The sequence below is a fragment of the Thermogemmatispora carboxidivorans genome, assembly GCF_000702505.1.
Classification (GTDB): domain Bacteria; phylum Chloroflexota; class Ktedonobacteria; order Ktedonobacterales; family Ktedonobacteraceae; genus Thermogemmatispora; species Thermogemmatispora carboxidivorans.
Window position 1 is genome coordinate 1266957 of the sequence record NZ_JNIM01000001.1, and the last position, 461373, is coordinate 1728329.

Annotated in this window: 349 protein-coding genes, 3 tRNA genes, 1 other RNA gene, 2 pseudogenes, 1 CRISPR repeat array and 1 riboswitch (2 of these 357 running past the window's edge); of the genes and pseudogenes, 191 read left to right on the forward strand and 164 right to left on the reverse strand. The window is 60.2% G+C overall.

Translation table 11 applies throughout. The features are described 5' to 3' along the window. The 3 genes from gatA to N688_RS05040 form a co-directional block, all read right to left on the reverse strand. Positions 1-149 carry the 5' portion of an Asp-tRNA(Asn)/Glu-tRNA(Gln) amidotransferase subunit GatA gene (gene gatA / locus N688_RS05030; protein WP_052888256.1) on the reverse strand. 1315 nt of this gene lie to the left of the window's left edge, so the window shows 149 of its 1464 coding nt (coding positions 1-149); the start codon lies at positions 147-149; the stop codon falls past the left edge of the window. 3 nt (positions 150-152) lie between these two features. Further along, a complete protein-coding gene (gene gatC, locus N688_RS05035) occupies positions 153-443 on the reverse strand; it encodes an Asp-tRNA(Asn)/Glu-tRNA(Gln) amidotransferase subunit GatC (protein ID WP_052888257.1) in 291 nt (96 codons plus the stop codon). Between the two features lie 206 nt (positions 444-649). Next, complete coding sequence (locus N688_RS05040) at positions 650-949, reverse strand: acylphosphatase (RefSeq protein ID WP_202901840.1); 300 nt, start codon at positions 947-949, stop codon at positions 650-652. Positions 950-1304: 355 nt separating this feature from the next. On the opposite strand from N688_RS05040, the gene N688_RS05045 reads away from it, so the two are divergent. The 9 genes from N688_RS05045 (at position 1305) to N688_RS05090 (ending at position 12046) form a co-directional block, all read left to right on the forward strand. Next, a complete protein-coding gene (locus N688_RS05045) occupies positions 1305-2276 on the forward strand; it encodes an AAA family ATPase (protein WP_052888258.1) in 972 nt (323 codons plus the stop codon). 3 nt (positions 2277-2279) lie between these two features. Then, positions 2280-3503, forward strand: a complete 1224-nt coding sequence (locus N688_RS05050) for a DUF58 domain-containing protein (RefSeq protein WP_052888259.1) — start codon at positions 2280-2282, stop codon at positions 3501-3503. 127 nt (positions 3504-3630) lie between these two features. Further along, the gene (locus N688_RS05055; RefSeq protein ID WP_162179491.1) at positions 3631-6009 is read left to right on the forward strand and encodes a transglutaminase TgpA family protein; all 2379 of its coding nucleotides are present in this window, start codon (positions 3631-3633) and stop codon (positions 6007-6009) included. Between the two features lie 137 nt (positions 6010-6146). Further along, complete coding sequence (locus N688_RS05060) at positions 6147-6545, forward strand: hypothetical protein (RefSeq protein ID WP_052888261.1); 399 nt, start codon at positions 6147-6149, stop codon at positions 6543-6545. A 1002-nt stretch (positions 6546-7547) separates the two neighbouring features. Further along, complete coding sequence (locus N688_RS05070; protein ID WP_052891378.1) at positions 7548-8450, forward strand: ABC transporter ATP-binding protein; 903 nt, start codon at positions 7548-7550, stop codon at positions 8448-8450. An 11-nt stretch (positions 8451-8461) separates the two neighbouring features. Beyond that, positions 8462-9304 carry an ABC transporter permease gene (locus tag N688_RS05075; protein WP_052888263.1) on the forward strand — a complete coding sequence of 281 codons (843 nt, stop codon included), beginning with the start codon at positions 8462-8464 and terminating at the stop codon, positions 9302-9304. Positions 9305-9436: 132 nt separating this feature from the next. After that, entirely contained in the window at positions 9437-10159 is a 723-nt protein-coding gene (locus N688_RS05080) for a GNAT family N-acetyltransferase (RefSeq protein WP_052888264.1), read from the forward strand. Between the two features lie 200 nt (positions 10160-10359). After that, complete coding sequence (locus N688_RS05085) at positions 10360-10566, forward strand: hypothetical protein (protein WP_052888265.1); 207 nt, start codon at positions 10360-10362, stop codon at positions 10564-10566. 157 nt (positions 10567-10723) lie between these two features. After that, on the forward strand, positions 10724-12046 hold the full coding sequence (locus N688_RS05090) for an MFS transporter (protein WP_052888266.1): 1323 nt from the start codon (positions 10724-10726) through the stop codon (positions 12044-12046). A 27-nt stretch (positions 12047-12073) separates the two neighbouring features. Here N688_RS05090 and N688_RS05095 read toward each other — a convergent pair whose 3' ends face one another. Both N688_RS05095 and smpB read right to left on the reverse strand, forming a co-directional pair. Then, on the reverse strand, positions 12074-12547 hold the full coding sequence (locus N688_RS05095) for a PaaI family thioesterase (protein WP_052888267.1): 474 nt from the start codon (positions 12545-12547) through the stop codon (positions 12074-12076). A gap of 109 nt (positions 12548-12656) precedes the next feature. Further along, positions 12657-13100 carry an SsrA-binding protein SmpB gene (gene smpB / locus N688_RS05100; RefSeq protein WP_238321108.1) on the reverse strand — a complete coding sequence of 148 codons (444 nt, stop codon included), beginning with the start codon at positions 13098-13100 and terminating at the stop codon, positions 12657-12659. A 275-nt stretch (positions 13101-13375) separates the two neighbouring features. Here smpB and N688_RS05105 point away from each other — a divergent pair, with 275 nt between their 5' ends. From N688_RS05105 to N688_RS22675, 12 genes are all read left to right on the forward strand, one after another. Beyond that, positions 13376-15802, forward strand: a complete 2427-nt coding sequence (locus N688_RS05105) for an MMPL family transporter (RefSeq protein WP_052888269.1) — start codon at positions 13376-13378, stop codon at positions 15800-15802. Continuing rightward, entirely contained in the window at positions 15799-16932 is a 1134-nt protein-coding gene (locus tag N688_RS05110) for a lipocalin family protein (RefSeq protein WP_052888270.1), read from the forward strand. Before N688_RS05105 ends, N688_RS05110 begins: the two co-directional genes overlap by 4 nt. A gap of 358 nt (positions 16933-17290) precedes the next feature. Continuing rightward, positions 17291-19942 carry a sensor histidine kinase gene (locus N688_RS05115; protein WP_052888271.1) on the forward strand — a complete coding sequence of 884 codons (2652 nt, stop codon included), beginning with the start codon at positions 17291-17293 and terminating at the stop codon, positions 19940-19942. Then, positions 19939-20718 (forward strand): response regulator transcription factor, encoded by a 780-nt coding sequence (locus N688_RS05120; protein WP_081838534.1) that lies wholly within the window; start codon positions 19939-19941, stop codon positions 20716-20718. Before N688_RS05115 ends, N688_RS05120 begins: the two co-directional genes overlap by 4 nt. 340 nt (positions 20719-21058) lie before the next feature. Further along, positions 21059-21712, forward strand: a complete 654-nt coding sequence (locus N688_RS05125) for a response regulator (protein WP_162179492.1) — start codon at positions 21059-21061, stop codon at positions 21710-21712. Positions 21713-21735: 23 nt separating this feature from the next. Further along, positions 21736-23139, forward strand: a complete 1404-nt coding sequence (locus N688_RS05130; protein WP_052888273.1) for a DUF4388 domain-containing protein — start codon at positions 21736-21738, stop codon at positions 23137-23139. A 2-nt stretch (positions 23140-23141) separates the two neighbouring features. Next, on the forward strand, positions 23142-23576 hold the full coding sequence (locus tag N688_RS05135; RefSeq protein WP_052888274.1) for a response regulator: 435 nt from the start codon (positions 23142-23144) through the stop codon (positions 23574-23576). A gap of 511 nt (positions 23577-24087) precedes the next feature. Then, positions 24088-24453 carry a response regulator transcription factor gene (locus N688_RS05140; protein ID WP_052888275.1) on the forward strand — a complete coding sequence of 122 codons (366 nt, stop codon included), beginning with the start codon at positions 24088-24090 and terminating at the stop codon, positions 24451-24453. A 56-nt stretch (positions 24454-24509) separates the two neighbouring features. Beyond that, positions 24510-25154: a chemotaxis protein CheW gene (locus N688_RS05145; RefSeq protein ID WP_156025300.1), complete on the forward strand. Its 645-nt coding sequence runs from the start codon at positions 24510-24512 to the stop codon at positions 25152-25154. Between the two features lie 56 nt (positions 25155-25210). Next, positions 25211-27373 carry a methyl-accepting chemotaxis protein gene (locus N688_RS05150; protein WP_052888277.1) on the forward strand — a complete coding sequence of 721 codons (2163 nt, stop codon included), beginning with the start codon at positions 25211-25213 and terminating at the stop codon, positions 27371-27373. Between the two features lie 164 nt (positions 27374-27537). Then, positions 27538-32328, forward strand: a complete 4791-nt coding sequence (locus tag N688_RS05155) for a response regulator (RefSeq protein ID WP_052888278.1) — start codon at positions 27538-27540, stop codon at positions 32326-32328. Between the two features lie 174 nt (positions 32329-32502). Next, positions 32503-32709, forward strand: coding sequence for a hypothetical protein (locus tag N688_RS22675; RefSeq protein ID WP_156025301.1), 207 nt, complete (start codon positions 32503-32505; stop codon positions 32707-32709). Between the two features lie 260 nt (positions 32710-32969). Here N688_RS22675 and leuB read toward each other — a convergent pair whose 3' ends face one another. Further along, entirely contained in the window at positions 32970-34079 is a 1110-nt protein-coding gene (gene leuB / locus N688_RS05165; protein ID WP_052888280.1) for a 3-isopropylmalate dehydrogenase, read from the reverse strand. Positions 34080-34539: 460 nt separating this feature from the next. On the opposite strand from leuB, the gene N688_RS05170 reads away from it, so the two are divergent. The 5 genes from N688_RS05170 to N688_RS05190 all read left to right on the forward strand — a co-directional run bounded on the left by N688_RS05170 (position 34540) and on the right by N688_RS05190 (position 40219). Next, entirely contained in the window at positions 34540-35070 is a 531-nt protein-coding gene (locus tag N688_RS05170; protein WP_052891379.1) for an NADH-quinone oxidoreductase subunit B, read from the forward strand. Positions 35071-35073: 3 nt separating this feature from the next. Then, a complete protein-coding gene (locus tag N688_RS05175) occupies positions 35074-35814 on the forward strand; it encodes a hypothetical protein (protein ID WP_052888281.1) in 741 nt (246 codons plus the stop codon). Then, positions 35807-37138 carry a complex I 51 kDa subunit family protein gene (locus tag N688_RS05180; protein ID WP_162179493.1) on the forward strand — a complete coding sequence of 444 codons (1332 nt, stop codon included), beginning with the start codon at positions 35807-35809 and terminating at the stop codon, positions 37136-37138. The genes N688_RS05175 and N688_RS05180 overlap by 8 nt, the downstream gene beginning before the upstream one ends. Before the next feature lie 174 nt (positions 37139-37312). Then, on the forward strand, positions 37313-39721 hold the full coding sequence (locus N688_RS05185; protein ID WP_052888283.1) for an FAD-dependent oxidoreductase: 2409 nt from the start codon (positions 37313-37315) through the stop codon (positions 39719-39721). A 291-nt stretch (positions 39722-40012) separates the two neighbouring features. Beyond that, positions 40013-40219, forward strand: coding sequence for a helix-turn-helix domain-containing protein (locus tag N688_RS05190; protein ID WP_052888284.1), 207 nt, complete (start codon positions 40013-40015; stop codon positions 40217-40219). 164 nt (positions 40220-40383) lie between these two features. Here the strand turns inward: N688_RS05190 and N688_RS05195 are convergent, their stop codons facing one another. Then, a complete protein-coding gene (locus N688_RS05195; RefSeq protein WP_052888285.1) occupies positions 40384-41037 on the reverse strand; it encodes a hypothetical protein in 654 nt (217 codons plus the stop codon). Between the two features lie 270 nt (positions 41038-41307). On the opposite strand from N688_RS05195, the gene N688_RS22680 reads away from it, so the two are divergent. Continuing rightward, positions 41308-41463 (forward strand): hypothetical protein, encoded by a 156-nt coding sequence (locus tag N688_RS22680; protein ID WP_156025303.1) that lies wholly within the window; start codon positions 41308-41310, stop codon positions 41461-41463. Between the two features lie 168 nt (positions 41464-41631). After that, positions 41632-43020 (forward strand): glycoside hydrolase family 1 protein, encoded by a 1389-nt coding sequence (locus N688_RS05200; protein ID WP_081838536.1) that lies wholly within the window; start codon positions 41632-41634, stop codon positions 43018-43020. 36 nt (positions 43021-43056) lie between these two features. On the opposite strand, the gene N688_RS05205 is transcribed toward N688_RS05200, so the two are convergent. Then, positions 43057-43293 carry a hypothetical protein gene (locus N688_RS05205; RefSeq protein WP_052888286.1) on the reverse strand — a complete coding sequence of 79 codons (237 nt, stop codon included), beginning with the start codon at positions 43291-43293 and terminating at the stop codon, positions 43057-43059. Between the two features lie 205 nt (positions 43294-43498). Between N688_RS05205 and N688_RS05210 the strand changes: the two genes are divergently transcribed. Further along, a complete protein-coding gene (locus N688_RS05210) occupies positions 43499-44500 on the forward strand; it encodes a BON domain-containing protein (RefSeq protein ID WP_162179494.1) in 1002 nt (333 codons plus the stop codon). Positions 44501-44769: 269 nt separating this feature from the next. Further along, the gene (locus N688_RS05215) at positions 44770-46245 is read left to right on the forward strand and encodes an ATP-binding protein (protein WP_052888288.1); all 1476 of its coding nucleotides are present in this window, start codon (positions 44770-44772) and stop codon (positions 46243-46245) included. A gap of 73 nt (positions 46246-46318) precedes the next feature. Here the strand turns inward: N688_RS05215 and N688_RS05220 are convergent, their stop codons facing one another. The 4 genes from N688_RS05220 to purU all read right to left on the reverse strand — a co-directional run bounded on the left by N688_RS05220 (position 46319) and on the right by purU (position 49849). After that, entirely contained in the window at positions 46319-47560 is a 1242-nt protein-coding gene (locus tag N688_RS05220; RefSeq protein ID WP_052888289.1) for a trans-sulfuration enzyme family protein, read from the reverse strand. Beyond that, the gene (locus N688_RS05225) at positions 47557-48144 is read right to left on the reverse strand and encodes a hypothetical protein (RefSeq protein WP_052888290.1); all 588 of its coding nucleotides are present in this window, start codon (positions 48142-48144) and stop codon (positions 47557-47559) included. The genes N688_RS05220 and N688_RS05225 overlap by 4 nt, the downstream gene beginning before the upstream one ends. A 35-nt stretch (positions 48145-48179) precedes the next feature. Continuing rightward, positions 48180-48710, reverse strand: coding sequence for a peroxiredoxin family protein (locus N688_RS05230; protein ID WP_052888291.1), 531 nt, complete (start codon positions 48708-48710; stop codon positions 48180-48182). 281 nt (positions 48711-48991) lie between these two features. Beyond that, positions 48992-49849, reverse strand: a complete 858-nt coding sequence (gene purU / locus N688_RS05235) for a formyltetrahydrofolate deformylase (RefSeq protein ID WP_052888292.1) — start codon at positions 49847-49849, stop codon at positions 48992-48994. Between the two features lie 278 nt (positions 49850-50127). Here purU and N688_RS05240 point away from each other — a divergent pair, with 278 nt between their 5' ends. Beyond that, entirely contained in the window at positions 50128-50670 is a 543-nt protein-coding gene (locus N688_RS05240; protein WP_052888293.1) for a YceI family protein, read from the forward strand. 67 nt (positions 50671-50737) lie between these two features. Here N688_RS05240 and N688_RS05245 read toward each other — a convergent pair whose 3' ends face one another. Both N688_RS05245 and N688_RS05250 read right to left on the reverse strand, forming a co-directional pair. Next, positions 50738-51622 (reverse strand): Cof-type HAD-IIB family hydrolase, encoded by an 885-nt coding sequence (locus N688_RS05245; protein WP_052888294.1) that lies wholly within the window; start codon positions 51620-51622, stop codon positions 50738-50740. 5 nt (positions 51623-51627) lie between these two features. Next, positions 51628-52098 (reverse strand): GNAT family N-acetyltransferase, encoded by a 471-nt coding sequence (locus N688_RS05250; RefSeq protein ID WP_052888295.1) that lies wholly within the window; start codon positions 52096-52098, stop codon positions 51628-51630. Between the two features lie 189 nt (positions 52099-52287). Here N688_RS05250 and N688_RS05255 point away from each other — a divergent pair, with 189 nt between their 5' ends. The 3 genes from N688_RS05255 (at position 52288) to N688_RS22225 (ending at position 56435) form a co-directional block, all read left to right on the forward strand. Continuing rightward, entirely contained in the window at positions 52288-53163 is an 876-nt protein-coding gene (locus tag N688_RS05255; protein WP_052888296.1) for an LLM class flavin-dependent oxidoreductase, read from the forward strand. Between the two features lie 229 nt (positions 53164-53392). Then, positions 53393-53833 carry a hypothetical protein gene (locus tag N688_RS05260; protein WP_052888297.1) on the forward strand — a complete coding sequence of 147 codons (441 nt, stop codon included), beginning with the start codon at positions 53393-53395 and terminating at the stop codon, positions 53831-53833. 1246 nt (positions 53834-55079) lie between these two features. Next, on the forward strand, positions 55080-56435 hold the full coding sequence (locus tag N688_RS22225) for a serine/threonine protein kinase (protein ID WP_162179495.1): 1356 nt from the start codon (positions 55080-55082) through the stop codon (positions 56433-56435). A gap of 545 nt (positions 56436-56980) precedes the next feature. Here N688_RS22225 and N688_RS05270 read toward each other — a convergent pair. From N688_RS05270 to N688_RS05295, 6 genes are all read right to left on the reverse strand, one after another. Then, positions 56981-57970, reverse strand: a complete 990-nt coding sequence (locus tag N688_RS05270) for a polyprenyl synthetase family protein (RefSeq protein ID WP_162179496.1) — start codon at positions 57968-57970, stop codon at positions 56981-56983. A 1053-nt stretch (positions 57971-59023) separates the two neighbouring features. Then, entirely contained in the window at positions 59024-59956 is a 933-nt protein-coding gene (locus N688_RS05275; RefSeq protein ID WP_052888300.1) for a hypothetical protein, read from the reverse strand. A gap of 379 nt (positions 59957-60335) precedes the next feature. Beyond that, entirely contained in the window at positions 60336-61292 is a 957-nt protein-coding gene (locus N688_RS05280) for a hypothetical protein (protein ID WP_156025306.1), read from the reverse strand. Positions 61293-61528: 236 nt separating this feature from the next. Further along, positions 61529-62410, reverse strand: coding sequence for an agmatinase (gene speB / locus N688_RS05285; RefSeq protein ID WP_081838540.1), 882 nt, complete (start codon positions 62408-62410; stop codon positions 61529-61531). 123 nt (positions 62411-62533) lie between these two features. Further along, positions 62534-64444, reverse strand: coding sequence for a serine/threonine-protein kinase (locus N688_RS05290; protein WP_162179497.1), 1911 nt, complete (start codon positions 64442-64444; stop codon positions 62534-62536). A gap of 125 nt (positions 64445-64569) precedes the next feature. Next, positions 64570-66702 carry a BACON domain-containing protein gene (locus N688_RS05295; RefSeq protein WP_156025307.1) on the reverse strand — a complete coding sequence of 711 codons (2133 nt, stop codon included), beginning with the start codon at positions 66700-66702 and terminating at the stop codon, positions 64570-64572. 388 nt (positions 66703-67090) lie between these two features. On the opposite strand from N688_RS05295, the gene N688_RS05300 reads away from it, so the two are divergent. Further along, entirely contained in the window at positions 67091-68395 is a 1305-nt protein-coding gene (locus tag N688_RS05300; protein ID WP_052888304.1) for an amidase, read from the forward strand. An 80-nt stretch (positions 68396-68475) separates the two neighbouring features. On the opposite strand, the gene N688_RS05305 is transcribed toward N688_RS05300, so the two are convergent. Next, a complete protein-coding gene (locus tag N688_RS05305) occupies positions 68476-69426 on the reverse strand; it encodes a hypothetical protein (protein ID WP_052888305.1) in 951 nt (316 codons plus the stop codon). A gap of 447 nt (positions 69427-69873) precedes the next feature. Between N688_RS05305 and N688_RS05310 the strand changes: the two genes are divergently transcribed. The 8 genes from N688_RS05310 to N688_RS05345 all read left to right on the forward strand — a co-directional run bounded on the left by N688_RS05310 (position 69874) and on the right by N688_RS05345 (position 80924). Then, entirely contained in the window at positions 69874-71568 is a 1695-nt protein-coding gene (locus N688_RS05310) for a mucoidy inhibitor MuiA family protein (RefSeq protein WP_052888306.1), read from the forward strand. A gap of 229 nt (positions 71569-71797) precedes the next feature. Then, positions 71798-72310 (forward strand): (2Fe-2S)-binding protein, encoded by a 513-nt coding sequence (locus N688_RS05315; RefSeq protein WP_052888307.1) that lies wholly within the window; start codon positions 71798-71800, stop codon positions 72308-72310. Positions 72311-72388: 78 nt separating this feature from the next. Beyond that, positions 72389-74980, forward strand: coding sequence for a molybdopterin cofactor-binding domain-containing protein (locus N688_RS05320; protein WP_081838542.1), 2592 nt, complete (start codon positions 72389-72391; stop codon positions 74978-74980). After that, a complete protein-coding gene (locus N688_RS05325; protein WP_052888308.1) occupies positions 74981-75988 on the forward strand; it encodes an FAD binding domain-containing protein in 1008 nt (335 codons plus the stop codon). Positions 75989-76322: 334 nt separating this feature from the next. Then, positions 76323-77612 (forward strand): phenylacetate--CoA ligase family protein, encoded by a 1290-nt coding sequence (locus N688_RS05330; protein WP_052888309.1) that lies wholly within the window; start codon positions 76323-76325, stop codon positions 77610-77612. 112 nt (positions 77613-77724) lie between these two features. Continuing rightward, positions 77725-78564, forward strand: coding sequence for a hypothetical protein (locus tag N688_RS05335; RefSeq protein ID WP_052888310.1), 840 nt, complete (start codon positions 77725-77727; stop codon positions 78562-78564). A 294-nt stretch (positions 78565-78858) separates the two neighbouring features. Then, the gene (locus N688_RS05340) at positions 78859-79869 is read left to right on the forward strand and encodes a Gfo/Idh/MocA family protein (RefSeq protein ID WP_052888311.1); all 1011 of its coding nucleotides are present in this window, start codon (positions 78859-78861) and stop codon (positions 79867-79869) included. 170 nt (positions 79870-80039) lie between these two features. Beyond that, a complete protein-coding gene (locus N688_RS05345) occupies positions 80040-80924 on the forward strand; it encodes an LLM class flavin-dependent oxidoreductase (RefSeq protein ID WP_156025308.1) in 885 nt (294 codons plus the stop codon). Between the two features lie 123 nt (positions 80925-81047). Here N688_RS05345 and N688_RS05350 read toward each other — a convergent pair whose 3' ends face one another. Further along, on the reverse strand, positions 81048-81575 hold the full coding sequence (locus tag N688_RS05350; protein ID WP_202901843.1) for a CoA-binding protein: 528 nt from the start codon (positions 81573-81575) through the stop codon (positions 81048-81050). A gap of 391 nt (positions 81576-81966) precedes the next feature. On the opposite strand from N688_RS05350, the gene N688_RS05355 reads away from it, so the two are divergent. The 8 genes from N688_RS05355 to N688_RS05385 all read left to right on the forward strand — a co-directional run bounded on the left by N688_RS05355 (position 81967) and on the right by N688_RS05385 (position 91256). After that, positions 81967-83271 (forward strand): O-acetylhomoserine aminocarboxypropyltransferase, encoded by a 1305-nt coding sequence (locus tag N688_RS05355; RefSeq protein WP_052888313.1) that lies wholly within the window; start codon positions 81967-81969, stop codon positions 83269-83271. Between the two features lie 455 nt (positions 83272-83726). Continuing rightward, on the forward strand, positions 83727-84827 hold the full coding sequence (locus tag N688_RS05360) for a right-handed parallel beta-helix repeat-containing protein (protein ID WP_162179498.1): 1101 nt from the start codon (positions 83727-83729) through the stop codon (positions 84825-84827). A gap of 599 nt (positions 84828-85426) precedes the next feature. Beyond that, positions 85427-87775: a xanthine dehydrogenase family protein molybdopterin-binding subunit gene (locus N688_RS05365; protein ID WP_052888315.1), complete on the forward strand. Its 2349-nt coding sequence runs from the start codon at positions 85427-85429 to the stop codon at positions 87773-87775. A 381-nt stretch (positions 87776-88156) separates the two neighbouring features. Beyond that, entirely contained in the window at positions 88157-89335 is a 1179-nt protein-coding gene (gene moeB, locus N688_RS05370; RefSeq protein WP_052888316.1) for a molybdopterin-synthase adenylyltransferase MoeB, read from the forward strand. Positions 89336-89350: 15 nt separating this feature from the next. Then, positions 89351-89545: a hypothetical protein gene (locus N688_RS22685; protein ID WP_156025309.1), complete on the forward strand. Its 195-nt coding sequence runs from the start codon at positions 89351-89353 to the stop codon at positions 89543-89545. A 59-nt stretch (positions 89546-89604) separates the two neighbouring features. After that, positions 89605-89883: a MoaD/ThiS family protein gene (locus tag N688_RS05375; protein ID WP_052888317.1), complete on the forward strand. Its 279-nt coding sequence runs from the start codon at positions 89605-89607 to the stop codon at positions 89881-89883. A gap of 15 nt (positions 89884-89898) precedes the next feature. Beyond that, positions 89899-90834, forward strand: coding sequence for a PLP-dependent cysteine synthase family protein (locus N688_RS05380; RefSeq protein ID WP_156025310.1), 936 nt, complete (start codon positions 89899-89901; stop codon positions 90832-90834). Further along, positions 90828-91256 carry a M67 family metallopeptidase gene (locus N688_RS05385; protein ID WP_052888319.1) on the forward strand — a complete coding sequence of 143 codons (429 nt, stop codon included), beginning with the start codon at positions 90828-90830 and terminating at the stop codon, positions 91254-91256. The genes N688_RS05380 and N688_RS05385 overlap by 7 nt, the downstream gene beginning before the upstream one ends. Before the next feature lie 94 nt (positions 91257-91350). Here N688_RS05385 and N688_RS05390 read toward each other — a convergent pair whose 3' ends face one another. From N688_RS05390 to N688_RS05410, 5 genes are all read right to left on the reverse strand, one after another. After that, on the reverse strand, positions 91351-92022 hold the full coding sequence (locus tag N688_RS05390) for a phosphoribosylanthranilate isomerase (protein ID WP_052888320.1): 672 nt from the start codon (positions 92020-92022) through the stop codon (positions 91351-91353). A 109-nt stretch (positions 92023-92131) separates the two neighbouring features. Then, positions 92132-92767 carry a VIT1/CCC1 transporter family protein gene (locus N688_RS05395; RefSeq protein ID WP_202901844.1) on the reverse strand — a complete coding sequence of 212 codons (636 nt, stop codon included), beginning with the start codon at positions 92765-92767 and terminating at the stop codon, positions 92132-92134. Between the two features lie 125 nt (positions 92768-92892). After that, positions 92893-93312, reverse strand: coding sequence for a Fur family transcriptional regulator (locus N688_RS05400; protein WP_052888321.1), 420 nt, complete (start codon positions 93310-93312; stop codon positions 92893-92895). Positions 93313-93672: 360 nt separating this feature from the next. Next, the gene (locus tag N688_RS05405) at positions 93673-95193 is read right to left on the reverse strand and encodes an MFS transporter (RefSeq protein ID WP_052888322.1); all 1521 of its coding nucleotides are present in this window, start codon (positions 95191-95193) and stop codon (positions 93673-93675) included. Between the two features lie 145 nt (positions 95194-95338). After that, complete coding sequence (locus N688_RS05410) at positions 95339-95818, reverse strand: MarR family winged helix-turn-helix transcriptional regulator (protein ID WP_052888323.1); 480 nt, start codon at positions 95816-95818, stop codon at positions 95339-95341. A gap of 183 nt (positions 95819-96001) precedes the next feature. Here N688_RS05410 and N688_RS05415 point away from each other — a divergent pair, with 183 nt between their 5' ends. The 3 genes from N688_RS05415 to N688_RS05430 all read left to right on the forward strand — a co-directional run bounded on the left by N688_RS05415 (position 96002) and on the right by N688_RS05430 (position 99991). Continuing rightward, the gene (locus N688_RS05415; protein WP_081838544.1) at positions 96002-97237 is read left to right on the forward strand and encodes an NAD(P)/FAD-dependent oxidoreductase; all 1236 of its coding nucleotides are present in this window, start codon (positions 96002-96004) and stop codon (positions 97235-97237) included. 623 nt (positions 97238-97860) lie between these two features. Then, positions 97861-99372, forward strand: coding sequence for a hypothetical protein (locus tag N688_RS05425; protein ID WP_238321067.1), 1512 nt, complete (start codon positions 97861-97863; stop codon positions 99370-99372). A 271-nt stretch (positions 99373-99643) separates the two neighbouring features. Continuing rightward, positions 99644-99991: a hypothetical protein gene (locus N688_RS05430; RefSeq protein WP_156025311.1), complete on the forward strand. Its 348-nt coding sequence runs from the start codon at positions 99644-99646 to the stop codon at positions 99989-99991. A gap of 105 nt (positions 99992-100096) precedes the next feature. On the opposite strand, the gene N688_RS05435 is transcribed toward N688_RS05430, so the two are convergent. Both N688_RS05435 and N688_RS05440 read right to left on the reverse strand, forming a co-directional pair. Next, entirely contained in the window at positions 100097-100789 is a 693-nt protein-coding gene (locus N688_RS05435) for a response regulator (RefSeq protein ID WP_052888327.1), read from the reverse strand. Next, positions 100786-101922, reverse strand: coding sequence for a HAMP domain-containing sensor histidine kinase (locus N688_RS05440; protein ID WP_052888328.1), 1137 nt, complete (start codon positions 101920-101922; stop codon positions 100786-100788). The genes N688_RS05435 and N688_RS05440 overlap by 4 nt, the downstream gene beginning before the upstream one ends. Before the next feature lie 914 nt (positions 101923-102836). On the opposite strand from N688_RS05440, the gene extP reads away from it, so the two are divergent. The 6 genes from extP to glgA all read left to right on the forward strand — a co-directional run bounded on the left by extP (position 102837) and on the right by glgA (position 110114). After that, a complete protein-coding gene (gene extP / locus N688_RS05445; protein WP_052888329.1) occupies positions 102837-103658 on the forward strand; it encodes a selenite/tellurite reduction operon b-type cytochrome ExtP in 822 nt (273 codons plus the stop codon). 280 nt (positions 103659-103938) lie between these two features. After that, positions 103939-104478: a cytochrome b family protein gene (locus N688_RS05450; protein WP_052888330.1), complete on the forward strand. Its 540-nt coding sequence runs from the start codon at positions 103939-103941 to the stop codon at positions 104476-104478. A 39-nt stretch (positions 104479-104517) separates the two neighbouring features. Further along, positions 104518-105222, forward strand: coding sequence for a QcrA and Rieske domain-containing protein (locus N688_RS05455; RefSeq protein ID WP_052888331.1), 705 nt, complete (start codon positions 104518-104520; stop codon positions 105220-105222). A gap of 241 nt (positions 105223-105463) precedes the next feature. After that, positions 105464-106444: a c-type cytochrome gene (locus N688_RS05460; RefSeq protein ID WP_052888332.1), complete on the forward strand. Its 981-nt coding sequence runs from the start codon at positions 105464-105466 to the stop codon at positions 106442-106444. 537 nt (positions 106445-106981) lie between these two features. Beyond that, complete coding sequence (locus tag N688_RS05465; RefSeq protein ID WP_052888333.1) at positions 106982-108451, forward strand: hypothetical protein; 1470 nt, start codon at positions 106982-106984, stop codon at positions 108449-108451. A gap of 193 nt (positions 108452-108644) precedes the next feature. Continuing rightward, the gene (gene glgA, locus N688_RS05470; protein ID WP_052888334.1) at positions 108645-110114 is read left to right on the forward strand and encodes a glycogen synthase GlgA; all 1470 of its coding nucleotides are present in this window, start codon (positions 108645-108647) and stop codon (positions 110112-110114) included. Between the two features lie 144 nt (positions 110115-110258). On the opposite strand, the gene N688_RS05475 is transcribed toward glgA, so the two are convergent. Next, entirely contained in the window at positions 110259-111254 is a 996-nt protein-coding gene (locus N688_RS05475) for a sensor histidine kinase (RefSeq protein WP_156025313.1), read from the reverse strand. Between the two features lie 220 nt (positions 111255-111474). On the opposite strand from N688_RS05475, the pseudogene larC reads away from it, so the two are divergent. From larC to N688_RS05495, 4 genes and pseudogenes are all read left to right on the forward strand, one after another. Beyond that, positions 111475-112641, forward strand: a pseudogene (larC, locus tag N688_RS05480) (nickel pincer cofactor biosynthesis protein LarC); the annotation flags it as partial. A 131-nt stretch (positions 112642-112772) separates the two neighbouring features. After that, entirely contained in the window at positions 112773-113339 is a 567-nt protein-coding gene (locus tag N688_RS05485; protein WP_052888337.1) for a DnaJ family domain-containing protein, read from the forward strand. A gap of 591 nt (positions 113340-113930) precedes the next feature. Continuing rightward, positions 113931-115541 (forward strand): APC family permease, encoded by a 1611-nt coding sequence (locus N688_RS05490; RefSeq protein WP_162179500.1) that lies wholly within the window; start codon positions 113931-113933, stop codon positions 115539-115541. A 362-nt stretch (positions 115542-115903) separates the two neighbouring features. After that, on the forward strand, positions 115904-117397 hold the full coding sequence (locus tag N688_RS05495) for an APC family permease (protein WP_052888339.1): 1494 nt from the start codon (positions 115904-115906) through the stop codon (positions 117395-117397). Positions 117398-117654: 257 nt separating this feature from the next. Here the strand turns inward: N688_RS05495 and N688_RS05500 are convergent. Next, positions 117655-117726: transfer RNA gene (locus N688_RS05500), tRNA-Thr, on the reverse strand. A gap of 444 nt (positions 117727-118170) precedes the next feature. Between N688_RS05500 and N688_RS23470 the strand changes: the two genes are divergently transcribed. Then, positions 118171-118542 carry a response regulator gene (locus tag N688_RS23470; protein ID WP_052888340.1) on the forward strand — a complete coding sequence of 124 codons (372 nt, stop codon included), beginning with the start codon at positions 118171-118173 and terminating at the stop codon, positions 118540-118542. Between the two features lie 34 nt (positions 118543-118576). On the opposite strand, the pseudogene N688_RS23940 reads toward N688_RS23470, so the two are convergent. Beyond that, positions 118577-119299, reverse strand: a pseudogene (locus tag N688_RS23940) (HD-GYP domain-containing protein); the annotation flags it as partial. Between the two features lie 323 nt (positions 119300-119622). Here N688_RS23940 and N688_RS05510 point away from each other — a divergent pair. The 5 genes from N688_RS05510 to N688_RS05530 all read left to right on the forward strand — a co-directional run bounded on the left by N688_RS05510 (position 119623) and on the right by N688_RS05530 (position 127895). Beyond that, positions 119623-120294 (forward strand): XTP/dITP diphosphatase, encoded by a 672-nt coding sequence (locus N688_RS05510; RefSeq protein ID WP_052888341.1) that lies wholly within the window; start codon positions 119623-119625, stop codon positions 120292-120294. Positions 120295-120389: 95 nt separating this feature from the next. Further along, positions 120390-123599, forward strand: a complete 3210-nt coding sequence (locus N688_RS05515) for an exonuclease domain-containing protein (protein ID WP_052888342.1) — start codon at positions 120390-120392, stop codon at positions 123597-123599. An 83-nt stretch (positions 123600-123682) separates the two neighbouring features. Next, positions 123683-124852, forward strand: coding sequence for a tRNA-ribosyltransferase family protein (locus N688_RS05520; protein ID WP_202901845.1), 1170 nt, complete (start codon positions 123683-123685; stop codon positions 124850-124852). Beyond that, positions 124803-125654 (forward strand): 16S rRNA methyltransferase, encoded by an 852-nt coding sequence (locus N688_RS05525; RefSeq protein ID WP_052888343.1) that lies wholly within the window; start codon positions 124803-124805, stop codon positions 125652-125654. The genes N688_RS05520 and N688_RS05525 overlap by 50 nt, the downstream gene beginning before the upstream one ends. Before the next feature lie 69 nt (positions 125655-125723). Beyond that, positions 125724-127895, forward strand: coding sequence for a molybdopterin-containing oxidoreductase family protein (locus tag N688_RS05530; protein ID WP_052888344.1), 2172 nt, complete (start codon positions 125724-125726; stop codon positions 127893-127895). On the opposite strand, the gene N688_RS05535 is transcribed toward N688_RS05530, so the two are convergent. Next, positions 127892-128701: a TrmH family RNA methyltransferase gene (locus N688_RS05535; protein WP_052888345.1), complete on the reverse strand. Its 810-nt coding sequence runs from the start codon at positions 128699-128701 to the stop codon at positions 127892-127894. The two genes, N688_RS05530 and N688_RS05535, sit on opposite strands and share 4 nt — an antisense overlap. A gap of 296 nt (positions 128702-128997) precedes the next feature. On the opposite strand from N688_RS05535, the gene N688_RS05540 reads away from it, so the two are divergent. The 3 genes from N688_RS05540 (at position 128998) to N688_RS05550 (ending at position 132583) form a co-directional block, all read left to right on the forward strand. Continuing rightward, a complete protein-coding gene (locus N688_RS05540; protein ID WP_162179502.1) occupies positions 128998-130986 on the forward strand; it encodes a sensor histidine kinase in 1989 nt (662 codons plus the stop codon). A gap of 7 nt (positions 130987-130993) precedes the next feature. Beyond that, on the forward strand, positions 130994-131854 hold the full coding sequence (locus N688_RS05545) for a PHP-associated domain-containing protein (protein ID WP_052888347.1): 861 nt from the start codon (positions 130994-130996) through the stop codon (positions 131852-131854). A 378-nt stretch (positions 131855-132232) separates the two neighbouring features. Beyond that, on the forward strand, positions 132233-132583 hold the full coding sequence (locus tag N688_RS05550) for a hypothetical protein (RefSeq protein ID WP_052888348.1): 351 nt from the start codon (positions 132233-132235) through the stop codon (positions 132581-132583). Between the two features lie 248 nt (positions 132584-132831). Here the strand turns inward: N688_RS05550 and N688_RS05555 are convergent, their stop codons facing one another. Further along, positions 132832-133596 (reverse strand): PspA/IM30 family protein, encoded by a 765-nt coding sequence (locus tag N688_RS05555; RefSeq protein ID WP_081838549.1) that lies wholly within the window; start codon positions 133594-133596, stop codon positions 132832-132834. A gap of 273 nt (positions 133597-133869) precedes the next feature. On the opposite strand from N688_RS05555, the gene N688_RS05560 reads away from it, so the two are divergent. Next, positions 133870-133944, forward strand: a tRNA-Gly gene (locus N688_RS05560). 117 nt (positions 133945-134061) lie between these two features. On the opposite strand, the gene N688_RS05565 is transcribed toward N688_RS05560, so the two are convergent. Next, positions 134062-135423: a spinster family MFS transporter gene (locus tag N688_RS05565; RefSeq protein ID WP_052888350.1), complete on the reverse strand. Its 1362-nt coding sequence runs from the start codon at positions 135421-135423 to the stop codon at positions 134062-134064. Between the two features lie 630 nt (positions 135424-136053). On the opposite strand from N688_RS05565, the gene N688_RS05570 reads away from it, so the two are divergent. Continuing rightward, positions 136054-136743: a DedA family protein gene (locus tag N688_RS05570; protein WP_052888351.1), complete on the forward strand. Its 690-nt coding sequence runs from the start codon at positions 136054-136056 to the stop codon at positions 136741-136743. 95 nt (positions 136744-136838) lie between these two features. On the opposite strand, the gene serA is transcribed toward N688_RS05570, so the two are convergent. The 3 genes from serA to pyk all read right to left on the reverse strand — a co-directional run bounded on the left by serA (position 136839) and on the right by pyk (position 141588). Continuing rightward, positions 136839-138557 carry a phosphoglycerate dehydrogenase gene (gene serA / locus N688_RS05575; RefSeq protein ID WP_052891384.1) on the reverse strand — a complete coding sequence of 573 codons (1719 nt, stop codon included), beginning with the start codon at positions 138555-138557 and terminating at the stop codon, positions 136839-136841. A gap of 37 nt (positions 138558-138594) precedes the next feature. Continuing rightward, positions 138595-139758: a pyridoxal-phosphate-dependent aminotransferase family protein gene (locus N688_RS05580; RefSeq protein ID WP_081838551.1), complete on the reverse strand. Its 1164-nt coding sequence runs from the start codon at positions 139756-139758 to the stop codon at positions 138595-138597. Positions 139759-140058: 300 nt separating this feature from the next. Then, positions 140059-141588 (reverse strand): pyruvate kinase, encoded by a 1530-nt coding sequence (pyk, locus tag N688_RS05585; RefSeq protein ID WP_202901846.1) that lies wholly within the window; start codon positions 141586-141588, stop codon positions 140059-140061. 558 nt (positions 141589-142146) lie between these two features. Here pyk and rpsP point away from each other — a divergent pair. The 3 genes from rpsP to rimM all read left to right on the forward strand — a co-directional run bounded on the left by rpsP (position 142147) and on the right by rimM (position 143359). Then, positions 142147-142440: a 30S ribosomal protein S16 gene (gene rpsP, locus N688_RS05590; RefSeq protein WP_052888353.1), complete on the forward strand. Its 294-nt coding sequence runs from the start codon at positions 142147-142149 to the stop codon at positions 142438-142440. 6 nt (positions 142441-142446) lie between these two features. Beyond that, positions 142447-142698, forward strand: coding sequence for a KH domain-containing protein (locus N688_RS05595; protein WP_238321068.1), 252 nt, complete (start codon positions 142447-142449; stop codon positions 142696-142698). Between the two features lie 61 nt (positions 142699-142759). Continuing rightward, on the forward strand, positions 142760-143359 hold the full coding sequence (gene rimM / locus N688_RS05600; RefSeq protein WP_052888355.1) for a ribosome maturation factor RimM: 600 nt from the start codon (positions 142760-142762) through the stop codon (positions 143357-143359). A gap of 382 nt (positions 143360-143741) precedes the next feature. On the opposite strand, the gene N688_RS05605 is transcribed toward rimM, so the two are convergent. Further along, a complete protein-coding gene (locus tag N688_RS05605) occupies positions 143742-145562 on the reverse strand; it encodes a hypothetical protein (protein ID WP_052888356.1) in 1821 nt (606 codons plus the stop codon). Between the two features lie 180 nt (positions 145563-145742). On the opposite strand from N688_RS05605, the gene N688_RS23115 reads away from it, so the two are divergent. The 6 genes from N688_RS23115 to eccCa all read left to right on the forward strand — a co-directional run bounded on the left by N688_RS23115 (position 145743) and on the right by eccCa (position 153779). Then, a complete protein-coding gene (locus tag N688_RS23115) occupies positions 145743-146492 on the forward strand; it encodes a vWA domain-containing protein (protein ID WP_052888357.1) in 750 nt (249 codons plus the stop codon). Positions 146493-146524: 32 nt separating this feature from the next. Next, positions 146525-147403 (forward strand): protein phosphatase 2C domain-containing protein, encoded by an 879-nt coding sequence (locus N688_RS05615; RefSeq protein WP_052888358.1) that lies wholly within the window; start codon positions 146525-146527, stop codon positions 147401-147403. A gap of 122 nt (positions 147404-147525) precedes the next feature. Next, positions 147526-148458 carry a serine/threonine-protein kinase gene (locus N688_RS05620; protein WP_052888359.1) on the forward strand — a complete coding sequence of 311 codons (933 nt, stop codon included), beginning with the start codon at positions 147526-147528 and terminating at the stop codon, positions 148456-148458. A 272-nt stretch (positions 148459-148730) separates the two neighbouring features. Continuing rightward, entirely contained in the window at positions 148731-149039 is a 309-nt protein-coding gene (locus tag N688_RS05625; RefSeq protein ID WP_052888360.1) for a WXG100 family type VII secretion target, read from the forward strand. A 193-nt stretch (positions 149040-149232) separates the two neighbouring features. Further along, the gene (locus tag N688_RS05630) at positions 149233-149637 is read left to right on the forward strand and encodes an EsaB/YukD family protein (RefSeq protein WP_052888361.1); all 405 of its coding nucleotides are present in this window, start codon (positions 149233-149235) and stop codon (positions 149635-149637) included. 23 nt (positions 149638-149660) lie between these two features. After that, the gene (eccCa, locus tag N688_RS05635) at positions 149661-153779 is read left to right on the forward strand and encodes a type VII secretion protein EccCa (RefSeq protein WP_052888362.1); all 4119 of its coding nucleotides are present in this window, start codon (positions 149661-149663) and stop codon (positions 153777-153779) included. A 2-nt stretch (positions 153780-153781) separates the two neighbouring features. On the opposite strand, the gene N688_RS05640 is transcribed toward eccCa, so the two are convergent. The 11 genes from N688_RS05640 to rpiA all read right to left on the reverse strand — a co-directional run bounded on the left by N688_RS05640 (position 153782) and on the right by rpiA (position 166460). Further along, positions 153782-155041, reverse strand: coding sequence for an ROK family protein (locus N688_RS05640; protein ID WP_052888363.1), 1260 nt, complete (start codon positions 155039-155041; stop codon positions 153782-153784). A 383-nt stretch (positions 155042-155424) separates the two neighbouring features. Further along, entirely contained in the window at positions 155425-156903 is a 1479-nt protein-coding gene (glpK, locus tag N688_RS05645; RefSeq protein ID WP_052891386.1) for a glycerol kinase GlpK, read from the reverse strand. A 184-nt stretch (positions 156904-157087) separates the two neighbouring features. Next, positions 157088-158635: an amino acid permease gene (locus N688_RS05650; RefSeq protein WP_052888364.1), complete on the reverse strand. Its 1548-nt coding sequence runs from the start codon at positions 158633-158635 to the stop codon at positions 157088-157090. Between the two features lie 270 nt (positions 158636-158905). Continuing rightward, the gene (locus tag N688_RS05655; RefSeq protein WP_052888365.1) at positions 158906-159373 is read right to left on the reverse strand and encodes an SRPBCC family protein; all 468 of its coding nucleotides are present in this window, start codon (positions 159371-159373) and stop codon (positions 158906-158908) included. Next, on the reverse strand, positions 159370-160299 hold the full coding sequence (locus N688_RS05660) for an NAD(P)/FAD-dependent oxidoreductase (RefSeq protein ID WP_052888366.1): 930 nt from the start codon (positions 160297-160299) through the stop codon (positions 159370-159372). Before N688_RS05660 ends, N688_RS05655 begins: the two co-directional genes overlap by 4 nt. Before the next feature lie 72 nt (positions 160300-160371). Continuing rightward, entirely contained in the window at positions 160372-161817 is a 1446-nt protein-coding gene (locus tag N688_RS05665) for an NAD(P)/FAD-dependent oxidoreductase (protein WP_081839162.1), read from the reverse strand. 422 nt (positions 161818-162239) lie between these two features. Then, a complete protein-coding gene (locus tag N688_RS05670) occupies positions 162240-163079 on the reverse strand; it encodes an energy-coupling factor transporter transmembrane component T family protein (protein WP_052888367.1) in 840 nt (279 codons plus the stop codon). A gap of 23 nt (positions 163080-163102) precedes the next feature. Continuing rightward, complete coding sequence (locus tag N688_RS05675) at positions 163103-163987, reverse strand: ATP-binding cassette domain-containing protein (RefSeq protein ID WP_052888368.1); 885 nt, start codon at positions 163985-163987, stop codon at positions 163103-163105. Then, the gene (locus N688_RS05680) at positions 163972-164811 is read right to left on the reverse strand and encodes an ATP-binding cassette domain-containing protein (protein WP_052888369.1); all 840 of its coding nucleotides are present in this window, start codon (positions 164809-164811) and stop codon (positions 163972-163974) included. The genes N688_RS05675 and N688_RS05680 overlap by 16 nt, the downstream gene beginning before the upstream one ends. Before the next feature lie 20 nt (positions 164812-164831). After that, positions 164832-165452: an ECF transporter S component gene (locus tag N688_RS05685; protein ID WP_052888370.1), complete on the reverse strand. Its 621-nt coding sequence runs from the start codon at positions 165450-165452 to the stop codon at positions 164832-164834. 249 nt (positions 165453-165701) lie between these two features. Continuing rightward, the gene (rpiA, locus tag N688_RS05690) at positions 165702-166460 is read right to left on the reverse strand and encodes a ribose-5-phosphate isomerase RpiA (RefSeq protein WP_081838553.1); all 759 of its coding nucleotides are present in this window, start codon (positions 166458-166460) and stop codon (positions 165702-165704) included. Between the two features lie 625 nt (positions 166461-167085). Between rpiA and N688_RS05695 the strand changes: the two genes are divergently transcribed. Both N688_RS05695 and N688_RS23725 read left to right on the forward strand, forming a co-directional pair. Further along, on the forward strand, positions 167086-169128 hold the full coding sequence (locus N688_RS05695; protein ID WP_052888371.1) for a response regulator: 2043 nt from the start codon (positions 167086-167088) through the stop codon (positions 169126-169128). A 75-nt stretch (positions 169129-169203) separates the two neighbouring features. After that, on the forward strand, positions 169204-169335 hold the full coding sequence (locus N688_RS23725; RefSeq protein WP_272945030.1) for a hypothetical protein: 132 nt from the start codon (positions 169204-169206) through the stop codon (positions 169333-169335). Positions 169336-169489: 154 nt separating this feature from the next. Here N688_RS23725 and N688_RS05700 read toward each other — a convergent pair whose 3' ends face one another. From N688_RS05700 to N688_RS05725, 6 genes are all read right to left on the reverse strand, one after another. After that, on the reverse strand, positions 169490-170557 hold the full coding sequence (locus N688_RS05700) for a PspA/IM30 family protein (RefSeq protein WP_052888372.1): 1068 nt from the start codon (positions 170555-170557) through the stop codon (positions 169490-169492). Between the two features lie 236 nt (positions 170558-170793). After that, positions 170794-172356, reverse strand: coding sequence for a flotillin family protein (locus N688_RS05705; protein WP_052888373.1), 1563 nt, complete (start codon positions 172354-172356; stop codon positions 170794-170796). A gap of 40 nt (positions 172357-172396) precedes the next feature. Further along, on the reverse strand, positions 172397-173281 hold the full coding sequence (locus tag N688_RS05710) for a hypothetical protein (RefSeq protein ID WP_052888374.1): 885 nt from the start codon (positions 173279-173281) through the stop codon (positions 172397-172399). Between the two features lie 213 nt (positions 173282-173494). Continuing rightward, on the reverse strand, positions 173495-173902 hold the full coding sequence (locus tag N688_RS05715) for a helix-turn-helix domain-containing protein (protein WP_156025317.1): 408 nt from the start codon (positions 173900-173902) through the stop codon (positions 173495-173497). A gap of 285 nt (positions 173903-174187) precedes the next feature. Beyond that, positions 174188-174835 (reverse strand): LysE family translocator, encoded by a 648-nt coding sequence (locus N688_RS05720; protein WP_052888376.1) that lies wholly within the window; start codon positions 174833-174835, stop codon positions 174188-174190. An 87-nt stretch (positions 174836-174922) separates the two neighbouring features. Beyond that, complete coding sequence (locus N688_RS05725) at positions 174923-175624, reverse strand: dienelactone hydrolase family protein (RefSeq protein ID WP_052888377.1); 702 nt, start codon at positions 175622-175624, stop codon at positions 174923-174925. A gap of 376 nt (positions 175625-176000) precedes the next feature. On the opposite strand from N688_RS05725, the gene N688_RS05730 reads away from it, so the two are divergent. Together N688_RS05730 and N688_RS05735 are read left to right on the forward strand one after the other, a co-directional pair. Further along, positions 176001-177968: a hypothetical protein gene (locus tag N688_RS05730; protein ID WP_052888378.1), complete on the forward strand. Its 1968-nt coding sequence runs from the start codon at positions 176001-176003 to the stop codon at positions 177966-177968. Between the two features lie 202 nt (positions 177969-178170). Beyond that, entirely contained in the window at positions 178171-179676 is a 1506-nt protein-coding gene (locus N688_RS05735; protein ID WP_081838555.1) for a serine/threonine-protein kinase, read from the forward strand. A gap of 154 nt (positions 179677-179830) precedes the next feature. Here the strand turns inward: N688_RS05735 and N688_RS05740 are convergent, their stop codons facing one another. Further along, positions 179831-181597: a CocE/NonD family hydrolase gene (locus N688_RS05740; protein ID WP_052888380.1), complete on the reverse strand. Its 1767-nt coding sequence runs from the start codon at positions 181595-181597 to the stop codon at positions 179831-179833. A 266-nt stretch (positions 181598-181863) separates the two neighbouring features. Between N688_RS05740 and N688_RS05745 the strand changes: the two genes are divergently transcribed. Together N688_RS05745 and N688_RS05750 are read left to right on the forward strand one after the other, a co-directional pair. Further along, positions 181864-182649 carry an IclR family transcriptional regulator gene (locus tag N688_RS05745; RefSeq protein ID WP_052888381.1) on the forward strand — a complete coding sequence of 262 codons (786 nt, stop codon included), beginning with the start codon at positions 181864-181866 and terminating at the stop codon, positions 182647-182649. Between the two features lie 482 nt (positions 182650-183131). After that, on the forward strand, positions 183132-183827 hold the full coding sequence (locus tag N688_RS05750; protein WP_052888382.1) for an FHA domain-containing protein: 696 nt from the start codon (positions 183132-183134) through the stop codon (positions 183825-183827). Here the strand turns inward: N688_RS05750 and N688_RS05755 are convergent. The 5 genes from N688_RS05755 to N688_RS05775 all read right to left on the reverse strand — a co-directional run bounded on the left by N688_RS05755 (position 183775) and on the right by N688_RS05775 (position 191522). After that, positions 183775-184623, reverse strand: a complete 849-nt coding sequence (locus N688_RS05755; protein WP_052888383.1) for a hypothetical protein — start codon at positions 184621-184623, stop codon at positions 183775-183777. The two genes, N688_RS05750 and N688_RS05755, sit on opposite strands and share 53 nt — an antisense overlap. Before the next feature lie 225 nt (positions 184624-184848). Next, a complete protein-coding gene (locus N688_RS05760; protein ID WP_052888384.1) occupies positions 184849-185325 on the reverse strand; it encodes a DinB family protein in 477 nt (158 codons plus the stop codon). Positions 185326-185758: 433 nt separating this feature from the next. After that, positions 185759-188452 (reverse strand): aconitate hydratase AcnA, encoded by a 2694-nt coding sequence (acnA, locus tag N688_RS05765; RefSeq protein ID WP_052888385.1) that lies wholly within the window; start codon positions 188450-188452, stop codon positions 185759-185761. Between the two features lie 782 nt (positions 188453-189234). Further along, entirely contained in the window at positions 189235-190797 is a 1563-nt protein-coding gene (locus N688_RS05770) for a sensor histidine kinase (RefSeq protein ID WP_052888386.1), read from the reverse strand. A 5-nt stretch (positions 190798-190802) separates the two neighbouring features. Next, the gene (locus N688_RS05775) at positions 190803-191522 is read right to left on the reverse strand and encodes a response regulator (protein WP_052891387.1); all 720 of its coding nucleotides are present in this window, start codon (positions 191520-191522) and stop codon (positions 190803-190805) included. A gap of 559 nt (positions 191523-192081) precedes the next feature. Here N688_RS05775 and N688_RS05780 point away from each other — a divergent pair. From N688_RS05780 to N688_RS05795, 4 genes are all read left to right on the forward strand, one after another. After that, positions 192082-193677 carry a tetratricopeptide repeat protein gene (locus tag N688_RS05780; RefSeq protein ID WP_162179503.1) on the forward strand — a complete coding sequence of 532 codons (1596 nt, stop codon included), beginning with the start codon at positions 192082-192084 and terminating at the stop codon, positions 193675-193677. A gap of 120 nt (positions 193678-193797) precedes the next feature. After that, positions 193798-195597: a protein kinase domain-containing protein gene (locus N688_RS05785; RefSeq protein ID WP_052888388.1), complete on the forward strand. Its 1800-nt coding sequence runs from the start codon at positions 193798-193800 to the stop codon at positions 195595-195597. Positions 195598-195740: 143 nt separating this feature from the next. Beyond that, positions 195741-196328 (forward strand): hypothetical protein, encoded by a 588-nt coding sequence (locus tag N688_RS05790; protein WP_052888389.1) that lies wholly within the window; start codon positions 195741-195743, stop codon positions 196326-196328. Positions 196329-196415: 87 nt separating this feature from the next. Next, the gene (locus N688_RS05795) at positions 196416-197018 is read left to right on the forward strand and encodes a magnesium transporter (protein ID WP_052888390.1); all 603 of its coding nucleotides are present in this window, start codon (positions 196416-196418) and stop codon (positions 197016-197018) included. A 172-nt stretch (positions 197019-197190) separates the two neighbouring features. On the opposite strand, the gene N688_RS05800 is transcribed toward N688_RS05795, so the two are convergent. Next, entirely contained in the window at positions 197191-198201 is a 1011-nt protein-coding gene (locus N688_RS05800) for a fumarylacetoacetate hydrolase family protein (protein ID WP_052888391.1), read from the reverse strand. A 208-nt stretch (positions 198202-198409) separates the two neighbouring features. After that, the gene (locus N688_RS05805; RefSeq protein WP_052888392.1) at positions 198410-199354 is read right to left on the reverse strand and encodes an MBL fold metallo-hydrolase; all 945 of its coding nucleotides are present in this window, start codon (positions 199352-199354) and stop codon (positions 198410-198412) included. A 519-nt stretch (positions 199355-199873) separates the two neighbouring features. On the opposite strand from N688_RS05805, the gene N688_RS05815 reads away from it, so the two are divergent. After that, entirely contained in the window at positions 199874-201604 is a 1731-nt protein-coding gene (locus N688_RS05815) for a DHA2 family efflux MFS transporter permease subunit (protein ID WP_052888394.1), read from the forward strand. Between the two features lie 230 nt (positions 201605-201834). Here the strand turns inward: N688_RS05815 and N688_RS05820 are convergent, their stop codons facing one another. Then, positions 201835-202455: a PadR family transcriptional regulator gene (locus tag N688_RS05820; RefSeq protein WP_052888395.1), complete on the reverse strand. Its 621-nt coding sequence runs from the start codon at positions 202453-202455 to the stop codon at positions 201835-201837. A gap of 301 nt (positions 202456-202756) precedes the next feature. On the opposite strand from N688_RS05820, the gene N688_RS05825 reads away from it, so the two are divergent. From N688_RS05825 to murJ, 6 genes are all read left to right on the forward strand, one after another. After that, positions 202757-204766, forward strand: a complete 2010-nt coding sequence (locus N688_RS05825; RefSeq protein WP_052888396.1) for a S9 family peptidase — start codon at positions 202757-202759, stop codon at positions 204764-204766. Positions 204767-205048: 282 nt separating this feature from the next. Beyond that, complete coding sequence (locus N688_RS05830) at positions 205049-205837, forward strand: CAP domain-containing protein (RefSeq protein WP_052888397.1); 789 nt, start codon at positions 205049-205051, stop codon at positions 205835-205837. Positions 205838-206017: 180 nt separating this feature from the next. Continuing rightward, on the forward strand, positions 206018-207388 hold the full coding sequence (locus tag N688_RS05835; protein WP_052888398.1) for a GAF domain-containing sensor histidine kinase: 1371 nt from the start codon (positions 206018-206020) through the stop codon (positions 207386-207388). 146 nt (positions 207389-207534) lie between these two features. Further along, positions 207535-207936 (forward strand): response regulator, encoded by a 402-nt coding sequence (locus tag N688_RS05840; protein ID WP_052888399.1) that lies wholly within the window; start codon positions 207535-207537, stop codon positions 207934-207936. A gap of 493 nt (positions 207937-208429) precedes the next feature. Then, entirely contained in the window at positions 208430-208636 is a 207-nt protein-coding gene (locus N688_RS05845; RefSeq protein ID WP_052888400.1) for a KGG domain-containing protein, read from the forward strand. Between the two features lie 278 nt (positions 208637-208914). Next, positions 208915-210570, forward strand: coding sequence for a murein biosynthesis integral membrane protein MurJ (murJ, locus tag N688_RS05850; protein WP_052888401.1), 1656 nt, complete (start codon positions 208915-208917; stop codon positions 210568-210570). A gap of 717 nt (positions 210571-211287) precedes the next feature. Then, positions 211288-212438: a CRISPR direct-repeat array (repeat unit 37 nt; unit sequence GTTGCAGAGGGGACGATCCGCACGAGGATACTGAAAG). Between the two features lie 328 nt (positions 212439-212766). Here murJ and N688_RS05860 read toward each other — a convergent pair. The 3 genes from N688_RS05860 to N688_RS05870 are packed head-to-tail and all read right to left on the reverse strand — an operon-like array spanning position 212767 to position 214067. Further along, on the reverse strand, positions 212767-213588 hold the full coding sequence (locus tag N688_RS05860; protein ID WP_156025319.1) for a hypothetical protein: 822 nt from the start codon (positions 213586-213588) through the stop codon (positions 212767-212769). Continuing rightward, positions 213521-213820: a hypothetical protein gene (locus tag N688_RS05865; RefSeq protein WP_156025320.1), complete on the reverse strand. Its 300-nt coding sequence runs from the start codon at positions 213818-213820 to the stop codon at positions 213521-213523. Before N688_RS05865 ends, N688_RS05860 begins: the two co-directional genes overlap by 68 nt. Further along, positions 213786-214067: a hypothetical protein gene (locus N688_RS05870; RefSeq protein WP_052888405.1), complete on the reverse strand. Its 282-nt coding sequence runs from the start codon at positions 214065-214067 to the stop codon at positions 213786-213788. The genes N688_RS05865 and N688_RS05870 overlap by 35 nt, the downstream gene beginning before the upstream one ends. 460 nt (positions 214068-214527) lie before the next feature. Here N688_RS05870 and N688_RS23945 point away from each other — a divergent pair, with 460 nt between their 5' ends. Both N688_RS23945 and N688_RS05875 read left to right on the forward strand, forming a co-directional pair. Beyond that, positions 214528-214722, forward strand: coding sequence for a helix-turn-helix domain-containing protein (locus N688_RS23945; protein ID WP_156025659.1), 195 nt, complete (start codon positions 214528-214530; stop codon positions 214720-214722). Between the two features lie 195 nt (positions 214723-214917). Continuing rightward, a complete protein-coding gene (locus N688_RS05875) occupies positions 214918-215157 on the forward strand; it encodes a helix-turn-helix domain-containing protein (protein WP_052888406.1) in 240 nt (79 codons plus the stop codon). A 92-nt stretch (positions 215158-215249) separates the two neighbouring features. Here the strand turns inward: N688_RS05875 and N688_RS05880 are convergent, their stop codons facing one another. After that, positions 215250-216218 (reverse strand): uroporphyrinogen decarboxylase family protein, encoded by a 969-nt coding sequence (locus N688_RS05880; protein ID WP_052888407.1) that lies wholly within the window; start codon positions 216216-216218, stop codon positions 215250-215252. A gap of 99 nt (positions 216219-216317) precedes the next feature. Then, the gene (locus N688_RS05885) at positions 216318-217253 is read right to left on the reverse strand and encodes a hypothetical protein (RefSeq protein WP_052888408.1); all 936 of its coding nucleotides are present in this window, start codon (positions 217251-217253) and stop codon (positions 216318-216320) included. 613 nt (positions 217254-217866) lie between these two features. Between N688_RS05885 and N688_RS05890 the strand changes: the two genes are divergently transcribed. Beyond that, entirely contained in the window at positions 217867-218865 is a 999-nt protein-coding gene (locus tag N688_RS05890; RefSeq protein ID WP_052888409.1) for a sigma-70 family RNA polymerase sigma factor, read from the forward strand. A gap of 151 nt (positions 218866-219016) precedes the next feature. On the opposite strand, the gene N688_RS05895 is transcribed toward N688_RS05890, so the two are convergent. The 4 genes from N688_RS05895 to N688_RS05910 all read right to left on the reverse strand — a co-directional run bounded on the left by N688_RS05895 (position 219017) and on the right by N688_RS05910 (position 223338). Continuing rightward, positions 219017-219874, reverse strand: a complete 858-nt coding sequence (locus tag N688_RS05895) for an ABC transporter permease (protein WP_052888410.1) — start codon at positions 219872-219874, stop codon at positions 219017-219019. Positions 219875-219900: 26 nt separating this feature from the next. Continuing rightward, positions 219901-220854: an ABC transporter ATP-binding protein gene (locus N688_RS05900; RefSeq protein ID WP_052888411.1), complete on the reverse strand. Its 954-nt coding sequence runs from the start codon at positions 220852-220854 to the stop codon at positions 219901-219903. A gap of 453 nt (positions 220855-221307) precedes the next feature. Next, a complete protein-coding gene (locus N688_RS05905) occupies positions 221308-222552 on the reverse strand; it encodes a hypothetical protein (RefSeq protein WP_052888412.1) in 1245 nt (414 codons plus the stop codon). A gap of 162 nt (positions 222553-222714) precedes the next feature. Further along, positions 222715-223338, reverse strand: a complete 624-nt coding sequence (locus tag N688_RS05910) for an RNA polymerase sigma factor (protein WP_052888413.1) — start codon at positions 223336-223338, stop codon at positions 222715-222717. A gap of 543 nt (positions 223339-223881) precedes the next feature. Here N688_RS05910 and N688_RS05920 point away from each other — a divergent pair. Together N688_RS05920 and N688_RS05925 are read left to right on the forward strand one after the other, a co-directional pair. Beyond that, positions 223882-225408: a hypothetical protein gene (locus tag N688_RS05920; protein ID WP_052888415.1), complete on the forward strand. Its 1527-nt coding sequence runs from the start codon at positions 223882-223884 to the stop codon at positions 225406-225408. 382 nt (positions 225409-225790) lie between these two features. Then, on the forward strand, positions 225791-227464 hold the full coding sequence (locus tag N688_RS05925; protein ID WP_052888416.1) for a HEAT repeat domain-containing protein: 1674 nt from the start codon (positions 225791-225793) through the stop codon (positions 227462-227464). A gap of 126 nt (positions 227465-227590) precedes the next feature. On the opposite strand, the gene N688_RS05930 is transcribed toward N688_RS05925, so the two are convergent. Together N688_RS05930 and N688_RS05935 are read right to left on the reverse strand one after the other, a co-directional pair. Further along, positions 227591-228403 (reverse strand): carbon-nitrogen hydrolase family protein, encoded by an 813-nt coding sequence (locus tag N688_RS05930; protein WP_052888417.1) that lies wholly within the window; start codon positions 228401-228403, stop codon positions 227591-227593. A gap of 272 nt (positions 228404-228675) precedes the next feature. Further along, entirely contained in the window at positions 228676-230118 is a 1443-nt protein-coding gene (locus tag N688_RS05935; protein ID WP_052888418.1) for a DUF1015 domain-containing protein, read from the reverse strand. An 845-nt stretch (positions 230119-230963) separates the two neighbouring features. On the opposite strand from N688_RS05935, the gene N688_RS05940 reads away from it, so the two are divergent. Both N688_RS05940 and N688_RS05945 read left to right on the forward strand, forming a co-directional pair. Next, a complete protein-coding gene (locus N688_RS05940) occupies positions 230964-233009 on the forward strand; it encodes a protein kinase domain-containing protein (protein WP_052888419.1) in 2046 nt (681 codons plus the stop codon). 285 nt (positions 233010-233294) lie between these two features. Further along, entirely contained in the window at positions 233295-233576 is a 282-nt protein-coding gene (locus N688_RS05945; RefSeq protein ID WP_156025321.1) for a hypothetical protein, read from the forward strand. Positions 233577-233712: 136 nt separating this feature from the next. On the opposite strand, the gene N688_RS05950 is transcribed toward N688_RS05945, so the two are convergent. After that, positions 233713-234366, reverse strand: coding sequence for a type III secretion system chaperone family protein (locus N688_RS05950; protein WP_052888421.1), 654 nt, complete (start codon positions 234364-234366; stop codon positions 233713-233715). Positions 234367-234767: 401 nt separating this feature from the next. On the opposite strand from N688_RS05950, the gene N688_RS05955 reads away from it, so the two are divergent. The 3 genes from N688_RS05955 to N688_RS05965 all read left to right on the forward strand — a co-directional run bounded on the left by N688_RS05955 (position 234768) and on the right by N688_RS05965 (position 239157). Further along, positions 234768-235805, forward strand: coding sequence for an aminopeptidase (locus N688_RS05955; RefSeq protein WP_052888422.1), 1038 nt, complete (start codon positions 234768-234770; stop codon positions 235803-235805). A 239-nt stretch (positions 235806-236044) separates the two neighbouring features. Then, positions 236045-237784: a serine/threonine-protein kinase gene (locus tag N688_RS05960; RefSeq protein ID WP_052888423.1), complete on the forward strand. Its 1740-nt coding sequence runs from the start codon at positions 236045-236047 to the stop codon at positions 237782-237784. A gap of 239 nt (positions 237785-238023) precedes the next feature. After that, positions 238024-239157, forward strand: a complete 1134-nt coding sequence (locus N688_RS05965) for a carboxylate-amine ligase (RefSeq protein WP_052888424.1) — start codon at positions 238024-238026, stop codon at positions 239155-239157. A gap of 81 nt (positions 239158-239238) precedes the next feature. On the opposite strand, the gene N688_RS05970 is transcribed toward N688_RS05965, so the two are convergent. Then, the gene (locus N688_RS05970; RefSeq protein WP_052888425.1) at positions 239239-240639 is read right to left on the reverse strand and encodes a GNAT family N-acetyltransferase; all 1401 of its coding nucleotides are present in this window, start codon (positions 240637-240639) and stop codon (positions 239239-239241) included. A gap of 478 nt (positions 240640-241117) precedes the next feature. Continuing rightward, on the reverse strand, positions 241118-242086 hold the full coding sequence (locus tag N688_RS05975) for a class I SAM-dependent methyltransferase (protein WP_081838568.1): 969 nt from the start codon (positions 242084-242086) through the stop codon (positions 241118-241120). A 705-nt stretch (positions 242087-242791) separates the two neighbouring features. Here N688_RS05975 and N688_RS05980 point away from each other — a divergent pair. The 7 genes from N688_RS05980 to N688_RS06010 all read left to right on the forward strand — a co-directional run bounded on the left by N688_RS05980 (position 242792) and on the right by N688_RS06010 (position 249369). Further along, entirely contained in the window at positions 242792-243052 is a 261-nt protein-coding gene (locus N688_RS05980; protein ID WP_052888426.1) for a 4Fe-4S dicluster domain-containing protein, read from the forward strand. A 168-nt stretch (positions 243053-243220) separates the two neighbouring features. Next, entirely contained in the window at positions 243221-243916 is a 696-nt protein-coding gene (locus tag N688_RS05985) for a hypothetical protein (RefSeq protein ID WP_052888427.1), read from the forward strand. 545 nt (positions 243917-244461) lie between these two features. Continuing rightward, positions 244462-244671, forward strand: a complete 210-nt coding sequence (locus N688_RS05990; RefSeq protein ID WP_052888428.1) for a hypothetical protein — start codon at positions 244462-244464, stop codon at positions 244669-244671. Between the two features lie 269 nt (positions 244672-244940). After that, entirely contained in the window at positions 244941-245699 is a 759-nt protein-coding gene (locus N688_RS05995; RefSeq protein WP_052888429.1) for a Bax inhibitor-1/YccA family protein, read from the forward strand. Positions 245700-246089: 390 nt separating this feature from the next. Further along, complete coding sequence (gene trxA, locus N688_RS06000; protein WP_052888430.1) at positions 246090-246437, forward strand: thioredoxin; 348 nt, start codon at positions 246090-246092, stop codon at positions 246435-246437. 215 nt (positions 246438-246652) lie between these two features. Further along, the gene (locus N688_RS06005) at positions 246653-247396 is read left to right on the forward strand and encodes a GntR family transcriptional regulator (protein WP_081838569.1); all 744 of its coding nucleotides are present in this window, start codon (positions 246653-246655) and stop codon (positions 247394-247396) included. Positions 247397-247932: 536 nt separating this feature from the next. Then, the gene (locus tag N688_RS06010) at positions 247933-249369 is read left to right on the forward strand and encodes a tetratricopeptide repeat protein (RefSeq protein ID WP_052888432.1); all 1437 of its coding nucleotides are present in this window, start codon (positions 247933-247935) and stop codon (positions 249367-249369) included. Positions 249370-249551: 182 nt separating this feature from the next. On the opposite strand, the gene hepT is transcribed toward N688_RS06010, so the two are convergent. The 8 genes from hepT to N688_RS06050 form a co-directional block, all read right to left on the reverse strand. Next, a complete protein-coding gene (gene hepT / locus N688_RS06015) occupies positions 249552-250391 on the reverse strand; it encodes a type VII toxin-antitoxin system HepT family RNase toxin (RefSeq protein WP_052888433.1) in 840 nt (279 codons plus the stop codon). A gap of 345 nt (positions 250392-250736) precedes the next feature. Beyond that, complete coding sequence (locus N688_RS06020) at positions 250737-251150, reverse strand: molybdenum cofactor biosynthesis protein MoaE (RefSeq protein ID WP_052888434.1); 414 nt, start codon at positions 251148-251150, stop codon at positions 250737-250739. A gap of 58 nt (positions 251151-251208) precedes the next feature. Further along, positions 251209-251460 carry a MoaD/ThiS family protein gene (locus N688_RS06025; RefSeq protein WP_052888435.1) on the reverse strand — a complete coding sequence of 84 codons (252 nt, stop codon included), beginning with the start codon at positions 251458-251460 and terminating at the stop codon, positions 251209-251211. A 57-nt stretch (positions 251461-251517) separates the two neighbouring features. After that, positions 251518-253089 carry a leucyl aminopeptidase gene (locus N688_RS06030; RefSeq protein ID WP_052888436.1) on the reverse strand — a complete coding sequence of 524 codons (1572 nt, stop codon included), beginning with the start codon at positions 253087-253089 and terminating at the stop codon, positions 251518-251520. A gap of 51 nt (positions 253090-253140) precedes the next feature. Beyond that, positions 253141-253542, reverse strand: a complete 402-nt coding sequence (locus N688_RS06035) for a response regulator (RefSeq protein ID WP_052888437.1) — start codon at positions 253540-253542, stop codon at positions 253141-253143. 94 nt (positions 253543-253636) lie between these two features. Further along, positions 253637-255526 (reverse strand): sensor histidine kinase, encoded by a 1890-nt coding sequence (locus N688_RS06040; RefSeq protein ID WP_052888438.1) that lies wholly within the window; start codon positions 255524-255526, stop codon positions 253637-253639. A gap of 290 nt (positions 255527-255816) precedes the next feature. Beyond that, positions 255817-256242: a hypothetical protein gene (locus N688_RS06045; protein WP_052888439.1), complete on the reverse strand. Its 426-nt coding sequence runs from the start codon at positions 256240-256242 to the stop codon at positions 255817-255819. Between the two features lie 382 nt (positions 256243-256624). Then, the gene (locus N688_RS06050; RefSeq protein WP_162179504.1) at positions 256625-257161 is read right to left on the reverse strand and encodes an RNA polymerase sigma factor; all 537 of its coding nucleotides are present in this window, start codon (positions 257159-257161) and stop codon (positions 256625-256627) included. Between the two features lie 339 nt (positions 257162-257500). Between N688_RS06050 and mtnA the strand changes: the two genes are divergently transcribed. The 6 genes from mtnA to N688_RS06085 all read left to right on the forward strand — a co-directional run bounded on the left by mtnA (position 257501) and on the right by N688_RS06085 (position 265184). Continuing rightward, positions 257501-258652, forward strand: coding sequence for an S-methyl-5-thioribose-1-phosphate isomerase (gene mtnA / locus N688_RS06055; protein ID WP_052888441.1), 1152 nt, complete (start codon positions 257501-257503; stop codon positions 258650-258652). Continuing rightward, the gene (locus N688_RS06060; protein WP_052888442.1) at positions 258652-259287 is read left to right on the forward strand and encodes an HD domain-containing protein; all 636 of its coding nucleotides are present in this window, start codon (positions 258652-258654) and stop codon (positions 259285-259287) included. Before mtnA ends, N688_RS06060 begins: the two co-directional genes overlap by 1 nt. Positions 259288-259436: 149 nt before the next feature. Further along, on the forward strand, positions 259437-260408 hold the full coding sequence (locus N688_RS06065; RefSeq protein WP_052888443.1) for a PfkB family carbohydrate kinase: 972 nt from the start codon (positions 259437-259439) through the stop codon (positions 260406-260408). A gap of 162 nt (positions 260409-260570) precedes the next feature. After that, positions 260571-261839, forward strand: coding sequence for an adenosylhomocysteinase (gene ahcY / locus N688_RS06070; RefSeq protein WP_052888444.1), 1269 nt, complete (start codon positions 260571-260573; stop codon positions 261837-261839). Positions 261840-262063: 224 nt separating this feature from the next. Further along, a riboswitch (SAM riboswitch) is annotated at positions 262064-262186 on the forward strand. Positions 262187-262414: 228 nt separating this feature from the next. Further along, on the forward strand, positions 262415-263701 hold the full coding sequence (gene metK, locus N688_RS06080; RefSeq protein WP_052891389.1) for a methionine adenosyltransferase: 1287 nt from the start codon (positions 262415-262417) through the stop codon (positions 263699-263701). A 334-nt stretch (positions 263702-264035) separates the two neighbouring features. Further along, positions 264036-265184: an acyl-CoA dehydrogenase family protein gene (locus N688_RS06085; RefSeq protein ID WP_052888446.1), complete on the forward strand. Its 1149-nt coding sequence runs from the start codon at positions 264036-264038 to the stop codon at positions 265182-265184. A 196-nt stretch (positions 265185-265380) separates the two neighbouring features. Here the strand turns inward: N688_RS06085 and N688_RS06090 are convergent, their stop codons facing one another. Next, entirely contained in the window at positions 265381-267291 is a 1911-nt protein-coding gene (locus N688_RS06090; RefSeq protein ID WP_052888447.1) for an anti-sigma factor family protein, read from the reverse strand. Then, the gene (locus tag N688_RS06095) at positions 267288-268145 is read right to left on the reverse strand and encodes an RNA polymerase sigma factor (RefSeq protein ID WP_052888448.1); all 858 of its coding nucleotides are present in this window, start codon (positions 268143-268145) and stop codon (positions 267288-267290) included. Before N688_RS06095 ends, N688_RS06090 begins: the two co-directional genes overlap by 4 nt. A gap of 297 nt (positions 268146-268442) precedes the next feature. On the opposite strand from N688_RS06095, the gene holB reads away from it, so the two are divergent. The 3 genes from holB (at position 268443) to N688_RS06110 (ending at position 271385) form a co-directional block, all read left to right on the forward strand. Next, positions 268443-269480, forward strand: a complete 1038-nt coding sequence (gene holB / locus N688_RS06100) for a DNA polymerase III subunit delta' (protein ID WP_156025322.1) — start codon at positions 268443-268445, stop codon at positions 269478-269480. Positions 269481-269590: 110 nt separating this feature from the next. Then, complete coding sequence (locus N688_RS06105) at positions 269591-270388, forward strand: enoyl-CoA hydratase/isomerase family protein (protein WP_052888450.1); 798 nt, start codon at positions 269591-269593, stop codon at positions 270386-270388. Between the two features lie 64 nt (positions 270389-270452). After that, positions 270453-271385 carry a hypothetical protein gene (locus tag N688_RS06110; RefSeq protein ID WP_052888451.1) on the forward strand — a complete coding sequence of 311 codons (933 nt, stop codon included), beginning with the start codon at positions 270453-270455 and terminating at the stop codon, positions 271383-271385. Between the two features lie 217 nt (positions 271386-271602). Here the strand turns inward: N688_RS06110 and N688_RS06120 are convergent, their stop codons facing one another. Both N688_RS06120 and argJ read right to left on the reverse strand, forming a co-directional pair. After that, complete coding sequence (locus N688_RS06120; RefSeq protein ID WP_052888453.1) at positions 271603-272832, reverse strand: acetylornithine transaminase; 1230 nt, start codon at positions 272830-272832, stop codon at positions 271603-271605. A gap of 65 nt (positions 272833-272897) precedes the next feature. Beyond that, positions 272898-274109, reverse strand: coding sequence for a bifunctional glutamate N-acetyltransferase/amino-acid acetyltransferase ArgJ (gene argJ, locus N688_RS06125; protein WP_052888454.1), 1212 nt, complete (start codon positions 274107-274109; stop codon positions 272898-272900). 543 nt (positions 274110-274652) lie between these two features. On the opposite strand from argJ, the gene N688_RS06130 reads away from it, so the two are divergent. After that, positions 274653-275288: a class IV adenylate cyclase gene (locus tag N688_RS06130; RefSeq protein WP_052888455.1), complete on the forward strand. Its 636-nt coding sequence runs from the start codon at positions 274653-274655 to the stop codon at positions 275286-275288. A 215-nt stretch (positions 275289-275503) separates the two neighbouring features. Here the strand turns inward: N688_RS06130 and ftsH (N688_RS06135) are convergent, their stop codons facing one another. After that, entirely contained in the window at positions 275504-277513 is a 2010-nt protein-coding gene (gene ftsH / locus N688_RS06135) for an ATP-dependent zinc metalloprotease FtsH (RefSeq protein WP_081838572.1), read from the reverse strand. A gap of 380 nt (positions 277514-277893) precedes the next feature. After that, positions 277894-278364 (reverse strand): acyl-CoA thioesterase, encoded by a 471-nt coding sequence (locus tag N688_RS06140; protein WP_052888456.1) that lies wholly within the window; start codon positions 278362-278364, stop codon positions 277894-277896. Positions 278365-278798: 434 nt separating this feature from the next. Between N688_RS06140 and N688_RS06145 the strand changes: the two genes are divergently transcribed. The 5 genes from N688_RS06145 to N688_RS06165 all read left to right on the forward strand — a co-directional run bounded on the left by N688_RS06145 (position 278799) and on the right by N688_RS06165 (position 285500). After that, a complete protein-coding gene (locus N688_RS06145; protein WP_052888457.1) occupies positions 278799-279851 on the forward strand; it encodes a LacI family DNA-binding transcriptional regulator in 1053 nt (350 codons plus the stop codon). A gap of 451 nt (positions 279852-280302) precedes the next feature. Beyond that, positions 280303-281628, forward strand: a complete 1326-nt coding sequence (locus tag N688_RS06150; RefSeq protein WP_052888458.1) for a substrate-binding domain-containing protein — start codon at positions 280303-280305, stop codon at positions 281626-281628. Positions 281629-281915: 287 nt separating this feature from the next. Continuing rightward, a complete protein-coding gene (locus N688_RS06155; protein WP_052888459.1) occupies positions 281916-282836 on the forward strand; it encodes a carbohydrate ABC transporter permease in 921 nt (306 codons plus the stop codon). 69 nt (positions 282837-282905) lie between these two features. Next, positions 282906-283889: a carbohydrate ABC transporter permease gene (locus N688_RS06160; RefSeq protein ID WP_202901849.1), complete on the forward strand. Its 984-nt coding sequence runs from the start codon at positions 282906-282908 to the stop codon at positions 283887-283889. Between the two features lie 225 nt (positions 283890-284114). Then, positions 284115-285500 carry a glycoside hydrolase family 5 protein gene (locus N688_RS06165; protein ID WP_052888460.1) on the forward strand — a complete coding sequence of 462 codons (1386 nt, stop codon included), beginning with the start codon at positions 284115-284117 and terminating at the stop codon, positions 285498-285500. 248 nt (positions 285501-285748) lie between these two features. On the opposite strand, the gene N688_RS06170 is transcribed toward N688_RS06165, so the two are convergent. Both N688_RS06170 and N688_RS06175 read right to left on the reverse strand, forming a co-directional pair. Beyond that, a complete protein-coding gene (locus N688_RS06170) occupies positions 285749-288016 on the reverse strand; it encodes an FdhF/YdeP family oxidoreductase (RefSeq protein WP_052888461.1) in 2268 nt (755 codons plus the stop codon). Between the two features lie 187 nt (positions 288017-288203). Further along, on the reverse strand, positions 288204-289478 hold the full coding sequence (locus N688_RS06175; RefSeq protein ID WP_052888462.1) for an L-lactate MFS transporter: 1275 nt from the start codon (positions 289476-289478) through the stop codon (positions 288204-288206). 763 nt (positions 289479-290241) lie between these two features. Here N688_RS06175 and N688_RS06180 point away from each other — a divergent pair. Further along, a complete protein-coding gene (locus N688_RS06180; RefSeq protein WP_052888463.1) occupies positions 290242-291357 on the forward strand; it encodes a methyltransferase domain-containing protein in 1116 nt (371 codons plus the stop codon). A 160-nt stretch (positions 291358-291517) separates the two neighbouring features. Here the strand turns inward: N688_RS06180 and N688_RS06185 are convergent, their stop codons facing one another. Beyond that, the gene (locus tag N688_RS06185; RefSeq protein WP_052888464.1) at positions 291518-294502 is read right to left on the reverse strand and encodes a cellulose binding domain-containing protein; all 2985 of its coding nucleotides are present in this window, start codon (positions 294500-294502) and stop codon (positions 291518-291520) included. A gap of 537 nt (positions 294503-295039) precedes the next feature. Between N688_RS06185 and N688_RS06190 the strand changes: the two genes are divergently transcribed. Beyond that, a complete protein-coding gene (locus N688_RS06190; RefSeq protein ID WP_052888465.1) occupies positions 295040-296338 on the forward strand; it encodes a helix-turn-helix domain-containing protein in 1299 nt (432 codons plus the stop codon). Positions 296339-296682: 344 nt separating this feature from the next. Then, positions 296683-299184 carry a glycoside hydrolase family 9 protein gene (locus tag N688_RS06195; RefSeq protein WP_052888466.1) on the forward strand — a complete coding sequence of 834 codons (2502 nt, stop codon included), beginning with the start codon at positions 296683-296685 and terminating at the stop codon, positions 299182-299184. 382 nt (positions 299185-299566) lie between these two features. On the opposite strand, the gene N688_RS06200 is transcribed toward N688_RS06195, so the two are convergent. Together N688_RS06200 and N688_RS06205 are read right to left on the reverse strand one after the other, a co-directional pair. Further along, positions 299567-300832 carry a hypothetical protein gene (locus tag N688_RS06200; RefSeq protein WP_052888467.1) on the reverse strand — a complete coding sequence of 422 codons (1266 nt, stop codon included), beginning with the start codon at positions 300830-300832 and terminating at the stop codon, positions 299567-299569. A gap of 115 nt (positions 300833-300947) precedes the next feature. Further along, on the reverse strand, positions 300948-303521 hold the full coding sequence (locus N688_RS06205; RefSeq protein WP_052888468.1) for a glycoside hydrolase family 48 protein: 2574 nt from the start codon (positions 303519-303521) through the stop codon (positions 300948-300950). A 697-nt stretch (positions 303522-304218) separates the two neighbouring features. Here N688_RS06205 and N688_RS06215 point away from each other — a divergent pair. After that, positions 304219-305133, forward strand: a complete 915-nt coding sequence (locus N688_RS06215; RefSeq protein ID WP_156025323.1) for a hypothetical protein — start codon at positions 304219-304221, stop codon at positions 305131-305133. On the opposite strand, the gene N688_RS06220 is transcribed toward N688_RS06215, so the two are convergent. Continuing rightward, a complete protein-coding gene (locus tag N688_RS06220; protein ID WP_052888471.1) occupies positions 305120-305794 on the reverse strand; it encodes a ComF family protein in 675 nt (224 codons plus the stop codon). The two genes, N688_RS06215 and N688_RS06220, sit on opposite strands and share 14 nt — an antisense overlap. 303 nt (positions 305795-306097) lie before the next feature. Here N688_RS06220 and N688_RS06225 point away from each other — a divergent pair, with 303 nt between their 5' ends. Continuing rightward, a complete protein-coding gene (locus N688_RS06225; protein ID WP_052888472.1) occupies positions 306098-306478 on the forward strand; it encodes a hypothetical protein in 381 nt (126 codons plus the stop codon). A gap of 767 nt (positions 306479-307245) precedes the next feature. Next, the gene (locus tag N688_RS06235; protein ID WP_052888474.1) at positions 307246-307458 is read left to right on the forward strand and encodes a hypothetical protein; all 213 of its coding nucleotides are present in this window, start codon (positions 307246-307248) and stop codon (positions 307456-307458) included. Between the two features lie 384 nt (positions 307459-307842). Here N688_RS06235 and N688_RS06240 read toward each other — a convergent pair whose 3' ends face one another. The 4 genes from N688_RS06240 to N688_RS06260 all read right to left on the reverse strand — a co-directional run bounded on the left by N688_RS06240 (position 307843) and on the right by N688_RS06260 (position 312880). After that, positions 307843-309024, reverse strand: a complete 1182-nt coding sequence (locus tag N688_RS06240; RefSeq protein ID WP_052888475.1) for an acyl-CoA dehydrogenase family protein — start codon at positions 309022-309024, stop codon at positions 307843-307845. 6 nt (positions 309025-309030) lie between these two features. Beyond that, complete coding sequence (locus N688_RS06245; protein WP_052888476.1) at positions 309031-310131, reverse strand: acyl-CoA dehydrogenase family protein; 1101 nt, start codon at positions 310129-310131, stop codon at positions 309031-309033. A gap of 3 nt (positions 310132-310134) precedes the next feature. Further along, the gene (locus N688_RS06250) at positions 310135-311298 is read right to left on the reverse strand and encodes a thiolase family protein (RefSeq protein ID WP_052888477.1); all 1164 of its coding nucleotides are present in this window, start codon (positions 311296-311298) and stop codon (positions 310135-310137) included. Between the two features lie 475 nt (positions 311299-311773). Beyond that, on the reverse strand, positions 311774-312880 hold the full coding sequence (locus N688_RS06260; RefSeq protein WP_052888479.1) for a Zn-dependent alcohol dehydrogenase: 1107 nt from the start codon (positions 312878-312880) through the stop codon (positions 311774-311776). A 430-nt stretch (positions 312881-313310) separates the two neighbouring features. Between N688_RS06260 and N688_RS06265 the strand changes: the two genes are divergently transcribed. Further along, on the forward strand, positions 313311-314279 hold the full coding sequence (locus N688_RS06265; RefSeq protein ID WP_052888480.1) for a VOC family protein: 969 nt from the start codon (positions 313311-313313) through the stop codon (positions 314277-314279). Between the two features lie 365 nt (positions 314280-314644). Here the strand turns inward: N688_RS06265 and N688_RS06270 are convergent, their stop codons facing one another. From N688_RS06270 to N688_RS06285, 4 genes are all read right to left on the reverse strand, one after another. Further along, positions 314645-315103, reverse strand: coding sequence for a DIP1984 family protein (locus tag N688_RS06270; protein ID WP_052888481.1), 459 nt, complete (start codon positions 315101-315103; stop codon positions 314645-314647). 291 nt (positions 315104-315394) lie between these two features. Then, the gene (locus N688_RS06275; protein ID WP_052888482.1) at positions 315395-316261 is read right to left on the reverse strand and encodes a mycofactocin-coupled SDR family oxidoreductase; all 867 of its coding nucleotides are present in this window, start codon (positions 316259-316261) and stop codon (positions 315395-315397) included. Then, positions 316239-316430, reverse strand: coding sequence for a mycofactocin precursor MftA (gene mftA, locus N688_RS22695; RefSeq protein ID WP_052888483.1), 192 nt, complete (start codon positions 316428-316430; stop codon positions 316239-316241). The genes N688_RS06275 and mftA overlap by 23 nt, the downstream gene beginning before the upstream one ends. A gap of 308 nt (positions 316431-316738) precedes the next feature. Then, entirely contained in the window at positions 316739-318373 is a 1635-nt protein-coding gene (locus N688_RS06285) for a penicillin-binding transpeptidase domain-containing protein (protein WP_052888484.1), read from the reverse strand. 396 nt (positions 318374-318769) lie between these two features. Between N688_RS06285 and mftB the strand changes: the two genes are divergently transcribed. Next, positions 318770-319099, forward strand: coding sequence for a mycofactocin biosynthesis chaperone MftB (gene mftB, locus N688_RS06290; RefSeq protein ID WP_052888485.1), 330 nt, complete (start codon positions 318770-318772; stop codon positions 319097-319099). A gap of 106 nt (positions 319100-319205) precedes the next feature. Further along, complete coding sequence (gene mftC / locus N688_RS06295) at positions 319206-320432, forward strand: mycofactocin radical SAM maturase (RefSeq protein ID WP_081838576.1); 1227 nt, start codon at positions 319206-319208, stop codon at positions 320430-320432. Between the two features lie 204 nt (positions 320433-320636). On the opposite strand, the gene N688_RS06300 is transcribed toward mftC, so the two are convergent. The 3 genes from N688_RS06300 to N688_RS06310 are packed head-to-tail and all read right to left on the reverse strand — an operon-like array spanning position 320637 to position 324793. Next, positions 320637-321458 carry an alpha/beta fold hydrolase gene (locus N688_RS06300; protein ID WP_052888486.1) on the reverse strand — a complete coding sequence of 274 codons (822 nt, stop codon included), beginning with the start codon at positions 321456-321458 and terminating at the stop codon, positions 320637-320639. 12 nt (positions 321459-321470) lie between these two features. Continuing rightward, positions 321471-323162 carry a mycofactocin biosynthesis glycosyltransferase MftF gene (gene mftF, locus N688_RS06305; RefSeq protein ID WP_052888487.1) on the reverse strand — a complete coding sequence of 564 codons (1692 nt, stop codon included), beginning with the start codon at positions 323160-323162 and terminating at the stop codon, positions 321471-321473. Beyond that, a complete protein-coding gene (locus N688_RS06310) occupies positions 323162-324793 on the reverse strand; it encodes a GxGYxYP domain-containing protein (RefSeq protein WP_052888488.1) in 1632 nt (543 codons plus the stop codon). Before N688_RS06310 ends, mftF begins: the two co-directional genes overlap by 1 nt. Positions 324794-325197: 404 nt before the next feature. On the opposite strand from N688_RS06310, the gene N688_RS06315 reads away from it, so the two are divergent. Next, positions 325198-326817 (forward strand): AMP-binding protein, encoded by a 1620-nt coding sequence (locus N688_RS06315; protein WP_052888489.1) that lies wholly within the window; start codon positions 325198-325200, stop codon positions 326815-326817. A gap of 325 nt (positions 326818-327142) precedes the next feature. On the opposite strand, the gene N688_RS06320 is transcribed toward N688_RS06315, so the two are convergent. Then, positions 327143-328135, reverse strand: a complete 993-nt coding sequence (locus tag N688_RS06320) for a hypothetical protein (RefSeq protein WP_052888490.1) — start codon at positions 328133-328135, stop codon at positions 327143-327145. A 644-nt stretch (positions 328136-328779) separates the two neighbouring features. Here N688_RS06320 and N688_RS06325 point away from each other — a divergent pair. From N688_RS06325 to N688_RS06335, 3 genes are all read left to right on the forward strand, one after another. Then, a complete protein-coding gene (locus N688_RS06325; protein ID WP_052888491.1) occupies positions 328780-329832 on the forward strand; it encodes a DUF4097 family beta strand repeat-containing protein in 1053 nt (350 codons plus the stop codon). 90 nt (positions 329833-329922) lie between these two features. Beyond that, positions 329923-330330, forward strand: coding sequence for a RidA family protein (locus N688_RS06330; protein WP_052888492.1), 408 nt, complete (start codon positions 329923-329925; stop codon positions 330328-330330). A gap of 231 nt (positions 330331-330561) precedes the next feature. Beyond that, positions 330562-332451, forward strand: a complete 1890-nt coding sequence (locus tag N688_RS06335; RefSeq protein ID WP_052888493.1) for a protein kinase domain-containing protein — start codon at positions 330562-330564, stop codon at positions 332449-332451. A gap of 168 nt (positions 332452-332619) precedes the next feature. Here the strand turns inward: N688_RS06335 and N688_RS06340 are convergent, their stop codons facing one another. From N688_RS06340 to N688_RS06355, 4 genes are all read right to left on the reverse strand, one after another. After that, positions 332620-334764, reverse strand: a complete 2145-nt coding sequence (locus tag N688_RS06340; RefSeq protein WP_081838577.1) for an amylo-alpha-1,6-glucosidase — start codon at positions 334762-334764, stop codon at positions 332620-332622. Positions 334765-335049: 285 nt separating this feature from the next. Then, positions 335050-336222 carry an LL-diaminopimelate aminotransferase gene (locus tag N688_RS06345; protein WP_052888494.1) on the reverse strand — a complete coding sequence of 391 codons (1173 nt, stop codon included), beginning with the start codon at positions 336220-336222 and terminating at the stop codon, positions 335050-335052. Between the two features lie 87 nt (positions 336223-336309). Then, positions 336310-339462: a DNA polymerase I gene (polA, locus tag N688_RS06350; protein ID WP_052888495.1), complete on the reverse strand. Its 3153-nt coding sequence runs from the start codon at positions 339460-339462 to the stop codon at positions 336310-336312. Between the two features lie 91 nt (positions 339463-339553). Beyond that, the gene (locus N688_RS06355; RefSeq protein ID WP_052888496.1) at positions 339554-340966 is read right to left on the reverse strand and encodes a metallophosphoesterase; all 1413 of its coding nucleotides are present in this window, start codon (positions 340964-340966) and stop codon (positions 339554-339556) included. A 453-nt stretch (positions 340967-341419) separates the two neighbouring features. Here N688_RS06355 and N688_RS06360 point away from each other — a divergent pair, with 453 nt between their 5' ends. Both N688_RS06360 and N688_RS06365 read left to right on the forward strand, forming a co-directional pair. Then, positions 341420-341620, forward strand: a complete 201-nt coding sequence (locus tag N688_RS06360) for a helix-turn-helix domain-containing protein (RefSeq protein ID WP_052888497.1) — start codon at positions 341420-341422, stop codon at positions 341618-341620. Between the two features lie 503 nt (positions 341621-342123). Next, positions 342124-343140 carry an NAD-dependent epimerase/dehydratase family protein gene (locus tag N688_RS06365; protein WP_052888498.1) on the forward strand — a complete coding sequence of 339 codons (1017 nt, stop codon included), beginning with the start codon at positions 342124-342126 and terminating at the stop codon, positions 343138-343140. Between the two features lie 338 nt (positions 343141-343478). Here the strand turns inward: N688_RS06365 and N688_RS06370 are convergent, their stop codons facing one another. The 3 genes from N688_RS06370 to N688_RS06380 form a co-directional block, all read right to left on the reverse strand. Next, positions 343479-345983, reverse strand: a complete 2505-nt coding sequence (locus tag N688_RS06370; protein WP_052888499.1) for a mannose-1-phosphate guanyltransferase — start codon at positions 345981-345983, stop codon at positions 343479-343481. Positions 345984-346144: 161 nt separating this feature from the next. Beyond that, entirely contained in the window at positions 346145-346327 is a 183-nt protein-coding gene (locus N688_RS06375; RefSeq protein WP_052888500.1) for a hypothetical protein, read from the reverse strand. A gap of 631 nt (positions 346328-346958) precedes the next feature. Next, the gene (locus tag N688_RS06380; protein WP_052888501.1) at positions 346959-347213 is read right to left on the reverse strand and encodes a DUF433 domain-containing protein; all 255 of its coding nucleotides are present in this window, start codon (positions 347211-347213) and stop codon (positions 346959-346961) included. Between the two features lie 711 nt (positions 347214-347924). Here N688_RS06380 and N688_RS06385 point away from each other — a divergent pair. From N688_RS06385 to N688_RS06410, 6 genes are all read left to right on the forward strand, one after another. Beyond that, on the forward strand, positions 347925-348932 hold the full coding sequence (locus N688_RS06385; RefSeq protein ID WP_156025325.1) for a biotin--[acetyl-CoA-carboxylase] ligase: 1008 nt from the start codon (positions 347925-347927) through the stop codon (positions 348930-348932). A 257-nt stretch (positions 348933-349189) separates the two neighbouring features. Further along, complete coding sequence (gene greA / locus N688_RS06390) at positions 349190-349654, forward strand: transcription elongation factor GreA (protein WP_052888503.1); 465 nt, start codon at positions 349190-349192, stop codon at positions 349652-349654. A 252-nt stretch (positions 349655-349906) separates the two neighbouring features. Then, positions 349907-351385 carry a lysine--tRNA ligase gene (gene lysS / locus N688_RS06395; RefSeq protein ID WP_052888504.1) on the forward strand — a complete coding sequence of 493 codons (1479 nt, stop codon included), beginning with the start codon at positions 349907-349909 and terminating at the stop codon, positions 351383-351385. A gap of 297 nt (positions 351386-351682) precedes the next feature. Continuing rightward, positions 351683-351754, forward strand: a tRNA-Val gene (locus tag N688_RS06400). A gap of 381 nt (positions 351755-352135) precedes the next feature. Continuing rightward, positions 352136-352780: a protein-L-isoaspartate(D-aspartate) O-methyltransferase gene (locus N688_RS06405; protein ID WP_052888505.1), complete on the forward strand. Its 645-nt coding sequence runs from the start codon at positions 352136-352138 to the stop codon at positions 352778-352780. 91 nt (positions 352781-352871) lie between these two features. Continuing rightward, positions 352872-353390: a hypothetical protein gene (locus N688_RS06410; protein ID WP_052888506.1), complete on the forward strand. Its 519-nt coding sequence runs from the start codon at positions 352872-352874 to the stop codon at positions 353388-353390. A gap of 80 nt (positions 353391-353470) precedes the next feature. Here N688_RS06410 and N688_RS06415 read toward each other — a convergent pair whose 3' ends face one another. The 6 genes from N688_RS06415 to N688_RS06445 all read right to left on the reverse strand — a co-directional run bounded on the left by N688_RS06415 (position 353471) and on the right by N688_RS06445 (position 364472). Continuing rightward, positions 353471-355147, reverse strand: coding sequence for an ATP-binding protein (locus tag N688_RS06415; RefSeq protein WP_162179505.1), 1677 nt, complete (start codon positions 355145-355147; stop codon positions 353471-353473). A 132-nt stretch (positions 355148-355279) separates the two neighbouring features. Continuing rightward, complete coding sequence (locus tag N688_RS06420; RefSeq protein ID WP_052888508.1) at positions 355280-355669, reverse strand: hypothetical protein; 390 nt, start codon at positions 355667-355669, stop codon at positions 355280-355282. 429 nt (positions 355670-356098) lie between these two features. Beyond that, a complete protein-coding gene (locus N688_RS06430) occupies positions 356099-358753 on the reverse strand; it encodes a CDC48 family AAA ATPase (RefSeq protein WP_081838579.1) in 2655 nt (884 codons plus the stop codon). A 272-nt stretch (positions 358754-359025) separates the two neighbouring features. After that, positions 359026-360177 carry an NrfD/PsrC family molybdoenzyme membrane anchor subunit gene (nrfD, locus tag N688_RS06435; protein ID WP_052888510.1) on the reverse strand — a complete coding sequence of 384 codons (1152 nt, stop codon included), beginning with the start codon at positions 360175-360177 and terminating at the stop codon, positions 359026-359028. 6 nt (positions 360178-360183) lie between these two features. After that, positions 360184-361101, reverse strand: coding sequence for a 4Fe-4S dicluster domain-containing protein (locus N688_RS06440; protein ID WP_081838580.1), 918 nt, complete (start codon positions 361099-361101; stop codon positions 360184-360186). 146 nt (positions 361102-361247) lie between these two features. After that, a complete protein-coding gene (locus N688_RS06445; protein WP_156025326.1) occupies positions 361248-364472 on the reverse strand; it encodes a molybdopterin-dependent oxidoreductase in 3225 nt (1074 codons plus the stop codon). A 407-nt stretch (positions 364473-364879) separates the two neighbouring features. On the opposite strand from N688_RS06445, the gene ftsH (N688_RS06455) reads away from it, so the two are divergent. From ftsH (N688_RS06455) to N688_RS06510, 11 genes are all read left to right on the forward strand, one after another. Beyond that, positions 364880-366721, forward strand: coding sequence for an ATP-dependent zinc metalloprotease FtsH (gene ftsH / locus N688_RS06455; RefSeq protein WP_052888512.1), 1842 nt, complete (start codon positions 364880-364882; stop codon positions 366719-366721). An 18-nt stretch (positions 366722-366739) separates the two neighbouring features. Next, complete coding sequence (gene thpR / locus N688_RS06460) at positions 366740-367330, forward strand: RNA 2',3'-cyclic phosphodiesterase (RefSeq protein ID WP_052888513.1); 591 nt, start codon at positions 366740-366742, stop codon at positions 367328-367330. 1275 nt (positions 367331-368605) lie between these two features. After that, positions 368606-370372, forward strand: a complete 1767-nt coding sequence (ilvB, locus tag N688_RS06470) for a biosynthetic-type acetolactate synthase large subunit (protein ID WP_081838582.1) — start codon at positions 368606-368608, stop codon at positions 370370-370372. Positions 370373-370412: 40 nt separating this feature from the next. Beyond that, positions 370413-370952, forward strand: coding sequence for an acetolactate synthase small subunit (ilvN, locus tag N688_RS06475; protein WP_052888515.1), 540 nt, complete (start codon positions 370413-370415; stop codon positions 370950-370952). A 15-nt stretch (positions 370953-370967) separates the two neighbouring features. After that, positions 370968-371999: a ketol-acid reductoisomerase gene (gene ilvC / locus N688_RS06480; RefSeq protein ID WP_052888516.1), complete on the forward strand. Its 1032-nt coding sequence runs from the start codon at positions 370968-370970 to the stop codon at positions 371997-371999. 150 nt (positions 372000-372149) lie between these two features. Continuing rightward, positions 372150-373331, forward strand: coding sequence for a 2-isopropylmalate synthase (locus N688_RS06485; protein ID WP_052888517.1), 1182 nt, complete (start codon positions 372150-372152; stop codon positions 373329-373331). 257 nt (positions 373332-373588) lie between these two features. Continuing rightward, positions 373589-374566 (forward strand): branched-chain amino acid transaminase, encoded by a 978-nt coding sequence (locus N688_RS06490; RefSeq protein ID WP_202901850.1) that lies wholly within the window; start codon positions 373589-373591, stop codon positions 374564-374566. 263 nt (positions 374567-374829) lie between these two features. Further along, positions 374830-375870, forward strand: coding sequence for a homoserine kinase (gene thrB / locus N688_RS06495; RefSeq protein WP_052888518.1), 1041 nt, complete (start codon positions 374830-374832; stop codon positions 375868-375870). Continuing rightward, on the forward strand, positions 375860-377305 hold the full coding sequence (gene thrC / locus N688_RS06500) for a threonine synthase (RefSeq protein WP_052888519.1): 1446 nt from the start codon (positions 375860-375862) through the stop codon (positions 377303-377305). Before thrB ends, thrC begins: the two co-directional genes overlap by 11 nt. 1 nt (position 377306) lies before the next feature. Further along, the gene (locus N688_RS06505) at positions 377307-379463 is read left to right on the forward strand and encodes an ArnT family glycosyltransferase (protein ID WP_162179506.1); all 2157 of its coding nucleotides are present in this window, start codon (positions 377307-377309) and stop codon (positions 379461-379463) included. 203 nt (positions 379464-379666) lie between these two features. Next, positions 379667-380119, forward strand: a complete 453-nt coding sequence (locus N688_RS06510) for a hypothetical protein (protein WP_156025327.1) — start codon at positions 379667-379669, stop codon at positions 380117-380119. Between the two features lie 124 nt (positions 380120-380243). Here the strand turns inward: N688_RS06510 and N688_RS06515 are convergent, their stop codons facing one another. Next, positions 380244-381278, reverse strand: coding sequence for a type I phosphomannose isomerase catalytic subunit (locus N688_RS06515; protein WP_052888522.1), 1035 nt, complete (start codon positions 381276-381278; stop codon positions 380244-380246). Between the two features lie 449 nt (positions 381279-381727). Further along, positions 381728-382402, reverse strand: a complete 675-nt coding sequence (locus N688_RS06520; RefSeq protein WP_081838585.1) for an alpha/beta hydrolase — start codon at positions 382400-382402, stop codon at positions 381728-381730. Between the two features lie 1135 nt (positions 382403-383537). Here N688_RS06520 and N688_RS06530 point away from each other — a divergent pair. Both N688_RS06530 and N688_RS06535 read left to right on the forward strand, forming a co-directional pair. Next, positions 383538-384635: a GGDEF domain-containing response regulator gene (locus tag N688_RS06530; protein WP_052888525.1), complete on the forward strand. Its 1098-nt coding sequence runs from the start codon at positions 383538-383540 to the stop codon at positions 384633-384635. Between the two features lie 231 nt (positions 384636-384866). Continuing rightward, entirely contained in the window at positions 384867-385262 is a 396-nt protein-coding gene (locus tag N688_RS06535) for a hypothetical protein (protein ID WP_052888526.1), read from the forward strand. Between the two features lie 187 nt (positions 385263-385449). Here N688_RS06535 and N688_RS06540 read toward each other — a convergent pair whose 3' ends face one another. The 6 genes from N688_RS06540 to N688_RS06565 form a co-directional block, all read right to left on the reverse strand. After that, positions 385450-386103 (reverse strand): hypothetical protein, encoded by a 654-nt coding sequence (locus tag N688_RS06540; protein ID WP_052888527.1) that lies wholly within the window; start codon positions 386101-386103, stop codon positions 385450-385452. A 362-nt stretch (positions 386104-386465) separates the two neighbouring features. Beyond that, positions 386466-388814: an ABC transporter substrate-binding protein gene (locus N688_RS06545; RefSeq protein ID WP_162179507.1), complete on the reverse strand. Its 2349-nt coding sequence runs from the start codon at positions 388812-388814 to the stop codon at positions 386466-386468. Between the two features lie 64 nt (positions 388815-388878). After that, positions 388879-389463: a Holliday junction branch migration protein RuvA gene (gene ruvA, locus N688_RS06550; protein WP_052888529.1), complete on the reverse strand. Its 585-nt coding sequence runs from the start codon at positions 389461-389463 to the stop codon at positions 388879-388881. Between the two features lie 91 nt (positions 389464-389554). Beyond that, entirely contained in the window at positions 389555-390106 is a 552-nt protein-coding gene (gene ruvC / locus N688_RS06555) for a crossover junction endodeoxyribonuclease RuvC (RefSeq protein ID WP_052888530.1), read from the reverse strand. A gap of 93 nt (positions 390107-390199) precedes the next feature. Continuing rightward, positions 390200-390958 carry a YebC/PmpR family DNA-binding transcriptional regulator gene (locus N688_RS06560; protein ID WP_052888531.1) on the reverse strand — a complete coding sequence of 253 codons (759 nt, stop codon included), beginning with the start codon at positions 390956-390958 and terminating at the stop codon, positions 390200-390202. A gap of 67 nt (positions 390959-391025) precedes the next feature. Beyond that, the gene (locus N688_RS06565) at positions 391026-391793 is read right to left on the reverse strand and encodes an alpha/beta fold hydrolase (RefSeq protein ID WP_052888532.1); all 768 of its coding nucleotides are present in this window, start codon (positions 391791-391793) and stop codon (positions 391026-391028) included. Positions 391794-391972: 179 nt separating this feature from the next. On the opposite strand from N688_RS06565, the gene N688_RS06570 reads away from it, so the two are divergent. The 7 genes from N688_RS06570 (at position 391973) to N688_RS06600 (ending at position 397688) form a co-directional block, all read left to right on the forward strand. After that, positions 391973-392401: a YraN family protein gene (locus N688_RS06570; protein WP_052888533.1), complete on the forward strand. Its 429-nt coding sequence runs from the start codon at positions 391973-391975 to the stop codon at positions 392399-392401. 127 nt (positions 392402-392528) lie between these two features. Further along, complete coding sequence (locus N688_RS06575) at positions 392529-393032, forward strand: zinc ribbon domain-containing protein (RefSeq protein WP_052888534.1); 504 nt, start codon at positions 392529-392531, stop codon at positions 393030-393032. A gap of 99 nt (positions 393033-393131) precedes the next feature. Next, positions 393132-393689 carry a tRNA (adenosine(37)-N6)-threonylcarbamoyltransferase complex ATPase subunit type 1 TsaE gene (gene tsaE / locus N688_RS06580; protein WP_052888535.1) on the forward strand — a complete coding sequence of 186 codons (558 nt, stop codon included), beginning with the start codon at positions 393132-393134 and terminating at the stop codon, positions 393687-393689. After that, complete coding sequence (gene tsaB, locus N688_RS06585; RefSeq protein WP_052888536.1) at positions 393670-394503, forward strand: tRNA (adenosine(37)-N6)-threonylcarbamoyltransferase complex dimerization subunit type 1 TsaB; 834 nt, start codon at positions 393670-393672, stop codon at positions 394501-394503. Before tsaE ends, tsaB begins: the two co-directional genes overlap by 20 nt. Next, positions 394487-395122 carry a ribosomal protein S18-alanine N-acetyltransferase gene (rimI, locus tag N688_RS06590; protein ID WP_202901851.1) on the forward strand — a complete coding sequence of 212 codons (636 nt, stop codon included), beginning with the start codon at positions 394487-394489 and terminating at the stop codon, positions 395120-395122. Before tsaB ends, rimI begins: the two co-directional genes overlap by 17 nt. Before the next feature lie 186 nt (positions 395123-395308). Continuing rightward, positions 395309-396487 (forward strand): tRNA (adenosine(37)-N6)-threonylcarbamoyltransferase complex transferase subunit TsaD, encoded by a 1179-nt coding sequence (locus N688_RS06595; protein WP_052888538.1) that lies wholly within the window; start codon positions 395309-395311, stop codon positions 396485-396487. Positions 396488-396644: 157 nt separating this feature from the next. Further along, on the forward strand, positions 396645-397688 hold the full coding sequence (locus N688_RS06600; protein ID WP_052888539.1) for an ROK family protein: 1044 nt from the start codon (positions 396645-396647) through the stop codon (positions 397686-397688). Between the two features lie 188 nt (positions 397689-397876). Here N688_RS06600 and metG read toward each other — a convergent pair whose 3' ends face one another. Both metG and N688_RS06610 read right to left on the reverse strand, forming a co-directional pair. Further along, the gene (gene metG / locus N688_RS06605) at positions 397877-399613 is read right to left on the reverse strand and encodes a methionine--tRNA ligase (RefSeq protein WP_272945054.1); all 1737 of its coding nucleotides are present in this window, start codon (positions 399611-399613) and stop codon (positions 397877-397879) included. Positions 399614-399843: 230 nt separating this feature from the next. Further along, a complete protein-coding gene (locus tag N688_RS06610; RefSeq protein WP_052888541.1) occupies positions 399844-400866 on the reverse strand; it encodes a ThiF family adenylyltransferase in 1023 nt (340 codons plus the stop codon). Positions 400867-401169: 303 nt separating this feature from the next. Between N688_RS06610 and N688_RS06615 the strand changes: the two genes are divergently transcribed. Together N688_RS06615 and N688_RS06620 are read left to right on the forward strand one after the other, a co-directional pair. Further along, positions 401170-401607 carry a response regulator transcription factor gene (locus tag N688_RS06615; RefSeq protein ID WP_052888542.1) on the forward strand — a complete coding sequence of 146 codons (438 nt, stop codon included), beginning with the start codon at positions 401170-401172 and terminating at the stop codon, positions 401605-401607. A 312-nt stretch (positions 401608-401919) separates the two neighbouring features. Then, positions 401920-402354 (forward strand): response regulator, encoded by a 435-nt coding sequence (locus N688_RS06620; RefSeq protein WP_081838588.1) that lies wholly within the window; start codon positions 401920-401922, stop codon positions 402352-402354. A 368-nt stretch (positions 402355-402722) separates the two neighbouring features. Here the strand turns inward: N688_RS06620 and N688_RS06630 are convergent, their stop codons facing one another. The 10 genes from N688_RS06630 to N688_RS06675 form a co-directional block, all read right to left on the reverse strand. Then, positions 402723-403730, reverse strand: coding sequence for an ABC transporter ATP-binding protein (locus N688_RS06630; RefSeq protein WP_052888545.1), 1008 nt, complete (start codon positions 403728-403730; stop codon positions 402723-402725). A gap of 25 nt (positions 403731-403755) precedes the next feature. Then, complete coding sequence (locus N688_RS06635; RefSeq protein WP_052888546.1) at positions 403756-404733, reverse strand: ABC transporter ATP-binding protein; 978 nt, start codon at positions 404731-404733, stop codon at positions 403756-403758. A 34-nt stretch (positions 404734-404767) separates the two neighbouring features. After that, a complete protein-coding gene (locus N688_RS06640) occupies positions 404768-405862 on the reverse strand; it encodes an ABC transporter permease (protein ID WP_052888547.1) in 1095 nt (364 codons plus the stop codon). 11 nt (positions 405863-405873) lie between these two features. Beyond that, on the reverse strand, positions 405874-406833 hold the full coding sequence (locus N688_RS06645; RefSeq protein WP_052888548.1) for an ABC transporter permease: 960 nt from the start codon (positions 406831-406833) through the stop codon (positions 405874-405876). Positions 406834-407591: 758 nt separating this feature from the next. Beyond that, positions 407592-409310: a peptide ABC transporter substrate-binding protein gene (locus tag N688_RS06650; RefSeq protein WP_052888549.1), complete on the reverse strand. Its 1719-nt coding sequence runs from the start codon at positions 409308-409310 to the stop codon at positions 407592-407594. Positions 409311-409855: 545 nt separating this feature from the next. Next, positions 409856-411574 (reverse strand): peptide ABC transporter substrate-binding protein, encoded by a 1719-nt coding sequence (locus N688_RS06655; protein WP_052888550.1) that lies wholly within the window; start codon positions 411572-411574, stop codon positions 409856-409858. Between the two features lie 493 nt (positions 411575-412067). Further along, entirely contained in the window at positions 412068-413810 is a 1743-nt protein-coding gene (locus N688_RS06660) for a peptide ABC transporter substrate-binding protein (protein ID WP_052888551.1), read from the reverse strand. A gap of 365 nt (positions 413811-414175) precedes the next feature. Beyond that, positions 414176-415603, reverse strand: coding sequence for a hypothetical protein (locus N688_RS06665; RefSeq protein WP_052888552.1), 1428 nt, complete (start codon positions 415601-415603; stop codon positions 414176-414178). 181 nt (positions 415604-415784) lie between these two features. Further along, positions 415785-416561: a hypothetical protein gene (locus tag N688_RS06670; RefSeq protein WP_052888553.1), complete on the reverse strand. Its 777-nt coding sequence runs from the start codon at positions 416559-416561 to the stop codon at positions 415785-415787. Positions 416562-416741: 180 nt separating this feature from the next. Then, the gene (locus N688_RS06675) at positions 416742-418973 is read right to left on the reverse strand and encodes a tetratricopeptide repeat protein (RefSeq protein ID WP_052888554.1); all 2232 of its coding nucleotides are present in this window, start codon (positions 418971-418973) and stop codon (positions 416742-416744) included. 214 nt (positions 418974-419187) lie between these two features. Here N688_RS06675 and N688_RS06680 point away from each other — a divergent pair, with 214 nt between their 5' ends. Then, positions 419188-419619: a cyclic nucleotide-binding domain-containing protein gene (locus N688_RS06680; RefSeq protein WP_052888555.1), complete on the forward strand. Its 432-nt coding sequence runs from the start codon at positions 419188-419190 to the stop codon at positions 419617-419619. 287 nt (positions 419620-419906) lie between these two features. Here N688_RS06680 and nrdR read toward each other — a convergent pair whose 3' ends face one another. Continuing rightward, entirely contained in the window at positions 419907-420365 is a 459-nt protein-coding gene (gene nrdR / locus N688_RS06685; RefSeq protein ID WP_052888556.1) for a transcriptional regulator NrdR, read from the reverse strand. Positions 420366-420636: 271 nt separating this feature from the next. Continuing rightward, positions 420637-420921: a DUF6788 family protein gene (locus N688_RS06690; protein ID WP_052888557.1), complete on the reverse strand. Its 285-nt coding sequence runs from the start codon at positions 420919-420921 to the stop codon at positions 420637-420639. Between the two features lie 390 nt (positions 420922-421311). Between N688_RS06690 and hpf the strand changes: the two genes are divergently transcribed. Beyond that, the gene (gene hpf / locus N688_RS06695) at positions 421312-421977 is read left to right on the forward strand and encodes a ribosome hibernation-promoting factor, HPF/YfiA family (RefSeq protein WP_052888558.1); all 666 of its coding nucleotides are present in this window, start codon (positions 421312-421314) and stop codon (positions 421975-421977) included. 343 nt (positions 421978-422320) lie between these two features. Here the strand turns inward: hpf and N688_RS06705 are convergent, their stop codons facing one another. The 4 genes from N688_RS06705 to N688_RS06720 all read right to left on the reverse strand — a co-directional run bounded on the left by N688_RS06705 (position 422321) and on the right by N688_RS06720 (position 427016). Then, entirely contained in the window at positions 422321-422959 is a 639-nt protein-coding gene (locus N688_RS06705) for a ClpX C4-type zinc finger protein (protein ID WP_052888560.1), read from the reverse strand. A 40-nt stretch (positions 422960-422999) separates the two neighbouring features. After that, a complete protein-coding gene (locus N688_RS06710) occupies positions 423000-423878 on the reverse strand; it encodes a type 1 glutamine amidotransferase (RefSeq protein WP_081838591.1) in 879 nt (292 codons plus the stop codon). Next, positions 423879-425660, reverse strand: a complete 1782-nt coding sequence (locus N688_RS06715; protein WP_081838592.1) for a Mur ligase family protein — start codon at positions 425658-425660, stop codon at positions 423879-423881. 129 nt (positions 425661-425789) lie between these two features. Continuing rightward, positions 425790-427016: a glycoside hydrolase family 113 gene (locus tag N688_RS06720; RefSeq protein ID WP_052888562.1), complete on the reverse strand. Its 1227-nt coding sequence runs from the start codon at positions 427014-427016 to the stop codon at positions 425790-425792. 391 nt (positions 427017-427407) lie between these two features. Between N688_RS06720 and topA the strand changes: the two genes are divergently transcribed. Next, positions 427408-430011, forward strand: a complete 2604-nt coding sequence (topA, locus tag N688_RS06725; protein WP_081838593.1) for a type I DNA topoisomerase — start codon at positions 427408-427410, stop codon at positions 430009-430011. Positions 430012-430169: 158 nt separating this feature from the next. Further along, positions 430170-431255 (forward strand): isocitrate/isopropylmalate dehydrogenase family protein, encoded by a 1086-nt coding sequence (locus N688_RS06730; RefSeq protein ID WP_052888563.1) that lies wholly within the window; start codon positions 430170-430172, stop codon positions 431253-431255. Positions 431256-431539: 284 nt separating this feature from the next. Here N688_RS06730 and N688_RS06735 read toward each other — a convergent pair whose 3' ends face one another. From N688_RS06735 to gmk, 3 genes are all read right to left on the reverse strand, one after another. Continuing rightward, a complete protein-coding gene (locus N688_RS06735) occupies positions 431540-432064 on the reverse strand; it encodes a cupredoxin domain-containing protein (RefSeq protein ID WP_052888564.1) in 525 nt (174 codons plus the stop codon). 274 nt (positions 432065-432338) lie between these two features. Next, positions 432339-433355, reverse strand: a complete 1017-nt coding sequence (glpX, locus tag N688_RS06740) for a class II fructose-bisphosphatase (protein ID WP_052888565.1) — start codon at positions 433353-433355, stop codon at positions 432339-432341. Positions 433356-433385: 30 nt separating this feature from the next. After that, positions 433386-434024: a guanylate kinase gene (gene gmk / locus N688_RS06745; RefSeq protein WP_052888566.1), complete on the reverse strand. Its 639-nt coding sequence runs from the start codon at positions 434022-434024 to the stop codon at positions 433386-433388. 498 nt (positions 434025-434522) lie between these two features. On the opposite strand from gmk, the gene N688_RS06750 reads away from it, so the two are divergent. Beyond that, positions 434523-436550: an Rqc2 family fibronectin-binding protein gene (locus N688_RS06750; protein ID WP_052888567.1), complete on the forward strand. Its 2028-nt coding sequence runs from the start codon at positions 434523-434525 to the stop codon at positions 436548-436550. On the opposite strand, the gene rpoN is transcribed toward N688_RS06750, so the two are convergent. The 3 genes from rpoN to selD form a co-directional block, all read right to left on the reverse strand. Beyond that, a complete protein-coding gene (rpoN, locus tag N688_RS06755; RefSeq protein ID WP_052888568.1) occupies positions 436536-437981 on the reverse strand; it encodes an RNA polymerase factor sigma-54 in 1446 nt (481 codons plus the stop codon). The genes N688_RS06750 and rpoN overlap by 15 nt on opposite strands. 104 nt (positions 437982-438085) lie before the next feature. Further along, entirely contained in the window at positions 438086-438775 is a 690-nt protein-coding gene (gene rnc / locus N688_RS06760) for a ribonuclease III (protein WP_052888569.1), read from the reverse strand. 5 nt (positions 438776-438780) lie between these two features. Next, positions 438781-439848, reverse strand: a complete 1068-nt coding sequence (gene selD / locus N688_RS06765) for a selenide, water dikinase SelD (RefSeq protein WP_081838596.1) — start codon at positions 439846-439848, stop codon at positions 438781-438783. Between the two features lie 212 nt (positions 439849-440060). On the opposite strand from selD, the gene rnpB reads away from it, so the two are divergent. Beyond that, positions 440061-440476, forward strand: an RNA gene (gene rnpB, locus N688_RS22115) — RNase P RNA component class A. A gap of 522 nt (positions 440477-440998) precedes the next feature. Here the strand turns inward: rnpB and N688_RS06770 are convergent. The 6 genes from N688_RS06770 to N688_RS06800 all read right to left on the reverse strand — a co-directional run bounded on the left by N688_RS06770 (position 440999) and on the right by N688_RS06800 (position 446649). Further along, entirely contained in the window at positions 440999-441199 is a 201-nt protein-coding gene (locus N688_RS06770) for a hypothetical protein (RefSeq protein WP_052888571.1), read from the reverse strand. A 339-nt stretch (positions 441200-441538) separates the two neighbouring features. Then, positions 441539-442702 (reverse strand): glycerate kinase, encoded by a 1164-nt coding sequence (locus N688_RS06780; RefSeq protein ID WP_052888573.1) that lies wholly within the window; start codon positions 442700-442702, stop codon positions 441539-441541. Between the two features lie 56 nt (positions 442703-442758). Then, positions 442759-443334, reverse strand: coding sequence for a leucyl/phenylalanyl-tRNA--protein transferase (gene aat / locus N688_RS06785; RefSeq protein ID WP_052888574.1), 576 nt, complete (start codon positions 443332-443334; stop codon positions 442759-442761). Positions 443335-443437: 103 nt separating this feature from the next. Next, complete coding sequence (locus N688_RS06790; RefSeq protein ID WP_052888575.1) at positions 443438-443917, reverse strand: DUF4188 domain-containing protein; 480 nt, start codon at positions 443915-443917, stop codon at positions 443438-443440. Between the two features lie 97 nt (positions 443918-444014). Continuing rightward, a complete protein-coding gene (locus tag N688_RS06795) occupies positions 444015-444566 on the reverse strand; it encodes a TetR/AcrR family transcriptional regulator (RefSeq protein ID WP_052888576.1) in 552 nt (183 codons plus the stop codon). A 208-nt stretch (positions 444567-444774) separates the two neighbouring features. Continuing rightward, on the reverse strand, positions 444775-446649 hold the full coding sequence (locus N688_RS06800; protein WP_052888577.1) for a S53 family peptidase: 1875 nt from the start codon (positions 446647-446649) through the stop codon (positions 444775-444777). A 1055-nt stretch (positions 446650-447704) separates the two neighbouring features. Between N688_RS06800 and N688_RS06805 the strand changes: the two genes are divergently transcribed. After that, the gene (locus N688_RS06805; protein ID WP_052888578.1) at positions 447705-447986 is read left to right on the forward strand and encodes a hypothetical protein; all 282 of its coding nucleotides are present in this window, start codon (positions 447705-447707) and stop codon (positions 447984-447986) included. A gap of 334 nt (positions 447987-448320) precedes the next feature. Here the strand turns inward: N688_RS06805 and N688_RS06810 are convergent, their stop codons facing one another. After that, the gene (locus N688_RS06810; RefSeq protein WP_052888579.1) at positions 448321-448740 is read right to left on the reverse strand and encodes a hypothetical protein; all 420 of its coding nucleotides are present in this window, start codon (positions 448738-448740) and stop codon (positions 448321-448323) included. A 513-nt stretch (positions 448741-449253) separates the two neighbouring features. Here N688_RS06810 and mnmA point away from each other — a divergent pair. The 4 genes from mnmA (at position 449254) to N688_RS06830 (ending at position 454163) form a co-directional block, all read left to right on the forward strand. Further along, on the forward strand, positions 449254-450402 hold the full coding sequence (gene mnmA / locus N688_RS06815; RefSeq protein WP_052888580.1) for a tRNA 2-thiouridine(34) synthase MnmA: 1149 nt from the start codon (positions 449254-449256) through the stop codon (positions 450400-450402). Beyond that, entirely contained in the window at positions 450399-452213 is a 1815-nt protein-coding gene (gene lepA / locus N688_RS06820) for a translation elongation factor 4 (protein WP_052888581.1), read from the forward strand. The genes mnmA and lepA overlap by 4 nt, the downstream gene beginning before the upstream one ends. 886 nt (positions 452214-453099) lie before the next feature. Further along, positions 453100-453549, forward strand: coding sequence for a cupredoxin domain-containing protein (locus N688_RS06825; RefSeq protein ID WP_052888582.1), 450 nt, complete (start codon positions 453100-453102; stop codon positions 453547-453549). Between the two features lie 407 nt (positions 453550-453956). After that, positions 453957-454163 (forward strand): hypothetical protein, encoded by a 207-nt coding sequence (locus tag N688_RS06830; protein ID WP_052888583.1) that lies wholly within the window; start codon positions 453957-453959, stop codon positions 454161-454163. 300 nt (positions 454164-454463) lie between these two features. On the opposite strand, the gene N688_RS06835 is transcribed toward N688_RS06830, so the two are convergent. Then, the gene (locus N688_RS06835; RefSeq protein WP_052888584.1) at positions 454464-456251 is read right to left on the reverse strand and encodes an acyl-CoA dehydrogenase family protein; all 1788 of its coding nucleotides are present in this window, start codon (positions 456249-456251) and stop codon (positions 454464-454466) included. Between the two features lie 201 nt (positions 456252-456452). Between N688_RS06835 and N688_RS22700 the strand changes: the two genes are divergently transcribed. The 4 genes from N688_RS22700 to N688_RS06855 all read left to right on the forward strand — a co-directional run. Next, a complete protein-coding gene (locus tag N688_RS22700) occupies positions 456453-456620 on the forward strand; it encodes a hypothetical protein (RefSeq protein WP_156025328.1) in 168 nt (55 codons plus the stop codon). A 69-nt stretch (positions 456621-456689) separates the two neighbouring features. Further along, positions 456690-458549: a phospholipid carrier-dependent glycosyltransferase gene (locus N688_RS06840; protein ID WP_052888585.1), complete on the forward strand. Its 1860-nt coding sequence runs from the start codon at positions 456690-456692 to the stop codon at positions 458547-458549. A 317-nt stretch (positions 458550-458866) separates the two neighbouring features. Then, positions 458867-461248 (forward strand): DUF2298 domain-containing protein, encoded by a 2382-nt coding sequence (locus tag N688_RS06850; protein WP_052888587.1) that lies wholly within the window; start codon positions 458867-458869, stop codon positions 461246-461248. A gap of 46 nt (positions 461249-461294) precedes the next feature. Continuing rightward, positions 461295-461373, forward strand: the 5' end (the start) of a protein-coding gene (locus N688_RS06855) for a flippase activity-associated protein Agl23 (protein WP_052888588.1). Its footprint extends 2276 nt past the window's final position; the window shows 79 of its 2355 coding nt (coding positions 1-79); its start codon is at positions 461295-461297; the stop codon falls past the right edge of the window.

Here is a 461373-nt window from a genome sequence, read left to right on the forward strand (position 1 = left end):
TCTGCTGTCACCAGGGTAAAGGCGCGGATGCGCTCATCGAGGGCCTCGATCCGCTCCAAAAAAGCACGTGTCAGCTCAACGGAAGAAATCTGGCGCTGGCGCAGCAGCGTCGCCGCCTCGCTCAACGTTAGCTCATGCAAAGCGCTCATCGGCTAGGACTCCTCCAACACAGCATTCACCTTCAGACATTGCTCCTCCTGGTCGGGGGCATTGGCCAGGAGCACCTCCGGGGGATAGGAGGGATCTGGCTCATCCTCGCGCATCACGTTGGTGAGACGTGAGGCGTGTGCCAGGGGAGAGACCCCACTCACGTCAGCCTCGCGCAGAATGGCCATATGCTCCAGAATGCTGGAAAGCTGCTGGCGAAAAAGCTCAACCTCCTCGTCACTCAGGCCGAGCCGTGCCAGCTGGGCAATGTGGAGTACCGTTTCTCGATCGATCAAAACCCCGAGCCTCCTTCAGTCTGACTAACCTGCTGATCGGTTTCGCCTTCTCTTCTCTATTTTTATCCAGTGGAAGCTCCAACGAGCCAGGATAGAGACGCTTGACAAGTGAGAATCTGCAACAAGCGCCAAAAAAGCGCCCACAGGAAGACAGAGCAGATAACACTGCGCTGCCCAACGGAACAGCAGAGCAGCAAGCTAGCAAGCTACCAGCGGATGTGGAAGCCGCTGAGTGGCTCACTGGGCTGGCGCCAGTCAGCGCGGACCTCATAGACCTCGGCGGCGGAAGGACCACGGTGCAGCAGAGTCAGCAACCGTTCCAGTGTGGAGCGTGGCCCTTGCGCCAGCACCTCTACGCTGCCATCGGCCAGGTTGCGCACGTAGCCGCGCAGCCCCAGGGCCGTAGCGTGATGCATGACAAACTGGCGGAAGCCAACCCCCTGGACATATCCCAGGACGCGGGCGTAGAGTTCTTGCCTCTCGTTGTCCTGTTGCATGGCTCTCATGATACCATACTCACCCCTCTGAGGATAGTCCTTTCTTTGAGAACGGGACAGATAGCTCAGTTCGGGCTGAACGGCAGCAGCGAAGAAGAGGAAATGGACCCTTCCTTCAGCCAAAATTCAGCAATCTTTGCTAGACTGGCAGCAGATTGCAAACGTTGCTCTTCTGGCAACGTTATTATAGAAGAATAACGGAGGCAGACGTTGTAGCGGTCACCAGCGTGTAGCCCGAGGAAGAAGGGGGGTGGAGCTGGCGCTCGGGCCAAACTGGTATCATCCAGGCGGGCAGTGTGATACACTAAAGCAGGTTGAGCTGTTCCTGGATTCGGGCCTCCGCGACCTGATCGGAGAGTAAAGCATGCAGTCAGTACAGGATCTCGCCGCTGCTGTTCAGCGAGTGATTCGCAACGTTGAGAACGTCATTGTTGGCAAGGCCGAAGCTGTCACCTTTACCCTGATCGCTGTCATCTGTCGGGGTCATGTCTTGATTGAAGATGTACCAGGCGTAGGGAAAACGGTCCTGACCAAGTCCATTGCGCGCTCGATTGGCTGTAGCTTCAAGCGCATTCAGTTCACCCCTGATCTCCTGCCCAGCGATATCACTGGTGTCTCGATCTACAACCAGAAGACGGGCAATTTCGAGTTTCGCCCCGGTCCGATTATGGCGCAGATTGTGCTGGCCGACGAGGTGAACCGTGCCACACCCAAGACACAGTCGGCCCTGCTGGAAGCGATGGAGGAATCGCAAGTCACCGTCGATGGCCGGAGCTATCCCTTGCCCGAGCCATTCATGGTCATGGCTACCCAGAATCCCATTGAATACGAAGGAACGTTTCCCCTGCCCGAGGCCCAGCTTGATCGCTTCATGATGAATATCAGCCTGGGCTATCCTTCTCCTGCCGACGAGATCAATATTCTCAATAGCCAGCAGCACCATCACCCGCTTGAGGATCTCCAGCAGATCATGACGGCGGAGGAGCTATTAGAGATACAGAAGCAGATTCGTACTATTCACGTTGACCAGTCTATCCGCGAGTACATTGTGGCGATTACCAACGCCACGCGCAGTCATGACAACACCTATCTGGGAGCCAGCCCGCGCGGCTCGCTGGCCCTCTTTCGCGCCGCCCAAGCGCTAGCGGCTATTCGCGGTCGCAGCTATGTGATCCCAGACGATGTCAAGCTCATGGTCAAGCCGACGCTGGGGCATCGAATCATTGTCACCCCGGCGGCCCGTGTGCGCTCGGTCACCTCCTCGGCCATTCTGGACGAGATTTTGCAGACGGTGCCGGTCCCGGGCGCCTGGGTCGGTGGAGGAAAGGCGCGCTGAGCCATGCGGAGCTGGCAGACCGTCTTTCTGGTGCTCTTGATTGTGGTGACGGGCTTTCTGGCCATCAGTAGTGGCTGGAAGGCGCTCTATGTGGTCACCTACGTATTGCTGGCAGTCTTTCTGCTCTCGCTACTGTGGGCCTATTCCAGTCTACGCGGCCTGATCTTTCACCGCGCGGCCCCCTTTGGGCGTGTCCAGGTCGGCGACATCTTCGACGAGCGCCTGATGCTGGATAATGTGAGCGTTTTCCCCAAGCTCTGGGTGCAAATTGTCGATGGCTCGACGCTGCCTGGGCATCGTGCCGGCTATGTTGCCAGCATGGGAGGACGCAAGCGCGCTCTCTGGCGGGCCCGCACGGTCTGTCGCCGTCGAGGCCGCTATCAGCTTGGTCCTGTGATTGCCAGCAGCGGTGACCCCTTTGGCCTCTTCCGACGTCACCGCTTGCTTTCGCCAGCCTATGAAATTCTTGTTCTGCCGCGCGTCATTCCGCTGGTAGGCTTTGCCTTTTTTACTGGCGGCCTGCCTGGCAAGGGACGCAGTACCCGACGTGCGCTCCACACGACGACGAACGCCACCACCATCCGAGAATACGTGAGCGGCGACTCGCTCAACCGCATTCACTGGCCCTCAACGGCACATTATAATAAACTGATGGTCAAAGAGTTCGATCTTGATCCGGCGATGGATGCCTGGATCTTTCTCGATCTCCATCAGCCAGTGCAGGCGGGTGAGGGAGAAGAGTCGACAGAAGAATATGGTATTACGATCGCGGCCTCCCTCGCCGTCTATCTGCTGCGTCAGGATCTGTCGCTGGGCCTGATTGTCAATGGCGAACGCCGGGAGTTCCTGGCGCTGGATCGTGGCGAGCGCCAGATCGAGCGTGTCCTGGAACTGCTGGCAGTGGTCAACTCCGGCCCAGGGCCGGACCTGAAGGAGGCCTTGGCACTGGATGCCCTGCATTTTGGTCGCAATACGGTGGCCATCGTGATTACCCCTTCCACCTCGCGCGACTGGCACGAGGGGCTAAGGCACTTGCGCCGCCGTGGGGTCCAGCTGGCGGTAATCGGACTGGAGGCCGCTTCTTTTGATGAACGACCCGTCGATGAGGATACGTGGGCCTTGCTGGAAGGTGAGGGTGTTCCCGTGCTGCGCATCAAACGAGGCGACTCGCTAGCGGAGGCGCTCGAACGCGGCCCGAGCGTGCGCTCTCTCCAATGGAGGTCTTGATATGGGCCAGGCCACTGCTGATCGTCTCTCTCGGCTATTCTCGCATCCTGAACCTCACCCGCAGGGGGCAAAGTCACCGGCCCCACACCCAGATAAGCCAGGGTTGAGTTGGTCCTCACTGAAGGACTTGTTCCGAGTCGAAGAAGGCTACTTCTCGTTCGTGCTGGTGACGATCGTCGTCTACAGCACGATCTGGTCGGTGCAGGTAGCCGGCTGGGTCGCTCATCTGGAGGTGCTGACCCTGACAACCGCTCTGGGCCTGCTGCTTGGCCTCTTGGCGGTGCGACAGCGCTGGCTCCCCCCCTGGCTCGTTCAGCCGCTGGTCCTGGTGCTCGGCCTGCTCATTGCGTACTGGCAGACCGCGACCGCCGACTTCAACGGCAGCTTCCCCCACCTCTTTATGGCTTTGCGGGCCTGGCTGGCGGTCGCCCTGGCTGGCGGTACCAGCAGCGACGATTCGATCTTCCTCTTCTTGATCACGGCCCTGAGCTTCTGGCTGGCCTATGCCAGCGTCTGGCTGGTCTATCGCACGCGCGTGCCGCTGCTCATGATCTTGCTCAACGGCGTCGTGCTCCTCATTAATCTTAGCAATGTGCCCGTTGGCTACCTCATCTTCCTCTTTGTCTTTTTGTGCGCTTCTTTGCTGCTCCTGCTGCGTTTTTCGCTTTTGGAGTCGATGCGTCGTTGGAAGCGGCTGCGGCTGCGTTGTGCTGACGATCTGGGCTGGGACTTCATGCAGGCCGGTCTGCTAGTCTCGCTGGCGGTGGTTATTCTCTCCTGGATTCTGCCGGGCAGCTATGTCAATGCCGATGCTGCTCAGATCTGGAATCTTGACAGCAATCCCTGGGTGCAAGTTGAGAATGCCTGGAGTCGTCTCATTGCTGTCAATGGGGGGGTAATCCCGGCGAATCGCGGCAACTTCACCAATTCGCTGGTGCTTGGCGGCAACCCGCACCTGAACAGCGACGTCGTTTTTCGCATCACGAGCAGCGAAGGAGGGCAGTACATTGCCTCGCTGGCCTATGACACCTATGATGGGCGCGGCTGGTCGACCAGTCCCACTTACAGCATCTCACTGCCGAAGGGCCAGCAGATTCCGCCCGAAGGCACGCCTGTCCATGCCGTGACCTTGCAAATCACGGTTGTGAATCCCCCGGGTGAGCAGCAGCCCTATCTCTTCACGCCCTGGCAGGCGGGCCAGCTTGATCAGCCCGCGGTCGTGCTGGTGAGCAAAAACACTACCAGCATCGTGGCCGTGCTGCGCAAAGGGGCCAAGCTAGCGGTAGGCGATCGTTATACAGTCCAGTCGTATGTCTCCTCAGCGGATGTCAAGACGCTGGAGTCGGTGCCTTTCCCTGTCACGGCGCCCAAGCTGCCGCCCAACTACGAGGGACCCCTACCCACCAATTATTATGATCCCTCCATCTTGCAGACCTATCTGCAGCTCCCGGCCCATCTTGATCCCAATATTCGCACTCTGGCGGAGCAAATTACCGCCAGATCCCAGACGATGTACGACAAGGCAGTGGCCTTAGAAAACTACTTCCGGGGCTATACCTACTCGGTCGATGTTCAGCTGCCCGCCGGCGATGAGCCGGTCTCTTGGCTGCTCTTCCGCAGCGGGCATCGAGCATTTTGTAACTACTTTGCGACGGCGATGGCGGTGATGGCGCGTGAACTTGGGATGCCGGCGCGGGTAGTGTCTGGCTATGCGCCGGGGACGTACGACCCCTCCACCCATCAATGGATTGTCCGCGGTACCCAGGCCCATGCCTGGACCCAGATCTACTTTGCCGGCTATGGCTGGATCAATTTCGAGCCTTCGCCAGGCTTTCCGGCGTTCACACGCCCATTGCCCAATCAATACAATGCATCGGATAGTAGCTCGACGATCACGCCAGGCCAGGGAACTTCGCCTAGCGTCACGACGCCCCGTCGTCTCCCCCTGCCGAACGATGAGGTTGGAACGACCGGGAGCAGCCCCCAGGAGGGTGGCCTGAGCTGGCAGCAGTCATTGAGCTACTTCGCCCTGAGCTTGATCTTTGCTCTGGCCTGTCTGCTCATGCTCTTCGCCATCTGGTGGCGGCGACTCTTCCGTCACTTGCGCCTGACGGCTCAGATCTACGGGCGTCTCTGTCTGCTGGCAAGCTGGGCCGGTCTCAGTCTGCGTCGCTCCGAGACGCCGCACGAATACATTGAGCGCCTCAGTCACGTGGCTCCCGAGCAGGCACCGCTCTTGCAGCGTCTGGGAGACCTCTACGTACGCGACCTGTGGGCGCCCCCTGGCAGTCCTGAGCACCCCGCCAGCTCAGGCGAAATGCGTGAAGCGCCAGCCCTCTGGCGTCAGATTGAGCCGCGCCTCTTCCTGTACCTCCTGCGCCATCCCTATGTCCTGGCCAGAGCACCAGTGCATCTTGTCCGCTGGCTTTGGGAGCAGCTGCGCCGTCTCTGGCGCAAGGGCCGCTCGCTCGATTGGCCGGCGCCCACTGCCCTGGAAGATCTCTGACTGGTGAAGAGCAGGTCAGGGTCAGGGAGCGCTTGACCTGTTCTTCCTCTTTCGTTAAACTGTACTATGCCACCCTGGAGCTTTGCTATGCCAGGGTGGCCTGTGCCCTTTTAAGCTGATCCTTATGGAGTGATGCGATGATTGATCGTGTTGTGCTGGAACAGGATCGGGAGATGCTGGCCAGCATCCGGGAGCACCCTCTGGAGATCCCCGATGCTTATCCGGTGAAGCTGCAGGTGCTCGACCTGGCTCGCCACGTGGTCGTCGCCCCGGATGGAAAGCGCTACGTGCTGGCGACCTTTGATGATCGCCGCCTGGGCCGCGGCTTTGTCACCGCTGTCTATCCTCAGCAGAACGGTTATCTCACCCTCTATCGGTTGGTAGTCTACGAGCATAGTAGCAATACCCCGCAAGAGGCGCTTGAGTACCATAAACGGCTGGCAAAGATGATTCAGCAAGGGCAACTAATGGAGTGTGTGAAACAGGCCAAGGAAGAGGGCAGGACTGAGGTGAAGGCCGGGCTGGTGAGTCGTTAGGCCCGACCTTCGCTCCCCTCAGCTCAGCCGAGGCCTGCTTTGGCCCTCCCTCGCTTTATTGGCGAGCTTTGATCTTCCCTTGACAAAGCAGTCTTTTTACCGTATACTCATCTTAGACCTTTTTCGAGAAGCGATCATTCTCTTGAAGTTCTTTGGCCCCGCGCCGCTGGTTCGGGGCCTTTGAAGTCCCCATCTCAGATGATAAACAACACTCACCGCGTTTAGCGCAAGCCCGAGGAAAGGAGGGAGAAGGGATGAGCGATCTAATCTGCATCAGCTTGCCTCAGTGGCAGCAGGTAAGCAGGGGGATTGTTTCGCCTTTCGCCACCTCTGTCTTTTCCGTCGGCTGCGCTGATCTTCTTTGCCTGTTGCTCACTACTCAGGATGGGGTTAACTCAGGGATCAGTGGGCCCGTTGGGGGTATATCGCCGCCTGTTTTGCGCCTGCCGCCTGATGTGTAAGGCGCTGCCAGGTGGGTAAGAGCGACCCTCAACCGTGGGCACTGAGACCGAAACCTTCAGTCCCACGGTTTTTTGTCGCCTTTTTTCGAGCCGGGCGATGACATCCATCCTGATCCCTGGATTGCTGAAGCCTCGGAGTCCTGAGACTGAGAAGCCTCGAAAGAACTGGGCCGAGTAGGCCCCTACTCTCCGAGGCTCCACCATTTACCCGTTTGATCCATCTCTATCTGCTCATCTGTTCCCTGACCTGACACTGACTGGTTGAGTGGCCTGCCTGGTTCGAGGTCCGTCATACGGCTCGTCCTGAGCAAAACCTGGCCAAGGCTGGCGACGCTATCCTTTGGGACAGATAGAAGGCTGGTCGAGCGGACATGGCAATAGGCCCTGATCGGTGGTATCTTGCCGGCCAAGAATGCTGGTTTCTCTCTTCGTTGGAAGGGAGCATGGGCCTGGCTGGGGACGGCTAGAGGACGCTCACAAGTAAAGGAGGTTTTACTGCATGGCGGTGCAGCACCCGCTCCAAACGCTATCTAGAACAGCGATGGCAGATCAACAAGAAGAGCAAGACGCTGTCATTGTTGAAGAAGTCACAAAGGTCTTTACAAAGTCTCGCCCCTGGCTTCCCTGGCAGAAGGGCAAGGAAGAGCGCATAGTGCGGGCGGTGGATCACGTGAGCTTGCGGGTCAAGCGCCGCGAGATCATCGGTATTCTCGGCTCAAATGGCTCGGGCAAATCAACGCTGATCCGCATTCTGTCTACACTGCTCATTCCTGATAGTGGACGAGTCGCGATCTTTGGCTACGACGTCGTGCGAGATGAGGCCATTGTGCGCCGCCTGATCAACCGCGTGAGCGTGGAGGCTTCCTTCTTCAAGAAGCTTTCTCCTATGGAGAACCTGATCTATGCGGCCCGTCTTTACAACCTGCCAGGGCGCCTGGCTCGCGAGCGGATTGTCTCCATCCTGGAGCGCCTGGGGATCAGTGCCGCGCGCATTCAGCAGCCGCTGGAGGATATGTCGCGTGGCATGCAGCAGAAAGTCGCTATCGCGCGCGCGTTTCTAACGGCTCCCATTCTGCTCCTCTTAGATGAGCCAACGACTGGCCTCGATCCTCGCTCAAAGCTGGATGTGCAGGCCTTTGTCCGCGAGCTTCGCGAGGTGCATGATGCCACAATCTTGCTAACCACCCATGATCTGGAGGAGGCTGAGGCTCTCTGCGATCGGGTGGCGATTATCGATCAGGGCCGTATTGTGGCACTTGGCTCGATCGATGAACTAAAGCGGGAAGTGATGCACCAGGTGGGTTTACCTGATCTGGCGAGCATGCATCAGGTGTTCATGCACTATACAGCCAGTCATCGCATCACGGAAGAGGACATTCTCCGCTATGGCAGCTGGGAAAGAGCCTTTGAAGCTTTAGAGGCTATGCGTGAAGAGGAGGAATAAGAGGATCTTCTATGATTTTTACTCCCTTAATTCATCGAGGGCGTGCAACCTACGCTTTCTTTGAGCGCAACTGGAACCTGACGAAACGCTACTGGGCCTGGGAAATCGTCTGGTTGCTCTACAACATCGTCAATGCTCTCAGCGTGACCTTCATCGGGGCTGCTGCTGAGCAGATTACCGGGGCCAAGGTCAAGTTTGACACCAACTCGCTGCTGTTGGTGCTCGTGATCGGTACCTCGGTCTGGTCCTACCTCAGTGTAACCTTCGACGGCGTAACCGACATTATCAATATGGAGCGCTGGGAGGGGACCATCGAATATACCTTCATGGCCCCTATCTCGCGCTTTACCCATATGGTCGGGAGCTGCCTTTACGCTGTAGCTCATGGACTGCTCTTTACGCTGATACAGCTGCTAATCATTGCAGCTTTCTTTCATATCGATCTGAGCCATGCAAATTACCTCTCGGCACTATTCCTACTGTTGCTAGGCAGCATCTCGTTTATTGGCTTTGGCATTGGCGCTGCGATTTTGCCGCTGCTCTACACAGAGAAGGGCATGCAGATGTCGTTTATTGTCAAAGCCGTATTGCTGCTGGTATCGGGGGTCTACTACCCGATCTCGGTGTTGCCGGGCTGGATGCAGCCGCTGGCGCGTATTTCGCCCGCTACCTATGTGCTAGAGGGCCTGCGCGAAGCGATGATGCAAGGCCGACCTCTCTGGTCGCCTGAGATCTGGAGTTGTACCTGGCCCTTAATCCTGACGGGCCTGATTAGTGTACCAGCGAGTATCTATGCTTTTAGCCTGGCGGAACGCTATGCCAAACGAACGGGGAAGCTGAAAAGGAATGGCTAAGGCCCAGGCCCCAGGTTCTGGCCTTGCTTGTGAGAGCCAGTGGCCCGGCTGATCTGCTCGTCTGCAGAGAGCCGGGCAGACTGGGGCTGGGCCGTGAGTCCCGTGGTTTCCCCTTCCAGAGGAGGACAACGGATGGCCGTTTACTTGCGCGATCTGTCTGCGCGCGCTCCGATAGCCGCAGATCTACCGGCTGTCAAAGAACTGTTCGCCATCTGTGCACGAGTTGAAGGGGAGCTGGAGGGTCATGAGGAAGATGGAGATCTCAGCGCGAGCTGGCAGCGGATAGATTTCCAGCTCAGCAGCGACGCATGGTTAATTCTGACACGTCAGGGGCTGGTGGTGGGCTATGGCGCCGTTTGGCCTGTCAACGGCGACGGGGCTGAGGCCCCTCAAGGGAGCCGGTGGGCTTTCTGTGTGCGCGTGCACCCAGCCTACCGGGGAAGAGGCATCGGCACGCTTTTGCTGCGCCTGGTGGAGCAACGGGCACGCTCCGCCCTGGAAAACGTCGGGGACAGGGCCCGTGGCGGCGCCTTTCTCACGACGACGGTGGCCTACAGCAACCGATGCGCACGAGCCTTGTTGGAGCGTGAGGGCTACCAGTTGGAGAGGAGCTTGTGGCACATCGTCATTGAGAGTCAGGCACAGGCGGCCTGGTCTGAGCGCCCGTACTTGACGCTGAAGCTGGAGCTGGAAGAGGAGGAGCATGCTGCCTCCGCTCCCAAAAGCCCGGCCCGCCTCTTGACTCCTACCGGGAGAACGATGGTGCGTCACTACTGCTGCTATGAAAAGCCGCTGTTACCGGGTGGACCCCCTCTTGAGAAAACAGAGCCGGGCGATGCCTCGCGCTGCCTCTGATTAACAGCGAGGGCTGGCCTTGTTCCCTTGCTCGTCAGGGACGACACCGCACGCCGAGAGCGAGGGTTAAGGCTGGCCTGCTTGATTTTTGGAGAGGCTGAGGGAGGGGACGGCGTTACTTTCGTTCTGCCTCTCCCGTCCTGATGATAGAGAGCTGTTCGGGGGAACAATTTCATCAGCGAGAGAGAGGATTGTCATTGATGCCACTGCTGGCTCTTTCTCTAAGCAGTGCTTCTGATTATCAGGGATTGCGTCTATTGTTACTCGTGCTCCTTATCGTAGCAGTCATCCTGCTGATCATTGGTGGAATCATTGCCGTTTGGACCTTACGCAGCTATCGCAAGGCTACAGCAGAGGGCCGCTATGGCCTCTCAGGCGAAGGTGAGGGCCAGATAGGGCGCTTCTAAGGGAGGAGGAAGCTGGACAGGGGAGGCTGACTGCGAGTACTAACGGTGGCTTCACTAAGGCAGAGGAGGAAAAGCAGGTAAACGGCGAGGAAACTGATCTACGGGTGACGACAGGACGAGATAGGCAGGTAAGTTGGTTGGAAATTGAGGGAGCGATATGGTGCGGCGATCGGCCATCCCACTTATTTTGGGAACCTTTCTCTTGCGTGTCAATACAGGTGCTGGGGGCATCGTCCTGGGGTTGTTCCTGGCTCGCCTGGCTATCCATGCAGGCCATCACATTACAGCTATTCAGGTGGGTCTGCTGGCTGTCGTCTACTATGCCACCGAGCTAACCCTCGCGCCGCTCATGGGAGCCTTGAGCGACCGCTGGGGACGACGTCTCTTCATGGTGGTTGGCCCGCTGCTGGGGGTGTTGGTGATGCTACTGGTACCACTGACGCCAGCGGCCTCGCCGTTGCCTTTCTTGCTGACCTTGCAGGTGCTTTCGGGCCTGGTAACAGCCATGATCACGCCGGCGGTCCTGGGCTACCTGGCCGATTTGACCAGGCGAAATGAGCAGGGGCGCATGCGTGTCATGGGCTTCTATGAGCTGGCAACCAGCGGAGGGATAGCCGTGGGGGTTGTTGTCGGCGGCTTCGCCTGGGATCGCTTTGGTCGCTGGGCTTTTGCTCTCTTAGCCCTCTTCTATACTTTGGTGACGCTCTGTATGCTCCTGGCTCCTCGTGTTGCCCAGGTCACTGAGCACACTGGTCCGGCGCTGCTGGTGAGACGCTATCTGGCGATCTTACACAAGCCACGTCTCTTTATCTTTATTCCGGCCTGGATCTGTATTAGTGCCCTGCTGGGTATCTGGGTCAGCTCGCAGCTGCCTTTCTTACTCTCCCGTCCTGGACGCATGGGCGATCAGCTCTTAATGGGGATCATGAGCGGGCCTGGTGGGGGTGGTCGGCTGAGCCTGGTTCTGGGGAGCTATGTCCTCTTCTTCGGCCTCTCGCTCCTCTTCTGGGCCTGTTTTCTTGCTCATCTCCCCCGCCTGGTGATGATGCTTACCTCCGTGGCTGGCCTCTATCTGGGAGTAATGGCCCTCTGGGGCATGAATCACCGTCTCGGAGGTGATCTGGCCCCAGGGATCTGGATTCCCGTACTGCTGTTGGGTATCTTCGCTGAAAGCAGCTTTGCCCCTTCAGCCCTGGCTTATCTGGCCGATCTTACCGAAGAGAGTGCCATGGATCGCGGCCTGCTGATGGGCCTCTATTCGGTCTTCCTTGGCCTGGGTCAGTTGCTTGGCAATGGTCTGGCCGGCCTCTTCGCCCATCATCTCGGCTTTGATGGCCTGATCTGCCTGACGGCCATTCTCGGCCTGGTTGCGCTCCTCTCGCTGCTGACGCTTCTCCGTCTCGAACGGCATTACGCCGCTAAGGCCAAAGAGACAGGCGAAGCCTCAGTGGCCGAGCGCTCGCGTATCGCTTCTTTTTAGGTACAGTTCAGGGAGCGAGCTGGGCAACTAGCCAGCGCGCTCATCGCTCGTGCCTTGCCCCTCGCGCGGGAAGATATAGAATGTGCTCAAGACCCGCGCTACCGCACGCGGTTCCTGCCTCTCCTGGCTCAGGTGATAGACTGTAGCCTCCAGTACCGCCGTAGTTCGACCCTGATGGATGATAGCGGCTTCCGCCAGCAATTGGCCGTCGCGCACGGCGCGGAGATAGTTAATCTTGGCCTCGATGGTCCCGGTGCGTGTCCCTGGTGGATAGGAGGCCAGAAGCGCCATAGCCATAGCCGTATCGGCCAAGGAAAAGATCACGCCACCGTGCACCAGTCCCTGGGGATGCATCAGCCGTGCATCGACCGTCAGGCGGACCCGTCCACGCCCTGGCTCTGCCGCCTCTACGCGCATGCCCAGCAGCTGACCGAAGCCCGGGCGCTGGTTGACCTGTTCTACGAACTGAAGAACGTCTTCTGTTGGCTGTTCCTGATCCATTAGTGACTTTTTCCTCTATTCATCCTAAGAAAGTGAGATAGTGATCAGGTCCGTGGTTGTGCGGCTCCACTGCTTATAGGTGTGGAGTGGAGCCGCAGCCGCATCGGCATCAGCGGCGGCGCAGGGCGCGCTCCATCTCGCGACGGGCATCGCGCTCAGCGATCGCCTCCCGCTTGTCGTAGAGCTTGCGTCCGCGGCAGAGGCCCAGCTCAATCTTGGCGAGACCGCCTTTGAGATAGAGTTTCAAGGGGATGAGCGTCATTCCTTTCTGGCTGACCTTGCCCAGCAGCTGGTTGATCTCGCGGCGGTGCAGCAGCAACTTGCGAGGGCGCAGCGGATCATGGTTGTAGATGTTTCCATGCTCGTAGGGGGCGATGTGCATATTTTCCAGCCACAGCTCGCCGTTTCTACCGATGGCGTAGGCGCCGCGTAGATTGACCTTGCCTGCGCGGATCGACTTAATCTCGGTGCCAGCCAGAGCGATCCCGACCTCTATCGTGCGCTCCACATCGTAATCATGGTAGGCCTGGCGATTGACGGTGATCACTTGCATTGGCTTGCCATCGCCCTGCGTCGGCTTTTTTGTTGTCGCCTGCTTTGCCAACTGCTTCGTCATAGGACCTCCTCCGAGTGCCAGCTCCCCTTGACACACAGACAAAAGCTGTCTACTAGTATAACAGCAATGTCGTTAGGAACATCTTCACAGCGACCCCCGCATGGAGAAGAATGCGGAGTGAGGGGCGAGCGGCTCGGCAGTCCTGACTGAGTCGTCAGAGCTGGCAGCACAGCCAGTCTGCCAGGCGTTGCCCCAGGTGAGGAAGAGTATACATGCAGAAACCGAGAAGGTCAATTTTTTATGCGCTGGGCCAGGCGACCGTACGGGCGCGGTGGCTGATCCTGCTGCTCTGGTTGGTCCTGGCCCTTGTTGCCTTACCCTTTGCGCCACAAGCCGGCCAGGTGCTGCAGCCGGGGGGATTACTCAGTCCTGATGCCGAGTCGCAGCGAGCGCTCGATCTGCTCACCAGCAAGCTCCATCTCAATCCGACGGTGGTCCAGGTGATTTTCATCAGCCAGCGCTATCGAGCGGACAGCCCGCAATTTGTCCAGCAGATGCAGCAAGCCCTCGCCGATGTGCGGAGCTGGTCTGAAGTAGCCAGCATCGTCACCTATCTAGACAATCCGCGCCAGATCTCGCTCGACCGTCACGGTGTCTATGCCAATGTCATGCTCAAGAGTGACCCCGACAGCGCGCCGCGTCTCTTGCCTGAGCTGGAGCGAAGGTTGCGTCCACAGCCGGACCTGGAGATTCACGTTGGCGGCAGTCCTGTCTTCTACGAGGATATTCAGTTTGTCAGCGAGCGTGACCTGCGACGAGCTGAGCTGCTGGCCTTTCCATTTGCCCTCATTGCCCTGCTCCTGGTCTTTCGCTCTGTCATTGCCGCGCTCTTGCCCACCATCATCGGCGGCGGGGCGGTTATCGTGGCGCTTGCCATCATCTTTGGTTTGGGGCATCTCACTCCTCTATCGATCTTCGTCTTGAACATTACCACCCTGTTCGGCCTCGGTCTGGGGGTTGACTACTCCCTCTTCATGGTCAGCCGCTTCCGCGAAGAGTTAGCGCGCGGTCGCACGCCGGGCGAGGCCGTGGCCGTGACTGTGGCCACTGCTGGACGGGCTGTGACCTTCTCTGGCTTTACCGTCTCGATTGGCCTCTTCGGGCTAACGTTCTTCCGCATCAACATGCTCCGCTCGGTTGGCCTGGGTGGCATGCTGGTCGTGATGCTCTGCGTCATAGCGGCCCTGACCCTGCTGCCGGCCATGTTGGCCATTCTAGGGACGCGCGTCAACGCCCTGCCTGTGCGCCTCTCCTGGTTGTGGCGCTGGTGGCGTCGACGGCGAGCCGCGCAGGCGGGTGCCCAGACGGAGGAAGAAGAAGTAGCTGTGGCTGGCGCACGCAGCGCTCTCATTCAGCCGCACCAGGGATTTTGGTATCGACTATCACATCTAGTCATGCGCTATCCCTTGCGCTTCTTCTTCCCGGTCTTGATACTGCTTGTGGCTTTGGGCTTGCCCTTCCTGGCGGTCCGCTTTTCGGCGCCGGGGGCCTCGATTCTCCCTCAAGATGTCCCGTCACGCGCCTCCTACGACCTCTTGACCTCGCGTTTCAACGCGCGCGAGACGACGCCCATCCTGCTGGCTGTGCAGATGCAAGGCAATGTTCTGACGCCCGACAACCTTGCCTTGCTCTATCGCTACGTCCAGCGGCTAGAGGCTGATCCGCGCGTGGCCCGCGTCGACAGCATTGTGAGCGCTGACCCACGTCTGACCTTACAAGAATATGAGCTGCTCTACACTCACCCGCAGCTCATTGCTGATCCCTATTTGTCCGGTCTGCTCAAATCCTCGGTCGCGGGCAACCTGGCGATGGTGACAGTCATCAGTAAGTATGACATGCTCTCGGAGCAGTCAGAGGAGCTGGTGGTAACCATTCGCAACACGCCGCCGGGGCCGGGGATGCATGTGCTTGTCGCCGGGGGGAGCGCCAGCAACATCGACTATGTCGAGGCTCTCTATGGAGATTTCCCGAAGGCGGCGCTTATTGTGGCTGGCATCACCTATGTCGTGCTCCTGCTGCTCTTCCGCTCGGTGCTGCTGCCGCTCAAGGCCATCCTCATGAATACGCTGTCCATCCTGGCCAGCTATGGCGCCCTGGTCGTCATCTTCCAGGAGGGCTTCTTGCATCAGCTGCTCGGCTTCACGCCCCTTGGCTTCGTCGAAGCCTCCAGTCCCATTCTGCTCTTCTGCTCGCTCTTCGGCCTCTCGATGGATTACGAGGTCTTTCTGCTCTCCCGGGTGCAAGAAGCCTACTGGGAGAGCGGTGACAATACCCAGGCCGTGGCTCTGGGCCTGCAACGCAGCGGAGGAATCATCACCAGTGCTGCGGCGATCGTCGTGGTGGTGAGCGCCTGCTTTGCTACCGCTGACATGATCCTCGTCAAGGCTCTCGGCCTGGGGATGGCCCTGGCTGTCATCAGCGACGCCACGCTCGTTCGCGGACTGCTCGTGCCGGCAACCATGCGGCTTTTGGGCAATCTGAACTGGTGGCTACCGTTTGTCGGGGTCCAGCGCCGGCCTACGCTCCTGACTGAAGAGGGAGGAGACCGCCGCGAGGCCAGCGGTGAGGGAGGGGCAGTAGTGAGCAATGAGGGAGAGCAACATGCTCCTCCCCGATCCCAGCAAGGAGGAAGACTATGAGCACGCGGCCTCAGCGAGACCACCGTCCTGGGAAGCTGCTCTGTCTAGTGCTGGTGCTGCTGGCGGGGCTAAGCGGCTTGAGTGCCTGCGCCTTTCCGGGCATTCCTGCGACATCTGCGCAGCTACCCGTGGTGCCGGCCACAACGCAGGCGACGCCCTTGCCCCCTATTCGGCTGCCGCAGGACGAGGCACCGCATAAGGACCTCACCGAGTGGTGGTATTACACGGGCCATCTCCAGGCCCGTGCCAGCGACGGGAGCCTCCGACGCTATGGCTTCGAACTGGTCTGTTTTCAGGTATTGCGCAGCAACCTGCCCCCTGTCTATGCAGCCCACTTTGCCATCAGCGACATCAGCCGTGGCCAGTTCCACTTTGCCCAGCAGCGTATCCTACAGCTTGAACCCTCCTCGACGGGGGCGACCAGCCAGGGAGGCTTTCAGCTCCAAGTCGGCCCCTGGCGCCTGCAGGGCCACAATGGAGAGGATCAGCTGGCCGCAGTCATGCCAGACTATGCCCTGCAGCTGCAGCTCCAGGCGCTCAAGCCAGTCGTCTTACATAATGGCAACGGCCTGATCACCTATGGTCTGGCAGGCTTCTCCTACTATTACTCGCGCACCCGTCTGGCTGCCAGCGGCTTCCTGGTTGATCACGGCCAGAGGCTGACAGTCACCGGTCTGGCCTGGATGGACCACCAGTGGGGAAACTTCCTCACTCTGGCTGGCAGCGGCTGGGATTGGTTCAGCCTGCAGCTCAATGATAGCAGCGAGCTGATGCTCTATCTGATCCGCGATGCCAGCAAGCAGGTCATCTCGACCTATGTGAGCTTTATTGACGCCGATGGACAGGACCATCTCTTGCCGGCCCAGGCCCTACGCGTGCAGCCCCTGGCGACCTGGCTGAGTCCGGTGACCCATGCGCGCTACCCTTCTGGCTGGCGGATCACCATTAGCGATACCCGTTTCTCTGCCCAGCTCATTCTTCAGCCAGAGCTGAAAGATCAAGAGTTGGTCACCTACCAATCGACCGGCAACGCCTACTGGGAAGGGGCCGTGAGCATTGCAGGGCAAAGTAGTGGCCGCCCTGTCAGCGGGGAAGGATATGTTGAACTGACTGGCTATGCACCTGCGTAATCCTGAACAACATCAAGGCGCGAGGTGGAGGAAGAGCCTGCCCCGGTCCCGGAGAGCTGGCCCTCGAGACTTGCCGCCTGGCGCAGAATGGAGTAGACTGCTGCGGAGGGCCGGGACCCGATAGGGAGGCCTTCTCAAAAGACCGTTCGGTTGGCTTGTAGACGGCCCTGATAGTACCTTCGGGCCAGAGTGAGTCACAGCTGCAACGTACCAGAAGCAGAACAAGGCGATCAATGTGGATGAATTTGCCGACTACTTGGGTCATCCTTTTGTGTTATACTGCTGGTGATTGTATAGAGAAAAAGCTCCAGGCTGACTGTTCAAGAGGTGGTAGTCTGGTTCATTGTTGGGGGGAACAATGAAGGCAGGGACGCGCGTCTCCACGCTGGATGAATCTGCTATCGTCGAGCGTGTGGTTCGCATCATTTCGAGCGTCCGCGGCTCGAAACCCGACTATACCAGGCTTGCGGCAGAGCTGGCGCCGACCATCCCATTTGACGTTTTTGGCGTAGTCCTGCTAAGGCATGACCGTCAAGCGGTGCGTGTGACGGTCTGCTGGCGGGGGGAGGGCGATGCCTGGCAAGCGCGCTACCATCAGCATCCGCTGCCCGAATCGCGGGCGGAGCAGGTGCTGAGACGCCCCATTATGCTCGTTGAGAACTATCCGCAGGGAGCAGATGGACCGCCGGCGAAAGTAGGGGATGCCCTGAGCGGCCACCCACAGCTCCACTCGGCTGCGATTGTACCATTGGTGGTCGAAGATCGTGTGCTGGGCACCCTGGAGCTGGGGAGCTGTCTGCTAGGCACCTATGATGATCCCTCGCTGTGCCGCCTGTTGGAGGCGGTTGGGCGCGTCTTAGCGGCAGCTATCGAGGGGGTGCAGGTAGGGGGTAGTGCCCAGATTCAGGACCGGCAGCGGGAGGCGCTCAAAGCCGTCTCCAGCGCCCTGGCTTCGACGATGGATCTGGCCACCATCTTTCAGCGCATCGTCAGCGGCATTGCCGAAGCGCTGCGCGTCTGGTCGGCGATTATCACCATCGACCGCCGGGGCCAGCGAGGGGGCCTGCGTCTGGAGGCTCAGGCGGGCCTGGAGGCCCAAACCCTCGCGCGGATTATCGAGAGCGGGCAAGCCCTCAGCAAGCAGTGCATCATTGGCTACAGCCTGCTCCATCGCCAGCCGCAATTTTCCAACGACATCGGCAGTGACTTGCGCTTCCCGGCCAGTCAGCCCCTCTACAGCCAGCTCAAGATTCGCTCCATCTTTGTCCACCCGCTGGTGACTGACTCCACCGTATACGGAGCCTTACTGCTCTGCTCCGAGGAAGCAGGCGGTTTTACGCCGCTCAAAGTAGACATTCTCTCCCTCTTTGCGAGCCAGGCCACCATTGCCATTCACAACGGCATGCTGCTCGAAGCAGTACGGCGGCAACAGCGCTTTCGGGAGATCGTCGCACGGCTCGAAGCGACCCAGCGGCAGTGGAGTGCAGAAACGGAGGAGCGTCTGCTGCAGCAGGTGCGCAATGAATGCGAGCAGACCTTTGGCATCAGCTTCATCAGCCTGCTGCGCTTCATTGCCGACTACCTGCTGGCCTGTCCTGAGCAGCATCTGCAGGCTCTCATGAACGCCGTGCGTCAGCGTAGCCAGGTCGTTGGGGCCTCTTCCCCGATGCTGTCTGATGAACAGGGGAGAGAAGCCACAGGGACGGTAGTCGTTGCTCAGGCGCAAGATCCCAGTGCGGCCCTGCTCACGCGCAGCGCCGAAGAAGCGCTTGAGCGTGCCAGCATTCTGAGCGAACTGGGCCGCCTGGTCCAACTCCATGAGCATCTGCCGGGCCATCTGACCGACGCCTGGTTTGCTGTTGATCTTAGTGGGCGCTGCATCTATATGAATCCTGCGGCGGAGAGCCTGTGCGGTGTCCGTCTGCAGGCCGGAGACAGTCGGCAACTCGCTGAAATGTTTTCGACTCTCCTCGCTCTTGCGCGCGATCGTGAGCAGCTAGAGCAATACCTCGGCCAATTTACCCAGGAGCAGGCACGGACCTGGGAGCTACGCTGTGCCTTTGCCAGCGAGCCACCACAAGAGGAAGCGGCCAGCAGAGCGGTGGGAAGCGATGAGAGCCAGCGACACGAGCGCCGGGGGGGAGCCAGTCAGGACAACACGAGCCTTGATCGCTACTATCTCTTCACCCGCCATCCTGTCAGAGACCAGCACGGGCAGCTCAAAGCCTATGCGCTCCAGGCCCACGATATCACCGAACAGGTGCGCGACGAAAAGAACAAATTGGCCCTGCTCTCCTCGGTCTCCCATGATCTGCGCACACCCCTCACATCCATCAAAGCGGCCATCACCGGGCTACTGGAGCCGGGCATTGTCTGGGATGAAGAGACGAGGCGGGAGATTCTGCGCGAAGTCGATAGCGAGACCGATCATCTGACCGTGCTCATCAACGCTCTGATTGAGATGTCGCGCATTGAAATGGGGGCGCTGACCCTTGAGAAAGAGTGGTGCGACATGAACGAGCTGCTCAACAGCGCCCTGCTACGCTTAGCGCGCAGTTTGGGAAGAAAGCCCCCCATCCGCCTCTGTCTGCAGCCGCCCTTGCCGCTCCTCGTTCACGTCGACTATGCACAGATGGAGCGCGTCTTCTATAATCTTCTGGAGAATGCCCTGCGTCATAACGGACCGCATGAAGAGATCTCGGTTGAACTAGAGGTCGTGGACGGTATCCTGCGCGGTTGCATCCTCGCTCGTGGCTACCAGCTCCCGGAAGGAGAGCGTGAACGTATTTTCAGGACCTTTTATAGCGTTGATCCCCAGGGGAATGGCCTCAGTCTAGCCATCTGCCGAGGCGTCATCGAGGCGCATGGAGGGCGGATCTGGATAGAGTCGTCTCCTGGAGGAGGAGCCACCTTTGTCTTCGCCCTGCCGGTCTGCTCCTGTGGTCCCGGTCCCGGCCCGGCCCACAGCCTGCCTTCGCCCGCTGCACGGTTGTCGGAGGAACAAGAATGAGATCCCGAGGCAAGCGCATCCTGGTTGTCGATGACGAACTCTCAATTCAGCGTATTTTGCGCAGAAACCTGCTCATGAGCGGTTATGAAGTGCTGGTGGCCGACAACGGAGAGGAAGCGCTCAAAGCAGTGCGCCAGCATGAGCCCGACCTGATCCTGCTCGATCTCTGCCTGCCGGGGAGCATTGACGGTCTGGAAGTCTGTGAACAAGTGCGTCGCCAGAGCCAGGTCCCTATCATCGTCCTCTCGGCCAGGACTGAAGAGAAGCAGAAAGTGCGGGCCCTGGATCTGGGGGCAGACGATTATCTGACCAAGCCCTTTAGTAACGCCGAACTGTTAGCGCGCGTGCGGGCCTGCCTGCGCCGCGCCGCCAGCGGTATAGGAGGCAGGCAGCAAGAAGAAGCGCAAGTATTGCGCAGCAGCGATGGCTATTTGATCATGGACGTCGAGCGTCGCTACGTGCGGGCGGGCGAGCGTGAGGTGCGTCTCACCCCCACCGAATTTGAGCTGTTGCGACAGCTCATGCTCCACGCTGGCAAAGTCCTGACCCATCGCACGCTACTGCGAGCGGTATGGGGGCCTGAGTACGGAGAAGAGGCGGACTATCTGCGCGTCTATGTGCGGCAACTGCGGCGCAAAGTCGAGCAAGAACCCTCACGCCCGCGCTACATCCTCACCGAGCCGGGGGTTGGCTATGTTTTTCAGGCGGATGGGCGGCGTGATCAGCAGCCGACCGCGGCCTCTGGCGTGAGCAATAGTGGCCCGGCAGAGGAATAATTAATGAGATTTTAATGCCAACAAGGCCCTTCTTTATGGAGAATTGAGCCGGCTTGCTGTACACTGTTATTCGGAAGAATGGGAGTTCTTTACTATATTACCGGTATTTCTTGACAGAGGCAAAGCGAGCAGGCATGCTATGGCTAGAGCGATGGTGCGGCCAAGGCCGCTCAAAGTCCTCATCATGGGGCAGCAGGAAAGCCTGAACACCATCTTAGAGAGGCATCTGCGCCAGCGTGGCTATGAAGTCCGAGTCCTGCTGCGTAGGGGAGAGATAGACCCGGGGAGTTGGGTAGGAGACGTCCTCTTATATGACATGGATGGAGGAGGGGAGGAGGCGATGAGAGGGAGAGAGGGAGAGAAGCTGCTGCAGCCACCAAGAAACTGGCCGGAAGCTCGCTTTACTGTGATCATGGGAAGCAGCTCCGTCTCGCGTGATCGGCTAGAGGAGCTAGGCGTTGTTGCCTTTTTGCTCAAGCCCTTTGACGTGGGGCGGCTGTTACGCTACCTCAGTACTCTGCAGCGGCTGGTCCAGACAAGCGAAGAGCGAGGTGCCTCTTTCATCAGCGATGAGCAACGAGCTGAGGGCAGACGGGCGCGGGTGCTGATCGTCGATGATGACATTGATGTAGCTCAGACGATTCAGCAGTCGCTCAAGGCCGTAGCTGACTACGAACTGGCGGTAGCCCACGATGGATTAGAGGCGCTGGAGCGTTGTGTCGAGTGGCGACCGCATTGCGTAGTTGCCGATCTGATCATGCCCTGGATGAACGGCTATCAAATGATGCGCTGTCTGAAGCGCAGTGCGCTGCCCAGTCCGCCGGCCTTTGTTCTGATGAGTGCCCTGACGCCGCGGCAACTGGAGCGCAGACCCTATTTACGAGAAGAGAAGTCGGTGGTCTACGTCGAGAAGCCCTTCTTTGTCGAGCACCTGCAAGCAGCGATTGAGCAGGCGCTGCAGAAACTGGCACCGGCAACGCGACCACTTGCATAGAGAAGAAAAGGAAGAAGAGAAGAATGGAGCAGCAAGATCGTATTATGGATGGTGACCTGCAGACGCTGGGTCTGCAGTCCATTCTCAAGATGCTTGCCCTCAGCGGTAAGACAGGCACGCTGTTTGTCCATTCCGGTCCTGAGACACTTTCGATCGCCTTGCGCAAGGGCCAGATTGTAGCCTTGCGCGAGGAGGGTGCTCCCCAGCTCGATCTGCTCACCATGCTCTGTCTGCTCAATCGGCTTGATCCACGCAGGGCGCAGATGGTTCGCGAGCTGGCACGAGGCGATATGCAAGTGGCGCTGGCGCTGCTGGTGGAACGAGGCTGGATGAGCGCCGAGGAGATGCAGCGTCGGCTGGAGTTTGCCGTCACCCAGTCAATCAGTCATGCCTTACGCTGGGCAGAGGGGCGTTTTTCCTTTCATCGGCGTCTGCTGGCGATCGAGAGCCGCATGCAGCCGCTCGACATTGACTCAGTGCTGCTAGAGGCTCTGCGTCAGGCCGATGAGTGGGAAGAGATGGGCGAGCTGCACCTGACGCGCACGAGCGTAGCGCGCTGGCTGCCAGAGGTCAAAAACAGCAACGATCTGCGCAGCCTGGGGCTGAGCCAGGAGTATATCGAGGTGCTCTCGCTCTGTAACGGGGAGATTCCTCTGCAGGCCATCTCCCTGGCGCTGATGATGCCGGAGGCGCGGGTGGCCCGGCTCATGGCTCGCCTGCTGGAGCTGGGACTGATCGAGTTAGTAGACACCGAGCTGGAGAAAGCCCTGCAGCATGACCTGCACGATCTCCTGATCCGCTGCCAGCATACCCTCTGGCAGCAGCGCAAGAATGTCAGTCCTGAGCAACACCTGCTGAATCTCATTCGTGTGCTGGTTGAGTGCATTAACGGTCTATTAGTACATCACGGACGCTTTGCCAGAAGCCTGCGTGGGAGGGGGCATGTGCCCACGGGCGAAATCATCCGCTATCTTGAGCGCACCTTCTCACAGCCTTTGCAGCTGCTGGCCAAGCAATATTATCCCATTCTAGAGACGGCCAGCTTTGTCGATGGGCAGCTTGACTGTGGTGATATCCTGACCCTGGACAAGCTGGTCAAAGGCGAGCAGCTAGAAGAATTTTATTGGGAGGCGGTCGTGGGGTTGTCGGCATTCTTGCGAATGGTTTTTACCGCCGTCTTGCAAGATGAAGTCGGCAATTCGCACACGAGACAGCAGCTCAACGTTGCCTGGAAGGCCTTTCTGACCGAGATCGACGCCGAGATTCAGGAATATCAGAAGGTCAGGGCCTATCGCAACGTCCAGCGAGCCAGGGGGCGTGAGTATCAGCCGCAACCGCCACGTCGAGGGGAGGAGGGACAATGGCAAGGGTTCCCGGAGAGCGGTAGCGCCTACGGGTGGCCTGAGACGCGAAGGAGGTCGATCTAAGCATGTCAGCAGTACCGACGGTACTGGTTGTAGATGATAGCCCTACCGTGCGCAAGATTGTGCAGATGACTCTGCAGCGTGAAAATATCCGTGTCATTGCCGCGGGCGATGGGCTAAGCGCCCTCACCTCGGTGGCAGACGAAATGCCGGCGCTGATTCTCCTGGATGTGCAACTGCCCCGCATGGACGGGTACCAAATTTGCCAGATCATACGAAAAAACTTGCAGTTTAGACAGATACCTATTATTATGCTCAGTGGGAAAGATGGATTGTTCGACAAGATGCGCGGTCGCCTAGCCGGCTCTACCGAATACATCACAAAGCCCTTCGATTCTGCCGAGCTGGTCCAAACGGTCAAGAAGCACCTGGTCAACTGGCAGGAGCGCGTTCCTCCACGCTACGAAGGTATGCGCCCACGGCTGCGTCGCCGCGGTTAGGGAGGGGGTGGCTCTCTCGGTCAGTGATCCGGGTTTGTCTCAGGGGGTGCTGGACCAGTTTCGACGATAGGGTAGTGGGGCCAACCAGGGGAAGGAGAAGACGCTCTGATCGACGTCTCGGGCCAAGTCAAGTCGAGTCACTACTGGAGGAGCGTGGGGGCTGTTAAGTGAGGTGCGTGGTGAGAGAGGGAGAGGGTGCAGGGAAGAAAGGATGGGGGCGGGGCTGTCCGGGATGGTTCAGAACTCGACGGGGTGAGGCGCCAGAGGGCCGATCGGTCAGTGCGCATCACAGGCTTGCCTCCCTATCTGATCTGCCAGTTCGCTGGCCAAGCCCACAGACAGCATAGTGGTGCTCCGCTTGCTCCGTAACGTAGCTCTGGCCGGCTGTCAGATCCAGGTCAGAACGCAGCCCGAGCCCGCTTGGGGATTGCCAAAAATGTCGACTGGCCTTTCTTTCCTAAAAGGCTAATGTTTTGACTCTGGAGAAGTTACAACAAGAGGTATAGGGGAAATGCCAGGGCAGAAGGTGCTCGTTGTAGACGACAGCTGGACTGAACTCACAATGATCGCAACCCCACTGCGCAACAGTGGCTTCGAGGTAGTAACAGCGGTCGACGGTGACGAGGCTGTGGAGAAAGTCTTTAAGGAGCGTCCACAGTGCATCGTCCTGGATGTGGTCCTGCCTAAGCAGAGCGGGTTTCAGCTGTGCCGTAAGCTCAAATCATCGGAGCTGAGTCGGCATATCCCGATCATCTTGCTCACGAGCAAGAATACGCCCCTCGATCGCTCCTGGGGCCTGCGGCAGGGGGCCGATCTGTACATGACCAAGCCCTTTAACGAGGAAGAACTGGTGGCCAATGTGCGCCGGCTCCTCTAGCCTAGCCAGCCGCAGTCAGCTGCCCTAGACAGGCGAGGCAAGGGGGACAGCCCGATGTGCGACCAGAAGTTGGGAGTAATCCTGTGGCAAGCGATGACCTGAACATGTTGCAACGCGCTCTCCTGGCTCAGCAGCAGTTGCAGCAGCGGGGAGCGCATCCTCCGGCATGGGGGGCCTCGGCGTTGCAGCCTGAGCAAGTGCGGACCAATGCAGCAGCTGCTCCCGGTGTACCCACTGAGGTACCCGGCGAGCAGTACCTTGCTTTTACTCTGCTCGACCTGGAGTTCGCTTTCAAGGCGGAGTACATTCAGGGCGTGGAGCGCCTGCTCGACGTGACCCCGGTCCCGAACGTTGCTCCCTGGGTCCGAGGGGTGATCAATCTCCGCGGCTCCATCGCTTCCGTGGTGGACTTGCGCATCTTCCTGGACAGGGAGCCGCTACCCTATAATCCACGCACTCGCCTGCTATCGGTGCAATATAATGAGATGGTGATTTGTCTGGTGGTGGATAGCGTCAGCGAGATGCTCCCCATTCCCGACAACGTTATCGCCAGTGTGAGCACACGCCAGACCAATATTCCACAGTGGGTTGCTCCCTATGCCGCCGGAACGGCAGTGCTCGGTAAACGTGTCATCATCTTGCTCGATGCCGCACGTTTGCTGTTCTCGGAAAAGATGCAACATTACGAAGCTCTGGATTAGGATAGGACGGACAGTGCAGCCATTGTTCTGTATTTTCTATAGAGGAGGTCTGGCGGATGAACCCGGATCGTAATCGAGGCGGGATGACGGTAAGCGGCCTGATGAATTTGGGGTTGGCCGTCTCCGCCATTATCCCGGCCTTCCTGCTCATCCTGGTGGGCATCTACGCCCGGCTGAGTATGCCCACCGCCGATACGTCGGTCCTGATCGTCGTGGTCATCATCTGCGCTATCGTTGCTCTTTTGGCGGTGGTCATCACCAATTATCTGGTCAATAGCCGGATCAAGGATCGCTTCCTGGCGCTGGCTGATGTCTGCCACGATTTTGCCGGAGGCGACCGCCGTGTGCGTGCCCAGGTGGACGGCGATGATGAGTTCGCTCGCCTGGTCGCTTCGGTGAATACGGTCCTCGATCAGCAGGGCGCTCAGGTGAACAGCGCTTCTGGTCTAGGCTCTGGCAGCGACGCCGCCGCTCTGCAGGCCCAGATTGAGAAGCTGCTCCAGGAGGTGAGTGCCGTCGGCGATGGTGATCTGCGCGTCCAGGCCGAGGTGACTCCCGATACGCTCGGCGTGCTCGCCGACTCCTTCAACTACATGATCGAGGAGCTGGCGAAGGTGGTCGGTCGGGTGCAGAGCACGGCCATGCAGGTAACCAACGCCACTCGCCGTATTCTGGATCGCGCCGCCGAGCTGGCCCAGGCCTCCGAGATGCAGGTGCAGCAGATCTCGCAGACCACCGAAGCCGTCGAGGCTCTGGCTATCTTCATTCAGAATGTGGCTCGCAACGCTCAGTTGAGTCATGAAGCCGCTCAGGAGGCTTTGCGCAATGCCCAAAGCGGTCAGGAAGCGGTGCGTCAGACGATCGATGGCATGATGCTGATCCGCGAGAACGTCCAGGAGACGGCCAAGAAGATTAAGCGTCTGGGCGAGCGCTCGAACGAGATCGGTGAAATTGTACGTATCATTGAGGATATCGCTGATCAGACAAACCTGCTGGCACTCAACGCCGCCATTCAGTCGGCAATGGCCGGTGAGCATGGCCGTGGCTTCGCCGTGGTGGCCGATGAGATCCGCCTCCTGGCCGAGCGCTCCACGGAGTCGACAAAGCGGATCGCCACCCTGGTCAAGAGTATTCAGGGCGATACCTATGAGGCGGTGGTGGCAATGGAGGATAGTACGCAGGAGGTGGTCAAGGGGTCTCAGCTCGCCGACGAGGCTGGGCGCTCGCTGAACTCGATCTACAGCGCTGTGGAGCGCCAGGCCCAGATGATCGAGAGCATCGCTCGCGCTGCCAATGAGCAGACCAGCGTTTCGGAGGCGGTGGCTGTTGCCATGAGCCAGATCTCCGAGATCACTCGCCAGACCAACGCTGGTACTCAAGAGGCCGCCGCCAGCGTGAGTTACCTGGCTGAGCTGGCCGACCAGCTCCGCGCTTCGGTCTCAACTTTCCGCCTGCCCGATCACGTGCTGGAGTCGATCAATAGCAGCATGACTACTGGTCCAGGGGCAATGCCCGGCCTGCCTGCCGGTGGCGATCAGTTCTATCCTTCCTCCAGTGGCGATGGGTGGATGCAGCCACAGCAGCCGAGCTACGGCGGTAGTTTCCCGCCGCTCCCTGAGCCGGAAAGTGCTGGTCTGGTCGCAATGTCTTCGCCCGTGGCTCAAAGCCAGCATCAGGCTCAGTTCGGCTTCCCTGCCTCTCAGCAGGAGTTCGGAGCTGCCCCCGCTTTCTCTGAGATGGGTTCCTTCGGCGCTACCGGTCAGCAAGAGTTCGGGGCCGCTTTCGGCTCAAGCCCTGCTCCTTCCTTTAGCCAGGAGTTTGGCGCTTCGGCCTTCTCTAATTCTCAACCTTTCGAGGCTCAGCAGCCCTTCGGCTCCTTCGATCCTTTTGCTAACCAGGGCTTCTCTGGCCAGCAGGGGCAGTCGGCTTTCTCGCAGCAGCCTTTCGGTAATCCCCCAGTCTCAGGGGCGGGTTTTGGCGGCTCTGGCCAGGGAGCTATCCCCTACTCGGGTGGCGGGCAGTTCGCTTCCATGCCTCAGCAGACCTTTGGGACACCGCCTCAGTCGGGTCAGGGGCAGGGAGCGCAACCACGTCAGCCCTGGACCCCGCCAGGAGCTGCTCCTCAGCAGTCGCCGCACCAGCAGCCGGGTCAGTCGCCGTTCCCAAAACCAGAACAGTCGCCTTTCCCGCGAGGCAGTAACGGGCAGTTCGGCCAGTAGCCGTTGCACGGACAAGGACAAGCGAAGACAGATAGGGAGGGGCGCCCAGGGCTTCGACCAGGGGGCGAGGTCGGGCCAGCGCCCCCCGTCGCGTTTCTATGTTTCGCGTCTCGGCATCCCGCGAAACCGAGTTCGATCGACTAGAATAAGTGGGTGCGTGCAGCATGTCAAATACATTTGATAAACTGTCAGTGCTCGATTCCTTTATCGAAGAGGTCAAGAGCTATCTGCCAGAGATCGAGGCGAATCTTGACCGCCTGGCTCAGTCCCCCGGCGACATGGATGCTCTCGAAGAGACCTATCGCCGCACACATACCATTGGCGGCTCCGCCTCGATGATGGATTTCCCCGGCCTGGCCCATGTGGCTCATGGCATGGAGGATATTCTGGGGGATGTGCTCGATGGCCTGACTACTCTCGATGAGCCTACGCTGGCCCTTCTGCGTCGCTCCCTGCGACGCCTGCATGTGCTGATCGATGGAATTCGCGATAATTCCGTCAACCAGGATGCCATTATCGCTGAGGACGATGCCGACTACAGTCGTTATCGCGCCCTCCAGGAGGCAGCCGGCAAGGTTGTCCCAGGTTCAACTGAGCTGGCCTCTGCTCCCTCTCAGCCAGTAGATGAGCTGTCTGGCCTTCAATCCCAGCAGTCGCTCGCCCCAGAACATTACACTCATGAGTACCAGGACTATCCTGCTGATCAGCCAGGCTACCAGGGTCAGCCTCAGCAGACCTATCAAAACTATCATGACTCTCCGCGCTACCACGCTCCCACACCGCCTTCCCAGCACTATGGTTTCCAGGAGGATGGTCTGGGCTTAGGTGAGTCCTATGCGTATCAGCAGCGGTCGGTGTCTGCTTCTTCTCCTCAGTCAACACCTCTGCCCGAATCTCCCTATCCTGCTGCTGCCAGCCAGGAGAGTGCTCTGCCTTCCTTTGATGAGATGCTGGCCGCCTTTCGTACGCCTAGTACTCCGCCCAACGAAGAGCCACTCTGGCCAGAAGATCCCGTTCCGCTTGCCCAGCAGTCTCCCGAGACGCCGGCTTCTCCTGCAACTCCGAGCGCCTTAGATATGTTAGCCGCCAGCTTCCGCAGCTCCGAGGGAAGCCCCTCGCCGGTTGACTCTCCTCCTCCTGTGGAGGAACAGCCGCGTTCACCGCGCGCGCCCTCGCCGCTGGAAGAGCTGGTCAATCGCTTTACTGCTGCTCAGCCCGAAGTTCAGGGCAGAGCCGCTGCTGCCGATGCTGACCTGGGCGCCCTCCCAGATTGGTCCCAGCCGCAGCCGTCTCCAACACCCTATACACAGTACGCGCCACAGCCGCCGCAGCCATTGCCAGGACAGCCGTTACAGGCGCAAGCGCCGTCGAGCTGGCCGCAGCCCCGGCCACAGCCGTTGGGGCTGCCGGAGAGCCAGCCCGAGAACGCGCCGCTTGTCCTGCCTGCCTCTGCCTCGCGGCTCTCTAACGATCTGCGCCAGGAAGCCCTCTCGCTTGAAGAGCAGGTCAATACGCTCCATACGTTGCTGGCTCAACTGCAACAGGCCATCAGCATCATCGAAGAGCAGCGCAGCGAGTTCCGCGGCTTCCTCGATGGCTCGAAAGATGCGCTGGAGCGAATGGAGGACTGGGCCGGCCAGGCGATGGGCCTCAATCTGCGCAAAAGCCCTGAGAAGGTGCGCCGTTATCTGCCGCTCTCGGTGATGTGGGTGGTCAATACAAAGCTCAAGAAGATTCTAGAGCTGCTCTCGCGCATCACAAGCGGTGTTGAGGCCACCGACGAGCAGATTCAGATAACGCTGCGCCAACTCCGTAGCTCGGTCGAGGCTTGTGGAGACTTATTAGAGCACCTGCCCCAGGCACTGGCCAGTCAAGAGCCGGGTTGGACGCCCTGGGAGATGCAGGTCGCTCGCGATGCGAGTGGAGTGCGCGAGCGCGTGACCTTTGAGCGCCAGGGAGATTTGGCTGCCCTGCGAGCCGAGCTGGAGGCCAAGATCCGCGAGGAGCTGCGCCGTGAGTATGAGCAGCGCCCTCTCTCCCTGACGGCGCGCATGGAGCTGGAACGCCAGATCCGCGAAGAGGTACGCCAGGAATTCGAGCGCCAGCGTCAACTGCAGCACGAGATTGTCGGCCCCGATGGACAGGAAAGTTACGAGGAGCTGATCAAGCGACTGCGCAATGAGATCGAGATCGAGGTGCGCCGTGAGTTTCTGGCTCAGTTGACAGGAAACCCCGATCTGGAGGCAGGAGCACATCTGCCGCAAGCGACCTCGGGTAGCGGGCCGCTACCTGCTCTCGAGATTCCGCGGGCTCAGGTCAATCCTCCGCCTATGGTTGCCCCGCCTCCATCGCCTGCACCTGTTCCCTCCGCGTCGTCAGCAGCCAGTGGCTCAGCGATCAGCGAAGGCACCGACTTTGGCGAGGAGGCCGCTGAGATCTTCCGGCTGGAGGCGGAGGAGCATCTGCAGACGATCAGCATGAATGTGGCCGCCCTGGAGAAGTCTCCCGAGGATCGCGATATTCTCCAAAGCATCCGCCGCGCTACTCATACCCTCAAAGGTGCGGCGGGCATGATGGGCTTCCGCCTCATTGCAGACCTCTGCCACGTCTCCGAGGATCTCCTCGATAGTATCATGGAGGGCCGGGTCGCCATTACTCCGCCGGTAGTCGGTATCATTCTCGATACGGCGGAGACCCTTGATCGCCTCATCAATAATCGGGGCGAGGACCGCGCAACCCTGGAAGCAGCCGTAGCAGCCATGCGCGCCCGCTACGCTGACCTGCTTGGTGAGCAACAGCTCTCGCCACTGCCCGCCGAAGAGGAGCTGGAGAGCCTCCTCGATAGCGGCGAAGGCCCTGATAGCTCGACTTTCTCGAGTACCGTCTCCGAGGCCACTCCCGCCGCCGGTGAGTTGCTGATGCAACGCTCTCCCGCCACTGAGCTGAGCGTGCGCGTGCGCCTGCAGAAGCTCGATGAGCTGGTGAACCTCTTTGGCGAGCTGTTGGTCAACCGCAGCGCTCTTGAGGAGCATATCCAGCGTCTGATGCGCCTGGTCTCCGATGTGAGCATGAGTAGCGAGCGCCTGCGCGATGTGGGTCAGAAGCTGGAAAGCCGCTTTGAGGCAGCAACCCTACCCAGTGGGCGCGTGGTCCAGGTGCCCCCCGGCACCGCTAATGGCTCCTCGCGTTTGCCTGCTCTCCAGGCCGGACGGCCCGGCGTCAATAGCGGAGAGCCAGCGCACCTGGCCGAGTTTGATGAGCTGGAGCTGGATCGCTATACGGAGTTCCACCAGCTGACCCGCGGCCTCAGCGAGGGCGTCTCGGACATGATTACCCTGAGCAGCGAGATGGAGGCGGTCATCCGCGAATGTGAGAGCATCTTCGCTCGCGAGAGCCGTCTCAGCACTACCTTCCAGGACCGCTTGATGAAGACGCGCCTGGTGCCGCTCTCGTCGATGATCCCCCGCCTCTATCGCGCGGTCCGCTCGGTCGCTCTCAAGCAGCATAAGGAGATCAACTTTGTGACCGAAGGCGAGGATACCGAGGTCGATCGCACGGTCTATGAGGAGATCGCCGGCCCACTGCTGCACCTGATGCGCAATGCCGTCAATCATGCCATCGAAGAGCCAGAGGTGCGCGTGCGTAAGGGCAAGCCGCCCGCGGGCCTCGTCAAGCTCTCAGCCTCCTACGAGGGCAATCAGGTAGTGATTACGGTGCGCGACGATGGGACCGGCATCGATCCCGAGAAGGTGCGTCAGGCGGCCATTGCCCGTGGGCTGCTCCGACCCGATCAGGTTCTCTCGCCCAGCGATGTCATCGATCTGATCTTCCGCCCCGGCTTCTCGACTGCCGAGGTGGTCAGCGAAGAAAGCGGGCGTGGCGTGGGCCTGGACGTGGTACGCGATAGTATCTCTCGCCTGCGGGCTACCCTGGAGGTCGATTCGACTCCGGGCCAGGGCACTGCCTTCACCATGAAGTTCCCGACCAGCCTGGCGATTCAAAGCGTGATGATGGTGCGCGTTGGGGACCAGCAGTATGCTGTCCCGACAACGCTGGTCGAGGCCATTGGACGGCTCGATACCTTTAAACGCACAACCCACGGCGGGCGCCCGGCGGTCGTGGTGCAGAACGATGTCTATCCACTCAGCCAGCTTGCCCACTATCTCAAGCTGCCCGCCGGCGAGATTGATGAGCGCTCTCCGCTGCTCCTGGTCAATACAGGCCGTCATCGTGTAGCGATCGTGGTGGAAGAAGTCAAGACGCGCATGGACGTCGTCATGAAGAACCTGGGTCCGCATTTGCGCCATGTGCATGGAATTGCCGGCGGCACGGTGCTTGGCAACGGGCGCGTGATTCTGATCCTGGAGCTGAACGAACTCCTCTCGGTGCAGCGCCGTGGCACGGGAGCCATCGCGGGAACCCTATCGCAACCGCAGGGGAGCCTGGCGATGGCACCGACTGCCCAAGTTCAGCTGCCGGCTTCAGTGGCTGCGGCAGCCACCACAGTGACCGTCAACACCGGGGTGCTCCCTGCTGTGCGCCCGCCAGCAACGCCGCTCCCAGCGCAGCGAGTGGAGCGCGGCAGGCATGTACTGGTGGTAGACGATAGCCCGAGTGTGCGCCGCGTGGTCAGCAATATGCTCAAGCAGCACGGCTGGGAGGTCCAGACGGCCCGCGACGGAGTCGAGGCTCTAGAGCTGATCTCTAGCCAGCCCCCGGCGGCGGTCCTGCTCGATATCGAGATGCCGCGCATGGATGGCTACGAGCTGATGGCCACCGTCCGCTCCCAGGAGCAGTATCGTACCCTGCCGTTGGTGGTCCTGACCTCGCGCGCCGCCTCGAAGCATAAGCAGCGCGCCATGCAGCTCGGGGCCAGTGCCTACATTGTCAAACCCTATCAGGATGAAGAGCTGATCTCGACGCTCAATCGTCTCGTCTATGGCGCCAGCGCCTAGGTCAGCAAGCAAAAGGGCCGGACCGGACCATTTGCCAACCCGTGGGCTGCCACTCCGTTGCTGCTGCGCTGCTCGTTGGAGGGAGAATAACAGGATTCCTCCCTATAGCGGGGCAGCACGTGGCCCGGCCTGGCCGATCCAAACGGGAAACTCGAAGATCTGTAGAAACGGAAAATGGGTGTAGAACGAGCAGTAACCCGCTGGTATGTGCAGCGCCAGCGGCTGCTCGCCGAGATTGAAAGTCTTGAGCAGGCCCTTGCCGGGGAAGGGCAAAGGGAAGAGCAGTGGGGAGAACAGCGACAACAGCTGGTGGCCCGTCTAGAGGATGCGCGGGCGCGTCTGCAGTGCCTGGGACCCTGTCCTAAACCGATGATGGGCTAGGGAGCAGGAGGTCCCGATGGGCAGCAGCCTCTCACGGCTGGCTACGCTCAGGCCGCGCTCGCTGCTCGTGCATCCGGGCTGTGCCAGTCCATCTGCTTCTGCCCTTGCCCTCTGCTTGGCTCACGAATCTGCCAGACTGACAGGCGAGCAGTGTCTAGTCGCCTGCCTCATCGATTGGGCGAGTAACGTCATGAATAAGGTAGGGCGACCAGACAGCCGCTGCAGGCTGCAGAAGGAAGGCCGGGCAACCTTAGCGCCGATCAAGAAAAAGTCGCCGTAACAGCCTCGGCGATCAGGCTGCCCATCTCCTCGGTCCCGACGATGGTCTTCCCCTCTTCCTGCAGATCTTCGGTACGATAGCCGGCATCAATCACACGCTCCACAGCCCGCTCGACTGCCTGAGCCTCCGCCTCCAGGCCCAAGGAGTGACGCAGCAACATTGCCAGCGAGAGGATCGAAGCGATTGGATTAGCCTTTTGCTGGCCGGCGATATCGGGAGCTGAGCCGTGGATCGGTTCGTAGAGGCCGAAGGTTCCGTGTGCTGTCCGTCGTGTCCCCAGGCTGGCCGAAGGGAGCATGCCCATCGAGCCAGCGAGCATGGAAGCCTCATCGGTCAAAATATCGCCAAACATATTTTCCGTCACAATCACATCGAAGCTGGCGGGACGGCGGATCAGATGCATGGCGCAGGCATCGACGAGCAGATGCTCGAAGGCGACGTCAGGATAGTCGGCGGCGACGCGCTCGGCCACCCGGCGCCAGAGGCGCGAAGAGCTGAGCACGTTGGCCTTATCAACCGAAGTGACCTTCTTTTTGGAGCGGCCCCGGGCCAACTCGAAGGCCGTCCGTACAATGCGCTCAATCTCCCCCTCACTGTAGAGCAGCGTATCGATGGCCTCCAAGCCGTGGGGGGCCTGGCGGATCTCGCTGGGCTTGCCGAAGTAGATGCCGCCCGTGAGTTCGCGCACGACCAGCAGGTCGGTCCCCTCAAGGATCGAAGGCTTCAGCGTTGAGGCATTCAGAAGCGCCTTAAATGGGCGCACCGGGCGCAGATTCGCAAATAATTCCAACTCCTTGCGCAGGCGGAACAGGGCGCGCTCGGGCTGGACCTTAGAGTTGGGGCCTTCGTAGCGAGAGACGCCTCCCACCGCGCCGAAGAGGATGGCATCGCTCTCTTGGCAGAGGGCCATTGTCGCATCGGAAATAGCATCGCCCTCGGCCTCAATGGCGGCGGCACCAACGAGGGCCTGGGTTGTCTGGAAAGTGTGGCCAAAGCGGGCACCGACCCGTTCCAGCACGCGCAGAGCCTGGGTGGTCACCTCGGGGCCGATACCATCGCCTGGCAGAACGGCGATCTTATAGGTACCCAATGCAGGAATCCTCCCTGTACGATTTAAGCCTTGACCTCCAACTTGAGGTGAACCTACGTGGGATAGGTTCGCTATCCGCTGGACGGACAGTGCCATGATAGCCGATTAGAGACAGCAAGGCAAGGCAGGATGGGAGCAGGTCGGAAAGAGCAAGAAACAGCCGGTGAAGAAGGAGGATGGCAGAGTGAGCAAGCGGCTGCGGAGGCCGCGCCGCGGCGGCGCCCTTTTCTGGCGCCAATGGGTGAAACGTGCTATAATAAACTGCGGACCACAAGGCCAGGAGAAGCGTTGTCCCTCCAAGCGAGGAATCCCTGTTCCAGTGCCGAGAGAGCAAGTTACCTCATCTTTAGCGAGGGGCAATCAATAGAGGAGCAATCATCCTATGAGCAATACGACGAGCCAGCAAGCGGGGGAGAGAGCCGTAGTCCCTGGAACGCGGCGCAAGCCCGTTCCCATTGCGATGGCGACTGGCCCCCACGAATATACGCCTGGTGATCAAGAGCTACCGGTGGCGATTACCAGCCTAGCCGATATGCTTCAATGGGCTCAAAACTGGGCGCGCTCACGCTCGGTGTGGCCGCTGGGCTATGGTCTGGCCTGCTGTGCCATCGAGATGATGGCGAGTGCCCAGTCGCACTATGATCTGTCCCGTTTTGGCTCGGAGGTCTTCCGTTCCAGTCCGCGCCAGGCCGACCTGATGATTGTTGCGGGTACGGTCTCGGTGAAAATGGCGCCGCGCTTGCGCCTGCTCTGGGAGCAGATGCCCGAGCCGAAGTGGGTGATCAGCATGGGGCAGTGTGCCAATTCGGGCGGTGAGTTCTACGATAGCTACTACACCGTTCAGGGCGTCGATACCATTGTGCCGGTCGATGTCTATGTGCCCGGTTGCCCGCCGCGGCCAGAGGCGCTGATCGAAGGGCTACTCAAGCTGCGCGAGAAGATTCTCAAGCAGGGCCTGAAGGTGCGCGGTGAGAAGGAAGGCGAGGTGTAGCCTATGCGTGGCATCCTGCAGGGAATGGGGCTGACCTTCAGCCACCTCTTCCGGCCCAAGGTGACGCGGCTCTATCCTTACGAGAAGCCGAAACTACCGCCGCGGAGCCGTGGACTGATCCAGTTGATTGCGGAAGAGGGACTCAAGACCGAGCTCAATTTAAAGTGCGAGGCCTGCCTGCTCTGCGAGAAGGCCTGTCCGCCGCGCGCCATCACCATCGAGTATGAGCCGTTGCACCGCTGGAAGGAGCGACCCTGGTTCCGCTCCTATATTCGTGAGGGCGCCGAGAAATTCACTACCCGCAAGATCCCAGAAGCGACCGGCATCTCGAAGGCCGGTTTCTATACGCCGCGCATCTCCGAATACGCAACAGAGTATCCCAATCGCCCGGTCGCGCCCTGTGTGGCGATGCCGGTCAAAGATCATCTGGAGCCAGAGATTGATCTGAGCAAAGTGGACGAGTTACTGGAGCAATGGCCGCATGAGGCGGCGGCTCTGCCGGCCCTACTGGATGCCGTAATGGACCATTACGGCTACTTGCCGTTGCAGGCCGCCAAGCGCATTGTCCAGGCGCGCGGTGTCGATCTCAGCGATATCTTTGGGATCGCGACGCTCAGTCCGAAGTTCAAGCCGGCGCCGGCGGTCAAGGGGATCACGCGCGATGATCAGCCCGAGCGCGGGCTGGCGCCCGATAAGCGCGGGGTGTGGGGAAATATTCATCATGAGAGGCAGCCAGATGCCTGAGTTCGATTCGGCCTATCGCGTTCTGCGACGGCGCGGCGAGCCTGATCTGCGCTCGCTCCAGAGTTACCGGCAGCAGGGAGGCTATAACGCGCTCGAACGTGCTCTGCATGATCAAACGCCTGAGCAGGTGATCCAGCTGGTGAGCGAGGCCCGCTTGCGCGGGCGCGGCGGCGCTGGACGCCTGACGGGAGAGAAGTGGCGTATTGTGCGCCGTCAGCAGGAATCGCCCAAATACGTCATTTGCAATGCCTATGATGCCGATCCACGCTCATGGGCAGCGCGCTCGTTGTTGGAGCGCAATCCGCACCAGGTGATCGAAGGAATCCTCCTGGCCGCCTATGCAGTGGGGGCAACGGAGGCTTATTTGATGACGCGCAGCCTCTTCCGTGAGGGAATCGAGGCAGTGCAGCAGGCGCTCAATGAAGCCTTGGAGGCCGGGCTAGTCGGTCGCTCCATCCTCGGGACGACCTTCCACTGTACGATTAACGTGGTGGGCTTCGACATCGGCTTCATCGGTGGTGAAGAGACAGTTCAGATTGCCGTCATCAAGGGCCGGCGCGGTATGCCCGAGCAGCGACCGCCCTATCCAGCCGTCTATGGGTTGTGGGACAAGCCAACGGCCATCAACTCGCTGGAGACGCTGGCCAACGTACCTCTCATTGTGCGCGATGGCCCCGAGGCTTTTCGGCGGTTGGGAAGTGAGACGACGCCCGGTACGAAGGTGCTGACCATCTACGATGCCGTTCCCGATGCTGAGCCGAGGGTGGTCGAGGTGCCCTTTGGAACCAGCCTGCGCGAGATCCTGCGCCATGCTGGCCTGAGCCATCCAGACAGCGAGCTGCGCGCTGTCGTCGTTGGTGGCGCTGAGGGTGGAGCTTTACCGGTCAAGCTGCTCGATCTCCCTTTTGACTTCGATCCTTTGGAGGAGGCTGGTGCCATTGTGGGATCTGGCGTCATCGAGCTTCTGCCCGCCCAGACCTGCATGGTGGCCTGGGCGATGGAGCGCACACGCTATCTGAGCAACGAGTCGTGTGGCAAGTGTGTCCCCTGCCGCATCGGGGTCAAGCGCATGACGGGCGTCCTCGAAGGCATTATCAGCGACCTGGGCGTGCGCTCGGATCTCGATCTGTTGGATGAGCTGGCCGGCTATGTTCCCGATGGCTCTCTCTGCGGCTTCGGCATCCAGGCCCCCAATGCGTATAAGACGGCCCGCCGCTATTGGCCAGAGCAATTCCAGATGCATATCGAAGAGCAACAGTGTCCAACGGGAACCTGTGTGCCGGTACGCTCCCATCGCTTCGTCACCAAGCACGTGCTGCCCTAAAAAAGAGAAAGAGCATGCACGGCTGTCGGATCAGACGGCTCAACGGTCGGTCACACGGTCAGTCAAACAGTCGGTGTCTGGGACGCAAAGCGGCGTTCTGCCTCTGTTCTGCGCGCTGATCCAGCGTGCCAGGCACGTCGTGAGACTGCTCACTCGAAAAGAGGCATATTCGTCATGGCACTATCAATCAGAGATCGCTTCACGCCGCTTGCTCAGGATGGGCATGATGGAATGGTGCGCAACGAGGTGGGCCAGCCCAGCTTTACGCTGACCATCGATGGCAAGGTTGTGCGCGCGTACGAGAATCAGACGATCCTGAGCGTGGCGGAGGAGAATGGCATCGAGATCCCTAACCTGTGTAACGATGAGAAGCTGGAGCCGACCTCGGCCTGCCGCATGTGCCTGGTGCATATCGAGGGCTACGATCGGCCCCTGCCTTCGTGTAATACGCCTGCACAGCCCGGGATGGTGGTGCGCACTCAGTCGGATGAGCTGTTCCGTATCCGGCGCACCAACCTGGAGATGATTCTCTCGGACCATAATGCTTACTGCCAGCCTCCCTGTCAGGTCGATTGCCCAACTCACATCGATATCCCCGGCTATCTGGAGCTGATCGCCAAGGGGTCGATGAAAGAGGCAGCGCGCCTGGTGAAGGAGGTGCTACCTTTCCCCTATATCCTGGGCCTGACCTGCCCGGCACCTTGCCAGAAAGCTTGCCGGCGGGCCCTGGTCGAGGAGGAGATCGCCATCTGCCGCATGCACGGCCATGCGGCGGAAACCTGCCTGCTTGATCCGCCGGTGCCTTTTGTCAAAGACCCGCCGACGGGCAAAAAGGTGGCAATCGTGGGCGCTGGCCCCGCCGGCCTGACCTGTGCCTACTATCTGGCTCTCAAGGGCCACTACTGCAAGATCTTCGATATGCAGCCGCAGCCCGGTGGGATGCTGCGCTACGGTATCCCGGAGTACCGCCTGCAGAAGGATATGATGGACCGCGAGCTGAACCATGTCTGGGAGCTCGGGGTCGATCTGCAGTGCAATGTCAAGCTGGGCCGCGACTTCACTATCGATGATCTCTTCGCCCAGGGCTTTGACGCCGTCTTCCTGGCCATCGGAGCCTGGACGAGCAACCCGCTGGGAGCGCCGGGCGAGGATGCCGAGGGCGTGGTCAATGCCATTGCCTTCCTCGGGGAGAAGGTCGAGGGGAAGCCCGTGCCCGTCAAAGAAGGGGCCGAAGTGATCGTCCTCGGTGGCGGCTTCACTACCTTCGACTGTACGCGCACTTCGCTGCGCCTGGGCGCCAAGGTCCATACGGCCTATCGCCGCTCGATCAAAGAGATGACAGCGACAATGGAGGAGATCGAGGACGCCGAGGCCGAGGGCACGGAGCTGCTCTTCTATGAGCAGGCGACGCGCGTCATTACCGATGAGCATAATCGCGTCAAGGGTTTGGAACTCATTAAGAACCGCCTGGGCGAGCCTGATGCCAGCGGACGCCGCCGCCCGGTGCCGATCCCTGGCTCCGAGCATGTCATCCCTTGCGATACGATCATTCCAGCCTATGGCCAGAAGCCCGATCGCTCGGTGCTCGATGAGTCCTCGGGCGTCAAGTGGACCAAGTGGAGCACGATCCAGACCAATCCCTATAATCTGATGACCGATCGCCCTGGGGTCTTTGCCGGCGGCGATGCCCAGATGGGCGCGCGCACTATCATCGAGTGTGTCGCTCAGGGCAAACTGGCGGCGCGCTCAATCCATGCCTACTTGAATGGCGAGGATATGAGTGAGGTGGCGCGCCGCCTGGAGCTGGAGGAGCGCAAGCCTGACCTCTTCGATATTGTTCCCTACAAGCCCGTCGAGCCGAAAGTCAAGATGCCCATGCTCCCCTACGAGGAGCGTAAGCGCAACTTCCGTATCATTGAGATGGGCTATCTGGAAGAGCAGGCTAAGCGCGAGGCTGCCCGCTGCCTGCAATGCGCCTGCCCGGCTGCCGGCCAGTGCGATCTGCAGCGCTACAGCATCGAGCATGGCCTCGTCGATAACCGCTTCCATGATGGCGAGCCAAGCGATTATCACGATTACGACGTTGACCTGTCGCACAGCTTCATCCTGCGCGATCCCAATAAGTGTATCAACTGCACGCAGTGTGTGCGCGTCTGCCATGATGTGATCGGACCGGACTGCTACGGTATGTTCGGCAAGGGCTTCGATACGATCGTCTCGACGCCCTTCAATGTCAGCCTGCACGATACCGACTGCGTCTCCTGCGGCGCCTGTGTGCAGGTCTGCCCGACTGGCTCGCTGATGATGGCCGAGCGTAAGCTGACGCGCTATTCGTTCGCCCTGGATCGCTGCATCTTCTGCGGCGACTGCGTGGAGGTCTGCCCGCATGGCGCCCTGGGCGAGACACCGAACTTTGAGCTGTCCTTCTTCAATCGCTTCGGTCCCGATGTGACCCTGGAGAAGGAGGACCTGGCCCTCGCTCCGAACTACCTGGTGCGCCAGCGCCTGCCGCGCGGTAAGAAAGAGATGCCGATGATGAGTCCACTGGTGCGCCCGCTGCCGCCGCGTAGCATCCGTGAGTAGCCAGCGCATAGCCGGGATTGGGTCGACGAGGCGCTTCCTTTTCCCCTGCCACCCTCGATCTCAACCTGGCCAGGCTGCTCCTAGACTGCTCTTCTACAGCAGAGGAGATCTGACCTGCACTGATCTGCCCGCCGGTTGAGCTTCCAACTGGCGGGCAGACGTTCTTTTGGACGCGATTTGATACGCTGAAGTGTCGCTCGTCATATACAGTGATAAGCGTACAAATTGTGGATTTTTAAGTGCAAAAAAATTCGCTCTACTTTTTGTACGCTTCACTGTAGGGAGGCGAGTATGTTCACCGGAAAGCAGCTCAGGGAGTACCGACGCCGACGGCATCTGACCCAGAAGCAGCTAGGGCAAGCCGTCTGTATGAGCCGCGATGCGATTGCCAAGATTGAACTGTATAACCGGGTCATCAGCGATATCCAGACCCTGAAGGCACTTCAGAAGGCGCTGAATATCCCCTACGACGTGATTGGCTTTATTCCGCTCGACTGAGCGGCGACAGGCGCGGGCCGACTCCCTTGCCCGGTCCACGCCTGTCGCCCAATCTCGTCTTGCCTGCATCTTTACCTGAGGCTGACCCTCCCAGCTTTCTCTTCCGCGCCCCCCGTGCCGGAAATTCCTGGTAACCGACTCCACTCCGGCCCAAGGCGAGATTTTCAAGCTGGTTGATGCTGATCTGTCTCTGTCTGCCCTGAGAAATAGAGCTGCTTCAAGAAGGCGGTGAACTCCTGTATCTCCTGGCGATACTCCTCCAGCTTCTGGCGCTGAAGCTCATACGGGGCTTCGAGGTAGAGGTCGATGGCTCCCTGGTTCTGGAGGCGCGTGTACAGCCCCGTGGTCAGGATCAGGCGGCGATCAAAAGGCACCAGCCTCCCCTCATAGAAGCGACCCAGGTACTTCACCAGCCTGGCGCGGAGAGGAATTTGCTGGACGCACAACGCTCGTTGGACCGCACGCAGGCGGCGGGCAAGCTCATAGACCTGATTCTGGGTCTCTGGAAGGAGCGCCTCTTGACCATCCTCCTGCTCGCGCAGCGCTGAGAGACGCTGATGGGCCAGGCGCACCTCGTGGCGCAGCGCTTCCTCTTCCTGAACCAGCGCTTGAAAGGCGGCGTCTTGAGGACCGATGTCCACCCAGGGCAGCCGCAGACCGCGTCTCTCATCGAGGTGGCCACCACAGGACATGACGGTCGGAACCCCTGCAGCGTTGAGCGTCACAACTGTCTCGAAGATCTCCTCATCAATGGGTTTCCCCAGACAATCGGCGACCGTTGAAAAATATGTCACTAATGCTTCCCATTGTTCTAACATCGTTTGCCTCCTTGAAAGGAAATATGACAACATTGATTCCATTATAATGCTTTAGATAATAATTAATTATTATAATATGGTTTAAGATGTTATGTGCCATAAATTCCCATAAAAATAGGAAAAAAGTAACTTGTCCGCTTAATGGAGTGTGAGTAGACTCTCTGTTAGAAATAGCGCCGGGTATGGCCCACCAGAGAAATGAAAAGGCTATCCCGGCGGCGAAAAAAGTCTATCATTGAGCGTGGTGGTCCTAGCCAGACAGGAGGAAGTATGTACAACCAGGATGACCATCTTCAGCGTATGCGCAACGGCGAGGAAGACGAATGCAACATGTGTGGAGGCTCCGGCTATCTGGACCTGTCTAGGAAGCAAGTTTGTCCTGATTGTCAAGGGACGGGGCGTGTCTCTATCTATCTGCCCGATTAGCGCGTGATCCTCTCATCCGTCGGTCTCTCCGGTGGCGGGCAGGTGAAGGCGCAGGCTTTATCTGCTCGCCAGACTTGCTCTGGCTGGGCTATGCGGGCTAGAATAGACACAGGTGCTGCGCTGCTGCGCTGTGCCTCCTGCATGCAAGCTCGGGTGCAAGGAGCGACAATGGTGAGAGAACGTAAGCTGCAGTTTCCGGAGGGCTTCCTCTGGGGTACGGCCTCATCGGCTCATCAGTGCGAGGGCGGCAACCTCAACAACCAGTGGTATCGCTGGGAGCAGCAGGGCCGTACTCTCACGGGCGAGCGCAGTGGGGTGGCCGCCAACTGGTGGCAGCAAGCAGAGCGCGATTTTGAGCTGGCCGAGCAGATGGAGAACAATGCTCTGCGTCTGAGCCTGGAGTGGAGCCGCATCGAGCCAGAGGAAGGACGCTGGGACGAGAGCGCTCTGGAGCGCTACCGCGCCCTCCTGACTGACCTGCGTCGGCGTCGTATGACGCCCCTGGTAACGCTGCACCACTTTACCGACCCGCTCTGGTTCTCCGAGCGCGGTGGTTTCGAGCTTGAGGAGAATATCAGGTATTTCGTGCGCTTTGTCCGCTTTGTGGTCGGGCGTCTGCGTGACCTTTGCTCTTTCTGGCTGACTATTAATGAGCCGAATGTCTATGCTTTCCTGGGTTATCTCACTGGCGAGTTCCCGCCCGGCGAGCGGAGTGCGCTCCGCGCTTTGCGCGTCTTACGCAATCTGATGGCGGCCCACGTGCAGTCTTTCTATGCCATTCGCGAATGGCAGCCTGAAGGGAAAATAGGCTATTGTCTTAATTATCGCCTCTTAGACCCTTTCCGTTCCTATTCTCCTCTTGATCGGGTCGTAGCTAGCCTGCAAGACACCTTCTTCAACTGGCTGGCGCTCAAGCTGGCGGAGGGTAAGCCTGTGGGGTTCCCGCTGAGCTTCGCCCTGCCGGTGCTGCCGCGGGCGGCGGGCGCGCGCGACTATCATGGTGTCAACTATTACACTCGTGACCTGGTCGTCTTTGATCCGCGGCGACCGGGCGAGCTTTTTGGTCGACGCTTTCCATGTCCGGGGGCGCCCATGCAGGACCCGGGGCAGGCCGGCTACTTCGGCGAGGTCTATCCCGAGGGCCTCTATCGCGTGCTTCAGCTAGTCTATCGCCGCACGCGGGGCAACAAGCCGCTCTATGTCACCGAGCATGGTCTCAATGATGTCGAAGATCGTCTCCGTCCGCGGGCCATTTTGGAGCATCTGGCCATGCTCCATCGTGCTATTCGTGAAGGGCTGCCAGTGCGTGGCTATTTTCACTGGACGCTGGTTGATAACTTCGAGTGGAATGAGGGCTGGGGCGCTCACTTTGGCCTGGTCGAGCTGAATCCCCAGACCCAAGAGCGGCGTCCACGTCCCAGCGCCAGCATGTTCGGGGAGATCTGTCGTGCCAACGCCATCACCGAAAGCATCGTTGAGCGTTATGCTCCCGAGGCTGCAGCCACGATCTTTGGTTCTGCCGCGGCCACGAGCCTGGGAGCGCGGGTGCTGACCTGAGCTGGCTACTATCTGGTTGGCCTTGGGGATGGGGTCTTAGCTCTCGCCCAGCAAGGCCCGGCGCAGCAACGGATCGGGGCAGAGCTGCGGAAATCGGCGTGTGTAGCAGACCATGCAGTAGTCGCCGACCAGCTCCTCATCCTCACCGGTGCCATAGTAGGTAATGGTATGCGGTGGACAGGCGTAGTGTCCACAGGGGCGTAGCTCCGCCTGGTCACGATGCGGCAGACTATGGGGAAACTGCTCGATATAGCACTCGTGTTCTTCGCTCATCACTCTCTTACCTCACTCGAAGGAGCTTCTTGCCTGCGGGCGCGGCTGATAGCCGTTGGCTCTTTCATATTACCAGAAAGTCTGCCGCTGTCCAGGCGCCTTGCCTGGTTGTGTCGGCTCATGCTACACTCTCTTGTGGCGAAGGCTGGCAGCTCGCCAGTTTTCTCTCATGCTGCCAGCGTTGGGAAGGTATGCGAGGAATGCGATGATGAAAAGCGAACTTATCTCTGAACTGCTCAAATTCCGCTTCGGCAGCAAAGTCTTTTGCTCCGATGGAGAATATGGCCTGCTTGATGATGTAGTAGTTGATCCGGCCCGGCGCAGCGTCACCCACGTGGGAGTCAGCCGGGGCCTTTTTGTCAAGAAGCGCTTCTATCTCTCCTTCGGTCGAGTCAGCGGGGCCTCCAGCGATGGCGTGACACTGGCCATCAGTTTGGCGGCCCTGGAGCAGGAGGCAGTTGCCGCGCCGGGTGGGGTACAGCTCTCGGGGCGCAGCCTGGTTGAGGCTCCGGCGGTGGGTCTGCGTGGCACCTTGCTCCTGCTGGCTGTCCAGCCTGGCAGTGGGGAGATTGCCTATCTTGTGGCTCACAATCTCCCCAGGGGGCAGGATACCCTTTTCCGCACGAGCACGATCGCCGAGCTGAGCACAGAGGCCGTGCGTCTCAACCTCTCTGCCGAGGCTCTCAAAGCATTGCCACCCTATCGGCCCGATCGCGAACTGCAGCGTGAAGTCGAGGCGGTCCTGTTTGATCTCTATCCGCTGCACATTGATCTACGTGGGATCTCGGCGCGTGTCCTTGACGGCGTTCTCTATCTAGATGGCAACATCTCCAGCGCCCTGCGAGCCGACCTGGTCGAGCGCCAAGTGGTGGGAGTGCCAGGTCTACTGGAGATCAGGAACAATTTGGTAGCCGATGATACGCTCGCCAGTGAGGTGGCGCTGGCTTTGGGGCGTGACCCGCGCACCCGGGGCCTCCCCATCGGGGTCTACCCTCGGCTGGGCGTCGTGCGACTCAGCGGAGCTGTACGCACGGAAGAGCAGAAGCGTGTTACTGCGGAGATTGCGCGCTCCGTGCCGGGCGTTCGGCAGGTGCTCAATGAGCTAACGGTCAATCCGACGGCTGAGCATCTGCCCGTCATGGCCTCGACGGGCGCGGAAGAAGAGGACCTGGTACCTGGCGGACGCTACGTGCGCCATACGAGATGAGCCATTTGCCCACTGCGGTTCGCGCTATTCAACTCCGTGACCCTGGAGTGGCCTGCTGGTTCTCTCCCTGCTGGGGCTGCCAGCGGGCCACCTCCGCCTCGTTTGCTTCCCTCTGTTCGCGCTGTCTTGGACCCTTTCCCTGGTAGATTGCCGGAAACAGACACGTCTTCTGGAACTCTTCCATAAGGAAAAACGTATCTAAATGAGCGATGAGCCGGTGTCGACGCTCTACTCTTGATAGAGCTTGAAAGGACCAGGAAGAAGAAGCAATGAATGAGCGTGAGGTATCGCCTCTAGCGGAGTCCTGGCCATCTTCGCTGAGCAATGGACATCTGGCCAGGCCACTCCTGAACTGGCATCATCAGCTGCAGATGAGGGAGCTTGCTTCTCTCGGGCTAGAGGAGCTATGGCGGCAGCTGGGTCTGTCAGGCCCTCTGTTGATCATCTCTTCGCCTCTCTCTCCTCCCTCTCTGCACCTTCACTATGAACACCATCCACTGCTGCTTGACCGCCTGGTGGCGGCTGGCCAGAGGCGCAAGCGTCCGCGCTTTGGCCAGCTCAGCGGCTGGCGTCCACTGGAGGCTCCGGCCTTCGCCTGGGGCCTCACGGCCTCGGCTGATGCCGATTACCTGCTGAAGCCCGATCTGGTACGGAGGGCCATGCCTGGCGACCGGGGAGCGCAGCCAGGCCCTCTCTATGGCTGGAAACTCTATCAGTTTGCCAGCGGCTGGTCGGCCCTCTCTGTCTACTATGCGCTGGAGGATGGTCGAGAGGATGTGGCCCTCGTCGCGCTGCCTGTCGGTTGCCAGGATGAATGGCTGGCCTTTCTGAGCCTCCTGGTTGAGATGCGCAACCAGCATGTCCGTCAATATGGGCGCGGCAGTATTGAAATCCTCGGCGGCGCGGCGAGCCGTGAGGAACTGGTCTCAGTCATCCGGCGGGCCTCCTGGCGCGATGTTATCTTGCCAGAAGAGACCCGTGCCCTGGTGGAAGCTCAGCGACGCATCTTTGATCCCTCCCTCTTGCGTCGCTATGCTGCCCTGGGCATCCCGCGCCTGCGCAAGGTGCTGCTGATCGGACCACCAGGAACGGGCAAGACCACACTTCTCAAAGCAGAAGGGGCCTATCATGCCCGTCGCGGTGGGCGCGTGCTCTATGTCACTCCCCCATCGTTCCAGGGTCAGGGCAGCTCCTGGGCCGTGCTCTCGCAGGCTCTGCAGATGGCGGCTGATAGCCGGCTGCCGACGCTGGTGCTGGTTGAAGACTTCGAATTGTTCGTCTCACACCCTAAAGAGCAGCAGCTTGTCCTCAATACGCTGGATGGTGTGGCCACACCTGATAATCCCGCTGGTACGTTGCTGCTTGCTACGAGCAATAACCCGGAGAAGATCGACCCGCGCATTCGTGATCGCCCCGGGCGCATTGATACATTGATTGAAATTGGCCTGGTGCGCAATGAGGAACTGGCTGTGCGTTTTCTGCAGCGCTTGCTGGGAGCAAGCTACCGTGAGGAGGAGCATGCGCGCGTCGCCCCGCGGCTTCTCGGGCAGCCCGGCAGTCACTTCCGCGAGGTTTGCCTCACTGCCGCTCTTCATGCACTAGAGCAAGGACGCAGCGAGGTTCTGGCCGATGATCTCACCTGGGCCCATGAGGTCATTTTGAACGGAAGGGCTGCCGCGGCTCAGAGCGAGCGCTTCAGCCCACCGCCAGCTCAGCGGCGCGGCAGCTACTTCGGCAAACCATAGCCAGTGTGGCGGGGGCTGGAAATGCAGCTGGCGCTTGTTTCCGTCCCCGCTTCATCATCGGTTTGGGCTTCTCTCAAGTGCTAGCCTGACGAAGAGCCTGATCCAGATCCTGCATAATATCCTCCGCATCTTCGATCCCCACCGAAAGGCGCACACAGCCCTCGGTGATGCCAGCCTGCTGTAATTCAGCACCAGAGAGATCGCGGTGGGAAGAGATAGGCGGATAACTCACCAGTGTGTGGACATCGCCGAGGGAGGTAGCCGGAGCACAAAGCTGCAGGCTGTCCATGAAGCGAAAAGCGGCGGCGCGGGCCTGTTGTTTCAGCTCGAACGAGAGCAAACCGCCGAAGCGTCCGGGAGCAAGCAAGCGTCGAGCCTGCTCGTGCTGTGGATGCTCGGGCAGGCCGGGGTAGTGGACGCGAGCCACTGCTGGGTGTGTGTGCAGGAAATGAGCGATGCGCAGCGCATTCTCACAATGGCGTTCCATGCGCAGTGCCAGCGTCTTCACGCCGCGCAGGATCAAGTATGACTCAAAGGGACTCAGCATCGCACCCAGCAAGGAAGCGTAGGAGCGCAGCGACTGCAGCAGGCTCTCGCGGGCGCTCACAACCAGGCCACCGGTGCTATCGCCGTGTCCGCCGAGATATTTCGTCGCGCTATGGATCACCAGGTCAAAGCCGTGCTCGATCGGGCGGAGCAGGCAGGGAGTCGTGAAGGTACTATCGACCAGGGTGATCGCTCCTACTTCGCGAGCGGCGGTGCTGATGGCATCCAGATCGGTGACCTTCACCAGGGGATTAGAGATCGTCTCGACAAAGACAATGTCGGGCTGTTCGGAGCGAATCCGCTCCGCGGCTGAGGCACAACAGAGATCGCAGAGCACGACCTCCACACCCTGGGGAGCGAAAACCTGGCGCAGGAGGGCGATTGTCTGGCCATAGAGATCCTGAGCTGCCAGGATCTTGGTCCCTGGAGCGGCGCCAGCGGCCAACAGCGCAGCATGGATGGCTGCCATACCTGAACCGAAAGCCACAGCCCCCACCCCCCCTTCGGCGCGAGCCAGCACCTCCTCCAGCTGGGTCGCATTGGGATTCCCCTGACGCGCGTAGACAAACGAGCGCTTCTCTCCCGAAGTCGGGCTACTGAAAGCCTGGTCCAGACGCTCCATATTGCCGTGCAGGTAGGTCGTGCTCGCATAAATCGGCTGCACGGTTGAAACGTGGGCAGGCCCTTCACTCCAGCGCTGCCTGCCATCCTGTACCAGGTGCGTCTCCAATTTCCAGGCGGCTGAAGAATGCTGAGTTGTCAAAGTCATCCCCCTCTCTGGAGTAAAATGAGAGCCCGTCCCAGGTCTCCCAACGCGAGCGAGGCGGAGGCGTAGAGCCAGGGGAGCCAGACGGGCACACCGAGTAGATCGGCGTTTTGCGGAAAAGAGAAGATCCCAGCGTTCACCAGGATCATCTCAATCAGCGTCCCCGTAATCGCCACCACGGCGGAGAAGATCAGATTTTGCCAGCTGCGCCCGGCTAGCAGCCAGAAATTGAGGTAGAGTAGACCCAACAGGCCGAAGCGGGCGAGAGGAGCGAGTGGTATAGCCCCCAAGAGATAGGCTAGACACAGCCAGCCGAGAGCGGCGATGCTCGTTGAGAGACGGCGCACGGTCCTCGAATGGATCAGGAGAGGATCTAGCAGGGGATGAGAAAGACCAATCGCGACGGCGGCGCTGCCGGCGAGCAGCGGCACCCACCAGGGCAAGCCGAAGAGCGAGGAACCGGTGACCACAGCGATGCTGTAGCGCTTCACCCCCTGGTGGACGTAGAAGGCGTCAAGCGCACTTCCACCAGTGGCACCCAGGAGGAAGAGCAGGACTGCAGCCCGGCCCCAAGCGCTCGTACACATTGCTGGCTCACTCAACCTTCCTGGTCCACCGCTGGCTAGGGACAGCACAGGCGGTTTAGATAGCGTAAACAGGACAGCAGCTCGCTGAGCGGCGCTAGCGCATGCTCGTCTGCACTGACCCACTGCTGATAGAGTTCACCGTAACGATCCGCTAACACCAGACTGGGATTGAGTGCCCGCTGAGGCGCTTCCCATTGTGTCAGGCGAGCAATGACCTGCCCCTCGGGATCAGCGAGCAACGGGAAAGGGAGCTGCAGGCTGGCCTGCACCTCTGCATTCCGCACTCTGTGATCCGGGCTAATGGCCAGCAGACTGCAATGCTCCTCGCGCAGTGCAGGCTCTGCCTCTGCGAACTGCTGCAAAAAGGCCCGGGTGCCCGGCAGCTCGACGCTGCGTACAATCAGCAGCAAGAGGTGATCTCGCTGCTTGTAGTCATGGGGACCCCGCAGGACTCCAGCGGGGTCGGGGAGGGCGAAGCTCGGGAGCATCTCACGTGCTCTCAGCTTCGCCTGGGCGGCCAGCGCTGGCTGTACACCTGCGGCGGAAGAGGGCAATGACTCATCCATAAGACTCACCGCTTTCTCTGTGCTCTCTCCTGTTTTGAGGAGGTCCTGCCAGCAGCCTGCCTCGACAGCCCGGCATCCGGTCCCCCCGCGGTTGCCCCAACGACGCGCGGTGGCTGGCCGAACTTTACGGCTCCCTTAAGGCACTGATGGAAAGCTGGCTGCCTCCGTACTCCTGGTTCTCTGCCTCTGTTCCGCAGCAAGCTTTTCTCAAACAGAGGAAGCCCAGTGTAGCGGACGACAACCTCCTCTCAAGAGATTATCGCACAGGCGCAGCCTTCTGGCTAGAAAACAATCGTGCGATTCTTATACACGAGCACTCGATCCTCGCTGTGCAAACGCACTGCCTCTGCCAGGACTCGCCGCTCGACATCACGCCCCTTGCGAATCAGGTCCTCGACGCTATCGCGATGGTTGCAGTGGATCACATCCTGAGCGATGATCGGCCCCTCGTCCAGCTCCTCTGTCACGTAGTGAGCGGTGGCCCCGATGATCTTCACCCCTCGCTCGAAAGCCCGTTCGTAGGGACGGGCCCCGGTGAATGCCGGCAGGAAGCTGTGATGAATATTGATAATACGCTGAGGGTAGGCCTGCACAAAAAATGGCTCCAGAATCTGCATGTAGCGCGCCAGAATCAGAAAGTCAACCTTGCCTTCCAGAAACTCGAGCATGCGCTGCTGATCAGCAGCACGGCTCTCGCGACGAACCGGAAAATGATAGTAGGGGAGCTGGTACATGCGGGCCAGTGGCTCTAGATCGGGGTGGTTGCTCATGATACAGGGAATGTCGATCACCAGCTCTCCGTTGCGCCACCGCCAAAGCAGGTCGACCAGGCAGTGGTCCAGGCGCGACACCAGGATGGCCGCCCGCTTGCGGTTGCGCGAATAATGAACGCTCCACTGCATGCCAAAGCGCGCGGCAATCGGCTGAAAAGCTGCAACCAGCTCGCGCTCGCTCAGCTGGAACCCCTCTTCTGAGAAGCTGATGCGCATAAAGAATGTGCCATTTTGACGAGCTGTTGCGTATTGATCTGATTCGACGATGTTCCCATTGTGCTCAAAGATGAATTGCGAGACAGCCGCCACAATGCCTGGCCGATCAAGACAAGAGATCAAAAGCGTAATAACATGATCCTGTTGCATAGACCCCTCTTCCCAAAAAAAGCATCAGCAGTCAGATAGTCAGCCGACGAGACAGGGGGCACACAAGTCCAAGGCGGCCCTGGCGTCGGTGGCCGCTTCCCCCTCGCGGGCTATCTCTGCCGTAGTATAGCAGCAATGAGACCAGAGCAAAACGCCCACGGGAAAGAAGCCTCCCTTGACAGCTCTGGCTTACTGATGATATCATGCTTACATAAGTAAAGTAACATACTTTATCTTAGTGAAGAGATTACGGAATCACTGAAGGAGGAAAGCGAGAAGTGACCTGGCAGATTGATCCTGCCCATTCACGTGTGGCCTTTGCTGTACGGCACATGATGGTCAGCACAGCACGTGGATCGTTCAAAGTTTTTGGCGGAGATATCGAATACGACGAGCAGAACCCTGCTAATTCGAAGATTACGGCTCAGGCAGAGGCTGCCAGCATCGACACTGGTCAGGCTGATCGTGACCGGCATCTGCGCAGCGCCGACTTTTTTGATGTCGAGAAGTATCCCACCATTACCTTTGTCAGCACCAAAATCGAGCCGCTGGGCGGCAACCAGTACCGTGTCACGGGCGATCTGACCATGCACGGAGTGACTCGCCCCGTCACCTTCACCGGAGAATTCAACGGTCCGATCGTCGACGCCTTTGGGCTGCGCCGGGCTGGCATCCTGGCCACAGCGACCATCAGCCGCAAAGACTTTGGCCTGACCTGGAACCGGGCCATTGAGAGCGGTGGAGTCATTGTCGACGATCAGGTCAAGATTGAGATCGAGCTAGAGATTACCGAGAAAGTGCCTGCTGCCTCGAATGCCTGAGTCTTCTCGATAGACCGATCCGTTCCCGAACGAAATTTGGAGCCTGCTGATAGTCCCTCTGTCGCGATCAGCAGGCTTCCTCGTTCCTGGGGTCCTCGCTTGCTGCTGCTGTCTCCTCTGCTGAGGGTGAGCTGTGCCAGCCGAGAGTTGGCAGCACGAGGCGTTCCAGAGCCTGAGCCACGCCATCGTGGGCATTATCGCTGGTCACATAGTCGGCCACGGCCTGTACTTCAGGGGGAGCATTGCCCATAGCAATGCTCAGGCCGGCGAAGCGCAGCATCTCCACATCATTATAGTGGTCGCCGATGGCCACAATCTCGGCTGGAGCCACTCCCAGCAAGCTTGCGACCTCGCGCAGCGCCTGGCCTTTACTGGCCCTGGGATGCAGCAGCTCCAGTAAATCGCGCGTCGACTGCGTCACATGCAGGGCCTCGCCAAACCAGTGCTCGAGCTGCTGGCGTTTCGCTGGCAGCGTCTCTGGCAGACCCACGGCGGCGATCTTGATGCAGGGGCGTGGGTAGAGAGAGGCTACGTCATCGACCTCGATCGCCGGCGGCAATGGAGGGCGATACCAATCGCGGGCTCGCGGCGTGTGGCGATCGACATAGACCCCTTCTGGCGTATGATAGGCGCGGTAGAGGCCCAGCGAGCGTGCTGCTTCTAGAACGGGCAGGATGTGCTTCTTGGGCAGGAAGCGTTCGGAAAGCACCGCCCCGCTGGCGATATCGACGATCATCGCCCCATTTTCCAGAATCTGGGGACCGCTCAACGGCAGGCCAGCGCAGACCTGGCGCAACACAGCCAGCATCTGCCCTGTGGTAATGGTAATCATCAGGCCGGAGGCGCGGGCGATCTCCAAGGCCCGGCGCGCGCGAGGCGTCACCTCTTTCGCCGGAAAAGGTGTCAACAGTGTTCCATCGAGATCGATGGCCAGGAGGCGATAGCGTTGCATCTCAGTTACCAGAGCAGTTCCATCTCACGTGTAATCGGGAGGAAGCCCTCGCTGGCGTAGAGCGGGCGACCGGCGTCACTAGCGTGCAACCAGAGGCGGCGCGCGGAAGTATGCTGGCGGGCGTAGGCGATGATCTGGCGTAGAATAGCCCGTGCCAGGCCCTGCCCGCGCCAGGCTGGTAGCGTATACATGTTCAGGACATAGCCTTCCAGACCGGCCTCATTCTCGGGCGAAGGTGGACGGCTCAAGAAGACCAGACCACCAGTAGCCGCGATGGTTCCCTGCTCATCGACCTCCGCGACCCAGACCAGAAATTCCTCCTGCGGCAACGCCCGGCGCAGGTAAGAGTCTGTCAGCTCGCGGAGCAGCTGCTCTTGCTGATCATCGGTGACCCTGCCGGTCTCTCGCAGCAGGGCCAGGCGGAGCACTGTTAAGGTGGCGATATCGTCGCTGGTGGCACGCCGTATGAGGCGCATAGGCTTCACATCACTCCTTGCCAGATTCTGCAGCAACGAGAGGCTGCCTGGCGGTAGCGGCCTCCCGCCTACAGCTTATCATCTTCACCGATGAGGTTGCAAACTATTGGCCTTCTATGTCAGACTTACAGAAGCATAGTACCAGAAGAAAAGATAGCTAACAAACTGAGCTTCTGGGAGGAAAGGACTATGAAGATTGGCATTGGGCTACCGGCCTCGATTCCTGGGGTTGATCCTGGCCTTGTACTGGAGTGGGCGCGACGTGCGGAGCAGGGGCCGTTTGTCTCCCTGGGTCTGATTGACCGGCTAGTCTATCCCGGTCTGGAGCCGATGATCACGCTGGGAGCCGTGGCGGCAGTCACCTCGCGTATTCGCCTGATGACGACCGTCCTCCTCGCGCCGTTGCGCAACACGGCCATACTGGCTAAAGAAGCAGCGACCCTGGACGTCTTTTCGCGTGGGCGCCTGACGCTGGGGCTTGGAATAGGGGCCCGCGAAGACGATTTCCTCGCGGCTGGGGTCTCATTCCACCGCCGTGGCAAGATCTTCGATGAGCAACTGGCCCTTATGAAGCGCATCTGGTCTGGCGAGCCGGTGAGCGAAGAGGTAGGCCCCATTGGCCCCAAGCCGGTCCGCTCCGGCGGGCCGGAGGTCCTGCTCGGCGGCTATTCGCCGGTGGCGATCCGGCGCCTGGCGCGCTGGGGCGATGGCTTTATTGCTGGCGGCAGCGCGCCAGACCGGGCCGGCCAATTCTTCCGCCTGGCCTTACAGGTCTGGCAGGAAGCGGGTAGACCTGGCAGGCCTCGCCTTGTCGGCTCGGTCTACTATGGCCTGGGTGAGCGAGCAATTGAAAAAGCTGATGCCTATCTTAGCCATTACTATGCTTTTGCCGGCCCACGGGCCCATCAGATGGCGCAGATGATCCCCACGACGCCGGAGGCCATTCGTCGGACCGTGCAGACCTTCGCCGAGATGGGGGCTGACGAGCTTATGCTCTGGGCTTCCATTCCCGAACTGGAACAGATCGATCTGCTGGCCGAGGCAATCGCTGATCTGCAGATCTGACCAGTGCCGCAGGGCTGTTGGCTGGCAAGCTTACAGTCAACAACCCTGCTGGTGGATCTTTCGCCGGGGGCGTTCAGGCTCTGACTGGGCAGGGACGTCACCCGCTGACGGCTGCCTCCTGAAAGTCCTGGTCGAAAGAAAAGGAGGTGTCGCCCTACTCTCGGGTGTGGTATAGTTGTTGCAGGCGCCGTGTAGTTTGTGCAAAGGCTGAGAGCAAAGGAGGGCGGGCATGCCTATTTGCCCAATCTGCGATGATACCGGCCTGCAGAATTCGGATTCAGCCCATCCCCAGTTCTGCTACTGTTCGGCTGGTAAGCAGGCGCGCAAGGAGTGGGAGGCGGCCCAGGCAGGCCGTGGCCAGGGTCCGCAGGCAGCAGGCCAAAGAGGGCAGGATCAGCGTCAGAAGCAACAGCAGAAAGCTAGCTTTATTGATATTGAGCGGCTCGAGGAGGTCAATGCCAGCGTTGATGCCATGCGCGCTTCCTTAATTGGATCGCTGGCAGGGGAGGCGGGCCAGTCGCTGAAGCTACCAGCGGTGCAGCTGCTCTATCAGGTGGCTCATCCTGGCCACGAGGTGACGGTTTATGAGGCTACCCAGCTCTACGAGCTAGCGAAGGCTCTAGAGACCTTCTTCTCGACAGTAGCTCCGATTGGACGCAAGACGCGCTGAGCGAAGGGCACGGCCTGATAGCACAAACGGGTAGCGGCATTGACAGCCGTAAATCCTCTCCTCTATACTCTCGACAAGTGCACCCTGCACGAATTTATTGTGGGGTCGGGTGCAAAGAAGGTTTGCTTTTTATTTCTCGAAAGATGCCCTTCCTCTGCGCGCGCCCGCAGAGGAGAGTGAGGTTGCTGGCTATAGTTGCGCGGTTGTCTGGCTTTCTAGCTCTCTCCTCCTCGAAGAGGAAGGAGTGGCAAGGGGTGCCGGGTTCGAGTGCATTATTTCTCAGCGTGTCAGGGAAGCCATTTGCTGCAGCTGGCGCTCCGTTGCGCAGACAAAGTGAGAGAGAGGTCAGGTGGACAGACCAGCTAGCAGGCAGGGTGAGGTCTTCTTTGCATCTACTCACGGCAGGCCAGTGCGCTCTTTGAACGAATCTCCCCATTGACGTGTGAGCCTTGGTCAAAGAACCCGCCCAGGAATGAGAATCAGGGGCTGGAATCAGAGATTGGAAAATAAAGAAGAGAAGGACTAGCTCGCTGGGCGCACCTCTCAAGCCCGCTCAGGGATTAGAATCAGGGATTAGAAAAGAAATGAGGAGGAAGAGTCCATGATATGCCCTCGTTGTGGCAACGAGTGGGATGCAAGTAAAGGCCCCTGCACCCGCTGTGGTCTGGCCATCCGCCTGCCGGGCCTGTCCGGGGGAGCATCGGCGTCAGGCTGGTCGACATCTTCCCCTGCCCAACAGCCGAAGTCTTCTGGTACTGCTGATCTCCAGCAACGTTCAGGTCCGCTCTCTGGCTTCCCTCCGGGGCCTGCATCATCTCTGCGGAGTGGGGCGCTCAACAGCTCGGGGGCGGCGAGTGGGCCACGTACGGGGCTGCCGCCGACAGGCGCTGGGGGCATAGGTGGGCGTTCACCCTTTGGAGCTTCAGGCCCGCTCTCTGGCTTCCCTGGTTCAGGTTCGGTTAACGCTGGCTTTGGCTCGGGCCAAAGCTCGAATTCCCTCGACCCGACGTCTCGCCGTACTGGACCTGGCCTTGGTAGCTCACAGGTGAGCAGGCCGCTCTCGCAGCCGGGCCTGGCAGGCTCCGATGCTGCGACCAACAGAAATCTGGCTTCTCCTAACCAGCAGCGTCCCTCGCTTGGGCCTTCTTCGTCCACGCGCAGGGAGGTTGCGGGCGACTCTTCTCTTCCTTCGCTTTCGCGCCCAGGTATCTCCTCGCGTGCTCAGGTTCCCACTCGTCCGAATCGCATGAGCGGTGCTCTGCCTCAAGATCTTTCGCGCTCACAGAATCCGCTCCGGGTCAGTCGCCTGGTGACTGATCCTTTAGCGCGTGAAACGCCGGTGCCGCCAACTTTCTCTTCAACGCCCACGCCGTCGGTGACAACGGCGACTCCTTTCCCGGCCTCGATGCCGCCCTCAACTGCTGGTTCCAGCAACAGTGGAATCTTAGGGGGTACGCTGCGGCCTTTGATGCCGGGCACGATGCTCAGAGGTGGACGCTATCGTCTTCAAGAGCTGCTGGAGCGCCAGGAGTGGCTCAGTGGCGTCTTTGAGGCTACGTGGAGTGGTCAGGATGCCCAGCGAGCCGGGGCGCTGGTAACTATTTGTGAGCTGGTGGTGCCCGAAAGCTCTTCGGCTGCTGTGCAGTCAATGTTGCGTACGGCTACCATGACACTTTCGTCCATTGGGCGCCATCCTCGGGTTCCGGCTTTATTAGATGCCTTCAGTGATCAAGGGCGTAGCTTCTTTGTCCTGGAGATGGTCGAGGGCGAAAGCCTGCTGGCGCGTCTGCGCCGCAGTGGGCGGGCGTTGCCGGAGCAAGAGGTGGTTGAATGCTGCCTGCAGATGACGGATATCCTGGAGACAATGGCCCAGCAAACGCCGCCGTTGGTGCATGGCCTGATCCGCCCCGAGCATATTATTGTGGCCCGCTCCGGCTCTCAGTATCTGCTCACGAACTTTTCAATCGTCTTGGCCGGTGGCGCTACTCAGTTTATTTCCGGGCTGGATCGCTCTCGTCTCTCTCCCTATCTGCCTCCCGAATTCGTCCGTGGGGCGGTGGATAGCCGCACCGATCTCTACTCGTTGCTGGCCACGGCCTATCATTTGGTGACAGGTAGTCCTCCAACAGGGATGAGTGGAAGCATTCCACCGGCTCAGCGCCTCAATCCTTTGGTCAGCTCAGAGTTCGAGGCGATTCTATCGAAAGGCTTGCGCCCTATTGCCAGCCAGCGCTATCAGAGTCCTGCCGAGCTCCGTCACGATCTGCTAGCGTTGCGCTCGGCGATCGGCGGGATTGGCTCGGTTGTCGAGCAATGGCCTGAGCAATCGATTCCGCTCTCGCCGCGCCCGGCCTCGACGTCCGCTTCGGCTCCTACTCAAGTGCCCTCTTCGCCATCGCCGGTGCCTGATAGTGTGGCTCAGGCCCTACCGCTGATGCTGGGGGCGGTGCTGGAAGAAGAGGACCAGCGTCTGCTGTTGCCACGCCCCGAAGATCTGCCTCCGATGCGCGAGAGCAACGATACACTCAATGCAGCTCTGTGGGTGGCTGGTATCCTGGTAGCCTTGATTGCCGTAGTCATCTTCGCGCGCGGACTGTTCTAAGAACGGAGTGACTGGGGACTCGGTTCCCATCCCCAGGCCCAATGACAGTGAGGAACGAACCGGACGGCTTCCTCTACTTCGTAGTCGATGGGGGCGCCGCCTCGCTCGTTGCTTCTGCTCGCTCACCCGCTTCTGCGGATCTGTTGGCGAGCTCTAGCTGGCCGGCTGGGGGAAGAATGAGCAAGTCTCTCTGAGGGGGAGTCTACTCTTCTGTCTCGTTGGGATACTGACAGCGCGAACCAGTGCTGTCTGAGACTGTGGCTTGCCTCTAGCGATTTCTCTCAAGCTGGCCGAGAGGTTCAGCTGGCAAGCTAAACGGACCGGCAAGTAAAGTCTGTCCTGTGGCCTGGCTGATTGATTCCATGCCTGGAGGTGGCCAGGAGGTGCATGATGCTGACAAGCCGTCCTGGCGCACCGCCGAGGCCGATGGATGCTTCCAGCTCCGCTTTCGCTTGAAACGCTAGCTCCTCATGTCCAGGTCGGTCAGCATGAGAGCAAAGCAACCTGGCCTGTCTTTTCTTTCCTCTCTCAAGATGTGGTCAGCCTCAGCGCTTGCGCAAGACAACGAAGTCAATCAGTTCATCAAGGACGTCGCGGTCCTCTGAAGGAGGAAAGTGATAGAGGGCCTCGCGCGCCCGCGCTGCATAGCGATAGGCATCTTCGAACGAGCGTTCGATGCCACTGCCGCGGGCGACCCACTCGACAATTTCGCGGATCTCTTCCTCGCTGCCTCCCTCCCCCGAAAGCAGAAGCTGAACCTGCTGATGATGGCCATTGTGGGGCTGGTTCTGTAGAGCGTAGATGAGCGGAAGCGTCACCAGACCCTGGCGCAGATCGTTCCCTGCGGGCTTACCGATCGTCGTCTGATCCTCGGTGTAATCCAGCACGTCATCGATGATCTGGAAAGCGATGCCCAGATTGATACCATACTCGTATAAATGCTGAATCTCCTCATCTGAGGCCTCGCTAAGGATGGCGCCACCTTTGCAGCAGGCCGCGATCAGGCAGGCTGTTTTATGGCTGATCTTATCGTAGTAGCCCTGGACGGTGAGGTCCAGGCGGCGGGCGCTCAGCATCTCCATGATGGTGCCTTCGCAGACGGTAGCAACTGTGTCGGAGAAGAGATGATTAATCCGATTATCTTCGATATCAGCGATCAGGCCAGCAGTTTTGGCAAAATAGTAGTCGCCAAGTAAGATCGCGATATGGTCGCCCCAGAGGGCGTTGACCGTCGGCTGACCGCGCCGGGTGTGTGCGCCGTCAACGATATCATCATGAATAAGCGTCGCCAGGTGAACCATCTCGAAGGCGACGCTTAGGGGCAGCAGCTTCTCGAAGTGGTAGACCTTCAGTTTCCCCGAGAGCAGCGTGAGAGCCGTTCTCAAGCGCTTGCCTGGCGAGGAGAGAGCGTGCATAGAAGCAGAATTCAGAATGGGGAGACCGGATCTGGCACGCTCCTGGAATACCTTATCTACTTCGTCAAGATCAGCCTGGATACCCGCAAAAAGGCGGCTTAAGGTGGCTGTATCGTTCATGTGATCTGCGGCGTGGAGGCCCCTGGCTGGCTGGTTGGCTTGGACCTGGCTGCGTTGCGCACTGTGGTACTTCGCTGCGCACTTCAGCCGGGGGAAACGCCGTCCTCCTTTCTTCCTGGTCTTGGCGAGCGACAGCAAGATAGTACCCTTCCTTCCTGCCTGTGGAAGGAGGTGCTTGCTCATCACCTTCAACGGGCGAACGGAGGCCCCGCTAGCCTCCATTGCCATCTCTGACGAGCTAGAGCTAGCCCTTACGTTCAAAAGCGGGCCAAGCTGGCCCTGAGACAGTGCAAAGCGAAGAGAGTACTGCGCCGAGCGGGCCAGGATCAGGCGGTCTCTCGTCTTCCCCCGTTTCAGCCAGAGCGAGAGGCAGGTCAGGCCCCTGTCTGGAGGATGCAGGGTGAGAGAGGAGAGCCTGCAGGCATGTAGTTCCTCCCTCCTGTGGTGCTCCTCTGTGTAGCGAGCGAGAGAGAATACGCCAAAGAACAAGTTCCTGCCAGCTTGCCTGACGTCTTTCATCACAGAGATGAGACGAGTACCCCGACATGCAGACAGGGGCGGGAAGAAACCACGCCCCTGTGCGTACCTCCCTTCAGATTATAGCATGCCTTATCCATGATCCCACTCGGAGACCCTCGTCTTCGATGGCCCTTGCTGCTGCCCTCTCCGGGACAGCGAACTTTTCTTGCTCGCTTGCCGCGTTCATCGCGGTGACGCGGTGAGATAAGGGCGAGGCTCTGGTGTTGTGGCCTCTCTCTGGTGGCCAGCACTAGCGCTGGCGCAGAGAAGGTGCAGACCCAGCTCTGGGCCGCTTGGGCGACGAGATGGTCGCTTGCGAGGCGTATGCCATGCAGGCCGCCTGAGCGTGAGGCGATCAGCCTGTCGAAGGTGAGCGAGCGCCCCGTCTCTGGTGATCAGCGCCAGGCGGCTGCGGACTGGCCGCCCAACCTGCTGGTAGGCAGGTTAGCAGAGCAGGTGGGACAAAGTAAGGCCATGAGGCTGGGCGAAATGCTCTCTCCTCTGCTCACTCGTCAAAAATCGGCGCAGCGTGGGCTAGTCCTCTTGCTGTTGAGGTGCACTGGTGCGATCTGGCGTCTCTAGCCCTGTCGGGTGATCATCGGCCTGAGAGGAGCCAGGAAGGTCGGGTGCTGCTGGCTGCGGCGGGGTGGGATACCCCTCAGCCGACGATGCTGGCTGATGACCATTGAGCGAGAAGTGCCCGAGCAAGTGATCGGTTTCTTGCGAAATCTCCTCCCAGAAAGCCTTATCGCGCTTGCTATGGTTCTTCTTCTCTTTCTCAGCTTTCCCGCGCTCGCGAGCAGCACGGGGGGTGCCAGGTGAAGAACGAAAGCCATTCACGGGAGCTGGCGAATGGCGGTTTCCAGAACGCGGATAGGGGGCATCGTATTCATAGACGCCGTTGTGCTTGCCGCCACCTTTAAATGACTCGATATCTGGTCCATAGGTCGAGCCATGCTGTCTACGTGGAGAGGGTGGTGCTCCCCGTGGGCGAGGCTGCTCCCGGTGGGGCTTTCCCGACTGCCAGCGGCTGTTACTGTTATGATGAGAAGAGAAAGAGGGTCCTCCCAGCTCTCGCTCGTGGGAGCGCGGTCCCTGCTGCGCACGAGGGCCAGGACCACCAGCGCGACCCGTATTCCCTGTTCCAGCCACACGGCCCCGCGATCGTCGGTTCGGCTGGCCTTGAGGTGAGCGATTCAGCTGCGGCGGTGTCCAGGAAGCGCTGGACCGATAGGGCGGAGTGCTGGTCGAGTAGGAAGAAGGTCCGTAGAGGTCCGCGCGCGGCTGATAATCTGGGTGGTGCAGGCGGGCACCCATCTGCCAGGCCCGGTCGACAATCTCACGATTCAAACGAGGGCGCTTCGGGCGGGCAGAGCGCTCCTGATTGTATCTGCCGTTGGCTGACGACTGGTTGCGAGCGGAAAAGCGAAAAGTATCTCTTCGCCTGTTTTCGAATTCTCTGGTCATATGTCCTTTCTGCTCGTCCCATTGAGGGGTAGAGTAATCACGAGGTAGATGGCGCAGCCAGGAAAGGAGAAATCCCTACGTGCTCGTCTCTTAAGCGTGGTTTGGAGCGTAGGCTGCCAGTCCTGGTGCTACCTTACATCGGCAAACGTACCTGCTTCATGGTTGGCGTGCCGTTACACGCTGTGTTAGCGGTGTTGTGGAGGGACCTTACTCTCTGTGACTCAGTATACCACACTACGCCATGACCTGTCTGTCCTCCCTCGCTGCTCGACTGGTTGTAGACAACATCGATGGCCAGCGATACGTGGGCTGACTGGCCTGACCCAACCGGTGCGCCTGCTGGTGTGCTTCCTTGCTTGCTTCCTTGTTTGCTGCCCTGTTAGCTGAGCTTAGGAGCCTGGGAAGAGGCCGTAGCCGGAAGCGGTCCCTGCTGCAGCGGCACTCCACTGTAGGTCAGGTCCTGGCTACCATACATGGCCAGCACCCCCTGATTCAGCTCATCCGGCAGGAGTGCGCGGAGCATTACTGTATAGTATAACCCTGTTGCTGGCTCGTAAAATTCCCCGCTTGGCTTTCCATGCAGCAGATTGCCAATGGTGCGGCTCTGCTCGGGTGTGAGGAGCAAAGCTCGCTGTGGCGTCGTAAAGGTCAGGCAGCCTGAGTCAGCGTTGGGCCCTGTGATATCTTCGGGCACCGGACCGCACTCGAACTGGGCAAGCTGATGCAGCGTAAAGTCAGGTACATTCCAGGTTGGGATCGACTGGCTCAGATTGGGACTGAAGTCCTGGTGAACAAGCAGAGCTTTGCGCGCGGTGTCATAGGCTGTCGTCGACCCCTGGCTCACGGCTTCGTTGATTGCCGTGAGAGCCGCGCCCAGGCGCTGGTACTCGTCGAGATCCTGCTGGCTCTCCTGACGCTGCCCAAAGCTACTGTAGAGAAACTGGTAGTGTTGGTTATTCACGTTGAATTGGAGCAAGACCGCATCTTGGTCGGGTACCTCGTAGAACTGCTGGCGCTGAAAGGTCGGCAGCCCGTAGCTGCTCACCAGCGTGTGAAGCAATTGGCTGAGCTGCTCCTGACTAAGATGTCCTTGCCGCATCTGCAAGCCGGGGCCGAGAATATAGCTGCCATCGCCGTAGATGCTCAACTGCGGACTGAGGTCAAGCGTTCCCTCACGGCCCCCACCGCGGAAGGTTCGCAGCAAGACAGCCTCAGCACTACTATCGTAAATAATAGTGCCGTTATCAAGCTGGCGCAAGTGGGCCTGGCCTGCTACTGGCTCGCTCGTGTTGGATTCGCAGGCTGTCAGCAGGGCCAGCAACAAGAGTAGAAGCAAGCAGACGAGCTTGCCTTTCGGCCAAGGCCCTGGCGGCTTTGGCTGGCTATGATACCGGTCTGAGCGGTGCTCATCAAAGTAGTGCCTGGGCCTCTCTCTGGCCCAGATCCCTGTCTTTGCCTGTTCCCTGATTGGGAGGCCAAAGCCCTGCTCGCAGTTCTCTCCGTTCATCTCTCCTCCCGTGCTCTTAGCCTCGCTGGTTCTTGCCTGGTAGTGGATGCTGCTGGGGACCTACGCTACGCGCGTCGCTGGGCTGAAAACCGGTAGCCGATCATCTTATAGATCAGGCGGGCTGCCAGAAAATCCGCGCGGATCTGACCGGGGATGGGGCAAAGCTCAACCACATCCAGGGCTACCACAGTTGTGCGCCGATAGATCTCACGCAACAACTCCAGCGTCTGGTACCAGCTCAATCCGCCTGGCTCTGGGGTGCCTACGGCGGGCATCTCGGCGGGATCGAGGGCATCCAAATCGAAGGTCAGATAGGTGTGCTCGCTCAGGCGTTCCCAGGGAATATGCCCCTGGCCGCGAGCGAGATCGCGGGCCCAGACAATGGCTGCATCGGCCCCGTTGCGTAGGAAATCCATCTCCTCTGCGCTGATGCTGCGAATGCCGATTTCAAGCACGGGTATTCCCAGCTCTAGCACCCGCCTGGCGATGCAGGCGTGTGAGAGGGGAGACCCCTCGTATTCAGCGCGGAGATCGCCATGCGCATCAATATGAATAACTGTCAGGTCGGGGAAAAACTCGCGCGCCACGGCAATTGGCTCAAGGGACAGCGAATGCTCGCCGCCGATCACCAGAGGAAACTGGCCCCGTGCTAGAACCTCACGTACAGCTTGGCCAGTCAGCTTCAGCGCGCTGGCGTGGTCTAGTCCCCGGTAATCCAGCGCCGGGCGGGTGTAAATGCCCACCTCTTCAAGCGGGCTGCTCTCTAGCTCCTCATCGTAGAGTTCTAGCTGGCTGGAGGCATTCAGGATGGCCTGGGGACCGTGGCGCGTCCCTGGCACATATGAGACGGTGTATTCAAGCGGCGCTGGAATGATAGTCACCCGCGCCTTGTCAGGATGGCTATGCTGTGGCTCGTCTAGAAACTGCCTGATGATAGGCTCTCTCATGAGAAAAAAGCAACCTCCTCTCGCATCTACGCACCGTCTTGTACTCTATCATAACCGGCTCTTCCTGCCCAGCTCTCAGGACTCTTCTCTTGGCGTTTCGATTGCGGTCCCAGGGCCCTCGGGTCAGGGAAGTGTGAGACTGAAGCGCGTGATCGAAAAGCGGGCATGGGGTCCGGTTACCAGCAGGCCCGCCCTGCCCCCACTGTAGCCGCCGCGATCGCTCACGCTCTGGGTTGGAGTATTGAAGTCCAGGGGAAGCGCATTGATGCGAGCCGTGAAGGTATCTCCTCGTACGCTGATTTCCAGGGTATCGGGGGCGTGAGAACGGGGCGAGTAGGTCCCGCTCACCAGTACTAAGGGAGTACCGGGCTCAGCTGTGTGGGCGTCAAACTTCCAGAGAGCGTAGTGACCAGCGCCGTCGATGACCAGGGCATAACAGGAAACGTAATTTCCTTCGGGGTGGAGGCGGAAAGCCAGGCCATACCAATTCTCTTCCCCGCCTGCCAGGCGCTGCATCTCGACCTGAAGTGTGAAGTTGGTCGGCAGGCTGCCTATGGCCTGGGGATAGGGGAAGTAGTAGGTGGCTGGCGGCGTCTGGTCGATGGTGATCAGATACTGGCCATTGCCGATGGCTGTACTGAATGCGGGAGCGCTGACGGTCCAGCGCTGTTGATTGTTCTGGAAGGTATCCGTAAAGGGCCGAGCCACGGCCTCGGCAGCGGGGTCTGATGTGCTCACGGACGGCAACCAGTTGCTCAACTGGCCTTGCATGAGGGTGGCCGCGATAAGAAGGAGGAGCACCAGCCCGCCGAGAGTGAAGGAAAGCCAGCGATGGTGCCCGAGCTGACCTTGTCGAGAGGCGGGCAGAGTCTGAGGACTGGAGGCGGTGCCCATGCTGGCCCTGGCGGGTCTGAGCACTGAAGTGAGGGCAGAGGTCGCAACGGGCGGTGTCTCTGTCTGGTCCGGAGCAGAGGTAGTCTGGACTGGAGCCGCCAGCTCGCTGGCCTGAGCTGCTGCAAGCTCAAGAGCGCTGGCTCTGTTTGACTGAGTGGACGTCCGCTCTGCATCCCGCTCGTGGCTCGGGAAAGAAATGGTCGTGCTCTCTCGCGAGAGCAGGAGATCCAGAGCATGAGCCAGGTCTGCTGCTGACTGAAATCGCTCAGCAGGGGCCTTGGCCAGGGCGTGGGCAGTAATGTGGGCCAGCTCTTCTGAGACAACTGGATTGAGCGTCCGGGCGTCTGGGGCTGGGCGATGAACATGTTGATAGAGCAGCCCCAGAGTGCTATCGGCCTCGAAGGGAGGATGCCCCGTCACCATCTGAAAAAGAACCACACCCAGGGCATAGATATCCGTGCGTGCGTCGACTGGGAGCCGCTTGATCTGCTCTGGAGCCATATAGGCTGCCGTGCCGATGAGTTCACCTGCACTGGTGAGCTGTGGGCGCTCCAGCTCTGGCTGTGTTGGCTCACCCTCTTCTTCGCCCTGACTGAGCGGGGGCGGCCCGTCTCTACGAGCTGCCGAGAGAGTGCGTCGATCGAGCAATTTGGCAATCCCAAAGTCGGAGAGCAAGATCTCGCGCTGCGGGCTGCTGGTCAAGAGCATGTTCTGCGGTTTCACGTCGCGATGGACGATCCCCCGTTCGTGGGCCAGATGCAAAGCGCGGGCCAGGTCGCGGGCGTAGCGCATGGCTAGGAGCGGGTCAAGAGGGCGGCGGTCGCGCAGGGTGCCGCCGCCGACGTACTGCATAACCAGGTAAGGGATAGTTCCGAGCTGGCCAAGATCTGCTTCGCCGAAGTCGTAGACGGCTACGATGTGAGGATGCTCCAGGCTGGCGATCAACTGAGCCTCCTGCTCGAAGCGGGCGGTGAAGCCGGGGCGTGCTGCCACCTCCGGGCGAATGATCTTGATAGCCACATCGCGCCGCAGCCGTGAATGGTAAGCCTTATAGACTCGCGCCATTGCTCCTTCACCGAGCTTGCGCTCAATCAGATAGGCGCCGAGCCGCTGCCCAATCAATGCGTCGCTATCCATCATCTTGTCTGCTTTTGCTAGAAAGATCGCTCCTTCCTGCATGCTCGACGGACATCGTGATCTGTTCGTGGGCAGACCACGAGACTGGGGTCCCTCTGAAGCATGTCCCCCGTTTGGCTTCCTGCATATCAGGAAACACTAGGGGTGCAGCTCCAACTGACCTTGATGCTATTGGCTGGCCCCTCGAAGAGAAGCAGAGCGGAAGATGGGCAGGTCTTGGTAGGAATCGATACCTGGATCGATACCGTCTGGCCGGGGGGCAGGGTCCCGGCGGCGGGGGTAAACGTGATGCCGCTGATGCCGCTACTGGAGCTGCTCCAGTTCAGCGCAGCGGCGTTCTCACTTGCCGCCCCGATAGTTACCAGACACTGCCAGCTGGCCTCTGAACTGGAAAGCTGACAATCTCTATTTGCCTGAAGCGTGCCCGACTCCGGCGAGTCCAAAGTCAGCGCTGGGGCGGGCTGGACCGTCAGTGTTACAGGGATGGTGAGCTGGCTCTGCCCGCTGCTCAGGAGAATCTGCCCCTGGTAGCTTCCCGCTGCGAGATTGGTTTGCAGGCTGCTCACGGAGACCCTAATCGAGGTTGAGCGGTTCGCGTTGAGTGTGCCGCTGTTGCTGCTGAGATGCAGCCAGACCTGCTTTGTCTCCAGTTGCAGGGTTGCTGACCAGCTCTCCAGGCCGCTGCAGCTCTGGATGGTCAGGGTCTGAGGCGCCGGGTCGCTGGTGGAGGCCACAGCCGTGAAGCTGAGCGAGGTAGGCGAGACGCTCAGGCAAGGCTTAACTACGATCAGAGTCACCTGCAGGACCTGGGCCGGATGGCCGGCGTCGTCACTGAAGCTGATCTCCGTGCTGTAGCGGCCCGCCGCCAGGGTGCCGACGCTTGCACTGAGGCTAAGCTGCTCTTCGCCAGGCGCGGCCAGCAGACCCGAGGTGGTGCTCATAGAGAGCCAGGGGGCTTGCTGGCTATCCCAGCTCGCCGTCCAGCCGACGGCGCCAGTGCCAGAGGCGCAGAGGGTGATGTTTTGTTCAACAGGCGCGCTATAGCCAGCACTCAGCGGACCGAACGTCACGGCTGAGGGATTCACACAGCTCAGCCCCCCAGTGGGTGGGGGTGCCGTTGCTGTAGCGCTTGACGTCGCGGTCGCCGTTGGCGAGCTGCTTGGACTGACCTCCACTGTTGGGGTTGGACTGCTGGTAGTCGAAGGCGTCGGACTGGCTCGCACGATGGTAAAGGTCAGGCTTGCGCTGCGCGAGGTCAGAGCCTCTTGGGCCTGGATCGAGTGCTGACCCAATGGCCATGCCGGATCGATGGTCAGCGTGGCATCGAAAGTCCCGTCTCCCCTTGTCTGTAGGCTATTCCCTTCCAGCGCCTGCCAGGCCAGCGTCGCCGGATCAAACAGCTCAGCCGCAACGATGCCTTGTTGTGGCCGCTGTTGCGGGGTCATATGGCTGCTGAAGTGCAAGGGAAGATGGCGATCAAGTGTCAGGGTCACCGTGCTACCGGGCAGGAAATGGGAGCCGTGCAAGTGCAGCAAACCACCTGGGGTCACGGTCGAGCTGCCGGAGAGCAAGGCGAGCGTGGGCGACCAGATAGTAAAGGCCGCAGCCACAGTGCTGCTCGTAATCAGTAAAGCGGCGCAGAAGGCGACCAGGGCCAGTGTCAGCCATGCCGGTGGCCCGCTGCTCGGGCGAGCGAGCGGCTGCCAGGAACGGCGAGAGGCAGACGAGCTGGTTGCGGGGAGAACAGCGGGGGCCACGGGCTGCTCAGCTGGCGGCTGGAAACTGGTAATCTCCTCACCGTGACCCGAAGCTTTAGGGCTGCGGGGGGGTCTACCGCGCACATAGGGCACGGGAGCTGGCGGGTTGCCCTGGACATGGGGCACCTGACCCCGATTGGCTACCAGCTGCTCCCCGCCTGGCAGCGGCAGAGGCAGAATCCAGGTCCGACGGCGCCGAGGCTCTTCTTCCTCCTGAGCCGCCCGGTTGTCCTGTTGAGCGACAAAGGTAGCCTCTGCGGAAGGTGAAGGGCCTAACCCTCCCTTCTCGTCTGCCAGGGTAGAGGTAGGGGACTCTGGGATCGTCTGCCACCAGTCTGAGATTGTCTCACCTTCTGAAGAGCTGGGTGGAGCAACATCACCTGATTCCTGTTCCAGCGGCAGTGGCAACGTTGCTTCATCCTGCCTCTCTTGCTCTTCCTCCTCCCTACCTTCACCGGCAGAGTTCTGAACTGAACCAGACGCGGCGCTGGACGGCTGCTTCATCAAAATATCGTTCCTGGCCTGGAGTGGTTGGGTTGGCTCCTCGGCGGGCAGAGGCTGCCCGCAGTGTCCACAGGATCTGGCATGATCTGGCAGCTTCGTGCCACAATAGTTGCAGGCGCGCATTGCGACCCTCCTGCGCAGCGTAATCGCTCTCGTGCTCGGAGAAACTGTGTCTAGTCTACCATAGTCCGTCGTAAATAGGGAGTCTGCAAATTCTTCCTGAGAAATCTGCGGCAGTCGATGAGAAAGACTACGAGAAGAAAATCGCAGCGCCAGGTGATTCCCCGGCCTTCAGAAGTGCTCTGACGGTGCAGAAGTGAGCGCCTGGTTGGCTGAGTGGACGTTACGAAATATTCACCGAACGTGACGAAAGGAGTCGAGAAAGGGGATGTGGACGAGAAATGTGCGATTGCAGGAGCAGGCGGAGCAACTCAGCAGCGGTCGCCGGGACCTGATGAGCGCTATTGAGGAAGCCTGTGACTGGGTGGAGCAGGCCGAACCCGAGCTGGCCGCTCTCTTGCCCGAGGAAGGAAGACGCGAGCGGCTGCGCAGAGAGGCCGTCGGCCTGCAACAACGTTATCCTGATCCAGCAGAGCGGCCACCGCTCTATGGGATCTTGTTTGCTGTCAAGGACCTCTTCCATGTGCATGGCTTCCCGACGCGAGCTGGTTCCCAGCTCCCGGCGGAGGTCCTCACTGGGCCGCAGGCCAGCAGCGTGGCCCTGCTGCGCGAAGCGGGGGCGCTCGTGCTTGGCAAGGCCGTCAGCGCTGAATTCGCCTATTTCGAGCCGGGGCCAACGCGCAACCCGCTGAATCCCCTCCATACGCCGGGTGGCTCCAGCAGCGGCTCGGCGGCAGCGGTGGCTGCCGGTTACTGTCCGCTCGCCCTTGGAACTCAGACTATCGGCTCGGTCCTGCGTCCGGCGGCCTTTTGTGGCGTTGTAGGCTTCAAACCCACCTTCGGGCGCATCTCTGCCGATGGTCTGGTGCTTTGTGCCCCTTCCCTCGACACTGTGGGTCTGTTGACCCAGGACATCACGGATCTGCTTCGGGTGGTGCCCCTGCTCTGTCGTGGCTGGCGCGGCTTCCTCTCTGCCCTCCCTCCTCCTGTGCTGGGGGTGCCCGAAGGTCCGTATCTTGACCAGGTCTCCCCAGAGGGGCGGCGTGCCTTTGAGGAGCAGCTGGCTCGCCTTCAGCAAGCGGGCTATCGCCTCAAGCGCGTGCCTGCCTTGCAAGATATTGCCTCTGTCAATCAGCGCCATCTGCGTCTGGTCCATGCCGAGATGGCTCGGGTGCACGCGCGTTGGTTTGAGCGCTATGCGGCCCTCTACCGCCCGCTGACGGCGGCTGCCATTCGCGAAGGCGCGACCATCGGCATTCAAGAGCTTTTAGAGGCGCGGGCAGGGCGTGAGATCTTACGCACGGAGTTACAGACCCTGATGGCGCGTGAGGGCATTGATCTCTGGCTGGCTCCAGCGGCCCCTGGCCCGGCTCCCCAGGGCCTGCAGACAACCGGCAGTGGCCTCATGAACTTGCCCTGGACTCAGGCCGGTCTGCCTGCTTTGAGCTTACCAGCGGGCCTGGCGGAGAATGGCCTACCACTCGGCCTGCAGTGTGTGGCTGGTTGGATGCGCGATGAAGAGCTGCTGGCCTGGGCCAGCGCGCTGGCGGCTGTGCTCACAGAGCAGACCTGATGTTTACCTGCTCCTGTCTACTCGGGTTCCCAGCCTTCGGTTGGCGCAGTGGGCCGGCGCAGACCAGCAGCTCTCTCTACTTACGGGCCGCTGAGGACACAGCTACCGCTCTGGTTGCTCCATTCCTCCTGCACAAGGTAGCGATGGCCGTTCCAGGTGACGTTACCCCCGTCGGGGCCTGGCGATCCAAACTCCCAGGAGCACTTGTCGCCGATTTCGCTCCCCTGGCTATCGTACCAGGCGTTGAGTAGCGGGTCTGTGGCCCCTTCCATCTGCTCGTGGGAGGTCACATTAATGCTGCTCTCGGCGTCGCTATCGTGGTTAGGCGAGGAGGGAACACCACAGGCCTCGGGATCGCTGCCCGTATAGGGAATGACGGCATAGATGATCTCCTTATCGAAGTAGCCATGATAGGCACAAAAGCTAGAGAAACTGCAGTAGCTGTTATAGCAGATGTTTTCGCCACGGGCCGTGAAGACAAAGAACATACTGGCGAGCGAGGCAGTCCAGCCCTGGATCTGCAGCGCCCGTCTGATCTCGTCCTGGATCTGGGTGTCGCTCAGGGTCGAGGAAGGGTATGGGCGGTGGTCGATCCAGGACCCGCCGAAGCTGGCGCCACTGGGAACCTGACCGCTGCTCTCACCGTATTGTGCATTGTTGTGATAGAGCGCAGAGCTACCCACATCCCGGAAGTAGCGCTCGATCAGCTGATGATAGCCTGCACTGACCTGGGAGCCAGCAGGTTCCCAGAAGATGGCGTAAGCCGTCATTGTATGGCTCATCACTGGGCCATCGTGGTAAAGCAGGTTCTGGTTGGCAGCCTGCGGCCTGGTAATCCGGCTGGAACGTGTTCCCAGCGGGTGCCAGCCACTGAGGGTGTGAGCGGCGCTCATGCTGGCCGAAGGAGCAAGCGGACACACCGAGCCGATGCTCAGCCAGATTCCCAGAGCGCCGCAGGCGCTGAGCAGCCTGAGCAGATGAGAAGACCAACAGCGCCGGACGGTACGATGTTGCATAATGCTAGCAAACAATATTGTTCCTCCTCTTCCTGTTCCTGCTGCAATGGAGGTGGCTTGATCCTGAACATCTGAGCTGGCGGATGAGCGAGCAGGCGAGTGAATGCTGCTTAGGGGATGAGTGTACCCTGAGAAGCTGTGTGACTGCTTCGTCTGGCCTTTAGGCACTGGCAAGGGTGCCTGCCGGGTGACGGCCATCTGCCTTACGCCCGGCTCTCTTAGACAAGATTGGCGCTGCTGGAAAAGTCTTCATCTGGCGGCAGGCTCAGAGTGATCTGCCAGGGACTGCAGCGGTGGGCGTTTCTGCTAGAAGCAGTCGCTGTTAAAGGCCCCCATCATCTTGCCCGCCAGGGGCACGGGCAAGCAAAGCAACGGGCCGATAGAGGCGACCAGGGCTGGTGATCGCGTGCTGCTCTGGTCTGGCTTTCAATCTAATCAGCCTTTCTCATCAGGAGGTAGGGTATGGTCATTGAGTTAGAGACTCGCATTACTGAGGTCACTGTCTATGGCGATCGGGCCCTGGTCAAGCGGCAGGGAAACCTCTCCCTGGAGGCTGGCGAGCATGAGCTGCGCATCAACTATCTGCCGCCCTTCCTCAAGGACTCGCTGCGCGCGAGCGGGCGGGGGCCGACGGGAACGCGCCTGCTTGGTGTGGAGACGACCACTGCCTTTTTGCCACGCCCACCCGAACAAGAGCTACTGCGCTTACAAACAGCCTGTGATTTGTTGGATCGCAAGGTGCAGCTTTTGAAAGCTCGTCAACAGGCCCTGGAGCAGCGCCGACGCTGGGTCCAGGCTTTGGGTGAGCAGGCGCCGGCACTAATCCAGGGCCTGACCCAGGGACGCTTACAACCGGGAGATTACCAGAGCTTTTTTGCTGCTCTGCTGGAGCAAATGTTGCAGGATGCCGAGGCCTCCCAGGATGTGGCTATCCAACTTCAACAACTGCAAGAGGAGTTACAGGCTAAGAAACGTGAGCTGGAGCAGAAACGTCTTGGCAGCAATCCTGACCGTCTGGCCGTACTCGTCAGCGTGGAGCTGTTGCAAGCCGGCGAGCTGAGCCTGGAGCTGAGCTATCTGATCGAACGGGCTGCCTGGCATCCCAGCTACGACGCGCGTCTCTCCTTTGCGGACCACGATACTGGCAGTGGAGGTCTGGAGAGCAGCGTTGATCTCACCTGCCTTGGCCTGGTAGAGCAGCACACCGGTGAAGACTGGAACGAGGTAGCGCTGGCGCTCTCGACAGCGCGCCCTGCCCAGGCGACAGTTCTTCCCGAGCTGAAGCCCTGGTACGTAGATACTTTCCAGCCGGTTTTCTCGCCGCTGGCAGGAACAGGACCTGCTCCGGCCTCCCCTCCTGTGCTCTATGCCATGCCCAGCCCCAGCCCTAGCCCCGGCTCGCGGCAGCAGCGGGCCTTGCTGGCCAGCCCGATGGAGGCCTTGCCAACTACAGCCATCTCCGACGAAAGCCAGGCCAAAGAAGAAGCGCCAGCCAGCGAGGAGGCCGTCGAGCCAGGGGCCGAGATTGAGCAGCGAGCCACTGCCCTGGTCTATCGCTGTGGAAGCTCCGTCAGCATTCCCTCCGACGGCTCGCCCCATCGAACGCTCATTGCGTCCTATCGGCTTCCCTGCCGGCTGGAAGTAGTTGCGATTCCTGCCTTGGAGGAGGCGGCTCACCTGCGCGCCACCGTAGAGAACAGTAGCGGCGGTGTCCTGCTCAAAGGCAAGGCCAACATCTTCGTCGATAACGAGTACGTCGGCACCACAGAAATCGACCTGACCGCTCCTGGGCAAACCTTCCGTCTCTTCCTTGGTCTCGATGACACCGTACGCATTCGGCGTGAGTTAATCGAGCGCAAGGTCGAGCAGGGCGGTCGCCTGCAGGGAAATCTACGGCGCATCACCTACGCCTACCGCATTACGGTAGAGAACTTTGCCCAGGGCGAACGGCGCGTTGTGATCATGGATCGTCTGCCTGTCTCGCGCCACGAACGCATCAAAGTGCATATCGTTTCTCTCTATCCGGAGCCACAGGAGCGCAGCAAGCTGGAGCAGCTCACCTGGCAGTTCACATTGCCCGCTGGCGGTACGCAGCAAATGGAAGAGCGCTTCGTGGTTGAGCACCCACGCGATTTGCGCGTCACCGGTCTTCCTTGAGGCCCGCACTCGGCTGATGGGAACAAGGAGCCGCTTTTCCGGGGAGCAGTGTGCATTTTGCAGATTCAGTGCTGCACTGAGGCAAGATGGCACGCAAGGAAAAATGTTATAATAACACAGGGTTGCACTATCTAGAGAACCCGATCGGCTCCCCTGTCAGCCGGAGTGCTTGCTGAGGGATCTTCCCTACGTCACCCTGGTGATGACCATCGGGCCGAAAGGAGACCACATGCGCGAACTGATTACCCTGCGTGTCAATGGCGAACGCTATGAGGTGGCGGTGCTGCCTCATCGGACCTTGCTAGAGGTCCTGCGTGAGGATCTCGGGCTGATCGGCACAAAACATGGCTGCGAGCTAGGCGAGTGTGGCGCCTGCACTGTGCTCCTCGACGGCGTGCCGGTTCTCTCCTGCTTGACGCTGCCGCTAGAGGTTCAGGGCGCTGAGATTACGACCATTGAAGGGCTGGAGGAGCGGGGCAGGTTACACCCATTGCAGGAGGCCTTTGCCGAGCTGGGAGCGGCTCAATGTGGCTACTGTACTCCTGGGATGCTCCTCTCTGCGGCAGCCCTCCTGCGTCAGAATCCCCGCCCAACGCGCGAAGAGATCAAGCAAGCCCTTGCTGGAAACCTCTGCCGTTGCACCGGCTACACCAAGATCTACGAGGCGATTGAGGCTGCGGCGAGACGTCTGTCTGCTGTGCACGAAGATGAGCGGCAGCCCGATGCAGCCCTGCAGCCCTGACGGCATGCTGGCCAGATCGACACTGAGCGGCTATCGTCCGCTCAGCTCAGCACCGGGACACAAAGGAGAGAAGAAGCTATGGACGAATGGCGGCGCCTGCAACCGCGCAAAGCAGGTCCCTACAGAGTGGTAGGTCAGCCCCTGCCCAAAGTCGATGCCTATAGCACTGTAACCGGGCGGGCCGTCTATGCCGATGACATCATGCTCCCGCGCATGCTCTACGGAGGCCTCCTGCGCTCGCCTCATCCCCATGCACGCATACTTTCCATCAACACTCGTAAGGCGCGGGAGCTGCCGGGCGTGCTGGCCATCATTACTGGCGAAGATCTGCCGCGTAAATACGGTATTTTGCCTTCAAGTCAAGATGAAACGGCCTTAGCCATCGACAAAGTGCGCTACGTTGGCGACCCAGTGGCCGCCGTGGCCGCTGTTGACCCGGACACCCTGGAGCAAGCCCTGCGCCTGATCGAAGTCGAGTACGAGGTCCTGCCGGCCCTCATGAGCATCGACGAGGCGCTGGCCCATCCTGACATCAAGATTCACGAGGAGGCGCGCACCGGTAACATTCACAAGGCCGTCTCCTACGAATTCGGTGAGGTTGAGGCTGGCTTTGCCGCTGCCGACTACGTACGTGAAGACTGGTTTTACTACGAAGGCAACAACCACGTGCCGATCGAGACCCATGCCTGTGTCGCGCGCTGGGAGCCGGACCCTCATGATCCTGTAGGGGGAAAACTCACCCTCTGGTCCTCGACTCAGACCCCTCACTATGTCCATCGCGAGGTCAGCAAGGTCCTGGGTATTCCACCTTCTCACCTGCGTGTGATTGCCCCCCATGTGGGAGGGGGCTTCGGAGGCAAGAGCGATCCCTTCTCGCATGAGATTTGTGCCTGTGAGCTAGCGCGTCGCACGGGGAGGCCCGTCAAGATCACCTGTACGCGCGAGGAAGTCTTTCTCATTCATCGTGGACGCCATCCAGTCAAGATGTGGATCAAGACGGGCCTCAAGCGTGACGGGACAATCACCGCCATGCATTTCCGCTCCTTCCTGGATGGCGGGGCCTATGGCTCCTACGGTGTTGCCACCACCTACTATACGGGGGCCCTCCAGCCGGTCACCTATGCTCTTCCCGCCTACAAATTCGAGGGTATGCGCCTTTTCACCAACAAACCGCCCTGTGGCCCCAAGCGCGGTCACGGTACGCCTCAGCCGCGCTTCGCCGTCGAGGTGCATCTCGACAAAATCGCCGCCGATCTGGGACTCGACCCGATCGAGCTGCGTAAGCGCAATCTGGTGCGGCCCTTCAGTCGGACCATCAACGGCCTGCGCATCACGAGCTGCGCGCTAGAGGAATGTCTGGAGCAGGTCGTGGCTCGCTCTGGTTGGCGTGAATTTCAGGCTGCGCGTCCAGCGCGAGAGGCCGAGGCTGAGCGTCGCTTCTCCCCTGTCCGCTACGGCATGGGACTGGCCGTCTCAACCTACATTTGTGGAGCCGGCAAGCCGATCTACTGGAACGATATGCCCCATTCCGCCGTTCAGATCCGTCTTGATCGCGGTGGGGGGGTTACCGTCTACTGCGGTGCCACCGATATTGGTCAGGGTTCAACCTCGGTGCTCGCCTATATCGTGGCCGAGGAACTAGGAGTTGAGCCGGAGCGCATCCACCTGGAGACCGCCGATACCACCCTGACCCCGGTCGACCTTGGCTCCTACTCCAGTCGCGTCACCTTCATGGCGGGCAACGCCGCCATTCAAGCAGCCAGACGTCTGAAAGAGCTACTGCACAGCGCTGCCGCTGAGCGACTGCGCGTCCCTCCCGATCGTCTGGAGAGCGGCGACGGCTGCATCTACTCTGTCGATGATCCGCAGGTAGCCCTTTCCTTTGAGCAGGCAGTGCAACTGGCGGAAGCTCGCTACGGAGCTCTGGTCTCCGCCGGCTCCTATGCACCGCCGGAGGACATTCACGGCGACTTCAAGGGGGCCGGGGTTGGTCCCTCACCCGCTTACTCATACTCGGCCTGCGTTGCCCTGGTGGCGGTCGACAGCGAGACAGGCGAGGTCAAAGTTGAAAAGCTCTGGCTGGCTCACGATGTGGGCCAGGCGATTAACCCCTTACTCGTCGCTGGCCAGGTCGAGGGAAGCGCCTACATGGGCTATGGGGAGGCCCTCATGGAGCAGCAGATCTTTCGCAAAGGGCGGCATAAGATCCCGTCGATCCTGGACTACAAGATTCCCACTACCCTCGACACGCCGGAAATTGAAACCATCCTGGTTGGCCAGCCTGATGAAGAAGGCCCCTTTGGGGGCAAAGAGGCTGGCCAGGGGCCGCTGCTGCCCGTCATGCCGGCCATTGCCAATGCCATCTATAACGCTGTTGGCATCCGCATCGACGAAGTGCCGATCACACCAGATAAGGTCTTGCGCGCCCTCAAAGCAGCCCGTAGCGAGCCTGGTGAGCGTCCGCTACCCCCGCCGCGTGTCACGCCCATTGCCCTGAGCGAGCCGTGGCCAGCGCGGCTCATTCGCTGGTCGCCAGGACATGCAGGGCTGGCGGAGCAGCCGCTCAAACTGATGAATGGTCACCGTCAGTATCAGGAGCAGGGAGAGAGCACTCCCCAGGGGGCGGCTACCCCCCCCTCCCGGCTTCCACAGAAAGGAGGAACTGCCTGAATGCTGCGCCTGCCTCCTTTTCGCTATCTGGCACCACGCACGCTCAGCGAAGCGACGCGCCTCCTGGCCGAGGAGGGACCAGCGGCCATGCCCGTGGCCGGTGGCACTGACTTGCTGCCCAATATGAAGCGCCGCCAGTTTACGCCTGCGGCCTTGGTCGGACTGCGCCGCCTACACGAGCTTAAGGGGATCAGCGGCTCTCCAGAGGTGGGAGTGAGGATCGGCGCAGGAGAGACCCTGACAAGCGTGAGCACCCATCCACTCATTCGCACCCACTATCCTGCTCTGGCATTGGCAGCAGCAGCGGTCTCTACACCGCAATTGCGCAACGCTGGCACGATTGGCGGCAATATCTTGCTCGATACGCGCTGTAACTATTATAATCAAACCGAGTTCTGGCGCCATTCCATCGGCTATTGCATGAAGCGTGACGGCAGCATCTGCCTTGTCGCTCCGGGCAGTCCGCGCTGCTGGGCCATCTCCTCGGCGGATACAGTGCCTGTGCTTGTGGTCCTGCAAGCGCGGGTACGCCTGGTCAGTGTGCGTGGCGAGCGCGAGATACCGATTCAGGAGCTGTTCCGTGACGATGGCATGCGACCTTATACACGCGAGACCGATGAGATCTTAAGTGAGATCTGGCTGCCGCCTGCGCCTGGTTGGCGCAGTACCTATCTCAAGCTACGCCGACGTGGCTCCTTTGACTTCCCCATTCTAGGTGTGGCCGCGGCCCTGCGTCGTGAGCAGGATGGCCGCATAGGCGATGTACGCATTGCCCTGGGCGCTGTTGCTTCTCACCCTGTTGAAGCTGAAGAGGCGATGGCGCACCTGCGGGGGCAGCAGCCAACACCTGCCCTGCTGCAGGAGGTGGCCGCTCTGGCGGCGAAGCGTGCCCGGCCACTGGACAACGCGGATCTGACAATTACCTATCGCAAACAGCTCACACCGGTCTATGTTCGACGAGCACTCGACCTGCTGCTAGGGGCAGAACAGGGCAGCGGAGCTAAGTAAGCTTGGGGCCGACCTTGAAGCGCTCCGCCGCTGTCCAGGCGTGTTACTGGATGAGAAAGCTCCGCCCGTCTACCCGGTAGGTCGGAAAGAGAGGGCCGTCCTTTGTCTGCCATCTGCGGGCCCCTGGCTCTATCTGGCCCGTCAGGTAGTCCCTGCCCGGGCGCAGGGGCTTCCAGCGAGTGCTACTTGCTATAACCACAGGTACAGGACAGGCAAAGAAGAAACGGAAGAAAGAGAAGAGAAGAACGAGAAAGCCGCAAGGAGAAGAGAAGGGATATGGCGCGCTTTCCTGCCCGCCGGGCAGCTCGGGACCGGGAGTGAAAGGACGTGACCCATGCCTCAATCGAATCATCCACGGCTGGAGACTGCTTCGCGTTCGCTGATCGAAGCGCGGCAATTGGCCCGGCTCCAGCTAGGGCTTACGCGCATTCTACCGCGCAATAGTTTCTACGAACGAAAATTGTTGGCCAATGGCCAGCCGCTCTCCCTAACGCGGTTGCGCGATCTATCGCGCTTGCCCTTTACAACCAAACAAGAGCTGCTTGCCGATCAGGAGCGGCACCCACTCTATGGCGAGAACATGACCTACGCGCTCAGCGAGTACGTACGTTATCACCAGACATCAGGTACGACCGGACGACCCTTGCGTGTCCTCGATACGGTTGAGAGCTGGAAGTGGTGGGCCGACTGCTGGAAGACGGTCTATCAGGCAGCGGGCGTCACCCGTGACGATGTAATCTTCATCGCCTTTGGTTTCGGGCCCTTCATCGGCTTCTGGGCGGCCTATGAAGGAGCCAAAAATCTGGGTGCCCTGGTGGTTCCCGGCGGCGGGATGGACTCGCTGCAACGGCTGCGTATGATGCAGGACGTGCAGGCCACTGTTCTGGTGTGCACGCCGAGCTATGCCCTGCGTCTGGCAGAGATTGCCCGTCAAGAGGGTCTTGATCTACAGAAGCTCAAGGTGCGCATTACGATTCATGCAGGCGAACCGGGGGCTTCGATTCCGGCCACGCGCCGGCGTATTGAAGAGGCTTGGGGGGCTAAAGCTTACGATCATGCCGGCATGTCCGAAATGGGTGCCTACGGCTTTACCTGCGAACAGCAGCATGGCCTGCATGTCAACGAAGGCGAATTCATCGCTGAAATTCTGGACCCCCGCTCGGGCCAGCCTGTGCCAGTGGGCGAGGTTGGTGAGTTAGTGCTGACCAACCTGGGGCGTTGGGGCAATCCTGCCCTGCGCTATCGCACTGGGGATCTGGTACGCAATGGGGGCTATAGCTGTCCCTGTGGCCGGGCCTTTCTCCTGCTCCCTGGGGGGATCTTGGGGCGCATTGACGACATGCTCATTGTACGTGGCGTCAATATCTATCCTTCAGCGATTGCCGAGATCTTGCATCGCTTTCCTGAAGTGGCCGAGTACCGCATCATCATCACTAACAATGGGTCACTGGATGAGATCGCGCTCCAGGTCGAATGTCCTTCCTCGTTGGTCAGCGAAATCCACGAGGCCCTGCGGGCTGCTTTCGGCTTGCGCATCCCTGTCGAGGCCGTCGCAGAGGGAAGCTTGCCACGCTTTGAGCTCAAGGCCAAGCGCGTAGAAGATCGCCGTAGGCGGATGCTCTAGGGCTGTTTCTCTCTTGGTGCCTCGCTTGTATCGCTATCTGTCCGGAGCATATAATAGATCGATTCGTAAAAAGTGTGCTTTTGCTCGCTCTTCAAGGAGGAGATCCGTGAACATGAATGCTGTGTCTCTCACCCGAAAACGTCCTCCGGAGAAAATCTGGCGCCAGTTCCACTTTGCCTCCAATGGACTGGAGATCATGCCGAACCCACCCCGTGTTGGGGAAGCAGCCACGATTCGTCTTCTCGTATGTAATGAAACAGGGCAGTCGCTCACGGTGCGGAAGGTCTCGCCACGGGTCTACTCCTTTGGCATCGGGGCCCCCAAGCAGGAGCATTTGCCGGAGCTAGGGCCTTTGACTTTAGCTGCGGACCCTGCCCATGTCGAGACTCTCACCTGGCAATGGCTTCCAACAATGGCCGGGCATCGTTGTCTGCGTGTCCATCTCGACATCGAGGGATGGCCAGACCCCTGGGTTGTGGGCTGTAATCTGCAGGTGATCGAAGCCACGGAAGACGCCTGCCGTTGGCAGGTGCCGTTCCTGCTGGGGAATCCCACAGAGAAGGCCCAGCCCTTGCGCCTGCGTCTCAACTTCCACAGCACTGGTCTGGAAGGGGGAGCCTTCCAAGCCTGGGTTGAGCTACCGCAAGATGGTCGCCGCCTGGTGCTCAGAGAGCCGCTCTGGTTACAACCTCATGAGGAGCGCTTTGCTTTTCTGATGATTCGTACCCATCCCCTGGTAGCAGAACCATTCGAGCTGGTCAGCGATATTGAAGCCTGGCTTGGTGATGCCTTCCTTGATGGTATTCGTGTCATTGTCCGGCGTCGGGTGCCAGTCAAACCGTTGCCTTGGTCTGGAAGGAGTGAGCGAGCCAATACAGTTGGAAGGAGAGAGGTGGAAGACAGTACAGTCCTGGCTGGTCTACCCGCGGGGCTGAGAAGAAGCGAAACTTAGCCTGGCGCTGGTGATATCAGGGCGGTGGACAGGTCCGCCCTCCTTTCGCTGCTCGACCGGTGGCTCTTCTAGCGTAGCCAGGCTACTGTCGCTCTGGCCTGCCTGTGGCCACCGGTCCTGTCTTTCTCCCTTGTCTCGTTCCTCCTCGGAGGAAAGGCCGAGAAGCTCATCGGGAACCATGATGCTCTCGTGGGCGGCCAGCGACCGTGTGTGAGCTGAGTGGAGCCATCGGCCCGGGCAGGACAGACAAAGGACGCTCTAGCACTCTGTGCATTCTCTCAGGAAGAGAGGTCTATGCAAAGCGAGCTGCACTCAACGGAAGCGCCGGTGAGATGGGGGATACTCGGCGCTGCCAGCGTCGCCCTCAAGCGCGTGATTCCCGCTATGCAAGTGGCTGGCAATGCCCAACTGGTGGCCATCGCCAGCCGCGAACCGGACCGCGTACGTCTGTTAGTATCTGCCCCCCCAGCCGTGCGCATCTACAATGATTATGAGAGCCTGCTGGCAGATGGAGAGGTAGAGGCCATCTATGTGCCCTTACCCAACAGCATGCACGCAGAATGGAGCATGCGAGCCTTGAAGGCCGGCAAACATGTCCTCTGCGAGAAGCCGCTGGCCCTCACCGTTGAGCAGGGGCTGACTATGCTCCAGACTGCTCGCGCCCAGGGACGACTGCTCATGGAAGCCTTCATGTATCGCTTCCATCCTCAGATGCTTTGGGTCATGGAGCAAATCAGCGAGGGCCTCATTGGGGCCGTCAAGCTCGTGCGTTCCTCCTTCTATTTTGACCTGCGCAGCCGTCCCCAAGACATTCGCCTGCAGACTACTCTTGGGGGCGGCTCGCTCGTTGATGTGGGTTGCTACTCACTCAATCTCTGCCGGGCCATCTATGGCCGGGCCCCTCTGGCAGTTGGGGCGCGTGTCTATGCGCCGGCCCGTGGAGAAGTGGAGCGGGCCGTCGTAGCCTTCCTCGATTTCGGAGAAGGACGCTTCGCTCTCATTGACAGCAGCTTTGAGCTGCCTACTCGTCAGCTCGCTGAGATCGTTGGCGAGAGCGGAACCCTCCTTCTCAATGGTCCCTTCACACCCGGTCAGATAGAGACCACGGTGACGCTCACCGTTGGCGAACAGATTATTGTGCGCCGTTTTCCGCCCAGCGACCCTTATCGCCTGGAGATCGAGCATTTTGGAGGCTGCCTGCGCACTGGGCGCCCTCCCTTACTGCAGCTTGAGGAATCGCTGGAAAACCTGGCCACCATCGAAGCCATCTATCGCTCCGCTGGCTATCCGTGGCCGCCTGGTTGAGGAAGGTAAGGAAGGAGTGCCGGGCTGCTCTGGACCCTGCCCGGCCTGAGCCCGGCCTCCTCGCGGCTGGTCCTGGCTGGCCTTCTACAGCTGTGCTCCGGCATGTGGTATGATGCTCTCGTCGAGAGCAAGCCTGCTCAGGTCTACACTGATAGAAGGGACGAGCAAGTGTGAGTCGTGTCGAATTTGGCTTAATGCTGCAAATGATGCAGCGTCCCCCTTTGGACTCAGAAGAGCTATGGGACTATAATCAGCGGCTGATTCAGGCAGCAGAGGGGTTCAGCACTCTCTGGGTAGAGGATCACTTTGACTGGGGAGAGGCAGCCGTCATGGAATGCTTCTCGACCATGTGCTATGTAGCGGCGAGCTATCCCCACCTCAAAGTCGGCTCGCTGGTCCTTGGCCAGGGGTATCGCAATCCGGCGCTCCTGGCCAAGATGGCTGCTAACCTGCAACTCATGTCTGGCGGGCGGCTGATCCTCGGCCTTGGAGCTGGCTGGCAGGAACAGGAATATCACTCGTATGGCTATCGCTTCCCGAGCGTCAAAGAGCGGATGGAGCAGCTGGAAGAGGCCATTCAAATCATACGGCTCTTGTGGCAGGGTGGTCCGGCCACCTTTAGCGGGCAGCACTATCGCATCGAAGCAGCCCACTGCCTGCCGGCTCCGCGGCCAGCGATTCCCCTGCTGCTTGGTGGCGGAGGAGAACAGCGCACCCTGGCCATCACGGCGCGCTATGCCGACCTCTGGAACTTTAATTCCTGCACGCTTGAAGAATACAGCCGCAAACTAGGCATCTTGCGTCAGCACTGCCAGCGTCTCGGGCGCGATCCTGCCGAGATCACCCTGACCTATCTCAGCACAGCTAGCGTCGCCGATGATCCCGCCCTGGTCGTACGCGACCCCAAGAAGCACTTCATCGCTGGCAGTCCCGCCGAAGTCATTCGTGAACTAGAGCAGTTCATCGAAGTCGGGGTCTCCCACTTTATCTTCCGCTTCCTGGACATCCCCTCGCTGGAGCGCTTCGTGCGGAGCGTCGTACCGCATTTCCGCTAAGGCCAAAAGCGTCTTTAAGGCGGGACGTGGTGCAGACCAGAAGGAAGGGACCGGTTCCCACGCTGAGGCAGCGTCTGGCGGCATGCAGAGCGGAACCGGCCCCTGACCTGGTCAGACCTTCCTTTAGTGCATCAGCTCAGCAGCCGAAGGCTTCAGTACCTCAGCCCGAGGCAAGGCCCGCGAGAGAATCACGCCCGTGTTCAGCCCGACGGTGTGCAGGCCGCCGAAGAAGCGTGCGTGTTCCATCTTAATGCACTTATTCTGCACGAAGATCAAGCCAGCCTCCTGAGCCAGGCGCCCGGCCTCATCGTTGCGAATGCCGAGCTGGAGCCAGAGCACCTTCGCCCCAATGCGGATCGTCTCCTCGGCAATGGGCAGGACATCCTCGGGCTTGCGGAAGACATCCACCACCTCAATTGTTTCGCCGGCCTCCTTGGCCTCGGTCAGCGAAGCGTAGACCCGCCTTCCGAGGATGGTCTGCCCGGCGTAGCGCGGATTGACCAAAATGATATGGTAGCCCTCGGCCTGCAGATAAATGGCCACGAAATGGCTCGGGCGATAGGGATCAGCCGAGATGCCGACAATGGCCACATGGCGATACGTCTGAAGGAGCTTCAGACGGTCGTACATATCGGGAGCATATTGCATCATAGAACGCTCGACCTCATCCTTCTTAAGACAATTGCAACACAGGCCATCTTTGTCCACCTCGCCGCGGCCAGGTCCAGGGAGCCACGGAGCAAAGCGTAGGCAAGACCTCGCCCTTTATTGTACTGCAGAGAGAAGAGAAACGGCAGCCACCGCTCACCTTCCATCCAGGGAGTCCCTGCTCCTTCCAGCGCGAGGGCTGCCGGGCCTCAGAGCACATGTGATAGGATACTACGTAATAGTCAGCCAGTGCCCGGCCCGGTGAGCGACAATCTCTCTGCTCCTTGCTCTCCGCTGCTCAGGCTGGTCTGGACTGACTGACGATCGAGGGCAACACCATCCCAAAAAGGAGCCTTAGCCTACAGGCGAGCAGAAAGGAAGAGGGGAATAGAGGATGCCAGAAATCGACGGCGATCATATCTTTGGTTTCAACACCTTGTCTGTCCATGCTGGTCAGCGGCCCGACCCGACCACCGGGGCCAGGGCAGTACCCATTTATCAAACGACTTCCTTCGTCTTTGACGATACCGACCACGCTGCCCACCTTTTTGCCCTGCAGCGCTTCGGTAACATCTACACGCGCATCATGAATCCCACCACGGCAGCCTTTGAAGAGCGCATCGCTGCCCTGGAGGGAGGCACCGGGGCAGTTGCCACCGCCTCGGGCATGGCGGCCCAGATGGTCACCATGCTAACGCTCCTGCGGCCCGGCGACGAGCTGGTCTCATCCAGCAGCCTTTACGGAGGCACCCACACCCAGTTTGACATTACGCTGCGCACCTGGGGGATCAACACCATTTTTGTCGATAGCAGTGATCCCGAAAACTACCGGCGCGCCATCACGCCGCGCACACGTGCTCTCTATGGGGAGACGATCGGCAATCCGCGGGGGGATGTTCTCGACATCAAGGCGGTGGCCGAGATCGCCCACGAGGCCGGCCTGCCGCTCATCGTCGACAACACCTTTGCCACTCCCTATCTCTGCCGTCCCTTCGAGCACGGAGCCGACATCGTCGTGCACTCGGCTACCAAATTCATCGGCGGTCATGGCAACTCCATCGCCGGAGTCCTTGTCGAATCCGGCAAATTCCCCTGGGATAACGGCAAATTCCCGCATATCGTCGATCCATCGCCGGGCTATCATGGCGTACGCTTTTACGAGACCTTCGGCGACTTCGCCTTCGTCATGAAGGCGCGCTGCGAGACCGTGCGCGACACAGGCCCCTGCTTGAGTCCCTTCAATGCTTTCCTGCTGCTGCAGGGCCTGGAAACCCTCTCGTTGCGCATGGAACGGCACTGCCAGAACGCGCTGCAGGTTGCTCAGTTCCTCAAAGAGCACCCGGCAGTCAGCTGGGTCAACTACCCAGGCTTGCCTGATAGTCCTTACTACGAACTGGCCAGGCGCTATTTGCCGCGCGGCGCTGGCGCCATCTTTACCTTTGGCGTCAAAGGCGGCTACGAGGCCGGCAAGGCCGTCATCAACAACGTCCGCCTCTTCTCCCACCTGGCCAACGTCGGCGACACGCGCAGCCTGATCATTCACCCAGCCAGCACCACTCATCAGCAGCTTGCCGAAGAGGATCAGCTAGCAAGCGGAGTGACACCGGACATGATCCGCGTCTCCATCGGCATCGAAGATATCGAAGACATCCTCTGGGACCTGGATCGCGCCCTGCATGCCGCTATGAAAGTGGCCTGATCTTGCTGCAAAGGTTGCCCTACCCAGACAGGCCGCGCAAGAGCTGACATGACGGCGATCCCGATCGCCGAGGCTTTCCCCGGCCCCGGTAGATGGCGTACGAACTCGCCTTGTTTGCCGGGGCCTCACTCTCTCCTGCTGATCACCCCCCCCCCTTCCTTACACGGCTGCGCATTGGCGCCAGATCTCCTTCCTCTTCTTCTTCTCTTCTTCTGATTTATGCATTTATATCAATCAACATTACAATGTATTCATAAATTATTACAATGCAGATTCTTTATTGACATCAATGGGAAAGCGTGTTATATTTTTCCACGCTTCGATAGGAGAAGGTACTCGATCGAGGGCCTTCGCGAATATCGTGCAGTCTGTTCCGCCTGAAGTAGAAGCTGGAAGGGGCTGCGTAACATCTTACAGGTGTCAAGTGGAGGAAGGCATTGCGAAGAAAAGCTTCCTTGATTTTGGCGGCATGTGTGCCGTTGGCGCTTGTGATAGCGTTGTTGAGTCTGGGACTGTCGCAGCTTGTGGGGGCGCGTGCCTGGCACACGAGCTGTAAGTCGACGGGCTTTAGCTGGCATGGAGTCACCCTGACGGCGGCGCTGGTCAACCCCTCGACCACGGTCACAGGGGTCGTCAACGCGACGGGCTGTGACGTTGGCGTCTTTTTCAGCAGTGGTGTGACCGGTTCCATCGTCAATGCAGATATTTATGGTGCGCTGGACTTTGGTGTCCTGAATGTTGGCGCAAACGTGACGGTCAAGCAGTCGCGTATTCATGACATTGGCGATGTCCACCTGAGCAACATCCACGTTGGTGTGGGTATCTATTTCGCCAATGACAGCCACGCCTGTGGCACCATCGAAGGCAACACCATCACGCATTATTTGCGCTCGGGTGTGATCATTGCCGGTCCATCGGACAGCGCTGTCATCACCAACAACACCTTGATCGGTCTGGGTCCGATTTCCTTTGTGGCTCAGACGGGCATCCAGGTAGTAGGAGGAGCGCGTGTTTCCCTTAGCGGCAACCATATTACTGCCAATGTCTATGTTGGCAGTCAGCCGGCGGTTGCCGCTGGCATTGCGGTGGTCGGTGGCTCCTGCTATGGTCTGCCGCTGACGCTGGGCCTGCAGCTGAAGTCGAATGTCCTGCAGGACAACGATATTGGTATCTGGATCTCCGAGCTGACCGTTGGAACGCGCCAGGGTCTCTGCGTCGCGGCCCGTACGGCCACCCATATTGTCCTGCTCAGTAACACCATTAGCAATGCGCGCATTCTCAACGTGAGTGGCGCGGCGGGCCAATCCTATCAGGCCGGCATTACCATTCAGGGCAGCGGCGTCAGCGTTGTCAGCAACACCATCTGTGGCGCCGGCTATCTGGCCGCTACCCGGGCCACTGTTTCGGGCTACATCTACCCGATCGATCTGGTGCTGGCCACTGATCTCAAGCTGAGTGGCAATACTGCCTGTGGAGGCTCCGCTCTGAATCTCTCGCTTGGCCTGGGCACCACCACTGACATTCAGAGCCACTTGCTGGTGGCCCTGGTGCTCTGACCCTCGCTCGCTCGAGGCAAAGGGCGTCTGGAATCTCCTGGCGGCTGGCCTCCAGCCTTAGCTTCTGTGGCTGCCGTCAGGTCTCTCGCCCTTTTGCCTCCCTCTCCTGGCTCTTTTCAGGGCGGCCTGTGAGCCTGCGGGAGCAACAGCAGCAACACCAGACCAGGAACATTCCTGGACTCGCGCTAGACTGGAACTTCGCGGAGAGCCACAGAGGATGAGGAGTCGCAGCAGCCTTGCTTGAAAAAGGAGCAGAAATATAGCCCATCAAGCTCAGCGACCCGCTCACTCCTCAAAGATCCTCCTGGTTCTCTGGTGGCCTTGTCATCTCATTGCCTCCATCGGTGACAGGCGGTGCACTCCCTTCCAATAGCTTGCTTCCCTCGTGCTATCCGGCCTGGCGAGTGCACCGCCTGCTTGCTTTATTCCTCTCCTTCCCCCCTTTCGGCTCCCATGACAGGCGGGCAGAGTTTGTGCTACACTGTCTGCGGACTATCTTTTGGTAAGTAGGCGCTTTTTATCCAGGAGGAAGGGTGAGACCGGGCGAATCTCTGCGGTTTCCCCTTCCTTGACCTGTCTCTGAGCAGAGTGAGTGACCGATGACACAGACAGCTGACACGGCTGAATACAGAGCCATAGGCAAACCCTATCAGCGCCCAGACGCGCCCGCCAAAGTCACCGGGCAAGCGCGCTATGCTGGCGACATTCCAGTACCAGGCAGGCTGCTTTTTGGGCGGCCTGTGCTCAGCCCCTATGCGCACGCGCGCATCCTCAAGATCGACATCGGCCAGGCACTAGCGGTGCCTGGGGTACGCGCTGTCTATACTGGCGAGACCTTGCCGCTCGAGGGATATGATCCGGGCGCGCGTACCAAATCGCCTCTGGCACGCCAGGAAGTGCTTTGGGCTGGTCAGCCGGTAGCCCTGGTCCTGGCCGAGAGCGAGGCTGCTGCCGCCGATGGAGCAGCCGCCATCGAAGTGGACTATGAGCCGCTGCCGGTAGTCCTTGATCCGCTGGCGGCGATGGAGCCAGGTGCTCCTCCGACACGTCTGCTGGAGAAGAAGCGGGCGGGGGAGATTGCCGGTGGGGAGGCTCATGCGGCTGTCTCTGGGGGAGAAGAGGGCGAAGAGCAAGAGGGCCAGCCTCTTTCTGAGAATGTCAGCGACAGGAGCCATCTGCGGCAAGGAGATATTGAGGCGGGCTGGCGCGAGGCCGAAGTAGTTGTTGAGCGGCGTTATCGCACCAGCGTAGTGCATCAGTCCTACCTGGAGCCGCAGTCGATTACGGTCATGCCCTCCCCCGATGGAGGGCAGTACACCGTCTGGGCCAGTGCCCAGGGCCTCTTCGCCACCCGTGCGGAAATTGCTGAGACTCTGAATCTGGCCGAGCGCCAGATTCATGTTGAGTCAGTCCCGATCGGGGGGGCCTTTGGAGGCAAATTCACCCTGCTGGAACCTCTTGCAGTTGCTGCGGCCCGCGCCAGCCGGCGGCCAGTGCGCCTTGTGCTCACACGTAGCGAGGACCTCTTAGCGGCCAATCCAGCGCCCCAGGCCATCATTACTGTCAGACTTGGAGCCAAGCGCGATGGCACGCTCGTCGCCCTCCAGGGCGAGGTCATTTTCGACAGCGGAGCCTACCCCGGCGCTGCTGCCGGCCTGGCCGGCTTTATTCTCGCCAGTACCTACCGTTGTCCCAACATCGATATCCGCTGCTATGAGGTGCTGACCAACAAGGTTGGAGTCGGAGCCTATCGAGCGCCCGGGGCGCCCCAGGCGACTTTTGCCCTGGAGTCGACCGTCGATGAGCTATGCAGCGAGCTGGCTATAGACCCGCTGGAGTTTCGTCTCAAAAACTGCCTGCGTGAAGGTGACCCCTCGCTGGATCGTCGGCGTCCCCGCTGGCCGCGTATTGGGCTGCTAGACTGTCTGGAGAAGGTGCGAGAGCATCCCTTCTGGGCGCGGCGTCAGGAGCTGTTGACCCCGCCGCCCGAGCTGAGTGACTGGAAGGTTGGCATCGGCCTGGCAGTCGGTGGCTGGCCTGGTGGCACTGAGCCAGCGGCAGCGGCCTGCCGACTCGACCGGGATGGACGCCTCACGGTGATCGTTGGCACCGTCGACCTGACCGGCACCGATTCAGCGCTGACCCTGATCGCCGCCGAAGGGCTGGGCGTCTCCCCCGAACTGGTGCACATCGAGCATGGCAGCTCCGACAGCGTGCCTCACAGTGGCAGTACCGGTGGTAGCAAGATCACCTATACGATGGGGCCGGCTGTGCTGGCCGCCGTGCGTGACGCCCGTCAGCAGATCCTGGAGGTAGCTGCCGAGCTACTGGAGGCCGCTATTGAAGACCTGGAGATCGAGCGAGACCGCGTCGTGGTGCGAGGGGTGCCCGATCGCTCCGTCTCGCTCCAGAAGATCGGGCGGGTCACCACAGCTTTCGGCAGCCGCTATCAGCCGATCTATGGCCGCGGGCGCTCGGCTCTCAGCTCCTCGCCCATGTATGCCGCCCATGTCGCGCGCGTCGCCGTTGATCCCGAAACGGGTGAGGTGCGCGTCCTCGACTATCTGGCGGCCCAGGATGTTGGTTTCGCCATCAACCCTGCCGAGATCGAAGGGCAGATTCATGGTGGGGTCACCCAGGGCATCGGCTGGGCCCTTTTCGAAGGGTTTGTCTATGACGAGCATGGACAGCTGCTCACCGCCACGCTCATGGATTATGCCCTGCCTCACAGCACTGATGTCCCGACCATCACCCCACTGCTCGTCGAGGTCCCATCAGAGCACGGTCCTTTCGGAGCCAAAGGGGTAGGCGAGCCGCCGGTAGTGCCCGTTGCCGCAGCCATTGCCAACGCCATCAAGCAGGCCCTCGGAGTGCGCCTGACTCAGTTGCCCATGACACCCGAGCGTGTCCTGGGGGCACTCCAGCAACGGGGTCAGGCGCGGCCCTGAGAGAGTGGATCACAGGCTCGCTGCTTGTCGCGTCCGAAGGACCCTTTCCCCTCTTTTCATGGCTAGCGCCTGCCCCCTCCTCTCCTTCCTGGGCAAAGGGAGAAGGTGACCATGCCCATACCGCGCCCCGAGAGGTTGGGCCAGCCTGCCTCGGCCTGCTCAACCTCTCTCTCGGAGGAGGCCAGGGCGGTGCTAGCCGAGGGGAAGAGGAATAAAAGGCCCAGCTCTGGCTGTTCTTAACAGTAAGAATGTCGTGAAAAGGCTGACCCCTCCTCACTGATTAGCTCTTCCTTGACAGATCAAAAGAGCGCGTGATAGTCTGTCTTTAGCACGACGCGACAAACTCGATGAACATAGTCAACAATCGAAAGGTGTAGAGCGATGGGCGAAGCGTCCAGGGAAATCATGCGGCGCGCGCGCGAGCTAGTGCCAGAATGGACGCCCGACCAGGTCCATGAGGCTCTCAAGGGCAAGAAAGAGGGAGCCCAAGACCTGGTCCTGGTTGACGTCCGTGAGAAGCACGAGTGGAGCGAGGGTTATATTCCCGGTGCGCTGCACGTGCCGCGTGGCTATCTAGAGCTACAGATTGAAGAGGCGGTACCTGATAGGACCAAGCCAGTGGTGCTCTACTGTGCTGGTGGTGTGCGCTCGCTCATGGCGGGAGCCACCCTGAAGCAGATGGGCTACCAAAACGTCATCTCGATGGCGGGAGGCTTTGGGCAGTGGCGCGCCCGTGGCTATGAGGTGGTACAGCCGCGCACGCTAGGGGAAGCGCAGCGCAAGCGCTACAGTCGTCACCTGCTCATTCCCGAGGTTGGGGAAGCGGGGCAGTTAAAGCTCCTCGACTCGCGTGTCCTCCTGCTGGGTGCGGGTGGTCTTGGCTCGCCGGCGGCCTATTATCTGGCGGCGGCGGGAGTTGGCACCATTGGGGTCATCGACTCAGATGTCGTCGATGAGAGCAACCTCCAGCGTCAGATCCTGCATAACGTCAGTCGGATTGGCAAATACAAGGCAGAGTCGGCGCGCGAGACCATTGAGGCTCTCAACCCTGATGTCAAGGTCATCACCTATGTTGACCGTCTCGATGAGACCAACGTGGCGCGCATCATTGCCGACTACGATGTCATCATCGATGGCACCGACAACTTCCCGACGCGCTACCTGCTCAACGACGCCTCGATCATTGCCAACAAGCCGGTAGTGCACGGAAGTGTCTTTCGCTTTGAAGGTCAGGTCACGGTCTTCAAGCCGCACGAAGGGCCGTGCTATCGCTGCCTCTATCCAGAGCCACCTCCGGCGGCTCTGGCCCCCAGCTGCGCTGAGGCGGGTGTGCTTGGCGTCCTGCCCGGCGTGATTGGCCTGTTGCAGGCTGTCGAGACCATCAAGCTCCTGTTGGGCATTGGGGAGCCGTTGGTCGGACGGCTGCTAACCTACGATGCCCTTGCCGGCGAGTTCAACGAGCTGAAACTCTATCGTGATCCGCAATGTCCGGCCTGCGGCGAGAATGCCCATCCTGAGAACTTGCCAACCTACGCCGATGTCTGCGCCATCTCGGCTTGATGAGGTCAGGTCGGTGTGGCTGACTGGTCAATGGCTCCCTGCTGGTGGACAGAGAAATACGTCCTCACAGCGGTGATCTTGCGATCGATTAACCCTGTCGTGACAGGAACGGGCCAGTGCTGGCGTGGGCGAGGGCCTTGCAAGGCTGACCTGCTCGCCCACGCCAGCGCCGGTGAGCAAACGCGCTCGCTCGGCGACTATCGAAGGTAGCGAGCGCGCAGTGTGCGGTAGTAGTAGTAGTAGTCTCTAAAGAGGAGTAGAAGAGAACAATGGCGACAGTGCGTCTTGCCCCAGTGCTGCGCGCAGCGGCTGGGGGTGCCAAGCAAGTCAGCGCCCAAGGCAGCACCCTGGCGGAAGTGCTGGCGGACCTCTATCGGCAATATCCTGCCCTCAAAGAGCAGATTCAGCCCGAGGAGGAGCTGAGCCGCTTTATCAACGTCTATGTCAACGATCAGGACGTGCGCTATCTCCAGGGCCTGCAGACAGCAGTAGGTCCCAACGACACCGTGATCCTGTTGCCCGCAATGGCCGGCGGGAGCCAGGAGTAAGTAGGGAATGCCATCATGCGCTATAGCAGCATACTGGAGACCATAGGCAATACGCCGCTGGTCGAGCTGAAAAGCCTCAGTCCACGGCCAGGGGTGCAGATCTTCGCCAAGCTGGAAGGAGTCAATCCCTCTGGCAGCATTAAGGACCGTATCGCCAGACGCATGATCGAGGAGGCAGAAGCTAGCGGCAAGCTAGCGCCCGGCTCGATCCTGCTGGAGCCAACGAGCGGCAACACTGGCATTGCGCTGGCGATGATTGCGCGAGTCAAAGGATACAAGTTTGTCGCGGTGATGCCCGATAATGTAACGCGCGAGCGTCGCCAGTTGCTGGAACTCTATGGCGCGGACATCATCTTCTCGGACGGGGTCCAGGGAAGCAATGGCGCCGTGCGCCTGGCGCAGGAGCTGGCAAGCAAAGATGAGCGCTACGTCATGCTCTATCAGTATGGCAACTCAGCCAACCCTGACGCCCACTACTACGGCACTGCTGTTGAGATCATCAATGATCTCCCCGACCTCGATGTCTTCGTGGCCGGCCTGGGCACTGGAGGGACCCTTACCGGGAACGCACGTCGCCTGAAGGAGTACAACCCGGCGATCCGCGTCGTTGCTGCCGAGCCAATGCAAGGTGACAGCGTTCAGGGCTTGCGCAGCCTCGAAGACGGTTTTGTTCCGCCTGTGCTAGATCTGTCCCTCCTCGACGCGCGCATTCTGGTCTCGGGGATTGACGCCATCCGCCGCACGCGCCAGCTCAAGGACCAGGAGGGCATCTTCGCTGGCCCTTCCTGTGGCGCTGCCCTGCATGCGGCCCTGCGCGTTGCTTCCAGCATGGAGCGGGGTAAGATCGTCGTCATCCTCGCAGATGGCGGCTGGAAATATCTCAGCGAAGATCTGTGGACGCGCGATCTGAGCGCGCTGGAGGATGATCTGGAGAGTAAACTCTTATGGTAGCAGATGCCTTTGTTGTGCGTATCCCTCGTAGAATGTACTCGGAGATGGTGGCGCATGTCACCGCCGGCTATCCTAATGAGGCCTGCGGTCTGCTGGCAAGCAAGGATGGTCGGGTGGTGAAAAACTACCCGACCCCCAATGCTGCCGAGCACCCAGATGATTTCTCCGAGATTGCTCCCCAGGACCTGCTGCGCATCGCTAACGACATCGACACCTACGATGGTGAGATGTTCGCCTACTACCATTCTCACCCGCGTAGCGAGGCCTATCCCTCAGCTCGTGATATCGAGTGGGCCAGGCGCAACGGCCTCTACTACATTATCTTTTCATTGCAATACCACCCTGAGCCACCTTACGCGCGAGTCTTTTCCATCAAAGCGGATGGGAGTGTCAGCGAAGGCAAACTGGAGCTAACCGATTGAAGTGAGGCTGGCGAGCGGAGAAGCCTGGCTGATGGCTTCCTGGTTCCCTGCCTCCCACTCTTCTTCCCCAGCAGGACCCGCTCGCTGCCCAATGCTAAAGCGAGAGGCCGTCGAGCTGAGCGAAGAAGCGCTCTAGCTTGCGAGGATCAAGGCGGCCCTCGGTACGTACTGAACTACAGAGATCGAGGCCGAAAGGAGCGACCTCCTCAATAGCGGCGCGGGCGTTCTCAGCGCTGATGCCCCCTGCCAGGAAAACCGGGATAGGAACGGCCTCGCGAATGCGCCGACTAATCGTCCAGTCGTGCACCTGGCCAGTACCCCCCAGGACCTTGACCGGCAGATCGGGCCGACCTGAATCGAGCAACAACGCATGGACAAACGGAGCAACCTCTAGGGCTTCCTCTAGCGCCTCCGGGCCGCGCACATGAATCACCTGCACCAGCGCAATGCCGGGCAGTGCCGCGCGCAGGCGCTGATGGCTTCCCGGCGGTAAGCGATCGACAAGCTGCAGGGTATTGGTGCGACAGCGACGCTGCTGCTCGATGATCGCTTCGGCATCCTGCAGGCTGGTCAACAGGAAGGAAGCGATCGGCGGCGGAATGCTCTCAGCGATCTCCGTGATCAACTCCTCCGCGATGACCCCTGGTCCGCTGGGCATCTGGGAAACCAACCCCAAGGCATCGGCACCATAGCTGATCGCCAGCTGCGCCTCCTCCTTACTGCTGATACAACAGATCTTCACGCGTGGTCTCTGCACGGGTTCCATCACTAGCCCTCATTACTCCTTATTCTGACTGTGAGATTTTGACTGTGAGGCACTCCTCACCGATTGCGACTGGTCAGGAGTGCCGCCACTCCGCTTGCGGAGCCTTCCGTCAGGCGTTCCCGAAGAAGAGAGCTGCTAAAAAGACGAGAATACCACTACCGATGACCTGAACAATAGAGACTAGCCACTTCGTCCCAAAGTAGCGATGGCGAATAGCGGCAATTGCCAGTAGCTCAGCGGCAACCACCAAATAGGCAGTGGCCAGGGCGAGCTGCAGGTGAGTAATCAAAAACGGCAGCGTATGCAGAGAGCCGCCGACAAAGGTCATCAGACCCGTGATAGCTCCGCGGATAATGGGACTACCGCGTCCGGTCAAGACACCGTCATCCGAAAGCGCCTCGGAAAAGGCCATGCTGATCCCCGCGCCTGTCGCCGCAGCCAGTCCTACCAGGAAAGCAGTGAAAGGCCGGTGAGTAGCAAAAGCTGTAGCGAAGATGGGAGCCAGGGTAGAGACAGAGCCATCCATCAGCCCGGCTAGACCTGGCTGAACCACGCGCAGTAAGAAGTGGCGCGAATCCGTATTCTTGGTAGCGATTCCTCGTAGAATCTCTGCCAGCTCAACCTTCACCCGCTCTAATTCCGGGGGCCGTCGCTGTAAGACCTCCTGCATCTCTGCTGTCATCTCCTCCTGTCCGCTTGTTTTGTTGTCCGCTTGTCGAATCTCAGTCTCCGGGTTGTGTGGCATAAAAGGACTCCCTACCATGCCAGTCAGTAATCGATGCGTCCTGTAACGGAACCTGCGGGATCGTCACACCGGATGAGCTGAAGCTGGCCTTGACTTTACTCAGTCTCAACCGACTCCGGCTCTGGTTAATCTGTCTCACCTACTCTCTCTGCCTGTGCCTTCTGGCGACAAGCGGTGCACTGGCCATAGAGCCGCACCTCATGAGAATGCAGCTCAATCCCTGCCGCCTGGGCGGCCATTCGCAGGGCCTCCTCTGAAAGGCGCACATCAACAGGCAGATCGAGGAGCGCACCGCAGGTCGTGCAAACCGCGTGATCGTGGCGCTCGATGTGCCCGTCGTATCGACAAGCCTCATCACTGCGCCCCAACTCGCGAATCAGCCCTTGCTGCGCCAGACTGTGCAGAATGCGGTAAACACTCGCCACCCCAATGCGGGGGCGCACTTTGCGCACAGCCTCGTAAACCTCCAGAGCAGTCGGATGGTTATGGCTGCTGCGCACAACCTCCAGAACTGCCTGCGCGTTCACGTTCAGGGTCTCTTTCATCGCTGCTCGCTGCTTCTTCTCTCGAACCCAGATATTAGGGTCACCTAATAATGATAATCATTATCAATTTTTCTACCAGTATTGTATGCCCGGCCTGGGGACATTGTCAAGAGAGACAAGGGCGTCGGCGGAGGAAGGGAGCTGTGGAGGGGCATGACTATGGGCGGGAACGAGAGCGAGGGAGGAAGAAGAAGTCGGGGGACTGGCGAGCGACAGGGGGGCCTGTGCCCGGCTCAGCCATCCATAGAAGGCGGTGCACCTCGCTCGGAGAGCGAGGCGCACCGGGGGAAAGCGTCGCAAGCGGGTACCCCTGGCCCAACCAGTATTGGCCGCTGTGACTCTCAATCAAAAGATGCCTCTTTAGCGATGTGAAGGGCGTAAAGCGGCCACCAGCATCGCTACCAGGCTCAGAGCGAACGACACCAGGAACGCTGAGTGCAAACCGTGCATAAAAGTAGCCAGAGCTGAAGGGAACTGGCCCATACCGCCGCCGTAGATAAAGACCTGCATCACCGCACCCATAGGGACCCCCTTCAGAGCCAGCGGAAAGACAATAGCAATACTGAGCATCTGGCCAGTATTATTGAGCATGCCCAGCAGTCCCGAGGCGGCCCCGCGCTGATGAGGTGGCACCGAACTCATAATCGCATTCGTATTGGGTGAAACAAAGAAGCCGGAGCCGCCGCCCATCATCGCCATATAAAGCGAGAGCAGCCAGAACGGTGTTGTAGGCGTAATAGTTGTCAAGCCTAGCAGGCCCAAAGCTGAGACGGCCAGGCCGATGGGAGTCAGAATGCGCGACCCAATGTGGTCCGAGAGGCGGCCACTCAGCGGACCGATAATCATAAAGGCCGCCCCGAAGGGAGCAAGCATCAGCCCGGCGGTCAAAGGATCTTGCCCGTAGGGTCCCTGAAGAAAGAAGATCAACAGGAAGAGCACCGCGCCGCGCGCGATCCCGTTCAGCAAGCCGCTCAAGCTAGCCATTGCAAAGAGGCGCTGGCGGAAAAGCTGCAGTTGGACAATAGGGGCCTGAACGCGCGGCTCAATCGCGGCGAACAGGAGGAGGCTGAGCAGGCCCACCACCAGGATAGCCACAGTCACCGACTCGCCCAGCAATGGAAAAGCCACCATCGTCAGGGCCAGCAAGGTACCAGAGAGACCCAGGGCCAGTGTCAAGCCCCCGACCCAATCGATGGGAGTCTGACGAGCCGGGCGTACCGGCTCGCGCAAGCGCCAGATTCCCCAGAGCGTTCCGAAGATCGCCAGAGGCACATTAAAGAGGAAGACCGAACGCCAGGACCACTCAGTGAGCAGACCGCCGATAATCGGTCCGATCAAGAAGCCGGCAGCTCCGGCGATCTGATTGATTCCCAGGCCCAGGCCGACCTCGCCCTTTCGAAAAGCATCGGTCACAATGGCTGTGCTGTTAGTCATCAGCAAGGCGGCCCCAAGGCCCTGGATCAAGCGCCCTGCCACCAGATCAAGGCCGTGGAAAGCGGGCTGGGCCAGGCCAGCGACCAGCGAGCCCAAAGCGAAGAGCAGGAAACCACTGTTATAGAGGCGCTTGCGGCCCCAAATATCGGCCAGGCGACCAACGATGGGCGTCAAGACAGTCAGCACCAACAGATACCCCATCAACGTCCACATAATCGTGAAGAACGACGCCTGCAGCTCCACCAGGATCGCTGGCAGAGCGATCAGCAGGGCCGAACCTTGAATAGAGGCCAGCAGCGCCCCCACGGTGGTCACCGAGAGCGCCGTCCAACGATAGCCATCGTCTCGCCCTGCCAGCTCACTCTCGTCGGCAGCGCTGGTCTGCCCGGAGGCATAAGGCATCTCTTGCGTCAACGGCGTCGAAGAAGACTCCGATGAAGTCTGCATAATAAAACCTTTCTACTCTCCTTTTCAGTGACACAGGTGGACAATAAAAAGAGGGGAAACAGCATGCATGCAGAGAGCAAGAGCGTTGAAAACGAAGTGGAACGGAGCGGAGCGGAGCAGATAAGGGCCTTCAGCGGACCGTCCATCAACCCTCGATGAGGCGACGCAGAGCGGGAAGCGCAGCGACAAGATGCTCGCGCTCAGTCTCGCTCAAGCGTGCCAGACGGCGCTCCAGCGAGGCCAGGCGGCCACGGTCATAGAGTTGGACCAGGCGTTGGGCGCGCGCTGTTGGCTTCACCCAGACCGTACGCCAGTCGGCCTCATCGCGACTCCGTTCCAGATAGCCCTGAGCCTGCAAGCGTTTCACCATAGCCGTCACCGTTGAAGGCGTCACCCCGAGTTGGCGAGCCAGCTCCTGCATCATACAGCACTTGCGCTCAATCAGAATGCGCAACAGGCTCAGCTGGCCGCTGGTGGTACGGATCTCGGAAAGGTCCTCGCGATCAGGCTCAGCCAGGACCTCGGAATTGAGCGCGTCGGTGTGCATCTGGCGCAGCACCTTGGGGACAATATCCAGCAGCTCCATTGCCAGCGCTGCGCTATCATCCTGCGAATCCGGTCGCATGTTCGCTCCTTACTCACTTTGACAATCTAATTATATGATAGGCAAACTAGCGAGGCAAGTAAAGGGAAGCAGGCCGTGTCTGCTGGCCTTATGGAAGAGTCCAGTAGCAATTTCGCCTCAACTATGCTAGAATCGCCCATGATAAGAGACCAGGAAAACCATCGCAGGCAAGGAGAACGGCATTTGGCAACGCACGACAAACGGTACGTTATCATTGGAAACGGGATCGCCGGCACCACAGCCGCCGAGACCTTACGCAAGCTTGATCCAAACTGCAGCATCCAACTAATTACGAACGAGCCCTATCCTCTCTATAACCGTGTTTCATTGCCGCGTTTCCTGCAAGGGGTGTTACCCGAGCAAAAGGTAATGATTCGTGACTTTGCCTGGCATGAGCAGCGCCGAATCTCTCTGCTGACCGAGACGCTCGTCACTGAGGTCAACACGGACGAGCGCGTTGTCGTAACTGAGCGTGGGCAACATTTCCCCTACGATGCGCTTCTCATTGCCAGCGGGGGCTGGGCCAAGCCGCTGCAGGTGCCGGGGGCAGCCGGCACGAAGCACATCTACAACTTTGTCACCCTGGATGACACGAAGACTATTATAGCGCGCATCCTCGAATCGCGCACGGCCCTGGCCTACGGGGGCAGCTTCATCTCTTATGAGCTATGCGATGGCTTCGCCATGCGCAAGCTAGAGACCACCTGGCTTATGCGTGGTCCATACTGGCTGCGCAGCTGCCTTGATCCCGAGGGGGGCGAGATCGTCGACGCCATTGCCAGGCGTTTTGGAGTCACTGTCATCCACGGCGACGAAATCAGCGAGGTTGTTGGGCGCGACGGTGTACCGGCCTATGTCAAGACCAGGCAGGGGCGTGAGATCCAGACGGACATTATTGGTGTGGGGCTTGGGATTACGCTCAACACCGCTTTCCTTAAAGGCACGCCCATTGAGGTCCGCTCTGGGGTAGTAGTGAACGAATATCTAGAGACGAATGTGCCGCATGTCTATGCTGCCGGCGACGTTGCCGAGTTTTATGATCCGACGATTGGCCGTCACCATACGATGGGGACCTGGGATAATGCTTTGGCGCATGGGCGCATGGCTGCCATCAACATGGCTGGAGGTCGTGAGCCATACGTCGATGTACCCACTTACACGAGTCCGCTCTTTGATGTCAACATCGCCGTCATTGGCACTGCCGAATCCAACAATCCGGAGCTGGAAAGCGTCTCCCTGCGCGAGCCTGGTGAAAAGGGCCATGAGAACTACCGCAAGCTGTTCCTGCGCGAGAACAAGCTGGTTGGCGCGGTGATGATCGGCAGTCCCAAAGGACGCAAAAAGCTTGTCGAACTGGTCAAGAATCAGCAGGTGCTGGCCAGCCCCTCCGAGCGAGAGGCTGTTTTGACCCTGAAATAGCACTCCTTTTGGGCTATCGCGCTTGACGAAACTGGGCTGGTAAGATAGCGTAGCTACCATCAAAGATCGTCAGACTCGCCAACCCAGGCAGGTCATGATGATGAGCCGGAGCGAGCATATGCAGGAGGGAGTTTGTGGCCGTTTTCTGTCCGCATTGTGGCAAAGCCTTGCCCAGAGAGAATGCACGCTTCTGCAATAACTGTGGCAGATTTCTGCCTGCAACAAAGCAGGCTACTCCTTCCACTTCCGCCAGCGGAGAGCTATCCTCTTCTGGGCCGCTGGCGACCCAGGGGCCAGCTGGGAAGACGCCTACCTCTGGCAATGTGCATGTGCCTCCTCCCTGGCTGGATCAGTTAGATCGGGAGGTGGCCAGCCGCCGCTGGCGGGCACCGCGCCGTGACTCGCTTGAACGCTTGCCTGGCCAGCCTGGGGAAACAGAGAGTACTTTTCAGGCTGCTTCTTCTACGGGTGACTCATCTGATCTGGCTGCCTCCGCGCAGCCAGATCAGGGGTCTGCGCCTTCGCGGTCAGTCCAGCCTGCTGCGCCTCACTTAAGCTCTCCTTCTAGTGACCAGGAGTCGGCTGCTGCGGGAGATGCAGAGGACCTGTCGGAGACCGCCGCGGTGGCAGAGGCCTGGCGCCGGGCCTGGTTGGCTGATGCGCCAACCTCGGCAGTGCCTGCTACTCGCTCGGAAGAGACTCCGACAGAAGAGGCTGATCAGTCGTCCCTACCCTCTGCTCCAACAGAGGAGCCGCGCCCAGCTCGCCCGCTCTCCCCGCGCGAGTTGCATGTCCGTGTCTGGGAGGAGAATGAGACCCTGATTATGCCTCAGCCGGCGGAAGTAAGCGCTGCTGAACCTCGGCAGCAGCCGGTCTCGGGGCAGACGTTGACCGAGGAGGGTTGGTCTCTGGCTCCGGCTGAGAGCGCCTTGCCTTCTCTCCCCTATGAAGACATGCCCACGCAGGGGCATCTCTTAGGGATAGAGCTATCACGCTCGGAACATGCCCACCCCAGCAGGCAAGAGGATCGGCCTCAGGCGGCTGTCGATGATCTACCGACGATGCCGCTCAAGGCCAGTCCCGGGCCAGGGCTAGTCATTGAGCGTGCCTCAACGCCTCGCCCTACCCGTTGGCAGGAGCACGAGTTGAGCAGGGAGCTGGACCGGCCTGGCAAAGGGCCAGTCAGTTCTCGTGCCCTCTCGGGGGACATTGAGGAGCTGGACACCATGCGCCTGGCAGCGCAGCCTCCTGCCGGGCCTGGGGTAGCCTCTGGCCCGTGGCGCTCTCAGCCTGTCACCCCGTTGCCCGCGTCCTCGCTTCCCTCACCTGCTGGGTCACCTCCATCGTTACCGGGGATTGGTGAAGCCTCCTTCTTTGGGGCTCCGGCCACAGGGACTGGAGCGGGAGGGCCTCCCTCCAGACCGGCAGAGATCGCCAGCTGGGGAGCTAGCAAGAGTGAGCAGGCCCCCCACCTGGCTCATCCCTCGCTCCGCCACTGGGAAGCTGAGGAAACGGCGGCTCTGCCCCAGGTCGAAAAGCCCGGCTCGTCGCCGGCTGCGCGCTCAACTGCCGCCGAAGGCCAGGCTCCACGGCGACGTAAGCGACCGCTGGCCATTGTCGCGCTGATTCTGGCTTTGCTCCTCATCAGCGGCGCTTTGACTGCCTGGGTGGTGGTGTATCAGCCGTTCAGTGTTCCACTCATTACTCAACCTCAGCAGGCATTTAGCGATCAGCGCCTCGGCGTAGCGCTCTCATACCCACAAGGGTGGAGCTATCGCCTGGATTACCAGCAGGGAAAGGTCACTTTTAGCGATAGCACGCACACCGGACAGATGATCGTCCTGGTAACTCCTGCTACCGATCAAGACCTGGCCCACTATCTCCAGAAAGAGGCGAGCCAGATAGGTCTGACTGGTGCCAAATCAGCGGACCCTCTGATTTTTGGCGGTGCGAGCTGGCAACAGCTGCGGGGAACAGTAGTAATCGCGGGTGCCAGCTACACAGAATCCCTGCTGGCCACAAGTCACGCCGGCCATCTCTACACCTTCATGCAGCTGGCATATCAAAAGATCTACACAGATGAGGAGAAGCAGGTCTTTGCGCCAGCACGAGCCTCCTTCCGCTTTCTCAGCTAAGCGCAGACCAACGTGACCGGCGAAACTGGGAAGGCTGGCATTGCGTGGAAGAAGTGATCTATCTATCCCCCATTGCGACGGAACTATGTTATAATGTGCGCGATATCCGGTGCAGACCTATTCCCCCCGGGGGTAGGGCTGATAGGCACTGGAAAGCGGGATAGCTTCGCTTCCCATGCTTCACGATCGACGGACAGTGTGGCGTAGATCTGGTGATCAGAAAGGAGGGCGCGGCGGTCAAGCCCAGCTGCCGCGCAGACCTGGCAGGCTTATGGAAGACATTCGCTTCGAACGACACTTCCGCACACCCTACTCAGAAGGCTATTACATCATGCAGGGTAATAGCCTGCAGAACAGCACGCGGCTTGGTACCATTGACATCCACTTCACTACAACGGCAGTGCACGGTACCTTGATCCTGGAGCGTGAGCTGGAGGAGGCTGAGCTGACCAAACTGATCGAGCAGATCGACGAAGACCTGGTCCTTTCAGCAGATATGCCACGCGACGACTTTCTAGTGAGCGTCTACGTTGGCAGAGACGTCGGCTTCTACAGCGACGAGTATTTCGCCGGAGAGGGCGAGCGAGGGGCTGGCCTCAGCGATGAGGATGAGGTGTAATGTGGTTGCCCCCTCTCTCATCCTCGCCGCTGTCACCGAAAAGAGGCTCACTCGGCGGCCAGGCCGACGAATTTCACTGGCGGGCGGAAGGGATGCGCCGCCCAGCTAGTCTTCCAGCAAGCCGCGCCGCATCGCGTACTTGACCAGCTCGGCGCGGCTATGGAGATTCAGTTTATCCATAATGTGGGTGCGGTGCGTGTCAACCGTCTTGGGGCTGATAACCAGGCGTTCGGCGATCTTTGTATTGGTATACCCCTCAGCCACCAGCTTCAGAATTTCCCGCTCTCGCTCAGTGAGGCTCTCATAGCTATCCTTCTCCTCACCGGCGCGCACACGCTGCAGGTAGTCGCCTACCATGACCGACTGAGCCACCGGCGACAGGTAGACCTGGCCATTCTGGATGACGTGCAGCGCTGAGATCAAATCGGTGTCGGCGGCCTCCTTGAGCATATAGCCCGAGGCACCCGCCCGCAGCGCCTGAAAGATATATTCATCGTTCTCGTGCATCGTCAGAATGAGCACCTTGGTCTCGGGAACCTGTTTTTTGATCTGCCGCGTAGCCTCGATCCCGCTCATGTCGGGCATAGTGATATCCATGAGCACGATATCGGGTTGGAGGCGAAGCGCTTCCTGGAGAGCCTGACGGCCATCCTGCGCTTCGCCAACTACCTCCATATCGGGCTGAGCGTTGAGCATCATCTTCAAGCCAGCGCGCAGGATGGTATGGTCATCAGCCAGGAGAATGCGAATCTTCTGCACGGCTTTCGTCGTCTCCGCTGTACTCGTCGTTGTCGTCATACCGTTACCGGACCTCCGCGCGGTTGCGTCTCCGAAGGTGTCAGCTCAGCGTAAAGGCCAGACTGGCTATCGCTCTGGCGCAGGGGCAAGCGTACCTCGATAGTGGTACCTGCACCGGGGCGTGACTGAATATCCAGAGAGCCATCGAGGAGAACGGCACGTTCCTGCATTCCGGCCAGACCGAGACCGCGCTCCTGGCCTGGCGTCTTCATCAAGGCCTCGACATCGAAGCCGCAGCCATTATCGCTGATCGTAGCGTGGACGGCCCCTTCCTCCTCCCGCAGCGCAATAGAGACTCTGGTCGCATTGGCATGACGAGCGGTGTTGGTCAGAGCCTCTTGCACAATGCGGTAGAGCACGGTCTCCATCTCGGCGGGCAGCCGCCCCTTGAAGCCTGTGGCAGAAAACTCTACCTCGATGGAGCATTTCTGTTGATATTCTTTAATATACCAGCGCAGCGCTGGCAGCAGGCCGAGGTCGTCCAGGGCGCTGGGGCGCAGATCGATGCTCAAGTTACGGATGGCCCGCAGCGTTTGATGGGCTAGATTGCGTGTATCGGCGATACGCTCCCGGGCCTCGGGACTGGTCACCGACTTCTCCAGGATGGCCAGGCTGATCAGCAGCGAGGTGAGCATCTGGCTGGTTTCGTCGTGCAACTCGCGAGCGATCCGTTTGCGCTCCTGCTCCTGAGCATTGATGATCTGGGTTGAACGCAGGCGCGAAGCCTCGTCAATGGCCTCCAGCATCACGTTGAAGGTAGCAGCGAGCTGGTCGGCTTGAGGATCAAGCCCAGTCAGCGGAGCGCGCAGAGAGCGCTCGCCCTTCTGGACGCGGCTCATCACCTTGCCCAGGTCCATCAGTGGCCGGAAAGCGATCTGCAACAGCAAGAAATTCAAGGCCACACTCACCAGCCAACCCACCGTAATAAAAATGACCAGCGAGGTAGGGGTTGCCAGTCCCTGCCGGCTATCGTTCAAGTGGGAGGCCAGCCAGGTACCGCCGGTGGCACCAACAAAGATGATGAGGCTGTTGGCGATCAGAACTTTATAGAAGATAGGCAGGCTGAGCAGGGGCCTGAGCAGTCGTGGCCAGCTCTGGACCCCCGACCCGGCCAGGGTGATCTTGCGCTCCATAGCTCTTGAACCTCTCTACGCTTGGCAAGGATGAGCCTCCCTCTCCTTTAATTGTAGCCTTGGGGGGCTTGCCTGTCAAACGAGCGCACACAAAACCGCGCCTGTGATCCCCGGTTGCCTGAGCTAGCTATACTATTAGCAACTTGAAATGGTGCATTCAGTATAACACTGATGGTGTATGAGTAGAGAAAGCAAAAAATGGTTGAATGCTATTCTCTCCTATTTTATCGGCTTCCCCCGATCTCCCAGGTCAGCCGACGCTTCAGAAAGAAGACAATCGCGGGAGGAACCTGGCAAAGCGCGAGGAGGAGGGCAGAATCAGGTATTTACCTGATGTTCTCCTCCGGTTCCCATGCTATAATCTCCCGGGTGGCTGAGAACCTCCACGCCGGTCTTTCTCCTCAAAAGAGGTGTACTACAAGGTAAAACGGGCATGACCTTCCCTGGAGCACAGAGTGGCCTTCTGGATGAGAGCGGAAGGGGGATGAGCGAGGTGCCAGCAGACAAAATCAGGTAAACACCTGATGCTCTCCTCGGGAGAACTCTGTAATCTAACAATCAGGGGCAGAGAAAGAGCGGGCCGCTCCTCGGAGCGTGCTGGGGGCGGGGGGAGAAGAGAGAAAACCGCCCTGTCCGCCCGTTCGACCTTACCCATCTGGCGCAGAAGCAGCCTCTTTCCTAGAGGAGAAGGGGGAGGAGCCGAGCGAGGCAGGACCCTGTTGGGAAGGGGTACTCAGGGAGAGAGCGGGTGTGGTATAATCTGCCACGCAGCTGAGCGCCCAACTCCCATCTCGTTGCTGCTAACTGGCCCCGAGCAGGACTTGCTGGACAAAAGCAGGCAAGGAACGAACCTATGAGCGGCAGCTCAGATGGTCGTCACGCTCGCTGAGGGATGAGAACAGGAGGAACTGTGTGTGAGTTCACTACCTGAAAAGAAGAGCTTGCTCGACATCATCACGCAGAAGATAGTGACGAGCCAGCTCTGGCGATCGATATTCCGCCACGGCTATCCGGACACCCCACTCAACCAGTCGCTGGTGATGATGGGGAACGTCTTCCTGCATCTGCACCCGGTGAAGGTGAGCCGCCAGGCGATGAAGATCACCTATACCTGGTGTATGGGGGGGATCTCCTTCTTCCTCTTCCTGGTGCTGACCCTGACCGGGGTTTTTCTCATGTTTTATTATGTTCCTGAGACCCACACGGCCTATCAGAACATCAACCAGCTCAGCAGCGCGGTCTCCTTTGGCCATCTGGTGCGCAACATGCACCGCTGGGCGGCCCACCTGATGGTCGTCTCCGTGACCCTGCACATGATCCGCGTTTTCTATCATGGGGCTTACAAGCCGCCGCGCGAGTTCAACTGGGTTGTGGGCGTGGGCCTCTTCTTCTGTACTCTCTTCCTGAGCTTTACAGGCTATTTGCTTCCGTGGGACCAGATTGCTCTGTGGGCGATTACGGTGGGAACCAACCTGGCCCCGTACACTCCGATTCTCGGTCAGCCGGTCTACCAGGTGCTGGTGGGTGGTCCCGCGGTTGGTCAGGCGACCCTGATTCGCTTCTATGTTGGACACGTGATTTTGCTGCCGCTGGCCACGGCTATTCTGCTGGCGGTGCACTTCTGGCGTATCCGCAAGGATGGAGGAGCGGCTGGGCCACCGCCACCGTCGCGGCGCGAGCTGGAAGCTCGTCTGGCAGAAGCCGAGCAGGGGCTGGCGCCAACGGCTGCCCGCTAGCCCTCTGCTTGCTGCTCAGCAGGCGAGGCGGGAGGTGGCCTGAGCGAGAGGCCACTGGGGAAGGCAGAGGTCAAGCCTTGAGGAATTCCTTCTTCGTAGGCCAGGCTCTTCCTTCCAGGATGGGCAAGGCCCACTCCGCTTGCTCAAGCAAGGAGTAGAAGCGAGACTAAGAAAGAGAAAGCCGTTGCTGTCTCTGGCTGCTCACCAGGCCAGCCAGGCTGGCCTGGCCTGTCAAGAAAAGCTGGCTCAGGGATTAGAACGAAGATGAGAGGATAGGCCAATGGCAATCGAACAGGAGCCAAAGGTACAGACGCAAGCAGCGGCAACCCAGCGACGCTATCGTACGCTGGCGGTAGTGAGGCAGGAGGCCATCACGCGCGTTGAGAAACCGCTGGAGGACTCGGTTTTTGTCTGGCCTCATTTGCTGGTGCGAGAGTTCTTTGCCTCCACCATCGTGATGGTCATGCTGACCCTGCTCTCGGTGGCGATCGACGCGCCGCTACGGGAGCCGGCGAATCCCAACGTCACGCCGAACCCGGCCAAGGCTCCCTGGTACTTCCTGGGCTTGCAGGAGCTGCTGCACTACTTCCCACCAACGACTGCCGGTGTGCTCATCCCAGGGCTGGTGCTGGTCGGCCTGGCCTGCCTGCCCTACGTGGATCGCAATCCCAGCCGTGCCTACGCAGACCGCAAGATCGCCATTGTGACCTTCACAATGTTTGTGGTCTTCTGGGCCTGTGTGACTCTGGCCGGGAGTTTCTTCCGTGGCCCCGGCTGGGTGTGGTACTGGCCCTGGCAAGGTCTGTTCTTCGACCTGTAAGGGAACTCTGGGAAAACGGAAGGAAAGGATCTGTTCTCTATGAGTATGGATTTCCCGCCGCGGGATGTAGATAGGCCACCCTTGACACCGCAGCAGTACGAGGTGCTCCACGGCGGCGGCGCAGAGGCTGCCGAGCTTGCCCGGCAACGCCTTTCGCGCCGGCGCTTTCTGCGCCGCGCCACGCTGGCTGTCTGGGGCCTCTCGGCGACGACTGCGGTGGCCGGGGCATTGAATATGCTCTATCCGAATCTGGCTGGCCAGTTCGGCTCGGCCCTCAATGTGGGCAATAAGAGCGATTTTCCTGCCGCCAAGCCTTCCGAGGCTAAGCTGGATCAAGCTGGCGTCTTTTATCGCCAAGAGGCCAAGACTTATGTGATCCATCTGGCCAAGGATACGCCTTTGCTGCTCTCTGGCCAGGCTCTGAACGATCAGCTGGATTCAGAGTGGGTTGTCAAGGATAGCGATGGCTCGTACTGGGTGGCGCTCTATCAGCGTTGCGTCCATCTGGGCTGCACGGTGCCATTCCGCGATGACTGTGTGAGCTTTAAGTGCCCGTGCCACGGCTCGCATTATAATGTTGATGGCGAGTTCCTCGATGGCCCGGCGCCCCGCAGTCTGGATCGCTTCCGCATTCTCTTCCAGGGTGAGAGCGTGATCGTGGACACGTCTCAGCTGAACAATAAGGTTCAGCATCCCGATGCGTCCACCCGCCTGATCCCCGAGCCGACGATTGCCTGCGCCTGATGGTCCTTTCTCTGCTCCGGCTCCTGGACGGGTGGCTGGCCAGTGAGGACCCGAAAGGGCCAGGCTGCTAGTGCGCAGCTGCGGTAGCTTCGGCCCGGCCTTCCCGCCGGTACGGTCACTGCCTGGCCTCGCTCTCCGCTGATCTCCGATCTGATATTCGGAGGCTGTCTGCTCCCCGTGCAGATTCCTGGCTGGAGGTAAGAGAAAGAACACAGGGAAAACTCTTGGAAAGGTAGCGCGTATGATCAATCCTGTCCAGGCAGCTATAGGCATTGTCGTGCTGCTGGTGGCCGTTGGCGGCCTGCTCTATCTCTTTTACTCACGCACGAACGCGGTTGAGAAGAGCGGCTATGGGGCGCTGATCATGCTCTCCCTGATCACGCTGATGATCCCCGTCTTCTGGATCATGGAGAGCAATGGCCAGGCGATGGCCAAGGTCCAGCAGCATCAAACGGCCCTGGAGCGCGGCGCTGAGCTCTATGCTCAGTACTGCTTCCAGTGTCACGGCACTAAGGGTCAGGGGCGTGTCGGCCCCAGCTTGAACAATAATCCCCAGGTCAATAAGTTGAGCGATAATGATCTGCTGCGCATTATTAGCGCAGGTATCTATAATACAAGCACTAATCAGCTCAACGTGGCAATCATGCCGGCCTGGAGTGAGGATTACGGCGGCCCTCTGACCAACATTGATATCCAATATCTCTTTGAGCTGATTCGCTCGTCTGATCCGGATTATTTGAAGGCCAATGGGCTGCCATCTGGTAACGGTTTTGACCAGGTGCCGGCGCTCATCCAGAAGAATAACCCGACGGCCTATCAGACGGCGGTCGCTCAGGAGAGCAGCGGTCAGTTCGGCAATCCGGTCGATCTGACTTCGAAGAAGAATGTCACGATCGATATGGTGACCGCCCCCAGTGGGGCGAGCTGCTCGCCGGCCTGCTATGACCCGATCTACGTGAAGGTGAAGGTAGGAACCACGATTACCTGGGTGAATAAGGATACTCAGGCTCATACGGTCACGGCTCTCCAGACAGAGGATCTGAACAATAAGAAGATCGCCTCAAACATTTTTGACTCTGGCCTGTCAAAGCCGATCTTGACCAATGGTACCTTCAGCTACACGGTGACGATGGCGGCCTATAATCTGAATAAGGACCATAAGGTCTACTACTATTGCCAGTACCATCCAAGCATGGTGGCGGTTCTACTGATTGTGCCCTAGTCAGGAACCGTTTGCTGAGAGTGCGACCTGCTTGGTCTGGCTGCCGGCCTTGTATGGCGTCTGGCTGCCTGATTGCTCACCTTGCTCTGCTCTCGTGAGTCAGGCTGAGGTGGAAGGAGGAGCACGGGCTGTAGAGGCTGGCAGCCAGGTGGATACTGGGGTCTGCGTAGACGTCCAGTGTCAGCGCAGATGAGCGTGAGTGTGTCTTTCGCCGTACCAAGAACTGACTGGCCAGGAGCTCGCCCGCTGAGGAGCAGGCCGAGGATAGATCAATGGCAGCAGATCAGCGAGCAATTGCTTGCTCCGGGGCGTTCTCCTGGCCCATACGTAGGTCTGCCAGGCACTGCCAGGGGTTGCTGGTCTATCATGGACTGACGAGAGGCCAGGAGAGGCCGCTTGCTCCCGGCGAAAGGCGCGATGATCAGAGCGGGGCTTCGTGCCCCATATCAAGCATGTCGCCGCAACTGTTTGTGGTACATGTCGTTGAAAGGGCTGGCAACTATGCAGAGAGTTCAACCACGGGAGCTGCCTGAGCGCATGTCGTGGGCACGTGCCCTGATCTTTGGGGTCGGCTTCTTCTTCATTACAGCCTTGCTGATCGGGCAGCTTCCTGGCTATATTTTCGATGAGCTGACAGCTTCCACGCTGCAGGGCATGGAGCAAGGTTCGCTTGCCCTCGGTCTGGTCTGCTTGCTTGGCTTCTTCATTGTTGAGGTTATTGTCCTTCTCTTCGACCCCAAGCCGTTGCTACCGCCCATGCTCTTTGTGGGCCTGGGTCTGGTGCTCTTCGTCGGAGGTCTAGCGTTGCTCTTTTGGGCAGTGCTCACCCCGGTTACGGCGGGGGGAGTCACGACGAACAGCCAGTACTTCCCATCGGCGAACCTCTTCTGGAACCCGCTCCTCGATGGAAATGTGCTCTGGCTGGAGCCGGGGGCTGTTGATTTTGTGTTGATCGCCATTGTGCTCCTCATCGCCGGAGCCGCCGCTATGTTCTACGGGGTTCTGGCGCTTAAGGAGCAGCGCGATCCTGATCGCAGCGATCCCGGGACCACGCCGACGATTCGTGGTCTCACGGTCCTGGGCAGTGTTGTCCTCTTCGCCTACATGCTCTTCTCCATGTTGGTTGACCCCAACGCCCTGGCGGCCCGCATCAATCCGGCCTGCCCCGCAGCGATCGACTTCGCCAAGGGCTGTGGGATGGTCACCGGCCTCTTCGTGGTGAATGCTATCGAGGGCACGCTGCTGGCCATTGCCGTGGCCGCGACTCTAGGGGCTTTTGCTCTGCGCCTGCATTATCTGATGCGCCCTGTGCGCAAGCGGGTAATGGCGCCTTTTTATGCAGTGGGGGTCAATCTTCTGCCCTTCGGTCTGGCTTTCCTGCTGCTCTGGTTCTTCCTCTATCCTTTGCTTGACTGGATTCACAGTTGGTCTCTGGCAGGTCTTGGCGACTGGCTGACGGTCTGTGCGCGTAAGTCGGTGGTGCCGGGTTCCTGTACCTTCTCGCAGCAGGCGGGCTACATCGTCGATGCTTTCTTGACGATGAACTTCTTTGTTCTGCTGATGGCGGCGGTTCGCGTCTGGCGCACGAACCGCAATCTGGTCATCATTGGAAGCTTCTGGGTGGCGGCTATTCTGGGGCTGGCGACCCTGGTGACTCACCTGCATCCCGAGGAGGCTCTGATCGCTCTGCTCCTCTGTGGCGGCACGCTGGTCATGGTCACGATCTGGACAAGTGTGGCGCGGCGCGAGTTCTCCGTGGTGGGCGAGCGCAATCTCGGCTGTCTCGGTCAGTGGCTTGTGGTGGGCACCTGTCTCTTCATCTATATTGCCGCCTTTGCCTTCTTCTCGATCCCCGGCTTCCGTGAGACAGAGCCGAATATTACCTTTACGTCGGGCCTCTTGATTCCCGGCAAAGGCGCGCCCGACGCGATCATTGTCTTTGTTCTGATGGGCTTGCTTGCCGCTCTCCAGTTCTACTTCCTGGTGCGCAATCGCTATAAGGTATAGTCTGGGAGAGAAAGGCAGTAGAAGGCTGCCCGCGCGAGAGGAGGAGAGGCTAGCGCTCTTTAAAGCGTCGCAGGGCTGGCTGGTATCCGTGAGATCTGCACAGGGGCCGGCGCCTGCGACGCTCTCTTTTTTGGCGGCGGAATGATGTATAATGGGGAGCAGATTGTGAGAACGGGAAGACCAGGTAGGCAGTATGCAGAGTGAGAGTCCGCTCAAGATTTTAATTCTCGCTGCGGAAATCGTGCCCTTTGTCAAGGTCGGCGGCCTGGCTGATGTTGTTGGGGCCCTTCCCAAGGCCCTGCAAGCCCTGGGACATGATGTACGCCTGGCCATGCCGCGCTATCGCCAGGTTGATCCTGAGCGCTTTCAGCTCACGCCGGTCCTCGATAGCATCAAGGTGGACATGAATAAGTTCCAGGCCAAAGTGAGCGTGCGCCGTGGCACGATCGGCAACGATATTCCGGTTTACATGATCGATGCCCCCCGCTTTTTTGAGCGCGAGAACGTCTATGGCTATACTGACGATGGCGAGCGCTTCATTTTGTTCTGTCGCGCTGCCCTCGAAGCCATGCGCGCGCTCGACTGGTCACCCGATATTATTCATTGCAACGACTGGCACACTGGCATTGTGCCGAATTGGATGCATACTATCTATCGCCACGACCCCGTTTATGCGGGGGCAGCTACCGTTTATACGATCCATAATCTGGCCTATCATGGCATCTTTGGCTATCGCATCCTCGAAGTGGCTGGGGTGGCAGCCAACGGCTTTCTCTATCCACAGATCGCTGAGCTGGCCAATGTGGTTGACATCATGGGGCGTGGCATCCTCTTTGCCGATGCCATTACCACGGTCAGTGAGCGTTACGCCCAGGAGATTCTGACGCCCGCCTTTGGGGAGAAGCTCGATCACTTGCTGCGTTCGCGCAAGGACCGACTCTTCGGCATTCTCAATGGTATTGACTATGAAGAGTGGAATCCGGCGAACGATCGCTATATTGCTGCTCCTTTCAACGCCAATACGCTAGAGCGGCGGGCTGAAAATAAGCGAGCGCTGCAGCAGCAGGCCCACTTGCCTGTACGTCCCGATGTTCCCTTGCTGGCGATGATCTCGCGCCTGACCGATCAGAAGGGCTTCGATCTTCTGGCGCAGATCGCCCATCCACTGCTGGCCCAGGGAGTGCAGTTTGTGGTTCTGGGAATTGGTGATCCGCACTATCAGGAGCTGTTCCAAGGGCTGGAACAGCAGTATCCAGGTCAGGTGGCCAGCTTCTTTACCTTCAATACGGAGTTAGCTCATCGCATCTATAGCGGCAGTGATATGTTCCTGATGCCCTCGCGTTTCGAGCCGTGCGGCCTGGGGCAGATGATCGCTATGCGCTATGGCAGTGTCCCTATTGTGCATAGCGTGGGAGGCCTGGCCGATACAGTGCATGAGTATGACCCACGCAGCGGTGAAGGGAATGGGTTTACTTTTACACGCTATGATCCCTGGGAACTGTTTGCTGCTATTGTGCGAGCACTGGAGCTGTATCGCTTTCCGGACATCTGGCGCGATCTCCAGCGTCGAGGGATGGCTGCCGACTACTCCTGGCATGCTTCCGCTGTGCGTTACGTCGACGTTTATCGCAATGCACTCGCCTTTCATCAGCAGGGAAAGTAGAGAGAGTGTCGATGGAGAAGCAATCGCTGCGGTCGGTACATGAAGAGGAGAAGTCGACTAGCTAACGCGGTGGCGAGGGAGTGCGCAAGCAAGATAGCAACCGGGCAGCGGGAGGAGAGTGGTCACCCAGCACCCGAGCGTGGCTCAGACCTGACGCAGGCTCAGCCAGACGCAGGTTCCTTTACCGGGCAGACCGGCACTTTCCAGCCAGATCTCTCCTCCCATCTCTTCGAGCAGTCGCTTGCTGAGATAGAGGCCCAGGCCCTTGCCCTGGGGAGCCAGGCGCTGGCCGCTCTCCAGACGCTGAAACGGCTGGAAGAGTCGTTGCTGCTCCTCGGGTGGGATGCCGACACCCTCATCCTGAATAGCGAGGTAGATACGCTGCTGCTGCTGCTGCTGGGCTTCTGTCTCGGCGGTCGGTGGAGCGCTGGCTGGCCTGACGGTGGTGAAAGTGATCCGCAGGCGGCTCCCGGTGGGAGAGTAGGAAAGCGCATTGTTGATCAGATTGCGCAGTACCTGGCGTAGTTGCAGGGGCTGCGCTATTACGTCACACTTGCTCAACTGCAGCTCAAGCTGCCGCTGTTCGAATTGCAGGCGAGGAGCAAAGGAGGCCAGCACCGAGAGCATTGCTTCTTTGAGGTCAAGATGCTCGATTCCGCTCTGACTGCCAGCTCGTTGGGGCAAGCTAATGGAATCCAGGATAAAGGTGGCTTCATCGCAGGCGTGATTGATTTGTTGGAGGTATTGATCGCCCACTTCTCCTGGGATTTGCTCGCGGTAGCAACGCAGCAGCTCCGCGTAGCCCTTGATGGCGGCGAGCGGCGTTCTGACCTCGTGATTGAGAATGAGCAGTAGTTGTTCGCGGTTCTTCTGATCCTCGATAAGCTGCTCGTTTTGCTGACGAAGTTGTCGGTTTTCCTGATCGATATGTCGCACTTCACTACTGATCTTGAGGAAGGCGCAGCCGACGATGAAGATCTGGGCGGTTGCCAGTACAAGGCTGCTATAGATCATGGCGTTAGATGAGCCAAAAAGACGTGGTAGCACTATCAGGCTGGCGAGATTGAGCAACCCGATGATGATCAGGACCCCGCACAGGAGGCGCAGGCAGGTGCGGAGCATTAGCATGTAATTCTTCACCTCTAAGACCCCTTCGCACAAGGCTCAGAACGAGTTACCTGTCCTGTTCTAGGAGAACGAAGATGGTCTCTTACCAATCTCTTAATTATACTCTTGGGTCCGGCCAAAATCGAAGAAAGCCTTCTGTCCGCCGCGTCTGGTCCCGAGATGTGGATGCTGTTGGCGAGCCAGTCACGGAGTGCGCCATCACTGGTGAGGACTTTGGAGACAAGGAGGGCAAATGATCGCCTATCTGGATTGCTATTCGGGGATCAGTGGCAACATGTTCTTGGGGGCAATGCTCGATGCAGGGCTCTCGTGGGAGAGCTTGCGGCAGATGCTGGCTCTGCTCCCAGTCGAAGGCTATCAGCTGCGCAGGGAGTCGGTTGAGCAGGGAGGAATCCACGGTCAACGCTTCGAAGTGGTCTTAGAGAACCCTGATCAGCCAGAGCGGCATTGGTCCGAGATTCGCCAGATGCTGGAAGATGCTCCTCTGCCTGCTCAGATTCGTGCGCGAGCGCTGGCCATCTTTCGTACGCTGGCGGAAGCGGAAGCGAGCGTTCACGGAGTAGAACCCGAAGCGGTGCATTTTCATGAAGTAGGGGCTGTCGACTCTATTATCGACATTGTCGGAGCAGCCATTGCCATTGAAATGCTTGGCATCAAGCAGCTCTACACTTCGCCTCTGCCGCTCACCGGCGGCATGGTGCAGACGGCGCATGGGCTGCTGCCTGTCCCAGCTCCAGCCACCTTAGAGATTCTACGGCGCGTAGCGGCCCCGTGGCGACCCTGTCCGGTAGAAGGAGAGCTGGTCACGCCAACCGGGGCGGCTATTCTTGCTACGCTCGCCCGCTTCGAGCAGCCCGCTATCCGTATCGAACGAGTGGGCTATGGTTTTGGCCATCGCCGGCTCCCCTGGCCGAACTGTCTCCGTCTCTGTCTTGGCGCAGCTGAACGCCTGGACGGCTCAGCGGGAGAAGAACTAGATCGTGATTGGGTGACCCTCATTGAGAGCAACCTGGATAATACGACGCCCGAGCTATTAGGGGCCTTGATGGATGAACTGCTGGCCGCGGGGGCGCTCGATGTAACGTTCTCGCCTTTGCAGATGAAGAAGAATCGTCCCGCTACCCTGCTGAGCGTCCTGGCGCGCCCCGAGCAGAGCGAGGAGCTGGCGACGCTGATCCTGCGCTCCTCGGGAACGCTCGGCGTGCGCTTGCAACAGATGCAGCGCCTCAAAGCACAGCGTCAGCAGGAAGAGCTGCTTACCCCACTGGGACCAGTGACGATCAAGGTCAAACGTCTGGGTGGGCGCGTGCTGACTGCTGCGCCCGAGTACGAGAGCTGCCGTCAGCTCGCTCAAGAACGCGGGCTACCCCTGAGCGTGGTCTATGAGCTGGTAGAGCAGTGTCTGAACGCGACCCACCACCCTCAAGGGCAAGCTCTGGCGCAGTCAGACGGACTTACAGAGACGACCGACTCCCTTGCGCCAGAGAGGGAATGAACACATCAGGTTAGAAGGAGAAGAAGAGAGAACGCATGGATTTAGAGAAGCAGCGATCCTTCTATCAACGGCAGCAGGGGCCAGAAACAACGCAGAACGATGGAGAGCGAACCCAAAGAGGCTACGATGAGCGGCGCTTTCGAGACTTTGTAGAGGACCAGATTCGCGAGGCTCAGGAGAGGGGAGTGTTTGATCATCTGCCGGGCATGGGCAAGCCACTGCAGCTGGATGAGAATCCCTATGCACGCGAGAAAGAGCTAGCCTATCACCTACTCAAGAGCAATGGGTTTGCTCCCCAAGAGATCGAGCTGGCCAAAGAGATTCGCAGCGAGCTGCAACAGGCCGAGGCCAGATTGGCCAGACTGCGTGAGCGGCGCCAGCGACTGGCCAGGCGCCGTCTTCCTCCTTTCCCCAGTGAGAAGCGAGCCTTCAACACCGCGCTGGCGCAAGCCCTGCGCGACTATGAGGCGACTCTGCGTGAACTCAATCGCAAGATTCTGACTTTTAGCCTGATGGTTCCGCCAGCAATGCATATGAACATGGTCGACGTCGACAGCAAGGTCCAGGCATTCCGCGAAAGCTGCCCACCATTTCCTCTCTGAAGCTCTCCTGTGCCAGGACACAACCTCACAGCCACCCTCTATCTGTCTTTGGCGGGGGGGAGAGCAGCAAACGCCGGGGGTTTGTCTGAAGCGAGCAAAGCCGAAAAGTTGCGGGGGCAATGCGTGGCCAGGAGGGCGTAGAGCAGAATGGCAGAAATCTTGCTGTTGGGCAGGCCCCCAGGCTCTGGTCGAGCCTTGGCTCCTCTCCTCCTCTCACGGGACCAGCCACGTGCCAGCGCCAGTAACGCAGTAAGCAAATACTCCTAATCATGGGAGTGGCATAGCAGTCCTTCTCAAGACTGAGTAGACTGCCTATCGGAGGGATCACGGAGGAACTCCCGAAACAGAAGCCTTGGATAGACCTGAACTCCACGCTCAAGCGGGGGAGCCTCCACTCTGAGGCTTACTGGTGCCTGGCTAGCTCAAAGGCAGCAGAGAAAGATCTCTTCCCTCCTTTTTTACAGCGAGCCGGCTCAGAAAAGAGAAAGGGTGTGTCGCGTGCAGGAAGCCTGCTGGCGGCTCCCTAGCCCGCGCTGCCCGATCTTTGCCAGCAACGCGATGCCTGGAGACGTTTTGCATGGAGGTGTGACATTGGCGACGCAAGATGAACTGGTACAGAAAGGGCTGCTTGAAGGGGATATAGATGTCGACCAAGCCGACGTTGACAAGCTGCACAAGAATGTCATTGGCCTACCTGGCGTGCTCTACTTCTGCATTGCCGGCTCGGCTCCCATCTCAGCCATGCTCTTCAACGTGCCACCCATAGCCCAGCAGGCAGGGGCGGCCTCCCCGCTGGTCTTCCTCCTCTCGGGGATAGGACTCCTGTTGCTAGGGGTCTCCATTGTCTATCTCTCGCGCCGGCTGACCTCTGCAGGTGGTTTTTACACCTGGGTTAGTCACAGCCTGGGAAAAGGTACGGCCTTCCAGGCGGGCTGGCTCATGATGGGCGGCTATGCTCTCTTTGAAGCGGCCCTGATGGGAGCCTTTGGCTCCTACACCAACAGCTCATTTGCAACCTATCTCCATCTCAATCTGCCTGGTGGGTGGGTGAGTTGGGCGCTCGTCGGAACGCTCCTCATTTTCCTTCTCTCCTACTTTGACGTCAAATGGTCAGTCGTTGCCATGGCCCCTTTCCTGATCCTGGAGATCAGTGTACTCGTTATCCTCGACCTGGTGATCTGCCTGCGCGGAGGAGTAAGCGGCCATGACCTGCTGCACACCTTCAGTGTGGCGGGGGCAGACCTCAAAGGGGCGGCGCCAGGGGGAGTGCTTGGCATTGGGATCGGCATGGCCTTGGGAGTCTGGTCCTGGGTAGGCTTCGAAGCAGGAGCCGTCTACGGAGAAGAGGCTCGCAACCCACGTCTGGCAGTCCCAGTTGCCATCTTCAGCGTGGTAGCTTTCCTGATCATCCTCTATGTCTGGACGTCCTACTCAGCTACCATTGGCTACGGCTGGCAACATGCCGTCGATCAGTTTGCCGCCAATCCCAGCACCGCCTATTACACCCTGGCCACAAACTACGTTGGCGGCTGGTTGCAGGCCCTGATGATCATCGCCATCAGCACCAGTGCCTTAGCCTGCGGTCTGGCCTTTCACAATGGCATGGTGCGCTACCTCTACGCTATGGGGCGGGAGGGCATCCTGCCACCTCTCTTTGGGAAGACACACTCCCGCTATCGCAGCCCCCATATTGCCATTGTGGCGCAGTCGCTCTTTACCTGTCTACTGATTGCCTTCTTCGCTCTGGTGACGCAGAAGCCGGGGACAGGTAACTATGGTTTCGGCCTGTCAGGCAACGGCTATCAGCAGGTAGATGGGCTGGCTCCTTATGCCTGGCTTGCCACGGCTGGGACAATCGCCTTCATTATCGTTTACATCATGGTCAACCTGGCGGCCCCCCTCTTTGCCTGGCGCTTTGACCGCTCCAGCTTTGGGATCTTGCGCCATGTTGTGGCTCCGCTGCTCAGCTCGGCGGTTCTGCTCATCCCACTGGCCTCCTTTATCATGCCCGCGATCCCTGGTCCAGTCGGCGCCTTCTTCACAACGCTGGGTTTTGCTCCCACGCCCTTCCCAACCAATATCTTGCCGCTCTTTGTCCTGGCCTGGATCATCTGTGGCCTGCTGTACGCGAATTATCTGGCGCGCCGCGATCCAGAGCGCTATGAGAAGATGGGACGTATCGTGCGCGGCGATGTCGCCTAGCCTGCAGGGTCAACAGAGCGACGTCTCTGCCTGCCCCTGTAGCAAACTGTGACCCACCCATCCAGCCCCAGCTCTTGAGGCCAGGAGAGTGACTGACTGTCTCAAAACAGCCTCTCCTGGCCTGCTCTCTCCCTTCTCATCTTGTTGATAGATATAATGAATTTCTTCTATTTATAGCTAAATGTGGCCAATCTTGTGTTATTTTGCTTGAAAAAAACAAATAAAGCAGTAAACTCAGCGTAGAGAAGAGCGGACCCATCACCAGCTAGCCGGGGGAGAGGAAAGAAGAAGAAGAGCGGGGTGAGGGTGGCGGAATCGCTGCCGGCGCGGGTGGGAAGGTTCTGGTCAGGGGGAGAAAACTCATGGCACTCTATTCGGAGAGGGGCAAGTGGCACAGCGCTCAAGAGCAGTTGGCCTCAGAAGAATACGTCGTCAAAGCCATGCCGGCGGTGCTGGGCACCCTTGAAATGACTGCCTTTTTTATCGTCATTGTCTTCTTCATTACCAACTGCAACACGGCGAGTACGGCGGGCCCGGCGGCGCTCACCTACCTGGTGATCGGGGCCTTCGTCTTCTTTCTGCCCAGTGTCATCGCCACAGCCCAGCTGGGGGTCATGTTTCCGTACGAAGGATCGCTCTATAACTGGACCCACAAAGCCTTTGGAGGCTATTGGAGCTTCTTCGCGGCTTTTTGCGCCTGGTTCCCGGGTGTTCTTGTGATGGTCAGTGCGGCGAATAATGTTCTGGCCTTTATTCAGGGACTGAATCGTCAGTGGGTGATGCTGCCCTGGCAGCAAGGACTGATCATCATTGGCACGCTGGCGCTTGCCGGCCTGCTGGCGCTCCAGCGTTTTCGCACGGTAGCGAATGTCATCCTGGCGGCGGCGGGTGCCATTATGGCTGCGCTGGTCATTCTGGGGGGAGCGGCTGCCTGGTGGCTGCTCAGTGGGCATGCTCCCCTGAGCGACTTTGGCGAGCTAGGGGCCTGGCTGCCTGCTCTCGCTCCGCGTGGTGGGAACATTGCCACCTTTGGCCTGGTCATTCTAGCCTATCTTGGGGCCGAGACGCCGCTCAACATGGCCGGTGAGATCAAGCACCGGCGTGTAATCACGCGCCACCTCTGCTGGGGGCCGTTGATCGTGCTGCTCGGCTATCTGATCGCCACGACAGCCTTGCTTGTCGTCGAGGGGCCGACCAGTGGCGCTCTGCTGCCGGCCCTGGTCGCCACTGTTGACCTCAGCCTTGGCAAGATCGCTGGCAACCTCATGGCTGTTTGCCTGATCATCTTTTTCTTCACTGCTATTGTTGCTTACAACTGCAGCTATGCTCGCCTACTGCTGGTGGCGGGAATTGATCAACGCCTCCCTGCTGGCGTGGGGCGTCTCAGTCGCAACCGTATCCCGGCCAGGGCCATCCTCTTCCAGACCATCGTGGCGATCATGCTCACCGCCCTCATCTTCATCGTGGCTCCGCTGGTGGTACACGTTGGCTCTCCTGCCGACCTGACGACTGAAGTCTACAATGTAATGCTCGCCTCTTCGACACTGGTCTGGGCGACCTCTGCCTCATTTCTCTTTGCCAACCTGATCATGCTGGCCCTGCGCAATCGAAAAGCATTCCACGCTCAGCTGATCCTTCCGGCGCCGGTCCTCTGGGGAAGCGTCGTGCTCGGTCTCCTCTCATCGCTGTTTGCTGTCGTCGATTCCCTTATTTTCTCCTGGATTCCGGCTCTCATTCCCAATAGTAGCTGGTGGTACATCATCGGAGGCGTGACCTGCTTCTGCCTCATTATCGCGGCCATCGGTAGCATGTTCGCCGCCAGTGAAGCTGACTGGCAGGGCTTGAGCGGTGAGTAGTTCGCCAACAGGAATGGGGAGAGGAGAAGAACCTCCGCCATCTCTCCCTTACGTGGGGGCTGGGGCCAGGCGGGCGTCTGTCTGAGCTGGCCTAGCTCCCTGTCTGCGGCGCGGCGGTGTGTGTCTACTGCGACTTGCACCTGCAGCGGTCAGCTAGGAGAAGCGAGTTTCCGGTGAACGAAGAGGCAGGGGAAGCCGTGCTGTAAGGCGAAGCCTGGAGTGGCGAGCAAAGGAACCAGCAGCGATCTAAAAAAAAGAGCCGGTGGTCGGACTCGAACCGACGGCCTGCGCATTACGAGGGCGCTGCTCTACCACTGAGCTACACCGGCTAGCAATGGGGCAGCAAAGGACTGCACCTTCCGCCCCTGACTACTCCAGACCGAACTAGCCACCTGGGCTATTGCTGCCTCTGATTATACCCCTCATCTCGAGCGGCTGTCAAGCACCAGTTTTGGGCCGAGGCCGGGGGTGGCGGGCCGCGCGCAGGCGCCGGAAGTGGCTGGCAGTGCGGTGGAGATGCATGCCGGCAGAAAGGCTATCCGCTTCGATCGGCGCGAGCGTCCTCATTCCCGGGAGCGGGAGGCTCCGCGGGTCGGAAGAAGACAGGTCGGGGTGAGCGCGAGCCAGAATAGTACTCTCTGAAAGAGTAGTGCCTCTTGCGGAGCTGGTGCGTCTCTATCGAAGGAGGAGTGTAGTGCTTATTCTATCGAAAAGAGATGGTTGTCTCTTTGCCGAGAGTAGTGGCAGGCTGACCTATGAAGGAAAGCAAGACGGTGCTGATTATAGATGACGATCGTGACGTCAGTGAGCTGTTGCAAATGGTCATTCTTGAGCGCACGACCTATCGCCCGCTGTGGATCGGGGAGAGCGAGCTGACGCTCTATGCCGCCCCGCATGTCAGGCCGGCGCTGATCCTGTTAGACTATCGGCTGCCGCGTATGCATGGTCTAGAGCTGTATGATCGTCTGCAGGAGATTGAGACCATGCGCAACGTACCTACGGTGCTCATCACAGCCTGGAATGACCTACCGCTTGAAGAGCTACGCCGTCGCGGTATCTATCTCTTGCGCAAACCTTTTGATCTAGAGGAGCTCCTCCAGCTAATGGCGATGCTGTTACCTGGTGCAGTGTCTCCCGGGCCTTGAAGACCAGAGCAAAAAGCTCAACCAGGGTGGGATCAAACTGGGTACCGGCATGGCGGCGAAGCTCCGTTAAGGCCTGGAGGGGAGAGCGTGGCGCCTGGTAACTGCGCCCGCTGGTCATGACGGCAAAAGCATCGCTGATCGCAATCAGACGAGAGCCGAGAGGGATCGCCTCGCCGGCCAGTCCGGTTGGATAGCCGTGGCCATCCCAGCGCTCGTGATGGTGGTAAACGGCTTGCACCATCACCTGGGGAGCTTGCAGACGGCTCAGGAGCAAGGCCCCTTTCAAGCAATGAGTGCGGATCTGAGCGAACTCCTCTGCGGTTAACGCTGTCGCTTTATGGAGGAGCTGTCTGGGCAGCGCCAGTTTGCCGAGGTCGTGGAAAAGAGCGGCCAACTCAATCACGATACTTTCATGCGCTGACAGGCGGAGAGCCTGCAGGAGAGGTGCTGTAAGCAAGTAGACGTCCAGCGAGTGATGATAGAGCTGCCCGTCGTGTTCGCGCAGCAATCGAAGGAGATAAGCAAAGCCGCCAGCCGGGAGCGGTGGCTCCTGCTGTGGAGAATCGCTAAGCCCTGGTTTGGTACCCACTGGCTCTAGGGTTGATTCCATTGACAAGGTCTCTTGATCGCTTGTGCGCCTGGCTCGCCGTTGCTGCCTCGCTCGTTCGCCAGCAGCGTTGCTGTCGCCGTTTGAGTGGTACCTCGTCATCTCGTATCCAGATTGGTCTGACAGGCTTTTCTTCGCTTGTCTAAGCATTCGCTCTTCTAAGAAAGATACGTTTCAGTCGGCGAAAAAGTTGAAGGTGGGGCGAGGGACGATAAGATGGAAGTAGCCGCTGGCGGTCCCGCGAAACCGGTGGCAGGGCGCTTAGCGGCTCTTTCTCCTCTCGACAAGGTGGCCCCGGTATGGTAATATGGGATCAAATTTGAAATCATCCGCCTGGGACAAGGAGCGAACGGGCTTGAGAAGGTCTTGCCTGCGCAGGAAATCAGGGCGAAGGAAGGGAAGCGGTTCCCGCTAACGGCGCCTCAAGAGACAAGTGTTCCCACCTGCGTCTGCTCCGTGTTTATCTGAAATCGATGAAGCAACGCGAGACAAGCGATCAACCCACTCAAGAGCCAAGGCGCTTGCTACTAGCGACTTCGAATGGCGCTAAGCTAGAAGAACTGCGCACGCTCTTCTCGGACCTGCCATTTCATGTAGTCTCGCCGGTAGACATTGGGCTGAGGCTGGAGGTAGAGGAGACCGGGCAAACGTTCCGCGAGAATGCCGAGCTAAAAGCGCGGGCCTATGCCAAAGCTTCGGGTCTGCTGGCCCTGGCTGACGATTCAGGTCTCGAGATCGATGCCCTGGGCGGTGCGCCTGGCGTCTATTCCGCGCGTTTTATGGGGCAGGAGACGCCCTACGAGGAGCGCTTCCGGTTTATCTTGCAGCGTCTGCAGGGACTTCCACCGGAGCAACGTACGGCGCGTTTCCGCTGTTGCATAGCCATTGCGGAGCCTTGGGGCTACTGCCGCACGGTTGAAGGGGTTGTAGAAGGCCAGATCGCCGAGGAGCCGCGCGGTAGCAACGGCTTTGGCTATGATCCAATTTTCCTCGTTCCTGAGCTTGGTAAGACCACAGCCGAGCTGTCCCCGGAGGAGAAGCATCGCATCAGTCACCGGGGAAGGGCGGCTCAACTGGCACGGAGACTGCTCGCAAGCTGGCCTCCCTTCGCTACTTCTGCCGACCTGCTCGACACTCTGCCTTAGCCTGGCCTTGCGGCTGGGAGAGCAGCGATCGCTGAGTACGCAAGCAAGCAGGTGAGCATAAGAGCGAGTGAGCAAGCAGGAGAGAAAGATTTCCTATGGGGAAGAAGCCGCCTATCCGGGTCGCGCTTGATCTGGAAACAACCGGCCTGCATGTAGAGCAAGATGCTATCCTCGAAGTGGCTGCGATCAAGTTCCAGGGCACGACGATCCTCGATCGTCTCGAAACGCTGGTGGCTCCGGGGCGCTCCATCCCTTATCGGGTGCAGCGTCTGACAGGAATTACGCCGCGGCAGCTGATCGGGGTACCTTCGTTTGAGGCGATCGCTCGCAAGCTCCAGCAGTTTGTCGGCAGCTTTCCGATTGTTGGGCATAGCATCCCTTTTGATGTGAGCTTCTTACGCCGACAGGGACTGGCTTATCATAACCAGCTGATCGATACCTTCGAGCTGGCGTCGGTGCTGCTCCCCTCGTTGCCGAGCTACAGCCTGGGCTACGTGGCACGTTTCCTGGGGGTGCCCAGCTCTCCCGATCGTCATCGGGCGATGGCCGATACTTTACTGGCCATGCATGTCTTTCTCGCCCTCTATGAGCGCCTGCAAGCAATAGATCTGGCCGCGCTTGAGGAGCTTGCCCATCTCGATGCCCCGCCCGATTGGCCGCTGCTGACCTTCTTTCGCCAAGAATTGCGCGAGCGTCAGCGCGAGCAAGGGCTGCAGCGCGGCTCCATTTGGGGCAACCTTGGTCAGCATTTCGCCACGCAGTTGGGCATGGACCCGCGGGTCCTCTCGTTTGCAGTAGCGCGCGCTGGCCCCCCGCTTCCTGCCCTGGCCCCGGAGACTGTGCCGCTCCCTGACGGGCACCCTCGTTCCCAGGCTCAGGCTCTCACCTTCTTCTCGCCGGAGGCTGTGCCTGACCTGCAGATCCTGCTTGAGGCCAGGCGCTCAGAGTGCGAACGTCAGCACCTCAATAACTATGCTGCCTTGCAGTATCAGCTGCAAGAGACCTTTGCTCGCTGTGGGACAGCCCTGGTCGAGACTACGCTCGGTAGTGATGATTATGGGCCACTGCTGCTCACGGCTCTTGAGTGGCTCAAAAATGCCTCCAAGCAGACAGAGGCGGCCTCGCGACCCCTGCCTCGTCTGCTGATCGTCTGCGCTTCTACTCAGGCGGCCTATCGCATCAGAGATAGCTTGCTACCACGCCTCCAGGAGCAGCTAGGAGCGCGTTTCTCTGTGGCCTATCTGGCTGAACGCGATGGCTATCTTTGTTTGCATCGTTGGTTTGGGGCCGCCCAAGTGCGGGTGGGAGGTGGGCCTCGTTCGGAGGAGGCTCGTGCTTTTGCAAAGTTTACGCTGTGGGCCCAGGAGACGCTGACGGGTGAGCGTGGCGAGTTGACGCTCTTGCCCTACGAAGTTGCCAGCTGGGAACGCATCTGTTCGGGAAGCGAGCGCCTCGTAGCAAGCGATGAGCGCCTGGGCAGCATCTATGAGCGCTGTGCCTATCGTCGCAAGGGCTACTGCTTCTATCAACGAGCCGAGGAGCGCGTGCGGGCTGCCCAGATTGTGGTGACGACTCATGCGGGGCTGTTCGATGATCTCTCATCCTCCCATTCTCTCCTGTCTGAGATTCCCTATCGTCTCATTCTCGATGCTGATCTCCTCGAAGAGGAGTGGGCACGCCGTAGTGGGGTAGAACTGAGTCATGGACGCCTGCTAACGCTCCTGCAGACGCTCGGCATCGAGCTGCCCAATGGGCGTTACCAGGGCCTGCTGGCGCTCGCGGCTCCTGCCTTGCGCGAGGAGGTTGCTCCGTCCGTCGCCACTCCCCTGAAGCTGGCATCCTCTTCTATGGTCACGCGGACCGAGCTGGATACGCGCCTGCTCTCCTGGTTCCAGGCCCTGCGCCAGGCCACTGGGGCAGCAAGTCACTTTTTCCTTGCGCTAACGCACTTGCTGGATGAGGCTTTGCATGCCCCTGCTGCCAACCAGAGTTCTCGCCATGAGCGTGGGCGCTCCCAGGGGACACGCAATCAGGGCCAGACGGCCCGCTTCGCCGAACGCCTTGACCAGGCCCTGCGCCTCCAGCGCTCCCTCCTCAATCTGGAGAGTTGGGATGAGGCGGCCCATGCCTGGCGTCAGCTGTCGCAGCGTCTACAGGCGGTGATTGAGCTGTCTCAGGAGGCTGAACGCTTGCTGCTGATGGGCAACCGCAGCAGAGCGCGCCAGGAGCGACCGGGGCTGTTAAGCGATGCCCTGGCGGCAGAGTTTGCCATGAGCGCTCAGCGACTGCGCGTTCTGAAAGAGCAGGGGGACCAGGCTTTTGCCCTCACGGAAGGGGAGATGGTCTACTGGCTGCGAGTTCCGCCAGCCCCTGGGCATCCGCAGCCTCGCGGTTTAGAGAGCGCGCCGGCGGCCCCGCTCGTGGAGCAGCCGCTGGAGCATGCCCCGGCCATCTACGGTCAGCCGATTCAGGTTGCGCCCATGCTGAAGCGGCTGCTATTCCTTCCGCAGCGGGCGACTATCCTGGCGGGCGTGGCCTTAGCGGTCGCCGGCGACTTCTCTTTCGTACGGGGCCGGCTGGCGCTGGAGATGGAGCATTGCCCAGCCTATTCGCTCGAAGGCGATCGCTGTGCTCAGACGCTGCTCTATATTCCTAATGATGTCCCTGAGCCAAATATGCCCCAGTATCAGCGGCGCCTTGACGAGGCCATTCTGCAAATGGCCGAAGCATTAGAGGGCCAGATCCTGGTCTTGTTCACCTCTCACGCCGCCCTGCGCAATTCATACTCTTTCATCAAGGCCACCCTGGAGACGCGCGATATCCTTCTCCTTGGTCATGGCATCGATGGCTCACCGCGTCAGCTCTGGCAGATCTTCGCAGAGCAGCCGCGGGTAATGCTCTTTGGGGCGGGAGGTTTCTGGGAGGGAGTCGAAGAGCTACCAACGCTGCCCTCTTGCCTGTTTATCACCCGGCTGCCGATGCCGGCTCTCAATGATCCTCCTCTGGCAGCACGCGCCGAGCAGTATGCCGACCAGCTCCATCAAATGACCGTCCCCGTCGCCGCTCTGCGCCTGCGGCGCACGCTCAACCGCCTGGCCTGGGGCGGCAGAAAGCGCAATAGCGTCATTATCTTTGATCGACGTCTGATCTCGAAGGAGTATGGACAGCTGATTCTGCACTCGCTGCCACGTTGCTCGCAGCGTCAGGACAGCGTGGCCCAGATGTCCGAAGCTGTTTTGGACTGGCTGACCTCTGATGGCCTTGGGGGTCAGCCGCGGCCCGACCTCGACGCCGAGCGAACTTGACCCGCGTCTGCGCCCTATGGTATCGTACTGGCATTGAAGAATAGACGGTAGCGAGCAGCGAACAAGTCGAGAGTGGCATAGTGATGATGAGTGCGGACACGCGGGAGAAGCCAAGAGCGCTGGTGCTCTCACATGGGACGATCTCTCTACCTGCTTTTTTGCCCGATGCGACGCAGGCAGTGGTGCGGGCGGTTGACAGTCTTGACCTGGAGCAGTGTGGGGTCCAGGCGCTCGTCATGAATACCTTCCATTTGATGCAGCGCCCTGGCTCCTCGGCAGTGGAGGCCATTGGTGGGCTACATGCGCTGAGTGGTTGGCGGCGTCCGATCGTGACCGATTCGGGTGGCTTCCAGGCCTATTCATTGATTCGCCAGAATGCTCGCTATGGCCACTTGACAGAGAAGGGGCTGGCCTTTCAGCCGGAAGGGGCGACACGGCGCTTCTTGCTCACGCCTGAGAAGAGTATCCAGTTGCAGTTGAGCAGTTACGCCAGCGATGTGGTGGTCTGTCTGGACGACTGTACCCACGCTGACGAGCCGCCTTCGCGGCAGCGCGAGTCTGTTGAGCGGACGATTGCCTGGGCGCGGCGTGGCAAGGCCGAGTTTGTGCGCCTGGTCGAGCAGAAGAAGCTGCCGCCCGAGCGGCGTCCGCTGCTGTTTGCCGTCGTGCAGGGCGGCGGCGATTTCGCGCTGCGTCGTGCCTGTGCGGAGGCCCTGCTGGAGATGGGCTTTGATGGCTTTGGTTTCGGTGGCTGGCCGCTGGACAGCGAGGGTCAGCTGCTGAGCGAAATCGTGGCCTGGACGCGCGAGCTGATTCCGGCAACCTTTCCGCTGCATGGCCTGGGGATCGGCCACCCTCTCAATGTGGTGGCCTGTGCCCGCATGGGGTACGATCTCTTCGACAGCGCTATGCCAACGCGTGACGCCCGCCATGCGCGCTTGTACTCCTTTACGGAGGACCCGACCACGAGTCGTCTTGACCCCGATGGAGCCTGGTTTACTTATGTCTACCTCAGCGATGAGCGCCTGCGACGCGAGCGGCGACCGGTCTCTACTTTCTGTGACTGTCTCTGCTGTTCGCGCTACAGTCTGGCCTATCTGCATCACCTCTTTAAGGTCAACGATGCCCTCTTTCTGCGCCTGGCGACCATTCATAACCTGCGCTTTATGATGCAGCTGATGCAGCGCCTGGAAATGCTGTTGCATGGTGAGCGAGAGCAGCGAGAGCAGCAAGCGGCTCAGACAGCTGGTTGAAGCGGTGCGGGCGAGCCGCAAGTACCGCTCACTGTATAGGGGCACGATCGCCGCTATTGGTGCTCGGGAGCTCGCTCGTTCTGCTGACCTCGAGGAGGCGATCAAGGCCACCAAGCGCCGGCTGCATCAGATTGCCGGCATGTATCTGGCGGGCACAGCTCCCTATGAGCGCTGGCTGGAAGAGCTACGCCAGGCTCGGGCGAGCGGCGATGAGGAACGGCTACGTGCCGTCTGCCGTCGGGCGATGGCCTGGCATGCCTCGACCCGTGAACGGCTCAATCTGCTCCCCACTTTTTACGAGCGCTTACTGGCCGATCTACCGCCTGTAAGGCGGGTGCTCGATGTAGCCTGTGGCTTCCATCCCTTAGCCCTGCCCTGGATGCCTTGCTTTCGAGCCAGTGGGAGCGCCTGCTACTACTATGCCTGTGATATCTATGAGGATCTGGCGGCCTTTCTGCAAGCTGTTCTAGAGATCCTGGAGGTTCCTGGTGAGGCCGCGGTCTGCGACATTGTGCAGACGCCGCCGGACCTGACAGTCGATCTCGCCTTTGTCTTGAAAGTTCTGCCGTGTCTGGAGCATATTGAGTCAGAGGCCGGCTTGCAGCTCCTGCGGGCTATTCGTGCGCGCTACCTGCTGGTCTCCTTTCCTGGGCAGAGCCTGGGTGGTGGAAAACGGGGGATGGCGGCCTACTATGAAGCGCGCTTTCGCGCTCTGGTTGCTGATTGTGGCTGGCGGCTCGAACGCTTCGCTTTCCCGGGGGAGCTGGTTTTTCGTATCGAGAAAGAGGAAAGCCGGTCCTAACCTTGTTGGCCTTGGCGAGCAAGAGGGCAGTGGGCCGGCGATCTTCACTGGTAGAGGAGCTTATTCCGCATGGTCACATCTTCTACTGATGAGAAGAAAGAGGGGACGCAGGTGCCCGGGCGTCTCGTCTACGGCGCTTGCCCCCATGACTGTCCCGATGGATGCGCTTTAGAGACCGTGGTTGACGAGCAAGGGAGGGCGGTCAGTCTGCGCGGGCGGGCTGATCACCCCATTACTCGTGGCTGGCTCTGTGCCAAGGTCAATCGCTATCTGGAGCGTGTCTATCACCCCGAGCGCCTGCTGTATCCCCAACGTCGTCGGGGAGCCAAAGGGAGTGGCTCCTTCACGCGCATCAGCTGGGAGGAGGCTTTTGCTGAGATCAGTGAGCGCTGGCGGCGCATTATCGCCGAGCATGGAGCCCAGTGCATCTTACCGTACAGCTACGCGGGCACGCTGGGATTAGTCAATGGGGCAGTGACCGACTCGCGCTTCTGGAATCGTCTCGGAGCCTCGCGACTCAAGCGCGCCATCTGCGGATATGCTGCCGAGGAGGCGGTACGCCTCACCATTGGCTGGCGTCTGGCTCCTTCCCCAGAGATGTTGCTGCAGAGTCGACTGATTGTGATCTGGGGCAGCAATCCGGCAAGTACGGCCCCGCACATCATGCCTTTCCTGCGGCAGGCACAGCGCCAGGGGGCGCGAGTCATCGTCATCGACCCGGTGCGCACTCTGACGGCCCGTTCTGCCGATTGGCATATCCAGCCCTATCCTGGAACCGATGCGGCCCTGGCCCTGGCTATGATGCATGTCATTGTCACCCGCGGCCTGCACGACCAGGCCTGGATCGATGCTCATACCCTTGGCTGGGAGCAGCTGCGTGAGCGCATCATGCGTTATCCACCTGAGCGCGCGACGGCGATCACCGGTCTGCCGGTCGAAACCATCACGGAGCTGGCCGTCACCTATGCCACTACTACCCCAGCTATGTTACGTGTGACCGATGGCATCAATCGCCATACGAATGGTGGGCAGACTGTCCGTACACTGCTCTGTCTGCCGGCCTTGACCGGTCAATATGGGCTGGCTGGTGGAGGGGTCATGTATAGTACCAGCGACTGGCTGCGGTGGGACGCTGAGGCGGTCAAACACGAGCATGACCCGGCCTGTCCACCAGCGCCGCGCACCCTCAACATGAATCGTCTGGGGGCCTTGCTGACCGGCGAAGCCGATCCGCCCATCTATGCCCTCTATGTCTATAACGCCAATCCGGTGGCCTCCTCTCCCAACGCTGGCAAAATCGTCGAAGGCCTCCAGCGCGACGACCTCTTTGTCGTAGTCCACGACTTGTTTGAAACTGATACAGCGCGCTACGCTGATATCTTGCTGCCGGCGACCAGCCAGCTTGAGCAGACCGATCTCCATAAGGCTTATGGCCATCTTGCGCTGCAATACAACGCTCAGGCCATTGCCCCACTGGGAGAGGCGCGCAGCAACTGGGATGTCATGCGCGGACTGGCGCAGGCATTGGGCTTCACCGAACCCTGGCTGCAAGAAGATGCCGAAGCCGTCATCCGGGGAGTGCTGCAGGCCACAGCGGCACACTCGCCGTTCCTGAAGGACATCACCCTGGAGCGCCTGCAGCGCGAAGGGTGGGTGGCGCTGGCCATCCCGGAAGCGCAACGCCTGCCTTTCGCCGATGGACGCTTTGGCACCCCTTCCGGCAAAGTTGAGTTTTACTCGCAGCAAGCGGCAGAGCTAGGTTATGATCCCTTACCCGACTGGGTCCCCGAGGGCGAAGCATCCGCTGGCTTTGGAGCCAACGGGCAGCGCGAGCGCCTCGTGCTGGTCTCGCCGGGCGCGCATCACTTCATCAGCTCCAGCTTTGGCAATGTAGCAGCCTTGCGTCGTAAAGAAGGGCGTCCCAGCGTTCGTCTCCATCCTGACGAGGCTCGGGCGCGCGGCATTCGGGATGGTCAGCTCGTGCGTCTCTCGAACGAACTGGGAAGCTGCCTGGTCTTTGCCGAAGTAAGCGATGAGGTACGTCCAGGTGTGTTGGCGGCCTGCTCCGTCTGGTGGCCGCGCTTCAGTCCCGATGGACGCAATATCAACTGGCTGACCTCCGATCGCCTGGCGGACTTCAACGGTGGCAGTACCTTTCACACCACACTGGTCACCATCGAGCCTGTCGCCGAAGTGCCACAGTCGTCCTTTGGCCAGTCGCAGGAGGTTGCCAGGAACTAGCTGGGGACAGGCGAAGAGCGGCGCTGATAGAAGATCTCGTAGAGCACCAGGGCCGTGGCAATCGCCAGGTTAAGCGAATCGCTGCGGCCCCTCATGGCAATGCTTACCGTGAGGTCACAGCTCGCCTGTTGAGCGGGAGAGAGACCTTCGCGCTCGCTCCCCATCAACAGGACCAGGGGAAGCGGATAGCGTAGGGAGCGATAGTCGGTCGCAGCGGCTCCGGAGGTACCGACCACGGTGCAGCCCGTTTGCTCCTTCCAGCGCCAGAACTCGGCTAAACTGGCGCGAATAAGCCTCTGAGAGAAGAGGGCGCCCATGCTGGCGCGGACAGCGTTAGGATCATGGGGGTCGGCGCAGTGATCGAGCAGCATCACTCCGCGAGCACCAGCCGCATCAGCGGTGCGCAGGATTGTCCCGATATTGCCCGGGTCCTGAGCGGCATGCAGCGCCACCCAGTAGTCGCCGGGAGCCGGTTGCAGCTCTTCCAAACGTTGCCAGCGTTGACGGACAACGGCGGCCAGACCCTGGGGACCCTCCTTTTGGGAGAGGCTGCTAAAAACTGTCTCGCTCACCTCCAGTATGGGGATACCTGCCCCCTGGGCCTGGGCCACAAGGGAACGGGCAAAGTCGCTACGCAGCAGAGAAGGCGCCACCACCAGCGTTTCAACGGGAGCCTCTGTCTGGAGCGCCTCCGCCACCAGGCGAATACCTTCGATGAAGAAGCGACCGCTGCGCTCGCGCTCATGGCGCTGGCGCAGGGTCCGGATCGCTTTAATACGTGGATTAGCGGGACTGGCAATCTGCATAAACCGGGTCTCTACCACAGGATAAAGCAAAGGCGGCTCTTGCCTCTTCCAACGACGAATGTTGTTGTCAGGCTGGCCCCGCTTATCATACCGTCTCTCCTCCAGAAAGGCAAGCCGCTCCAGCCAGTCCTCTCTCGATTGGCCAGAGAAGCCATTGCCGGCAGCGATGGCGGCTGCAGATGGCCTCTGGAGGGAGCTGAAGCCCGTATTTGTAAGAAGCTGCTGAGACTGTGCTATAATGAGCTTGACTCGCGGGTCTCATCTCGTCTTCAGGCATGAAGAGGGGAATGCATCGTGTGAAACAGCGATCAACCAGGCAGCAGGAGAGCAGCCTAGAGCGACAGCAGCGGGAGCTGCTCCGCCACATCATAGATATCGGTGCCTCATTACGCCTGGGAATGGATACTGATACGTTGCTACAGCGCGTATCGGAAGCTGCCTGCAAGGCGCTCCGTTTTCGCTATTCGGCGCTCTATCTCAACAACGGGGCCGGTTTTTTTGAGGCGAGGGCCTCGGCGGGCCTCTCGCCGGAGCAGCATCGCTACCTGATCGAGCACCCCCTGCCCGAGGAGGCGGTCAAGAAGCTGATCTGCGAGCGCTACCGCATCGGCAACTCCTACTTTGTGCCCAAAGGCGACCCCATTTGGCGCGACGCAACCCTCGCCAGCTTCTTCATCATTGTCGATGATCGCGTCGAGGCTGTACCTCTGGACTCCACCCCGCTAGGCGAGCCAGATCTTGGCCCCGAATGGCAAGTTGAGGATCTGCTCATCGTGCCTCTGCGCGGCGCCGATAACTCTCTTCTTGGCTTCCTGACGCCCGATTCTCCTCTCAACGGCCTGCGCCCAACTCTGGAGATTCTGGAGCTGTTTGAATTGTTTGCCAACCAGGCGGCAATTGTTATTGAAGGCACGCGGCTTTACGAAGAGCTGAAGCGGCATAGCGAGGAGCGGGCAGCCCTGGTCAAGATCGGGAGAGCGCTCTCGGCCCCTGAAGACCCGGGGGACCTGCAGAGCATCTACCAGGCCATTTATGACCAGGTAGCGCCCATGATGCCGGTCGATGCCTTTTATATCGCCCGCTATGTCCGCGATGTCGAGGGCGAGAAGCTGGTAATGGAGTTCTTAATCGACGACGGGATCAGGTATCCTGCGGTCGAGTTCGGCCTCATTCTGCCGCAGACGCATGATATTCTCTTTCATGAGCCAGTTGGCCGACTCATAACGACCAGTCGAGAATTTCTTGAATTTGCGGGTCTGGCAGCGAGCGACGAGGGGTCGAATCTCCTTGGGAGCAACCGACCGGCGGAATCGATTCTCTTTGTCCCACTGCGCTATGGAGAAAAAGTGCTAGGGCTGCTCTCCGTACAGTCCTATCGTCCCCATGCCTACACCCAGAGGCATCTAGAGCTTCTGAAAGAGATTGGCATTCAGGCAGCCATAGCTATGAATAACGCGCAGCTCTATACAGAATTGCGTGAAGCTCTCAAGCAGGCGCAAGAATCTGAGCGCCTGAAGAATCACTTCCTGATGACCGCCTCGCACGAGCTGCGCACGCCGCTGACGGCCATTCAGGGCTATCTAGAGCTGCTGGGAGATTTTGGGGAATCGCTCGATGAAGAGGCCAAGGCCCGTTTCATCAACAACGCGCGTCGGGCCTGTGAGGAGCTAGTCTTGCTGCTTGGCAATGTCATGGATGCCAGCCGCATTGACCAGGACCGTGTCATGCTCAAAATGGAGCCGGTGCAGATTATTCGTCCTGTCATGCTTATCCTGGAGATTCTGGAGCCGATCCTGGTGCGTGAGGAGAGAAGCATGACCATTGAGGTACCCGAGGATCTGCAGGTATGGGCAGATGATCTGCGGCTGCGTCAAATTCTCCTCAACATCGTTGGCAATGCGCTCAAATACACCCCAGTGGGGTCGCCCGTCGCCATCTCGGCGCGACCTCTGAGCTGGGAAGAACTCTGTTGTCTCCCCTCTTTGGCGGGGCAGCACTGCCCGGCCAGGCCGCCGTCGGGCGCTTTTGCGCTGATTGCGGTGCGTGACTGGGGGCCGGGAATCTCGCGAGCAGATCAGGCGCGCCTCTTTACCAGGTTTATGCGCCTACCCAACGCTCTCAACAGTATGCAGCGCGGTGCAGGGTTAGGGCTATATCTCTGTCGTCAGCTGACCGAGGCGATGGGAGGCTCAATCTGGATGGAGAGCGAGGGAATCGCCGGCGAAGGCTCGACCTTCTACATCGCGCTGCCGCTCTATTCTGAGGAACAGTGTAACAAGGAGTGAGTTGTAGGTGACGAAGGAACTCTCTTTTGCGACAGCTCATGATCATAAGACGAGCCTGGCCAGCGCTATGGCTTTGATGACTGCTGCTGGATACAGTCGTGCAGATATTCATATGCATACGAACCTTGGTGACGGTTGGGCCAGTCCGGCTCAGGTCATCAAGGAGGCGCGGCGTCGTGGATTACGACTCATCGCTGTCACCGATCACGACCACCTTGAAGGGGCCTGGCGTGTGGCCGAATTGCTTGCCAGGGAGCAGGCTATGGGTCCAGACGGAGACGGTCCGGAGCCGGTGACGCCTCTGGAGCTGGTGATCGGGGTCGAGGTTACCACGCGTGATGGCCATCTCCTGGGACTCTTTGTAGAGAAGGCCCCTCGTGCCCAGCGGCCAGTAGAGGAGACCATCGATGAGATCAAAGCCCAGGGAGGACTGGTCATCGTGCCTCATCCCTTTGGGCGCCTGGTGCCCAGCTTGAGCCGCGCCAGGATCGAAGGGCTTCTCAACAAGGGCTACTGTATCGATGCCCTGGAGATGTACAATCCCTCGCCAGCTAACGCCTCGCAGCGCCATAGAGTGCGCCTGGCTAACCAGCAATGGCAGCTGGCGGAGGTAGGTGGCAGCGATGCCCATTTCTGGCAGCACATTGGCGTAGCCTACACGCTCTTCCCCGGGCAGAGTGCGGAGGAACTACGTCAGGCTATTCTCCAGCGGCGGGCCGCGCCTGGCGGTCAAGAGGTGCCAACGCCGCGCTTGCCGCTCGGCGTCTATGTGGCGCAATGTGCCTGGAGCTGGCTGGTTGATCCTCCTCGACGCGCCTGGCGCGCGCGTCGCAATCATCAGAATCATCGTGGCCTGGTGGTGCGATAGATGAACGTAGCTCAGTGTGGCTGAAAAGTAATCGATGAGGGAGGGAGCTGGGGAGGAGCTGCTGCCCGCCCTCTCAGGCATGCTCCCGACCTGTGCCCATGCATACAGTCGAGCGGCTCGCTGCCGCGCCGCTCAAGGCGCTCAAGGAAGAGCGTTCCGCCTCCGCCTTTCTCCTCACTGTGAGTCTCTGCTCCTTTGTATTTTTTGGGGGCCTCATGTGACTTGCTCCCAGACTCTGATTGGCCTCCGGCAGATAGCAGGGTAGCAGCTGCTCCTCTGGGAAAGATGAGTGACTCCTCAACCTGTTCAAGTAACATATAATAGAGGGTGATATTCGGCCAGCGGTAACCGCTACCCTAGAAAGAGAGTAAGCTTTCCATGAACTTATACGAACAATTGCAGGTCATTCATGAGCGCCTGAACAACATCGGGGCCCATGAAGACAGCATTGCCCTGGTAGAGAAGCTGCTCAAGCGTGCCGAACCCACCAGGTATGACCGGACTCAAATCTCCCAGATGCAAGTCTTAAGACACATGCTGCGCATGCCCGATGTCATCGATAATTACGATATCTATAACGATCTGCAAGAGCTAATGGGAGAGCACTCCGAGGTCGAACTGATGGCGCGCGAAGAGGCGGCGCCTCCGGCCTATGAAGACACGACACGCCGGCCCAAGCCACGCTCCTACTATAAAGCGCGCAAGGCCAGGGAGAAGAAAAGCAGCTAGATTGCAATAAAAGCTGACTCTTCCCTTGGCCCTTTCTTTTCTGAAGGAAGCTCAGAGCGCAGCGGTGGCCAGTTGGCTAGACAGTGTAGTAGGCCAGGTGGGCCACAGCGAAGGGGAAGCGAAGGCCAGGACCTTGAAAGCTGAGGAGGCAGGTCAGATTCCCGCCAAAGCGCGAAGAGGGCCGGGTCCTGGTTACCTGCGCTGCAGGCTGCAGCGTACGGCAACAGACAGGGACCTGCCGCAGACGCTTACGCTTCTGCTGGGGGAAGATGGCCTTGCCCCTCTGAAGCCGATCCATCTGTCAGAAGCCGTCGCTTGAGAAACTGGAGCTGCTGCTCTACTTGCTCATCCCGATCAAGGCGTTCCAGCTCACGATCCAGAGAATCGCCGCCAGCGGTCAGGAGAGGAGGAGAGAGAGGGCTGTCCAGCGTGCCCTGTTCGAGGAGAGCGTGCAGGGCGCTGGCGCGAGCTTCCGCTGTCAGGATCTTCTCATGGGCGCGCTCCAGGGCAAGCTGCATTTCCGTCATCTCCGTGCTCAGACCTGAGAGCGCTTCTTCGATACGGGCCTGGGCCTGAGCGGCACTATAGCGAGCCTTCAAGACCTCTTTCTGAGTACGAAAGGCCTCCACCCGCATCCTCAATCGCTGCTCCAGCTCAATCAGCTGTTCCTTTTGCGCACGCACCTGCCCAAGTTGCTGCTCATAGCTATTGAGCTGAGCCAGCAATAGCTCACGGCGCTGCAGAACCAGACGGGCCAAATCTTCACGATGAGCGCGAAGAGCATGAAAAGCCTGCTGCTCATAGCGCTCTGCCTGGCGTTGTAGCTCTGCCTGTTGAAGTTCCAGGCGTCTCTCGCTGGTCGCCACATCGGCGACGGCGCGGCGGAGCTGCTGAAGCTGTTCCACTTGTTTCTGATAAGAATAATCAAGCACCTGCGCCGGGTCCTCCGCTCGCTCAAGGGCGGCCTTACTGCGGATGCGCAGCAGCAAGGCCAGACGTGAAAGCAAGCCCATGATTGCCTCCTCTCGTACTGCTGGCCGTGTGCTTCCTGATTTCTTGCTCGTGCGATTGCTTACTGGTCTGGCGCCCGCGCCGTATGCGATAGTGCTGCTCTCGCCTGCCAGGCTGGTACTCTGCCGCTGGGCCTCGAAGATCTCGCTGTCGACATGATATCACAAACGAGGCTGCCAGGTTCCCTGGAGCCTGGGAGAACTGTCAGCCTATTCTCTCCCCCTCTTGACATTTGCGCGAGGAGGGGCTATAATAAATGCCGTCAAGAGTGAAACGCGGGCTTGGTGTAGCGGTAACATGCAACTTTCCCAAAGTTGAGATCACGGGTTCAAATCCCGTAGCCCGCTCCAGGTTTTGGTGAACGCCCCGCCCTGCGGGGCGTTCCTTTTTGTCACCTGTCCCCTACCAGCCCCTCCTGAACTGGCATGGCAAGCTTTTCTCTGCACGACCCCCGGAGGGGCGGCCACTCATCTGGTCTCCGCTGCTTGCGGGCGGCGTTCCTCCAGAGCGCGCTGCATCTGCTGCATATCGCGTGCCACGGTGCGCAGGCCCAGGAGGCAGATCAAGCCGGCCAGGAGCAAGGCGCTGGGGGCGGTAGTCAGCAGAGCGAAATGGAGAGAGCTGTGTTCCTTCAGCAGGCCGATCAGTGCCGGGGCAGAGGCATCGCCAAGCAGATGAGCGAGTAGCAAAGCGAGGCCCAGAGCTGTAGCGCGCACCTCTGGCAGCACTACATCCTGAATGACGGCATTCAAAGGACCAGTACAGAAATTGAGGGCCACGCCAGCCACAAAGAGCGTTGCCACGAAGAGGAAGAGCTGATGGAAGAGGAGAGCCAACAAGGCCAGAGGGGCTCCGATCAAGAAGCCCAACGTAGCCACCAACAAACGACCCTGGAGGAAGCGACGCTGGGCGCGATCGGCCAGCAGGCCCCCAAGCACTGTACCGACCAGACCGCTCCCAACCAGGAGCGCGCCCGCCAGCAGGCCCGCCTGGCTCAGGGTGAGGTGGAAATCTAGAAACAGGTAGGTTGGCAGCCAGGCCGAAGTTCCCCCAATGGTAAAGAAACTGCAGATGAGGGCGCCCAGGAGCACCCAATAGGTGGGAATGCGCACAATGGCTCGGGCCTGGCGCCAGAAATCGCTACTCAGGCTGGCATGGCCCTCAGCCACTAAGGAAGACGAAGAGGACTCAGATCGCTCCTGCGTCTCCTCCTCAAACGAGCCACGAGCAGGCTCATGGAGGCGCCAGGCCAGAAAAGCCACGACCAGCCCTGGCAGCCCAACCACATAGAAAGCCCAGCGCCAGCCGAGCGTATCGGCGATCAAGCCACCAATCACGAAGCCCAAGGCCGAGCCAATCAACGTCGCCGCCGCCCAGTAGGAAAGCACACGCCCACGTTGGGCGGGAGGGAAATAGTCACCCAGCAGCGAGAGCGAAGCGGGCGCATAGCCGGCCTCGCCGATGCCAAGAACCGAGCGCGTGATGAAGAGCTGGATGAAATTGCGGGTCAACCCCGTAATAGCGGTGGCGAGGCTCCAGAGGCCGACACAGAGACTGACGATGTTCTTGCGCAGCGTACGGTCAGCCCAGATGCCCAGCGGCAAGGTGGTCAGTCCATAGACGAGCAGGAAGGCGGAATTCAGGAGGCCAGCCTCGAAATCGCTGATCTGCAGATCGTGCTGGACCCGGGGGAGAATCGCCGGTAGAATATAGCGATCGGCGTAATTGAGCATGTTGATCACTAACAGAACGACCAGAGCAAAGCGTGCCTCGGCGCGTGTGGGCCGCCGTAGGCGCTGGCCTCTAGAGGCCGGGGTGACGGCGGTCATGTATCGGTAAACTCCTTTCTTTCTCTTCAGAGTGAAATTGCTACCCTAGAGATGCACAGTAATAGCGTAGCAGGACAGCGAGCAGCTCCAGCGGAAGACAAAAAGAAAGAAAAAGTGAAGAAGAGCAGAGCAAGCAGAAGGCCCTCTCTCCTGCCTGATGTCCGACCGACTCACTGGCGCTCAAGCTGCCAGGTTCGCTGCTGTCTCCCTTTGCCGGAGCCGCCTCGACCGCTGGCGAGCGCGCACTGGTGAGGCAGAGACATGAATCCAACCTGTCTGAAGATTCCGCCTATGGGCCTGCTTGTCGCGCGCTCCCCTTGCGTCAAAGAAGGCTATTCGCTTAGATGATACGTTGCCAGACCAACTTTGTTGCAGAGCAAGATTGCTCACCGCTTCGGGCCAGCGCTTGCAACCCTGTTGAAGACCCGCACGTCTTATCAGTGAAGTAAGAAGGGTACATAAAGAATCAGCTTGAGACAGGCCCGTGACCGTTTCATGATTGAAGAGTAAAGGCGTCTTCTGTTGTATACTCTTCAAGAAGAAGAGTAAGAGGCAGAGCGTCGCTTTCCGCTATTGAGAACGCTGACGCTCGTTGGCTGGCGTGGTTTGGTCTGAGCAGAAAGGAACAACATGCTAGAGTCACTGATCCAGTTCCTTCTCGATCATATTCTATTGAAAGCGCATCCAACAGTTATTTATAGTATTGTGGCACTCTTTCTTCTCTTAGAAAGCTGTGGAATTCCGGTGATCAACAGTACGCTCTTGCTCCTCACCGGTGCGCTGGTAACGCTTGGCCATCTTGATTTCTGGCCGTTGGCTGGGGCGGCGCTATTTGGGAGCTGTGCGGGGGCCTGTCTGGCCTACTGGATTGGCGAACGAGGAGGGCGTCCGGCGCTGACGCGGCTCATGAAATTCCTGCGCATCGACGAGAGCAAAGCGAACGTAGCGGAGGGCTGGTTTCAGCATGCGGGGGTCTGGATGATCTTCCTCTCGCGGATCACCCCTTACGTGCGTCCCTTTGCTTGTTTTCTAGCGGGGATCTCGCGTCTGAACCATCGGCGCTTTCTCCTGGCCACGTTTCTCGGCTCCCTGCTCTGGTGTGTCGTGATCATTCGCGTAGGCATGGTGCTTGGAAAGCATTGGCGCTGGGGTGTGGCCCTGATCCAGCAATATACCCTACCGGCCTGTCTGATCTTAGTGGCGGTCATGGTGCTCTCGTTTGTCGTGAGCCGTCTGCTACAGCGCAATCTCAGGCGACGTTTCCTGCAAAAGCGCTTGCGGCGCGAGGAGGATGAGCGCCAGCTGCTCAAGATCCAATGAGCTATGGAAAGCAGACTTGAACAAGAAGAAGAAGGGCAGTCCTTTCTCGCCGGGTTGCCGCATTATCGGGCGGGAAAGGACTCCCCCTTTACTTCTTAGAGGTTGACCACTGTCAAGCCGAAGATATCGCCGGCGGAGCGGATTTCTTCAAGGGCCCAGTCGGGGATCGGATCGTCGACAGAGATAATCATCAGAGCAATATCGGGTTGGGTACCGGGGCGACGTGGACGAGGAGCGCGCTCGATCGGTCCGACGTCCATATGGCGGATATTGACCCCAGCCTTGCCCAGGATAGTGCCCACGCGCCCAATCATGCCAGGTTGATCGGGATTGCGGCAGAAGAGAATATAGCCCTCGGGCACGAACTCTGTCCAGTAGCGACCCACCCGTACGATACGTGGCTCTCCATGCATGACGGTTCCGCTGAGCAGCTCGACCCGCTCCGCCTCGCTCTCGCTCTGGCCAGCGAAAGAGGCTCGACCATTGACATCCAGGACGCGCAGCGTCACCAGATTAGCGAACTCGCTGGACGTTGGTGACTTCTGCTCGGTGATCTCCAGTCCACGCTGCTTTGCTAACAGAGGAGCGTTAATCATATTGACATGCGCGTCCGAGATTGGTTCCAGCAGGCCCTTGATGAGAGCGGCCTGGAGGGGGCGCAGGTCATAAGCCGTAATCTCGCCGCTGTAAGACAGCTCGATGCGATGAAGGGGACCTGGCTGAAGCTGGGTATAGAGGCGCCCCATTTTCTCCAGCAGCGTCATATAGGGCTGAAGGACCTGCAGTGTCTCGGGCAGAATGAGCGGGGCATTGACCGCGGCGCGTGGGAAGCCACCGCGCAGAACCGTCACAATCTGTTCGGCCACATCGAGCGCCACCCCGACCTGAGCCTCCTCGGTGGAGGCGCCCAGGTGAGGAGTAGCCACCACCTGCTCATGGCTGATCAGCTCCCGCAGCAGGGGATGGTCGCGAATCGGCTCCTGGCTGAACACATCGAGTGCGGCGCCGGCCAGGCGCTGCTCTTTGAGGGCCTGTAGCAGGGCCTCCTCATCGATGATGCCGCCGCGCGCGCAGTTAATCAGGCGAGCGCTGGGCTTCATCAGACTCAACTCGTGAGCGCCGATCAGACCGCGTGTCCCGGAGGGGCCACTAGTCAGAGAGGTATGGAGCGTCACGAAGTCGGAGCGACGCAGCAGGTCCTCGAAGTTCGTCATCTGCACGCCCAGCTTGCTGGCCTGCTCCGCCGAGACGTAGGGATCGAAAGCGATCACCTCCATCTCCAGGCCGCGGGCGCGCTTGGCCACCTCGCTCCCGACCTTACCGAGGCCGATGATCCCGAGCACTTTATTGCGGACCTCGCTGCCCAGAAAGCGGCTCTTTTCCCACTTACCGGACTTCATACTCCGGTCGGCAGCGGGAATATGGCGCGCCAGGGCCAGCAGCATAGCGATGGTATGCTCGGCGGCAGCGATCACGTTGCCCAGTGGGGAATTCACCACCATGATGCCGAGGCGCGTCGCTGCCTCCAGATCGATATTATCCACGCCCACCCCGGCGCGCGCCACAATCTTCAGACGCTGGCCAGCGGTCAGTACCTCGCGCGTCACTTGTGTCTCGCTGCGCACGACGAGGGCGGCATAATTGCCAATGATCGAACACAGCTCAGCGGGAGAGAGGCCGGTACGAACATCGATCGTGGCCTCCGGCAGATGGGCGCGCAGAAAATCGATGCCCTCCTGAGCCACGCGATCAGCAATCAAAATCTTGACAGTCTCTGTTGGCGCAGGCTGCGCAGGCTGTCTATCCTCAGCCATCACCATAAGCCTTGCTCCCCTCTTCCAGCAGCGGCGTTCAGTGGCCTGTGGAGCCGAAAGAGCGCAGGCGCTGCTCCACCTTATCCATTGCCTCGGCCAGGTCCTCCTCGCGGAAGTAGCCCAGGTGGCCGACGCGGAAAATCTTGCCCTCCAGGTGCTCCTGGCCGCCGCCCAGCACGACGCCATCCTGCTCGCGCAGGGCCTTCATAAAGGCCTTAGAATTGAAGCCGTCTGGCAGGCGGACCGCCGTCACCGTATTCGAAGCATAGCGCGGATTAGCGAACAACTCGAGGCCCATCTCGTGAGCGCGGCGGCGCACATACTCGCCGGCCCGGCGATGGCGCTCAAAGATCGCCTCGCGGCCCTCTTCCAGCATCAGCTCCAGGGCGCGATCAAGGGCATAGAAGACGGAGACCGCCGGTGTCGTTGGATGCTGGCCGACCTCCAGCTTCTTGCGCGAGCTAGCCCAATCGAAGTAGAAGCGTGGCAGTTTGGCGCTCTTATTGGCCTGCCAGGCGCGTTCGCTGGCGGCAATCATCATCACCCCGGGGGGAGACATCCAGCCCTTCTGTGAACCTGTAAAGACGACATCCAGGTCCCACAGATCCATCTCCAAGGGGACGCAGCCCAGAGAGCTAACAGCGTCCACAGCGATCAGCGCGTCGGGATTATGCTGCCTGATCAGGGAGGCCAGTGTCTGAATATCGTTGGTCACTCCCGTTGATGTCTCATTATGGGTAACCAGCACGCCGCGGTAGGGGGGCAGCGTCTTCAGGCGGCTCTCGACCACATTCGGATCGGCCCCCTCGCCCCAGGGGAACTCGATGCGGCTCACCTGCAGCCCGTAGGTCTCGGCAATACGTGCGAAGCGATTGCCGAAAGAGCCGATCGTAATCGCCACCACATGATCGCCCGGAGAGAACAGATTTACAATAGCGCTCTCCTGGCCGCCAGTACCAGAGGCGGGGTATGTCAGAACTGGCGAGCGCGTCTGGAAAAAGTATTGCAGCCGTGCTGTGACACGGCGCAGAATAGCGGCGAATTCCGGCCCGCGGTGGTTGATCATCGGGCGGGCCATCTCTGCCAGGATCTCATCCGGCACCACGGTGGGGCCAGGGATACGGAGATTCTGCTTTGGGATCGGAGCCCGTGGCTCAACCTGGGGAACGGGGATTGAATTCTTTTCCTGCTGAACAGTCATGCACACCTCTTCTTCCTGAAACAGGACTCAAAAGCCGAGCCAGCCAGGCGGTACGTGCCAGCCAATATCTTGCCCCGTTGCAATAAGGCGCGGCGGGATAACATCGCTATTACCCGCCGCAGCCGATGGCGCTGGTCTGATGTTTTCCAGTATAGCCCTATTCAGCGAGGATGTCAAACGAAACGAGCCTCTGTCGACCTGCCGAGGCCCTCCTCTGCTCAGCAGCGTCGCAGCGGAGAGAGGGGAGGAAGAGCACAGAGTCGGGCGCTAGGGCGCAGCGACCTTGCTGGCCCGGGCGAGTTAGTGGGAGGCGCTCCCCTCGCCGATACGATGCAGTTTGACAAAATTCGTGCGTGCGCGACTGGCTATCGGGAGTCCTCCCATGATCACCACATGCTCACCTTCGCCGAGCAAGTGGTCGCTCAGGAGGCGCTGCTCAACAGTAGCGATCAGCTCCTCGGTGGTCCCATGCATCTCGATCAGGCGCGGCCAGACGCCCCACCAGAGAGCCAGCTGGCGATAGACGCGCTCCGAAGGGGTGTAGGCCAGAATTGGGCGGCGTGGTCGGTCTTTAGAGATCAGGCGGGCCGAGTTGCCCGAGCGTGTAAAGACCACAATCGCGCGCACACTGGCCTCCTCGGAGAGGGCGCGGGCCGCGTGGCTGACGGCGTGCTCCTGAGAGAGGCGTTGGCAATGTGGTGGCTGAGCGGTCCGATCGTCGGCCTCTGTCTCCTGAATAATGCGCACCATCATCGCCACAGCCTCCACCGGGTAGGAGCCGCTAGCCGTCTCGGCGCTCAGCATCACGGCGTCGGTGCCATCGAGCAGAGCATTAGAGACATCAGCGACCTCAGCGCGCGTCGGCGTTGGATTGGTCACCATTGACTCCAGCATTTGCGTGGCCGTAATCACTGGTAGCCCTAGCTGGTTGCAGCGAGCGATGACGCGCTTCTGGATTAGCGGCACCTTCTCCAGCGACATTTCAACCCCGAGATCGCCGCGGGCTACCATCAGGCCATCGGCTACCTCCAGAATCTCGTCGAGGCGCGCCACGGCCTCTGGCTTCTCCAGCTTAACAATCAGAGGGATAGCGCCCGTGGGCTGCTTCCTACCTGCTTGGGCGGCCATCTCAGCCTGCAGCTCCTGGAGAAAGCGGCGGGCCTCAAGCACATCCTCTGGCCGACGGACGAAGCTCAAGGCCACGTAGTCAACGCCGTGTTGGACGCCGAAACGCAGATCGGCGCGATCCTTCTCACTCAGTGCAGGGGCACTGACAGCCACACCTGGCAAGTTCATGCCTTTGTGCTCCTTGAGCAAGCCACCGTGAACCACCTCGCAGCGCACTGCGAGACCGTCGCTGGCAAGCACCCGTAGCTCCATCAGGCCGTCGTCAAGCAGGATGCGATCGCCAGGCTTGACGTCTTGAGCGAGCAGCCCATAGGTGGTGGGAATCACTGTCAGCTCAACGCTCTCTTCGGAGAGGGGAGCGCCCTCGCCGTTTGTGGCCGGTTCGCGCGTCGTGATAATCACCTGCCTGCCAGGCACCAGGCGCAGCGGCTGCCCGCCAGGCAAACTACCAACGCGGATCTTCGGCCCTTGCAGATCCTGCAGAATGGCCACGGGCCAGCCCAGCCGTGTCGAGACGCGCCGGATGCGCTCAATCACTGTGGCGTGCTCCTCGTGGGTGCCGTGAGAGAAATTGAGTCGGGCGACGTTCATCCCTGCCAGCATCAGCTGCTCCAGACGCTCCTCGCTGCTGCTGGCCGGTCCGATAGTACAGACAATCTTGGTACGGCGCATGAACAAACTATGCCCCCTCATACTCTGCATTCGCGCCTCATTATAGCAGAGAGAGTGCTGGCGAGCGGAGTGCTTCCTTTCCTGCCTGCCGGCTCCAGGGCTGAGAGCCTGCCTTCGTCCCGCTCATGGTCCTCTGTGATCTCGGCCTGATGGTCAAAAAGGCAGTGATAGGGGGAGCGGGCCCTGTCTTGGAAGACAGGAGCGCCCTCCATCCCATCTGTTGACAAAATGTTGCACCCGTGCTATCCTGATGACGCCATTGGGGCCATGCCCTATGCCGCCTTGTCCAGCATCTACTGTGTACGCCACCCAGGCAGCGGCACAGCGTTTGTTCCAGCTCTCTCTCGCTTCGGCGTTGTCTGTGCATGAAGCGCGCTCTCTGCCTCCGCACCAGACAGGATAGAGAGCGGCTGCGCGAGTGATTGGAAGGGCAACTTGACGGGCGTGGTTCCGCGATCACATCAGTAATGGGTGCTCGCTGGCTCCGTGGGAGCTGACCGCAAGCGCATGATGCTCGGAGCGAGCTGGCGAGAGAGCAAGTACTGTTGAGGACTTTTCCCCCTTGGGGAGAGGTGAGAAGAGGGAAGCATGGCTGTTAAGATTCGTTTGATGCGTGTGGGTAAGAAAAAGGCACCCAGCTATCGCATTGTTGTTGCAAACGCCCCTTCGCCGCGGGATGGGCGCATTATTGAAAACATCGGCTGGTACAATCCGTTGCGCGAGCCGGCGGCGGTGCTGATCGATGAGCAGAAGGCCCTGCGTTGGCTGCAGAATGGGGCGCAGCCCTCAGAGGCTGTGATTGCGCTCTTCAAGAGCACTGGAGTGCTGGAGCGCTTTGAGCAGATGAAGGCTGGTTCCGCCTCCTCTGGTAAGGCAGAGTAACTAGCTATGGCCATGAGAAATTCGTCAATGCGCCGCTTGGTGGAGTATATTGCGCAGTCGCTGGTTGATAACCCGGCGGCGGTGCAGGTGCGTGAGGTACGCAACGACCGTCAGGCGGTCATCCTTGAGCTGCGGGTAGCGCCCGAGGACTACGGCAAGGTGATCGGGCGAGAGGGCCGTGTGGCCAAGGCCCTGCGTACGCTGATGCGCGCTATGGGCACGCGCGAAGGCCGTCATACCTCCCTGAAGGTCGTCTAGCCTGGTCCCGCTGGCCCTCTTTCCCTCTAGGAAACGCTCAAGAAGAGACAGTGAGCGGGCAATGGCTACCAATTCTATGCAACGTGATATGGAGTGGGCGACCGTAGGGCGAGTGATTGCCCCCTTCGGACTGCGCGGCGAGGTCAAGGTTCTGCCGATGAGCGACCTGCCCGATCGCTTTGCGCAGCTGGAGGCTGTCTATTGCGGTTCCCCTCCCCGGCGCCATCGCATCGAGCATGTTCGCCCTTACAAGAGCGGCCTCGTCTTGCTGAAGCTGCAGGGCTTCGATTCGCTGACGGCTGCCGAGGCCCTGCGCAACTGCGAGCTACAAATTCCGCTCGCTGAGTTACCTCCCCTGCCTCCCGATTCGTATTATCAGCATGATATTCTGAACCTGCGGGTCTTGACCCTCGATGGCCAGGAGGTAGGGTCAATTACTGAGATCTGGCTGACCGGTAGCAACGATGTCTATGCAATCCGCATGCGAGATGGCAGACAAGCCTTGATTCCTGCCGTCAAAGAGGTGGTTAAACAGATCGATCTGGTGCGCCGCACCATGTACATCGATCCTCTGCCAGGCATGCTGGATGATCGGGAGGCCATCATCGATCGCGGCGAATCAGAAAACGCGGAAGAGCCAGGCGAGGCACTTGACCGCTAAGAGCCGCCTGCCTCTCGCTGGTCCCTCTTTCCCTGCCGAGCGCTGCCACCCTGCTTGTCTGTACCTCCACCTCTGAAACTGCGTGTCGAGATGGCGGTCTTCTGTAGCTCCTCTGCTTTCTTCCTCTCTCCTGCATCTACGTCGATGAGGAGAAGAGTAGCTCAATAAGCCTGCTGCTGTACCAACTGCCAGGTCAGACCTGCTCAGGGCTGTGGCCTGTGCTCCTCTTGACTGCTAGCTTCGCTTTTGAGATCTATCTGTTTCTTATAGCATGAGAAGGCCGGGAGCGCTGCGCTGCCCAGGTGGCGGGGACGAGGGCCGCCGGGCGGCTGTCCCCTGCCTGCCGGCTGTGGGCGGCATTGACCAGAGAGGGAGAGATCTTTCAGGCCTTATAAGGTGCCACGTTCAGGGCCGCGAGTTCTGGCAAGTGATCGAAAATCCAGACGGCGCCGCCACTACGGAGGCCCGTGGCCGGATTCACCTCACCAATAAAAGCCGTACGTGCCTGACTGAGCAAGTCGTCGAGCAGAGGGATGGTCGAAGATGCCAGCAGCTGCTTGGGAGCCATATTGACCAGCTGGCGCGCATCCTGACGTACCTGATCCAGATTCGCCTTCACGCGGTTCAACTCGCTGTCGATCTGTCCGGCGAGCTGGCGCTGGGCGACCGAGGAATGAGGAGAGCTTGTCAGTGCGATCAGGTCCAGCTCAATATGGCGGATATAGCCGGGCACCGGCAGGGCCTTCTCATCGAGCGTTAGCAAAGGAACGCGCCCCACTGTTGGATCGACCAGGACAGGTGTACCGCGGGGGACATCGTGAGAGACCAGCTCGGTGCCATCCAGGTAGTCCAGAATCTTCACCAGGGCCTGGCGCATCTCCGTGGCATTGCGCGGAACCCCGGTGCCCCGAGCTGCCGAGGCCCACTCGAAGATCTTGCTCATGTTCTCAAAGAACCAGACGCTAAGCCCTCCGTGTAGCGATAACTGATCCAGCTGAGGCTCGCTGCTAAGCAAGTGCCGCAGATGATCCAGATTGCTATAGTGGACCATAGTATTGCCGACCGTCTCGGCCTGGGGATCTGGCACCTGGGGAATCTCCGCATAGTAGCGCCAGTGGGTCAAATCGGCGGTCGGCGAATCGGGGGTCAAGGCCGCGCTTTCCTCTGTGATCAGAAAGCGACTATAGCTATTCAGCAGATTTTGGTGATTGGGGCTGTTGTAGCGTAGATCGAGACGGCCATTCACGGGAGTGAACTTCGCTAGCAGCAAAGCGCCCCCGAGCTGACTTTTATCGCGTAGCAGCCAGGCGTAGAAACTCTGGCCGCTCTGAGGGGAACGCAGATTCTGCAGATGAATATCGAGTCCGTCGCAGATCCCGGTCGTATTATCGGCGCCGGTCAGACCAGTATTAAAAAACTCCAGGCGGCCATAGCTGATAGCGGCGGCGCTGCCAGTGGAGGGCGTCTGAGCGGAGTGAGTCAGGAGCAGAGCCATGACGGTGCCGAGAACCAGCGTAGCGACCAGCAAGAAAGAGAGGCCAATGATGGCCCGTCCTCGCTCAGTAGTTCCAAAGTAGAACTCGTGCAGAGGCAGAGGGTTGGCAGGAGAAACGAGCCTGCCGGGGGGGAGAACTGGGCGATCGTAATTAGCTTGAGCCGAAGTGCGGGAAGGAAAAGGCGCGAGCCCGCCTGGAGCGGAGCCAGGCGAGGGAGTAGGCATCAGGGCTTGAACCGTCTGAGGGGGAGCAAGCAACGGCGCGCGCTCTTTTTCCAGCGTCAACACCAGCTTCTCGATGGCTCGCGGATAATCGTAGGAGCCGTCGAAAGTGGGCAAAGCGGTCCACTCAGCAGGTACCTCCGTCGACGAGCTCTCGGGACTGGCCAGGAAGCGGAGCGCCCCCTGCAAGCGGTGCCGCTCCAGAAGCTTCACAGCTGTATTGACGGCCATGCGCACCTGATAGGACTGAGCTGTCGTGGAGGTCTGAAATAGGATGAACCACTGAAGATCGGGCAGAGTCTGATTCAAAAAGGAGAGAAAGCCATCGTCGCTGACATGGCCCGGATACACAATGACGGTAGCACCCACCTCCTCAAGCCGCTGGCGCAAGCGAGTTAGAATTTGTAATTCCTGATGAGCCTTTGTATCAAGGTCATGACAGATGAAGACGCCAGGCGAACTCATGACGTGCCCTCGCTTTGGCATAGGATATAGCTCTTCTTAACCAGCAAGAATATCTCTGTGAGTATAACATGGTGTGGTATCATATTCAAGCTGAGGGTGTTTCCAGAGGCCGCGTTAGTGGCAAAATAGGGGTGGCAGCTCATAAGCGCAGCGGTCTCCAGTGGCCCGACTAATCTCTGGACCGGAGAGGAGGCAGAGACGATGTATTACACGCAGCCGGCGACCTCCCTCACGCCGGCCCTGGTCATCTACCTGATTGATGCCAGCCACTCCATGAATGACCCCTGTGGTTCCACCACCAAGATGGGGCTGGTCAACCGGGCATTGAAGGAAGCGATCAAAGACATGGTCCGACGCTCCATTCGCGATGGCGTTGTCCAGAGGCGCTACAAAGTAGCGATCTTCGCCTACAGCACAGCGGTTGTCGACGTGCTGGGGGGCGCCCGCGACCTGCCGGAGCTTGTCAAGCACGGTGTGCCGGTCATCAGCGCTGGCGGAGAGACCGACACCGCCGTAGGCTTTGCAGCAGTGGAGAGCCTCCTGCAAAAGCACCTTACCGAATTTGACGCCTGTCCTGCCCCTCTGGTCTGCCATCTGACAGACGCGCTCATCACCGCCAGTGATCCCACGCCGATCGTGCGCCGTGTGCAAGCGATGGCCGTACGTGATGGGCCGGTGCTCGTTGAAAACGTCTATGTGGCCGATAACATGTTGCGCGTGCCGGTACGCGACTGGCATCAATGGGGGGGCGTTACCCGCCCTGGCCAGCTTACGAACGACTATGCGCGCTTTCTCTTCTCCCTCTCCTCGCCGATGCCGGAGATCTATCGGCAGAATATCAACAACTACGGCTACAATCTGCAGCCGGGGGCGGCCCTCTTCTTCCCGGGGGTCCACACCGACCTGGTGCGCCTGGCCTTCACCATCTCGACCGCGACTCAGCTGAAATAAGGCCGTCTCGCGCAGAGGAAGGAGCGAGAGCCATGCTATCCGAGGATGTCGAGCGGACAAAGCAGCCTGAGCCAACGAATCTGCGCTTTGAGACCGATCGAGAGAGCGAGTACTTCACCTCGCACACCATCAATAACCGGGTCGTTCTACGGCTGCTATCGCTACGCAGCCGCGAAGCCCAGACCCAGGAGCTAGTCAATCAAGACTATGCTCGGGTTGTGGCCAGTCGCGATGGCACAGCCCTCTACTTCTGTGTCTGCGACGGCGTGGGTAGCTCATATCGCGGCGACTTTGCGGCCCAGTATCTGGGCAGCGCCGTGGTAGCCTGGTTGCAGGAGCAAGAGGCGCGCACAGGCTCGGTCAGGACCATTGCGGCCCGCCTGCGCCAGCGCATGGACGAATGGGCGCGAGCTGCCCAGGAAGAACTGAGGAGCCTGCCCCTGGCGCCAGAGGCGCCGGCGCTCGTGCGCGAGGTATTAGAGGAGCTGCGGGAGGGCTACGGTAGCGAAACCGTCTTTCTGGCTGGACGCATTGCCCTGGCTCCTTGGGAGGCCCAGCTACAGATAGCTCGCCCCACCGAGGCCTTGCTCTGCTGGATGGGGAATGTCACTGCCCGCCTCTTTATCACCGGCGAACACTCCTTTACGCTCGGAGGCAGCACCGATGATGAAGGACGCTGGTCAACGGCACGCGGCTCGCGCGGCTTGCTCAATGCCTGGAGCATGGGCCTCTCCACCATTGAGCGCCTGATCGTCTACACCGATGGCCTGCTGCCTCTGGCCTCCTCTCTCAGCGCATTAAACGATCAAGAGCTGCAAGAGCGCGCTCGTGAGCTGCTTCTGCTCCCGGAAAACGACGATATGACCGCGCTCGATCTGCACTGGCTGCCAGCGGGCCATCCGCCCGAGTAACGCCCAGTGAAAGGCGAGATCACCGTAGAATCAGCGGCTTCCTGGTACGTACTGGCCCGCCTCACGCCTGGCCGGGCGCCGTTTGCGATGCGAGAGAAGAAGAAGAAGAAGGAGGTTGAGCGGTGACCCGCTTCCAACCGTTTCCTGGCATGTTCTTACGGATTGGCTCATCCTATTTTGAATTTCTGCCCCATCCCCTGCTGCCAGCTGACAAAGAAGCCGTATTTGTACTCGAGGGAGGGGAAGCGCTCGTCTATCAGCTGCGCAACCTGGATACGCAGGAACGCTGGGCCCTCAAGGTCTTCAAGGCCTCCTATCGTGGGCCACACCTGAAGCGTGTAACGGAAGTGCTTCAGCGCCATGCCCATCTGCCAGGCCTCTATCTGGGCTACCGCATCTATCTCACGCAAGCTCACTATCCAGAAGCGGTCGAAGCGTTTCCCGAGTTAGAGTACGCCGTGCTGATGCCTTGGATTGATGCACGCACCTGGGCTGGGCTGATGCTGGATCAAGCGGCCAGCGTGGATTACAGCTTTGAACAGGCGCGCCAGCTAGCGCTGGCCACAGCTCAGGTGCTCTGGAACCTGGAGATTCACAGCCTGGCTCACGGAGACATCGCAGGGAGCAATATCTTGCTCACGCCACAGCTTAGCGGGGTCCAGCTGCTAGATCTGGAGGGCCTCTATGCCCCTGGCCTGCCTCAGCCCAAGAAAGTCAGCTGGGGCTCACCGGGCTACCAGCATCGCAATCTACCCCGTCAGGGCCAATGGTCTCCCCAGGGGGATCGCTTCGCGGGCGCTGTGCTCCTCACCGAAATGCTCACCTGGTGGGAACCGCGCGTTCGTGCCTACGTCGCTGACTACGCGGAAACGCTTTTTTCTCCACAGGAATTGCAGCAGATTCAGACCCCTCTCTGGCGAGTGGTCCGCGATGTACTGCTCTCTCTCAGTCGAGACTTGCGCTACCTCTTTGATCAAGCCTGGACATCCTCAAGCTTGACAGAATGCCCTGAACTGGCGACATGGGCTATGACACTCTATTCGGTTTTCGTGTAGTCGTATTGCTTTTGTGGAGGATAACAGGTATCATTCTGTCTAAGGCATGTTATACGAGCACTTCTTAAATTGATGTGTTGAGATGCTTGAACCGCTACAGGGCAAGAAGGACTTGCAAGCGGAGAGGCCTGGCAAGGCGCTCTCTCCTGGCAAAAGAGAACGGGCGGACAGGCAGCGCAAGTGAGGTAGCTTGTGCGTGAGCTTTGCCGGGCTGGCCTCAAGCATTCCTTCCTTGGTTTGGTTGTCACGTTCACAGCGAGGAGGAACCTACCATGTCCTCATCGGGAGATCTGATCGGCGGTCGTACCCATCAGATGGATGCTGCTGCCCAGCGCTTTCTCGCGGAGCTTGCGAACTTCGAGCCAGCTGTCCAGCGCATCACCGCTGCGGTCGCGGATCTGGAGGCTGACTGGTTTGGCCGCGGTAGCGCGGCCTATCAGAATGCCATGAGTACCTGGAATACGCATATGAGCGCGGTCCTGCGCGATCTTGAGCAGCTCACCAGGGGTTTGCAGGGCAGCTCGACAGCTCTGCAGGATCTGGACCATACGATGGCCTCCCTGTTCAGCGGCTACGAGTAATCGCAGGGTAGCGAAAGCGAATCAGCAAAGTCAGCAGAGATATCCCCTCTCGCAGCCTATGCTCTGGCGGCTTCTGGCTACAGTCGACGGGGGCCGCCAGCACTCTGAACACCTCGACCTACAAGAGTGCCTGAGTGCCTGGGCATAACAGCCCAATCCCACTGGCATTGCCGGGGAAGGGGAGTGAGAAGCCATGCGTAACAGAGCGCTGGTAACCGTTGTAGGGCCGGACCGTGCTCTCGATCTAGAGCTGCCGACTGATTACACCATCGGTGAGCTGTTGCCTTTTCTGTGTGAACTCTGTGCTGCCCCCGCGAGCAGGCTGACAGGAGGCGCACGGGAGGGAGACGGAGAGGCAAGAGCAGAGGAGGAGTGGCTGCTCTTCATCGAAGGGTCCCCTGATCCGCTGGCTTCAGGGCAGACGCTAAGCGAGGCCGAGGTATACGATGGCAGGCGTCTGCTGCTCCAGGCTCTTCCTTCCAACAGTGACCAGGTTGCTGCCGCTGACACACAGGAGCTATTCTTGCCCTCCTCCGTTGCCCCAAGCGAGAGAACGGGCGGTATTGGAGTGACCTGGGAACAGCTTCCATTATCCTGAGCTGGCCATGATGAGAAGGCGTTATGCAGAAGCTGGCTACTACCTTTTATCGTCCGGCTCGTGCCTACCCGCCGCGGCTCCCAAATGATGAGATTGTCATTAGTGCCCCGCCAACGCTGCAGCCAGCCCAGAGCGGTCCACTCAACTGGCTCCAATACGTGTTGCCAGTCCTGGGCAGCGTGGGGTCGGTTCTTTTCATGTTCACCTTCCATACGAACCCGCTAATGATGGTGCTCAGTGGGGGGGTGGGGGGTCTCATGATCTGTTCTGGCCTGATCATGGGCTTGGTGCAGCGATATACGCTGAAAAAGCAGCAGCAGCAGCAGCGCAGCCTCTACCTCGACTATCTCGAGCGGGTGCGCAAGCATCTGCTCAGTCTGGCCAAGGAGCAGCGGCTCATCGAGCAACGGCTCTATCCTTCCTACGAGGAGCTGGCGGAGCGCGTCGAGTGCCGTCAATACCTGTGGGAGCGGCGCCCCACCGACTTTGATTTCATGATGACCCGTATCGGCTTCGGGCCTGGTCCCCTCTGCTGCCCTCTGCGCTTAGATAGCAGTGATGCCAATTTCATGGTGCAGTATGTACCAGAGCTGCGAGCCCAGGCTGAGGCGCTGGTTGCCGAATATAGCTATCTCAACGATATGGCGGCCACCATTCCTCTGCGCTCCTTTGGCACTCTAGCGATCAGTGGGGACTTACATGCGGCCCGGGCCTTGGCGCGGGCGATGATCTGCCAGCTGGTAGCTTTTCACGCCCCGGAAGATGTGCGCTGTGTGGTCTATTTCCCTGGCGAGCGCCTTGAGGAATGGAGTTGGCTGAAATGGCTGCCCCATGTGCGGCGTCTCCATCAGGTCAAAGCCGAGCGTCGCTATGCCCCCGAGCAGCTCTGCATGCTGGCGACGACCGTCGAGGATCTACAGCGAATTCTGCAGCAGCAGATTAAACCAGAGGTCGAGCGGCGCACCCGTCTAAGCGAGGAAGCCGGCAATGATGAGCTGCAGCGCAAGCGTGCCGCCCAGGCCTCTCTCCCCCACCTGGTGGTGGTCCTTGATGGCTTTTCCCCCCATCGACCCATCGGCCAGCTTCCCGAGCTGGAGCAGCTTTTTGTCGCAGCTCCCCGGGCCGGCGCCACGGTACTCTGTCTAGTTGAGAATCGCTCTCAAGAGCCGGCGGCCATTCAAGCGCGGCTGGCTCTCTCGGAGGTAGGGGGCCTGCACTTTGAAGAGATTGCCTATGGAGGCCGCCGTCTGGAGGGCTTGCTGCCCGATCATGTCGATCTGGCCCTCTGTGAACGCATCGCTCGCAGCCTGGCCCCCCTTACGCTCAGCGAGGCCACCCAGCAGGATCTGGCGCAAGATATCCGCTTACTTGAACTCTTGGACCTTCCCTCTGCTGATAGCTTCAACGCTGGCGAGTGCTGGCGAGCGAGCGAACGGGAGCACGACGATTTCTTGCGCGTTCCCATTGGACGCCGCTCCGATGGGTATCCCCTCCTCCTCGACCTGAAAGAGGCCGCCGATAAGGGGATGGGGCCGCACGGCCTGATTGTGGGCGCTACTGGTTCTGGGAAAAGCGAGCTGCTGCGCACGCTGGTCAGCGCTCTGGCTATGACCCACGATCCGCGCTCTCTCAACTTTGTGCTGATCGACTTTAAAGGCGGGGCCTCATTCAACGATTTCCAGGCCCTTCCCCACGTGGTGGGCGTGGTGACTAACCTACAAAGCGATCTCGCGCTAGTCGATCGCGTCTATGCGGCTCTGCTCGGCGAGCAGCAGCGACGCCAGCGCATGCTGCGTGACGCGGGCAACCTCGACAATATTAAGCAGTATCGCGCCAAGTGGAAGATGCATCCCGAGATGGAGCCGATGCCCCATCTGCTGATCATTGTCGATGAGTTCGCTGAATTGATTGCCCAGCGTAGCGATTTTCTGGATCTCTTTGTAACGATGGGACGTGTCGGTCGCAGCCTGGGCCTCCATCTCCTCTTTGCTACCCAACGTCTGGAGGAAGGACGCATCAAGGGATTGGAGAGCCATCTGCGCTATCGCATCTGTCTGCGTACCTACAGCGCAGCGGAGAGCCGGACAGTGCTGGGAACGGCAGATGCCTACTACCTGCCCTCAGTTCCGGGCATGGGCTACTTCAAGGTCGATGTCGATACCTACGCGCTCTTCAAGTGTGCCCTGATCTCAGTCCCCTATTTGGCCTTGAAAGAACAAACATCGATTGAAAGCAAAATCCGCGTCTTTACTGCCAATGGAAAGCTTCTGCACTATCAGCAAGTGAGAGGCAATGAGCGTGGGTCCTCGATCTCTGGGGCCGTAGCTGGTTCTGCCGAGCTGCATACAGAAATGGATGTCATCATTGAGCGCCTGGCCCAGGCGATGCCATCGACCTTCACGCAGGCTATCCACCAGGTCTGGCTACCTCCACTGCCCCATGTGCTCACGCTTGAGGCGGTGCTGGCTCGCACAGAACAGCCGCAGTTGGCGGGTTGTTACGAGAGCGAGGTCCCGCCTTTTGGTGATTTACGTGTTCCGATTGGCCTGGTGGACAAGCCGCTAGAGCAGGCGCAAGAGCCACTGTGGCTGGATTTCTCCGGCACTGGTGGTCATCTTTCCATTGTTGGGGCGCCCCAGTCCGGCAAGAGCACCTTTCTACGTACGCTGATCACGGCTTTTATGCTGACCCATACGCCGCGCGATGTCCAGTTCTACTGCATTGACATGGGAGGGGGCCTACTGCGCGTTTTTGAGCAGGCCCCCCACGTGGGCGCTGTCTGCAGCCGGCCCGAGCGCGATAAGATCAGACGCATGGTGCGTCAGATGCGGCGAGTGATCGAAGAACGCGAATTCTTATTCCGTGAACGCGGCATTGACAGCATGACAACCTTCCGCGCTATGCGCCAGCGTGGCGAGCTGGATGAGGTACCCTTTGGCGATGTCTTTCTGATCATCGATAACTTCGCCCAGTTCCATCAAGACTTCGATCAACTGGAGCCTGACCTGGTCGAAATTGCCTCTAGCGGCCTGGCCTATGGCGTCCATCTGGTCATCGCAACCAGTCGCTGGGCCGAGGTGCGTCCCCGTTTGCGCGATAATATCGGCACGCGCTTAGAGCTGCGCCTCAACGACCCTGTCGATTCGGAGCTAGGGCGAGCGCTAGCGGCGGCCATTCCTGCTGGTGTGCCGGGGCGTGGCGCCAACCGCGAGAAACTCTTCTTTCAGATTTCCTTGCCGCTGGTGATAGATCACAGGCAGGCGGAGATCGAGGATCTCCATCAGCGTGTTCAGCAGTATCTCCTGAGCCTCATCGAGCGCATTCGCCAGGGCTGGAAAGGGTTGGTGGCCCCGCCGGTCTTGATGCTGCCGCCGCTGGTGCGCTGGGAAGACCTGCCAGAGCCATTGCCCGGAGAGCCGCCAGGGGTACCGATCGGTCTGGAAGAGTTTCGTCTGAAGCCGGTCTATATCGATCTGATTGGGGGTGGCCCTCACTTCCTGATTCTGGGCGATAGTGAGTGTGGCAAGACCTCGCTGCTGCGCAGCTGGATACGTGGTTTGGAGAAGCGCTACACACCTCAGCAGGTCGCCTATGCCATCATTGACTTTCGCAAGCGGCTGCTGGACTTTGCCGACAGTCGATCCTTGCTGGTCTATGCCTACAACAGCCAGACCTTAACGAGCTGTGTAGGCAATCTCAAAGTGGACCTGGAGCGACGCCTCAAGAAGGTCTCGGAGGTGCCCTTGAGCGAGCTACGTCGCCCACAGCGCTGGAATGGCAGGCACTACTTTCTCTTCGTTGATGACTATGAGGCGATTGGAGGAATGAGTGGCAGCCCGCTGATGCCACTGCAGGAATATCTGATTGTGGGCGGCGATATCGGCTTCCATCTGGTGCTGGTGCACCGTGTGGGAGGAGCCTCGCGAGCCATGTTTGAGCCGATCATGCAGCGTCTCCGCGAGATGGGAACGCCGGGACTCATCATGAGCGGTGACCCGATGGAGGGGAAACTCTTACATGGACAGGCGGCGATGCCTTTGCCCCCTGGGCGGGCCTACCTGGTGCAGCCGAAGCATCCACCGATGTTGGTGCAGCTTGCCTTTGCGCCACCGCAGTGGGAGGAATCTCAGCCCGCGGGCTAGCCTTAACGATCGCGACCGCGCAGGCGGCGAGGATTCAGCCGGAGATGGGAAGGCGCGGCGGGGCCAATGTCGTCGGGCGGGTGAGGTCCTGGTGAAAGCGGACGCTCGGCAAGCGAGCGACTGAGATCATCGCTGGCCGGGGGATGGCGATAAAGGCGGACATTCCGCCTCCGGCCAGCGGCCAGCTCTTCACGCACCGCTCCACCTGCACTGGCCAGCGCAGAGAGCTGCTGAGAGGATGGCGCAGGTAAAGCCCCCTCAGCCTGGCTGGCTGGTAACGGAGCCAGAAACGGTACGGCACTCCCGATGAGAGCGGCATCCCTTCCCAGGTGCGCCGGAACAATGCTCAGGGCCTGTACACACTGGCTCTCATCCGCCGTCAGCTGTCCCCCAAATTGTGAAAGCAGCGAGTGGCGCAGGTGGCTGAGCAGTAGCTCGTCGGCATTGAGTAGGCCATTGCCCACTACTACCACCTCGGGAGCGAAGTGGCGCACATAATGGGCCACAGCAACCCCAAGCCAGTGCCCTACCTCCTGATAGAGCGCGCGCGCCAGCCCATCGCCTCGGGTCGCTTCTTCGGCCAACAATTGGGCGCTGAATTGCTCACGATTGCTGAGGCGCTGAATCAGGCCGCTCGGCTCGCCCTTACGAGCAGCCCGCTGAATCAGGCGCTGGAGCGCCTCTAGCGAGACCAGAGTACTGATGCAGCCGCGACGCCCACAGCTACAACGTGGGCCATTATTGGCGACAGGCAGATGACAGACGTGGCCAGTGCAGTCGCGGGCCGTCGGCTCCGGTTGCCCATCGCTGATCAGGGCCGCTCCCACCACCGCTTGAACGGTGAGCAGCAAAGCACGGCGCCTGCTCCTGGCGGCGCCAAAGGCATATTCGCCCAGCGCCGCCGCGTCCACGTCGCTGTGCAGGCGCACGGGCAGGTGATAGCGCGTTTCCAGCAAATCGCTTAGGGGGAAGTGGTTGAGTGAAGGCAGGAGAGGAATGAGAAAAGGACGGCGGTATGTCTGGTCAAGTTTTCCCGGCAAAGCCAGGCCAATGCCACGCAAGACATAGCCCGCTCCCGCGGCTCGCTGCAAAGCGGCATCTATCGCTCGTAGATATGGCTCCAACGTGGCCCGGGCTGGACGCCCGCGCAGCGTTCTGGCTTCGAAGCGCTCCCAAACCTGACCGTCGGCAGAAATAATTGCAATCGTTGCCCGACTGCTTCCAATCTCCACCCCGACCGCCGCGCTCAGCTCTTGCACCATATCGCGATCCTGCTAGCGGCTTCTGCCCGGGTGGCTGTACTCTAGTGGAACAAATGTTCTACATGTGGTAGACCCGGGCAACATATGCAGAAACAATAACGACAGTTTATGCAATTCAAAGTATACTCACTGTTGAGAACATTTGTCAAGAGCATCTGTTCGTCTCCCGAGGAGCCTTGGCGCTGCCAGCGCGGGCCGCGAGCGGCAATCGGATTGAGCGCAGGGAAGGGCCGGATCTGGGCGAGGCCACTAGCCTGGGTGGGAGGGCAAGCAAAGGAGCCACCTCGCTGATCCGGCGAGGTGGCTTCCTGCTCCCGATGGCAGACTGGGTAGCGGTGAACGGACAAAGGAAAGCGCGGGCTGCGGGCGATGCACAAGCGAGCTCAGGCAATAGCGGCCCAGCCACGTGCGCGCTCCACTGCATTAAACCAGCGCCGATAGAGTGCCTCGATCGAACCATTGCCACGCGGGCGATAGACCTTTGCCTCGCGCCAGAGGTGGGCCGTTTCCGTCTCATCGCGCCAGAGGCCGGCCCCGATCCCTGCTAAAAAAGCGGCGCCCAGTGCTGTCGTTTCCTGGACGGCAGCGATGTGCACCTCGACCCCGGTAATATCGGCCAAGGCCTGCATCAGGAAACTATTTGCCGAGGCGCCCCCGTCAACCTTCAAGCTCCCGATTGGGCGTCCCGTATCCTGGACCATTGCCTGCAGCACATCGCGCGTACTGAAAGCAATCCCCTCCAGGGTAGCCCGCACCAGGTGAGCGCGTGTTGTACCGCGGGTCAGGCCGATGATCGTGCCGCGGGCGTAGCTATCCCAATAGGGGGCTGCCAGGCCGGCCAGAGCCGGCACAAAGAAGACGCCGCCGCTATCGGGGACCGAGAGGGCCAGTTCCAGCGTCTCCTCGGGGCTATGGACCAGGCCAATATCGCGCAGCCACTGGATGGCGGCCCCGGCCACATAGATGCCGCCGTCGAGGGCATAGACGATCTCCTCATCACGTGACCAGGCGACCGTCGGAAGCAAACCGTGGCCTGAAGTTGGCAGCGTTTGGCCGGCATTGAGCAAGATAAAGGCGCCGGTCCCGTAGGTCACCTTCACATCGTTGGGGGCGTAGCACGCCTGACCAAAGAGGGCCGCCTGTTGGTCCACCAGCGAAGCAGTCAGCGGCAAGGGGTGACCGAAGTGCTCCGCCGAGATTGTCCCGAAGAGCGAACAAGACGGTTGAATTTCTGGCAAAATTGAGCGAGGGATCTCCAGGAGGGCCAGGATCTCCTCGTCCCAATCGCGCAAGCGAGGATTGTAGAGCATCGTCCGCGAGGCCGTTGTCTCATCGGTGCGATGCTCGCCCAGCAGGCACCACATCAGCCAGGCATCGGTGGTACCCGCCAGTAGCTCGCCGCGGGCGGCCAGCTCGCGGGCCCCAGGCACATTATCCAGAATCCAGCGGATCTTCGTCGCCGAAAAATAAGGATCGAGCGGCAGCCCAGTGCGCTCGCGGATCAAGCGTTCAGCCCCCTCGCAGCGCAGCTGCTCGCACAGCAAATCGGTGCGACGATCCTGCCAGCTAATCGCATTGTAGAGCGGTTGCCCGCTGCGCCGGTGCCAGACCACTACCGTCTCGCCCTGATTCGCCAGGCCGCAGGCCAGCAAGGAGACCTCGCCGGCGGCCTGTAGGGCAGCGCGGGCATTAGCGATCACGCTCTCCAGCAAGTCGGCGGGATTCTGTTCCACCCAGCCCGGTTGCGGATAAGTCAGCGGCACCTCGCTCGCTGCCTGGGCCAGACAACGAGCCTCAGCATCAAAGATAAGCGCTTTGGTACGGGTGGTCCCCTGATCGATAGCGAGTATTGCGGGAGCCATCATCCTTGCTCTCCTCCTCCTGTACTGATGCCCTTCCCAACGCAGCATGACCGACGGTATCTCATCGCCTCTGGTCTTGCTCGTGCCCTATTGGTCCCTGGCTCACGGGCAGGGAGCAAGGAGCAGACGCACGAGCAAGACCAGGGTAGCAGGTTGGGTCGGTCGGCTAGAGTACGCTCCTCTGCTACGTCGTTGACGAGCCTGAGATCTCGGCGGAAGGTGAGGAGTTGCCCAGGGCGCGAACGGTTTCCTCGATCGGCACCGTCTTCAAGACTTCCGGTCGAGCGATGAGCAGCCAGACGAAGTAGATCAGGCCGAGGGCGAACATCCCCAGGGTATAGAGCCAGGGAACAGCGAACTGCCCATCGCGGAAGATCAGCAGTTCGAAGACGAGCCAGATGAGGGCCAGGATAATCACCGGCCACTCGAAGATACCCAGATTGAAGCCGCCAGGGATGGAGGGCAAGCGTCGCCGAGCGGCCACATAGTAGATCACCGTCAACAAGTAGATAATCGCAGGCAGGAGCGTGGCCGCTGAGAAGAGATTGCTGAGGGTTGTTGTCTGGTTCAGCGCCAGGCCAATGCCAGCGAAGAGGGCCAGGACCAGCTCACACAGGACAAAGGAAAGCACCGTTGACTGAACAGGTGTGCCCGTATTGGGATTGACCTGGCGCAGCCAGTGCGAAGCAGGAAAGCGCTCATCGCGCGACATAGCCCAGATCAGGCGTGTCAGGGTGATAAAGATCACCAGGCCGCAGGCAAAGATCGAGAAGGTCACCAGCACCAGGAAAATATCGCCAACGATCGGCCCGAGGACATGAGTAATGATATCGGCCACCGGCGTCGCAGAGCCTGCCAGAGCCTGCAAATTGTCCGAAGCCAGATTGAGGGCGATCAGGAAGGCGAAGCCAACGACGCCGCTCAGCAAGACCGAAGACCACATGGCAAACGGCACTGTGCGGTGTGCCTCGTGCGTCTCTTCGGCCAGGTTAGCTGCGGCCTCGAAGCCAACGATCGTGAAGGCGCCCAGCAGGAAGGAGAGCATGAAGGGGCCGCTGGAGAAGAGGCCGCCGAGGCTGAAGTAGTCGGCGGTTGACACGCTGCCTGTGCTGAAGAGATGGTCAGGGTGCAACAGGCCACGGACACCGCCGACGATCAGCAGGAGCAAAGTCAGGCCCACGATGCCGACCACCTCCGTTCCGACGGCGGTGTTGTTGATGCGCGTCGCCCAGACAGTAGAAAAGAGCACGAGCAGTGTCTGGATGAGGATCACCGCCGCGGTGGCGATCCAGGCATTGACAGGCGTCTCTGTATAGCCAAAGAGCGTCGGCAGAACTGTCTGCGCCACCGCGTAGTCGACCGCCACAACATCGACCACCAGGAAGGTGAAGGAGATCCAGCCTGTGAGCCAGCCAATCTTCGGGTTGATCAGCCGCGAGGCCCACTGATACGAGTAGCCGGCCAGCGGAATGCGCGAGGCCAGGGCCCCAAAGACGAGCGCCACCAGAAGCTGACCAATGATAACCAGTGGCCAGGTCCAGATGCCAAGAGGCCCGCCCCAGTTCAGCACTGAGCCGTAGGTGGTGAAGATACCTGTCGTGATCGAGATAAAGGAGAAACCCACGGCGAAGGAAGCGAAGCGCTTCAATTCGCGACGGAACTCCTGCCGGTAGCCAAACTGTTCGACAAGCTGCTCTTCTGAGACCAGCTGTGGTTGCTCGCTGAGCGACATAGAAGGTGCTCCTTTCTTCTGCAGGGCAAACGATTGCGCATCCTTGAGGAACTGCTGGCTGAGGGTCAGCCACAACTGGCCCCAGCCCGGTGGGCGCTACGCTAGCTTGCTTGCTAGCCGGGCTGAGGCAGCCCTCAGCTTGAGACCTCATGGCGCGCTCCCCTGCGCAGCAGACCATGTGATAGCTTCATCCCGGTGGGGAATGAAGGAGTAGCGAACCTGAGCCTGCCCGTTCCGGCGCTGGGCAGATCAGGCGAGCAATGGCCAACTCTAGCGTTGACCAGGTTCCTGGGCCTGGGCAGAGAAGAGCTGAGCAACATTGGCGGCGAACTGTGACGCCAGCCGATTCGCTGTTGCCCGGATGATGGCCTCGCCCAGGCTGGCCAGGCGCCCCAGCATCGAAAGCTCGATCGTGTAACGTACCTCCGTTCCTCCCGCGATGGGGACCAGGTCAACCACCAGGTGGGCGCGGAAAGCCCCGGCCATTGCCAGCGGCTCGCCGACCATCTCTGCGACCAGATGATCAGGCTCATGCGCCTCCAGCAAAGCACCGTGGGCGCGGGCACGGATGGTCATGAATTGGATCTTGACCGCCAGCTGTGCCTCGTAGTGGGTATCGTCCAAACGCTGCGCCTGCTCACAGCCTGGGACGACTCGACAAAGCTGAGCCGGGTCCATAAAGATCTGCCAGACCTCTTCCCGAGGTGCGCTGACACTGACCGCTCCGTTGAGCTTCATAATACACCTCCTGGCAGCAAGGCTGCCACCTCTTTCCCCATGCGCAAGGAAGACTCATGATCTAACTGAGGTCTGATTACGGCGCCGATGGCGTAGATGCCCGGGATCGTGGTGCGATAATGGGCATCTACGGCGATCGTCCCTGTGGCGGTGAGTGAGACACCACTGCCTTTCAGCCAGTGCGTGCCAGCTAGCAGGCCGGTAGCGTAGATCAAGGTATCGGCCTCGACCTCCACCGACTGCTGATCATGAGAGCGCAAGCGCACAGCGCTGAGGCGAGGGAAGCCGCAGATCTCCTGTATCGTTCCGCAGAGCCTGACAGAGCGACCATTGCCGCTGGTGGGGGCTGCTGTGATCACCTCCAGGCCAGCCTCCTCCAGCCGCCTGGCCGTGGCCAGGGCGTAGCGCGAATCGCCGTAGACCAGGGCGCGCCGCCCCGGCAGGTAACCACGGGCCAGCAGCTGCAGAGCCAGTACGGGGGTCATGACTCCCGCCGGGCGCGTCCCCGGAATGGCATCATGCTCGCGGGGACACTCCACGCCGCCACAGGCAATCACTACCTGGCGAGCACGCAGCTGCGCCGTACCCTGGCGCCGCCGGACGACCAGCGTATGGGTCGGCTCGGCAGCGCTGGCAGGTAACAGCCCCACTGCCGTCGTTTGCAGGAGCAGCCTCACCCCCGCAGGAAGCTGAAAATCCCGGAGCAGCTCCCACTCTGCTTCAAAGCCGTCGGCTGGCAACAGGTAGCGCAGCAGACCGCCCACCTGCTCCTGATAATCGAGCACCACCGTGCGCCCGAGTGCCGCGGCCCCACTGTGCAGCAGGCTCAAGGCGCTCAGGCCAGCTCCGACAATGGCCAGATCATAAACCTCTCCCTCATGCAGGTCTTCCATCAGAGGCATGTCCTCCAAGGTATGTACTGACATCTGCTCCTTCCTCATCTACATCCTTTGTTCCTGTTCCAACCGCAACCATCTCTCAGCACCTGCCCATTGTCCTCACTTGGGCCGCTCGCCGCTGCGGGCGGGAACGCCCCCGAGGCGCGTCGGGCGCTCGACCAGCAAGCGCGAGCCGGGGGCATGCTTTTCCAGAGACAAAGGATCGCGTCCCTGCTCCTGCTGGAACAATTCGATCAGACGAGGGAGACAGAGATTGCCCTGACACTCGCCCAACATCGCGCCCGTCCGTCGCTTCAGGCCATCCAGAGTCTGCGGCGGGAGAGGTGAACGCAGAGCGGCCAGGACCTCACCGCGGGTAATCGAACGACAGAGACAGATCACCTCGCCATCTTCATGAGCGGCTTCGCTCAACGGCTCCGGCAGCCCTTCGCGGTAGCTTGTACGCAGGCGCAGCCCTAACGTCTCCCCGACTAGCGTGCCAACGTAGCGCCCGATGGCCGGTGAAGCCGACAGGCCAGTAGAGCGAATGCCTGCAACATGAAGCAGACGCTTGCTGACGGTTGACGGGCGAATGATATAGTCGCCGGTGCTACTCACGGCGCGTAAGCCAGCGAACTGGCGCACAGTAGAGGCCGTGGCCATTGCCGGCACCAGCCTTCCCACTCCTTGGCGAATACGCTGCTGTCCCGCTGTGGTTGTTGCCAGGTCCCTCTTATCGCTGACATCCTCCGCCGTTGGCCCGAGCAGCACGCCACCAAAGACAATCGGCGTCACTAAAATACCCTTGGAGACCTGGCTTGGGACCGGCAGAATGATCTGAGCTACGCCGTGGTCCTCCTCGGTGATCAGGAACTCACCCTTGCGCGGGGTGAGGCTGAAAGAATGATCACCCGCCAGGCGTGCAAGCTCATCAGCCCACAATCCAGCGGCATTGACGACGAGGGCCGCTGAGAAGGTCTTGCCGCTGGCCGTATGGACCCGAAGCCGTTCTGGTTCCACCTCAACGGCGTTCACGCGCTCGTCCAGGAAGAGGCGGGCCCCATTGAGGAGGGCATGCTCGCAATAGGCGCGCGTCGTCCAAAAAGGATCGATCACTCCTTCGCCTTCGACCAGGACGCCGCCGACGATCTGCTCGTTCACGTAAGGGGCAGCCTCCAAAATCTCTGCCCGACTCAATGGCTGCAGCGTGACCCCGTTGGCTGTGGCTGTCGGCACAATCTCCCTGGCAATGGTAGCCTGTTCCTGCTCGTTGAGGGCCACCATCAGGGCCCCCGTCTGCAGATAGGGAATGTGCAGGCGCGCGATGACCTCCGGCCACAGCTGGCGCGCTTCGGCCAGCAAACGCGCCTCCAGGGTGCCGGGCCGAGCATCGAAGCCAGTGTGAACGATAGCACTGTTGGCCTTGCTGGTTCCCTCACAGACATCGGGATACTGCTCCAGCAAAGCAATACTGGCATCGTAACGCGCAAGCTCGCGCAGAATCGCGCAACCAACAACACCCCCGCCAATCACAAGAATATCAACATCAAAATCTCTGCTGGTCATCTCCATATACCTGCCTGATTACCTTCCTCGCTGGCGCTCTCCGCCTCGCCCGATCTCGCTGAGTGCCCGCTCTCGCAACGACGACCAGCGCAGGCCCTCAGTCCCTCTCTCTCCCCTCCCCCTCGCTTCTGTCCAGGTGGATCTGATAACTTATGATATAAGTTTACGGATTAGGCGATGATTTGTCAACATTTTCTCTCTCATCATTGACGCAAGGCTGCCAGGCAAAGGACGAGCGTGGCTAAAGTCGGGGGAGGAGATAGTGACCGGAAGGAAAGCAACGTTGAGAAAGGAGGCTACCTATTGGAGAGAGGTCGCTGACTCAGGCGAAGGGGAGATCGATCAGCGGCGGCCTGTCAAGTTCGGTCCGTGCTGGGGCTGGTGGCGCCGGCAGCGCAAAAACGCTGGTGGGCCGGCGCCAGCTAGAAAGGGCTGACAAGGTTCAGAGCCACCAACAGCCCGCAGAGCAGCAGGCAGCAAGCCAGCGCCAGACTATCGGAGCCAGTCCACTGCAGCGCGTGCAGCTTACTCCGCCGCCAGCCGCGGTAGCCGGCGCGATAGCAACGGGCCTCCATTGCTGTGCTCAGCATCTCCACGCGCTGCAGCCCGCTCATAAAGAGGGGCACGATGATCCCACTCAGCGCGCGAATACGCTGCCAGGGATTACCCCGTCCGAAGCGTACACCGCGCGTTGCCTGGGCGATGCTCAAGCGCTCCACCTCGGTGATGAGAAGCGGCACGAACTTCAGAGCAATGACAAAGACCATGACCAGCTCGTGAACCGGCAGCCCGAGGCGGCGGAGTGGACGCAGCAAGGCCTCAGCCCCGTCAGCCAGATCGACCAGCGAAGTCGTCAGCATCAGGAGCGAGGTCAAATAATACAGGAAGATCACCCGCAGATCGACTTGTGTGCTATGAATGAGGCCCTCCCAAGAGATCGTCAACACGCCCCAGTGCCAGATGATGCTGTTTGCCTGTGTGCTTGAGGTATAGAACAGGACCTGAAAGGCGTAGAGTACCAGCAGAAAGCTAATGAACATGCGCATACCCTGCAGCACGTAGCGCAGCGGCAGACGAGAGAGCCACTGAAGGAAGAGGCAAAAAACGAAGCAGAAAGCCAGCGCGGCGAACTGGCTAATATAGGTAAAAGCCGCCACGGTGAAGGCAAAACAGAGAATCTTGGCCCGGGGATCAAGGCGTGTCAGCCAGGAGCCGTTATCGACGTATTGACCAAAGGAGATATGGCGTGAGATCTCGATCATAATGTTCCACCTACTGGCAAATCTCAAGAAGAGGAGAGCTGAGGCTTCTGACTGGCGGCATGTGGAAGGAAGCGCGCCAGCTCCTCTTCAAGCTCGGCTAAGGTCAGCACATCGCAACGGAGAGCGGGCCAGAGAGAGCGCAGGCCCAGAGCGATCTGCGTCATCTCGGGCAAAGTAATGTCGAGGGCCAGCAGCTTCTCGGCGTGGGCCAGCACCTCGCGCGAGCTACCGCTCAAGGCCACCCGTCCCTCATGGAGGACGATCACCTGATCAGCCAGCGCCGCCACGTCGGCCAGGCTGCTGGAGGTGAGTACGATTGTCAGCTGGCGTTGCGCCTTCAAGCGCTGGAGCAAAGCCTGCAGTTCCTGCCGGCCTTGGGGATCGAGACCTGCCATCGGCTCATCAAAGAGAATCGCCTCCGGCTCCAGTGCCAGCACCCCGGCGATCGCCACCCGGCGTTTCTGTCCACCGCTCAGGGAGGCAATATAGCGCGTACGAAACTCCTCATAGGGAAGTCCTACCGCCTCCAATGCTTCCTGAACCAGGCGCCGTGACTGCGCTGGTGAGAGCCTTTTCCGACGGGGTCCGAAAGAGACATCCTTGCCCACCGTCTCCTCAAAGAGCTGGGCCTCCGGCGACTGGAAGACGATCCCGACGCGCAAGCGCAGGGCCTCGAGATCGAAAGCGGCCTGGTAAATATCCTGACCGCGAAAGAGCACCGAGCCGCGGCTCGGTCGCAGCAGGCCCAGCAGCGTCAGCAACAGCGTTGACTTGCCGGCCTGCGTTGGCCCCACAATGGCGGTGATCTTCCCCTCGGGGATCGTCAGGCTACAGCCCTTGAGGGCCTCGACCGCAAAGGGAGTTCCGCGCATGCGGGTATAGAAGACATCCTTTACTTCAAAGAGCATAAAGCCGCCTTCAGATCATCCAGAGTCAGAATCACCTCTGGGAGCTGCGACCAGCCTCTAGCGCGCAACCGTTGACCGAGCTGGGTAATCAGTGGCAGGCCCAGGCCAGCGCGTTCCAGCTCCTCTCGATGGCGCAGAACATGGGCCGGTGTTCCATCCAGCAGGACGTGTCCCCGATCCATGACAATCACGCGATCAAAATCGACCAGCTCATACATATGATGCGTAATATGGAGCACCGTAATGCCTCGCTCACGTGCCAGGCGGCGTACCGTCTCAAGCAGCTGCTCGGCAGTGCGTCCGGGAATCATCGTCGTTGGCTCATCCAGGATGAGGTAGCGGGGGCGCATGGCCAGGACGCCGGCCACGGCCAGACGCTGCTTTTGGCCCTGAGAGAGATCGCTCACCGCGTGTCTGGCGTATGGTCGCAGGTCCAGCAGATCGAGCATCTCCTCAACGCGCTCCTCGATTTCGAAGCGTGGCAGACCCAGATTTTCCGGCCCAAAGGCGATCTCATCGATCACCGTATTAGCGACCAGCTGATCATCGGGGTTTTGAAAGACGAGGCCCACGGACTGGCGGATCTGCCAGAGGCTCTCGCCGCCGGCATCCGTGCGCAGACCATCGACGATCACGCTCCCCCGCTGTGGCAGCAAGATAGCCGCCAGCAGTCGGGCCAGTGTGCTCTTGCCCGAGCCATTGTGACCGATGAGGGCGATAGTCTCGCCCTCACCGATCCGTAGCGTAACCTCTTCCAGGGCTGGAGCGATCCCTTCTTCAGCCTCGCCACTATAGCGGAACGTAACGTTATTGACTTCGATCATGGCTCAGCGCGCCTGGCTCCTTAGTAAGGCAGGGTATCGCGTGGTCTGGTCTCGCGTGCGCGCGCCAGCCGGCCCCGCACCGCCTCGTAGGAGCGCACGATCAAAGTAATCACGATAGCTGCCGCGATTGCTTCCACCACGGCCTGGGGAATAATCAAGACAATGAAGCCCCAAGTCAGATAACCGCGCAGAAAACCGAGGCCGAGCACAAAGACTGTATTGGTGGCCGAGCCGACGGCGCCCGCCAGAGCCGAGGCCGCCGTGCGATTCGTGCGCTGCAGAGCGGCGAAAGCCAGCCACGAGGTCAGGCCAATCAGAATGCGCGGCAGGAAAGCGATCAGCGGGTCTTTGAACAGAGGGCTGCCGGCGCGCAGGAAGCTGGTCAGGCCAAAAAAGAAACCCGTGATCATACCGACCAACGGGCCTTCAAGGACAGAACCGACGATCACCGGCAGATGCTCCGTAGTGGCGGCCCCTGCCGGCGTTGGCAGAGGAATATAGCCGATGAAAGGAATGTAGGCCATTAAGATGGTCAGGCCGGCCAGCACGCCGGCTGTGACGATGCGTCTCGTCGAGAGTGACCAGGGAGATTCCTTCGGAGGCGTGAATTTGCCCTGTGGGCTAAACGTGTCATTGCTCAACGCTGGTACTCCTTTGGTCCAGAAGCACTAGCTAGCTGCGGCAGCGCATTGCCTCATCTACCAGCGCCGGCGGACAGGAGAGCACAACGGGCCGAAGCCAGCGCTGGCCAGGATGCAGCAATGAATCCATCCGCGATGCAAGAAAAAATAGCCGGACTACAAAAAAACCTCCTCTCCTCTTACCAGAAAGAAGTCGAAGGAGGTTTTTAAATATCTTAAAAAGATTATAATGACAAAGCAAGTGAGCTGTCAAGGAAGAGTGGGGTTGGCCGTGGTCCCGCTATCGGCCTGGGAGTGGCGGACCAGATGGGTGATGCCTGCTGGTCCTGCGATCAGAGCCTCGGTAGTCATATGCAAGAAGAGGCCGGTTTCAACCACGCCCACGATGCGCCGCAGACGGTTCTCCAACTCGCCTGGGTCGGCGATGCCGTTGGGGAAGTAACAATCGAGAATGAGATTGCCATTGTCTGTATAGAAAGGCTGGTCGTTGCGCTGACGCAGGCGGGCCTCAGCTCCGAGGGCCTCGAGACGGCGTCTGACCGGAGTCAAGGCGAAGGGCACAGTTTCGATAGGCAGAGGAACGTGGAGGCCGAGCAGCGGCACTTGCTTGGTGACGTCGGCGATCACGATGAAGCGGCGTGAAGCTGAGGCCACCACCTTTTCGCGGAGCAAGGCGCCGCCGCCTCCCTTAATGAGGTGGAGATGAGGGTCGATTTCATCGGTGCCGTCGATATCCAGATCCAGCTCGGGGTGATGATCAAGGTCCGTCAGGGGGATACCCACTTCGCGCGCTACGGCTTCGGTCCGTTCCGAAGTAGGCACGGCTCCTGTGATCCGCAAGCCTTCCTGTTGGAGCCGGCGTCCCAGAGCGCGGATCATCCACTCGGCGGTTGAGCCAGTGCCCAGGCCGATGACCATGCCCGTTTCGACCAGAGCGGCGGCTGCCTCGCCCACCGCCCGCTTCCAGGCTTCTTTCTCTGGCAATTGTGCGCTTTCGCTTTCCTTCATGCTCTTTATCCTCGCTCGTTGCTCACATGAGTTGAGAGAGAGAAGCCAGAGGCAAGAGCATAGGGGCCTCTCTCTCCTCCTATTTCTATAGCATATCTCAAAGGTGGGCTGGATGCCCACACGCTGATCCGCGGTCTCCCCCGCACTGTCGCTTCCGGCGGAAGAGGAGCGAGCGGCGGCCTGCCTGTCAGCCAGACAGACAGACTGCCTGTGGCGGCGATGGGGGAAGAAAGTCGGCGGCAGCCTTGCTGTTCCTGGGAGTGGGAGAGTAACCCCTCTTGGGGAGAAGCTTTTCAAAACGGGCCCCTTTCCAGTACTATGTACTTAAGAGCAGCAGGCGTAGTCACCCTTTTCTGTCTACTTTCCAGCCTGCCACCCCTCAAGAGCAAGAGTCGGCCTCTGCAGTGCTTGATTGAGGTGGAAAGGCTCGCCCGCTTGTCATCCCAGCCCTGGCGTGGTATCATCGTGCCGTAGCGAGAGAAGGGAGCGTGCGCTGTGTGGTAGGGAGGAGCAGCCGCACGAGGTGCCGAGAGCAAGCGAAGCATGAGGATACCGAAAGTGAGCTGTGCGCCGGCTTCTCAAGAATATGATGCAGAGATAGTCAACCCTCACGAGGATGCTGAAAATGTCGGAGCAGTCGCGCATTCTGGTAGTCACTGATGATGCAGAAGAGGGTCGGGCCATGCTCACGGCCCTGCGCGCTGATGGGTATCTGGTTCAGGGGGTAAGCGGAACTGCCGAGGCTCTTCGCGTGCTCTGGCGCGAGATGCATCATCTTGTGATTGCTGAGCTGAGGCTGGCCAGTGCCGATGATTTTGAACTGGTGCGCTGGTTGCGCCTCTACTATCCACGCACTGCGGTGCTCTTATTGACTCCGCCCGAGGCAGGCGAAGAACGAACGCAGGCCCTTGAGCGCGGCGTGGCCGCCCTCGTTGATAAACCTCTCAGTCTGGAGCGACTACGGGCCGAGGTGCGGCGTCTGCTCACCCAACCGGGCTTTTCCGCCAGCCTGGACTCGTTTGATCTCCTCGACGTTATTCAGATTGTCACGCTGAGCCGTAAGAAAATCGCTCTCGTTGTCAGCACGGACCAGGGCGAGCGTGGTGTCTTACGCTTCCAGAATGGCGAGCTGGTCTCGGCTGAGTATGGGGTGCTACGTGGGGAAGAGGCTTTTTTCGCCCTGGCTGCTCACCGCAATGGGACGGTCTCCTATCAGTCCTGGGACGGCGAGATTGCTCCGAATGTGGCTCAACCGCTCTCGCGCCTGATTCTGCAGGCGCTGCAGTACCGGGCAAGGCACGGCGCTGAGATGGGCAGCGGTGCCCTGCCGGCATTTGGGCCACAGGCCAGTAATGCCAGGCCGGAGCAGAAGCAGCTCTCGTTAGAGGAGATTGACGATACACCCTTTGGTCTATTAGGGGAGGAAGTGCAGATCTCAGCGACGCGAGAGGAGGCAGTTCCGAGCCGCGGCATGGCCGTCCCGGAAGGAGGAAGCGAAGACGGAGGCCGCGAGTGGTGGATGGCGACGGGCTATATGCCCAGGCTGGCTGGCAACGAGCCGCGGCGAGAGGCCGAGCCGGTTCAGAGCAGCGAAAGCGGAGCGCTGCCAGTGACTGGCCACCTGGCCGCTACCTCTGCCTCGGCCCCTGGCGTCAGCGTCGGGAGCACCGGGAAGATGCCAACTCCCAACCGCTTACAGCGTCTGCCCGCCTCTGATTCCGTAGAACTGCCCTCCTGGTTAACAGAGCAACCGACACACGCCGAACTCCCGCCGGTCATACCTTCTGCCCGATCCCCTTTGACTACCGGGCAGTTACCGGTCTTACCGACCCAAAGACAGGGGATGGCCTTCGGAGAAGAACGCGCTCCCGCACCTTCCTCTCAAAGCCCTGCCGCTGCCGGTCCTGAGCAGCCCCTGCATCGCCCTCTTTCGACTGATACAGGCATTCGACTGCGACGCATTGGGGGGAGCGAGGGTCAGCCTCCCCTGGCCTTCTCCAATCCAGCGAATACCGCTCCCAGTAGCGGACCGTTGCAGAGCCTTCTGTCACTTGGGCGAGGGAGTGGACCCTTGTCGCTCTCGCCCTCCGCGCCTCCTGGTGCGCATCAGGAGGGTCCCGCTTTGCCCGACACTGGGGCCCTGACTGGCCAACGCCCGGCAGTAGGATCGACCACCTCTGGCGCCTCACCAACGGGCAGTCTGCCAAGTGCAGGATTCGGGCCGCGCAGTGGACCTTTACCGGCTAACCTGACGGGCCCAGCCAGCGGCCAGAGTGGTTCCTTGCCGCGTGCCACCCGACGCAACATTAGCGCCATTGTCGCAGCCTTACAGACGCTAGGCTATGCCATCCCTGGTTTTGTGGCCACAGCGGTCCTGAGCATGGAGGGGCAGCCGATTGCTCAGGTCTCGGTTGACGATCTTGACCTCTCGCCAGTGGGCGGCCATCTCAAAGCAACCATACAGGGTATTCTCCGCTCGCTAGAGCTAGGTAGCTGGGGAGCCTATGAGGACCTTGTGGTGACAAGCTCCAACCATCGCTTGCTCCTGCGCCTCATCGAAGGTGGAAATGCCGCCTTCCATGTTCTGGTCACCACGCGCGAGGCCGACCTCAAAGAAAGCATGGAAGTCATGGCCAATGTTGAGGGAGCGATTGCCGCTGCGCTATAATCCAAGATAATGAAGCCGTGCCTGTCATGACACGAGCACGCTGACGGGAAAGTCCGACTGGAGAGAGATACAGCGATGAGTGAAGAGAGCCAGGGCAAATCGCCAAAAACTGAAGAGCAGCGCCGGAGAGATCAATACTCCTTCATCATTGGCATGATCATCGGAATGGTCATCCTCATAGCCTTTACTCTGCTCTTTAGTCACTAGTTATTCGTCGGGTTGCTCGGGAGCCAGGCGGGGTGGGGAGAGCAACAGACCGCACATTGCGCGTTGGACAGCTTGGGTGCTCTATGGAACCCCATATCGTCTTGGGCGGCCAGCGACGAGGCAGCGACGAGGGCACGCCAGCGGCTGAGCGTTCTCATTCGGGCAGATCGTCCTGATGGCGAGGGCCTGGCGGCAGCGTCTCCAGCAGGAGAGGGAGATCGGCGAGCGTTCTCCTATCCGAGACATCGGTGGTGCGCCTTGGGGCTTTTTCAGTGGCTTTACGCGTACCCAGGCGAGTCCTCCCCGAGACAGAGGGGGCTGCGCTCTTTCCTGCCTCCTCCTTGCCGCCCGCGCGGTCACGTCTGCCCGCTTCCTCGGCTGAAGAAGCCTCACTGGCTGGATGGCTACGAGCCTGTAACTCGCGAAGCTCCTTGGCGATGGCTAGCAGACCACTGCTCTCACGCTGCCTCTGAGATGACTCCCACGAAGAGAGAGAAGGAGCAAGCTCCTCAGTGATCGGGGGCGACTGCGGCTCCAGGACAGCTTCTGACAAGGGAGCATGGGCAGGTGAAGAGGCCTGTTCCCGTGCAGCTTTTTCCGGCTGACGCCGGGGAGGCACGCCAGATGCCTGCTGCTGGCGCTGTTGCCGGTGGCGGTTGATCTCCTGCTGGAGCCGTTCGCGCTCGTTGAGAAGGCGTTGTTGGAGTTGCTCCTGCTGATGCTGTTGCTGATCGCTATCCCGCTGAAGTCGCTGTCTCTCGTTAAGAACTTGCTGTTGAATACGCTCCTGACGCTGCTTCATCTCTAGTAAATCGCTGGTGGCTTCCAATTCGCGCAGACGAGATTCAAGCTGCTGGAGGGCATCGCGCATAGTACGGGCAAGGTGCTCCTGGGCTTGACGCTGTTGCTCATAGCGGAGAGCGAGGCGATTGACCTCGTTGTACTGCAAGAGAGCGGAGCGGGCTGCCTCTTCATTCCTCTGCCGAAGAGCCTGCTCGGCCTTTTGGAGCCAGGCTGCGGCCTCCTCTTGTTTCTCGCGCGCCCGGCGCTGGAGCTGGTGGGCAGTAGCGATAGCCGTTGCTACCTGAGTTTTCACCTGGACCAGCTGATTGCGCATATCAAGCTGCAGCTGACGAAGAGATGACTGAGGATCAGGGGCCTTTTCAATGAAGGCATCGATATTGATATGCAGCAGCGTAAGGACACGTTCCAACAGGTTCATTGCTCATCCCTTTCCAAAGAGGCGTAGCGAATTCTACGATCAGCGGTTCCAATAGCAGGTAAGGGAAAGCGTAGTAGGAAGCCCCGGAAGCTTCCCGACGCCTTCCCTCCGGAGAGGGGGGCGAGCACTGTGCTAACGAGCAAGGACAATCCGGCAATAGCTCGCCCGACCTCGCTGACAGGAACGGTGCGTTGCGGCACTTGAGAATGGCTGCTGATTCGCCGAAAGCTTTCACCTCAAGCCTGATGGTTACTGACTCCAGAGCGATCGACCCCGGCCTCCGCCTCACTGGCTCGCTCATCGCTGCTGGCGACCTGCTGATCAGTCTGGCCTTTAAGGGTAGGAACACGTGCCATCAGCTCATTGATACGTACGCCACTCAGCAGCTCAAAGAGAGCCGGAATCTGAGCTGCCATATTCATGATATCACCTGTGAGGCGGCTGGCGCCTACACCGTTAGCGCTATTACCAGTGGAAACAATGGTCACCTTATCGACCTTGCTGAGCGGCTCAGCGATCGCGCGTACGATCTCTGGCATATTGGTCAGCAGCTTATCCAGCACAGCGGCCTGATTGTACTCGTGGTAAGCGGCGGCCTTCACCTTCATGGCCTCGGCCTCTGCTTCGCCCTTGGCGCGGATGACCTCGGCCTCTGCCAGGCCCCTTGCGCGGATGACCTCAGCCTCTGCCATACCGCGGGCCCGTGCGGCCTCTGCCTCGCCCATCCCGCGCATGCGTGCCGCATCAGCCTGGCCTTGGGCTTCGAGGATCAGGCGCTGCCGCTCGGCCTCTGCGACCGTCTCGATACGGCGGCGCTCGGCCTCAGCAGCCTTCTGGACGGTTGCCTGCAGCTCCAACTCGCGGCGCTGGATTTCGGCTTCCTGGACGCGGATCTGGGCATGCTTCTCGACCTCAGTGACCTTGATAGCCTCCTCGACGACCTGCTGCTGCATGATATTGGCCTGGATATCGTAGGCCTTATCGGCAGCCGCCTGCTGCTTCTTCACCTCAGCATCAAAGGCTGCCTTCTTCAAGAGCAGGTCGCGCTGGTATTCTGCCTGCTTGGCCTGTGACTCGGCCTCGGCCTTGGAGCGCTCCTGATCGGCGAGCGAGCGAGCAACGGCTGCTTCACGTGCTGCCTGAGCCTGCTGGATTTGGGTATCGCGGGCTGCCAGGGCGGCGGCGATATCGGCCTGCTTGCGGATCTCTGCGATCTGTGGGCGTCCCATATTGGCGATGTAGTCATTCTTGTCGCGCACGTCCTTGATGGTAAAGGAAATGACCTCCAGGCCCATCTTCTCCATGTCGGCGCTGACCGTCTTGAGCATCTTAGCGCTCACGCTCTCCGGGTCCTTGACCAGGTCCTCGACGGTCAACTGGCCCACAATCCCGCGCAAGTGTCCTTCCATCACCAGGCGGATCAGATTCTCGCGCTCCTGTTGGCTCTTACTCAGGAACTGCTCTGCTGCTGTCTTAATGCTTTCCTTGTCGGAGCGCACCTTGATCTGAGTGACCGCCTCGACATTGACAGCCACGCCCTGGGAAGTGTAGAGATCCTGGGCTGGCGCGACATCGAACGACATCAATTCAAGAGGAAACTCCTGGGCGCGGCTGATCAGAGGGAAAACGAACTTAGCGCCGCCGGTGACCACATCGGTGCCGCCGGCGCCGTAGATGATCAAGGCTCGGTTAGGTCCCACCTTACGCAGCATGCTGGCCCAGAGGGCGATAGCGATGATGACCAGCACCACAAGCAGCAAGACGCCGCCGACGACCAGCCCGAGAACGCCAGTGAACATGACAGATACTCCTTACTTGCAAGGATAGCTTTCCTGTGTCTCAGAAGAGATCTTTGCCAGTAAGCAACTCAGAGCGATCATTGCCGTCCTGGTCCTGAAGGAGCGTGCGCAACTGCTCCAGCTCTGCTTCAGTAGGAGTACGCAGAGGCTGCTGTCCCGCTTCGCCTTCGAAGAACCGTTCCCAGGTCTCCACCTCAGCGATACCGTGTTCGTAGTGGAGGATAATCACCTCCTGTCCGCGGTCGATAGGCTGACCATCGACGCTACGGGCGGGCACGCTCTTATGCAAGCCGCCGGGCGAGACATAGATGACCTCGCCGATGCTATTCTGCCGGATCGGCAGGCTGACCTTGCCGATCAGGCCTGTACGGTCCGAGACATCCTGGATGGTCTCGGCCTCGCTATCGCCGAAGATGCGGAAGAGCAGCGCCAGCACCAGCCCGGCCAGCAGCACACCTGCGATGAGGGCGACAAGTAGCGAGAAGAGCACATCCAGATGGGTAGCATTATGGAAAACATAGCCAAAGAAGCCGAATCCGAGGAGGAAGAAAATCACGCTCCAGGGATTGACAAAGGTGAGTAGCTGAGAGAACCACGAAGAGGATGGTCCTTGAGCGGGCTGATCTTGGCCGTGGGCAAGGGTCCCATGTCCATGTCCCTGAAGGGCCTGACCGCTGTGGCCGGCGTGGACCAGGTCGGTCCCCGTATGGGCATGGAGGGCTGCCGAGCCCGGATGAACGTGGGGCAGATGCAGGTGTTGGGCAAGACCGTGTGGGCCGGTGGAGGTATGGAAGGCACTGTCACCGGCATGGTGGGCCAGGCCATGCCCCAGGCCCCCGAGCAGCGCCGAGATAACCAAGAAAAAGGTCCCGAACAGGAAACAACCAATAAAGACCAGCGAAAGCGGATCAGTGGCAATGACCATAACCCGGCTCCTTTGCTGCTGCTGGTGCGCCTTTGCCCCCGGCTCGCCCGAGAGCATCGTCGCACGCTTTTCCTTCAGATCCACTGTGTATAGACGCTTCACCTTTGCAGGTATACAACGCCATGACCCTTTTCCTGTTGAGCTGGGCCCCGAAGGAGGTGGGGGCCGGCCCGGCCTCACAAGGGGGCAGTCCTCGGGCTGGTTCAGTTCCAACTAAGGAGTCAGCTCCTGTTCTGTGGCACCCGAGCCAGACGCTGTCAAGGCACGCACGAGCTGCTCTAGCTCAGCCAGGGGCAGGGCCAGCAGCTCGCTGAGGAGTGTCAGATAGCGACGTGGGTCCCTGGTTCGCGCCAGAGCTGTGAAAAAGCCGGCCACCTCTGGCTCTGTCTGCCATTCTTCTGCGCTGGCCTCCAGCCAGGTAGAGAGGCGGTCGCCCTCTTCAGCCACGTCGGTCAGCAGATCGGTACTGAAGTCGGGCGGGTCGCTCACCAGATAGCCGGGATGCACCTTGAAGAAGCGCGCCAGCAGATCGCGAGTGAAGGCTGTCAGATGGACGCGCTTCCCACTTTCCAGTTGCGACAGATAGGCCTGGCTGATGGTCTCACCGAGTTCCTTCTCCATAGCGGCGACAACTTCTGTCTGAGTCATAGGCCGATTGAGACCGCGTAGCTCTCCTTCCACCTTCCGTAAATGCCTGAGTTTCTCAGCGAGATCCATAGTGCCTCACATAGCTATTTGCTAAATCATCTTTTCTACTATAGCGATCTGCTATCAACATGTCAAGAAAGGAAGACCAGAAAACACCTTGTACCATTGTGTTTTCCTGGGCTAGCCAGCCACGCATCCGCTGGGGCCGGCGCGGCTGGTACCTGGTACCATAGCTGTCTGACTGACGAGTCTCTGATCTTACAGCAAGTTACTCACTCCCTCGGCCAAGAGCAAGAGGCCGAGGGCTATCAGCAGCAGAGCGCTCAGGAGGAGCGCCCGGCGATAGAGTGGTCCCTGGAACCAGTGCCGGCTCCGGCTGACAGCGAAAGCAACAGCGAGCTTGCTGCCAACCAGGAAAGCGTAGAAGCCGAGCAGCAGCAAGATGGGACCGCCGACCCCCTGTTCCTCATAGTTACGGATCAGCAGCTGGGCCCCCACCGTCCCCCAGAAGAGATAGGGATGGGGGTTGAGGGCATTGGTCAGGACGGCGCGCCAGAGGACGGTACCGCTGGCAGCAGTGGCGGAGACTGAGGGCGAGAGGGCCTGTGAAGGTGAAGCGCTATGAGCGTAGCGGTAGGCAGTCAAGGCTGTCTCGCCACCCAGATAGAGCACAAACAGCCCGCCGGCCACCGCCAGCCAGTCAAGGGCGCTGGGCGGCAACTGGCTGATCAGCAGAACAGCGAGCACGATGATCGGCAGATCCGTGATGAGTGCGGCCAGCGCCACAAGGTTGCCGGCGCGCCAGCCGCGCTGCAGTGTCTGGGTGATCACCAGGCCAAGCATTGGGCCCGGGGTGATACCAGCGGTGAAGCCGTAGGAGATACCCAAAATGAGAGCAGTTAACATCGGTGGCACACTGATTCTCAACCCGTTCCCCGTCCGGCTAGCCTCCTGGCTGCTGGCCGGCCCGGGGAATAACAGTCAGCCTGCTGCTTACTCGCTGAGCTTCTCTTTGAGGAAGCGCACAGCCAGCGGCCAGGCTTCGGCAGCGGCTTTCTCGTTGCCCATGCCATGCATCGGGTTCAGGAAGGCATGGCCCGCATCGTAGACCTTGACGGTGATATCCTTGCTGGCCTCCTTGTAAACCCGCTCGACCTTCTCGACCTGCTCGATTGGGATGCTCTCGTCATGGCGCCCATAGATTGCCAGAATGGGAGCGGTCACGTGGGCCACATTCTCAGGCTGGGGATCGTAGCCGCCGGCGTAGAAGGGTACAACCGCTGCCAGGCCGGCATAGCGCTCAGCTACCTTATAGGTCAACAAGCCACCGACGCAGAAGCCAATCAGGCCGAGCTTCTTCGGCTCCACCGAAGGCATGGCCTTCAGGGTCTCCAAGGCCCCAATGATCTCCTTGATGGCGCGATCCATCTTCTCATGGATCATCGTCATCATCATCTTGAGCGCATCATTTGGCTCCGTTGCAATTTTCCCGTGGTAGAGATCGGGCACAGCCACGATGAAACCCTCGGTGGCCAGCTTCTGCGCCAAATCCTGAATATGGGGTTCAATACCCCACCATTCCTGAAGCATCACCACTCCAGGGTACTTCTGGTCATCGTCCGGCTGAGCCAGGAAGGCATAGGCACCGTTGCCATTGACTTTGAGATCTATCAGCGAGGTACGTATGACTGCCATTGCTCCGACTCCTTCAGAAAATAGTGCGTTTCTGGCCTGCGATCCTCTCTGCGATAGGCGTTGTATGCAAGGGTTGCCCTTATAATTATATACTAGACTGCCTGCCCTGGCGCTGTCATCGCCTGAGACGGCGAGCTCCCTGGATAGACTGAGAAGCCGGGAGCGGTCTGAAAAAGGAGAAGGCTACTCATCCCATCCAATCTTGACGGTCGAAAGCGAAAGCGCGTACAATAGCGAAAAGCCTGGCTGACCGCTGGGGCCGCCGGCAGGAGGCCATGCGGTTCCAGTCGATCCGCATTCGGGTACTGAAAGCAAGAGGATACTCAAACGGCGATACTGCGAAAAAAGAAAGCAAGAGGATATTGAAAGGAAGAACATGGCAGACGTCTATGGTGATCAGCCAGAGCCTGCAGTGTCGGCGTCGGGGCAGGAGGCCAAAGCGACGCCAGTCTCAGACGAGGAGACGCCCAGTGTAGAGATGGAGCAAGAGGCGGCTTCATCTCCGGAGGAGGAAGAGGGTGCGGCTCTCTCAAAGGAAGAGAGTGTCGCGCCGGTGCCCCTGTCTGGCGAGGCTGGGGAGCAGCCTGGCGATACGGTGGCAGTGGCGACTGAGGGGGAGCGGAGAAGGCCGCCAGTGTATGCAGCCACCCTGGAGCATCTGCTGGCGCGTCAGCCGCAGCCTCCCCTGGATGTGGAGTCGCTGGCGGTCAGGGAACGTTTGAGCCGGCTCCGTACCGATGTCACGACGTTGCTCACCGATTGGCGCTGGGGAGCGCTTAGTCGAGAGGAAGCGGCCAACCGTCTGGTGCCTCTGCTCGACTTCAGTCCGCTCTCGCAGTGGGCCTCTTTGGTCACTGCTCAGCTCTATGAAATCGATCGCGCCGGTAGCCTGATACCGGTCTGGCAGACGCTGATCGCGCGCGGTGACCCCCAAGATCAGAAGCAGGAGCAAATGCCGCGGCAGGACAGTAACCCGGCGGAGACCCCGCTGGGAAAAGCCCGCCGTCTTGCTGTGTTGCTGCTTGGCAGCTACAAAGAAGCGGAGCTGACGAACCTGCTCGGGCGTCTGGCGCTTGACCCGCATCTTTCCCTCTATGCCGCGCAGGCCCTACTGCGACAGAACACGCTCTTGGCGCGTGAGACCCTCATGCGAGCAGTAAAGGAAGCCGAAGGCTGGGCGCGCATCGACCTCATTGAAGCCTGCCTGAAGCTGAAGCAGCCGAGTTTCTTCGACCTCTTGCTTGCCCTTGGCCTGGAGGGCATTCCTGGTCTTGAGGCTTATGTAGCCCCCCTGCTCTATCGAGCCATTCCTTTAGAGGTCTATCTTAATCCGCCCCCGGAAGTGACGTTACCATCCAGGCTAATCCAGCACGCGGCTCTGGTCTGTTACTATGTCTGTCTGGAAAGCATTCAGAACGCCAGCCTTCACCCTGAGCAGCCGCCGCTCATCTTTGAGCGTGAGCTACTGCCTTTGGTGGAGGCCCTCTTTAGCAGTGCACGCCGCTATGGGAGCTGGCCGCAGGTTGTGGCATTGCACCAGTTTGCCCTCTTCCTGGGGCGCTATTGGAGTGGCATCGCCCGCGGCCTCATCCGTGAGCCGCGCGTCATCCAGCCCGTCACGAGCTGTCTTCCTCTCATGCCTGAAATCGAGCGTTGGATGAATGGGCCGGCGCGCGATATTTTGCTGGAGGCTCTCAGCGAGCGAGACGAGCGGGCCTGGTCGCCAGTCGTAAGGACGCTGTTAGATCTGCGCGAAGTGCGGTTGTGCGCGCCCCTGCTGAACCACTTAGAGAGGGTTAATCGGCTGGAAAGAACTGAAGAGGCCCAGCGCCTTGGTCTAGCCTGCGAAGCTCTGGCTGCTCTTGGAGAGAGGCGGGCGCTAGAGGTCTTTCGGCGCTTGCTCACAGAGGTTGTGGTCCTGCCAGAACGCACTGCTCTTGCTCAGCGCGCCGACCCCTTGCCTCCTGAAGATAAGCATGTGCCGGGCAGCGTCCTTGCTGTGAACGTGCTGCGGGCTCTGGCCCTGCTTGGGGTCCCTGAGAGCCTCGATCTCGTGGTGCAGGCTTGCCGTGACTTTGATCCGGTTGTGCGGGAGACAGCTTTTGAGGCTCTGATGAAGCTGGATGCCAGCGGTGAGCAATGGAGCAGCCGTATGGCTATGCGGGAAGCTCTCAGTGACCTGGCTCCGGCGGTAGCAGCTTTGGCCTGCCGTCTGGCAGCTCAGTATCGCGATCGCGAATCGCTACCGGCCTTGCGCTACTTACTCCAGTCGCGCCCATCGGTGCGTGAGGCTGCCGCGGCAGCGCTTGCCCAGCTAGAGCAGGCCGTGGCCTGGCCAGCCTAGGCCCGGCCAGGCCTGGTAGCTGGGGGGACGAAAGTGCTCTTCCCCCCTCTATCCTGCTGCCTTGTTTCGTAGCCCCTCTGTATACTATACAATAGGAACCAGAAAACTCTATTTGCCCGTCAGGGAGAACTACTGAACCTCTCTCGCGGCTCCTTCCTGGCGAGCTTTCTCTCTGTTATCCAGGTAGTGAGGGTCAAACAGAATGAATATGTTGGTGGGGAAGACGCTCGGTGGATATCGTCTCTTACGGCTCCTCGAAAGTGGTGGGATGGGGGATATCTATCTTGCTCAGCATGAACGGATTGGGCGCAAGGTTGCTATTAAGGTCATCTGTAGCGATCTCCGCTCTGCTCCTCTCTCTCCCGAAGGCATTCAGGCTGCTCGCCGCTTTATCCGCGAGGCGCGGGCTGTTGCAGAGCTTGAACATGAGCATATTTTGCCCCTGTATCATTTTGGTGAAGAGACACTTGAGCCGGAATCAACAGTTATTACCTATCTGGTTATGCCCTATCTTTCTGAAGGCTCGCTCTGGAAGTGGTTGCAGCGACGGACGCAGCAGTACGGTTTTAGTTGGCCTATCTCGGCGGAGGAGGCCGGCTACTATCTGCTTCAGGCGGCCTCGGCTCTCCAGTGTGCCCATGATCATGGCATCGTCCACCGCGATATCAAGCCAACGAATTTTTTGATCCGTGTCGATCGCGGCCCGCTCAGTCCTACAGTAGACGCCGAGCGTGCGGCCTTGCTGAATCGCATCTTTCCGCATGGTCGGCCTCATCTGCTGCTAGCCGACTTTGGTCTGGCGACCTTTTACCGCCAGGGCCGTTCGTTTCATCGCTCTGTTGGGACGCCGCTCTATATGGCGCCAGAGCAGTTTGATGATCCTGCTCAGGCTGATGCGGTGGCCGTTGGTCCGCCTGCCGACCAGTACGCGCTCGCAGTCATGATCTATCAGCTTGTCACAGGCCGGGCCGTCTTTGAGGGGACCGCCAGCCAGCTGCTCCATCATCACCATCATACTCCTCCGACGCCTCCCAGCGTCTATAATGCCTCATTGCCGCGAGAGCTGGATGAGGTCTTTCTGCGAGCATTAGCCAAGAAGCCCGAGCAGCGCTTTCCAACGATTCTGGCTTTTGCCCAGGCCTATGATGCCGTGATCCAGGCCAGGCTGCAGACGAGCGCCCAGCTCCATCAGCAGCGCAGCGAGGTGCGAGCGCTGGCGGTGGCGGCTAATCACCCTGCCTGTCTGGCCTTGCCTGAGCCGGTAGAGGAGCGCCTGGTGACGCCGAGGCGGACACCGCAGCCGGAAGAGGCCCCACTCAAGGCAGCGGCCCAGCTTAGGCGAGCGCAAGAGGAGCGAGAAAGGCGCCAGCGGCAGAGGCAGACCCCGACTCCTGCCACGATGAGGCAGGGGGGGCAGGAGGCGCTTGCGGGGGAGCACGAGCCGGCCCCTGCTCTGGAGCCGCTGAGCGAAGGCGAGCGCGGCGTGGAGGTCCAGATGAGAGCTGCTGAGCGCTCACTGGAGTCGCAGCCGCTCTTACTCACAAGCCGCTTGCTTGTGCTAACGCTGACGCTCCTGGCTGTAGTGGTTCTCCTCGGCGGCCTCCTGCTTTTTTTGCTGTTGCTAGCGGGCCATCTTGGCGTCTTCTCCTACGTCATGCAGCCTGGTGAGCGCCTCTGGTACTCTCCAGGGTGGCGCTGGGGGCCATAGCGGCCTGACTTTTGCTTTTTGACCACCACCACAAAGACGCTACTGACGCGGTGTGGTCAGCCGCGCCAGGGTCAGCAAGCGCGCGATCTGATCAGCGAAGGTGCTGCCTACTGGCTGGGGCCAGGCAGCGCTTCAGCCTCCCTGGCTCCACTCGCTAGTGAGGCACGATCGGCAGAACAACATAGGAAGGGTGCTCGCGATTATGGAGAATCGTCTGCTGAGCGGGGATCATCTCGGCGCTAGCCCCCAGTGGCTGGCCAGTATTTGGGTTGCGGTCCCAGCGAGGGAAATTGCTGCTAGTGATATCCAGGCGGATGCGGTGGCCTGCTTTAAAGAGATTGCTGGTCGACCACAGGTCGATCACATATTCATACGCTTTGCCAGGCTCGATCAGCGAGGGGTCGCCGCCTCGTGGTGCGTGGCGAAAGCGGGCCCGAATGATGCCATCGGTCAGATTTTGAGCGTAGCCATCGGGATGGACATCGACCAGGCGTGCGACAAAGTCGGTATCGGGAGCGCTGGAGGCAGCCCACAAGTGGACGTGGATGGGGCCGGTGACCTCCAGATCCTCCTGCAGGGGAGCGCTAGTATAGACCAGAACATCGTCGCGGCTCTCGGTGGGCCGCTGGTCGAAAGGACCGGCGGGGTACTCGGGAGCCATCAGCACGGCGCCGCCGCGTGTGATAACCGGGTTGGCTGGATCGTAGGTATACTGATCGGCGCTCTCGTCCTCTGGCGGCTCAGTAGAGAGGGTGCCATCGCCGTGCAGCGTATTGGCGTGGCCCTGGCTATGCAGGTAGTAGCGCGTTTCGACGGCGCGGGCCAGTGGCCACTCCTGCTCATCGCGCCAGGCATTGGCCCCCATCACAAAGATCTTGAGCGGGGCCTCCTGGGCGATGCCATTCTCGATACCCTTGAGCCAATAATCGAACCAGCGCAGCTGATAGGTCATGAAGTCCTGCTGGAGATTAATGAAAGCAGTCGTCGAAGCGAAGCCGAAGGTCTGCTCGCCGATCAGGGTTCCCTGCGAGGTGTGGGCCCAGGGACCGATCAGCAGCTTGCTCTGGCGGGCCTGGGGGGTAGCGCCGCGCTGGCGCATGGCAGTGAAGTGCTCCAGAGTATCCTGCAAGAAGATATCGTACCAGCCGCCGCCGCTGAAAGCTGGTGTGGTCACCCGGTCGTGCTTCCCGCTGATATTCATATATTCGGCGGCGGCGCGCTGCATTGGAAACTCCAGAGCCAGGAAGAAGGCAGGTGCGATCTCCTGGGTTTTCAGCGGGCGGAACTCCTTGAGGGGCAACGACCAATAGCCTTCCTTGCCCAGAGCATCCATCTCCTTTGCCCAGAGCGCGATGGCCCGTCCCAGGGCTTGAGGATCGTTGCGGTACCGGCGCATCAGCACGTCCATCCCCATCTGCAGCTGCCAGCTAGCCATTGTGCCCAGCTCCAGGGCGCCGCCGCGGAAGACCACCCCATTAAAGGGATCGCTCCAGGTGAAGAGGGGGATCATCGTCTTCAGGGCTGGGGGCTGCTCGACCGCTGCCGACCACTGGGTGAAGCCGAAATAGGAAGCGCCATACATCCCGACCTGGCCATTGCTATAGGGCAGGTGCGCTGCCCATTCGATCGTATCGAAGCCGTCGCGGGCCTCGTTGGCCATCGGCACCCAGTCGCCTTCGGAAGTAAAGCGTCCGCGCGTATCCTGCACGATGACCACGTAGCCACGTCTGGCGGCCTGAACGGGGTCCAGGATTGCGCTTGCCAGCGGCAGATCCTTGCCGTAAGGCAGGCGTGTCAGCAGCACCGGCCACTGTCCTTCGCCAGCCGGTCGGTAGATATTCGCGCGCAGCGTCGTCCCATCGCGCATGCGGGCGGGGACATCATAGTCCACGATGACTTGCTGACCCGGTTGCGTTGTCATAGATGCTGAAACTCCTTCCTGCAGATGCCTACCTACCTTTGTGGCCACCTGGCCGGCCAGAGGCGGCCTGGCCAGACCAGGCCGAACCAGATCTGACGAGGCCCCGCACGCAGGGCCTGAGTGATCATGGTGTATGATACAACGCCTCACGAGGAGAATGCCAGTCTTGACACTCCCTCAGCCGTCTGACTATACTGCCACTCATCAATTGTGGGACACTCTATTCCGGCAGGCGAACCAGGCAGGCCGGTATAAGGGGGAGACGTATGCGGCATGGAGCGCCCCTGGATGGCGAAAAGACTGTCCAGATTGTCCATCGGATCGCCAGTGTGCTGCGCGCCTTTCATAGTCGCCGCTTGCTAGGGATCACCGACCTGGCCCAGGCGACGGGCCTGCCCAAGTCGACGACTCATCGTTTGGTGACAGCCCTGGTGAATGAGGGTTTACTGATTCAGGACGAAGATACGCATAAATACGGTTTGAGCTTGCATGTTACCGCTCTGAGCGCGAGCATCTTGAGTTCTCATGCAGTACGGAAAGTGGCCCGGCCCATTCTGATGGAGTTGCGTGACCAGACGCGTGAATCGGTCCATCTGGCCGTGCTTGAAGGGGTGGAGGTGGTCATTATCGATACAGAGGATTCGTATTTCTTTGTGCGCGTCGTGAACGTGCCAGGCCAGCATCTGCCTGCTCATGCGGTTTCGACCGGCAAGGTGCTGCTGGCCTATCAGTGGGAGCATCGCCTCAGCGAGCTGATTGGGCAGATCAAGCTGGAGCGCTACACGGAACGGACGATCACCGATCCCCGGCGCTTGATCGAGGAGCTGCGTCGAGTACGAATGCAGGGCTATGCGGTCTCGTGTGGTGAGTTGGAGGAGGGCGTCGATGCAGTGGCTGCGCCCATTTTTGACCACCTTGGGGCAGCCGTAGCCGCCGTCTCGATTGGAGGACCAAGCGAGCGCTTTCAGCCACGCCTCTCCGATTTTATCGAGGCGGCGGTGCACGCGGGCCAGCGCATCTCTCAGGCCCTGCGCTATGTTGGCTGGAATTAGGAAGGCACCGGCTGGCGACCCTGCTGCTTGTAACTGCCGCTGCGCTCCGCTTTTGGCGCGAGGGTGGCACAAAAACAGGCGGTGGGCGCGTTGTCTTCAGTCAGTAGATCGGAATATCCTACGGTGTCCGTGGGACTGTGGTATGCTACAATCAGTGTGGGAGGGAAGAGGAAAGCGCGCTCTGCTCGTCCAGTGCTTGGTCCACCTCACTTCTTACCTGGTCTCAGCCTCGGTTCTGGTCCGGGTCGCCTGACTGTCCTGCCTGCGAGCTGCCCGTCTGGGGGAGCCTGGGGTGAGGTTGTACTGGTGCTGCAGGTTGGTCAGGCTTGGGCGAGGTTGGGGGCGGTACCCTACCCGCTTGCCTGTTTGCTTTACCTGCAAGAGCGGAGAGAGAACGGAGAACTGGATGCTGGCCCATGCGGAATGTGTTTTGGTTGATGCGTACTCGGGAACACAGACGCCTCAGCGAGGAGTGCCGCCAGATGTTGCGAGAGTCTTCAGAGCAGCCAGGGGTCGCCTATTTGGTGATTCATCGCGAGCCGTTGCCGAACAAGCGTGTTGAGTTGTGGAATGAGTGTACCACCATTGGTCGCAGTCGTGGCTGCGATATTTTCCTGGAGGACGTCAGCGTCCATCGCCGGCAGGCGAGCATTCTGTACACCCCTCAAGGCTACCTGCTGCGCGATGATCATGGAAGTGGCGATAGCTTTGTAAATGGGCGCCCCGTCACGCAGGTGCTCCTGCGCGATGGAGACGAACTACGTTTCGGCAATACTCGTCTGACTTTTTATGCCCATGAGGGTACGCGTCCCTTCCAGCTGGCCTCTTCGCGAGGAAAAGAGCTGCATCTGACCAGGCAGCCCGATCCTGCAACCAGTGTGATTGCGCGCCTGGAACTGGGGAGCGTCAGGGGGGTCCCGCGAACCTTTGAGCTGTTGCCCGAAATGACAATTGGCCGCAGTCGCGATTGCGATCTCTTCTTAGAAGATCTGACGGTCAGTCGTCTACATGCCACGATCCGCCAGTTGCCAGATGGTCAGTACGAGCTGGAGGATCGGCGTTCGGCCACGGGCACGTTTGTCAATGGTCAGCGCATCTCGCACTGTATCCTCAAAGATGGGGATCTTATCCAGATCGGCAATCATCGCATCGTTTTTCGCCTGGTGCCTCCTTCCTGAGCACGGCTGCAACAGCTCGCAGGTGTTCCTCGTAGGGGTCAGGCCTATCTGGGGCTGCAGGCGCCTCGTAGGCGTGGGTCTCCTCAATGAAATGCCAGACCTCTCGGGGTACATCACGGGCGTGGGCTGCCGGATTCTGGCGCACGCGAGTCGACGAGATGTCTCGATAGGACGGGTCGAAGGGCAGGGCCTGGACCGCGCCGGCAAATTGGCGATTCTCGGGCTGCGCCAGCAGCGCACGTAGCTCCTCTTCGCCATTACTCCCTCGCGGAGCTACCAGCAGATGCGCCAGACGAAACAGCTGATGCAGAGCCGCATCGCGATCGCGATAGTAGCGCGGATCAAAAATCTGGATGATCTTGTCAAAGCCAACCAGGAAGGTGAGGCGACTGACCTCTGGAAAGCTACGGTGTACTGCCTCTGCCTGCTCAACGTAGAGACCGCGGTTAAACAGCAGCAGACCCACGCCGGGAAGCTTGTGCTGTAGAAGCTGCTGCAGTAATACCAGACGATCCAGCAGGGTAGGGCGCTCGACATGCTCTTTATCAACGATCTGCTTGCTGAGGGCTGCGTAGACCAAAACGTCGGCACCACTCTGCTCCTGGACCTGATGCAGCAAGGCCAGGTGAGCTGTTGTCGGCGGATTGAAGGAGGCGGGGAAGACAATAATGTGGCCCCGTGGTGTCGGCGAGGGGGGAACGACGAGCGCTGTTGATGGCTCGTGTGGATCAAGCTGCTCTAGCAAAGCCTGGAGGGCGCGATACTGCTCCTGTAGCTCAACAGCTATCTGTCCCATGCGCTGCTTGCTCCTCGTCACTATCTGACTGACACCGCTTGATGAGGGTACTGCTAGCCAGGGGGTATGGCTGCTTCTTTAAGAATAGCACATGGTGGGGAGAGCGAGGAGCGGAAAGCTGGCCAGAGAAAAGGCGGCCTGGTCTTTGGGAACGATCGCGGGCTGGCGGAGGCTGGCAAGAGGCCAGCCGGATAGCGCCCTGCGGAGCAACTTGCTGCTTTCTGACTAGCGGAGCCGATCGCGAAAGGCGGCGATCTGCGCGCTATGCTCGCGCTTGTGACCGTAGTACATATACACGATCAGGTCATCAAGCGAGTAGGGGTCACCATACCAGGGCAGGGTCCCCGTTTGGCGGCAGGTTTCCGCTGGAATGCGCGTGATCAGCTCCATAGTGCGCTCATGTGCTGAAGCATATTCCTGAAGTACCTCGGCAAAGCTGGATGCCTTGCGCATTGCCACCTCCGTCTCGTTAAACTGCGGTCCCAGCTCGGTAAAGCGTCCCAGATAGGGGGTGGGATCGTCTTCGAGGAAAGAGATCAGGACATCGACCAGAACCAATTCATACGAGGCAAGGTGAGCGATAATATCTTTGACTGACCAGACTCCGCAGGCTCCACTCTGCTCACGTGCCGACTCGGGAAAGCCTTCCAGTGTTCTCATGACGGTCAAATGGCCGTATTGTAAGACATCGCTTGCGTTCATTGTTTCTTCCTCCTCTGCACGCTGGCCAGAGGCAACCGCTGGTGACCCAACCGTGAAGTGATAGCGTCTCTCCTTCTAGCCTTGCGACCGGGAGCTGCTCCGTAGGTAAAAGGCAGGCCAGAGAAGGCAAGGCCCAGGCTCACGGCTGGAGCGGTCTTCGCTCGAAGCCGTCTCTTGCCCACCGCACTACATCGAAGCGACCGGGCTATCCTAACCGACAGCGGAGCAGTTTGTAAACCGCAGAAGTACTGGCGGGTGAAGAAAAAAAGCTTCCAAAGCCAGAGGCTGCCTTCTCAGCGAGCGCACGAGCAGCCAGAGACCTCGCCGAGCCGCATGCGCGGAGCGAGGCGTCCCTGGCTGCTTGCTCTCCAGGTCTGCGGGCCTGCGGAGGCTGATGCGCCTGCTTAGCGAGCTGGCGAAACCGCGAGCCCTCCTAATCCTGAATCAGGCGGCGCAGAACGGTTGGCAGAATACCCCCATTCTTATAGTAGGTAACATCGACCTTGCTATCCAGACGCGCAATAGTCTGGAACGTAAAGGTCGAGCCATCCTCGCGGGTCACGCGCACCGTAATCTCCTGGCGTGGTTGCAGATCGTGCTCGATACCCAGAATATCGTAGCGCTCGCGTCCCGTCAGGCCCAGAGACTCCTTGCTCTCGCCTGGGCGGAACTGCAGTGGCAAGATGCCCATACCGACCAGGTTACTGCGATGGATGCGCTCAAAGCTCTCAGCGATGACCGCCCGAATGCCCAGCAGGAGCGGCCCTTTCGCGGCCCAGTCACGCGACGAGCCTGAGCCATATTCCTTGCCGGCGATTACCAGCAGCGGGACGCCTTCCTCCTGGTAGCGCATAGCCGCATCGTAGATGGTCATCTCCTGGCCCTCGGGCAAGTGGAGCGTATAGTAACCCTCCTTGCCGCCCACCAGGCGGTTGCGCAGGCGAATATTGGCGAAGGTGCCGCGCACCATGACCTCGTGATTGCCACGGCGCGCCCCATATGTATTGAAATCGCGCCGCTCCACACCGCGGGCCAGCAGATACTTGCCAGCGGGACTATCGGGCGAGAAGCTGCCGGCGGGCGAGATATGGTCGGTCGTAATGGAATCGTCCAGCATTGCCAGTACCCTGGCCCCCTCAATGGTCTGCAGAGGAGGAGGCTCAAGGGCCATATCCTTGAAGAAAGGCGGCTCCTGAATATAGGTCGAATTGGGGTCCCAATTAAAGAGAGGCCCTGTTGCATTGCTGAGCGAGCGCCAGTGCTCATCGCCCTCGAAGACATGGCCATAGTTCTTCTTGAACAGCTCGGGCGAGATCGCACGGCTCACCACCGCATTGATCTCCTCCTGGCTTGGCCAGATCTCGCGCAGATAGACCGGCTCACCGTTAGCATCGTAGCCGATGGGGTCCTTCGTCAGATCGATATCGACCGTGCCGGCCAGTGCGTAGGCCACCACCAGCGGAGGAGAGGCCAGGAAGCTTGCGCGTACCTGGGGATGGATGCGGCCCTCAAAGTTGCGGTTGCCCGAAAGGACTGCCGCCACAACCAAGTCATTAGCCTGCACGGCCTCCGCCACCGGCTCTGGCAGAGGGCCGCTGTTGCCGATACAGGTGGTGCAACCGAAGCCCACCAGATGGAAGCGTAGGGCCTCCAGATAGGGGAGGAGATCGGCGCTCTCCAGGTAGTCAATCACGGCTCGCGAGCCAGGGGCGAGGCTGGTTTTCACTGTTGGCTTCACAGTCAGGCCCCGCTCCACAGCGTGCTTTGCCAGCAGGCCAGCGGCGATCATCACCGAAGGATTGGAAGTATTTGTACAGCTCGTAATCGCGGCGATCGCGACCGCCCCATCGCTAAGCGTCGTCTGAGTATTGCCGAGGTGCACAGTTGCACTGCGCCGATGGCCATTGCTGCCGATGCGGTCGGCGTAGGTCTCGCGGAAGACCTGTCCCACGCGCGCCAGTGGCACGCGATCCTGGGGGCGACGCGGGCCGGCCAGGCTTGGCTCGATCGTCGCCAGGTCCAGCTCCAGGAGATCGTCGAAAAGCGGCTCGGGGGCATCGTCGCTGCGGAAGAGGCCCTGAGCGCGCGTATAGTCCTCAACGAGCTGAATCAGCTCGGGATCGCGCCCTGTGCTGCGGAGGTAGCGCAGCGTCTCCTCATCGACGGGGAAGAGTGTCGCTGTGGCTCCAAACTCTGGCGACATATTGGCGATTGTTGCCCGATCGGCCAGAGAGAGATAGCGCAGGCCAGGGCCGGTAAACTCCACAAACTTGCCCACCACGCCGCGCTTGCGTAGCAGCTGAGTCACCGTCAGCACCAGATCGGTAGCGGTAGACCCTTCTGGCAGGGCTCCGAAGATACGCACCCCGATCACCTCGGGCGTCAGCAGATAGAGCGGTTGACCCAGCAGCACAGCCTCGGCCTCGATGCCGCCAACGCCCCAGCCAAGCACGCCCAACCCATTGACCATTGTCGTATGCGAATCGGTGCCCACCAGCGTATCGGGGAAAGCCAGGCGCTCCCCCTGGGTCTCCTTCGTCATCACAACCGAAGCCAGGTACTCCAGGTTCACCTGATGCACAATGCCCGTGCCCGGGGGCACCACTCGGAAATTGCGGAACGCTTGCTGGGCCCAGCGCAGCAGGGCGTAGCGTTCGCTGTTGCGCTCGTACTCGCGCTCAACATTGCGTTGGAAGGCCAATGTCGAGCCGAAGACATCGACCTGCACCGAGTGGTCAATGACCAGATCGGCGGGCACCAGCGGATTAATCTTTTGGGGGTCGCCGCCCATGCGGGCAACGGCGGAACGCATCGCAGCCAGATCGGCGACAGCAGGAACGCCGGTGAAATCCTGGAGCAGCACGCGCGCTGGCATAAAAGGGAACTCCTCATCGCTACTGGCGGCCTTGCCCGGCTGCCAGCGTGCCAAAGCCAGCACGGTCTTCTCCGTGATCAGCTCGCCATCGTAGTGGCGCAGCAGATTCTCCAGCAAGATTTTCACTGTGAAGGGGAGGCGCTCCAGAGCTACGCCGTGTCTGGCCAGCGCCTCAAGACGGTAATACGTAACAGTGCCATAGTCTCCGCTCAGCCTTGAGCGGGCATCGAAGGCGTCGCTGTAAGTAGCCATGCTCTTCTGTCCTCTATCCTCTCATAGGTTCGCGATCTTGGGGAAAGTCAGGACTGGTATGGTCGCTAGGGGAGTGAAGCTGAGAGAGAAGTGTAATCGGTAGCAAGTGCGTAGAGTCCACTTTATCAGGACTGGGGCCACCGCATCTAAGGAACTCCCCTACGCCACTCGGGTTTCCTGTCCGCCAGCGTAGCGATGGGTGACGGCTACAACAGTATTCAGCTTCATTAATTATAATGGATGAGCAAGAGCCACGGCAAGCGTGCGGGAACCTCTAACCTGTATCGTATCATCTCACAGAAGGAGGAGACAGGGGGTAAGCCATCGCTGCTGGAGGGGATAGGAAGGGAGAGCTAGTTGAGAGAGGAGAGAGGGAGAAAAGAAGTGGAGGTCCGGGAGTGCCAGCGTGTCCGATAGAAGCTTACACAACGAAGAGTGAACACCGCACGGAGAGACAAAGATGCTACTCGTTTCAAAACCCGCAACGGGCACAAAGACCGTTCCGAGCACCGGCGATGAGCCGTCGATAATCTTGGCCCCCGTAGCCAGGTCCCGGTCCCTGGCTAGAGCTTACCGTCGACCCATCAAACCGCTGTAAGCTTCCATGAACACTGGCTGCTTCCCGGACCCCACCCAGTTATTACTATGCGTCATTGTCTGGCAAAACGCATCAGCAGATGTACCTAATCGTCTTCAAGCAGAACTATGGGAGGAGCTTCCTTGTGGGGGAAAGGGGCAGATAGCCTGGAGGAGTGAGTGGTGGAGGAGCGCTGAGGGGGGTGTTAGTGGGAGTCGGGGTGCTGCTGTTCGGGGGGCAAGGGGAGCGAGAGGCGGATAGTGCAGCCCTGACCGGGGGCTGACTCAATCGTCAGCGTTGCGCCGATCAAGGCCGCGCGTTCACGCATCCCGAGCAGTCCCAGGCCGCCCTGTGAGCCGTGTTCGCGTCCCGTGCCGACCTGCTCAGGGGAGAAGCCGCGGCCATTATCGCTCACGGTCACAGTCAGGCAGCTGGGCAAATAGGCCACATGCAGCCAGGCCTGGCTGGCCTGTGAGTGGCGCCAGACGTTTGAGAGCGCTTCCTGAACGATGCGAAAGACAGCAATCTCTGCCTCTGGAGAAGTTGGGCGAGGCTCGCCCGAGCAACTGAAGGAACAGGGGACGCCGCGTTCGGCAGAGCTATCGCTGAGCCACTCCAGAGCTGCATGCAGACCCAGGTCATCCAGCACTGACGGACGCAGATCGCGGCAGGCGCGGCGCACGCCTTCCAGCGTCCGATCGGCCAGATTCTGCAGGCTAGCATGCCACTCCAGATCTTTCGCCGGCAGCTGGAGCTGACGCATGGCGCGCCCCAACCCGTCCAGGCCGAGGGAGAGGGCGATCAGGGCCTGAGCCGTATCGTCATGCAGCTCGCGGGCCAGGCGGCGGCGCTCCTCCTCCTGTACGCGCGTAATCAGAGAAGCGTAGTCGCGTAGCTCATCCTGGCGCCGGCGGGCGCTGCGCAAATCTTCGAGCGCGCGCTGTAGCTCATTGGTCTGAATGCTCAGGCGCGTACTCACCAGGGCCAGGTAGTAAATAGCGAAGAGCGGCACCAGGAAAAAGAGCCAGGCCAGCTCAGCGGCAGCATCGTCGAAGATGTCGACCACGGGCAAGAGCGGGCCGACACTCAGCACCAGGGCCTGAAAGCGCAGAAAAGGAGAAGCCAGGTAAGCGCGCCAGGCGGCCCCGGTGGGGTGTCCAGACCAGCGGAACATGATCGGCAAGGCGATCAGGGCGATGAGGACCATCATCACCACGGCGGCCAGCACGCTGCCGAGCAGTTCGTTGGTTTCGGCCAGGCGTCCCGTGTGCTGGAGGGGCAGATGCGTGCTGCCGGCCATCCAGACATAGACTGAGCCAGCCAGGAAGACGATCAAGCCTGTGCTGGCCAGGTGATAGCAGGCCTCGCTCCATGAGATGAAGCCGCGTGCCAGCGTATAGCCCTGAAGGACCAGCTGGGTGATGATGGCGGTCAAGACTGCGGCGGGTACACTAATCAGCACGCTGGCGGCCAGATAGAAGGGGGCGGTGATGTCGAAGAGAAAGAGCGGGCGCCAGGTATCCAGGACCTGCTGCTGGGTATTTTTGGGGTCGGCCAGTTCGGAGCGCAGCAAACGGAGCAAAGAGTAGCGTCCCAGCAGGGCCAGCAGGGAGGTCAGGGCGACCAGGCTATAGATGGCACGTGGGCCGTAAAAATTGGGAACTGGTCGATAGTTGTGGATAGACCAGAGCAGCAGAGGCAAAACAATGGCCAGAGAGAGCGCGATCACCAGCAGCCGTAGTGGTGAGAACTGTGCCTGCTTGAGCATGGTTCTCATTGACTATCGTAGGTATCCTGGAGTGAGATCATTCCCTGACGGAGGGCCTGGAGCACGGCCTCGGTGCGCGAGCCAACCTGCATTTTCTGGAAGATATTGGCCAGGTGGCTATGGACAGTACGGATACTCAGGCCCAGGCGGCGCGCGATCTCTTTATTAGGCAGGCCGCGGGCGGCCAGGCGCAGGACATCAAACTCGCGCTCGCTGAGCAGATCCGAGGAGCGCTGAGCCGGGTGACTGCTGCGGTTCGTCAGGCGGCGCATCATCTTCTCTGTCAGTGATGGCTGCAGCACCGACTCGCCGCGAGCCACAGCGCGGATCGCATTCACCAGCTCCTGGCCGTGTACATTCTTCAGCAGGAAGCCGGCGGCTCCCGCCTCCAGCAGTGCGATCAAGTACTGCTCATCGTCGTAGGCGGAGAGGACCAGGACAGCCGTTTTGGGGCAGTGGGCCTTGATCTGGCGAGTGGCCTCGATCCCCCCCATACCGGGCATAGCGATATCCATGATAGCAATATCGGGATTCAGGCGCCGGGCGGCCTCTATCGCCTCCTCACCACTCGCCGCCTCAGCTACCACGGAGACATCGCTCTCTGCCTCAAGCAAGCGCCGTGTCCCTTCACGCACCAGGGCGTGGTCATCGGCGAGGAGCACGCGGATCACTCGCTGCTCCTCATGCTCGCCGTTGACTGTGCCGGGAGCGATCTGTGTTGTCATGATGCTATCGTCCTGCTCTCGTAGCTCGCTGAACACTGTCAAAACCCTCCTGCGGAGCAACTTCCTCGCAGCCAGCCAGCACCAGCCTGTGTGAAACCGTCGCAGCGTTTTGCTCTTACTATAGAGGATCTCCACCGGAGAGGACTACAGCAAATTTGCTGAAACCCTTTTCATTATGGCACGGCCTGGGGCGGAAGGCAAGCCCTCTGTGGGGGACGAAACAGGCGAAAATGGCCGCTGGGCAGCGCCTTGGCCGCACTTTGTGGTATCATGAGAAAAGCATGCTGGAACGTTCTCTTGACAGAGGAGGACCCTTTCGTTAGAGTAGGTCTCGGGTCCCTATATACTTGCATGCTGCAGTTCCACCGTTTCTGCGATGTCTACGTGTTTGTATGTATGAGGGAACGTTGTTAAAACGATGTGCTGAGCAGGGAGGAGGCCCATGGGGGGCTGTTTGGACGCCGAAGGATGTGGTTATCAGAATCCCGATAAAGTGCGTTTTTGCGCCCAATGTGGAATTCCGACCAGAGGCTCATTCCTGCTGGGGCGCTATGAAATTATGGATCTGCTTTCTCGCGACCGCCAGACGGTCACGCTGGAGGCCCTGGATCACCATCGCGGGCTGCCAGTGACGGTGCGAGTACTGCGCCCGCGCGAGGCAACGGAGCAAGAGCGGGAGGAGTTTCTGCAAGATGCGGAGCTGGCCATGTCGCTCTCCAGCCGGGTCAATGAGCCGGGGAGCATTCGCGTGACCGATTATGGCCAGGATGGTCCAGTTGCCTTTCTGGTCAAGACAGAATTCGATCCGGCTCGCCAGCCCGCCCGCCAGTTTCGTCCCCATATGACGGTGCGTGTGGGCAGCGACCTCTTGTGGTCGGAGGCTGAGGCGACAGTGCAGGCCGCGGCTGGGGTGAAAGAGGAGGAGGGAGTAGCGGAGGATGAGGTCAGTACTGAGCGCCATCCCGCGCTGCCCCGCAGGTCTGTCTCTCAGCAGCGCCAGACGACTCCAACGGGCGTGCGTGACTGGCTGGCCGAGGCTCATGCGCTCTATGAGCAGCAGCGCTATGAGGAGGCGCTGGCGGCCTACGAGGTGGCTCTTCGCTCCCAGGGGAACCCGGTGGAGGCCTGGGTCGGCAAGGGGGCTACCCTGATGCTCCTTGGGCGCCCCGAGGAAGCGCTGGCGGCCTACGATTATGCCCTGCGCCTGCGCCCGGATGATCCTGAGCTGTGGAACTCGCGCGCCAGTGTCTTGCATGAGCTGGGCCGCTACGATGAGGAGATGTATTGCTACGATCAGGCGCTGGCCCTCGATCCGAATTCGGCCTTCGCCTGGAGTGGCCGCGGCATGGCCCTGGCTGAGCAGAATCGCCCAGAGGAGGCCCTGCTGGCTTTCGATCGCGCCCTGGTGCTTGATCCCAATCAGAGTGTCATCTGGCAGGCCATGAGCGATACGCTCTATAGCTTGCAGCGTTACGAGGAGGCTCTCATTGCCGTCGATCGGGCTCTGGAGTTGGAGAGCCAGCGCGCTTCCTTGTGGGATATTAAGGGCAATATTTTGCGTCGCCTGAAGCAGCCCGATCAGGCCCTCCCGCTCCATGAGCGCGCGCTGCAGTTGGAGCCGCAGAATGCCCTCTATTCTTTTGATAAGGCCAACGATCTGCGCGATCTGCGGCGCTATGCGGAGGCGCTTGCGGCCTACGATGAAGCCTTAGAACTTGATCCTACCCTGGCCGGCGCATGGTATAATCGAGGAAACGTCCTGGCTGCCCTCCACATGTATGAGGATGCCCTGGAATCCTATAGTCAGGCGCTCCGCTACGACGATGGCCTGATCTCCGCCTGGTATAACAAGGGCAGCCTCCTCCATGAGCTGGGACGCTATGAGGAGGCCCTGGAGGCTTTCGATCGCGCTTTGGCCCTCGATGCCCACTATATCGCTGCCTGGAACAATAAGGGATTGTCGCTCTTCGCCTTGGGCCGGCTGGAGGAGGCCCTGGCGGCCCTGGATCAGGCGACGGCCTTCGCTCCCGAGGAACCCGATGCCTGGCATAATAAGGCGGTCGTGCTCGAACGCCTGGGACGCAGCGAAGAGGCCCGCTCCTGTCAGGAGTGGGTGCGCTCTCTGGAGCAGCAGGCGGCGTTGCGCAAGACATGAAAGAGACGCTGACTGGATACCCCAGGTGGCTCCGCTCTCTCGTGAAGTGAGCTGAGCCGCGCCTGGTTGGTGTCGATGGCGCCACGGAGAGACTGTGAGAGACTGAAAGAGGAGGAGGGCATGCGACGCTGCGCCGACCTGGATGACTGCGGATACGAGAATCGTGAGTCTGATCTCTTTTGCCGAGCCTGCGCTCTCCCTCTCTTGGGAACGGCGCTCGCCGGTCGCTATGTCGTTGAAGCTTTGATCAGTAAGGGGGGCTATGCCGCGGTCTTCCGGGGGATCGACCGCCATTTGTCGCGCCATGTGGCAATCAAGTTGCTCCTGCCAAGCAGGACAACCACGGCTGAGCGCGAGCATTTTCTGCGCGAGGCCCGGATTGCTGCAGCCCTGGATCATCCCAATATTGCCCCAGTGCTGGACTATGGCCGCGATGGCCCGAGCGTCTTTTTGATTATGCCTCTCTATACCGCAGGCTCGCTGCGCACCCGCCTGGCTAATGCGGCTGGCCCTTTGCCTTTCTGGGAGACGGTTCAGCATTTTCATCAGTTGGTGTCGGCGCTGCATTATGCCCATACACGCCCTCGCCCGGTGATTCACCGCGATATTAAGCCCGAGAATCTCTTGATCCATCAGGAAGATCATCGCCTGGTGATCACCGACTTCGGCATCGCCCGCGCTCTGGAGCCAGGGGCCCGCGTGGGTATGACGGTGACGGTCCGTGGGACGGTCGGCTATATGGCGCCCGAGCAGGCTCATGGCATTGTCGATCCCCGCAGCGATCAATACGGTTGTGCGGTCGTCCTCTACGAAATGCTCACCGGTTATCATCCCCATGATCCGCTCAGTGGCGTGATTGTGCCTCCTTCCTCGCTGAATCGCGAGCTGATCCCGGAACTGGATGAGGTGCTGCTGCGGGCCCTGGCAGCGCGCCCCGAAGAGCGCTACAGCGATATGCTGGAGTTTCAATATGACTTTGATCGCGCCTTGCAGCTCGGTACGGGGGCGCGGGCTATGGTGGCGCGCTCGCGCGAGGTCGGGCGTCTGCCCCCGGCGGCAGGCCCGCGGCGAGCCTTGCCTGCTCAGGCTCAGGCGCCGGCGGCCCTCCAGAGCGAGGCTGAGAGCAACGGGGTGGAGGCGCGGGTCAGCGCCGCTCTGCCGGTCCAGCAGCAGACGCGCATTTCGTCGCGCATCAGCAGCAGCGTGCGTGAGAAGTGTCAGGAGGGGGACCAGCTCCTACGCCAGCAGCACTATGCGCAGGCGCTGCGGGCCTATGAGGAGGCGCTCCAGCTCTCTCCCCGCAATTTCCATGCCTGGAATGGCAAGGGGACAGCCCTCTATAATCAGGGGAATTATCGCAAGGCTTATGAGGCTTTTCAGCGCGCGACGGAGATCGATCCCGAGAGCGCGGTGGTCTGGGTCAGTGCTGGCCTGGCCCTCCATCGGCTGCAGCGCTATCAGCAGGCCCTGGTCCACTTTGAGCGGGCCCTGGCTCTCGATCCTCATTATGTGGCAGCCTGGAATGGGAAGGCCGATGCTCAGTTGGATATGGGCCTGACCAGCGAGGCGCTGGCTTCCTATGAGCAGGCGCTGGCCTGCGATCCCCATAGTTTTCATGCCTGGAATGGCCTGGGCAATGCCCGCTCGGCACTGCACGATTTCGCCGGAGCGGTCGATGCTTATACGCGGGCGCTCTTGATTAATCCGCGCAGCGCGGTGGCCTGGTGCAATAAGGCGGAGGCTCTTTTGCGCCTCGGCCATCATCGCGCCGCCCTCGATGCGCTCAATGAGGCCACCGAGCTTGATCGTAGCTACGCCCGCGCCTGGATGTTGAAGGCGGAGATCTACGAGCTGCTCGGCCAGTATCAGGAGGCCCAAAAAGCTCGTCGCCGCATGCGACCCTGGGGACCGCTGAGTTGACCTGATCCGCCCCAACCTGGCTTGATCTGCGCTCTTTTCTTGTCTCCTTCTCTTAATTTTATTGTCACCCCTTCTTCCTCTCAAGTTATATAGAGATTTTCAGCTTTTTTGGTGAATTATAATGGAAACTAAGGTGATCTGCTATGGCTATCACTTCCTTCCTGGTCGGTGAGGAGGAGACCCCGATGGGAGCGCGTTTCCGTACCCCCAGGGTGCTGCGCAGAAACGAGGAGGCGCTGGCTGTCGCCAGGCTGATGGTCGCTGGGGCCAGGCTGCTGAATGAGCCGGAGGAGCTGCCCGGAACGGTTTGCTATGATCTGGCCGAAGAGTATCTGGCCAGGCTGGATGCCTGCTATCAGCGACTGAGTAAGGAACATGCTCATCTGCGCCGACGCCTGGCTTTGACGCATCGCCTGGTTGTGGGGGGGTTGCCAATGAGCATGCTCTCCCTGGGCCTGGCCCTGGGTGGTCTCTTGCTGGCTGTCCCCCTGGAGTGGTGCATCGGGGCAGCCTCGCTGGCGGTGGTACTCGCACTACTGCTGTTGCGCTTCCATCAGCGCTCTCAGCGTGAGCTGGAGGAGCATCTGCAACGGTTGCATGAGCTGTATGCGGCCTATCTGGAATGCTTTCGGGCCTATGAGGTGGCTGACGTTCAACAGCGGGGGGAGGCTCTTGCTTCTCTGTTCGAGCACTGGGTGGGGCCGCCTCAGCCCCCTCTCTCGTGTGAGTAATATATGTTCTCAATTGTTTTTACCTAGCACATAAAACAATATATGATATGAGTAGTAAGCGATCCTGTGCCGGGTTGGGGGGCTGGTATGCGTGAACACTCGGCAGAGCAGGGAGCAGGCGCATCCGACGAGGCTGAGGGCACATCGCGCCGGATCAGGCGCCGCCAGGTCCAGGCGAAGATGGTGGAAGCTCCCTCTGAGCTACCGGCATACTTTCCCGACCATCTGGCTGATTTCTATCAATTGCTTAAGTCAGATTATGAAGAGCTTCGTCGTGCCAATCGTATCATCTTCTATGAGACGCGGGTCATCGTCTGGCTCTGTGTGATTGTGGCTCTGGTGATTATGTTCAGGGCCTCCGTTGTAGGTGGCTCCATTCTCTCGGTGGCGACCTTACTGGTGAGTCTGATTGGCAAGCTGATCAAGGTCAAGAGCAGCGAGCGGGAGGATCTGGGAAAGCGACTGGAGGCGCTGCGTCTGACGACGTTGGAGATTGAGCGCATCTGTCTCAGTCTGCATCTGGCCCGCTCCATTAGCGATCAGCAGCGTCGTGATCGGGTACTGGAGGAGCTAGCTGAGGAGCGGGGTCTCAGTGGGGAGGAGGCGAGACAGTTCCCTGCTGCCGGTTCTATGCCCGCCGACCAGGAGCCTGAGATGCGGCAGTTTCCGCCCCAGGAAGGGCGGACCTAGCGAGCTGCGGCTCCGGTAGAGAGTGAACAGCCGCAGCTTTCCCCGGATCTCCTTTAAGGACGAGCAAGAGGAGCGAAGGTGTGAGTTCCCTGCGTGGGCCTTCGCTCCTCGCTTGTCCTGATGATGGTCAGTGCCAGAGGTTGCCGCTGGCTGGCACTGATGGCTAACTCGATCAGGAGGCCGGGGCGACAATGGTGTTGCGCAGGAGACCCAGCCCAGCGATTTCTAGCTCTACGATGTCGCCCGCTGTCAGCCAGCGATGGCGCTCCTGGCCGAGTTCGAGCAGACAGCCACTGCCGCAGGTGCCAGAACCCAGGATGTCGCCAGGGCGCAGGCGGACATGCTGTGAGGCGCGTTCGATCATCTGGGGAAAAGTGTAGTAGATGTCTTGAAAGTTGGCTTCGGTCAGGAGGAGGCCATTGACGCGGGCGCGCATGGAGAGGTCGAAACGCTCGTGGGCGCCGCTGCCGCGGCGGTAGGGCTGCAGCTCGTCGGGTGTGACCAGCCAGGGACCGAAGGAGGTGGCGAAGTCTTTGCCTTTGGCTGGCCCCAGCTGAACGGCCATTTCTTGAAGTTGGAGGTCGCGCGCGCTCCAGTCGTTCATGATCATATAGCCTGCAATGTAGTCGGCGGCTTCCTCGGCGGCGATGTCCTGGCCTTCGCGCCCGATGACGGCAGCCATCTCTAGCTCATAGTCCAGTGCCTGGCTGAGGCGGGGGTAGGGAATCGCTTCGTCGTGCCCGTAGAGGGCCGAGGTGTTGGAGAAATAGAAGACGGGGATCTGGTACCATTGCGGCGGCACCTCCAGACCGCTGCGGGCGCGGGCGTTACGCACGTGGGCCTCGAAGGCGAAGAAGTCGCGGATGGTGGGAGGGGTCGGAATGGGCGGGCGCAGGTGGACCTGCTCCAGCGGGTAGGCCAGTCCTTGTCGGCTTTGTAGCTGCGCTGGTTCGCTCTGGCTGGCCAGGGCGAAGGCGGCGCCTAGCTGCTCCCAGGCCGCTGCTCCTTGCTGAAGGAGGGCCAACACTGTGGATGGAAGCAGCTCTTCACTGCCTGCGCTGAGAGATTCGGCGGCCCAGCGACCGAGGGTGGCCAGATCGAGCACGAGATCGTTAAGTAGCACACCGGCTCGCCCTCCTTCGCGCGGCGTGGTGGGATCGAGGACGTAGGTCACCAGTTTCATGGGCTTGTGCCTCCAGAGAGACCTCGGCTGGTGGGCCGAGTGAGCAAAGCGGTCGACTCGAACTCGACCTTCTTGGGTCGATGCTGGCTGGGTTCCTCTTCCTGCAAGCCGCCTCTCTGTCTCCTTCTCTGCTGTAAGGACCAGCGATGCGCGGGATGGCGAAGAAGGAGAAGAGAGGCTCAACCTTACGCTGACTTACGCTGGGCGATCAGGAAGCCAGCGCTGCCATGCTGGCGAAGAGCAAGGGCTTCTCTGGTTCGCTCTGGTCGCCGCTGAATTCGCGGTACATGGCGGCGACGTTCGCCACGATGCGCTCGCCGTCAGTCCAGGTGGCATAACGGTCGAGGGGGATATCGCGGGCTGCCTCCAGGGCCGACAGGCCGGCCTCGTAGCGCTTGCGGGCCTCGTCATAGACGTACTGCAGGTAGCCCTTGACTTCGCTGACGCCGTGTTGGTCGGTGATGGGACCGTGACCAGGAACAATGATTTCGGGGTCGAGCTGCAGGATCAGGTCACAGGCGCGCAGCCAGTTCGCTGTAGGGCCAGCCCACATGATGGGATGGCCGCCGATGAAGAGGATATCCCCAGTGAAGACCACCCGCTCGCTGGGGACGTAGACGATGATGTCGCCACGGGTATGGGCCGGCCCGACTTCGATCAGGCGCACCTCTTTGCTGCCGACGTGCAGGGTAAGCTCACCCCTGAAGGTGCGCGTGGGCGGCGTCAGGGTGATATCGCTGAAGTCAAAGGCGCCAAAGGCCCGCTGCAAGAAGCGCTGCAGTTGCGGCAGGCTGGCAGTTTGGGAGAGCAGCGTCCGCAGGCGCTCGGGCGGGTCTTCTTGCATCTCGCTGGCGGCTTGCTCGGAGGCGATGATCTGGGCGTTGGCAACCAGCTGGTTGCCATAACAGTGATCGCCGTTGGCGTGGGTGTTGACGACGGTGCCGATCTCGGCAGCGGCGGGCACGGCTCGTTTCATGGTCTCCAGCATCTGGCCGGTGAGCTTGAGGTCGAACAGGGTGTCGACGAGCAGGGTGGCCTGACCGTCGACGATCAGTCCGGCGTTGCTCAGGCCCCAGGTGCCGGGCGGCTGTAGATAGGCATAGAGGTCGTGGCCGAGGTCGTGTAGTCCGCGAGTGTAGGCGAAGCTTGCCATGTCTTCTCTTTCCTCCCTTATTGGTCTCCTGCTGGCTGGCTGGCTGGCTGACTGACTGACTGGTTGGATCTCTGGCGGTGCCACCAGCCAGATCTTGGGCGGTCTGGCCCAAGGAGGAGATGCTAGTGTGGACTCCCTGATCCTCTTCTTGCTGGTCCTGATACAGTATCGCACGTCTTCCCAGCCTTGGCGAGGGGAATCGTCACATGCTGGCCGCCCGGGCCTCCTCGTTGCTGAGGATGGCTTCCCATACGCGCCGCTGGTAAAGGTCATTATGACCTATCTATATCTAAAAAATAAATTTAGCATAGGCAAAATTAGGGTATAAAGCCATTGACATTCGCCACTTATGGGAATATAATAGGTCACTGTGAGTGGTATCCATTGTCAGTTCTACCAGCTACCTGGAACTGGTTGACGATAAGCTCCGACCTGTTCCTGCGGAAGGACATGGGTTGTTGGCTGCTTTCGTTGGCAGTACGCTTGTGCTGAGAGAACGAGTAAAGGGAGGTAAAGGGCATGGTGCAAGCAAGTTCAGCGGGCAGTGTGAGGCGGGGAGCGAATCCCTGGCTGGCGCTGCTGGCGATGATGTTCGGCCTCTTTATGGCCCTGTTGGACCTGTCGATCGTGACGATCGCTTTGCCGGCCATTGTGCAGCAGTTGCAGACCGATCTGACGATGGCTGGCTGGGTGTTGGATGCCTATAGCCTGGTCTTCGCGGTGCTGCTGGTGACCGTGGGGCGACTGGCCGATCTGTTCGGGCGCAAGTGGATCTTTATGGCCGGGATGGCGATCTTTATGTTGGGGTCGCTGCTCTGTGGACTGGCTCCTTCGATCGGCTGGTTGATCGGTTTCCGGGCCTTTCAGGCGGTGGGAGCGTCAGTGCTGAATCCGGTCAGTCTGGCCATTTTGATGGCGATCTTCCCCCGCGAGCAGCGTGGGGCGGCGGTCGGTCTGTGGGGCGCGGCGGCTGGCCTGGCCTCGGCCCTGGGTCCCGTTCTGGGCGGGCTGATTGTCCAGACGCTGAGCTGGCGCTGGATTTTTTACGTCAATTTGCCGTTCTGCCTGCTGGGGCTGGTCCTGGTCTGGCTCTGGGTGCCGGAGACGCGCGAGGTGCGTCGCGATGGGCGCGCCGGCGGCCTGGATTGGTCCGGCTTGTTGTTGCTGAGCGTGGCCCTCTTCTCGCTGGTGCTGGCGGTGATGCAGGGCAATGATTGGGGTTGGGGCTCGCTGCCTACGCTGGCGCTGCTGGGCCTGGCCCTGGTCGGCCTGGCGGTCTTTGTGGGGGTCGAGCTGCGTGTGGGGGAGCCGATGGTCAACCTGCGCCTCTTTGGAATCCGTAGCTTTCTGCTCTCGAATGTGGCGATGTTGCTCTTTGGGGTGGCGATGCAGGGAGCCTTTGTGATGGCTGTCTTCTACTTTATCGAGTTGCGCGGCTACGGTCAACTGGAGGCAGCCTATGCTTTGCTGCCGCTGCCCCTGGCCTCGCTCGTTCTCTCGCTGCTGATGGGAGCGGTGGGGCGCCGTCTGCCGCCGCTGCTGGTGGGTCTGACGGGCCTGCTGCTGGTGGCGCTGGGATTCAGCTTGCTGGCGCTGGTAAGTGCCTCGGCGGAATCGCTTGACACGGCCTGGCGGCTGGCCTTGATTGGCGTGGGCATGGGGATGTGTTTCCAGAGTTTTCCCATCTTTGCCCTCAGCGAGGTCCCTCCAGCTCAGTTTGGGGTCGGCAGCGGGATTCTGAATACCTTCCGTCAGCTGGGCTTTGCGCTTGGGGTGGCTGTGCTGATTGCCCTCTTCACAGCCCAGCTCCAGCAGCATCTGCAGCAGGCCCAACAGGAGAGCGTGCAGGTGGTAGCGACCGATCAGCAGTTGCCGCCGGCTTTGCGCAATCACCTGATCACGGCTTTGCGGCAGGCAGATACGGGGCAGACGGCGGCGCAGGATCAGACGGGGGGAACAACGACAGCAGTCGATTTGAGACCGCTGGCGCAGACGGTCCCTCCTGGCCCTCAGCGGGAGGCGCTGCGTGCGCATCTGCAGGCGTTGGGGGGGCGCATCAGCGCAATCTTCAAAGATGAGGTGCTGGCGGCTTTTACGGCGACGTGGTGGGCCTCTGCCGCCTTCGCGGCTCTGGGCCTGGGGTTGACGGCGCTGGCGGCTTTCTTTGGCCGGGGGAGGGGCCGCGCCCGTCAAAGCGAGCCAGGTGGTGGCGATGAGCTGGCTGTGGCAGAGATAGGGGCCGTTTCCTAGCTGAGGATGGCCTCGCTCCAGTCAGGCCCGCCTGGAGTGGGTCGATCGAAGCTGGCTCTTCTGCCGGGCCAGTGAGCCTCTGCCCCAGGAAGGGAGCGGAGCAAACCAACCGGCCCCGGCGGCGTGGAAGAAAGGAGAGGGTGCACGCTGCCCGGGGCGGCTCCGCTGGCTGAAGCCGGGAGCCTGGACGGCGAGCTGCGGCGGCTCGCTGCCTGGCAGCGGCTGAGGGGTTAGTTGTCGGGCGCCGCTTGTGGCTCTGGGCCGGCTGTGGCGGCTGCCTCTTCCTGGGCCAGGTGCTGCAGGACGCCCTCACGCAGCTGCTTGGCCCAGCGCAATTCAAGTTTCCAGTGCTCGATCCAGTGGTACATGACGTTGAGGATGTTTTCCAGCTGCTTGGAATTCCGGAGTCCTTCAATTTCGCTGGCTTTCTGGAGGAGATCCTCGGCCTCTTGATAGATGTATTTGATGTGCTCCTGACAGTAGCCGATGTAGTGTTCGATCAGGTGCAGACGCTCGGTAGGGGTGAGGAATTCAAAGCCGGCTACTTTGTGGGCGAAGATCTCGCGGTATTCGCCCAGGTTGGCGGTGGTGTTCATCATCAGCTGGTGGAAGCGTTCTCGCCCCGCTTCGGTGATGCGGTAAACGCGCGTTTGCCGATCTCCCTGTTGCCCGCTTCCACTCTGCTCGACTTGGATGAGTCCTTGCTGCTCTAGCCTGGCGAGCAGGGGGTAGAGCCGGCCATGACTGAGGGCGGCGTAGGGGCCGATCATGTCGTTGATGATTTTGGCGATCCGGTAGCCGTGGGCCGGGCCTCGCATAAGGGTGACGAGGATCAGCAGTTCATACAGCATAGGGTCCTCAGCGTCTGGAATGGGTCTGCTATTCTTCTGTCAGCGTGCAGGCAGGGCGACGCTCCCTTCCTTACAGTATAATAGCAAACAGTGCCCCCTTCCTGCATAGGGGGCACTCCCTTGCTTGTGTATTGCCTGACTGCGTCGGAGACCGTCCGACAACTGCCGGCCATCTGCTCAGCCTGGCAGATTGTGCGCTTTCTTATAGCATAGATGCGCCGCGCGCCAGGCAAGCGACAAGACGAGATGAGGCGGAACGAGACCATTCGCTCCATTGCTGAAGGGAAGAAAGGAGTATGCTGTGAGCACTGAAGCCTCTCTATCTGCATCCTCGGCCAGGCCGGCTGACGGGGTGCCGCGGACTCGGCTCCTGGTCGGCCCGGGCGAGAGCGCCCGCCTGCGCTGGGTGGACGAGTATGATCTGACGCCCGATGGGCGCCGTGCCGCCTTTGTGATACGTGAGCCGTCCCCCGGACAGCCGCGCTCGCAGCGACGCATCTGGCTGCAGGAGATCAGTAGCGACTTCGAGTGCGAGCCGCGCCCGCTCTCCGCCAGCCTGAATGCGAGCGAGCAGTTCTGTCCACGCTGGTCACCCGATGGGCGCTTGCTGGCCTTTCTGGCGAAGGAAAAGGTGGAAGGAAGCGGCGAGAGAGCGCGGCTGGCGCTCTTCGTAATGGCTGCTGAGGGCGGGACGGCCCGCCACCTCTGTACGCTGCCGGGCGGCCTGAGCGATCTCGCCTGGTCGCCGGATGGCTCACGCCTGGCCTTTCTCGGCTATGAACAGCCCGAGCCGGAGGGCGATCCGCGCGTCTTTGGCCGCGAGGCCGAACGCTGCCAGCGGCTGTGGACCGTCTACCTCGATGAGGGTTTGCCGCGCGCGGTGACTCCCGAGGGCCTGGCGATCTGGGAATATGCCTGGTCGCCGGATGGCCGCCGCTTCGCCGTCTATTTCTCCGGTGGCCCAGAATTGACCACCTGGTACCGCGGTCAGATCGGCGTTGTCGAGGCCGGGGGCGGCACGGTGCGTCAGCTAACTTCCCTGGAGCATCAGGCCAGCGGCCTGGCCTGGTCCCCGGATGGGACGCGCCTGGCCTTTGTCTCGGGCGAATGGAGCGATGTGATCCGCGGAGCCGGCGATCTCTATGTGGTGCCCGTGGAGGGCGGCCCGGCTCGCAATCTGACCCCTGGCGCTGAGATCAGTGTGGCCTGGTGTCGCTGGTTCCCCGACGGGCGGCACCTGCTCTATACGGCCTGGAGCGGACTGCACCAGCAGATCGGTCTGTTGGATGAGGCCAGCGGCAAACGTCAGGCGCTGGAGGCCGGGATAGTGCTGCGCGACGGCTGGCCTGCACTCGCGACGACACCAAACCTGCGCCGTTTCCTGACGACGCGCAGCTCACCCGAGCAGCCATCTGACCTTTACTGCGCCGACCTGCCTGAGCTGACGCCGGAGGAGCAGCCAGGCCAGGAGGCAGAGAGACGCCTGATCTGGCACCGTCTGACACGCCTGAATCCGCTGGCCGAAGAGACCTGGCGACTGCCACAGAGCCAGCCCTTGAGCTATCGCAGCGTTGATGAGTGGGAGATTGAGGCCCTCTTTACGCCCCCCCTGGTGCCTCGCGGCCAGGGAGCACCGCCGCTGGTGGTCTGGGTGCATGGCGGCCCAACAGGGGCCTTCCTGGCAGGCTTTGAGAGCGGCTGGAGCCTGCTGCTGGCCGCCGCCGGCTATGCCGTGCTGCGCCCCAACGTGCGCGGCAGCCTGGGCCGCGGCAGAGCCTTCGCTGAGGCCGTGGTCGGCGATATGGGGGGTGGGGATCTGCAGGATGTGCTCAGAGGCATCGATGAACTGGTGGCGCGCGGACTGGTCGACGGCCAACGCCTGGCGATTGTCGGCTGGAGCTACGGCGGCTTCATGGCGGCCTGGGCCGTGACGCAAACGCAGCGCTTCCGGGCGGCGGTCATGGGCGCCGGTATCTGCGACTGGCATGGCTTCCATGCCCAGAGCAACATTCCCGATTTCGACGTGCGCTTTCTGCAGGCCAATCCGCTGACCCAGCCGGAGATCTACCGCGCACGCTCTCCCCTGACCTACGCGTCCCAGGTCACGACGCCGACGCTGATCCTCCACGGCGCCGAGGATGACTGCGTGCCGGTCAGCCAGGCTCATGCCTTCTATCGGGCCTTGCGCGAGCGCAACGTGCCTGCCGAGCTGGTGATCTATCCACGCGAGGGGCATGGCCTGCGCGAGTTGCCCCACCTGCGCGATCGCGAGGAGCGTATCCTGGCCTGGCTCGATCGCTACCTCTGGTAGATGAGGCTGTGGGGGAGGCTCAGGGGGGAGAAAGCCATCGGTGGACAGATGGGGACAGATGGGAGATCTCTCTCCTGAGCGGATGCGCCTGACCTGACATCTGCTGCCGCTTGTGCCTGACCCTCAACTGCTTTCGCACTCGCTCGCCTGAAAGTACCATTTCCTGTACACTGACCCGCTTCCTTTCTGGAGAGTATGCTACACTGTTCCCTGTCAATCGGCAAAGCAGGCAAGGGCGAAAGGATCAACGTACGCGCCAGAGAAAGGAGCGGAGCGAGCGCTATGAGCTTGAGATTGAGTCGTCATGGTCGCGCGAGCTTCATTGTGGCCCTCTCTCTCCTGGCCTTCTGTGTGGCCTGTGGGAATGCCAGCGGGTCGGGCGGGCAGTCGCAGGGGACGGCGCCGCAGACTCGAACGATGAGCGACGCCGTGGGGAATCTGGAGCAGCATCCCCGGCCCACCAGCATCGTGATCCCCAGTCAGCGCAGCACGCCAACACCAACGCCAAAACCGACCTCCACCTCGCCGAGCGTCAGCAATGCCTCCCATGTCTGTGGGGCCACTGCTCCCGCCACGGGTGGCGCGGCACCCGCCGCCGGCTCTATCGCCACCACCGGCAAGGGCAGCGCTCCCTACGGTCAGCCACCAGCCCTCACCTCCGAGGAGATCATGCTGACCCAGAAGCTCTTTCAGCAGATCAATCAGGATCGCGCCGCCTGCGGCCTGCCCCCCTTTGTCTGGAATATGACGCTCTCGGGCGGGGCGCGCCTGCATAGCTGGAATATGTATCACTGCGGCTTCAGTCATACCTGCCCCGATGGGCTGCCGCAGTGCACGCGCATCGCCAACGAGGGTTTCACCTTCAGCGACTGCGGCGAGAATATCGGCCTGGCCGGCCCCTATCCGACGCCCTGGGGTGGCGCCTATAACATTCAGGCCAGTATGGCCAATGAGCCGGCCACGGGCTGGCACCATATCCATCTCTTCAGTACAACCCTGCATCAGATCGGCATCGGCGTCTATGTGGCCCCCAACGGCTGGATCTGGTTCACCGAAGATATGATCAGCTAAGCGAGCCGCTTCTCTCCCTTCTTCCTCTGCCTGGCGGCCTCCTCTCCTGCCCTGCCACCGCTCGGGCGACGGGCGGGAAACTAAACCTGCTGCGCCACGGGCGCCCCGCTTGTTGTGAGGGAGCATATACTAAAAAGGAAGCTCTGGGAGTCATGTGGTGTAAGCGGGAGGGAAGGTAGCATGACAGCCGAGGGAGACGTACAGGCGCTGGCCTGGCGACTGGCTCGGCGAGCGCGTGAGCTGGTCGATTGCCAGGCGGCTGGCCTGCTGCTTGGGTGCCCCGATGAGACGGTCCGTCATCCCCTGCTTGAGGTCTTTGTCCCTGGCGCCGCCGGCTATGTCGGCTGCTCTGGCGGCGGCCTGGATCAGGAGAGGCTACGCGCCTTGCTGCGGTATGAGCAGGTGCGGGCCTTGCTCGATATCGCCGCTCAGAGCGGGCGTGTGCACTGCTGCGAGACTGACCCGGTCCTGCGCTGTGCCACAACCATTGGCAGTCTGGCGGTGGCTCCGCTGGAGCGCCCGGCGGGGGTCCTGGGGACACTGCTCCTCTTCGATGAACGGCGCGCCGCTTTCTCCGCCGGTGAGGGTCGACTGCTGGCGGCTGTGCTCTCCCAGCTGGCAGGCGAGCTGGAGCAGCAGCTGCGCCTGCTTTCAATGGCCGCTCGCGCTCCCGCTCAGGCGCAGCGGCTGGCGCCTTGGGAGGACGGCGCCACGGCTAACACTGAGGGACGTGAAGCGCTTGGCTGGCTGTCGGAGCTGGATCAGTTGAAGTATGAGTTTATCTCAATGGTCAGCCATGAGCTGCGGACACCGCTGACGGCAATTAAGGGCTACGCCAGCCTGCTGCAGGCGTACGGCCTCTCCCCTTCTGGCCAGGGCCAGGGACGCAAGGGCAGCGACGGGCTGACGGAGGAACTCCAGCGCCATTACCTCGAAGTGATTATGGAGCAGGTCAATCATCTGGAGGCTCTGGCCGGCGACCTGCTCGATGTCTCACGCATTCACGCCAATCACCTCGACCTGCGCTCGGCCTCCCTGGATATCGCTGCCCTCTGCCGCCGCGCCGTGGAGCTGATTCGCCAGCGCGTCGAGCGCGAAACCCCTGGCAAGTATCTGTTTCGCTGCCGCTTCATGGAGCCGCTTCCCCCGGTCTGGGCCGACGCCGATCGCGTGCAGCAGATCCTGACAAATCTGCTGGAAAATGCAGTGAAATACTCACCCGCCGGGGGGGTGATCACCATTGAAGCCGGCCTCTGCCAGGAGGAGCGCCCGACTGGGGAGACGCTGATGCAGATTAGCGTCTGTGATCAGGGAATAGGTATCTCGCCAGAGCAGCAGTCGCGCCTCTTCCGCCCCTTTAGCCGTCTGGAACAGCAGAGCCGTGAGTGTGTGCCGGGGGTGGGTCTGGGACTCTATATTACGCGCCGCCTGGTTGAGGCGATGGGGGGGCGCATTGAGTTGCGCAGCCGCGCCGGTGAGGGGACACGTGTGACCTTTACGCTGCCGCTGGCGACGGCGGTGCCGGAGGCGACGGCGGGCCGCCTGCGCTAGCCCGTCAGGTCGCCAGCCTGGGAGAGCGCGCAACGGTTGCGCCCGGTAAGGCTGACAGCGGCCCGGCCCCTACTTGCGAAATATAGTCCAGTTTGCTATAGTGTGGCTGGAATGATAGTGAGACTCAACAAGGTAGGGACGAGGCCATGCATATCAGCCTGCTAGAAGATGACTCCGCTATTCAGGAGATGTTACAGCTCGTCCTGCAGGACGAGGGCTACAGTGTTACGATTTACCCTACTGCTGAGGAATGCCTGAATGCGCTCCAGGGTGCCACACAGGATCAGGCCCCCTCGCCCGATCTCCTGATCGTTGATTGGCTCTTGCCAGGGCTGGTCTCCGGGATTGAGGTGATCCAACAGGTCCGTCGTCTCCCACAGTATCGCTCGCTCCCCATTATTTTGACGACCGCGGCTACGCTGACCGAGCCGGAAGATGCGGAGTTGCAGGGGTTGCAGGTGACGCTTTTGGAGAAGCCCTTTGCGATCGATGATATGGTCAGGCTGGTCCGCGATCTGACGCAGCGCCATAGTCCTTCGGAACGTTAAACGCTAGCTTCGGCTTCCCTCTCGTGAGAGGCAGGGCGTGGCTGGCGCGCTGGCCCCTCCCTGGCCCGGCTGGTCGGCTCGCGGGGGTGGCTGCTCTCTTCTCTCTCTGATCGATTGCTGGCCCTGGCCGATGGTCTTCTGACGGCAGGCTGGAGATTGCTGCTGACCTCTTCGTGGCTCCGGCCTGCCCATTTGTCCGGCTGTCTGGTTGCCTGGATGAACAAGCTGGACCTGCTCCCTTTGGCGGCTGGCTGATATGCTCTGGCTAACCTTAAAGAAAGCTGAAACTTTTTGGTAGAGGCGTATTGTTGACTTGTTCTTCTCCCCATGAGCCTGTTATCCTAACAGTAGGGAATGCACCCCGACTGTTGCAAGGCAGGAAGCAGACAAGACAGCCGCAGCGGGTTCGCTGTGGTCTGCGTTTGCGTTACTCAACTGCCACGTTTCACTCGTTTGAAACGCAGAAGACGAAGAAGAAGAAGGAGAGCACAGCATGCAAAATCAGAAAGGTCGTGGTCGTGGTTTCGCATCCATGAGCCCGGAGAAGAAGCGCGAGATTGCCAGTAAGGGCGGTAAGGCGGCCCACGCGCTGGGTACGGCCCACAAGTGGACCAGCGAGGAGGCCCAGGCTGCCGGTCGCAAGGGCGGCTCGATCAGCCGGCGGCGCCCGAAGAACGCCCAGACCCAGGCTCAGGCTTAGCCTGGATTCAGGCGCTTCCAGGCACAGATGGCCTCGTGCGCCGCATTACTGGTGCCGCGCGGGGCTAGCTGCGAGCTTACTTCCGATGGTCCTGTGTCCGTTGGACCTTGGTTGTTTCCTTTCCCTTCTTTTCCAGACTGGTAACGCTACAGAGGCTGGCCGTTTTTCGACGGACAGCCTTTTTTTTGGGGGCCTGTCAGCGGGCTGGGCTGCCTGTGGTTGGAAGGCCGGGCGCGGCTCTGAACGGGCTGGGACTGGCCGGGAGTACTTTTTTGAGGGTGCGCTGTCTGCCGCCTGAGCGGGGCTGGTATAATCTCCTCTGTACGCCAGAGCAGAGGCGACGAGCAACAACTGTCGAAAAGGAGGCTCCTATTTCGCAAAGAGCACCACGCCTGGTTGATCCGACAACGGGTATCGCGGTGAGTGAGGCCCCTGGGGCGAGCGGGAGCGCTCAGTGGGAGGTCGAGGAGGAGGCGCTGGAGGAGACGGCGGCGGGCGCTGGCTGGTCGCTGCTGGGGGTGCGCTTGCCCTTCAGTCTGGCGCGCCTGCGCCCGGGCCGCGGCTTGACTGTGCGTCGCTTCTCGGTGATGGAGGCGGCGCTCTTGTTGATGTTGGGTATTCTGGCTTCGAAGGGGCTGGGGGTGCTGCGCCAGGCCCTCTTTAATGCCCTCTTTGGGACGGGGCCGGAGGCCAATGCCTATTATGCGGCCTACCGCTTGCCTGATACGCTCTTCAATCTGGTGGCCGGGGGGGCACTGACGCAGGCCTTTATTCCGGTCTTTGTGGCCTACCAGCGCCGGGGCGATCAGCGCGAGGCCTGGTATCTGGCCAGCCTGGTCTTTAATGTGCTGCTGGTGGCCCTGACGATCTTGCTCCTGCTGGGCTGCCTGCTGACGCCGGCCTTTGTGGTCCATATTCTGGTGCCGGGCTACCCGCCGGCGGAGCAGGAACTGACGATCCGCCTGACGCGCATTATGCTGATTCAGCCGCTGTTGCTGGGCCTGGGGACGATCGTGACGGCGATTTTGAGTAGCCGTGAGCAGTTTTTGCTGCCGGCGCTGGCGACGGCGGTCTATAATGTGGGCTTGATTGCGGGCTTGCTGGTGGCGCTGGTGGTGCCGGGGGTAGGGATTTATGGGCCGACGCTGGGGGTCTTGCTGGCGGCGGCGCTGCAGATTGTGGTCCAGCTTCCGGCTCTCTGGCAGCAGGGGGTACGCTATGTCTTCGCCTGGAATCTGCGCTATCCGGGCCTGCGCGAGGTGATGGCGCTCTTTATTCCGAGTATGCTGGCGGTGGCGGTGGCGTATGTGAGTTCGATTCTGGAGACGACGGTGACGTCGTTTCTGCCGGATCTGGCCAGCCTGGCGGCGCTGCATAATGCTTATATGTTGTTTTATTTGCCGGTGTCATTGATCGCGCAGGCGATCGGTCAGGCGGCGCTGCCGCGCATGGCGCGCCTGGAATTGGAGGGCCGCTATGGGCGCTTGCGCCGCTTGTTCGGGCAGGTGATTGGGTCGTCGCTGGTGCTGAGTGTCTTGTCGGCGCTGGCTTTGGGCGGGCTGGGGCTGTTTGTGATCGATCTGTTGTTTCGCCACGGGGCCTTTGATGATCATTCGGCCTGGTTGACGAATCTGGCTCTGTTCGGCTATGTGGTGGGGTTGCCAGGGGTGTGCGTCGGTGACGTGGTGGCGCGCAGTTTTTATGCCCTGAAGGATGCGCGTACTCCTTTGTTGACGAATGTCTTTGCGCTGCTGACGCGGGTGGCGCTGATGGTGGGGCTGTTCGTCTGGCTGTCGGGCGAGCAGCAGATTCTGGCGGTGTCGCTGAGTTTGTCCGGCTCGGCTTCGGCGGAGGCCCTGCTGTTGTGTCTGGTGCTGTGGTGGCGGCTGCGCCAGCGTGAGCAGCGCGGGCAGGCCCAGGAGCCGGCCCGCTGAGGCTGGTTTGGCCGCTGCACTGGGGCCGCGACGCCTGGTGGAAGGGGGTCAGGATGGCTGTGGGTGGTGACCAGGCGTCGGCTCTTTTGTTTTTGGCTGTGGCTGCTGCGCCGCGGCGGTTTGCTCCTCGGTTCTGGTTTCCTCTGGGCCTGGCTCTCTGACTGGCAAGACGCTGGACCTGGTGGCTGCTCCTGTCTTGCTCCTGCCAGTCAGCTTGTCTCTTTGTCTGGCTGGCTGGCTGTTCTCCTCGGTTGCGGTCACCCGCGCGTCGCGCTCTTCGCCGCCGGCTCCACGGGCTGTCTGGCGCAGGGGCCTGGTTTGGTCGGCGCGGGTCGCCTGCGGACTGGTCTGGGCTGTGGGCCGGTAGGTGGGGTGTGAGGTGGGAAAGTGGGATGGGGTCGCCAGATCCCCCGCGTGATGGCCTCTGTGAGGGCCGCTTTCGAAACTCTCCACGGGCCGCTCAGAAATACGGTGGATTCTGACCGTATTTTGACGAATCTGTGCATGTAATGCTTGTAGAATATGCCTATGTTTATTTGTGCTTTCTCGAAACTCGCCCCTTGCGCGTTGCAAAAAACGAGTTTCGAGAAAGGTCGTAATCCGATAGATTTTTGGGCAGGGGGGCAGGGGAAAACGAGGCTCTCAGCGCCAAAAAATGGGGCCTCGATCGTTATAGTCTATGAAAGATGTATCCCGGGTCCGTTTCCGTTGGGCGCGGTTGCAGAGGGGACGATCCGCACGAGGATACTGAAAGATGAAGAGCTGCTAGCTCCCGAGGGGGAAGCACAGCTGTTGCAGAGGGGACGATCCGCACGAGGATACTGAAAGACGGGAGTATGAGGAGTACAGGCAGATGCGTGCGCGGAAGTTGCAGAGGGGACGATCCGCACGAGGATACTGAAAGTGCCAGGGGGCCTCGGGGGCACCGATGAAAGGGATCAGGTTGCAGAGGGGACGATCCGCACGAGGATACTGAAAGTGCCGCTTCACAAGCCGACTCGCTGCACCACGGCACAGTTGCAGAGGGGACGATCCGCACGAGGATACTGAAAGCCTCAATATTGATGAGTATGCGCTTTTGCATGATTTGGTTGCAGAGGGGACGATCCGCACGAGGATACTGAAAGTCGCAATGCAGAATATTGCGAAAGACGTGTTCGCTACAGTTGCAGAGGGGACGATCCGCACGAGGATACTGAAAGTTTGCACGTCATCTATAGTTAAAAGTTCTTTACTGCGTTGCAGAGGGGACGATCCGCACGAGGATACTGAAAGGGGGATTATGGAGCCACCCTAACAAGCAGGCAACCGGTTGCAGAGGGGACGATCCGCACGAGGATACTGAAAGTAATGAGGATAGCTAGACAAGGCAAGAAAGGGGACGTTGCAGAGGGGACGATCCGCACGAGGATACTGAAAGCTGCAATGGCCGGATCAATCACCTCGCCTCGCTCTCGAAGTTGCAGAGGGGACGATCCGCACGAGGATACTGAAAGCGGTTGAGTGCTAGCAGTTCTCGAATAGGGTAGCGCTTGTTGCAGAGGGGACGATCCGCACGAGGATACTGAAAGTTCTCATTGCTCTCGCTGAAGAAGGGACCGGGCCGCAGTTGCAGAGGGGACGATCCGCACGAGGATACTGAAAGGGGGGAAGAGGGGCCGAGGTGGAGAAGACGTGGAGTTTGTTGCAGAGGGGACGATCCGCACGAGGATACTGAAAGCTTGCGTCGACGGTCTGCAGGAGCAGCGCGTGGCGCGGTTGCAGAGGGGACGATCCGCACGAGGATACTGAAAGGGGAATCTTCTAACCTGACCAGGATGGGGATTTCTCGGTTGCAGAGGGGACAATCCGCACGAAGATACTGAAACACGAGGATGCTGAAACACGAGGATACTAAAAGGAGGATACTGAAAGAAAAGGTAAAGGAAGTAAAAAGAGTCACAATATATAAAAAGAATAGCGTATTGCCCCGGGCATCGCCCCCCGACTAGCCCGGCGACAATACACTACATTCCTACAAAACGGCCCTTTCCTCCACTTTGGCGGATACCCACCCACCTCACTCCTTCACTCACACACCATCATCCCCCAAAAAAGAGAGCCGGAGCCGCGCCCCAGCTCGTCACCAGGCACGCGCTCCGACTCCCCAACGGACCAAGTACAGAGCGAAACTCGGATAGAGAGAGCTCGGGTACGTTAGGGAAATGGTATCTTGCTCAAACGCTGACTCCTGACCCAACGCCCTAAGCGCGCCGCTCCCGCTGAGACTGAGGCTGATGAGGCCACCGCTCCCACGCTCAGAGGCCGCGTCTGCACCTGCTCCACCTGCTCCGCTCCTCGCTCGCCTTCCTCGCCTGCAGCGTCAGCCCCCAGTGCGCTCCCTCCTCTGATCATACCCTCCTCCTCCGCTTCCGCAATGCCTCTCCTCATGTCTCGACCAGTGTCAGGACCAGCCTGCCCCAGCACGGGACCCACCTCTGCCTCGCCTCTACCAGTGCCTGTACCTGTGCCTGTACCAGCACCTCTACCGGCATCTGTAGCAGCATCGTGACCGGCATCCGACCCGGCGCCTGTACCAGCACCTCTACCAGTGCCTGTACCTGTGCCTGTACCGGCGCCCGCCTCCGCCAGAGGAGGCAGCGGCACCTGACTCCCATACACAAAGAGCCGAAAGTCGCTCTCGGTGAGCACCCGCCAGGCTTGCCGCTGCAACTCCTCACTGACGATAAATCCCCCGACGACCTCGATCTCCCCCAGACCACAACACGCGAGCCGCTCGCGCAAGACAGACAAGACCCGTCGCGCCTCCTCCCAACTGACCGCTCCCCCGATCTCCATCAAATAGACCGTCCGTAACGGTACACCCGCCCGCCGCGCCAGCTCAGGCGCCGTCAACCCACCACAGCGCCGCCGCAACTGGGCCACCGTCCACAACGGTCCCCGCTGCGGCTCAGGCGCCCCCTTCTGCCGCGCCTGACCCTGGCTCGACCCTGCTGCCGCTGCTGCCACCACTCTCATGACGTAAGTACCTCCTCACACAGCGATCGTGAATCTCCAATACCGCCGTCAGCGCTCGCTCTGATCCCACGTAGAGGCTCAGCTCGTGCCCCAGCTCGCCAATGCGCTGCATACGCGCGTTGATGAAGTCGTGCCGCGCGTAACAGGCCAGGCCCGCCAGACCACGTAAGGCCGCCTCATAAGCACTCTCGATCTCATCAAGCAGACGCGCTACTTCGCTCTCGGCCATCATCCTCGGTCCTTTCTTGCTCAATCACGACAGCCCGCCGCTGTCGCTCGTAGGCCGCCGCTATTTCCTCTTGCGCTCGCTCCAGTCCTAGATGCTCACTCAGGGCCTCCTCTAGCTCGGCCAGACGCCCCATGCGCGCGTTGATGAAGTCGTGCCGCGCCCAGCAGGCCAGCCCCTGCAACCCCCAAAACGCCGCCGCATACTCCTCCTCAATCTGCCGCCGCAGCCTCGCTACCTCACTCTCCGCCATCTCTCTGATGCTCTCCTTCCTGCATCGTTTCTCCTCTATCCTTTCTACCTTTACCCACTTCTCGCTCGCTGAGCTTCCCGTCACCCGCGAACCCGACCTGGCTGCCCCTCCCTTCTTGTTAGGCTGCTCACAATCAAAAGCTTATCATAGAACTTATATATTAGTCAAGTAGTAGCCTAACTATTTAGTTATTATCCATTTGTCATAAGAAAAAGAGAGGGCATCTCTCCGGTAGTCAGTAAGCTAACGTCTTCTTTCTTGCAACGCCCCAATCAGCTTGTCAGCCTACTGAGCTTGTCGAAGAAATCGACATAGGCTGTATTGTTTATGACATATACATTATAAGATTTTAGTTATAAATAATCATGGTGATACCTTACTTTCTAAACATTTGTTATAGTGAAAGTGGGGCACCCTCTATGCTGCGTCTGCGCCTAAAGGAGACCGCAAGGCTGAGGGGCTGTCAATTAATAAGCTATCTCAGTGTTCTGGGGCCAGCTATCACATCATCAGTGCTCTCTGCTCTGACCCCTGCCGGGCGGTCATAACAGATATCTTGCAGCGCCTGGCCAGTGCTCTGGGTATATCTGCGACCAAGCTAATCGAGGACGTCTCCGATGAGCAGTGGAGCCGCGAGACAGGAAAAGGAGATTAGCCTCTATCTGGCGCAAGCGGCAAAACTTCTTATAGTCTTGTAAGGGTGAGAGGAGCAGTGACATAGAAAGGATGGCTGTATCGGGTTGGAAGTGCTAGGATCTCTTCCGATGATAAGTGAAACTATGCTGATTCTACAGATACTGCAGATCTGTATAATGATAGACAAGCTGATTACCAAGGAGATGGAAGAGACATGTTACGCCTGCGCGTGAGGGAAGTGGCCGAAGCGAAAGGCTTTTCGATGAACAAACTGTCGCAGCGTTCCGAGATCAGTTATCATATCATCACGGCACTCTTTCGCAATCCCTACCACGTCATCAGGACCGACACCCTGGACCGTCTGGCGCTGGCCCTGGATGTGCCGGTGACCGAACTGGTCGAAGACGTCTCCCCCGAGCAACGTCGGCGCGAGCTGGAGCAGATCGGCTCCTAAGTGCGGCTCGCCAGCCCGTCAGCGCCAGCCACCCGCTGGTAGCCGGCGGTGCTGCTCAGGCTGGCGGCGCTCAGCCTCGTCCCCTGATCTCACTACGAGCGCGTCAGCCCCGACGTCTCCAGCAAGCGGCGCGCCAGATGCAGCCACTCCTCCGGCGTCTCATCCGGCACCGAACAGCCATTTGCCAGAATCAGGCGGCGCGCGTTCGTCTGTGAGATCGCCGACAACATCTCATTCTTCAGCTCCTCCTCGCTCCCGCGCGTCAGCGGACCCCGCTCGTGCAATCCGCCCATCAGCGTCTTGCTCGTCAACTGCAGCGCCTCGCTCAAACTCGGACCCGTCAGGCGATCGCTCCAGCTCATCACCTGCACCGGATAATCCGTAAAGCTCTCAAAATAGACCTCATCCTCGGTCTGATCGGGATCGGCGTGCACATGGACCACATTCAGCCAGCCGCCCTGCGCCCCCTCCAGGGCTGCCAGATCGTAGGGCCGACCCAGCTCGCGGTACTCCTCGCGCGTAAAATCCGCCGTCGTCGCCCCCATACACGAAAAGAAAATCCCGCTTGCCCCCGCCTGGATCAGCTCGCCCATCAACAGGCGCAGATTGGCCGCAATCGCCTCCATCGCCCGGCGCGCCGCCTCGGGATGGGCGCGGATCACCTCCACCCCCTGACGCTTGCCGACTGCCCGCAGCACATAGGTCAACGGACTGAACAGCGTCACGATCAGCGGATAGTCCGGCCCGACCCGCTCGCGGATCGCCCGCACACACACCACCTGCTCCCGGAAACTCGGCGTTGACAGATCCAGGCGCGGATGCTCCGCCAGCTCCTCCAGGCGGGCCGACCCATCCGTTGGCAACGGATACGGCAGGTCCGGCATTACCTTGATAATATCCAGGGCAAACTTCTCGACAAAGAACTCCAGCGTCAACTGAGCCAGACGCTGGCCCGACCCCTCGGGCCGGAAATGATGCCAGAAGATAAAGGGCACGCGATCCACCGCCTCCCCGGCCAGGGCCGCGCGCACCCGCTCATAGGGCGTCATTGTCTGAGCCATCGTCACACATCCTCTCTCACTCAAAAAGAACCATCAAGCGCCGTCATCGATCCCGCCCGCCCGTCGGCCAGCCAGGCCAGGCCAGACCAGGGCAAGCGATCACTGGATTATATCACGCCGCCCGGGCAGTGCGCCTGACGCCGTCCCTCCCGAGGGCGAGGACGGCGTCGCGCTCGGCCTCGGAGCCGGCTCCAGCAGCAGAGCCAGCTCTGCCACCTGGCCGGTCTGCAGATCGCGCGCCAGCAAAGCATGCCGGCCCGGGGGCCACTGCGGCAGCAGATGCAGCGCCACCGTAAAGTGTCCAGCCCCATCGGCCTCGATCAAGAGCGGCCAGCCACGTCCATCCACAAAGGTCAGATGCCCATCCAACCAGAAGCGCACCGGAGCGAAAGCACTAAAACCGCTGCCCGCCACCCGCACCGTTCCCCCCACAAAGAGCGAACCCCCATCCAGGCGCACCAGACGCGGACCCGGTCCCGGTCCCGCTCCCGGACTCAGCGTCGCCGCCGGCGGCGACAGAGAAAGCCCCGGCGCAGCCGTCCCCTGCCAGGCGCGCGAGAGCGGCACACTCGACCGCAGCAGAACAGTCCAGGCCAGCACCGCCGTCAAAACCAGCAGCACCAGCGTCCCCCCGAACCACAGCAGGCGCTCAGCGAACGGGCGCCGGCGTGCCAGTCCCGGCCAGGACAGCCCCGTCTGCTCTCCCCGCAGCAGCGCCGCGGATGTCCCAGAGCGTCGCGACATCCCCAGCCGGCGCAGCGGTAGCGTCGTCACCATCGCCAGCATCGCCCGCCGCGCCTCAGCCCGCGCCGCGCGCCGCTGCTCCAGAGCCGTCCGCGTCAGCACCGTTGCCGCCTCTCCATCCCCACTGCCGGCAGCGGCAGCCGAAGACCCTCCAGGTCCTGCTGAGGCCGAGCCTGGCCGGGGGCCGCTCCCGGCTGCTGGCTGCCTTCTGACCGCCTGGGCCAGCGGGTGTGTCGGCAGCTCGGCCAGGGTCTGGCGCCGATCAGCCTGCAGCCGGGGCTGAGTGCGCACACTCCCCGCCGGGCGGTCAGGATGCGACCGGGCAGAGCGCCCCGCGCCCCGGCTGCGTAAATTTCCCCAGCCAGCGGGCAGCAGCGTACCACAAAACGGACAACGTCGACTTCTACGAGAGAGTGCACGCGCGCAGCGCGGGCAGAGAGCAGGGCGCGCGGCACCAGACCGATGCCCAAAGACATGCATGGCAAAGCCATCCACTTTCTCAGCCCAATCCACCGGGTGGGGGGCAGAACCTATCAGGGACCAGTTGACGCAGTGACGAACACAGGGCGCCCAGATGGCCTGGACCCGGCCCGAGCGGGCGGGCAGAGACCATCTCTATCGTCATACAACGGGAGCCAGCGATCTTTTCGAGCAGAGGAGTGAGGCGAAGGCCGACCCAGGTGGGGAAAAATCCGCACCACCCTGAAAAAATTTACGGCAAGCGGGCGTCATTTTGAGCACGAAAGCATGAAAGAATCGTCATCGCCGTGCATACTTAGATATTGGCACATTTCTTGCAATAAAGAGAAATGGGGGGAAAGAGACCGAAAAAATTTCGGGTTTTGCCCCGGCAACCAACACGTGGGAAGTGGTTATGAGAGGTAAAGGAGTCAGGAAAAAAACAATGGCAACCAATGCGCGGAGAACATCGAGGAGCGCACGCCGAGCCAAGCATGGATGTCAGGAAGAGCCGGTCCTGGCCTTCTACCAGGACGACGACGACCTCTTTCGTGACGACGACGAACTAGTCACAGGAGAAGACGACGAGTTAGAGGAAGAAGAAGAGGAAGAAGACGAGACGCTAGACAACGCCATTCGCAAATATCTGGGAGAGATCGGGCGCTATCCGCTATTGAGCGCCGAAGAAGAGATGGAGCTGGCGCGGCGAGTCGCCGAGGGAGACATCGAAGCCCAGCAGCGTCTTGTCGAATCCAACCTGCGCCTGGTCGTCAGCATAGCCAAGCGCTACAACACGCAAGGCATCTCGCTGCTTGACCTGGTCCAGGAAGGCAACCTGGGACTCATACGCGCGGCCCAGAAATTCGACCCCTCGCGCGGCTTTCGCTTCAGCACGTACGCCACCTGGTGGATTCGCCAGGCCATCAGCCGCGCCGTAGCCGAACACACGCGCACCATCCACATTCCGGTGCACGTCGTCGAAATGATCTACAAAATCAAGCGCATCACGCGCCATCTCTACCAGGAGCTGGGGCGTGATCCCGAAGCCGAAGAGATCGCACGTGTGGCCCGCCTCAGCAAAGAGCGCGTCGTCGAACTCCAGGGCATGGCCGAGAATCCCATTTCCCTGGACGCCCCCCTGACCGACGACGAACCCTATCACCTGGCCGACACCCTGGAAGACACACGCGCCACCGCCCCGGCGGAAGCCGTCACCCATCGGGCCTTGCGCGACCAGATCGCCAGCGCCCTCGAACTGCTCAACCAGCGCGAGCGGCAAGTCATCGAAATGCGCTACGGCCTGGCCGACGGCTACTGTCACACCCTGGAGGAGCTGAGCGCGCATTTCAAACTGACGCGCGAACGCATCCGCCAAATCGAAGTCAAGGCATTACGCACCCTACGTCAGCCGATCCAGGCCCATCTCTTGCGCGACCTTGCCTGACAGGACGCGGGCAACAACTTCATGGCGTTCTTCATAGAGCGAGCGGGGGCAGCGCGGCGGCACACCGTCTGGACGAGTATGCCTCGGGCGCGGCCCCCCCTTGCACCAGCCTCGTGGGGCTGGAGGGAGGGCGGCCCTCCATGAGAGATCGCTACAGATCGCGATGAGAGAAGCGCAGCATGCCCAACAGCGGCAGCACCACGATATAGAGAGCCACCCAGAGGGCCATCGCCGGCGTCAGCGCCTCCGCCCCGATAATCGGCAGATTTTGGACCTGGCGAATACCGATCAAATCCTGAGCCACCGGCGGCAGCAGGGCCGCAGAAGCCGCATGCCAGAGCGCATCGGCGGGCATCAGCAGCTCAAAGACCGTCCTGATGCGCTCCACCGTCGTACTCTCGCCCGTAATCTGCGTCACCACCTGAGCAAAGCTGGCGATCGGCGTCGCCAGAAAGAGCAAAGCCGCGATCGCCCCGTTCGCCAGCGTTGGCAGACTGGCGCTGCCCGCTGTCAGCAACGCCAGCAGACTCAACATTCCCAGCTCTAGCAGCCCAAGAGCCTGAGCCAGCCCATCGGGCCAATAGCCGGTCTTCCAGTAGATCACCCCCAGAAAGCCCAGCTCCAGCACCGCTGTATAGACTGCCAGAACCAGCGCATAGGCCAGCCACTTCCCAAAGACGACCTCCACCCGATGCAACGGCTTCGGCACAATCACCGCCAGCGTTCCCGCCTCGATCTCCCCCGAGAGCATCCCCGCTGTCAGCAGCAGCGTCATCAAACTCGACTGCAAATAGACCGACCAGCTCGCCAGCACCGCCATCAGCGCCCCGATTCCCAGCAGCAGCAGCTCCATATTCTCAGGCTGGGCCCGCTGCAGATTATCGACCAGGGCATTGAGCAAGAGCGTAAAGAGGCCCAGCAACAGCACCGTCAAGACAACCACCGCGGCAAAGATGCGGCGGCGCACAATCTCCTTGATCGTAAAGCGAGCGATAACCAACCAACCCATAGCTCAGCAGCACCTCCTCAGCGAACCTATTGCAGGCTGCGCGACAGCTCGATAGTGCGCAGAAAGACCTGTTCGAGCGAGCGCCGATGTGGGGCCAGGCGATAGAGACGTGCCCCACAAGCATGGACCGCCTCCGCCACCTCGGCGGCCTGCTCCTCGCTGCGCAGGCGCAGCAAGACGCGGCAGGGATCATACTGATCGCGCTCCACCGCCAGCGCCAGCCGGGCCAGCTCTTGCAGCAGGGCCTCACTCAGCGGCTCCGCGCGCACCTCCACCAGCAGCGGCTCATCAAACAGCTCCTCGGGGGCCCCGATCTTCAAAATCCGCCCCAGATTAATAATGGCCACCCGATCGCAGAGCGCCTCGACATCGGGCAACTGATGAGAGTTAATAAAAATGCTCGTCCCCGCCTGCTTCAGATCGAGCAGCAAACTGCGCAAATCGTGCTGACCGACCGGATCGAGGCCCGTCGACAACTCATCGATAATCAGCAGCTCCGGGCGATTCAGCAGGGCCTGCGCCAGGCCAATGCGCTGCAGCATCCCCTTCGAGAACGTCCCCAGGCGCTGACGCTCGCGGCCCGCCAGGCCAACCAGGGCCAGCACCTCCTCGATCCGTGCCCGCAAGAGCGAGCCGCCCATCCCATAGAGCGCGCCATGAAAGCGCAGAAACTCCTCCGCCGTCAGCCAGCGGTGGAAGGTTGGCAGCTCGGGCAGGTAGCCGATACGGCGCCGCACCTCGCGATCGCCCAGCGGGCGCCCCAGCAAGCGAACCGTTCCTTCGGTCGGCTGCACCAGGCCCGTCAAGATCTTCACCACCGTACTCTTGCCTGCCCCATTCGGTCCCAAAAAACCAAAAGCCTCACCGCGATACGTCACAAAGCTGAGATGATCGACCGCCAGCAACCGGTGATAGAGCTTCGTCAGCCCCTCGACCTCGATCGCCGGCTCGCGTCCCTCTACCTCTAGCTTTCCACTCATGAACGCTCCTCGCTCCTCTTCCTCAGATGAAGTCACCAGCGCCTGGACAGGATCCCATCCAGGCAGATCGTTCCAGGCAGCAAGACAGGTAGCCAGCCAGCGCGATCAGCCGTCTCCCATTCCCTGGCTGAGAGCAGCGGACAAAAGAAGACCTGGTCTGACCAGGTCCCCTGCCGTTACCCTGCCTGGCCTAGTCAGCCAGAAGGCAGACAGCAACGGATCGGCCAGAAGCCATCAGATCCGCGCTCTTAATGAGCCCCCTGACGGCTTCTGCCGATCCAGGCGCTACCTTGTATGACGCCGGGGCGCCCAGAGCGACGAGCGTCCAATCCTGAGCGGCAGTCAGCGCACTGGGAACAGCAGGCAGAAAGACGGGCGGAGCTGATAAAGCTCCCGGAGCCGACTCGCCGCCTGCCGCAACCAGGCGCTGAAGCCAACCTGGCCTACCCTGGCCTACTGCAGGCTATTGGCGACCGCCAGCAGCTCAGACCGATCGTGACTGCTCTCACCCAGCAGATAGACGCGCCCCTGGGCCTGCCAGAGCACGGCCTCCCCGACCGGCAGATCCGTCATCTTAGTGGACGACTCAAGCTGGTTACTGGTCAGCAAAAGGCCCGATTGGCCCTGAACCGTCACCGTCTCGGAAGACATCCCTGTCAGCACAGGGATGGGCACCGTCCCGCTACTCAGATCGATCTGGCGTAGCTGCTGCACCAGCGACGGAGGCAGCCCCGGCAGCGAGAGCAAGAAAGCGCGCAGATCCTCCAGCGAAGCCTTCCCGGTCGCCTCGATGGTCGGCGATGGCGTCTGCACGATCACCAGCACCTTGCCACCGCTGCTCACATAATGCGCCTCAACGATACGCGAGACATGGATCACAAACGTCGCCCCGTCCAACTGGGCCGGGATCGCCGTAGTCGCATGACCGACTCGGGCCAGATAGGCGCGAGCGCTGGCCGCCCGGAACGTAAAGGTCGCCTGGCCACCCTCCAGCATATCAAAGACCGGCTGCTTTCCGCTGAAAGAGGCGGGCAGGGTGGTCGGCAGCTTCAGCGTGAAGCCAGCCAGCCGCTCAGCCTCGGCGCGCGTCAGGTTGCGCTGCGGGCGCAGCAGCTCCGGCGGCGCCTGAACCTCACCCAGGTCGCGCAACTGCGGAAGCTGCGACGCCTGGATTGCCTGCTGACTGACCGTCACCGGCTGAAAACGCTGCACGCTGAAGAACGAGAGGAGAGTCGCCGCCAGGCCCGTACTGCTGCTGACCACAAACAAGACCACCAGCAGCACCGCTGCCGCGATGACCATCCACGAATGGCGCAGCACCTGGCGCACCGGTACACGACGCCCCTGCGGCACCTGCACCGGGCGCACCCGTGGGCCAGTCGTCCCCAGCAGCGTCCCCTCGGCAGCCAGCGACGCTCGCTGAGCCTCTGACTGCCTCTCTCCGGCGACCTTCTCAAGCCGGCGGCGAGCCTCCTCGCCTTCGGCGGCGGTCACTGCCAGTCCCTCCTCAGCCGCCAGGGCCGCATTGGTCTCTAACAGCAGCTCCTCCAGGCCGGCATCTGTCCTGGCCTCCTGCAGCACCAGCGCCAGCCTCTGCTCATCGCCGCCCTCCAGGGCCTCCAGATAACGCCGCAAGAAACGCGCTCGTCGCACCCCCTCGGGCAGCGCATGCTCCGATAAATGCTTTTCCTGCTCCATTGTTTATCGATCCCTTCTCTGCTCTGCTCTTAGGCAACTCTCTGACTTGATTTCCTGCTTATCTGTCAGGAAATATCGCTCTTGACCCGCAGTCTCCTTTCGCTCGCTGCGGCACTCCGCGGTTCAGGCTGGCTGTACGCGAACGGGACGCCCACCCGGCAGCTACCCAGAGGAGCTCAGGTTGATGGCTGTCCGTTGCTGGAAGGCTCGCCGCAGACGCTGAAGCGCCCGATGGAGCCGCACCCGCGCTGCTCCAGGGCTAATTCCCAGATGGCGCGCCAACAGCTCGCGCTCGCAGCCCTCGACCACCGCCAGGCGCAAGACCTCGCGATCCTCCTCGTTAACCAGCGCCAGCAAAGCCGCCGCCGCCTGCTCGGCCTCAACCTCCTCTTCTGGCCCACTGGTTGTAGCCTGCAACTGATCGAAGACCTCCTGCTCGCTGGGAGCCTGCTGCAACGCGAGCGCGCTGGCCAGATGCCCAGGCGACAGCTCGCGCTGGCTGCGGCGCGCCCGCTCGGCCTTCTGCCGCCGGATCACATTGACCCCGATCCCAAGCAACCAGGCCAGCGGCTGGCGACCCGGCTCAAAGCGCGCGGCATGGGCCAGCGCCTCAACAGCCACCTCCTGCAAGACCTCCAGCGCGACGGCATGGGCCTCCCCAGCGGGGGCCAGGCCCAAACGCACAACATAGAATCGCAGGTTCTGAAGGAGCATCTCGCTGTGCTCGATCAAAAACCTCTCCAGCTCAACTCTGGCCGTCTCCTCCGGCAAAGAAGCAGGTGCCATCGTTGAGGACCTGCTCCGCGCTGGCTCACGCTTCATCCGTTCTATAGATCCTTTCCTACTACAAGCTGTACAGGAGCCGTCTCGCTCACCTCCCTCTTGGGAAGCAGACTCCTGCTCGCTCACATCATTCTCTTCAAAAAAGCCTAGCGTAATGTTACGCCGTCAGGCTCTTGCCAGTCCCCTGGCCAGCATGCTATACTTTCTTATAAGGACTGGTCGCTAGCAGCGAACACGAGCCAGCTTGCTGGGCTGGCCGGTCCTTCCAGGCTCCTCCACTCGTGCTGAGCGGGCCAGGCACCCTGCTTCTGGCCAGAGGTGGAGCAGCCGTCTTCCCCAATTGCGGCACCCCTTGGCCCGGCCCTGCCCAGGGGCTGTACGACCCCATACCCGGAGACCACAAGCAGCGACAGACAGAGCGCGCCTGGCCCGCTCGTATATCTCGCAGGCGCCGACCGGCCCAGCTGATGATCAACTTGCCCGGTGCCTGCCCCGATCAGGTCAGTGCCTGACGAACTCCAGCCCTCAGCCCTGCCAAGCCAAGCCATGCCTGATTTCGCTTCGCCTCAGCCACTCCTGCCGCCAGAGAGCGACATCGACCACTTTGCCAGCGCCATTCTGGCGCGCCCGCTCTATCCCTACCAGAGTGAGATCGCCGTCGCCATCCTCGACTCCATTCGCCACGGACGCGGAGACATCTTCAGCGTCATGCTGGCGCGTCAGATGGGCAAAAACCAGCTCTCTGCCGTCCTAGAAGCCTATCTACTCGCCTGTGTTCCCGAAGGCACCATTGTCAAAGCGGCTCCCACCTTCAAGCCCCAGCTCCTCACCAGTCGGCTGCGTCTGCTCACCCTGCTCCAATCCTCCCCCCTGGCCGAGCGTCTCTGGCGCAGCGGCGACCACCTGCTTGGTCTGGCGCCCGAAGCTGATCCGCAGCTCGTCCGTCGCCACAGCGGCCCGCGCATCCTCTTTCTCTCCGCCGCCCCCGACAGCAACGTCGTTGGGGCCACCGCCAGCCTTCTGCTCGAAATCGACGAAGCCCAGGACGTCAGTCCCGACAAATTTGACCGCGACTTTCGCCCGATGGCTGCCACCACCAACGCCACCACCGTTCTCTACGGCACCGCCTGGAGCGACGACACCCTCCTGGCCCGGCAGCGCGCCCTCAACCTGGAGCGCGAGCAACACGAAGGGCGGCGAACCCACTTTGAATACGACTGGCAGGCCCTGGCGGCCATCAACCCCGCCTATCGGCGCTTCGTCGAGAGCGAAATCCAGCGCCTGGGTGCCAGCCATCCTGCCATCCAGACGCAATACCTGCTCCAGCCCATCAGCGATGCCGGCTACCTGCTCACTCCCCTGCAGCGCAGCCTCCTGCAAGGAGACCATCCCTGGCAAGAAGAGCCGCAGGAAGAGGAGCACTACATTGGCGCCATCGACATCGGCGGAGAAGAGCAGCGACCCGAAGAGCAGCTTGCCCTCCTCAGCCACTCCACCACTGTCCCCCTGCGGCGGCGGCGCGACAGCACTGTCCTCACCATAGCCGCCCTCAGCCAGAACGAACTAGGGCTATCCTGCCTGCGCGTCGTCCACCAGCAGTGGTGGACAGGCTGCCCCTATCTAGAGCAGTACAGCCTCACCCTGGCCCTGGCCGAGCGCTGGCGCCTGCGCCGGCTGATCATCGACGCCACTGGCCTTGGCGCTGGCCTGGCGGCCCTCCTGCGCAGCCGCCTTGGCGACGAGCGCCTCCTCCCCTTCACCTTCACCCGCCCCAGCAAATCGCGCCTTACTTACCAGTTCCTGGCTGCCATCAACAGCGGGCGCCTCAAGCTCTACCGTTCCGCCAGCGCTCCAGCGGCCATCGCCGGCGAATGCTGGCAACAGCTCCGCCAGGCCCGCTATCGTCTCCTTGGTGAAAGCGGCCTCGACATGTACGTCCACCCCAGCGACGGCCATGACGACTTTCTCATCAGCCTGGCCCTCCTCAGCGAGACTCTCAACGAACTGGACCCACCGCCCGCCTCGGCCCTCATCCTGCCGCGCCGCCTCTATCGAAACGAGAGCCTTTTCTGAGGTGGTCCACTCTGGAGACCCCCCTTCTCCCGCTCCTGCTCGACCTGCTATCGACGTGCGACCCCTGACGTGGTACAATCCTCACGATAGGAGAGCCAGCCCAGAGGAGGAGAGGCCAGCACCTCCATCGCCTGAGCAGTGACACTCTGGGCTGGGTTGTACTGCACCTGCCTGCGGACCGCCGGCTTCTGCTTCTGTCTGGCGGCAGCAGTGGGCGAACGAGCGAGCGAGCGAACGCCAGGGAGAGAGACCAGCACCAGCACACCAGCCGTCCGACAACGGGCCAGAAGGAAGCAGCAGACCAATTCAGAGCGAAGAGGAGAAGCGTCGTCCTATCCCCTCAACCGTAGTGGAGGACAGCGCAGAGAAAAGAGGGAGAGGCATGCCAAAGAAGCGAAAAGAATCGCCATCGCCGAGCATTGACGAAGTCCTCGACGCCATGTGTCACCGCGACACCATTGATCCTCTCCAGATGGATGCCTACCTGGAGCGGCTCGACGAAGAATGGGCAGCAGGAGCGCGCGAAAAAGTGCTGGACCTGCTCCGCCGCCGCGACCCGGCAGCCCACTCCACCGCGGTCTACATCCTCTCACACCTGGCCACCGAAGACGACCGCGAAGTGCTCGAAGACTTTGTCACCGATCCGACCGTCAGCGACATCGCCAAGCTCACCCTGGCGCCTGTTCTCAGAGAACTCAACTCCGAGTTGGCCGAAGAGGGCCTGGTCGAATACCTCAACGATCCCGAGGCCGCCATGCTCCAGATGCAGAGCCGCCTTCTGGAGCTCGTCGGCAAGAGCGAGCTAGGAGTCGAAGCCGTCCTGGAAGACGTGCTCAGCATGCCACTAGAGCGGCGCCTTGGCTTCGTGGACTGGCTCGGGCGCAGCCACGACCCGCGCGCCGTCCATCTCCTCCTGCCCCTACTCGAAAACCAGTCGACGCGGGTCGTCATGGCCACCATCGACGCCCTCGAACAGCTTGGCAGCTTGGCCGCCCCCCAGGCCATTCCTGCCCTCAACCACCTGCTTGCCAGCAGCTCGAACCGCCTGCTCAAACAGCACGCCCGCGCCGCCCTCGGGCGCCTCACCATGCAGGCCGCCCCTGGTACCGAAGCCCAGGCCCTGGCCGAAGCCGCTCGCCCCGCCTATCCCCTCTACGAAGCGCGCGTCAGCTTCATCGATGGCAGCGGCTCCCAGATCATCATGCTCGCCTGGAAGCACTCCGAAGAGACCGTCAAAGGCATCAACCTGCTCTGTCAAGACCAGTGGGGCATCAAAGATTGCTACAGCACCGACGAAATGGCCGTCGAACGCTGGCAGCGCCTGGTTCGCGAAATGGGCGACCAGGGCTTCAGCACCTTCGTCGTCCCACCAGCCTACTGCCTGGCCCTCATCAACGAAGCCGCTGCCCTCAACCGTCGCGGGCGCCATAAGCTGCCCATCGCCTACGCCATCTGGCGCCCCCTGCTCTCCGCCGAGATGCAGCAACACCTGAGCCAGCCTGTAGCCACCGCCCTGGAACCCCAGCCATACACGCCCGAGCTGCTGTCCCTGGTCCAGCGAGGCGACGAACTATTTCAACTGGCCGAATTTTCCTCCTGGATGTACGAGCCGCTGGAGCGCATCCAGCCCTTTATGGCCCGCTACTGGGGAACCATCGAATTCCCTCGCGTCCCCTCGACCAGCCCGCGCGGACGAGGCCGCAGCCACAAGCTGGACCGGCAGCAGACCCCCATCGATCAGCGTCAGGCCCTGGAGACCGTTGTGGAGCAGGCCCTGGAAGAACTGATCGACGAGCAGTGGCGCCTCCTCTACGAGAGCCGTCTGCGTCGTCAGGGCCTGCTCTTCGCCTTTGCTGGACGGCGGCAGGAGACGACCCTCATCCAGGCCGTCGCCGCGGCCCTCCACCCGGCCTCGGGCCTCCCCCTCACAGAGCAGCCCTTTCTCCACGCCCTCCTCAGCCTCTCGATCCGCCAGGGCCCCTTTCGCATGCTCCTGGAAACCCTCGACACCAACGAACTGCAACCGTTGCCAAGCGACCTCTTCCCGCCACGCTAAACTCAGCCGGCTCGGCCCGCCTCTCTGCCTGGAGCAGAGGCGCGGGCCGCCAGAGCGGAGAAGAGAGCGCCTGGCGGCCAGGCCAGCCGGGCAGATCAGAAGAAGAAGGCCGAGCGCACGAGCGAGCTAACTGTTGTAGAGATCCGGGCGCCGGTGCTGCAGCGACGGCACCTTCGCCCGCGCCTGCTCCAGACGCTGCAGGTCCAGCTCACCAAAGACCAGCTGCTCGCCCTCGCTGCCTTCGGCCAGCACCACCCCCAGCGGATCAACGTGCAGCGAGCGACCCAGGAACTGATGCCCCGCCTGATCGCAGGTAAAGACGTAGGCCGTATTCTCAATCGCCCGCGCCACCACCAGATGGCGCCAATGGACTTCCTTCAAATGGCCGTTCACCCAGCCCGACGGCACCACAAAGAAATCGACCCCACGCGCCGCCTGATAGCGCGCCACCTCCGGAAAGCGCAGCTCGTAGCAAACAAAGAGCCCCATGCGCCCAAACGGCGTCGCCAGCGGCTCAAAGAGACGATCGCCGCTCACAAAGACATCCGACTCGCGGTAGCCGTAGGCATCGAACATATGCGTCTTATGATAAGCGCGCAGCAGCTCCCCCCGCTCATCGATCACCACCGTCGTATTGTAGGTCTTCTCCTCCGTCTCGCTGGCCGTCTCGATCATACCCGCCACCACCCAGACCTGAGCAGCGCGCGCCGCCTCGCACAGGCCCCCTACAAAGGGACCGTCCAGAGACTGCGCCACCCGGCGGGCATGAGGGGCCGTAAACTCCTCGTGCGAGAGATAGGCCAGAAAAATCTCCGGCAGAATCACCAGGCGCGCCCCCCGCTGGGCCGCCAGTGCGATGGCCGAACGCGCCTTCGCCAGATTCTCCTCCGCCGAAGGACTCGACTCAAGCTGTGCAGCAGCGATCAGCGTCGTCGTCATGGTTATCTTCGCTCCTCTCCAGCGCACATATGCGCCACCAGCAGCCCTGAGTGACCCGCCCCCGGTCCTGACTGATCACCAACAGGCCAGGTAGAACACGGACCCAGAGCCAGACCAGTCAAACAGACGGGACAAAGCCAATGCCGAGCGGACCAGGCGGCCCCCAACCAGAGCTGAGCGCGAGAGGCCACCCCCAGCCCCAGGACGCCTGCCAGGCCGCTCCTCTCTCCCTGCACAAGGGGAGCAACCAGCCGAGTAAGAAGCTACCCTCTCTACCAGAGCGGGTTAATCACCAGCCCACTGGCCAGCTTTGGATAGAGATAGGTCGACTTCTGAGGCATGCGCTCATCGGCGCGAGCCACCTCGCAGATTTGACGCACCGGCGTCCCATTGAGCAGCAGCACCGCCTGAGCCTCGCCGCGTGGCAGCGCGGCCAGCGCCTCCTCTGTCTCATGCGTATAGCGCAAATAGCGCCCCGCCTTCACATTCTCAGCGCTCAGCCCAAGCATCTCCTCCAGCAGCAGTCGATGGGCAATGGCCACATCGAGCGCGTTCCAGGACGGATCACGTCCGCTCTCAGCCATACGGGTCCGCCCCTCCTCTGTCAGACGCAGCAGCCAGCTCCCTTCTGGAGTCAGCAGGGCAAAAGAAGGCGCCTCCTGGCCCGCTTCCGCCAGATGACGCATCAGCACCGCCCCGCGCCCCACCTCACCTTCCAGGCGCTCAACCTGGAAATAGCGAGCCAGATGCTCCGGGGTCAAGCGCTGCAGCTGCTCAGCCGAGAGGCCCGCCAACAAGCGATGGGTAGGCAGCACCAACAGGCCGGGATCATCTACATCGATCAACACCATCATCACAAAATTCGCCCCATCCTCCGGGTCCAGCCCGCGATGCAGCTCGCGAATCTCCTCGCGATAGCTCAAGGCCGTCTCATAGCGATGGTGCCCATCGGCAATAAAGAGCTGCCGCTGGCTGAAGAAGTCCTGGATCAGCGCCACCTGTTGCGAGTCCGTAATCGGCTGCAGGCGATGCTCATCGGCCAGCTCATCGCGCGCCTGGACCTCAGCGCGCTCGGCATAAGGCTGAAGCAGACGACGGAGACGGGCCTGGGGGTCCTCGTACCAGGCCATGATCGGGCTAAAGTTAGCGGCACAGGCCCGCATCAACTGCAGCCGGTCATCCTTGGGCTTGCTCAGCGTCAGCTCATGGGGCAACACCACCCGCGCGCTCCACGGCTCCAGACGTACACGCGCCACCAGACCCGTGCGCGTATAGCTCTGCCCTCCATAGCTGAAACGCTGCTGATACAGATAATAGCCGGGGGTCGCATCCTGACGCAGCACCCCCTCCTTGCGCCACTCGGCAAAGGTACGCGCCGCGCGCGTATAGCGATTGTTCAGAGTTGTATCCTCGGGAAATTCGCGCCCCAGCTCCAGACGGATCATATTATAGGGATGGCGCGCATAATAGCGCTCCTGCGCCTCGGGCGAGATCACATCAAAGGGTGGACAGAGCACCTGCCCCACATCGCTCACCACTTCAGGCGCATAGCGTATGCCACAGAAAGGTCGTACATCTGCCATAGTCGAGGCACTTCGCTTTCTCTCCAGATTCAACGCTCCCACAGGAAACATGCCCAGCGACCCGCCATGTCCCACCTGCCGGATCAGCACCCCGGCGGCGGAGGCAGAGGGAGCAACGTCTTCCTTGCCCATTGTACCATCTCTCTGCCTTCCGGCCCAGCCCGGCCCCCCTCTCTGCAGCTCACCCTTCCCAGTCAGCGAGCGGGGACGGAGCATGAGCCAGAAGCCAGAAAGAACCCCCTGCCCCCCCTTGACTTTTCACTCCTTCTATGGTATTCTGAACCTAGAACTTAAGTTCTAGGTTTGCGATTGAAGCGACCTCCCTTTTTCCCCACCCGGGAGGCGGTCCCCCGTCGCCTCCCGGCTCGCACTCTCTCTCTCACTTTCGCTCTTGCGGGCGGTCAGGTTCCTGCGTGCTCCCCCTGGCCGCCCGCCTCTGCTTGTAGCGGTCTGGTGGCAGTGGCCCTGTCTGAGGGAGGTAGGAAGAGGGGGAGAGAGCCTCTCACCACTCTTCTGCCGGCCACGGACGAGTCAGCCTGACCATTGCCCGATTGCCCGCGTCTCGCCGCCTGCCGGGTGAGCGGCAGGGGCTGGTGATGATTATCCTGCGGGAATAACCCACAAGTCCTACAATAGGCGTAACAGATTGACTCGCCCTGATATACTTTGTAATCTCATTACGTCGAAGCCGTGAACACGCCTTACAGAAGCACAGCGAGCAGGCGCTGCGCGCCGTGATGGGCGTACGGCGAGCCGAGCGCGACAGCTCCGTGGCGCCACCCAGGCGCGCGAGCAGTGTCTGCAGGATCTGACTGTCAGGAGCTGCCTGTGAGGAGGAGCGAGCGACCCTGTAGCCTGCGCAGCGCTGCGCATGATGGCGGGCAGGGTGCCAGCCAGCCCCTCGCTCGACAGGTACCGGACACTGTCTCTGACCCGTCCAGCCAGCGATGGGTACAGTTTCGGAGAACGGAGATGCTATGTACGAGACGCAGCAAGAAGATCTGCTGGTGGGGCAGATGGTGGGAGGGTACCGTGTTGAGCAACTGCTGAGCAAAGGTCGTGTCAGTGCTGTCTATCTGGCCCGGCACTCCGTCAGCGGCGTGCCGGTGGCCGTCACCGCGATCATTATCCCGGAAGACTTCTCGGTACGGGCGCGTAACCGCTTCATCAGGCGCTTTACCCAGATAGCGACCGCCCTGCTTGAGCTGGATCATCCGCATATTCTGCCGATTTACGACTTTGGCGAGCAGCTCGGCTATCCATACTTGATTTCGCCCTACGTCACCGACGGCTCGCTGGCGCACGTCCTCAAGCGCGACGGGCGCTGTGCCCCCTCTTACGCCCTGGAGGTCCTCCAGCAGGTGGCAACGGGGCTAGACTATGCTCACGCGCGGGGCATCGTGCACCGGGCCTTGAAGCCGGCCAACATCGTGCTCCAGGGTGACGAGCACCATGTGATAGTCGCGGGCTTCGGCCTGGTTGATCTCCTGCAGCTGCGCGGCGTGCGGCGTGTCGAGCATCCCTATCTCCATCTGCTCAATCTGGCCGGGACCTTTCTCGGGTCCCCGGAATATCTGGCCCCGGAGGTTGTCCTCGGCCAGCAGCAGGTTGATGCGCGCGCCGATATCTATGCCCTGGGGATCATCTTATATGAGCTGCTCAGCGGCAAACCGCCCTTCACCGGCAGCGATTCGCTAGAGATCGCCCTGCAGCATGTCAAGCAACCGGTGCCGGCCCTGCGCAACCTCTGTCCGAGTCTGCCGCCGGAGATCGATGAAGTCCTCTCGCAGGCGCTGGCCCGTGATCCGTCGCGCCGCTTTCCCTCGGCGGGTGCCTTTGTCACCGCCTATGCGCGGGCCCTGCGGCGAGAGCGCAGCTTTGCTGCCGCCGCTCCTGTCGCTGCCAGCATCGGCCAGCTCCAGGCCCAACTTGCGGAAGAAGATGAACTCACCAGTTCCGGCAACCACTGGCAGCTCCGGCCCCCCATTATCACCGGGCATCTGCCGAGCATCAAGCGCAGCGGAGAGCTGCCAACGACCGGCCCCCTGGTCGGAGGAGGCGCCTGGCAAGACCAACCCCTGCCTCTGGCGAAGGAAGGGTCTGCCGTGGGAGTGTCGTCAGCGAACGGTGCCAGGCGTGAGATGGCCTCGTTGCCCGGTACCCTACCGCAGGCCGTACCCCCCATGCCCCCAGCTCCGCCCATGCCTGTTCCCAGCGGCAACAATGCCGATCTTGACAGCTTCGCCTGGTGGTCCGGGCGGCCCGAGGACTACGCTCCCAGGCGAGCCGCCGCCACTCAGCAGGCACCCGCCCCAGCTTCGGCGGCCCCGGCCAGAGTCTCCCCTCCGGCTGGCAGCCCCGAATCGGCTCCGGTAGTCCTGCCTGCTCCAGGAGAGCAGCGTCGAGAGCAGCAAGCGCGCTCCCGCCGGCTGCAGCAAGAAGCGCCGTTTGTGGCGGAAATCCCCAAGAGTACACGGCGTGGACGCAAGCGACGACGGCGTCAGGTGGTGGCCCTCCTGGCCGGCGGCGGCCTGGCCGCGGCTGGCCTGGGTCTGGCCCTCAAGACCTCGGCGGCCCAGTCGCTGCTAAGCGGCCTCTTCCATTCCAGTCAGGGCAGCAACATGGCCGCTACCTCCTCTGGCACCACCAGCGGTCAGCAACAGACCGGCAGCCAGCAGCAGACCAATGGCCAGACCACAAACGGCACCAAGCAGAACGGCAAGGTCATCGGTACCACGGCCCTGGCCCTCAATTCCGCCCAGGCCTTTACTAATCCCGCCGATGGCAAGCAGGGGCTGCTCATCCACCTGCCAGCTGGCTCCTTTGCGGCCTACTCGCGGAGCTGTACCCATGAAGGGGTGGCCGTGAACTATGATCCGGCGACCCATTTGCTCGTCTGCCCGGCGCATGGCGCGATCTTTGATCCAGCCAAGAAGGGGAGCGTTGTCCAGGGTCCCGCCACAACCCCGCTCCCGCAGATCATGATTCGCGTCAATGCCGACGGCTCGATCACAACCGTCTGAGTGGGTCGGCGTCGGGGCTCCTCTGCCTCTCGCCGACCTCCGTCTGACATCGCCCGGCTGCCCCACCGGAGAGGCCAGCCGCGACGGCCAGCCCTGGCTTGACGTGCCAGGGCGGCCCTGGGTAGACTACAACCAGTGACTTCTGGTGCCGCTACCCTCCCTCCCTGGTGGGGGAGAGCCGACGCTGGCAGCACAGTAATCACGTGGGAAGGAGGCGGTGCCTCTCTCTCCACCCCCATGAACGAGGTCTGTTCGGGGCAGGGAGGCGCCGCAAGAGATGGCCAAATGGATGAGACCGTTCTGGGCTATATTGGCTTTATTGTTGCTGCCCTCATTCTTGCCTGGGCTGCCCTGGAGATCGGAAAGCGCCTCAACACCGTCCGCCGCACGGGCACAGGTACAGAGACGGCAGATCGCTTGATCAAACTGGACCCCACTCAGCTCAATCAACTGGAGGAGATGGCGCCCGAGCTTCCCCTCGAAGACAGTGAGGATGAGCCGCCTTATCCTCCCACGCGCTCCCGGCTCAACGGCCATTATTCGAATAAGAGTAAACAAACCTTCTAACTGAGGAAGAAGAGGCTGCTGCTCAAGCAAGCGAGGAGTAAAGCCCTGGCGTGGCGGCCCGGCCCGCACCCCGGCTCGCCGCCGTCTCTGCGTGCTCGCCAGCCCGCCAGCCAGTCCTGGAGCATGTCAAGAAGGCTCAGTCGAGATCGTCATTGCGCTCCCGGCCCTCCTGCAGCATGCGCCTGATCTCCGCCAGCACCTCGGCGGCATCCAGCTCGGAAGACGAAGCGTCAAGCTCCACCTCGTCTTCCGCCAACTCTTGTCGGCTGCTGGGCCTTTCCTGGCAGGAAAGGCGCTCGCCTTCGTAAGTCTCTAAAAAGGCTTGCTCGCAGGCAGTGAGCGCAGCCCGTGCGGTGCACTGCCCATAGATGATGCGCGGCAGCAAGCTGTGATAGATGACGATGGTCTGAATGACTGCTTCGAGATGGCCACGGAAAGCTGGCAGTGATAGCCTCTGCTGACCCAGATAGACGCTGGCGCAAAAACGCACCTCGCCGTCCTCCAGATCCAGGCCGAAGCGCCCGAGCGGCAGCGTGTAGTTCAGGCTCATCAGGGCTTCCAGGCAGCTCAGACGCTGCCGCTGTGGCAGAATACTGAGATGGGGAACAATAAAGAGCAGTCTCTGCCCCAGTGGCGGACCAGCCTGTAGGATGAGCAGCAGTTGCCATTGACCCAGCTCATCGTGAAATGCCAGCTCGGCCACTCCCTGGCTCTCGTCCACGCTGGCAACGTGCAATCCTAGCCGGGTGAGATAGCTCACCACGTCGGTAATGCGAAAATCTTCACTCACTGCTCTGCTCCTTCTCGTGCACTGCCCACCTGTCACTGCTTCTCTCCGGCTACGCTCCGCCTCACCTCGAAACAAGCAGGCTCTGTCTTTCTGTAAGGAGTATAGCAAGGTCCTGGATCGGTAGTTCTCACCTTCTCGCTATACTGGAAGCGGAGAGCGCGCCCTCACCGTCGTTTCCCAGAGGCGTTACTCTCACAGGAGCGGCGGCGTCTCTCTCTCCAGAGCATCCTGTAGCCAGCCAGCCAGCAGGCCGCGCTGCAGCGGCCTGACCAGCGACGGATGAGAGCAGGAGGGGAGGAGATGGGTCAGAAAATCGGAGGGGTTCCCTGCGTTCTCTCTACAGTAGAGAGCAAGAAGAGTGTCGTAAGATTAGTGAAGGAAGAAGGCAGGAACGCAGAATCATGAGCCAGCAAGCGATCACGAACATCCAGGGCGGTCCTGATTTTGAGGCGCGAGTGCAGCGTGGGGCCGAGAATGCACTCAACTGCATGGGGGTAACCGCCACCGACCGACTCTTTATCTTAACCGACTACGAACGGGGAGCCATTGCCCGCCGCGTGGCTGCAGCGGCTCTCGATCGCCATGCCGCCGTCAGCGTGCACTTTCTGGAGCACTATGGCAAGCGGCCCCTGACAACCTTTCCCGAGAGCCTGCGCCAGGACCTGCAGCAGTTTCATCCCACCGTTACCTTCTACATTGCCACGACCCGCCCGGGCGAGATCGGTTTCCGTATTCCCCTGCTGCCCTTTTTGACCCAGGAGCTGCGCGTCCGGCATGGCCACATGCCAGGTATCGATGAGCGGCTGATGGCCGAGGGCATGTGCGCCGACTATGACCAGGTCTATGAGATCACCAACAAGGTCTATGAGATCGTCCGCCAGGCCGAGCGCATTCATGTGACCTCGGCCAAAGGCAGCGATCTGACTGCGACCTTTCATCAGCACTGGAAGTGGATTCCCTGCCACGGACGCTATCACGAGCAAGGGCAATGGGGCAACCTCCCCGAAGGTGAAGTCTTCACTGCTCCTGCCGATGTCAGCGGCGTGGTGGTCTGCGACGTCCTTGGCGACTTCTTCTCTGCCAAGTATGGCGTCCTGAAGCATCCTGTGCGCATCACCATCAAAAATGGCCATGCCACCGAGGTGACGAGCGAGGACGCCGCCGTTGCCAAGGAGCTGCGTGATTATCTCTTCTCGGTCCCCAACGGGAACCGCGTGGGCGAATTTGCCATTGGTACCCTGATCAGCCTCAAACAGCCGGTCGGCAACCTGCTCCAGGATGAGAAGATCCCTGGCCTGCATATAGCCTTTGGCAATCCCTATCCAGAGTACACCGGGGCCGACTGGGATGCCCGCATTCACGTCGATGTCGTGCCGACGACCTGCACCATCGAGGTCGACGGACGCCTGATCATGCGTGACGGCGTCTTCTGCCTCTAGGAGGAGAGGAGCGCCGGCTCGCACGGAGCAGCCTGTCTTCTGGCCTGGCCTGGACTTGTTAAGATGCTGCGGTCCAGGCCAGGCTGTGCCCTGCCTGTCTGCTCTACGTGCTGCCCTGGCGAACCAGGAGCGCCACAGGCAGACCAGAATCGAGAAGAAAGAAGCCCATCCGCCTCGCGCTGACGGCACCGTCGCTGGCGCGCTGATGAAATAGAGGCAAAGAGAAGAGGAGCCGCGAAGTGTTGCATAGCAGGGGTCAGGAACTGCTTGGGAGGACCCTCGGGGGCTATGTGCTCGAAAAGCTGCTTGGCTACGGCGGAAGCAGCGCTGTGTATCTGGCGCGTCCTAGTGAACCAGCAGCCTCCTCTGCACCCGTGGCCCTGAAGGTCTTTCTCCCCCGCACCCAGCTGACAAGAGCAGCCCGAGCCGAATTTCTGCGTCGCTTCCTGCAAGAAGCCCAGGCGGCCAGCCGCTTACAGCACCCGCACATTGTGCCTATCTACGCTTGGGGGGAAGAAGCCGGCCTGGCCTATCTGGTCATGCCCTATATGGCCGGTGGAACCCTGGCCCACTATGTACGTCGCCACGGCCCCCTCTCCTTAGAGCGGGCCGCCAATTATCTAGAGCAGATCGCTTCCGCCCTGGACTACGCTCATCAGCGCGGCTATATCCATTGTGATGTCAAGCCCGCCAACATCCTGCTGAATGAGCAGGGGCGGGCCTTCCTCTGTGACTTCGGCCTTGCCCGCCTGCTACGAGACGAACTGGAGGGCGAGGGCCAGTTTGAGGAGTCGCCAGCCAGTGAGCAGGCAGCCGCTGCCCCCACCCCGCCTACTCCGATCCCGATAGGCACGCCGGATTATCTGGCCCCAGAGCAAGCTCTCAATGGAGCCGTTGATCACCGCGCCGACGTCTATGCCCTGGGTGCTACCCTCTTCTATCTGCTGGCTGGGCGTCCTCCTTTCCAGGCCGATTCGCCCATCGCCCTGGCTCTGCTCCACGTCCAAGAGCCACCGCCGGCTCTCTGCGAACTTGACCCGCGCATCCCGCCCCAGGTCGACTATGTCCTACGCAAGGCCCTGGCCAAATTTCCAGAGGAGCGCTTCGCCACCGCTCGCCTCTTGAGCGAAGCCTTCCAGCAGGCCATTGCTGGCCCGGAGACCCCGGCCCGCCTCCGCCTGAGTGTTCACGGCCTGCTCTTACCGGCCTGGGTCCCATTCCCGCTGGTCCGGCGCCTGGAAGCCCTGCCCATACCCTCCAGCTTCAGTGGCAAATGGAAAGCCCTGCTGCTGGCCTTGCTTCTGCTGCTCCTGCTGTGCTCCAGCTCGCTGGCCTATGCCCTGCATGCCGCCCAGACCAGACCGGGCAACAGCGCCAGTGCCAGCCTCTCTGCCCCCGATTTCGCTCAACCCACTCTGGTGCCCACCGTTCCCGTCGATCAGCTGCTGGCCGGCGCCAGCGATTGGCCCCACAGCCCGAGCGCCTTCTTTGCCGATGGAGAGTATCATCTCCTCAATACTACCTCTCGGGCCAGCGCCCTCGCGCTCTACGCCCACCATCGTTTCCTCGACTTTCACCTGACCGTCAACATACGTCAGGTACACGGCTCTCACGACGACGCCGACTACTATGGGGTCGTCTTCCGCGCCAGTAGCGGGCAGCAACGCTACTACGTTTTTGCGGTCGCTAGCTGGGGCGGTGGCTCATATGCTGTCTGGCGCTACAGCGGACGCTGGACGACCCTGGCCGAGGGGCCGGCGCCCAGCTTGCTGATCGGGCCGGGCGCTGTCAATACCCTTGAAATTGATGCTCACGGCCCTCTCTTCCGCTTCTTCATCAACGGCCAGGCACTGTCAGCTACCCCGCTGCGCGACTCGGCTCCTGTCTCCCCTGTCAACGGCGCTATCGGCCTCTACGTGGAAGAAGAGGGGAGCGAAATCGCCTGCTCACAGCTCTATATTGAGCCGGCTCGCTTCTGAACTCAGGCCGGCCCGCTTCCGGCGGGTGAACCATCCGAAAAGCCCCCAGCTCTGGCCAAACGCAGAGCAGATGATTGAGCGCCGCCACTGCCTTGTCGCCAAGACAAGAGGCCAAGAAGCCGCGCGTCGCATCCTGGGCGGAAAATAGAGTATAATTCAGAAGGATCGTCTTGAAGGCGTTGCGTGTCGATGGAGCCACCTCTGCCGGACCTGTCGCTTTGAAGAGCAAAGGATCATCTATGAAAGGTCGTTTAGCCCTGTACTGTCCCACCCTTGGCGTAGAAGAAGAATTTCAGCTTGTTGAGCGTTGCAGTGGGCAACTGTCCAACGCCATCGAGCGTGTCCTGGAAAAAGGGCAATCCCTCTTTGGCGAGCAAATCAAGCCTGAAATGCATGCCTCAACAGTTGAGATCATCAGCCCGGTCTGTGCCGACATCACCGCCGTCCGACAAGAACTCGGTGGGCTGCGCCGGCGCCTCATCGAAATCCTGGCTGCAGAGGACCTGGTCCCCGTGAGTGCCGGCACCCATCCCACAGCCCGCTGGCAGGATCAGCAGCGCACCGAACGCGAGCGCTATGCTGAACTAGAAGAGGAAGAACAGGACGTAGGCCGCTCGCTCCTCATCTTTGGCCTGCACATCCATGTTGGCATTCCCGACCGCGAAGTGGCCATTGCCGTCATGAACCAGGCCCGCCTCTGGCTCCCTCACCTGCTAGCCCTCTCCGCCAACTCACCCTTCTGGGCTGGCAGGATGACTGGCATCAAATCCTACCGCTCCGTCGTCTGGAGACGCTGCAACCGCAGCGGCCTGCCCGAAGTCCTGCCCAGCCTGGCCCACTTTGAACGCTACGTCGACGACCTCATTGCAGTGGGAGCCATCGACAATGGCAAGCGCATCTGGTGGGATATTCGCCTCCACCCCTTCTTCGACACCCTGGAATTCCGCATCTGCGACATGCCTGCCACCCTCGAAGATACCATTGCCCTGGCGGCCCTCTGCCAGGCCCTTGTTGCCAAGCTCTGCCTGCTTCATCAGCAAGGAGTCACCACTCTTGTCCTGCCACGTCTCTACATCGAAGAAAACAAATGGCTGGCCATGCGCGACGGTCTCGACGCTACCTATCTCGACTTCGTCAACCATCGGCGCCTGAGCATGCGCGAAGCCATTGGAGAACTCCTTGACTTCGTCGCCGACGTAGCCGAGGAGCTGGGGAGCCAGCGAGAAATGGCCCATCTGCGTGCCCTCTTAGCTGATCCCCGTGGAACCGGCGCCGATCGCCAGATCGCCGTCTATCGTCAGACAGGCGCCATTGACCAGGTCATTCGTCTCCTGATCGAACAGACCACCCAAGGCGTGCTTGAAGTCGCTTGATCCTCCAGACAACCAGCCGGGGGGAGCATACGGCCTGCCTCTACTGGCCTGCACCCCGCTGCTCGCCCCCTGGCTGCTTCGCTAGCCAAGCGGAAGCGCCCACGAAGGCCGCTTAGGGAAGAGGCTCTGCAGCAGCAGCTCTGCCGTCGGCTTCACCTCAATATCGGGAAAGGCGTAGCTCAACTCATCCAGACTGCGATAACCAAACAACAACGGCAGAAACGCCTGTGGCGGAAAAGCCGCCTCAGCCTGCTCGTAGTCAAAGGCCGACTTCAACTCCTGGACGCTCTCCAGCCGGCCCGCCTGAAAATGCAGCACCAGCTCACGGCCATAGAAATGCAGCCGTAGCCTGCCGCTGTAGCCTGCCAGCGGTGAACGGCTCAGCCGGCGCTCCAGTACTGGGGCCACCCGACGCAAAAAAGCCGCCAGATCAGGCACACGGACATACCAGGCATAGGAGCGACTGCTCCTCACCGTCAGCGGCTCCCCGTAGCGATCCGGCAGGCGCAACAGAGCCGCGCGAATCGGATGCTCATCGGACAAGAAGATACGCAGATGATCGATCTCCTCAGCATCACGGAGCACCGGTATCTGGTGGCCCCGTGCTAGAATCGCCCGCAGCACAGAAGGCAAGAGCCGGAACAGATCGATCCCAGACACCATCTCAAAGCAGTGCATCACCGGCACCAACGAGCGCCAACGCTTCGTCGGCATCACCAGGAAGCCCAGAAAACTCTCGCTGTCACTACCTATTACCTGAATATGCCAGTGCTCGCCCGTGCGGCAGCCCTGCTGGTGCAGCAGGTGATAGCGCCACCACTCCTCGCTGATCGGGGTCGACACCGCAAACCCACCCTGATGACGATGAGCCTCGTAGAGCGCCATAATGGCCGGCAAATCTTCCAGGGTCGCATCACGCAACCTCACCGGCTCCCGACCCTCCTCGGGGGCCGGTGGTATCAAAGCCACCGGAAAGGACAGATAGCCATCCAGGGCCAGCGCATACTCATAGCCAAACTGACGGTAGAAGTAAGGAATACCCGTAATCGCCTGCGTCAGAGCGCCCTCAGCCTCGCTGCGTGCGTGGAGTAGCTCAAAAAGCGCGCGAATCAAGCCGCGATGGCGATAGTCTGGATCACTTACCACCAGCTCAGGTCGGCCCACCAGCAAGCGCACATCTTCATAGTCCCAGGGCTGGCGCCAAAGGCAGGCACAAGCTACCACGCGCCTGGAGCTGCGTCGCGTATCCTCTACCAGCGCAAAGTCCTGGCTCCCCATCAGCGGATGGCTACCGCTGAGTAACTCGCGCACATGCCAGGCCAGCGGCTGATTCAACGGATCTGCCGGCCCATTCAGAAAGACCTCGCACTCCAGACGCGCCAGCTCCTCAACATCCTCGGGGCGTGACCAACGCAATCGCAGGCCATCGCCCAGGTCGCGCACATATTGCGGATCGGCGGGAGATGAGTCAGTGAAAGGCATTATGGAAGCTCCTTTTCCCATTGCAGTGTAGTAAATGATCAAAAAAGACAAAAAAAGCCCTGCCCCTTGACGTTGGCCTTGGGAGCCAGACCGGGACCAGAGCAAGCCTTGCGTCTGCAGACCGCTAGCGAAAGCGGTTGCCATCCAGGAGAAAGAGAGAAAGAGAAGAGCAGACGCTGAACGGGTTCAACGATGAGGTGGACAGCAGGCAGCAGAGAAAACGAGCAGCTTTGGCCGCCTGAAGGGAGAGAGCGCCAAGCTGGCCACCGTGGGATGAAGCGCCTGTACCTGGCCAGGCCGAAGGGTGTGCTGTCTCTTCATCACCAGGGGCCTCCGTTCAAGGTCAAACTCAAACAATGAGCGGGCCTGCATCGAACCGGAAAAGCAAGAAAAGTATAGTCAATGGAAGGCTCGCTGTCAAGCAAGCGGAGAAGACACAACGGAGAGCAACTTCTCTGCCATCCAGGCAAAGCCTCACTCAGGGTCTCTGTGGGTCGTAACTCCAGCGGGCGAAGATGGCCGTTGACAGCAAACGTTGGGCGCTCTCCTCCACCAGGACCATCTCACCAGTTGTAATCGTACCGCCATAGCCACGCATCATCTCCGCCAGAGCGTAGTACAGGCTGAGGGCCGAGGCGCGGATCGCATAGGTGGTCAGCACCACGAAGAGCGGCTCCTCGCTCAGAAGCGAGCGGCAGGTCTGCAACAGTGTCGAAAGCGACTCCTGCAGCTTCCAGACCTCACCGCGTGGACCTCGACCGAACTTCGGCGGATCGATAATCACCCCATCGTAGCGCGAGCCGCGGCGCACCTCGCGCTGAGCGAACTTCAAAGCATCATCTACGATCCAGCGAATCGGGCGAGAACTCAAGCCAGAGAGAGCCTGATTGGCGCGGGCCCACTCCAGAATCTTCTTCGAGGCATCGACATGAGTCACGCTGGCCCCGGCGCTGGCAGCGGCCAGAGAAGCCAGACCCGTATAGCCGAAGAGATTCAGCACCCGTACCGGGCGCCGAGGGGCCACAGCGCGCACCAGGTCTGCCAACCAGTTCCAATGGCTGGCCTGCTCAGGGAAGACCCCCAGATGACGGAAGGGCGTCGGAGCGGCCCAGAAGCTCAGATCTTTATAGCGCACCATCCAGCGCGGTTCCAGTGGACGACGGAACTGCCAGCGCCCATGCTGCTCCTGATCTTCCGACAGTGGGGAACCGCTCACAAAAACCGCATCGGCCTTCTCCCAGAGCGCGCGCGGCAAAGCGGGCTGCCAGAGGGCCTGCGGCTCGGGACGTACAAAGCAATAGGGGCCAAGACGCTCCAGGCGGGCGCCAGTGCCACTATCCAGCAGTGCATAATCCTGCCAATCGTCAGGGGCAAGCAAGAGCAGCGCAGGTCGTTCCGCGTATCGCGGGGCCGAACTGTCTTTAAGCTGATCCTTAAGCTGACTCATGTCAATACTCTAAAGGATCGCTGCCGTTTTGGCAAGACGTAAGTCACCTCTCCAGGTCCAGGCATACCCTTGCTATACTTGTCGTCACCGCTGGCCTGTGGAGCGGTGCGGGCCAGCGCTCCCGATCATCGTTGACCAGCACTCAGCCAGCCTGAAGGACGGGCGACGGAGCGCACCACTGGACAGAAAAAGCACTGTGAGGCAGCGGTCAGAGAGGGGCAGACTCGTGCCACCAAGAGCGACGGAGGCGCGGAAAAGCAGTGATCTGGAATTGACATCGAGTTGCCAACCTTCTATACTGAACTAGGCTACAATCAGAGCCTGTCCATGGAGCACAGCCATCGCCATCGGCACACCGGCGGTCCGACGGATAGGCTCACAGCAATGACCGAGAAGTCAGGCTTGTGGCGGCGCCGAACCCATACCAGGCGGTTCCATTGCCAGAGAGAGTCAGCAAAGCAACGAGGCGCCCGCGCTCTCTGAATGGACGAAGAAGCTCAGGGGGGCGCTGACCGCGAGATCGAGAAGACAGGCGGGGCCTGATCGCTTGCTGACTGTCGAACCTTCTTAGTGAGAGGAACACGCGCAGGCCCCAGCGCGGATCAAGCTCATCTCAGAGGAAAAGGAGGCGGCGCTGTTCCCCCTTCCTGCTTACAGGCCGAGTGTGCTATGGCGTAGGCAGGGGTTGATGCGCCGGAAAGTTGGATGCCCTACGTGATCACTCAGCCGTGCATTGGCGTGAAGGATGCTTCTTGTGTTGATGTCTGCCCGGTAGATTGCATTCATCCAACGCCGAACGAAGAAGGGTTTGAGGAGAGCGAGCAGCTCTACATCAATCCCGATGAGTGCATCGACTGCGGCGCCTGTGAACCGGCATGCCCGGTCAACGCCATCTTTGAGGAGTCGGCGGTACCTGACGAGTGGCGGCATTTCATCAAAATTAACGCCGACTTCTTCAAGAGGTAGAGGCTGAGCCGAGCGAGCACAAGGAAGGAAGCGGAGCGTGCTGGTCGCCTGGCAACGTGAGGGGCGGGCAGACCATCGATCTGCTTGAGGGTACTGAAAGGGCTGTGATATAATGCAGGTGCATGTCTCATCGAGGAGAAAAGAACTTCTATTGAGGGAGCTGCCCCTATGCCAGTAACGAGGCGCAGACGCGCGAATCCACCAGAGCAACCGGAGAACGACAACCATAACCATGTGGCGGAGCAAGGGGAGGAGGTTGCAGCCGAGCCACTGACAACGGAGCAGGCTCCCGTTGTGCCACTGGATGGCGAGCAGGCCTCGGCTGCGCCTCCCCGCCAGGGAGCGCAAGCGCCCGCCCAGTCGGGAGAGGCGCTTTCTCTGCCGTTCCCGCCCAGTGAGACACTCGCCACTCCCGCCGGCCCGGGTACTCCGCCGGTGGCCAATGGTGAACGTCCGACAAACGAACGACAAGGCCCCGAATACCTTCCGGCTCTGCCTCCGGAAGGGGGGCGTCGTACGGCTCGTGAGTACTTCCGCCGACCGACAGTAGCGGCTGCCGCCAGTGGCTCTGGTCCAGTGGCTACCTTCCAGCAACCGTCACCGCCGGCCCCATCCCATGAGATTACCCTGCCGCTGGGCAACCTCTTGCATCTGGCCTATAATCCCAGTTATACCGGCGCCGAAGAGGCGCGCAGTCAGCTGCTGCGCCGCCTGGAAAGCGAAAGTAAGACTGGTGGCCGCGCCCGCTGCTGGAACTGTGGTTCCCTGGCTGTCGTCTACGACCGCTGGGAGACACGCAGTAGGGCCTTCGGCGAGATTGGAATAGCCTACTGCGAGATCTGTGGCGTCTGGAGCGTCATGTAAGCCAGGGAGCTGCCGCAGGTGGTGAGGTGGGCGCTGGCTGGCTGGCCCCTGCCCTGCCCACCTTATCTTATCTAGTCTGGTCTGGTCTGGTCCTCTATTGCCTATTGCCGGCGCATTACTGCCAGCTGGCCCTCACTGACTGAATGAAGGAACAGAGACCGGACAGCCAGAGCGGAGGGAATCCGGAGCCCTGGCGAAAGTGTGCCTCTCCTGGGACCTCGATCTGGGATGAGCAGCGCCAGAGCCAGTGTTGTAGTGGGCTAAGAGGTAGGCGGGCGGAGCCAGAAAGGAGGAGTGGAGACAGTAAGGAAGGGCCTGACGCGCAACCCGTTAGCTGCTCGACCGTGCGCTGGTCCTCTGTGAGCGTCCTGGCTTCGCGGGGGTGGCTGGGCAAAGGGAAGTGAGGGTCCGACGCGACAGATGGATGGAACCGGTACGGTCGCTTCAGCTGGTTCTCCCCGGCTACTTGCCTGCTTTCTCTCCTCCAGAGTCAGGTGGTGCTCTCAGGCTCCTATTCCGCGCTGATCTGAAGGAGTGAGGGATTTATGCCGACGAGTCAGGATCAGGAGAACGAAACGCTGCGTCGCTGCCCCCGTTGTGGGGGGCTTCTCTACAAGCCCCTGGGTAGCTCTTTCTATTGGCATGCCGATAGTAACCACCCACCTTGCGATATTACCAATATCGCCGAATCCTCCTTCCAGCCACGCAGTACAGAGGCCGAGAACCCGGCAGAGAGGCGCGAATCCTCGAAATAAATCCGCCCTGCCGGGCGTTTCCTTTTCTAGAAGAGGAGGAGCGCGCCAAGTCTCAGGAGAAGGGAACAGAAGGGAAGGAGAAGATGGAGAACAAAGAGGGCGTGTACAACCCCAGGCCCATCACTGCGTAATATCTTGATGAGGGAGGAAGCAAGAAACGACAGTGGCTCTGGCTGTCGTCTCGCAAAGAGGCTGCACTCGAGGCTCATTGCAGCACAGCGGAGCCGAGTGGCAGCGAAAGCAGCTTGTTTCCCTGAGTGAGGTGAAGCATGTATAATCCACGCTATAATTCGCCGTTTGGTATGGGGGGAGAGCGCAATAGCTGGCTTGGCTCCTATCCCTACCAGACGATTCCTTACGTCAACGAACGGGCTGGGAGCCTGGTGAGCAAGGTCATGCTATTGCTGGCCATCTCCTTCCTGGTGGCCTGTATTGGCACCTTTGTCGGTATCTCCTTCTTTGCTCAGGTAGCCGGCTTTGGGGCCTACCTGCTGGTCGCTTTTGGGGGCCTGATCGTCCTCTTTATCCTGCAGCTGGCGATCAACGTCCACGGCCTGAACCTCTTCCTGCTCTACCTGTTCACTTTCCTGGAAGGGATGTCGCTGGCGCCCCTGGTGATGGCCCTGACCGGTGCCGGGATGGGGAATATTCTCGGTGAGGCTTTCTTGATTACGGCCTTGTCCTCATTGGGACTGGCCGCCTATGCCTGGACCACGCGCCGTGACTTCTCGGGTCTGGGAAAATACCTCTTCTTCGGCCTGATTCTCTTGCTGGTGGCGGGCATTCTCGGCATCTTCCTGCCCGGCCTCTTTGGCACGGGTCTGGGTGGCCTGCTGATATCCGTCGTCGGCATCGCGGTCTTCGGCGGCTATGTTCTCTACTATGTCCAGCGCGCCAAGTATCTGGCCGACACCCTGCCTAACGCCATCATGCTCACCGTCGCCATCTTTGTGACGGTGATGAATCTCTTCCTCTACATCTTGCGCTTCCTCATGATCTTGCAAGGAGGAAGCCGCGATAATCGCTAGCAAGCAAGGTACGGGCCCGGGCCCGGCAAAAGCTCGCCTGGCTGCAGAGGGAAACAAGGGACCAGATTGGCCAACTGACAACCGACAAAGGCTGAGGAACGAGGAGGGGGCCGATGAGCTGACTCTGTCAGTAGTCCTGTCTTGGCCTTCTCGCCAGGCGAGCAGCAAAGTCTGCTCAGCCAGTTCTTCGACAGGACTCTTGTCGCAATCAAGGCGCTCGCTATTGCGTGGGCCTCGCTCCGCTGAGTATAATCAGACGGTGGCCTGGCTCTCTGGAATAAGGGCGGTGCTGCCATTGTTTTCCTAACTGAAAGCCTTTGAGACTATCTTTGCTTCCTCAAAGAGCAAGGAAGAAATCCAATTCCATTCCAGGGAAAGAGAGTCACGCGAATGGCTGAGCGTTCCAATCTGTTCCATATCAGCGATAGCGACTTCGAGGCGCGGGTGCTCAAGTCTCCGACGCCGGTGATCGTCGATTTCTGGGCAACCTGGTGCCCCCCCTGTCGCGCCCTCGCTCCTACCTACGAGAAGCTGAGCGACGAGTATCAGGGGAAGCTGGCCTTTGCCAAAATGGATATCGACGAGAACCCGGTTACACCCTCGAACCTGTACATCCAGGCCGTCCCAACGCTGATTGTCTTTAAAGACGGTCGAGAGGTAGCCCGCTTGGTGGGTCCTCATCCGCTGCGCCTGAAGAGCGAGATCGATCGCATCCTGGCCCAGGTCAGCGTAGCCTGATCCTCTTGCGAAGCGGGTAAAAGGGCAAACAAGAGGCAGTGTCGAAGGAGAAGTGCGACGATGAAGGCTGTTTCCAAAACCGCCCGTCTGACTCGCACTTCTCCATGTATGTTCCCCTCTCGACGCTTTTCGGCTTTTATGATATATTCTTCTCATCATCCTGACTGCCTGAGAGGTAGAATCCTGTTGTCTGGACATAGGGGGGACTGTATATTATGCCAATGTTGGAACGTTCGAATCCGCTGCCGCTCTATTACCAGCTGAAAGAGGTGCTCAAGCAGCAGATCCGCGCTGGGCATCTTGCCCCACATACGGCTATTCCATCCGAGCCGGAGCTGGTGGCACGCTACCGCGTCAGTCGTGCAACGGTGCGGCAGGCCCTGACCGAACTCGTCCATGAGGGCCTGTTGTATCGTCAACATGGCAAAGGGACCTTTGTCTGTGAGCCGCGCGTTCAGCAGACGCTCAGCGAGCTGACCAGTTTGAGCGAGGACATCCGCCGCCGTGGCAAGCAGCCGGGTGGGTTGCTGCTCGTCAGCGAGCTGGTTCGCGGCTCTGAGACGGTGCGCGAGCGCCTGCGCCTGCTCGATGAAGAGCAGGCGATTCGTCTAGTGCGCGTACGGACTGCCGATGAGGTACCCATCGCTTATGAGGTCGATTATCTGCCATATCCACGGGCGACGGGCATCTATCAGCGGGCCAAAGAACTGGGTGAAGGCTCACTCTATAGTATGATGGCCTCGGAGGGCCTGACCCCCTATATTGCCGAGCAGAATGTGAAGGCGGCCCTCCCCTCGGCGCGCGAGGCTGAGCTTCTTCGCATTCCCCCGGATGAGCCCGGTTTGCGCGTCACTTGCACAACCTTCGACCAAACTGGCTCACCTATCGCCTATAGTGAAGTCTTCTATCCCGGATCTCGCTATGAATATATGGTCACATTACGTGTCGCCAGGTCGTGAGTGAGCGGTCGCTGGTCGTGGCGATGATCGCCTGGGGCGGGCGGTAGTTGGTAAGCGAATCCTGTAAAGAACGCTTGGGTCTGGGGTGGGGAGAGCCGGACCGACGCCCTGCTCCTTCCCCTCCTGCCTTGCACGGCGCTGACTGACAGGGCAGCTAAGGCAGGCTGTCCTCGGCTCCTTATCCTAAAGAGTGCTCTGCCGCAGAGCAGGCCGACCCGCTTGGTTGTGGAAACTGCCGATGCCACACCACGGAAGAGCAACGTCGCTCTCCTCGAAGCCGGCGAGGAACCGGTCTGCTCTGTCTGGTAGCTTCGATCTCTCTCCTCCTTCGCTCCTTCTCGTCCTCTCCTTTCGCCCCGCCATCCTGTTCCCCTGGCCGGGACTTTCTTCTCCTCGCCGGACCAGCAGGAACAGACTAGAAGAAGCTCTGGCGGCATGTTATACTAGGCCGGGACGTGCTGTTGCGTAGAGCCTTACGCCGTTGACCACTGTTAGTCAAGCACGCTCTGATGAGCAATCAAGAAGGGTAGCTACTGATGGAAGACATACCGGAAAGAGAAGCGGCTACTGAGTCGGAGACTGCTGCTCAGAATGGTGTGGCGGATGCTCGCCGCCGTGAGGAGCAGGAATGGACCGATCGCGGCAACGAGGCGGCACGCGCTGGCGACTATGAGCAGGCGGTGGCCGCCTTTGAGCGCGCGGTGGCTGCCAATCCCGACAGCGCCCGCTCGCGTTACAACCTCGCGTTAGCTCAACAATATCTGGGCGATCGAGAGCTGGCCATTGCCGGCTATCGACGCGCCATCGATCTTGATCCTGGTCTGATCGAGGCCTATATTAACCTGGGCCATCTCTATAGCGAGCTAGGTCTCTATGAGGAGGCCATCGAGACCTTCCAGCAGGCGCTGGAAATCGATCCTGAGAACGACGAACTGTACGTCAGCCTGGGCGATACCTACCGCCTCCAGAACCTCTATCAGGATGCGGTCCAGGCCTATCGGCAGGCGCTTATCCTCAATCCTGGTCAGCCAATGGCCTCCGCGAGCCTGCGCGATGTGCGTGAGCGCATCAATGATCAGCTGCGCCGACTGATGGTTCAGGAGGCTGAGATCGATGAGAACCCTGCTGACCCCGCGCGTTACGCCGAACTGGCCTCCATCTACCTCGACATGCGACGCTATGATGAGGCCCTCTCGATCGCTAACCAGATGCTGGCCCTGGCCCCTGATGAACGAGCCGCTTATGATGTGCTGGCCCAGGTCTATGAACAGATGGGCGAGCGCGATCAAGCGGCCCAGACCTATGAGCGTATGGTGAGCCTGGCCCCGGAGGATGCCAACGCCTGGGAACGGCTCGCGTACTGGCGCTCCCTGCAGGGACAGACGGAAGCCGCGCTGCAGGCCTATCGTCGTGCCCTGGAGCTTGATCCCCGTCTTCAGAGCGCCCGCTTCGGCCTGGCGGAGACGTGTATGGAGGCTGAGCACTATGAAGAGGCTGCCAGCGCCTATCAGGAGCTGATCGCGGCTGCCGATGAGCTTCAGGAGGAAGAGCTGGCGGCGGCCTATGCCGGCCTGGCCGATGCCTACAACGCTCTGGGCCGCCATGAGGAAGCCATCGCGGCTGCCAACCAGCTTCTCCAGCGTTTCGAAGACGATGCAGAGGGGTACTATCAGCTTGCTACCGCCTACGATGCCCTCGGACGCTCTCAAGAGGCCATCGAAAACTACGAGAATGCCATCGAATCCGATCCACTCAATGCCGACTATTATAACGCCCTCGCTGATACTTACCGCGAGGTCAAACGCTACAACGAGGCGGTTGAGATGGCTCGCCAGGCCATAGCGCTGGACCCCTCGCTGGTGCTGGCCTATGAGACCCTGGCTCGGATTTACCAGGAGATGGGGCGACCCGACGAAGCGCGCGAGATCCTTGCTCAGGCGAACGAGCTCCGTCAGGCCAGTGAGGCCCTCTAGCCCCTGGTCCTGGTAGGTCTGGCCTTTGCTTGGCACCGTTCGTTCAGGCGGGAGGGGAGAGAGGCGGCGCGGTGCGGCTCGGTGCAGCGCAATGCAGCGCGCCGCACATTACAAAGGACCCGTTCCGTTGCCTTGGGAACAGCTTGCTCCTCCAGGTCGCTTCGCCCCGGTTCACTGAGCTACTATGGCTCCAGGCGACCTTTGATCGTCTCGGCGAAACTCTCCAGGTCCTCCAGGCGCTGCCGGATATGGTCATAGAGCAGATCGCGATTCAGTGTGCCGGGATCGCGGATAAGGGCGTCGCGCAAGTTTGTCAGAACCTCCAGGCGGTAGGCGAGCGTCTTGGGGATCAGTTGCTGAGCCGCCACGATGCTCAGCAGTTCATGGTAGTCCTCGGGCCGGCGCAAGCCGAAAGAAGCGACCAGGATGCTGCAGATCTGCAGGCAGGCTTCAATGGCAAGCTGGAGATAGCGCTCTGCCAGGCCGTAGATGCGGTAATCGCTGGTGAACTCCTCGCGCTGCGTCTCCCCCAGGCCGCGCAGGATGCCGATCGCCTCGCTTAGCTGCTGCAAGTGACGCTGCACCAGGTCCTTGTCTATCGGGAGCAGTTGCTGCTGCAGGCGACGGCTCAGGGCCTGGTTTTGAAGCTCATCGAAGCGCTTGAAGTCCAGGTAGTCCATGACGGCCTTGGTCTCAAACATGATGCGCCGCTTCTCATCGCGGCTATAGAGAACCTGGCCATACTTGATCACTTGCAGCTTAAGCAGCAGCGACGCCTGATTCAGAATCATGACATCGATATTCTCGGTCTCCAGGCGTCTGGCCAGCTCGCTGAAAAAGTAGAGCTGGTAGTCGAGGAACTGCTCAGAGCGCACCTGATCCATCAGGAGAATAGCAATATCGATATCGCTCAGTTCGCCGAAGCTTGTGCGCCCCTTCAGTATACCTGTCAGATACGCGGCATTGACGGGATTCTGGGCGAAGAATTGGTGAAGCTGTGCCTGCTTCTCAAAGAGATTCATCAGCAGCCTCCGATCAAACTCCTTGAGGACTGTCGGGAGACAGTAGCAGAAGGCTTCAAGGAGTATCCCCCATCCGTTGAGAGACCGGGGGTGCTTTTCAGCCAGTCCTTTGCCTGCATGCAACAGTCTAGTGAGAAGAGAGGTGCTTTCCTCCCTCTTCTGTATGTAATATTCTACCATAGAAATGGAGCTGCGGCGGCCTCCTGTCCTCTGCGCCCTGCCCTGTGCTGCCGACTGAGAGGGCGATCTGTCCGCTCATTGAGACTCCGCTCCTTGCCGCTTACGCCTTGACAGGAGGGGAGGGAGCGAACGCGGGGGCGATTGAGGGAGAGGCTCAGGCTCAGCTCAGCCCTCTACCCAGGCTTCTCCGTCGAGGCTGACCTCTTTTTTCCAGATTGGGACAGTGGTCTTGAGAGTATCAATGATGTAGCGGCAGGCTTCAAAGGCTTCGGCGCGATGGGGCGTTGCGACCACAATGATCACGCTGGCCTCGCCAATCTCAATGCGCCCAAGGCGGTGGGCGACTGCTACCCGCTCTGCTCCCCAGCGTTGGCGCGCCTCCTCCACAATGCGCCGAATCTGCTGCTCTGCCATCTCGGGATAGGCATCGTACTCCAGGTAGCGGATCTGCTTGCCACGGGCGTGGTTGCGTACCACTCCCTCGAAAATGACAATGCCGCCAACCTCGGGCGCGGCCACCGCGGTCACCAGCGCCTCGCGATTCAGCGGCTCGCGCGTAATCTGAATCACTGGCTCCATAGGCCCATCCTGCCAGAGAGAAATGCTCTTCCTCTACCCAGGGTGGGGCAGCTGCTTGTCAGGCTGCCCCACCCCCAAGTGGGGGAATAAAGACAAGCTCATCATCTTCCTGCAGCACCCGGTCCGCGGGGACGTATTCGCGATTTACCGCGCACAGCGAGCGCTCCAGGATTGGCTGCAGACGGGAATAGCGAGCGACAAGTAAGGCCCGGGCTCCGGCGACGTCGGTTCCCTCGGGCACCGTCAGGGTCTCGGCATCCTGACCCACAATCTCGCGTAATCCCGCAAAGTAGCGCACACGGATCTTCATGCCAATGAGTATATCACGCTGTTTGCGCGACTGTACAGCTATGCACAGTCGTCCGGCTCAGCCTTGACTGGCAGCTCGTCGCATGACGAACTCGGCCAGCGTGCGCACTGCGACCCCTGTGGCCCCTTTCTCTTGGTAAGGCTTGGAGCTATCCACAAAGCTCGTGCCGGCAATGTCCAGATGCGCCCAGGCCGCTGAGCCGGCGAAGTGCTCCAGTACCTTGGCGGCGGTGATCGAGGAAGCAGGTCGACCGCCGGTCTGCCTGATATCGGCGACCTCGCTCTTGATCTGCTCGCCGTATTCGTCATCCAATGGCAGGCGCCACAGTTTCTCGCCCACGGTCTCGCCCGCGACAATGAGTTCTTCGCTCAAGCGCGTATCGTTGCTGAAGAGGCCTGCGTAGACATGTCCCAGAGCGACCACGATGCCGCCGGTGAGCGTTGCGACATCGATGATCGGAGTCAGTCCCTCGCGCGTGGCGTAGGACATGGCATCAGCCAAAATGAGCCTTCCCTCGGCGTCGGTATTCACGATTTCGATGGTCTTCCCATTCATGATACGCAAGATATCGCCTGGTCGGTAGGAGTGCCCATCAGGCATATTCTCGCAGGTCGGAACGAGGGCGGTCACGTTCAGAGCTGGTTTGAGGCGAGCGATTGCCTGCATTGCTCCCAAGACGGCAGCTGCTCCAGCCATATCGCCTTTCATAGTCACCATGCCATCTGTGCTTTTCAAGGAGAGTCCGCCGCTATCGAACGTAATGCCCTTGCCGACCAAGGCCAGCCCGTCTGCTTGCTCTGGGGCGCCGCGATAGCGTAGGATAGCCAGATAGGGAGCTTCGCTACTGCCACGCGAGACGGCCAGCAGGCCTCCCATGCCCAGCTTTTCCATCTGGGGGCGTTCCAATACCTCGCAGGCAAGGCCCCAGGTTTCGGCCATGCTGCGGGCACGGCGAGCCAGCTCACCGGGTGTCAAGATATTCGGAGGCTCGTTCACCAGATCGCGCGCGAAGTTGGTCGCCTCGGCCAGGATGCGGCCCCGCTGTAGAGCTGCCTCAAGCGTACTGCTCTCGTAAGCCGTCTGGGCTGGCCCCACCTGTAGCAGCAGCTCGCGGACGGCTTCCTCGGAGTCTCTTGAGCCATTGTTGCGATAGCGACTAAAGCGGTAGAGTCCAAGGAGGAACCCTTCCACCTGAGCTTGCAGAGCGGCCAGCGTTGTCAGTGCCTGCGGCGAGCCGGGTTCCGGCTGAAGGCTGGTCACATCGATGGCCAAAACCACGCGCCGCGCGCCTTTCTCCTGAAGCTGGCGAGCCAGGGTCGCGCAGGCCCGTCGCAAGGTACGTGGAGCATCGCGCTCCAGATCGCCCAGGCCGAGCACAATCAGCCGTCTGGCGGCGAACCTGCCCGGCACAAAAAACGTCGTAATCTCCCCGCTATAGCCTTTGATCTCGCTGCGGGCACAGCTTTCCTGCAGCAAGCCATCCAGGCGAGCATCTACCGCCTGTGCAGGAGCGCTCAGGCGGGCCTGCTCGCTCCCACGTGGACGGCCTGCGCTCACCACGAGGGCATCGCAGCTGATCTCTGTAAGAGGCTCATTAGTCAGGCGAAGATCGAGTTCCACAGTCTCCACAGTCTCACTAGCTCCTTTGCACCAAAGTCATCATCGTATGAGGCCAAACATCTAGTGGACTAGCAAACGCTCAACTAGATCCAGCAACTGGCGCGGCTTAAAGGGCTTCAACAGATACTCGTCGTAGCCGCCGCTGGAAGCAGAGCTGCGAGCCTCGTCGGGGGGGTAAGCCGTAACAGCCACGATTGGCACCTTCCCCATCCCCGGACGAGCGCGGATCAATTGCGCCGTTCGCTGCCCATCGAGGACGGGCATCAGCAGATCCGTGAGAATCAGATCGACCTGCACCCGCTCTAGCAGGTCCAGTGCTTCGCGGCCATGCGTCACTGAAAAGCAGCGGTAGCCGCGAGAGGAGAGGACCTTCTCCAGCAGCAGGCGATCGGAAGGATCATTCTCGATGATCAGAATTGTGGCCTCACGTCGTGTGGAAGATGCACCGGTATCCATCGTCATCGATCGTCACTATCATCCTAGATGCTCATCGTGGAGAAACTGGAGGTGGCGGGCGTGGGTGGAGCAGACAGTCTTGACTGACCTGACCGCTCACTCAGGCTCCAGAGCGGCTCTGGAGCTTCGGGCTGGCTGCCAGGGGAAGCACAAAGGAAAAGACCGAGCCATGCCCCGGCATACTTTCCACGAAGACCTCGCCACCTTGCAACTCCACGAGCTTACGGGCAATCGTCAGACCCAGGCCAGTGCCTCCAAACTTGCGCGCTGTGCTACTATCGGCCTGGCGGAATGCCTCAAAGATATACTCCAGCGCTGCCGGTGAGATACCGATCCCGCTATCATGCACAGCAATACGCAGCATATCATAGCGTTCCAGGAGATTGCAACGGATCGTAATGCCACCGCGCTCGGTGAACTTAATGGCGTTGGAGACCATATTGACCAGCACCTGACGCAGGCGGTAACTATCGGCCAATACCCGCGGTAACTCCTCGGGCAGCTCCAGCTGTAAGGTCAGGTCGCGAGCTGAGGCCAGAGGCTTCAGCTGATCCACAACCTCTCGCAAGCAGCCCTCGATGGCCAGCGGCTCCAGGCGCACCTCCAGGCGGTCGGCCTCGATCTTCGAGAGATCAAGCATATCATCGACCAGGTGCGACAGATCCTCGGCCCGGCGGATCATAAAGCGAATGTGCTCTTCCTGCTCTGGGGTCAGTGTTCCCTCGACGAAGCCATCCACCAGCAAGGAGCCGTAGCTAATGATGCTATGCAAAGGAGCGCGTAGCTCGTGGGTGACCGTGGCCAAGAACTGCGACTTCAGCTGATTCGCGCGCTCCAGAGCAACGTTCTTCTCCTTGACCTCAGCGAAGAGCAGGGCATCTTGAATGGCCATCGCCGCCTGGATGGCTGCCGTACTCAACAGGAAGGTATCGCGCTGAGTCAGTTGATAGGGGCGCTCCGAGTAGAGCATAATCGCCCCGATCGTCTCATCTTGCAGCAAGAGGGGCGTGGCAATCACCGCGCCGTAGCCGGCCTCCAGCGCGAGCCACGCCCAGCGCTCCTGCCGCTCCTGGTAGATGGCGCGCACGTCCTCGCCATAGGCGATTTTCTGCTTCTGCATGGCCATCCGGGCTAGCAACAGGTCCAGCTCACGGAGCGCCTCGTGGGGAATGCGAGGGTGGGGAGGTTCCACACGCGCGACAGCGGCCTGCAGGCGCGGTGGACGGATCACTCGCCGCCGGGGGGCTGGAGGAGTGGGACGCGGTAGGGCGGCCATTTTTGTCGTGGCCGCTAGCGTGATATCGGCGCGTGGATCAGTATAGACACGGACCTGACCCTGGCGATAGGTCTCACCGGTCAAGATCTCGGTGCGCGGCGGGTCGTTGCTCCACAAAGCTACCGCCCACGGAGCAGGCTGATCGCGCCCGTAGAGCAAGAGCGAGACCTGACGCACCTGCATAATGACCCCAAGACGAGAAACGATCTCGGCCAGCAAATGCTCTAGATTGAGTGTTGAAATCAGTGCATCGCTCATGCTCAGCAGGTCGCTCAGCTGGCGTGTCAGCAAGCGACTTTCGGCATCCTGTTGCGCCAGGGCCGAGCCGAGCTGCTGAAAAGCCTGAGAGAGGGCCTCTAACTCGTCGCCTGGCAGCGTGGTCGAGGGCAGCGCTGGCGGCGTAGAGGAAGAAGATATACGGGGGGGCAGAGAAAGCGGCAGGCGGAGGCCCTGCTCTACCCGGCTGAGCAGCTCAGAGAGAGGAAGACTAACGAGCTGGCGAACCGCGATGCTAAGGAGCAAGAAGCCCGGGGCACAGGTAAAGAGCAGCAAAGAAGCAAGCGCCAGCCAGACGTGAGGGGAAGCCGTCTGATGGGCCGAGAAATAAGAGAGCAGAGGCCAGCTCAGGGCCAGGAACAGGCTCAGGCAAAGGAGGCAGATCAACCCCGCCGCCAGAATCAATTTAGCGCCCAAAGAACGCACCATCGCACGCATGCGAGCACAAGCCTCAGCAATAGATAAGGGGAGGGCAGAGTCCGACTCGTCCTCCCCTCCACGTACCGCGCTGGCAGAAGAACTGGCGCTTGCCTGGCCAGCCCCAGCGACACGAGCAGCACGGCGAGACGGGCAGCCAGCTCCGGGACAAGAAAGCTGCAACACCCTGCGAATCAAAAAGATGTCCAGGCTGACAACACTATCAGTGAGCCTGCTCTGCTTCTTTTGCTGACCGCCACTTGCGGGTGGGTCTGCCCAAGCCCCGCCATCTGTTTGTTCAGGCTCCTTTATTATAACGGATGAGAGGGAGCCTGTGTTAGCGGGGTGACTGGTGTGCCAGCTCTGGCGGAGGCAGGATCATCCTCGATATGCTCTACATAGCCGTTGCGGAGCAAGCGAGCCACGGTACAGGCCACATCTTGCTCATCGCGATGGACGAGACGAGCGATCTCGCTCAGGCTCCGTTTTCCGTTCAGCAGCAGAAAGACCAGGCGTTCGCGGCGATCGAGCTGAGAAATAATTTCGGGCCTGGCTGCCTCGGGAAGCGCGCGAAAATAAACATCGTAGTGCTGTAGCTCACCTCGCGTTGCTGTCTCTGCAGCGGCAGCGCGCTCCAGCCTTGGGGACGAAGCAGCAGCAGGCGAGGTCAGCAAGATCGGTGCGGCGCGTGTTGCGGCATGCTTCAAATATTTACTGAGACCCCAAGCTCGTAGCATGACATCCCTCCTAACCTATTCAGTTCGCACTGCGAATCCGCCCCTGGTTCTTGAGAAGTGCCTGGGACCCACCACTACTACATTATACTCGTGGTGCCTAGGTAGAAGCCTGGTTGGTGAGGAATGGAGGGAGGGCGTTGGGTGGGCGGGAGTGGGAGAGGCAAGCGAGGGTTGCCGGTGATGCTGCAGGATAGGATGAGGCAGGGCAACGAATGGACGAAAGGAGCATCCCGCTGTGAACAGCGCCAACAGTGAGAGCAGCGGCAGAGCGGCAGATGCCGACGATGGCCAAGCGGACAGAAAGGCAAGAGCACCAAGTGCGAGCGATGTGCCCTTCCCTGCCTGGCTAGCGGTGCCGGATCATCGCCTTCCCGCGGCGGAGCTACTTAGAGCCGGCCCCTCGCTCTAATGCCTTATAATGTTCCCGGAAGGACTGACGCGCGCGAGACAGGTACATCTTCACGCCACTCTCAGCGATATTGAGGGCCTGAGCGATCTCGCTGTAGGAGAAGCCTTCCTGAGTATAGAGCAGCAAGGCAGCCCGATACTGCTGGGGCATCCGTCGCAGGGCGGCGCGCACCAGCTCGGTCGTTGTATAGACCTCCTGTGGATCAGCGCTCTCCATATCGGCTGGCTCATGGTCGAGATCCTGCCAGGGAAGCCAGGCGATCAGCTTCTTCCGGCGCAGGGCATCGTAAGCTGTATTGGTTGCAATGCGATAGAGCCAGGCTGAGACCTTGAGATTGCTGTCCATCTTGGGCAGAGCGCGGAACGCCTTCAGGAAGGTATCCTGAGTCAGATCATCCGCCTGCTCGCGGTCGCCTACCAGATGGTACACATAATTATAAATAGATGTTTTATACTCGTCGTAGATCTGATCGAAAGACCAGGTCCTCTCTTTCGTTTCCGCCCTAGCCATGCGCGACATCCCTTCGATGTTGACTATAGCTAGAATCTTGTTGTTCCTCGCTCGCGGCTGGAGCCTGCCGGGGCAGGGTCAAGCATGGGGGAGGAACGGGAAACCTACACCTTAGTAGCATTGCGCTATTCACACTGCTGCTCTCGTATGCTGTTTATCATGTTAGCATATTGAGCGGGTTCGTTGAAAACGGTTCTGTTTATGTTAGTACTATTTGGGGGGCAGCCTCTTTTGCCAGCGAGGGGCAATTATGATACCATAACAGCAGCAGGAATCAGCCATTGAAAGAGAGTCTAATCTCCACAAAGCTAGCTAACGAAGGAAGGAAGAGAAGAGAGCATGTCCTTGGTTGCTGGGGGGTTGGAGCACGAGTTTGAGCCGGTGCAGCGTGTACGTCCTCTCTGGTGGCAGGAAGACGAGCGGGGTTGTGCCCTGATGTTGCTTGACCAGACGCTCTTACCGCAGCAGGTCGTCTACAGTCGGCTAGAAGATGAGCGTCAGGTAGCCGAGGCGATCAAGGCCTTAAAGGTCCGGGGGGCCCCTGCGATTGGCATGGCGGCGGCCTTTGGACTTGTCTTAGCGCTCAGGCGCTTGCTGGCAGAGCGAGGAAGTGAGGTCAGTCTCGCTGACGTTCTGAGCAGGCTCGACGAGGCGGGGGTCTTGCTGGCGGCCACCCGTCCCACAGCGATCAATCTCAGCTGGGCCATTCGTCGGTTGCTTGGGCTGGCTCAGCGGCTTGCCAAGGCCGGGTGCCGCCCTGGGGATCTGGTGGGCCGACTCCTGGAGGAGGCCCAGGCCATTGCTGCTGAGGATCGGGCGGCTTGCCTGCGCATGGGACGCTATGGTGAGGCGCTGATCGCCGATGGAGATCGGCTGCTGACCCATTGTAACACTGGGATTCTGGCTACTGCCGGCTGGGGTACGGCCTTGGCGCCGATGTATCTGGCGCATCGGGCGGGCAAGCGCATTCATGTCTTTGTCGACGAAACGCGCCCGGTGCTCCAGGGGGCGCGTCTCACGGCCTGGGAGCTGCAACAGGAGGGAGTGCCTTTCACGCTGATCACTGACAATATGGCCGGCTATTTCATGCGCCAGGGCCAAGTCGCCGCTGTCTTTGTGGGGGCCGACCGTATCGCGGCCAATGGCGATGTCGCCAATAAGATCGGAACCTATAGTCTGGCGGTGCTCGCTCATGCGCATGGCATTCCTTTCTACGTGGTCGCCCCTTGTTCTACGATCGATCTCGCTTTGCCCTCCGGGGAGGAGATTCCTATCGAGCAACGTGACCCGCGTGAGGTCACGGCCATCCGTGGGATCTCCATTGCTCCCGATGGTGTCTCTGTAGCCAATCCGGCCTTTGATGTAACCCCTCATACATATATAAGTGCTATTATTACCGAGAGGGGGGTTGCGCGCGCTCCGTATAGCGTAGCCCTGCGCGGCCTCTGTGCAGATGACCATCATCCTATCGAGAAGCAGGCAGAGAGGTAATGGAGACAGACGTTGTGCAGGCTGTAGCCCAGCACGCTGAGGAAACGCTGGGCAAGGAAGGTTTTCGCTACGTCAGCGCCGTTGTGGCAAACTGTAAGATGCTTGCGCTAGACCTGGAGGCTCGGGGAGATGAGGAGGCCGCTCATTTGGATATGGAGGCGCTGACGATCGCCGCCTATCTGCATGATATCTCGACGGCCTCCTATGGTTTTCAGGACCACCATGTCAAGTCGGCTGAGCTGGCCGTCGATTTCTTACGCGAGCTGGATGTACCCGAGGAGCGCATTCGCAAGGTGGAACAGATCATTCTGGCTCATACAACGGTGGTGCCCGCCGAGCAGCGTCGCAAGGTTCCCCTGGAGACGCGCATCCTCTACGACGCCGATAAGTTGGGGCGCCTCAGTGGGCTGGCCGTGGTTACTTCACTCATCGAGTTCGGCGCGCGCTATCCCAATCGAGCGGTGACTAGTGAGGTGCTGGCGGCGATCCTGCGCCATATTGAGGAGCGCTTTGTGGAGCTGTACCAGTCGCTCAATACGGCCCCTGCCCGCGAGCTGGCCCGCGATAAGTTCGGCAAGACCCTGGCCTTCCTGGATGGGGTCATTGAGCATCTGAGCGGAGCCACACCTGTCTGAGCGACGCTGGTCCGCTCTTGCTGACTGGCACTGGCTGGTGAGCAGGCGCCCTTGCTGTTTTCTCTCCGCCATCCAACCGCTCGCTCGCAGGCGCACTCCTGCTCACTAGCCAGACACTGATTTCTTTCTCACATGGAGGTTGTGAGGACGTGTCGTCGTCTATCCTCGTTGTCGGCTCGGTGGCCCTGGATACGGTTGAAACTCCTTTCGCCAGGGTCGAAGAGGTGCTCGGCGGGGCCGCTTCTTATTTCTCTACGGCGGCTTCCCTCTATAGCCCGGTCAATCTGGTGGCGGTCGTCGGCTCCGATTTCCCCCAGGAGTATTTGGAGTTTTTCCGCCGCCGGGGCATCCATCTCTCTGGCTTACAGGTGCATCAGGGCCAGACCTTCCGCTGGGTCGGTCGCTACCATCTCGATATGAATGTGCGCGATACGCTCGATACGCAGCTTGGAGTCTACGCTGATTTCCACGCGGTAATTCCACCCGAATACCGCAGTAGCTCGCTGCTCTTCCTGGCCAATATCAAGCCTGACCTCCAGCGAGAGGTGCTGGATGCCATGCCGCAGGTCCGTCTATCGGTGTTGGACTCGATGGATCTCTGGATCAATACGGCGCGGTCTCAGCTCACCGAGGTCATGAAGCGCGTCGATATGATGTTGATGAGTGAGGAGGAGCTGCGTCTCTACACCGGCTGCGCCAGTGTGGTGGCTGGGGTGCGCCAGCTCTTCAGCCTGGGTCTGAAGTATGTGATTGTGAAGCAGGGCAGCTATGGGGCCTTGCTCTTTGGCCGCGATGGCAGCTATTTTAGCGCCCCCGCCTATCCTCTGGAGGAGGTGGTTGATCCGACCGGTGCTGGCGACGCCTTTGCCGGGGGCTTGCTGGGCTACCTGTCGACGGTGGAGCCAGGACCAGATGGCCGCTACGGCTTTGAGGAGTTGAAGCGCGCGGTGGTTCATGGCAATATCCTCGGTTCGTTTGCCTGTGAGGATTTCAGTATTCGCCGTCTGCAGCAGCTGACGCTGGCGGATGTCGCCGCTCGCTACCAGGCCCTGGTAGCCTGCTCGCACTTCGATCCCAATTGGCTGCCGGGGCGCTCAGCGGAGACCCCCGCCGCAGGCTAAGCCATAGTCAGGTCGGTGGGCAGGCCGCTGCTTCCGCTGACAGCGCTGCCAAGCTGCATAACAGCTAGGAGGCCGGCGGAGGAGCAAAGAAAAGAAGCAACCTGCGTCAGATCGCTGACTCTAGTCTTATCTTATGGAGAAGAAGGGAAGGAAAGAGGGTCTATGACCACATCGACACAGGGAGATGTTAAGGACCGCTCGCTGGCCCCACGTGGGAAGGAGCGCATTGAATGGGCCGCGCGGGATATGCCCGTGCTGCGCCTCATCCGCGAGCGCTTTAGCCAGGAGCAGCCGCTCAAAGGCATCCGCATGGCGGGCTGCCTGCATATCACAACGGAAACGGCTAATCTGGCCCTGACGCTGCAGGCCGGGGGCGCCGATCTGGTGCTCTGCGCTTCGAATCCGCTTTCGACCCAGGATGACGTGGCCGCGGCTCTCGTCTGCGAATATGGGATTCCGACCTTTGCCATCAAGGGTGAGGATGAGGAAACCTACTATCGCCATATCCATGCAGCGCTGGACCATCGCCCACAGTTGACGATGGACGATGGGTGCGACCTGGTCTCGACCCTCCATAGCAGCCGCAGCGAGCTGCTCGGGCAGGTCATTGGAGGAATGGAGGAGACGACAACCGGGGTGATCCGTCTGCGCAGTATGGAAAAGCAGGGAGTGCTCAAGTACCCGGTATTGGCCGTCAACGAGTCGAACACCAAGCATCTCTTTGACAATCGCTATGGCACGGGCCAGAGCACGCTCGATGGCATCATTCGGGCGACCAATCTGTTGCTGGCCGGACGGACGATTGTCGTGCTGGGTTACGGCTGGTGTGGGCGTGGTGTGGCCGCTCGTGCGCGGGGTCTGGGAGCCAACGTCGTGGTAACGGAGGTAGACCCGATTCGGGCGCTGGAGGCGGTGATGGATGGCTTCCGCGTGCTGCCATCCCTGGAGGCGGCCACCATTGGCGATATCTTGATCACAGTAACAGGCAATCTCAATGTGATCGACCGCTCTCATCTGGAGCGCCTCAAAGACGGAGCCGTGCTGGCCAACTCGGGCCACTTCAATGACGAGATTAATATCCCTGAGCTGGAGAAGCTGGCCGTGCGCAAGCGGCGTATCCGCGATTTTGTCGATGAGTATACCTATGCCGACGGGCGTCAGGTCTATTTGCTTGGCGAGGGGCGCCTGATCAATCTGGCCGCCGCTGAGGGGCATCCGGCTAGCGTCATGGATATGAGCTTTGCTAACCAGGCCCTGGGGGCCGAGTATATGCTCAAGCATGCCAGCGAGCTGCAGCCGCGGGTTTATACGCTGCCAGCGGAGATCGACCAGGATATCGCGCGCCTCAAGCTGAAGGCTATGGGCGTTGCTATCGATACATTGACTTCGGAGCAGCAAACCTATCTCAATTCCTGGGAAGCGGGTACCTGAGCCGCCAGGCCCGTGCAAGCTCTCGGGCCCTGCCTGGCCGGCAAAAGAGATGCGGGCCACGGGCCTTCTGGCCCGCTCTCTTGACAGTCAGCAGCATTCTTCGATATACTGAGAAAAACTGACCTGTTTGTCCTGGATAGCAGGCATCAGCATCTCTGGTGCCTCCTCCAGTGTCCGCTTCCAAGACGGCACACCGACAATTGAATACGTTCGCGTGAGATCTGCTCTCATCCAGAGAGGTGGAGGGAAACGGCCCGATGAAGCCCGGCAACCCATCTGCCGCCGTGGCCACTGCCCGTGCAGCAGGAAGGGTGCCAATTCCGGCGGAACGTTCCGCAAGATGAGGGGGATAAGCAAGGTGACGTTGCTAGACCCCTGCTTGCCAGGGGTCTTTTTGTGCCTTATGCACCACTGCAACCACTGCATCGATCCCCACATCGCTTATCTCCTTAAGGAAGTGTGTGTGTGAATGACCTGCTCGATTAGCAGGCAGATAAAGAGAGAAAAAGCGGCAAAGAGTGCCAGTTTTCTCGTCAGGAGGAATGTGTTCGGTGAGCAATACCATGAGCAGCTTCATGAGTAGTCCAAAGTTGTTCTTTACCAGCGAATCGGTGACCGAGGGGCATCCTGACAAGCTGTGTGATCAGATCTCGGATGCTATCCTCGACGCCATTTTAGCCCAGGACCCCCTGGCCCGCGTCGCCTGCGAGGCGGCGACGACCACTGGCCTGGTCCTGATCGCCGGTGAGATCACGACCTCAGCCTGGGTTGATATGCCCGCAGTGGTGCGCAAGACGATCGAGCAGGTTGGCTACGTTAATGCCGAGTATGGGTTTGACTATCGCACCTGTGGTGTGGTGACCTCCATTGGCAAGCAGTCCCCCGATATTGATCTGGGGGTGAGTCGTTCGGCTGAGGTCAAGAGCGGCCTTGTACTGACTGATGATGAACTGGAGCAGATTGGGGCCGGTGATCAGGGCATGATGATTGGCTTTGCCTGTAACGAGACGCCCGAGCTTATGCCGTTGCCGATCAGTCTGGCGCACAAGTTGACTCATCAGCTGGCGCAGGTGCGGCGGCGCTCATGGGTTGGCGATGGGCCGATGCCCTATCTGCGCCCCGATGGCAAGAGTCAGGTCACTGTCCAGTATGAGTATGGACGTCCCGTCCGCGTTGATACGGTTGTGGTCTCGACTCAGCACGCTGACTATGTCGATCAGGAGCAGATTCGTCAGGATGTCCTCGAGTATGTGATTAAGCCGGTGATTCCGCCCCATCTGCTCGATGAACGGACGCGCATCCTGGTCAATCCCACGGGGCGCTTTGTCATTGGGGGGCCGATGGGTGATGCTGGCCTGACGGGTCGCAAGATTATTGTCGATACGTACGGTGGAATGGCGCGCCACGGTGGTGGGGCTTTCAGCGGTAAGGACCCCACCAAGGTCGATCGCTCCGCAGCCTATATGGCGCGCTATATTGCGAAAAATCTGGTGGCCGCCGGGCTGGCGGATCGCCTGGAGCTGCAGATCTCCTACGCCATCGGCGTGGCTCGTCCCCTCTCGCTATTTGTCGATACCTTCGGCACTGGGCGGGTCTCCAACGAGGAGCTGGTCCGTCTCATCAATGAGCATTTTGATCTGCGTCCGGCGGCCATCATTCAGAAGCTGAATCTGCGCCGTCCGATCTATCGTCCCACGGCGGCTTACGGGCACTTCGGACGTACGGATATTGATGCCCCCTGGGAAGCGCTCGATAGGGTAGCGGCTTTGCGGCGCAGTGCTGGCGCCAGCGTCGAGGATGATGCGACGACTTCTCAGCAGCCACCGCAGTCGCGTGCTGGCGAAACCGCGGAGATTAACTGAATTCGGCCTGATCATGGCCGGTACTGGATATTCGGCTTCAACCATCTAGCTGAAGAGGGCTGCGCAGCGGAGCCTGGGGGAGCAAGCCCGCGCGGCGTTGATCCTTCACCAGAGGTAGCGGTACGGGAAAGGTCGCCGTGAGACACGAGGTTGCTTGCTTCTTCCTGCAGTCAGGCTCTACTGTGGCAGCCCCCTTGTCCTCTCTTCTCTAGCCCGGCGGCTCGCTAGTGGGCTATCGCCTCCTGCCTTGCTTTGTGCTATGATGTATGCCACATGGCCTCTGGCCTGACCCTTCGGCAATCTATCAACCCTGAAAGGAAAGTGAGTCGCTGCGATGGACTTTTCGCTCAACGAAGAGCAGCTTGCCATTCGCAATACCTGTCGCGAGTTCGCCGAGCAGGAGATCAAGCCGCGCGCGGAGGAGATGGATCGTACGGGTGAGTTCCCCTACGATCTGGTCCGCCAGATGGGCGAGCTGGGGTTGTTGGGGCTACCGTTCCCCGAGGAGTATGGTGGAGCAGGGGCTGATTTCCTCTCGTACTGCATTGCAATCGAGGAGATCGCTCGTGGCGATGCGGCGGTGGCGATTACAATGGAAGCCCACACCTCGTTAGGGGCCATGCCCTTCTATCTCTTTGGGACGAGAGAGCAGAAGGAGCGCTACCTGCCGCCGTTAGCGAGCGGTCAGCAGCTGTGGGCCTTTGGGATGACAGAGCCAGAAGCCGGCTCCGATGCTGGCAGTCCCCGAACACGTGCTGTCCTGCATGACGGCTACTGGCACATCAACGGCTCCAAGGCTTTCATTACCAATGCCGGCACTGACATCAGTGGTGGGGTGACCATTACGGCTGTCACTGGGACACGGCCCGACGGTCGCAGCGAGATCACCAATCTCATTGTGCCGCGTGGTACCCCTGGCTACATCATTGGCAATCCCTACCGTAAAATGGGCTGGCGGGCCTCCGATACCCGCCCTCTCACCTTTGAGGATTGTCAGGTGCCCGAAGAAAACGTGCTGGGCCAGCGCGGCGAGGGATTCAAGCAGTTCATGCAAATTCTCGATGGGGGGCGAGTGGCCATTGCTGCTCTCTCGGTCGGTCTTGCTCAAGCCTGCCTGGATGAAGCGCTCAGCTATGCCAGGCAGCGCCGGCAGTTCGGCCAGCCGATTAGCAAGTTTCAGGCCATTCAGATGAAGCTGGCCGATATGGCGATGGAGATCGAACTGGCGCGGCTGATGTATTATAAGGCGGCCTGGTTACAGATGCAGGGGAGGCCCTACAGTGCTGAAGCCTCAATGGCCAAGCTCTTCGCCTCTGAGACCGCCAAGCGTACAGCTGATCAGGCGGTGCAGATCCACGGTGGCTACGGCTTCATGGACGAGTATCCGGTCTCGCGCTATTGGCGGAACGTCAAGGTCAATGAAATTGGCGAGGGAACCAGCGAGGTGCAGCGCCTGATCATTGCCAAGCATCTTGGTTGCTGAGTGAACGAGGGAGGCCCTCCCCTCTGCGTGAAGATGGTGCCTCCCTCGTCTCGGGTCGCTGCTGTCTGTTCCTGCTCGTTAGCAAAGTCCCGCTGTGAGCTGAAAGCTACCCCCCCGGTCTTGACCTGGGAGTAGCCGGGGCTGTTTATTTTGTGGCTATCGCTGCGGCGCGGCGGCTGCGCCTCTTAGCCCTGACTCAGTCGTGACCACTATTGCTGGATGTGAGAGGCCAGCTGAACATGCGAAGCGTTGCCAGCGGGCTGATAGAGGCTGGCGAGCGGCTGGCTGCTGGAGTGGGGGTATCGCTCCAGACGGCGCTGTTGCCGTTGACTGCCACAAAAGCGGCGCCGTTGAGAACCGAGCCGACCTGGACAAAGGTGTTGGACTCCACGTCAAACATGCCATAGGCATTATTGTCATCCTGCCAAAGAACGAAGGTGTTACCGCCTTGCAGGGCTGAGACATGGCTGATAGTATTCAGCTGGCTGAAGGTGCCGTCCGAGGTCGGCTCTAGCGAGAGCATATAGAGCGAACCGCTGATCAGGAAATCCAGCGAGGGCGGGTAGATGCTGGAATTGGCCCAGGGGGTCACGCTTGAGTTGAGCGGTAGTGTTGAGGCAGCCAACTGTGAGGCCGACTGCGGGCTGGGGCTGGCTGCTGGTGTTGGCGTAGCCAGGGCTGAGATGCCGTCCAATCCATCGTTTGTATTCAGCATAAAGAAGGTGTGACCCACCACCAGGGGACGGAACGAGGTACCGTCGTTCCGGAAGAGCCAGGTCTCTGGCTGCGTATGTGGTAGCCAGCGGCCCCGGGTGGGAGTGCTCACCTCGATCTCTTGGCGCGTCCAGATATTGCTGTGCAGGAGGCCGGTGCTATCGAGCCATTCATCAGCCCAGAAGATGTCACTGCCATCGGGGGTAGCCGTTGGCGAGGTATAGATGTGTCCGGCTGGGGCGGATGCCAGCTCGCTATGGCTGGCGATTTGGCCGTTCTCCTGCAGGCTATAGAGCCAGAGGTGAGAGACCCCGTGCTGGTCCAGTGCAGCCACCAGCAGGCCGTTCTGCAGGAAGCAGATGCCTGGTACCGGCGTATGGACGATACCCGCAGCCAGAGCGGGGTTGAAGACTCCACTGAAGAGCAGCTGCGGGCGCAGCGAGTCGGGGCTGGTCGTTGAGTCCACCACGGCGTAGAAGAGCTTCCAGGAGCGCAGGCCCTCAGTCACATTGTCGCGCGGCGAGCTGTTATGCTGATTCTTTTTGGTGGCCGCAGACGCGACGGAGGTGTCAGCTGCAGGTGGATCGTACTGGAGCCAGACGAGACGATTGTGATCGCTGCCCAGGATGATCAGCGGACTGCTTTGAGCGCTGGGCAGCAGTGGCTGACTGAGCTGCGTCTGGCGATCCAGCCGCAAGAGCATCCAGCCAGCGGGCGAGCCATCGCTGAAGGCGCTATAGTAGACGGCGTTGCCGTCGGCGGCGGCACTGACGACATTATGATAGATCGTGGCGCTAGCGTAGCGCATCATCACCACATTGGTGGGGTGATTGATGGCTGCAGGCGGGGGAATCGAGCCTGAAGAATGCTGAGCCAACAGCAGCACAGAGGTCAGACCGCCGGTGAGCAAAGCCAACAAGAAGGTAGCGGCCACGGCCAGCGCGGCTAGCTGAGGCATACGAGGGCGGCGCTGGGCACGCGGCGGAGCCTGGATGGCCGGCAACGGGCCGGTCTTGGCTGTCGAGAGTGTTGCCAGCGGATCTCGTCCTGCCTCCTGTTCCAGTTGCTCCTGCATATAGGGTTTCAGGAAATCGGGGGGCGGCGGCGTACCAGGTAGACCACGCCTCAAAAAGCGTGTGTGCTCAGCGGCCAGAGCGCGCATCAGCCGCTCACGCATCTCGGGAGGCGGCTCGATGGCAGGCAGACGCTGCAGGCGAGTGCCGACCAGCGTGAAGTCAGTCAGTGCCTGCCGGCAGTTCGGACAAGATTCCAGGTGCTGCTCCAGCTCCTGTATAGTGGCCCGCGTCTCTTCGTCTTGATGTGATGGCTGGGCCTCGGCTTCTTGCAAGTCGCGATAAACCGCGAGAAGGACCCGCGCCTCTGTGCAGTTCACTCTTCCCCCACCTCTTGTCGATACAGGGTAATAAAGCGCTCTCTTGCGCGCATCAGCCGCATTTTTACAGCTGAAGGGCTGATATTAAGCATTTCGGCTATTTCTGCGCATGAGAAGCCATGATATTCATAGAGCCAGAGGCAGACGGCGTACTTGGGAGGCAGTTGCCTCATCACGCGCTCGACCACCTCGTGCTCAGCGACGCGGCTTTCAAAGCGACCGCCATCATAGCTTCCCCGCTCATAGAGCAGAGCGGCGGCGCCTGGACGTCCCTCGCTGCCATCCTCGCTGTTGCCGGAGAAGCCATCGCCTGTCGGGCTGCCTGTCTCTGAGAGCACGCCGGCGCCGATGCCCCGGTCGTCATTGAAGAGCGACAGAGGCAGCCAGGAAATCAGGCGGCGGCGGCGGAGCGCATCGATCGCCGTATTCTCGGCGATGTGATAGAGCCAGGAAGAGAGGGCGCCGGGGCGGACCACTGTGCCGGCCAGCAAAGCGCGGTACGCTTTGACAAAGACGTCCTGGGCCAGATCGTAAGCCTGCTCCCGGTTCCCGATCATATGATAGATGAAATTCGTAATTGGCGTTTGATAGCGTTGAAAGATCGCCTCGAAGTCCGCCACATCCACGCTGCGGGCCTCGCCCTGGCTCGTTGCTGCTGCCTGGAGGGGGAGGGCCTGAGCGCCTGTCTCAGTCTCCTCGTCCGGCTCCGCCATATCCGTATCTTCCCCGGGTGAGTCGAGCTGAGCGGCCTGTTCCTCTTCAGGCAGGGCCATCTCTGGCTGATTCCCACGAGTGGCATCCAGGATAGAGCGCCAGCCACCGTTCGTAGTGTAGAGACGGATAGAGGTATCCATTGGTTACATCAACCTTAGTGTTTCAGAAGATCGTGCTGGATGCGCACAGGTATCATCTACTCTCTTGCGAATTCGAATACAGCATAGCATATGGTTGTCATCTCTGCTATGAGGTAGGCGACAGCCGCTGGACGAATTTTCCCACGGCCTTCCTCAGCTGAGCAAGCAACGGTACAGCATACAGTATAGCACACTCAGGCGAACTGACGCAGGATGGGTCATGACTGCACTCGCAGAAGTGCGTGAAGGCTATTCCACCTTGCCTTGAAGCGCTCTTTCTGCTACGATAATAAAACCATGACTGTGACAGCTCTTGAGGCAGCCGCGCACGGTTGGGGGATCATTGGACATGAGCATGCCCTGGAGCGTCTGCGACGGGCCTTAGCCTCGCAGCAGGTGCGCCATGCTTATCTGTTTACTGGCCCTGATCAGATTGGGAAGACGCTCTTAGCGCAGCGCTTCACTCAGGCCTTGCTGTGCACGGGCGGCCCTGATCCGCAGCAGGCCCCCGTTCATCCTTGTCAGCGCTGTCTGGCCTGCCGGAAGGTACTGCATGGCAACCATCCCGATGTCCATGTAGTTGCTCGCCCTCCAGACAAGCAGTTCATTCTCATTGATCAGATTCGTGCTCTACAAGCTGAAGCAGCCCGGCATGCTCTGGAGGGCCGCTATAAAATCTTCCTGATTTTGGGCGCGCACGAGATGAATTCCCAGGCGGCCAACTGTCTGCTAAAGACGCTGGAAGAGCCGGAGCCAGGGGTAGTTTTGTTGTTGACTGCCCCTGAGCGGGGGTTGCTCCTGCCAACTATCCTCTCGCGTGTGCAGCATGTTCCGCTCCATCTGTTGAACAGTGCCCAGATTCGCCAGGCCCTGGAAACCTACTGGGAGGTCGAGCCGGAGGAGGCAGAGCTGATTGCTGCCCTGGCTTCGGGACGCATGGGCTGGGCCGTGCGTGCCGTGGAGGATGAGCAGCTGCTCGCGGAGCGGCGCGAACAGCTGGAGCTGCTGGCACGTTTGCCCGGCCAGGGGCGGGCGGAGCGCTTTGCTCTTGCTCAACGTCTGAGTGGAGAGCCTGAGCGGCTGCGCCAGCTGTTGGAGTTGTGGCTGCTCTGGTGGCGCGATGTCTTGCTGATGGCTAGTGGCGGGCAGGATCTGATTGTCAATGTCGATATGCGCGAAATGCTCCAAAAGCAGACTGAACTGCTCGGAGCTGCTGGAGCGCGTCAGATGATCTATGCGATCCTGCGAACCCTGGAGGCCCTCGACCAAAATGTGAGCCCGCGGGCCGCTCTGGAGGTGCTCATGCTCGATCTCCCTCTGCTGAGTCGTGTCTGAGGGCCTGGCTATCGCGGCTCGCGTGGTCTGTGGGCTGTGCAAGCTGACCAACGATCCTAATCGGCAACGAGGCCTTGTCCCCCTTGTCGAGGGAAGGAGCAAAGAAAGCCATGCAGAAGTCCTTTCAGCATCTGCTTATCGACCAGGCGGAAGGCGTGCTGACGATTACTTTCAACCGTCCCGAGGTGCGCAACGCCTTCAATGATCGCATGCTTGAAGAACTGGCTGAGGTCTTGGAGGAGGCCGCTACCGATGCGGCTGTGCGCTGCGTAGTATTGACCGGAGCAGGTGGGGCTTTTGGTTCCGGCCAGGACCTGCGTGCCTTCGAAGCGCGGGCTGCTGGTGAGCAGCGGGGGCGCGTGAGCGAGCATCTGCAGAAGTACCATCGCGTGATCCGCTGCATTCGAGAGATGCAGAAACCGGTGATTGCCGCTGTGCGTGGTGTGGCGGCAGGGGCTTCCTGTAGTGTGGCGTTAGCGTGTGATCTACGCATTGCCTCCGAAAAGGCCCGCTTTCTGCAGGCCTTTGCGCGCATCGGCTTGATCCCTGATGCGGGAGGGGGCTTCTTCCTGACGCGCCTGGTCGGCCTCGGCAAGGCGCTAGAGCTGGCAATGCTGGCCGACGAGGTCTCTGGGCCAGAGGCTGAGCGCCTCGGGCTGGTCAATCGTTGTGTCCCCGATGCAGAGTTTGAGGAGGCCACACAGGCCCTGGCGCGTCGACTGGCCCAGGGGCCGACGCGGGCCTATGGGCTGATCAAGCAGCTGCTCAACACGGCGGTGAATAGCGATCTGGAGACGGTGCTGCGTCTGGAGGGCGAGCTGCAGGAGATCGCGATTGGGACTGCTGATCATCGTGAGGGCGTGGCGGCGTTCCGTGAGAAGCGCCTGCCGCGTTATCGCGGGCAGTAGGCTCACGGCCTGTGTTGTCGGTGCTAGGGGTGTGGTGTGAGGTTTACTCGTTCGTTGATCTGCTGTGCGTATCGATTCGCTACCTTACAATAATGCCCAGACGCAGGGACCGGCGCGCCGTCGCTGGCTGCAAGAGCATGCACCGCAGCATCTAGAGCAGTGTGCTGCCCTGATGCTGGAGGCTCTGGCGCGGCGCCCGCTGGCGCTCTCGCCGGGCATTGCCGTGCTGGGAGCGGGGGCCTGCACTGAGATCCCACTGGAGAAGCTCGCGCGCGCAGCGGATGAAGTGGTGCTTGTCGACCTGGATCGGGCGGCTCTGTTGCAGGCGCGGGCTGAGCTGCCCGCTGTCTCCTTGCGGACCCGCGTGCAGTTGCTGACCGCTGATCTGACCGGTGGCGTCAGTCTCCTGCTGCAAGAGCGCCTGCGCCTGCTTCCCTGGTCCACCTTGGAGCAAGAGGAAGCCTCAGCGTTCTGGGACCGTCTGGCCGCCGTCCTGGATGCCTGCCCGGTCCCAGACCCGCCGCAGGTTGAAGACCTCCCGCGCGCCACCTTTGGCCTGGCTATCAGTTCGCTGGTGCTCTCCCAGCTCTTCAGCTACCCACTGCTCGATCTTCTCGATGCTGTGCAGCAACGGGCTGCGCGTCATCTGGGCGCCCAGGAGCGCCATCGCCGCTATCAGGAGGCTGCCCAGCGCTTCCGTCTGCGTATCATTGCGGCCCATCTCCATCTCTTGCGCGACCTGGTAGAGCCGGGCGGGTTGGTCGTCCTGCTGAGCGACGTGCGGGGTTTCCTCTTTCAGGAGGGCGAGCTGAGCAAGGGCGGACCCACTCGGCAAGCGTTGCCGCTGGTGCCTCATGCCTTCTTCGACCTGGTGCGCCAGACCTTTACCGTGCTGGCTGAACGGCGTTGGGAATGGTTGAGCGATCTGCCGACCGCTGAGCGACCGGGCCGCGGCTACGAGGTCGTCGGCTATCTGGCCGCGGTGCCTGCACTGTGAGCGTGCCGGAAGCCGGCAGCAGAAACGCTTGGGAGCTGCTCGATGAGAGAAGGGACGCCCTGGCTGCCCGCTGGCTCTTGCGTGCTGCCAAACCGGCGAGGACCCTGTCGTAGAGGATGAGACAGAGAGAAACGAGCAGCCAGCAGCCTGACCGGCATGAAGCGAGGTGCCTGCTGGAGGCTGCTGGCCATGAGCATCTGCTTCTGCTTACGGGTGATCAGGACTGGGCGGCTCCTCCGTGCTGGCGAGCCACGTCCTCCAGGGCTCGATCAAGGCGTTGAGCGGCCTCATCGATATCGGCTTGCGTTACGATGAGCGGGGGCACCATGCGCAGGGTGGCATTCCCCAGGTTATTCAGTAGCAGGCCATGCTTGAGAGCCTGATCGACAATTGCCGGCGCCAGCTCGTACTTAACCTCCACAGCGCGCATCAGGCCGATGCCGCGCGGATTGGCAATGAAATCGTACTTCTGGCAGAGTGCCTGCAGCTGCTCATCCCAAGACTCGCCCAGGCGGGCTGCATTCTCGACCAGGCGCTCCTCCTGGATGGTCTTCAGCGTGGCTAAGGCAGCAGCACAGGCCAGAGGATTCCCGCCGAACGTTGAGCCGTGGTCGCCGGGCACGAACAGATCGGTTCGCTGCCCGGTCAGCATCGCCCCAATGGGCACGCCACCAGCCAGGCCCTTAGCCAGCGTGATCATATCGGGCATGACACCATAGTGCTCGAAACCGAAGAACTTGCCCGTTCGTCCCATACCCGCCTGGACCTCATCGCAGATCATTACCAGATTCTGCTCGTCGCACCAGCGGCGCACGCCCTGCAGAAACTCCCTGGTTGCTGGCCAGATGCCACCCTCGCCCTGGACCGACTCCAGCAGGACCCCAACGGTCTTCTCGCTGGTGGCGGCCTTGAGGGCCTCCAGATCGTTGAACGGGACCTGCTTAAAGCCGTCGGGCAAGGGCTTCCAGGTCTCCTGATAGTGGGCTTGGCCAGTGGCCGCCGTCGTAGCCAGCGTGCGCCCGTGGAAGCTGCGCTCCATGCTGATGATTTCGTAGGCACCGTTGCGGTGGAGGCGACCAAACTTCCGGGCCAGCTTGATAGCACCCTCATTGGCCTCCGCGCCGCTGTTGCTAAAGAACGAGCGCATACCGCCGCTGAGCAGAGCCAGCTGTTCAGCCAGCTCGATCTGGCGCGTATTGTAATACAGATTGGAGACATGGATCAGTTGCGCTGCCTGCTCCTGGACGGCCTGCACCACCGCAGGGTGGCAGTGCCCAAGAACATTCACCGCAATCCCGGCCACAAAGTCCAGATACTCGCGTCCCTCTGTATCCCAGACGCGGATACCCTGGCCACGGATAAACGTCACCGGCTGGCGTTTGAATGTGGCCTGGTAGTATTTCTGCTCAAGCGCGATCCAGTCACGTTTCAACATAGGTGTCGTCATCGGTCAAGCTCCTTATTCTGCCGCGGACCTGCTGCTGTTGGCGAGCGAGCGGACGCGCTGGCAAGTTAGCGCGTATAGAGTGTATTCTCATCAATATAGCCGTGGGTCAGGTCGCAGCCCCAGGCTGTTGCCTCAGCCCCTCCCAGATGCAGATCGATCGTAATGGTCACCTCGCTGGCGGCCATCACAGCCCGCGCTGCCGCTTCGTCATAAGCGGCGGCCCCGCCCTGCTGTACCACCTGGACAGGACCGATAAAAATATCGAAACGCTCGGGGTCGAGTGTGCAGCCACTGGCACCGAGAGCGGCGACGATCCGGCCCCAGTTAGGATCACCGCCGGCCAGAGCACACTGCCAGAGGGGCGAAAGCGTAATCCCGCGCGCCGCCTTGATTGCATCGGCTCGATCGCGTGCGCCGCGCACGTGGACCGTCATCAGCCTGGTTGCACCCTCTCCATCGCGAGCGATCTCGCGGGCCAGATAGGTCGTCACGCGACGCAGCGCCTCGCGGAAACGTCCTGCCTCGGGATGAGTCTCGTTGAGTGGCGTGTTTCCTGCCAGACCATTAGCGAAGAGCAGACACGTATCATTCGTCGACATATCGCCGTCGACAGAGATCATATTGAACGAGTTGGCCACGGCGGCCCGCAGCTCCTCTTGGAGCCAGGCTTGCTCGACAGCAGCATCGGTCGTCAAATAGCAGAGCATGGTAGCCATATTTGGATAGATCATCCCGGCGCCCTTGGTTGCTCCGCCCAGGCGCACCGTGCGACCCTCGATCTCGAATTCCAGGGCGATGCGCTTAGGGCGCGTATCGGTGGTCAGGATCGCCTCAGCGAAATCGTTGCCGCTGTCGCTGCTCAGCTCGATGGACATGATGCCGTGCTCAATCTTTTCCATAGGCAACTGCCGGCCAATGATGCCGGTTGACGAGCAGAGCACCAGCTCCTTGGGGATGCCCAAGCGGGAGGCTGCCAGCGCGGACATGTGATAGGCATTGCGCAGGCCCTGCTCGCCGGTGGCGCAGTTCGCGTTACCGCTGTTGACCACCACCGCCTGAGCCTGGCCGCCGCGCAGATACTCCCGGCAGAGCAGCACGGGGGCGGCAGGGGTGCGGCTCGTCGTAAAGGTTCCGGCGGCGACACAAGGGACGTCCGAGGCCAGGATAGCCAGATCTTTGATCGCCGCATCGGATTTAATACCGCAGGCAACAGCTCCGGCGCGGAAGCCGCGCGGAGCGGTGACACAGAGGTCTACCTCTCGGAATTGCTCAGTCAATGGTCGTCCCTCCTGATACAGCTAACGAGGCAGCTCTGCAGCTTGCTTATTGTCAGGGTGAGCCGCCGTGCATTTTCCTTCGCAGGTGATGGGCTGAGGGAGATATAAAGGTCTACTTCCCTGCTGATCTTCCCTCTAAAGATCGCTCCACGCTCCCTCAGCCGGGAAGCCATTCGGGCCTAGCTAACGATGGTCAAAGAGGGTCTTGGGCAAAAAAAGAAAACCGGCGATAGCCAAACACCGGCTCTGGATAGAGGCCGCACCGATCAGGGCCAGGTCATAGGCGCTGCAGAGGCCAGCCTGTTGATAAGCGGGCCTGGGCCGGAGAAAACGCCCTATAAGTAGCCCCCATCTGGCGAGTGTCGCCGGGTCGAGGCGATGCGGATCGGGCAACCTTTGCTGAATAGTATAGTGCGGGGGGCAGTCCTTGTAAAGCCTTGATCCTGGACCAGCTGTCTAAGGGTGGCTCACTCTTATCAGTGAAGCGCTCGTGGCGGTATAATGAAAAACATAGGAGACTCTAGCTGGAAGGATAGCCTGACCGTGCAAAACCTGGAATTAAAAGTCCGCTGCCTTGGTGCCGCGACGCTCCAGCAGGTAGAAGCACTGGCCTGCAGCGCAGGAGCGGCCTATGTGCGCACTGTGCAGCAGCGCGATACGTACTTCCTGGCACCGCACACTTGCCTCAAGCTGCGCGAGTGGTGGCGCGAAGACGACGCAGCCGCCTTGACCGGCGTAGCGGAGGCGGCGGTGAATCAAGCCGCCGAGAGACCAAATCGGGGCCAGGAGGTAGCCGAGGGAAGCCGTGAGCGTGGCAGAGAAGGGGCGTTCCTCATCTCTTCGCGTCGGCAGGAGCGGGCGGGAGCCTATACCTGCGAGTATTTGGTCTATCCTGTGAGCGAGCCGGCTGTCCTGCGGGCCTTGCTGTCGGCGGCTTTGGGGGTCCTCGCTGTCGTTGAAAAGAGGCGCCGCTTCTATCGCTATGGGCACACCCGTATCCATCTGGATGAAGTCAAAGATCTCGGCTCCTTTGTCGAGTTGGAGACGGTCATCGATGAGGAAATTACCCCTGGGGAAGCCAGCGCTGAGCATTCGGCCCTCATCTCGCTGCTAGAGCTAGATCGCCTACCAGTAGTACCTTACTCCTATAGCGACCTGCTCAGTGGGCACTGCGACTGATGGAGACAGGTGTCACCCGTGGGTAGCGCCTAGCCACCAACCAGGCTCAGGTCGTGTGGCTGGATCAATTGGCCAGCGCTCCGGCTGGCCCAGGCCGCAGTGGGGGGCGGGTGCACTAGCAAGCAACCTGACCCACCCACCGCTTGCCCACAGTATCCGGTCACCAGCCTTAGCCCTGCCAGCGAGAGGCGGGGCTGCCCAGGCTGTATGACCGATTACGGCTCGCGGCTCCCCTCGCCGTGGGAGGACTGAAAACCCGAAGGCAGCGAAGGAAAGAGCGTATCAGGCAGGCGGTTCACGTCATCCCGCTTACCGTTCAAGCGGGCATCGTGGACGTCTGGCATTCCAGCGAAAATTGAGGGTGACTCGTACTCGTCCTCTTGGATTGGTTGATTGAAGAGCGCTTCGAAGGTTGGCCCCTCTAAAGTCTCCTCCTTAATCAGACGTTCGCTGATCATAATCAGGCGCTTCTTATTCTGAGACAGCACCTGGTAGGCCTTGTTGAAAGCCTCCTGGACGATGCGGCGCACCTCCATATCGATCTCGCGAGCCGTCTCTTCGCTGTAGTTGCGTTGCTCGTTGAAATCGCGACCCAGGAAGACCAGCTCCTCCTTATGGCCGAGGGCCACGGGACCGATCAGGCTGCTCATCCCGTACTCGGTGACCATTGAGCGAGCGATCTTGGTCACGCGCTCGATATCGTTCGAGGCGCCGGTCGTCACCTCGCCAAAGATAATCAGCTCAGCAACATGGCCGCCGAGGGCGTAGGCCAGCATATCCTCAAACTGCGACTTGCTCCACAGATAGCGGTCCTCTGTCGGCAGCAGCATTGTGAAGCCGCCGGCCTGACCACGAGCCACGATAGAGACCTTATGCACGGGGTCGGTATTGGGCAGCATGCGCGCCACCAGGGCATGCCCAACCTCGTGGTAAGCCGTAATGGCCTTCTCGCGCTCACTGATAATGCGGCTCTTGCGCGCTGGCCCGGCCACCACCCGATCGATGGCCTCCTCCAGCTCCTTCATACTGATGGTTCGGCGATTGCGTCGAGCGGCCAGAATCGCAGCCTCGTTAAGCAGGTTGGCCAGATCTGCCCCGGAGAAGCCTGGTGTCTGGCGGGCGATCGTCTCCAGAGAAACATCCTTCTCCAACGGCTTGCCCCGGGCATGCACCTGCAGGATGGCCATGCGACCGCGGATATCGGGGCGATCGAGCACCACCTGGCGATCGAAGCGGCCTGGGCGAAGCAAGGCCGGATCGAGCACATCGGGTCGGTTCGTGGCCGCGATCACAATCACATTGGTGCTCGAATCGAAGCCATCCATCTCCACCAAAATCTGGTTGAGCGTCTGCTCGCGCTCATCATGCGAGCCACCCAGACCAGCGCCGCGCTGGCGTCCCACCGCGTCGATCTCATCGACAAAGACAATGCAGGGGCTATTACGCTTCGCCTGCTCGAAGAGATCGCGCACACGACTCGCCCCTACACCGACGAACATCTCCACAAACTCCGAGCCACTAATGCTAAAGAAAGGCACACCGGCCTCGCCGGCTACAGCACGAGCGATCAGCGTCTTTCCTGTGCCGGGCGGTCCTACCAGAAGCAGCCCCTTGGGAATGCGAGCCCCGAGGGCGGCAAACTTATCGGGATACTTCAGGAACTCAACGATCTCCTGCAGCTCCTGCTTCGCCTCATCCACGCCGGCCACATCGGCAAAGGTCACCGTGGGCTTATTGCCCAGGAACATGCGCGCCCGGCTCTTGCCGAACGAGAGCGCCTGATTGTTTGTCCCCTGGGCCTGGCGCAGCAGGATAATAACGATCACAGCGATCAACACGAAGGGGATCAGGCCCCCAAGGAGATTCAACCACGCACCCAGCGAGCTTGGCGCCTCGTACTGCACGGTCAGCAAGCGGTTATTCGTGTAATCAATGTTATTATCCCGCAGCACGCGGGTAATATCGAACGAATCGTTGATATTCGCGACCTCGCGCTGAGCCGAAGAAGAGGCCCCCCGCGTCAAGGTGAGGGTAGTCGTTCCGACGTTCAGCGTATCCTGAACCCCATTGCGCAGGTCCGCCTTCAGATCGCTCAGGAGGGTCGAAACCGTCACCGTTTTAGCGCCGCTCTGGGGGCGGAAGAAGACAACGAGGATCAGGACAATGGCGATTGCCAGTAGCAGCCACAGTAAGCTGTTTCTGAGCCATTTCCCAGTACTTGGCATCAAGGTTCCTCTCTCTAACCTCTCCTGGAAACGGGCAATCTTGTATGGGAATGTAGGAGAGCTGTACTATGCATTACGACGCATTACACTGTGTCAATGGAAGACTCATTCGAGGGGTATTATAACATAGTAGGCCCTGAATTCTCCACGGAATTCTGATGTAACGCTGAGTGCACCTAAAAGCGTGCTGCGTCCTCTTCTAAAGCGCTGGCAAGCCATCTGAGAGAAATAGACCCCCCAGGTTTAGGAAGGCGGCAACCGCTCAGTAGAGCCGCCAGCGTGATACCTTTTGTGCAAAAAGTATCACACTTCGTCAGAACCTGGGCCTGACGGAAGAGAGGGGCAGCCCAGGCAGCAGAGAAGAGAGGGAGCAGTGCCCTTCACTGCTGCTCCGCTTCGCCCTGGGGCGTGGTTGACATCCCACTCCCAGCCAAAGCCCGCAGCCAGGGCGGCAGTTCCAGGGCCTGGCGTGTTGCGCGCTGGGTATAGACGTGCACACTCTCTCCGCGAGCCAGGGGCGTCAACGAGCCGTCGGCCTCCACCCGCGAAAAATCGTAACGTACCGTCAGGCTCGTGCGCCCCAAGCGCATCAAGGCCGTTGTCAGGCGCACACGCTCATCAAGCGCCGCTGGCTCCCAGAAATCAAGCTGGCAGTGAACAACTGGGAAACCGTAGCCCTCAGCGAACAGAGTGTGCAGCGGATGGCCCAGGGTTTTGAGCAAATGAAGAAAGCCGCGGTCCATCCACATCGTATAGGCAGTATAGTGGATGAAGAACGGGTCCATATCGACCAGCGAGACCTCGAACTCCTGTACAGCCTGTGCAAGCGGCCTGCCATTGTGCTGCTCCACGCTCTCGATACCTCCCTCTCAGCAGAGCAAAACGCCCGGAAACGCCCGGCCATCCCAGCGAACCACCCATCCATCAAACGCCAGCCCGCTTCGTTCCAACCACAACAGATAGAGTCGACCCATGCGGCCATCGCTGGCCACGGGTTGAGGCTGAGACCAGCCGGGGAGCCAGCCGGAAGCGGACGACCCCACCTGTAGCCTCCTGATATGTATGGTAGCATAGCGGCCCGCGACCAGGCGAATCAGCGGGCCTGCCTGGGCCTTCTGTCTCTGATAACGTTATCGGAAAAATATCGCTCAGAAGAGCGACTTTTTTTCATCAGTAAGCGCTTTCATAGTAAATAGTCGAAGCGAGTGGTTGAAGATTACCCTTGACAGAAGGCTGATTCCCAGGTATGATTCAAACAACCACTGTGGCGATAAGGTTACCGGTAATGAATGCAAAGTCGAGGCAAAGCATGAATCGGCGACGCAGCACCATCGCCGAGATTGCGGCCCGTGCCGGGGTATCGATACCGACGGTCTCTCGGGTACTGAATAACCGCCCGGACGTGGCCCCGGCGACGCGCGAGCGTGTCGAGCGAGTCATTCGTGAAGCTGGTTATGTGCGCAGTCGAGTGGCAAATGCCCTGAGAAGAGGGAGCAGCGGCATTATCGATCTCGTGGTGCCGGATCTGGATAGCCCCTACTATTTCGAGATCATTCGCGGTGTGGAGGAGGTGCTGGAGCGCACCGAACTGCGCATGGCCCTCTCGACGACGCATGACGAGTCGCGCCGAGAGCGACAGTGGTTGCGCCAGGTCATTGAGGGCGCGACCGATGGGGCCATCCTGGTGCTCGCGCAAGGCCAATCTGATCGCCTCGACGAGTTGCGCCGGCACCGTATCCCCTTTGTGGTGGTTGACCATCGCGGCGAGCTGGGACCCGATGTCCCTTCGGTGGGCGCCACAAATTGGGCTGGTGGGCGAGCGGCAACCGAGTATCTGCTCTCCTTGGGACATCGCCGCGTCGCGATTATTGCCGGCTGGCCTAATCTCCGCTGCAGTCAAGACCGTATTGCCGGCTATCGTGCCGCTCTGGAGGAGGCGGGCCTGCCAGTCGATCCCGAGCTGATCCGCCCCGGCGAGTTTCGCCAGCAGACAGGCTACGATCAGACCTGCGCGCTGCTGGCTTTGCCCCAGCCGCCAACGGCCATCTTCGCTGGCAGCGATTTGCAGGCGATGGGTGTCTACGCTGCTCTGCGGGCACATGGCCTGCGCGTCCCTGACGATGTGAGCGTGGTCGGCTTCGACGATGTGCCTATCGCAACAATGGTCTCCCCAGCGCTGACGACGATCCGCCAGCCTCTAGCTGAAATGGGGCGCATGGCAACGGCGATGTTGTTGCGCCTGATTGCCGGCGAACTCCTCGATAGCATGCGCGTTGAGCTGGCAACCTCCCTGGTTGTGCGCGAATCTTGCGCGCCCCCATCATTGCCTGATCGCTAGCGCTTGCCAGGGCGCCGATCATCGCCGGGAGGCGTGCGCTCATAAATCACTGGTGGAAAACACATCAGTATGTATACACGTCTGGCTGTATGCATGTAAGGATGGCTGGCGGCTTCGTCGGCATCCTGCAAGCCGCCAGGGCCGGCGGCGCAGGCAACCGCAGCAGCAGTTGCTGCAGAAAGGAGGCTCTTCTCAACGACGAGCGCCTGATCTCTTGCTCACAAGGCAGCCGCTTTGGCGGCCAGCTCCGATGCCGGCTCGCTTCGGTCTCTCTGTTTCTGTCTGGCCCCCGTCCCGGGACGGCAGCAGGGACCTGGCCAGCCAGACGGCTGCCCTGTTCTTCCGGCCAAGCAAGGATGTTTTCCGGGTCTGTCCATGTGCAGCGCCATGCCACTGGGTGTGTGGGCCTCAATCACGACAGGCGAGCAAAGACGCCAGAGGAGATGGAACTATGCAGCAAAGGAGACTCTCTCGCCGCGACTTCCTCCAGACAACCGGCGCGGCCTCGCTGGCCGCATTGCTCTCGGGCTGCTTTGGCGTGGGCGGCCAGAGCGGTGGCAGTAGCAACTCCCAGTCGATTGTCGTCTGGGATATCAGCAATGGCAATGACCAGAAGCTGATTCAGGACATCACGGCGAGGTTCAACCAGACGCATTCCTCGATTCACGCCATCGTCCAATTCTTCCAGAATGATCCCTATAAGCAGAAGCTCCAGGTAGCGATGGGAGCGCACCAGCCGCCCGATATTTTCTTCGGCTGGGGCGGTGGCATCCTCAAGTCCTATATCGATGCCGGCGATGTGTACGATTTGACCCCCGATCTCAATGCTGATCCGGCCTGGCGTGATCGCTTCCTGCCTTCCTCACTCGGCGCTGCCACCTTCAATAACCACATCTATGGCATCCCCAACGATGGGGTGCAGCCGGTGGTCTTTCTCTATAATAAGGATATCTTCGCAAAGTACAAGCTCTCGCTTCCTCAGACCTGGGGCGACCTGCTCAATCTGGTGAAGACGGTGAAACAGCAGGGCCTGCAGCCGATTGCCCTCGGTGGGGCCAGCAAGTGGACCTATTTGATGTATGAGATGTACCTGGTCGATCGCCTTGGCGGCCCGCAGGTCTTTGACGCCATCATGGCCAACCAGCCCAATGCCTGGTCAAACCCGGCCATTATCAAGGCCAATACGATGATTCAGGACCTGGTGGCTGCTGGGGCGTTCGGCAGCGGTTTTGCCTCAGTGAGCTACGATACTGGTCAGGCGAGCGCCCTGCTCTATACCGGCAAGGCGGCCATGCACTTGATGGGCACCTGGGACTTCGGCACCATCACGAACGATGATCCGGCCTTTATCCAACAGGGGAAGCTGGGCTGGTTCCCCTTCCCGGCGGTTGAGGGCGGCGTCGGCGACCCCTCCAATCTGACGGGCGTCCCCTGCAATTACTACTCGGTCGCCAAGACCTCAAAAGCTATTCAGGCCTGCGTGACCTATCTCAAGGATGCGGTGCTCAACGACGAGGCGGTCGATCGGCGCATTGCTCTCGGTGAGATCCCTCCAGTCAAGGGCATCGAGAATAAGCTGAGCAATGCACCACATAGCGACTGGCTACTCTTCGTCTATCGCCTGGTACAGAAGGCTGCTCACTTCCAGCTGGCCTGGGACCAGGCCCTGCCTCCGCAGCCGGCCCAGGCCCTGCTGACCAACCTGGACCAGCTCTTCCTGCGTCAGATCTCGCCGCAGCAGTTCTCGACCAATATGAATCAAACGATCGGTACCTGATGGAGCGCAGACGCAGGCTGGCTACTCGCAGCGGTAGCTGTAGCGCGGCGGTGGGTGGAACAGGGTCTACGAGCGGGGAGGGTCCCCTGTTCCACCCATTTCCTCTTCCTTCCATGCACCTCCCTTGTCGCCTGCTGGATGCTATCCGCAGCGGGTGGATTGCCTGAGTGCTGGCCGCTTCTCTGGGCGCCAGTCCTTGACTGACCGTCTGCCTTGCGGGAGACGCCAGGAGGCGTTGCTAGCACCTGTTGTTCTCCGTTGCTTGAGCTGAGGCTAAAGCCATGAGTATGAGTGTGACCGCGCGCATTGCCCCTACCAGAAGAGGGCCTGCTTCCTGGCCGGCGCTCCTGTGGACAGCCCCGGCCCTGTGCTTCTATGCTTTGTTCGCGCTCTTCCCCCTGTTGGTGGCCCTTTACCTGAGCTTTACGAACTGGAACGGTATTGCCCAGGCCGCCTGGGTCGGCCCCGCAAACTGGCTCCATTTCTTCTCCGATCCGCTGACGCTGCACGCTGTAGGGCTGACCATTGAGATGATGATTCTGACCTGGGTCCTGCAGACACCGCTGAGTCTGCTCCTCGGGGTCTTTATGGCGGGCCAGCAACGTTATCGCGCCGTGCTGAGCGTCTTCTACTTCTTGCCTTTGCTCTTCTCAACCGTGGCGATTGGGATCACCTGGGTCTCGATCCTTGATCCCAATTTCGGCCTGATCAATGTGACCTTACGCGCTGTCGGCCTCTCTTCTTGGGCGCGTGGCTGGCTTGGCGACCCAAGCCTGGCTTTCTATGTTGTGGCCATTGTCATCGCCTGGCAGTTTATTCCCTTCCATTCTCTCCTCTATATGACGGGTGCCCGTCAGATCCCCCGCGAGCTCTATGATGTTGCCGAGCTTGACGGGGCCGGGAGATTACGTAAGTTCTTCTCGATCACATTGCCGCAATTGAAGTATACTATTATCACTTCTTCAATCTTTATGCTGACCGGCTCCCTCACCTACTTCGATTTGATTTGGGTGATGACTGGCGGCGGGCCAGGCTACGCAACGCGCATCCTGCCGTTGCACATGTATATCACGGCCTTTGTGAATGAGCAGGTTGGCTACGGCAGCGTCATCGCTCTGGTCCTGGCTGCGAGTGGCATTGCGCTCTCTCTCTTGCTGCTGCGGGTGACCGGTTTCTTGCGTATGTCGAGCCAGCTAGAGGGTCTCTGAGCGGCCTGGAGGAGAGAGGAAAGGACGGAAGGAAAGAAAATGGAAAGCAGAAGAGAAGGAGGCGAGGCAATGCGGCTGAACCGTGCACTGCTGAGCGGGCTTCCCTTTGCTGGGGGGCAAAGCGCGCCGATGAAGGCCGCAGCCAGGGTGGCGCCGGCCCCGTCCGGTGATGCAGACCTGGAGAAGAAGCGCGCGCCGGTGGAGCAGCTCCCCCACCAGCAGCGGCCTTTCCGGGCGAGTCGGCTGGTCGAGCTGATCCCAGCTTTCTGCGGCTTGCTCTGGTTTGTGGTGGCCTTCTACCCGTTGTTCTACATGTTGATAAGCAGCTTTCGCTCACAGGCTGGCTTCTATCTCGATAATCCCTGGTTGCCTCCATCACAGCCGACGTTGGAAAACTATAGCAGGGTCTGGGAGAATGGCTTTGGGCTGTATCTGCTCAACAGCCTCTTTGTGCTGGTGATCAGTGTGGCTCTGATCTTGTTGATCTCCGTCCCGGCGGCCTACGCCATCGCGCGCATGCGCAACCGGCTGACGCGAACCATCTTCAGCCTGTTCCTGCTGGGCCTGGCCATCCCTTTGCAGGCCGTGATCATTCCGATTTATGCCCTCATCAGTGGCATGCGTCTCTATGATACGCTCTTTGCCCTGATCCTGCCCTATGTGGCCTTTGGGGTACCTTTGTCGGTGCTGGTACTGGTGACCTTTATTCGTGATATTCCTGTCGAGTTGCATGAGGCGATGCGCCTGGATGGAGCTAGCCATCGGCAGATTCTCTGGCGGCTCGTCATTCCACTCTCGCGCCCGGCCTTAATCACAGTGACCATTTATGAGTCGATCCAGGTCTGGAATGGGTTCCTCTTTCCGTTGGTGTTGACCCAAAGCCCGGAGGTGCGCGTGTTGCCTCTCGCTTTGTGGAGCTTCCAGGGACAGTATGCTGCCGATGTGCCTGCCATTATGGCCGCTGTCTTCCTCTCGGCGGTGCCGATGCTCTTGCTCTATATCTTCGGCAGACGGCAGCTGCTGACGGGCTTGTTGGCCGGTTTCAGCCGCTGAAGCCGTCTGACTCTGACAGACGAAGGAGCGACGATTGCAGGGCAGCAATGCCGCCTCTGGAGTTGGGGAGGGGCTGGCTCCCGCCTCCTCGCTGGGGCTGTGGGCTTGTGATCACGAGGTAAGAGGAGGCAAGGCGGAGGAGGCTCTGACCAGGCAAAGGGACAGGCGAGTAGCTGAGCTGGCAAAACCCGGCTCGCTACAACCATGAGAACGAGAAAGGATAACATGACATCAGGTATGCTCACTACGCAGGGGTCGCAGATTGTTAACGCTGAGGGCCAGCCCGTGATCTTACGCGGCGTCGGCCTGGGTGGCTGGATGAACATGGAAAACTTCATTACTGGCTATCCGGCCAATGAGGAGGCGCAGCGTGAAGCCTTGTGCCAGGTGCTTGGCCCCGAGCGGTATCGCTTCTTCTTCGACCGCTTCCTGGACTACTTCTTTGGTCCTGAAGATGCGCGCTTTCTTGCCTCGCTCGGGCTCAATCTGGTGCGCATTCCGATCAACTATCGGCACTTTGAGTCAGATATGGAACCTTTTGTCGTCAAAGAAGAGGGCTTCCAGCATCTGGATCGCGTGGTCAATCTCTGTGCGGAGCAGGGGATTTATACCATTCTCGATCTGCACGCTTTGCCGGGCTACCAAAACCAGGATTGGCATAGCGATAATCCGACGCACAAGGCGCTCTTCTGGAAGCATCGCCATTTCCAGGATCGGGCGGTGCATCTCTGGCAGGAGCTTGCCAGCCATTATCGGGGCCATCCCTGGGTGGCGGGCTATAATCCAATGAACGAGCCTGGCGATCCCACGGGCGAGCTGATTGAGCCGTTCTATCGCCGCCTCTACGAGGCCATTCGCGCGGTCGACCCTCAGCATATCATCTTTTTCGATGGGAACCGCTATTCACAAGATTTTCACATGTTCCAGGAGATCTGGCCCAATACGGTTTTTACAGCCCACGACTATGCTGAGCCTGGTTTCATCCACGGCGGTCCCTACCCGGGCTATACCGATGGCCAGTACTTTGATGCCAGTGTTATTGAAGAGGTCTTTCTGAAGCGCACGGCCTTCATGCGTGAGAAGGGCAGCCCGATTTGGATCGGTGAGTTTGGTCCAGTCTACCGCGGCGAGCCGGAGAGCGATGCCATGCGCTATCAGTTGTTGCGCGATCAGCTGGAGATCTACCAGCGCTATGGAGCAAGCTGGTCTATCTGGACCTACAAGGATATCGGTCTCCAGGGCCTGGTCTATACCGCGCCCGACTCTCCCTGGAACGAGCTGCTGCGTCCTTTCCTGGAGAAGAAGGCCCGTCTCGGCGCCGATATCTGGGGGACGCTGGATACGCACATCCGTCATATCGTGCAACCGCTGGAGGAGACCTTTGCGCGTGAGTTCCCTGACTATGCTCCTTTCCCGTTTGGAGCGGGCTGGCTGATTCGTCGGCTGGTACGCCAGATTCTCCTGGCGGAGCCACTGCTGGAGGAATTTGCAGCGCTCTTTGCTGGCCTAAGCGAGGCTGAGCTTGATCGCCTCCTCCAGTCCTTCCGCTTCGAGCACTGCATGCGGCGTGAGCCGCTCAACGACATTCTCAGGGAGTATGCTGGTCGCTGACTGGTGCTGGCACAGGGAGGGGGCCGACGGGCGAGCGGGTGCGGCGAGCAGATTTCTCCCCCTTGAGCACCGCGGTACCCGACCCTGGCTCCCTTTCCTGAGAGAGCCGCGAGGCTCTCGCACTTGCCTCCCTGTCCCCGGGAGGAAGAGCGGGCGGCTGTGACCTGTTCTGCGGGTCGCAGTCGCCCGTCTTGCTCTCTTAGGCGCTGGCTAGCCTGGCGGGATGACCGCGGTTGATCAACGGCTGATTAGTGGCTCAGGCTACTCGCTGTTGCCAGAGCAGGCGTCGTTAGTGGCACGATCTCGACGATCGCGTTGTAGTCGGGCATGCCGGCGGCAGTATCGCAGACGCGCCGGCGAAGGAGGACGTTGCATTCCGGCCAGAAGGCTTGCACGTTGCGCGGCTTAATCTTGTCGATAAAGAGACGGCACGGCATGCTCTGGCCGTTGTCGCTCTTGACCAGCACGCGATCGCCGTGATGCAGGCCCAGGGCGGCGGCATCCTCAGCAGAGATAAAGAGGCTGTCGCGCGGGGCCCCGCTCATGGTATCCTTTTTGCCGTAGATCAGGCTGTTGAACTGCTTGCCGCGGCGGGTTGAGAGCATGAAACGTCCCTCGGGCAGGTTCAGCTCGGGCGGGCGGAGCACAGAAAAATGGGCTTTGCCATCAGCTGTTTTGAACTGCCCATCGCGGTAGAGGACGCGCCCGCCATACTGCACCTGATCGCCCGGCTTGCGCAGACGCTCGATTCCCGCGTAGAGCGGCATCACGCGCGCAATTTCCTCGCGGATCGCCTGAGCATTGGGGAAGACAATGCGTTCGCGGCGCTCGGGATGGACGCGGGCGGCGACCTCCTGGAAAATCTCCCACTCGCAGCGTGCCTCTCCGACACGCGGCCCAGGAATCTCGGGGGTGAAGATAATGCGCCGCTCGGTACTGGTCTCGGTGCCACCTCCTGGCTGCTCATAGCGCGTTTGGGCGGGCAGGAGCACGACCGTATCGGCGGGATCGACCAGCATCTGACTGGTCACAAAGATGTCCTGGTGGACGCGCAGCGGGATGCGCTCCAGAGCCTGGCGCACATAGTCTGGATCGGGCAGAACCTCCAGGAAGTTGCCGCCGCTGCAGTAGAGCACATCGATATCGCCGTCATAGGCGGCGTCGATCATCTGAACGGCGCGTAGCCCTGTACCTTCTGGCACTTCGAAGCCCCAAAGCTGGCTGAAGCGCTCGACGTCAGCAGGCTTGTTGACGGAGGCCCCGCCTGGCAGCAGATCTGGCACGGCACCGACCTCGGCTCCGCCCTGGACGCCGCTGTGACCACGGATGGGTACGACGCCGCAGTGCTCCTTGCCGACCCAGCCCTGCGAGAGGGCCAGGTTGACCACGGCCTTGACGTTGTCGACGCCGAAGGTGTGCTGGGTCAGTCCCATGCTCCAGATGAGGATGCCGCTGCGCGCCTGGTGAATTAATTCGGCGAAGCGACGCATCTCGTCGCGCGACAGGCCGCTGTAGCGCTCTAGCGTCTCCCAATCTTGTTGAGCCAGCTCGGCCTGTAGCTCCGGCCAGCCCACCGTGTGGCGGGCGATGAAGTCGTCGTTGACCCAGCCTTGTTCGAGCAGATACTTCAGGGTGCCGTTGAGGAAGGCGATGTCGCCGCCGGTCGAAACCTGGAAGAAGTCGTCCATCAGCCTGGTGCCCATGACGGCACTCTCGGGAACTGAAGGCACCCAGTAGCGCGTCAGGCCCGGCTCCTTGTAGGGGTTGATGACGACGATGCGCGTGCCAGCCTTCTTCGCGTAGTAGAGATATTTGGTCGTCACCGGCTGGTTATTGGCGATATCGCTGCCGAGCAGGATCAGCAGATCGGTGCCAATCCAATCTTTGTAGGAGACCGAGGAGGCACCAACGCCCAAGGTCTGTTTGAGGGCGACCGTGCTGGGAGAATGACAGACGCGGGCGGCATTATCGATATTATTGGTGCCCAGGAAGCGGGCCACCTTCTGAGCGACATAGTAGACCTCGTTAGTGATGCCACGCGAGGTCAGATAGAAGGCCAGGCGATCCGGGCGGGTGCCGCGGATGCCGTCAGCAATCAGGTCGAGTGCTTCGTCCCAGGAGACGCGCCGAAAGCCGCTTTCGCCGCGGCGTCGCACCATTGGATAGGGAAGACGACCGAGCTGACGGAGCTGAGGGCTGGAGAGCTGCTTGAGGCTCGCTAAGTCGTTGGTCAGCCGCTCCCAGGGCATTGCCCCCATTGTGTTCAGCTGGAGGAGATTGAGACGGATGGTACACAGATGGATACCGTCCATCGTCCAGTCGTGGATGCCGTAGGTGCCGAGGGCGCAGCCGTCGCAGCAGCCGCGCGTCAGAATGCGCCAGGCGTAGAGTGGATGGCGCCGATTCTGCCAGATGGTGCGCGCAATCTCTGTGAAGTGATGGGGCTTGCGCTCGCCCAGGCCAAAGGGCTTCCAACTGGCCCACAGATGTGGTGCAATGGGTTTGCTTGCAGCCATAGCCTCGCCCTTTCTCTTCTTGTCTTGAGGTGTCGTGACGCTTTTATACTGCCAATGGTTGCAGTCTATGCAGGCGATAAGAGGCAGGGAGGAATGCAGTGCTCTGCTTCGCTGACAGCGGTACAGGCCAGCCGCTGTGGCTTCTGGCGATGGCCAACTGGCCTGTACCCCGGCTGGCGGGTCCAGCTCAGGCCGGAGCAGCGGCCTCTCCTGCAGCCTCGATGCGCGGCGGGCGCGTGAGGAGTGGCAGCAGGAAGCTCAGGGCCATAATGATGGCCAGAGCCACCAGGGCCACGACGTAGCCGCCGGTGCGATCCTTGACCTGGGCGATCAGGATCGGCCCGAGCACGCCGCCGGCGCTCCAGGCGGTCAGCATCAGACCGTAGATCGAGCCGGAATTTTTCGGACCGAAGTAGTCCGCTGTGAAGGCTGGCATGGTGCCGAAGCCGCCGCCATAGCAGAGGGCCACCAACAGGGCTGGCACCAGGATGATGGCGAATGCCTTGACAAAAGCGGCCATCAGCAGGAAGAGCACCACCTGCAGGGCGAACATGATCATGAAAACCTGGCGACGTCCGATCAGATCCGAGAGCCAGGCCCAGACGAAGCGTCCGCAGGCATTGAAGATAGAGATGAGACTGACAAAGAGCGTGGCCAGAGCATCAGGAGCCCCGCCGCCAAGGGCAATCTGTTTGGCTTGAGAGATCATGGCAATGCCGGCGGTCACGTTGAGGGCCAGAATGCCCCAGAGCGCATACCATTGCCAGCGCGTCAGCGCCTCGCCCGGAGTAAAATCGCGGGTAGCCCGCTGGGCGATGACCTGGGCGCTGGGAGTCCAGCCAGCAGGACGGTAGCCCGCCGGAGGGTTGGCATAGAACTGAGAGGCGAGACCAATCAGGATCAGGTAGATGATGCCGAGGGTCATAAAGGCCGGGCCAATGCCGCGGGCCTGGACCCCTCCACCATAGGCGCTCATCAGAAGCGGCCCTACTTGTGAGACAATCACCGCTCCACCACCAAAACCGAAGACAGCCAGGCCAGTCACCATGCCCCGCTTATCGGGAAACCACTTGACCAGGGTCGCCACAGGCACGATATAGCCAAGACCCATGCCCAGACCCCCAAGCACCCCGTAGGCCAGGCAGAGGAGCGCCAGCTGATTGCCGGTGAAACCAGCCAAAAAGACACCTAAGCCGTAACAGACAGCCGCGGTTGTTCCTACAATGCGCGGCCCAACGCGGTCCATCCAGAAGCCGCCGATGGCCGCGGCAATACCGAGAACGAGGATGGCGATCGTAAAGGGCAGCGTTGCCTGCGTGTTATCCCAGCCATAGAGTTTTTGCAACTGGGAGGAGAAGACGCTCCAGGCGTAGACGGAACCGAGCGCGAGCTGCATCACAATGGCTGCGATGACAATGATCCAGCGATTGCGTACCTGCGTCGTCGAGGTTGCGGTCGCCATATGCTCATCCTTTCTGGCCACTAGTCTTGCCTGCTAGCAGCCTTGCTCTGCTCGTCTGGCTGCGACGCCAGACCTGCTTGCTCACCGTTACCGGTTGATCGGTTGCTCATGACTATCAGTTCGTGCGAACCTGAACGGAAATAGCGGCTCTCCGGCTGAACTGACCGAGGGCAAGAGCCGACGCTGCTCAGCGGTGGGTGCGGAGTATGCCAGGCTGTGGCGGCCTGGCAGAATGTCAGACGGTTCGACTCACAATTACCTGCTTGCTCGATCAGCAAGGTCCTCCTCTGACCTGTGGTCAGCCGGATCGATGCGGTGAAAGGAGAGAGACGGGCCCCAGGCTGCTTGCCAGGCGCCAGAACCGGTCTGCCAGCCGCACAGGTAGATCAGCCCCAGGTCGAGGAGAGATTTCCTTTCTCCCCCTCCTCTGATTGCTCGCGCGCCTTCTTGGCCTGGCGACCCGACAGGCAGAGACAGAACTCTACCCTTGATCACCTCAAAAGCTTCAGAAGAATGGGAGGAAGGACCTCTACCTGACCCGGGCGCGCTTGGCACATGTACGCTGCAGCGAAAGCCTCAGTGGCCCGTGCTGAGGCTCTCAGCGCCCGGCGCTTCGCTCTGGAAGCAGAGTACTGAGGATCTGTGATACTATATGATAAGTATACCAGACTCCCGTGAGTCAATCAAGTCCATCTCTGCTTGATCTTCAAAGATCTACTGTAGTAGTTAAAATGATATTTCTCTCTATAAAGAATCAATTGCCTTGCAGCTTACCACCAGACAGGCAGCCACCGAGCGGCAACATCGCTGGAAGCATCAGGGTGAGCTGAGCATTCAAGGAGGGAGAACGATCATCGAGAAGACCGGAGAGAGAGCAGAAAGAGAGAGCCGATCGAGCGGGAGAGTGCGTCATCTTCGGGCCATCAACGTGGGGAATATGCGCGTCCTTGCTCTGGCCGACGAGCACGAGAGGGAGCTACTTGCGCGCCAGTTATCACGCCAGGGCTGGAGCATTCGGCGAACCTCCCATTTTCTGCTTGCCTGGCGGGCCAAGGTGGCAGAGGAGCCTCTGTCGGTGGAGCAGCTCCTTGCCCATTGGCTGAGTGAGCAGGAGAGTGACAATCGCCTCGTTGACTATCTTCAACAGGAGTTGGTGAGGGATGGCTGGTTGCAGAGCGAAGCGGACTTTAGCGCTGTCCTGAACGCCCTCATTGTCTCCTTTGAACCGACGGCCCCCGTACGAGCCTGGCGCCGCTTCGCCCTGAACACCTTCACTCAGCTCAGCGAGCGGATCGCTCAGGGACCCGCAAGTATAGCCACCGGCAGCGAGACCATCGCTGCCTTTGCCACCATTTATCGCCGCCTGCTCTCTCTGCTGTGGGGGAGGAGCCTGCTTGATGTCGGCTGTGCCTGTGCCTACTGGCCGCTGCTCGTCGCCAGAGGCGGTCACTGCTCGCCGGAGTCCATCGTCGCTGTTGATCGGCGGGCCGAGGCGCTACGCTTATCTGCCCTCCTGGCTGAGGCGCTGGGACTGGCCGCTCAGCTGCGTCTTGAGCAGCGGGACCTCTGTCAGCCGGCCTTTCTCCGCCTGGGACAGTTTGATACCGTCACGGCTATTCATCTCCTGGAGCATCTAGAAGAAAGCGAGCTGCCCCTGGCTCTGAAACAGCTGCTCAAGGTCACCCGTCGTCGCCTCCTGATCGCCGTTCCCTATGAGGAGCAAGCCCAGGCTTGCTATGGACATCGTCAAGTCTTCTCGCCCGCAAAACTCCAGTTTTGGGGACAATGGTGTCTGGCGCAGCTTGAGGAGGAGGCGGTCTACTGGTGCGAGGACCTTTGTGGAGGGCTGCTAGTAATCGAGCGCAGCCAGCAGCCTTAGCGTCGGCCAGCGAGGAGAAGACAGCTACCGACCGGGGAGGGGCCAACGGCGAAAAGAACGGAGCAGACTCAAGCGGGAGCCTGCTCCGTCCGTCGGTAGAGCCTGGTTCGTGCGGCGGAGACCGCAGCAGGACCGGCCATTGAAGGAAGAAGCGGAGGCGCTAAACGATCGTACAGGCAGTGCCGTTCAGATAGAAAGCCGTCGGCGATGGATTGCTGCCGCTCCAGGTCCCATTGAAGCCCGGGTAGACCGACGAGCCTGGCGCGATCGATCCATTGTAGCTAGCGTTTGTGATCGTCACCTGGCTTCCCTGCTGCGAGAAGACCCCGTTCCAGCCCTGAGTCACCGCCTGATTGCCAGGGAAAGTAAAGGTCAACGTCCAGCCATTAATCGTCGTCGTCCCGGTGTTAGTCACCGTCAGATTGGCTGTGAAGCCACCTGGCCATTGATTCACAGCATAATGGACGCTGCACTTGAGCCCGGCTGTCGGAGTCGAAGTCGGCGTAGGTGTAGGCGTCGGGGTAGCCGCTGCCGTAGGTGTGGGCGTCACTGTTGGGCGTGGCGTTGGCGTGGGGGTCGGCGTACTGGTCGGCGTCGGAGTAACAGCCGCTGTTGGTGTAGGAGTAGCGGTCGTTGCCGCTGTTGGAGTGGGGGTCGTCGCGGCCCCAGCGATATCGCCGTAGACGATCCCGAAGCCATTCGTGCCGAGGTAGACGCGACCGTAGATCCGCGGATCGCCAGTAATCGTCGTGATATTCCCATACTGATGCTGACTATCGTTAATGAGCACCCAGCTATTGCCGCCATCGTCGGAGCGAAAGATGCCGCGCACGCTGCCGACGATCCCACTGATGTAGAGCGCCGGGTAGCTCTGGCCTGGGGCAGGCATTCCGAACCCGATCTTATCGGCGCCGGCCAGGCTGCTCAGCTTCGTGAAAGTCTGGCCGCCATCGGTCGAATGCCAGAGACCGTAGTCACTGGTTCCAGCGTTGCCGCCGGCCACCCAGACATCGCCCTCGCGGCCTGGTGCAGCCTTCACCACCACCGAATCGCCGGCCTGGGGCAGACCCGTGGTCGCCGATGCCGTGAAGGTGGCGCCGCCATCCGTACTGTACCAAAACTTTCCCTGGCCGTAGGCGTAGAACTTCTTCGCGTTAACGCGGTCCGAAGCCACAACGGCATTCTGAGGTACGTTGGCCGAAGCCACCCAGCTATTGCCATTATCGGTCGAATAGGAGACCGGGGCGTTGACCGGGGCCCACAGCACGCGACTGGCGTCAGCGGCGGCGGCCACAGTACCGCCGTTCTGGGAGACGCCAGCGATATCCTTATTACCAGCGAACCAGGTGGTGCCACCATCGTAGCTGAAAGCCGTGCTCGTCACCGGCGGGCTGGCGCTTGGATTACCATAGCCAACGCGCACCATAAAGTTCGGGTTCAGCTCGGCGTAGTCAATGGCGGCATACGAGCCAGCGTAAGGGATGTAGTACATTTCCGGGGGCGACTTCGTCAGATCATCGTGGCGGAAGCCGCTCACGTCGGCCAGCGTGCTATAGAGGTGAGCGTTAGCCGGCGGACTCACTAAGTCGGTAACATATTCCTCCTCGATGCCCAGCGCGGTACTCTTGAAGTTCACGATGCCGCCGTTCTGATAATTATCCCAGGCTGTCAGATTATTGGTCGCGTAGAGCGTGGCACCGGTGCCGTACATCAGACGATTCGAATTGAAGGGATCGATGTTCATGCCCTCGATCATCCAGCCCAGCTTCACCGCTGGTACTGGTGGTACCGGGTTCTTGTTGCCGAAGTCGAGCCAGGGGGCATTAGAGACATCGATCGTATAGTAGAGATTGCGGTTTGGGTAGCTGGCCCAGCTCCAGATCGGTTCCCAACTAGTGCCGCCGTTAGTGGTGCGGAAGAGCTGAGCGTCAGGCCACCAGGAATTGACGCTAGCTACCACGATTGTGCCGGGATGCTGCCAGTCGACAGCCAGGCCGCCGTAGCCAAAGTAATCGTTGGAGCTATCGGAGCCAGGCACGGGACTGATCTTTGTCCAGGTGCCCGTGCTGGGCGTAAACTTCCAGACATCGCCGCGACTCCCATTATAGGGGCCTTCCCAGTCGCTGTAGGTCACGTAGAGCGTCCCCTGCGAATCGACCTTGCCCTGGTGGGGGAGATAGCCAGTAGAGGCGTCGCTGGTCGTGCTCCAGGTGGCCCCGCCAGTACAGGTCACCGTGGTACCACTGACGCTGCAGGTCGGCTCGCCCGGGATCGGGGACCAGGTCGCACCAGCGTCGGTGCTGCGATAGATGTTGTAAGCACCGCTGCGGTTATCGGCGACACCGACATAGATGGTCTTGGTGGGGCTGCCCGAGGTGCCGGTCGAGGGATCGAAGGTCACCCAGACGACGCCCACCGGATCGCTGAGATAGCCGCTCGAATCGTTGGGGTTCTCTGCAAAGGGGCCGGTGTCGGGGAAGTTGGTCACCTTGCTCCAGGTCGCCCCGTAGTCGGTGCTGCGCCAGAGGCCGTTGCCACTGCGGGCCCCAAAGTAGAGGATGGCGTTGTCATTGGGGTCGATCGCCAGGCGCTCGCCCATGCCGCGCCCTGGCATATTGCCCCCCATCTTAAAAGGCATCTGCGTGATCTGGAAGGTATTGCCGTAGTCGGTGGAGCGCAGGATGACCCCGTTCTGGTTGGTCCAGTTATTGGTGTAAAGACCAGCAGCAATGTAGAGACGGTTGGGCTGGACAGGATCGGTGGCGATGCTCTCGACGCCGGCCATGTTCCAGTTGTCAGGAGTCACCCAGGCCATCAGTTGTGTCCAGGTGCCGGTTGAAGGATTCCAGCGATAGGCTCCGCCAATGTCTGTGCGCGCGTAGATCAGGTCCTTCTGTTTGGGATTAAACACCACGTCGACGACAAAGCCGCCCCCTCCGCCCGTCACCACATTTTGCCAGCTGTAGGACTGGCTGGCAGCCGGTGCGGCGCCGGCTGCACGCGAGTGGAGGCTGGTCAGAACAATGGTGGGCAGAAGAATGGCACAAAGGGCCAGCAGGGGCACGGCCTGGCGGGTCCAGCCGACCCCTCTAGTCCACCAGGGCCATCTGGACCACCTGCGGGGAGGTGAAACGTGTTCTACCATAGCAAGCACTCCTTTGCAGCGGTAGTCATGCAGAAACAGGCTGAGCGCTCAGTCGACACAGACATGGGGAACCTTGCTGCTCCGGCTACTATTCGTGATGGTATCGCTCCCGGGAGCGATACCACAAGAGCAAGGGCTGAGCAGGTAATAGGCAGATGGGCAGCAGGAGCGCCTCCTGTTCGGGAAGCGGCAGAGAGGCGGGATCAAGATGATTGAAATGTATGAATATACAATTGGGATTCATTGGCGCGACTAGAGGTTGCTACTGGCGGGCGGTAATGCTACAATAGCAATCGTAAACGGTTCCGTAATCGGTTACATAACGAATGAAACTGTTGCGATTGGCATTGTTAGGAAGCATCTCTCATTGTACGGCGGAGGGGTGGGTTGGGAGTGTACAATCGAGAGAGTGAGCAATGTCGAGAGCAACGGGATGCTGTGAGGTTGCGATTAGCAAGCAAAGGCCGTCACAGGACTGCAGAGCAGGATGCTCTCAGCAGATCAGCCAATGCTGCGAGGTCTTTGGAGGAGACACGCATGCCGACCCCAAATCGTCGCCTTAGGCAGGCACGCGAACTACGAGGTTGGTCCCAGGCCAAAGTTGCGGAGCAGATTGGTACCGATGCCACCACAGTGAGCCGTTGGGAGCGAGGATTATTTTCCCCGACCCCCTACTTTCGCGAGAAGCTCTGTCAGCTCTTTGGCAAGAATGCCGAGGAGCTAGGGCTGCTAGACAGTGGCAAGGAGCAGTCTGGGGAGGGGGGAGTAACGGCAATGGCGCCGGCGATGGTCGGGACGGAAGTAGGGGAGAACGGCCATACGCTTCCCTGGGGAGTAGTGCCGCCCCAGGCGCCATCATGGCAGCAACGCACGGACACCTTTGCCTATATTTTGCAGAGTGCGGTCCATGATGTGCAGGCGCATCTCCTCTGGGAGGAGGCCTATGTACGGGTATTGCAAGGTCAACGGGCGCAGGCCCAGCGTTCGGGGGAAGCCAGTCTGACTGCCTTCGAGCAAGTTGGGCACATGAACGCTGCCGTTCTGCGTGAATGGTTGAGGCAGCATGGACTGCTCACCTCCTCGTCGCCGCCCCCGTCTTCCTCGGCTGGTGCGATGGCCGATCCTGGGGGGCCGCAGTCGCACCAGCAGCCAGCGTCTGCCGTCTCAGTCCCCGGGGCCGGGTCTGGAGCCAGTGAGAAGCCAGTCGGGGCTATTCGGCGCTTTGGCTATGGTAGGAGTCTAGGTTTTCTCCTGGTGCTGATGATGGTAGCTGCGGTAGTCCTCTGTGGGCTCTCGTTAGGCCAGCTCCAGCCTGCTGTTTTTTCCTCACCTCGCCTTGCTGACTCAGGGCAGGATGCCCGCACTATTGCCACGGTCCCCGCATCTGCCTCGCCGGTGAATACGGCAACGCTTTCTACTCCAACTGCGACGGCGGCTCCCTCTGCAAAGACAGCTCAGTCCCCGCAGCCCACTTCCTCCCCTACGGCTCTGGTCCAGGCCTCGCCGACCGCCGTTGCGGCCACTGCGGCCCTCATGATTACGGTCACCCCGGATAGGCTGACGCCTCGCGACTGTGTTCTTGAGGCTCTTGGCTATCGTTGCACGGTAACGCTGTGGCCTTTCACTGGCCAGGCTGGTAAGCTCTCCTGGCAAGCCAGCAGTCGAGATCTCCCTGTGCGTTTCAATCCTCCTGGTGGGAGCTGTACCCCGGGGCAGCCGTTTGAGGTCATCACCTACATTGTGAGCAACCCTGGTCAGCAGGGCCATCTCTCCTTTACCTTCATGGTCCCATCTTCGGGCACCACCTACACCCAGATTGTGCTCTGGCAGGACTAGCCAGCTGAGACTGCTCGTTCGCGCGCCTGGTTTCTGTCCCTGAACCTCGCGCGCTGGCTGGCTTCTGGCGGCCAGCCCGACCACTCTGCTTCAGTTGAGCAAAGGAGACTGCCCAGGCGCCTTGGTGAGCGCGGCGGAGTGCGAGGCGGCTGGGGTGGCTCTCGCTCTCCGCTGCCCGTCAGGTGCCTAGTGACTGTCTAGCGGGTGTTCTTGTGGGGGGTGCGCAAGTGGGATAGAGTATGTTTCCACCAGCCCGAAGAGGGATTCTGCTTCCCCGCTGGCTTGAGAACAGGAAGGGAGGGAGGGCTACAGTGCGTGTTTTGAGGAAAGGAATTGGAGGCCCCATGAACATCTTCCACCTGGGGGTACCGTTCAGGAGCAGGCTCACGCTCTCAGCGGCGGTGCTGGTCATGCTGGGGGTCTTGCTTCTCTTGACGACCTGTCTGATCGGCCCTTTCCATCGTCCCACCTCAGTGCGCGCGGCGCCGGCCTTTAACTATGGCGAGGCGTTGCAGAAAGCCATTTACTTTTATGAAGAGCAATCTTCTGGTCCCAAGCCATCCTGGAACCGTGTGCCCTGGATCGGCGATTCGGCTACCAAAGATGGTGCTGATGTCGGCCTCGATCTGACCGGTGGCTGGTATGACGCCGGCGACCACGTCAAGTTCGGCCTGCCGATGGCTTACACGGTGGCAATGCTCTCCTGGGGCGTCATTCAGTACCGCAATGCCTTCGTCCAGGATGGGCAGCTCCCTTACATCCTCAACAATATTCGCTGGGCCACGGACTACTTTATCAAGGCTCATCCTTCTCCTAATGTGCTCTATGGGCAGGTGGGCGATCCCAGCGCCGACCATGCCTTCTGGGGACCGGCTGAGGTCATGCAAATGGCCCGCCCCGCCTACAAGATCGATCCGAGCTGTCCTGGTTCCGATCTGGCGGGCGAAACCGCTGCTGCGATGGCTGCCGCTTCGATCGTTTTCCAGCCGACCGATCCCTCCTATGCCAGCACGCTGCTGACTCATGCCAAGCAGCTCTACACCTTTGCCGATACCTACCGCGGTAAGTACGATGCCTGTATTACCGCCGCCAGCGGCTACTATACCTCGTATAGTGGCTATAACGACGAGCTGGTCTGGGGGGCCATCTGGCTCTATCTGGCTACCAACGATAGCAGCTATCTCACCAAGGCCGAGAACTACTACAATAACCTCAGCTACCAGTCGCAGACTACCGTCCATTCCTATCGGTGGACGATCGGCTGGGATGATGTCTCCTATGGCTGCTATGTCCTGATGGCTGAAATCACAGGCCAGCAGCAGTATAAGGACGATGCTCAGCGCTTTCTGGACTGGTGGACAGTCGGCGTAAACGGCTCGCGGGTGACTTACTCGCCGGGTGGCGAGGCTTTCCTCGATAGCTGGGGCTCGCTCCGCTATGCGGCCAATACGGCCTTCCTGGCCCTGGTCTATGCCGACTATCTTGGCTCCAGCAATCCGCTCTATGCGCGCTATCACGATTTCGCTGTCCAGCAGATTAACTACATTCTGGGCGCTAATCCACGCAATTGTAGCTACATCGTAGGATTCGGTTCCTGCTATCCTCAAACGCCTCACCATCGCGAGGCGCACGATTCGTGGACGAACGATATTAACAATCCGACCTACGAGCGCCATATCCTCTATGGGGCGCTGGTAGGAGGCCCCAGCTCGGCGGATGATCAGTTCAGCGACAATCGCCAGAACTATCAGACCAATGAGCCTGCCGATGACTACAATGCCGCGCTAGTGGGAGCGCTGGCCCGCCTCTATCAGGAGTATGGGGGCAGTCCGGTTTCTTCCTTCCCTGATAAGCCCAAGGATGATGACGAGATCTATGTGACAGCGGCGGTCAACGCTTCGGGTAGCAACTTTACCGAGATCAAGGCCATTTTCATTAACAAGACTGGCTGGCCGGCGCGGGTGACCAGTAACCTCTCATTGCGCTACTACTTTACGCTGGAGCCGGGCGTGACGCCGAGCATGCTCACGCTGAACATGAACTACACCGAGTGCGGTAACCAGCTCTCGGGGCCGACGCAGTACTCGGGCAACATTTACTATGTGACGGTGAGCTGTGCTGGCGTGTTGATCTATCCAGGTGGGCAGAGTAACTATCAGAAGCAGGTCCAGTTCCGCATTACCAGCTCTGGAGCCTGGGACCCGACCAATGACTGGTCATATCAAGGCGTGGCAACGCCTGCCGGGGCGACGCCGGTGAAGGTGACCAACATTGTGGTCTTTGATGGGAATACGCAGGTCTGGGGGACGCAGCCTAATGGGGCTGCACCAACGCCGACGCCCGTACCCACGGCCACAGCGACGGTGACACCCACTGTCACACCGACGGCGACGGCGACCAGCACACCGAATCCAACGCCAACACCCAGTCCAACCCCTCAGCCTACGGTAGGACCCAGCCCGACGCCGAGTCCCACGCCTGGCGCGACGCCCAGCCCGACGCCTACGCCGGCGGCTGGTGCCAGCTGTCGGGTGCAGTACGTGGTCACGGGCCAGTGGCCAGGAGGCTTTGGGGTGGTGATCAATATCACGAATACGGGGACGACGACGATCAACGGCTGGACGTTGAAGTTTACGTTCCCGAATGGGCAGACGGTGGCCCAGGGGTGGAACGGGAGCTTTAGCCAGTCGGGCAGCACAGTGACGGTGACGAACCTGTCCTACAACGGGACGATTCCGCCGGGGACGACGCTGAGCAATGCGCCAGGCTTCAACGGGACATGGACGGGGACGAACTCGCCGCCGACCACCTTTACGCTCAACGGTGTGACCTGCAGCACCTCCTGACTGAGCGTGTTGGTTGCTTCTGCCTTGTCTGCTGTTGCTGTCTGTGAGGAAGAGAAGAGAGGCGCCGCTGGAGGGTACAAAGCCGCTCAGGCGGTCTGGAGACTGATCGAGTGAGCGCTACCTTTAGCGAATGATGAGGACGAGGGCAGATAAACCTCCTCTCTTCTATCCCGTCGCCTCTAGCTGCGAGGAAGGGGAAGAGTAAGCCTTTGGCTCTCTTCCCCTTCCTTTTGTTCACCCCGTTTACAGGCTCCTCTTCCTTTGGCAGGTGGGGGATGGGTTGATCTGCTGCCCTCTACAGCCTCCTCTCGGCTGTTCTTTTGTTGTCTCTGTCCAGGCCAGCCGGCTGTTGGAGCCAGTGGAGGATCAGAAGGCTGGTTAGTCAGGGACAGAGCACGTGGATGAAGGCATGACCGCCGCTACTGCGGGGAATGCCTACAATCCAGAACTGTCCATCGATCTGGGCAATCTGGTCAAGTTCACCGGCGTTGTCCGCCGTATCCTGAAGCATTTGCCACTGATGACCATCCCAGTGACCAATGAAAGGCTGGAAGGCGTTGCTGCCATCACGAACGCGCCCGACCACCCAGACGCTGCCGGAGCTGCTGACGGCCACGCTGGCGAGCCAGTTGCTGTTGTCAGGGGGCACGGCTGGGGTATCAATAATCTTCCAGCTCTGGCCATCCCAGTGCTCGCTCAGCAAGCGGTTGCTGGCGCTGCCCACGGCCCACAGATTGCTACTGCTGCTCCCATCGATTGCGTAGAGCGTGCCGCCTCCGGAAGGAGTCAGATCAGGGCTCGCCACCGGATTCCAGCCCTGGCCGTTCCAGCGCTCGATCACTGGCTGATTCACGCTCTTGCCGCTGCGGAGCACGCTACCATAGCCTACAGCCCAGACATCGTTACTCGCCAGAGCCTTGACACTCGTAAACTGAAGGCCATTGACTGGCTCGGGATGCTTAACAATGGTCCAGCGTTTGCCATCCCAGTGCTCGATCAGCGAGCTAAGTGGTCCCCGGGTAGGCACCTGGAAACCCACAGCCCAAACGTTATCGCTGGCGGTTCCCGAGACAGCTACCAGGGTATTCTTGCCGCCGGGAGCACCATCGGGGGCGGTGAGGACGCTCCAGTTCTTGCCATCGTAGTGGACCGTAAAGGGGTGGGAAGCAAAACCGTTCGTCAGCTGTTCGCCCACGGCCCAAATATTATCTGGCGTGATCTCGACAATGTTGCGTAACACAAGCTGGGCCGAGAGCGGTCGGAAAGACACGCTCCACTTGCTGCCATCCCAGTGCATAATGCCGGCGCCGATGCTCCAGACGTCATGAGAGGAGAGACCTGTGATGCCAAAGCCTGTAAAGTTGGCGGACAGCCCTTGTGGTGAGGCGCACCACGGCTTAGCCGGCGCTTGGGCTAGATTTTGCCCGCCAGATGCGGGACTCGATCCATGCCAGATCTGCAGCAGAAAGAAGGCGCCGCCGGCGAGAAGGCAGACAATCAAAAACAAGATGGTGAGAAGCTTGACACGGCCTGGTAGGCCGCGTGGTGGCTCCTCCTTTCTCTCGGTGGGTGGCCTGATATCTGGCAGAGGGGAAGGGGTTGGCGATTCATAGGGTGTGTAAGGCGGTGTGTGTTGTTCTCCCAACATGGGCTGAACTCCTCTTGTTGTGATGAATTGTTGACCTTAAAAAATGGATGAAGGCGGCGGAGTGCTCCGCCGCCTTCACTGGTCCTTGCCTCAAGCAGACGCATGCAGCCGTGGCTCAGCTGGTGCTACAGGTCACGCCATTGAGCGTAAAGGTGGTCGGCGGCGAGTTCGTCCCCGTCCATGTCCCGTTGAAGCCTGGCGCATTGCTCAGCGTCGTCCCCGGCGGAATCGTCCCGTTGTAGGACAGGTTCGTCACCGTCACTGTGCTGCCCGACTGACTAAAGCTCCCGTTCCACCCCTGGGCCACCGTCTGCCCATTCGGGAACGTAAACTTCAACGTCCAGCCGTTGATCGTCGTCGTCCCCGTATTCGTGATATTGATCACCGCCCCAAAGCCTCCTGGCCACTGGCTTGTGACCACGTACTGCACCCGGCAACTCAGGCCCGGTGTAGGCGTCGGGCTAGGTGTAGGGCTGGGCGTGGGACTCGGCGTCGGGGTTGGTGTGACAGTGGGCCGCGGCGTTGGGGTAGGTGTTGGCGCGCTGGTCGCCGTTGCCGTCGGCGTCACGGTAGGCCGTGGGGTAGAGGTTGCTGTTGGCGTCACACCCGGCGTGCTGGTGGCCGTTGCTGTGGGGGTTGGCGTCCCGGATGACGAGGGTGGGAAGAGGATATCGACATCGGCCATTGCCATCGCGATATCGGCCTGTGCCCAGAAGCGGTGGTAGTTGAACGTGGGAGCCGCGCCACCGTTCAGGTAAGCCTGCACCTTAGACCAGTTCGGATCTTGAGTATACTTCGGGCGCTCGGTCAGGAAAGTCGTCGACGAGTTCAGCGTTGCGCCCTGGGCGTTCTTTCCGGTCCAGCCCGAAGGGATAGACACCGAGTCATTGAACTGGTTATAGTCGGTGCGAGTCTCGGGATTGGAGACGCCAATGCTATCCGAGTAGTTGGTCCACATATCGTCGAGCAACGTCTGCGCCAAGGTGCGCGAAGAGGTATCGCCCGACTTCGCGGCATAGAAGAGCAGGGTCTTGGCCAGCGCTGCGGTCACGCCCACGTCCGTGGTCCTATCGACCACCGTCACATGTAGATTGGTATTGGTCACAGGCGTCGAGTTCGCCGTCCAGTTTTGTGAGGGCTGGCCGCTCCAGTTGAGGGTTGAGGGGATCGAGTACGTCCCGTTCGAGTTGACGGTTGTCACCGACTTGGCCCAGGCAACCCACTTATCGAGGATCGACTTGGCGGTCGCATTGCCGGTCACATAGTAGTACTCAGCCACGCGCTCCATCGACCAGGCCTGGAAGCCGAACCAGTTATTGCTGGGAGGATCATGATAGACTGGCTCCCAGTCGTAGGCCATGCCGTAGAAAGTTGGGTCACCGGCTGGTGGGGTCCCGTAGTGGCCGTCCCAGCTATTCGTGGCTCCACCAGCGATAGCGCCTTCGGCGGACTGGAGCCACTGGTAGAATTGCAGCTGACGCTGCAGGCTCGTCGCCCAGTCGCTCGGCGCGGTCGGCGACTTCGGCTCGAGTGCGGGCACGTTGCTTAAAGCCCAGGCGGCCAGAGGGTTCTGATAGCCCTGGTGGGCAGAGCTGGAGCCGATGCGCCAGGCCCAGTTACCTGCAGAAGGCAGGGCGCCGCCCCAGGCATAGTACCAGCCCAGCAGATAAGTGGCGCTGTTCTTGCCAGTACCTGCCGGACAACTCGGGCTCTGACAGCCCATCGTCTTAAAGTACTTATCGAACAGGCTATAGCGCAGATAGTCACCCATCTTGGCGGCCTCGGCGATCTGCGCAGAGATCGCGCTGGCCTGGCCTTGAGCGCTGGCCCAGGTATAGGCCCAGTAGGCAGCCTGAACGGTGCGTGCATCAGCGTCAGGAGCGTCAGTGTAGCGCCACTGCTGCTGATAGCTGCCACCAGAGGAAGGCTTATTGAAGAGGCTCAGGAAGCCGGTGCCGTCGTTCCTTCCCCAGGTGAAGGTCTCGCACTCGGGATGCACAACCGTCTTCCAGACCGACTCCGATGAGCCGCGCTGGTAGGAGTTGATGAAAGAAGGCTTGGTTGTGCCATCACCACAATGACCGTAGCCATACCAGTTGTCGGTGTCGAGGAGCCAGGGCATGCCGTAGATATCAGGCGTGCCGTAGGTCTGCTGCAGTTCATTGAAAAGGGGATCTTGTCCAACTGGTACGCTCGAATCGAGCTGGGTCGGATAGTCGGTGATATTGGGGGACTCCGGCGCATACTGGGCCGGGCTGCTGGGGTTGTAGCCGCTGTTGGTCGGCTGGTCAGCATGCGCAGGAATCATGTAGGTATCCATAGTCTGCCAGGCGTTGATGAAAGGCTGCCAGTTGCCTGTCACCTCGCCGTAGGTCGCCTCCAGCCAGATCCAGAAACTGAAGGTCTCGGAAGTTGTCTCGTGCCCATAGTCAGGAGCCTCGACGATCAGCGTCTCTACCGAATGGTAGGGAATACCCTGAGAGCTAAAGTAGCCGTTCGCCGGGTTCTTAATCTCGTTATAGAGCGTCAGAAAGCGTTGCGTGTAGACCGATGTGGCTTGGGCAGCACTGGCACTCTGGTTGGCTGCCCGCGTGACTGCTAGCTGCTGCAGACCAAGGACTCCTCCAGCTAGCAGGGCGAGCATCACCAGCGCCAGCGACGCGGTGCGCAAAATCCTTTTTCGATTCACACTAACCTCCTTGCTATCAGACTGCGTCGGAAATCTTCAATGGCAGGTCTCCTTGCTGCCCTTCTTGCTGGCAAGATACGGCGTGCATCGCTGCCTTCTGCTCGTTCTCCGGGACAAGGGCAGGGCCGTCCCCTTCGGAAAAGCTCCGAGCAGCATACCTGCTGACTCTCACCTCCTTTTGTTTTTGCTCTTTTGTACGACTTTTGAGGATATAAAAGCTCTCTCTGCTCATTCGCCTCGTTTGCCTGCTCCTGCTCGCCTTTGCGCAACCGCTTACGTGACCGGTTACGAAGACACTGCTGAAAAAAAGGCAAACGACTCGAAGATGAACCTGTAGTACCCCTATTGTAGGGGGGTGGGTCGGCGGGAACAACGGCAGCTACTAGGCAGCCTGTGAGCAGATAGTAAGCGCAGGGTCCGCGCGAGAAGCTGAAGCTGTGTATGAGGACGAATGAAGAAGGGATCGTCATCCTCTGTTCAGGTCTGCTTAGTAGCTGTCTAGTACCTGCTCTGGCCAGGGGGCTGCCTCTCAGGTATAGTACTCTTTGTTCCTGGGCCGTTCGTTAGTCAAATGGCCGTCTCCTCCCGCCTGCTCTAGCAGAGCAGATAGTGAATAGATCAGGTATACGATCAATCATTACATGAGCGACAGATGATCTTTTTCCAATCGCCTTGCTGGCGAGCACTCAGGCTTGTGATGACAGTCGTAGCTCTTGGCTGTCTTCTCATAACGGCAGCCTGTGGCACTATTCCCGGGCAGGCGGGTACGACAGCCACCCAGGAGGCCACCAGCGCCGCAGTTGCAACGGTCACCGGCACGGCCAGTGCCAGCGTTGACACCACGGCGCCCCCGGCTCCGGCCTGGGATAGTGCTGATTTGCACGTGCCGGGCAACTTTGTGCTTCTCCTTCCTCTGCAGTTTACTCTTGCGCGAGGAGTCGTTATCAGCGACACTAATGTCACACCTCTTGATGAACAGACCATTCGCAATGAGATCACCGAAGAGCTGCGTCATCTCCTCTTTGTCGTTGACAGTAACAGCACGATGAAGGTCTACAGCCCTGGGGTCTCGCCCGTGAGTGCCCATCTTGGGGTAGCGGCCAATGGGGGAGTGCAGATCACCTATAGTCAAAGCGTTGACTCGCAGGCCGGCACAGTCTCCATTGCCTTTGAGGGGACCTTGCTCAAAGGGCAATTAACCGTACACTACGAGCAGTACTATAACCCCTCGGCTTTCATCAACGCTGATGCCAGCGATGTCGTTGTCGCCTTTGCCACGCGCATCAGATGGATTGCGCCGACAGAGATTCCGGCTGCTCCCAGAAACGGTAGCTATCATTTGGACGCGAATGGGGCGATTGTCCTGACCTGGCAGGTTGGTCAGCATGCGGTGACCTACGAGGTCTATCGGCAGATTTCAGATGTCGACCAGCAGTTCCGCCTGTTAGCTACCGTGAAAGGGACCTCCTACACTGATAGCTCCGCGCTCGCGCGTCAGAATCTTCATTCGATGAAAGGCATCGCCTATGCGATCTTCTCCGTCGGACCAACGGGCGTCGAGAACCCGGGGGCCATCGTAGTTGCCATTCCTGGCCAGCCTAACCAGGGATAGCCAGGACAAGGGCCTGGACCGTGGCCGCTCCTCTCTGAAGAAGGGCCGTAGCGCAGGCCTCCAGCGTTGCCCCTGTCGTGCAGACATCGTCGATCAACAGGACGGTGCTCCCTGGCAGCGAGAGATCTCTCCCTTGAGGTTGACAGTAGAAGGCGCCAATCACGTTCTGCTGGCGTTCGCTGATAGAGAGGCCAGCCTGAGCAGCAGTGACACGTACACGCTGTAGCAAGGAATGAGCGCAAGGAAGCCCCAGCTCGTGCGCGCAAACGTCTGCCAGAAGGCGGGCGTGATTGTAGCCACGCTGGCGCTCGCGCTCAGGGTGCAACGGGACAGCCACCACGAAGTCGGCCCGCAGGTGATAGCGACGGTAGCACGAGGCCAGCATGTTTCCTAGAGGCTGGGCCAGTCGAGTGTGGCCCTGATATTTCAGGCGGTGGATGCAGGAGCGCAGCGGTTCCTCGTAAAGGGCAACGGCCTGGAGGGCGAACAGGCTGGAGCCAGAGAACCGGCAACGCCGGCAGGTGGGGCCGTGACTTGGCAGGGCACAGCGCGAGCAGCGCTGCTCTTGGAGACGAGCGATCGCCCCCAGACAAACAGGGCAGAGAAGGCTGCCACTGCTGGCACAGCCGGCGCAGCGCGGTGGAAAGAGTAGATCGAGCAAGCACTCTGTCCAGCGGGTAAAGTCAGGTCTTCTTCTCAGGGCAAATCTCTCCTTTCTAAACCAAAGGAAGCTAATCTGGCCCATCATGATCATAGGGGGGTCGGCCAGGTCCCAGGCATGACGCCAGCGACTGAAACTGTCGACGGTGGGCTACCGGGCGCCGGCTATGTGGCCCACGGGAAGGAGGATATGCTCTCTGTCTGGATTGTGCAAGAGACGGGCGGTATAATGCGGCGCTGGTGCTGCGATATGGTATACTGAAACCAGCCATCATCACGCCTTATGGAAAGAGGGGTTTTCTCGATGAGCGCACAGGAACAGCAGGCTGCCACCACAGGCGCCGGAGCTCAGCCTGCGGGGACGGCGGGGCAGCCGACGGAAGAGCGCCACGCCTTTGGCACGGCGAAAACTGAGAGTCTGCGAGATTCTGGCTGGTGGCGCATTGCCATTCCGGCCTTCGTCATTCTGGCTTCGGTGGCCCTTTTCTTGGTGCCTCTAGTGCTCTTAATCACTCTACTGGTGACGACTTCTTTCAATACGGGGTCCGCGGCAACTCACCAGGGGATTCCTCTGGCCTGGTTGTGGATCACAATGATTGTGATCGAGGTAGTGATTGCAGCCTTGATCGCCCGAGGACTGCTGAAGATCTTCCTGAGCGATAGCTGGAACTATCGACGCTCCTGAACCAAACTGAGGCAGAAGGGCGGGAGCACGCTCTCTTTCACGCTGCTCACAGAAGCAAACGGAGCCTGTGTGTTCCCGCCTGGATGGTGCTACTGGCCTTCCCTCCCACCGCGTGCTGGCTGGGTGACGCGGTTTGCCTCTTGGGTGTTGGCCTGGTTGGCTTGTCGGCTATCGCTCACTGGCTGCCCTGGTCACTGGCTGCAGCAGAGAGCCAGAAGGAGGTCGAAGCGCCAGGATGAAAGGGCGAAAACGGCGAAGAGGCTCTTGACTTTTAGTGGTCCTGCAGGTACACTCATTCTCAGACTTTTATGCTTATTTCTCAGTCCATTGCAGGAACCATGCACAGGAGTAACGCCTACGAGGAGGTCTACTCTACGGAGGACAACCCTCGTGAGGGTGCGACAATGATGAAGGTTCCCTCCTATCGACGACAGAGCCTGACAGGCCGGGCAATGCAGTGCCGGCAGATGGCTTCCTCTCTGCTTCCTCCCGTTGTGTCTTCAGTTCTCCTCCAGGAAGGGAAGGGTTCGCTGCTCTGATGATGTGAGGACGGTATGGGCCTGGCATTCACCATGCTGCACGATTCCTCTGCTCCTATCCTTACCAGCTTGGCTCTTTGTTCTGACCTGAGATGTACTCTGTACACAAGATGGAGCGGCTTACGCTGACGGAGAGGCTTGCGCGTTGCAAAAATGGCACGCTAAGACCTCTGTCCGGTGGTGTCTGGTTCAATTTGTGCCAATCCCGTGTAGAGAGGAGGTGAGAGCGTGCGAGGAAAGCTGCGTGACAAGCGTGTCGACATGAAGCGCTCCCGCTTTAAATTCAAGCGGGAGCGTGAGCGCGAATTTGACGGGCGGCGTCGCCTTGTCAAACGCGACTATCGCGACCTGGACGAGTGGCTTGACGAGCAGCTGGAGGACGAAATGCTTGACCCGTCGGGCGAAGAAGTGTCGTTCGACGGGGAAGGAGCCACGCGCTAAGGTCAAAAAGACGGCACATGTCGGAGGACCTCGACCCGACCAACGCTGCAAAGCTAACGCTGGCCGACTGGTCCTGGACAGGGTAGGGGAGCAAGAAGGTGCCAATGAGCACACAGGAGCGGTCAACGACTTCTGACAGGGGGTCTCAAAGGCCGCTCTTGTTGGTTGCAGTCTTGCCTGTCAGGCTGACTGCGGGCCAGGACGGAGAGTCGGATTGCTCAGGATCGAGGGCTTCCGACAGTGCCGTCTTTTTGCCTATGGCTGGCTGACCTCTGGAGCCGGGCTACGACGAGAGGGGCGGGCAAAAACGGCTGACAGCCCGTTGACGGTTCTGGCCCGCCTTGCTTCCCCTCGTCGCTGCCTTCCTGCTGCTTATCGCTTCATTTAAGGAATATCGATGGTAGGGAAGAGGCGCCGGGCGATGACCAGGCGCTGAATCTGGGCGGTACCCTCGAAGATGTCGAAGACCTTAGCGTCGCGGAACCACTTCTGGATCAGCAATTTCCGCTCGCTTTCCTCGCCAGGGGCAGTGATGCGCACCGCGGTAGCTGTGGCCTTCATCACCAAAGCGCCAGCGTATGCCTTGCTCATCGAGGCCTCTTTCGAGTTAGGGATACGGCGATCGGCCATCCAGGCGGCGCGCCAGACCAGGAAACGGGCCATCTCGATCTCCTGGCCCAGCTCCTTCAGCTCTTCCTCCCAGGCGCGTCGTTTCTGTGGGGGATAGCCGGCGGGCAGCTCCTCGCGTAGCCACTCGCAAGCGGCCTCGTAAGCCGCGCGAGCGATGCCCACCGCCAGAGAGCCTACCATTGGCCTGGTGGCGTCGAGTGTGCCCATTGCGGCTTTGAAGCCTGCTTTCTTCTCGCCGCGTCCCGCGAGCAAGTTCTCCTTGGGAATGCGGCAGTTGTCAAAAATGAGTTCTGCCGTCTGGGAGGCACGCAGACCCATCTTCTTCTCAATGCGGCCCACGATCAGGCCCGGCGTACCTTTGGGAACCACGAAAGGACGGATGCCCTCGCGTCCCAGGCGCTTATCGATCGTAGCGAAGGTCACGATCAAGTCAGCGCGGGCCCCGTTAGTGATATAGTGCTTGTGGCCGTTAATGACCCACTCATCGCCGTCGAGCACGGCGGTGGTCGACATACCAGCTACATCGGAGCCGATGCCCGGCTCGGTCAGGGCCAGGGCACCCCAGTGGAGCTGGCCATCCATGTAGATGCTCAGGAAGCGCGCCTGCTGCTCGGGAGTACCCTGCGATAGAATCGGCGGAGCCGCCAGCCCTGGCCCGGGAATAGCCGTTGCCAGAGCCGCATCACCCCAGGCCATTTCTTCTTGTGAAATGACACTCAGCAGGTTCTCCTGCCTGACACCTTCATCCTGGCCGTAAGCCCGTGCTTGAGCGGCAGCGCCGCCCCAGTAACGGCGCTGCATGTTCCAGAAAAACGACTCAGGAATCTCTTCGGTGCGGTCGCATTCCAGCGAGATCGGGCGCATCTCCTCCAGGGCCACCTGGTGGGCGTAGTCGCGGGCCGCCTGTTGCGCTTTGCTCAGAGTAAAATCGATCATGGGACGTCACTCCATCGCGGCTGCATCACGCATCCACATTTCGGCAGGGTGATCCTGCATAAAGCCGGCGCCACCCATAACCTGAATCGCATCCGTTGTGGCCGCCTGAGCCATTTTGACAGCCTGGTGTTGCGCGCTCTCTGCTTCGTAGATCAGCGTCTCATCGGCTTCCCCGCGGTCCCAGGAGCAGGCGGCACGCCAGGTAAGCAGGCGAGCAGCATCGAGCTTCATCGCCATTTCGGCGATGATAAAGGCGATGCCCTGGTAGGAGACGATCGGGCGTCCGAAGGCGATGCGTTCGCGGGCGTAGGCTGAGCAATATTCGAAGGCGGCGCGCGCGGTGCCGCAGGCGATGGCGGCGCGCAGGATCTGATAGAGGGTAGCGGCGCGCACGGCCCCGCTGCTGCCGGCCTCACCGAGCAGGGCCTCGGCTGGCAGCTGAGCCTGGTGGAAGTGATAGGTAGCACTGGGAGCGGCCTGCAGCCCGAGCTTCTCCTCCTCGTCCTGAATGCTCAGTCCCTCCTGAACGCCGTGCAGCACGAAGGCGCAGAGCTGGCCCTCAGCGCTCTCGCTCTCTGCCAGGCGTGCCAGGACCACGCGCAGGTCGGCGCGCTGACCATGCACAACATCGCGTTTGGTGCCGTTAAGCAGGTAGCCCTCGCCGGTGCGGCGAGCTTGCAGGTGAACATCGGCCAGGGTGTAGGAGCCACTTCGCTCGGCGAAGGCCAGGCTGCCGCGCTGCAAGTAGCCGCTAGTAGGATCGCCGAAGGGTGGCAGATAGCGCTCCTGTTGCTCGCGGCTGCCGGCCAGCCAGACTGTGAGCGGCCCCATCAGGGAGCCGATGATGTTGAGCGCCAGCCCCGGGTCGCCGTAAGCCAGCTCCTCTGCGATCAGAGTGTAGGTCACGGCTTCCAGGGGACCGGAGCCGCCATATTCCTCGGGGAAAGGAGTCGTCAGGCCGGTTTGGGCCAGAGTCAGCCGCAGCTCAGTGGAGCTGTCACGTTCAGCCTCGGCCTTGCGGGCATGGGGCCGCAGATGATCAAGGGCGATGCTCTGGGCGAGCTTGCGAATCTCCTCCTGCTCTTCAGTTGGGGCAAAATCGAGCATAGGCTAGATCCTTTCGATGATCGTGGCTGTGGCCATGCCGTGGCCGATGCACATGGTCTGCAGGCCGTAGCGTCCGCCGCGACGCTGCAGCTCATGAACGAGCGTTGTCATCAATCGAGCGCCGCTGGCGCCCAGGGGATGACCCAGGGCGATAGCTCCGCCGTTGACATTGACGCGGCTCATATCAGGATCAAGCTCGCGGGCCCAGGCCAGGGGGACGGAAGCGAAAGCCTCGTTGATTTCCACGAGATCAATATCGGCCAGACGAAGGCCAGCCTTCTTGAGGACCTTCTGCGTGGCGGGGATGGGGCCGCTGAGCATCAGCACAGGATCAACGCCGGCTGTGGCCATAGCCACAATGCGCGCCAGGGGCTTGAGGCCCAGCTCCTGAGCCTTGCTGTCAGACATCAAGAGGACAGCGGCGGCGCCATCGCTGATCTGGCTGGAGTTGCCCGCAGTGATAATACCATCGGGCCTGAAGACCGTCTTGAGAGCAGCGAGCTGCTCTAGCGAGGTGTTGGGGCGAATACCCTGATCGCTGGTCATGACTTCGCGGCTACCATCGGGCAGGGTCACCTCTATCGGCATAATCTCTGGCTTGAAGCGACCTTCTGCTGTTGCGGCGGCGGCGCGACGGTGGCTCTCTAACGAGAAGGCGTCGGCCTCTTCGCGCGTAATGTGCCACTTCTCTGCTACCAGCTCAGCAGAAATGCCCTGGGGCACCAACGGATAGCGCGCGATGAGCTTCTCGCTGAAACTGGCGCCGGCCTTGTCTGAACCCATTGGAACCCGGCTCATGCTTTCAACGCCGGCAGCGATGGCGACGTCGACGGTGCCAGAGATAATGGCCTGTGCCGCAAAGTGGATAGCTTGCTCGCTGGAACCACACATGCGATTCACGCTGACGCCACAGGTCTCAATGGGGAAATCTGCAATCAGGGGGGCGACCCGCCCGATGTTGAGGCCCTGCTCGCCGATCTGGGTCACACAGCCCATGATCACGTCCTCGACAAGCCCTTTCTCGATACCGGCCCGGCGTACAACCTCAGCCAGGGCCATAGCGGCCAGCTCGTCGGGACGGATGCCGGTGAGCTTCCCTTTGTCAGGCTTGCCAATACCAATGGGGGTACGAACCGCTGCAACAATGACAGCTTCCTGGTGCTTCATGGTCCTTGCTCCTTTGCTGGCTGCCTCGTCTCTCGCCCGCTGCCCGCTCGCTGGGCAGTCGTCTCTGACGGCGGCAGTCGGGACAGACAATCACGCCTCCACTGGAGTTATTGTACGTGATCGCTGCGGAATTTTACTAGTAGCCAGCTAACAACAGAGCAAACCCTGCTCGGATGAGCTACCCAACCACTAAATGGGGCGAGACAGGCGAACAGCCAGGCGTGAGTGCGGTGCTGGGTCTCTCTTTCTGGAAAAGAGAACTGCTATGAAAAGGAGACGTCCATTGACTGGACTGTGTTACTGCCTGGCGCTGATCCTCCGTCGCACTGCTGTGGGGAAGACGGGATCAGTCAGGCTTCTCTTCCAGCTACGTACGAGGTGAGCGTCTTCCTGCAGGCGATGCAGAGGCGCCTCTGCATCGCCTATCTGACAGCTGAGGCTTGGGCTGGATCAGGAGGCCACGGGCAAAGGCGAGCTAGCTGAACTCGATCACGCCCCGGATGTTCCGCCCAGCGAGCAGATCATCGTAAGCCTCGTTGATCTGGTCCAGCTTGTAGGTTCGCGTCACCAGCTCATCGAGCTTGATCTTACCGCTCTCATACATACGCAGCAGCAGAGGGATGTCGTTGCGCGGCTGCGAATCGCCGAAGAGGGTACCCATGAGAGTTTTCTGGTAAAGGACCAGATTGAGCGGGGAGATGGGAATGGCCTGTGCCAGGAAGGGCGAGAGGCCGGCCACCACTACGGTCCCATTCTTGGCGGTAGCATTGAAAGCCTGGGCAATGGTCTCCGGTGTGGCGATCGCTTCGAAGGCATAGTCGACGCCAACGCCCCAGGTCAGTTCCAGGGCCTTATTGACGGGATCTTCCTGGTTGGGGTTGATGGTATGCGTGGCGCCGAACTCTTTGGCCTTCTCCAGCTTGAAGTCGTGGATATCGACCGCGATGATCATGCGTGCCCCGGCGATGGCCGCTCCCTGCACGATGTTCATACCAATGCCGCCGCAGCCAATGACCATAACGGTGCTGCCGGGCGTGACACGGGCCCGATGGATGACGGAGCCGACGCCGGTGGGAACGCCGCAGCTCACAAGCACGGCCCGGCTCAGGGGATAGTAGTCAGCGATCTTGACCACCGACATAGCAGGCACGACGCTGTATTCGCTGAAACTGCCAATATAGCAAAATTGGCCAATATCGCCTTTTTCGCCGTGCATGCGGAAGGTGCCGTCCAGCAAAGGACCATTCAGCGTGCCCGCCCCTTTGTCGCAGAGATTGCTATGGCCAGAGACGCAGGAGGGACAGCTGCCGCAGGCCGGAATGAAACTCATGAGGACGTGGTCGCCCGGCTTCAGGTCACTGACACCGGGTCCAACCTGCTCGATGATGCCGGCCCCTTCATGCCCAAGTGCCATTGGTAAGTAGGCTGGCAGGTCACCTTTGACCACGTGGTAATCGGAATGGCAGACGCCAGCAGCTACCATACGGACAAGCACTTCCTGCTCTTTGGGTGGGTCAAGTTCGATCTCTTCAACGCGGATGGGTGTACCAGGTTCGTAGATGACGGCGGTTCTGGTTTTCATCGTTGAAGTCCTCTCTTCTCTTGGGTACGCTGAGAGCCCCGGGCCGACGCGGCGCCCGGACTGGCTGCCCAAGTCAGCGACAAATACGATCATCCATAAGTATACTGGAAAGGATGCTTGTTCTACAATGTCGCTCTGGTGCAATAAAATGGCCGCTCTTTGTCTACCCATAACAAACCCGGCGATAAATCCCCTGATAAGCTCGGTCTGCTAGCCTTGCGCCCAGCCTTGCCATGTTGTATACTATCGTGTTTTTTCTCTTACTTTTTGTAAGTAAGGGGAAAGAGAAGAGCGGCCATGAGGGAGAGCGTAGGGAAGGACCCTTTCTACACGCTGATAATGGCCCCTGTGTAGACAGCGGGTGTAGTAGTGTCGTCGGTCAGCAAGGAAAGGAGGGCACGGCGCAGCAGCTTAGGGCCGTGCAGCAGCGATGAAAGAGCAGCAAGAGAACACCCCTATCAATGCAGCAGATATGCTGCCCGCCACCACGCACATCGGCCTGGTTGCCCTGACGGTAGCCGATCTGGAGCGGGAACGGCGTTTCTACGAAGAGGTCCTTGGTTTTCAGCTGATTGACCGAAGTGAGCGGCAGATCTGGCTAGGAGCGGCAGATCTGGCAGGTCAGACAGAAGAGCCGACCATGAAGAAACAGCCGCTGCTGCTCTTGATTGAGCAGGCTGAGGCCCCGCGATCGCCGTCCTGGAGCACTGGCCTCTACCACTTCGCTATTCTGCTCCCCTCGCGACCAGCCTTAGCGCGCTCGCTGGCTCAGCTAGCGGCCAGCCGTTACCCCCTGGGGGGCTATGCGGATCACCTTGTCAGTGAGGCGCTCTATCTCTCCGATCCTGAAGGCAACGGCATCGAAATCTATCGTGATCGTCCTCGCGAAACCTGGCGTTGGCAGAGCGGGCAGGTGGCGATGGCCACCGATCCCATTGATGTAAGGGCCATGCTTACTGAAGGGCGAGCAGAGTTAGAGAGGCAGCCCTGGAGAGGACTGCCGGCTGGCACCACCATTGGTCATGTGCACCTGCGCGTGGCTGACCTGCGCCAGGCGGAGCACTTCTATCATCAACTCCTCGGCTTTGCGATTACCGCGCGCATGCCTGGGGCGCTCTTCGTCTCGGCAGGCGGCTACCATCATCACCTTGGCCTGAATACCTGGGAGAGTCGTGGGGCGCCCCCACCGCCTGAAGGGAGCCTGGGCTTGCGTCTCTTCTCCATTGAACTGCCGGCCCAGCAGGATGTCGAACGTATCTCCGAGCGCCTAGAGCTGGCGCGCTGGCCCTTTGTATCTCACAAGGAGACGATCGCTGTCCGCGATCCCTGGAATCATCTTTTACTGTTCATGCCAGAAGGAAAGCGTCAGCCTGACGAGCTGCAGGGCTGGCTTTCCTAAGCGCTCCTGGCCGGGTTGAGAGAGCCGGCGCGGCCCGCAGGAGTCCCCTGACCCGCCCTCGCCAGCGAACTTCGACCCAACACGTGGTAGTGCGCGCTGTGCTGTTCGCGGTGCCCTTGTGCGCTGTCCGGGCGTGACAGTGCCCAAAAGCCTGCCTAGGGGCTAGCAGTGATTAGCTGCTTGCAACGCTTCAGGCCGTTGCCACCTTCGTGTTCGCTACCGAAGATTCGCTCGCTACCAGCTAAGAAAGCTCTATATCCTGCGTGCCGTGCCCAAGGCTCTGTCTTTCTGGTTGGGTCTCTCTGCCAGTGAGAGAGGGACCCAGCTCCGCTCCGTCGGGAAACGGACCGACGGAGCACTCTCGCTCATTCCAGCAGATCGACAGCCCAGTTTGTTGCCTGGATTGCCGTATCCAGCTCGCGGCGCTGGCGGGCGATGCGATCAAGCTGGCGGTAAATGGCTGCGGTGTCTACCGTTGGCAGCCGGCGGATCTCTGCCTGCCCATAGCGATCAAAGCGCTCGGAGGCTGTGGCTGCCAGATCGCTGAGGATGCTATGTTGCAGATCAAGCACATCCCGCTCGGCCATTGCCTCGGTTAAGGTCCGACCATCCGGTAACCTGCTTTCCAGGTTGGTACGGTTGATGCGAACCATGAGCTGGCGGTACTGCTGAAGAATCTCCTCGATCTCATGCAGCAGCGCCTCGGGCTTCTCGGGCGGTTGATCCCCTTCTTGAACGATTGCGCTCCTCGTGAGGCGATTGCGCAGTTGAGTGAGCTGCTTTTTCATGTCGGCGCGCAACACGAGCGCCTCTGCGAGCTTCATAGAAATTCCTTTCCTGCCAGCATCACACCTGAGATGAGCCTGTTCCTACCATGCTGGAGAGCGAGCGGTTCTAGCATACTGAAGTTGCGCTCGCTGATTACGCTGCTATGATAGTATACAATTCTCTATCTGTCAATATGCTAAGCAAGCAGTATATTCTATGGAGGGAGAGCCAGAGTGATTACACATCTCTCTGCCGGGCCACTCTCTGAAAAGAGGCAAAGCGCTTTAGAGAGCGGCCAAAGGCAATAATGGGAGGAGGGCAAGAGAAGAAGGATGGTGGACGCGCGGCTAGCGAGTCAGATAGCCGGCATCGACGGGCAGGGTGCAGCCGGTTAAGTGGCGTGCCTCATCGGAAGCCAACCAGAGTACAGCGGCGCTGACATCCTCGGGTGGCAGCAGATTACGATCGCTAAAGAGATTCATCTGGTTCATCTGGCTGACCATATGCTCGTACGTAGCTTGAGGGCCGGGGCCGCCGGCGAAGAGGTCATAGAGTGCCTGGTTGAGGCACATGGAGGTAGCCACACTGGTAGGGCAGACGGCATTGACATTGATATTATAGGGGGCCAGCTCGCGTGCCAGGGTCTTTACCAGTCCGATGACACCGTGCTTGGCGGCCACATAGTGGGCCAGGTGATCCATTCCCTTAAAGCTAGCAGTTGAGCCGATGCAGATAATCTTCCCCTGGCGCCGCTCCAGCATCTGAGGAATAGCCACCTTGCAGGTAATCCAGACCCCCTTGAGATCGACATTGACAGTCTCGTCCCACTGCTCTTCGGTCATTTGCCAGCTTAAAGCGAAGGAGTAGAGGCCGGCATTGGCTACCACCACATCGATCGGTCCCAGCTCGCGGCGAGCGCGTTCGGCCAGGGCCTCCATAGCCGGGAGGTTCGTCACATCCACCTGAGCGGCGATCACTGGGCGTCCCAGGGCTGCGATCTCCCTGGCCACAGTAGCCAGTTCCTCGGGCTGAGCCAGCGGATAAGGGACGGTGCGATATTGGCGGCAGGCATCGCAGATCACCAAGCGGGCCCCTTCGCGGGCAAAAGCCAGAGCATGCGCGCGACCCTGGCCGCGCGCTGCACCGGTGATCAGGACTACGCGATCAGCAAAGCGCCCTCCAGCTGTCGGGCTAGTAGACTCCGCAGATGCCATCGATAGTAAAGTCCTCGATAATCAGCTCCTCTTCAAACTCCTCCTCGGCCTCAGCTCCTGTGGTCTGCTCATCCACCAGCGAAGAGGGTTGCACTGGCTCTCTCTGGCTGTAGGCAGACGGTTCTTCTGCTTCTGGGAAGTTCCGATCATGCTCAAAAAGGGACTCCATACCTGCTCTTGCTCCTTCTTGGACTAGCCTGGCGAGGCAGCTGGTAATGGCCCCTCTGTGGCTTCCTGGCTGCCTCATGCCTGTCTTCTTCAAGGATACCATCCCTGGGGAGAGGCTGACAAGGCCAGGCTGGAGAGCGGCAGCTCGGTCCGCCCGAAGGGAGGGAGCGGGGCCATTACCACTGCTGTAAAGGCAGAGGCTCCACGTTGGATCGGGAGCCTCTGCGTGAAGCCCGATCCGGCCCGGGCCAACGTGGAGCCTGGAGTCTGACAAAATCAGCCAGAAATCCGGCCAGATCAAAGGAGGTGCTAGGTCCACAGTCCATGTTGTGTGCAGTACGGGACCGAGGGATCGGCGGGAGCTGGCTGCTGCAGCTTCAAGACGCTGGTATAAATGTCGTTATACATGGCCGCCACTGCGGGACCATTGACGTTAGCGCCCTCGCCACCATTCTCGCGCATGCTCACGATCGTCAGGCGCGGGTCCTGGTAAGGAGCCTGGGTCATCAGCCAGCCGTGGGCACCCTTACCGCCGCCGACCTGGCCGGTGCCGGTCTTCGCGATAATGTTCCAGGGGGAGCTATAGAGTTCAGGAATCACCGATCCTGAACCGCAGCGCACCACGCCATACATCGCTTCACGGGCAGCGCTGGCTGTTTGCTCCGAGATCGGTGTACTCAGGGTCTGAGATGACATTGACTTAATGATCGTGCCGTCCGGAGCCTGGATGCGCGAGACCAGCATCGGACGCATCAGCTGACCGTTGTTGGCGATCGCATCGTCGATCAGCGAGATGAGCATTGGCGTCACGAGGTCGACCCCCTGGCCGAAAGAGTTTTCGGCCAGCAAATTCGAGGGCAGCTGTCCATTAGCTGGGAGGACCGAGCTACGAGCCACTGGCAGGTCGAAGGGGATGTCCTGGCCTACATAAAAACGTTTATTGTATTCCAGCCAGGTATCTGCCCCGAGCTTAGCGCCGATAACGGCGAACATCACGTTATCCGAGTGAGAGAAGCCCATATTCATACTCACCGGGAACGTGCGCGCGTAGCTGGCACGGTAGATGTTGCTCAGCTGGGGGTTGAAGACCTCGCCGCCGATCGTCACCGGTCCGACTGCATGCTGGTAGTCAAACGAAGGCGTATTCAACTGGTACGTGCCGGTATCCAGCGCCGCCAGCAAGGTCATTGCCTTGTATACCGAACCAGGCACGTACTGGCCCTGGAGGGGACGCTCTAGGAGCGGCGCATCTGGATTGCGCAGGAGCTGGTTATAGTAGGCCAGGTCGCCGGCGGCCACGCGATTGCTATCGTAGGTTGGGCGCGTCACCATCGCCAGAATCTCGCCTGTGTGGGGATCGGTGACGATCACCGCGCCACGGTTAGTGGCAAAAACGTTCTCGTTATCGATCTTGAGTTCCGGCACTGCCGGGTTATAGCTCGGTGCGTACTTATCGAAATCGCGCTCGACAATCTTCTGAATGCGCGTATCGATGGTCAGATAGATGTTATCACCCACGGGAGGGCGGTGTAGGATCAGGTTAAGGTTGTTCGTGAGTTCCGTTAAGCCGGCCCGCCCACTCAGGTAGTCGTCAAAGGCGTGCTCGACTCCTGTCGAGTTAAAGAGCGGGCTGATGTAGAAACCAATCAAGTTGGCGAGGGAGGGCATGCCATCCAGATAGTAGTGGCGCTGGTAGCCGCAGAGCGCTCCCTTAAAGGGGTTGTTGGGGTCAATCGGCTTGGACTCAGCCAGGAGCACCCCATTGCGGTCATAGATCTTGCCACGTACCGGAGCATGATCCTTCATGCACTGGCGAATATTATGAATATTCGACGTAACCTGTTGCGCAACTGCCACTTGCCAGTAGACCAGCCCAAGACTTAACCCGAGGAAGAGCACGATGAAGACCTGGTTGAGACGGCGTATGGCCGAATGGATATTCATGACGTTCGATCCTTGCGTCTATCTCGAAACAGTTTTTGGTGCTCTCTTGCCTGTTGTGTCTCTTCTATCGATCTTGCTTGCTGTTAGTGAAGATCCAGGCAAGTGTAGCACGCGGTCTCTTATCTGCCAAGTCTTTTAGCTAACAAAGGGGAGCCGTGGACGAGGTCTCTTGCACTCTCCCCTAGAGTATCTAACGCTTCGGAGCAGCGGCCTTGACGCTGGGATAGATCTCTGAGTATGCTTCCCCTGTATAGAGTACTCGCTATGCCGCTCGCGTACTGCGTGAACGGACTTGAGGCGGCGCGCTGGGAGCCACTGGTTTCCAGATCTTGCTGTAGACAAGCTGCCTATCTGCCTGACTACCTACCAGGCTACCAGGTAGGAGGAAGGACTGCTATGACCATGACAGCACATTCGGCAGGCTACCGCTATCGTCTGCTACCCGAGGTCAAGATTCGGCGTGAGGCCTTTGGCGGCATCCTCTATAAGTATGGCTGTGCTGATCGAGGCTCGCTCTCATTCATCAACTCTCCTCGTCTGATTGAGCTGCTGCTCTTGGCACGAGAGCAGTTTGCGGGCGATCTCAGCGCTGCCATCGAACAGCAAGTCTCTTCGGCAGCAGCCAAAGCCCACCTCTCTGCGGCACTCGCTGAGCTGCTGAAACGCGGCTATCTAGAGGCCGAGGTACTGGCCGAGCCAGTGCCTGACGAGACAGAGACGGAATAGAGCGAGCAAGGCGCCGGTTATCTGAACCCCGGCCTGTCTCTCTACGGCGGGCAGGATAGCCACAAGCAGCCGAGCGCAGCACTCGTAGAAGAAGGAGCAGAAGGGCATGACCCAATTTGTACAGTTTCATGGGCGTCGTCGTGGGCGATGCGAGGGCCAGGGGCAACCTGCGCCTGGTGCTCTTCACCCGCTGGCCAAAGCTGCCTTTGCCGAAACCGGCAGCCCGCTCTCACCCGCGCGGACCAGTGGCTCGCAGCGCTTCCTGCAGGGAGGACTCTCGGCGCCCATTACGGTAACCTGGGAGATCACGGCAGCCTGCAATCTGACTTGCGTGCATTGCCTCTCATCCTCCGGCAAGCGCCGTCCGCGTGAGCTGACGACAGAGCACGCCCTGGCAGTGGTCGATGAGCTGGCCGAGATGCAGGTCTTCCAGATCCACTTTGGCGGCGGCGAGCCGTTCATGTATCCGGGCATCTGGCGCGTGCTGGAGCGCTGCCGTGAGCGTGACCTGGTGATGTGCGTCAGCACGAATGGCACCCTGATCACGCCTGAGCGCGCTCGCCGCCTGGCTGCTCTGGAGCCAATTTATTTTCAGGTCAGCCTGGACGGTGCCACCCCTGAGACCAATGATCGGATTCGTGGGCAAGACGCCTTTCGGCGAGCCATGCGTGGTCTGGAGCGTCTGGCTGCCGAGGGCCTGAGCTTAACCGTCAATAGTGTTCTGACGCGCTATAGCTTCCCCGAATTGGATCGCCTCTATGAGATCGCCGGCAGCTTTGGGGCCAAACTGCGTGTGACACGTCTGCGCCCTTCTGGACGAGGGCGCGCGGTATGGGAAGAGCTACACCCCACCCGTGAGCAGTATCGCAGCTTTGTGGCCTGGCTGCGTGAGCATCCCGATGTGTTAACTGCTGACTCATTTTTCCACCTGAATGCCTTTGGCGAACGCCTGGCGGGCCTGGATATGTGCGGCGCGGCGACTGCCACCTGCTGTATCTGTCCTGAAGGCGAGGTCTATCCCTGTGCCTTCTTTCAAACGCCCGAGTTTGAGGCCGGCAACTTACACGAACAGAGCTTTCGTGAGATCTGGCGGCACTCGCCGGTCTTTGCTTTCTACCGCCAGATGGGAGCCGGCTCCTGTGGCGGTTGCTCACGCTACGATCTTTGTCATGGTGGCTGTCCAGCTACCAAGTGGTTCGTCCAGCGCAGTCTGCAGGTGCGTGATCCCGAGTGCGTGCTCACTGACGTCCCTCATCATCTGCCGCTCGCTTTGCAAGAGGCCTCGTGCTCGTCGCCAGCCAGATCAGAGTACGTTTTCCCGCAACAAGCATAGGGTAGGAAAAGATAACAGTGGCGCTAGAGCAGCGAGAAGATCGTCAATAAACGAGCGCGCGAATCAAGTTCCTTAACGAAACGTCACTCGCAGGCAGCGGTGATCAGGCCGGGCACAGCTCGGGAATGGGCAGTACTGGAGCAGAGGGTAGACTGCCAGGCTGCTCCCTTTCCTCTTAATCGTTGCTGGCCTGCCGCTGCCTGCCTAGCGGCGTTCGAGGCTACGCAGAAATGTCAACACGGCGCGGTTGAAGGTCTCGGGGCGTTCGAGATTGAGCATGTGGCCTGCGCCGTGGATGACCACCTTCCTGGCATCGATGATACCGGCTTCCAGGAGATCGGCCTGGGCTTGCATTTCCAGCGAGTCGGCATCGCCGATCAGGATCAGCGTCGGCTGACGGATATCGGCCAGGCGCTGCAAGGCGGGCGGCTTGAGTGGCTGTCTGGGTGCTGGATTCAGATAGTGCACAAAGCTGTAGTCGCGCAGCAGCTCGCGGTAGCGCTGAGCGGCCTCGGGATATTCGTCCTCCTGGGGCATTGTCGGGTCTTTGGCCCACAGCTCATAGAGCTGTTCCTTATCCCCGGCCCGTGCGGCGGCGGCGATGCGCGCTCCACGCTCGCGTGTCTCCGGTGTATAGTTATCGTAGCCGCTGATGTTGGCGGCGGCCAGAATCAGGGCATCGACCATTTCGGGATAGGTCAGAGCGAAATCGATGGCTACCCTGCCGCCCAGCGACAGACCCAGTAAGTAGGCGTGGTCGATGGCCAGATCGTTGAGAACATCGTAAAGATCGCGGACATCTGAGTACTCGACGTTGCCCATTGCCGAGCGACCGAAGCCGCGCCGATCGTAGCGTACGACCTCGTAGTGCTGAGCAAACTCCATGAACTGCAGGTCCCAGGAGCGATGGTCAAGCAGCCCGCTGTGAAGCAAAACGAGCGGGTGCCCACGTCCAGCGACCTCGTAGTAGAGTCGGGTGCCGTGAGCTTCGATAAAGCCCCATTCAGGTTGCAGAGTTCCTGCCATGCTCTATCTGCGTCACCTCCTTTCAGCGGTATCGTTAGGCCACCGAAGGTGGAGAAGATGCTCGGCCTGAGTCGGATGGTTGAGCAAGCTGGACGACTGTGGGGCAGTGGCATTTTTCCATTGTATCACAGCCAGCAATGGCCGCCAGGTGCGCTGTCGCCAGCAGCCAAGCAGCAGACCGAAGGCGTAGGCGCAATCCTCTAACAGAGCGTAGCAGGCAAACGCTAATAGACCCAGACGCGGACGCAGGCGGGTGTAATCAACGCCTACGACTATGGCCTGGAGGAGGCCAACCAGCACCAGTAGTGGTGGAAAGAGCGGACTCGCTGCCAGGAGCGCGAGGGTATAGTAGCGCGTCAGATGACGACACAGGTGATAGGTGTAAGCCAGGTAGCTGCGTAGTGTGGCCTGCCAGAGCTGCCAGACTGTCAGCGGCAACTGAGCCAGTTGGAGACGCTGACGGCGGTGCCAGGCGCTGGCAGCGGGCAGCAGCAGCGCCAGCAGCGTCAGCAAGAGCGAGACACTTGCGCGCCCCGACTTGCTTGTGTGGGGCAGGCCCCCAGGCTTGCGCCGCCGCAGGCTAGCCGCCACCACAGTGCTGAAGAGCCGCCAGAGACTGCCGAGCGTCAGCACAGCAAAACTTGCCTCGCGTGGCGGGAGCAGCAAGACCCGGCGCTGCTGTGGATGAAGCTGTTGGAGCACGGCCTCGGCAGAGGCGTAGTGCACGCGCGTCCCCAGGAACGTCCAGAGGCGCGTACGGTAGTCATGGTAGACCACGCCCTCTGGAGCGGGCCAGTAGCGGATGCGCCAGCCCTGAGCAAGCAGCCGATAGCAGAAATCAACATCCTCGCCGCAGGTCAGGGGAGCAAAGCCTCCCAGGGCCTGCCAGATCTCGCGGCGCACGAGCAAGCAAGCTGTGGGAAGATAAGTGAGCGGGCCGCTCAAGCGCACCTCCTGTGGCTGCAGGCCCATGAAGAGCGAGGAACGGACATCCTCATAGCGTCCCAAGGCACTGCCAGTTTCATAGGCGCGGATTTGCCCGCCGACGGCGGCCACCTTTGCCTCGACGAAGAGTGGCACCAGGGTAGTAAGCCAGTCTGGCGTCACGACGCAATCGTCATCGAGGAAAGCCAGAAGCTCAGAGCGAGCCGCGGCGGCGCCGCTATTGCGAGCATCAGCGGCGCCCTGACGCCGGGCATGGTGCAGGCAACACAGTCTTATTCCGCGGCTGGCGAAAGCTGGGGCGAGACGGGCGAGCACCGCTGGCGTCTGATCGTGCGAGGCGTCGTCGACGACGATGACCTCCAGTGCGTGCACAGGGTAGCGCAGCCCAAGGAGGGCCTGCAGGCAGCGAGCAAGCTGGCGGGCGCGGTTGCAGGTAGGAACGATCACGGAGACACCTGGCCACGAGCGCGGTGGTGGTGGGGGGCCGGCCTCCAGTAATCCTCTAGCGCTGAGCTGCTGGCAAAGGGCAGAGACCCGTCCGGGGGCCAGTCCGCTCAGGCGGGCCAGTTCCACGTCGCTGCGCTCTTGACGGCACAAGCTGAGCAATTGCCAGGCGTGCTGGCCAAGGCGCAAGACGCGCAATGGATGGGAAGTAATGACCAGTCCCCCAGGCTGACCGTCTGTTCCCTCTAGCAGGCGCAGGCCCGGGGCTAGACGATAACAGCCCGGTGCCGGATAGCGGTAGCTCTTCGTGCTCATCACGGCTCCGCACCTTCTCCTTGTTGGGCAATGAGCTGCAACAGCTGACCCGGGGTCACAGGAGAGACCGTCTCACCCAGGTCCTGAAGCGCTTCCCAGAGGATAGTGGGCGTCAGGCGCCAGGCCAGTACATAGAGCTGGAGGAAGAGCGGACGCCGACGATGGATGGCCTGCATGCCTCTGACAAGCTGCACCAGCTGAGATCTGCTGCTGACAAGACCCAGATTGTGATAGACGGGCAGCCCGCTGATTTTCTTATAGCTTAGAAGCAGGCCACCAGCTCCTGTGAGCAGACCGCGCAGCCCTGCAGGCCGGAGAGCCTCGATGAAGGCGCGCTGGCCCGCAACGTTAGACATGCGCATGCTGGCCGGGAGCGGGAGGCCCAGCTGCTGGCGCCAATCGCCGTCGAGCACCTGTAGCAGGGTGAGACCCATCCCTGACAGCAAGCGCTGGCTATGCTCCAGAAAGGCTGGAAGCTGAGCGGTTGGCCAACGCGAAGGGAAAATGTAGGCAGCGCCGCTGGGACCAGCGATCAGCTCGTCCTGGGGGCTGGCCGTCTCCAGATAATAGGCAGCCAGGGCGGGAGCAGCCTCCAGGAGTGCAGGGGCAATCGTCCAACCGAGCGGCAATCTGCCGCGGGCCGGATCGCGCCAGAGATGCAACATACGATGTTGCGTGTATTGCAGGTTATCGCCATCACTGATCGTCAAAGAAAGATAGACACGCGGCTCCAGAGCTGGCAGAGGGCGCTCGTCCTGCTGACGGCGATAGCCCTGGGCCAGAGCCTGGAGGTGGTTGATCAGCTCTGGAGGTTGCAGCGCGTTCCAGACCTCCAGGTTGCTGCAGTGGTCGCTTGCCAGGACCGCCACGGCCCGCCCCGAGGCCAGCGTTACCCCGCTTCCCTCGTCTGGAAACCAGCCCAGATGGACGCTGCCGGGGAGAAGCTCGGCTAGCAACTCCTCCAGCAGAGGGCGCTGCTGGCCCGCAGAGGGTTGCCAGGGGCGCGAATCTAGCCAGTGGACAAAGGTACGTGTAGCCACCAGAAAGGAGCGCAGGCCGCCGGCAATTGCTGGGTCCATGCCGGCCAGAGAGCGCCGCGACCTCTGGCTCTGGCTAGCCGTGCTGGCCCAGCGATAAGCCAGGTTCTCACTCGGCCAGTGCGGGAGGCGCAGATCCTGCAACACCGGCTTTTCGCCGGCTGCTTGTTGCAGCAGAGGCAGCAGCTCAGGGGCTGTCACCACTCCTCTTTGGATACCGGCCAGGGTGGTTGCCACATTCACGCTGGCCGGGCGCCGCGGATCATAGATGATGAAGCCAGCAATGCGTGCCTGAAAGCGAGCGATCAGCTCTCTGAGCAGGATCTCCCCTCGCCCTTCCAGCCTTTCCAGCTCCACGGGCCAGGGAGCAATGGCGGCTTGCAGCCAGAAAAGATCATCATCATAGGTTGCAAGGTAGAGCTGCGGCTGTGGCACATTGACCAGGCCGGCCAAGGTACTGGCGGCCAGCTTGACCGCGAAGGGTGCATCACGCAAATCGGCCACAACCAGGGCTTGAGGCACTTGCCAGCGTGGGAAAAAGGCAGTCGCTGGCCAGTCAAGAGAGGACGACGCCGCGCTCCGCTCAGCATCCATAGAGGGGAACAGATCCTTTCTGGGCGGAAGCCGGTGCCATCTCCTGCCTGCAGCCCCGCCGGGTGTGAGTGGGCGATGAGTGGGCAGTGAATGACACTGGCTGACATCACTTTCTGCCAGAGGATTATAGGGTATCAAGCAGCCTTCGTCAAGGGAAGGAAGCTCATCCTCAGCTGTTGGCGCTTCGCAATAGACAAACCCAGAACGAATGCTGTATTGACCAGCTCACATCTCTGGAGTATGCTACTATACAAGCCTGCGAAAGCAGCGAAGCTGAGCAGAACCTGGCTACCGCGTCGCCTCAACGTTCGGTAGCTTTTTCCTCCTGCTGTGACTACTTGCAAGAGCATCTACATTCTGCATTGCTGTTGAGACCCAGGGCCGGGTCGAGAAAGGATTGAAGCATGCCAGAGAAAATGTTTGCTCCCGAGCTCTTCAGGCCTCCCGTCGAGTTCCCAGAAGTTCCCTATGATCACCTGCTGCGCAGAGCGGCGGAGCGTAATCCCGATGGGCGGGCCATCATTTACCATGACCTCAGCCTGACCTATCGAGAAGTGGTCTCGATGGTGAACTGCATTGCCAATGGGCTGTACAATCTGGGGCTGCGCAAGGGCGAGCGGCTCTGTATATTTACCCTCAATCGACCGGAGTACACCGTTACCTTCATTGCCGCGGCCTCCATTGGTCTGATTGTCACCCCGATGAATCCCTCCTACAAAGAGCGCGAGATTGCCTATCAGCTAGAGAACTCGGAGGCCAGCGCCATCCTGGTGCAGCGCGAGTTACTACCGTTGCTGCAGGCGGTTCTGGCGCAAAAGTCGCTGCCCAATCTGAAGCATATCATTGTCACCGGCAGCCATGTCCCCGAGGGCCTGCCCCAGGCCATCCCCTTTGGGCGCCTGCTGCGCGAGTCCTCGCCGAAGGCGCCGCCGGCGGTCCCGATCGATCCCGATGATCTGCTGGCGCTCCCCTACTCCTCGGGCACGACTGGCCTGCCCAAAGGAACGATGCTCACCCACCGCAATCTGGTTTCCAACAACCTGCAGTTCACCACAGCACTCCAAACGACCTTCACCGATGTAGCTCTGCTCTTCCTGCCTTTCTACCACATCTATGGCGTCATGCTGACTGGTAGTTTCCTGGCCTGTGGGGCGACGCAAATCGTCATGGAGCGCTTTGATATGCTCCAGTCTCTTGAGCTATGCGAGAAATACAATGTCACCTACTACTTTGCGGTGCCTCCGATTATCCTGGCATTGGCTAACGCTCCCATCGATCTGAGCAAGCTCAAGAGCGTCAAATACATCTTCTCTGGGGCGGCTCCGCTGGCTCCGGAGCCAGCCCGCAAAGTCCAGGAAAAGACCGGTATTCAGGTGGTCCAGGGCTATGGCCTGACCGAAGCCTCGCCGCTCACTCATGCTCAGCCGAAAGATCCAGCTCTGGTGCGGCTGGAGAGCGTCGGCCTGCCCGTACACAATACGGAGCAGAAGATAGTCGACCTCGAGACTGGTACGCGTGAGCTGCCGGTGGGTGAGGATGGTGAGATCATCATCCGCGGCCCCCAGGTGATGAAGGGCTACTGGAAGGCGCCCGAGGAGACGGCTCAGACCCTGCGCGATGGCTGGCTCCATACGGGTGACATTGGCCATGTTGACGAGGACGGCTACACCTATATTGTTGATCGCAAGAAGGAGATGATCAAATACAAGGGCTTTGGCATTGCCCCTGCTGAAATCGAGGCCCTCTTGCTGGAGCATCCTGCGGTCATGGATGCGGCGGTGATCCCCGTGCCCGATCCCGAGGCCGGCGAGGTGCCCAAAGGCTTTGTCGTCCTGCGTCCAGGTCAGAGCGTGACGCCCGACGAGCTGATCGCCTTTGTCAATGGACGCCTGGCCGGCTACAAGCGCCTGGGCTTTGTCGAGTTCATCGACTCCATCCCCAAAGTAGCTTCTGGGAAGATCCTCCGTCGCGAGCTGAAGGAGCGCGAGCGTGCCCGCCGCGCCGCCGAACAGCAGGCGCTCTAACCCGAGCAGCAGCAGGCCATAGCAAGGGCCACCAGGCCGAGCCAGTCTTTCTGTCTACCTACCTGTCTATCGGCTTGTCCGCCTGCGCCAGGCTGCCGAGCATTGGCCAGGTCCAGGCAAGCAGCGGACAAGGTTCATCTCGGCTGAAGCAGGCTGGTGCCGGGCCTGCAGGAGATCTTGACTGAAAAACAGGGTGAGAGCGCTGGCTCCTGCCAGGAGGCCGCTCTCACCCTGCCTTTTGAGGCACCCGCGATCTGGTGACTTCCTTGTGGGCTTGTGCTCGCTCCGTGCGATTCGTGGCGCGGCAGACTCTACCAACCAGTCCTTAAAGCGTGCTCAGGAACATGCCACGGGCCAAAACCTCGCCTGCCAGCGTCATGACGACGATCAGATAGAGCATGCCCGTAGCCGATTGGAAAGAGCGCTCGCGCGCCAGCTTCCAGGTGAGGGCCCCCAGCACGAGCGGAAAGGCAAAGCCAAGCAGAATGTGCAGCCAACCAAGGACATCCATGCTCAAAGGACTGACCGTCGGGGCGCCAGCTGGTTTGATCGCTGTTGGAGTACCTGAGACGGCTGGTGTGGGCGTCAGGGTCGTAATGGCTGTGGCCGTAGCCTGAGCTGAGTGGGTGACGGCGGTCGAGGCTGCAGGGCTGGCCACAGTAGCACTGACCAGCGCCAGGATAATCTGAAGCACAATGGCGATCAGGACCACTGCCGTGCTGAACAGGAGCGGACGCTCGCTCAGGGCCGGGGTGACAAGATACCAGTGGCCGAGCCACATCGAGGTCATCACGCCGCCGACGGCCAGGGCCGCGATAAAGAAACTCAGGACAGTCAGGGCTTCCCCAAGCGGGGAGGGAGCTAGCGGACGGTAAATCATGCCCAGGACTAAGAGCATGAGCAAACCAGCCACTGAAGCCAGGCCGCCACTTAGCAGCCGTAGGAGACGTACCATAGAAAATTGCCCTGCTTCCCCAGCCTGCGCAGCTTTCTCTTTCCCATCGACACCGGCCCGCCGGTCCAGGATCAGGAAAAGCAAGTAGGGAAGCTGCAGTAGCAGGAAGGCCAGGAGCGCCGGGTCGGCATAGCCAGTCCACTGCTTATCAAGTCGCAAAAAACTGTCCAGCAATGGTTGAGAGGCGAAGCTCTGCTGGAAAAGATAGGTGAGAGCGGTAAAGAGGAGGTAGATGATAGAGAAAAAGAGAAGGAAGCTGCGCCGCACCTCACTACGCCAGTCCAGCACGTAGAGCAACAGGAACGAGCCGATGGCCAGCTCGCTCATGACAATTGAAAGCACCAGTGGGAGTGTCTGTATCATGCCGGAAACATATCCTTTTAGCTCGCGTCTTCCATTCGGGTGATACCGACAGCCTGGCCAACAGAGAGCAGCAGCCAGCAGCGGCCCTCACCCTGACAGATTATACTCCTCCTTCGCTAGCCGGGACAATCTGGCAGTGGGCCAGGCTGTCGTGCTCTGGTTAATCCCCTGGTTAGCCTGGCTGTCTCTCTCTACTCTGGCCTCCTCCTGTTCCGGGAGGGGAGTGTACGGCTCCGCTGGCTCTGCAACTTTTCCACCAGCCTCGCGTATTTGCTACGGCAGCGGCAGAGAGAAAGAAAGCTGGCGGCGCAACAGTAGCGTTGTATCTCTGGCTTTCGGGGTTGTGTGGAGTGAGGAGATCTGCAGCTGTAGGGCATGCAGGATGGCGGGATCTCCTACCGTCCAGGTCACTCCAGGTAACGGGCATGGAGCCAGGGGAAGCAGAAGCTCTCTGGCTGTTAATCACTAAAGGCCAGGGGCTGAATGAAGGAAGTCCGCTCAGGCTCAGGGGCGTCTCCTGGTGCCCTCTGACGGGCGAGCACGAGAGTTGTGGCATTGAGGGCTATTCCGAGAGCGAGGGGGAGAAGAGGAATAGCTTTTGCTGAAGAAGTAGAAGAAGATGGACGCAAGGGAGAGAATCGGCTATGAGCCAGCAGCGCATGATGTTCTCACCAGATGAGGAGCCACAGCCGGCGGGTGAGGAGCAAGCCCAAACCGAGAGGGAGCCGCGCTATACTCCACCTTCTTTTTGGGACGCCAGCTATGAGGCCCACGCGGCTTTTGGGAAAGTGCAACCAGGCTCTTCTTCGCTGCCAGCCTGGCAGCTTGCTTTGATAGTCGTTGTTGTCGTCATCATCGGTAGTCTCTTTATCAGCTATCTCAACAACCTCCTTGGCCTGGGGCTCGCGCTGGTTGCCCTTATCGTGCTGGGGGGCATTGTTGCCTTCTGGGGCTTTAGGCGGGTAGTCACCCTGCCTGTCAGCCGCTTCGAGGTCACCGGGCGTCCGACGCTCACCGTTCGCAATCCGGCTGGCCCCATCTCCATTCATCGCGGGGAGAGCCACACCAATACGATTGAGATCCTGGCAACCAAGTATCTAAGTGGTCTCTTGGGCGAACGCGACGAGCTGGTCGTTGACTGCCAGCAGAGGGAGAACACGGTTAGCGTTGCTGTCTCGGGCCTCTACCGACCTTCCTTTTTGCCCGCGAATCTGGGCTATGTCCGACTGGATATCTGGGTGCCTGCGGTCTGTGACCTACAGATCGAGGGCAACGCTGGCTCTGTCCAGGTCCTGGGTGGTCAGGGACGGCTGGCGGTCAAGACGAATGCTGGGACAATTACCGTGCTGCAGGCCACACTTGACGATCGATCGAGTCTGGAGACCGATGCTGGCACCATTACTGTGCAGCAGAGTCGGCTCTGCGGACAGGTTTACTGCCACACGAATGCAGGTGCTATCTCCTTTGGCGGGACCCTGGAGCCCGGGGGGCAGTATCAGATGACGACGAACGCGGGTACAATTGATGTTACCTTGCCGCCTGACACGCCGCTGCTGCTTGCCGCCTCTTCCAACCTGGGTGGCGTGACCAATGAGTTCGGACAGGCCCCTGTCGGCGCTCCTCCTCGGGCCCAGCTCCAGCTGCATACCAATCTTGGCAGCGTAACAGTCCGCCGCGCAGGGCCACCTGTTCCCTGAACATCTCAAGTCCCTTATGCTCGCGGGCTTGATTGCTTGATCATAAGCAGCGTTTTGAATAAAAAGTGAGAAGAGAAGGAGGAAGACAAAATGAGCCACTTAGAGCGTCAAATCGTTTCCTCGGGCTCGCCCTACGAGCCAGTCATCGGCTTCGCGCGGGCGGTCCGTCTTGGAAATATGATCGCCATCTCGGGCACTGCCCCACTTGCCCCAGATGGCAGAACAGTGGCGCCTGGCGATGCCGCTGCTCAGACGCGACGTTGCCTGGAGATTATTCAAGCAGCGCTGGAGCAGCTGGGCGCCGATCTCTCGGCGGTGATGCGCACCCGTATCTTTCTAACGCGCGCAGAAGACTGGGAGCAGGTAGGCCGTGTTCATGGTGAGTTCTTTGGCGCGGCGCGTCCAGCCTCTACTATGGTGCAGGTGGCGCGCTTGCTTGATCCCCAATGGCTGGTAGAGATTGAGGCCGATGCCCTTCTCCCGGGGGGTGCTTCGTAGGGAGATCGGAGGAGAAGAAGACCTCACAGGAGGCGCTGCCCGGGTTGCGGCGTAGCCCAGATTGCGCAAGCTGAGCAAGCAATTGACAGCGAAGCAACAACTTCCCTAGACTTATAGCGCAAGAAGCAGGTGAAGCCGGCAATCTGCCTGCTCTCGCCCTTGACCGGCAGACCTGAGCAAGGCCATGACCGTGCGCCTGGTGCGCGCGGCCTGTGTTGGGAGGAACCCCTGATGCTTCGTTGTCCAAATCCGCGTTGTCAGGCCAGCTATCCTGATGGCACCTTCCAGTGTAGCAAGCCCTTCTGTCAGTGTTTGCTCCCTGGGGCAGTCGTTGCAGGGCGCTATACCATAGGGCAGCTCCTTGGGCTTGGAGGCATGGGAGCGGTCTACCGTGCCAGGGATGGTTTTGATGAGCAGGAGGTCGCACTCAAGATCCTCTCGCTCCACATCTCGAACATGGATATTTCCACCGCGGTAGAGCGTTTCAAGCGTGAGGCTCGCTATGCCCATCAGCTACGGCACAGGAACATTGTGCCGGTGCTCAATTTCGGTCAAGATGGGCGTCTGCTCTACCTGGCCATGCCCCTTGTCACGGGGGGGACGCTCAAGGCCCTGCTTAAGGATGAGAAGCCGCTGTCGCTAGAGCTGGCTTTGCGCTATCTCGGCGATCTCGCTGAAGCGGTCGATGCGGTGCATGCTCATCCGCAGCGCATTGTCCATCGCGATATCAAACCCTCGAATCTCCTCATTCACCAGGACGACGGGCGGCTGGTTCTGACCGACTTTGGCATTGCGCGGGCGATGGAGAAGGAGGTGCCACTGACGCAGCGAGGTTGGGCTTTGGGTACCCAGCACTATATTGCCCCTGAGCAAGAGAAGGGGCATACTGAGCCGGCGAGCGATATCTACTCGATGGGAGTTGTTGCCTATCAGATGTTCACGGGCTTGTTGCCTTTCCAGGCCATCGTGCGCAGTCACTCAGCTGAACTGCCACCGCCGAGCCAGCTCAATTCGGCCCTCAATCCTGGGGTAGATGCTGCTATCCTCCGGGCCATGCACATTGACCCGGCGCAGCGCTGGCCGAGCGCCCGCGCCTTCGCGGAGGCTGTGAAAGAGGCCCTGGTCGAGGCCCCAACCGTGATTGTGCCGCCGCCAGAGCGCAGCAGTCCCTTGCGCAGCGGCGCCAATGTACTGGTGCGTACTCTCATCCCTGAAAATCCCTGTGGAGCCTGTGGGCGAGAGAACCGTCCCGGCTCGCGCTACTGTCGGCATTGCGGCCAGACTCTCAATGGAACCTCACCGCTCGTGATTGACGTCTGCCAGGTCGGCTATATAAGCGACGTAGGACGGCGCTACGTCGCGCAAGACAACGAAGACATGCTGCTCATTGTCCAGGGGCTTGGCCTTGGTCTTGGGCTGCCGCCGCGTCCGTTCGGCCTGTTCGGCGTTGCCGATGGCCTGCGCGGGCCAGAAGGGCGCTCGATCGGGGGACATGAAGCCAGTCATCTGGCCATTGCCACCGTGGCTGACGTCCTCATCCCGCGTCTGACCGCCCTGCCACTCAGAGTGCAGCATGGAACGAACCTGCAAGCTGCACAGCAAGCCGAGTTCTGGCTGCGGGAAAGTGTCCTACGTGCCAATCAGGTCATCTACCACTCGAATGCTGACTACAACACGTTCATGGCCAGCACGCTGACCGTGGCTCTGCTGCATTGCCACTATCTCTATGTGGCCAGCGTTGGCGATAGCCGGGCCTATCACTTTATTCCCGGTAGAGGGCTGGAGCGTATCACCCGCGATCACTCACTGGCTGCTAACCTGGTTGAAGCAGAGCTACTGGCACCCGACGATCTCTACAGCAGCGCCCGGCGCCATCGCCTCTACCGCTATTTGGGCCTGGCGTCCCATCTGCAGATGGACTTCTTCAGTCGGCAGGTAGCGGTAGGTGATCTGATTCTCCTCTGTACCGATGGCCTCTGGCACATGCTCCGTGATGAACGCTTGAGCGAGCTGCTGGCGCGTGGGGGAGACCTCCAACAGCTGGCCCGCTTGCTGGTTGATGAGGCCAATCGCGCCGGCGGCGAAGGCAACATCAGCGTTATCCTGGTGCGCGTGCAATAGAACGCTCGTCTTGCGTCTTCTCCGCTTGCGCCTCCTCTTGCCTGCGTCGGGAGACAAGAGGTGCTGGCTGGCCTCCTTTCGGCCTTCCCTCCCTTTAGGGACAATGACCAGGGGGGCTTTATTCCCGTCAGGAGCAGAGAGATGCGCCCCCCCGATGTTGCGGGCTATCTACTCAGTTACCAGCGTCCAACAGCGCAGCACCTCGGCCACACTCCAGGCCTGGGCGAAGCAGCCGGCAGGAGTAAAAGGAGGCTCTGGCTCGGCCACCTCGCTGACTGTCCCCAGGCAGGCGTCCCAGAGGTGGTGCACCAATGGCTCCAACAAAGGCAGGATAGCCTGGTTGTCTTTGTAGACATGGAGGTAGGCATCGGTATAGGCGCCGATGAGCCAGGGCCAGACTGTCCCCTGGTGATAGGCGCTGTCGCGCTGGCGTTGATCGCCATTGAAGCGAGAGCGATAGTGAGGATCGTGGGGGCTGAGCGTCCGTAGCCCAAGGGGTGTCAGCAACTCGGCCCGCACACGCTCAACAATGCTGCGAGCCTGCTCGTCGCTCAGCAAACGACGCGGCAGGGCCACGGCAAAGAGCTGGTTGGGGCGCAGAGCAGGATCGTTCTCGCCCGCCCGTCCATCGACATCGACCACATCGTAGAGATAGCCCCCCTCGGGGTACCAGAAGCGCTCAGCGAAATGCTTGCGCACCTGGATGCGCAGCTGACTATAGCGCGTGGCATCAACGGCCAGGCGCACTGCCCAGCTCTCCATGCAAGCCAGGGCATTGTACCAAAGCGCATTGATCTCCACAGGCTTGCCGCGACGCGGCGTCACCGGGCAGCCATCGACGCGGGCATCCATCCAGGTCAGCTGCAGATCGCTTGTTCCCAGTCCGACAAACAGCAAGCCATCGCCCTCGTCCATGCCAATGCCGTAGCGTGTCCCGCGAATATACCATTGCAAGATCTCCTCGAGGGCGGGAAACAGCTCCTTCAGCAAGGTCCAGTCTCCGGTGGCGGCCAGGTAGCGATCAAGGGAGCGGAAGAGCCAGAGCGAGGCATCGGCGGTATTATACTCCGGAGCCGCTGCGTTCTCGGGAAGGCGGTTTGGCAGCAAACCTTGATTGGCGGAAGAAGCAAAAGCCTTGAGCAGGCCTCGGGCCTCGCTATAGCGGCCAGTACTCAAGAGCAGGCCGGGGAGAGCGATCATGGCGTCGCGCCCCCAGACCTCGAACCACGGATAGCCGGCAATAATGGTCTTGTGATCGGGCGAGAGCTGCAAATAGCGCTTCCCCGTAGGAGTGAGCACATACTGCGGACGAGCCACGATAAACTGGTCTGCGGCCACTACCAGGCGGGCGCGGACAGGATCGCGCTGGGCCAGGTCCTCAACGCTGCGATCTGCCACAGCAAGGAGCTGCTTGAGACGGCGGCGATGGTGCGCATACGCCTGAGCGACCTGCTCCTCGTGCTGTGGGCTGCCCAGAGCCGCGGGTGGCTCCTGCTCAGCGCTCACTACGAGCGTCACTCGGTCACCGGGGATCAGCGGGAGATGGAAGACGCCAGGCAGATAGACATCCTCCTCGCATGGCAGGCCACGATCACGATCATGACGGTGAAGGACCCGCCAATACCAGAGTCCCCGTGGCTCAAAGCGAGCTGAAGGACTGATGATCAACTGACAGACGGGGGTGTCAGCGCTAGCGCGGATGCGGTAGCGGCTCCCATCCTGCTCGACCTGAAAATGCCAGCCAGGATCGCCGCGCAGCGTGCTATGGTGGCTACGCGCGACGCAGAACGGCAGCAAGGTTAACAGCGATGGCTCCCGCGCCTGCTCGCTTCCCTCGTCATAGCTACCATGCAAAGTATACTGAACGTACGTCGTATTCTGCCCGTATTCCATCCAGATGCGCTTCTCTAGAAAGAGAGCGGCCCCCAGGCGATAACGAAAGCAGGGAATGTCGCCTTCGAGACAGACGCTGTCGAGGTACGACATTCCCTGTGGATCAAGGGTGCCATCGTGGTACTCGTTGACCCCCAATTTTAGGACCGTGCCCTGGGGGAGGCGAAGCTCCTCATCGACCTTCGTCACGAGTACCCAACGCTCAATCGGCGGGCGGAGGGCAGCGACCAGCAGGCCGTGATAGCTGCGCGTGGTGGCTCCGAGAAGCGAGCCAGCGGCGTAGCCGCCAAGGCCGTTCGTAACCAGCCATTCGCGCTCCAGGCCCGCCTGAACGTCGCCGCAGATGGCGCGACCAAGCGAGAGATTCCATGCATTCAGCGAAGTGCGCTTCATTGCGCTAGTCTCAGACTGTTGCATCATGGCCCTCGTTCCCCTGGCGCTAAGATGGAGGCCTGTGTGCCGCCGAAGTGCTCCCGAGCAAGCTCCACTTCAGGCGTGCGCCTGCCTCCCCGATCCTGCTAGTGATCTCTCCATCCATTGCTCTTCTTGCTGCACGAGCGCTGGTCAAGCGAGGCAGCGTTTGAAATAGGCATCGATCTAGCTGGCTTGCGGACGGCCCACCAGGCGGGGGCGGGCCGGCAAAGGCGAAGGCGAACCGTCAGGTGATAGAAAGCAGCCTGCCCTGTTCTAGCTCCAGTCAGGAGCTTAGGGGTGTGGTAGCTCGCGCAGAGCGGCCTTCATGCGCTGCAGCGCGGTCTCAATGCGCTCCTCGGGAGCGGTCATCGAGATGCGCAGATAGCCCTCGCCGGCGGCGCCGAAGTTTGACCCGGGAGTCAGCAGTACACCGGTCTGATCGAAGAGCCAGCTGGCAAAATCGCGGGCCTTAAAGCCTGCTGGCACCGCTGCCCAGACGTAGAGGCCAGCCTGCGTCTGGCGCGTGCGCAGTCCCAAGGAATTGCAGCCGGCCACAAGCAAGTCACGGCGGCGGCGATAGACAGCGTTTCGCTCCTGTATCCAGGAATCGGGCAATTGCAGAGCCGCGATGGCTGCATACTGGATTGGGCGGAACATCCCGCTATCGACGTTACTCTTGAGTCGCCCCACAGCGTCCACAACCTCGCGATTGCCAACGAGCCAGCCGGCACGGAAGCCAGCCATATTATAGGTCTTACTGAGCGAGTGAAGCTCAACGGCCACCTCGCGTGCTCCCGGAATCTCCAGAATGCTTGGAGGGCGCTGTTCGAAATACACCTCGGCGTAGGCCATGTCGTGCACGATCAGCAGGTCGTGCTGTCGAGCAAAAGCGACTGCGCGCTCAAAAAAAGCGTGGTCGGCGCAGGCAGCGGTTGGATTATTTGGATAGTTCAGCCAAAGAAGGCGGGCCTGGTGCAGTACCGAGGAAGGAATGCTTTCGAGGTCGGGCAGATAGTCATGGCTTTCGCGCAGCGGCAGCAAATAAGGTTGAGCGCCAGTACTGGTCGTGCCCGTCACGTAAACGGTGTAGTTGGGGTCGGGCACGAGGGCCACATCGCCTGGGTTGAGCACGGCCATTGCCACATAGGCTAGACCCTCTTTTGACCCCAGGAGCGGCAGAGTCTCCTCTTCTGGCGTCAGCGTCACGTCGAAGCGCCGCTGGAACCAGGCGACGAAGGCTTCGTGGAGGGCGCGCAGGCCGCGATACTCGGGGTAGCGATGGTTCTCTGGATCGTGGGCTGCCTGGCAGAGCCGTTCAATGACGGCGGCGGGGGCAGGCAAATCAGGATCGCCCATTGACAGATTGATCACATCAACCCCTGCCGCCTGGCGGGCGGCCAACTTCTTCTGGGTTTCGGCGAAATGATAGGGAGGTAGACTCTGTACAAGGCGTGATAGCTGCACGGATGGCTCTCCTTTTGCGTTCGCAAGCAAGATCAGGCCGAAGCCGCCAGCATACTTACGGCGGCAGCGGCTCACCGGGGCGGTGGCCTACTCAGCAGGAGCGGCCTCGTACCAATTCCGCCCCACTTTGGTTTCCACCTTGAGCGGGACCTTCTCCGTAATCTCCGGGATGTCTTCCATAATAGTCCGTACCAGGCGGCGGGTTGCCTCCAACTCCTCCACTGGCACCTCAAACACCAGCTCGTCATGGACCTGAAGGATCATGCGCGCCTTCAAGCCACGCTCCTGCAGAGCATGGTGAATACGGATCATTGCGATCTTGATGACATCTGCGTTGGTGCCCTGGATGGGCATATTGATCGCCTCACGCTCCAGGGCCTGGCGCTCCGGTCCGCTGAGCGTTCGCAGGTCTGGCAAGAAGCGTTTGCGCCCAAAGAGCGTATTCACATAGCCTTGCTTGTACACCTGGTTCAAGGTTGCATCGACATAGCGCCGCACCTCGGGAAAGGTCTCGTGATAGCGCTTGATGAAATCGTTGGCCTCCGCGTTACTCATGCCAGTCACCTGAGCCAGTCCGAAGGCCGACTGGCCATAGAGAATGGCATAGACCACGGTTTTGGCCAGACGGCGCTGCTCAGGCGTGACCTGACTCACTGGTACATGGAAGAGGGAGGCGGCGGTGATCGTATGAATATCTTCGCCTTGCTGGAAGGCTTCCACCAGACGCTTCTCGCCTGTGATGCGCGCCAGAATACGTAGCTCGATCTGGGAATAGTCGGCGGTGAGCAGAAGGTAGCTCGGGTCTGCAATGAAGGCGCGCCGAATCTGGCGCCCGATCTCCGTACGCACAGGGATGTTCTGCAGGTTAGGATTGCTGGAGGACAGCCGCCCGCTAGAAGTCACCGCCTGATTGAAGGACGTGTGTACGCGCCCACTCACGGGGTCCATCAGGGCCAGCAAACCATCGACGTACGTAGATTTCAGCTTCGTGAGCTGGCGGTACTCCAGCAAGACATCGACCACTGGATGAAGGCCCTTGAGGCTTTCAATGACCTCGGCGCTGACAGAATACCCGGTACGTGTCTTGCGCCCTGTCGGCAGCTTTAGCTCGCCAAAGAGAACCTCAGCGAGCTGTCGCGTTGAATTGATGTTGAAGCGATGCCCGACTGCGTCGTAGATCCTCTGCTCCAGGAGGCGAATCTGCTCGTTGAGACGCTCGCCGAAGTCGCGCAGAAAGTCGGCATCCAGGGCCACCCCGTGCAGCTCCATCTGAATCAGCACATCCACAAGCGGCATCTCGATGCGCTCGAACAGCTTCCAGAGGCCCTGGCGCAGCAATTCGCGTCGCAGTGGCTCTGCCAGGCGCAGGGTCATGTCGGCGTCGGCCCCGGCATACTCGGCGGCGCGCACTGCCGAAACCTGGGCCATGCTGATGGCCTTGCTGCCACTGCCGATGAGCTGAGCAATAGGGGTCATCACGTAGCCCAGGCGCTGGAAGACTTGCTCTTTCAGTCCCAGGCCGCGGCGGCCCGGATCGAGCAGGTAGGCTGCCAGGAGCGTATCGAACGTGAGTCCCTGAATGCGTACGCCGTAGCGCGCCATCACCAGCAGATCGTACTTCGCATTATGCATATATTTGGCGATATACACATCCTCCAGGACCGGGCGCAGTCGCTCCAAGGCGAGTCGTAAGGGAAGCTGGGTCGGTGGCTCTTCGCCGTCGAGTGTCCGCTGGTGGCCAAGAGGGAGATAGTAGGCCTCGCCGGGGGCCATACTGAAAGCCAGCCCGACCAGCTCGGCCCGCCACGGGTCTTCAGAGGTGGTCTCGATGTCAAAGGCAAAGGCGCCCGCCTGGCGGAGGCTGTGCACCAGGACCGTGAGCGCCTCCTCGCTGGTGATGAGCAGCGTGCTAGTTGTTTTCTCGCTGACCGGCTCAAGGAGCGGAAGACTTGCACCGACGGCTGGCAGGCGGAGATGGCGCACCTCTGCCTCTGCCTGAGCTGGCAGCTCAAAGAGCGCCAATTGCTCTACCTGATCATGGGCGTGGTCCCTCTGCTGAGACGGCAACCTGCTGGCAGGCTCCTGAGACGCGGAGGTGAATTCCACGGCGCTCCCCGGCTGGCCAGCCTGAGTGAGCTGATGTGGTGGGCGTGGCGGCTCCAGAATTGGAACAAGGCCCAGTGGTGCGCTCTGCTCGTCGTGAGCGTCATCCCCGCGCTGAGCGCTTGCCGGCTCTCTGGGTTCTGGCTGTCCTTCAGCGAGGGCGAGGGCCTGTTTCTGGCTGCCTGCCTTGTCGTTGCCCCTGGTATCGCCGAAAGTGCCACCGGGAGCGGGCAGTCGATCGACCAGCGAATGAAACTCCAGGCTGCGAAAGAGAGCGAGGGTCTTCTCGCGATTGAAGCGTTTGATATCGCAAGCGGCCAGATCAAGCTGCACGGGAGCGTCGCGTACAATTGTGGCCAGGTGCTTGCTTTGGAGCGCCTGCTCGCGTGTCTCGCTGAGGGCTTTCTGCTCTTTCGGTTTCAGCTCGGCCAGGTGTTCCAGCACTGCCTCAAGGCTGCCGTAGGTGGCGATCAGCCGGCTGGCAGTCTTCTCCCCAATCCCAGGCACGCCGGGAATATTATCTGACGGGTCGCCGACCAGGCCCTTAAAGTCTGGCAGCTGTGCCGGCTCAATGCCATAGCGTGTTTGTACCGCGGCCCGGTCGTAGACTGTCACCTCGCTGATGCCGCGTTTAGCCACCATCACGCGCACGCAGTCATCGACCAGCTGCAGCGTATCCATATCGCCGGTCAGAATAATGGTCTCCAGACCTTGCCCTGTTGCCTGACGCGCCAGTGTTCCGAGCAGATCGTCGGCCTCAAAGCCGTCCAGCTCGTAGACAGGAAAATTGAAAGCCTGTACCAGCTCACGGATACGCTCAAACTGCGCGCGCATCACTGGTGAGAGCGGAGGGCGCTGCGCCTTGTACGTTGGAAGAGCCTCATGACGGAAGGTACGCGCCGAGCGGTCGAAGGTCACAGCCACATAGTCTGGCTGCACGTCGGCCAGCGCCTTCAGCAGCATGCTGGCGAAGCCAAGGACTGCGTTCACAGCCTCGCCGCTGCTCGTCGTCAGCATCTCCGGCAGCGCATGAAAGGCCCGGTGGATCAAAGCATGTCCATCGACCAGGAGCAGCTTTTTGCTGCTCTCACCACACCGAGGCTTCTCCTGTGCTCTTGAAATGTCGCGTTCACTCATACTTTCTACTCAACCCTTCAGGCCACACAAGCTCCTCTCATGACTTGCACGCTCACCGCTTTGCTCCCATTGCAGCCTGATCCTCGCGCACTCAGGAGGCAGCCGTGGCCAGGACCCGGTAGGCTGGCTGAGAACGGACCTCCCAGGCGCAAAGGCTAGCCGCCGTCTGAGACCCGTCCTCGCTGGCGCGGATCAAGGCGAACGTAAACTGTGTGACCTCACGCAGCGGCGAAGTTGTCGGCGCAGGAGGCCAGTCTGGAGAGCGCAACCAGGCTAAGGTCGCCGGAGTGATCTCCTCCGGTGTAGGTCTGGCCAGGCGCCACGTCCAGGTACCCGTATTCAGATAGGATTGGTGGCTCTCGGCGAGCGGCTCCATCAGCCACGCATGAGTATGGCCGGCCAGGGCATAGCGCAGGCGTGGCTCACGCTGCAGCAGGGCACGCAGACCGGCGCCGGTGGGGCCTGTCCCCTTGGGGACTGTTGGCCGTCCCAAGATGCGAGCCACTGCTTCCAGCAGGGTCTTCTCAGTTGCGGTCGGCTGGCTTGCCTGGGCCAGCGCTTCCCGCAACAGGGCATACTCCTCCAATAACGCTGCCGTAGCCCGCTGTTCGTCCCAGCCAGGCACTGGCTGCCAGTCACCTTTCTGGCGCTCCATATCGCCCTGGAAGGCGGCTAGATCTTGCATTGCCTCCTCGAAAAGGCGCAAGGCGTGGCCCTCCTCGTGCGCGCGTAGACCGGCCAACGGCTGGCGCGGCTGGCTCAACAGCCCAACAAGATTCGTCACCACCTCACGCAGCAGCTCAGGAGCCAAGAGACTCAGCAGCGCCATCTGACGTGGGTAGCTGAGCGATGGCTCCAGGTGGTCGAAATACGGAAAACGGCGATGGATCAGCGCCCCCGCCTCTTGATAATACCACGAACCAGGGGAGAGCAGAATCTCCTCTGGAAGAGGCAGGGGCTCACCGCTGGCAGTCCACAGACCAGCGCAGCAGTGATTCCAAAAATCATATAGATTGCCGTGTTCTATGACGATTGTTGGCAGCGGTTCGTAGCGTGCACGTGGCCAGAAGCGGAGCCGCTCCTCGGAAGCCTCCGGCCAACCCACTGCCTGGCGCAGACGCTGCTGTACCGCAGGCCAGAGCAACTCAATATCGTGATTGCCGGGCACAAAGGTTACACGCCGTTGGGGCGCTCTCAAAAACTGGGCTAGGGCTTCAAAGAAAGGCCCATGAGCGGCGATGATCTGCTCTAGCTTCTCCAAAGCCTGGGCCACCGTCCGAGTGCGATCATGCCGTAAGGGGGCAGCCGCCAAAAAATCAAAGCCGTCGCCATTGATCACCAACTCGACTCTCTCAGCGGCCCCTTCCTCGACGAGGAGGCCCCCGGGAGCAGCGGCCCGTAGGAACCCTTCCCAGGCGCGTTGTTGCTTCTCGGTGAAGCCCTCGAAAGGCTGTTGGCCATGAGCAAGGTGGAGATCACTGACGACCAGAATGGTCACAGACATCAAGAAAGAACCCCTTCCAGTCCTTCGTGTGTGCGGACCGCTCGGAAGCCGAGCACGCGCTGTCTTCCCTTCTTAGGAAACATTCTGCCGGATGGCCCCCAAAGCGGCAGCCGTAGCAACCGCTTACTTCCAGAAGAAGAAGGCAGACGCCAACCTGACATCTGCTCCATTTTAGTACGTTTGTGCGTAGTTGTATAGTGTAGTTAACTGGCAGACAGCGTTCAACTGTTCTGGCCTCACGGGAGGATGCTACCCCCAGGGATATACTCTCGTATAGAGGGACCGAAAAAACGTCTGCTCGTGAATCGCCAGATGGCACCCCTTCCGGGCTTGACCGGGAGGTGATCCGCCTCTCTCCGACCAGCAAGGAGAGGGTGGCATGCCTGGGGTGTCAGAGGAACGCTGGTGATCACGCCTGTTACGAGCTAATCCCAAAGAGTAGGAGAGACTGCTATGGCTGAGGATCTGGAAGAACTGCTCACAGTACGTGAAGTTGCGCGCCGTCTGCGCGTGGACGATACAACGGTGCGTCGTTGGATCAAAAGCGGAGCCCTGGAGGCGATCACCCTCCCCCATCGTGGCAAGCGCCAGGCTTACCGTATCAAGAAGTCCACGCTGGATGCGCTCATGCGAGGAACCACCCCTGCATCGTAGGAGGTCCAGCCGCCGCCGGATCGCAAATCTTCTCTTGCCCAACCGGCGGCGGTTGGCCCAGCGAGCGGGACCCCAAGTTTCCAACCTGCGCCGTACCCCCCGCCGGCGCAGCCCCCCTCGCCCCTCCATGCCGGCATCAATCGAGATCACTTCCCCTCTCCGCGATGGCAAGGCCACAAACAGAGAGAGCGGATGACAGCTAAGCCAGGTACCACGGACCAGCGATGCGCGAATCGCCATCTTCACCGGCCCAATCCCCTTCACCACCATTTCTTTGCTCAGATGCTGCTTGCAGCCGAAGATCAATCAACTGGCTTCATATCTGCAAGCGATTCCTCTCTTTCAGGTCAGAGCAGTCAAAAGTCTATTTTACTCTTCCACAGCATTTATCTTATAGATACATCTATATTTATGCAATAGGGATCAGCGCTACACTAGAGATAGCGGAGGGTCACCGATCGAGACAGCGGCAAGCCAAGCAACCACAGAAGGGAGAGACACACTTGGTCAAGATCGCCATCACTGGCGGAGCTGGGTTTATCGGGGCACAGCTGACACGTGCCTGTCTGGACGCTGGTCACCAGGTCATTGTCATTGACTCACTGGCCAGCGGTGCAAGGGAGCGTCTTGATCCACGAGCGCGCTTCTACCAGCTAGACATTCGGGACCCGCGGTTACACGCTGTGCTCCAGATGGAGCGTCCAGAGATCGTCAGCCATCACGCGGCCTGTCGTTCAGCGCTGCAGCCTGGTCAGCGTCCGCTGACCGATGCTGACATCAACCTGCATGGCCTGCTCAACCTGCTTGATGGCTGCATCGCGGCCAACGTTGGTCGCATTATCTTTGCCTCTGGCGGCAACGATCTCTACGCTGGCGAAGGCCAGGCGCTTCCTCTCACCGAAGAGGCCCTGCTCTGTCCACGGCGTCCTCTCGACATTAGCAAACTTGCCGGAGAATGGTATATTCGCTACTATAGCCGCCACTATGGAATAGAGCATGTTATTCTACGCTATGCTGATGTCTATGGAGAAACTGACAGACAAAGTGCCCAACATCCCCTAACCGAATTCATCTACAGCCTGCTAGAGCAAAAACGGGTAGTTATTCGTGCTCCCCAGGGGGAGAGACGCGACCACATCTACATCGCCGATGTGGTCCAGGCCCATCTCCTGGCGCTCGAGCGAGGCAGCAACCGGACCATGCATATCAGCAGCGGCAGGGGAACCAGCCTTGAAGAATTCTACCAGCGTGCAGCAGCCCTGCTTGCCAGTGAAGTGCCACCGCTCTATCTCAGCGAGCGTGGGCGGACGGGGGCGGCCATTGCACTCGACAACAGTCGGGCGCGGCAACTCCTCGGCTGGCAGCCGAGTGTTGACCTCGAAGAGGGGATACGGCGCACTGCTCAAAGCATCTGCGCCAGCCTGGGCCACAGTCTGCCGCCCGTACCGCTCCAGCCTGTTCTGGCGCGTTCCGTCGAAGCGGCGCCGTCCGCGCACCTGGCCGCCTCGGCCTCGGCCTAGCGTGCGGACCCAGCCAGAGAAGCGGCTATCTCATCGCGTATGGACTGCCGCTGGCCCTCGGGCGAAGAGAGTGGTCAGCGAGAGGGAAAGAGATCAGCGAGCGAGCAGACTGCCATCTTTCCCCTCGCTGGCGCAGTAACAGCGGCGACATCGGACCGGACACCGAACTCATCAGCCCCGTTGCGGCCACTCCCTCCACCGCAACGGGGCTTCTCTTTGAGGTGAAAGCCAGCCGGAACCGAAAAAAGAGCAAGCAGGTGCGCTGGATGGGCCGCCTGCATTTCGATCCGACTGGCTGATTCAGCGGCTGAGTCCTTACCAGCTCGGGCTGGAAGAAATTACTGTTGCAAGCCGCTTACCACACGCGCATACTTCTCAGCCAGCGCCTGGGCCTGCTCGCTCGACTCTGACTCTGCCACCACATGGAAGAGCGGTCGATCAGCATCGGGCAGCACCAGCACCCACTCCTTGCTTCCCAGATCAATCTTAATCCCATCGATTGGCTTAGCCCGTCGCTCGCGATACTGCTCACTCAGGATACGCATAACCTTCCCCTTGTGCTCCCAGGGGCAAGCCACGCGTGTGCGGCTCAAGTAGTAGCTAGGCAGATCATCCACCACCTCAGAGAGCTTCACCTCAAAGTAGGCCAGCAGCTCCAGCAGCTTAGCCACGGCCATCATGCCATCGAAGGCGGGCAGGAACTCCGGGAAAATGAAGCCCCCTTCACCATCGCCGACCAAGACCACCCCTTCGCGGCTGGCGGTGGCCATCAGGGCTTGGGGCAGAACGCGCGTATGCAGGATGTAGCCATCATAGCGCTTGGCGATATGCTGGAGGGCGCTGGGAGCGGTGACCGGGGCCGCCACTGTTGCCTGGTGGAAGCGGCGCAGCATCAGGCTCGTCATCACCGCCAGCATCTTCATCCCGTCCAGGATGCGCCCGCGATCATCGACCACCGCGATGCGCTCGCCTGCTGGATCGATACGGACACCCAGATCCGTATGCAGGGCTGCCGTAATCGTCGCCAGGCGCTCCAGATCGCGCTCCACCTCATCCTTCGTACGGGTCACCAGCGACTCATCGGCGCTCGTATTCAAGATAATGACATCCACACCGAGGCGGTTAAAGATGCCGGGCAGCAGCTGCGTCGTACTGCCGTGGGCATAGTCCATGACGATCTGGAACTTGCGCTGATGGATCAGCCCCTCATCGACCACCTTGTGGAAGCCCTCCAGATAGAGATTGAGCACACGCTCATTCTCCTGGACCTCGATCGACCCCAGGTCGTCGATATAGACGCGGCGGAAATCCTCACGGAAGTAGAGGTTTTCCACCTTGCGCTCGGTCGCCTTATTGATATCGAGACCGTACTGGTCAAAGAACTTAATGTCGACAATGCGCGGATCGTGAGGAGAGAGGCGCACATGGATACCGCCGACGGCCTCCGTATTCCGCACATAGTAGCGGGCCACCGGAATCGGTACCTGATTAATGTCGTGGACGTTGATGCCAGCCGAAGGGAGGCCGGCCACGATTGCCCGTTTAATCATCCGTGACGTGCGGTGTGATGAATCGCGATTGACAGCGATAATGCTGCCTTTAGGGAGAATGGCGCCGTAAGCTGCGCCAAGGCTGGCGGCGAACTCAGGAGTCAGATCGATATTCACCAGACCCGTTACCCCGTAGCGTCCAAAGAGACCGCGTCTCCCCTGCGAGCCCCAGATGATACTATTATTGACCACGGCGCCGGTCTCGATCTCCTTATCGGGCCAGATCTTGACGTTAGGCTGAATAATGGCGCCCTCCTGGACGATCGAATTATCGCCGATCACCGAGCCTTCGAACATCACCGCCTTGCTCTTAATGCTCGTCGACGAGCCGACGAGAGCGCCGCGCAGCTCAGCTCGCTCACCGATATAAGAGTTATTCCAGATGATGCTCCGGTCGACCTGGGCGCGCTCATCGATGATCGTATAGTGGCCGATGATGCTCGGCCCGTGGATGATGGCGCCCGACTTAATCTTGCAGTCGTGTCCCAGATAGACCGGGCCATAGAGCTGAGCATCCTCAGCGATCTCCACGCCCTCTTCGCACCAGATACTGTTGCCAATATGGCGGCCAGGAATCTCGATCTGGACCCGTCCCTGCAAAGCATCGGCGTTGGCGCGCATATACTCGCTCAGGTTCCCCACATCGCACCAGTAGCCGCTGGCGATATAGCCATAGATGGGGTCACCCTTTTTGAGCATCAACGGAAAGAGATCCTGGCTGAAGTCGAAGGGCTTATTCTTCTCGAAGTAGGTCAGCACGCGGGGATCGAGCACATAGATGCCCGTATTGATCGTATCGCTGAAGACCTCGCCCCAGCTAGGCTTCTCCAGAAACTGCGTGATATGGCCATCCTCGTTCGTGATAATGACCCCGTACTCGAGTGGATTATGGACATGAGCGAGCGTCAACGTTGCCAGCGCTTGCTTTTCCTGATGAAAGCGGATGATATCGCTCAGATTATAGTCGGTGAGCGCATCGCCACTGATCACAAGGAAAGGCTCGGTCAGATGCTCCTCAGCGTTTTTCACGCTGCCGGCGGTGCCGAGCGGAACATCCTCGCGAGAATAGGTGATGCGCATGCCGAACTGCGAGCCATTGCCGAAGTAGTCCTCGATATTGCTCGCCAGGTATTGGACCGTGACGATGACCTCGGTGATGCCATGTCGCTTCAGGAGGTTCAGGATATGCTCCATGACGGGCTTGCCCACGATCGGCACCATTGGCTTGGGGCGCTTAATGGTCAGGGGACGTAGGCGAGATCCTTCCCCTCCGGCCATAACAACCGCTTTCATGACTTCTCTCTCCTTGGCGCGGGGTTGCTCATCTGGTCATGGAAACTGCAACGGCGCAGCAGGGGGCTGCGCCGTGGTCTACTGCCTGCCTCATTGCTATTGTACCTCACAGCAGAAGGCCGCTACAAGGATTTTCTGCCCTTGCCTGCTTGGCTTGCGCGCTAGAGGTAATCGCTCAGGTGGCCGTGGTCGATCAGCCAGTGCACGAAACGCTGATAGGATGTCTCCTCGCGGGCAAGCTGCTCTTCGTAGGCCTCACGCAGCTCGATCAGGCGACTGGCCTCCTCGACCGTGAAGCCCTCATCCAGGAGGGCGTCGATCAGCAGATCGCTATATTGCTGCATCTATCAGGTCCTCCTTTCTTGCTGCTCTTCCGTTAACTTCCTGACAGGACTCGCAAGCGCGACGGAGCGGACGGCTACCTTGAGAAGCGGAGGCTCTACCCTGCCGCCGTCTGGTAGGCGTGTACCGGGGCAGAGCAAGCGCACGAAACGTCAAGGCTGTGCTGACTGGCTCGCTCTGGCGAATGAAGCAGCCCTCGCCCTACGAACGAACGGAACCAGGCCACGCCGCGGCGGCCTGGGCGCAGCTTATTAGAGCGCAGCGGCCTCGGCTGAGAGAGGAAAGAGCTGGGCCGGCGAGCATCGGAAGGTCGGCGTCAGCCTTGAGAACCAGGACAGGACAAACGTGTGGTCGTGTGGTGAAGCGCGAGAACAGCCCTGCAGAGAGTGGCGAAGAGGAGGAAGAGCCACCCTGCGCCACTAGCCTTCAGCTCCACCGGGCTGATATCCGCCAGCATACTTCGTATACAGTATAGCGCGTGAAGCAGCGCTGTGGCTAGCCCTGATGAACAGCCTGGCTATCCTCTCTCGCCAGGGCCTGGCAAAAGCCGAAAAGAGGTGGTGCCGGAGTCGGGCAGGCACCAGCAGTGCGTAACAGCCAGAGTGAACGGGTCAGGAGGCAAGGAGCAGCCTCTTAGTCGCCGTCCCAGGACTGGTTACGAATATAGTGCTCGATTTCCTCTTCGTTATCGTAAAAATAGCTGATGGCATCATAGACTTGAGCCAGGCTCAAGCGATGGATGCGCGCAATCTCTTCAGGGTCCTTGCCGGACTGGAAGAGCAGGATCACATGGCGCACGCCAGTGCGCGTGCCTTCAATGATGGGCTCCCCACCGTAGATGGCGGGGTCACGAACAATATAGGGATGGGCGGTACGCTCGATGGCCATAGCAGAACTCCTCCTTTCCTCGACCAATCTTATTGTATATTATTTCAAGCATTGAGAACCTGCGCATGGGCATGAAAGAACCCTTAAAATCCGCACGGTTGATCGCTCCTGTTGACGTTGGCGTTCTGGTCGAAAAGCTCAAGGAAAAAGTGTTCAAGTAAATTTCAACGAAAAGCTTGACAGCACCTGAAATGCAATGTTACAATTAGCGCAATGAAAGGAGGTGGTGTGCACATGCCTGAACGTGAATGCCACGCAGGTGGCGAGTTAACCTGTCACACCAATCGGGAAGGGAGGGGCGTCTCCTGAGAGTGGCCCCAGCCGGAAGGTGGGAAACAACCTGGCCCGCTTGGAAAGTCGGTTAGCTCCCGCCTGTATGGCTTACCGCAGGACCGGTGCCGGTCGGTAGTGTTCTCACATTCTGCATCTCCGCTGCATGCCAGACAGAGCGTGTACAGGGTGCTAAATTGTCGCTACTAGCCGGCCCGGTACCCGCGGAAATCTTTTGGGCAAGGTATCTGGGGACGGGCTGGCCGAGATGAGCTAGCTGGTTTAGTGGAGCGGCAATAGCGATGCTGGCTGGTGGGGCCGAGTGGAGAGGAGGGAGGAGGCAAGTGAGGCAAGGCCGGCTCAACGTAAGTAAGCAAGGAGAGAGAAGGCTGGCGGGAAGTCCGGGTCCTCAGCTGAGGGAGGGCGGGAGGTGATAGTGCGGTGAGCAGCGGTGAACAGCGGTGCGCAGCGGTGAGCAGCGGTGCGCAAGGGCAGATGACCAACAGCGAACGGTTGCATCTCGACAGACTGCGGCAGATGTTAGGCACTCGCCTCCTCGGGAAGGGAGAGGCGCGGCTGCTCTATATTCCAGTGGTCGACTCAACGAATACGCTGGCAATGCAGCGTGCCATCGAGGCTACACCAAGCGAGAGTCTAGAGGGCCTGGTGGTGCTTACAGAAAGTCAGACAGCCGGGCGTGGCAGGCAGGGCCGCCGCTGGGTTGACGTGGCTGGGCGCAATGTCCTCTTATCGCTGGTGCTCTATCCACGCTTCCCGCTTCCTCTGGTGACTATGTTCTCCGCCCTGGCCGTGCTAGATGCCATTACTGATACCGCTGGCCTCGTTGCTGGTATCAAATGGCCCAATGATGTCTTGATTGGTGAACGTAAAGTTGCCGGTATTTTAATCGAGACCAGCTCCGATCGGGCAGGTCGTTTGGTGGCCGTACTGGGCATCGGCGTCAATGTCAATGGACGCAGTAAGGATTTAGCGATCGAGCAGAGTACGGGCGGATCAGTGCAGTCCTGTCCCGAGGCTCCTGCAGCTGCGTCAGCTCCGCTGGTTCAAGTGCCGACGCCGACCACGCTAGAGGCCGAGTGCGGTCGCGCAGTGAGCCGTGAGGCGTTCATATCCCAGCTTTTGGAGCATCTGGAGGACTCCTATCTCGCCCTGCAGCAAGAGGTTGGAGCGCTTGTTGAAGGATCCGCGCGTGCGGCGTTCCCCGTCTCGGCGGCCTTCTTCTCGCTGCCGGTGGCTCGCCATATTCGCGAGCGCTGGCGCAGCCGCTTACAGACGCTTGGGCGTCTGGTGCGTATTCAACAGGGTGCTCGTCAGCTCGAAGGCAGGGCGGAAGAGGTCAATGAGAGCGGCGAGTTGCTGTTGCGCTGCCGCTCGGGTGAGCGAGTGACAGTAACCTGGGGAGATGTGGGACATCTCTCCTCTGGATGATCAACTCCTGCTCTTGTGCCTGTAATTGGGCAGGATGCGAATGGCTGTAGCTCGCTTTGTCTCGTCTGGCCTGCTCCGAGGCGCTTACCCAGGCACAACCGGCCAGCATACTAGAGACCTGGACCGGCTCTCTGTTGAAGAAGCTGCTTACTGGCTGTTGGCGCTTTCCCCTCGTTGCGGCGCGGCAGGTTGGTAGGCAGGCTAAGACTCTGGTAGTAGATGAGAGATTTCCTGCAGACAATGGAGGGAAACATAGGATGGAGACACAGGGCGTCTATCTGACCGAGGATGGCCGGCAACGTCTTCTGAATCAACTGGAGTTCCTGCGTACTGTCAAGCGGGCTGAGGTTGCACGCTACCTGCATGATGCCAAGGAGGGGGGCGATGTCAACGACAATGCGGCCTATGAGGAGGCCAAGACAGAGTATGCCCGCCTCGAAGGGAAGATCTATGAGCTAGAGCAGATGCTCGCCACCGCGCGCACGATTCAGAAGGTCCAGAGCGACGAAGTAACGCTGGGATCAGTCGTGCGTGTGCGTAGCAGCGATGGGCGCGAGGCATGCTATACGATTGTAGGCGCCTACGAAGCGAATCCCAGTGCTGGCCGTATCTCCAACGAGTCTCCCGTTGGCAAAGCCCTGCTTGGCCATAAGGTGGGCGATCTGGTGATGGTTTCTACCCCTGGTGGCGTCAAAGAGTACACGGTCCTCGCCATCGAGTAGATGGGCTTCTCCCCCTGCGACGAGAGCATTTCTCTTTCTCCTCCCCGAGGGCTTTCGTCTTCTGATCCAGCCAGGATGGAGTATGCCGCTGTGTCTTTCGGGGCCGCCTTCTCTGGTGCGGCCCTTCTCTTTGGTTCCTTCCGGTCCAGGGAGGGCGGGCTGTCGCCAGGTCTTACTCTCTCCCTGCTATCCAGTGGCCCGGAATTTTGTTAAAATAGCGGCAAACCATTGTGAGGAGTTTCCAAGAGCGTTATGGCTGATGAAAGAAGTGTGCGGCTCCAGCGCCTGCAGGCTTTGCGTGAGCGCGGTATCAATCCTTATCCCAACCATGTAGAGCGCAGCCATACCATTGCCGAGGTGCTGCAGCACTTCGATGAGTGGCTGGGAGAGGAGCACTCTTTTTCTCTGGTCGGACGCATCCGCTTGCTCCGCGAGATGGGCAAGGTGGCCTTCGCCCATATTGAAGATGGCACTGGCCGCATTCAGGTCTACTTCCGCATTAACGATCTCGGTGAGGAAACCTATCGCGCGGTCCGACTGCTGGATATCGGTGACTTTATTCAGGCGCGAGGCTTTCTCTTCTACACGCGCACGGGTGAGCGCACGCTGCACGTTCTGCAGTTCGCGGTGATTGCTAAGGGCTTGCGTCCGCTCCCCGAGAAGTACCACGGGCTAGAAGATGTCGAACTGCGCCAGCGCAAGCGTTATCTGGATCTGCTGGCCAATGGGGATGAGGTGAGGCCGATCTTTGTCAGGCGTGGTCGCGTCATTCGGGCCATGCGGCGCTTCCTCGATGAGCGCGGCTTCCTGGAGGTGGAGACGCCAATCTTACAGCCTATCTACGGTGGCGCTACGGCCCGTCCGTTCGTGACCCATCACCACGCGCTCGACCGCGATATGTATCTGCGCATTGCGGTGGAGTTATATTTGAAGCGCCTGATTGTTGGCGGCTTCGAGCGGGTCTACGAGATTGGGCGCAATTTCCGCAATGAGGGGATCGACCGCACGCATAATCCCGAGTTTACGATGATGGAGTGCTATCAGGCCTATGCCGATTATGAGGACATGATGCGCCTGACGGAGGAGATGATCTATGCTATTGCCTTGGAGGCCTGCGGGACACCCCGCATTCGCTACCAGGGCTATGAGGTGGATCTGACGCCTCCCTGGCCGCGTCTGCCTTTGCTGGAGACGATCGAGGAGTTTACCGGAATTGACGTGAATCGCTATCCCGATCGGGAGAGTCTGGCCGCCGAGATGCGGGCTCGCGGCTATGAGGTTGATCCCTCCTTGGGTCGGGGCCGCTTGATCGATGAGCTGAAGAGTGCAATGTTCCGCCAGGGAGCTGAGCCGCTGCGCCGCGCGCTCTTCTTGACCGATTATCCGCTGGATGTCTCGCCGCTGGCCAAACGCCATCGGTCACAGCCCGATCTGGTGGAGCGCTTTCAGCCCTTCCTGGGCGGCCTGGAGATCGGCAACGCTTTCACTGAGCTGAATGATCCGCTCGATCAGCGCCAGCGCTTTGAGGATCAGATGCGCCAGCGTGCTCACGGCGATGTGGAGGCGCAGGTGCTTGATGAAGACTTTCTGGAGGCCCTGGAGGTAGGCATGCCCCCCACTGGCGGGCTGGGCATCGGCGTGGATCGCCTGGTCATGTTCCTGACCGATCAGGAGTCCATCCGCGATGTGATTCTCTTCCCCACGATGCGCAAGGCCCCTAACGAGCTGTGAAGTGTTGCTAGCTAGCTCCATTCCTGCTCACTCGCTCGCCCGCTGCTACTCTCGCGCTTGATGCCTCTGCGTGCTATCTGTGCTCATACTCCGGGCGGTGCTCTGGACCGCTGGCCTCGCCTGCCGTGGCCCTGCTCCCCTCGTCTATCGGCAGATGCCAGAAAAGGCCACGCCACCTATTCCTTGTGTCCCTACTTGACAAGCCCCGCCCGGAGTGCTATAGTAGCTATACCAGAGAGCTGGGGATTGAGCACAGACTACGACAAGCTGGCGCTCACCCCGGTTGGTAGAGTCAATGGGCGCTTAGCTCAGTGGGAGAGCGCTTCGTTCACACCGAAGAGGTCACTGGTTCGAGCCCAGTAGCGCCCACTTTTTTTATGCCCCTTTTTGCTTTGCCAGATATCCTTGGTTCCCTTTTCCTTCTGGGCTGGCTCTGGTGGCTCGGATCGTTTTCTCCATCGTTCCCCGCCTGCTGAAGGAGAGGGAGCAGGTTATGCTCGGCTCTCCTTGACGTCTGTTTCCCCAGGCTTTAGACTCTAAATGGATACCCTCGCGTGCCTCATCTCGAAGTGTGCAGCTTAGCCTTCGAAGAAGGCAGAGGCTTGGTGAGCTGATCAATAGCCGAGGGAGGATTGTCTTTGCTAGCCATACTCTTCCTCTGTGCCTCTCCCTGCCTGGAGCATGAGACTCGTAGATTGTACCTGATAGCTAAGATTGGGTGTTTTCCTCTTCACTCGGCTTTGGAATGCTATGGCTCGTGATCTTGAGACGCAGCGCCGTCATCTGATAGAGAGCTTGCGCAGCGCTGGTATCTACGATGAGCGTGTGCTGGCAGCCATTGAGGCGACGCCGCGCGAACTCTTCATTGATCCTCAACATCGGCACTGGGCCTATGCCGACCAGGCCCTGCCCATTGGCTGTGGTCAGACCATTTCTCAGCCCCTCATGGTGGCGACGATGACTCAGGCGCTGCAGCTGAGCGCTCAGGAGCGAGTTCTGGAGATTGGAACAGGTTCGGGCTATCAGGCGGCTATTCTGGCGCGTCTGGCGGCCTTTGTCGTAACGGTGGAGCGCTACCAGCAGCTGGCATGTCAGGCGGCGAGGCGGCTGCTGCAACTGGGCCTGCATAATGTGGCCGTCTTTGTGGGCGATGGCTCACTCGGTTGGCCGGATGCGGCCCCCTATGACCGGATTGTGGTCACCGCTGCGGCGCCGCAGATTCCTCAGCAGCTGGTTGCCCAGTTGGTCGAGGGGGGGAGTCTGGTCATCCCTGTTGGCAGCCATGACCATCAGGAGCTGCTGGTCATACGGCGCACGCCCAATGGGCAAGAGGTACATTCGCTTGGGGGCTGTGTCTTTGTGCCACTGGTTGGCAAAGGAGGATGGGAAGAATAGCGAAGTCCTGTTGTCGGCAGGCCCTCGCTGGGCGTACAATACAAACAGAGGTTTCTGGTGTCGCTGTTTACGACGTTCGAGGAGGATGAGCATGCCGGGGATACTGGCCAGTATCCAGCTTCGTTCGATACCGGGTTTGATTGCCTTTGTGCTACTCTGGCTGCTGCTGGTTGAGGGGTCCCATCTGCTGCTGGCGCTCTTGAGACGCGATCAGCTGATCGGTTGGGCTGTTGGCCCCCTGGGAATCACCACCCTGTTTGTGCGTGAACCGTCGCGCTTCTATATTGTGCTGGAGGCGCTCCTGCCCGCACTGGTCTCAGGCAGCATGGTCTATATCGGCTGCTTTACAGCATTCGGCCCGGTTACTCTCCCCCATCACCTCCTCTGGGTGATCGGGGTGATGCTGGTCGGTGTGCTCATCACCAGTACCGGAGATATTGTGAATGCCCTCTGCGATTTGCTCTATCCACTCTGGGGAGAGGCCCGCGTCCTGCGCCATATTCAGATTTTGCGGGCAAGCTGGGCTACCATCCATTTTACCCCCTTTGGCCGCTCTTACCTGCTGGACCGCTTCCAGGCAACCCCGACTGAGCTGTTGAAAGCCTTCTAGGCGAGACCCCTGCCGGGTGGCACGAGGAAGCAAGCCAGGGAGGGAGCCCGTAGCTGGCTGGGCTTGGTCTTCACTGGCGGTCAGAGCTGTCTTGTCTCCGCTGAGTTGGGGCTCTGCGGCAGGCTAAAGTAGAAGGTGCTGCCCATCCCTTGCTGATTGCTGGCGTAGCCGATGCGGCCTCCGTGGGCTTCAACAATGGCGCGGGCAACGTAAAGGCCGAGGCCGATCCCCGAATACTGGCGACTGGCAGCGTTGCGGACCCGATAGAAGCGCTCGAAGATGTGGTCGAGGTATTCAGGGCTGACCCCGATGCCTTCGTCGCTGATGCTGACCAGGAATGCATCGTTTGTGCTCTCCAACCGCACTGTGACATGTCCCCCTTGAGGTGAGTATTTGATGGCGTTGTCCAGGATGTTGCCCACCACCTGGGCGATGCGCTGGCGATCGGCGATCACCTTGCTGTCCTGGACTTGCAAATCGAGCTGGACGATGTGCTGCTCGGTGTTGGCCTGAGCCAGACGCACCTGCTCGGCCAACAGGTCTGCCAGATAGAAAGGCGTGTATTGCAGATCCAGGCGTCCCCATTGCACACGCGACAGATCGAGCAGATCGCTAACCAGGCGCTCCAGGTGCTCGGCCTGGCTTTGTACGATGTAGAGGCTTCGCAAATCGTAACTTTCTGGTGGCTCGGGCTGCTCGCGGCCCTCACGCGCTTGCTGGCGTAGACGCCGCTCCAGACGCCGGACAAGGTGCTGGGTGTAGCCTTTGATGGCGGTCAGTGGGGTCCGCAGCTCGTGGGAGACCACCGAGACGAACTCGTCTTTGAGCTTCTCGATCTGCTTGCGATCGGTGATGTCGTTGAGTACCACGACGGCGCCGCTGGGCAGCGGGTGATGGCTATCCTGGCTTAGTGGGGCCGCGCTGATGCTTAAGGTGAGGGGGACGGTCTCGCCGCTTTCGCCAATGATCAGCTCCTGATTCTTAATGGTCTGTCCGGTCAGGGCCTGATCGACAACGTGGGTCAGCTCGCGTAGCCAGGGCACGTTGCTGCGAGCAGCAAGCTGGCGGAGAGGTACACCAGGTTCGAGGCGTGTGTCGATCTCAGCCTGCTGGAAGAGCTGCTCAGCAAAGCGATTCAGGGAGACGATCGCACCTTGGGCATTGGTAATCAGCAGGGCCTCGGCCATGCTGCTGATAATCAGCTCCAGTCGACGCCGCTCAAATTCGGCTTCGCGCCAGAGGGCCTGCTCACGCTCGCGCAGGCGCATATTCTCCAGGGCGATGGCGGCGTAGTCGGCGATGATGCGTGTGAGCTGCAGGAGCTGAGTATCAAAGATGCCCTCGCGCTCGTGGAAGAGACTAAGCAGGCCAATGATGCGGTCCTCGACGGCCAGTGGCAGGTGGAGGAAGTCACCGATTTCGCTACCGCCAAGAGGGGATTGTGGCTCCATCAAAGCCAGGTCATCGGGAGCATCGAGATAGGCAGCGACAGCCAGCTCCTCGGGCGTCACTTTGGGGAAGTCAATAATGTTGGCGGCGCGGGCGATACGCTGGATCATCTCTTGGAGAAAGGAGGCGCTGAGGGGATAGCGAGGGATAATGGAGAGTTCGAAGGGGTCGCCTTGCTGGCCTTTGAGCAGGATAGCACAGGCGGAGAAACTGTATAACTCTTGTAACGTAGCCAGCAGGGCCCGATGGACCTGGAAGCGGTCGTTGGCGGCGACGAAGCGCTTCCCGATGGTGTTCAGATATTCCATCTCATGGCGGAGAACCGCCAGCCGATCTTCCCCCGATCCTCTGGAAGAGCGGTACGCGCCTTCTGGAAGTGTCGACTGAGACTGCACGCTGCTCTTCTCCATTGCTCGCTGCGACGCTAGACCGTCTTCTCTTTACGACATGATCGACATGTGCTGGAGCTGGCGGGTCACCTCATCGTGAAGCGGGGTAACAATCAGGTCGCCGGTGAGTTCCTTCAAGCCCGCAAAACACTCCTCCAGAAGAGCATTCAAACCTGCCGTCAGCTCCTGCGGAGATTGACCACCAAGCTGCTCCTGGGCAATCGCCGGAGTGACTTCAGTATATGGGATACGCTCAAGAAAGTGAAGAAATGGGTACTTCTCCGCTACTCGCCGGGCCGCGCCTTGCACGAGGACCCGCGTGGTCACTTTGCCCAGGAGAGGCGCGACACGGTCATCAAGCAGGCGAATGACCTCTAGATAGGCCGCGACAACTGGCTTCCGGGAGTCTGCAGAGCTGGTGTCTGATGAGTACAGCGACAATGTTGTCTCCCTTCGCTATGCTCACACTCTCCTTTATATTATATCACACGCTAACTATCCCGGTCAGCTAACTTTGATTGGAGTCGAAGTAGTTGTATTGACATGTCTTTGCCTTTGATCCAGGAGAGAAGCAGCCCGGCTTTATCAAGTGTTAATACGTATGCCTGCTCAATGTATTGAGCAAGCGCTGCTCAAAGGAGGCGATTATGCTCCTGGCAGACGTCTCTTCGGCGGCTTAGAAACGGCCAGCTTTCATTTGAACGAGAGCGCCACCTCAATCGTCGTGCCAGGTGTCAGAGGACGCGAAGGGAGGGCGAAGAGTGGCTCGGACGGCTCTCTCGCGCGTTCTCCCCTCGTCTTTTCTCTAACGCTCTGACTGATTTCTGCTCTCTTGCTTCACTGCGGATGAATTTGCCATCGCCCTTTCTTTCAGGAGGAGGAAGCGGGACCTGCCTGAGAGTGGCGCGGCACTAGGCCGAGCAGACGGGCGAGCCAGAGGCGCCAGCCGCGCAGTGCTGGTGGTTGGAGAGCGGTCTGTGATGGTGAATTCCCGAGGCTGCCGTAGCTGGCGGCCAGATCAAGCAGGCGCTGCCGTGCTTCGTCGCGACGGGCGCGCTCGGCCTCTAGCCTGGCCTGAGCCTGATAGCGCTCTTCTTGCTCGGCGATTGCGTGCAGAAAGTGTGCGCGACGGATAGAGAAGTGGCTCTCCTCTCCGCTGGCCTGGGCTGTCTGGCCGGGAGTGCCGACCGTGCCGGAGACCTTCGACTCCTGCTCCTCGCTGATCTGTACGCGGCCTACTTGTTGCAAACGCGGCTCGATCCAGTCATGCAGGGCCAGCATCGAAGCGCGGCGACAGATCGCCTCGATATCGGCGCCGCTGCGGCCTGGTGTCAGTTGGGCCAGCTCCGCCAGGCTGACATCGGGGGCCAGCGGTTTGCCGCGCGTGTGCACGGCGAAGATTGCCTGGCGATCGGCTTCATCAGGATAGGTGAGCTCGACGATCAGATCGAAGCGGCCTGGACGCAGCAGGGCTGGATCGATCAGCTCGGGCCGATTGGTGGCAGCCAGCACGATAACACCCGTGCGCCCCTCGATGCCGTCCAGCTCCGTCAGCAGCTGAGCGATCACCCGATCGCCGACATGGTTGTCCAGCTCGGCCCCGCGCCGCGGTGCCAGGGCATCGATTTCGTCGAAGAAGATGATGCAGGGAGCTGCCTGCTTGGCACGCTTGAAGATCTCACGTACCCCCTTCTCGGATTCGCCGACCCACTTTGAGAGCAGCTCGGGACCTTTGATAGAGATGAAGCTCGCGTTGCACTGGTTGGCCAGGGCGCGTGCCAGGAGGGTTTTACCGGAGCCGGGAGGACCGGCCAGCAGTACGCCGCGGGGTGGTTCAACTTTGGCCTTGCTATAGATCTCGGGATAGCGCAGCGGCCACTCCACACCCTCGGTCAGCAGCTGTTTGGAGTGGGTCTGTCCTCCAATGTCATCCCAGGTCGTTTCACTGACCTCGACGTAGACTTCGCGGGTCGTCGATGGCTCGATCTCGCGCAGGGCGGCCTGGAAATCGGCCATCGTGATATTGAGATTCACCAGGGTCTCGAAGGGAATATAGCCGCTCTGGTAGTCAATGTAGGGCAGCACGCGGCGGAGCGCGATCATGGCCGCCTCTCGACAGAGTGCCTCCAGATCGGCCCCCACAAAGCCGGGGGTCAGTTGAGCCAGGCGAGCAAAATCGACGTCACCAGCCAGGGCGGCGTCGCGTGTGTGGATGCGGAGGATCTCCATGCGTCCGTAGAGATCGGGGACGCGCAGGGCAATTTCTCGGTCAAAACGGCCCGGACGGCGCAGGGCCGGGTCGAGCGCGTTGGGCTGATTGGTGGCTCCGATGACAACAACCTGGCCGCGCGAGGCCATGCCGTCCATTAGGGCCAGCAGTTGGCCAACAATGCGTCGCTCAACCTCGCCACCCATTTCAGAGCGGCGTGGCGCCAGCGCATCCAGCTCGTCGATAAAGATGATGCTGGGGGCGCGGCGCTGGGCCTCCTGAAAGACCTCGCGCAAACGTGACTCACTCTCGCCGTAGAACTTGTTGATGACCTCCGGTCCATTGATCACGAAAAAGGCTGCGTTCGTCTCCGAGGCGACGGCGCGGGCGATCAAGGTCTTGCCGGTCCCTGGAGGGCCATAGAGCAGCACCCCTTTAGGAGGTTCTACTCCCAGACGATCGAAGACCGCCGGATATTTGAGCGGTAGCTCGATCATTTCGCGAATGCGCTGTAGCTCCTTGCCCAGGCCCCCGATGTCTTCGTAGCTGACGCGCCCCAGACCGCCTGAGCGCCCGGCCCCGCGGGCCTGAGCGCGGACAATGGTGCCCGGCTGAACGATGACCGCTTCGACTTCCGCCCGCTCGTCCTGCTCGGCCAGGGGAGCGACGGCTGTCCCCTCTAGCTGCGAGCGGCGCGAAGGGTAACTGGGTGTGGCGGGCACCGTGCTAATAATCAAGAATTCGCGGCTCGCCGTACCCGGCAGGTTGAGGCGAAGCAGGTCGCCTGTGACGACGGGCAGGCCCACCAGGTAGCGCGCGATGTACTGCAAGTCGCTCTCTTGAATGGGCGCACCGCGGGTCAGCGGCAGCAGTGTGATCTTCTCCGCTCTCTGCACTCGCGCTTTGCGGACCGTGACGCGCTCGCCCAGGCCGGCATCGCTATTCTGGCGTACCTGGCTATCCATTTGGATGATGCGCTGCCCGCGCTGCTGCGGGACGCCAGGCAACAATCTGGCGGCAGTGGTCCGCGCGCCGCTGATCATGACAATGTCTCCGGGCTGACAGCCCAAAGCCTCGATATCGTGTGGATCGAGACGCGCAACGCCACGTCCAACCTGCAAGCCCTCGACGACAACGAACTGCAGGCCCTCATCCTGACTGGCTGTGGCCTTTGTTCCTTCCTGCGCCCCTGGCGTGTCCGGTTCTGCGCTGTGGCTTGCCGCTGAGGTCGAGACCTCTGGGTCTAAGCGGCTGGTGATTCTTCCAGTTCCCACCTTGTCGGACCCACTGCCGCTGTGATGCTGAGGCTCCTCCATTGCTCGGTTCCTACTCTTTCGCTGAAAGCTTGCTCTAGTGCTTACCTCTGGGGAATGACAGGCTCACCGTCACTTCCTCTTACTCATTACATCTACGCTGCGGCTTGGCTCAGAGTTGAAGATCGCTGGCAGGTTAGGCAGGACAGGCCGGAGCCAGGACAAGCAAGCAAAAAGGCTCTCGTCCGCCTGGTCAGATCGCCCCTGGGTGGCCGGTGGGACTGGCCACTGGGGAGGGGCAAGCTGATCAGGCGAGGAAGAGCCAGAACTTGTAGTTAGCGGGCGGCTCGGGCATGCCAGAGCGTGGTACGGGCATCGCGACTGGAGTGATGGCCAGCCTCAATGATCGTGCGGCGCAGGAAATAGCCGCCGATGAGGACCAGAAGTGAGAGCCACAAGCTGCTGAGGCTCACGCGCTTCTGCTCTGGCCGCTGGCTTGCCATCCCGTCCGTGTCTGCCTCGCTATGCGTGCGGCGCGAGAGGAGCAGCCGTGTCTGGAGCAGCCAGGGCAGCAGCAAGCCGCCGATGGCCACGAAGCGCCAGAAGCGTGGCCCGTGCTCGGCTGGTCCATGACCCACGAGGACACGGGCGGCTCGTCCGGAGCCCCGCAGAAAAGCCAGGAGGGCGAGCTGCTCGCTCAGGAGCGCGCCCCACTCCAGGCGCTCCAACTTGTGCAGAGCGGCGGCAGGCGCAGCGCTGAGGCGTAACACGAAGGTGATCAGAGCCGAGCTTGTAGAGATGGCCGACGAAATGAAAACCGCGCCGAGCATCTTGCTGCGCGACCAGAGCGGAATGCTTGTCGTGGCCAGGAGAACGCCGGTATAGCCTCCCAGGAAGAGAGCGAGCGCCATTCCTGGGAGGGCCAGCAGGCGCTGAGGGAGACGCGCTAGCCAGTGTGCCCCCCACCAGTGGCCCAGCCAGTGGTCGCGTGCAGCCTGAATCAGGGCGCTCAGGCCGCTGAAGAAAGAGAAGCTGACCAGGCACCAGACGCCCATTGACATGGGCGAGCGCACCTTGAACATGCGCAACATATTCAGAAAGCGCTCTGGGCGTCCGAGATCCTTGATGAGCAGCAACGGACAGGGGAGCAAGGCTAACAACGAGAGATAGTAGCCAGCTCGCCGCGTCGCTCGATCCTCGGGTCCGCCAAAGAGCGCCGCCAGGCTGGCGATGAAATAGCAGCCGGCGGCCAGGCCGCCCAAGAAAAAGTACCAGACGATTTCCCAGCGCCAGACCGGCTCTTTGAGAGCAGGATAGTCGTAATATGTTGGCTCTTGCTGCTCGCGTTCAGGGTCTGGATGATAGCCTGTGCTGAGCACTGCCAGGAGATCCATCCAGCCAGTGGCGCGCGAGATCTGCCGGAGCCGTTGCGCCAGGGCCTGGCCCGTGGCGAGCCAGGCGGAAAAGCTCTGCCTCTCTGGCTGCATCGCTCGTCATCGCCTCCTGAAGGAGAAAATTCCGAACAGACCCAGGGCCAACGCCGCCAGCGCTGTCCAGAAGGAAGCGGGTAGAACGTGTCTGCTGGGACGTGACGGGCGTTCGGGCAGGTTGTAGACGGCAGGCTCGTCCAGCAGCAGGAAGAAAGCGTGAAGGCCGCCTTCCAGGATGGTATCGTCGGCGCCATAGAGGCGGGCCTCGCGCAGACCGCGCTCATGCAGCTGGGTCAGACGAGCCTCAGCCTGCTGGCGCAGCTGATCGACCGGGCCGAAAACGATGGAGTCTGTCGGGCAGACCTTAGCGCAGGCTGGCTCCAGACCATCCTTCAGGCGATCGTAGCACAGTGTGCACTTGCGCGCTGTTCCTCCCAACGCATCGCGGGCGATTACCCCGAAGGGGCAAGCGACCACGCAATAGCCGCAGCCGTTGCAGACGTCCTGCTGCACATAGACCGTATCGAATTCAGTACGAATGATCGCCCCGGTCGGACAGGCTTCGAGGCAAGGAGCATGAGCGCAATGCTTACAAACGTCGCTCAGCATCAGCCAGCGATCGGGATTGAAGAAAGGTAGCTCTGTGGGAGCCGCGACCGTTCCCGCTGTGCCCCCTCCAGCGTGACTGCCCTCCTCATGACGCCCGAGGCGTTCGATAAAGAGCACGTGGCGCCAGTTGATCGCGTTCAACTCCCGCGTATTATCATAGCTGGTTCCCGCCCAGACCGGTTCACGAGCAGGGAGCTGGTTCCACTGCTTACAGGCAATTTCACAGGCTTTACAACCGATACACAGACTGGTGTCGGTAAAAAAGCCCACCGCTGTCTGTGGAGGCAGCGGCTCCTCCTTGCGCAGCGGTTCCAGCAAGGTGCGCAGCTGCTTGAGCACCCCAGGCAGGGATCTCGCTGCTTCAACCGCCATAGTCTACTCTCCTTTGCTGCCAGCGTGCCAGAGCGGCGGCACCGGGAACGGGACGCAGGTGCAGATTGCCAAGACTGCCAGTGCGCGGCCATCTGCACAGCCAGGTTGCCGGGGCCGGAGTGCCGTGCCGCTCTGCGAGTGCTGAGTTAGCGCCTGCCTCGTCGTGCTGGACGCACATCGCACAGGAAGGCTTTTGCCTCCTCGATACTGACATTGGGTTCCAGCACCATGTGAGTCAGATCGTTCGTGATGCTACCTCTGGTCTTGCCCTGGAAGCCCCAATGGAAAGGCAGCCCAACCTGATGGACGATGCGCCCATTGAGCCGCAGCGGACGCAGCCGTCGCGTCACCATAGCACGCGCCTCGATCTCGCCCCGAGGCGTACTGATAATCACCTCATCGCCGTGGCGAATCTGGCGTTCTGCGGCCAGCTCGGGACTGATCTCGACAAAAAGGGCCGGCTGGAGCGCGTTCAGCCAGGGCAACCAGCGCGTCATCGGCCCGCTCAGATGGTGCTCTGTCAAGCGGTAAGTCGTGGCCACGATCGGATAGCGCTCGTCGCCGACCGCCGCCAGCCGATTATCGGGTCGGTCGCGGAAGTAGCGAGCCACAGGATTGCTCTGGCGATGGTACAGCGGGTTGGCGATAGGCGCCTCCACCGCCTCATAGTGTGTCGGCAGCGGACCATCCTTGAGGCCACTCGGCGCAAAAAGCCAGCCCTTGCCATCCGGCTTCATGATGAAGGGGTCGCTGCCGGAATGGGCGTCGATCCCGGTAGCACCCGGCGACGGCGTATAATCTGGCGGCTTGCGCAGCGGAAAGTCGGGAACATCGTAACCCGTCCACTGCTGACGCTCCTCGTCCCACCAGATATACTTTTTGCGCTCTGACCAGGGACGGCCCTGGGGATCAGCCGAGGCGCGGTTGTAGAGAATACGGCGGTTAGCCGGCCAGGCAAAGCCCCAGTTCGGGAAGGTATAGCCGGAAGGGTCACGCGACGCCGCGCGGTTTCGTTCCGGTGCTGGATAGACTCCGCTGTAGATCCAGGAGCCGCAGGCCGTGCTGCCATCGGCTTTAAGCACCGTGAAATCAGGCACGTGCGACGCCTCACGCAGGCAATACTCCTTCCCATCGGCGGAACGCGCATAATAGCCATTGATCTCCTTCAGCACCAGCAGGGCATCTGGCTCATCGAGAATGCGCGAGCCGGGTTCAGGTGTCTCGCGCTCGTAGTCCCAGGTCAGAGCCTTGATCGGCAGATCGCGCTCGTGGGGACTATCGGCGTAGAGCGCCTTCAAGCGCTTGCCGAGGTGGTAGACAAACCACAGATCGGAGCGCGCGTCGCCAGGGGGATCAACGGCCTTGTCGCGCCACTGTAGCAGACGCTGGGTATTAGTGAAAGAACCCTCTTTCTCCGTGGAGGCGGCGGCAGGCAATAGGAAAACCTCGGTCTTGATCTGCCTGGGATCGACCGTCTCACCCTCTGGCCCCCGGTACCAGAAAGCCGCCGACTCGACCTCGTAGAGATCGCGCACTACCAGCCAGTCGAGCTGTGCCAGAGCCTTACGCTGCATGCGGGCATTCGTGCTGCCGGCAGCGGGATTCTGACCAAAGAGGAAGTAGCCGCGCACCTTGCCATCGAGCATAGCGTAACTCGTGGCCAGGTGAGAATGGTCACTGATAATCTTAGGCAGGAAGCGATAGCTGCGCTCCCCGTTCTCCTCATCGGCGTAGGAGCCGTACCAGGCTTTCAACAGGCTGCGGATATAGGCCGGCAGATTGGCCCACCAGCCTGTTTTCTGACCGACCGCAGCGATATACTCGGCCAGCGTCTGTTGTGAAGGACCGACCGGCCTCATCTCCTCGCCAGCGACCGGGGCCTGCACTTCCTCCGACCGCGGACGCCTGGTTCCCTCTCCAGGGGCAAGCAGAGCCGCGGGTTGTGGCATATAGCCAGAGAGCAGATCGTAGAGCGTTGGGACATCGGTTGACCCCTGGATCGAGGCATGGCCGCGCAGAGCCATTACCCCGCCGCCTGGGCGCCCGATATTGCCCAGCAATAACTGAAGCATAGCCGCCGTGCGAATAATCTGCACGCCCTTCGATTGCTGGGTCCAGCCCACGGCGTAGCAGATCGCGCTCGTGCGCTCGCGGCCCGAATTGGCGACCAGAGTATCGACCACTTGCTGCCAGAGAGCGCGCGGTACCCCGCAGACCTGCTCGACCAGCTCGGGCGTATAACGTGCGTAGTGGCGGCGCATGATCTGGTAAACGCAGCGTGGGTGCTGCAGCGTCGGATCGCTCAGCGGACGGCCCTCGGCATCACGCTCGTAATCCCAACTGGTCGGATCATAGGTCCCGGTTTCGGGATCGTAGCCCGAGAAAACCCCATCAAGGTCCTCGGTATCGCGGAAATCCTCGCGGATCAGGGTGGCGATATTGGTATAATGCAGCACATACTCCTCAAAGAAGGCCTTATTCTCCAGCAGATAGCGAATAATGGCCCCTAGGAAAACAATATCGCTCCCTGCACGGATGGGCACATACAGGTTAGCGAGCGCGGAGGTACGCGAGAAGTGAGGGTCGATGTGGATAACCCTGGCGCCGCGCTCTTTTGCCTTAACAACATTGGCGAAGGCCACCGGATGGGCTTCCGCCATGTTGCTGCCCATGATCAAAATGCAATCGCTATTGACAAGGTCCTGTGGGAAGGTCGTGGCCCCGCCACGCCCAAAGGTTGTGCCCAGACCGGGCACTGTAGAGCTGTGTCATATACGGGCCTGGTTCTCGATGGAGACGATACCCAGGGCGCCCGTGAAGAGCTTCTTCATCAAATAGTTCTCTTCTACATCGAGCGTGGCACCGCCCAGCGAGGCCATAGCCAGCGTATGATTGACCTCTCGCCCATCCGCAAGCCGCTCAACAAAGGTCGCATCCCGCGTCTCTTTAACACGCAGCGCAATCTGCTCCATCGCCCAATCAAGCGACTTTTCTTCCCAATGATCGCTGTAGGGGGCACGATAGAGTACGCGCGTCAGGCGGCTGGGATTCACCGTATACTGAAAGGTCGCCGCCCCTTTGGGGCAGAGTGTCCCGTGGTTGATCGGGCTGTCTGGGTTCCCCTCAATATCGATCACCTGGCCATCTTTCACATAGACGTTGAGGCCGCAACCCACAGCGCAATAGGGGCAAACGCTATGAACCACGCGCGCATCCCGAATGCGGGGCGCCTTGTAACGGCTCTCCGCGCTGAAGGGTTGGCGCTTGGAACCGATCTCCAGGGCCTCATCGGCCACCTCTTGGAGCGTCTTCACCAGCAGTGGTCGCGCTGCAGTTGCTTCTTCTGCTTCTTCGCGCTTCCTGGATGACATAGGATCTTTCCTTTCCGTTCCGTTCCATCTCCTGCGAGTCGTGCGCTGAGCTGCTCAGGCATGCTGAGTAGTAGGGCATGCCGCTGTCGTCGGTATCTTCAGCGTCGTTGGTGCTGCCGACTGAGGAACAGAATCATTATGGCACGGGCCGGGAACGATTTCCAGTCCCGTCGAGAGGGGCCACTCTCCCTGATTCTGGCACGAGCGCAAGAAGCTGGGAAAAAGGGTCTGCCTGCCGACCCTTCCCTCCTGGTACAATCAGCTACAGACTTGCTAAACCGGGCGGTAGCGGGCTATAGTAATCACATATTTGAACCGATCTAAAACACTGAGAGCTACCTTGATATACTCTGGGGATACATAACCTGCCCTGGAAGTAGATGTTGTAAGAAGGATTTAAAGGATGCATGGATAGGTCTCCTGAGCACAAGCACGAATCATCGTCGAAGGACAAGCGACGATTCTCTTTGAAGGCGTTCTGGAAGCAGAACCCCTGGCTACGTCTGGTTCTGCCGCTAATTCTGGTGAGTGCCGCGCTCTTCGTCTTACTGACCATGCGCGTCGTACGCACTCCCTTGATGGGAGTAACCACGCACGAAGTGCCGATCAGCGCTTTGCTTGATATGGCCGACCATCACCGCCTCCAGAGTGTCCTGATCAGTGGCGGCGATGTCTACGCGCGCGATCGGAGCGGTCAGCAATACCATGCTTTGAAGGAAGAGGGGCAGACCCTGACCGACCTTTTGCGGAGGGACGGGGTCACTGTGACTGTCGATAACGGGCAGCATACGAGCTGGGAGCAGGGACTGGCCTATCTCTTCTTTGTCGCTCTCGTTGTCGGTGGGGCCTTCTTCCTCCTGCGCCGGGCTGGTCCTGGAGCCTCGGCCCTCCCTTTCGCTCGCTCGCGCGCGCGGCGCTTTCACGAGAGTCGTCCATCAATCCTCTACAAAGATGTTGCTGGGGTTGAAGAGGCCAAAGTTGAGCTAGAAGAGATCGTTGAATTCCTCAAGCAGCCCGGGCGCTTCCGGGTGATGGGGGCGCGTACGCCGCGCGGGGTTCTGCTTGTGGGGTCGCCGGGTACAGGCAAGACGCTGCTCGCGCGCGCTGTCGCTGGTGAAGCGGGCGTCCCTTTCTACAGCGTTAGCGGCTCTGAGTTTGTCGAGATGTTCGTTGGTGTGGGGGCTGCACGTGTGCGCGATCTCTTCCGCGAGGCGCGGGCCCATGCTCCCTGCATCATCTTCATTGACGAAATTGACGCTGTTGGTCGTCAACGCCATGCCTCGGCGGCCAGCGGGAACGATGAGCGGGAGCAGACCCTCAACCAGCTACTCGTCGAGATGGACGGCTTCGAGAAAAACAGCAGCGTCGTCGTAATCGCCGCCACCAACCGGCCCGATGTTCTCGACCCGGCTTTGTTACGTCCAGGCCGCTTCGATCGGCAAATTGTCCTGGATAAGCCGGATATCCGCGGACGCCTGGCGATCCTGGAGGTCCATGCTCATGGAAAACCCCTGGCGGAGGAGGTCGATCTGCAGCACGTAGCGCGCCAGACGGCGGGTTTCTCAGGGGCTGATCTGGCCAACCTCCTCAATGAGGCGGCGCTCCTGGCGGCTCGTCGGCACCGTGACACTATCGGCAATGCTGAGCTAGAAGAGGCTATTTTGCGAGTGATGGCAGGGCCGGAGCGTAAAAGCCGGGTCATTACGGAAGCAGAAAAGGCCATCATTGCCTATCACGAGGTAGGTCACGCCATCGTCATGCGCTCGCTGCCCGGCGCAGACCCAGTACGCAAAGTGACGGCCATCGCCCGCGGCATGGCCCTGGGCATTACGCTCCAGGCGCCGCTGGAGGACCGCTATCTCTTGCGCCGCTCGGAGCTGCTGGCGAAAATGGCCGGCGCTATGGGAGGGCGCGCTGCTGAAGAATTGATCTTCGGCGACATCACCACAGGAGCCAGTCAGGATATCGAGTACGTGACGGCACTGGCACGGCGGATGGTCTGCGAGTTTGGCATGAGCGCCTTGGGCAATGTGGCCCTCAAAATGAATGAGGATGGCACTACCCTGATCAGCCCCGAGATGGCGGCCCGCATCGACGCCGAGGTTGCGCGCCTGGTAGAGGAGGCTCATCAGACGGCTCTCGACATTCTACGCCAGAAACGTGAGAAGCTGGTCGCTATCGCTGAGCGCTTGATCGAGGTTGAGACCATCGATGGTGAAGAGCTGGATGCCATGCTCTTCGCCGCGTGAGGGGAACGCTTGCTTGCGATGACACGCACTTTTCTTGCTCTCGACCTCAGCCCAGAGCTACAAACCTTTCTGGGACGAGCCATTGCCCGTGGCACGCATCTTTTACCCGCGGCGCGCTGGGTTGAACCGGCCTCGTTACATGTGACGCTGGCTTTTTTGGGAGAGTTGAGTGATGAGCAGTTGGCACAGGCAATTGAGGCCAGCGAGGCTGCAGCGCGCCAGGTGCCGCCTTTCAGCTATCGCTTAACAGGACTTGGCACCTTTGGACCGGCCAGCGCGCCACGCGTGATCTGGATGGGCCTCGAGGATGCCTCGGGACGGATGCGGGCCTTGCAGCAAGCACTCATGCGTGAGCTACAGGCGCGGGGCTTCCCTCCCGAGGAGCGTCCTTTTTCTCCCCATTTGACGCTGGCACGCCTCAAGAGGCCGCTCTCACGCGAGGAGCAGCAGGCTTTGCAGCGCTTGCTCTACGAGATCCGCGTGCCGGCTTCTCTGCCACAACACGCCGTGGAGACCCTGGACGTCATGAAGAGTGAGCTGTCGCGAGCGGGGGCCCGCTATAGCTACTTGCATCGTGCCCACCTTGCAAGGCCACAGGATCAGGAGTAGCTGTAGCTGGCGCTGGACCTTCTCAATACCAGCTGCTCTCTCGCTGCCCTCCGCTCTATCCAGGCACCTGGCTCCCTCTTCTGCTGAGCAGAGCAAGCGAAGAGGGAGCTGCCTCTCACCCTGGTGATCCCCTCCTGGCAGAGCTTATCACGAACCAAAGAGCGGCCCGAGCAGCCTCCAGCCTGCCCTCATCGCTCTCACAGCTCGCGCCAACAGGAGTAGAAAGCGATTCAGGGGTTGACAAACTCCAACGAGTGGTGTATCCTCTCAGACAGCAGGACCCGCTACGAAGAAGTGGCTCCACTAGGGTGGTAGGTGGAAAAGGGAAGAAGAGCAGGTACGGGGTTCGCAAGACGGCCTGGCAACGACGCCCGCAGTCAATTACCTCCGAGATGCCGCGCATGCTCTTATGCTCTCTCTGTATGGCAAGCTGGTGAGAAATCAGGAAGAAACTGGGCCAGCTCGCGGTGGAGAGAAGCCAGCGCAGCAGGTTTGAGGCAACGGTTGGCCTCTTACTGTTGAACGTCTCTTGCAAGCAAGCTATCATCTCTCTAGCTGTTGAGAAGGTTGTTTGGCGCAGAGGGTATCTTTCCCTGCTCTAAGCTGAGCAATCGCGCGGAGCGGAAGAAGTACGGAACAGCAAACACGCACAAAGGTAGCGAGATCTCTGAGAGAAGGAGCCAGTGAGCATGTCAGCAGCGTGTCGTACCGGCAACCAGCGGGCCGAAGCGATGTCTCGGGCTGAACAGCCTGCCAAGGGCTGTCGCTCTGCTGCTGCCACTATGCGTGGTGGTATGGGGCATGCTGCGGCTGCGGCTACGGCTACGGCCACCATGTCCGCTGCTATGATGGCTGGTCTCCTCCTTATTCTGAAAATCGGCGTCTTGACGCCGATTTCTTTATTTGTGGTCCCTCTAGCTATTGCGATTGCATCCACGCTCCTCCTTGTAGGGCTTGTGCTCCTTATTGGCCTTAGCCTTACCCTTAGCGGGTTGGTAAGCCTTACGGGCCTTAGCCTTAGCCTCGTAACGCTTACCACGGGCCTTACGCCTGGCACGCCGAGAGGAGAGTAGCGGGAGCAACGACGCAACCCGATCCAGCGCAGGTAACCTAACGAGGGCCTCCCGGCAGGGCGGTTCCTCGTTTTTTATTGCTTGCAGGGCGTTTCGCAGCAGTCTCACTTGCATTATCTGGTCTCAAGCGTCTATCACACACACGTCGAATCAAGTCTAGCGAGCTATGCAGGGACGCCCCTAGGTTAAGGAGGAAGGTAGTATGACAACAACTGCGACGGTTACTCAGGAGTCAGGAGATGCCCGTAGGGCCAGTGCGCACGCTACCGATGAAGCGCGCGAGCTGGCAGGTAGTCACATTCTCTGCGAGGCCCTGGTGCGCGAGGGCGTAGAGCTGCTCTATGGCTATCCGGGTGGCGCGATTATGCCTTTCTATGACGCGCTCCCCGCCTATCCGCGGCTGCATCATGTCCTGGTGCGCCATGAGCAGGCCGCGGCCCATGCCGCCGATGGCTACGCGCGTGCCACCGGCAAGGTTGGGGTCTGCGTGGCTACCAGTGGTCCGGGCGCCACCAATCTGGTGACCGGCCTGGCCACCGCTTACATGGACTCAACGCCGGTAGTCGCCATCACGGGCCAGGTGGGTCGTCCCTTCATCGGACGCGATGCTTTCCAAGAGACCGATGTTCTTGGCCTGACCCTGCCCATCACCAAGCACAACTTCCTGGTCAGGCATGTTGAGGAACTGGCGGATGTGGTGCATGAGGCGTTCCAGCTCGCCCGCAGCGGGCGCCCCGGCCCAGTGCTGGTCGATGTTCCCAAGGATGTCCAGTTCGCCAAGACCGTCTATCGCCCTGCTGCTTCCGTGCGCTCGATCGAACTCTACCGCGCGACGCGCGTGCCCCAACCGGCACCCGAGGCCATTCAGCAGGCTGCACGCCTCATCGCTCAGGCCCGCCGCCCAGTCATTATGTCTGGTCATGGCATCATCCTTTCAAATGCCTATGCCGAGCTGCGTGCCCTGGCCGAGAAGACCAACATCCCGGTGATCACCACCCTCCTCGGCCTGAGCGCCTTCCCGGTTGATCATCCACTCTTCCTGGGCATGCCGGGCATGCATGGGCCGGCCTTTGTGAACCGCGCGATTGGCGTCACCGACCTGATTATCGGTGTTGGTCTGCGCTTTGACGACCGCGTGACCGGCAAGGTGAGCGAATTTGCTCCCCAGGCGCAGATCATCCATATCGACATCGATCCCTCGGAGCTGAACAAGGTCAAGCCGGCTGTCGTACCCATTCTGGCCGATGCCAAGGCAGCCCTGGCGGCCCTGGTGGAGGCTGTTGAACCAGGGAATCACCAGGGGTGGCTTAGCGAGCTGCGCCAGTGGGAGGCCGAGGAGCAAGAGCGTGCTCGCCGCCTGAGCCGCCCTGTGCCCTATCCCACACCGACCGATATCCTGGATGCCATCTACGAGGTCACCGATGGAGAGGCCACGGTGGTCAGCGATGTGGGCCAGCACCAGATGTGGACAGCCCGTTTCTACAAGTGGACTCGTCCCAACAGCCATATTACCTCTGGCGGCCTCGGCACGATGGGCTTCGCCCTGCCGGCGGCGATGGGCGTCAAGATGGGGCGACCCGAGGCCACGGTCTGGGTGGTGGCCGGAGACGGCGGCTTCCAGATGAATATCCAGGAGCTGGCGACGCTCCGCGATGAGGGCGTCGAGATCAAGGTGGCCATCATGAACAACGGCTACCTCGGGATGGTGCGCCAGTGGCAGGAATTTTTCCACCAGCGTAACTACTCTGAAACTCCTATTAGCAGCCCGGATTACGTCAAGCTGGCAGAAGCCTATGGCCTGACGGGCATGCGGGTAGAGCGACGCGAAGATGTCCAGGCCGCCGTGCAGCAGGCCATGCAGACCCCTGGCACGGTCATCATCGACTTTGCCATCGAGGCCGAGGCCAACGTCTACCCAATGGTGCCTCCTGGAGCCGCCATCACCGATATGATTATCGAGCGAGAATAACGGGCAGGTTGTGAGGACAGACGGAAGGATGGGATCAGACATGACAGAGCAGGCTATCGCCTCAGCGCGTGCCGGGCAGGCGGATGCCCCCCAGGGAAGCGCGCGCCTCTATACCCTGGCGCTGCTGGTCGACGATCGCCAGGGAGCAGTTGATCGGGTGGTCAATGTGCTGCGTCGCCGCCGGGCCAACATGCGCACCCTCGTCGTCGGCCCGAGCGAAGAGGCCGGAGTCGCACGGGTCACTGTGGTCGTCGACGATGCCGAAGTCGGCGTCGAGCACCTCAGCGAGCAGTTGCGCAAGATTGTCGACGTTCGTCAGGTGCTCCTCTTCCCGGCTGGGCGGGCGATCGAGCGTGAGCTAGCCCTGGTCAAGGTCAACTGCACCGCGGCCAACCGCAGCGAGATCATCGAACTGGGCCAGCACTTTGGGGCGCAGGCCGTCGATCTGGCGCCCGAAACGCTCACGCTGCAGGTTACCGGCAAAGGTGAGCAGGTGGAGCAGCTCCTGGAGCGGCTCCAGCCTTATGGCATTCGCGAACTGGCGCGCAGCGGTTGTCTGGCGATTGCGCGCGATGAATAGGAGGAGAAGCAGTCAATGGCGAATATCTACTACGATGCAGATGCCAATCTTGAGCTGATTCAGGGCAAGCGTGTGGCGGTCATTGGCTATGGCAGCCAGGGCCATGCCCATGCCCTCAACATGCGTGACAACGGCTGCAATGTCGTAATTGGCTTGCCAGCAGGCAGCAAGAGCCGCGAGAAAGCCGAGGCCGATGGATTGCAGGTCATGACGACCGCTGAGGCGGCGGCGCAGTCCGACATCATTATGCTGCTGATCCCTGATCAGTACCATCGCGAAGTATTTGAGCGCGATATTCGTCCAGGTCTGGCCCCGGGCAAGATGCTGATGGTCGCCCACGGCTTCAGCATCCATTATTCACAGATCGTGCCGCCTCCCGATATTGATGTAGCAATGGTAGCCCCCAAAAGTCCCGGCCATATGATGCGCCGGCTCTTCACCGAAGGCGTAGGCGTGCCGGCCCTGTGGGCTGTCCATCAGGATGCGACCGGGCAGGCGGAAGCCCTTACACTGGCTTATGCCCGCGCCGTGGGATGCACACGCGCCGGCGTGCTGCGCACGACCTTCGCCGAGGAGACTGAGACCGATCTCTTCGGCGAGCAAGCGGTACTCTGTGGCGGCGTGACGGCCCTGATCCGTGCCGGCTTCGAAACGCTGGTGGAGGCTGGCTATCAGCCCGAGGTGGCCTATTTTGAATGCCTCCACGAGATGAAGCTGATCGTTGACCTGATGTACCAGGGCGGCATGAGCTATATGCGCTACTCGATCAGCGACACCGCCGAGTACGGCGACTACGTCTCTGGGCCGCGCCTCATTAATGAGCAGGTACGTAACGAGATGCGCAAGATCTTGCGCGAGATTCAGGACGGCACCTTTGCGACACGCTGGATTCTGGAGAATCAGGCCGGGCGCCCGGCTTTCCAGGCAATGCGCCGCGCCAACGCGCAGCACCAGATCGAGCAGGTCGGTAGCGAGCTGCGCGCGATGATGCCCTGGCTCAAACCTGTAGACAAGCGGCCTGAAATTGCGGGGCCGACCAAGAAGTGAGGAAAGGAGCAGCCTGAGCTGGCCCGCCGGTGACGAGCCTGCTGGCCTGGCCGCCGGCGCGCTCATCGGCTTGCCTGCGCTACGGGTGGCGGGACGCCGACAAATGGCCTCTCGTCGCCCGGTGAATGGTCACAAGGAGGAACAACAACAATGGAAGATCCTGCGGTAATTCGTGTCTTTGACACAACTCTGCGTGACGGTGAACAGTCGCCTGGCGCCACCATGACCACCGAGGAGAAGCTGCAAGTTGCTGAGCAGCTCGTGCGCCTGAACGTCGATATCATCGAAGCTGGCTTTCCGGCAGCTTCACCCGGAGACCTGGCTGCGGTGAAGGCTATCGCGCAGCGCGTGCGTGGCCACAATGTGGCCGTCGCCGGTCTGGCGCGCGCCAATAGCGAGGATATCGATGCGGCCTGGGAAGCCGTCCGCGAGGCGGATCAGCCAGTGATCCATGTCTTTCTGGCTACCTCTGATATCCACCTGAAGTATAAGCTGAGGATCACGCCCGAGGAGGCCCTGGAGCAGGTCAAGACTATGGTGGCCTACGCGCGCAATCTCTGCCCGCGGGTCGAGTTCTCGGCGGAAGATGCTACCCGCAGCGACTGGGACTATCTTTGCCGCGTCTTCGAGCTGGCCATCAAGGCGGGTGCTACAACGATCAATGTGCCCGATACGGTCGGCTACGTGATGCCGCATGAGTATGAGATGCTCTTCCGCTACCTGCGCGAACATGTGCCGGGCATGGACGATGTGGTGCTCAGTGCCCACTGCCACGATGACCTCGGCCTGGCCACCGCCAATACCCTGGCGGCGATCCGCGGCGGCGCTCGACAGGTGGAGGTGACCATCAATGGCATCGGTGAGCGCGCCGGCAATACAGCGATGGAGGAGGTGGTAATGGCCCTGCGCACGCGCCCGGATGTCTTCCAGGCCGATACGCGCATCAATGCCCACGAGTTTGTTGCGGCCAGCCAGCTAGTCAGCCGCCTGACGGGTATCCCTGTGCAGCCCAATAAGGCTATTGTGGGCCAGAATGCCTTCGCTCACGAGGCCGGCATCCATCAGGATGGCGTGCTGAAGAATCGCTTGACCTACGAGATCATGACACCGCAGTCGGTCGGCTGGGACGATACACGCCTGGTGCTCGGCAAACATTCCGGACGCCACGGCCTCGACGCCCGCCTGCGCCAGCTCGGCTATCGCTTGAATGCCGAGCAGCTGAAGAAGGCCTATGCGCGCTTCATCGCTCTCGCCGATGAGAAGAAGTATGTGACCGACGACGATCTGATCTATATCGTCGAAAGCAGCCTGGAGACGCCTTCGGCGATCTGAGGCCACGGCTGCCCTGCCCTGCCCCGGCTTGCCGGGAAGAGCGCCCCTCTCCGCTCCTATCCCGACTGGCCAACTGGCAGACGAGACAGGTCTAGCAACGGTCAAGAGAGAGCTTCTGGCCCGCAAGGGTGTGTCCGCCAGAGGTTTGAGCGGCACGCCCTTGCGCCTTATTCCTTTTTTGTACTATTCTCTTGTTTGCGCGTGGGACGATGCCTTTGCCCCTGCGCTTTGCCTGTATCGATCGAAGGAGTGAGGTCGTGACGCAGACACAGAGTTCTCAGGAAGCCACACCGCAGAAGGTCTCGATTCAGGACCCGCTGGAGGGCTATGCCTTCTTCGAGGGCCGCGTTGTGCCTATGGCTGAGGCCAGGATTAGCATTGCTACCCATGCCCTGCAGTACGGTACTGCCTGCTTCGAGGGAATCCGCGCCTACTGGAATGCCGCTCAAGAACAGCTCTATGTGCTGAAAATGCGCGAACACTATGAGCGAATGATGCACTCATGGAATGTAATGCGTTTCAATCTTCCCTATTCTATGGAGGATTTGGAGCGTATTACAATTGAGTTGCTGCGAAAGCATAACTATCGGCAAGATGTCTACATTCGACCGATCGCCTATAAGGCTTCGTTGACGGTCAAGCCGCGCCTGACTGGTCTCAAAGATGAGTTTGCGATTTATACCTTTGGCATGGGTAACTATGTGGACATCGAGTCGGGCTTGCGGGTTTGCACATCAAGCTGGCGGCGGGCCAACAGCAATGCCATGCCGGTGCGGGCCAAGGTGACGGGGGGCTACGTCAACAGTGCCCTGGCGACCGAAGACGCTCTGGCCAGCGGCTTTGACGAGGCTATCATGCTGACGCACGATGGCTATGTCTCAGAGGGCAGTTCCTGTAATCTCTTCATCCTGCGCAACGGCAAGCTGATCACTCCGGCTCCCTCTGAAGACATTCTCGAAGGGATCACGCGCAATGCTCTGATTCAGCTGGTGCGCGATGAATTTGGCATGACCGTCGAAGAGCGGCGCATTGATCGCACGGAGCTGTATGCCAGCGAAGAAATGTTCCTCTGTGGGACTGGCGTCCAGGTTTCGCCGGTGATCAGTGTCGACCACCGCCCGATTGGCAGCGGGCGCCCTGGTCCCTTTACGATGAAGTTGCAGGCCCTCTATCTGGCAGCCTGTCGCGGCGAAAACGACACGTATCGCCACTGGCTGACACCCGTTTACGAATAGGGAGAGAGGCGCTGTGGAGCCGGGTGGGGGAGCCTTGCCCTTCTTGTTGCCTGTCTCGCTTACCTGAGCCAGAGCGAGCGGTGAACACGGGGGGAGCCGTCCCCCTCGCTCCCAGGCCCGTCTTATTGGCGCCGTGGCTACTGACGAGTAGCCCAAGTGCGTGCTACAATAAAAGCCACTCTTGTCCGCTGACAAAGCAGACAGAAAGGAGATGCTGAGAGCAATGGAAGGTCTTGCAGCTGAAAGACAGGAGGCCCGTGGCGATGGCACCGGTATTTCCTGTCGCTTTCACTGTGCTCGTACCGGCCACCTCGGCTAACCTGGGGCCGGGTTTCGATAGCCTTGGTTTGGCTTTACAGCTCTACAACCGCTTTGAGGTTGTAGCGAGTGGTCATGATCCGCAGCGTCCTGTCATCCAGATCGAAGGGAGTCTGGGGGCAGGTCTTCCCACTGGTCCTGAAAATCTCTTCTTCCGCGCATTTTCCTCGGTCTTTACTGCTAAAGGAATAGAGCCGCCAGCGGTACGCATTCGCATGCTGATTCACATTCCGCCGGGGGCTGGACTGGGGAGCAGTGCCACTGCTGCCGTTGGTGGTGTGGTGGCGGCCAGCGAGTTTCTGCGTCTGCGGGGTCTGACGCTCTCTGAGCAGGAGATTCTGGAACAGGCGGTAGCCAGTGAGCAGGGGAATCATCCTGACAACGTGGCGCCGGCTCTCCTGGGAGGATTGGTAGCGACCACGGTCAAAGATGGCAAGATTCATGCGGTCAAGACCCCCTTCCCGGCTGCCCTGAAGGCGGTCATCTTTACTCCCTCGTTCTCAATGGATACGCTGGCTGGTCGCAAGCTGCTTCCCCCCAGCTACCCCAAGGATGATGTGACCTTCAATACCGGGCGTGTGGCGCTCCTCCTCTCGGCTCTGCAGGCGGGGCGCTATGAGTTGATCGGCGAGGCCATGCAGGATCGTTTGCATCAGCCCTATCGGCAGGCGCTCTTTCCTGCCATGCCCGATATTATTCAGGCTGCGGTGGCTGCCGGGGCCCACGGTGCTTCTCTTTCTGGAGGTGGTTCTTCTTTAATTGCTCTTGCAAGTTCGCGCTTCCAGGAGATTCTGCGCGCGATGCAGGAGGCCGCTCGTGCCCACGGCGTGGAAGGAACCGGTATGATCCTGCGGGCCGATAAGCATGGGGCGCGAGTGATCAACCCTCGTCATCAGCGAGTGCGCCGTCCGCGCGCTCGTTACTATGAAGATCAATTCTGCTGGTCGCCTGCCCGACCGGTAAAGGAGGGGTCGCTTGGACGCTAGCGTTGATCGTCAGGAGGAGATCCAGCCCTCTTTGTCTGTTCGCCAGGCGCTGGAAGAGGTGCGCCTGCGCTGTGTGGCCTGCCAGACGCTCTATCCGGTGCTGGAGCCGGGGCGGGCGGCGCGCTATCGCTGCGATTGTGGTGAGGTGCTCGATGTCGAGATCCCTCTCCACTTGCCTGCGTCGCTCGCCTTCCAGGCTGGGGCAGCTCTGCAGACCCATGATGAGGCTGCCGCCTGGCGTCGGCTCTTCGCGGAGCGGGCCGCGCTGGTGCCGGGTGCGCCAGGCGCTGCTGTTTCGCGGCGCAGTGGTGTCTGGCGCTATCGCGAGCTGATTCTGCCCATCCCTGAAGAGGCCGTTATCTCGCGAGCAGAGGGCAATACAACGTTGTACGCCGTGGGCAGTGATCAGCAGCAGGAGACCCTGGCCAGCCCTGGCCTGCAGCGCATCGGCGACTATGCTGGTCTGGCCCAGCTCTATCTCAAGCATGAGGGAGAGAATCCGACCGGGAGTTTCAAAGACCGCGGAATGGTGGTGGGCGTGACGATGGCTCGCCTGATGGGGGCGCGAGCTGTCGCCTGCGCTTCAACTGGCAATACCTCGGCTTCGCTGGCCTCCTATGCCGCTCTGGCCGGCCTGCAGGCCCTGGTCTTTCTGCCTGCTGGCCAGGTTGCTGGCGGAAAGCTATCGCAGACGCTGGCCTATGGGGCCCACATGGTGCAGATCAATGGCGACTTCGATGCCGCCATGCAGCTCGTTGAGCAGGTCTGTGATGAGCTGGGCATCTATCTGCTCAATTCGCTCAATCCTTTCCGCGTCGAAGGCCAGAAGGCGATCGCCTTTGAATTGTTGCAGCAACTCGACTGGCAGGCTCCCGACTGGCTGGTTCTGCCCGCTGGCAATCTGGGAAATACCTCGGCCCTGGGCAAGGCCTTCCGTCAGGCGCGCGATCTAGGGCTGATCAGCCGCCTGCCGCGCCTGGCCGCTATCCAGGCTGCCGGCGCAAACCCCTTCTACCGGAGCTACCGCGAAGGCTTCGCCCGTCGACATGCGGTCCAGGCTCAAACGGTGGCGAGCGCTATTAAGATCGGAAATCCGGTCAGTTACGCCCGCGCTCGCCTGGTGATCGAGGAGTGTGCGGGCCTCGTTGAGGAGGTCAGTGATCCAGAAATCCTGGAAGCGAAGGCCGTTATTGACCGCGCCGGTATTGGCTGTGAGCCTGCCTCTGCAGCAACGCTAGCCGGCATTCGCAAGCTTGTCAGGGCTGGTATAATCAAGCCAAATGAGCGCGTGGTTGCTATCCTCACCGGTAATTTGCTCAAAGATCATCAGACCGGTGTCCCGCGCGCCGAGACGGTCATTATTGACCCTGATCTCGCCAGTGTCAGGAGGACACTTGATGCGCTTGGCCCCCTTACCAGCTCATCATCAGGGTAGGATGGTTTCACAACCCCAGGGGCGCCCGGAGCGGCGGCGCCCCTGGGGGTCCTGGTCCTGGCTGTTAAAGCCAGAGGTCCCTGGCCTGTTGCTCCTTGCATCGGCCTTGCGGCTCTACGGTCTCAATCGGACTGAGTTTGATGACGACCAGGCCACGCTCTTTCGGATGGCCTACGATGCTGTCCATCAGGGCCTGCTCCCAGTCACGAGCAATACCGGCTCGATCGGGGCCCAACATCCACCCGGTGTGGTCTATTTGTTCATGCTGCCTGCGGCCTTGAGCGCTAACCCGCTCTGGGCCGCTGTGCTTGTGGCCCTGCTTAATGTCCTGGCTGTCCTGTTCACCTATTTCTTCTTGTACCGCTACTATGGCCGCCTGGCGGCTGTGACTGGCTCCTTTCTCTACGCCTCTGCCGTGTTGCCAGTGAAGTATGCCCGCTTTATCTGGCAGCCCAATGTTGCCGCTCCTTTTGTTGTGCTCTTTCTGCTGGCGCTCTTCCGTGGCGCGGTGGAGCGGCGACAGGGGTGGTTCGCGTGGGCTGTGCTGTGGCTGGCCCTGCTCTATCAGGCCCATGAGGTCAATCTCTTGCTGGCAGCTCCGCTGCTGCTCTGTCTGATACTCGCACCCAAGACCGTGCGTTGGCGCGATGCCCTTTTCGCTCTCCTGATCCTGCTGCTTGTTTTTGCTCCATCGTTGCTCTGGCTGCTAGTCTCTGGCTTGCACGATCTACGCTCCACTCTCAGCTTCTCTAATCATCAGGCTGGAGGCCTCTCCCTTCAAGCTCTGCGTATCTATCGCCTTTTCATTATTCCATATGATCAACTTCCTAATCGTAGCGATGCAATCCTTTTGCCACTCCACCGCCTCTTCTCCTGGCTCAAGCTGGCGATGCCTGCCCTGCTGATCCTGGCCGCCCTTTGGCTGCTGGTCGTGATTGTGCGCCGGCGGGCTGACTCGACTGCCGAGCAGGCAGAGGTGCAGGAAGCGGCGAGACCTGGCCGCTGGTGGCTGCGACTACGTGAAGGTTGGGAGAGCTGGAGCGCGGATGGCCAGCGTTGTGGAGCGCTGATCTTGCTGGTCTGGCAACTTGTCCCTCTTCTGGTCTTCTTGCGCTATGGAGGAGAACTACACACTCAGTATTTGCTGCTCTTGATGCCAGGTCCATTTCTGTTGATTGGCATCGCGGTGGCACAGTGCTGCCAGTGGCTGTATCGGCGCGAGGGCTGGCTGCAGCGTTTGCGCCTGGCTGGCTATCTCCTGGTGGGGCTGCTAGTCGTTGCGCAAAGTCTGGCCTCGGCTGTAAGCGTCCTCGATACCCTGGCAGGGCACTTTAATGATCGCTCGTTCCAGCCCTATCCCTACCATAATGATCTGGCCTCGCTCCAGCAGGCTCTGGCTGCTACCGATCAGCTTGCCCAGCGAGAGCATCTCTCGCGGGCCTATATCACGGTCGATGATGCCACTCGCACGGCTGTCTTCTTCCTCAGCCGCCAGATGCGCACGCCAGCTACACTCTTTGATGCCGACTGTCTGCTCCTGCCTGCCGAGCGCGCCGTCATGCTCGTGGGACCTTACGATCCCTGGGTTACGGCTCTACTGGAGCGTTTTACACATGCAACGCTGGTGAGCAAGCTGCCGCGCCCGGGTGGCCTGCCGTTCTCTCTCTATGTGATCGAGCCTGCGACCCAGGGAACCACGTCTGTCCAGGCTACTCCTTGGAAACTCGGCGACCTACAGGCACTCTCACAGCAAGCTGCCTCTCTCACTCTCGCCGATCGCTCTCAGGCTACCACCTGGCTTGTCTCGCCCTGGCAAGTCATGCAGAATGCCCAGCCTGTACTCAATACCACCTATGTCTATCGCTTTGTGGCCACTGCTGAGGCCCCGTCATCTCAAAGCCTGAAGACGACCTGTACTTTTAACCGCTTACAGGCTGGGGAGAGGCTCCTTGTGACCTTCAGCCTGGCTGATAGGCAGGAAGTTCCCACCAGCCTGCTGCTGCGTATCTGGTCCTCTCGCATTGTCTTCTATATGCCGAACTATGGTCCGCTGCATCTAGAGACCTCTATATCGAAGGAGATAGATGTGCATCTTTTGCAGACAGCGAAGGGACTGAGCCAATTTCTACTGTCGGTGAGCGAGGGAACGAGAGGATGATTGGTGAGGGCCTGCTGAGTAGTAGCTCAGCAGCAAAGCTCTGGCGCTGCTGCCTGCTGGCTGTTACAATGGTGTCAGCAAAAGAGCAGCGGTACTCATCCTTGACGTAAGCAACGCTCGACTGCCACCCGCCTGCGCTGTTCGCTGAGTGGAGACCGGAGCAGGGCCGGGTTAGACGAGGGAAGACAGGAGAGGACAGCAGCGTGCCTGGCACCGCGAACATGGAAAGAAGAAATCGCCGTTTACAATGGATACCGCCCTGGGAGATGCCAGCGGACCCCATCAAGGCGGTCTTCTGGTTCCTCTACTGGCTGCTCCGGGTAGTGGTCCGCTTCTACTGGCTCCCTCTACTCGCTGGTGTCCTCTATGAAAGCCTGCTCAACGGCCTGATTGGGGGAGGCATCACCCTGCTCCTTGGGGGAGTGCTCTGGGTGGCGCTCTTCGCTATTCTCAAAGTTGTTGAGCTGCTCCGCGGGGTCGCGCAAGTTCTGGCCACGGTTGAGCAACTCCAGCGAGAGTTAGGCCTCGACGAGGATGATTCCCGCTCTCGACCCAGTGAAAGCGGAGCAGGCGATGAGCCGCGCGTCGTTGAAGGCACCATTGTCTACCTGGATGAGAAGCGACGCGAGCGAGAAGGTCGGCCCGGAGCCAACTAGGAACCTGATCTGTGGGCGGCGCATGAGTCGAGCCTGATCAGCTCGGCTAAACTCGGCTGGCCCCTCCTCAGTAAGGAGGGGCCAGCTTATCAGTGAGCGGTCTTGCTATCTCTGTCGCTCTCATTCAGGCCAGCTCAGGATTGGCCTCTTTCCAGGCCAGCCAGGCCGGGTCATCGGGAGCGGGCACGTAGGAGCGCAAGAGCAGTCCATGACCCTCAAGAGCATAAGGGCCAAGGGCGGCGGGTAGCACAAGGCTTTGACCGCGCCCGAAGCTCAGGTGGTGCTGCAGCGAGGGGCCATAGTGGATGGTTGCTTCAGCGCCCAGAGATGACAGGATCTGGCAGCTTCCCGTCGTCTGCTCGCGAGCCTCTCCCTTAAGCGCTAGCTCGCGCATCACAAAGTAGCGGCAGGCGACCAGACAACGCTCCTCGTAGCCCAGTCCGCCAGCAAGCACCACCGGGCGAACCTTAATGCGTGTCGAAGGCCCATAATGGGCCACGTCCAGAGCGCGCTCAACGTGCAGCTCGCGCGGCTTCCCTTCGGCGGTCAGGCGCCCATAGTCGTACATGCGGTAAGTGATATCAGAGTACTCCTGAAGTTCATAGAGCAGAATGCCTGCGCCGATGGCGTGCACCGTTCCTGCTCGAACGAAAATGACATCGCCTGCCTGAACTGGCTCTTCATGGAGAAGCTGCTCTAGGGTTACCTGTTCGATAGCCGCAGCCACCTCGGCGCGGCTGGTGAGGGTGGCGAAGCCGTGGACGATGGTCGCACCTGGCTCCGCGGCCAGGATATACCAGCATTCCGTTTTGCCGAGCTTGCCGCCCTCGTACCGAGCGGCGTAAGCATCATCGGGGTGCACTTGCACGGACAGCTTCTGATGAGCGTCAATGAACTTGGCCAGAAGGGGGAAGCGGGGACCGAAAATAGCCCCGACCTGGGGGCCGAAGAGAGAAGGCCCAAGCTCTGACACCAATTGACCCAGCGTTTTCCCAGCGTAGGGCGGATTCTGGGCCAGGGTATTCACCTCGGTCTCCCAGGCTTCACCGATCAGCATCGCCGGAGGCAGCTTTTTCCAACCATCCTCCTCCAGGCGCCGCCCTCCCCAAATAGTCTCATGGAGCGAAGCTTCCAGGAGGATCGGATGAACGCTCTCCACAGCGTGGACTCCTCCTCAAAATCATCATAGAGACAGCCGGCGGCTGCTCTTGCAACGTCCAGGTAGCCGGGCAGCCGGGCAGACAGCAAACAAACAAGCACAGTCGAGATCAAGTAGCAACGGAACGGAGGGACCTGGCAGCAGAGGCCCCTCACAGCTTTGAGCAAGCGAGACAGGGTCTGACCACCAGCACCTGACATCGTTGGTGACCGATGGCGACCGTTGTCAAGGGTAGCACCCTCGCCAGTCGCTGTCAAGGCCGAGAAGGGGCCTGTCGAGGCTGCCTGCGAGTTTGGGCCAGCGCTAGGCATCAAGAGCGCAAGGCCCAAAAGTGGGACACAGCCAGGCCAGGCCGGGCCGACCACTGCCTGCAGACCTCCTGCTGGAGCGCTGGAGAAGAGAGGTGTAGAAAGAGAGGAGCACCTGTTTGCTTAGCTCTCTAGCTCAAATCAAATATCGGGCATCTCGGCCCAGCGCAGCAGATAGCGTGTAATCGTCTCAATGGCCGGCTCCTCGTAGCCGCGCATCAGATGGCGAGCCCCAGTGATCACCTTGATGCCCTTGGGACCTTTTTGCTGTTCAACGAACGGCTCCAGCTTATAGAGTGGACAGACCTCGTCGAACTCGCCGGTCACAAAGAGCTTAGGGCGTTCAAACTGGCGAGGTAAGCCGCCGATAGCTCGGAAGAGTGGCAGACTGATCGCTACCACTGTGCGGATACGTGGATCGTAGGGGGCATACTGCAGGGCGATATAGGCACCGAAAGCGTGACCAATCACGCAGAGCTTCGCGGGATTGACTCCGGGCTGAGCTAAAACAAAATCGATAGCGCCGGCCAGATCCAGCGGCTCCAAGCGACCATCGGTCTGTTGACCCTGGCTACGACCAACGCCGCGGAAGTTGAAACGCAGGGCGATCATTCCTTGTTCGGCCAGGCGGCGCGCCAGGAGCAATGTCAGCACATCCTGCATATCGCTACTGGCCGGCTGAGGATGGCAGAGCACAGCGACGGGGGCCTGACGAGCCTGGCCGGGATAATGGAGAATGCCCTCTAGCATAAAAGAGGGCTGTCCCTTGCTGGGGAAAACCACGCTGCGCTCGGTCGGTGCGGAGGATATGGCCATAGGCTCCCCTTCAAGACTGGCTAGACGTTTCTCGCGCCTGAATGGGCGCTTTTATCTTAGCGCAGGCAGGGCGGCACGTCAACTGCAAAACCTGGAAATCCTCCCTCAGCGAGAAGCCAGAAGCCCCTCCCCCTCACTCCTGCTCGACGATCGCCTCTCTGATCAGATCAAGCCAGGTTGTGGCCTGCTGAACCAGGCACAGCATGTGGACTGAAAGAACCTGCCCGAGCTGACAGCCGAAACGACTCGGTTGGCGGTGCCAGTACTCCAGAGCCTGAGACTAACAACCAGATAGGCCAAGCTACGAAGTCATCATGACACTTGTTGGTAGAAGGGATAATCTTCCATCTCCTTCTGTATAACGTGACAAGAACATTTGGTAGAACTTTCTTTGCAGATCCATCTAGGGATATTACACTGGATCGTGCAGACAAATGTTGAACTTTCTCGTGCTCAGGTGGATGATGAAAAATTCATCTCTGATGTGTTGACACTGCTTGCTTTATGTGCTAGCGTTTAATATGATGGGGCAAGCAGGTATGGCGCTGTTGCCAGGACTCGTGGGGAGCAGCATGAGTCCAGCTCCACAGGGCTCCAGGATCTGACGGCCAGGCCGAGGTGAACGAGAAGCCACCGCGCACTGGTAGTGTGGAGGCTTCCGTCTGTGCTCAAAGTCGGTACGTTGACTGGCTTCATGGGCGGTGGAGGGGAAGAGATTTGCAACTCTACGTTATTTGCTCTGTTTGCTCTGTGCTCTTGCTCATGCGCGCTGCCTTATCGAAGAGGGGAGCAGAGATAGTGGTGGCGGTGCATGAGTTCTAGCTCTAATCCTAGTCCTCGCCCTGTGCCCGGGGAGCTGCTCGTTTGCCCTTTCGTCAGGGGTCGTCAGTGGCCAGGGTCTACAATCTGTGACAACTGATCCTGCCTGGAGAAAAAAGGCGGTGAGCAAGCTGGGGCGCTCAAAGGAAGCGCTCAGGCTCACCCCGGGCAGCGAACCTGGAGGTTTCTTACACAGATACCTCTGCACCTCTGTCACACCTCATCGCATAGGGCTGTTTTTGTTCCTGTGAAGATCAGGTGTGGAAGGTAAAATGTGCTTTCGTTGTGCTAGTGAAGCGTAGAGGCAGGAGCACTTATGGGCAATGTATTGGTCGTTGAGGACAACAGTCTGATCTCTCGCATCCTTCAGAAACACCTGGAAAGTGATGGAGATCATACGCTCACTGTCCTTCACGGCGAGGATGCTGTCCAGTTTGCGCTGCGCAAAATGCCTCAGCTTGTCATTCTCAATATGACAAGCTCGGGCAGCGATGGCGAGCAATTCATTCAGCGCCTGCGCACGCATGCGCGGACCATGTATATTCCTATCATTGTCGTCAGTGCCGCAAGCGACCCCGGTGCTAAGGTGCGTGCGTTCCGCATGGGAGTAGATGATTATATCGCCACTCCCTTTGACACCGAAGAATTTCTGGAGCGTGTGCGCACGCAGTTGCGACATGTACAGCAGGTGGTGTTATCGAGACTCATTGACCTTCCTGGGGCGTTCCAGGTCGAGATGACTATCAAGTGCAAGCTTGCTAGCCAGGAGCCGTGGAGCCTCCTCTACCTCGACCTCGATAATTTTAAAGCCTTCAATGATACCTATGGTTTCCTTGCTGGCAATGAGATGATCCGTCTGGTAGGGCGCATCTGCCGTCGTGTGGTCTGTGAATATGGCAATCTGGAAGATTTCGTCGGCCATGTTGGGGGCGATGACTTTGTCGTGGTCACCACGCCTGACCGGGCCCGCCTACTCAGTTGCCGTATCATTGCCGCCTACAAAGAGCTGAGCCAACCGTTCTATCGGCCTGAAGACCTTAAGCGTGGCACGATCAGCGGCGTGGACCGCAAAGGGCGTCCCTATCAATTCCCGCTCGTCTCGCTCTCGATTGGCATCGTCAACAACCAGCCTCATCTTACTCACAGCCTGCAGGAAATCAGCTATCTGGTCGCCGAGGCCAAGCGCAACGCGAAGCGTTCCAGTGATAATATTTATTACATCTCGTCGTCTCGTGACGTCGCTGATTGTTTTGTTGATCAGTCCCTTGCCTCTGCTCTACCTCTCTCGGCCAGTGCCGCCGTGCTACCTTTCTCGGTTCTCAGCTGGGAGTGGGAGCTGAGCAGACGCGAGCTGGTCCATGCCTTCAGTGGCGAGGAGGCGCGCAGCGATTATGAGCTGCGTCTGCGGCCCTAGGAGTGGAAGGAACACGATGGCTAGCTGGCTGGTTTGCTCTCTTCCCGTTTCTGGCCGCTGCCTCCTCTTCGGGGGAGGCGTGAGCGCTGGCTCAAGTGAGCGACGAGAGAGGGGGGTAGATCTTTCATGCTTCGAAGCTGCAAATGCTGAGCCGTAGAAGGACAGAAAAGCGTCTCGTGCTAATCATCTGCTGCTCTTCGAGCGAAGAAAGGATGGCTGGGTGCTTCTAGTATGAGTCAGTCTGAAGAGTTCTTTGACGCAACAGACGCTCAGCGTCGTGCGCGCCGTGAAAACGCGCGGCGCATTATGCGGGAGAGCGATCTTCCCTCGCTCTTGCGTCGTCTCGATCGCGAGTTGCTCAAGGGGAGAGGGCGCTTTGAAGAATACGATACCCTAGTGCTTCTCAAATGGGGTTCGGGTTATACGGGGCGTCATATTTGGGTGGAAGTGGTTGAGGATACCATACGCTTCCGCCTAACGCCGCACCGTGTCTGTCCCACCCAGGTTCCCCTTTGTGATGGGGAGTATCACATCTTTACACCCGCCATGTGGCGGGATCGGGCCCTGCTGTGGTCTGAGCTTCAGAAGTACTATGCCAGGCCGGTGGCCGAAAGCTCCAGTGACTGAGGAGTTCTCTCCGCGGGGACCACGGCCAGGAGGGAGCAACGGGCCACTGTCGGGCCAGGTCTCGGACGCGAGCCGGCGCTGACGGCCTTGCCTCTGGTTGGTGGCAGGGCCTGGCGCTGCAGGCGTTGCCCTGATCCTCTCCTGCCCCTGCTAAACGGAGTAACCGCGAAGAAAAGGGCCGGAGGCATCAGGGCTGTTCCAGGGCCAGCATCTGGATGAGTGCCGCCTGGTGCAGCTGCAAGCTGAAGTTCTGGTACCCTGGCTGAGTATAAAACTCCTCCTGCTCGATCTCGCTGGCCCAGGTGAGAAAATTGAGGAAGACTGTTCCCCATCGATAGGCTGGCTCTCGGCTGGCGTTCTCCTTATCTCCTCCGGCTCGCGTCTCGTGCTCCTCCTCCCCGCGTGCCAGAAAGGCCGAGGCCATCAGCAGTTCTGCCGCCTGGCGGTGGAGGCTTTCTAGCCAGCGTTGCTCGATTGTCTCCGCCTGCTCTGGTTGAAGGCGGGCCAGCAGTGCTACGGCCAGCGTGGGACTCACTGCCGGGCGTACATAGCCCCAGATATAGCGCATCGCCCACTGCTCTGGTGTGTCCATGAGCTGAGCGCCTGCCATCTCCTGCAGCAGGCGGGCGGGGCTGCAGCGATCGCGCACCTTTTGCCAGACTTCCTGATTCTCCCAGGTGGTGAGCAGCAAGTGATAGCGCCTGTCGCGGCTGGTGTAACTGCGTACGCTCAGCAGGCCGGGGGTTGGGCGCAGAGCGTCGGTCACTTGCCGTACTTGCGTCTGAGCGTCAATTTCATAGGCTGGCCTGATATGGGCTAAGGTGACAATGAGTAGCTCCATTCCTCAGCTCTCCCCTTATCCTAAGCTCTTGTTGTGCTCCTTGACTTCCCTCCTCTTCTTCCTATCTTGGCTTCATCCCTTTCTAGCTGATGGCCCTCTTCTCACTTCATCTCATCAAACTGATCAGGTGGCGAGGGGGCAGAGGCAGTCAGCGCCATAGCCGCTCTTCGTCTCCCCCTGGCGGAAGGCCCACAAACAGGCCGGAAGGAAGAACGCAGAGAGGGGGCGGCGGTCTCAACTTAGTCAGCTGAGGCAGGTTTGCCGCCCCTGTGCTCTCTTACCTGGTAGCGCTGGCTGCGGGGGAGAGGGCCAACCAATCAACCAGTCAACCAAGACTCTGCCTGATTCCGCTTTACTCGTCGCTACTGAGCGATCTGGATGCTACCATCCTGTTGCAGGACCAGGATCGCCGGCGCGGCGCGTGTGCTGGTGATCAGGACATTATTCCACAAGCGCAGTGCGATAGGGCCGCTCACCCCGTTGAAGCTCTGGTTACTGATGCGCTGCACGAGCTGGGCAGGCGTTGGGAAGCTGGGAGTAGCCTGAGCCTGTCCCTGGCTGCTCTGAGCCTGTTGCCCGGACTGCTGGTGCTGGCCGAGGCTCAAAGTTACCAGCTCCACCGCATCGCCGAAGAGGAGCGCGCCCTGATCCAGGGCTGCGGCTCCACTGCAGAAGCTGCCTGGTGAAGCAAAGAGCGTGCAGAAAGCAGCGTAGAACTGCTTGGGCCAGGGGCTATCGCCGCTTGGAGGGCGAGCAGCGCTGCTGACCGTCACGTAAATACGAGGCAGCGTGAGCTGGTTTTGACGCACCCAGGGTACCAGCTTCTGGATAGCCGTTGGCTGGACAAACTCGCCACCGATCAGCAGAATCGGCTGCTGATCGCGCGGGAGCTGGGCAATCGCCTCGGCCAGGGTCATGACATCGTTGGAGAGCAGCGGAGCAAAGATTAAATCGGGCCGGGGCTGGGCCTGCAGAGCATCCTTGAGGCCAGCCAGCAAGTCATCGCGCGAGGCCTGGGGGCGTCCATTAGCATCGAGCAGACCGCTGGCCACAGCAGTCTCCTGAGCCACGATGCGCGTATGCCGATGGGCAGTGAAAGACTGACTAAAATAGCGGGCCGAGCTACTGGAGGAAGGATTGCTTGGGTCATAGAAGATGGCCACATTGCGAGCTCCCAGCTCGTTGTAGGCATAGTCGGCTCCGGCACGACTCTGAGCCGAATCGTCCGCCGAGAAGCGAATAAAGGCGAAGCCGGGGGTGCAGTGGCGATAGAGCGAGGTCTGGGAGAGCAAGTCGATGATAAAGAGGCCCGAAGCGGTCGGAGCGAGCAGAGGCACCCCGGCGCGACAGAGCACTGGCAGCACCACCTCGGTCAAGCGGCTTGGTGCCAGCCCCAGTACCGCCAGAATGGGTGGACGTCCGGTCACCTGCAGGCCGAAGTCAGCGAAGTTCCCTTTGGCGTTCAGCGTCGCCACAGCATTGGCGATCTGCAGCGCACCCTCCTCCTCGCCGGTTGTGTTCGCCAGCACCAGGTATAGCAAAGGTGCGCCGGGGACCTTCATCTGGGCGCTATTGTACTGCTCCTGACTGATATAGGCTCCCACCAGCTCCTGGGTATAGGCGGCGTAGAGAATATGGCGATCGGTGCCGCCCTGGGGATCAGCTACACCGGGGCCGCTATCGAAGCTCACCACAATAATGCCATAAGGGTGGCCTGAGAGGCGCACACGCAGATCCTCTCGATAAATGGCCGCCTCGGCGCTGTTGCAGCCCGTCGTATCGCTGATCTCCACTGCTGCCGAGAGCAGGGCCTCGGCCTTCTGGCTATTACCTGCCTGCATTGCCTGGGCGGCCTGGCGCTTATCCTGGTAACCAGCGGTATTACAGGCATCAAAGATCTTTAGCCCATCGCTTAGCCCGATACCGTCCGGCGTTGGCAACAGATGCGTGTTAGGTGGATGATAGTAGCGGGCGTCGTCCCAGCGGATCGCCAGAAATGCGGTCAGAGAGGTCAGCAACACCATCAGGATCAAGGTCCCGAAGGCCAAAGCGCGCGGAGAGATCGGTACTAATCCACCGCGGAAAAAGCCGCTCATCTGCCACCACATCACGCGGAACGGGTCACGCACCGGGCGGCGTCGATACTTGCGATTGGCCTTGGCCTCCTGGCGGAAGAGGTCGAGCAATACCAGACAGCCGGTGTCGCAGACGAGCAAGTGGGCCTGGACCTCGGGATAGAGCAAGGCCACATTCTGCCCGCTATCCATCGCCTCGGCGTACTCGGGTAGTAGTTGACGGCACTGCTGGCAATCGATCAGGCCATCGCCAGCCGAGGGAGGCGCAATACGGATGGTCTGCTCCTGCATCTCGGAGCTGGGTGGGGGAGAGGAGAAGCCTGGCGCGGTGAGCGGCTGCGAGACGGGGGGAGCCACCTGGAACGGTTCAGCCCCAGCCAGGGCCGGGGCAGCAACTGCTGTCTCATCGCCCGCCGAGGCAGCCAGAGACTCCGTCGGGGAGCTGCGCCGTACCTTCTTTTTTTTGCGCTTGGGGCTACTCGCTGCCGAGGCTTCCTTGCAACGTGGGCAAGAGGCCATATGCTGCCGGGCAGCCTCGACAGCCTCCTCGGGCACAGCCTCGGGGTCCTGCTCATACTCGGCCAGGACAGAGACAGCAAAAGCACATGCTGGCGGCAGCAATTCGTCCGTTGCCATCAGCATCCTCCAGAAAATAGGCGTTTTCTGCGAATTCTACCTGCTACAACGACCGTCAGTCAGATCAGAGTTCGCGGGCGAGGGAGCGCAGGGCCAGGGTGATCTGTTCTTCCAGCGACAGATTCTGATCCTGGGGCAGGCGAGCGATGGCCGCCTGGGCGGCGGCGGGACTGTAGCCCAAACCGACCAGGGCCTCCAACACCTCGGAGCGCCGGATACCACCGGCGGAGGTTGTGCCTGGGGCTACTGCCGGGACCTTGCCCTTCAGCTCTAGCACCAGACGACCGGCGAGCTTCTTGCCCACGCCGGGGGCGCGGGCCAACAGCTGAACATCCTCTTGAGCGATCGCGCGGTAGAAGGTGGGCGCATCGAGCACCGAGAGCAGCGCCAAAGCCACCTTGGGACCGACGCCACTGACCCCGATCAACAGCTCGAACATATCGCGCTCAGCCTCCTCAGCGAAGCCGTAGAGCGCCAGGCCGTCCTCGCGGACGTGCAGGTGAGTATAGAGCGAGACCTCGCTGCCGGGCGTACTGAAGCGAGTCCGTGTCGAGGCTGGCACAAAGACACGTAGCCCGAAGCCTCCCACGCGGATGATCAGATGGTCCTCGCGCTGTGCCTCAAGAAGGCCATGAATGCTCGCAATCATCCCTGCCTGCCTATCTCTCCCTCTGCTGTCGTATAGGAAGTAACGCCACTGGCGTGATCTGAGTAACGGTTGCTGACTTTTTGGGGAATGATTACCATCCTCCTGATTCTGAGGGGTGGAAGTCCTCTGAAAGGAGGCTGGCCCTGATCAGGTGGGAGCTATGGAGATGACAGATGGCAATAGCTGCTGCATCTGCGGCATCGTCAGGGCGAGGAACAGAGCGCAGATTGAGCAAAATGCGCACCATCTCCCCGACCTGGGCCTTGTCTGCGCTGCCGTAGCCGGTGACTGCTTGTTTCACCTGGCGTGGCGTATACTCTGCAATGGGCAGGCCGTGGTTTGCCAGGGCCAGCATGGCCACACCGCGTGCCTGGCCGACCATCATCGCCGTGCGGGCGTTTTTGGCGAAGAAAAGCTCCTCCATAGCGGCCTCCGCTGGCTGATGAAGGCTAATGATCTCCCCCAGGCGCTCATAGATCTGCTGGAGGCGCTGGGGTAAGGGCATGCCAGCGGGCGTGGTAATGACATCGCAGGCGAGCAGGCTGAGCCTGTCGCCCTGGGCCGCTACGACGGCATATCCCACAATCGCCGTCCCCGGATCGATGCCCAGGGCGACCCGCCGCGGTGGGGTCTTCTGAGTCATAGGGATATGCCGCCTTCCTCGCTGGGCTTTCGGGGGGAGGACAGAGCGGCCACAAGGGTCGCTCTGGTCCCTGGTTTGCTGCCGCCACCCGCCCTACTCATAGGAGGCCACCAGTTCGTCAGGAATATCGGCATTGGAATAGACGTACTGGACGTCGTCCAGGTCCTCCAGCTTCTCGACAAGCCGCATAAGCTGATGAGCAGTTCTGGCATCACGCAGCTCAACGCGGGTCTTGGGGACCATCGTGCTCTCGGCTTTCAGAATCTTGTAATCCTTCTCCTGGAGGGCCTGGCGCACTTTCTCCAGGTTGGCCGGGGTCGTGTAGATTGTCAAGACCTGGTCCTCTGCTGAGGGTTCCGCATCTTCGGCGCCCAGATCAATAGCCTCCAATGAGACTTCATCGGGGTCATGCCCGTCGATGGCCACCTCAATGACCCCGCGCGATTCAAAGATCCAGGAGACGCTTCCCGTCTCGCCCAGGCTTCCACCGTTGCGGCTGAAAGCGTTGCGAATCTCCGCAACCGTGCGGTTGCGATTTTCGGTCATTGCCTCGATGAGGATCGCTGTTCCACCGGGGCCATAGCCCTCGTAGGTCACTTCTTCAAGGTTGCTGCCCTCTGCGCCGCCAAGTGCCCGCTTGATGGTGCGCTCGATGTTCTCCATCGGCATGTTAGCGTCGCGCGCGCGCTGGATGGCCATGCGCAGCCGCGCGTTGGCGGCGGGATCTCCGCTTCCTCCTTCGCGCACAGCAACTGCGATCTCGCGCCCGAGGCGCGTGAACAGTTGTCCTCTGCGCGCATCGTTCACGCTTTTAGCTCGGCGAATCTGTGCCCATTTCGAATGGCCTGACATACCGTTGCCCCCTATTTATCGCAAATGCTCTGTATGAAGAAGGGCCGTTGTTGCCCTGCTTGCTCTATTATTCGTGAGGGAAACCACTGGCTGTATTGTAGCATGAACCAGGGGAAGGCGTCGAGGGGGCTGCTGTCAGCCAGGCAGCGATGGCGCGAGCCAGTTCCTCCGGTTGCTCCTGCATCAAGGCGTGACCGGCAGCAGGAATGATCTGCAGTGTCGACCCAGCGATATGGTCGTGAAGATACTGGCTGTATTTCACAGGTGTCATCTGATCTTCTGCCCCTACGACGATCAGGGTTGGGAGCTGGATCTCTCCCAGGCGGGCCATGCAATCGAAGGTATGGCAGGCCAGCAGGTCGCGGTAAAGCTGAGCTGCGCCGCTGACTAGCTCTTGTTGAAAGCGGGTGCGCTGGCTCTCGCTGCTGGTTGGGACCAGGCTCCAGGTGGCCAGCGCCTGCAGTGCCTCAGAGGAGCCTGTCCGTGCGGCCTCCAGCAGATCGGCTCGTACGCGCAGACGGGCGCCCGTTCCGATCAAGATCAGTCCTGACAGCTCCTGACCATGTTCCAGGGCCAGGGTCAGGGCAATGGCTCCTCCCATCGAGTGCCCGGCGACGATCGGCCTCTGAAGCTGTAGTTCCTTGCTGACAATCTGCCAGGCAGCCTGAGCGTAGTCGCTCACACTCACATCTGCCGCCAGCGTGTCCGCGCGCTGGCCGTGCCCCGGCAGGTCAATGGCGAAGGCAGGATACGTGCCGAGGTACCCTAGAAGAGCGCTCCAGCTGCGAGCGCTCCCTCCTGCGCCGTGGAGAAAGACAATCGGTTGCTGATCCATCTCTGGGCTTGCTCCTCTTCTGAATGTTCTCCTGTGTCGTCTTCAGGGACGCTCCTTGTCTGCTTGCATCTGGCCGCTGTCTTAGGCTATCCTTGCAGAGACGGCAAGAGCGCTGCTAGCTCAGCGATGCTCTCATAGGAAGCATACAACATTGAGAGCGAGGATGGCGTATTACTCTCATGAATGGTACAGATCACGAGGAGTCTAAGGGGCAGGGAAAGAGGGGCCTGACCAGGGCCAGCAGACAGCGTGCGCTTGGCCGAGCTGGCGAGCGCCTTGCTGCTGCTACCCTGCATCAGCAGGGCTATCATATTCACGAGCGTAACTTTCGCTGCCGGGCTGGAGAGGTCGACCTTGTCGCCAGCGACGGCGAGGAGCTAGTCTTTGTTGAGGTGAAGACGCGCCGCGGCAGGAGCTGGGGCCGCCCCGAAGAGGCGCTGACACCGCGCAAGCGCCGCAAGCTGATTGAGGTGGCCTCTTACTACCTTGAGCAGCACGAGGCCTACGGGCGCCCCTGGCGCATTGATGTGGTGGCCATTCAGCTCAACAGCATGGGTCGACTGGAAGCCGTGCGTATCTATCGCAGTGCAGTCGAGGACGAGGCCTAGCGGCACCCTGTGCAGGATCTCCTGATGGCGGCCTGAGCACCTGGCCCACTTAACGATCAGGGCGGTCAGTCAGGAGGCCTCGCTGTTCTCAGCTCACCAGACTAACTCAAGGGAAGGAGCACCAACGATGGCGGACTTTGTTGAGTCGGCAAAACATCTTGTCTCGGCGGCTGTCAGCCGGACTACCTGGGAAGCCCAGAAACAGCTGCGTATTCGCAACAAGCAGGGGGAGATTGATCAGCTGCTCAAGCAGCGTCAGCTTCTGCTGGAAGAGCTTGCCACAGCGGCTATGACCCTCTATCAGCAGGGGGCGCTCTCTCAGCCACAATTAGCGCGCGTTTGTGCCGGTATTCTGGAGCTAGATGCAGATTTGCGCAATCGAGAGCAACAGCTTCAAGAGATCAAGAATGAGACCTATCAGCCAGAGCAGTTTGCTCCGCAGCCACCGCGCGATTATACGCCACCACCGGTGGCTCCCACTGCTCCGACAACGCAGCAGGCCCCAGGAACAGGGGGGGCCAGTACCGGTGGAACCCCGCGGGCAGCGGATAAGGTACCCTGCCCTCACTGTGGCCAGCTCGTCCGTGTGCGGGCGCTCTATTGCTCTAACTGCGGGAAGAAAATCGGCTGAGGCGAAGCAGGGAAGACTGTGTTATAATAATGTGAGGCTCTCTGGAAAGGCTCAAGAGATACTTGAGCCACGGCTATAGCAGGGGAGAAGGAAGACGGCGTGACTGGTGCTTCTCAAGACGAGGTGAGCTGCACCCTTGATGTGATCAGCCATAGTGCGGCCCAAACCCAGCGGCTTGGTATGCGTTTAGGCGAGCTGCTGCGCGGGGGCGAGCTCATCCTGCTGGCTGGCCAACTGGGGACGGGGAAGACCACCTTTACCCAAGGTCTGGCTCAGGGTCTGGATATTACCGCGGTGGTCAGCAGCCCCACATTTACACTCCTGAAGGAGTACCGCGGCCAACCACGCGGGAGCGGAGACGGGCAGGCGGCGCGCTCCAGAGGTTTGGCGCTCTATCATTTTGATCTCTATCGCCTGGAGCATCCGGAAGAGATACTCGATCTGGGCTTCGAAGATTACTTTTCTCACCCGGCAGGCGTCTGTGTAGTGGAGTGGGCTGATAAGGCCCCAACGCTCTGGTCTGGCGAGTATCTCCGCATCCGTCTGAAGTCGCTCAGCGAGACGAAGCGGGCGCTCCTCTTCGAGGCCGTTGGATCGTATTATTGTGAGCTGCTACAGCAATTCCAGAAAAATACCTATGCTGCTCTTGGCAATTGATTCCTCTACGCGCCAGGCGAGTCTGGCCCTTTGCTCGGAGGAGACCCTCTACGCGGAGGAGACCTGGCTTGTCGAGAATAATCATAGTGTTGAGCTGTTGCCCGCGATCCGCCGCTTACTGGACAGCCGAAACTGGTGTCCGGCGGATCTCTCTGCCCTGGCGGTGGCGTTAGGCCCAGGCTCCTTTAATGGCGTGCGGGTGGGGCTGGCCACCGCTCGTAGCCTGGCCTTCGCTCTAGAGAAGCCGCTGGTTGGGGTGGGCACCCTGGATATCATCGCTGCTCAGCAGCATCGCTGGTCAGGGCCGATCTGCGCTGTGCTGGAGGCAGGACGCTCCGAACTGTATGCCGCCTGCTATCTCAGTACGGAAAGCAGAGATGAGCAGGGGCGCCTTACGCAGGACCTGCAGCGACTTGGTGACTATGTCCTGCTGCCTCCCCAGCAGCTCGTGACCTATCTCAAAGAGCTGGCGACGACGTCCCTGGCGGTGCCGGGCCGACGTGAGCTTCCTCCTTTTCTCTTCTGTGGGGAACTAAAAGCGGCCACCTGCGCGATCCTGCGCTCCTCTCTGCCAGAGGCTGCCTTCGCTGAGCCGTTGCTGGCCACGAGAAGGGCTGCAACCCTGGCCGCGCTTGCCTGGCCGCGCCTCGTGCGTGGCGAGCGTGATGATCCTTTGCGCCTGGAGCCGCTCTACTTACGCCCTCCTGCCATTACGGCCAGTGCGCGTAAGCAACCGCTGCTGAACGCGGTGGATCAGCCGCGCTCACTACCTCAAAGCGAGACGGAGAGGGAAGAACGTGCGTTACATCATTGAACGCATGACGTTGTCAGACGTGCCTCGGGTCATCGAGATTGAACGTCTGGCCTATCCATCGACCTGGCCTCCTAGCGCCTATCGCAAGGAACTGCAAGATAACCGCTGGGCGCACTATATTGTTCTGCGGGACAAAAAGATTCTAGAGGAGCACGTGGAGCCTTCTGCCTCTGAGGCTGAGAGACCCAGGCGCTTCTTCCCTCTGTCGCTGTTGCCGGGCCGCTTGTCGACGGCGACATCCTCGCCGCAGCTTGCCTCGATCATTGGCTTTGCCGGCCTGTGGCTCATGGTCGACGAGGCGCATATCACGACCATTGCCCTGCATCCTGACTATCGTCGTCAGGGACTCGGCGAGTTCTTGCTCATCAGTCTGATCGATATTGCTTATACCATCGGCGCCAGATGGGTCACACTTGAGGTCCGTGTCTCCAACTACGTTGCGCAGAATCTTTATCGTAAGTACGGCTTCCGTGAGGCTGGCCTGCGCCACCGCTACTACAGCGATAATCAAGAGGACGCCCTGATCATGTGGACCGACGAGATCCACAGTCCGGCCTATCGCCAGAAATTTCAGGAGCAGAAGGCCGCACTGCTGCGGAAGCTGGAAGCTCAGGGCTAAGAGAGAGTACCCTGCCCCAATCCAACCGGTCTAGCCTCCGACGATGGCTGCTGCCCTCAACCGCTTTTGGCTGGTCAGCACCCGCCGTTCTGCCGGACAGGAGAACGGGACCGCCCCGAGATGCTGGTCAGAGAGAGGTGCCTTCCAGCTATGCAGCTTTTCATTGGATGAGAAAGGGGGTGAACTATGCTCGTTCTGGGAATCGAAAGCTCTTGTGATGAAACCGGGGCTGCCATTATCAAAGATGGCCGCTATGTACTGGCTAATGTGGTTGCCTCGCAGACGGAGATTCATGAGCGCTACGGGGGAGTGGTGCCAGAGGTCGCCTCGCGGCAGCAGCTGGCTGCTGTCTTGCCGGTCATCGAGACCGCTCTCCAGCAGGCTCACTGTTGCTGGGAAGACATCGATGCTGTAGCTGCTACCTATGGTCCCGGTCTGGCCGGCTCGTTGCTCGTTGGCCTGACAGTTGGTAAGAGCCTGGCTCTGGCTCGTGATCTGCCCTTTCTTGGGGTCAACCATCTGGAGGCCCATATCTACGCCAACTGGCTGCGGCTGGCGCCGGACGCTGACCTCCAGATCGACGCGAGCGAGGCAGAAAGTGCCTATCTGCCTGGTGATCCGCTCTTCCCTCTGATCTGTCTGGTCGTTTCCGGCGCTCATAGTGAGCTGGTCCTCATGCGCGACCATACCGACTATCTCCTGCTGGGACGGACGCGTGATGATGCGGCGGGTGAAGCCTTTGATAAGGTGGCGCGCATCCTGGGACTCGGCTATCCCGGTGGTCCGGCCATTCAGCAGGCCGCGCGCCTGGCGGAAGAGGAGCTACGTCAGCAGCGCCTGCCGGTGCGCAATCCTTATCGGCTGCCGCGAGCCTGGCTACGAGGAACCTATGACTTCAGCTTCAGCGGACTGAAAACCGCCATGCTCCACCTGGCCGAAGGACTGGTTGCGGATCAGCAGCCAGGTCGCCCATTGCCCAGTGGAGGGCGCCAGGTGAGTCGCTACACCGCGATGGGAAGCGAAGCCGCCAAGCGGGGTCAAGTCCATATTGGTCTGCTGGCGGCAGGCTTCCAGGAAGCCATCGTCGACGTGTTGGCAGTCAAGACGCGCATGGCCGCCCAGGAGTATCACGTGCGGCAGGTGCTGCTGGCCGGTGGCGTGGCGGCCAATGTCGCCTTGCGTGCACGTCTGGAGGAAGAGCTAACGCCGCTGGGCGTCCAGTTACAGTATCCTCCGATTGCATTCTGTACGGACAATGCGGCAATGGTAGCAGCTGCGGCCTTCTTCCATCTCCTGCGCGGCGAGCGGCATGATCTTGATCTGGACGTAGAGCCGAACTTAAGCCTGCCTTTCCGTCAGGAGTAAGGGGGAGGAGAAGGACGGGAGCAGGGGGCGTGGAGCGAGAGCGACGAACATGCTCTGCTCAAAGGGCCGTCCCACGCTCACGTTGACGATCAGCGAGCGGTATGAAACAGGCTGTGCCGCCTGTTGCTGCCGTTCTGTTTGTATTGAGGAGAGAACTATGGCCAAGAATCACGCGGGGCATCCGGCAACCTATGCTCTTGGCATCGACCTGGGAGGCACCAAGACGCTGGCGGCAGTCATCGATGTCTCTACTGGCGCAGTGATCGCCTCGGCGCGCAAGCGTACAAAAGCAGAACGAGGGCAAGACTTCGTCGCCCGCCGGCTGGTAGAGGTAGCCCACGCTGCTCTCGAGGCCGCTGATCTGCGCAACGGGCGCGAGTTGCTCGCCGTAGGCATCGGCGCCGCCGGCCAGATTGATCGTCAGACCGGCGTGATTCTGGAGGCGCCCAATCTCGGCGTGCGCGATATGCCAGTGGCGGCTCTGCTCAGCGCCGAATTTGAACGCCCGGTTGCTGTTGGCAATGATGTGGAGGTTGCTGCTCTTGGCGAGTATCTCCACGGGGCCGGGCGTACCTACAAGAACTTTGTCTGCGTCTTTATCGGAACCGGCATTGGCGCAGGGATTCTGCAAAACGGGCGGCTCTATACGGGCCTCTCCGGCACTGCTGGCGAGATTGGCCATATCACGGTGGAGGCCAGCGGACGCATCTGTAGCTGTGGTGCGCGTGGCTGTCTGGAGGCCTATGCCTCACGCACGGCCATCACGCGGGCTATTCTGGCTGAGATCCATCATGGCCGCAAATCCGTGCTGGCCGACGAGGCCCTGCTCCAGCTCAAGGGCGGCGAAACTATCATCCGCTCGGGATTGTTGGCCAGCGCGATCCAGCAGAACGATGAGCTAGTGATCGAAGTTGTCAGCGAAGCCGCGGACTATCTGGGGTATGGTCTGGCTTCGATCATCAATTTTTACAATCCCGAGGCCATTATCCTGGGAGGAGGCGTCATCGAAGCCATTGACCTGCTCTTTGAGCGTGCCGTACGGCGTGCACGCACCGTGGCGCTGTCCCTTCCTGCTCGCCAGACGCCCATCGTACGCACCCGCCTGGGCGACTTCTCGGGCGTCGTGGGGGCCGCCTGCCTGGCGGCGGAGGCGGTGGGCTACCGTCTCCGTGAGAGCGAAGAGCAGGCAGCCGAAGAATAAAGATCAGCCAGGCGGAGCGTCTCCTCCTCCGCCCGGCTGGTCTGGTATCTGGAGAGAAGAGACTCTCCCCATCCGTGCTGTTGGGCTGTAGTATTCTTTTCCTCTGCTGACGGGTTTGCTCTCTTTTGCTGCTCCTGGACCGCCTGCTCTCCACGGAGAGAGGAGGATCGTTCGCCTGCGGCAATGACTTACTGCTCGGCGGGGGAGAGGTCCGCAGGCTCCTCCAGCTTAGCAAAGAGCGGCTGAGGTGGCGGAAGCTGCCTACCGGCGGGTACTGTCTCAAGCTGCCAGTGGGAGGCGCTGACATCTCCTGCGAAGCCGAGGTAGCCATGCAGCCTCTGCGAAGAGAAGGGCAGGTAGGGATAGAGTAACAAGCGCAGACCGCTGAGCACCTGCAGCATCACGTAGAGTGTTGTCCCAGCGGCCTCGCGGTCCTCCTTGATGCGCTTCCAGGGCGCCTGCTCGTCGAGGTAGCGATTAGCCACGTGGGCCACGGCCATTGCTGCTTGTAGCCCGTCCTTGAAGCGGCAGCGGCTGATCAACTCGCCGACCGTATGAAAGCCTTTCTCGACCTCCCTCAACATCGCCTCGTCAGCGGTGCCCAGTGCGCCGGGCGTAGGAACTGTTCCACCAAAGCGGCTCTGGACAAAGGTCAAAGTGCGATGGACAGCGTTGCCATAGGTGGCGACCAGCTCATCGTTGTTGCGTCGTACCAGCTCCTCGAAGGTAAAATCGGTGTCGCGTCCTTCGGGGGCGGTGGCCGACAGATAGTAGCGTAGAGGATCAGCTCCATAGAGGTCGAGCACATCCTTCGTCCAGACCACATTTCCCCGGCTGCTCGAAGCTTTGCTGCCGCGCATGGTCATGAACTCGTTGGCCGGGACATCGTAGGGCAGATTGCGGTTGCCATAGCCCATCAGCATGGCCGGCCAGATAATCGTGTGGAAGGGGATATTGTCCTTACCAATAAAGTAGTAGGCTTTCACCGAAGGATCGGTCAGGCCGGGAATCCACCACTGCTTCCAGGCCTCGGGGTCGCCGCTGCGCTGCGCCCACTCCACAGTAGCTGAGAAGTAGCCAATCACCGCATCGAACCAGACATAGATGCGCTTTTCATCGTAGCCCTCCAGGGGAATGGGCACCCCCCAATCGAGATCGCGCGTAATCGCGCGCGGGCGCAGGCCCTCCTTCAGCCAGTTCATCGTGAAGGCATAGACGTTGGGACGCCAATGCTCCTTGCCCTGAGAGAGCCACTGCAGAATCGGCTCCTGAAGCTTGGGCAGATCGAGAAAGAAATGCTCGGTATCGCGGATCTCCAGCGGCTGCTCTCTGCTGCCGCAGAGACGGCAGTGGGGCTGGATCAAATCAACGGGATCGAGCACTCGCCCACAATTGTCGCACTGGTCGCCGCGCGCCTGGGGGTAGCCACAGTGAGGACAGGTCCCCTCAACGTAGCGATCGGGCAGAAAGCGGCGATCCGTTGGACAGTAGGGCGACTGCATGGTATCTTTATAGACATAGCCCTTCTGATAGAGCGTCAGAAAGAAATCCTGCGTAATGCGATAGTGATTCTCCGTGCCCGTTTCCGTATAGAGATCCCAGGAGATACCCAAACGCTCCCAGACCTCACAGATCTGGCGATGGTAGTAGGAGACAAATTCGCGCGGCGAGATGCCCTGACGCTCGGCTTCGACCAGAATCGGCGTGCCATGCTCATCGCTGCCTGAGATCATCAACACATGGTTACCGGCCAGGCGATGGTAGCGCGCGAAAGTATCGGCGGGCAGATAAGCGCCGGCGATCTGTCCCACGTGGGTCGACGTTTTAGCATAGGGCCAGGCCACGCAGACCAGAATATACTCAGCCATAGAAGACGACTCCCTTGCTTGCTGATGGAGGTCAGCTGTTCTGTCTCCTTTTTGAATTGCATGTTTGCGTGCTTGCTTGTTTGCTGGTGCCGTTGATTGCCGTGTCTCGCAAAGAGACGCTTAACGGATGATGAAGTGAAGAGACCACCAGGCGGATTGTGCCTCATTATAGCATAGAGTGAGGGAGGGACAAGACCCTGCGGCGGGGGCCGGACCTGCCTGTCGCTCCGCTGGACCACCTGGCGCTCTCCCGCGGGCTGGGTTGAGCCAGGCTGGCGCGGGATTGGTCACATGCCGATATAGCGAGCGTAGAGTGAGCGCGCAACTTGCTCGTTATCGGTGCCTTTGATGATCGCGCGCCCGTCGGAGAAAACCGTCATCTCGTAGCCATCGATCGTGAAGCGCAGCAAGTAGGCATTGTGCTGGACAGGAGCGAGCGCCTCCAGACGCTGGGCAAGAGCTGCCAGGTCGACGGAAGCTTCACGGCGGCTGCTGCGCACCTGGACGGCATTGCGCCCACAGAGGGCGGTTGTCCTGCTTTGGATGGAGGCGTTTAAGAAATCGAAGCGTCCAAGGGCACAGGTCGGACAATCGCTCTGACGAGGCAACTCCAGACGCTCAAAAGTATTTTCCCAGAGATCGGCCACCAGCAAGGCCCGGCTGATCAAAGGACTCTGGAGCAAGATCTTGAGGGCCTCGGTCGCAGCGATGCCGCTCATCATGCTTACGATCCCGTTGAGCACCCCGGCGGTATCGCAGGTTGGTGTACTGCCAGGAGGGGGCATCTCGGGAAAGACACAGCGCAAACAGGCGGTCTCGCCTGGGAGAATGTTCATCGTCACCCCGTGGGCGGCAATCACCCCGCTGTAGATCCAGGGCCGTTGGTGCTTCACACAGGCATCGTTGAGCAGATAGCGCGTCTCGAAGTTGTCGGTAGCATCCAGCACCAGATCGACACGCTCGACCAGCGACTCGACCTCCTCGACGTCAAGGTCGGCAACCAGGGCTTCGATCCTGACCTCGCTGTTGATGCGTTCCAGCTTCCTGGCTGCGGCCACCGCCTTGGGCAGATGAGCCTGGACATCGCCTTCGTCAAAGAGGATCTGCCGTTGCAGGTTACTCAGCTCAACGTAATCACGATCGACGATGATCACTTGCCCGATACCGGCGCGGCAGAGGTGGTTGGCGAGCATCGTGCCGAGCGCGCCGCAGCCGATAATGGCCACGGAGGAGGCAAGCAGGCGTTCCTGCCCCTGGCGTCCAATAGGACCAAAGAGAATCTGTCGCGAGTAGCGCTCGAAAGCTACCATCAGAAGAGGCCTTCCCAGGATGGGGCATCCTGTAGCTGCCTGACAGCGCCAGGACAGGCAGAGCTGTCGGCAGCCCGTTGATATCTGTTCCATTGTATCACACGAGGACAAACGAAGCAAAGGCAGCCAGCGACTATACAAGCGGCAAGCAGTCTGATCGCTTGCCTGGCTAGTACTCCCGAGGGCCTCAGTTGGCAAGGCCACGCAGGTGTGTTACAATGCAAAGGGGTGGGTCGTCTTTGCTGTTGAGGAGAGATAAAGTGCAGTGCCTGAGCAAGACGGCTTTAGACGGCGAAAAAGACGATGAAGAAAGTGCTGGTCATCGACGATAATCCTACTATTGTAGAGCTTATCAAATATGCCGTGAATCTCCAAGGCTCGTACGAGGTCATCGTCGCTTATGACGGCGTCCAGGGCCTGGAACAGGTCTATGCCCATCACCCCGATTGCGTCATCATCGATGTGAAGATGCCTCGGATGGATGGCTACCAGCTGGTACGCTGCCTGCGGGGCGATGCGCGCACCGCCGATACTCCGATGATCATCCTGAGCGCGATGACACGCGAGGAGGATCAGCTCACAGGCCTTCTCTCCGGGGTCGATGAGTATCTGACCAAGCCATTTAAACCTAGCGCCCTCAATGCGGCTATCGAGCGCGTTCTGCGCCTGACTCCCGCCGACCGCCAGCGCCGCATGGATGAATTGATGCGCAGCCAGAGTGAACAGCAGCAACAGCGATAAGTGTGACGAGCTAGCTGCGCACGCTGGGGACCGTGCGCAGGCCGCTCTCCTGCACGGGAGTACGCTGCTGCAACAGCTCTTGAACAGATGCGCAAGCGACAAACAGGTCCAAGCCAGACCACTCTCGACCAGGTGACGGCCAGGATCTTTTGTCTCGTGCTTCTCTTGCTGGCAGAGGGCTGTCCGCTTCTCTTCGCTGCAAGGAAGAAGGATGGCCGCGGGAGAGGCCTCTCGCTTCCCGTTTTCCTCTGTCTGTGTCGGTTTTATTATTGAGCAGCTTGAACACTTATTTCATGTAAGTGCTGATCGACGATGCTATCTATCCGTCTCATGGCTCGTGAACCAAGGACAGCGCAATTGCCGCGGGTGCTCTTCGTTGATGATGATCCGCATACCCAGGGACGCATTAGGCAAGCCCTGGAGCATATGTTTACAGTCCGCTGCGCCTCTTCTTTGGAAGAAGCTCGTCGTTGCTTGCTCGAAGAGCCACCTGATCTGCTGATTTGTGAGATTGTGCTGGGCAACGAGAATGGCCTCGATCTCTGTCGCTTTGTGCGCGACCAGTCTTCATTGCGCCATCTCCCTGTGATGATCCTCAGCTCGCAGATGACGGTACAGGACAAAATCGCTGGATTCACCGCCGGCGCTGACGACTACGTGGTCAAGCCGGTCGATGCCCGCCATCTCGCTGCCCGGCTGCGTCTTCTCTTGCGTATTAAGCAGCTGGAACTACGTAACCAGGATTAACGCAGCGAGAGCCTGCTGCCCCTCGAAGTCGACGATCTTTTCGCGAGTGGGTGGCAGGCTTCTCCCCGGTCTTATCCTGGTGGGGACTAGCTTCCTTGCTGATCTGGCCCTCGCCGGCGCAGCAGCCCCGGTTATCTGGCTGGGCTGCGCTGAGAACGGCAGCATTCTGCCAGGAGGCTGAGTACAGAGGTCTCTCCTTTGATAAAAGGGGACAGCGCCGCGAGCCGACTCTGTTTTCGCAGGCAGCCGGCGCGACGGCGCTGCTTGTGCTTTCTGGCTGGAAGCCCCTTCTCTGTTTCCTTCCCTAACCTGCTTGCCTCTGGCCCTGGGAGGCCGAAGTGGGGCGAAGCAAGAAGGAGCAGGGCTTCTCAGCCAGGGAAGTGGCAGGCGACATAGTGATTCCGCTCCTTCTCTTCGAGGGGCGGCGTCACCTCGCGGCAGATCTGTTGTGCTTTCCAGCAACGTGGGTGGAAATTGCAGCCCGACGGAGGATTTACCGGGCTGGGCACATCCCCCTCCAAAATGATGCGCTTGCGGCGGGCCTCGACCTCGGGATCAGGCACGGGGATGGCCGAGAGCAGGGCCTGCGTATAGGGATGCAGCGGCAGCTCGTAGAGCTTCTCGCTCTCCGCCAGCTCGACAATCCGCCCCAGATACATCACAGCGACGCGATCGCTGATGTGCTTCACCACTGAGAGATTGTGCGCCACAAAGAGATAAGTCAGGCCGAACTCGGCCTGCAGGTCCTGGAGCAAGTTCACCACCTGGGCCTGAATCGAGACATCGAGCGCTGAGACCGGCTCGTCGGCGACGATGAACGAGGGACGCAGCGCCAGAGCGCGAGCAATGCCGATGCGCTGGCGCTGGCCGCCACTGAACTCGTGGGGGAAGCGGTTCACGTAATACGGGTTGAGTCCCACGACCTCTAGCAGGTGAGCCACCTGCTCACGGATCTCACGAGCGTTTCCCCGTTTGAAGTTCTCCAGCGGCTCTGCAATAATCTGCCCCACTGTAAAGCGTGGATCGAGCGAGCCAAAGGGGTCCTGGAAGATCATCTGCATCTCAGCGCGCTTCTTGCGCAGCTCAGAGGGTGGCAGCTTTGTCAGTTCCACCCCATTCAGCTTGACACTCCCCCCAGTGGGCTTGATGAGCTGCAGAATCGCTCGTCCTGTCGTTGACTTGCCGCAGCCGCTCTCTCCTACCAGGCCAAGCGTCTCGCCGCGACGAATCGTCAGATCGACGCCATCGACGGCCTTCACATGAGCGATTGTGCGATTGAAGAGGCCGCCTTTAATTGGAAAATGGACCTTCAGACCCTTGACCTCGACCAGCGTTGTTCCAGTGGCTGTCGAGGTTGCCATCTGCTGTTGTACCATAGCGTCCTTCTCCCTCTCTCCCTGGCTAGCTTGGATAGAAGCAAGCGGCAAGCTGCTCACCGCGGCCTACCGGTTTCAACTCTGGCCGTTCTTGTCGGCAGCGAGGTTGGACCCGCGGGCAGCGCGATGCGTAGGGGCAGCCGATAATCTCGCGTGAGAGGTCGGGGGGCTGCCCGGGGATGGGAGTCAGGCGCGTGCCACGCTTCTCGTCCAGGCGGGGAATCGACTGCAGGAGTCCGATGGTGTAGGGGTGGGCCGGTGTCTGGAAGATTTGTCGCACTGGGGCCGACTCCACAATATGGCCGGCGTACATCACAATCACGTCCTCGCAGGTGCCAGCGACCACGCCGAGATCGTGAGTGATCAGCATCAGGGCCGTGCCGAACTCCTTAGCCAGGCCCTTCATCAGTTCGAGAATCTGGGCCTGAATGGTCACGTCGAGGGCCGTGGTAGGCTCATCGGCAATCAACAGCTGTGGGTTGCAGGCCAGAGCGATCGCGATCATAACGCGCTGGCGCATGCCGCCACTGAACTCGTGAGGGTAGCTCTTGGCCCGCCGGCGTGCATCGGGAATGCGTACCAGGTCCAGCATCTCGATCGCCCGCTGCCAGGCCTGATCGTTCGAGATGCCCTTGCGGTGGCGCTTGACCGTCTCGGCGATCTGGTACCCGATGGTGAAGACTGGATTGAGAGAGGTCATCGGGTCCTGGAAGATCATCGAGATCTTACTGCCGCGCAGCTCCGTCATCTCCTCGTTGTTCTTCTCCAGGATATTCTCGCCGTTGAAGAGAATCTCACCCCCGACGATCTTGCCTGGCGGCGAAGCGATCAGACGGATAATGGAGAGCGCGGTCACGCTCTTGCCGCAGCCGCTTTCGCCGACCACTCCCAGGGCCTCGCCAGACCGCATGGTGAAGGAGACATCGTCTACGGCCTTGACAACGCCGCCGCGAGTAAAGAAGTAGGTCTTGAGATTATTCACTTCCAGCAGGTTTTCTGGCATGGGTGTATGCTCCGCTCTTGCATGGTTCGCTTGCTTAGTCTTTGGTGCGAGGATCGAAGGCATCGCGTAGGCCGTCGCCGAGGAAGGAGAAGGCCAGCACCAGGATGGCCAGCGTCACCGAGGGGACCAGCACCTCCCAGGGGTGCGTATCCACTGCGTTACTGGCCTCGGAGATCATCAGGCCAAGGCTCGAACCTGGTTGCTGAACGCCGAGACCCAGCAGGCTGATGCTCGCCTCACCGATAATGGTGTTGGAGATATCGAGGGTCGCGGCCACCACAACGATGCTGAACAGGTTAGGAATGATGTGGCGCCAGATGATCTTGAGGTTGCTGCTACCAGCAGTGCGGGCTGCTTCGATGAACTGCTGTTCCTTAATCTGAAGCGTTTGGCCGCGCACGAGACGAGCCATCAGAGGCCAAGAGACGAGGGCCAGGGCTGCTGAGACCAGAAGCAAGCGGGCGTTCCCGTTGGGGCCGACGATGGGGACGTTGCTCAAGGTAGTATCGGCCCAGGTGCCGAAGATGCCGGTGAGCAGGATGATAAAGAGCAGCCCCGGGAAGGCGAAAATGATGTCCGTTAAGCGGGCCAGAACTTGGTCGATCCAGCCCCCAAAGTAACCGGCCAGGACGCCGACCAGGATGCCCATCGTAATGTCGATGACCTCCACCAGGACCGCCACGCTGATAGAGACGAGCAGACCCTGCATCAGGCGGGCCAGAATATCGCGTCCTAGGTCATCGGTCCCCAGCCAATACTGGGCGGATGGAAGCTCATCCTGGTGGCTCAGCTCCTGGTGGTAGAAGGTGCGGTAGACCGTCGCAGGAATCGGCCCATTGTCGGGGCTGTTGTAAATACCTCCCAGGTGCTGGTAGATAAAAGGCCCGAGTAGCGACAGCAGCACCATAAAGATGATCACGCCCAGGCTGACCATAGCCCGCTTATCACGGCGCAGACGACGCAGTGACTCGCGCAGTGGCGAGACCGGTTTGCGCTCTTTCGGCCCTTCGGCCTCCGGTATCACGCCCGGCGTCTCGACCAGGAGTTCCGGCTCTGCAGGCACCATCAGGTTCGTATCCGGGGCGATCAGGGGGGAGGCTGGTTGAATCTCTCGGTCGCGCATATCCATTGTCTCGCCTCCTATTCGAGCTTGATGCGGGGGTCGACCAGCGTGTAGGCGATATCCGCCAGCAAGTTGCCCATCACGACCCCGAAGGCCAGTAGTACCGTCGTCGCCTGGATGACCGGATAGTCACGATCAAGTACAGACGAGACAGTGATGGTGCCGATGCCGGGGATGTTAAAGATATTCTCGATGAGAAAGGCGCCCGTAATGGTGAAGCCCAACGTGACGCCTGTCACGGTGATCAGTGGAATGAGCGCATTGCGCAGCGCATGTCGATAGATCACAGCACGTTCGGGCAGCCCCTTTGCGCGGGCCGTACGGATGTAATCCTGGCGCATTACTTCCAGCATACTGGTACGAGTGATACGCGCAAAGTAGGCGGCACCGGCCAGTCCGAAGACCAGTACAGGCGCGAGCTTAAACTGGATATCGGTCCAGGTATAGTGCCAGGGTTCGCCCCAGTTTGCTACCGGCCAGCCTGCTCCCGTTTCCTGGTCGATGAAGACGATCAGCACTTGAACCAGGACACAGAAGACAAAGATGGGCATCGCATAGAGTACCAGCATGATGCCCATGTTCAGGGTATCCACCCAGGTATTGGCCTTGAGCGCGGAGATGATCCCCACGGGAACCCCGATCAGCAGATAGACTACCAGGGCCCACAGAGCCAGTTCCATAGAAACAGGGACGCCGTCCTTGAGAATGTCCCAAACCGGTCGCCCCTGTGTCTTGAACGAGTAGCCAAAATCGAAATGGGCCAGGTGGACGAGAAAGTTCCAGTACTGCTCATACCAGGGCAAGTCCAGTCCGTAGGCATGCCTCAGCTGAGCGTAGAGCAGGGGGGAAAAGTGCTCACCCAGCATGGTGCGGATTGGGTCGCCCGGGGCAAAGTAGCCCATAATGAAGGTGATGAAAGTAACTCCGATCACCACGAAGACTAAGCCGATGAGGCGCTTGATCAGAAACTGTATCATGCTAAGCCCCTTACTGTCCTGTCAGCGCTCGCTTGACGAGAAGGAGGCCCGTCTCTTGCCCTCTCCCTCTCCCCTTATCCCACTTTGCACCCTGTCTCTTGCCTCCTTCGTGGACAAGTGTACCCATGTCACGTTCCGCTAGAGGTGGAAGATCTATGAAATGGCACCCTCTCATAGATAAATCTGGACTGTAGCGGACAACAGACGTTACATGACGGATCTTGTCCCATATTTTAAGGAGCGCTATCAGGCTTGTCAAGCTAGAGGTTATGCTTCTGCCACCATATTATTACGCTCGCCTGCCTGCATTGCTCACATGCGCGTAGAGCAGCTTCCCACCGTCAACTTGCTCCCTGTCTGGGCTGATGACCTGCCGGTGCTGCTGTGCTGCCTGCGGGGACCAGGCCGACAGTGGTTCCTTGGCTGCTGGGTCAGGCTGGGAAACAGGCTGGTGAAGAAGGGAAAGCGGCCAGGCGAACAGACAGGGGCTATTATAAGGAGCAGCCGGGGCAAGGTCAAGGTGGGGGGAGAGCAATAAGAGAAAAGGGGGAAGAGCCTGGGGAGAGGAGCGCTCTGGCTCCTGCTCCGCCAGGCTCTGGCGGTCGAGGATTCATCTCACTGACGGCCTGCTGGCTCAGCCGACGATGGCGTCTGGCTGGGGTGAGAGGCCAGGCCAGCTGAGTGAGCGATTGAGTGCTGCCTTGTGGTACCAGCGCTACCGGGACGGGTCCGAGCCGATAGCGTCCTGATTGACGAGACTAGTGCTGAGTGATATAGATCTGGGACCAGTAGTCGGGCGGAATCAGCTGCTGAGGATTGTAGAAGAAGCCGTGGACATAGGTTTTGACCACGTAGGGAGCCTGCACCTGTTCCATCGGCAGCCAGGCCACGTCATTGACAAGCTGCTGCTCGGCCTGGTTGTAGGACTGGTAGCGAGCTGGGCCGTTGGGCATGGCGTCGGCCTGCTCCATCAGCTTCTGGGTGGCCTGCTGCTGAGCGGCGTCGGGACTATGGTTCTGCCCGTAGTTCATGTTGTTGTTCGGCACGCCGGCGTCGAATTGCAGCGTCAGCCAGTCCTGCGGGTCGGGATAGTCCGCGATCCAGGCAATGCCCCAGAATTGCAGACCATGTGGATTGTTGGTCGCGGCTACAATATCGTCCAGCAGCTTGTTGAAGTCCTCGGCGTGGACTTTGACCGTGATCCCAAGGACCCTTTGCCACATCTGGGTCAGGGCTGTGGCCTCTCGATCCGAATCGGCGGAGCCGCTTGGGTAAGTCAGGGTGATCGGTGGAAGCTGGGAGACGCTGGTTAGCCCTTCATCTTTGAGGCCGGCCTCCAGATACTGCTTGGCCATTGTGGGATTCCCGGCGGTGCTGGTCGTGCCATCTGGCCCTTTGAGGTTCGAGTTGTAGCCTGGCATCCCTTTGGGCACGATATGGTTCGTGGCAATGTAGATGTCCTTCCAGACTGCGTGGACAATTTCATCCTTGTTGATAGCCAGAGCGAAGGCCCGGCGCATGTTGATGCTGTCGAAGGGCTTCACCAGGTAGTTCATGGTATAGTAGTTGATCCACAGCTGAGGGGCCAGGTGGAAGTCGTTCCCTTTCCGCGCCTGATCGACGTACGAGCTAGGCACGCCCGCTATATCAACCTGGCCGGCGCGGTAGGCTTGATAGGCGGTATCAACCTTCTGATAGAAGGGGAAGGTCACCTTCTGCAACTGGGGCTTGGGGCCATAGTAGTAGGGATTGGGGACAAAGACAATCTGCTTGCTATGCTGGTACGATTGCACCTTGAAGGGGCCTGCGCCGCCGCCTTCGTCAAGATGGTCGGTCCAGCTCTTGCCGTATTTGTCGATCAACTTCTTTTCCACCACGTAGGAACAGGAATAGGTGAGCGCATCCAGGAAGTAAGCGGCCTTCTTTTTAATGGTAATGACCACCGTATTGGAGTCAGGGATCTGGATGCTGTCGCCAATGATGGTCTTGATCTTCCCCTTTTGCAGCAGGTCAGCGTCCTTGATCAGGGCCAGATAAATTGGGGCCGTGGTCGAGTGCTCTGCTGGCTGCAAGGCTCGATCGATGCTGTAGGCGACGTCAGCAGAGGTGAGGGGGGTACCATCGCTGAACCGCAAATTAGGCTTCAGATGGAAGGTCCAGGTCAGCCCATCCGCGGAGGTCTGCCATGAAGAGGCCAGCTGTGGCTGGATGACCAGATTGTTGTCGAGCTGGACCAGGCCGGTGAAGACCATGTCAATGGCCTGAATCGAATAGAGGTCGGTCGAGAGGCCGGGGTCGAAGGTGGCGATATCGTTGACTCCCGCTTCTGGGTAAACGAGGACTTGCTTACTGGCTGGGGCTTTCTGCGTCGAGGTCGTTTGTGTCCCACCGCCGCAGGCGGTCAGCAGGAAAACAAATAAGGAGAAGAGCGTGAGAGCTAGGCCGACTGGGTAGGTTCTCTTACGCAGTGCGGACATGGATCGTGCTCCTAACCATAAGGTGAACGCTAGCCACGGCAGCAGAGCCGACGCGAGCCAGGCTTGCTGGTGGCTGCTCAGCCAACGTTCCAGTTCCCTCCACATCCCTTTTCCGGGCAGGGACTGCAGAGGGAGTGCTAACCGATCCAGAAGACAGGATACGTGCGGTGTTGGTGGAAAAACACGGCACGCGAAGAGAACAGTCCCTTGCTCAGGGCCGGACGGCGGGGCCGTCCTGGTATTGGTTGCGCTGGCACCCCTGATCAGCTGAATCGCCGTGGAAATAGGCGAGTTTCAACCCTGTTCAGGTTCAAGGCATTATTACTTACGTCTTCTTAGCGGCTGATCTCTCAGGCTCTCCGGCGGGAATGGGAGACGGAAGGCCAGCGCCGGGCAGGCGGAGGAGGGCAGGGAAGCTGGAGGTAGGATCTGACGAAAGCAGGCGCAGCCAGAGCGCTGCAGCGACTGTCTATGAGCTGGTCGACGGCTACTATCTGGCGCTCGCTGGCTGTGCTGCTTTCGTCAGGCCGTGGGTAGGCTTTACCTTAGTGGACGCTGATATAGATCTGAGACCAGGCGTCGGGAGGTACCTGCAGCTGAGCGTTGAGCACGAAGCCCTGTACGTAGGGCTTCAGGACATAGGCGCTGCGCACCTGGGTGATAGGCAGCCAGGCCACATCGTTGACAAGCTGCTGCTCGGCGTTCTGGTACGCCTGCAGGCGCGCATTGGAGTCCGGCAAGGTATCGGCAACCTCTAACAATTTCTGGGTGGCCTGTTGCTGCAGGCGATCGGACGCATTATTCTGACCGTAGTTCACCTGATTGTAGGGAGAGCCGGCATCGAACTGGAGCGTTGTCCAGTCCTGGGGGTCGGGGTAGTCGGCCACCCAACCGATGGCCCACATTTGCAGGCCGTGAGGATTGCCGGCGGTGTTGGAAAGCTCATCCAGCATCTTATTGAAATCGATGGCCTCACCCCTGACAGTCACTCCCAGGACGTTCTGCCACATCTGAATGGCTGCCGTAATCTCATTCGCCTGGTCCTGGTTGCCAGAAGGATAGGTGATCGTGATTGGCGGAAGCTGGGAGGCGCTGGTGAGACCCTCGTCCTGCAGGCCCTTCTGGAGATATTGGCGTGCCAGCTGCCCATTCCCGCGGGTGTTGACCGTGTTATCTGGGCCGCGCAGGTTCGGATTGTAGCCCGGCATCCCCAGGGGAATAATATGGTTGGTCGGGATCGGCACATCTTTCCAGATGGCGTGTGCCAGTTCGTCCTTGTTCAGGGCGAGGGCGAAGGCGCGCCGTATATTGATGCTGTCGAAAGGTTTGACCAGGTAGTTCATCCCATAGTATCTGATCCACAGCTGGGGAATCAGGTGGAACTCCGGCTGATTGCGGACACGAGCAACCTGCTGGCTGGGCACAATCGCAAAGTCGACCTGACCTGCTTGATAGGCCTTATAGGCGGTGTCGGTCTCTCGATAGAAAGGAAAGATCACCTGCTGCAGCTGGGGCTTGGGGCCGTAGTAATTGGAGTTGGGAACGAAGACAATGCGCTTGTTGTGTGTGTATTCCTGGACTTTAAAGGGGCCGGCCCCACCGCCTTCCTGGAGGTGATCGGTCCACTTCGTGCCGTACTTATCGATGAGCTTCTTCTCGACTACATAGGAGCAAGGGTAAGTCAAGGCATTGAGGAAATAGGTGGCCTTCTGGCGTGCCAGGATGACGACCGTCTGGGGGTCGGGCGTGAGCACGCTATCGCCGATGATCGTGCGAATCTGCCCCTTGACGAGGCGATCGGCATCCTTGATAAGGCCCAAATAGGTTGGGGCTGTGGACGAATGTTGAGCGGGCTGCAGGGCGCGATCCAGGCTGTAGGCAACATCCATTGAGGTCAATGGCGTACCGTCGCTGAACTTCAGGTTGGGTTTCAGGTGGAAGGTCCAGGTCAGGCCATTGGGCGAGACCGTCCACGAGCTGGCCAGCTGAGGACGAACGACCAGGTCCTTGTCTAGTGACACCAGGCCCGTGAAGACCATCTGGATCGCCGTCGTCGATGGTACATCGAGAGTCAACGCGGGGTCAAAGGTTGACAGGTCCTGAATCCCGCGCTCTGGCTCGACGAAGACCTGCTGGCTAAGAGGGGCTTTGCGGGCGGAGGTCGTATTACCGGAGTTGCCTCCTCCACAGGCGCCCAGCAGGATGACCAGAAGAGAGAGCAGCGCTACGAAACCTGCTGTGCTCATACGTTGCTGGGTAGACATAAGGAGCTTCTCCATCGCTGCTTAAAGCAAGCTGCCATATTGTTGGCTAGAGATCATTGCTTGTTGATGTGGATAGCTATGCCGCCAGCCGGGCAGTAGACGGTCCCCTGACGTCGCCCGGTCTCGCGATGCTCTCCCTGTGGGCGGCCTGGCTAGCTGGCTGTGGCTTTGGGCGGTGACGGGCGTCAGCACCCAACGAGAGCACCGCGCTGCCGGCGTAGAGCTTGCTCTGGGCTGGTGGATCGTTGGGATGGCAAGCGGCATCCGAAGTCTGGCACCACCGTCGCTGTTATCATACGGGACCCCTCTGCCGGGAGCAAGCAAAGAGACAGCGAGTAGGAAAGGAGGACCACCTCAAAGGAATAAGGAAAGGGGCAAAGCCAGCAGGCTTGCCCCTTCCCGAGAAGAGTCGCTCCGCGAGCCTCTTCTGTTTCTGGTCTCTGTCGTCCTTCTCTCCTTCGGCTAGCGTGAGGAGAGCCTGGCCCTGCTATGGTCAGGACTGATTTTCGACAACGTAGATGTTCGCCCAGTCATCGGGCGGCACCAGATTCATCCCGTTGTCCTTGAAGCCAACGATCAGCGGGTTGCGCAGAAAGACCGCATTCACCTGCTCCAATGGTAGCCAGGCGACATCATTGACGAGCTGTTGCTCGGCCTCCTGGTAAAGGCGCAGGCGGGTGGCCGTATCCAGCGTGCCATCGGCCTGCTGTAGCTTCTTTTGGACCAGCTGCTGCATCGCTGCGTCGTTGCTGACGTTCTGGCCGTAGTTCATATTATTGTTAGGGACTCCCTGACCGAACTGGGCCGAGAGCCAATCCTGCGGATCAGGGTACTCAGCGACCCAGGCCAGACCCCACATCTGGAGACCGTTGGGGTTGTTCGTGGCTGCCGTCACGCGGCTCAGCAGCGTATTATAGTCGACGGGATCGGCTGTAACAGTTGCCCCCAGATTCTGACGCCACATCTCGATCAGAGCCTTGGCCTCCTGATCCAGGCTATTCAGCCCTGTAGCATAGGTGAGCTTGATAGGCGGCAAACTTGACAGGTGCTCTTCCTGCAGGCCCTGAGCCAGCAGCTGGCGGGCCTTCGCTGGATTGCCGGTCAGATTTTGGGTGCCGTCGGGGCCGGTCAGTCTGGCGTTATAGCCAGGCATACCTTGGGGCACGATATGGTTCGTCGGCAGCACCGTGCCTTTCCAGACCTGTTCGGTAATGGTCACCTTATTAATCGCCAGGGCGAAAGCCTGACGGATATGGATGTTATCGAAGGGCTTCACCAGATAGTTCATGGTATAGTAGTTAATCCATAGCTGAGGGACCTGGTGGAAGTCCGCGCGCTTCTTGTCGCTGGCGTAGCTGGCCAGAGGAACGCTGGTCAGATCCACCTGGCCACTCTGGTAGGCATGATAAGCGTCACTCGCCTGACGATAGAAAGAAAAGACGATGCGGCTCAGCTGGGGCTTAGCGCCATAGTAGTGTGCATTAGGCACAAAATCGATTTCCTGACCGTGGACATAACGGGCCACTTTGAAAGGGCCAGCCCCCCCACCTTCCGACAGATGATCGCTGAAGCTCCCATGATATTTTTCGACCAGACTCCGCTCAACCACGAAAGCGCAGGGATTAGTGAGCATGGTCAGAAAATAGGGAGCTTTTTGGCGCGTGATCAAGACAACCGTCTGCTTATCTCGTACCAGGATACTATCGTTAAGCAAGGTTGAGATAGTGCCAGCTAAGAGCTTATCAGCATCGCGCAAGAGCGCCAGGTAAAGGGGGGCAGTTGTCGAGCGCGTTGACGGTTGTAGCGCGCGATCAAGGCTGTAAGCCACATCTTGAGCAGTCAGCGGGGTACCATCGCTAAACTTCAGGTTTGGCTTCAGGTGAAAGGTCCAGCTCAGACCATCGCTAGAGACGCTCCAAGAGCTGGCGAGCTGGGGACGGATCTGGAGCTGATCATCAAGCTGGACCAGTCCGGTAAAGACCAGCTCGACGGCGCGGATCGCCGAAGGGTCGGTGACTAAGGCTGGATCGAGCGTCGTGTAGTCGGCAAGGCCAATCTGCGGCTCGCGATAAACCTGCTTGCTGGCCGGAGCTTTCACAAGATGGGGCTGGCGGCTGCCAATCTGGCAGGAGGCCAGCGTGAGCATGACAGCCAGCAGAGAGACTACCGCGGCCAGGCTTCGCTGAAGGTACCTGGTCTTCTTCTTCTTCTTCTGTTGATCGATCTGACTCATCATTGTATGTATGCTCCTGCAAAATCCTCGCACCGAAGGCTACCCAAGTAAAGAACGCGGAACGGTGGGAGAAGCGTCGCCGGGCGTGGGCTGGTCTGCCATAATGGCAGCCACTGTCTCTGCTTTCCAGGAAAGAGAGGCAGAGGGGGAGTGTCAGGAGTCTACAATGCAAACAGAGGCAAAAAGCCGGGACCCAGAGCGGTACTGCTCGGCTCACCTTCATCTGTCTTCATCTGCCTGTCCCATCCGCCATGCCAACCGTGCAGATACCACCGTTGGAGTCCCGGCTTCTCGCTTTGCAGATCGCGCCCCTGTCTCCTGGGGGGGGCTATGCGACCCCCATCTGCTCTATGGCTCTCGCCTCTCCCCTAGAGCGCTGAGGCCAGCGTATTACGTGGAGCCAGGGCTGAGGCCCGCAACGCAGCGCGCAGGAAGACGCTCAGGTCGGCCTCTGTCAGATCGCGAGGCCAGCCCATGAACTCCTCGCCGGCTGCCTGCACAATTTGCAAGGTATGGCCTTGATCAGCGCCTGCATCCGCTTGGGCAGCGACCAGACCAATCGTGGCGAAGAGCGGCTTGGGCTCGTAGCCGAGATCAAGGTAACGGCGAGCAGCCAGATAGGCCCCTTCAAGATCGCGGGCCTCCAGCTCGCCCTGGAGCGTCTCCAGCAAAGCAGGAGCCAGCAAACCGCCGCCGACATGGACGTGATGAGTGCTCTGATGGAGCTGGCCGCTGGCCAATCCCAGATGTTTGCGCAGCTCGTTGACGAAGACCGCCGCAGTAAAGAGCAGGGGAGTCACCTCGATATCCTGGACCTCAGCAAAGGCCAGGCGCACGGCGGCGGCGTACAGAAGACCGTGGGCTGCCTGAATGAAGGCCGTCCGATCCTCATCGCCGATCTGGTTCAGGATGTCGGCAGCAGCGAGAGCAATGGCCGAGCCAACTGCGCGCCGCGAAGCCTCGCCCTGAATCAGCGCCTCGTGGATGGCCTGGCAAACCTGAACTGGCCCGGCATCGCTCAGCAGCAGCGCGCGCAGAGGAAGAGCACGCTCATTCTTGGGTGGCGAGATGCGCCGACGGATTATCTCGAAATCCCCTTGATGCTGGGCAATGAAGTCACGCACCGTCCCGATCCAGGCCGGTTCCTCGCTGCGGACAGGTAGGCGAGGAGCGAGCCAATGAATAATATTGGGGGCCCGATCTCCCCACTCCACTGGATCGAGTAACTGATAGCCACGCACGGCGAACATCAGCGGATGACCGGCCTGGTGGAAAGTCATGGCCAGCCCCTCATAGGTGCGAGCCTGCAGCGTGCGATAGTCGGCGCCTGTGGCATAGAGACCAAAGAGGAGGCGCTCAGCCAGCTCGGCCTGGTTCTGATAGATAGCCTCACGCATCAAAGCACCGACACTCTTCCCCTCGGGGAGCTCACTGGGATAGTAAGGCCGCGGATAGTTCGGCTGCTTACTGCGCCCCTCACGTACGGCTGCACTGGCCGCGCAGAGAGCCTGGACCAGCAGGGGCAAGGGACGCAAACGATTCTCCACGCTCTCGCCTACCAGATGATCGTAGGCGTGGAGCCAGCGGCTCAAGACGCTTGCGGCTGTCAGCGTCAAAATCACGTGCCCTTCGGGGTCGCCATGAGCGGCGATCATCCCGACGCGCCCGATCAACACATCGATATCTGCCTTGCCGTGAACCAACTCCCGGGTCAGGCTGGCCAGGCGCGGCGCATCAGCCGCTGCCGCGGCCTCGACCAGCTCCGAGAGATCAACCCTCATGCCGACTGATGCCATAAAATATCTCCATTATCTTTACGTATTTTATCATCTCGTAATCAAGCGAAAAGTGCAGGAGAGAGAGAGGCGAAGCCACAGAGGGAGGAGACGGATCAGCAGCTGACCGTTGACTCTGCGGCGCTGGGGGCACTGGCACACAGGCTGGAAATGCCTGGGGCGGAAGAGAGATAGGCGCACGTCAAGCAGATTGTTGCAGCTCGCGGATCGCCTGTTCGATGCGTGGGATGTCCGCGTATTCCTCATCGAGAAGCTTATAAGCCCGTTCCAGGTAGAGCTCGGCGATGCGAGCGGAGTGCTTGCCTGCATCGCAAGCTGCAGTGATCAGGGCATTTCCTTTATACTTCTCGGGGAGGAATCGGGCGATACGCTGCATCTTCTGCTGTGTTTCCTGCAGGAGATGCGAGTCATGGCCCTCGAGGGCGTAGCGAGCGACCCCGACCAGTTTTCCCAGCTCTGCCAGGCGCTGACGGTCAGTCATTGTTTGGAAGAGCAGCTCCTCGGGGTCCAGGTCATCCAGGGCTGGCAGCTCGTCCTGGGCGGAGGGGCGGCTGGCGACCTGTTCGAAAGAAGTGCTGTAGTTCAGATAGAGCTGACCGTACTCCTGGCAGGCCTGAGCTGCCAACTGCATTTTTGCCGCTTCGTCACGCGGATGAATAGCCCCCAGTTCGCAGAGGTCGTCATCACGGTAGCGGGCCAGGACCTGCAGATAATCGAGGCCTTTCCCCCCCTCCAGCTCCTCCAGCATCGGGGGGATTGGCATCACCTGCACATTGGGCTCATCCATTGGCAGGTGGGCGGCCAGGATCGAGGGCAGGTATCTGGCCAGTGACAGCGGGAGAGGCGGCACCACACAGTAGGTATAGAAGATGCGCCGCTCATCCTCGCTGCTGTGGGCGAAAAAGATCGCATGTCCCTTGGGTGCCTGGGGGTCACCACGCAAGAAGCGCAAATCCATAGTCTCCTCCCGTTGCTCGTGGCCTGTTCGACTCTTGTCTTGCTAGCTAGATAATAAGGTGTTTGGAGCCTACTGGCAAGGTATCAAGCCTGGCCTCTCATCTATGTCCAGTTTTCAGCTAGCGCCAAGCCGGTGAAGCCTGGTCCCGGCTTGGCGGTCGAGAGATCAGCCTGGCTGACCCTATGAGGCCAACCCCTTTCGTAGCTGGCGGAGGCGTTTCAGCAGATCCTTATTGGCGCCGATAGCCTCCTCGCTCAAGTGCTCTCCCCCAGTAGGAATGCTCTCTTCGTAGGCTTTAAGCTGCTCCAGCAGCTCATGTGAGCCGGCCAGGCGCACATAGGCCTCCACCAGGGCGCGGGCCTGCTGCTCCCGATGACGGCGCACCTCTGTAATGGCTGCCTGCGCGTAGAGCGCGGCATACTGGCGCATAAAGGGGGCCGTCCATTGCTCGGGAGTGGGCAGCGTCTGACGCACCTGCTCCACGAGAGCGATCGCCCGCTGCAGCTCGTCCGCGGCCTCATCGAGCCGTCCTTGAGCCAGCAGCACGCCGGCGCGCTCGTAGCGAGCATCCGACTCACCCAGAGGCTGACCCTGTTGCTGATAGAGCCGTAGAGTGGCCTCCAAGTTGGCCCAGGCCTCGTCAAGCTGCTCACTATTGCGACGAGCCAGGCCCAGAGCCAGCAGGGTCTCGGCCTGGCCGGTGAGATCCTCATGCTGCTCGAAGCGAGTCAGAGCGGCCTCGCAGCGTTCGATTGCCTCTGACCAACGCTGCTGACCGATCAACACCTGAGCGCTTCCCAGGGTAGCGGCAGCCGTGCCGACAGGATTTTCCAGCTGCTGGAACTGTCGTTCGGCCTCAGTGTAGGTCAGCAAAGCGGCCTCCAGCTCGCTGCGAGCCAGATAGGCGCGGGCCAGGGCCAGCAGGGCCTCGGCGGCCAGCAACGGCTCCTGGAGCATCTCGGCCCGCTGACGCGCCTCGCTAAAGCGGCCCTCGGCGCGGGTCGGCTCGCCCAGCGTCAGATACCACTCGCCCTCGGCCAGGGCCAGCAGTGGAGCAAGGCGCGCATAGTGAGAAGAGCCTGACTCGACGTGATGGCGGGCCTGATAGAGCTGCTCCCAGGCGGTCGTCAGCGAGCCGCTGGCAATAGCCAGCCGTGCCTGGTGCAAGGTAGCTTCTGCCAGGCCATAGGAGCGGAATGGCTCGGCCAATCGGGCGGCCCGTGTGGCGGCCTCCTGGTAGACCTCATGAGCGCGGGCTGTCTGGCCACGCTGGCGATAGATCTCGCCAAGGCCCAGCAGCGCCTGATTTGGCAGCAGAGCGTTCGCGGAGAGGTGGGCTTGCTCGTGGGCCACAGCGAAGGTTTCCGCGGCTCGCTCCAGCTGGCCGCGCCGCCGCAGGATCTCGGCCAGGCAGAGCTGAGCCTCTGCTGTACCGGGGCGGCGAGCAAGCGCCTGATACGTGCGCAAGGCGCGCTGCACCTGCGACGTGGCATAAGCCAGCTGTCCGCGGCGGAGATTAATCTCGCTCAACAGGCGCAGGGCCTGGGCAAGCCCCAGCGCGTTGCGCTGATCCTCGTAGACCTGCTGAGCGCGTTGCGCGCTGGCCAGCGCCTGTTCAAGCTGGTTATTGGCCAGAGCCACGGCGGCCAGTCCGAGGTTCCCATCGGCCTGCCCCAGCTCATACTCTAACTCTAGTGAGCGCCGGATTACCTCGCCGAAGAGATCGGCGGCCTCAGCAAGCCGCCACTGCTCCAGGCAGAGCTGGGCGAGGCCACTCAAAGCATCGACAGCGCCGTAGTAGTCCCGTTGAGCCTCGTAGACGGCCAGTGCCTGTCTGTAGGCTTCCTCAGCAGTGGCAAACTGCTGCTCAAGGCGGCGAGTATCGCCGTAGCTGCGGCGGGCGTCCGCCTCTGTGATGACCTCTCCGGCCTCCTGGAAGGCGGCGATGGCCTGCTGGTAATAGGCGGCAGCCTCTGCGATATGGCCTCGTTGCAGCTCCAGATGGCCCAAAGCGAGCCAGACATTGCCCTGTCCCCGGACGGAACGCTGCTGCTGATAGAGAGCGTTGGCCTCCTCGTAAGCCTGTTGTGCCAGATCGAGATGGGCCCGCTGTCGCTCCAAATGGCCCAGGGCCATCGTGGCGCCGGCCTCGCTCAGCGGCTGCTCAGCCTGACGGTAATAATTGCGTGCACGTGAGTAACTGATGATAGCACTATCAATCAGACTGTTCTGTTGCTGCACCTCAGCGAGTAGCATGCGGCTATCGCCGGCGTGGCGGTAATCGCCGGCCAGGCGAAAGCGCACTTCGGCATCGTTGAAAGCTTCGGCGGCCTTATCGAGCTTCCCCTCATTGAGGGCATCGACCCCCTCGCGGAGTCGCTGATGGGCCACTGAGATATCTTGCGTTGTCATGGCTCTCTGATCTCTCTAGCGAGTGGCTCGGGCCTTGATTACTCTTATCTTGTGTCGATCTGTCGTCCCACTTATTGTAGTGCGTCCCAGTCAGAAAGTCAAAAAGGAGACAAGGCTGAGCCGCTGTGATACAATACAGCCGGGCCAAAACGACGAAAGCGTGGCAGGTGCCCGCTCGGGTAGCGAGCCGATTTTGCACGAGGAGCCATTTACAATGTATGAGGATGCTTTAAGGAAGGTGAGCTTATTTTCGGGCTTGAGCGACAAAGAACTCAGAGAAATTGCTATGAGCGCTCAAGAGCGACACTACAGCGCTGGCACAGCGCTGTTTCATCAGGGCGATACGGGAACTGGCCTGTACATTATCACCGCAGGGCGAGTGCGCATTGTCCAGGCCACTGATCCTGATCGGGCGGAGGAAGTGATTGGGACGGCTGGGCCTGGGGAAGTGCTGGGAGAAATGGCCCTGCTGGATGATCTTCCTCGCTCGGCCAGTGTCATTGCCGAAGAAGAGACCACGGCTGTCATTCTTCCGATCTGGGACTTTCGCATTGTCCTGCGGAAGCAACCGGAGCTTGCCCTCAAGCTGCTGAGCGTCCTCAGCCGTCGCCTGAGAAAAGCGGAGGGGCGCCTCGCGGAGCATTAGAGGGACCGGGAGCGGGGGACTGGTGGAGGACTGGAGGTAGGGGAGATGAAGAGGGGTAACGAGGCAGCTCGAGGCGCCGGAGTCCCCCCGATCTGGCGCAACTTGGTGGGTGCGGCCAGCACAAGGCCAGGAGGGATGCGGCGCACAGAAATGGCCAGCCTCATACGGAGAGGAGATCATGGTAGGAAGTGGTGAGTTAGGAAAAGCGTGCAGGTCTTCCTGCCGTGGCAGTCAGGAGATGGCGCTGCTCAGGTCGTGAGGGAGGCGGGATAAGCGTTGTGGCGGGCTTATTCTGCCTTCTCGCGATTGAGCAGCTGCTGGATCTCCTCGAACATCGTTTCCACATCGCCGAAGGAGCGGTAGACGCTTGCGAAGCGGATATAGGCGATTTTATCCATGCGGCGCAGGCGCTCCATTACCAGCTCGCCGATCACGCTGCTGGGTACCTCCTGCCGGCCCATGCGATAAAGCTCCTGTTCAATTTCGTCGATCGCGCTTTCGATCTCTCCGACGGGAAGGGGCCGCTTCTCGCAGGCTTTGCGAATGCCGATATAGAGCTTCTGGCGATCGAACGGCTCGCGGCGCTGATCGCGCTTAATGACCATCAGGTGGGATGGTTCGACCCGCTCATAGGTACTGAAGCGCCCCTTGCAGCGTTCGCATTCACGTCTCCTATGGATTGCGTCTCCGATGTCACGCGAGTCTTTGACACGTGACTCGGTGCCGCCACAATATGGACATTTCATCCCGCAGCTCCCAACTCTGGGTAGAATACTGTCGAGATGATTCTATCACAGAAGCAGAAGTGGCGACAGGGACAACGGAGCGATGCACTGTTCTCCTGGCTGGAGCTAGCCTTGCTCTCCGCGTGAGGACTCGGCCAGACCCTGGTCCTTGGGTCCGTGTCGCCAGCCAAAGCGGCCCTCGCCGGCTTCCCCGTTCTCATAGAAGGTGTTGGCGGTAGTGGTTGTTCCTCCTCACCCGTCTGCTGATCTGATCTTCTCTGAGCCGACCCTGTCAACTCAAGGCGGCGACCAGAGGTAAGGGCGTGCTTCCCCGACGGGCCTGGCGTTCAGTGCGTCCCCCACCCGGGCGTCGCTTCCTCTCGCGCTCTGGAAGCTTGTCACCTGCCGGTCGCTCCTTGCCGACATAGCCTGAGCGTAGCCGTGACCCCTCGCGCCAGTAGGCATACCAGTAGGGGCCGTGTCCCTGACCATCGCGGCAGGTGCTACAGGTCGGTTTCCCGCACTTGCGGTACTGGAGCTGATAGGTAATGTGGTGATCGCTCGGAATCTGCGCCATGAATGCCACTCCCCTTCCTTCATTCCACTGTACAGAGTTGCTGCAACGCTATCATTAGCTTAGCAGTAATGGATGAACATTTTATGAATCCGGGACCTCTATAGATGAAAATTTGTTCATATTTTGGGCATGCGCCTGTGACTGGAATGTCGTTACTTCATAACACCTTTTTCATGAATGTCTGGAGGGCTAGCGATTCAGGCTGAGTTGAGCTGTTGCTGGGGGCGGGCAGAGGGGGTGAGGCTGGCCGTGGCCATTTGAAGGGTGGTATAATGAGCAAGACCCAACTGCGCCCACGGTTAGGGTTTGCTCTCCTGCGTTCAGCTAGACGCCTGCAGGTCTGCCTGGACCGACCGGTGTTGTGGCCTTGGAAAGAGGGAGTCAGAAGCTATGCAGATCATCATCAAAGGCAAACAGATGGAGGTCATGCCTCGTCTGCGACAGCACATTGAGCGTAAGGCCCACAAGCTGACGCGCCTCATCTCTCCCCGCAACAGTACCGCTCGTCTGGAGATTACAATCGCAGAGGAGCACGCGCGCAGTGCCCAGGACCGCTACACGGTCCAGATCTTGCTGATGGGAGTTGTGCCCACCCTGCGTAGTGAGGTGAGTGCTCCCAAAGCCACCGTTGCCTTTGACCAAGCTTTTGGCAAGCTGCTTGCCCAGTTCTGTCGGCAAAAGGATCGGCTGACCGCCGCGCGTCGTCATCAGCGCCTGCCCGTTAAGGTTTTGGCGCTGGCGCGCTCGGGTCAGCTCTCGGTGCTTGAGGGGAAGGAGGGGGCTGTGGTCACAGCGGAGAGGGAGGAGGCGGAGGTGACGGAAGATCTGCCTGTTCCCACCAGTCTGAGCGAGGAGCAGAACGAAACCGTATGGGCCAGGATTAAAGAGATCCGCAGCCTTCCCACTAAGCCCATGAGCGACAGAGAGGCGATCCTGCAGATGGAAGCTCTCGGTCTTCCCTTCTACCCCTTTGTAAACGAGGCCACCAACAGCGTGAACGTTATGTATCGCCTGGAGAAAGGTGGCTATGGCTTGTTGATCCCCGCTCTGGAGTAGTCTCCATCTCTCTGCCCGGTTGGCCGGGTTATTCTGCCTGGGATGTCTTTTTACGATCCTCCGCCAGGGGGTAAACAGTCACAATTGCCGGCGCAGGAGCTGCCAGGAGGGCGTCACAAGGCGGCAGAGCAAACGCTCTGGAGCCTGGTCTGTTGACCAGTGGGTTGTATGACGAGAAGAGGCTAACCTGATCAGGTTGGGGCTGATTGACTGGATGGGCCAATGCAAAGGCTGAGGTGTAGCAGACAGCAGTAAAGTCATCCACCTCAGCCCTTTCTTTCTCTGGATTGTGCTGCTTCCCCGTTGCCTGTTCGCCTTCCTGCCTTTCTCCGCGGGGGAGATGCTAGAACGTGATTTCGAATTGCCACGGACGTGGAGGGGGGTCTTCGAACTGGCCGAGCGGGTCGGCGGCGCGAATAGTCAGATGGTGGGCCTCTGGAGAGGGCAAGGGACGAAAGCGCGCTCGCCCCTGGTAGACGGCATGGTTGGGATCACTGGCCAGCTCGGGCCGCGCCAGGAGCATTCCCCCCTGGTCTCCGCTCCATTGCTGGCCCAGGTTATCCTTCAGGAAAAAGATCAGCCGAGGAACAAAGGCGAAGCCAGGTGTGAGTGGCGGTCTGATCCACAGATAGTGCAGATCAAAGTAATGAGCGTAGAACTGGATCTGGTAGAGCATCAGCGTCATGTCTTGCTGCTTCTGCTCCAGCTCCAGGGTCAGAGTCCGCAGGGCCTCGCGTGGAGCTGGCTGCTCTTCCTGGCTGCTGGTAGAGGGTTCCAGGGGGGCGGCGACGACCACGGGGGGGCGTGAAGCCAGCTCCAGGGCCTTGGGAGAGAAGGGCCTTGGATCTTGCAAGATCTCATTGCAGGTCTGAAGGCAGGCTTCGCAGATGTAGGCGGCGCCTGGCCCGGCTATCATCCGCCTGACTTCGGGTGGGCGCCGACCGCAGAAAGAGCAGCAAGCCAGTGTTCGATCAAAGCTCATAATGGCCCAATCCTCGATGCTAGAGCAAGCAAAGCAACCTCTACGCCGCCTCGGCGTGCCGCAGGGCGGCAACGGCCTCCTCGTAGAGGCCCAGGCGTTCCAGGATAGCTGCGTGGGCCTGCCACTCCAGGCGGTCATCCAGGGGCCGCAGCAGAGTGGTAGGGTCTTCCACTGAAACGGGCTGGGCGGGCGTAGAGCCATTCATGATCTCGCCTGGCGGCATGCTCAAGCTTGTCAGCCGCCGGAGGCCATACTTGCGCTGCAGTGCCAGGCCGATCAGATGGTCGGCGAAGTGTGGATTCTTTGGCAGGAGCGAGCCATGCAGATAGGTTCCGTAGGTGTTGCGATAGACCGCTCCTTCGGTGCCATCCTCGGCATTATTGCCATTGCCCTTGAGGACCTTACCCAGCGGGCGTGCGGTTCCCAGATAGGTACGTCCGCCGTGATTCTCGAAGCCGACCACTGTCATGCCATGCCAGCTGATGACCACGTCGCCGATGCAGCGCGGCGTCCGTGGTCCCTTATGGACTGTCCAGGCATCGAAGACTCCCAGGCCCTTCATATCGGGGCCTTCTGCCGGGCGGTAGTAGTGGGCCAACAACTGATAGCCGCCGCAGACTGCCAGCACCGGCATATCATCCTCAATAGCGGCCCACAGGCCGATTCCTTTCGTCTCAAAGAGGTCCTGGGCCACGGGAGCCTGCTCCTTATCCTGACCACCGCCGATGAAGAGCAGATCGTACTCGTCTGGTGCCAGGGCGTCGCCAATGCCCAGCCCTACGACGCGCAATTCGATGCCGCGCAGCTCACAGCGGCGCTTCAGTGTCAGAATATTGCCGCGATCCCCGTAGAGATTGAGCTGATCTGGATAGAGATGCCCAAGCGTGAGCGTTAGCCGGGCCTCATTCCTACCGTGCATCTAATCTCGTCCCTCCCAATAGTGAGGCGTCAGCCCGCGCCGTTCTAGCTCGCGATGAATCTCCAGCAGCCCTGTATAGGTTGGCACAATAAAGAGCGTCTCCCCGGCAGGCGTCTGCTCGATGGCCTGCTCCAGCGCTGCTGCCAGTCCATAGCCTGGGAAGGAAACGGCCATCTCTCGCAGGCTGGTGGTCTGTTCCTCTGCCGAAGGAGTGGCTGCGCTGCTCGTCATCATGGCGGCTGCCTGGCGCTCCGGCAGCTGGCGTCTGCCCCGGCCTCGGCCTTTCCCTTTGCGTCCTGGCGGCTGTGAGCCGGTCAGCTCTTCGAGAGCGCGTAGCGGTGTTGACGGGATGAGCGTCATCTCCTCGGGAGCGAAACCGGCGTATTTGAGTCGTAAGGCCAGATCGAACGCGCGCGAGCCGGCTACCGTCAGGCTGGCCGTCAGGCCCTTAGCGCGTTCGAAGTCGACGTCCCAGATCCACGAAACATCTCGGCCATCGGCAATATGATCATTGAGCACGAAAAGCACATGGCGTGGCGTGCCCTCGCTGAAGAGCGTGCGCAGCACTTCATTGAGTCCTGTAGGATTCTTCGCCAGCAGCAGGCGTAGGGTACGGCCAGCCACCTGCACGCGCTCGCCCCGTCCAAAGGCGGGCTTGAATTGCTCGATCCCTGAGACGATTGGCTCCCAGCTGATTCCCAGGGCCTGGGCTGCCGTGATCGCAGCCAGGGCATTATAGACATTATACAGCCCGGGCAGAGGGATCACAATCTCGCCCAGCTGTGTCGGTGTTTCGACTGTCACGCGCAGGCGATCGAAGGTATCCTGGCGCACATGGAGCGCGCGTACGACCGGAGAAGGGCGTTCCAGGCCGCAGTGGGGGCACTGATAATGGCCCATGTGGCTATAGAAGCGAGCGCTATAGTGGTAATCGCTGCCACAGCGCACGCAGCTGCGGCTGTCTACGACCTGGTGAGTACCTGGAGTTCCCTGACCATCCTGGCCACTCAAGTCGAGCGTTAGATCCTCCAGGCCGAAATAGAGGACAGGCCCGCGGGCCTGTTCGCCTAGGCTGGCCGTTGTGGGATCATCGGCGTTGAGAACCAGGGCCGTTGTCTCTGGCAGCTCCTTGACCATTTGCCGCCAGCGGGCAGCGACGCTTTCCACCTCCCCGTAGCGGTCGAGCTGGTCGCGGAACAGATTTACGAAGACGACGGCGCGCGGCTCTAGCAGGCGTATGGCCTGGGGCATGACTGCCTCATCGATTTCGAAGACGGAGATCGCCTGACCTGCACGGCGCAGATTGCCATTGGGGAGGGCCCGCACCACCAGGGCACCGGCGACGCCACGCAGCAGGTTTGCCCCCTCGCGGTTGCGCCAGACGCGCAGGCCGGCGTCGCGCAAGATCGCGGCCAGGAAGCCGCTCGTGGTCGTTTTGCCATTGGTACCAGTAACCAGAACGCTGCCGTGTTCCAGTTGGGCGGCCAGGTGACTAATGATATCTGGGTAGAGGCGTTGAGCCACCAGGCCCACGATACTGGTACCTCCGCCGAGGCGGAGACGGCGACTGAAGGCCCCGGCGGCCCGTCCGCTGATTACGGCCAGGGCTGCCCTCAGCGAGAGGCGTCGCCTCCGTGAGCGCTGGCCGGCTCTTGCCGCTCCGGTGACTGATCCTGGCTTAACTTCTGGGCGGCCTTTCTTGGGGCGAAGCCATCTGCTCCCTCTGGACTCGCCTTGATTGGGTCCTTGAGAGATCACTGAAGATGGCCGATGTTGCTGCATGCTTCTCCTCCGAACCAGCGCCTGTGTCAATAGTTGTATCTATTTTTCTCATTGCCTAGTTGCAGCATAGCATGCGCGCGTGAAGCGGTCAAGACCGCAAACCAGGGATAGATCTTCTGGGACCTTCCCTCACGAGCTACTGGGACTGGGACCCGTGCCGCTGTACCAGCGATGGAGCACTTCGGCGGCCTTCTGGCCACGGATCGAGAAGCGCGCTACTCCATCCCAGCCCCAGAAGAAGATGCCAGCGATATGCTCATCGGCCATGACGTTGGTGAGCGCGGCGTTGTAAGCATCGGCCTGCTCTTGGGGATCGGCTGGGGCTGCCGAAGTGGGTGACCAGACCTGGTAGAGGGCGTCAGTACTGTTGCGATAACCGATTTCGCTAATAACAATACGTCGGTTCAGTTGCTCGGCAAGCTCGTCGAGCCGGGTCTTGATCTGCTCACGCCAAAGCTGGATGATGGTCTGGGCATCCAGACGCACGGGAGCGTCGCTGAGGGAAATGTACTCAGAGACGCCAATGAAGGTGAGGCGAGAATCGCGCAGCCAGGCCGGCGGCTCATCCATAGTGGACCAATTGATGTCGTAGGTCAGGTTCCCCGTATAGATGCTGCGCACGCGCTCGATGAGCTGGCGCCAGAGACTGCCGGGGGCGTTGCTCTGCAACCACTCCATTTCGGTAGCCAGGGCGAGCTGTTCAACGCCATTGGCCTCGGCTGCCTCAACATAGGGCCGTAGGGCCTGCCAGTAGTGATCAAACCAGCGCTGCTGGCTCGCGGGCGCTGGCATGACCAGCGCGGCCCAGCCGCCCGGCTGGCGTACGGTCAGCAGCGGAGCGAGAAAGACTTTGAAACCAACCTCATGCGCTTTGCGCACTCCTGCCACGAAGGAGGTCACACTAGGTGCCGCCTGATCTACGCCGATGTCGACGGCATCAGGAGTTGACTGGGAGAAAAGTACTGGCATCTCTAGCCATTCAGCCGCGGTGCTGCGCCGGATCTCTTGCAAACTCTCTTGCCAGCGACGATCGCTAAGACCATAGGCGCTCCGGCTCCAGCCGGGGTAAACAATGCCTTTTTGAAAACCGTACTGTTCCACTGGCCGCGGGATCGGCGTCGGCGTCGGGCTGGCGGTGGCTCGTTTAAGAACACCGCTTGCTCGCTCAGTGGCCGGCCCCGCGCCGGTTCTGCCAGGCGGCTCGCAGGCGCTGCTGAGCAGCAGGAGAGCAAGGGTGAGACCATAGAGCAGGAGCGACTGAAGCAGGCTCAGCAGGCGATGAGGCTGGGGACACGGCATCTTCCCATGAAGACAGTCATGGCGCGGTCCGCGGCGCGCGAAAATACCAGACGACATGTATCAACCCTCCCATCCATCTTCTCCCCGCACTTTCCTCCCGCGCTCTTACGCTCGGAGGCAGAGGGCCAGAGCATCCTTGTAGCGTGAGAGCAGCGAAAGGTCGGATTCTCCACTATTGTACTCCCGGTGGGAAAGATGGTCGGCGTGGGCAGGAAACTGAGGCCACTCGCTCTGGCTGCCGAGGGAAGATCGGGGGGCTATCTTGTGTTATCTCCCTCAGAAGGAATACGTAATGAGAGGAGGGAGAAGTGGCAGGCTCGGGAGGCCGTTGGCCGGTGATCCGGTTTGTCACCCCTCTTGTCAACGTGTGCTATCCTATCCTGTGAGATTGAACGGCTCACCTGGCGTTCAACCGCATAACATCTGCAAATCAGGTACAGGTTGATTAATGGCAAAGAAGCTTGTCATTGTTGAGTCTCCGGCAAAAGCCAAGACCATTGAGAAATTCCTCGGGCGCGATTTCGAGGTGCGCGCCTCTATGGGGCACATTATAGATCTGCCCAAGAAGGGCCTTGGCGTCAACACACGCAAGGATTTTGCGCCACAGTATGAAATTATCGAGGAGCGAAAGGGCGTCATCGCCGAGCTGAAGGCGGCGTCGAAGAAGGCCGAGGAAGTCTATCTGGCTCCTGATCCTGATCGCGAAGGGGAGTTCATCGCCTGGTCCCTGATGCAGACCCTGGGACTCAAAAATCCGCGTCGCGCTGTCTTTAATGAGATTACGAGGAAGGCTGTACAAGAGGCGATTCAGAAGCCGCGAGCTATAAATGAAGATCTATTCAATGCACAGCAGGCGCGTCGGGTGCTTGATCGTCTGGTGGGCTACAAGATTAGTCCTCTGCTGTGGAGGCGTGTGCAATCGGGCACCAGTGCCGGACGTGTGCAGTCGGTTGCCTTGCGCCTGATCTGCGATCGCGAGCGGCAGATCCGTGGCTTTGTTCCCCAGGAATATTGGACGATTACCGCCCTACTGAGCAAGCAAGGCGAGCAGGAGCGCTTTGAGGCGACGCTGGTGGCGCGTCTCAACGAGCTGGCTGGCCAGCAGCCAACGGAAGGGGAAGAGGAGGGGGCAGGCGAAGAGGGTGAGGGGACACAGGAGGGGGAGAGCGAGCGCCGCGCTGAGGAGACGCGGCGACGCTTGCACATTGCCAACCAGCAGGAGGCTGAGGCCATTCTGGCCGAGCTACGCGGGGCAAGTTTTGCGGTCTGGCGCCTGCTCCAGCGCGAAGTGCGTCGTCAGCCGCCGCTCCCCTATACGACCAGCACCATGCAGCAGGATGCCTCATCGCGCCTCTACTTTAAGCCCAAGAAGACGATGAGTCTGGCTCAGCAGCTCTATGAGGGCATCGAGCTGGGGCCACGTGGCTCGCAAGGATTGATTACCTACATGCGTACCGACTCGACGCGTGTCTCTGACGAGGCGAAGGCCAGCGTGCGTCGCTTTATTGAGCAGACCTATGGCCAGCCTTTTGTCGGGGCGGGGCGCGTTGGCAAACTCAAAGCCACCGCTCAGGATGCCCATGAGGCTATTCGTCCAACAGATGTGACGCTCACGCCTGAGCAGGTGCGAGAGTATCTGACGCCTGATCAGTACAAGCTCTACAGTCTGATCTGGCGTCGCTTTGTGGCCAGCTTTATGACGCCGGCCCTCTTCGATACGGTACGCGCTGATATTGTGGCGGGCCAGTATGTTTTTCGAGCCAGCGGCTCCCATCTACGCTTTCCCGGTTTCTACGCCGTCTGGCCGCGCGAAGAGGAGGAGCGTCTGCTGCCGGTGCTCGCCGTCGACGAGGTGCTGGCTCTTCACGAGCTGCAACCGCAGCAGCACTTTACGCAGCCGCCGCCGCGCTATACGGAGGCCAGCCTGATCAAAGAGTTGGAGGAGCTGGGGATTGGGCGGCCCAGTACCTATGTGCCGATTATCTCGACCATCCAGGAGCGGGGCTACGTTTCCCAGGAACAGCGTCGTTTCGTGCCAACCTGGCTCGGAGAGACGGTCAACGAGCTGCTCAATAAGCATTTCCCTGAGATCGTTGATGTCGGCTTTACCGCCGATATGGAGCAGAAGCTAGACAACGTTGAGGAGGGGCGCCAGTCCTGGATCGAGTTTCTGCGCGATTTCTATGAGACCTTCAAGGAGATGGTGGCCAGAGCTGAGGCCCAGATGGATCGCGTGCAGAAGCCGGTCGAGGAGCTAGACGAGCTGTGTCCCGAATGTGGTCGGAAGCTGGTAATCCGCAGCGGGCGCTTTGGGCGTTTTATCTCCTGCTCGGGCTTCCCGGAGTGCCGCTATGGGCGCTCCTTTGTGAACAAGACAGGCGCTCTCTGCCCACAGTGTGGTGGCGATCTGGTCGAGCGTAAGACGCGCCAGACAAAGCGCACGTTCTATGGCTGTAGCAACTATCCGACCTGCAACTTCGCGATCTGGGAGCGCCCAGTACCGGAACCGTGCCCTCGCTGCGGCGGACTGATGGTGATCCCACGTGGTAGCCAGGAGCCGGTCTGCTACGAAGAGGTTGTGCTACCGCAGCAAAATCCCGAGGAACAGCCACAACAGAATGGTTTGGCATCCTCCTCGCGAGGCACAGGAGCCAGACGCAAAAAGGTCCAGAAGAGCGCGAAGCAAAGTACGGAGGATAGTCCCTCTCTGAATGGTGCGACGGAGACGGCCCTGTCGCCTTCGACATCGACCGCCGGCGAATCTGCCTTGCCTGCGGCTGCCAGAGGCAGAACCAGGCGAGGACGCTCAACCTCTCAAGCAACCTCTAATGGAAAGGCCAGCAAAAGCAGGCAAAGGCGGAGTACGGCGCAAGCCTCTACGGGTAACAGCAAGAGAAAAAAAACAGAAGAACAAGAGAAGCAAGCGTCTGCCGAGAGTAGCAAGAGACAGAGCAGGCGTACAGAAAAGACGAGGGCGGCGACAACAGCCAGGGCCAGGGGGCCGGAGAGCGCGTCGCTGGCTGCTACGCCCGCTGAGCCAGAGCAGCGCTAAGGCTGCGCCTTCTCTCTCCCAGGCCTCCAGGATGCTCGGTCCCCATGCAGTCAAGCCTGGTAGCACAGGTGGGCTTATGGCTGACATTCGTGCTATAATCTCTACATGATTGCTCAACCTCTTTGCTACAAACAAACTCTGCAGTTCTGGAGGACTTCATGCCGCATGCGGTAACCCTCATCCCTGGAGATGGGACCGGACCGGAGATCACCACGGCGACCCGCCGCGTGCTGGAGGCGACGGGGGTAGAGTTCCGTTGGGAGGTCTGCCAGGCGGGCATGGAAACCCTGGAGAAACAGGGCACGATCCTGCCCGATGAGGTGATTGAATCGATCAAGCGCACCAGGGTAGCCCTTAAGGGGCCGATTACCACTCCTGTGGGCAAGGGAGTGCGCAGCGCCAACGTCACCCTCCGCAAGAAGCTGGACCTCTACGCTAACGTTCGCCCGGCTAAGACCTACCCTGGACTCCGCTCCCGCTATGAGCATGTTGACCTGATCATTGTGCGCGAAAATACTGAGGATCTCTATGCTGGAATTGAGTTTCAGCGCGGCTCGCCTGAGCTGGCGGAGCTGATTGAGCTGGTAGAGCACACAACAGGGGCACGTCTGGACCCCGAATCGGCGATCAGCCTCAAATATATTTCGGTGGCCGCCAGCCGCCGTATTGTTCGCTTCGCTTTTAACTATGCTCGTGAGCATGGTCGTCGTAAGGTCACCGCTATTCATAAAGCGAATATTATGAAGTTCTCCGATGGCCTCTTTCTCGCCACAGCCCAGGAGGTGGCGCGCGAGTATCCCGATATTCAGTTTGAAGACCGCATTGTCGACAATATTTGTATGCAGCTGGTGCAGAAACCGGAGCAGTACGATGTCCTGGTACTTCCCAATCTCTACGGCGATATTGTCTCCGATCTGTCAGCGGGCCTGATTGGCGGGCTGGGTGTGGCGCCTGGGGCCAATATTGGCAACCAGTACGCTGTCTTTGAGCCGGTGCATGGCAGTGCTCCCAAGTACGCCGGGCAGAACAAGGTCAATCCGATGGCCATGATGTTTTCTGGAGTGTTGATGCTCCGTCATTTGGGCGAGAAAGAGGCGGCCAATCGTCTGGAGAAGGCTATTGCTCAGGTGATCGTTGAAGGAAAGAACGTCACCTACGATTTGAAGCCGCGTCCCGATGATCCGACCGCTGTCGGCACTTCCCAGGTAGCTGATGCGGTGATCGAGAAGCTCCAGCGCCTCTGAGCGATGAGAACCGTTCGGCCTGTTGCTCCGTCCATCCAAGACGAAACGCCTTCACTGGCGCTCGTTGCCCTCTCGCGGTGAAGGCTAGTGAACGGGACAGCGATGGGACTCGCTTCAGAGCGCTTTTCTCCGCTTCATCGGTGGCCAGCTTCTCCTCCACTGCTGAAGCGGGAGCCTGAAACGAGCCCCTGGCTTTGGCTTGCAGTCTCGTGGTGTCTCTCTCTTCTCCTCTCCTCTTCAGCTTCAGCTCAGCGTTCCCTGCTTGGAACGCCTGCCTCATCCGATCAGGCGGTCACAATAATGGTGGCAGTCATGTAGGTGTGAATACTGCAGTGGTACTGATAGGTGCCTGCTGTGTTGAAGAGCAAGGTGAAGGTCGCGTTCTCTCCTATGGTGCCGGAGTCGGAGAAGGCCCCCGTATTGCTCGTAACGGTATGCGGTGCATCCGACTTGTTAATCCATTCGACTCGCGTGCCCTTCTTGATGGTCAGCGTCTGCGGCGAGAACTGATAGCGCTCGTTCTGCTCAGTAATCTGCACTTGCACGACAGGGGCCATGCCAGAGGCTGTCTGAGTCACCTGTGGCGTCGTGGTCGAGGCCGGGCCAGGTGTTGACTGACTGCTGCTGGTTGTCGGCGTGGTTGCACTGTCAGTGGAGGACCCTCCGTTGCCGCAAGCTACCAGAAGCAGAGTGACAAGAACTGCCAATCCGAGTAATAGCGGCCAGAGGCTGGGTCGCTGACGTTTCCTGCCTGGGTCGTTCCCGTTGTTATGAAAAGTCAAAGCCAGATGGAGGGGTTGTAAGGGCATGGTATGCTCCTTGTTGATTTGGTCATTTTCTCTGGGGATGGGACTCAGTTGTGTCCAGGCCAGGCGGCGCCGTCTCTTGACCTGTCTCTATAAAGGCAATACGCTGGGAGTTACATCGAGGCGAGTGAAGGCAACGAAAGGGCAGCGCTCCCCATTCTGCTCGCCTGCCTGGTGGGATGAGGAGCCGGCTGAAGATCAGCCGCGAGGGGTGCAGGGCGAGAGCTGGGAGAATGGGGAGCGCTGCCGAGCAGCGCATGGGGGGTGAAAGCGCTGGCTAGCGTGTTGTCTGAGCGTGGGAGGCGCTTGGAGCGCGGCGCCACTTATGGCGTGCCTGGATATAGCGCACGGTGCCAGAACGTGAGCGCATCATAATGGAGGAGGTGCGGGCGCCCCAGCCGAAATACTGGACGCCGTCGAGCAGCTCACCGCTTGTAATGCCGGTGGCGGCAAATGAAACATCATTACTGTGCACCAGATCATCGATGGTCAAAACCTGATCGAGGTCGATGCCTTCGGCTTTAAACTTCTCGCGCTCCTCATCCGAGCGTGGCCAGACCTTGCACTGCATTGCGCCGCCCAGGCACTTAATGGCCGCAGCAGCTAGCACAGCCTCCGGAGCGCCGCCGATCCCCATCAAGACATCGACTCCGCGGTAGTCCTCCATAGCGGCCAGAATTGCTGCAGCTACGTCGCCGTCGCTGATCAGGCGGATGCGTGCCCCGGCCTGGCGAATCTGGCGAATGATCTCCTGATGGCGAGGTCGGTCCAGAATAATCACCGTCAAATCATCGATCTGAGCATCCTTAGCGCGGGCAATGCGCTCCAGGTTTACGGCGACTGGGGCGTTGATGTCGATGACATCCCGAGCCGCGGGGCCGACGGCGATTTTCTCCATATAGAAGACCCCGGGCGGTGCAGAGTACATGCTGCCGCGCTCGGCGGTAGCAACAACTGCCAGCGCTCCGGGCAAGCCCAAGGAGAGCAGGCGTGTTCCGTCGATCGGATCGACTGCAACGTCGACTTGCGGTGGGGAGCCGTTTCCGACGCGCTCTCCGATATAGAGCATGGGGGCTTTGTCCTTCTCGCCTTCACCGATGACGACGATGCCATCCATATCCACGCCGTCAAGGGCCTGGCGCATGGCGTCCACGGCGGCCTGATCGGCCTTCTCCTTATCTCCCCGTCCCATCCAGCGGCCTGCGCTCAGGGCCGCTGCCTCGGTAACACGTACCAGCTCCATTGCTAAGTTACGCTCTTTGGTACCGGATTGCTCAAAACGTATATCCGTCATACGGCCTCCTCTCAATCGTCTGAAGCTGCCTTAGAGTTCTACGTAGCGCGGTTGAACACGGCAATGCTCGGCGATCAGAATCGCCCGAACCTGCTCGACCGCCTGGGCGAGCTGGCCCTCGCGGTTAATAACCAGATAATCGTACCAGTGGTACTGAGCCAACTCGTTGGCCGCATCGGCGAGACGCCGGCGAAATTGCTCCTCGTCTTCAGTCTGTCGTCGGCTCAAGCGCTGGGCAAGCTCTTCCTGCGTCTCGGGGGCCAGGAAAATAAGGATGGCCTGGGGGATCTTTTGCCGGATGGTGGCAGCCCCCTGCACATCAACCTTGAGGAGAACGTCGCGGCCTGCCGCCAGGTTTTCCTTAATCTGGCGTCGGGGCTGCCCGTACCAGTGACCATGAACGTTAGCGTACTCGATCAGCTCGTCGTTGACCACGAGCTGTTGAAATTCCTCGTAGCTGATAAAATGATAAGGGTGGCCTTCGCTCTCCCCAGGTCTGGGGGCGCGAGTTGTCACTGAGGTCACGACATGGAAATCCACACCTTGCCGCTTCAGTGCCTCAATGACGCTATCCTTGCCCGTTCCCGAGGGAGCGGATAAGACAAAGAGCAGTCCTTGCTTCTCTGTTGGCCGGAGCGTGATGCTTTCTCTCTCGGCTGTAGGCTCCATCTCAAGGTGCATGCTGCTTTTCTCGCTCTGCTGTGCTGTGCTATGCTCCGTTGCGCTGCTGTCCCAGGTATATCCCTAGCAGGTTGCCTGAGCTGAGCCGCGTCTCCCGTCCAGCGCAGGGTCGGCAAGGCAGAAGCGTGGCCCCCTTCCCTGGAAAGTTCCCTGACGAGTGGATAGTGGTGGACGTCCCTGTCTGTTGGTGTATCGACGTTTGTGCTTGGAAGGGACCTGCTCTCTCTGGTGGGCGGCTGAGATTTCCCACCTGAAGGCTACCGCTCGGACGACCGAGCCGACTGGATAAAGTGATCGCTCAACTGGCTACGCGGGCATTGCGACGCGCAGATGAGGCTTTCCGGGGGCACAACGCTTGCGAAGAAGGCTGCGCGAAGGAGGTGCCGCTCTGCTCTCCCTGGCGCCTGCCCGGCGTAAGGGATGAACCAGGACTGCTATAATTGTACAATATCCCGAAACGCTATAGCCACCGGTGAGGTTTCTCGCATGTATGTCGATGCCATCACCCTTGCTGCTGTCGCTGATGAATTGCGCGCGCTCTTAACTGGAGCGCGTGTCGAGGCCATTATCCCACCCACGGAGCACTCCATTGCCATCGAATGCTACTGTCCGCCGCGGACAGGTGGGGATGAGAAGGGACAGAAGCGCTGGCTCTATCTGTCGGCCCATCCGCAGCTAGCGCGCTTACATCTCACCCTGCGCAAACCGCCGCGCGCAGTGCCCGAGCCGCCGCCTTTTGTCATGCTCCTGCGCAAGTATCTGGAGGGGGCTCGCCTTGAGGCTGTCGAGCAGCCGCGCTGGGAGCGTGTTCTCCATCTGCTCTTTCGAGCACGAGTCTGGCATGACGAGGCAGATGAAGCCCCCGCTGGGGAGACTGGAGGAGCTGGCAAGCCGGCCAGGAGTGCCGAACAGGGGACGACCGCCAGCTATCAGCGATTGCGCCTGATCGCTGAGATCATGGGGCGCACCAGTAATATTCTGCTGTGCAATGAAGAGGGCTTGATTCTCGGCTGCCATAAGCGCATTGGGGCAGATATAAACCGCTATCGTGTAATCATGCCAAATGTTCCCTATGTGCCGCCACCTCCTCAGCAGCGTAGCTTTGCCGGTCAGCTCTTGCTGCGCCTGGAGCCGACGAGCGTCACTGCTGCCCAGCTGTCCATCATTCCGGGCAACGAGGGGGGGGACTCAGCCCTTGTAGAAGGAGGGGAGACCGCTGCCAGGGCTGTCCAGCGACGTAAAGAGGCAGCTCCGAAGCTCTGGCAGCTTCTTGTTCGCCACCTGCTTGGCTTCAGTCCCCTGCTTGCGCGGGAGGCTGTCTATCGCACTCTGGGCAAAAGCGAGGCTGGGCTGGAACTCAGTCAGGAGCAATGGGAGGAACTGGCCTGGAATATTCGCGATCTGGCGGCCCTCTATACTACCCACCGCTGGCATCCGCAGCTCGTGGAGCGTCTTGACCCAACCTCCACAGCAGGAGCGGAATCAGGGGCGCGGGCTACGCCGCTCGCCTTTGCACCCTATGTGCTGGAGCAGTATAGCGCGGTAGAGGGGGTGCACATCCATGAATCGTCATCGATCAATGTTCTGATCGACGACTTTTATGCCCGTAGCGAGTGGCTCGATGCGCTGGAGAGCCGGAGAGTGCCGCTACGCAAGTTGCTTCAGAGAGAGGTCGAACGCTGCCGGCGACGCGCTGCCGCTCTGGAAGAAGAGCAGGGAGCGCTAGCTGAGGCAGAGAACTATCGTCGGCAAGGCGAGCTATTGCTCACCTTTCAACATGAGATAGGGAGAGGGCAGACGCAGGTCAGCCTGCCCGATCTCTTTGCTGCCGACATCGTCCAGGACAATCCCCCCGAGATTACTATCGAGCTTGATCCGCGTCTGGATGCTGTAGGCAACGCCAACCGGCTCTTTGCCAGATATCAGAAAATGCGTCGGGCGGCGGCGCTTCTGCCCGAGCAAATAGAGCGCAACGGGGCTGAGCTGGCCACACTAGAGCAGTTACTTACCGATCTACAGCTAGCCGAGACGCCAGAGGAGATCGAGCTAGTCAAGGCCGAGATCCAGGCTGCTGGCTATCTGCATGAGAAGAAAAGTGCTGAAGCGAAGGCTGGGAAAAAGAAGGCCAGTCGGGGGAAGGCCGTGCTGCCTGGAGGAGGTGCCCCGCTCTACGTCCAGAGCCGCGATGGCTTCACTCTGCTAGTGGGGCGCAACAGTCGTCAGAACGAGGAGGTCACCTTCCGCCAGGCCAGTGGAAACGATATCTGGCTGCACGCGCGCGGCGTGCCAGGCGCCCATGTCATCGTCAAAGCAGCGGGCCGCCAGGTGCCGCAGAGCACGCTCGAGCAGGCAGCCAGTCTGGCGGCCTATTACAGTCAGGCGCGTGACGACAGCAGCGTACCCGTTGACTATACCCTGCAGCGTCATGTGCGTCATATGAAGGGAGGTGGCCCGGGCATGGTCGTCTACGACCACGAGCGCACCATCTACGTGCGTCCGTCAGCGCTCCCGTGAGGAGCCAATGCCCATCTCCTCCCGATACTTGGTCACGGTACGGCGGGCCAAATGAATGCCGCGCTCGGCCAGCAAGCGGCGCAGCTCCTCATCGCTCAGGCGTCGTTGAGGTGCCTCCTGCTGAATGATCTCGCGCAGAATATCCTTGACACCGAGCGAGCTATCAAAGAAATCGGAGAAGGGGATCAGGCGTCCATTGGGTAAGAGAGCGTACTTGTTGGCGGTGGCGCGGCTCACCGTCCCTTCGTCGAGGCCGAGGCGGGCCGCCACCTCAGCTCGGGTCAAGGGGCGCAGATAGCGAATCCCTTTCTCTAGAAAATCGCGTTGCTGTTCGACAACAACTTCCGCCACTTGTTTCAACGTGCGCCAGCGGCGCTGAACGCAATCGATGAAAAAGCGCGCCCGGTCGCTCTGTTGAGAGAAATAGCGCTGCAGGGCAGGACTTGGGCGCTCGCCGTCTGCAGCCTGATAGCCACGGCTGACCGCGAACTGATAGCGCTTCTCTTCGATTAATTCGACCTCGAAGCCGTTATCACCGCGGCGGATAATGACATCTGGGCGCACGTACATGGCGCTACTCTCGCGCTGGGAGAGATGGCTATCGAGGCGGTAGGTGTGGGCGGGGAAGGGATAAAGACGGCTGCGGATATAAGCGCTTGCGGCGCGGACTTCCTGCTCAGGCACCTTTAGTTCGCGGGCAATCTCCTGGTACTGGCTGCGTCCCAGGCGATCAAGGTAACGCTCGATGAGCGGGCGGGCCAGTGGATGGGGCGTCTCCTGCTCGGCTAGCGCTTCCAGCTGGATCAAGAGACACTCGCGTAGGTCGCGGGCGCCGATGCCTACTGGTTCCAGGGTCTGGAGCTGCTTGAGGACATACTCGACCCGTTCTAGTGGGACATCGAGGTAGCGGCTGATTTCATCCGTGCTGATCTCCAGATAGCCTCGCTCATTCAGATTCCCAACCAGGTGCTCAGCGATGGGAGCCTCTTCAGGAGGAATAAGGGCTTCCAGCTGTTGAAGGAGGCGCTCAGCCAGGGGTTCTGAGGTGGCGATGCGCGCCAGAGGGTCGTCCTCGGCCTCGGCGTCAGCCTCGACGAAGCCATAGTTATCCATATCGTAGAAAGGCTGAAGAAAGCGCTCCCAGGCGGAGCTGGTGCCATTCTCCCCGGGGGGCGTAGCGCTACTCTCTGAGGCTCCTGCTGGGGCATAGTGGCCGCACGAGGAGCAGACACTGCTGCTACCGCGGAGCAGAGCCCCACAGAAGAGGCAGACGCGCTGCTCCTGAACCTCCAGGGCTGGGTTTTCGGTCTGCTCTTGTGTAATGCAGCGCTCCAACTCATCAGAGGACAAATGCAGGATCGTACTCGCTGTGATCAGCCGCGCGCTGACTCGCAGGGTCTGTTCTGGACGCGGCGTTGGCTCCAGTCGCATGCGTTCTCCTCCTCCCTATCCTGCTAACCAACCGACCCTTTCTTCCCGAAAGAGTAAGCATCGTGCTTTGCAAACAGTCCTTCAGGGCGCAGGGAGCTGCCAGGCTACAGCCAGCCACGGCTATCCAATGCCGCGTGGGCGGCTTCCTGCTCGGCTGCCTGTTTATTGCGTCCCTGGCCACGACCAATGACTCGCTCGCCCAGGAGCACCTCGACAGTGAACTCTCGGTTGTGAGAAGGACCTTCCTGGCTGACCAGCCGATAGGAGGGAGTGATGCCCTCGCGAGCCTGCGCCAGTTCCTGGAGTAGGGATTTGCTATCCTTAAAGAGTCGCTTCTCAACAATGGTGCGGGCCAGTGGCTCCACGTGGGGGATAATCACACCACGCACCGCCTCCAGCCCTTGATCGAGGTAGATCGCTCCCAGCAGTGCCTCGAAAGCCGAGGCGAGCACACGCTGGCTGCCCCCGCTCTGCTGCTCGCCCTTACCGAGCAGCAGGAACGAACGCAAATTCAGATCACGTGCAAACTGGGCGAGGGTCTCGGTCTTCACCAAAGCCGCCCGCAAATTGCTCAGCTCGCCCTCATTGAGCTGAGGAAAAGTGCGGTAAAGGAAATCAGCACAGACAAAAGCCAGGATGGAGTCGCCGAGAAACTCCAGACGTTCGTTCGACTCGCGCCCGGCGCCGGGTGTTTCATAGATATAGGAGCGATGGGTGAGAGCCAGTTGCAACAGTGCAGGGTCGTGAAACTCGATACCCAAGGCCTCTTCCAGTGCTCTATATCCTGCAGCCATTGTCGTTAATACACCTCCAGTGACACCTGTGCCTCCTCAGTATGTCTGGTTGTTACCTCGCCGATGAGCCAGAACGGGACAGAGGACCTCAGAGCGGCCAGACGGGGCCATAGCTCTGGGGCAATCGCCGCCAGCAGACCGCCCGATGTCTGCGGGTCCCAGAGAATTGCCTCTGCCGTGGCATCCAATTCCTGACCCAGATGGACATGGGGGCCAAAATAGGCCCGGTTACGGCTTGTCCCGCCGGGAATGCAACCGCGCGCCGCATATTCTGCAGCATGGGGCAGGAGCGGCAGCGCAGAGAAGGTCAAGCGCAGACTCGTCAGGCTCTGAGAGGCCATTTCCCAGGCGTGACCAAGCAAGCCGAAACCCGTCACATCGGTCACGGCGTGCACGCCTCCACTGCTGGCAGCCAGCTCTGCCAGAGCACGGCTGGCTTCGCGATTGAGGCGCGTCATCGAGGCCACGGCTGCCGCCAGATCCTCCTCAGTGACCTGATCGCGCTTGTGAGCTGTGGTAATCAGGCCCGTGCCCAGCGGCTTGCTCAGGACCAGCAAGTCGCCAGGTTGGGCGCCGCCTTTCGTAAAGATGCGTTGTGGGTGAACGCTACCGGTGACGGCCAGCCCATACTTTGGCTCGCGATCGCTGACTGTATGCCCCCCGGCAATGACAGCCTGGGCATGAGCCACCGTCTCGGCTCCGCCGCGCAGGATCTCGCTCAACAGCTCCGTCTCCAGATCGTCAGGCCAGGCGACCAGATTAATGGCCATCAACACCTCACCGCCCATAGCGTAGACATCGCTCATGGCGTTAGCGGCAGCGATCGCGCCAAAAGCATAAGGATCATCTACCACGGGCGGAAAGAAGTCCGCCGTGCTGATAATCGCCTGCTGCTCATTGATCTGGTAAACTGCCGCATCGTCGGCAGCGCTCAAACCGACGAGCAGAGAGGGCGGAACGCTCTGGGCTTTCAGGGGACGCAGAACCTGCGCCAGGGCCGCCGGGCCCATTTTAGCCGCTCAACCGGCGCAACTGGCGAGCGAGGTTAAGCGAATATGCCGACCGGTGCTCATTGCTGGAATGTTCCGTGCTCGTAACCCGTTTGAATCAGGTGTAAAGTCATTGTAACGCCTTGGTATAAGGCTCGTCAACGCTGTAGACGGACCGTTCTCACTGTGCTACTCTATATTCAGCTGTGCGGGCCTGAGCAGGTCAGGCAATCGCGGGCCATGTCAGCCGAACGCTCCCAGCCCATTGGCCTTCCAGCCCTGCTTGCAGGCGGGCCGAGGGAAGGAGCGGCAGGCTGCTGGCTCGAGGAAAGTCCGAACTCCACAGAGCAGGATGCTGGCTAACGGCCAGTGGGGGCGACCCCAAGGAAAGTGCCACAGAAACAATACCGCTCGCCGGCTTAGAGGCCGTTGCGGGTAAGGGTGAAATGGTGGGGTAAGAGCCCACCGGCAGGCGGGTGACCGTCTGGCCGGGCAAACCCCATCCGGAGCAAGACCGAGCAGAGGGAGTAGCATGCCCCTTCGTAGGCTGCGCTGGAGGCCACGCGAGGGACTTGCTCGCAGGTTGCTCGCCTGTTACCCCTCGGGTTGGTCGCTAGAGGCGGCGGGTAACCGTCGCCCCAGAGGGATGATTGCCGCCCGGGCCACCGTGAGGTGACACGGGAACAGAATTCGGCTTATGACCTCCTCAGACCCGTGCAGCAAGCCTTTCTCCCCTTTCTGCAAGCACCTCTTTTGCTGAAGCCCCAGAAGGTTTCGCTACTTCCGCGTTATACCTCCCCTTTTGAGCGATTTCTGGGTCTCTATCGTTAAAAATAATCTCTGTTGCGAGAGGGTTCCTGCTGCTTGTTCCCCTAGCCAGGAGAGACTGGCTGGCTCCTTTCCTCCGCATCTTGCTTTGCCTCCTGGCTGCGTTGCTCTATCTCACTGCAGCCTCTAAGCCTTCATTTGCTGTTGATCGAGCTGATTGAATACGTCCGCCGGGGCCAAGAGCCGGGCCTACCGTCCCAGCAAGGGCGGCTCTGTCTGGTTGAAGGGGCCGCTGTGGCAGAGCCTCGTTCTCGTTGTCGGGATCTCCAGCAGGGGGGATTGTGATCCTGTTCCTCATTGGTCCTGTGAGGAATCGAGTGGCGGTGGCTGGTGGGGTCATGAAGCGAAGAAGCGGCAGGCTCATAGCCTGCCGCTCCGCTCTACATTCTGGCCTAATCTATCTGCATTATCTGCTAATCCGATCGTGTTCGATCAGCCAGCGGATAAAGTTAAGTCGACGGCTTTCCTCTAAAATTTCGCGATATTCGACTTGCTCATCGACATGGTCTCGCAGATAGAGAAGCCGCTTGGCTTCGCTTTCTGTGAATCCCAGTGACAGCAGGCGTTCGAAGTCTGCGTTATCGGTCGCGTAGAGACGGTCCGGCATGATAACGGCGCTCCCTCTATTCTGGACTACCAACGGATTGAGCAAGCGTCTCCTGTTATCGCTCTGCTTAATTATAGAGACGCTTGAAACCGTTCACAGGATACAACATCTTTTCGCCCTTCCAATATTTCTCAGCTGGTGGGTTGGAAGTGGCAATCAAGAGGTGATGATCCTGTTGCTTCCGTAGCCTACCTGGTCGGCTCGTTGGGCTACGCCAGCAGCCTGAGTGCCTGGCGCTGTGCTTGCCCAGCGACGAAGGGGCAGGCAGGGAGGATGTGGCGGTTTCTTCACGTCTCCGACCCTGAGAAGAGTTCTCATTAGTATAGACGAATTATATCGCTAGAAAGTAAACCCTTCAAGGGGTGGCAGGCGCCGGCCCAGCAGCAGCAGGCGAGCGGCCCGTTCGCTGGCATCGGCTAGCAGTGAGGCGGCCTGAGTCATAGCCTCGTTCAGCGAGAGGGGGGTGGGCAGCAAGGTCATGACCGCCTCGACTCCCAGCGCATAGACCACCTGGTACTCCTCGCCCAGGCTACCAGCCAGAGCCAGGACGGGGACCTCGCAGCGCTGGGCCAGGGAGGCCACGGCGCCTACACTCTTACCGTAGGCAGTCTGGCGATCGATCTGTCCTTCAGCAGTCACGAGCAGGCTGGCACCTTGCAGACGCTTGACCAGGTCGACGGCTTCCAGCACGAGGCCGGCCCCCGGGCGGAGAGTGGCCTGAAGGAAAGCCAGGAGGCCGGCCCCCAGTCCGCCGGCGGCCCCTGCCCCAGGCAGATCGCGCACGTCCCGGCCCAGATCGCGTCGAATGATCTCGGCGTAGTGAGCGAGAGCTGCGTCGAGCTGAGCGACCATCTCTGGGGTGGCTCCCTTCTGAGGGCCGTAGACCGCCGAAGCTCCCTGGGGTCCACAGAGAGGGTTGGTCACATCGCAGGCGACCTCAATACGACACTCATGCAGGCGTGGGTCAATTCTATCGGGCACGATGCGTGCCAGACGGGCCAGAGCGGCCCCGCCGTAGGGAAGATCCTTCCCCTCTGCATCCAGCAAGCGGACCCCAAGAGCCTGAGCCATGCCGGCCCCGCCGTCATTAGTCGCACTGCCGCCGATACCGATGATCAAATGGCGGCAACCGTGATCCAGGGCGGCGCGAATCAACTCGCCTACCCCGTACGTTGTCGTCAGGCGAGGATCACGTCGCTCGGGGGGAACCAGTGGCAGGCCAGCGCAGGCGGCCATCTCAATCACCGCTGTATGCCCATCCCCGAGCAGCCCGAAGGTCGCTTCCACCGGCTCCCCCAGAGGCCCCGTAACCTGTGCCTGCAAAAGCTGACCGCCTGTAGCGCTGACCAGCGCCTCAACAGTGCCCTCGCCACCGTCAGCAATAGGGACGAGATCCAGCTCGGCGTTTGGCAGCACTTTCTGAAGGCCATCAGCGATGGCGCGGGCGGCCTCGGGAGCCGTCAGACTTCCCTTGAGGGCCTGGGGGGCGATCACAATACGCATGGCTGGCTTCCTTCCACTCTGCTCTTTGCCGTGCTTCTCCTCTTTCCTGTCTATTTCTACCAGGTGCAGGACAATTGAAGGGCGTGACGCAAGCGACGCTCGTATTCGCGTCGAGGGATCTCGCAGGCCCCCAGGCTGGCCAGGTGGGGAGTCAGAAACTGGACATCGTGGAGAATATAGCCCCGGCTTTTGAGGTGCTCGACGAGCGCCACCAGACAGACTTTCGAGGCATCTGAAGCGCGCGAGAACATACTTTCGCCCATGAAAGCCCCGCCCAGGGCTACCCCATAGAGACCCCCCACGAGCTGGCCAGCGCGCCAGGCTTCGACACTATGGGCTAGACCGAGATGGTGCAGCTCAGTGTAGGTTTGAATAAAGGTGTCGCTAATCCAGGTCTCCTCACGGGCTGCGCAGGCGCGCATCACTTCCGCGAAGGCGGTATCCATGCGGATCTCATAAAGACCTTTGCGGAGTGTAGTGCGGAGAGACCGAGAGACATGCAGACGCTCGTGTTCGAGGATGGCACGCGGGTCTGGAGCATACCAGTGGATCTGTCCCCGTGAGTCGGCCATGGGAAAGATGCCCCGCGTGTAAGCATAAAGGACAGTTGCCACATCAAGCTGGTCCGCCATCTGGTTGGCCCTCCATGCTGGAGCTGGCGTACAAGCATTGTGACAGGCTTGAGCCTGACCTCTTGTTTGGGACCTTACAATCTATTGTAGCATAGCAGGCCCGCTAGCTTCTGCCAAGCCGCCCAGCCGCCGTCGTTTTGCGCCCCACAGCGCTCACGAGCTGGCCAGCCTGTGCCAGCCCATAGGGAGGCATATTGTTATAGATGCATTCGTAGGCCCCTGCCTCAACACAATAGGTTTCGTGCCAGATACCAACCGCGCCACTGCTTCCAACCCGCCGGTTAAATGCGACCCAGGCTGGCCAGTGCTGGGCATCGCGCTGTCCAGCATAAGCAGTGAGCTGCTCGAAAGAACGCCAGTACTGGACGACCATGCTGGTGGGGAAGCCGACGTGAAGATGATAGCCAAGCATCCCAAGCTCCGGCTGGCTCTGAAGCTCCTTAAGCATGCGTGGCATGGCCATAAAGGCTGGAAGCCATTTGTGAAGCTGCCAGGACCGATTGATGCGCATGCCGATTAGGAAGACAACAAAGCTCCCTTCGATCTGAGCGGTCATCCGTTGCTTGATGATGGAATGTGCCATTGACTCTCTCCTGTGCCTGGTAATAACGGCACGCTGTGCCTTTTCCGTACAGCTCCCAAAAATCGAACATTGTTCGGTAATGAAAAGAACAAAAAAATCAGGGACGCTGCAAGCCGGTGATCAGACCCCGGAGAACTCGCTCATGCAGATCCTCGAGATCCTGACCTTCGCTGCTGAGCAGTGTCAGGCGTAGCATCGCCATCCCGTGGACCACGGCCCAGCAGTGGTAAGTCATTTCTCCAAGGCCGTACTCGGGGCGTGGAAGGAAGGCGCCCTGATCGATGCCGTCGGCGATGATCTGGCGCAAGAGACTATATGCGCGACTGGCTTCAACGAAACGCAGAGGATCTTGCTCGCTCCTGCTGCTACTGAAGGTGAGCAGATACTGCTGAGGAAAGGTACGGGCGAAGCCTAGATAGGCCAGCCCTGCTCTGAGCAAGCGCTCGGCAGGTGGCAGCTGGGGCGGAATCTCGCTGAGCGTCTCGGCGAGACCTATCAACGTCTTTTCACAGAGAGCAGTCACGATCTCTTCCTTGCTGCCAAAGTATTCGTAAAGCGCAGCTGGACTGTATTCGATGCGGCTGGCCAGCTCACGCATGGATAAAGCCTCTGGTCCCTTCTCGCAGAGAATCTCTTCTGCTGCGCTCACAATCCGCTGCCTGGTGCGAGCACGCCGTCGCTCTCGCGTCCTACCTGGATGCTGCTTTTCCATGACTCTAACATCATTTGAAAAATGAACACTGTACGGATAGAGTACACGAATCCGTTGCTTCTGTCAAGAGGAAGAAAGGGGACCTTACCGGTGCAAGAGCAAGGGCAGGGAGCTTCTCTGCTGCCCCTGCCCTTGCTGGCTGCTCTCAGGCCGACAACAGGCACTGGAGGAGGGAGAAGAAGTTAGGCGAGCCCCAGCCGGTAACGTAGTCCCAGCCGGAGGTAGCGCGGTAGAAGCCGTTATCACCGCTCACGATATCGTTGAAGGGGTGGAAGCTACCAGGATGGTTGGCCAGCCGGTAGGTAGTTGGCGTGCTCCCGAAGAGAGGCTTGTGCTGTTGGCGCAGGCTCTGATCCAGCAGAGCCAGACCTGCGGCCCAGATGGGGGCGGCGGCGCTGGTGCCGCCGACTCTCACCCAGCGTCCATTCCAGAAGATGGCAATGTTGTCGGCAGCGGCGGCCACATCGGGGACCTGGCGCAAGCCATTCGGAGCCTGCACGGGAGTAAGATCTGGGGTAAGGATCATGCCCGCTGTCCCATCGTAATGGCTATTCAGGCCGGGACCGACCTGCCAGGAAGGGCGCTTAAAGAAAGAGGACTGAGTGACGCCTCCACCGCTCCCCCAATCGTTCTGGCAAATCGATCCGGAGCCGTCCATACGTCCCCACGCCTTTTCGGCGGTACGCACATTATGAGCATTCATTTGCAAGATTGTACCGCCCACGGAGATCGCGTAAGGAATGGCGCTGGGCATCTCTACGAGGGCAAGATTGGGAACACGCTGTGAGAAAGCTCCGCAGTCGCCGCTGCTCACAAGAACAGAGATTCCTTCTGTGGCCAGAATGCGCAGCGCTCGTGCCAAGCTAAGTTGTTCGTTGTCACTGAGAGCACTCTCTGGGGCTCCATAGCTGACGCTGAGCACTGTCACGCGATTCTCAGCTGCAACACGCTGGAAAATAGCCAGCATGTCCTGGACTGAGGCCTCCTGAGCTTGATAGATCACCAGGTGAGCCTGTGGGGCCAGGCTGCCTGCCAGCTCGATGTCGAGAGCGGCCTCCCCCTCACCTGGCCCGGGTGCCACCTTTCCCACAACGTTCTCCACCTCGATGGAAGGGGACTGGACCCCTGCACAAGCGAAATACGTGGCAACGTCGTGCGGATCGAACGGCTCATTCAATTCGAGAATGCCGATGCTCATGCCCTGACCTTGCAGACCACGCTGATAGAGCTGGTCGAACTGGTAGGCGGTGGCTAACTGGGCGCGTGTCAGCGCCTGTTTGGCTCCGTACTTGCTGCAACTCCCAGAGCTGCTTGTCACCCGTGGAACCAGCGGTTGGAAGCGTTTCTCTGGCTGGAAGATGCCGAAGGTGCTGAGGCCAATGATCGACTGGACCAGAGAGGCAATGTGAGCCGGCAGGCTGGGCTGGCCTGTAGGCAGGTAGAACTTCTGACTGAGCTGGGCGGCCTGCTGATAAATGTACTGCTGCAGCTGCAGATGCAGGCTGTGTTCGATGGTGGCCACCGAGGCCTCGACCCGCAGGGAGGTGGCCAGACTATCGATCCCCAGGATGCGATAGCCCTGGCTGCTGAACCACTGGCGCACACTTTGAATCTGGTCCTCGCTAGGACCGAAGGCCTGGCGGATCTGCTGCGGCGTCAGATACTGCCCATAGAGTGGCGAGCCAGGGGTATAGATCTGCGTGAGCGTCCGCTCCAGCGCCGTGTCATTGTACAGCAAATTGATGGTCAGAGGCAGAACGAGATCCTGGGGCAGGGCTTGACCAGGGGGAAGGTTGTGGATCACGGGGCGGTCAACGATGGGATGGTTGCCCGGAAGCAGGGGCGGAGCCTGTCTGGCGACTGTTGTCCCTGTTGGCGTGGCGCGACGAACAGCTCCTGTGGAATCTGGACCGGGGAAGAGGCAGGCGCTCAGTAGGAGCATCAGAAGCAGGCTGGCCAGGAAGGCACCTCTGTGCCTGGGCAGAGAGACACCAGCTCGAAACAGATCACTGCTGCTCATTGGTTAATTCCCTCCTCCTAATCGGTCGAGGCTGGCCAGTGTCTGTCTGCGAGACCTGTGAACCCGACGAGCATGATCGAGAACCTGGCCGCTCGCCCGAATCCTTCTCACTCGACGTCGGTCACGCCTGGTAAATGTGAGGCCACGAGCAAGCGGCGCACACCCACTGGAAAAGCAAGCAGTGCTCCACCGGTCGGCCAGGCGGTGACACTTCTCAGTCTAGCCGAGAGAAGGCTGAGCATGCAGTGAAGTGGCTAACACTGCCGTTGTGAGCCTGGCCAGTCTGGAGGAAACGAAACAGAGCAGGATCTCTGACCATGTCGGCACGACGAAAGCTCCTTGTGCAGCCAGGAGCAGCCGACCCTGTCGTCTGAGGCCGTGAGCGAGGAAGGCAGATCGGTGGAAGCCGGATCACTACGCTCCCTGAACAGCGAGATAACCTATCCAAGGGCGAGCGTGCGCCTCTGGCCGGTCTCTGGGGAGCCATCCCTCCCTCTGGACATTCACACCGATCTGTGGTATACTGTGTCTTACCAGGACGGTGCAGAGTTTCAACGGGGAAGACATCAATTACGAGGGTTGCCGCCTATGCACTCAGAGAAAGAGGATGCAAGGGTTACGTCGCGGAAGGCAGGCGTGTCAGCCCATACTGCCAACGGCTAGCATGCATACACACTGGGGAGGTTCAGCCCTGGTGTTTTTTATTTCTCTTATCACGGTCAACATGCACTCATCACCAGGCTCTACGCAGATTCTTCACATGATGGCGTCGTGGAGATGTCTCCTAGACGCAGGTGGCCTCCGTATCTGATTGCGAAGAGGAGTGAGTGGGCCAGTGTTGGTAGCTGATCGTCCCTCTGCTCCGGGCGAGACTTCGCGTGAAAGGAGGGTGAGACACGCTCCCGGGCTATCGGCCCTTGCATCTTGAGAACATTGCTGATGGGATGGGATAGGCCATACCTGTTGGCATGAGCTGTTGTCCACGCCTCGTGAGGCAGTTGCCGTTGATCTGTCTGCGAAGTGGTGCTTGCTATACCTGAAGGAGAGTACCGACCGTGAATTCAAGCATGATCAGCAAGATCGCTAAAGCCAAGCGCTATGCGGAAGAGCCGGAGCGTATCCAGTTCACACGCTTCGAGGCCAAGTTTCGTGGCGAGAACGATGTCCATACCACCAATTATGATCATGGGGTCTGGAACTGCACCTGCCGTTTCTTCCAGGACTGGGGGCATTGTTCACACACGATGGCCATGCAGCGTGTGCTGGGCGTAACAATCCCGGCTGAACATCGTCAGGGTATTTCTGCCGGGCTGAATACTGGTCCCTTGATGCACTAGGGCCAGCCAGGATAAGGGGGCAAAGCAACGCGAGCTTTGCATGTGCACGGCTCTTTCCCTGCTCGGTCGTCTGGCTTTAGGCGGCTGTGCGGCCTCTGGGCAAGCCATCCAGGATAAGGGTGAGGGATCCTCGACACCGAAGGAGAAGAAAAAGAAGAAGCACTGAGGAGAGGAGGAATAACCTCGGTGCTTCTGTTCTTTTCTTTGGCGCTGGAGAGCTGAGTGGAGCGGCGCGCGCCTTGTTCTGGAGGAAGAAGCGACTTCCCTGCCGTCTTCGCTCCCCGGCCCGCCAGGTGGTGGGTACGAGATGGGGAGGAGGCGCTGCTGTTCTGTTCTAGCCGCCGAGAGCTGGCACGAAATGGAGAATAATCAAGGTTGCAAACATGATAGCTGCCAGGATCGCAATCATCACCAGATCGCGGCGGACATAAGCGTAGTGCTCAGGAGTCACTAAGGTGGCCCCGCGCTGAGCGGCCCGGCCTGCTTGACGACGAGCCGCCAGCCTGCTAGCGGCGCTGGCCGGACGAGAAGTTTCGGCGGGAACCGCCGTTTGTTCCCGCGTGCGTGTTTCCGCGGGACGAGTCTGGGTGGCGGTGGTGCCCGAGGTGTTCTGCTGGCTCTGCGAGGCTGCGGTGCCTTCCTGGGTAGAAACCCTGCTTTGCTCTCCCTGCCCTGTCTGGCGCACCAGCTCGATGTGCTTCTGCGCGCGGGCTTTCTGCCGTGTCCCGCTGCGTGCACCTGCTTTCTTTGCCATGCTGACTCACTCCTGCTTACACGGGCCTGCTGCCGCAGCCTGGGGTCTCTCGGGGCCTGCTAACGAGGTGGGCTGCGGTCGGCGCGGCGCCGCAAGATCTTCACTTCAGCCAAGGCGGCTGCTCTTCCGTTCGTGTACGGACCTGCGTTGCTCCCCAGCCCGGCTTTAGTGAGCGCAACGAGCCTGGCTCGATCCGCTCTCCTGCCGCTGAGTCGAGCTTGCCCGAGTGTTGGTTGATCCTTCCCGGCAGCCAGTGGCTGCCAGGTCTGTTGACGTTGCGCCTATTATACACGATGGCAGCCCTCTCGTCGAGGGGGAGCTTGCAGCCACCATGACTGGCCGAGGCGCGCTGAGGATTGGCCCCATCCATTTGACAAGGGCGACAACCTGTGCTACGCTGATCGAAAGCAGAGGGCGCTCCAAAAGTATCGGCCACGCACCTTGGTTGAAGAGCCGATTCGGGCGAGAAGACTGAGATGAGACGAGTGAGAGTAGCGGGAAGGAAGCAGCAGTATGGCGAGAATCGTCGTTGCCATGAGTGGGGGCGTGGATAGCTCGGTGGCGGCTGCCCTTCTCAAGGAACAGGGGCATGAGGTCATCGGCATTATGCTGCGCCTCTGGGCCGAGCCAGGCAATGAAGAAGATGACGGCGTTGAGCGCGTGGTGCAGAACAAGTGTTGCTCGCTAGAGGCGGTTGACGATGCACGGCGCGTAGCTCGCCTGCTTGATATTCCCTTCTATCTGATGAATGTCGAGCACGAATTTAAGGATCAGGTCGTCGACTACTTTTATCGCGAGTATGTAGCAGGCCACACTCCTAATCCCTGCCTGGTCTGCAACCGCTTTATTCGTTTCACGGTGCTCTTGAGGCGGGCGCTGGCCCTAGAGGCGGATTATCTGGCCACTGGCCATTATGCGCGAGTTGATCGTGATCCCCTGACAGGGAAGTATCGCTTGTTAAGGGCAGTTGATCGGCAGAAGGACCAGTCCTATGTTCTGCATGTGCTGAACCAGGAACAGCTTGCGCATGCCTGTTTCCCCTTGGGAACCTATACCAAGGAGCAAGTGCGGGCGATGGCGGCGGAGCGCGGGTTGCCCGTGGCCAGCAAGCCAGAAAGCCAGGAAATCTGTTTTGTGGCACGCGACGACTATCGAGGTTTTATCCAGCGCTATGCAGCCAGCGAGGTTGCCGCTGGGGTTGCTGTTGGTCAGGGCAGCAGTTTCCTGCCGGTTCCGCGTCCTGGCCCGATCTATGACCGTGAAGGCAACCTGCTGGGACAGCATCGGGGCCTGGCCTTCTACACCATTGGGCAGCGGCGCGGCCTGGGCCTGACCTCATCCCGTCCGCTCCACGTACTCAAGATCGACACTGAGCGCAATGCTCTGGTTGTTGGTCCGGCGGAAGCTCTGGAGCGCACCAACTTTACTGTTCACTCCATGCACTATATCAGCGGCGACGTACCGACGGAACCATTTGAAGCAGCGGTCCGCATCCGTTACAAGGCCAGCGAGCAGCGAGCATGGGTGAGGCCGCTAGAGGGCCGGCGTGCTCTTGTCACACTGGAGCAGCCGGTGCGGGCTGTCACACCAGGGCAGGGCGCAGTCTTCTACGGCGGCGCTGATGGCGATGAAGTGTTGTGCGGAGGCATCATTGAAGCATGACGGATCAAGTCCATATTCGTAACTTCTGCATCATCGCGCACATTGATCATGGCAAATCGACCCTGGCTGACCGTCTTCTGGAATACACCGGTACCATATCCAGCCGCGAGATGACCGAGCAGGTGCTCGACCAGATGGAGCTAGAGCGGGAGCGGGGCATTACCATTAAGGCTCAGGCCGTACGCATGCTCTATACGGCGCGCAATGGTGAGCAGTACGAGCTGAACCTGATCGATACACCAGGACACGTTGACTTCACCTATGAGGTTTCGCGCAGCCTGGCTGCCTGTGAGGGGGCCTTACTCGTCATTGATGCCACGCAGGGAATTGAGGCCCAGACCCTGGCCAATCTCTATCTAGCCCTGGAGGCAGACCTTACCATTATCCCGGTCATTAACAAGATCGATCTTCCAAGCGCTGATCCTGAGCGGGTGCGTCAGGAAGTCGAAGAGGTCATTGGTTTGCCTGCCAGCGAGTGCCTGCTGGCTTCAGCGAAGGAAGGGATCGGCGTCCCTGAGATTCTGGAGGCTATTGTCGAGCGGGTTCCGCCGCCGCATGGCAACCTTGGGCGTCCCTTGAGGGCGCTGGTCTTCGACTCGCACTATGATAGCTACAAGGGGGTCATAGCCTACGTTCGCATCGTCGACGGAAGTGTGCGCGTCGGCGATCGCATCGCTCTGATGGCCACTGGCAGCGTCACGGAGGTCATTGAAGCTGGCTACTTTCAGCCACGCATGGTCTCGACCCAGATGCTCAGTGCCGGTGAGGTTGGCTATCTGGCCACGGGCTTCAAAAACGTCAAAGATTGTCGGGTGGGCGACACAGCTACCGTTCCTGGGGCCCTGGGCGAGATTGAGCCGCTGCCGGGCTACAAACCGGCCAAGCCGATGGTCTTCGCCGGCTTCTATCCAGTGGATAGCGATGACTACCCGCTGCTACGTGAGGCCCTGGAGCGGCTGCAACTCAATGACGCTTCGCTCTCCTTCGAGCCGGAGACCTCAGCGGCCCTCGGCTTTGGTTTCCGCTGTGGGTTCCTGGGTCTGCTCCATATGGAGATTATCCAGGAGCGGCTGGAACGCGAGTATAGCTTGCGTATTCTGGCTACGGCGCCCAATGTGGAATATTACGTCACGAAGCGTGGTGGGGAAGTAGTCAAGGTTGATAACCCCTCGGCCTTTCCCCCGCCTGGCGAGATCGAGAAGATTGAAGAGCCGTGGGTAGAGCTATCAATCTTCTCCCCGACTCGCTATATCGGCCCCATTATGGAGCTGGTAACTGCCCGGCGCGGCGTTTTCAAGGAGATGAAATATATTGAGGCCGAGCGCGTATTGCTGACATACAGCATGCCGCTGGCCGAGTTGATTGTGGACTTCTACGATCAGCTCAAGTCGCGCACGCAGGGCTATGCCTCTCTGGACTATAGCTTTGCTGGCTACCGTGAGGCTGATCTGGTGAAGTTGGACATTCTGGTAAACGGACAGCCAGTCGACGCGCTCTCCATCATTGTCCACCGCAGTGAAGCTTATCGCCGCGGGCGTGCCCTGGTCGAGAAACTCCACAAACTGATCCCTCGTCAGCTCTTTGAGGTGCCCATCCAGGCAGCTATTGGTTCGCGCATCATCGCACGTGAGACCATCAAAGCTCTGCGCAAAGATGTCCTGGCCAAGTGCTATGGAGGCGATGTCACACGCAAAAAGAAGCTGTTAGAGAAGCAGAAGGAGGGTAAGAAGCGTATGAAGATGGTGGGCAGCGTTGAGATCCCCCAGGAGGCCTTCATGGCAGTGCTCTCGCTGAAAGAGGACGGAGAGTAGGAGAGAGCGAGAAGGGTGCAATCCCCAAAAACAAAAGGACGGGGCATAAATAGATCTTACGTATGCCCCGCATACCCTCTGCTTGCGCCTGCCAGGACCCGACGGTCACCCCGTCGTCGCGACCGCCCATAAACCTCGCAGTTGCAGCGGTTGTCAGATCGATGGCGCAGCGCTCAGAGGCTCGGATAGCCCGCTTTTACGGGCGCTCCTAGTCAATTTGGAACACCATCCCTAAGAGGCGTATCGGTTTCTTCATCTGCATACAACCTCCTTTCGGGATTCCAAGCAAAGCCTGCGCCTTGTGCCAGGGTCGTTCCCTGGAAATGTTCCCTGCCAGGAACACTTAGAGTATACCATGCTGTTTCACGGAAGTCAAGGAGGACCCGGGCAAGAAGGATAGCTTGTTGAAAATTTGCAAAATCAATGTCAGACTGCTTGTAGCGTTCCTGCTATTCAAGAAGCCCGAAAAGCTGGAGAAAGATAATGACGGTGAGGCCGGTGGGACCGACTTCTCCTGTGGCGCCTGTTGATACTGCTGATGGCCGCTCTCCCTCTCGGGGGGAGAAGCGGGGTCTGTCCTTCTTCTCGTAACGAGCCTGGCGGCTGCAACGGAGGGTGAAGGATGGGCGAACCTTGCGATTGCAGGTGGGGCGCCGATTCCCGTAGTTGAGCTAATAGATCAGGTAAATACCCGACGCAATATCGGGTATTTGCCGGATTTGCAGGGGCTGCGAGTGGCCGTATCATACTCCCGAAAGTAAGAAGAGCCGAGAGACAGAGAGAGCGTTACCTGTAGCTCCACTAGCCAGGGGCTACAGCGCTCCATTGTGCGTGCAAGTTGTTCTGCTTTCGGCATCGGCTAGGACTGAGAGGCTACAAGGTTGCTATGGAGCAGAAACCTCTACGCTTGCTGTGGCTGGTGTTGACAGCGCTGGCGCTGGTGAGCCTGCTGCTGGTGGCCTGTACGCGACCTGGGACGACCAGCTCGACTGCAGCCAATACAAGCAGCAGCGGCGGTAGTTCTTCGGCGGCGAACAGTGCCAGTGGGGGGAACACGGTGAAGATGGATGCCGCGACCTTCGAGGTCTCCTCTATCACCATTAAAAAGGGCGAATCTGTTACGCTCGTCAATACTGTCGCTGTACCGCACATTATTCAAAACGGCTCATGGGTCAATGGAACGGCCAAGCCTGGGATTGAAGCCGGCGCTCCGAAAGTTGATGTGCAGTTCAGCGGCAACGATACAAAGCAAATTGGCCCTTTCACCACCGCTGGTACCTTTAAACTCTACTGTACGATCCATCAAGGTATGAACTTGACGGTGATCGTCAAGTAGACGCGCTTTATGCCAGGGGAGGAGGTCGAGGGTGGCAGGAGACGCCTTGAGATGAGGCTGCCCCCAACCCCTCCTCTCGAAAAGAGCTGGCAGTTTGGGATTTTTGCAGATAGGAATGTTGGTGGCTCCTTTATACCGTTTTTGGCGCCAGACGTATCATAGAAATGGAGACTATGAATAAAGTCGGTGGTGGTGCGGGGACTGCAACCTGTTTCGGCGTTCACACGTATTTTGTTGAGGAGCGAGAATATCCATCTGGGTAGGCTCAGGTGGTCCCGCTCTTCTGTCATGCTAGCTAGCGAGACAGCTTGAGACTGGTCAACGCTGGTTTTTAGGTCTTTTATTTCTTGGCTTGTGATGGACTTGCTTGCTGTCAGACTCAGTTCTTGATCGAGAGGTGACACGCCATGTCAACGGTAGCTGCAACTGAAGATCCCAGGCTCCATCGCGCTCTGGAGCTACTTGGCGGCTCGATCGATCCCGAAATCGAGCAGTCCTTCTCTTCCCTGGAGGAGCGCATTCTAGCCCAGGCTTTGGAGAATGTGGAACGGGCTGAGTGGCGCTTGCGTGAGATCCAGCGTCTGGTAGGGGAGCGCGACGGCGTCTTGGCCTGAGTAAGTACCTGCGATCACCTTCTCTCAGGTCTTCAGTGGCCACGCCACGTCTCGCCTTTTCCCTCGCTGTCTGGCCGAAACCGCCAGGCCTGTCTTGACGGGCAGGGAGAGGCAGAGGTTTTTGTCTCTGGGCCTTGTCCTGTTGTGAAGTGAGCTTCACTCTCTCCTTTGTCTGTTCTTCGTTCTTCTCCTGCTACGGAGATCATCTATGTTCACCTGTCCGCCGTTGCGATGCCGGCCCATCTATCCCGGCCCCGCATCGACGCCGGGCCGGCATCGCTGAAGGCTTCTTCCTCTTTTTCAGGTTCCCTGCCCGAAACGTACAGCTCCCTGAATCAGGGTCTCAAACTGCTCCAAAGGTCGGCGATCGTCGTCCGCCTGCCAACCGTCGGGGTGAGGCTGCAGATGGCGCCTCATGAAGAGTTCGGCGACGAGCCGCTGCCGTTCGCCATCAGGCTGGGAGGTACTGCGGCTGGTAGCTGCCTGCTCTAGCAAGAGCGTGGCAATGGTGACTTGGGCCAGCCGCTCGACCAGGCCGCGTAGAGGGAGCTGAGCGCTATCGGGGTCAGGGGTCATTAGCGCCTCAAAGCGGGCGGCAAGGCGCTGCAGGCTGGTCTGTAGATCACGAATGCTCTCGGCCAGCTCTGGACGCTGGAGGGCATGCAGTCGCTCCTCTAGCCAGGCGAAGAGCTGGTGGTGGCCCTCCTCGCGACTCATGGCCCGGGCGACATCGAGGACAATGACATTGCTGGCTCCTTCCCAAATGGCATTAACGATGGCGTCGCGCAGCAGGCGCGGATTCACCCAATCCTCGACGTAGCCGTTGCCTCCCCGCATCTCCAGGGCTTCCAGGGTAACGTACTCACCCCGCTTAGGGATATAGTATTTGCAGAGAGGCGTCAAGATGCGCAGCAGCCGGCGATCTTCCTCACGTCCGTAGCGGTCAACTTGTTCCAGAACCGCCGTCGTTGCGAAGGCCAGCGCGGCACAGCCTTCGACTTCGAGGAGGAGATCAACCAGTTGACGCCGCATGAGAGGATGGTCGCAGAGACGGCGCCCGAAGACGATGCGTCCGTGGGCGTGCACCGTGGCCTCTAGCAGGCTGCGTCGCATGGCGGCCAGGGAACCAATGGCGGCCCAGATGCGGGTCAGATTGATCATCTCGGTCATCTGGACGAAGCCGCGTTCCAAGGCGCCGACCTGGTAGGCCAGCGCTCCCTCTAGGGTTACCTCGCCTGTAGCCAGTGAGCGGGTGCCCAGCTTCTCCTTTAAGCGGTGAATGGTATAGGCGTTGCGCCTTCCGTCGGGCAAACGACGGGGTACCAGGAAAAGGCCCAGGCCCCGTGTCCCGGCTGGGGCGCCGCTGGGACGAGCCAGGGTGAGAATCAGATCGGCGGAGACGTTAGAGCAAAACCATTTCTCTCCCCAAAGCTGCCACTGGGGCCACAACTCGGCCTCGTCCTGGCTGCTACCCTCGTTGACCTCGCGTCGACGAGCTATGGTGGCGGTCTGGCCGACGTCTGAGCCACCCTGCTTCTCCGTTAAGAACATGGCTCCTTGCTGGAGCTGGTCCAGGGTGAGAGCCGTCAGGCGAGGAAGAAAGCGCTGCTTGAGGGATTCGTCGCCGTAGCGCTCCAAAACGCGGGCCAGGGCATCGGTCATGGAAACAGGACAGAAGACGCCCGCTTCGGCTTGCATCCCAAGATAGGCCAGGGCAAATTTAATAGGCTGAGGGACGCGCCCCGGCCAGCCCAGAGCGCCCTCGCGATGGGTGCAGGCGGCGATAGCAAAATCCTGGTAGGCGATGCGTTCAAGTTCGTGATAGGCCGGGTGAAAGATGACTTCGTCGATGCGCTGACCGCGCCGGTCGTACTGACGCAGCACCGGCCCGTGTCGGTCGGCAATGGCTGCCAGTTGATCCATGCGCTCGGAGGCCACTGCTCCCATGCTCAGAAGCAGTGGCCGGGCCCGCTCGTAGTCCTCGGAAGAGAGGTGACGCTGGAGTAATTGCTCCAGGATGGGGTCAGCCTCGTAAAAGTTTATGCCTTCGGTGCCAGGCATCAGGCTCTGCTCGTCCAGTGCAGGCACTCGTGGCCTCCTTTCCGCTTCGCTGCTTGTGATGGATAGGCCGATTCTTCGCGCTCCCTCCTACCTCCCATAGGCAGTGTAGCATATCTTCAGACGTTGGGGGAGTGAAGCTGATGCGGTGCCTGTTGCCTGACTGGCGGGGCTATGGTATCCTTTAGGCAGAGAGCAGTGATGCTGCCATTTTGCGGAAGGAGTCCGACTATGTTCACCAGTATCTCCTCTCGACTTCTGGCCCCGCTCGGGATCATCACTTTGGACAATAGCGATCGCCGTTTTGAGTCCCCGCCATCGGTAGTCGTGCCCTGTCTCTTGACCGCTGTCGGCAATCCTCCTATACTAGAGGCCACAACCACAGGAGAAAGACGATAGCTTGCTGTAGTAGGCAGCGGTGGCAATAGATGGTGTATCTTTGCTAGAGAGAGACGACAGAGGCGCTCCGTGAAGCTTGTTATTCGCTGGCGTCCACTTGCGCTGATCGCCTTGACGGCACTTGGCTTAGCGCTCCGCCTCTATGGTCTGAATTGGGATGATGGGAATAGTTTCCATCCCGATGAGCGCGAGATTCTCTTTCACGTGGTGGCGATCGCTCGGCCCACCAGCTGGGCCCAGTTTCTGGACGCCGCTCACTCTCCTCTGAATCCACAGTTCTTTGCTTACGGCTCGTTCCCGATCTATTTGCTGGCTGCGGTGGGCGCGGTCTTGAAACCGTTCTTCCCCGCTCTGGCAAACTTTGCCACGCTCACGCTGTTGGGCCGGGTGATTTCGGCTCTCTTTGATAGTGGGACCATTGCGCTCACCGCTCTGCTGGCGCTCTTGTTGGTGGAGGACGGACAGCCTGGCCGGCCTCGCTCCTGGGCGGTGGCTCTGCTGACCGCGGCGTTGATGGTGTTTACTCCCCTCCAGTTACAGCTCTCACATTTTTACGCCGTCGATACCATTCTAGTCTTTTTCATCACTCTCACCATGCTGGCATGTGTAGCCCTGGTCAAGAGTGAGCATCCGCTCCGCTGGGCGCTCCTGGCCGGTGTGGGCTATGGTCTGGCGCTGGCGACCAAGTTTAGTGCGGCTCCCTTGATCGTGCCGCTGGTGCTGGCCTTTGGACTGCGTTGGTGGCGTCAAGGCTCCCTGCATGGCTGGGGACTGTTTGCTCTCTCGCTGGTGACGACTGGGCTGGTCTTCTTCGTGGCCATGCCCTATGCTTTTCTGGATGCGCAGGACTTTCTCCAGCAGGTCTCGTTTCAGGGAGACCTGGCCCGTGGCCTGATCGATCTGCCCTATGTGCGCCAGTTCGCTGGTACGATCCCCTATCTTTACGAGCTGCAGAATATGGTCCTGTGGGGCCAGGGCCTGACCTTGGGCCTGACCGCCCTGGCTGGCTTGCTCTGGCTCTGTTGGTATCTGCTCAGACACCGCCTGCTCTCTGCTTGGCTGGTTCCGCTCTCCTGGATCGCGATCTACGGAGCTATTACGGGCGGTTTCTACGTCAAGTTCATGCGCTATATGCTACCGCTCTATCCCTTCCTTGCCTTGCTTGCCGCGCTTCTGCTGCTGCAGCTTCAGGATTGGCTGGAGCGTTGGCTAGCGAGCAGCCGGACCCAGGTTCGGGATAAGGCTGGGATGAGTCACGGACGCCTGGCGAGAGCTGTCGGCTATGGGCTGATGGGCGTGGTTTTGGCTGGCACGATCTTTCAGGGGTTGGCTTTGTTGAATGTGTATAGCGAGCCAAATACGCGAGTAATGGCTTCGCGTTGGATCTATGCGCATCTGCCACCGGGCAGTGTGTTGACCTACGAGCAGTGGGATGATCCTTTGCCGGTGCCGGTGGATGGCCATGATCCCGGTCTCTATCGACAGGCAACCTATTTGAACGCTGCTGGCCAGTCTCAAACTGGGCTGGATCTCTACGGGGATGACACACCACAGAAAGCCTGTACCCTGGCCAGGCTCTTGCCGACGATCGATGCGATTACGATGCCTACTGATCGCCTCGACAAGTCGATCCCGCGTTTGCCTGCACGCTATCCGCTCACGATTCGCTACTATCAGCTCCTGTTTAGTGGACAACTAGGCTTCCGCCTGGCTGCTGAGTTTGTGGTGCGTCCGCATCTCTTTGGTATTACGCTCGACGACAGCGGAGCCGATGAGAGTTATTCGGTGTTTGATCATCCGGTCGCTCGCATCTTTGTGCGTGATACTCCCTATCCTTATACGCCGCAACAGCTCTTTGAGAAGCTCGTGGCTGGCGTTCACTGGCCCCAGCCCGTCAGTTCGCTGAGCTGTGCCTTCTCGACACCTTAGTCAGCGTCAGGTTCTCTATCCTCCCAGGGTGAGGCCACTTGCGGGACAGAATGGATGCTAGATTCGTTGATAATTGGAGACAGTGGAAAGTACTGAGGAGCGCGCTGGCTCCAAACTGGTCGCTGGCTCAGATATGCTGCTGGCTGCTTGCTGTATCCAGGTTTGCGGCTCTGTGGCTTGCGGGTGTTCTGATCTGGCGGGCTATCTGTGGGCGGCCTCGGTGATGCTCTGCCGCCAGGTGGCGCCTGCCTGCAAGTGGCTGTGGCGGGGTGGTTCAGGAGCTGAGAAATCTATGGTGGTACTGATCGAGTATTCCTATGCTTGACTTGCTCTTGATGTGGGCGTTGGTGGAGCTGCTGGGTCTGCTCTGCCTGCCGCTGACTGTGACGGTCTTGCGCAATCTCCCTGACCGTGGCTGGGCCTTTAGCAAGGCCCTGGCGCTAGCGCTCTTCGCTTTCTGTGTCTGGCTGCCTTTGATGTGCGTCCAGTCCTGGCCCTTCAGCCGCGCTTTTATCGCCGGGATCTTCGTGGCCCTGCTGATCTCTGCTCTTGCGGGCCTGTTGCTGATGCGCGCGACGCTCTTGAAGCTGCTGCGCGCGAACGTGGTCTATCTGGTCAGTTGCGAGCTGGTCTTTCTGGGCATGGTCTTTTTGCTCGGGTGGATTCGCTCCTATGGCCCTGATATTCGCGGCTTTGAGATGTTTATGGATGAGGGCTTTATTGCTGCAATTATGCGTAGCCCTCATCTGCCGCCAAACGATATGTGGTACGCTGGCTACCCGATCAATTACTACTACTACGCTCACTTTACGATCGTGGTACTGGCAAAGCTGCTAGGGCAATCTCCATCTATCGCTTTTAATACAGGGATCTGTGTCTTCTTTGGGCTGACGGCGGTGAATCTCTTCGGGGTGACCTGCAATGTCATCGCCTGGGCCAGGCATGTCCGCGCTGCTGGCTCGCCCCCTGATGATGGAAGCGCTGAGGCTCCTGCTCAGACTTTCCCGCGCTTGACGGCAGCTATCCCGTACGGACTGCTGACCATGGCGCTCGGCCTGGTACTGGGCAATCTGGCGGCGACGCAGCAGTGGTGGCGTGATCATGGCGACCTCAGTCAGTTCGATTGGTTTGCCCCCTCGCGGGTCGTTGATAAGACGATCAATGAATTCCCCGCTTTCAGCTTTCTGCTCTCCTGTTTCCATGCCCATGTGCTGGCTCTAGCGTTCACGATTCTGGCGATCGCTTTGGCTTTCAATCTCTTCCTGGAACGTGAGGGGTTGGGGATCTTCATCTTCGGACGCGGCTGGCGTTTGCCGCTGACCCTGGGTGCAACGGCGCTGGTCATCGGGGCCCTCTTCACGATGAATGGCTGGGATTATCCAACCTACCTGGGCCTGACTCTGGTCTGTATTGCCCTACAGCAATGGTTGGTTCATGGGCGTCGCTTCCGCGGGGCACTCCTGGTGGATGTTGCTGCAGCAGCGGTTCCGCTGATTATTCTCTCGCTGGCTTTCTATTTGCCTTTCTATTTGAGCTTTGTGTCGCCATCTCAGGGAATCGGGGTGGTTGGTCCTGCTGATCGCTCGTCCCCTGGCCAGGAGATTCTGATCTATGGCCTGTTCGCTTTCGTCTTTCTCTCTCTGCTGGTGGCGAGCGTAGCCAGGTTGCCTGCCTTTGCTGAGGAGGAGGCTGCTGCGGAGAAAGAGGAGGCCTCGGCGGCTTCTGCTCCCGGTTGGCTCAGGTGGTTGGTGCGCTTCAGCGCTCAGTGGTTGAGCTTCTGGGTGATTGCTCTGCTGGGCCTGCTGACGCTGCTTCTGATGCGCAATAGCGGTACCTTTGTGGCGGCAGGCGCTCTGGCGGCAGTGGGGGCTGTTCTGGTGCTCTCTCACTTGCGCGATAGGGCCTTGGCTTTTACCCTGCTGCTTGGCTCGCTCGCTTTTGCTCTGGTGGCCGGCTGTGAGGTGTTCTATCTGCGCGATGTCTTTGCCGATAGCTACCCACGCATGAATACGGTCTTTAAGTTTTATTTCCAGTCGTGGGCTCAGCTCTCGATTGCCTGTGGGGCTGCTCTCTTCTTTATCCTGGAGGCCCTGCGCCCTGGGGAGATGGTGGCGCCGCTGCAGCGCCTGCTCTCGGAGGGCTTGCAGGTGGTGTGGACAGCGGCTCTTTGCCTCTTATTGCTGGCTGGAGCGGTCTATCCGGTGGCCGGAAGCTATGCCCGCACGGATCATTTCGCCCAACGGGGCAATAGCCTGGATGGGCTGACCTATCTTTCTCAGACCGATCCCGGCGATTATGCGGCGATTCGCTGGCTCAATACTCATGTCGATGGCGACCCGGTCATTGTGGAGGCGGTTGGCCCGGACTATAGCGACTACGCTCGCGTCTCGGCCTTTACTGGCTTGCCGACCATTATGGGCTGGGTTGGCCATGAGTATCAGTGGCGGGTGAATTGGTTGAATAATCTGGCCTATGCCGCCGACTTTAATCGGCGAGCCAGCGATGTGGCAACAATCTATACCAGTCCTCAAGCCAACGTGGTCCGCTCGCTGCTGACGCTTTATCATGCGACGTATGTCTATGTGGGACCGCTGGAGTTGGCGAAGTATCAGACGATCAATCTTGGCCATTTCCCTTCGTTCTTACAGGTAGTCTACTCCGCTGAGGGTGTGACAATCTATAAGGTTGCGCAGTCATAGGTGTGACCTCCGCTCTTCCGGTGAAGGTTGTATGAGGAGTTGGGCCTTGAATTTGAAGAGATTTGAGCATCAGCCTGTAGAGAGTCAGTCGGATCAGAGCGAGCTGCTAGCTGGAGCGGTTACTG

Coding starts and splice junctions, on each gene's coding strand:
- N688_RS05040 (WP_202901840.1), bottom strand. CDS start 949: ATGAGAGCCATGCAACAGGACAACGAGAGGCAAGAACTCTACGCCCGC.
- N688_RS05045 (WP_052888258.1), top strand. CDS start 1,305: ATGCAGTCAGTACAGGATCTCGCCGCTGCTGTTCAGCGAGTGATTCGC.
- N688_RS05050 (WP_052888259.1), top strand. CDS start 2,280: ATGCGGAGCTGGCAGACCGTCTTTCTGGTGCTCTTGATTGTGGTGACG.
- N688_RS05060 (WP_052888261.1), top strand. CDS start 6,147: ATGATTGATCGTGTTGTGCTGGAACAGGATCGGGAGATGCTGGCCAGC.
- N688_RS05070 (WP_052891378.1), top strand. CDS start 7,548: ATGGCAGATCAACAAGAAGAGCAAGACGCTGTCATTGTTGAAGAAGTC.
- N688_RS05075 (WP_052888263.1), top strand. CDS start 8,462: ATGATTTTTACTCCCTTAATTCATCGAGGGCGTGCAACCTACGCTTTC.
- N688_RS05080 (WP_052888264.1), top strand. CDS start 9,437: ATGGCCGTTTACTTGCGCGATCTGTCTGCGCGCGCTCCGATAGCCGCA.
- N688_RS05085 (WP_052888265.1), top strand. CDS start 10,360: ATGCCACTGCTGGCTCTTTCTCTAAGCAGTGCTTCTGATTATCAGGGA.
- N688_RS05090 (WP_052888266.1), top strand. CDS start 10,724: ATGGTGCGGCGATCGGCCATCCCACTTATTTTGGGAACCTTTCTCTTG.
- N688_RS05095 (WP_052888267.1), bottom strand. CDS start 12,547: ATGGATCAGGAACAGCCAACAGAAGACGTTCTTCAGTTCGTAGAACAG.
- smpB (WP_238321108.1), bottom strand. CDS start 13,100: ATGCAAGTGATCACCGTCAATCGCCAGGCCTACCATGATTACGATGTG.
- N688_RS05105 (WP_052888269.1), top strand. CDS start 13,376: ATGCAGAAACCGAGAAGGTCAATTTTTTATGCGCTGGGCCAGGCGACC.
- N688_RS05110 (WP_052888270.1), top strand. CDS start 15,799: ATGAGCACGCGGCCTCAGCGAGACCACCGTCCTGGGAAGCTGCTCTGT.
- N688_RS05115 (WP_052888271.1), top strand. CDS start 17,291: ATGAAGGCAGGGACGCGCGTCTCCACGCTGGATGAATCTGCTATCGTC.
- N688_RS05120 (WP_081838534.1), top strand. CDS start 19,939: ATGAGATCCCGAGGCAAGCGCATCCTGGTTGTCGATGACGAACTCTCA.
- N688_RS05125 (WP_162179492.1), top strand. CDS start 21,059: ATGAGAGGGAGAGAGGGAGAGAAGCTGCTGCAGCCACCAAGAAACTGG.
- N688_RS05130 (WP_052888273.1), top strand. CDS start 21,736: ATGGAGCAGCAAGATCGTATTATGGATGGTGACCTGCAGACGCTGGGT.
- N688_RS05135 (WP_052888274.1), top strand. CDS start 23,142: ATGTCAGCAGTACCGACGGTACTGGTTGTAGATGATAGCCCTACCGTG.
- N688_RS05140 (WP_052888275.1), top strand. CDS start 24,088: ATGCCAGGGCAGAAGGTGCTCGTTGTAGACGACAGCTGGACTGAACTC.
- N688_RS05150 (WP_052888277.1), top strand. CDS start 25,211: ATGAACCCGGATCGTAATCGAGGCGGGATGACGGTAAGCGGCCTGATG.
- N688_RS05155 (WP_052888278.1), top strand. CDS start 27,538: ATGTCAAATACATTTGATAAACTGTCAGTGCTCGATTCCTTTATCGAA.
- N688_RS22675 (WP_156025301.1), top strand. CDS start 32,503: ATGGGTGTAGAACGAGCAGTAACCCGCTGGTATGTGCAGCGCCAGCGG.
- N688_RS05170 (WP_052891379.1), top strand. CDS start 34,540: ATGGCGACTGGCCCCCACGAATATACGCCTGGTGATCAAGAGCTACCG.
- N688_RS05175 (WP_052888281.1), top strand. CDS start 35,074: ATGCGTGGCATCCTGCAGGGAATGGGGCTGACCTTCAGCCACCTCTTC.
- N688_RS05180 (WP_162179493.1), top strand. CDS start 35,807: ATGCCTGAGTTCGATTCGGCCTATCGCGTTCTGCGACGGCGCGGCGAG.
- N688_RS05185 (WP_052888283.1), top strand. CDS start 37,313: ATGGCACTATCAATCAGAGATCGCTTCACGCCGCTTGCTCAGGATGGG.
- N688_RS05190 (WP_052888284.1), top strand. CDS start 40,013: ATGTTCACCGGAAAGCAGCTCAGGGAGTACCGACGCCGACGGCATCTG.
- N688_RS05195 (WP_052888285.1), bottom strand. CDS start 41,037: ATGTTAGAACAATGGGAAGCATTAGTGACATATTTTTCAACGGTCGCC.
- N688_RS22680 (WP_156025303.1), top strand. CDS start 41,308: ATGTACAACCAGGATGACCATCTTCAGCGTATGCGCAACGGCGAGGAA.
- N688_RS05200 (WP_081838536.1), top strand. CDS start 41,632: ATGGTGAGAGAACGTAAGCTGCAGTTTCCGGAGGGCTTCCTCTGGGGT.
- N688_RS05205 (WP_052888286.1), bottom strand. CDS start 43,293: ATGAGCGAAGAACACGAGTGCTATATCGAGCAGTTTCCCCATAGTCTG.
- N688_RS05210 (WP_162179494.1), top strand. CDS start 43,499: ATGATGAAAAGCGAACTTATCTCTGAACTGCTCAAATTCCGCTTCGGC.
- N688_RS05215 (WP_052888288.1), top strand. CDS start 44,770: ATGAATGAGCGTGAGGTATCGCCTCTAGCGGAGTCCTGGCCATCTTCG.
- N688_RS05220 (WP_052888289.1), bottom strand. CDS start 47,560: ATGACTTTGACAACTCAGCATTCTTCAGCCGCCTGGAAATTGGAGACG.
- N688_RS05225 (WP_052888290.1), bottom strand. CDS start 48,144: ATGTGTACGAGCGCTTGGGGCCGGGCTGCAGTCCTGCTCTTCCTCCTG.
- N688_RS05230 (WP_052888291.1), bottom strand. CDS start 48,710: ATGGATGAGTCATTGCCCTCTTCCGCCGCAGGTGTACAGCCAGCGCTG.
- purU (WP_052888292.1), bottom strand. CDS start 49,849: ATGCAACAGGATCATGTTATTACGCTTTTGATCTCTTGTCTTGATCGG.
- N688_RS05245 (WP_052888294.1), bottom strand. CDS start 51,622: ATGCAACGCTATCGCCTCCTGGCCATCGATCTCGATGGAACACTGTTG.
- N688_RS05250 (WP_052888295.1), bottom strand. CDS start 52,098: ATGCGCCTCATACGGCGTGCCACCAGCGACGATATCGCCACCTTAACA.
- N688_RS05255 (WP_052888296.1), top strand. CDS start 52,288: ATGAAGATTGGCATTGGGCTACCGGCCTCGATTCCTGGGGTTGATCCT.
- N688_RS05260 (WP_052888297.1), top strand. CDS start 53,393: ATGCCTATTTGCCCAATCTGCGATGATACCGGCCTGCAGAATTCGGAT.
- N688_RS22225 (WP_162179495.1), top strand. CDS start 55,080: ATGAGCGGTGCTCTGCCTCAAGATCTTTCGCGCTCACAGAATCCGCTC.
- N688_RS05270 (WP_162179496.1), bottom strand. CDS start 57,970: ATGAACGATACAGCCACCTTAAGCCGCCTTTTTGCGGGTATCCAGGCT.
- N688_RS05275 (WP_052888300.1), bottom strand. CDS start 59,956: ATGACCAGAGAATTCGAAAACAGGCGAAGAGATACTTTTCGCTTTTCC.
- speB (WP_081838540.1), bottom strand. CDS start 62,410: ATGAGAGAGCCTATCATCAGGCAGTTTCTAGACGAGCCACAGCATAGC.
- N688_RS05290 (WP_162179497.1), bottom strand. CDS start 64,444: ATGATGGATAGCGACGCATTGATTGGGCAGCGGCTCGGCGCCTATCTG.
- N688_RS05295 (WP_156025307.1), bottom strand. CDS start 66,702: ATGAAGCAGCCGTCCAGCGCCGCGTCTGGTTCAGTTCAGAACTCTGCC.
- N688_RS05300 (WP_052888304.1), top strand. CDS start 67,091: ATGTGGACGAGAAATGTGCGATTGCAGGAGCAGGCGGAGCAACTCAGC.
- N688_RS05310 (WP_052888306.1), top strand. CDS start 69,874: ATGGTCATTGAGTTAGAGACTCGCATTACTGAGGTCACTGTCTATGGC.
- N688_RS05315 (WP_052888307.1), top strand. CDS start 71,798: ATGCGCGAACTGATTACCCTGCGTGTCAATGGCGAACGCTATGAGGTG.
- N688_RS05320 (WP_081838542.1), top strand. CDS start 72,389: ATGGACGAATGGCGGCGCCTGCAACCGCGCAAAGCAGGTCCCTACAGA.
- N688_RS05325 (WP_052888308.1), top strand. CDS start 74,981: ATGCTGCGCCTGCCTCCTTTTCGCTATCTGGCACCACGCACGCTCAGC.
- N688_RS05330 (WP_052888309.1), top strand. CDS start 76,323: ATGCCTCAATCGAATCATCCACGGCTGGAGACTGCTTCGCGTTCGCTG.
- N688_RS05335 (WP_052888310.1), top strand. CDS start 77,725: ATGAATGCTGTGTCTCTCACCCGAAAACGTCCTCCGGAGAAAATCTGG.
- N688_RS05340 (WP_052888311.1), top strand. CDS start 78,859: ATGCAAAGCGAGCTGCACTCAACGGAAGCGCCGGTGAGATGGGGGATA.
- N688_RS05350 (WP_202901843.1), bottom strand. CDS start 81,575: ATGATGCAATATGCTCCCGATATGTACGACCGTCTGAAGCTCCTTCAG.
- N688_RS05355 (WP_052888313.1), top strand. CDS start 81,967: ATGCCAGAAATCGACGGCGATCATATCTTTGGTTTCAACACCTTGTCT.
- N688_RS05365 (WP_052888315.1), top strand. CDS start 85,427: ATGACACAGACAGCTGACACGGCTGAATACAGAGCCATAGGCAAACCC.
- moeB (WP_052888316.1), top strand. CDS start 88,157: ATGGGCGAAGCGTCCAGGGAAATCATGCGGCGCGCGCGCGAGCTAGTG.
- N688_RS05375 (WP_052888317.1), top strand. CDS start 89,605: ATGGCGACAGTGCGTCTTGCCCCAGTGCTGCGCGCAGCGGCTGGGGGT.
- N688_RS05380 (WP_156025310.1), top strand. CDS start 89,899: ATGCGCTATAGCAGCATACTGGAGACCATAGGCAATACGCCGCTGGTC.
- N688_RS05385 (WP_052888319.1), top strand. CDS start 90,828: ATGGTAGCAGATGCCTTTGTTGTGCGTATCCCTCGTAGAATGTACTCG.
- N688_RS05390 (WP_052888320.1), bottom strand. CDS start 92,022: ATGGAACCCGTGCAGAGACCACGCGTGAAGATCTGTTGTATCAGCAGT.
- N688_RS05395 (WP_202901844.1), bottom strand. CDS start 92,767: ATGCCACACAACCCGGAGACTGAGATTCGACAAGCGGACAACAAAACA.
- N688_RS05400 (WP_052888321.1), bottom strand. CDS start 93,312: ATGAAAGAGACCCTGAACGTGAACGCGCAGGCAGTTCTGGAGGTTGTG.
- N688_RS05405 (WP_052888322.1), bottom strand. CDS start 95,193: ATGCAGACTTCATCGGAGTCTTCTTCGACGCCGTTGACGCAAGAGATG.
- N688_RS05410 (WP_052888323.1), bottom strand. CDS start 95,818: ATGCGACCGGATTCGCAGGATGATAGCGCAGCGCTGGCAATGGAGCTG.
- N688_RS05430 (WP_156025311.1), top strand. CDS start 99,644: ATGGAAGACATTCGCTTCGAACGACACTTCCGCACACCCTACTCAGAA.
- N688_RS05435 (WP_052888327.1), bottom strand. CDS start 100,789: ATGACGACAACGACGAGTACAGCGGAGACGACGAAAGCCGTGCAGAAG.
- N688_RS05440 (WP_052888328.1), bottom strand. CDS start 101,922: ATGGAGCGCAAGATCACCCTGGCCGGGTCGGGGGTCCAGAGCTGGCCA.
- N688_RS05450 (WP_052888330.1), top strand. CDS start 103,939: ATGGCAATCGAACAGGAGCCAAAGGTACAGACGCAAGCAGCGGCAACC.
- N688_RS05455 (WP_052888331.1), top strand. CDS start 104,518: ATGAGTATGGATTTCCCGCCGCGGGATGTAGATAGGCCACCCTTGACA.
- N688_RS05460 (WP_052888332.1), top strand. CDS start 105,464: ATGATCAATCCTGTCCAGGCAGCTATAGGCATTGTCGTGCTGCTGGTG.
- N688_RS05465 (WP_052888333.1), top strand. CDS start 106,982: ATGTCGTGGGCACGTGCCCTGATCTTTGGGGTCGGCTTCTTCTTCATT.
- glgA (WP_052888334.1), top strand. CDS start 108,645: ATGCAGAGTGAGAGTCCGCTCAAGATTTTAATTCTCGCTGCGGAAATC.
- N688_RS05485 (WP_052888337.1), top strand. CDS start 112,773: ATGGATTTAGAGAAGCAGCGATCCTTCTATCAACGGCAGCAGGGGCCA.
- N688_RS05495 (WP_052888339.1), top strand. CDS start 115,904: ATGGCACTCTATTCGGAGAGGGGCAAGTGGCACAGCGCTCAAGAGCAG.
- N688_RS05510 (WP_052888341.1), top strand. CDS start 119,623: ATGAAGCAACGCGAGACAAGCGATCAACCCACTCAAGAGCCAAGGCGC.
- N688_RS05515 (WP_052888342.1), top strand. CDS start 120,390: ATGGGGAAGAAGCCGCCTATCCGGGTCGCGCTTGATCTGGAAACAACC.
- N688_RS05520 (WP_202901845.1), top strand. CDS start 123,683: ATGATGAGTGCGGACACGCGGGAGAAGCCAAGAGCGCTGGTGCTCTCA.
- N688_RS05525 (WP_052888343.1), top strand. CDS start 124,803: ATGGTGAGCGAGAGCAGCGAGAGCAGCAAGCGGCTCAGACAGCTGGTT.
- N688_RS05530 (WP_052888344.1), top strand. CDS start 125,724: ATGGTCACATCTTCTACTGATGAGAAGAAAGAGGGGACGCAGGTGCCC.
- N688_RS05535 (WP_052888345.1), bottom strand. CDS start 128,701: ATGCAGATTGCCAGTCCCGCTAATCCACGTATTAAAGCGATCCGGACC.
- N688_RS05550 (WP_052888348.1), top strand. CDS start 132,233: ATGAACTTATACGAACAATTGCAGGTCATTCATGAGCGCCTGAACAAC.
- N688_RS05555 (WP_081838549.1), bottom strand. CDS start 133,596: ATGGGCTTGCTTTCACGTCTGGCCTTGCTGCTGCGCATCCGCAGTAAG.
- N688_RS05565 (WP_052888350.1), bottom strand. CDS start 135,423: ATGACCGCCGTCACCCCGGCCTCTAGAGGCCAGCGCCTACGGCGGCCC.
- N688_RS05570 (WP_052888351.1), top strand. CDS start 136,054: ATGCTAGAGTCACTGATCCAGTTCCTTCTCGATCATATTCTATTGAAA.
- serA (WP_052891384.1), bottom strand. CDS start 138,557: ATGGCTGAGGATAGACAGCCTGCGCAGCCTGCGCCAACAGAGACTGTC.
- N688_RS05580 (WP_081838551.1), bottom strand. CDS start 139,758: ATGACTGTTCAGCAGGAAAAGAATTCAATCCCCGTTCCCCAGGTTGAG.
- pyk (WP_202901846.1), bottom strand. CDS start 141,588: ATGCAGAGTATGAGGGGGCATAGTTTGTTCATGCGCCGTACCAAGATT.
- rpsP (WP_052888353.1), top strand. CDS start 142,147: ATGGCTGTTAAGATTCGTTTGATGCGTGTGGGTAAGAAAAAGGCACCC.
- N688_RS05595 (WP_238321068.1), top strand. CDS start 142,447: ATGGCCATGAGAAATTCGTCAATGCGCCGCTTGGTGGAGTATATTGCG.
- rimM (WP_052888355.1), top strand. CDS start 142,760: ATGGCTACCAATTCTATGCAACGTGATATGGAGTGGGCGACCGTAGGG.
- N688_RS05605 (WP_052888356.1), bottom strand. CDS start 145,562: ATGCCAAAGCGAGGGCACGTCATGAGTTCGCCTGGCGTCTTCATCTGT.
- N688_RS23115 (WP_052888357.1), top strand. CDS start 145,743: ATGTATTACACGCAGCCGGCGACCTCCCTCACGCCGGCCCTGGTCATC.
- N688_RS05615 (WP_052888358.1), top strand. CDS start 146,525: ATGCTATCCGAGGATGTCGAGCGGACAAAGCAGCCTGAGCCAACGAAT.
- N688_RS05625 (WP_052888360.1), top strand. CDS start 148,731: ATGTCCTCATCGGGAGATCTGATCGGCGGTCGTACCCATCAGATGGAT.
- N688_RS05630 (WP_052888361.1), top strand. CDS start 149,233: ATGCGTAACAGAGCGCTGGTAACCGTTGTAGGGCCGGACCGTGCTCTC.
- eccCa (WP_052888362.1), top strand. CDS start 149,661: ATGCAGAAGCTGGCTACTACCTTTTATCGTCCGGCTCGTGCCTACCCG.
- N688_RS05640 (WP_052888363.1), bottom strand. CDS start 155,041: ATGGTGCAAGAGCTGAGCGCGGCGGTCGGGGTGGAGATTGGAAGCAGT.
- glpK (WP_052891386.1), bottom strand. CDS start 156,903: ATGGCTCCCGCAATACTCGCTATCGATCAGGGGACCACCCGTACCAAA.
- N688_RS05650 (WP_052888364.1), bottom strand. CDS start 158,635: ATGTCGCTCAGCGAGCAACCACAGCTGGTCTCAGAAGAGCAGCTTGTC.
- N688_RS05655 (WP_052888365.1), bottom strand. CDS start 159,373: ATGAAGCTCAACGGAGCGGTCAGTGTCAGCGCACCTCGGGAAGAGGTC.
- N688_RS05660 (WP_052888366.1), bottom strand. CDS start 160,299: ATGTCAGTACATACCTTGGAGGACATGCCTCTGATGGAAGACCTGCAT.
- N688_RS05665 (WP_081839162.1), bottom strand. CDS start 161,817: ATGACCAGCAGAGATTTTGATGTTGATATTCTTGTGATTGGCGGGGGT.
- N688_RS05670 (WP_052888367.1), bottom strand. CDS start 163,079: ATGATCGAGATCTCACGCCATATCTCCTTTGGTCAATACGTCGATAAC.
- N688_RS05675 (WP_052888368.1), bottom strand. CDS start 163,987: ATGCTCTTTGAAGTAAAGGATGTCTTCTATACCCGCATGCGCGGAACT.
- N688_RS05680 (WP_052888369.1), bottom strand. CDS start 164,811: ATGATCGAAGTCAATAACGTTACGTTCCGCTATAGTGGCGAGGCTGAA.
- rpiA (WP_081838553.1), bottom strand. CDS start 166,460: ATGAAGGAAAGCGAAAGCGCACAATTGCCAGAGAAAGAAGCCTGGAAG.
- N688_RS05695 (WP_052888371.1), top strand. CDS start 167,086: ATGTCGGAGCAGTCGCGCATTCTGGTAGTCACTGATGATGCAGAAGAG.
- N688_RS23725 (WP_272945030.1), top strand. CDS start 169,204: ATGAGTGAAGAGAGCCAGGGCAAATCGCCAAAAACTGAAGAGCAGCGC.
- N688_RS05700 (WP_052888372.1), bottom strand. CDS start 170,557: ATGAACCTGTTGGAACGTGTCCTTACGCTGCTGCATATCAATATCGAT.
- N688_RS05705 (WP_052888373.1), bottom strand. CDS start 172,356: ATGTTCACTGGCGTTCTCGGGCTGGTCGTCGGCGGCGTCTTGCTGCTT.
- N688_RS05710 (WP_052888374.1), bottom strand. CDS start 173,281: ATGGTCATTGCCACTGATCCGCTTTCGCTGGTCTTTATTGGTTGTTTC.
- N688_RS05715 (WP_156025317.1), bottom strand. CDS start 173,902: ATGGAGAAGGAACTCGGTGAGACCATCAGCCAGGCCTATCTGTCGCAA.
- N688_RS05720 (WP_052888376.1), bottom strand. CDS start 174,835: ATGTTAACTGCTCTCATTTTGGGTATCTCCTACGGCTTCACCGCTGGT.
- N688_RS05725 (WP_052888377.1), bottom strand. CDS start 175,624: ATGGCAGTCATACGTACCTCGCTGATAGATCTCAAAGTCAATGGCAAC.
- N688_RS05730 (WP_052888378.1), top strand. CDS start 176,001: ATGGCAGACGTCTATGGTGATCAGCCAGAGCCTGCAGTGTCGGCGTCG.
- N688_RS05735 (WP_081838555.1), top strand. CDS start 178,171: ATGAATATGTTGGTGGGGAAGACGCTCGGTGGATATCGTCTCTTACGG.
- N688_RS05740 (WP_052888380.1), bottom strand. CDS start 181,597: ATGACAACGCAACCGGGTCAGCAAGTCATCGTGGACTATGATGTCCCC.
- N688_RS05745 (WP_052888381.1), top strand. CDS start 181,864: ATGCGGCATGGAGCGCCCCTGGATGGCGAAAAGACTGTCCAGATTGTC.
- N688_RS05750 (WP_052888382.1), top strand. CDS start 183,132: ATGTTGCGAGAGTCTTCAGAGCAGCCAGGGGTCGCCTATTTGGTGATT.
- N688_RS05755 (WP_052888383.1), bottom strand. CDS start 184,623: ATGGGACAGATAGCTGTTGAGCTACAGGAGCAGTATCGCGCCCTCCAG.
- N688_RS05760 (WP_052888384.1), bottom strand. CDS start 185,325: ATGAACGCAAGCGATGTCTTACAATACGGCCATTTGACCGTCATGAGA.
- acnA (WP_052888385.1), bottom strand. CDS start 188,452: ATGGCTACTTACAGCGACGCCTTCGATGCCCGCTCAAGGCTGAGCGGA.
- N688_RS05770 (WP_052888386.1), bottom strand. CDS start 190,797: ATGCTCAAGCAGGCACAGTTCTCACCACTACGGCTGCTGGTGATCGCG.
- N688_RS05775 (WP_052891387.1), bottom strand. CDS start 191,522: ATGACAACACAGATCGCTCCCGGCACAGTCAACGGCGAGCATGAGGAG.
- N688_RS05780 (WP_162179503.1), top strand. CDS start 192,082: ATGGATCTGCTTTCTCGCGACCGCCAGACGGTCACGCTGGAGGCCCTG.
- N688_RS05785 (WP_052888388.1), top strand. CDS start 193,798: ATGCGACGCTGCGCCGACCTGGATGACTGCGGATACGAGAATCGTGAG.
- N688_RS05790 (WP_052888389.1), top strand. CDS start 195,741: ATGGCTATCACTTCCTTCCTGGTCGGTGAGGAGGAGACCCCGATGGGA.
- N688_RS05795 (WP_052888390.1), top strand. CDS start 196,416: ATGCGTGAACACTCGGCAGAGCAGGGAGCAGGCGCATCCGACGAGGCT.
- N688_RS05800 (WP_052888391.1), bottom strand. CDS start 198,201: ATGAAACTGGTGACCTACGTCCTCGATCCCACCACGCCGCGCGAAGGA.
- N688_RS05805 (WP_052888392.1), bottom strand. CDS start 199,354: ATGGCAAGCTTCGCCTACACTCGCGGACTACACGACCTCGGCCACGAC.
- N688_RS05815 (WP_052888394.1), top strand. CDS start 199,874: ATGGTGCAAGCAAGTTCAGCGGGCAGTGTGAGGCGGGGAGCGAATCCC.
- N688_RS05820 (WP_052888395.1), bottom strand. CDS start 202,455: ATGCTGTATGAACTGCTGATCCTCGTCACCCTTATGCGAGGCCCGGCC.
- N688_RS05830 (WP_052888397.1), top strand. CDS start 205,049: ATGAGCTTGAGATTGAGTCGTCATGGTCGCGCGAGCTTCATTGTGGCC.
- N688_RS05835 (WP_052888398.1), top strand. CDS start 206,018: ATGACAGCCGAGGGAGACGTACAGGCGCTGGCCTGGCGACTGGCTCGG.
- N688_RS05840 (WP_052888399.1), top strand. CDS start 207,535: ATGCATATCAGCCTGCTAGAAGATGACTCCGCTATTCAGGAGATGTTA.
- N688_RS05845 (WP_052888400.1), top strand. CDS start 208,430: ATGCAAAATCAGAAAGGTCGTGGTCGTGGTTTCGCATCCATGAGCCCG.
- N688_RS05860 (WP_156025319.1), bottom strand. CDS start 213,588: ATGAGAGTGGTGGCAGCAGCGGCAGCAGGGTCGAGCCAGGGTCAGGCG.
- N688_RS05865 (WP_156025320.1), bottom strand. CDS start 213,820: ATGATGGCCGAGAGCGAAGTAGCGCGTCTGCTTGATGAGATCGAGAGT.
- N688_RS05870 (WP_052888405.1), bottom strand. CDS start 214,067: ATGGCGGAGAGTGAGGTAGCGAGGCTGCGGCGGCAGATTGAGGAGGAG.
- N688_RS05875 (WP_052888406.1), top strand. CDS start 214,918: ATGTTACGCCTGCGCGTGAGGGAAGTGGCCGAAGCGAAAGGCTTTTCG.
- N688_RS05880 (WP_052888407.1), bottom strand. CDS start 216,218: ATGGCTCAGACAATGACGCCCTATGAGCGGGTGCGCGCGGCCCTGGCC.
- N688_RS05890 (WP_052888409.1), top strand. CDS start 217,867: ATGGCAACCAATGCGCGGAGAACATCGAGGAGCGCACGCCGAGCCAAG.
- N688_RS05895 (WP_052888410.1), bottom strand. CDS start 219,874: ATGGGTTGGTTGGTTATCGCTCGCTTTACGATCAAGGAGATTGTGCGC.
- N688_RS05900 (WP_052888411.1), bottom strand. CDS start 220,854: ATGAGTGGAAAGCTAGAGGTAGAGGGACGCGAGCCGGCGATCGAGGTC.
- N688_RS05905 (WP_052888412.1), bottom strand. CDS start 222,552: ATGGAGCAGGAAAAGCATTTATCGGAGCATGCGCTGCCCGAGGGGGTG.
- N688_RS05910 (WP_052888413.1), bottom strand. CDS start 223,338: ATGGCACCTGCTTCTTTGCCGGAGGAGACGGCCAGAGTTGAGCTGGAG.
- N688_RS05920 (WP_052888415.1), top strand. CDS start 223,882: ATGCCTGATTTCGCTTCGCCTCAGCCACTCCTGCCGCCAGAGAGCGAC.
- N688_RS05925 (WP_052888416.1), top strand. CDS start 225,791: ATGCCAAAGAAGCGAAAAGAATCGCCATCGCCGAGCATTGACGAAGTC.
- N688_RS05930 (WP_052888417.1), bottom strand. CDS start 228,403: ATGACGACGACGCTGATCGCTGCTGCACAGCTTGAGTCGAGTCCTTCG.
- N688_RS05935 (WP_052888418.1), bottom strand. CDS start 230,118: ATGGGCAAGGAAGACGTTGCTCCCTCTGCCTCCGCCGCCGGGGTGCTG.
- N688_RS05940 (WP_052888419.1), top strand. CDS start 230,964: ATGTACGAGACGCAGCAAGAAGATCTGCTGGTGGGGCAGATGGTGGGA.
- N688_RS05945 (WP_156025321.1), top strand. CDS start 233,295: ATGGATGAGACCGTTCTGGGCTATATTGGCTTTATTGTTGCTGCCCTC.
- N688_RS05955 (WP_052888422.1), top strand. CDS start 234,768: ATGAGCCAGCAAGCGATCACGAACATCCAGGGCGGTCCTGATTTTGAG.
- N688_RS05965 (WP_052888424.1), top strand. CDS start 238,024: ATGAAAGGTCGTTTAGCCCTGTACTGTCCCACCCTTGGCGTAGAAGAA.
- N688_RS05970 (WP_052888425.1), bottom strand. CDS start 240,639: ATGCCTTTCACTGACTCATCTCCCGCCGATCCGCAATATGTGCGCGAC.
- N688_RS05975 (WP_081838568.1), bottom strand. CDS start 242,086: ATGAGTCAGCTTAAGGATCAGCTTAAAGACAGTTCGGCCCCGCGATAC.
- N688_RS05980 (WP_052888426.1), top strand. CDS start 242,792: ATGCCCTACGTGATCACTCAGCCGTGCATTGGCGTGAAGGATGCTTCT.
- N688_RS05985 (WP_052888427.1), top strand. CDS start 243,221: ATGCCAGTAACGAGGCGCAGACGCGCGAATCCACCAGAGCAACCGGAG.
- N688_RS05990 (WP_052888428.1), top strand. CDS start 244,462: ATGCCGACGAGTCAGGATCAGGAGAACGAAACGCTGCGTCGCTGCCCC.
- N688_RS05995 (WP_052888429.1), top strand. CDS start 244,941: ATGTATAATCCACGCTATAATTCGCCGTTTGGTATGGGGGGAGAGCGC.
- trxA (WP_052888430.1), top strand. CDS start 246,090: ATGGCTGAGCGTTCCAATCTGTTCCATATCAGCGATAGCGACTTCGAG.
- N688_RS06005 (WP_081838569.1), top strand. CDS start 246,653: ATGCCAATGTTGGAACGTTCGAATCCGCTGCCGCTCTATTACCAGCTG.
- N688_RS06010 (WP_052888432.1), top strand. CDS start 247,933: ATGGAAGACATACCGGAAAGAGAAGCGGCTACTGAGTCGGAGACTGCT.
- hepT (WP_052888433.1), bottom strand. CDS start 250,391: ATGAATCTCTTTGAGAAGCAGGCACAGCTTCACCAATTCTTCGCCCAG.
- N688_RS06020 (WP_052888434.1), bottom strand. CDS start 251,150: ATGGAGCCAGTGATTCAGATTACGCGCGAGCCGCTGAATCGCGAGGCG.
- N688_RS06025 (WP_052888435.1), bottom strand. CDS start 251,460: ATGAAGATCCGTGTGCGCTACTTTGCGGGATTACGCGAGATTGTGGGT.
- N688_RS06035 (WP_052888437.1), bottom strand. CDS start 253,542: ATGACGATGGATACCGGTGCATCTTCCACACGACGTGAGGCCACAATT.
- N688_RS06040 (WP_052888438.1), bottom strand. CDS start 255,526: ATGCGTGCGATGGTGCGTTCTTTGGGCGCTAAATTGATTCTGGCGGCG.
- N688_RS06045 (WP_052888439.1), bottom strand. CDS start 256,242: ATGCTACGAGCTTGGGGTCTCAGTAAATATTTGAAGCATGCCGCAACA.
- N688_RS06050 (WP_162179504.1), bottom strand. CDS start 257,161: ATGGCTAGGGCGGAAACGAAAGAGAGGACCTGGTCTTTCGATCAGATC.
- mtnA (WP_052888441.1), top strand. CDS start 257,501: ATGTCCTTGGTTGCTGGGGGGTTGGAGCACGAGTTTGAGCCGGTGCAG.
- N688_RS06060 (WP_052888442.1), top strand. CDS start 258,652: ATGGAGACAGACGTTGTGCAGGCTGTAGCCCAGCACGCTGAGGAAACG.
- ahcY (WP_052888444.1), top strand. CDS start 260,571: ATGACCACATCGACACAGGGAGATGTTAAGGACCGCTCGCTGGCCCCA.
- metK (WP_052891389.1), top strand. CDS start 262,415: ATGAGTAGTCCAAAGTTGTTCTTTACCAGCGAATCGGTGACCGAGGGG.
- N688_RS06085 (WP_052888446.1), top strand. CDS start 264,036: ATGGACTTTTCGCTCAACGAAGAGCAGCTTGCCATTCGCAATACCTGT.
- N688_RS06095 (WP_052888448.1), bottom strand. CDS start 268,145: ATGGATACCTCTATCCGTCTCTACACTACGAACGGTGGCTGGCGCTCT.
- holB (WP_156025322.1), top strand. CDS start 268,443: ATGACTGTGACAGCTCTTGAGGCAGCCGCGCACGGTTGGGGGATCATT.
- N688_RS06105 (WP_052888450.1), top strand. CDS start 269,591: ATGCAGAAGTCCTTTCAGCATCTGCTTATCGACCAGGCGGAAGGCGTG.
- N688_RS06120 (WP_052888453.1), bottom strand. CDS start 272,832: ATGACGACACCTATGTTGAAACGTGACTGGATCGCGCTTGAGCAGAAA.
- ftsH (WP_081838572.1), bottom strand. CDS start 277,513: ATGCCAAGTACTGGGAAATGGCTCAGAAACAGCTTACTGTGGCTGCTA.
- N688_RS06145 (WP_052888457.1), top strand. CDS start 278,799: ATGAATGCAAAGTCGAGGCAAAGCATGAATCGGCGACGCAGCACCATC.
- N688_RS06150 (WP_052888458.1), top strand. CDS start 280,303: ATGCAGCAAAGGAGACTCTCTCGCCGCGACTTCCTCCAGACAACCGGC.
- N688_RS06155 (WP_052888459.1), top strand. CDS start 281,916: ATGAGTGTGACCGCGCGCATTGCCCCTACCAGAAGAGGGCCTGCTTCC.
- N688_RS06160 (WP_202901849.1), top strand. CDS start 282,906: ATGCGGCTGAACCGTGCACTGCTGAGCGGGCTTCCCTTTGCTGGGGGG.
- N688_RS06165 (WP_052888460.1), top strand. CDS start 284,115: ATGACATCAGGTATGCTCACTACGCAGGGGTCGCAGATTGTTAACGCT.
- N688_RS06170 (WP_052888461.1), bottom strand. CDS start 288,016: ATGGCTGCAAGCAAACCCATTGCACCACATCTGTGGGCCAGTTGGAAG.
- N688_RS06175 (WP_052888462.1), bottom strand. CDS start 289,478: ATGGCGACCGCAACCTCGACGACGCAGGTACGCAATCGCTGGATCATT.
- N688_RS06185 (WP_052888464.1), bottom strand. CDS start 294,502: ATGGTAGAACACGTTTCACCTCCCCGCAGGTGGTCCAGATGGCCCTGG.
- N688_RS06190 (WP_052888465.1), top strand. CDS start 295,040: ATGCCGACCCCAAATCGTCGCCTTAGGCAGGCACGCGAACTACGAGGT.
- N688_RS06195 (WP_052888466.1), top strand. CDS start 296,683: ATGAACATCTTCCACCTGGGGGTACCGTTCAGGAGCAGGCTCACGCTC.
- N688_RS06200 (WP_052888467.1), bottom strand. CDS start 300,832: ATGTTGGGAGAACAACACACACCGCCTTACACACCCTATGAATCGCCA.
- N688_RS06215 (WP_156025323.1), top strand. CDS start 304,219: ATGACAGTCGTAGCTCTTGGCTGTCTTCTCATAACGGCAGCCTGTGGC.
- N688_RS06225 (WP_052888472.1), top strand. CDS start 306,098: ATGAGCGCACAGGAACAGCAGGCTGCCACCACAGGCGCCGGAGCTCAG.
- N688_RS06240 (WP_052888475.1), bottom strand. CDS start 309,024: ATGATCGATTTTACTCTGAGCAAAGCGCAACAGGCGGCCCGCGACTAC.
- N688_RS06245 (WP_052888476.1), bottom strand. CDS start 310,131: ATGCTCGATTTTGCCCCAACTGAAGAGCAGGAGGAGATTCGCAAGCTC.
- N688_RS06250 (WP_052888477.1), bottom strand. CDS start 311,298: ATGAAGCACCAGGAAGCTGTCATTGTTGCAGCGGTTCGTACCCCCATT.
- N688_RS06260 (WP_052888479.1), bottom strand. CDS start 312,880: ATGAAAACCAGAACCGCCGTCATCTACGAACCTGGTACACCCATCCGC.
- N688_RS06265 (WP_052888480.1), top strand. CDS start 313,311: ATGAAAGAGCAGCAAGAGAACACCCCTATCAATGCAGCAGATATGCTG.
- N688_RS06270 (WP_052888481.1), bottom strand. CDS start 315,103: ATGAAGCTCGCAGAGGCGCTCGTGTTGCGCGCCGACATGAAAAAGCAG.
- N688_RS06275 (WP_052888482.1), bottom strand. CDS start 316,261: ATGGCATCTGCGGAGTCTACTAGCCCGACAGCTGGAGGGCGCTTTGCT.
- mftA (WP_052888483.1), bottom strand. CDS start 316,430: ATGGAGTCCCTTTTTGAGCATGATCGGAACTTCCCAGAAGCAGAAGAA.
- N688_RS06285 (WP_052888484.1), bottom strand. CDS start 318,373: ATGAATATCCATTCGGCCATACGCCGTCTCAACCAGGTCTTCATCGTG.
- mftB (WP_052888485.1), top strand. CDS start 318,770: ATGACCATGACAGCACATTCGGCAGGCTACCGCTATCGTCTGCTACCC.
- mftC (WP_081838576.1), top strand. CDS start 319,206: ATGACCCAATTTGTACAGTTTCATGGGCGTCGTCGTGGGCGATGCGAG.
- N688_RS06300 (WP_052888486.1), bottom strand. CDS start 321,458: ATGGCAGGAACTCTGCAACCTGAATGGGGCTTTATCGAAGCTCACGGC.
- mftF (WP_052888487.1), bottom strand. CDS start 323,162: ATGAGCACGAAGAGCTACCGCTATCCGGCACCGGGCTGTTATCGTCTA.
- N688_RS06310 (WP_052888488.1), bottom strand. CDS start 324,793: ATGGATGCTGAGCGGAGCGCGGCGTCGTCCTCTCTTGACTGGCCAGCG.
- N688_RS06315 (WP_052888489.1), top strand. CDS start 325,198: ATGCCAGAGAAAATGTTTGCTCCCGAGCTCTTCAGGCCTCCCGTCGAG.
- N688_RS06320 (WP_052888490.1), bottom strand. CDS start 328,135: ATGATACAGACACTCCCACTGGTGCTTTCAATTGTCATGAGCGAGCTG.
- N688_RS06325 (WP_052888491.1), top strand. CDS start 328,780: ATGAGCCAGCAGCGCATGATGTTCTCACCAGATGAGGAGCCACAGCCG.
- N688_RS06330 (WP_052888492.1), top strand. CDS start 329,923: ATGAGCCACTTAGAGCGTCAAATCGTTTCCTCGGGCTCGCCCTACGAG.
- N688_RS06335 (WP_052888493.1), top strand. CDS start 330,562: ATGCTTCGTTGTCCAAATCCGCGTTGTCAGGCCAGCTATCCTGATGGC.
- N688_RS06340 (WP_081838577.1), bottom strand. CDS start 334,764: ATGATGCAACAGTCTGAGACTAGCGCAATGAAGCGCACTTCGCTGAAT.
- polA (WP_052888495.1), bottom strand. CDS start 339,462: ATGAGTGAACGCGACATTTCAAGAGCACAGGAGAAGCCTCGGTGTGGT.
- N688_RS06355 (WP_052888496.1), bottom strand. CDS start 340,966: ATGTCTGTGACCATTCTGGTCGTCAGTGATCTCCACCTTGCTCATGGC.
- N688_RS06360 (WP_052888497.1), top strand. CDS start 341,420: ATGGCTGAGGATCTGGAAGAACTGCTCACAGTACGTGAAGTTGCGCGC.
- N688_RS06370 (WP_052888499.1), bottom strand. CDS start 345,983: ATGAAAGCGGTTGTTATGGCCGGAGGGGAAGGATCTCGCCTACGTCCC.
- N688_RS06375 (WP_052888500.1), bottom strand. CDS start 346,327: ATGCAGCAATATAGCGATCTGCTGATCGACGCCCTCCTGGATGAGGGC.
- N688_RS06380 (WP_052888501.1), bottom strand. CDS start 347,213: ATGGCCATCGAGCGTACCGCCCATCCCTATATTGTTCGTGACCCCGCC.
- greA (WP_052888503.1), top strand. CDS start 349,190: ATGGAGACACAGGGCGTCTATCTGACCGAGGATGGCCGGCAACGTCTT.
- lysS (WP_052888504.1), top strand. CDS start 349,907: ATGGCTGATGAAAGAAGTGTGCGGCTCCAGCGCCTGCAGGCTTTGCGT.
- N688_RS06405 (WP_052888505.1), top strand. CDS start 352,136: ATGGCTCGTGATCTTGAGACGCAGCGCCGTCATCTGATAGAGAGCTTG.
- N688_RS06410 (WP_052888506.1), top strand. CDS start 352,872: ATGCCGGGGATACTGGCCAGTATCCAGCTTCGTTCGATACCGGGTTTG.
- N688_RS06415 (WP_162179505.1), bottom strand. CDS start 355,147: ATGGAATATCTGAACACCATCGGGAAGCGCTTCGTCGCCGCCAACGAC.
- N688_RS06430 (WP_081838579.1), bottom strand. CDS start 358,753: ATGGAGGAGCCTCAGCATCACAGCGGCAGTGGGTCCGACAAGGTGGGA.
- nrfD (WP_052888510.1), bottom strand. CDS start 360,177: ATGCAGCCAGAGAGGCAGAGCTTTTCCGCCTGGCTCGCCACGGGCCAG.
- N688_RS06440 (WP_081838580.1), bottom strand. CDS start 361,101: ATGGCGGTTGAAGCAGCGAGATCCCTGCCTGGGGTGCTCAAGCAGCTG.
- ftsH (WP_052888512.1), top strand. CDS start 364,880: ATGGATAGGTCTCCTGAGCACAAGCACGAATCATCGTCGAAGGACAAG.
- thpR (WP_052888513.1), top strand. CDS start 366,740: ATGACACGCACTTTTCTTGCTCTCGACCTCAGCCCAGAGCTACAAACC.
- ilvB (WP_081838582.1), top strand. CDS start 368,606: ATGACAACAACTGCGACGGTTACTCAGGAGTCAGGAGATGCCCGTAGG.
- ilvN (WP_052888515.1), top strand. CDS start 370,413: ATGACAGAGCAGGCTATCGCCTCAGCGCGTGCCGGGCAGGCGGATGCC.
- ilvC (WP_052888516.1), top strand. CDS start 370,968: ATGGCGAATATCTACTACGATGCAGATGCCAATCTTGAGCTGATTCAG.
- N688_RS06485 (WP_052888517.1), top strand. CDS start 372,150: ATGGAAGATCCTGCGGTAATTCGTGTCTTTGACACAACTCTGCGTGAC.
- thrB (WP_052888518.1), top strand. CDS start 374,830: ATGGCACCGGTATTTCCTGTCGCTTTCACTGTGCTCGTACCGGCCACC.
- N688_RS06505 (WP_162179506.1), top strand. CDS start 377,307: ATGGTTTCACAACCCCAGGGGCGCCCGGAGCGGCGGCGCCCCTGGGGG.
- N688_RS06520 (WP_081838585.1), bottom strand. CDS start 382,402: ATGGCCATATCCTCCGCACCGACCGAGCGCAGCGTGGTTTTCCCCAGC.
- N688_RS06530 (WP_052888525.1), top strand. CDS start 383,538: ATGGGCAATGTATTGGTCGTTGAGGACAACAGTCTGATCTCTCGCATC.
- N688_RS06535 (WP_052888526.1), top strand. CDS start 384,867: ATGAGTCAGTCTGAAGAGTTCTTTGACGCAACAGACGCTCAGCGTCGT.
- N688_RS06540 (WP_052888527.1), bottom strand. CDS start 386,103: ATGGAGCTACTCATTGTCACCTTAGCCCATATCAGGCCAGCCTATGAA.
- N688_RS06545 (WP_162179507.1), bottom strand. CDS start 388,814: ATGGCAACGGACGAATTGCTGCCGCCAGCATGTGCTTTTGCTGTCTCT.
- ruvA (WP_052888529.1), bottom strand. CDS start 389,463: ATGATTGCGAGCATTCATGGCCTTCTTGAGGCACAGCGCGAGGACCAT.
- ruvC (WP_052888530.1), bottom strand. CDS start 390,106: ATGACTCAGAAGACCCCACCGCGGCGGGTCGCCCTGGGCATCGATCCG.
- N688_RS06560 (WP_052888531.1), bottom strand. CDS start 390,958: ATGTCAGGCCATTCGAAATGGGCACAGATTCGCCGAGCTAAAAGCGTG.
- N688_RS06565 (WP_052888532.1), bottom strand. CDS start 391,793: ATGGATCAGCAACCGATTGTCTTTCTCCACGGCGCAGGAGGGAGCGCT.
- N688_RS06570 (WP_052888533.1), top strand. CDS start 391,973: ATGAATGGTACAGATCACGAGGAGTCTAAGGGGCAGGGAAAGAGGGGC.
- N688_RS06575 (WP_052888534.1), top strand. CDS start 392,529: ATGGCGGACTTTGTTGAGTCGGCAAAACATCTTGTCTCGGCGGCTGTC.
- tsaB (WP_052888536.1), top strand. CDS start 393,670: ATGCTGCTCTTGGCAATTGATTCCTCTACGCGCCAGGCGAGTCTGGCC.
- N688_RS06595 (WP_052888538.1), top strand. CDS start 395,309: ATGCTCGTTCTGGGAATCGAAAGCTCTTGTGATGAAACCGGGGCTGCC.
- N688_RS06600 (WP_052888539.1), top strand. CDS start 396,645: ATGGCCAAGAATCACGCGGGGCATCCGGCAACCTATGCTCTTGGCATC.
- N688_RS06610 (WP_052888541.1), bottom strand. CDS start 400,866: ATGGTAGCTTTCGAGCGCTACTCGCGACAGATTCTCTTTGGTCCTATT.
- N688_RS06615 (WP_052888542.1), top strand. CDS start 401,170: ATGAAGAAAGTGCTGGTCATCGACGATAATCCTACTATTGTAGAGCTT.
- N688_RS06620 (WP_081838588.1), top strand. CDS start 401,920: ATGCTATCTATCCGTCTCATGGCTCGTGAACCAAGGACAGCGCAATTG.
- N688_RS06630 (WP_052888545.1), bottom strand. CDS start 403,730: ATGGTACAACAGCAGATGGCAACCTCGACAGCCACTGGAACAACGCTG.
- N688_RS06635 (WP_052888546.1), bottom strand. CDS start 404,733: ATGCCAGAAAACCTGCTGGAAGTGAATAATCTCAAGACCTACTTCTTT.
- N688_RS06640 (WP_052888547.1), bottom strand. CDS start 405,862: ATGGATATGCGCGACCGAGAGATTCAACCAGCCTCCCCCCTGATCGCC.
- N688_RS06645 (WP_052888548.1), bottom strand. CDS start 406,833: ATGATACAGTTTCTGATCAAGCGCCTCATCGGCTTAGTCTTCGTGGTG.
- N688_RS06650 (WP_052888549.1), bottom strand. CDS start 409,310: ATGTCCGCACTGCGTAAGAGAACCTACCCAGTCGGCCTAGCTCTCACG.
- N688_RS06655 (WP_052888550.1), bottom strand. CDS start 411,574: ATGTCTACCCAGCAACGTATGAGCACAGCAGGTTTCGTAGCGCTGCTC.
- N688_RS06660 (WP_052888551.1), bottom strand. CDS start 413,810: ATGATGAGTCAGATCGATCAACAGAAGAAGAAGAAGAAGACCAGGTAC.
- N688_RS06665 (WP_052888552.1), bottom strand. CDS start 415,603: ATGGCATCAGTCGGCATGAGGGTTGATCTCTCGGAGCTGGTCGAGGCC.
- N688_RS06670 (WP_052888553.1), bottom strand. CDS start 416,561: ATGGATTTGCGCTTCTTGCGTGGTGACCCCCAGGCACCCAAGGGACAT.
- N688_RS06675 (WP_052888554.1), bottom strand. CDS start 418,973: ATGACAACGCAAGATATCTCAGTGGCCCATCAGCGACTCCGCGAGGGG.
- N688_RS06680 (WP_052888555.1), top strand. CDS start 419,188: ATGTATGAGGATGCTTTAAGGAAGGTGAGCTTATTTTCGGGCTTGAGC.
- nrdR (WP_052888556.1), bottom strand. CDS start 420,365: ATGAAATGTCCATATTGTGGCGGCACCGAGTCACGTGTCAAAGACTCG.
- N688_RS06690 (WP_052888557.1), bottom strand. CDS start 420,921: ATGGCGCAGATTCCGAGCGATCACCACATTACCTATCAGCTCCAGTAC.
- hpf (WP_052888558.1), top strand. CDS start 421,312: ATGCAGATCATCATCAAAGGCAAACAGATGGAGGTCATGCCTCGTCTG.
- N688_RS06705 (WP_052888560.1), bottom strand. CDS start 422,959: ATGAGCTTTGATCGAACACTGGCTTGCTGCTCTTTCTGCGGTCGGCGC.
- N688_RS06710 (WP_081838591.1), bottom strand. CDS start 423,878: ATGCACGGTAGGAATGAGGCCCGGCTAACGCTCACGCTTGGGCATCTC.
- N688_RS06715 (WP_081838592.1), bottom strand. CDS start 425,660: ATGCAGCAACATCGGCCATCTTCAGTGATCTCTCAAGGACCCAATCAA.
- N688_RS06720 (WP_052888562.1), bottom strand. CDS start 427,016: ATGTCGTCTGGTATTTTCGCGCGCCGCGGACCGCGCCATGACTGTCTT.
- topA (WP_081838593.1), top strand. CDS start 427,408: ATGGCAAAGAAGCTTGTCATTGTTGAGTCTCCGGCAAAAGCCAAGACC.
- N688_RS06730 (WP_052888563.1), top strand. CDS start 430,170: ATGCCGCATGCGGTAACCCTCATCCCTGGAGATGGGACCGGACCGGAG.
- N688_RS06735 (WP_052888564.1), bottom strand. CDS start 432,064: ATGCCCTTACAACCCCTCCATCTGGCTTTGACTTTTCATAACAACGGG.
- glpX (WP_052888565.1), bottom strand. CDS start 433,355: ATGACGGATATACGTTTTGAGCAATCCGGTACCAAAGAGCGTAACTTA.
- gmk (WP_052888566.1), bottom strand. CDS start 434,024: ATGGAGCCTACAGCCGAGAGAGAAAGCATCACGCTCCGGCCAACAGAG.
- N688_RS06750 (WP_052888567.1), top strand. CDS start 434,523: ATGTATGTCGATGCCATCACCCTTGCTGCTGTCGCTGATGAATTGCGC.
- rpoN (WP_052888568.1), bottom strand. CDS start 437,981: ATGCGACTGGAGCCAACGCCGCGTCCAGAACAGACCCTGCGAGTCAGC.
- rnc (WP_052888569.1), bottom strand. CDS start 438,775: ATGGCTGCAGGATATAGAGCACTGGAAGAGGCCTTGGGTATCGAGTTT.
- N688_RS06770 (WP_052888571.1), bottom strand. CDS start 441,199: ATGCCGGACCGTCTCTACGCGACCGATAACGCAGACTTCGAACGCCTG.
- N688_RS06780 (WP_052888573.1), bottom strand. CDS start 442,702: ATGCGTATTGTGATCGCCCCCCAGGCCCTCAAGGGAAGTCTGACGGCT.
- aat (WP_052888574.1), bottom strand. CDS start 443,334: ATGGCGGACCAGCTTGATGTGGCAACTGTCCTTTATGCTTACACGCGG.
- N688_RS06790 (WP_052888575.1), bottom strand. CDS start 443,917: ATGGCACATTCCATCATCAAGCAACGGATGACCGCTCAGATCGAAGGG.
- N688_RS06800 (WP_052888577.1), bottom strand. CDS start 446,649: ATGAGCAGCAGTGATCTGTTTCGAGCTGGTGTCTCTCTGCCCAGGCAC.
- N688_RS06810 (WP_052888579.1), bottom strand. CDS start 448,740: ATGGCAAAGAAAGCAGGTGCACGCAGCGGGACACGGCAGAAAGCCCGC.
- mnmA (WP_052888580.1), top strand. CDS start 449,254: ATGGCGAGAATCGTCGTTGCCATGAGTGGGGGCGTGGATAGCTCGGTG.
- lepA (WP_052888581.1), top strand. CDS start 450,399: ATGACGGATCAAGTCCATATTCGTAACTTCTGCATCATCGCGCACATT.
- N688_RS06825 (WP_052888582.1), top strand. CDS start 453,100: ATGGAGCAGAAACCTCTACGCTTGCTGTGGCTGGTGTTGACAGCGCTG.
- N688_RS06830 (WP_052888583.1), top strand. CDS start 453,957: ATGTCAACGGTAGCTGCAACTGAAGATCCCAGGCTCCATCGCGCTCTG.
- N688_RS22700 (WP_156025328.1), top strand. CDS start 456,453: ATGTTCACCAGTATCTCCTCTCGACTTCTGGCCCCGCTCGGGATCATC.
- N688_RS06850 (WP_052888587.1), top strand. CDS start 458,867: ATGCTTGACTTGCTCTTGATGTGGGCGTTGGTGGAGCTGCTGGGTCTG.